Source organism: Klebsiella pneumoniae subsp. pneumoniae HS11286, from assembly GCF_000240185.1.
In the GTDB taxonomy this organism is placed as follows: domain Bacteria; phylum Pseudomonadota; class Gammaproteobacteria; order Enterobacterales; family Enterobacteriaceae; genus Klebsiella; species Klebsiella pneumoniae.
The window spans coordinates 801,379-1,257,290 of the sequence record NC_016845.1 but is presented as its reverse complement, the minus strand read 5'-3'; the positions used below and the strand labels follow the sequence as shown (position 1 = coordinate 1,257,290).

At 57.7% G+C, this 455,912-nt stretch carries 442 protein-coding genes, 5 tRNA genes, 3 rRNA genes and 2 other annotated features (2 of these 452 only partly in view); of the genes, 222 read left to right on the top strand and 228 right to left on the bottom strand.

The features are described from left to right. The 7 genes from KPHS_12010 to KPHS_11950 all read right to left on the bottom strand — a co-directional run. A protein-coding gene (locus tag KPHS_12010; RefSeq protein ID YP_005225501.1) for a heat shock protein 90 crosses the window boundary here: on the bottom strand, positions 1–1,495 show its 5' portion. It extends 380 nt beyond the left edge of the window; the window shows 1,495 of its 1,875 coding nt (coding positions 1–1,495); its start codon is at positions 1,493–1,495; its stop codon lies off the left edge, out of view. A gap of 111 nt (positions 1,496–1,606) precedes the next feature. Next, the gene (locus tag KPHS_12000) at positions 1,607–2,212 is read right to left on the bottom strand and encodes a recombination protein RecR (RefSeq protein ID YP_005225500.1); all 606 of its coding nucleotides are present in this window, start codon (positions 2,210–2,212) and stop codon (positions 1,607–1,609) included. Beyond that, on the bottom strand, positions 2,212–2,544 hold the full coding sequence (locus KPHS_11990; protein YP_005225499.1) for a YbaB/EbfC family nucleoid-associated protein: 333 nt from the start codon (positions 2,542–2,544) through the stop codon (positions 2,212–2,214). The genes KPHS_12000 and KPHS_11990 overlap by 1 nt, the downstream gene beginning before the upstream one ends. A gap of 57 nt (positions 2,545–2,601) precedes the next feature. Next, complete coding sequence (locus KPHS_11980; RefSeq protein YP_005225498.1) at positions 2,602–3,210, bottom strand: DNA polymerase III subunits gamma and tau; 609 nt, start codon at positions 3,208–3,210, stop codon at positions 2,602–2,604. Then, positions 2,602–4,441 (bottom strand) — a sequence feature (potential frameshift: common BLAST hit: gi|238893440|ref|YP_002918174.1| DNA polymerase III subunits gamma and tau). Its footprint overlaps the gene before it by 609 nt. Further along, on the bottom strand, positions 3,239–4,441 hold the full coding sequence (locus KPHS_11970) for a DNA polymerase III subunits gamma and tau (RefSeq protein YP_005225497.1): 1,203 nt from the start codon (positions 4,439–4,441) through the stop codon (positions 3,239–3,241). Its footprint overlaps the feature before it by 1,203 nt. A 161-nt stretch (positions 4,442–4,602) precedes the next feature. Next, the gene (locus KPHS_11960) at positions 4,603–5,154 is read right to left on the bottom strand and encodes an adenine phosphoribosyltransferase (RefSeq protein ID YP_005225496.1); all 552 of its coding nucleotides are present in this window, start codon (positions 5,152–5,154) and stop codon (positions 4,603–4,605) included. A gap of 150 nt (positions 5,155–5,304) precedes the next feature. Then, positions 5,305–5,682 carry a DUF454 family protein gene (locus tag KPHS_11950; RefSeq protein ID YP_005225495.1) on the bottom strand — a complete coding sequence of 126 codons (378 nt, stop codon included), beginning with the start codon at positions 5,680–5,682 and terminating at the stop codon, positions 5,305–5,307. A 69-nt stretch (positions 5,683–5,751) separates the two neighbouring features. Here KPHS_11950 and KPHS_11940 point away from each other — a divergent pair, with 69 nt between their 5' ends. The 3 genes from KPHS_11940 to KPHS_11920 all read left to right on the top strand — a co-directional run bounded on the left by KPHS_11940 (position 5,752) and on the right by KPHS_11920 (position 7,432). Continuing rightward, positions 5,752–6,279: a primosomal replication protein N'' gene (locus tag KPHS_11940; RefSeq protein ID YP_005225494.1), complete on the top strand. Its 528-nt coding sequence runs from the start codon at positions 5,752–5,754 to the stop codon at positions 6,277–6,279. 12 nt (positions 6,280–6,291) lie between these two features. After that, the gene (locus tag KPHS_11930; protein YP_005225493.1) at positions 6,292–6,465 is read left to right on the top strand and encodes a pleiotropic regulatory protein RsmS; all 174 of its coding nucleotides are present in this window, start codon (positions 6,292–6,294) and stop codon (positions 6,463–6,465) included. 67 nt (positions 6,466–6,532) lie between these two features. Continuing rightward, positions 6,533–7,432 carry an Rpn family recombination-promoting nuclease/putative transposase gene (locus KPHS_11920; protein ID YP_005225492.1) on the top strand — a complete coding sequence of 300 codons (900 nt, stop codon included), beginning with the start codon at positions 6,533–6,535 and terminating at the stop codon, positions 7,430–7,432. Positions 7,433–7,467: 35 nt separating this feature from the next. Here the strand turns inward: KPHS_11920 and KPHS_11910 are convergent, their stop codons facing one another. Continuing rightward, entirely contained in the window at positions 7,468–10,815 is a 3,348-nt protein-coding gene (locus tag KPHS_11910) for a potassium efflux protein KefA (RefSeq protein YP_005225491.1), read from the bottom strand. Between the two features lie 129 nt (positions 10,816–10,944). Continuing rightward, a complete protein-coding gene (locus KPHS_11900; RefSeq protein YP_005225490.1) occupies positions 10,945–11,595 on the bottom strand; it encodes a DNA-binding transcriptional repressor AcrR in 651 nt (216 codons plus the stop codon). A gap of 142 nt (positions 11,596–11,737) precedes the next feature. Between KPHS_11900 and KPHS_11890 the strand changes: the two genes are divergently transcribed. The 5 genes from KPHS_11890 (at position 11,738) to KPHS_11850 (ending at position 17,930) form a co-directional block, all read left to right on the top strand. After that, entirely contained in the window at positions 11,738–12,931 is a 1,194-nt protein-coding gene (locus KPHS_11890; RefSeq protein YP_005225489.1) for an acridine efflux pump, read from the top strand. A 22-nt stretch (positions 12,932–12,953) separates the two neighbouring features. Continuing rightward, a complete protein-coding gene (locus KPHS_11880) occupies positions 12,954–16,100 on the top strand; it encodes an acridine efflux pump (protein ID YP_005225488.1) in 3,147 nt (1,048 codons plus the stop codon). A 485-nt stretch (positions 16,101–16,585) separates the two neighbouring features. After that, positions 16,586–16,960, top strand: coding sequence for an Hha toxicity modulator TomB (locus KPHS_11870; RefSeq protein ID YP_005225487.1), 375 nt, complete (start codon positions 16,586–16,588; stop codon positions 16,958–16,960). A gap of 26 nt (positions 16,961–16,986) precedes the next feature. Next, on the top strand, positions 16,987–17,205 hold the full coding sequence (locus tag KPHS_11860; RefSeq protein YP_005225486.1) for a hemolysin expression-modulating protein: 219 nt from the start codon (positions 16,987–16,989) through the stop codon (positions 17,203–17,205). A gap of 158 nt (positions 17,206–17,363) precedes the next feature. After that, positions 17,364–17,930, top strand: coding sequence for a maltose O-acetyltransferase (locus KPHS_11850; protein YP_005225485.1), 567 nt, complete (start codon positions 17,364–17,366; stop codon positions 17,928–17,930). Here KPHS_11850 and KPHS_11840 read toward each other — a convergent pair. Further along, positions 17,902–18,042 carry a hypothetical protein gene (locus tag KPHS_11840; protein YP_005225484.1) on the bottom strand — a complete coding sequence of 47 codons (141 nt, stop codon included), beginning with the start codon at positions 18,040–18,042 and terminating at the stop codon, positions 17,902–17,904. The genes KPHS_11850 and KPHS_11840 overlap by 29 nt on opposite strands. A 20-nt stretch (positions 18,043–18,062) precedes the next feature. Here KPHS_11840 and KPHS_11830 point away from each other — a divergent pair, with 20 nt between their 5' ends. Beyond that, positions 18,063–18,533, top strand: coding sequence for a YlaC family protein (locus KPHS_11830; RefSeq protein ID YP_005225483.1), 471 nt, complete (start codon positions 18,063–18,065; stop codon positions 18,531–18,533). On the opposite strand, the gene KPHS_11820 is transcribed toward KPHS_11830, so the two are convergent. Then, a complete protein-coding gene (locus KPHS_11820; RefSeq protein ID YP_005225482.1) occupies positions 18,508–19,959 on the bottom strand; it encodes a transcriptional regulator in 1,452 nt (483 codons plus the stop codon). The genes KPHS_11830 and KPHS_11820 overlap by 26 nt on opposite strands. Before the next feature lie 100 nt (positions 19,960–20,059). Between KPHS_11820 and KPHS_11810 the strand changes: the two genes are divergently transcribed. Then, positions 20,060–20,758, top strand: coding sequence for an acetyltransferase (locus tag KPHS_11810; RefSeq protein ID YP_005225481.1), 699 nt, complete (start codon positions 20,060–20,062; stop codon positions 20,756–20,758). Here KPHS_11810 and KPHS_11800 read toward each other — a convergent pair. The 3 genes from KPHS_11800 to KPHS_11780 all read right to left on the bottom strand — a co-directional run bounded on the left by KPHS_11800 (position 20,712) and on the right by KPHS_11780 (position 22,343). Then, positions 20,712–20,894: a 50S ribosomal protein L36 gene (locus KPHS_11800; protein YP_005225480.1), complete on the bottom strand. Its 183-nt coding sequence runs from the start codon at positions 20,892–20,894 to the stop codon at positions 20,712–20,714. The genes KPHS_11810 and KPHS_11800 overlap by 47 nt on opposite strands. Further along, entirely contained in the window at positions 20,894–21,157 is a 264-nt protein-coding gene (locus KPHS_11790) for a putative 50S ribosomal protein L31 (second copy) (RefSeq protein ID YP_005225479.1), read from the bottom strand. The genes KPHS_11800 and KPHS_11790 overlap by 1 nt, the downstream gene beginning before the upstream one ends. A 115-nt stretch (positions 21,158–21,272) precedes the next feature. Next, a complete protein-coding gene (locus tag KPHS_11780; protein YP_005225478.1) occupies positions 21,273–22,343 on the bottom strand; it encodes a lac repressor in 1,071 nt (356 codons plus the stop codon). Between the two features lie 270 nt (positions 22,344–22,613). Here KPHS_11780 and KPHS_11770 point away from each other — a divergent pair, with 270 nt between their 5' ends. Next, a complete protein-coding gene (locus tag KPHS_11770) occupies positions 22,614–23,300 on the top strand; it encodes a porin, LamB family (RefSeq protein YP_005225477.1) in 687 nt (228 codons plus the stop codon). Then, positions 22,614–23,886, top strand: a sequence feature (potential frameshift: common BLAST hit: gi|238893421|ref|YP_002918155.1| maltoporin). It overlaps the preceding gene by 687 nt. Then, positions 23,335–23,886, top strand: coding sequence for a maltoporin (locus tag KPHS_11760; protein YP_005225476.1), 552 nt, complete (start codon positions 23,335–23,337; stop codon positions 23,884–23,886). (Overlaps the previous feature by 552 nt.) 136 nt (positions 23,887–24,022) lie before the next feature. On the opposite strand, the gene KPHS_11750 is transcribed toward KPHS_11760, so the two are convergent. The 7 genes from KPHS_11750 to KPHS_11690 form a co-directional block, all read right to left on the bottom strand. Then, positions 24,023–24,337, bottom strand: a complete 315-nt coding sequence (locus KPHS_11750) for a putative phosphotransferase system PTS (protein YP_005225475.1) — start codon at positions 24,335–24,337, stop codon at positions 24,023–24,025. Positions 24,338–24,401: 64 nt separating this feature from the next. Next, a complete protein-coding gene (locus KPHS_11740) occupies positions 24,402–26,459 on the bottom strand; it encodes a beta-galactosidase 1 (RefSeq protein ID YP_005225474.1) in 2,058 nt (685 codons plus the stop codon). A 31-nt stretch (positions 26,460–26,490) separates the two neighbouring features. Next, positions 26,491–27,693 carry a putative galactosidase gene (locus KPHS_11730; protein ID YP_005225473.1) on the bottom strand — a complete coding sequence of 401 codons (1,203 nt, stop codon included), beginning with the start codon at positions 27,691–27,693 and terminating at the stop codon, positions 26,491–26,493. A 4-nt stretch (positions 27,694–27,697) separates the two neighbouring features. After that, complete coding sequence (locus KPHS_11720) at positions 27,698–28,549, bottom strand: putative binding-protein-dependent transport systems inner membrane component (RefSeq protein ID YP_005225472.1); 852 nt, start codon at positions 28,547–28,549, stop codon at positions 27,698–27,700. A gap of 10 nt (positions 28,550–28,559) precedes the next feature. Beyond that, positions 28,560–29,867, bottom strand: a complete 1,308-nt coding sequence (locus KPHS_11710; RefSeq protein YP_005225471.1) for a maltose ABC transporter permease — start codon at positions 29,865–29,867, stop codon at positions 28,560–28,562. A 62-nt stretch (positions 29,868–29,929) separates the two neighbouring features. Then, positions 29,930–31,162, bottom strand: a complete 1,233-nt coding sequence (locus KPHS_11700) for a periplasmic maltose-binding protein (protein YP_005225470.1) — start codon at positions 31,160–31,162, stop codon at positions 29,930–29,932. Between the two features lie 38 nt (positions 31,163–31,200). Beyond that, positions 31,201–31,344 carry a hypothetical protein gene (locus KPHS_11690; protein YP_005225469.1) on the bottom strand — a complete coding sequence of 48 codons (144 nt, stop codon included), beginning with the start codon at positions 31,342–31,344 and terminating at the stop codon, positions 31,201–31,203. 222 nt (positions 31,345–31,566) lie between these two features. Between KPHS_11690 and KPHS_11680 the strand changes: the two genes are divergently transcribed. Beyond that, positions 31,567–32,628 (top strand): ABC transporter, encoded by a 1,062-nt coding sequence (locus tag KPHS_11680; RefSeq protein YP_005225468.1) that lies wholly within the window; start codon positions 31,567–31,569, stop codon positions 32,626–32,628. A 251-nt stretch (positions 32,629–32,879) separates the two neighbouring features. After that, positions 32,880–34,421, top strand: coding sequence for an EAL domain-containing protein (locus KPHS_11670; RefSeq protein ID YP_005225467.1), 1,542 nt, complete (start codon positions 32,880–32,882; stop codon positions 34,419–34,421). 34 nt (positions 34,422–34,455) lie between these two features. Here the strand turns inward: KPHS_11670 and KPHS_11660 are convergent, their stop codons facing one another. Continuing rightward, positions 34,456–34,701 (bottom strand): metal/formaldehyde-sensitive transcriptional repressor, encoded by a 246-nt coding sequence (locus tag KPHS_11660; RefSeq protein YP_005225466.1) that lies wholly within the window; start codon positions 34,699–34,701, stop codon positions 34,456–34,458. Positions 34,702–34,892: 191 nt separating this feature from the next. Here KPHS_11660 and KPHS_11650 point away from each other — a divergent pair, with 191 nt between their 5' ends. Further along, a complete protein-coding gene (locus tag KPHS_11650; protein YP_005225465.1) occupies positions 34,893–35,774 on the top strand; it encodes a nickel/cobalt efflux protein RcnA in 882 nt (293 codons plus the stop codon). A 44-nt stretch (positions 35,775–35,818) separates the two neighbouring features. Here KPHS_11650 and KPHS_11640 read toward each other — a convergent pair whose 3' ends face one another. Continuing rightward, on the bottom strand, positions 35,819–36,433 hold the full coding sequence (locus KPHS_11640; RefSeq protein ID YP_005225464.1) for a membrane protein: 615 nt from the start codon (positions 36,431–36,433) through the stop codon (positions 35,819–35,821). A gap of 88 nt (positions 36,434–36,521) precedes the next feature. Here KPHS_11640 and KPHS_11630 point away from each other — a divergent pair, with 88 nt between their 5' ends. Beyond that, positions 36,522–37,949, top strand: coding sequence for a GntR family transcriptional regulator (locus KPHS_11630; protein YP_005225463.1), 1,428 nt, complete (start codon positions 36,522–36,524; stop codon positions 37,947–37,949). Positions 37,950–38,083: 134 nt separating this feature from the next. Here the strand turns inward: KPHS_11630 and KPHS_11620 are convergent, their stop codons facing one another. Then, positions 38,084–38,299 carry a hypothetical protein gene (locus tag KPHS_11620; RefSeq protein ID YP_005225462.1) on the bottom strand — a complete coding sequence of 72 codons (216 nt, stop codon included), beginning with the start codon at positions 38,297–38,299 and terminating at the stop codon, positions 38,084–38,086. Then, positions 38,296–38,553, bottom strand: coding sequence for a hypothetical protein (locus tag KPHS_11610; protein ID YP_005225461.1), 258 nt, complete (start codon positions 38,551–38,553; stop codon positions 38,296–38,298). The genes KPHS_11620 and KPHS_11610 overlap by 4 nt, the downstream gene beginning before the upstream one ends. A 646-nt stretch (positions 38,554–39,199) precedes the next feature. On the opposite strand from KPHS_11610, the gene KPHS_11600 reads away from it, so the two are divergent. Further along, the gene (locus KPHS_11600; protein YP_005225460.1) at positions 39,200–39,607 is read left to right on the top strand and encodes a putative dTDP-glucose pyrophosphorylase; all 408 of its coding nucleotides are present in this window, start codon (positions 39,200–39,202) and stop codon (positions 39,605–39,607) included. Positions 39,608–39,674: 67 nt separating this feature from the next. Further along, a complete protein-coding gene (locus KPHS_11590) occupies positions 39,675–39,986 on the top strand; it encodes a putative methyltransferase (RefSeq protein YP_005225459.1) in 312 nt (103 codons plus the stop codon). 37 nt (positions 39,987–40,023) lie between these two features. Here KPHS_11590 and KPHS_11580 read toward each other — a convergent pair whose 3' ends face one another. Then, positions 40,024–40,515, bottom strand: a complete 492-nt coding sequence (locus tag KPHS_11580; RefSeq protein ID YP_005225458.1) for a glycoprotein/polysaccharide metabolism — start codon at positions 40,513–40,515, stop codon at positions 40,024–40,026. 216 nt (positions 40,516–40,731) lie between these two features. On the opposite strand from KPHS_11580, the gene KPHS_11570 reads away from it, so the two are divergent. After that, positions 40,732–41,595 (top strand): acyl-CoA thioesterase II, encoded by an 864-nt coding sequence (locus KPHS_11570; protein YP_005225457.1) that lies wholly within the window; start codon positions 40,732–40,734, stop codon positions 41,593–41,595. A gap of 54 nt (positions 41,596–41,649) precedes the next feature. Here KPHS_11570 and KPHS_11560 read toward each other — a convergent pair whose 3' ends face one another. From KPHS_11560 to KPHS_11520, 5 genes are all read right to left on the bottom strand, one after another. Continuing rightward, complete coding sequence (locus tag KPHS_11560; protein ID YP_005225456.1) at positions 41,650–42,936, bottom strand: ammonium transporter; 1,287 nt, start codon at positions 42,934–42,936, stop codon at positions 41,650–41,652. A 33-nt stretch (positions 42,937–42,969) separates the two neighbouring features. Next, positions 42,970–43,308, bottom strand: coding sequence for a nitrogen regulatory protein P-II 2 (locus KPHS_11550; protein YP_005225455.1), 339 nt, complete (start codon positions 43,306–43,308; stop codon positions 42,970–42,972). Between the two features lie 243 nt (positions 43,309–43,551). Then, on the bottom strand, positions 43,552–45,330 hold the full coding sequence (locus KPHS_11540; RefSeq protein YP_005225454.1) for a putative multidrug transporter membrane/ATP-binding components: 1,779 nt from the start codon (positions 45,328–45,330) through the stop codon (positions 43,552–43,554). Then, positions 45,323–47,095 carry an ATP-binding component of a transport system gene (locus tag KPHS_11530; protein YP_005225453.1) on the bottom strand — a complete coding sequence of 591 codons (1,773 nt, stop codon included), beginning with the start codon at positions 47,093–47,095 and terminating at the stop codon, positions 45,323–45,325. The genes KPHS_11540 and KPHS_11530 overlap by 8 nt, the downstream gene beginning before the upstream one ends. A gap of 43 nt (positions 47,096–47,138) precedes the next feature. Continuing rightward, positions 47,139–47,597, bottom strand: coding sequence for a putative LRP-like transcriptional regulator (locus KPHS_11520; protein YP_005225452.1), 459 nt, complete (start codon positions 47,595–47,597; stop codon positions 47,139–47,141). A 115-nt stretch (positions 47,598–47,712) separates the two neighbouring features. Here KPHS_11520 and KPHS_11510 point away from each other — a divergent pair, with 115 nt between their 5' ends. After that, positions 47,713–48,765, top strand: coding sequence for a putative cysteine synthase/cystathionine beta-synthase (locus KPHS_11510; RefSeq protein YP_005225451.1), 1,053 nt, complete (start codon positions 47,713–47,715; stop codon positions 48,763–48,765). Between the two features lie 44 nt (positions 48,766–48,809). On the opposite strand, the gene KPHS_11500 is transcribed toward KPHS_11510, so the two are convergent. Next, positions 48,810–49,628 carry a cof family hydrolase gene (locus KPHS_11500; RefSeq protein YP_005225450.1) on the bottom strand — a complete coding sequence of 273 codons (819 nt, stop codon included), beginning with the start codon at positions 49,626–49,628 and terminating at the stop codon, positions 48,810–48,812. Positions 49,629–49,755: 127 nt separating this feature from the next. Between KPHS_11500 and KPHS_11490 the strand changes: the two genes are divergently transcribed. Further along, positions 49,756–51,456: an ABC transporter substrate-binding protein gene (locus tag KPHS_11490; protein YP_005225449.1), complete on the top strand. Its 1,701-nt coding sequence runs from the start codon at positions 49,756–49,758 to the stop codon at positions 51,454–51,456. Between the two features lie 66 nt (positions 51,457–51,522). Beyond that, positions 51,523–52,224 (top strand): queuosine biosynthesis protein QueC, encoded by a 702-nt coding sequence (locus KPHS_11480; protein YP_005225448.1) that lies wholly within the window; start codon positions 51,523–51,525, stop codon positions 52,222–52,224. A 111-nt stretch (positions 52,225–52,335) separates the two neighbouring features. Here KPHS_11480 and KPHS_11470 read toward each other — a convergent pair whose 3' ends face one another. The 5 genes from KPHS_11470 to KPHS_11420 form a co-directional block, all read right to left on the bottom strand. Then, positions 52,336–52,737 (bottom strand): YbgC/FadM family acyl-CoA thioesterase, encoded by a 402-nt coding sequence (locus tag KPHS_11470; RefSeq protein YP_005225447.1) that lies wholly within the window; start codon positions 52,735–52,737, stop codon positions 52,336–52,338. A gap of 111 nt (positions 52,738–52,848) precedes the next feature. Continuing rightward, entirely contained in the window at positions 52,849–53,217 is a 369-nt protein-coding gene (locus KPHS_11460) for a helix-hairpin-helix domain-containing protein (RefSeq protein YP_005225446.1), read from the bottom strand. Positions 53,218–53,365: 148 nt separating this feature from the next. After that, on the bottom strand, positions 53,366–55,240 hold the full coding sequence (locus tag KPHS_11450; protein YP_005225445.1) for a peptidyl-prolyl cis-trans isomerase: 1,875 nt from the start codon (positions 55,238–55,240) through the stop codon (positions 53,366–53,368). Positions 55,241–55,454: 214 nt separating this feature from the next. Continuing rightward, a complete protein-coding gene (locus KPHS_11440) occupies positions 55,455–55,727 on the bottom strand; it encodes a transcriptional regulator HU subunit beta (RefSeq protein ID YP_005225444.1) in 273 nt (90 codons plus the stop codon). A gap of 209 nt (positions 55,728–55,936) precedes the next feature. After that, on the bottom strand, positions 55,937–58,162 hold the full coding sequence (locus KPHS_11420; RefSeq protein YP_005225443.1) for a DNA-binding ATP-dependent protease La: 2,226 nt from the start codon (positions 58,160–58,162) through the stop codon (positions 55,937–55,939). Between KPHS_11420 and KPHS_11430 the strand changes: the two genes are divergently transcribed. Next, the gene (locus tag KPHS_11430; protein ID YP_005225442.1) at positions 58,154–58,306 is read left to right on the top strand and encodes a hypothetical protein; all 153 of its coding nucleotides are present in this window, start codon (positions 58,154–58,156) and stop codon (positions 58,304–58,306) included. The two genes, KPHS_11420 and KPHS_11430, sit on opposite strands and share 9 nt — an antisense overlap. 168 nt (positions 58,307–58,474) lie before the next feature. On the opposite strand, the gene KPHS_11410 is transcribed toward KPHS_11430, so the two are convergent. The 5 genes from KPHS_11410 to KPHS_11370 all read right to left on the bottom strand — a co-directional run bounded on the left by KPHS_11410 (position 58,475) and on the right by KPHS_11370 (position 62,894). Beyond that, positions 58,475–59,749, bottom strand: coding sequence for an ATP-dependent protease ATP-binding subunit (locus KPHS_11410; protein YP_005225441.1), 1,275 nt, complete (start codon positions 59,747–59,749; stop codon positions 58,475–58,477). 250 nt (positions 59,750–59,999) lie between these two features. Further along, positions 60,000–60,584, bottom strand: a complete 585-nt coding sequence (locus KPHS_11400) for an ATP-dependent Clp protease proteolytic subunit (RefSeq protein ID YP_005225440.1) — start codon at positions 60,582–60,584, stop codon at positions 60,000–60,002. 348 nt (positions 60,585–60,932) lie between these two features. Further along, positions 60,933–62,231, bottom strand: a complete 1,299-nt coding sequence (locus tag KPHS_11390; RefSeq protein YP_005225439.1) for a trigger factor — start codon at positions 62,229–62,231, stop codon at positions 60,933–60,935. A 206-nt stretch (positions 62,232–62,437) separates the two neighbouring features. Beyond that, positions 62,438–62,617 carry a hypothetical protein gene (locus tag KPHS_11380; RefSeq protein ID YP_005225438.1) on the bottom strand — a complete coding sequence of 60 codons (180 nt, stop codon included), beginning with the start codon at positions 62,615–62,617 and terminating at the stop codon, positions 62,438–62,440. Further along, the gene (locus KPHS_11370) at positions 62,577–62,894 is read right to left on the bottom strand and encodes a transcriptional regulator BolA (protein ID YP_005225437.1); all 318 of its coding nucleotides are present in this window, start codon (positions 62,892–62,894) and stop codon (positions 62,577–62,579) included. The genes KPHS_11380 and KPHS_11370 overlap by 41 nt, the downstream gene beginning before the upstream one ends. A 302-nt stretch (positions 62,895–63,196) precedes the next feature. On the opposite strand from KPHS_11370, the gene KPHS_11360 reads away from it, so the two are divergent. From KPHS_11360 to KPHS_11290, 8 genes are all read left to right on the top strand, one after another. After that, complete coding sequence (locus KPHS_11360) at positions 63,197–63,775, top strand: lipoprotein (protein YP_005225436.1); 579 nt, start codon at positions 63,197–63,199, stop codon at positions 63,773–63,775. A gap of 43 nt (positions 63,776–63,818) precedes the next feature. After that, positions 63,819–65,294, top strand: coding sequence for a beta-lactamase synthesis regulator/muropeptide transporter (locus tag KPHS_11350; protein ID YP_005225435.1), 1,476 nt, complete (start codon positions 63,819–63,821; stop codon positions 65,292–65,294). A gap of 605 nt (positions 65,295–65,899) precedes the next feature. Then, on the top strand, positions 65,900–66,718 hold the full coding sequence (locus KPHS_11340) for a cytochrome o ubiquinol oxidase subunit II (RefSeq protein YP_005225434.1): 819 nt from the start codon (positions 65,900–65,902) through the stop codon (positions 66,716–66,718). Positions 66,719–66,737: 19 nt separating this feature from the next. Beyond that, the gene (locus tag KPHS_11330; protein ID YP_005225433.1) at positions 66,738–68,729 is read left to right on the top strand and encodes a cytochrome o ubiquinol oxidase subunit I; all 1,992 of its coding nucleotides are present in this window, start codon (positions 66,738–66,740) and stop codon (positions 68,727–68,729) included. A 55-nt stretch (positions 68,730–68,784) separates the two neighbouring features. Then, on the top strand, positions 68,785–69,330 hold the full coding sequence (locus KPHS_11320) for a cytochrome o ubiquinol oxidase subunit III (RefSeq protein YP_005225432.1): 546 nt from the start codon (positions 68,785–68,787) through the stop codon (positions 69,328–69,330). Then, positions 69,330–69,659, top strand: coding sequence for a cytochrome o ubiquinol oxidase subunit IV (locus KPHS_11310; protein ID YP_005225431.1), 330 nt, complete (start codon positions 69,330–69,332; stop codon positions 69,657–69,659). Before KPHS_11320 ends, KPHS_11310 begins: the two co-directional genes overlap by 1 nt. Before the next feature lie 11 nt (positions 69,660–69,670). Further along, positions 69,671–70,558: a protoheme IX farnesyltransferase gene (locus tag KPHS_11300; protein ID YP_005225430.1), complete on the top strand. Its 888-nt coding sequence runs from the start codon at positions 69,671–69,673 to the stop codon at positions 70,556–70,558. Positions 70,559–70,807: 249 nt separating this feature from the next. Then, on the top strand, positions 70,808–71,140 hold the full coding sequence (locus KPHS_11290) for a hypothetical protein (protein YP_005225429.1): 333 nt from the start codon (positions 70,808–70,810) through the stop codon (positions 71,138–71,140). 39 nt (positions 71,141–71,179) lie between these two features. On the opposite strand, the gene KPHS_11280 is transcribed toward KPHS_11290, so the two are convergent. Continuing rightward, entirely contained in the window at positions 71,180–71,938 is a 759-nt protein-coding gene (locus KPHS_11280) for a regulatory protein, IclR (protein YP_005225428.1), read from the bottom strand. Between the two features lie 152 nt (positions 71,939–72,090). Here KPHS_11280 and KPHS_11270 point away from each other — a divergent pair, with 152 nt between their 5' ends. From KPHS_11270 to KPHS_11200, 8 genes are all read left to right on the top strand, one after another. Further along, complete coding sequence (locus KPHS_11270; protein YP_005225427.1) at positions 72,091–72,912, top strand: shikimate/quinate 5-dehydrogenase; 822 nt, start codon at positions 72,091–72,093, stop codon at positions 72,910–72,912. Further along, complete coding sequence (locus tag KPHS_11260) at positions 72,909–74,585, top strand: putative electron transfer flavoprotein-NAD/FAD/quinone oxidoreductase (RefSeq protein YP_005225426.1); 1,677 nt, start codon at positions 72,909–72,911, stop codon at positions 74,583–74,585. Before KPHS_11270 ends, KPHS_11260 begins: the two co-directional genes overlap by 4 nt. A 13-nt stretch (positions 74,586–74,598) precedes the next feature. Beyond that, positions 74,599–74,919: an NIPSNAP protein gene (locus KPHS_11250; RefSeq protein ID YP_005225425.1), complete on the top strand. Its 321-nt coding sequence runs from the start codon at positions 74,599–74,601 to the stop codon at positions 74,917–74,919. A 10-nt stretch (positions 74,920–74,929) separates the two neighbouring features. Further along, on the top strand, positions 74,930–76,627 hold the full coding sequence (locus tag KPHS_11240) for an FAD-dependent oxidoreductase (protein ID YP_005225424.1): 1,698 nt from the start codon (positions 74,930–74,932) through the stop codon (positions 76,625–76,627). Between the two features lie 57 nt (positions 76,628–76,684). Then, entirely contained in the window at positions 76,685–77,503 is an 819-nt protein-coding gene (locus tag KPHS_11230) for a xylose isomerase-like TIM barrel (RefSeq protein YP_005225423.1), read from the top strand. A 10-nt stretch (positions 77,504–77,513) separates the two neighbouring features. Beyond that, on the top strand, positions 77,514–78,878 hold the full coding sequence (locus KPHS_11220) for a general substrate transporter (RefSeq protein YP_005225422.1): 1,365 nt from the start codon (positions 77,514–77,516) through the stop codon (positions 78,876–78,878). A 330-nt stretch (positions 78,879–79,208) separates the two neighbouring features. Beyond that, complete coding sequence (locus tag KPHS_11210; protein ID YP_005225421.1) at positions 79,209–80,387, top strand: oxidoreductase; 1,179 nt, start codon at positions 79,209–79,211, stop codon at positions 80,385–80,387. Between the two features lie 159 nt (positions 80,388–80,546). Next, positions 80,547–81,911, top strand: a complete 1,365-nt coding sequence (locus KPHS_11200) for a putative transport protein (RefSeq protein YP_005225420.1) — start codon at positions 80,547–80,549, stop codon at positions 81,909–81,911. Positions 81,912–81,954: 43 nt separating this feature from the next. On the opposite strand, the gene KPHS_11190 is transcribed toward KPHS_11200, so the two are convergent. Beyond that, complete coding sequence (locus KPHS_11190) at positions 81,955–82,446, bottom strand: YajQ family cyclic di-GMP-binding protein (protein YP_005225419.1); 492 nt, start codon at positions 82,444–82,446, stop codon at positions 81,955–81,957. A gap of 191 nt (positions 82,447–82,637) precedes the next feature. Between KPHS_11190 and KPHS_11180 the strand changes: the two genes are divergently transcribed. From KPHS_11180 to KPHS_11160, 3 genes are all read left to right on the top strand, one after another. Further along, complete coding sequence (locus KPHS_11180; protein ID YP_005225418.1) at positions 82,638–83,549, top strand: 2-dehydropantoate 2-reductase; 912 nt, start codon at positions 82,638–82,640, stop codon at positions 83,547–83,549. After that, positions 83,512–84,105: a 4-methyl-5(beta-hydroxyethyl)-thiazole monophosphate synthesis protein gene (locus KPHS_11170; protein YP_005225417.1), complete on the top strand. Its 594-nt coding sequence runs from the start codon at positions 83,512–83,514 to the stop codon at positions 84,103–84,105. Before KPHS_11180 ends, KPHS_11170 begins: the two co-directional genes overlap by 38 nt. A gap of 233 nt (positions 84,106–84,338) precedes the next feature. Further along, positions 84,339–84,632 (top strand): SRPBCC domain-containing protein, encoded by a 294-nt coding sequence (locus KPHS_11160; RefSeq protein ID YP_005225416.1) that lies wholly within the window; start codon positions 84,339–84,341, stop codon positions 84,630–84,632. Positions 84,633–84,698: 66 nt separating this feature from the next. On the opposite strand, the gene KPHS_11150 is transcribed toward KPHS_11160, so the two are convergent. After that, on the bottom strand, positions 84,699–86,147 hold the full coding sequence (locus KPHS_11150) for a thiamine biosynthesis protein ThiI (protein ID YP_005225415.1): 1,449 nt from the start codon (positions 86,145–86,147) through the stop codon (positions 84,699–84,701). Positions 86,148–86,328: 181 nt separating this feature from the next. On the opposite strand from KPHS_11150, the gene KPHS_11140 reads away from it, so the two are divergent. The 4 genes from KPHS_11140 to KPHS_11110 are packed head-to-tail and all read left to right on the top strand — an operon-like array spanning position 86,329 to position 90,387. Next, on the top strand, positions 86,329–86,571 hold the full coding sequence (locus KPHS_11140; RefSeq protein ID YP_005225414.1) for an exodeoxyribonuclease VII small subunit: 243 nt from the start codon (positions 86,329–86,331) through the stop codon (positions 86,569–86,571). Continuing rightward, positions 86,572–87,471, top strand: coding sequence for a geranyltranstransferase (locus KPHS_11130; protein ID YP_005225413.1), 900 nt, complete (start codon positions 86,572–86,574; stop codon positions 87,469–87,471). Between the two features lie 18 nt (positions 87,472–87,489). Then, positions 87,490–89,352, top strand: a complete 1,863-nt coding sequence (locus KPHS_11120; protein ID YP_005225412.1) for a 1-deoxy-D-xylulose-5-phosphate synthase — start codon at positions 87,490–87,492, stop codon at positions 89,350–89,352. Between the two features lie 60 nt (positions 89,353–89,412). Then, the gene (locus KPHS_11110; RefSeq protein ID YP_005225411.1) at positions 89,413–90,387 is read left to right on the top strand and encodes a putative NAD(P)H-dependent xylose reductase; all 975 of its coding nucleotides are present in this window, start codon (positions 89,413–89,415) and stop codon (positions 90,385–90,387) included. A 45-nt stretch (positions 90,388–90,432) separates the two neighbouring features. Here KPHS_11110 and KPHS_11100 read toward each other — a convergent pair whose 3' ends face one another. From KPHS_11100 to KPHS_11050, 6 genes are all read right to left on the bottom strand, one after another. Further along, positions 90,433–90,900 (bottom strand): phosphatidylglycerophosphatase, encoded by a 468-nt coding sequence (locus KPHS_11100; RefSeq protein YP_005225410.1) that lies wholly within the window; start codon positions 90,898–90,900, stop codon positions 90,433–90,435. 28 nt (positions 90,901–90,928) lie between these two features. Then, complete coding sequence (locus KPHS_11090; protein YP_005225409.1) at positions 90,929–91,900, bottom strand: thiamine monophosphate kinase; 972 nt, start codon at positions 91,898–91,900, stop codon at positions 90,929–90,931. Between the two features lie 71 nt (positions 91,901–91,971). Beyond that, positions 91,972–92,391, bottom strand: a complete 420-nt coding sequence (locus KPHS_11080) for a transcription antitermination protein NusB (RefSeq protein ID YP_005225408.1) — start codon at positions 92,389–92,391, stop codon at positions 91,972–91,974. A 19-nt stretch (positions 92,392–92,410) separates the two neighbouring features. Next, positions 92,411–92,881, bottom strand: a complete 471-nt coding sequence (locus KPHS_11070) for a 6,7-dimethyl-8-ribityllumazine synthase (RefSeq protein YP_005225407.1) — start codon at positions 92,879–92,881, stop codon at positions 92,411–92,413. Positions 92,882–92,968: 87 nt separating this feature from the next. Next, on the bottom strand, positions 92,969–94,072 hold the full coding sequence (locus tag KPHS_11060; RefSeq protein YP_005225406.1) for a bifunctional diaminohydroxyphosphoribosylaminopyrimidine deaminase/5-amino-6-(5-phosphoribosylamino)uracil reductase: 1,104 nt from the start codon (positions 94,070–94,072) through the stop codon (positions 92,969–92,971). 3 nt (positions 94,073–94,075) lie between these two features. After that, positions 94,076–94,525, bottom strand: coding sequence for a transcriptional regulator NrdR (locus tag KPHS_11050; RefSeq protein ID YP_005225405.1), 450 nt, complete (start codon positions 94,523–94,525; stop codon positions 94,076–94,078). A gap of 147 nt (positions 94,526–94,672) precedes the next feature. On the opposite strand from KPHS_11050, the gene KPHS_11040 reads away from it, so the two are divergent. Both KPHS_11040 and KPHS_11030 read left to right on the top strand, forming a co-directional pair. Next, positions 94,673–95,212 carry a DUF3251 domain-containing protein gene (locus KPHS_11040; RefSeq protein YP_005225404.1) on the top strand — a complete coding sequence of 180 codons (540 nt, stop codon included), beginning with the start codon at positions 94,673–94,675 and terminating at the stop codon, positions 95,210–95,212. A gap of 298 nt (positions 95,213–95,510) precedes the next feature. Beyond that, positions 95,511–96,395, top strand: coding sequence for a nucleoside channel, receptor of phage T6 and colicin K (locus KPHS_11030; RefSeq protein YP_005225403.1), 885 nt, complete (start codon positions 95,511–95,513; stop codon positions 96,393–96,395). 54 nt (positions 96,396–96,449) lie between these two features. Here KPHS_11030 and KPHS_11020 read toward each other — a convergent pair whose 3' ends face one another. From KPHS_11020 to KPHS_10950, 8 genes are all read right to left on the bottom strand, one after another. Then, positions 96,450–97,145, bottom strand: coding sequence for a DeoR family transcriptional regulator (locus tag KPHS_11020; RefSeq protein ID YP_005225402.1), 696 nt, complete (start codon positions 97,143–97,145; stop codon positions 96,450–96,452). A gap of 23 nt (positions 97,146–97,168) precedes the next feature. Next, positions 97,169–97,534 carry a VOC family protein gene (locus KPHS_11010; RefSeq protein YP_005225401.1) on the bottom strand — a complete coding sequence of 122 codons (366 nt, stop codon included), beginning with the start codon at positions 97,532–97,534 and terminating at the stop codon, positions 97,169–97,171. Between the two features lie 136 nt (positions 97,535–97,670). Next, entirely contained in the window at positions 97,671–98,642 is a 972-nt protein-coding gene (locus KPHS_11000) for a preprotein translocase subunit SecF (protein ID YP_005225400.1), read from the bottom strand. Between the two features lie 10 nt (positions 98,643–98,652). Beyond that, the gene (locus KPHS_10990) at positions 98,653–100,467 is read right to left on the bottom strand and encodes a preprotein translocase subunit SecD (RefSeq protein YP_005225399.1); all 1,815 of its coding nucleotides are present in this window, start codon (positions 100,465–100,467) and stop codon (positions 98,653–98,655) included. Positions 100,468–100,526: 59 nt separating this feature from the next. Then, entirely contained in the window at positions 100,527–100,859 is a 333-nt protein-coding gene (locus tag KPHS_10980) for a preprotein translocase auxillary subunit (protein ID YP_005225398.1), read from the bottom strand. A 22-nt stretch (positions 100,860–100,881) separates the two neighbouring features. Continuing rightward, entirely contained in the window at positions 100,882–102,009 is a 1,128-nt protein-coding gene (locus KPHS_10970; protein ID YP_005225397.1) for a queuine tRNA-ribosyltransferase, read from the bottom strand. Positions 102,010–102,117: 108 nt separating this feature from the next. Next, positions 102,118–103,182 (bottom strand): S-adenosylmethionine--tRNA ribosyltransferase-isomerase, encoded by a 1,065-nt coding sequence (locus KPHS_10960; RefSeq protein ID YP_005225396.1) that lies wholly within the window; start codon positions 103,180–103,182, stop codon positions 102,118–102,120. A 64-nt stretch (positions 103,183–103,246) separates the two neighbouring features. Further along, entirely contained in the window at positions 103,247–103,363 is a 117-nt protein-coding gene (locus KPHS_10950) for a hypothetical protein (protein ID YP_005225395.1), read from the bottom strand. Positions 103,364–103,437: 74 nt separating this feature from the next. On the opposite strand from KPHS_10950, the gene KPHS_10940 reads away from it, so the two are divergent. Together KPHS_10940 and KPHS_10930 are read left to right on the top strand one after the other, a co-directional pair. Then, positions 103,438–104,019, top strand: a complete 582-nt coding sequence (locus KPHS_10940) for a phosphodiesterase (RefSeq protein YP_005225394.1) — start codon at positions 103,438–103,440, stop codon at positions 104,017–104,019. Positions 104,020–104,146: 127 nt separating this feature from the next. Next, positions 104,147–104,749, top strand: a complete 603-nt coding sequence (locus KPHS_10930) for a putative thiol-alkyl hydroperoxide reductase (protein ID YP_005225393.1) — start codon at positions 104,147–104,149, stop codon at positions 104,747–104,749. A gap of 123 nt (positions 104,750–104,872) precedes the next feature. On the opposite strand, the gene KPHS_10920 is transcribed toward KPHS_10930, so the two are convergent. Next, positions 104,873–105,040, bottom strand: a complete 168-nt coding sequence (locus KPHS_10920; RefSeq protein ID YP_005225392.1) for a hypothetical protein — start codon at positions 105,038–105,040, stop codon at positions 104,873–104,875. A gap of 55 nt (positions 105,041–105,095) precedes the next feature. Between KPHS_10920 and KPHS_10910 the strand changes: the two genes are divergently transcribed. From KPHS_10910 to KPHS_10870, 5 genes are all read left to right on the top strand, one after another. Continuing rightward, complete coding sequence (locus KPHS_10910; RefSeq protein YP_005225391.1) at positions 105,096–105,539, top strand: putative phosphoenolpyruvate-dependent sugar PTS family enzyme IIA component; 444 nt, start codon at positions 105,096–105,098, stop codon at positions 105,537–105,539. Positions 105,540–105,544: 5 nt separating this feature from the next. Then, the gene (locus KPHS_10900) at positions 105,545–105,832 is read left to right on the top strand and encodes a putative phosphotransferase system, lactose/cellobiose-specific IIB subunit (protein ID YP_005225390.1); all 288 of its coding nucleotides are present in this window, start codon (positions 105,545–105,547) and stop codon (positions 105,830–105,832) included. A 20-nt stretch (positions 105,833–105,852) separates the two neighbouring features. After that, positions 105,853–107,244 carry a putative sugar-specific permease gene (locus KPHS_10890; RefSeq protein ID YP_005225389.1) on the top strand — a complete coding sequence of 464 codons (1,392 nt, stop codon included), beginning with the start codon at positions 105,853–105,855 and terminating at the stop codon, positions 107,242–107,244. A gap of 65 nt (positions 107,245–107,309) precedes the next feature. Then, positions 107,310–108,272, top strand: coding sequence for a putative kinase (locus KPHS_10880; protein YP_005225388.1), 963 nt, complete (start codon positions 107,310–107,312; stop codon positions 108,270–108,272). A gap of 35 nt (positions 108,273–108,307) precedes the next feature. Continuing rightward, complete coding sequence (locus KPHS_10870; protein ID YP_005225387.1) at positions 108,308–109,162, top strand: putative fructose-1,6-bisphosphate aldolase type II; 855 nt, start codon at positions 108,308–108,310, stop codon at positions 109,160–109,162. Between the two features lie 58 nt (positions 109,163–109,220). On the opposite strand, the gene KPHS_10860 is transcribed toward KPHS_10870, so the two are convergent. The 3 genes from KPHS_10860 to KPHS_10840 form a co-directional block, all read right to left on the bottom strand. Then, positions 109,221–111,089: an amidohydrolase gene (locus KPHS_10860; RefSeq protein YP_005225386.1), complete on the bottom strand. Its 1,869-nt coding sequence runs from the start codon at positions 111,087–111,089 to the stop codon at positions 109,221–109,223. Between the two features lie 24 nt (positions 111,090–111,113). Beyond that, a complete protein-coding gene (locus tag KPHS_10850) occupies positions 111,114–111,659 on the bottom strand; it encodes a putative transport protein (protein ID YP_005225385.1) in 546 nt (181 codons plus the stop codon). A gap of 186 nt (positions 111,660–111,845) precedes the next feature. Further along, entirely contained in the window at positions 111,846–112,487 is a 642-nt protein-coding gene (locus tag KPHS_10840) for a putative cysteine hydrolase (protein YP_005225384.1), read from the bottom strand. A 266-nt stretch (positions 112,488–112,753) separates the two neighbouring features. Between KPHS_10840 and KPHS_10830 the strand changes: the two genes are divergently transcribed. Next, positions 112,754–113,656, top strand: coding sequence for a putative LysR-family transcriptional regulator (locus KPHS_10830; protein ID YP_005225383.1), 903 nt, complete (start codon positions 112,754–112,756; stop codon positions 113,654–113,656). Here the strand turns inward: KPHS_10830 and KPHS_10820 are convergent. From KPHS_10820 to KPHS_10780, 5 genes are all read right to left on the bottom strand, one after another. Further along, on the bottom strand, positions 113,653–115,470 hold the full coding sequence (locus tag KPHS_10820) for a maltodextrin glucosidase (protein ID YP_005225382.1): 1,818 nt from the start codon (positions 115,468–115,470) through the stop codon (positions 113,653–113,655). The two genes, KPHS_10830 and KPHS_10820, sit on opposite strands and share 4 nt — an antisense overlap. Before the next feature lie 151 nt (positions 115,471–115,621). After that, a complete protein-coding gene (locus KPHS_10810; protein ID YP_005225381.1) occupies positions 115,622–116,995 on the bottom strand; it encodes a proline permease in 1,374 nt (457 codons plus the stop codon). Positions 116,996–117,081: 86 nt separating this feature from the next. Beyond that, entirely contained in the window at positions 117,082–118,401 is a 1,320-nt protein-coding gene (locus KPHS_10800; RefSeq protein YP_005225380.1) for a branched chain amino acid transport system II carrier protein, read from the bottom strand. A 413-nt stretch (positions 118,402–118,814) separates the two neighbouring features. Beyond that, entirely contained in the window at positions 118,815–120,110 is a 1,296-nt protein-coding gene (locus KPHS_10790; RefSeq protein ID YP_005225379.1) for a positive and negative sensor protein for pho regulon, read from the bottom strand. A 21-nt stretch (positions 120,111–120,131) separates the two neighbouring features. Continuing rightward, complete coding sequence (locus tag KPHS_10780) at positions 120,132–120,821, bottom strand: transcriptional regulator PhoB (protein YP_005225378.1); 690 nt, start codon at positions 120,819–120,821, stop codon at positions 120,132–120,134. Positions 120,822–121,003: 182 nt separating this feature from the next. Between KPHS_10780 and KPHS_10770 the strand changes: the two genes are divergently transcribed. Both KPHS_10770 and KPHS_10760 read left to right on the top strand, forming a co-directional pair. Next, entirely contained in the window at positions 121,004–122,209 is a 1,206-nt protein-coding gene (locus KPHS_10770; protein ID YP_005225377.1) for an ATP-dependent dsDNA exonuclease, read from the top strand. Next, on the top strand, positions 122,206–125,343 hold the full coding sequence (locus tag KPHS_10760) for an ATP-dependent dsDNA exonuclease (protein ID YP_005225376.1): 3,138 nt from the start codon (positions 122,206–122,208) through the stop codon (positions 125,341–125,343). The genes KPHS_10770 and KPHS_10760 overlap by 4 nt, the downstream gene beginning before the upstream one ends. A 73-nt stretch (positions 125,344–125,416) precedes the next feature. Here the strand turns inward: KPHS_10760 and KPHS_10750 are convergent, their stop codons facing one another. Continuing rightward, positions 125,417–126,331 carry a putative NAGC-like transcriptional regulator gene (locus KPHS_10750; RefSeq protein ID YP_005225375.1) on the bottom strand — a complete coding sequence of 305 codons (915 nt, stop codon included), beginning with the start codon at positions 126,329–126,331 and terminating at the stop codon, positions 125,417–125,419. Positions 126,332–126,422: 91 nt separating this feature from the next. Between KPHS_10750 and KPHS_10740 the strand changes: the two genes are divergently transcribed. Further along, positions 126,423–127,334: a recombination associated protein gene (locus KPHS_10740; RefSeq protein ID YP_005225374.1), complete on the top strand. Its 912-nt coding sequence runs from the start codon at positions 126,423–126,425 to the stop codon at positions 127,332–127,334. 71 nt (positions 127,335–127,405) lie between these two features. Here the strand turns inward: KPHS_10740 and KPHS_10730 are convergent, their stop codons facing one another. From KPHS_10730 to KPHS_10700, 4 genes are all read right to left on the bottom strand, one after another. Further along, on the bottom strand, positions 127,406–127,690 hold the full coding sequence (locus KPHS_10730; RefSeq protein ID YP_005225373.1) for a pyrimidine/purine nucleoside phosphorylase: 285 nt from the start codon (positions 127,688–127,690) through the stop codon (positions 127,406–127,408). Positions 127,691–127,767: 77 nt separating this feature from the next. Further along, the gene (locus tag KPHS_10720) at positions 127,768–128,448 is read right to left on the bottom strand and encodes an AroM family protein (protein YP_005225372.1); all 681 of its coding nucleotides are present in this window, start codon (positions 128,446–128,448) and stop codon (positions 127,768–127,770) included. Positions 128,449–128,698: 250 nt separating this feature from the next. Continuing rightward, positions 128,699–128,854, bottom strand: coding sequence for a hypothetical protein (locus tag KPHS_10710; RefSeq protein YP_005225371.1), 156 nt, complete (start codon positions 128,852–128,854; stop codon positions 128,699–128,701). A 107-nt stretch (positions 128,855–128,961) separates the two neighbouring features. Continuing rightward, positions 128,962–129,495, bottom strand: a complete 534-nt coding sequence (locus KPHS_10700; RefSeq protein YP_005225370.1) for a shikimate kinase — start codon at positions 129,493–129,495, stop codon at positions 128,962–128,964. A 328-nt stretch (positions 129,496–129,823) separates the two neighbouring features. On the opposite strand from KPHS_10700, the gene KPHS_10690 reads away from it, so the two are divergent. Further along, complete coding sequence (locus KPHS_10690) at positions 129,824–130,534, top strand: DUF2076 domain-containing protein (RefSeq protein YP_005225369.1); 711 nt, start codon at positions 129,824–129,826, stop codon at positions 130,532–130,534. Here KPHS_10690 and KPHS_10680 read toward each other — a convergent pair. After that, entirely contained in the window at positions 130,531–130,989 is a 459-nt protein-coding gene (locus KPHS_10680; RefSeq protein ID YP_005225368.1) for a PIN family toxin-antitoxin system, read from the bottom strand. The two genes, KPHS_10690 and KPHS_10680, sit on opposite strands and share 4 nt — an antisense overlap. 116 nt (positions 130,990–131,105) lie before the next feature. Between KPHS_10680 and KPHS_10670 the strand changes: the two genes are divergently transcribed. Continuing rightward, entirely contained in the window at positions 131,106–131,915 is an 810-nt protein-coding gene (locus tag KPHS_10670) for a pyrroline-5-carboxylate reductase (RefSeq protein ID YP_005225367.1), read from the top strand. Between the two features lie 67 nt (positions 131,916–131,982). On the opposite strand, the gene KPHS_10660 is transcribed toward KPHS_10670, so the two are convergent. From KPHS_10660 to KPHS_10620, 5 genes are all read right to left on the bottom strand, one after another. Then, complete coding sequence (locus KPHS_10660) at positions 131,983–132,300, bottom strand: phosphate starvation-inducible protein PsiF (protein ID YP_005225366.1); 318 nt, start codon at positions 132,298–132,300, stop codon at positions 131,983–131,985. A 91-nt stretch (positions 132,301–132,391) separates the two neighbouring features. Beyond that, entirely contained in the window at positions 132,392–133,822 is a 1,431-nt protein-coding gene (locus tag KPHS_10650; protein ID YP_005225365.1) for an alkaline phosphatase, read from the bottom strand. Between the two features lie 89 nt (positions 133,823–133,911). Further along, entirely contained in the window at positions 133,912–134,172 is a 261-nt protein-coding gene (locus KPHS_10640) for an anti-adapter protein IraP (RefSeq protein ID YP_005225364.1), read from the bottom strand. 299 nt (positions 134,173–134,471) lie between these two features. Next, the gene (locus tag KPHS_10630; protein YP_005225363.1) at positions 134,472–135,671 is read right to left on the bottom strand and encodes a putative permease; all 1,200 of its coding nucleotides are present in this window, start codon (positions 135,669–135,671) and stop codon (positions 134,472–134,474) included. Positions 135,672–135,840: 169 nt separating this feature from the next. Then, positions 135,841–136,524 carry a putative inner membrane protein gene (locus KPHS_10620; protein ID YP_005225362.1) on the bottom strand — a complete coding sequence of 228 codons (684 nt, stop codon included), beginning with the start codon at positions 136,522–136,524 and terminating at the stop codon, positions 135,841–135,843. Between the two features lie 66 nt (positions 136,525–136,590). Between KPHS_10620 and KPHS_10610 the strand changes: the two genes are divergently transcribed. Then, on the top strand, positions 136,591–137,721 hold the full coding sequence (locus KPHS_10610; protein YP_005225361.1) for a D-alanyl-alanine synthetase A: 1,131 nt from the start codon (positions 136,591–136,593) through the stop codon (positions 137,719–137,721). 32 nt (positions 137,722–137,753) lie between these two features. Here the strand turns inward: KPHS_10610 and KPHS_10600 are convergent, their stop codons facing one another. Then, complete coding sequence (locus KPHS_10600; protein ID YP_005225360.1) at positions 137,754–137,957, bottom strand: DUF2754 domain-containing protein; 204 nt, start codon at positions 137,955–137,957, stop codon at positions 137,754–137,756. 252 nt (positions 137,958–138,209) lie between these two features. Here KPHS_10600 and KPHS_10590 point away from each other — a divergent pair, with 252 nt between their 5' ends. Next, positions 138,210–138,512, top strand: coding sequence for a DUF2755 family protein (locus KPHS_10590; RefSeq protein YP_005225359.1), 303 nt, complete (start codon positions 138,210–138,212; stop codon positions 138,510–138,512). On the opposite strand, the gene KPHS_10580 is transcribed toward KPHS_10590, so the two are convergent. The 3 genes from KPHS_10580 to KPHS_10560 all read right to left on the bottom strand — a co-directional run bounded on the left by KPHS_10580 (position 138,509) and on the right by KPHS_10560 (position 141,484). Beyond that, positions 138,509–139,615, bottom strand: coding sequence for a DUF1615 domain-containing protein (locus KPHS_10580; protein ID YP_005225358.1), 1,107 nt, complete (start codon positions 139,613–139,615; stop codon positions 138,509–138,511). The genes KPHS_10590 and KPHS_10580 overlap by 4 nt on opposite strands. Positions 139,616–139,633: 18 nt before the next feature. Then, positions 139,634–140,854 carry a transporter gene (locus tag KPHS_10570; protein YP_005225357.1) on the bottom strand — a complete coding sequence of 407 codons (1,221 nt, stop codon included), beginning with the start codon at positions 140,852–140,854 and terminating at the stop codon, positions 139,634–139,636. A 117-nt stretch (positions 140,855–140,971) separates the two neighbouring features. Next, positions 140,972–141,484: an isochorismatase family protein gene (locus tag KPHS_10560; RefSeq protein ID YP_005225356.1), complete on the bottom strand. Its 513-nt coding sequence runs from the start codon at positions 141,482–141,484 to the stop codon at positions 140,972–140,974. Positions 141,485–141,702: 218 nt separating this feature from the next. Here KPHS_10560 and KPHS_10550 point away from each other — a divergent pair, with 218 nt between their 5' ends. The 3 genes from KPHS_10550 (at position 141,703) to KPHS_10530 (ending at position 145,991) form a co-directional block, all read left to right on the top strand. Further along, positions 141,703–142,863, top strand: a complete 1,161-nt coding sequence (locus KPHS_10550; protein ID YP_005225355.1) for a beta-lactamase/D-alanine carboxypeptidase — start codon at positions 141,703–141,705, stop codon at positions 142,861–142,863. Between the two features lie 106 nt (positions 142,864–142,969). After that, positions 142,970–143,944 carry a delta-aminolevulinic acid dehydratase gene (locus tag KPHS_10540; protein ID YP_005225354.1) on the top strand — a complete coding sequence of 325 codons (975 nt, stop codon included), beginning with the start codon at positions 142,970–142,972 and terminating at the stop codon, positions 143,942–143,944. 328 nt (positions 143,945–144,272) lie between these two features. After that, the gene (locus KPHS_10530; protein ID YP_005225353.1) at positions 144,273–145,991 is read left to right on the top strand and encodes an acyltransferase; all 1,719 of its coding nucleotides are present in this window, start codon (positions 144,273–144,275) and stop codon (positions 145,989–145,991) included. Positions 145,992–146,146: 155 nt separating this feature from the next. Here the strand turns inward: KPHS_10530 and KPHS_10520 are convergent, their stop codons facing one another. The 7 genes from KPHS_10520 to KPHS_10460 form a co-directional block, all read right to left on the bottom strand. Then, positions 146,147–146,998, bottom strand: a complete 852-nt coding sequence (locus KPHS_10520) for a taurine dioxygenase (protein ID YP_005225352.1) — start codon at positions 146,996–146,998, stop codon at positions 146,147–146,149. After that, positions 146,995–147,822 carry a taurine transport system permease component gene (locus tag KPHS_10510; protein ID YP_005225351.1) on the bottom strand — a complete coding sequence of 276 codons (828 nt, stop codon included), beginning with the start codon at positions 147,820–147,822 and terminating at the stop codon, positions 146,995–146,997. Before KPHS_10510 ends, KPHS_10520 begins: the two co-directional genes overlap by 4 nt. Beyond that, positions 147,819–148,586, bottom strand: a complete 768-nt coding sequence (locus KPHS_10500) for a taurine transporter ATP-binding subunit (protein ID YP_005225350.1) — start codon at positions 148,584–148,586, stop codon at positions 147,819–147,821. The genes KPHS_10510 and KPHS_10500 overlap by 4 nt, the downstream gene beginning before the upstream one ends. Before the next feature lie 11 nt (positions 148,587–148,597). Beyond that, entirely contained in the window at positions 148,598–149,560 is a 963-nt protein-coding gene (locus KPHS_10490; protein ID YP_005225349.1) for a taurine ABC transporter substrate-binding protein, read from the bottom strand. Between the two features lie 239 nt (positions 149,561–149,799). After that, complete coding sequence (locus KPHS_10480) at positions 149,800–150,732, bottom strand: homocysteine methyltransferase (RefSeq protein ID YP_005225348.1); 933 nt, start codon at positions 150,730–150,732, stop codon at positions 149,800–149,802. Further along, a complete protein-coding gene (locus tag KPHS_10470) occupies positions 150,719–152,128 on the bottom strand; it encodes an S-methylmethionine transporter (RefSeq protein YP_005225347.1) in 1,410 nt (469 codons plus the stop codon). Before KPHS_10470 ends, KPHS_10480 begins: the two co-directional genes overlap by 14 nt. Positions 152,129–152,210: 82 nt before the next feature. After that, complete coding sequence (locus KPHS_10460; RefSeq protein YP_005225346.1) at positions 152,211–152,339, bottom strand: hypothetical protein; 129 nt, start codon at positions 152,337–152,339, stop codon at positions 152,211–152,213. A 62-nt stretch (positions 152,340–152,401) separates the two neighbouring features. Here KPHS_10460 and KPHS_10450 point away from each other — a divergent pair, with 62 nt between their 5' ends. Genes KPHS_10450 through KPHS_10430 form a run of 3 tightly spaced genes read left to right on the top strand, consistent with a single transcriptional unit; the run spans position 152,402 to position 155,952 of the window. Next, positions 152,402–153,781 carry a putative amino acid/amine transport protein gene (locus KPHS_10450; RefSeq protein YP_005225345.1) on the top strand — a complete coding sequence of 460 codons (1,380 nt, stop codon included), beginning with the start codon at positions 152,402–152,404 and terminating at the stop codon, positions 153,779–153,781. Between the two features lie 9 nt (positions 153,782–153,790). Further along, entirely contained in the window at positions 153,791–155,179 is a 1,389-nt protein-coding gene (locus tag KPHS_10440) for an ethanolamine ammonia-lyase, heavy chain (protein YP_005225344.1), read from the top strand. After that, positions 155,176–155,952: an ethanolamine ammonia-lyase small subunit gene (locus KPHS_10430; RefSeq protein ID YP_005225343.1), complete on the top strand. Its 777-nt coding sequence runs from the start codon at positions 155,176–155,178 to the stop codon at positions 155,950–155,952. The genes KPHS_10440 and KPHS_10430 overlap by 4 nt, the downstream gene beginning before the upstream one ends. Positions 155,953–156,391: 439 nt before the next feature. Here KPHS_10430 and KPHS_10420 read toward each other — a convergent pair whose 3' ends face one another. After that, entirely contained in the window at positions 156,392–156,535 is a 144-nt protein-coding gene (locus KPHS_10420; RefSeq protein YP_005225342.1) for a hypothetical protein, read from the bottom strand. Between KPHS_10420 and KPHS_10410 the strand changes: the two genes are divergently transcribed. The 5 genes from KPHS_10410 to KPHS_10370 are packed head-to-tail and all read left to right on the top strand — an operon-like array spanning position 156,528 to position 161,059. Continuing rightward, complete coding sequence (locus KPHS_10410) at positions 156,528–157,634, top strand: high-affinity branched-chain amino acid ABC transporter substrate-binding protein (RefSeq protein YP_005225341.1); 1,107 nt, start codon at positions 156,528–156,530, stop codon at positions 157,632–157,634. The genes KPHS_10420 and KPHS_10410 overlap by 8 nt on opposite strands. A 19-nt stretch (positions 157,635–157,653) precedes the next feature. Then, on the top strand, positions 157,654–158,553 hold the full coding sequence (locus KPHS_10400) for a high-affinity branched-chain amino acid ABC transporter membrane protein (protein YP_005225340.1): 900 nt from the start codon (positions 157,654–157,656) through the stop codon (positions 158,551–158,553). Further along, on the top strand, positions 158,553–159,602 hold the full coding sequence (locus tag KPHS_10390; protein YP_005225339.1) for a high-affinity branched-chain amino acid transport: 1,050 nt from the start codon (positions 158,553–158,555) through the stop codon (positions 159,600–159,602). The genes KPHS_10400 and KPHS_10390 overlap by 1 nt, the downstream gene beginning before the upstream one ends. After that, on the top strand, positions 159,589–160,371 hold the full coding sequence (locus tag KPHS_10380) for an ATP-binding component of high-affinity branched-chain amino acid transport system (protein YP_005225338.1): 783 nt from the start codon (positions 159,589–159,591) through the stop codon (positions 160,369–160,371). The genes KPHS_10390 and KPHS_10380 overlap by 14 nt, the downstream gene beginning before the upstream one ends. Further along, positions 160,364–161,059, top strand: coding sequence for an ATP-binding component of leucine transport (locus KPHS_10370; protein ID YP_005225337.1), 696 nt, complete (start codon positions 160,364–160,366; stop codon positions 161,057–161,059). Before KPHS_10380 ends, KPHS_10370 begins: the two co-directional genes overlap by 8 nt. Before the next feature lie 116 nt (positions 161,060–161,175). Here KPHS_10370 and KPHS_10360 read toward each other — a convergent pair whose 3' ends face one another. Next, positions 161,176–161,307 carry a hypothetical protein gene (locus tag KPHS_10360; protein YP_005225336.1) on the bottom strand — a complete coding sequence of 44 codons (132 nt, stop codon included), beginning with the start codon at positions 161,305–161,307 and terminating at the stop codon, positions 161,176–161,178. 371 nt (positions 161,308–161,678) lie between these two features. Here KPHS_10360 and KPHS_10350 point away from each other — a divergent pair, with 371 nt between their 5' ends. From KPHS_10350 to KPHS_10320, 4 genes are read left to right on the top strand one after another with little or no spacing between them, the layout of a single operon-like run. Further along, positions 161,679–162,488 (top strand): cysteine transport system periplasmic binding protein, encoded by an 810-nt coding sequence (locus tag KPHS_10350; protein YP_005225335.1) that lies wholly within the window; start codon positions 161,679–161,681, stop codon positions 162,486–162,488. Between the two features lies 1 nt (position 162,489). Then, a complete protein-coding gene (locus KPHS_10340; protein YP_005225334.1) occupies positions 162,490–163,308 on the top strand; it encodes a glutamate/aspartate transport system ATP-binding component in 819 nt (272 codons plus the stop codon). After that, positions 163,305–164,057, top strand: coding sequence for a polar amino acid ABC transporter inner membrane subunit (locus KPHS_10330; protein ID YP_005225333.1), 753 nt, complete (start codon positions 163,305–163,307; stop codon positions 164,055–164,057). The genes KPHS_10340 and KPHS_10330 overlap by 4 nt, the downstream gene beginning before the upstream one ends. After that, the gene (locus KPHS_10320; RefSeq protein ID YP_005225332.1) at positions 164,047–164,736 is read left to right on the top strand and encodes an amino acid ABC transporter membrane protein; all 690 of its coding nucleotides are present in this window, start codon (positions 164,047–164,049) and stop codon (positions 164,734–164,736) included. The genes KPHS_10330 and KPHS_10320 overlap by 11 nt, the downstream gene beginning before the upstream one ends. Positions 164,737–164,739: 3 nt before the next feature. Here KPHS_10320 and KPHS_10310 read toward each other — a convergent pair whose 3' ends face one another. From KPHS_10310 to KPHS_10260, 6 genes are all read right to left on the bottom strand, one after another. Next, the gene (locus tag KPHS_10310) at positions 164,740–165,405 is read right to left on the bottom strand and encodes a fimbria/pilus periplasmic chaperone (protein YP_005225331.1); all 666 of its coding nucleotides are present in this window, start codon (positions 165,403–165,405) and stop codon (positions 164,740–164,742) included. A 13-nt stretch (positions 165,406–165,418) separates the two neighbouring features. Next, positions 165,419–167,062 carry a putative receptor gene (locus tag KPHS_10300; RefSeq protein ID YP_005225330.1) on the bottom strand — a complete coding sequence of 548 codons (1,644 nt, stop codon included), beginning with the start codon at positions 167,060–167,062 and terminating at the stop codon, positions 165,419–165,421. Continuing rightward, positions 167,052–169,577, bottom strand: a complete 2,526-nt coding sequence (locus tag KPHS_10290) for a fimbrial biogenesis outer membrane usher protein (protein ID YP_005225329.1) — start codon at positions 169,575–169,577, stop codon at positions 167,052–167,054. The genes KPHS_10300 and KPHS_10290 overlap by 11 nt, the downstream gene beginning before the upstream one ends. Positions 169,578–169,602: 25 nt before the next feature. Next, positions 169,603–170,271 (bottom strand): hypothetical protein, encoded by a 669-nt coding sequence (locus KPHS_10280; RefSeq protein ID YP_005225328.1) that lies wholly within the window; start codon positions 170,269–170,271, stop codon positions 169,603–169,605. 58 nt (positions 170,272–170,329) lie between these two features. Continuing rightward, on the bottom strand, positions 170,330–170,917 hold the full coding sequence (locus tag KPHS_10270; RefSeq protein YP_005225327.1) for a common pilus major fimbrillin subunit EcpA: 588 nt from the start codon (positions 170,915–170,917) through the stop codon (positions 170,330–170,332). A gap of 74 nt (positions 170,918–170,991) precedes the next feature. Further along, positions 170,992–171,534, bottom strand: a complete 543-nt coding sequence (locus KPHS_10260) for a putative regulator (RefSeq protein YP_005225326.1) — start codon at positions 171,532–171,534, stop codon at positions 170,992–170,994. Between the two features lie 847 nt (positions 171,535–172,381). On the opposite strand from KPHS_10260, the gene KPHS_10250 reads away from it, so the two are divergent. From KPHS_10250 to KPHS_10210, 5 genes are all read left to right on the top strand, one after another. After that, positions 172,382–173,224, top strand: a complete 843-nt coding sequence (locus KPHS_10250) for a phosphonate transport ATP-binding protein (RefSeq protein YP_005225325.1) — start codon at positions 172,382–172,384, stop codon at positions 173,222–173,224. A 22-nt stretch (positions 173,225–173,246) separates the two neighbouring features. Further along, positions 173,247–174,185 carry a phosphonate ABC superfamily ATP binding cassette transporter, binding protein gene (locus KPHS_10240; RefSeq protein ID YP_005225324.1) on the top strand — a complete coding sequence of 313 codons (939 nt, stop codon included), beginning with the start codon at positions 173,247–173,249 and terminating at the stop codon, positions 174,183–174,185. 66 nt (positions 174,186–174,251) lie between these two features. Next, positions 174,252–175,124: a putative inner membrane permease of ABC transporter gene (locus KPHS_10230; protein ID YP_005225323.1), complete on the top strand. Its 873-nt coding sequence runs from the start codon at positions 174,252–174,254 to the stop codon at positions 175,122–175,124. Further along, the gene (locus tag KPHS_10220) at positions 175,121–176,005 is read left to right on the top strand and encodes a phosphonate ABC superfamily ATP binding cassette transporter, permease protein (RefSeq protein ID YP_005225322.1); all 885 of its coding nucleotides are present in this window, start codon (positions 175,121–175,123) and stop codon (positions 176,003–176,005) included. Before KPHS_10230 ends, KPHS_10220 begins: the two co-directional genes overlap by 4 nt. 694 nt (positions 176,006–176,699) lie before the next feature. Continuing rightward, positions 176,700–176,837, top strand: coding sequence for a putative LysR-family transcriptional regulator (locus tag KPHS_10210; RefSeq protein YP_005225321.1), 138 nt, complete (start codon positions 176,700–176,702; stop codon positions 176,835–176,837). A gap of 577 nt (positions 176,838–177,414) precedes the next feature. Here KPHS_10210 and KPHS_10200 read toward each other — a convergent pair. Then, positions 177,415–178,080 (bottom strand): family IB HAD-hydrolase, encoded by a 666-nt coding sequence (locus KPHS_10200; protein ID YP_005225320.1) that lies wholly within the window; start codon positions 178,078–178,080, stop codon positions 177,415–177,417. A gap of 95 nt (positions 178,081–178,175) precedes the next feature. Continuing rightward, complete coding sequence (locus KPHS_10190) at positions 178,176–179,045, bottom strand: DMT family transporter (RefSeq protein ID YP_005225319.1); 870 nt, start codon at positions 179,043–179,045, stop codon at positions 178,176–178,178. A gap of 412 nt (positions 179,046–179,457) precedes the next feature. Here KPHS_10190 and KPHS_10180 point away from each other — a divergent pair, with 412 nt between their 5' ends. Continuing rightward, complete coding sequence (locus KPHS_10180) at positions 179,458–180,024, top strand: lipoprotein (protein YP_005225318.1); 567 nt, start codon at positions 179,458–179,460, stop codon at positions 180,022–180,024. Between the two features lie 45 nt (positions 180,025–180,069). Here KPHS_10180 and KPHS_10170 read toward each other — a convergent pair whose 3' ends face one another. Further along, positions 180,070–181,122, bottom strand: a complete 1,053-nt coding sequence (locus KPHS_10170) for an outer membrane pore protein E (RefSeq protein ID YP_005225317.1) — start codon at positions 181,120–181,122, stop codon at positions 180,070–180,072. 12 nt (positions 181,123–181,134) lie between these two features. Here KPHS_10170 and KPHS_10160 point away from each other — a divergent pair, with 12 nt between their 5' ends. The 7 genes from KPHS_10160 to KPHS_10110 all read left to right on the top strand — a co-directional run bounded on the left by KPHS_10160 (position 181,135) and on the right by KPHS_10110 (position 186,685). Beyond that, positions 181,135–181,257 carry a hypothetical protein gene (locus KPHS_10160; protein YP_005225316.1) on the top strand — a complete coding sequence of 41 codons (123 nt, stop codon included), beginning with the start codon at positions 181,135–181,137 and terminating at the stop codon, positions 181,255–181,257. A 154-nt stretch (positions 181,258–181,411) separates the two neighbouring features. Further along, positions 181,412–182,515 (top strand): gamma-glutamyl kinase, encoded by a 1,104-nt coding sequence (locus KPHS_10150; RefSeq protein ID YP_005225315.1) that lies wholly within the window; start codon positions 181,412–181,414, stop codon positions 182,513–182,515. A 10-nt stretch (positions 182,516–182,525) separates the two neighbouring features. Next, entirely contained in the window at positions 182,526–183,779 is a 1,254-nt protein-coding gene (locus tag KPHS_10140) for a gamma-glutamyl phosphate reductase (RefSeq protein YP_005225314.1), read from the top strand. A gap of 113 nt (positions 183,780–183,892) precedes the next feature. Then, positions 183,893–183,968 (top strand) — tRNA-Phe (locus KPHS_t00830). 163 nt (positions 183,969–184,131) lie between these two features. Beyond that, positions 184,132–185,322 carry a putative site specific integrase gene (locus KPHS_10130; RefSeq protein ID YP_005225313.1) on the top strand — a complete coding sequence of 397 codons (1,191 nt, stop codon included), beginning with the start codon at positions 184,132–184,134 and terminating at the stop codon, positions 185,320–185,322. After that, positions 185,310–186,260, top strand: a complete 951-nt coding sequence (locus KPHS_10120; RefSeq protein YP_005225312.1) for a cobyrinic acid a,c-diamide synthase — start codon at positions 185,310–185,312, stop codon at positions 186,258–186,260. Before KPHS_10130 ends, KPHS_10120 begins: the two co-directional genes overlap by 13 nt. Further along, on the top strand, positions 186,260–186,685 hold the full coding sequence (locus KPHS_10110) for a hypothetical protein (protein YP_005225311.1): 426 nt from the start codon (positions 186,260–186,262) through the stop codon (positions 186,683–186,685). Before KPHS_10120 ends, KPHS_10110 begins: the two co-directional genes overlap by 1 nt. A 568-nt stretch (positions 186,686–187,253) precedes the next feature. Here KPHS_10110 and KPHS_10100 read toward each other — a convergent pair. The 4 genes from KPHS_10100 to KPHS_10070 all read right to left on the bottom strand — a co-directional run bounded on the left by KPHS_10100 (position 187,254) and on the right by KPHS_10070 (position 189,254). Further along, complete coding sequence (locus KPHS_10100; RefSeq protein YP_005225310.1) at positions 187,254–187,820, bottom strand: phage polarity suppression protein; 567 nt, start codon at positions 187,818–187,820, stop codon at positions 187,254–187,256. 17 nt (positions 187,821–187,837) lie between these two features. Next, entirely contained in the window at positions 187,838–188,083 is a 246-nt protein-coding gene (locus tag KPHS_10090) for a phage transcriptional activator, Ogr/delta (protein YP_005225309.1), read from the bottom strand. Then, a complete protein-coding gene (locus KPHS_10080; protein YP_005225308.1) occupies positions 188,080–188,817 on the bottom strand; it encodes a hypothetical protein in 738 nt (245 codons plus the stop codon). The genes KPHS_10090 and KPHS_10080 overlap by 4 nt, the downstream gene beginning before the upstream one ends. A 299-nt stretch (positions 188,818–189,116) precedes the next feature. Beyond that, positions 189,117–189,254, bottom strand: coding sequence for a hypothetical protein (locus KPHS_10070; RefSeq protein ID YP_005225307.1), 138 nt, complete (start codon positions 189,252–189,254; stop codon positions 189,117–189,119). Between the two features lie 104 nt (positions 189,255–189,358). Between KPHS_10070 and KPHS_10060 the strand changes: the two genes are divergently transcribed. From KPHS_10060 to KPHS_10020, 5 genes are all read left to right on the top strand, one after another. Then, complete coding sequence (locus tag KPHS_10060; protein YP_005225306.1) at positions 189,359–189,625, top strand: AlpA family transcriptional regulator; 267 nt, start codon at positions 189,359–189,361, stop codon at positions 189,623–189,625. A 359-nt stretch (positions 189,626–189,984) separates the two neighbouring features. Beyond that, positions 189,985–190,179: a phage immunity repressor protein gene (locus tag KPHS_10050; RefSeq protein ID YP_005225305.1), complete on the top strand. Its 195-nt coding sequence runs from the start codon at positions 189,985–189,987 to the stop codon at positions 190,177–190,179. Between the two features lie 44 nt (positions 190,180–190,223). Beyond that, positions 190,224–190,403: a hypothetical protein gene (locus tag KPHS_10040; RefSeq protein YP_005225304.1), complete on the top strand. Its 180-nt coding sequence runs from the start codon at positions 190,224–190,226 to the stop codon at positions 190,401–190,403. Further along, on the top strand, positions 190,400–190,720 hold the full coding sequence (locus tag KPHS_10030; protein YP_005225303.1) for a P4 phage protein: 321 nt from the start codon (positions 190,400–190,402) through the stop codon (positions 190,718–190,720). The genes KPHS_10040 and KPHS_10030 overlap by 4 nt, the downstream gene beginning before the upstream one ends. Before the next feature lie 14 nt (positions 190,721–190,734). Continuing rightward, positions 190,735–193,068: a bacteriophage P4 DNA primase gene (locus KPHS_10020; RefSeq protein YP_005225302.1), complete on the top strand. Its 2,334-nt coding sequence runs from the start codon at positions 190,735–190,737 to the stop codon at positions 193,066–193,068. Positions 193,069–193,407: 339 nt separating this feature from the next. On the opposite strand, the gene KPHS_10000 is transcribed toward KPHS_10020, so the two are convergent. Next, positions 193,408–193,539, bottom strand: a complete 132-nt coding sequence (locus KPHS_10000) for a hypothetical protein (RefSeq protein ID YP_005225301.1) — start codon at positions 193,537–193,539, stop codon at positions 193,408–193,410. A gap of 551 nt (positions 193,540–194,090) precedes the next feature. Here KPHS_10000 and KPHS_10010 point away from each other — a divergent pair. Continuing rightward, on the top strand, positions 194,091–194,255 hold the full coding sequence (locus KPHS_10010; RefSeq protein YP_005225300.1) for a hypothetical protein: 165 nt from the start codon (positions 194,091–194,093) through the stop codon (positions 194,253–194,255). A gap of 732 nt (positions 194,256–194,987) precedes the next feature. Here the strand turns inward: KPHS_10010 and KPHS_09990 are convergent. After that, positions 194,988–197,633, bottom strand: coding sequence for an AcoK (locus tag KPHS_09990; RefSeq protein YP_005225299.1), 2,646 nt, complete (start codon positions 197,631–197,633; stop codon positions 194,988–194,990). A 372-nt stretch (positions 197,634–198,005) separates the two neighbouring features. Between KPHS_09990 and KPHS_09980 the strand changes: the two genes are divergently transcribed. The 12 genes from KPHS_09980 (at position 198,006) to KPHS_09870 (ending at position 210,772) form a co-directional block, all read left to right on the top strand. Next, positions 198,006–198,965, top strand: a complete 960-nt coding sequence (locus tag KPHS_09980; RefSeq protein ID YP_005225298.1) for an acetoin:2,6-dichlorophenolindophenol oxidoreductase, alpha subunit — start codon at positions 198,006–198,008, stop codon at positions 198,963–198,965. 11 nt (positions 198,966–198,976) lie between these two features. Further along, positions 198,977–199,996 (top strand): acetoin:2,6-dichlorophenolindophenol oxidoreductase, beta subunit, encoded by a 1,020-nt coding sequence (locus KPHS_09970; RefSeq protein ID YP_005225297.1) that lies wholly within the window; start codon positions 198,977–198,979, stop codon positions 199,994–199,996. Positions 199,997–199,999: 3 nt separating this feature from the next. Further along, complete coding sequence (locus KPHS_09960; protein ID YP_005225296.1) at positions 200,000–201,535, top strand: dihydrolipoamide acetyltransferase; 1,536 nt, start codon at positions 200,000–200,002, stop codon at positions 201,533–201,535. Then, on the top strand, positions 201,525–202,922 hold the full coding sequence (locus tag KPHS_09950) for a dihydrolipoamide dehydrogenase (protein ID YP_005225295.1): 1,398 nt from the start codon (positions 201,525–201,527) through the stop codon (positions 202,920–202,922). The genes KPHS_09960 and KPHS_09950 overlap by 11 nt, the downstream gene beginning before the upstream one ends. Positions 202,923–203,140: 218 nt before the next feature. After that, positions 203,141–203,350 (top strand): hypothetical protein, encoded by a 210-nt coding sequence (locus tag KPHS_09940; protein ID YP_005225294.1) that lies wholly within the window; start codon positions 203,141–203,143, stop codon positions 203,348–203,350. A 513-nt stretch (positions 203,351–203,863) separates the two neighbouring features. After that, positions 203,864–204,655: a putative phospho-2-dehydro-3-deoxyheptonate aldolase gene (locus KPHS_09930; protein ID YP_005225293.1), complete on the top strand. Its 792-nt coding sequence runs from the start codon at positions 203,864–203,866 to the stop codon at positions 204,653–204,655. Positions 204,656–204,669: 14 nt separating this feature from the next. Beyond that, complete coding sequence (locus KPHS_09920) at positions 204,670–205,221, top strand: transcriptional antiterminator of glycerol uptake operon (protein ID YP_005225292.1); 552 nt, start codon at positions 204,670–204,672, stop codon at positions 205,219–205,221. 20 nt (positions 205,222–205,241) lie between these two features. Continuing rightward, positions 205,242–206,780 (top strand): putative L-xylulose kinase, encoded by a 1,539-nt coding sequence (locus KPHS_09910; protein ID YP_005225291.1) that lies wholly within the window; start codon positions 205,242–205,244, stop codon positions 206,778–206,780. 11 nt (positions 206,781–206,791) lie between these two features. After that, positions 206,792–207,553 (top strand): 3-oxoacyl-ACP reductase, encoded by a 762-nt coding sequence (locus KPHS_09900; protein YP_005225290.1) that lies wholly within the window; start codon positions 206,792–206,794, stop codon positions 207,551–207,553. A gap of 16 nt (positions 207,554–207,569) precedes the next feature. Then, positions 207,570–208,565, top strand: a complete 996-nt coding sequence (locus KPHS_09890; protein YP_005225289.1) for a putative oxidoreductase protein — start codon at positions 207,570–207,572, stop codon at positions 208,563–208,565. A gap of 88 nt (positions 208,566–208,653) precedes the next feature. Further along, entirely contained in the window at positions 208,654–209,916 is a 1,263-nt protein-coding gene (locus KPHS_09880) for a PTS galactitol transporter subunit IIC (protein YP_005225288.1), read from the top strand. A gap of 217 nt (positions 209,917–210,133) precedes the next feature. Continuing rightward, positions 210,134–210,772, top strand: coding sequence for a glutathione S-transferase family protein (locus KPHS_09870; RefSeq protein YP_005225287.1), 639 nt, complete (start codon positions 210,134–210,136; stop codon positions 210,770–210,772). 40 nt (positions 210,773–210,812) lie between these two features. Here the strand turns inward: KPHS_09870 and KPHS_09860 are convergent, their stop codons facing one another. Then, positions 210,813–211,562 (bottom strand): KpLE2 phage-like element, putative methyltransferase, encoded by a 750-nt coding sequence (locus KPHS_09860; protein YP_005225286.1) that lies wholly within the window; start codon positions 211,560–211,562, stop codon positions 210,813–210,815. 57 nt (positions 211,563–211,619) lie between these two features. Further along, complete coding sequence (locus tag KPHS_09850) at positions 211,620–211,877, bottom strand: YjhX family toxin (protein ID YP_005225285.1); 258 nt, start codon at positions 211,875–211,877, stop codon at positions 211,620–211,622. Between the two features lie 422 nt (positions 211,878–212,299). Here KPHS_09850 and KPHS_09840 point away from each other — a divergent pair, with 422 nt between their 5' ends. The 6 genes from KPHS_09840 (at position 212,300) to KPHS_09790 (ending at position 219,656) form a co-directional block, all read left to right on the top strand. Beyond that, positions 212,300–213,316, top strand: a complete 1,017-nt coding sequence (locus KPHS_09840) for a carbon starvation induced protein CsiD (protein YP_005225284.1) — start codon at positions 212,300–212,302, stop codon at positions 213,314–213,316. Between the two features lie 27 nt (positions 213,317–213,343). Continuing rightward, positions 213,344–214,612, top strand: a complete 1,269-nt coding sequence (locus KPHS_09830; RefSeq protein YP_005225283.1) for an L-2-hydroxyglutarate oxidase — start codon at positions 213,344–213,346, stop codon at positions 214,610–214,612. Positions 214,613–214,637: 25 nt separating this feature from the next. Continuing rightward, positions 214,638–216,086: a succinate-semialdehyde dehydrogenase I gene (locus tag KPHS_09820; protein YP_005225282.1), complete on the top strand. Its 1,449-nt coding sequence runs from the start codon at positions 214,638–214,640 to the stop codon at positions 216,084–216,086. 12 nt (positions 216,087–216,098) lie between these two features. Beyond that, on the top strand, positions 216,099–217,382 hold the full coding sequence (locus KPHS_09810; protein YP_005225281.1) for a 4-aminobutyrate aminotransferase: 1,284 nt from the start codon (positions 216,099–216,101) through the stop codon (positions 217,380–217,382). Between the two features lie 135 nt (positions 217,383–217,517). After that, entirely contained in the window at positions 217,518–218,918 is a 1,401-nt protein-coding gene (locus tag KPHS_09800; protein ID YP_005225280.1) for a gamma-aminobutyrate transporter, read from the top strand. A gap of 45 nt (positions 218,919–218,963) precedes the next feature. After that, positions 218,964–219,656 carry a DNA-binding transcriptional regulator CsiR gene (locus tag KPHS_09790; protein YP_005225279.1) on the top strand — a complete coding sequence of 231 codons (693 nt, stop codon included), beginning with the start codon at positions 218,964–218,966 and terminating at the stop codon, positions 219,654–219,656. An 85-nt stretch (positions 219,657–219,741) separates the two neighbouring features. Here the strand turns inward: KPHS_09790 and KPHS_09780 are convergent, their stop codons facing one another. The 3 genes from KPHS_09780 to KPHS_09760 all read right to left on the bottom strand — a co-directional run bounded on the left by KPHS_09780 (position 219,742) and on the right by KPHS_09760 (position 222,006). Continuing rightward, complete coding sequence (locus KPHS_09780) at positions 219,742–220,140, bottom strand: DNA-binding transcriptional regulator Crl (protein YP_005225278.1); 399 nt, start codon at positions 220,138–220,140, stop codon at positions 219,742–219,744. Positions 220,141–220,197: 57 nt separating this feature from the next. Then, entirely contained in the window at positions 220,198–221,442 is a 1,245-nt protein-coding gene (locus KPHS_09770; RefSeq protein YP_005225277.1) for a fermentation/respiration switch protein, read from the bottom strand. Between the two features lie 105 nt (positions 221,443–221,547). After that, positions 221,548–222,006: a xanthine-guanine phosphoribosyltransferase gene (locus tag KPHS_09760; protein ID YP_005225276.1), complete on the bottom strand. Its 459-nt coding sequence runs from the start codon at positions 222,004–222,006 to the stop codon at positions 221,548–221,550. A 257-nt stretch (positions 222,007–222,263) separates the two neighbouring features. On the opposite strand from KPHS_09760, the gene KPHS_09750 reads away from it, so the two are divergent. Next, entirely contained in the window at positions 222,264–223,721 is a 1,458-nt protein-coding gene (locus tag KPHS_09750; RefSeq protein YP_005225275.1) for an aminoacyl-histidine dipeptidase, read from the top strand. A gap of 42 nt (positions 223,722–223,763) precedes the next feature. On the opposite strand, the gene KPHS_09740 is transcribed toward KPHS_09750, so the two are convergent. Together KPHS_09740 and KPHS_09730 are read right to left on the bottom strand one after the other, a co-directional pair. Beyond that, entirely contained in the window at positions 223,764–224,216 is a 453-nt protein-coding gene (locus KPHS_09740; RefSeq protein ID YP_005225274.1) for a GNAT family N-acetyltransferase, read from the bottom strand. A gap of 2 nt (positions 224,217–224,218) precedes the next feature. Next, positions 224,219–225,274 carry a DNA polymerase IV gene (locus tag KPHS_09730; RefSeq protein ID YP_005225273.1) on the bottom strand — a complete coding sequence of 352 codons (1,056 nt, stop codon included), beginning with the start codon at positions 225,272–225,274 and terminating at the stop codon, positions 224,219–224,221. 159 nt (positions 225,275–225,433) lie between these two features. Here KPHS_09730 and KPHS_09720 point away from each other — a divergent pair, with 159 nt between their 5' ends. Next, on the top strand, positions 225,434–226,294 hold the full coding sequence (locus KPHS_09720; RefSeq protein ID YP_005225272.1) for a glycerophosphoryl diester phosphodiesterase: 861 nt from the start codon (positions 225,434–225,436) through the stop codon (positions 226,292–226,294). A gap of 312 nt (positions 226,295–226,606) precedes the next feature. Here the strand turns inward: KPHS_09720 and KPHS_09710 are convergent, their stop codons facing one another. From KPHS_09710 to KPHS_09650, 7 genes are read right to left on the bottom strand one after another with little or no spacing between them, the layout of a single operon-like run. Further along, positions 226,607–226,822: a (Na+)-NQR maturation NqrM gene (locus KPHS_09710; RefSeq protein ID YP_005225271.1), complete on the bottom strand. Its 216-nt coding sequence runs from the start codon at positions 226,820–226,822 to the stop codon at positions 226,607–226,609. 2 nt (positions 226,823–226,824) lie between these two features. Continuing rightward, on the bottom strand, positions 226,825–228,048 hold the full coding sequence (locus tag KPHS_09700) for a Na(+)-translocating NADH-quinone reductase subunit F (RefSeq protein ID YP_005225270.1): 1,224 nt from the start codon (positions 228,046–228,048) through the stop codon (positions 226,825–226,827). A gap of 12 nt (positions 228,049–228,060) precedes the next feature. After that, the gene (locus KPHS_09690; protein ID YP_005225269.1) at positions 228,061–228,657 is read right to left on the bottom strand and encodes a Na(+)-translocating NADH-quinone reductase subunit E; all 597 of its coding nucleotides are present in this window, start codon (positions 228,655–228,657) and stop codon (positions 228,061–228,063) included. Between the two features lie 6 nt (positions 228,658–228,663). Beyond that, on the bottom strand, positions 228,664–229,302 hold the full coding sequence (locus KPHS_09680; protein ID YP_005225268.1) for a Na(+)-translocating NADH-quinone reductase subunit D: 639 nt from the start codon (positions 229,300–229,302) through the stop codon (positions 228,664–228,666). After that, positions 229,295–230,089 carry a Na+-translocating NADH-quinone reductase subunit C gene (locus tag KPHS_09670; RefSeq protein YP_005225267.1) on the bottom strand — a complete coding sequence of 265 codons (795 nt, stop codon included), beginning with the start codon at positions 230,087–230,089 and terminating at the stop codon, positions 229,295–229,297. Before KPHS_09670 ends, KPHS_09680 begins: the two co-directional genes overlap by 8 nt. Next, positions 230,082–231,320 (bottom strand): Na(+)-translocating NADH-quinone reductase subunit B, encoded by a 1,239-nt coding sequence (locus KPHS_09660; protein YP_005225266.1) that lies wholly within the window; start codon positions 231,318–231,320, stop codon positions 230,082–230,084. Before KPHS_09660 ends, KPHS_09670 begins: the two co-directional genes overlap by 8 nt. A gap of 3 nt (positions 231,321–231,323) precedes the next feature. Then, positions 231,324–232,667 carry a Na(+)-translocating NADH-quinone reductase subunit A gene (locus KPHS_09650; RefSeq protein ID YP_005225265.1) on the bottom strand — a complete coding sequence of 448 codons (1,344 nt, stop codon included), beginning with the start codon at positions 232,665–232,667 and terminating at the stop codon, positions 231,324–231,326. Positions 232,668–233,078: 411 nt separating this feature from the next. On the opposite strand from KPHS_09650, the gene KPHS_09640 reads away from it, so the two are divergent. After that, entirely contained in the window at positions 233,079–233,819 is a 741-nt protein-coding gene (locus KPHS_09640) for a murein L,D-transpeptidase (RefSeq protein ID YP_005225264.1), read from the top strand. On the opposite strand, the gene KPHS_09630 is transcribed toward KPHS_09640, so the two are convergent. Together KPHS_09630 and KPHS_09620 are read right to left on the bottom strand one after the other, a co-directional pair. Continuing rightward, positions 233,790–234,557, bottom strand: coding sequence for a putative amidotransferase (locus KPHS_09630; protein ID YP_005225263.1), 768 nt, complete (start codon positions 234,555–234,557; stop codon positions 233,790–233,792). The genes KPHS_09640 and KPHS_09630 overlap by 30 nt on opposite strands. Positions 234,558–234,631: 74 nt before the next feature. After that, complete coding sequence (locus KPHS_09620) at positions 234,632–235,213, bottom strand: phosphoheptose isomerase (RefSeq protein ID YP_005225262.1); 582 nt, start codon at positions 235,211–235,213, stop codon at positions 234,632–234,634. Between the two features lie 239 nt (positions 235,214–235,452). Between KPHS_09620 and KPHS_09610 the strand changes: the two genes are divergently transcribed. Further along, positions 235,453–237,897: an acyl-CoA dehydrogenase gene (locus KPHS_09610; protein YP_005225261.1), complete on the top strand. Its 2,445-nt coding sequence runs from the start codon at positions 235,453–235,455 to the stop codon at positions 237,895–237,897. 163 nt (positions 237,898–238,060) lie between these two features. Next, positions 238,061–238,846, top strand: coding sequence for a carbon-nitrogen hydrolase (locus tag KPHS_09600; protein ID YP_005225260.1), 786 nt, complete (start codon positions 238,061–238,063; stop codon positions 238,844–238,846). Between the two features lie 30 nt (positions 238,847–238,876). On the opposite strand, the gene KPHS_09590 is transcribed toward KPHS_09600, so the two are convergent. Further along, positions 238,877–239,467 (bottom strand): neutral amino-acid efflux protein, encoded by a 591-nt coding sequence (locus tag KPHS_09590; protein ID YP_005225259.1) that lies wholly within the window; start codon positions 239,465–239,467, stop codon positions 238,877–238,879. Positions 239,468–239,570: 103 nt separating this feature from the next. On the opposite strand from KPHS_09590, the gene KPHS_09580 reads away from it, so the two are divergent. Further along, positions 239,571–240,452: a LysR family transcriptional regulator gene (locus KPHS_09580; RefSeq protein ID YP_005225258.1), complete on the top strand. Its 882-nt coding sequence runs from the start codon at positions 239,571–239,573 to the stop codon at positions 240,450–240,452. A gap of 59 nt (positions 240,453–240,511) precedes the next feature. Here the strand turns inward: KPHS_09580 and KPHS_t00250 are convergent. Together KPHS_t00250 and KPHS_09570 are read right to left on the bottom strand one after the other, a co-directional pair. Continuing rightward, a tRNA-Asp gene (locus KPHS_t00250) sits at positions 240,512–240,588 on the bottom strand. Between the two features lie 133 nt (positions 240,589–240,721). Further along, complete coding sequence (locus KPHS_09570) at positions 240,722–241,453, bottom strand: DNA polymerase III (protein ID YP_005225257.1); 732 nt, start codon at positions 241,451–241,453, stop codon at positions 240,722–240,724. A 64-nt stretch (positions 241,454–241,517) separates the two neighbouring features. Between KPHS_09570 and KPHS_09560 the strand changes: the two genes are divergently transcribed. Beyond that, the gene (locus KPHS_09560; RefSeq protein ID YP_005225256.1) at positions 241,518–241,985 is read left to right on the top strand and encodes an RNase HI; all 468 of its coding nucleotides are present in this window, start codon (positions 241,518–241,520) and stop codon (positions 241,983–241,985) included. On the opposite strand, the gene KPHS_09550 is transcribed toward KPHS_09560, so the two are convergent. Then, on the bottom strand, positions 241,982–242,650 hold the full coding sequence (locus KPHS_09550; protein ID YP_005225255.1) for a putative methyltransferase: 669 nt from the start codon (positions 242,648–242,650) through the stop codon (positions 241,982–241,984). The two genes, KPHS_09560 and KPHS_09550, sit on opposite strands and share 4 nt — an antisense overlap. Before the next feature lie 86 nt (positions 242,651–242,736). Here KPHS_09550 and KPHS_09540 point away from each other — a divergent pair, with 86 nt between their 5' ends. Together KPHS_09540 and KPHS_09530 are read left to right on the top strand one after the other, a co-directional pair. Beyond that, complete coding sequence (locus KPHS_09540; protein ID YP_005225254.1) at positions 242,737–243,492, top strand: hydroxyacylglutathione hydrolase; 756 nt, start codon at positions 242,737–242,739, stop codon at positions 243,490–243,492. Between the two features lie 383 nt (positions 243,493–243,875). Next, the gene (locus KPHS_09530) at positions 243,876–244,931 is read left to right on the top strand and encodes a membrane-bound lytic murein transglycosylase D (RefSeq protein YP_005225253.1); all 1,056 of its coding nucleotides are present in this window, start codon (positions 243,876–243,878) and stop codon (positions 244,929–244,931) included. 57 nt (positions 244,932–244,988) lie between these two features. Here KPHS_09530 and KPHS_09520 read toward each other — a convergent pair whose 3' ends face one another. From KPHS_09520 to KPHS_09500, 3 genes are all read right to left on the bottom strand, one after another. Continuing rightward, the gene (locus KPHS_09520; RefSeq protein YP_005225252.1) at positions 244,989–245,759 is read right to left on the bottom strand and encodes a UbiE/COQ5 family methyltransferase; all 771 of its coding nucleotides are present in this window, start codon (positions 245,757–245,759) and stop codon (positions 244,989–244,991) included. Positions 245,760–245,850: 91 nt separating this feature from the next. Then, positions 245,851–246,648 carry an endonuclease/exonuclease/phosphatase gene (locus KPHS_09510; RefSeq protein YP_005225251.1) on the bottom strand — a complete coding sequence of 266 codons (798 nt, stop codon included), beginning with the start codon at positions 246,646–246,648 and terminating at the stop codon, positions 245,851–245,853. Between the two features lie 102 nt (positions 246,649–246,750). Beyond that, positions 246,751–247,941: a putative drug efflux protein gene (locus KPHS_09500; protein ID YP_005225250.1), complete on the bottom strand. Its 1,191-nt coding sequence runs from the start codon at positions 247,939–247,941 to the stop codon at positions 246,751–246,753. A gap of 104 nt (positions 247,942–248,045) precedes the next feature. Here KPHS_09500 and KPHS_09490 point away from each other — a divergent pair, with 104 nt between their 5' ends. Continuing rightward, positions 248,046–248,951 carry a LysR family transcriptional regulator gene (locus KPHS_09490; RefSeq protein ID YP_005225249.1) on the top strand — a complete coding sequence of 302 codons (906 nt, stop codon included), beginning with the start codon at positions 248,046–248,048 and terminating at the stop codon, positions 248,949–248,951. A 45-nt stretch (positions 248,952–248,996) separates the two neighbouring features. Here KPHS_09490 and KPHS_09480 read toward each other — a convergent pair whose 3' ends face one another. From KPHS_09480 to KPHS_09470, 8 genes are all read right to left on the bottom strand, one after another. Next, positions 248,997–249,800: a 2,5-diketo-D-gluconate reductase B gene (locus tag KPHS_09480; protein ID YP_005225248.1), complete on the bottom strand. Its 804-nt coding sequence runs from the start codon at positions 249,798–249,800 to the stop codon at positions 248,997–248,999. Between the two features lie 164 nt (positions 249,801–249,964). Continuing rightward, positions 249,965–250,041: transfer RNA gene (locus tag KPHS_t00240), tRNA-Asp, on the bottom strand. 56 nt (positions 250,042–250,097) lie between these two features. After that, positions 250,098–250,212 (bottom strand): 5S ribosomal RNA (locus KPHS_r00010). 99 nt (positions 250,213–250,311) lie between these two features. Next, positions 250,312–253,210, bottom strand: a 23S ribosomal RNA gene (locus KPHS_r00100). 171 nt (positions 253,211–253,381) lie between these two features. After that, a tRNA-Ala gene (locus KPHS_t00230) sits at positions 253,382–253,457 on the bottom strand. A gap of 36 nt (positions 253,458–253,493) precedes the next feature. Continuing rightward, a tRNA-Ile gene (locus KPHS_t00220) sits at positions 253,494–253,570 on the bottom strand. Between the two features lie 74 nt (positions 253,571–253,644). After that, a 16S ribosomal RNA gene (locus tag KPHS_r00180) occupies positions 253,645–255,170 on the bottom strand. Together the 16S, 23S and 5S rRNA genes with 3 tRNA genes alongside form the textbook arrangement of a ribosomal RNA operon. Before the next feature lie 375 nt (positions 255,171–255,545). After that, positions 255,546–256,112: a D,D-heptose 1,7-bisphosphate phosphatase gene (locus KPHS_09470; protein ID YP_005225247.1), complete on the bottom strand. Its 567-nt coding sequence runs from the start codon at positions 256,110–256,112 to the stop codon at positions 255,546–255,548. Between the two features lie 188 nt (positions 256,113–256,300). Here KPHS_09470 and KPHS_09460 point away from each other — a divergent pair, with 188 nt between their 5' ends. The 7 genes from KPHS_09460 (at position 256,301) to KPHS_09400 (ending at position 262,789) form a co-directional block, all read left to right on the top strand. After that, on the top strand, positions 256,301–257,332 hold the full coding sequence (locus tag KPHS_09460) for a DL-methionine transporter ATP-binding subunit (protein YP_005225246.1): 1,032 nt from the start codon (positions 256,301–256,303) through the stop codon (positions 257,330–257,332). Next, positions 257,325–257,978 carry a DL-methionine transporter permease gene (locus tag KPHS_09450; protein ID YP_005225245.1) on the top strand — a complete coding sequence of 218 codons (654 nt, stop codon included), beginning with the start codon at positions 257,325–257,327 and terminating at the stop codon, positions 257,976–257,978. Before KPHS_09460 ends, KPHS_09450 begins: the two co-directional genes overlap by 8 nt. Positions 257,979–258,021: 43 nt before the next feature. Continuing rightward, positions 258,022–258,837, top strand: coding sequence for a DL-methionine transporter substrate-binding subunit (locus tag KPHS_09440; RefSeq protein ID YP_005225244.1), 816 nt, complete (start codon positions 258,022–258,024; stop codon positions 258,835–258,837). A 158-nt stretch (positions 258,838–258,995) separates the two neighbouring features. Then, a complete protein-coding gene (locus KPHS_09430) occupies positions 258,996–259,352 on the top strand; it encodes an outer membrane lipoprotein (RefSeq protein ID YP_005225243.1) in 357 nt (118 codons plus the stop codon). Beyond that, positions 259,349–260,056, top strand: coding sequence for a tRNA (N6-threonylcarbamoyladenosine(37)-N6)-methyltransferase TrmO (locus KPHS_09420; protein ID YP_005225242.1), 708 nt, complete (start codon positions 259,349–259,351; stop codon positions 260,054–260,056). Before KPHS_09430 ends, KPHS_09420 begins: the two co-directional genes overlap by 4 nt. A 112-nt stretch (positions 260,057–260,168) precedes the next feature. Next, positions 260,169–261,887 (top strand): prolyl-tRNA synthetase, encoded by a 1,719-nt coding sequence (locus tag KPHS_09410; RefSeq protein ID YP_005225241.1) that lies wholly within the window; start codon positions 260,169–260,171, stop codon positions 261,885–261,887. 125 nt (positions 261,888–262,012) lie between these two features. Continuing rightward, positions 262,013–262,789, top strand: coding sequence for a YaeF family permuted papain-like enzyme (locus tag KPHS_09400; RefSeq protein ID YP_005225240.1), 777 nt, complete (start codon positions 262,013–262,015; stop codon positions 262,787–262,789). 131 nt (positions 262,790–262,920) lie between these two features. Here KPHS_09400 and KPHS_09390 read toward each other — a convergent pair whose 3' ends face one another. Genes KPHS_09390 through KPHS_09370 form a run of 3 tightly spaced genes read right to left on the bottom strand, consistent with a single transcriptional unit; the run spans position 262,921 to position 264,617 of the window. Then, on the bottom strand, positions 262,921–263,640 hold the full coding sequence (locus KPHS_09390; protein YP_005225239.1) for a lipoprotein involved with copper homeostasis and adhesion: 720 nt from the start codon (positions 263,638–263,640) through the stop codon (positions 262,921–262,923). 21 nt (positions 263,641–263,661) lie between these two features. After that, positions 263,662–264,075: an aminoacyl-tRNA hydrolase gene (locus KPHS_09380; RefSeq protein ID YP_005225238.1), complete on the bottom strand. Its 414-nt coding sequence runs from the start codon at positions 264,073–264,075 to the stop codon at positions 263,662–263,664. Continuing rightward, on the bottom strand, positions 264,072–264,617 hold the full coding sequence (locus KPHS_09370) for a YaeQ family protein (protein YP_005225237.1): 546 nt from the start codon (positions 264,615–264,617) through the stop codon (positions 264,072–264,074). Before KPHS_09370 ends, KPHS_09380 begins: the two co-directional genes overlap by 4 nt. Positions 264,618–265,000: 383 nt before the next feature. Here KPHS_09370 and KPHS_09360 point away from each other — a divergent pair, with 383 nt between their 5' ends. Next, positions 265,001–265,261, top strand: coding sequence for a rof protein (locus KPHS_09360; protein ID YP_005225236.1), 261 nt, complete (start codon positions 265,001–265,003; stop codon positions 265,259–265,261). A gap of 13 nt (positions 265,262–265,274) precedes the next feature. Here KPHS_09360 and KPHS_09350 read toward each other — a convergent pair whose 3' ends face one another. The 20 genes from KPHS_09350 to KPHS_09160 all read right to left on the bottom strand — a co-directional run bounded on the left by KPHS_09350 (position 265,275) and on the right by KPHS_09160 (position 288,939). After that, positions 265,275–266,588 (bottom strand): tRNA(Ile)-lysidine synthetase, encoded by a 1,314-nt coding sequence (locus KPHS_09350; protein YP_005225235.1) that lies wholly within the window; start codon positions 266,586–266,588, stop codon positions 265,275–265,277. Between the two features lie 53 nt (positions 266,589–266,641). Further along, a complete protein-coding gene (locus KPHS_09340; protein YP_005225234.1) occupies positions 266,642–267,031 on the bottom strand; it encodes a VOC family protein in 390 nt (129 codons plus the stop codon). A gap of 46 nt (positions 267,032–267,077) precedes the next feature. Then, positions 267,078–269,267, bottom strand: coding sequence for a lysine decarboxylase 2, constitutive (locus KPHS_09330; protein ID YP_005225233.1), 2,190 nt, complete (start codon positions 269,265–269,267; stop codon positions 267,078–267,080). Between the two features lie 76 nt (positions 269,268–269,343). Next, positions 269,344–270,303 carry an acetyl-CoA carboxylase carboxyltransferase subunit alpha gene (locus KPHS_09320; protein YP_005225232.1) on the bottom strand — a complete coding sequence of 320 codons (960 nt, stop codon included), beginning with the start codon at positions 270,301–270,303 and terminating at the stop codon, positions 269,344–269,346. Positions 270,304–270,315: 12 nt separating this feature from the next. Continuing rightward, entirely contained in the window at positions 270,316–273,798 is a 3,483-nt protein-coding gene (locus KPHS_09310) for a DNA polymerase III subunit alpha (protein YP_005225231.1), read from the bottom strand. 17 nt (positions 273,799–273,815) lie between these two features. Continuing rightward, complete coding sequence (locus KPHS_09300; RefSeq protein ID YP_005225230.1) at positions 273,816–274,415, bottom strand: ribonuclease HII; 600 nt, start codon at positions 274,413–274,415, stop codon at positions 273,816–273,818. After that, positions 274,412–275,563 carry a lipid-A-disaccharide synthase gene (locus tag KPHS_09290; RefSeq protein ID YP_005225229.1) on the bottom strand — a complete coding sequence of 384 codons (1,152 nt, stop codon included), beginning with the start codon at positions 275,561–275,563 and terminating at the stop codon, positions 274,412–274,414. The genes KPHS_09300 and KPHS_09290 overlap by 4 nt, the downstream gene beginning before the upstream one ends. After that, positions 275,563–276,351, bottom strand: coding sequence for a UDP-N-acetylglucosamine acyltransferase (locus tag KPHS_09280; protein ID YP_005225228.1), 789 nt, complete (start codon positions 276,349–276,351; stop codon positions 275,563–275,565). The genes KPHS_09290 and KPHS_09280 overlap by 1 nt, the downstream gene beginning before the upstream one ends. A gap of 3 nt (positions 276,352–276,354) precedes the next feature. After that, positions 276,355–276,810: a (3R)-hydroxymyristoyl-ACP dehydratase gene (locus tag KPHS_09270; protein ID YP_005225227.1), complete on the bottom strand. Its 456-nt coding sequence runs from the start codon at positions 276,808–276,810 to the stop codon at positions 276,355–276,357. 105 nt (positions 276,811–276,915) lie between these two features. Beyond that, complete coding sequence (locus KPHS_09260; RefSeq protein ID YP_005225226.1) at positions 276,916–277,941, bottom strand: UDP-3-O-[3-hydroxymyristoyl] glucosamine N-acyltransferase; 1,026 nt, start codon at positions 277,939–277,941, stop codon at positions 276,916–276,918. Positions 277,942–277,944: 3 nt separating this feature from the next. Next, entirely contained in the window at positions 277,945–278,430 is a 486-nt protein-coding gene (locus KPHS_09250) for a chaperone protein Skp (RefSeq protein ID YP_005225225.1), read from the bottom strand. 121 nt (positions 278,431–278,551) lie between these two features. Beyond that, positions 278,552–280,981: an outer membrane protein assembly complex, YaeT protein gene (locus KPHS_09240; protein YP_005225224.1), complete on the bottom strand. Its 2,430-nt coding sequence runs from the start codon at positions 280,979–280,981 to the stop codon at positions 278,552–278,554. 31 nt (positions 280,982–281,012) lie between these two features. After that, positions 281,013–282,365: a zinc metallopeptidase gene (locus KPHS_09230; RefSeq protein ID YP_005225223.1), complete on the bottom strand. Its 1,353-nt coding sequence runs from the start codon at positions 282,363–282,365 to the stop codon at positions 281,013–281,015. An 11-nt stretch (positions 282,366–282,376) separates the two neighbouring features. Next, a complete protein-coding gene (locus KPHS_09220) occupies positions 282,377–283,234 on the bottom strand; it encodes a CDP-diglyceride synthase (protein ID YP_005225222.1) in 858 nt (285 codons plus the stop codon). A gap of 12 nt (positions 283,235–283,246) precedes the next feature. Further along, positions 283,247–284,023: an undecaprenyl pyrophosphate synthase gene (locus tag KPHS_09210; protein YP_005225221.1), complete on the bottom strand. Its 777-nt coding sequence runs from the start codon at positions 284,021–284,023 to the stop codon at positions 283,247–283,249. Between the two features lie 219 nt (positions 284,024–284,242). After that, entirely contained in the window at positions 284,243–285,445 is a 1,203-nt protein-coding gene (locus KPHS_09200) for a 1-deoxy-D-xylulose 5-phosphate reductoisomerase (RefSeq protein ID YP_005225220.1), read from the bottom strand. A gap of 228 nt (positions 285,446–285,673) precedes the next feature. Beyond that, positions 285,674–286,231 (bottom strand): ribosome recycling factor, encoded by a 558-nt coding sequence (locus tag KPHS_09190; RefSeq protein YP_005225219.1) that lies wholly within the window; start codon positions 286,229–286,231, stop codon positions 285,674–285,676. 150 nt (positions 286,232–286,381) lie between these two features. Continuing rightward, entirely contained in the window at positions 286,382–287,107 is a 726-nt protein-coding gene (locus tag KPHS_09180; protein ID YP_005225218.1) for a uridylate kinase, read from the bottom strand. A 150-nt stretch (positions 287,108–287,257) separates the two neighbouring features. Further along, on the bottom strand, positions 287,258–288,109 hold the full coding sequence (locus KPHS_09170) for an elongation factor Ts (protein ID YP_005225217.1): 852 nt from the start codon (positions 288,107–288,109) through the stop codon (positions 287,258–287,260). A 119-nt stretch (positions 288,110–288,228) separates the two neighbouring features. Then, positions 288,229–288,939, bottom strand: a complete 711-nt coding sequence (locus KPHS_09160) for a 30S ribosomal protein S2 (protein YP_005225216.1) — start codon at positions 288,937–288,939, stop codon at positions 288,229–288,231. 337 nt (positions 288,940–289,276) lie between these two features. Here KPHS_09160 and KPHS_09150 point away from each other — a divergent pair, with 337 nt between their 5' ends. From KPHS_09150 to KPHS_09120, 4 genes are all read left to right on the top strand, one after another. After that, a complete protein-coding gene (locus tag KPHS_09150; protein ID YP_005225215.1) occupies positions 289,277–290,071 on the top strand; it encodes a methionine aminopeptidase in 795 nt (264 codons plus the stop codon). A gap of 117 nt (positions 290,072–290,188) precedes the next feature. Then, positions 290,189–292,792 carry a PII uridylyl-transferase gene (locus tag KPHS_09140; protein YP_005225214.1) on the top strand — a complete coding sequence of 868 codons (2,604 nt, stop codon included), beginning with the start codon at positions 290,189–290,191 and terminating at the stop codon, positions 292,790–292,792. 30 nt (positions 292,793–292,822) lie between these two features. Beyond that, the gene (locus KPHS_09130; protein ID YP_005225213.1) at positions 292,823–293,647 is read left to right on the top strand and encodes a 2,3,4,5-tetrahydropyridine-2,6-carboxylate N-succinyltransferase; all 825 of its coding nucleotides are present in this window, start codon (positions 292,823–292,825) and stop codon (positions 293,645–293,647) included. A 107-nt stretch (positions 293,648–293,754) separates the two neighbouring features. After that, on the top strand, positions 293,755–294,141 hold the full coding sequence (locus KPHS_09120; protein ID YP_005225212.1) for a DUF3461 family protein: 387 nt from the start codon (positions 293,755–293,757) through the stop codon (positions 294,139–294,141). A gap of 118 nt (positions 294,142–294,259) precedes the next feature. Here the strand turns inward: KPHS_09120 and KPHS_09110 are convergent, their stop codons facing one another. The 3 genes from KPHS_09110 to KPHS_09090 form a co-directional block, all read right to left on the bottom strand. Continuing rightward, positions 294,260–295,471, bottom strand: a complete 1,212-nt coding sequence (locus tag KPHS_09110) for a carbohydrate diacid transcriptional activator CdaR (RefSeq protein ID YP_005225211.1) — start codon at positions 295,469–295,471, stop codon at positions 294,260–294,262. Between the two features lie 112 nt (positions 295,472–295,583). Next, on the bottom strand, positions 295,584–296,903 hold the full coding sequence (locus KPHS_09100) for a serine endoprotease (RefSeq protein ID YP_005225210.1): 1,320 nt from the start codon (positions 296,901–296,903) through the stop codon (positions 295,584–295,586). A gap of 248 nt (positions 296,904–297,151) precedes the next feature. Then, entirely contained in the window at positions 297,152–298,666 is a 1,515-nt protein-coding gene (locus KPHS_09090) for a deoxyguanosinetriphosphate triphosphohydrolase (RefSeq protein ID YP_005225209.1), read from the bottom strand. A gap of 83 nt (positions 298,667–298,749) precedes the next feature. Between KPHS_09090 and KPHS_09080 the strand changes: the two genes are divergently transcribed. Genes KPHS_09080 through KPHS_09060 form a run of 3 tightly spaced genes read left to right on the top strand, consistent with a single transcriptional unit; the run spans position 298,750 to position 300,901 of the window. Then, positions 298,750–299,448, top strand: a complete 699-nt coding sequence (locus KPHS_09080) for a 5'-methylthioadenosine/S-adenosylhomocysteine nucleosidase (protein ID YP_005225208.1) — start codon at positions 298,750–298,752, stop codon at positions 299,446–299,448. Further along, on the top strand, positions 299,441–300,241 hold the full coding sequence (locus KPHS_09070) for a vitamin B12-transporter protein BtuF (protein YP_005225207.1): 801 nt from the start codon (positions 299,441–299,443) through the stop codon (positions 300,239–300,241). The genes KPHS_09080 and KPHS_09070 overlap by 8 nt, the downstream gene beginning before the upstream one ends. Before the next feature lie 36 nt (positions 300,242–300,277). Next, positions 300,278–300,901, top strand: a complete 624-nt coding sequence (locus tag KPHS_09060; protein ID YP_005225206.1) for a TRIC cation channel family protein — start codon at positions 300,278–300,280, stop codon at positions 300,899–300,901. Positions 300,902–300,972: 71 nt separating this feature from the next. Here KPHS_09060 and KPHS_09050 read toward each other — a convergent pair whose 3' ends face one another. Next, positions 300,973–301,317, bottom strand: a complete 345-nt coding sequence (locus KPHS_09050) for an iron-sulfur cluster insertion protein ErpA (protein ID YP_005225205.1) — start codon at positions 301,315–301,317, stop codon at positions 300,973–300,975. Positions 301,318–301,398: 81 nt separating this feature from the next. Then, positions 301,399–302,910, bottom strand: a complete 1,512-nt coding sequence (locus tag KPHS_09040) for a H(+)/Cl(-) exchange transporter ClcA (protein YP_005225204.1) — start codon at positions 302,908–302,910, stop codon at positions 301,399–301,401. A gap of 87 nt (positions 302,911–302,997) precedes the next feature. Here KPHS_09040 and KPHS_09030 point away from each other — a divergent pair, with 87 nt between their 5' ends. Continuing rightward, positions 302,998–304,278, top strand: a complete 1,281-nt coding sequence (locus KPHS_09030) for a glutamate-1-semialdehyde aminotransferase (protein ID YP_005225203.1) — start codon at positions 302,998–303,000, stop codon at positions 304,276–304,278. A 136-nt stretch (positions 304,279–304,414) separates the two neighbouring features. On the opposite strand, the gene KPHS_09020 is transcribed toward KPHS_09030, so the two are convergent. The 4 genes from KPHS_09020 to KPHS_08990 are packed head-to-tail and all read right to left on the bottom strand — an operon-like array spanning position 304,415 to position 310,256. Continuing rightward, positions 304,415–306,397 (bottom strand): hydroxamate-dependent iron transport system permease component, encoded by a 1,983-nt coding sequence (locus KPHS_09020; RefSeq protein YP_005225202.1) that lies wholly within the window; start codon positions 306,395–306,397, stop codon positions 304,415–304,417. Beyond that, entirely contained in the window at positions 306,394–307,284 is an 891-nt protein-coding gene (locus KPHS_09010; RefSeq protein YP_005225201.1) for an iron-hydroxamate transporter substrate-binding subunit, read from the bottom strand. Before KPHS_09010 ends, KPHS_09020 begins: the two co-directional genes overlap by 4 nt. Next, positions 307,284–308,081: an iron-hydroxamate transporter ATP-binding subunit gene (locus tag KPHS_09000; protein YP_005225200.1), complete on the bottom strand. Its 798-nt coding sequence runs from the start codon at positions 308,079–308,081 to the stop codon at positions 307,284–307,286. Before KPHS_09000 ends, KPHS_09010 begins: the two co-directional genes overlap by 1 nt. A gap of 45 nt (positions 308,082–308,126) precedes the next feature. After that, on the bottom strand, positions 308,127–310,256 hold the full coding sequence (locus KPHS_08990; protein ID YP_005225199.1) for a ferrichrome outer membrane transporter: 2,130 nt from the start codon (positions 310,254–310,256) through the stop codon (positions 308,127–308,129). Here KPHS_08990 and KPHS_08980 point away from each other — a divergent pair. After that, positions 310,218–310,361: a hypothetical protein gene (locus KPHS_08980; RefSeq protein ID YP_005225198.1), complete on the top strand. Its 144-nt coding sequence runs from the start codon at positions 310,218–310,220 to the stop codon at positions 310,359–310,361. The two genes, KPHS_08990 and KPHS_08980, sit on opposite strands and share 39 nt — an antisense overlap. A 207-nt stretch (positions 310,362–310,568) precedes the next feature. Here KPHS_08980 and KPHS_08970 read toward each other — a convergent pair whose 3' ends face one another. Beyond that, positions 310,569–313,121 carry a penicillin-binding protein 1b gene (locus KPHS_08970; protein YP_005225197.1) on the bottom strand — a complete coding sequence of 851 codons (2,553 nt, stop codon included), beginning with the start codon at positions 313,119–313,121 and terminating at the stop codon, positions 310,569–310,571. Between the two features lie 193 nt (positions 313,122–313,314). Further along, the gene (locus tag KPHS_08960) at positions 313,315–313,479 is read right to left on the bottom strand and encodes a hypothetical protein (RefSeq protein ID YP_005225196.1); all 165 of its coding nucleotides are present in this window, start codon (positions 313,477–313,479) and stop codon (positions 313,315–313,317) included. A gap of 32 nt (positions 313,480–313,511) precedes the next feature. Here KPHS_08960 and KPHS_08950 point away from each other — a divergent pair, with 32 nt between their 5' ends. Together KPHS_08950 and KPHS_08940 are read left to right on the top strand one after the other, a co-directional pair. Further along, complete coding sequence (locus KPHS_08950; RefSeq protein YP_005225195.1) at positions 313,512–313,646, top strand: hypothetical protein; 135 nt, start codon at positions 313,512–313,514, stop codon at positions 313,644–313,646. Positions 313,647–313,681: 35 nt separating this feature from the next. Beyond that, positions 313,682–314,083, top strand: coding sequence for a pullulanase secretion protein PulS (locus KPHS_08940; protein ID YP_005225194.1), 402 nt, complete (start codon positions 313,682–313,684; stop codon positions 314,081–314,083). 38 nt (positions 314,084–314,121) lie between these two features. On the opposite strand, the gene KPHS_08930 is transcribed toward KPHS_08940, so the two are convergent. Then, positions 314,122–314,679: a general secretion pathway protein B gene (locus KPHS_08930; protein ID YP_005225193.1), complete on the bottom strand. Its 558-nt coding sequence runs from the start codon at positions 314,677–314,679 to the stop codon at positions 314,122–314,124. 148 nt (positions 314,680–314,827) lie between these two features. Between KPHS_08930 and KPHS_08920 the strand changes: the two genes are divergently transcribed. After that, positions 314,828–315,349, top strand: a complete 522-nt coding sequence (locus KPHS_08920) for an IS3 family transposase (RefSeq protein YP_005225192.1) — start codon at positions 314,828–314,830, stop codon at positions 315,347–315,349. Between the two features lie 56 nt (positions 315,350–315,405). After that, positions 315,406–316,191, top strand: a complete 786-nt coding sequence (locus KPHS_08910; RefSeq protein YP_005225191.1) for an IS3 family transposase — start codon at positions 315,406–315,408, stop codon at positions 316,189–316,191. A gap of 192 nt (positions 316,192–316,383) precedes the next feature. On the opposite strand, the gene KPHS_08900 is transcribed toward KPHS_08910, so the two are convergent. Further along, entirely contained in the window at positions 316,384–319,497 is a 3,114-nt protein-coding gene (locus KPHS_08900) for a pullulanase (protein YP_005225190.1), read from the bottom strand. Between the two features lie 379 nt (positions 319,498–319,876). Here KPHS_08900 and KPHS_08890 point away from each other — a divergent pair, with 379 nt between their 5' ends. From KPHS_08890 to KPHS_08760, 14 genes are read left to right on the top strand one after another with little or no spacing between them, the layout of a single operon-like run. Beyond that, on the top strand, positions 319,877–320,014 hold the full coding sequence (locus tag KPHS_08890) for a hypothetical protein (protein YP_005225189.1): 138 nt from the start codon (positions 319,877–319,879) through the stop codon (positions 320,012–320,014). Then, a complete protein-coding gene (locus KPHS_08880) occupies positions 319,999–320,841 on the top strand; it encodes a pullulanase-specific type II secretion system component C (protein YP_005225188.1) in 843 nt (280 codons plus the stop codon). The genes KPHS_08890 and KPHS_08880 overlap by 16 nt, the downstream gene beginning before the upstream one ends. A 9-nt stretch (positions 320,842–320,850) precedes the next feature. Continuing rightward, on the top strand, positions 320,851–322,824 hold the full coding sequence (locus KPHS_08870) for a pullulanase D protein (RefSeq protein YP_005225187.1): 1,974 nt from the start codon (positions 320,851–320,853) through the stop codon (positions 322,822–322,824). After that, the gene (locus KPHS_08860; RefSeq protein ID YP_005225186.1) at positions 322,821–324,314 is read left to right on the top strand and encodes a pullulanase E protein; all 1,494 of its coding nucleotides are present in this window, start codon (positions 322,821–322,823) and stop codon (positions 324,312–324,314) included. The genes KPHS_08870 and KPHS_08860 overlap by 4 nt, the downstream gene beginning before the upstream one ends. A 1-nt stretch (position 324,315) precedes the next feature. Continuing rightward, the gene (locus tag KPHS_08850) at positions 324,316–325,530 is read left to right on the top strand and encodes a pullulanase-specific type II secretion system component F (RefSeq protein YP_005225185.1); all 1,215 of its coding nucleotides are present in this window, start codon (positions 324,316–324,318) and stop codon (positions 325,528–325,530) included. A gap of 20 nt (positions 325,531–325,550) precedes the next feature. Then, entirely contained in the window at positions 325,551–325,973 is a 423-nt protein-coding gene (locus tag KPHS_08840) for a pullulanase G protein (RefSeq protein ID YP_005225184.1), read from the top strand. Then, positions 325,973–326,488, top strand: coding sequence for a pullulanase H protein (locus KPHS_08830; protein ID YP_005225183.1), 516 nt, complete (start codon positions 325,973–325,975; stop codon positions 326,486–326,488). Before KPHS_08840 ends, KPHS_08830 begins: the two co-directional genes overlap by 1 nt. Next, on the top strand, positions 326,485–326,850 hold the full coding sequence (locus KPHS_08820; protein YP_005225182.1) for a pullulanase I protein: 366 nt from the start codon (positions 326,485–326,487) through the stop codon (positions 326,848–326,850). Before KPHS_08830 ends, KPHS_08820 begins: the two co-directional genes overlap by 4 nt. After that, on the top strand, positions 326,847–327,443 hold the full coding sequence (locus KPHS_08810; protein YP_005225181.1) for a general secretion pathway protein J: 597 nt from the start codon (positions 326,847–326,849) through the stop codon (positions 327,441–327,443). Before KPHS_08820 ends, KPHS_08810 begins: the two co-directional genes overlap by 4 nt. 29 nt (positions 327,444–327,472) lie before the next feature. Further along, positions 327,473–328,426: a pullulanase-specific type II secretion system component K gene (locus KPHS_08800; protein ID YP_005225180.1), complete on the top strand. Its 954-nt coding sequence runs from the start codon at positions 327,473–327,475 to the stop codon at positions 328,424–328,426. Beyond that, the gene (locus KPHS_08790; protein ID YP_005225179.1) at positions 328,413–329,606 is read left to right on the top strand and encodes a pullulanase L protein; all 1,194 of its coding nucleotides are present in this window, start codon (positions 328,413–328,415) and stop codon (positions 329,604–329,606) included. Before KPHS_08800 ends, KPHS_08790 begins: the two co-directional genes overlap by 14 nt. After that, entirely contained in the window at positions 329,599–330,084 is a 486-nt protein-coding gene (locus KPHS_08780) for a general secretion pathway protein M (protein YP_005225178.1), read from the top strand. Before KPHS_08790 ends, KPHS_08780 begins: the two co-directional genes overlap by 8 nt. Then, a complete protein-coding gene (locus tag KPHS_08770) occupies positions 330,074–330,820 on the top strand; it encodes a pullulanase N protein (RefSeq protein ID YP_005225177.1) in 747 nt (248 codons plus the stop codon). The genes KPHS_08780 and KPHS_08770 overlap by 11 nt, the downstream gene beginning before the upstream one ends. After that, the gene (locus KPHS_08760; protein ID YP_005225176.1) at positions 330,817–331,617 is read left to right on the top strand and encodes a pullulanase Q protein; all 801 of its coding nucleotides are present in this window, start codon (positions 330,817–330,819) and stop codon (positions 331,615–331,617) included. The genes KPHS_08770 and KPHS_08760 overlap by 4 nt, the downstream gene beginning before the upstream one ends. A gap of 47 nt (positions 331,618–331,664) precedes the next feature. Here KPHS_08760 and KPHS_08750 read toward each other — a convergent pair whose 3' ends face one another. Next, positions 331,665–334,094 carry an ATP-dependent helicase gene (locus KPHS_08750; protein ID YP_005225175.1) on the bottom strand — a complete coding sequence of 810 codons (2,430 nt, stop codon included), beginning with the start codon at positions 334,092–334,094 and terminating at the stop codon, positions 331,665–331,667. 72 nt (positions 334,095–334,166) lie between these two features. On the opposite strand from KPHS_08750, the gene KPHS_08740 reads away from it, so the two are divergent. From KPHS_08740 to KPHS_08660, 9 genes are all read left to right on the top strand, one after another. After that, positions 334,167–334,703 (top strand): 2'-5' RNA ligase, encoded by a 537-nt coding sequence (locus KPHS_08740; protein YP_005225174.1) that lies wholly within the window; start codon positions 334,167–334,169, stop codon positions 334,701–334,703. Beyond that, a complete protein-coding gene (locus tag KPHS_08730) occupies positions 334,703–335,419 on the top strand; it encodes a sugar fermentation stimulation protein A (protein YP_005225173.1) in 717 nt (238 codons plus the stop codon). Before KPHS_08740 ends, KPHS_08730 begins: the two co-directional genes overlap by 1 nt. A 162-nt stretch (positions 335,420–335,581) precedes the next feature. Further along, complete coding sequence (locus KPHS_08720) at positions 335,582–336,037, top strand: DnaK suppressor protein (RefSeq protein ID YP_005225172.1); 456 nt, start codon at positions 335,582–335,584, stop codon at positions 336,035–336,037. 59 nt (positions 336,038–336,096) lie between these two features. Continuing rightward, on the top strand, positions 336,097–336,978 hold the full coding sequence (locus KPHS_08710) for a glutamyl-Q tRNA(Asp) synthetase (protein YP_005225171.1): 882 nt from the start codon (positions 336,097–336,099) through the stop codon (positions 336,976–336,978). 146 nt (positions 336,979–337,124) lie between these two features. Continuing rightward, positions 337,125–338,435, top strand: a complete 1,311-nt coding sequence (locus tag KPHS_08700; protein YP_005225170.1) for a poly(A) polymerase I — start codon at positions 337,125–337,127, stop codon at positions 338,433–338,435. Beyond that, a complete protein-coding gene (locus tag KPHS_08690) occupies positions 338,432–338,911 on the top strand; it encodes a 2-amino-4-hydroxy-6-hydroxymethyldihydropteridine diphosphokinase (protein ID YP_005225169.1) in 480 nt (159 codons plus the stop codon). The genes KPHS_08700 and KPHS_08690 overlap by 4 nt, the downstream gene beginning before the upstream one ends. 120 nt (positions 338,912–339,031) lie before the next feature. Beyond that, positions 339,032–339,823 carry a 3-methyl-2-oxobutanoate hydroxymethyltransferase gene (locus tag KPHS_08680; RefSeq protein YP_005225168.1) on the top strand — a complete coding sequence of 264 codons (792 nt, stop codon included), beginning with the start codon at positions 339,032–339,034 and terminating at the stop codon, positions 339,821–339,823. Between the two features lie 11 nt (positions 339,824–339,834). Next, positions 339,835–340,689, top strand: a complete 855-nt coding sequence (locus KPHS_08670) for a pantoate--beta-alanine ligase (RefSeq protein ID YP_005225167.1) — start codon at positions 339,835–339,837, stop codon at positions 340,687–340,689. Between the two features lie 95 nt (positions 340,690–340,784). Next, a complete protein-coding gene (locus tag KPHS_08660) occupies positions 340,785–341,162 on the top strand; it encodes an aspartate alpha-decarboxylase (RefSeq protein ID YP_005225166.1) in 378 nt (125 codons plus the stop codon). A 35-nt stretch (positions 341,163–341,197) separates the two neighbouring features. On the opposite strand, the gene KPHS_08650 is transcribed toward KPHS_08660, so the two are convergent. The 4 genes from KPHS_08650 to KPHS_08620 form a co-directional block, all read right to left on the bottom strand. Beyond that, positions 341,198–342,451 (bottom strand): polysaccharide deacetylase family protein, encoded by a 1,254-nt coding sequence (locus KPHS_08650; protein ID YP_005225165.1) that lies wholly within the window; start codon positions 342,449–342,451, stop codon positions 341,198–341,200. Positions 342,452–342,509: 58 nt separating this feature from the next. Further along, positions 342,510–342,950, bottom strand: coding sequence for a putative PTS enzyme II B component (locus tag KPHS_08640; RefSeq protein ID YP_005225164.1), 441 nt, complete (start codon positions 342,948–342,950; stop codon positions 342,510–342,512). Positions 342,951–343,072: 122 nt separating this feature from the next. Beyond that, positions 343,073–343,840 (bottom strand): ABC transporter permease, encoded by a 768-nt coding sequence (locus KPHS_08630; protein YP_005225163.1) that lies wholly within the window; start codon positions 343,838–343,840, stop codon positions 343,073–343,075. Continuing rightward, entirely contained in the window at positions 343,840–344,766 is a 927-nt protein-coding gene (locus KPHS_08620; RefSeq protein YP_005225162.1) for an ATPase, read from the bottom strand. The genes KPHS_08630 and KPHS_08620 overlap by 1 nt, the downstream gene beginning before the upstream one ends. A 232-nt stretch (positions 344,767–344,998) precedes the next feature. Between KPHS_08620 and KPHS_08610 the strand changes: the two genes are divergently transcribed. After that, positions 344,999–345,613 carry a carbonate dehydratase gene (locus KPHS_08610; protein ID YP_005225161.1) on the top strand — a complete coding sequence of 205 codons (615 nt, stop codon included), beginning with the start codon at positions 344,999–345,001 and terminating at the stop codon, positions 345,611–345,613. Between the two features lie 59 nt (positions 345,614–345,672). Here KPHS_08610 and KPHS_08600 read toward each other — a convergent pair whose 3' ends face one another. Both KPHS_08600 and KPHS_08590 read right to left on the bottom strand, forming a co-directional pair. Next, complete coding sequence (locus KPHS_08600; protein ID YP_005225160.1) at positions 345,673–346,209, bottom strand: hypoxanthine-guanine phosphoribosyltransferase; 537 nt, start codon at positions 346,207–346,209, stop codon at positions 345,673–345,675. A gap of 4 nt (positions 346,210–346,213) precedes the next feature. After that, complete coding sequence (locus KPHS_08590; protein YP_005225159.1) at positions 346,214–346,333, bottom strand: hypothetical protein; 120 nt, start codon at positions 346,331–346,333, stop codon at positions 346,214–346,216. Between the two features lie 80 nt (positions 346,334–346,413). Between KPHS_08590 and KPHS_08580 the strand changes: the two genes are divergently transcribed. After that, positions 346,414–348,804, top strand: a complete 2,391-nt coding sequence (locus tag KPHS_08580; RefSeq protein ID YP_005225158.1) for a glucose dehydrogenase — start codon at positions 346,414–346,416, stop codon at positions 348,802–348,804. Positions 348,805–348,887: 83 nt separating this feature from the next. Here KPHS_08580 and KPHS_08570 read toward each other — a convergent pair whose 3' ends face one another. Beyond that, positions 348,888–350,486 carry a multicopper oxidase gene (locus KPHS_08570; protein YP_005225157.1) on the bottom strand — a complete coding sequence of 533 codons (1,599 nt, stop codon included), beginning with the start codon at positions 350,484–350,486 and terminating at the stop codon, positions 348,888–348,890. Positions 350,487–350,619: 133 nt separating this feature from the next. Here KPHS_08570 and KPHS_08560 point away from each other — a divergent pair, with 133 nt between their 5' ends. The 3 genes from KPHS_08560 to KPHS_08540 all read left to right on the top strand — a co-directional run bounded on the left by KPHS_08560 (position 350,620) and on the right by KPHS_08540 (position 352,221). After that, positions 350,620–350,979 carry a YacC family pilotin-like protein gene (locus tag KPHS_08560; protein YP_005225156.1) on the top strand — a complete coding sequence of 120 codons (360 nt, stop codon included), beginning with the start codon at positions 350,620–350,622 and terminating at the stop codon, positions 350,977–350,979. A gap of 247 nt (positions 350,980–351,226) precedes the next feature. Next, positions 351,227–351,637 carry a hypothetical protein gene (locus KPHS_08550; RefSeq protein ID YP_005225155.1) on the top strand — a complete coding sequence of 137 codons (411 nt, stop codon included), beginning with the start codon at positions 351,227–351,229 and terminating at the stop codon, positions 351,635–351,637. Continuing rightward, on the top strand, positions 351,634–352,221 hold the full coding sequence (locus tag KPHS_08540; protein YP_005225154.1) for a hypothetical protein: 588 nt from the start codon (positions 351,634–351,636) through the stop codon (positions 352,219–352,221). Before KPHS_08550 ends, KPHS_08540 begins: the two co-directional genes overlap by 4 nt. Positions 352,222–352,266: 45 nt before the next feature. On the opposite strand, the gene KPHS_08530 is transcribed toward KPHS_08540, so the two are convergent. Beyond that, entirely contained in the window at positions 352,267–353,235 is a 969-nt protein-coding gene (locus tag KPHS_08530) for a transposase InsC for insertion sequence IS903 (protein YP_005225153.1), read from the bottom strand. 49 nt (positions 353,236–353,284) lie between these two features. On the opposite strand from KPHS_08530, the gene KPHS_08520 reads away from it, so the two are divergent. From KPHS_08520 to KPHS_08470, 6 genes are all read left to right on the top strand, one after another. Beyond that, the gene (locus KPHS_08520) at positions 353,285–353,542 is read left to right on the top strand and encodes a hypothetical protein (protein ID YP_005225152.1); all 258 of its coding nucleotides are present in this window, start codon (positions 353,285–353,287) and stop codon (positions 353,540–353,542) included. A 123-nt stretch (positions 353,543–353,665) separates the two neighbouring features. Beyond that, positions 353,666–353,908, top strand: a complete 243-nt coding sequence (locus KPHS_08510) for a transposase IS3/IS911 family protein (RefSeq protein YP_005225151.1) — start codon at positions 353,666–353,668, stop codon at positions 353,906–353,908. Further along, positions 353,905–354,783, top strand: coding sequence for an integrase catalytic subunit (locus KPHS_08500; RefSeq protein YP_005225150.1), 879 nt, complete (start codon positions 353,905–353,907; stop codon positions 354,781–354,783). Before KPHS_08510 ends, KPHS_08500 begins: the two co-directional genes overlap by 4 nt. A 32-nt stretch (positions 354,784–354,815) precedes the next feature. Further along, positions 354,816–356,033, top strand: a complete 1,218-nt coding sequence (locus tag KPHS_08490; protein YP_005225149.1) for an FKBP-type peptidyl-prolyl cis-trans isomerase — start codon at positions 354,816–354,818, stop codon at positions 356,031–356,033. Positions 356,034–356,182: 149 nt separating this feature from the next. Continuing rightward, complete coding sequence (locus KPHS_08480; RefSeq protein ID YP_005225148.1) at positions 356,183–357,043, top strand: spermidine synthase; 861 nt, start codon at positions 356,183–356,185, stop codon at positions 357,041–357,043. A gap of 24 nt (positions 357,044–357,067) precedes the next feature. Then, positions 357,068–357,862, top strand: a complete 795-nt coding sequence (locus KPHS_08470; RefSeq protein YP_005225147.1) for an S-adenosylmethionine decarboxylase — start codon at positions 357,068–357,070, stop codon at positions 357,860–357,862. A gap of 72 nt (positions 357,863–357,934) precedes the next feature. Here the strand turns inward: KPHS_08470 and KPHS_08460 are convergent, their stop codons facing one another. From KPHS_08460 to KPHS_08440, 3 genes are all read right to left on the bottom strand, one after another. Beyond that, positions 357,935–358,297 carry a YacL family protein gene (locus tag KPHS_08460; RefSeq protein ID YP_005225146.1) on the bottom strand — a complete coding sequence of 121 codons (363 nt, stop codon included), beginning with the start codon at positions 358,295–358,297 and terminating at the stop codon, positions 357,935–357,937. 186 nt (positions 358,298–358,483) lie between these two features. After that, positions 358,484–361,003 carry an aconitate hydratase gene (locus tag KPHS_08450; RefSeq protein YP_005225145.1) on the bottom strand — a complete coding sequence of 840 codons (2,520 nt, stop codon included), beginning with the start codon at positions 361,001–361,003 and terminating at the stop codon, positions 358,484–358,486. A 288-nt stretch (positions 361,004–361,291) separates the two neighbouring features. Further along, positions 361,292–361,420: a hypothetical protein gene (locus KPHS_08440; RefSeq protein ID YP_005225144.1), complete on the bottom strand. Its 129-nt coding sequence runs from the start codon at positions 361,418–361,420 to the stop codon at positions 361,292–361,294. Between the two features lie 92 nt (positions 361,421–361,512). Here KPHS_08440 and KPHS_08430 point away from each other — a divergent pair, with 92 nt between their 5' ends. Then, positions 361,513–363,120 carry a DUF3300 domain-containing protein gene (locus tag KPHS_08430; protein YP_005225143.1) on the top strand — a complete coding sequence of 536 codons (1,608 nt, stop codon included), beginning with the start codon at positions 361,513–361,515 and terminating at the stop codon, positions 363,118–363,120. A gap of 11 nt (positions 363,121–363,131) precedes the next feature. After that, entirely contained in the window at positions 363,132–363,938 is an 807-nt protein-coding gene (locus tag KPHS_08420; RefSeq protein YP_005225142.1) for a DUF2950 family protein, read from the top strand. A gap of 45 nt (positions 363,939–363,983) precedes the next feature. On the opposite strand, the gene KPHS_08410 is transcribed toward KPHS_08420, so the two are convergent. From KPHS_08410 to KPHS_08360, 6 genes are all read right to left on the bottom strand, one after another. After that, positions 363,984–364,268: a hypothetical protein gene (locus KPHS_08410; RefSeq protein ID YP_005225141.1), complete on the bottom strand. Its 285-nt coding sequence runs from the start codon at positions 364,266–364,268 to the stop codon at positions 363,984–363,986. A 164-nt stretch (positions 364,269–364,432) separates the two neighbouring features. Further along, a complete protein-coding gene (locus tag KPHS_08400) occupies positions 364,433–365,857 on the bottom strand; it encodes a dihydrolipoamide dehydrogenase (RefSeq protein ID YP_005225140.1) in 1,425 nt (474 codons plus the stop codon). Between the two features lie 206 nt (positions 365,858–366,063). Next, positions 366,064–367,962 (bottom strand): dihydrolipoamide acetyltransferase, encoded by a 1,899-nt coding sequence (locus tag KPHS_08390; RefSeq protein YP_005225139.1) that lies wholly within the window; start codon positions 367,960–367,962, stop codon positions 366,064–366,066. A 14-nt stretch (positions 367,963–367,976) separates the two neighbouring features. Beyond that, entirely contained in the window at positions 367,977–370,640 is a 2,664-nt protein-coding gene (locus KPHS_08380) for a pyruvate dehydrogenase subunit E1 (protein YP_005225138.1), read from the bottom strand. Positions 370,641–370,776: 136 nt separating this feature from the next. Continuing rightward, the gene (locus KPHS_08370; protein ID YP_005225137.1) at positions 370,777–371,556 is read right to left on the bottom strand and encodes a transcriptional regulator PdhR; all 780 of its coding nucleotides are present in this window, start codon (positions 371,554–371,556) and stop codon (positions 370,777–370,779) included. Between the two features lie 517 nt (positions 371,557–372,073). Next, positions 372,074–372,187, bottom strand: coding sequence for a hypothetical protein (locus KPHS_08360; RefSeq protein YP_005225136.1), 114 nt, complete (start codon positions 372,185–372,187; stop codon positions 372,074–372,076). Positions 372,188–372,199: 12 nt separating this feature from the next. On the opposite strand from KPHS_08360, the gene KPHS_08350 reads away from it, so the two are divergent. The 3 genes from KPHS_08350 to KPHS_08330 all read left to right on the top strand — a co-directional run bounded on the left by KPHS_08350 (position 372,200) and on the right by KPHS_08330 (position 376,111). Further along, positions 372,200–373,570 carry an aromatic amino acid transporter gene (locus KPHS_08350; RefSeq protein YP_005225135.1) on the top strand — a complete coding sequence of 457 codons (1,371 nt, stop codon included), beginning with the start codon at positions 372,200–372,202 and terminating at the stop codon, positions 373,568–373,570. A gap of 184 nt (positions 373,571–373,754) precedes the next feature. Further along, positions 373,755–375,161, top strand: coding sequence for a putative permease of the Na+:galactoside symporter family (locus tag KPHS_08340; RefSeq protein ID YP_005225134.1), 1,407 nt, complete (start codon positions 373,755–373,757; stop codon positions 375,159–375,161). Next, complete coding sequence (locus tag KPHS_08330) at positions 375,161–376,111, top strand: alpha-N-arabinofuranosidase (protein YP_005225133.1); 951 nt, start codon at positions 375,161–375,163, stop codon at positions 376,109–376,111. Before KPHS_08340 ends, KPHS_08330 begins: the two co-directional genes overlap by 1 nt. Before the next feature lie 235 nt (positions 376,112–376,346). Here the strand turns inward: KPHS_08330 and KPHS_08320 are convergent, their stop codons facing one another. Then, positions 376,347–377,201, bottom strand: a complete 855-nt coding sequence (locus KPHS_08320; RefSeq protein ID YP_005225132.1) for a regulatory protein AmpE — start codon at positions 377,199–377,201, stop codon at positions 376,347–376,349. After that, complete coding sequence (locus KPHS_08310) at positions 377,198–377,761, bottom strand: N-acetyl-anhydromuramyl-L-alanine amidase (protein YP_005225131.1); 564 nt, start codon at positions 377,759–377,761, stop codon at positions 377,198–377,200. Before KPHS_08310 ends, KPHS_08320 begins: the two co-directional genes overlap by 4 nt. A gap of 133 nt (positions 377,762–377,894) precedes the next feature. Between KPHS_08310 and KPHS_08300 the strand changes: the two genes are divergently transcribed. The 4 genes from KPHS_08300 (at position 377,895) to KPHS_08270 (ending at position 381,992) form a co-directional block, all read left to right on the top strand. Next, a complete protein-coding gene (locus KPHS_08300) occupies positions 377,895–378,788 on the top strand; it encodes a quinolinate phosphoribosyltransferase (protein YP_005225130.1) in 894 nt (297 codons plus the stop codon). 181 nt (positions 378,789–378,969) lie between these two features. Beyond that, a complete protein-coding gene (locus KPHS_08290; protein ID YP_005225129.1) occupies positions 378,970–379,401 on the top strand; it encodes a putative major pilin subunit in 432 nt (143 codons plus the stop codon). 10 nt (positions 379,402–379,411) lie between these two features. Beyond that, entirely contained in the window at positions 379,412–380,797 is a 1,386-nt protein-coding gene (locus KPHS_08280) for a type II secretion system protein GspE (protein YP_005225128.1), read from the top strand. Then, the gene (locus tag KPHS_08270; RefSeq protein YP_005225127.1) at positions 380,787–381,992 is read left to right on the top strand and encodes a type IV pilin biogenesis transmembrane protein; all 1,206 of its coding nucleotides are present in this window, start codon (positions 380,787–380,789) and stop codon (positions 381,990–381,992) included. Before KPHS_08280 ends, KPHS_08270 begins: the two co-directional genes overlap by 11 nt. A 36-nt stretch (positions 381,993–382,028) precedes the next feature. Here the strand turns inward: KPHS_08270 and KPHS_08260 are convergent, their stop codons facing one another. Both KPHS_08260 and KPHS_08250 read right to left on the bottom strand, forming a co-directional pair. Next, on the bottom strand, positions 382,029–383,072 hold the full coding sequence (locus KPHS_08260; RefSeq protein YP_005225126.1) for a guanosine 5'-monophosphate oxidoreductase: 1,044 nt from the start codon (positions 383,070–383,072) through the stop codon (positions 382,029–382,031). Between the two features lie 56 nt (positions 383,073–383,128). After that, a complete protein-coding gene (locus KPHS_08250; protein YP_005225125.1) occupies positions 383,129–383,260 on the bottom strand; it encodes a hypothetical protein in 132 nt (43 codons plus the stop codon). 68 nt (positions 383,261–383,328) lie between these two features. Between KPHS_08250 and KPHS_08240 the strand changes: the two genes are divergently transcribed. From KPHS_08240 to KPHS_08220, 3 genes are read left to right on the top strand one after another with little or no spacing between them, the layout of a single operon-like run. Further along, positions 383,329–384,036, top strand: coding sequence for a dephospho-CoA kinase (locus KPHS_08240; RefSeq protein YP_005225124.1), 708 nt, complete (start codon positions 383,329–383,331; stop codon positions 384,034–384,036). Next, a complete protein-coding gene (locus tag KPHS_08230; RefSeq protein ID YP_005225123.1) occupies positions 384,036–384,779 on the top strand; it encodes a cell division protein ZapD in 744 nt (247 codons plus the stop codon). Before KPHS_08240 ends, KPHS_08230 begins: the two co-directional genes overlap by 1 nt. 9 nt (positions 384,780–384,788) lie before the next feature. Further along, complete coding sequence (locus tag KPHS_08220) at positions 384,789–384,983, top strand: zinc-binding protein (protein ID YP_005225122.1); 195 nt, start codon at positions 384,789–384,791, stop codon at positions 384,981–384,983. A gap of 52 nt (positions 384,984–385,035) precedes the next feature. On the opposite strand, the gene KPHS_08210 is transcribed toward KPHS_08220, so the two are convergent. From KPHS_08210 to KPHS_08170, 4 genes are all read right to left on the bottom strand, one after another. Beyond that, positions 385,036–385,428, bottom strand: a complete 393-nt coding sequence (locus KPHS_08210; protein ID YP_005225121.1) for a nucleoside triphosphate pyrophosphohydrolase — start codon at positions 385,426–385,428, stop codon at positions 385,036–385,038. A 58-nt stretch (positions 385,429–385,486) separates the two neighbouring features. Further along, on the bottom strand, positions 385,487–388,192 hold the full coding sequence (locus tag KPHS_08200) for a preprotein translocase subunit SecA (protein ID YP_005225120.1): 2,706 nt from the start codon (positions 388,190–388,192) through the stop codon (positions 385,487–385,489). 62 nt (positions 388,193–388,254) lie between these two features. Further along, the gene (locus KPHS_08190) at positions 388,255–388,743 is read right to left on the bottom strand and encodes a secretion monitor (protein YP_005225119.1); all 489 of its coding nucleotides are present in this window, start codon (positions 388,741–388,743) and stop codon (positions 388,255–388,257) included. A gap of 331 nt (positions 388,744–389,074) precedes the next feature. Next, on the bottom strand, positions 389,075–389,779 hold the full coding sequence (locus KPHS_08170) for a UDP-3-O-[3-hydroxymyristoyl] N-acetylglucosamine deacetylase (protein YP_005225118.1): 705 nt from the start codon (positions 389,777–389,779) through the stop codon (positions 389,075–389,077). On the opposite strand from KPHS_08170, the gene KPHS_08180 reads away from it, so the two are divergent. Further along, entirely contained in the window at positions 389,756–389,911 is a 156-nt protein-coding gene (locus tag KPHS_08180) for a hypothetical protein (protein YP_005225117.1), read from the top strand. The genes KPHS_08170 and KPHS_08180 overlap by 24 nt on opposite strands. Positions 389,912–390,092: 181 nt before the next feature. On the opposite strand, the gene KPHS_08160 is transcribed toward KPHS_08180, so the two are convergent. From KPHS_08160 to KPHS_08120, 5 genes are all read right to left on the bottom strand, one after another. Continuing rightward, the gene (locus KPHS_08160) at positions 390,093–391,244 is read right to left on the bottom strand and encodes a cell division protein FtsZ (protein ID YP_005225116.1); all 1,152 of its coding nucleotides are present in this window, start codon (positions 391,242–391,244) and stop codon (positions 390,093–390,095) included. A 62-nt stretch (positions 391,245–391,306) separates the two neighbouring features. Further along, positions 391,307–392,569, bottom strand: coding sequence for a cell division protein FtsA (locus KPHS_08150; RefSeq protein YP_005225115.1), 1,263 nt, complete (start codon positions 392,567–392,569; stop codon positions 391,307–391,309). Then, positions 392,566–393,429, bottom strand: coding sequence for a cell division protein FtsQ (locus KPHS_08140; RefSeq protein YP_005225114.1), 864 nt, complete (start codon positions 393,427–393,429; stop codon positions 392,566–392,568). Before KPHS_08140 ends, KPHS_08150 begins: the two co-directional genes overlap by 4 nt. After that, the gene (locus tag KPHS_08130; RefSeq protein ID YP_005225113.1) at positions 393,398–394,318 is read right to left on the bottom strand and encodes a D-alanine--D-alanine ligase; all 921 of its coding nucleotides are present in this window, start codon (positions 394,316–394,318) and stop codon (positions 393,398–393,400) included. Before KPHS_08130 ends, KPHS_08140 begins: the two co-directional genes overlap by 32 nt. Further along, positions 394,311–395,771 carry a UDP-N-acetylmuramate--L-alanine ligase gene (locus tag KPHS_08120; protein ID YP_005225112.1) on the bottom strand — a complete coding sequence of 487 codons (1,461 nt, stop codon included), beginning with the start codon at positions 395,769–395,771 and terminating at the stop codon, positions 394,311–394,313. Before KPHS_08120 ends, KPHS_08130 begins: the two co-directional genes overlap by 8 nt. Between KPHS_08120 and KPHS_08110 the strand changes: the two genes are divergently transcribed. Then, complete coding sequence (locus tag KPHS_08110; protein ID YP_005225111.1) at positions 395,724–395,837, top strand: hypothetical protein; 114 nt, start codon at positions 395,724–395,726, stop codon at positions 395,835–395,837. The genes KPHS_08120 and KPHS_08110 overlap by 48 nt on opposite strands. On the opposite strand, the gene KPHS_08100 is transcribed toward KPHS_08110, so the two are convergent. The 14 genes from KPHS_08100 to KPHS_07970 all read right to left on the bottom strand — a co-directional run bounded on the left by KPHS_08100 (position 395,834) and on the right by KPHS_07970 (position 412,352). After that, positions 395,834–396,904, bottom strand: coding sequence for an N-acetylglucosaminyl transferase (locus KPHS_08100; RefSeq protein YP_005225110.1), 1,071 nt, complete (start codon positions 396,902–396,904; stop codon positions 395,834–395,836). The two genes, KPHS_08110 and KPHS_08100, sit on opposite strands and share 4 nt — an antisense overlap. After that, positions 396,901–398,175 carry a cell division protein FtsW gene (locus tag KPHS_08090; RefSeq protein ID YP_005225109.1) on the bottom strand — a complete coding sequence of 425 codons (1,275 nt, stop codon included), beginning with the start codon at positions 398,173–398,175 and terminating at the stop codon, positions 396,901–396,903. Before KPHS_08090 ends, KPHS_08100 begins: the two co-directional genes overlap by 4 nt. Next, positions 398,175–399,491 (bottom strand): UDP-N-acetylmuramoyl-L-alanyl-D-glutamate synthetase, encoded by a 1,317-nt coding sequence (locus tag KPHS_08080; RefSeq protein ID YP_005225108.1) that lies wholly within the window; start codon positions 399,489–399,491, stop codon positions 398,175–398,177. The genes KPHS_08090 and KPHS_08080 overlap by 1 nt, the downstream gene beginning before the upstream one ends. Positions 399,492–399,493: 2 nt before the next feature. Beyond that, entirely contained in the window at positions 399,494–400,576 is a 1,083-nt protein-coding gene (locus tag KPHS_08070; RefSeq protein ID YP_005225107.1) for a phospho-N-acetylmuramoyl-pentapeptide-transferase, read from the bottom strand. Then, positions 400,570–401,928, bottom strand: a complete 1,359-nt coding sequence (locus KPHS_08060) for a UDP-N-acetylmuramoyl-tripeptide--D-alanyl-D-alanine ligase (RefSeq protein YP_005225106.1) — start codon at positions 401,926–401,928, stop codon at positions 400,570–400,572. Before KPHS_08060 ends, KPHS_08070 begins: the two co-directional genes overlap by 7 nt. Continuing rightward, positions 401,925–403,412 (bottom strand): UDP-N-acetylmuramoylalanyl-D-glutamate--2,6-diaminopimelate ligase, encoded by a 1,488-nt coding sequence (locus KPHS_08050; protein ID YP_005225105.1) that lies wholly within the window; start codon positions 403,410–403,412, stop codon positions 401,925–401,927. Before KPHS_08050 ends, KPHS_08060 begins: the two co-directional genes overlap by 4 nt. After that, positions 403,399–405,165, bottom strand: a complete 1,767-nt coding sequence (locus tag KPHS_08040) for a division-specific transpeptidase, penicillin-binding protein 3 (protein ID YP_005225104.1) — start codon at positions 405,163–405,165, stop codon at positions 403,399–403,401. Before KPHS_08040 ends, KPHS_08050 begins: the two co-directional genes overlap by 14 nt. 15 nt (positions 405,166–405,180) lie before the next feature. Next, a complete protein-coding gene (locus KPHS_08030; protein ID YP_005225103.1) occupies positions 405,181–405,390 on the bottom strand; it encodes a cell division protein FtsL in 210 nt (69 codons plus the stop codon). Between the two features lie 152 nt (positions 405,391–405,542). After that, positions 405,543–406,484 carry an S-adenosyl-methyltransferase MraW gene (locus KPHS_08020; RefSeq protein YP_005225102.1) on the bottom strand — a complete coding sequence of 314 codons (942 nt, stop codon included), beginning with the start codon at positions 406,482–406,484 and terminating at the stop codon, positions 405,543–405,545. A gap of 2 nt (positions 406,485–406,486) precedes the next feature. Beyond that, positions 406,487–406,945 (bottom strand): cell division protein MraZ, encoded by a 459-nt coding sequence (locus KPHS_08010; protein ID YP_005225101.1) that lies wholly within the window; start codon positions 406,943–406,945, stop codon positions 406,487–406,489. A 640-nt stretch (positions 406,946–407,585) separates the two neighbouring features. Next, complete coding sequence (locus KPHS_08000) at positions 407,586–408,590, bottom strand: LacI family transcriptional regulator (RefSeq protein ID YP_005225100.1); 1,005 nt, start codon at positions 408,588–408,590, stop codon at positions 407,586–407,588. 180 nt (positions 408,591–408,770) lie between these two features. Then, the gene (locus KPHS_07990; protein ID YP_005225099.1) at positions 408,771–409,292 is read right to left on the bottom strand and encodes an acetolactate synthase III small subunit; all 522 of its coding nucleotides are present in this window, start codon (positions 409,290–409,292) and stop codon (positions 408,771–408,773) included. After that, the gene (locus tag KPHS_07980) at positions 409,265–410,965 is read right to left on the bottom strand and encodes an acetolactate synthase 3 catalytic subunit (protein YP_005225098.1); all 1,701 of its coding nucleotides are present in this window, start codon (positions 410,963–410,965) and stop codon (positions 409,265–409,267) included. Before KPHS_07980 ends, KPHS_07990 begins: the two co-directional genes overlap by 28 nt. Positions 410,966–411,383: 418 nt before the next feature. Then, positions 411,384–412,352, bottom strand: coding sequence for a leucine transcriptional activator (locus KPHS_07970; protein YP_005225097.1), 969 nt, complete (start codon positions 412,350–412,352; stop codon positions 411,384–411,386). A gap of 108 nt (positions 412,353–412,460) precedes the next feature. Here KPHS_07970 and KPHS_07960 point away from each other — a divergent pair, with 108 nt between their 5' ends. From KPHS_07960 to KPHS_07880, 9 genes are all read left to right on the top strand, one after another. Continuing rightward, on the top strand, positions 412,461–412,580 hold the full coding sequence (locus KPHS_07960; RefSeq protein YP_005225096.1) for a hypothetical protein: 120 nt from the start codon (positions 412,461–412,463) through the stop codon (positions 412,578–412,580). Between the two features lie 567 nt (positions 412,581–413,147). Next, a complete protein-coding gene (locus KPHS_07950; RefSeq protein ID YP_005225095.1) occupies positions 413,148–414,719 on the top strand; it encodes a 2-isopropylmalate synthase in 1,572 nt (523 codons plus the stop codon). Continuing rightward, complete coding sequence (locus tag KPHS_07940; RefSeq protein ID YP_005225094.1) at positions 414,719–415,810, top strand: 3-isopropylmalate dehydrogenase; 1,092 nt, start codon at positions 414,719–414,721, stop codon at positions 415,808–415,810. Before KPHS_07950 ends, KPHS_07940 begins: the two co-directional genes overlap by 1 nt. A gap of 2 nt (positions 415,811–415,812) precedes the next feature. After that, positions 415,813–417,213 carry an isopropylmalate isomerase large subunit gene (locus KPHS_07930; RefSeq protein ID YP_005225093.1) on the top strand — a complete coding sequence of 467 codons (1,401 nt, stop codon included), beginning with the start codon at positions 415,813–415,815 and terminating at the stop codon, positions 417,211–417,213. A 10-nt stretch (positions 417,214–417,223) separates the two neighbouring features. After that, on the top strand, positions 417,224–417,829 hold the full coding sequence (locus KPHS_07920) for an isopropylmalate isomerase small subunit (protein ID YP_005225092.1): 606 nt from the start codon (positions 417,224–417,226) through the stop codon (positions 417,827–417,829). Positions 417,830–418,224: 395 nt separating this feature from the next. Further along, positions 418,225–420,258 carry a 2,4-dienoyl-CoA reductase gene (locus KPHS_07910; protein ID YP_005225091.1) on the top strand — a complete coding sequence of 678 codons (2,034 nt, stop codon included), beginning with the start codon at positions 418,225–418,227 and terminating at the stop codon, positions 420,256–420,258. Between the two features lie 11 nt (positions 420,259–420,269). Further along, positions 420,270–421,133: a shikimate 5-dehydrogenase gene (locus KPHS_07900; protein ID YP_005225090.1), complete on the top strand. Its 864-nt coding sequence runs from the start codon at positions 420,270–420,272 to the stop codon at positions 421,131–421,133. 10 nt (positions 421,134–421,143) lie between these two features. Next, positions 421,144–422,358, top strand: coding sequence for an MFS family transporter (locus KPHS_07890; RefSeq protein YP_005225089.1), 1,215 nt, complete (start codon positions 421,144–421,146; stop codon positions 422,356–422,358). 30 nt (positions 422,359–422,388) lie between these two features. Then, entirely contained in the window at positions 422,389–423,144 is a 756-nt protein-coding gene (locus KPHS_07880; protein ID YP_005225088.1) for a 3-dehydroquinate dehydratase, read from the top strand. 37 nt (positions 423,145–423,181) lie between these two features. Here the strand turns inward: KPHS_07880 and KPHS_07870 are convergent, their stop codons facing one another. Then, complete coding sequence (locus KPHS_07870) at positions 423,182–424,078, bottom strand: putative LysR-family transcriptional regulator (protein YP_005225087.1); 897 nt, start codon at positions 424,076–424,078, stop codon at positions 423,182–423,184. Positions 424,079–424,309: 231 nt separating this feature from the next. On the opposite strand from KPHS_07870, the gene KPHS_07860 reads away from it, so the two are divergent. Then, a complete protein-coding gene (locus KPHS_07860) occupies positions 424,310–425,620 on the top strand; it encodes a major facilitator superfamily permease (protein YP_005225086.1) in 1,311 nt (436 codons plus the stop codon). 33 nt (positions 425,621–425,653) lie between these two features. On the opposite strand, the gene KPHS_07850 is transcribed toward KPHS_07860, so the two are convergent. From KPHS_07850 to KPHS_07830, 3 genes are all read right to left on the bottom strand, one after another. Continuing rightward, positions 425,654–426,838 carry a sugar efflux protein gene (locus KPHS_07850; RefSeq protein YP_005225085.1) on the bottom strand — a complete coding sequence of 395 codons (1,185 nt, stop codon included), beginning with the start codon at positions 426,836–426,838 and terminating at the stop codon, positions 425,654–425,656. A 9-nt stretch (positions 426,839–426,847) separates the two neighbouring features. Further along, positions 426,848–427,018 (bottom strand): hypothetical protein, encoded by a 171-nt coding sequence (locus KPHS_07840; protein ID YP_005225084.1) that lies wholly within the window; start codon positions 427,016–427,018, stop codon positions 426,848–426,850. 87 nt (positions 427,019–427,105) lie between these two features. Then, entirely contained in the window at positions 427,106–427,258 is a 153-nt protein-coding gene (locus KPHS_07830) for a glucose uptake inhibitor SgrT (RefSeq protein YP_005225083.1), read from the bottom strand. 87 nt (positions 427,259–427,345) lie between these two features. Here KPHS_07830 and KPHS_07820 point away from each other — a divergent pair, with 87 nt between their 5' ends. The 4 genes from KPHS_07820 (at position 427,346) to KPHS_07790 (ending at position 432,545) form a co-directional block, all read left to right on the top strand. After that, entirely contained in the window at positions 427,346–429,001 is a 1,656-nt protein-coding gene (locus KPHS_07820) for a transcriptional regulator SgrR (protein ID YP_005225082.1), read from the top strand. A 289-nt stretch (positions 429,002–429,290) separates the two neighbouring features. Further along, a complete protein-coding gene (locus KPHS_07810; RefSeq protein YP_005225081.1) occupies positions 429,291–430,274 on the top strand; it encodes a thiamin/thiamine pyrophosphate ABC superfamily ATP binding cassette transporter, binding protein in 984 nt (327 codons plus the stop codon). Next, complete coding sequence (locus KPHS_07800) at positions 430,250–431,860, top strand: thiamine/thiamine pyrophosphate ABC superfamily ATP binding cassette transporter, membrane protein (RefSeq protein ID YP_005225080.1); 1,611 nt, start codon at positions 430,250–430,252, stop codon at positions 431,858–431,860. Before KPHS_07810 ends, KPHS_07800 begins: the two co-directional genes overlap by 25 nt. Continuing rightward, positions 431,844–432,545 (top strand): thiamine transport system ATP-binding component, encoded by a 702-nt coding sequence (locus tag KPHS_07790; RefSeq protein YP_005225079.1) that lies wholly within the window; start codon positions 431,844–431,846, stop codon positions 432,543–432,545. The genes KPHS_07800 and KPHS_07790 overlap by 17 nt, the downstream gene beginning before the upstream one ends. Here KPHS_07790 and KPHS_07780 read toward each other — a convergent pair. Then, positions 432,532–433,299, bottom strand: a complete 768-nt coding sequence (locus tag KPHS_07780) for a DedA family protein (RefSeq protein YP_005225078.1) — start codon at positions 433,297–433,299, stop codon at positions 432,532–432,534. The genes KPHS_07790 and KPHS_07780 overlap by 14 nt on opposite strands. A 128-nt stretch (positions 433,300–433,427) precedes the next feature. Further along, positions 433,428–434,273: a DNA-binding transcriptional regulator AraC gene (locus KPHS_07760; RefSeq protein ID YP_005225077.1), complete on the bottom strand. Its 846-nt coding sequence runs from the start codon at positions 434,271–434,273 to the stop codon at positions 433,428–433,430. Between KPHS_07760 and KPHS_07770 the strand changes: the two genes are divergently transcribed. The 7 genes from KPHS_07770 to KPHS_07700 all read left to right on the top strand — a co-directional run bounded on the left by KPHS_07770 (position 434,259) and on the right by KPHS_07700 (position 444,965). Further along, positions 434,259–434,429: a hypothetical protein gene (locus tag KPHS_07770; RefSeq protein YP_005225076.1), complete on the top strand. Its 171-nt coding sequence runs from the start codon at positions 434,259–434,261 to the stop codon at positions 434,427–434,429. The genes KPHS_07760 and KPHS_07770 overlap by 15 nt on opposite strands. Positions 434,430–434,610: 181 nt before the next feature. Continuing rightward, positions 434,611–436,320 (top strand): ribulokinase, encoded by a 1,710-nt coding sequence (locus tag KPHS_07750; RefSeq protein YP_005225075.1) that lies wholly within the window; start codon positions 434,611–434,613, stop codon positions 436,318–436,320. Positions 436,321–436,330: 10 nt separating this feature from the next. Continuing rightward, positions 436,331–437,833, top strand: a complete 1,503-nt coding sequence (locus KPHS_07740) for an L-arabinose isomerase (RefSeq protein ID YP_005225074.1) — start codon at positions 436,331–436,333, stop codon at positions 437,831–437,833. 137 nt (positions 437,834–437,970) lie between these two features. Further along, on the top strand, positions 437,971–438,666 hold the full coding sequence (locus tag KPHS_07730; RefSeq protein ID YP_005225073.1) for an L-ribulose-5-phosphate 4-epimerase: 696 nt from the start codon (positions 437,971–437,973) through the stop codon (positions 438,664–438,666). A gap of 175 nt (positions 438,667–438,841) precedes the next feature. Beyond that, the gene (locus tag KPHS_07720; protein ID YP_005225072.1) at positions 438,842–441,199 is read left to right on the top strand and encodes a DNA polymerase II; all 2,358 of its coding nucleotides are present in this window, start codon (positions 438,842–438,844) and stop codon (positions 441,197–441,199) included. A 250-nt stretch (positions 441,200–441,449) separates the two neighbouring features. Continuing rightward, on the top strand, positions 441,450–444,293 hold the full coding sequence (locus KPHS_07710) for an ATP-dependent helicase HepA (protein ID YP_005225071.1): 2,844 nt from the start codon (positions 441,450–441,452) through the stop codon (positions 444,291–444,293). Positions 444,294–444,305: 12 nt separating this feature from the next. Continuing rightward, complete coding sequence (locus KPHS_07700) at positions 444,306–444,965, top strand: RluA family pseudouridine synthase (protein YP_005225070.1); 660 nt, start codon at positions 444,306–444,308, stop codon at positions 444,963–444,965. A gap of 74 nt (positions 444,966–445,039) precedes the next feature. On the opposite strand, the gene KPHS_07690 is transcribed toward KPHS_07700, so the two are convergent. Beyond that, positions 445,040–445,579, bottom strand: coding sequence for a phosphoribosyl-dephospho-CoA transferase (locus tag KPHS_07690; RefSeq protein ID YP_005225069.1), 540 nt, complete (start codon positions 445,577–445,579; stop codon positions 445,040–445,042). Between KPHS_07690 and KPHS_07680 the strand changes: the two genes are divergently transcribed. Then, positions 445,542–445,730, top strand: a complete 189-nt coding sequence (locus tag KPHS_07680) for a hypothetical protein (RefSeq protein YP_005225068.1) — start codon at positions 445,542–445,544, stop codon at positions 445,728–445,730. The genes KPHS_07690 and KPHS_07680 overlap by 38 nt on opposite strands. 28 nt (positions 445,731–445,758) lie before the next feature. Here KPHS_07680 and KPHS_07670 read toward each other — a convergent pair whose 3' ends face one another. After that, the gene (locus KPHS_07670; protein ID YP_005225067.1) at positions 445,759–447,123 is read right to left on the bottom strand and encodes a citrate/acetate antiporter; all 1,365 of its coding nucleotides are present in this window, start codon (positions 447,121–447,123) and stop codon (positions 445,759–445,761) included. Between the two features lie 324 nt (positions 447,124–447,447). Here KPHS_07670 and KPHS_07660 point away from each other — a divergent pair, with 324 nt between their 5' ends. Together KPHS_07660 and KPHS_07650 are read left to right on the top strand one after the other, a co-directional pair. Continuing rightward, positions 447,448–449,073 (top strand): two-component sensor kinase, encoded by a 1,626-nt coding sequence (locus tag KPHS_07660; RefSeq protein YP_005225066.1) that lies wholly within the window; start codon positions 447,448–447,450, stop codon positions 449,071–449,073. Next, positions 449,063–449,761 (top strand): two-component response regulator, encoded by a 699-nt coding sequence (locus KPHS_07650; RefSeq protein YP_005225065.1) that lies wholly within the window; start codon positions 449,063–449,065, stop codon positions 449,759–449,761. The genes KPHS_07660 and KPHS_07650 overlap by 11 nt, the downstream gene beginning before the upstream one ends. A 32-nt stretch (positions 449,762–449,793) precedes the next feature. Here KPHS_07650 and KPHS_07640 read toward each other — a convergent pair whose 3' ends face one another. Beyond that, complete coding sequence (locus KPHS_07640) at positions 449,794–450,621, bottom strand: DNA-J like membrane chaperone protein (protein YP_005225064.1); 828 nt, start codon at positions 450,619–450,621, stop codon at positions 449,794–449,796. Positions 450,622–450,897: 276 nt separating this feature from the next. Here KPHS_07640 and KPHS_07630 point away from each other — a divergent pair, with 276 nt between their 5' ends. The 4 genes in view from KPHS_07630 to KPHS_07600 are tightly spaced (at most 54 nt apart) and all read left to right on the top strand, a layout consistent with a single transcriptional unit that may run on beyond the window. Then, on the top strand, positions 450,898–453,213 hold the full coding sequence (locus tag KPHS_07630) for an organic solvent tolerance protein (protein YP_005225063.1): 2,316 nt from the start codon (positions 450,898–450,900) through the stop codon (positions 453,211–453,213). Between the two features lie 54 nt (positions 453,214–453,267). Next, entirely contained in the window at positions 453,268–454,554 is a 1,287-nt protein-coding gene (locus tag KPHS_07620; RefSeq protein YP_005225062.1) for a peptidyl-prolyl cis-trans isomerase SurA, read from the top strand. Between the two features lie 5 nt (positions 454,555–454,559). Next, a complete protein-coding gene (locus KPHS_07610) occupies positions 454,560–455,549 on the top strand; it encodes a 4-hydroxythreonine-4-phosphate dehydrogenase (protein YP_005225061.1) in 990 nt (329 codons plus the stop codon). Further along, positions 455,546–455,912 carry the 5' portion of a dimethyladenosine transferase gene (locus tag KPHS_07600; protein ID YP_005225060.1) on the top strand. 455 nt of this gene lie beyond the right edge of the window, so the window shows 367 of its 822 coding nt (coding positions 1–367); its start codon is at positions 455,546–455,548; the stop codon falls past the right edge of the window. The genes KPHS_07610 and KPHS_07600 overlap by 4 nt, the downstream gene beginning before the upstream one ends.

The following is a 455,912-nucleotide window of genomic DNA, read 5'->3' as shown; positions in this document are numbered from 1 at the left end:
CGTCCACTTCATCCGCCAGCTTGTCCAGCGACTCGTCGGCTTTAGCGACAGACTGGAACGCTTTGCCGTCGAACTCGGTCAGGTAGCTCATCATCCACTCGTCGATGCGATCGGAGAGCAGCAGAACTTCAATCCCTTTCTTACGCAGCAGTTCGAGGTGCGGGCTGCTCTTCGCCGCCGCATAGCTGTCGGCAGTGATGTAGTAGATCTTCTCCTGCCCTTCTTTCATCCGCGAGACATACTCTTCCAGCGACACGGTCTGCGCGGAGGAGTCGGTATGGGTGGTTGCGAAACGCAGCAGTTTGGCGATCGCTTCCTGGTTGCTCGGATCTTCCGCCGGGCCCTCTTTCAGCACCAGGCCGAACTGTTTCCAGAAGGTTTGGTATTTTTCAGCGTCGTCTTTCGCCAGCTTATCCAGCATCTGCAGCGCGCGTTTGGTCAGCGCGGTGCGCAGGTTGCGGGTCACGCTGCTGTCCTGCAGGATTTCACGGGAGACGTTCAGCGGCAGATCGTTGGAATCGATCAGGCCGCGCACGAAGCGCAGGTAGTTCGGCATAAACTGCTCGGCGTCGTCCATGATGAACACACGCTGCACATACAGCTTCAGGCCGTGTTTATGATCGCGGTTCCACATATCCCACGGCGCCTGCGACGGGATATACAGCAGGCTGGTGTACTCCTGCTTACCTTCCACGCGGTTGTGGCTCCAGGTCAGCGGGTCGCTGTAGTCGTGAGCGATATGCTTATAAAACTCTTTGTATTCGTCGTCGTTAACTTCGGATTTGCTGCGGGTCCACAGGGCCTGCGCCTTGTTGATTTTTTCCCACGAAACCACGGTTTCGCCGTCTTTCTCTTCCCGTTTTTCAATCTCAACCGGCAGCGCGATATGGTCGGAATATTTGCTGATGATAGAGCGCACGCGCCAGTCGTTGAGGAAATCATCTTCGCCTTCGCGCAGATGCAGGGTGATTTCGGTGCCGCGATCGGCTTTGGTGATATCAGCTACGGTATATTCGCCTTCGCCGGCGGATTCCCAGAACACGCCGTTTTCCGGCTTGTCGCCCGCCGCACGGGTACGCACGGTCACTTTGTCCGCCACGATGAAGGCCGAATAGAAGCCGACGCCGAACTGACCGATCAGCTGGCTATCCTTCGCCTGGTCGGAACCCATCGATTCGAGGAACGCTTTGGTGCCGGATTTGGCGATGGTGCCGAGATGGTCGATAACTTCTTCCCGGTTCATACCGATACCGTTATCGGCGATGGTCAGGGTGCGGTTGTCTTTATCAAACGAAACCCGCACGCGCAGCTCGCCGTCTCCCTCATACAAATCCGGCTGCGACAGCGCGCGGAAACGCAGCTTATCGGCCGCATCAGAGGCGTTGGAAATCAGCTCACGCAGAAAGATTTCTTTGTTGGAATAGAGGGAATGGATCATCAGGTGCAGAAGCTGCTTTACTTCTGACTGAAAACCACGAGTTTCTTGTCCTTTCATCTGATTCAACCTCAACAATGCCATTTTAAATGGGTAAAAAACCGTTGAGTGGGAGATGGGGACAGCGGGGAAATTTTTCAAGCGGAGGCGGCGAAGGCCGCCTCCATTTGTTCAGAAAGTAATCTTGTGGCGACCGGCCAGGGAGTGGGACAGCGTGGTGCCGTCGACCATCTCCAGCTCGCCGCCCACCGGCACGCCGTGGGCGATTCGGCTGGCGTCGACGCCATACTGCGCGCACAGCTCTGCGATGTAGTTGGCCGTCGCCTCGCCCTCAACGGTCGGGTTGGTGGCGAGGATCACCTCGGTGATCGACTCCGCCTCCAGCCGTTGCTCCAGGCGATCGAGCCCGATGTCATCAGGCCCGATGCCGTCGAGCGGCGACAGGTGCCCCATCAGCACGAAGTAGCGGCCGGAATACTGCCCGGTCTGCTCAATGGCATAGATGTCCGCTGGACTCTCCACCACGCAGATCTGACCGTTTTCCTGGCGACGCGGGTTGCTGCAAATATTGCACACCTCCTGCTCGGTGAAGGTGCGGCAATCGGCGCAGTGGCCGATTTCCGACATCGCGCGCGTCAGCGCCTGCGCCAGGCGCATACCGCCGCTGCGATCGCGCTGCAGCAGAGTAAACGCCATGCGCTGCGCCGACTTCGGGCCAACGCCCGGCAGACAGCGCAGCGCTTCCATAAGCTGAGTTAACAGCGGGCTGGTTTGCATCAGAACGGCATCTTGAAGCCTGGCGGCAGTTGCATACCGGCAGAAACGGAAGCCATCTTCTCTTTCTGGGTCTCTTCGATACGGCGCGCGGCGTCGTTGAACGCGGCAGCCACCAGATCTTCGAGCATCTCTTTGTCGTCTTCCAGCAGGCTTGGGTCGATCTCCACACGGCGGCAGTTGTGCGCGCCGTTAATGGTCACTTTCACCAGACCCGCGCCGGATTCGCCGGTTACTTCCAGCTGAGCGATCTCTTCCTGCATCTTCTGCATTTTCTCTTGCATCTGCTGGGCCTGCTTCATCAGGTTACCCAGGCCGCCTTTTCCACCAAACATAGGCTTCTCTCTCAGTCAGTCATCGTTAAAGGTACTGAATGCCAGTCAGACTGGCATTCAAATGGGGCGAATACTCTCTTCATCCAGATCGGCGTCGAAGAAACGACGCAGGGTCTGAATGTTATTATCCGCGATAATGGCTTCGCGCGCCTGCGCGAGCTTCTCTTCATAAATAGCCTGCCGCCACTCCAGCGGCGTACGCATCGCGGGATTATCGTCTTCCACGATGGTCAATTCAACCGGCGTACCGTACAACACCCCCAGCGCTTCAGCCAGCTTTTGCTGCGCGCTGGCGGAATTGAGGTGGCGCTGGCTGGGACGCAGATGCAGACAGACGCGGCTGCCCTCCTGCTCTTTCCACGCGTTGAGCGCCACCTGCTCGACCAGCTTCGGTACCGCCAGCTGGCTCACTTCCGCCGCCCAGCTGTCGCGCTCGACCGCTTCTTCGGCGAGCTTGGCCGCCAGCTCCGGCGTCTTCTCATGCTCCAGCGCCTTTTTCAGCGCTTTGGGCGTGGCGACTTCGACTTTGCTCTCTTCCACCACCGTCGTCGCCTTCCAGCGATAGGCCTCTTTCTTCGCCGGGGCCTGCTCCAGCGCGGCCGCGGCCGGACGAGCCTGGACGCGCTCGGTAATCGAACTCAGTCGCTCCAGCGCAGCGTTATTCACCGGCCGCGCGCGGGAAGCGGCTGCCGGTTCACTCTTTTTTTGGGGTGGTTGCTCCCTGGCTGCGCTGCAGGTGGCTGCGGGCCGCCAGCACCTGGCTGGTGGTCGGCGGCAAACTCTGCGGCGACTGTGGCGGCGGCGCGGCGGGGGCAACCGGCTGACGCGGCGCGGGCGCGGCGGCCTGTGCCGGCTGCGCCTCCGGCTCCGGCAGCGGCTTACGCGGATGAAACGCCAGGGCACGCAGCAGCGTCATTTCGACGCCCATCCGCCGGTCCGGGGCGTAAGGCAGCTCTTTGCGGCCAATCAGCAGCGTTTGGTAGTAGAGCTGAACGTCGCCGGGCGGTACGGTTCGCGCCAGTTCGCGCATCCGCACTTCGACCGCGGCCATGTCGGCGCCCAGCGCCGAAGGCGACAGCTGAACCATGGCGATGCGGTGCAGCAGGCTCTGCATCTCGACCAGCAGCGCCTCCCACTCGACGCCGCGTGCGGCGGCGTCATTGACGCTCGCCATGACCCGCTCGCCGTCGGCAGCAACCAGCGCTTCAATCAGCGACAGCGCCTGATCGTCATCAAGGGTGCCGAGCATAGTGCTCACCGATGCGGCCGTCAGCTGCCCTTCCCCACTGGCAATCGCCTGATCGGTCAGGCTTAAGGCATCGCGCAGGCTGCCATCGGCCGCCCGCGACAACAGCTGCAGCGCGCGGGGCTCAAAGGCAATCTGCTCTTCGCCAAGAATATGCTCCAGCTGATGGCGGATCTGTTCAACGTCCAGCGCCTTCAGGTGGAACTGCAGGCAGCGGGATAAGATCGTTACCGGCAGCTTCTGCGGATCCGTCGTCGCCAGCAGGAATTTGACGTGCGCCGGCGGCTCCTCCAGCGTTTTTAACAACGCGTTGAAGCTGTGACGCGACAGCATATGGACTTCGTCGATGAGATAGACCTTAAAGCGGCCGCGGGCCGGCGCGTACTGGACGTTGTCCAGCAGATCGCGGGTATCTTCGACTTTGGTTCGCGAGGCGGCGTCAATCTCAATCAGATCGACAAAGCGCCCCTGTTCAATTTCCCGGCAGTTATCGCACACGCCGCAGGGGGTGGCGGTGATGCCGGTTTCACAGTTTAACCCTTTCGCCAGCAGACGGGCGATGGAGGTCTTCCCGACCCCGCGGGTACCGGAAAAAAGATAAGCGTGATGAATGCGCCCTAACGACAAGCCGTTCGCCAGTGCGGTCAGCACATGTTCCTGGCCGACGACGTCAGCAAAGGTTTGTGGGCGCCATTTACGGGCTAAGACCTGATAACTCATGGGCTGGCTCTGAAACGCTGGAAGGTGAAATCACGAAGGGGTCATGCTATCACAGCCCCGCCCGATCGGCGAGGCTATGTGGAGGGATTTGCTTAGTGGCCCGGGAACGGCACCAGACTGTAGCAGTGGATCCCCAGCTTCTCCAGGCGCTGTTCGCCGCCCAGATCGAAGAGATTGATAATGAAAGCGGCATCGTGCACTTCGCCGCCGAGGCGGCGGATCAGTTTGACCGTGGCGTCGATAGTGCCGCCGGTCGCCAGCAGATCGTCAACCACCAGCACTTTATCGCCCGGTTTAATGGCGTCAACGTGGATCTCCAGCTGATCGGTGCCATACTCCAGCTCATAGGTCTCGGCGATGGTTTCACGCGGCAACTTACGCGGCTTGCGTACCGGAACAAAGCCCACGCCCAGCGCCAGCGCGACCGGGGCGCCGAACAGGAAGCCACGCGCCTCAGTCCCTACCACTTTGGTAATACCCGCGTCTTTGTAGCGCTCGGTCAGCAGTTCAATGCTAAGCGCGTAGGCCTTCGGGTCTTCCAGTAAGCTGGTGACATCGCGGAAAAGAATGCCAGGTTTTGGATAATCCTCGATACTCTGGATGCTGTTCTTCAGATATTCAAGCTGCTGTGCAGTTGCGGTCATAAGTGTATGCCTGATTGAAACGGTATTACCCACGGGCGTGCAAAAGGGGCCAAAGAAACATTTGTTTAACCTTTGACCAGGCTTGCCCGCGCTCGAAAACGCCAGAATTTACTGGCTGTCGGCAACAATTGCAACAGGCATTATTGCGCATCAGTGCTTTTGTTGCTTTGCGTCAACCACCGGAATGCGCCACATAAAGATCAGCAGACAGGCCAGAATGACCAACAGCATGATGCGCACCCACGTAAGCTTAACCAGCCATAGCGAAATAGCAAAAGTCACCACGATCATCGCAATGGCGCGCGGTTTAGCGCCGCGAGGCATGGCGCGGTACTGTTGCCAGTGGCGAAGATAGCCGCCAAACCAGGAGCGATACAGCAGCCACTGGTGAAAGCGCGGCGATGAGCGGGCAAAGCACCAGGCGGCGAGCAGAATAAACGGCGTCGTCGGCAGCAACGGTAAGAAGACGCCCAGCGTACCCAGCGCTACCGCCAGCCAGCCGATAATGGTTAAAATAACAGGTGGCATAATGCGAATCGTTATCAAACAGATGAGGCTACTGTAGCACAGTTGGCTGACGGAAAATGGAGGGGGTTGGTGAAAACTGCTCAACTTTTACAAACGCTGAACGACCAGCTGAGTGAGCTGGCCGCGCTGGTGGCGCCGCTGGCGGAGCACGCGACCCTCAGCCCGCGCTTTGACCGCCAGCTCTTCCACACCCGCAGCACGCTGATGCAGGCCTATCTGGCGGAAGCCCAACACAACTTTAACCAGCTCCGCCAGGCCGTCGAGCGCCAGCAGCTGCCGCAAGTGGTCTGGATTGCCGAGCGTCTGGCGGCACAAATCGCCGCGCTGCGCCGTGAAACCGCCACCTGGTCCTTGCGCAGTTGGGACCACGCGTCGCCAACGTTGAGCCGCTGGCAGCGCCGTCGCCTGCAGCATCAGGAGTATGAGCGCCGCCTGCTGGCGATGCGCGACCAACGCCAGCGTCAGCTGGCGCAGGCGACCAGCCTTGACGAGCAGCAGCGGCTGGGGAAAGAAGTTGAAGCCTACAGCGGCCGGTTGGCGCGCTGCCGACAGGCGCTGGACAAGATTGAAAACGTACTGGCGCGGCTGACGCGCTAACAGGAGAGCCCGATGTCGCTGGAAAATGCATCCGATGAGGTCAAACTGGCCGTCGATTTAATCATGTTGCTGGAATCGCATCAGATCCCGGCGCAAACCGTGCTGAGCGCGCTGGAAATTGTCCGGCGGGATTATGCAAACAAGTTAAAAAACGCGGAAAGCGGGTCGCAAAACCCAGAGAAGTAGGATGTTGTCTCCGGCAGTGTGCTGGCAGTCTGGTCCTCTGCGCATGACGCCCCTGGAGACAATATTGATGGAAAAAGTCAGTCAAACCCCACACGACGCGGTGTTTCGCCAGATGCTCATGCATCAGGCGGTCGCGAAGGATTTTTTGCAGTTGTACCTCCCCGCGCCGTTTCTGGCGATCTGCGAACTGGATTCGCTGCAGCTGGTCTCCGGTAGCTTTGTTGAAGAGGACCTGCGCGCCAGCTATTCCGATATCCTTTACTCACTGCGCACGCGTCATGGACCGGGCTATGTGTACGCGCTGATTGAGCACCAGAGTACCCCGGACAAGCTGATGACGTTTCGCCTGCTGCGCTATGCGCTGGCCGCCATGCAGCGTCATCTGGACGCCGGCCACGACACTCTGCCGCTGGTGGTGCCGATTCTGTTTTATCACGGCAAAGTGAGCCCCTGGCCCTGGGCCCGCAACTGGCAACAGCTATTCGCCGATCCGGCGCTGGCGAAGGCGCTCTATAGCAATGATTTTCCGCTGGTGGACCTCACCGTAATGCCAGATAATCAGATCGCCCGTCATCGGCGGATGGCCATGCTGGAGCTGCTGCAAAAGCATATCCGCCATCGCGATCTGGCCGAGCTGCAGGTGCCGCTGATTACGCTGATGACGCAAGGCTATCTGACAGAAGCGCAGCTGAATACGCTGCTGCGCTATATGTTGCAGGCGGGAACTACGGAACATCCGGGGGCGCTGATCCGCACGCTGGCGGCGCAGTCGCCCAGGCATAAGGAGCTGATGATGACCATTGCCGAATGGCTGGAAGAGAAAGGCCGTAAACAGGGACAGCAAGAGGGTGAGCAGGAAGCTACCCGCAGCATCGCCGCCAGAATGCTGGCGCGCGGCCTCGAACGTCAAACCGTGCAGGAGCTCACCGGGCTGAGCGATGAAGAACTCGCCGCGCTGGCGCCCTGATACAGCAGGGGCGGCTTTGCGCCGCCCCTCTTCGCTCAGGACGCGGTGGTGGGCGCCAGATCGTCGCCTTTCCCGTCCCGTTTCACTTCGGTGACTTCATCGCCTTTTTCATTGCGCAGATGAACTTCCAGCTGGTTAAAGGCAATGTTGATGTCATTCTCCCGGCACAGGCGGTCGATGGCGCGGTTGAGCTCATCTACCGTGTAGCTGCGATCGCGCAGTTCTCGAACATACAGACGCAGTTCATGATCCAGGGTACTGGCCCCGAAGGTGGTGAAGAAAACCGCTGGCGCCGGCTCCTGCATCACTTTCGGATGATCGTGCGCGGCCTTCAGCAGCACCTCTTTCACCTTATCCAGGTCTGAGCCATAGGCGACGCCGAGGCGGATCACCACCCGGGTCACGGTGTCGGAGAGCGACCAGTTGATCAAGCGCTCGGTAACGAACGCCTTGTTCGGGATAATCACCTCTTTGCGATCGAAATCGGTGATGGTGGTGGCGCGAATACGGATTTTGCTTACCGTCCCCGAGAAGGTTCCGATAGTGACCGTATCCCCAATGCGCACCGGACGTTCGAACAGAATGATTAGGCCGGAGACAAAGTTACCGAAGATCTCCTGCAGACCAAAACCTAAACCAACCGACAGCGCGGCCGCCAGCCATTGCAGTTTATCCCAGGAGACACCCAGCGCCCCGAATACCGTCATCGCCCCGATAGCGATAATCGCATAGTTGAGAATGGTGGTGATGGCGTAGGAGGTCCCCTGACGCATGTTGAGCCGCGACAGCACCAGCACCTCCAGCAAACCCGGCAGGTTGCGGATCAGCGCCCAGGCGACCATTGACGCCACAATGGCGAACAATAAACTGCCCATCGTCACGCTGCGCACCACGCTGGCCCCCGCCTCGGTGCCGTTGTAGTGCCAGAGGGTAATGCTGTCGAGGTAGGCGAAAACGGTGATCAAATCAGACCAAATCGCCCAGAACATCACCGCGAACAGCGCGACCATCACCAACATGGTGATGCGCAGCGTCTGCTGGTTGACCTGCTCGAGAGCGATAGTTGGCTCTTCCTGCGGCTCGGCGCCTTCCGCCCCTTCCTTCACCAGATGTTGACGGCGCGCCAGCGCGCGGCGCCAGGCGATACGCCGCGCCGCCACGCTCAGGCCGCGCAGCACGGTCTGGTACAGCAGGTTCCAGATCATCACCAGATACACGGTCTCGATCCAGCGTCCCGCCAGACGCAGCGTCGTGTAGAAGTAGCCGGTTGCCGTCAGCACCATCAGGGCCACCGGAACGATAGACAACACCGTGATCGTCAGCAGGCGCAGGCTGTGCGACTCTTTATCGCGCCAGCTTTCCCGGCACATCGGCCAAACCAGCACCGCGATCAGCAGTAAGTTGAAGAAAATCACCAACTGCCCCAGCGCGTCGTCCATCAGGTTCAGCGGCGACAGTTCGGAAATCACCGACCAGAAATTCAGCGGCAGCAGCGCCAGGCTGACGCGAACAATCTGCCGCCGCCAGTGGCTGGTCAACTGCGCCGGCATATTAAAGTGGTTGACCGCGACGCCGTTCTTTTCCAGCACTTTCCAGCACAGGCCAAACACCAGCCAGAACATAGCCAGCTTTTTACTGTACGCCCACAGCAGTCCGCTAATATTTAACTGCATGGTGAGTAAGATCAGACCGATAGCCAGAATCAACAGCACCACCGGTAAGGCGCGGATCAGATCGATCAGGATCGCCTTCGGCGTATGCAGTTGGGTATCGTTGCGCAGCTGTCCCACCTGGGAAGCAAGCTTTGCCTGATAATCCTTGAGCCACTGCAGACGCCAGCGGATGAGGCCGGCAATCAACAGCAGCGGTAAACCGGCCAGGAAAGCGACAAACACCGCAGGCCACGCTTTTTCCCAGTTCACGGTGATTTTCATCGCCTTAAACTGACCTTTCAGCGCCTCCGGGAAGGCCTTAATCCACTCCCAGTCCATCGGTTTATTGCTGTTCACCCAGAAAATTTGCTGGGTCAGAATTTCCTTCAGACTGCTCGAGACGCTCATCAGCTGCTGCTGGTTGATCTGCAGGTTGATGGCCATCATCAGCTGGTTGCCCAACTGTTTGTTGAACTGATCAAGCAGTTCGCGACGCATGTCGATCACTTCCAGTAGCGCGGCGTGGACTTCATCGTTCACTTCGCTGCTGTGCCCCTCCTCCAGTTTGGCGACAAAGGCATCGCTCTGGAACAGCGCGTCGCGCTGCTGGTTCACCTCAAACTGTTCAAGCCGCAGGTCGGCGATGCGGTTGGTCATATCCTGCAGCTCATCCGCCGACGGTAATGTCTGTTGCTGTTGGTAAAGAATACGCGACAGCAGCAGGCTCCCCCGCAGAACTGAAATTTGCTCTTTAATATCCCGTTCAGACTGCAGCGCGCGGTCGAGCCAGTTCTTGACCTGGATATTGCGCTGCACCAGCTGGTTACCGTTCTCTGTTGCCTGGATCAGCTTCTCGCTGAGCTGATGGTTAATATCCAGCTCCTGCTTGACCAGCGGGTTGGCCTGAATACGCGCCGTTTCGTCGGGGGTAACTGCCTCCTGGGCGGTTTTCTCGGTCAGGGTCAGCCGTTTGCTGTTCACGGCCTCCTGCAGCAGCTGTAGCTGATGCTCCAGCCGGTTGCTCCAGGCGGTGACGTAGTCACGCTGCTTCTGTAGGGTATCCTGCAGGATAGTGTTGCCTTCGAGGCTCTTGCGCTGTTGCTCGATCTGCGCGTTGAGCAATGCCTGTTGAGCCTGCAACAGCACCTGCTGGGTCGGGCGTAGGGTCTCGTCGCCCACCGAGGTGCCATTCAGACGATTGCGGATCTGCTGCAGCTGCTGGGAGGCGTTGAACATCGCATTTTGCACGCGTTCCGGCTGCGTTTGCAGGGAAACCAGTTGGCTGTTATAGGTCGCCAGATCATTTTGCGCATTCTGCAGATCGTCCAGCGTCTGGGTGACGCGCGACTCCAGCTGACGCAGGGAGAGCGTACTTAGCGTTTTGCGCGTCGCGTCGTCGTTCGGGACATCGCTCAGGTTATTGAGGCTCTCCACCGCCTGGCGCAGCTTCGCCGGCGCCTGCTCGACCTGCTGTCGCAGCTGTGCCGTCTCGCTTTTGATACGCTCGATTTTATCCAGCGTTTCCAGCGTCTGAGTCAGATCCTGCTGGACCAGTTTGTCCTGCGGAGTCAGTTCTTTTTGCTTGTTTAACGTATTGAGCTGGCTCTGCACCTCTGCCCGATCGGGGAGATCCGCGGCGCGGCCCTGGACTGGGCTGAAAAGGCCAATAAAACAGAGCAGCGTGATAATAAAGATGAACGTGGCGCGTTGCCTGGAGATCGTGTGCAGCATAGTTAATATGAATGAATGCAAATGCCGGAGAATACCGGGGGTCGTCGCAAGCGCGCAGAATAGCACTTCTCAGCGCTGGCGAATAGCGGCGGACGGCGCTAAAAATTCACGCCCATCCGCGCGCTACCTTTAAGCTGACAAGCTCTCCGGGCCGCGTAGCGTCGGGCAGAATTGATACATCTCCAGCAGAATAGCGACGTAGTCCCGCGCTTCCGCATGCAGGTCGAACGAATCGGGGGCAAACAGCCAGTTTTCCATCAGCCCGGAAAGGTAGCTGCGCATTAACACGGCCGCCCGCCGGGTGAGTAAATTGGCGGGCAGCAGCTTCGCCGCGATGCATTCTTTCAAGGTCTGCTCGATACGCTCATAACTCGCCAGGGAGAGCTGCCGCTGGGCCTGCTGCACCACGGTCATTTCACCGACGAACTCACACTTATGATAGATAATCTCCATCATTAATCGTCGACGTTCTTCTGTCACTGTCGCTTCAAGAACATAGACTAGAATCTCCCTGATAACTGAGAGTGGATCGTTGGGGAATTTTGCCCGATACTCAATTTCGAGATCGCTAATACTGGCGTCTGACAGCTCCCAAATTTCGTTGAATAAATCTGATTTATTCTTGAAATGCCAGTAGATAGCCCCCCTCGTTACACCCGCAGCTTTTGCAATTGTTGCCAACGAGGTAGATGATACGCCTTGCTGCGAAAACAGACGCAGAGCAACATCCAGAATCAGTTGCCGGGTTTCACGTGCCTGTTGTTTGGTTTTTCGTGCCATAGGTTAATGACTTTACAGAGGTTACGTTTACATACATTTGTGAATGTATGTACCATAGCATGACCATAATAGAAAGACTGTAGTGGGTTTGTGGTTGTTTGAGCCACTGAACATTTTGAAATTGGACACTCGAGGTTTACATATGAACAAAAACAGAGGGTTAACGCCTCTGGCGGTCGTTCTGATGCTCTCAGGCAGCTTAGCGCTAACAGGATGTGACGATAAACCGGCTCAACAGGGAGCCCAGCACATGCCGGAAGTCGGTATTGTGACGCTCAAATCCGCACCTCTACAAATAACCACCGAACTGCCAGGCCGCACCAGCGCCTATCGCATTGCGGAAGTCCGTCCTCAGGTCAGTGGCATTATTTTAAAACGTAACTTCGTGGAAGGTAGCGATATCCAGGCCGGCGTCTCCCTGTATCAGATCGATCCAGCCACCTATCAGGCCAGCTATGACAGCGCCAAAGGCGACCTGGCAAAAGCCCAGGCGGCGGCAAACATGGATCAACTGACGGTCAAGCGTTATCAGAAACTGTTGGGCACCAAATATATTAGTCAACAAGACTACGATACCGCCGTTGCGACGGCGCAGCAGAGCAATGCGGCCGTGGTCGCGGCGAAAGCGGCCGTTGAAACCGCGCGCATCAATCTGGCCTACACCAAAGTCACCTCGCCGATCAGCGGCCGGATTGGTAAATCCACCGTGACCGAAGGGGCGCTGGTACAGAATGGTCAAACGACCGCCCTGGCAACCGTTCAGCAGCTGGATCCGATCTATGTTGACGTCACCCAGTCGAGCAATGATTTCCTGCGCCTGAAGCAGGAGCTAGCCGACGGCCGCCTGAAACAGGAAAACGGCAAAGCGAAAGTGGAGCTAGTGACTAATGACGGTCTTAAGTATCCGCAGTCCGGCACGCTGGAATTCTCGGATGTCACCGTCGATCAGACCACCGGCTCAATCACGCTACGCGCTATTTTCCCGAACCCGGATCACACCCTGCTACCGGGGATGTTCGTCCGTGCCCGTCTGGAAGAAGGGATTAACCCTGACGCCCTGCTGGTACCGCAACAGGGTGTTACCCGTACGCCGCGCGGCGACGCCAGCGTCATGGTAGTGGGGGAAGGCGATAAAGTCGAAGTCCGCCAGGTCACTGCTTCTCAGGCGATCGGCGATAAATGGCTGGTCACTGACGGTCTGAAATCCGGCGATCGCGTTATCGTCACCGGCCTGCAAAAAATCAAACCAGGTGTGCAGGTAAAAGCGCAGGAAGTAGCTTCTGATGATAAACAGCAAGCCGCAGGCAACGCGCCATCAGAACAAACCAAGTCTTAACTTAAACAGGAGCCGTTAAGACATGCCTAATTTCTTTATCGATCGCCCCATATTTGCATGGGTGATCGCCATTATCATCATGCTGGCTGGGGGATTATCGATCCTCAAATTGCCGGTGGCGCAATATCCGACGATTGCGCCGCCAGCAATTTCCATTACCGCCATGTACCCCGGTGCTGACGCCGAAACGGTGCAGAACACCGTAACTCAGGTTATCGAACAGAATATGAACGGTATCGATCACCTGATGTACATGTCCTCAAATGGCGACTCCACCGGTACGGCAACCATTACGCTGACCTTCGAATCCGGTACCGATCCGGATATCGCCCAGGTTCAGGTTCAGAACAAGCTGGCGCTGGCGACGCCTCTGCTGCCGCAAGAAGTACAGCAGCAAGGGATTAGCGTTGAGAAAGCGTCCAGCAGCTTCCTGATGGTTGTCGGCGTCATTAACACCAACGGCACCATGAACCAGGACGATATTTCGGACTACGTGGCGGCCAACATGAAGGATCCGATTAGCCGTACCAGCGGCGTCGGCGACGTTCAGCTATTCGGTTCCCAGTATGCGATGCGTATCTGGATGGATCCAAACAAACTGAACAACTTCCAGCTTACGCCGGTGGATGTGATCAGCGCCCTGAAAGCGCAGAACGCCCAGGTGGCCGCGGGCCAGTTAGGCGGTACGCCGCCGGTGAAAGGCCAGCAGCTTAACGCCTCGATCATCGCGCAGACGCGTCTGACCAATACGGAAGAGTTTGGCAACATCCTGCTGAAGGTGAACCAGGACGGTTCCCAGGTTCGTCTGCGTGATGTCGCCAAAATTGAGCTGGGCGGCGAAAGCTATGACGTAGTGGCGAAGTTTAACGGCCAGCCGGCATCCGGTCTGGGTATTAAACTGGCTACCGGCGCGAACGCGCTGGATACCGCCAACGCTATTCGCGCTGAACTGGCGAAGATGGAGCCGTTTTTCCCGTCGGGGATGAAGATCGTTTACCCGTATGACACCACCCCGTTCGTGAAAATTTCTATTCACGAAGTGGTTAAAACGCTGGTGGAAGCGATCATCCTGGTGTTCCTGGTCATGTATCTGTTCCTGCAGAACTTCCGCGCCACCCTGATCCCCACCATCGCGGTACCGGTGGTCCTGTTAGGCACCTTCGCGGTGCTGGCGGCGTTTGGCTTCTCGATAAACACCCTGACGATGTTCGGGATGGTGCTCGCCATCGGCCTGTTGGTGGATGACGCCATCGTGGTGGTAGAGAACGTCGAGCGCGTGATGGCGGAAGAGGGTCTGCCGCCGAAAGAAGCGACGCGTAAATCGATGGGACAGATTCAGGGCGCGCTGGTTGGTATCGCTATGGTGCTGTCGGCGGTATTTATCCCGATGGCGTTCTTCGGCGGCTCAACCGGGGCCATCTATCGCCAGTTCTCCATCACTATCGTTTCCGCGATGGCGCTGTCGGTACTGGTGGCGTTAATCCTGACGCCGGCGCTGTGCGCCACGATGCTGAAACCCATTCAGAAAGGCAGCCATGGCGCGACCACCGGCTTCTTCGGCTGGTTTAACCGCATGTTTGATAAGAGCACGCACCATTACACCGACAGCGTAGGCAACATTCTGCGCAGCACCGGTCGTTATCTGGTGCTGTATCTGATCATCGTGGTGGGTATGGCATGGCTGTTCGTCCGTCTGCCGAGCTCGTTCCTGCCGGACGAGGACCAGGGTGTATTCCTGAGTATGGCGCAGCTGCCTGCCGGCGCCACCCAGGAGCGTACGCAGAAAGTGCTGGATGAGATGACGAATTACTATCTCACCAAAGAGAAGGACAACGTGGAATCCGTGTTTGCGGTTAACGGCTTCGGTTTCGCCGGCCGCGGCCAGAACACCGGTATCGCGTTCGTTTCGCTGAAAGACTGGAGCCAGCGTCCGGGTGAGGAAAACAAAGTTGAAGCGATCACCGCGAGAGCAATGGGCTACTTCTCGCAGATTAAAGATGCGATGGTCTTCGCCTTTAACCTGCCGGCTATCGTTGAACTGGGTACCGCGACCGGCTTTGACTTCGAGCTGATTGACCAGGGCGGTCTGGGCCACGAAAAACTGACCCAGGCGCGTAACCAACTGTTTGGCATGGTGGCGCAGCATCCTGACGTGCTGACCGGCGTGCGCCCTAACGGTCTGGAAGATACACCGCAGTTTAAAATCGATATCGATCAGGAGAAAGCTCAGGCGCTGGGCGTCTCCATCAGCGACATTAACACCACGCTGGGCGCAGCCTGGGGCGGAAGCTATGTCAACGACTTTATCGACCGCGGCCGCGTGAAGAAAGTGTACATCATGTCCGAAGCGAAATACCGTATGCTGCCGGAAGATATCGGCAAGTGGTATGTTCGCGGCAGCGATGGTCAGATGGTGCCGTTCTCTGCTTTCTCGACCTCGCGTTGGGAATACGGTTCGCCGCGTCTGGAACGCTACAACGGTCTGCCGTCACTGGAAATCCTCGGTCAGGCCGCGCCAGGCAAGAGTACCGGTGAGGCGATGGCGCTGATGGAAGAGCTGGCGGGTAAACTGCCTTCCGGTATCGGCTACGACTGGACCGGGATGTCTTATCAGGAGCGACTGTCCGGCAACCAGGCCCCTGCCCTGTATGCCATCTCGCTGATTGTCGTCTTCCTGTGTCTGGCGGCGCTGTATGAGAGCTGGTCGATTCCGTTCTCGGTTATGCTGGTCGTCCCCTTGGGTGTGGTTGGTGCGCTGTTAGCCGCCACCTTCCGCGGGCTAACCAACGACGTTTACTTCCAGGTGGGTCTGCTGACCACCATCGGCCTGTCGGCGAAGAACGCAATATTGATCGTTGAATTCGCCAAAGACCTGATGGAGAAAGAGGGCAAAGGGCTGATTGAGGCGACGCTTGAAGCAGTACGTATGCGTCTACGTCCAATCCTGATGACATCTCTGGCGTTCATCCTCGGGGTAATGCCGCTAGTTATCAGCTCCGGCGCCGGCTCCGGTGCGCAGAACGCCGTCGGTACAGGCGTAATGGGCGGGATGGTGACCGCGACGATCCTGGCGATCTTCTTCGTGCCGGTGTTCTTTGTGGTGGTTCGTCGCCGCTTTAGCAAAAAATCGGAAGATATAGAGCACAGCCATCAGGTTGAGCATCATTAATCTTCACTCCTGAACAAAGGGCCGCTACCGCGGCCCTTTTTTATCACTGGCTGGCAAGGCACATATTGCCATTGTTTATTTTTCGTTCTGCATTTAATATATATTGATATGGCGCAGGCTATTTTTAGCAGCTTGTTCAACAACTCGGGATCGGCAAACACTCATTTACCAGGAATAATCTTACTATCATTATCCACGGGTCGGCGGTTTCTGAACGCGACAGCTGCCTGCCTTAAACCAATGATTCATAAGATTTCTCTATTTCTCCGGCTGTGGGCCAGCGCCTGCGAAATTAATTCGTCTATTCTTAAGATAATTTCTCGCTGATAATTGTAATTTTTCGTAATAGCACGATGAAATCTGTTGGAGAGTGGATTATAGTTAAATCAGCAGGATTACTCAGTTAGTGTCAGGTCAGTTAGTCGTGTTCATCCCACAACGGTGTTTGCTAGTCGTCGTTTAAACCACTCAAAAGGGGATGCGTTATGGACGAATACTCGCCAAAAAGACATGATATTGCACAGCTACGCTTTCTCTGCGAAACGCTGTATCATGACTGCCTTGCAAACCTGGAAGAGAGCAACCATGGCTGGGTCAACGACCCGACGTCGGCTGTCAATCTCCAGTTAAATGAATTGATCGAGCACATTGCCACATTCGCTCTTAATTATAAAATTAAGTATGCAGAGGATAATAAGCTGATCGCTCAGGTTGACGAATATCTGGACGACACTTTTACGTTGTTCAGTAACTACGGCATTAACTCTACGGATTTGCAAAAGTGGAAAAAATCCGGTAACCGACTATTTCGTTGCTTTGTCAACGCCAGCCGGGAAAACCCGGCCAGTCTATCGTGTTAGAATTATTACAATCAAAAGGTGGAATTATGTCTGATAAGCCATTAACTAAAACAGACTATTTGATGCGCTTACGTCGTTGCCAGACAATTGACACGCTGGAGCGCGTCATTGAAAAAAATAAATATGAACTGTCTGATAATGAGCTGGCGGTATTTTACTCAGCTGCCGACCATCGTCTGGCGGAACTGACCATGAATAAGCTATACGATAAAATCCCGACTTCTGTCTGGAAATTTATCCGCTAATTTACGCGTACTACGTGGTCTGCTGGCCGGACGGTACGGGTCAGCCGCCATAGGGTATCTTTGTGATAGACATCACATCATTCAGCCAACAGCAACCCTGTAACCGGTTTCTTTTTTATACTGCTACGGCCATCAACAGTCAGGTATAAGGAAGACCCATGAGTGAAGAAAAACGCAAAATGATCGCCGGTGAGCTCTATTTATCTGGCGACCCAACGCTTCGCGCCGATCGCCTGCGCGCCAGACAGTTGTTGCACCGTTATAATCATTCCGCCCCGGATGACCAGGAACAACGTCAGCATATTCTGGCCGAGCTGTTCGCTCGCGCCGGCGATGCGTATATCGAGCCAAGCTTTCGCTGCGACTATGGTTATAATATTTTTCTCGGCGCCGGTTTTTACGCCAATTTTGACTGCGTGATGCTCGACGTCTGCCCTATCCATATTGGCGATAACTGTATGCTGGCGCCAGGCGTCCATATTTATACCGCCACTCATCCGCTGGACGCCGATGCGCGTAATAGCGGCCAGGAATACGGCAAGCCGGTAACTATTGGCCACAATGTGTGGATTGGGGGTCGGGCAGTGATCAATCCCGGCGTGACCATTGGCGATAATGCGGTCATTGCGTCCGGCGCGGTAGTCACCAAAGACGTACCTGCCTGTACCGTCGTCGGCGGTAACCCGGCGCAGATCATTAAGCGCCTTCCGCCGACAAATCCGTAACTGTTATGCTTTTCTGTAACTGATCTGTTACTTTCTCCGCAGAATATTGCAACATAAAATAGCCTTCAGGCTGAGCCTGCCGCGCCTGGTCCGCCGGGCGCGGCAGGCTCATTGCAGAATTCGAGGACCAAGATGACAGAAATACAACGCCTGCTGATTCACACCATTGACGAACTCAACGTCCAGGAAAAACGCGATAATCGCCCGCGTTTTAGCATCAGTTTTATCCGCAATCATCCGGGACTGTTTGTTGCCATGTATGCCGCGTTTCTGGCGACGCTGGTGGTCATGCTGCGCTCTGAAACGCTGGTAGACTCGGTCTGGTTGCTGGTGGTGCTGTTCATTCTGTTCAACGCCTTTTTCTTCTTTGACGTCTATCCACGCTATCGCTACGAGGATATCGATGTCCTCGACTTTCGCGTGTGCTACAACGGGGAATGGTACAACACCCGCTTTGTCCCCCGGCAGCTGATCGACCGTATCCTGCAGTCGCCAGACGTCGATAGCGAGCAGAAGGCGCAGCTCAAAAAGATGGTCGCCACCAAAGGCGAGCTCTCCTTCTACGACGTCTTTACCCTCACGCGCGCCGGTGCTGCGCAATAAGGCGATTTAGGGTCCGCAGCGCCGGGAGATAGCGAGAAGCAGAGGTATTGCCATACCCAAGCACCAGTCCGCTCCGCGCTCGCTGCGGGTCGAGATAGAAATGACTTAACGCGGCGGGCGCCAGCTGAAACTGGCGCGCCTGCTGCGCAAGCGTCCGGTCATTAACGCCCTCCATCGCCACCGTCAGGTGCATCCCCCCTCCCCCGCCGAGAACGTCGCACGGCACGGTTATCTCTTGCGCCAGCGCCTCGCGCAGCTGTTGCTGACGTTTACGGTACAGGCGGCGCATCGCTGCCAGATGGCGCGCATAGTGTCCCTTCTCGATAAAGCTGGCCAGCGCCCGCTGTTCAGCACGGTGTCCCCCGCGCAGCAGCGCGCCAATGGCGTCCTGAGCAGCATCCGCCAGCGCGGGCGGCATAACCATAAAACCGATACGCAACGCCGGAAACAGCGTTTTGCTGAAGGTGCCGAGATAGACCACCGGGGCATCAGGCACCATTCCCAGCATCGCCGGGATCGGTTCTCCGCTATGGCGAAACTCGCTGTCGTAGTCATCCTCCACAATCCACGCCCCGTGCCGGCGGGCATATTCCACGAGCGCCAGACGGCGCCCGGCGCTCATGATGCTCCCACAGGGATACTGGTGTGAAGGAGAGGTGAAAATGAGCCGGGGCGGCTCCGCGACGCCGTTGGCAATACACATCCCTTCATCGTCGACAGCCATTCCTCTGACCCGCAGTCCCGCCCGCTGAAAGCCACTCCTCGCCCCCAGGTACCCCGGTTCTTCCAGCCACACGCTGTCGCCCGGGTTGGTCAGTAGCGAGGCGCATAAGTTGACGCCTTCCAGCGCGCCTTCGGTGATGACGATCTGCCGGATATCGCACCGGATGCCCCGGGAGAGCGCCAGATGACGAGCGATAGCCTCTCGCAGCAAAGGATCGCCCGCGGCTTCGCCATAACCCAGCAGCGCGCTACCATCTTCGCGTAGCACGTTATCCATCAGTCGCCGCCACAGCGGCAGCGGGAAATAGTTTACCGCCGGCATGCCTGGCGTAAATGCCAGCGTCGGTGAGTCGCGGCGCATCGCGGCTGGCAGCCTTTGCAGCCGCTCAGGCAGCACGACGGGCGGCATCTGACCCGCCTCCTGGCGGCAGGAGGCGAGTGGTGCCACCTGCGTTCCCTGACGGCTCCGTGTCAGGTACCCCTCCAGCGCCAGCTGTTCCAGTGCCGCATTGACCGTATTCCGCGACAGGTGTAGCCGTTCGGCCATCACCCGCGATCCGGGTAAACGGCAGCGGGCCGTCAGGGTTCCCTGCAGGATAGCGTCACGTAAGGTGTGGTAAAGGGCGCGCTGTAAGGTTTCGACCGTGCGGTTCCGCATCCCCTGCGTCAACAGCGTAAAAAACCCCTCGTCCGGTATATTCATATTGCCTCCTCGTGGCCCCATAAAAACATACTCTAATGGCACTTTTTATGGAACCAGCGAGCGCGTACGCTGCCTGTAAATCCCCAATAAGGAAACCGCAATGTGCGAATATAATCAGTTTGGCCAGGCGCTCGGCGTCGCGCTGCCTGACTGGCAGCCGCGCCCCTGGCCGACACGACAGGTATTACAGGGCAGCCGTTGTCGACTCGAACCGCTGACTCTTGCTCATGCCAGCGATCTGTTCGCCGCTCACCAGCTGGCGCCAGACGCCCGCAGCTGGACGTGGCTGCTGCGTGAACCTGAGAGCAACCTTGCAGAATTCAGTGCCTGGGTGGAGCAGGTCGCCACGCTGGCAGACCCGATTCATTTTGCCGTCGTTGACCAGCAGCGAGGGAAAGCGGTCGGCTCGCTGGCGTTAATGCGTATCGATATCGCTCACGGTGTGGTAGAGGTGGGGCATGTGCATTTTTCACCGTTACTGAGCCGAACGGCCATGGCCACCGAAGCGCACTGGCTGTTGATGCAGTATGTCTTTGATACGCTCGGCTACCGTCGCTATGAATGGAAATGCAACAGTCTTAATATCCCATCAGCACGGGCGGCAAGGCGGCTGGGGTTTCAGTACGAAGGACGTTTTCGCCAGGCGCTGGTGAGTAAAGGACACAACCGGGACACGGACTGGTTTTCGGTGATAGACGGCGAATGGCCGGAGCTGGATAACGCCATGCGCCAATGGCTGGCCGCCGACAATTTTACCGCCGACGGCCAACAGCGCCGCTCGCTGGAGAGTTTCCGTTAACGGCGTTTTTGCGCCCCTGCACCGCTTTGAAGCGGGGGTTGCTCTTACAGATAACGTACAGCCGCCCTTTGCGTTTAACCAGCTGGCAATCCGGGTGGCGCTGTTTAGCGCTACGTAATGAGTTGACGACCTGCATCATGCTTTCCTTTTCGCATCAATAAAGCCGCCGAAGCGCTGGCGGAATCGGGCTGCACTGCCTTCATTGGCGAAGGTTTTTTGTTTGCCCGTGTAGTACGGATGCGATTTCGAGGAGACGTCGATCGTCACATACGGAAAAGTTTCGCCATCGAGTTCAATCACGCGATCGGTGCGGATAGTTGAGCCGACTTTAAAATACTCATTCGCGCTGGTGTCGTGAAACACCACCGTACGATAGGGAGGATGGATATGGGCTTTCATGCTGACCTCTTCATTACGTTATAACATAACATTAAGGGTACGCCGTGCTGTGACAAAGATCAACCCTGCTCAATTTAAGAGTAAGGTGATAAGGCGAGTTTCCCCGCCTTTGGCGTCAGGGTGCCAGACGGTGGGCGATGGCGCGGAGCTGTTCTGCAATGGCCTGCAGATCTTTTCCCTGCTCGATTCGGGCGCCGCTGGAATGGCGTATCACCAGGCGCGCCGGCAGAATGGATGAGGTATGAGGCGCCCCGCTGGTGCTGGCGAGGATCCGCCGCACCGCCTCTTTCCCCTGCAGGTCGAGGTCGAGCGACACGGTACTCAGCGCCGGATAGAAAAAGGAGCTTTCGTAGGTATCGTCATAGCCAATAACCGACTTCTCACCCGGCACCGCCACCTGATGCTGATGGAAGGCGCTGAGCACCCCCAGCGCCATCTGATCATTACCCACCAGCACAGCGCTGAAATTAGGCGTTTCGCGCAGCATCTGCAGCGCGCCGGCGTAGCCGCTCTGCGCATCCCAGTTGCCGTGCAGGACGGTCACCGGCTTCAGACCGTAACCATCCAGGGTCTCCAGCCAGCTTTTTAACCGGAGTTTGGCCGAGACTGAGCTGTCCGGCCCCGCCAGCAGGGCGATCTCCCGATGCCCCATCTCATAGAGATATTTGACGCTGGCCCGGGTGCCGTCCGCCGGGTTAAACGAAACGTTAAACACGGAACTGTAGGGATCAACGTCGAGAAACAGGCAGACGATATCATCGTTGTCAGCAGCGATTTTCTGCGCCTGTTCGGTCTCCAGCGGCACGTTGATAATGACTTTATCCACCCGCTGAGATTTCAGCTCATTGATGGAATCCTGGATGCTTTGGTTGACGCTCTCATCGATCATCGAAATCAGAACCTGGTAACCTTCCAGGTTGGCATAGCGTTTTACCGCCGCCGCCACCTGGGAAGGCGCATGCCAGGCCAGAGAAATAGTCACCAGCCCGACCGTCTGGCTCTCCTTCCCCACCAGCTGCTGCGCCAGCCGGTTTGGCACATAGCGTAAGGCCTCTATCGATTTCTCCACCTTGCGACGCGTCGCTTCGGATACATTAGCTGATTTGTTGAGTACCCTGGACACGGTCTGGTAAGAGACGCCCGCATGGCGTGCGACGTCTTCCAGAGTAGCGCTTTTAGACTTCATGGTCCGGTTCCTTATGTTGTTATCCCATGATTGTAACAGGGGCCATTTGAAAAAACGCTCACCGCCACCTCTCACTGCAAAACAATAGCGATAAAAGTATTACGTTCACAATACAACGAATTGTGAATCATCTCACCCATCGCAACAAAAACCACCGTGATTATTTGCAGTTAGTCACACAATAATCATATCTCATTTGCCTGAAGTTACATTTAGGCATTTTATGACACCAGTTATGTGAACGTAATACAAAACAATAAGAGGATAGAGATGAACACTACACTGCGCGCCCTTTCAGTCGCGTTAGCCGCTGCGCTAATCGCTCCTTCCGCGTTTGCGGCCACCGCCGCGATCCCAACGATCGATTTCCATGGCTATATGCGCGCCGGGGTTGGGGTCTCCGGCGACGGTAGCGAAGCGGAATGGCAAAAAAATAAGCTAGGCCGTTTGGGGAACGAGTCGGATACCTACGGCGAGCTGGAGCTGGGCTCTGAGGTCTATAAGAAAGATGACGTCAGCTTCTATCTCGACAGTATGGTCAGCATGGTCTCCGACGGCTCTAACGATAATGAAACCACGCTGAACGATGATGCACAGTTCGGCTTACGTCAGTTGAACCTGCAGATAAAGGGGCTGATCCCTGGCGATCCGAATGCGGTGATCTGGGGCGGTAAACGTTACTACCAGCGCCATGATCTGCATATCATCGATACCAAATACTGGAACATTTCCGGCTCCGGAGCCGGGGTGGAAAACTACACCCTCGGCCCGGGCGCCGTCTCGCTGGCCTGGATCCGCGGCGATGCCAACGATGTTGACTATCGCGTCGATGGCGACAGCAACGTCAATATCAACTATATCGATTTACGCTACGCGGGCTGGAAGCCATGGACGGGCTCGTGGACCGAATTCGGTATCGACTACGCGATGCCAAACACCACCAAAAAAACAGGATAGCTACGGCGGACTGTACGATGCTGACAACGGCGTCATGCTGACCGGTGAAATCAGTCAGGATATGCTGGGCGGCTATAACAAAACCGTGCTGCAGTACGCCAACAAAGGCCTGGCGCAGAACATGGTCTCCCAGGGCGGCGGCTGGTACGATATGTGGAACTACGTGAACGACGCCACCGGTTATCGCGTGATTAACACCGGCCTGATCCCGATTACAGAGAAGTTTTCTATCAACCACGTTCTGACCTGGGGCTCGGCGGATGACATTACCGACTATACCGACAAAACGCGGATGCTGTCGCTGGTCGCCCGCGGGCAGTACCAGTTCACCGACTACGTGCGCCTGATTGGCGAAGTCGGCGGTTTCTATCAGAAAGACAGCTACAACAATGGCACCAGCTACAAACAGGCCGGTGAGAAATACACCATTGCGTTGGGCCTGGCGGACGGGCCAGACTTTATGTCACGTCCGGAATTACGCATTTTTGCTTCATATTTGAATGATTCCGAAGATGGTAAACCGTTTGAAGACCAGACGGCGAATAATACCTGGAATTTCGGCGTGCAGGTTGAGGCCTGGTGGTAATTGCGCACGGCTAAGGCTCATACGTTATTTTTATCTCCTGCTGTAAGACTGTTAATTATCTTCCGGTAAACTTTATTGCCACTGCTGTCTTTGTCTTATTTTCGGGATAACCTGCTTTCAGGTTATCCCGTTTTATTTATTTCCGGGCGGCAAAATGTTCATCCAGAAGCTGACGCAGCGCATCGGACTGTTTACCGAAAATAGCATGCACCTGCTGACCAAGAATAATAACCCCTAGCGCGCCCTGCTGCTGTAATGCTTCGGAGTCCACGGCCGCAAGATGGCGAACGCTAACCCGCAGACGGGTAATACAGGCGTCCACTTGCGTAATATTCGCTTCGCCACCAAAGGCCTGAATCAGCGCCTCGATTTGCTGTTTTTCCGCCTCGCTTAATGGCTGTGCCGGACGCGCTGGGGAGAAATAGTGCAGGAAGGATTTTAAACTCACCATAATAAACTCCAGGTTTAAGATAAAAAAAAGCCTGCTCGTCAGAGCAGGCGTGGAGAAGAAGAAATTACGCGTGACGACGGAGAATACGGCAATCCCATGCCGACAGGGTCAGTGGAGCCGATACCGCCGCGTCGGTCAGGCAATCCCGATACCCTTGCGGCAGGGTCAGGGTATGGTTTTGCGCGCTGTAGTTCTGCAGGAAGATAAATGCGTTGTCACCGTCGGTGCGCGCAGTCGCCACCACGCCGGGTGGTAACTCCGTCGCTATCGCCCGCGGCAGGGCCAGCTCCTTGCTCAGGGCGGTAAAGAAATCGCGCTGGAAGGCTAAATCGTTGCGGGAGGCCACATGCCAGGCTTTGCCTTTCCCGAACGCGTTCACCGTCACAGCCGGCCGTCCGGCATAAAAATCATCCCGGTAGGTGGCCAGCGCCTGGGCGCTCTCGATATGGATCAGTTCGCAGAGATGGCGCACCTGATAAGGGCCCTGCAGACCGCACTGATTCCCGGCAAGCCCCTGCACCAGATTAAACTCGCCGTCATTCAGGCAGTCGATCTCTTCCGCCCAGATCCCCAGCAGATTGCGCAGCGGGCCCGGGAAGCCGCCGAGATAGCAGAGATCGGACTCATTGACGATACCGGTCCAGTAGGTGGTCACCAGGTGGCCGCCGTTGGCGACAAACGCCTCCGCCCGACCGGCAAAGCCGTCGCGCACCATATATAACATCGGGGCAATCACTAACTGATACGGCGTTAAATCGACATCGGCGTCAATCACATCGACGGCGATGCCCTGCTCCCAGAACGGGCGGTAGTGCTCGTTGACCGTCTTCTCATATTCCATCCCAAGATTACGCGGCCCCTGGGCGTCATCCAGCGCCCAGCGGTTCTGCTGGTCGAAGATAATCGCTACTTTCGCCTCGGTGCGACAGCCTCTCACCTCCGGCAGCTTGCTGAGGATCTCGCCGAGCTGGCAGACTTCGCGGCCAATGCGGGTATCAATATGTCCGACGTGGTCGACCACTGCGCCGTGAAATTTCTCAACCGAACCGCGGCTTTTCCGCCACTGGAAATACTGCACCGAGTCGGCGCCATGCGCCACCGCCTGCAGCGAGGAAAGAATATGCATTCCCGGCTTCTTCAGTTTGCTGGTCGGCTGCCAGTTGGTGGCGCCCGGGGTGGACTCCATCAGCACAAACGGTTTGCCGCCCTTCAGGCTGCGCATCATGTCGTGATACATCGCGGTGTAACAGGCCAGCGCGGTTTCGTCTTTATCGCGGTGCCACATCGGATAGCTGTCCCAGGAGATGAAATCCAGCGCCTCCGCCAGCTGCCAGTAGTCGTAATCGTAGAAATACTCCATAAAGTTGGTAGTCACCGGCAGGGAGGCATTCGCCGCCTTCAGCGGAGCAATTTCATGGCGGCAGAAATCGGTCACCTGAGCGGTGTTAAAGCGATGCCAGTCAAGATTGAGACCGTGGATCGACATCTCGCCCTGCGGCGCAGGCGATTCAATCTGCGACCAGTCAGTATAGGTATGACTCCAGAAGGTGCTCCACCAGGCCTGGTTGAGGTTCTCCAGGGTCTGGTAACGCGCCTTCAGCCAGTCGCGAAAACGGTTCTGGCAGAGATCGCAATGGCATTCACCGCCATATTCGTTGGAAATATGCCAGCCCAGCACCGCCGGGTGTGAGGAATAACGTTCTGCCAGCAGGGTATTGATTTGCAGGGTTTTCTCGCGATAGACCGGTGACGACATACAGTGGTTGTGACGGCCGCCGTGCAGGGCCGGCACCCGATCGCGCCCCACCCGCAGAACCTGCGGATAGCGCTGCGACATCCACGCCGGGCGCGCGCCGCTCGGCGTGGCCAGAAAGACATGAATGCCGGCGGCATACAGTTTATCGAGGATAATATCCAGCCAGGCGAAATTAAATACCCCTTCGCGTGGCTCCAGTTTCGCCCAGCTAAATATTCCCACCGACATCACATTGCATTTTGCCTGCTGCATCATGGCAATGTCTTTATCAATAATATCGGGGTCATTCTCCCATTGCTCCGGATTATAATCCGCGCCATGCAGCAGCGTACTAACCTTCGGATGTAAAGGTGCAAATTTATTCATAATAAACTTCCTGAAAAAGACGACAAAAAAATTAATTAAAAACTTTTACCGACGGCAATACTTTTCCCTGGCAATCAAATAGCGCCTGATTTTCACGTGCATTACCCTCTTTCCACTCGTCGTGGATATATTTCATCCCCGCCGGGGTGGCCCAGGTATTTCCCGGCACGGCAATCCATGTAGGCTCCCAATAGAAAATACCTTTGCCACGCTGCTCTGGCACATCAACCACCGCCTGCATTAAATCGTGAATATAGTTATATTGCCCCTGTACGCTGGCGGGATATCCCCCATCCTTTTCCTCTTTTGCCTGGAAACTATTTTCCGCGTTATCACAGTTGGCCAGGGTATAGGCATAGGCCGCCTCGACGACGATGACGTCTTTGTTATAGCGTTTGCTGATGTCATCCATATTGGCCTTCAGGGCGCTGATCGGGCCATTCCAGTAGGTGTACATCGACAGACCAATCACGTCATACGGTACATGGCGCTTGTCGATCTCATCAAACCACCAGCGGAAGGTATCGTTCTTGGTCCCTTCGGCCAGATGCAGCATGATTTTCACCTGCTCGCCCTGGCGCAGGTTCTCCTTCAGGCCAGCGATAGCCGCGTTCAGCAGGCCAGCCAGCCGGTCGAACTCTCCGCCGCCCTGCCCCCAGCTTTTCCCTTCCGGCCACAGGATGCCGCCGTTGATTTCGTTGCCGATCTGCACCATATCCGGCAGCACGCCCGCCTGCTTAAAGCGGGCGATGGTATCGCGGGTATAGTCATGAATCGCCGTTTTCAGCTGCGGGTAATCCAGCTTTTCCCAGGCTTTCGGCTTGAACTGCTTGCCGGGATCGGTCCAGAAATCGCTGTAGTGAAAATCAAGCAGCAGCTTCATCCCCTGGGCTTTCGCCCGTTTCGCCAGCGCCAGGGTGGTGGCCAGATCATTGTTCCCACCGCCATAGTCCTCGCCGCTCGCCGATTGCGGATCCACCCACAGACGGAGGCGGACATAGTTGACGCCGTTCTCTTTCAGAATGGCGATCGGATCCTTGCGCTGATTATTCTGATCGTAGAACGTCGCCCCGTGCTTTTCGGCGTCCAGCAGCGTGGAGATATCCGCGCCTTTGATAAAGTCCGCCGGCATGCCCTGAAACGCGCGGGTTGCAAGCGCGTCCGCGGCCAGAGAAGAAGTGGAGAAACTGCATGCCAGACAAACCGCAAGCCATGCGGGTGTGAATCTTTTCATGTGCTTATCCTTTAGTACTGCCCGAGGTCAGGCCGGAGACGAAGTATTTTTGTAGCGCCAGGTAGAGGATCGCCACCGGTACGGCGATCAGCACCGCCCCCGCCGCGTAGGTGGTGTAGCTGGCACCCATTTTTTGCGCCACCAGGTTATACAGACCGATAGGCAGCGTGTATTTATCCGGGGTACGCAGGATGGTACTGGAGAGGATGAAATCCCCCAGCGGCCCAGTGAACGAGAACAGCGCCACCACCGCGAGGATGGGCCTCGACAACGGCATGATGATCTCGATAAAGATGCGAAAGCTGCTGGCGCCGTCCATGCGAGCGGACTCATCCAGGTCTTTAGGGATCGCGTCGAGATACCCTTTCATCAACCAGGTATTCATCGGGATCATCCCCCCGACGTAGATCAGCACCAGCGCCAGGTGGCTGTTTATCAGGCCAAGCAGTTGCGACAGCACAAAGATGGCAATCAGCGCGGAAAACTGCGGGATCATCTGCAGCAGCAGGAACAGCATCAGCCCGTTCTGCCGCCCTTTAAAGCGGAAGCGGGAGAAGGCGTAAGCGGTAAAGCTAACGCTAATCAGGGTCAGCACCATGGTCAGGAAGCTGATTTTCATCGAGTTCCAGTACCAGGTGAGGTAATTCACATTGCCATTGAACAGATCGGCATAGTGCTGGAACGACACATTTTCTGGAATGATTGAGGTACTGAGCAGGCTATTGCCGGCGTTCAGCGACGCCCCGACCGTCCAGACCAGCGGATAGATAATCACCACTGAGACCAGAATAACCACCAGCCAGGTGAGAGAGAGCCGGATCCACTTTTCGCGTTTAATACTGGGTGATTGAGCCATGTTGCTTCCCTTACGCCATGTCGTCATTTTTGAAGGATTTGGTGGCGCGGAACTGCCACAGCGCCAGGCCGACGACAAAGATCGACAGCAGGATCGTGATGGTCGCCGCGATGGCGTACTGCGACGAAGACATCGTCAGCTTATAGATCCACGACACCAGAATATCCGTCCCGCCGGCGTTAGAGCCTGCCACCGCAGGGCCGCCGTTGTTGAACAGGTAAATGATATTGAAGTTATTAAAGTTGAAGGTGTACTGGGTGATGATGATCGGCGCGATCGCATACAGCACCAGCGGCAGGGTGATGGTGCGCAGACGGGTAAAGGCGCTGGCGCCGTCCATCGTCGCCGCTTCATACAGATCGTCCGGGATCGCCTGCAACACGCCGGTGGTCATGGCAAAGACAAACGGGAAGCCAAGCCAGGTCTGCATCATGATCAGCGCCGTTTTGGTCCAGAACGGATCGGTGAGCCATGCCTTCGGACTGATGCCAAAAAAGGACAGGATCGCGTTGTTGATGACCCCGAAGGAGTCGTTGAACATACCGGCAAAAACGAGAATGGTGACAAACCCCGGCACCGCCCACGGCAAAATAAAGATGGTGCGGATCAGCGGCTTAAAGCGCAGATCTTTTTGGTTCACCAGAATCGCCAACAACACGCCCACCGTACACTGCAGGGTGGTCGCCAGCAGCGTCCACACCACGGTCCACTGCAGCACATCCAGGAAAGTGGAGCGCCAGATGGAGAGGGTGAAAATATTAATAAAGTTTTTCAGCCCCACCCAGTCCACCAGCTTCGCCGGCGGGGTGTGGTACAGGTTGTAGTTGGTGAAGGCGATGGCGAAACCGAACAGAATCGGAAAGATCACCACAAACACCAGCAGAATAAAGCCCGGGGTGATCATCAGGTACGGAAAGCCGTCGCTCAGCAGCATCTGGTACTGCTTACGCACGCTGTTGAGGGCGATCCCCTCATCGCGTTTTTTGCCGTTGAGCCACGCATCCCGCAGCGAGAGAAAATAGATCAGCACGCCGAAAGCGACGATCAGCACGCTGATAATCCCCTCGGCTAACAGGAAGATAGAGTTATCCCGCGGTACCTCTTCACCCAGGGTATATAACCCCCACAACCCCTCACGCAGGAAATCATAAAAAATCCCCATAAAGCTGCTCAGCAGCACCAGGAAGACCAGCCCTTTCAGCCACTGGCGATGATAAAACTGACCGAAACCCGGCACGATTGCCAGCAGCAGGCCGCACCATGCATGGCGCCCGGGCCCGCGTGCGTCGCTAAAATTTTCGCTGGAATGGATGCTCACACTCGACTCCTTCTACAAACGGGAGGTCCCCCTCCCGCTCGGTGACTTCACGTGACGGTGAATTACTGATTGCTGGCCTGCATCGCTTCGATCTGCATCGTGATCTGTTTCACCGCGTTATCGAGCGCGGCCTGCGGCGCCTGCTTACCGGTGAGGCTCAGTTCAAGCGCGGCGTTGGCCGGCCCCCACACTTCCCCCATCTCGGGAATGCCCGGCATCGCCACCGCTCGCGCCGACTGGATGGCGACGGCGCTGGCCTTTTGGTCGTTTTTAATCACCGGATCGTCAATCATCGCCTTCAGCGGCGGAATTTCGCCAGTGGCGACATAGCGGGCTTTCACATACTGCGGCTGGTTGATGAACTCGATAAACTGTTGCGCCAGCGCTTTGTCTTTACTCCAGGTCGATACTACATAGCCTTTGACGCCGAGGAAGGAGCTCATCGGCTTGCCGTCCGGCAGGGTCGGCAGGGGCGCCACGCCATAGTTAATGCCAGCGGCTTCATACGGCTGGAAAGCCCAGGGGCCGTTGATCACCGCCGCCGCTTTTTTCTCGGTAAACAGGGAATCGATGGCATTCAGCCCGTTATCGCCGAGGATCCCCGCCGGAAAGACCTTCTCGGCATAGAATTTTTTCAGGAAGGTGACGGCTTCGACGGCGCCGGGGGTATTGAGACCCACCTGCTGCGGGTTAAAGCCGCCGCTGTCGTTTTTAGCAAAGATATAGCCGCCCATCGGGCCAATCGCCCCCCAGCTGTAATAGATCTGGTCAAACTTGGCGAGCAGGCCGTATTTGTTCTGCTCGCGCTGGGTTTTCGAGTAGTCCAGCCAGGCCTGCAGGCTGTCCAGCGGCTTGTCGATCAGGTCCTTGTTGTAGATAAGCACCAGGGTTTCCACCGCCTTCGGGATCCCATACAGCGCGTTGTCCATGCGGAAGGCATTGATGGAGGCTGGCGTAAAGGCATCCTGTTTCGCCTGATCGACGCTGAGCGGCGAGAGTAGTCCCTGAACCACGGCGCCGCCGAGCTGGTCATTCGGGATCACCAGCACGTCCGGCCCAATGCCCGCCGGGCCGTCGAGGCGCAGTTTTTCCAGTTGCTGGGCGTAGGGCATCTCCTGGAGATTGACCTTCACGTTGTACTGCTTTTCAAAATCGCTAACCGCGGTTTTGATGCCAGCGGATTTTTTAATGTCCTCCCAGACGTTGAGCTGCCCGGCGGCATGCGCCTGCAGGCTGGCGAGTTGTCCCGCCGCCAGGGTGGTAAGGATCAGTGCAGCAAGCGTGTTCTTTTTCATTATCAACCTCATGTGAAGGTATAACAATTTAATGGTTTTTATTTGAATTCCGTCTGCCAGTTAGAAAAATAAATCTTTTCAAACTGCCGTATTATTTGGAAAACATGTTCTGATGCGCTTTTGTTATACGCTACGCTTTGATCGTTGATAAAACTACCATAAGCTGCCAGTTGTGTGATCATCCTTGCAGAAATGAAACGTCCCTGTATGGCGCAAAATCCGCGGAAGTTATAGTCAGGGCATGATTTTACTGCTGTTGAACATCGTCACACCGATTTGTTACACGTAATACAAATCACACTCAACATAGCGATAAGCCAACGGCAAATAACAGCTACTCACTCCGGGGAATGTGGATGTCCAATATACGACTGAGGAATGTCACCAAAAGGTTCGGCAGCACGGTGACGCTGCACCAGGTCAATCTCGATATTGAAGATGGCGAGTTTGCCGTCTTCGTCGGCCCTTCCGGTTGTGGAAAATCGACGCTACTGCGCATGATTGCCGGGCTGGAAGAGGTCAGCGAAGGAGAAGTACTGATCGGCGATGAGGTGATGAATGATGTCGTGCCCGCCCGCCGCGGCGTGGCGATGGTCTTCCAGTCCTATGCGCTCTATCCGCACATGACGGTGGCAGAGAACATGGGCTACGGGCTGAAGGTGAATAAAGTGCCGAAAACGGAGATCCGTCGCCAGGTGGAAATGGTGGCTAAAACGCTGCAGCTCTCGCACCTGCTGGATCGTAAACCGAAGCAGCTCTCTGGCGGCCAGCGGCAGCGCGTGGCCATTGGCCGGGCGATCGTGCGTAATCCCCGGGTATTTATGTTCGATGAGCCGCTCTCTAACCTTGATGCGGAGCTGCGCGTCGATATGCGCCTGCATATTGCCCGTCTGCACCAGGAGCTGAAGACCACTATGGTGTATGTCACGCACGATCAGGTGGAGGCGATGACGCTGGCCGATAAAATCGTGGTCATGAACTACGGGAAAGTCGAACAAATGGGTTCGCCGATGGCGCTGTACTACAATCCGGTCAACAAATTCGTCGCCGGCTTTATCGGCTCGCCGAAGATGAACTTTCTGCCGGCTATCGTCAGCGACTGGCAGCCGGAACGCTTAACGGTCACCCTCGCGCAGGACCATCAGCTGGCCCTGAATATCGCCACCCAGCCGCTGAAGCCCGGCGCTGCGGTGACGCTGGGGATCCGGCCGGAGCACCTCACCCCGGAAATCACCACCGGTACCGTGGTGGAGTTTCAATGTGAAGTGGTGGAGCGTCTGGGCAACAATACCTATCTGTTCGGCCAGTGCTACGGCCACGACAACGTCAAGGTTCTGCTGCCCGGCGACGTCCATTTCCGCCCCTGGCAGAAAATTAATCTGGCTTTCGATGAGCGCTTCTGCATGGTGTTTGATGAGAACGACCTGCGCATCAGCGCTGATATCCCGGCGCCGGATGCACACTAGCTAACATATTGCTGTCATCTGCGCAGCGTATGCTGCGACTGAATGCCGGAACACACCCTGCCCGGCATTCACACCCTCATTTTTATTCTGCTACATCGGAATCATCCTTCTCTCCCGGCATCGCAGCCTATTGTGATGCCGGCTTTTTCCCCAAACGACGCGTTTTCTCCCGCTGCGCCCGAATTATCTTTCGCATATACTGATGACACCCGGCGAACGATAAGGACACAGGCATGAGGACCCGGCATCTGATGGCGCTGTTTACAGGAGTGCTGATACTGGCCATCATCCTGCCCATTTCACTCAGCATCTGGCAGGCGGCGCGGCAGGCCAAAATGCAGTTCTATCGTGAACTGGATGACTATTCCAACCGTATCGTCGTTCGGACGCTGCAGGTTGCCGACCAGGCCCGGGAAGCGTTACGAGAGGCTGACGCACACACCGCCGCCTCCTGTAGCCCTGAACATCTGCTTACGCTCCGCCGCATCGCCTATACCCATCGCTACATTCAGGAAGTGCTCTGGCTGCGTGATTCCGTGCCGCAATGCTCCTCCCTGGAAGACCATAGCGTCGCGGTCACCTTCCCCCCGCCGGACCACATTGCCCCCGACGGCTATCGCACCTGGCTGACCTCAATTAACGATCTTGGCCTCGATCATCAGATGACGGCCATGGGCAGCCGGCAGCACATGGTGATGATCGACCCCGTCTCCTTTATTGATGTCGTTCCCGCCAGCGAAGAGAAGATCCATACCATGCTGTTTGGCCTGGACCACCAGAAAATGGTGATCAGCAGTCAGCCGCTGCCGGCGAAAGTCTGGCAACGCATTAAAGATCCGCATGTGGATATGCTTACTCTGGATAACACAGTCTACCGGATCCAGCGCATTCCCGAGCTGGGCTCTGGCATCGTAACCTGGTCTTCAACCTTGCCGCTGCAGCAGCGCATTCGACAGCAGCTGTTCTTCTGGCTCCCTGCCGGCATTTTCACCAGCCTGCTCGCCACCTGGCTGCTGCTGCGTCTGCTAAGGCACCTGCGCTCACCGCGCAACAGCATGCTGGACGCCCTCAATTCCGAAGCGATTCAGGTTTACTATCAGCCGATAATCTCGTTGCAGGACGGGAAAATCGCCGGGGCCGAGGCGCTGGCCCGCTGGCAGCAACCCGACGGCACCTTTTTATCGCCGGATATTTTTATTCCTCTGGCCGAGCAGACCGGGCTGATTACGCAGCTGACGGAAGATATCGTCAGGAAAATTTTTACCGATCTCGGTCCCTGGCTGCGGCAGCGGCCGGAAGTGCACATATCCATCAACCTGTCGGTAGATGATTTACGCTCGCCCACCCTACCGACGTTGTTGCACGATCAGCTGCAGCACTGGGGGATCGCCGCCGAACAGATCATCCTTGAAATCACCGAGCGCGGGTTTGTCGACCCGGAGACCACCATGCCGGTGATCGCTCACTACCGTCAGGCTGGCCATCGGATCTCGATTGACGATTTCGGTACCGGCTACTCCAGCCTGAGCTATCTGCAGAAACTGGACGTCGACACGCTGAAAATCGATAAATCTTTTGTCGATACCCTCGAGTACCGGCCGCTGACGCCGCACATTATTGAAATGGCCAAAGCGCTCAATCTGGCCACCGTCGCCGAAGGGGTGGAAACCGAAAGCCAGCGCGACTGGCTGCGCCAGCATGGCGTTCAGTACGCCCAGGGGTGGCTTTACAGCAAAGCGCTGCCAAAAGAGCAGTTCATTCTGTGGGCAGAGCATAACCTCCATGCGCATTAAGCGGCGGGTGGCTTGAGCGGAACGTCAGGGGGCGCTACTTCAGATAGGATTTAATCACCTGCATCACCGTCTCCAGATCCGCTTCGCGCTGCGTCTCGTCAGGCTCTTTCACCACATGGTCGGTAAGATGCCCCTGAATAACCTGCAGCATCATGCCGTTGACCGCGCCGCGGATCGCCGCCAGCTGCTGTAATATTTCAGCGCACTCATGCTCGCGATTAAGCATTTTCTCTAACGCGGTACTCTGCCCCTGAATTTTCTTCAGCCGGGTCAGTAACATCTTTTTGTGTCGAACTGTATGTGACATTGCACGATCCACCGTTTCATTCTGTCCGGGATTACCGACCTGCGTGGTCAGCAACGCCTGCCAGCATACCATGATCCTTTTTATTAGCCGCTTTATCTACTGGGGGGTAGTATTTTACTACTGGGGGGGAGTAGGATAATCGCACTTTTGGCAAGGATCCCGATATGAACGATTTCACTTCCCTTCTGCAGCAGGGCAATGCCTGGCTGTTTATACCCAGCGCAATACTGCTCGGCGCGCTGCACGGCCTCGAACCGGGCCATTCAAAAACGATGATGGCCGCCTTTATCGTGGCGGTACGGGGAACGTTAAAACAGGCGGTACTGCTGGGGCTGGCGGCCACGGTTTCCCATACGGCGGTGGTCTGGCTGATCGCCATGGCCGGCCTGTGGTTTGGCCGCGGCTGGAACGCCCAAACCTCTGAACCCTGGTTTCAGCTGGTCTCAGGGATTGTCGTTGTGCTGATTGCCTGCTGGATGCTCTGGCGCACCTGGCGCGAATCGCAGCCTCACACGCACCATGAGCACCACCATGAACATGAGCACCACCATGAACATGATCACCACCATGACCATGATCACCGCCATGACCATGATCACCGCCATGACCATGATCACCGCCATGACCATCACCATGCGTCCTCATCCGCCGCGCCGCTGGTGGCGGAGGAGTGGCAGGACGCGCATCAGCGGGCTCATGCTCAGGAGATCAACCGGCGCTTTGATGGCCGCCAGGTGACGACCGGGCAGATCGTGCTGTTTGGCCTGACCGGGGGGCTGATCCCCTGCCCGGCGTCCATTACCGTGCTGCTTATCTGTTTACAGCTGAAGAAATTCTCGCTGGGCGCCACGCTGGTGCTGGGCTTTAGCGTTGGTCTGGCGCTGACGCTGGTGGCTTCCGGGGCCATCGCCGCCCTGAGCCTTAAACATGCCACCCGCCGCTGGCCGTGGCTTAACGACCTCTCGCGCAAGGCGCCCTGGTTCTCAGGCTTACTGATTATTGTGGTGGGGATCTACATGATGCTTCATGGCCTGAGCGGCCTGTAAGCGATGAAAGGCCCTCTCCGTGATGAAGAGGGCGATGGGTTAATTCAGGAGACTATTTCCCGGGGAGGGCTGACCGCGTTGCGGCTGACGGGCTGGCTGAACCACGGTAGGCACAGCTGGATCAGCGGCCCAATCGACAGCGCGTAGATGACGGTTCCGACGCCAAATTTGCCCCCCAGCAGCCAGCCAATCAGCAGTACGGAAAGCTCGATCGCCGTCCGGATACCGCGCAGTGACCAACCAGTGCGAGCATGCAGACCGGTCATCAGGCCATCGCGCAGCCCGGGGCCAAAGCCCGCGCCAATATACATTCCGGTAGCGATAGCGTTCAGCACAATCGCTCCTACCAGCAGCGCACTGCGCGCCACCATCGACTCCAGCGGCGGCAGGACGGCCAGCGTGGCGTCCGCCGCTAGTCCCAGCACGATGACATTGCTCACCGTGCCGAGCCCCGGCATTTGCCGGATCGGGATCCACAGCAGCAGTACCGCCGCGCCGGTCAGGATAATCACCGTACCGAAACTGATACCCAGCTGTTTAGCCACCCCGAGATGGAAAACATCCCACGGATCGGCGCCGAGATTGGCATGCACGAAGAGCGCCGTGGACACGCCGTAAAGCACCAGACCAATATATAACTGCAGCAGGCGACGAAGCATATTTTTTCCTCAACATCATTGCGAATGCCCTCATCATCAGCAAAAATGGACTGATAATTAATGGCCAGTTTTGGAAAAGTGGATCGCTATGTCAGCCCGACGCTTTGGAACCCAATCGCTGGTACGCCTGCTCGGCAACTGGCAGGAGACCAGCTCACGCACGCCGCTATGGCGCCAGCTGGCGGAAGCGCTCCGCCTGCTGATCCTTGATGGTCGCCTGACGCTGCAAACGCGCCTGCCCGGCGAGCGCGAGCTGGCGGCGGCCCTGAACGTCAGCCGGACCACCATCGCCAGCGCCCTCGGCCAGTTGCGGGAGGAGGGCTTTCTCTACAGCCGCCAGGGGAGCGGGTCACGCATTGTTTTGCCGGAACGCCCCGCCGATCTTCCTCTGCCTGCCGGCATCTCATCTACGCTTAATCTATCTACCGCCGCCCTCAGCGCCGGGCCGGAGGTCCATCAGGCCTTCCAGCACGCTATGACCCTGCTGCCGCCCTATCTCGCACAGACTGGCTATGACCAGCAGGGGCTGCCGGTGCTGCGGGAGGCGATTGCCCGGCGCTACAGCGAACGCGGTCTGCCGACGCGGCCCGATGAGGTGATGGTGGTCAACGGCGCCCTCAGCGCCTTCGCGCTGATCCTGCGCCTGTTCACCGGGCCGGGCGATCGGGTGGTTATTGACGCCCCCACCTATCCGATGGCCATCAGCGCCATTCAGGGCGCCTCCTGCCGCCCCGTCGGGGTTGCGCTTCCGCAGCAGGGATGGGACTGCGATGGACTGGCGGCGACTATTGCGCAGACTGCGCCGCGGCTGGCGTGGCTGATGCCGGATTTTCACAACCCCACCGGACGCTGTATGGATGCCCCCACCCGCCAGCGGGTTGCGGACATCGCCGCCAGGACGCGAACAACGCTGGTAATCGACGAGACCATGGCCGACCTTTGGTATAACGCGCCGCCGCCCCCGCCGCTGGCCAGCTTCAATCCCGATGCCGCGGTGCTCACCATTGGTTCGGCCGGGAAAAGCTTCTGGGGGGGACTACGTATCGGCTGGATCCGCGCCAGCGCGCGGACCATCGCCTCGCTTATTCAGGCCCGCGATTCGCTGGATTTGGGTACGCCGCTGCTGGAGCAACTGGCCTGCAGCTGGCTACTGGAAAATGCCGCCACACTGCTGCCGCCGCGGCGGAATATGCTCAAGGCGCGCCGGGACATGTGCGAAACGCTGATGGCGGAATATTTTCCCCGCTGGCGGTTTTCGCCACCGGAAGGTGGGCTCTCTTTTTGGGTGGAACTTCCTGACATGCTGGCCACCCTGTTCTCTGCGCGTGCGGAAAGCCAGGGGATCCATATCGGCACCGGTACGCGGTTTGGGCTGGAAGGGGCGTTCGATCGCTATTTACGTCTGCCGTTTACGCTGCCGGATGAAGCATTGCGCCGGGCCTTCTCCACGCTACAACCGCTGTGGCAAAGCCTTGCTGAACAGAAGGAAAATACACGTTTGCGAAAAATAATATAAGAAAATAGCGACGGGCTGACTTCAGCCCGTCAAATGACCTTCATCCATGAGGTATATGAGATGTTTTTATAAAATTGCCTGGCTATCCTGCCCTCTGGTTATGGCAACCCAATGACAGAAAGAAGGCAATTTCATTAATGCTGGCGCGGAATAGGAAACCCTTTCAGGGAAATAATAAAGCCATCTTCATCTTTTTTGATTTTAGCGCCGGTGTCACACCAGTCGGAAGCAATGCGAAAGAACTCATCACTACCGATATTCCAGTTCAGGCGGACGTGTTTTACGTATCCTGAGCGCAACATATCGCAAGCTTCGCTATAGTTGCTGGCTGTAGAGAATTGTTGTTTCATTTTTTCTTCTTCAGAAGTTTTCTTAATGCTTTGATTTCTTTAGGGGTAAGTGGCGTCGCTTCCTCTTCGGTATGCTGGCTGTCAATGTCCTCTTCCGTCACCCCCGCCTCACCTGCTGACTCCTCCAGCTGAAAAGCCAGCTGCAGCAGCTTTTCCGTTGCCGTTCCCAGGTTCTCGTTATTAACTTCCGCATAATGACGCAACTTTTCTTTTAGCTCTGCGTCAATTTTTACATTCAAAACCACTGTGGTCATAGCTACGCTTCCCGTGCAATAAAATCATCATAATTAATACACGAAGTTAACATGCTGATCCAGAGATATATTTTACAGCATGAGCCTGGCAACAAATTCCCATCAGTAAGATGCGCTTTATTTATGACATGCAAATGACATTAATATTTCAGTAGTATTTCAGATTTATGACAAGTAAATATTATGGAATAAAAGCAGGGGGTTTTAACAACAAAAACTAATATGCGATCTTTATCAGAAATTAATTATTGCAGGAGTAAAAACCGGACAAATATAAGGGAAACACCAGGCGGGAGAAATGGGTGGGGGCCCTGCCAGCTACATCCCGGCACACACGTCGTCTGCTCTGGCTGCTTCCTTCCGGACCTGACCTGGTAAACAGAGTAGCGTTGCGGGAGAACCAACAGAGCCCCCATTGAGAGCGTTAGTTGCCTAACGCGCTGGCGCATTATCCCTGCTGACCTGGTGAATTGCAAGCTCACACCGTCCGCCTGCTGGTTTATTGCGCAATAACGCGAATAAAACCAGCCACTCACGGTCAGCCTGTGAGATTGCGAGCCCGCGCTCAGCACACATACGGGTTATCCACCATACTTATCCTCTTCGTCCTCTTTTATCACCAGTACATTGTCTCGACGGTAATCGAATGACTGACTCATCACCACAGACCATCACTCTGCCTTTACCTGCTATTGAAGGGATGACCATCGCCTTTCAGGGCGTAAACTACCTGCGTCCTGAAAAAATGCTCGACTTCGCGACCATCAGTCCCGCGCCGGTGCGGGCGGTTACGCCGCTGGCGCTGCTCTATTCCACCGTCGGCGTGCTGCGCCAGGTGGAGCTACGCAAGCTGCCGGTCTATATCAGCGGTCGGGTGGTGTACCCTATCTCGTCGTTAACCATGCCGGGCCTGCGCGCGAGGCTGATCATCAACGCCACTTCGCAGCGGTTGAAATTTCTTGAAAGTCTCATCGCCAGCTCAGCCTCCGACAATGTCCATGGCATGCAGATCCTCGGCCTCGCTCTGACGTTCACCGTCGAACAGGCCGCCTGACCCAGGCCGGCTGTACAGCTCCTGGCTTAGCGCTTATGCTGACGTTTTGCCGGTAACAGGACAGAAAATGGCTCCGCACGACACATTTCCCCAACGCGTCTGGCACATCGTGGCGTCGATACCGGAAGGGTATGTCACGACCTACGGCGAGGTCGCCCGGCTGGCTGGTTCACCGCGCGCGGCGCGCCAGGTGGGCGGCGTATTGAAGCGCCTGCCGGAAGGGTCCACCCTGCCATGGCATCGGGTGGTCAATCGCCATGGCGATATCTCCCTCACCGGCCCCGATCTACAGCGGCAGCGTCAGGCGCTGCTGGCCGAGGGTGTGCAGGTCTCCGGCAGCGGCCATATCGATCTCCAGCATTATCGCTGGGTTTATTGAAGGCAAAAAAAAGCCCCCATCCGGGGGCGTAGCGAGCTTACTGGGCGACAGGAACGGCGGTCTGCTGGACCGGAACCAGCGTCAGGTCGGCATGAGTGCCGCCCTGGTTTATTACCGTCTGCACGGTATCGGTAATAAACATCAACTGGCCGTTAACCGTGATCGCCGCGCTTAGCAGAATGCGAGCGTTCGGTTGAATATCTGCCGGGTTGTAAGGCAGCGCAAAGTTAAATGGCGCCTGTTTGCCTTCGGTACGCACCGCTTTTTGCGACAATACGCGGGCTGGCGCATCTGCCAGAGAAGCATCCGACAGGGTCACCGTCAGTACCGCATCCGGCGGTAAAGCGATTCTCTGGCGGATATTAATCGTCCCCGTGACGCTCGGCTGCTGCTGCGCCACGCTCAGCGTCGCGATACCGTAAGGGTCGGGCGCGGCCGCCTGCGTCGAAGAATTGTTCGAGTGGTGATTAGCACAGGCGGTCAGCGTCGCGGCGACGGCTAAGGCACTAAACATATAGGCAAATTTCATGATGTTCTCCTTATCATCCCTTAATACCCAGGAGGATGTTCCGCCGCTTCGCCGGCAGGAACTTTCGTGTCGTCAATAAGTGTGGCACAGATCTCAGATTTGTTCCTGTTAACTGGTCGTTATTCAGATTATTACACCCATCGGACCACTTGCGATTCCAGGTTATACTTGGCCACATTACGCGCGCTGCGCCGCTATTGTTAATTGAGGATAAGTATGAGTCAGGCACTCTCTAACCTGCTGGCATTATTAGATCTGGAAAAAATTGAGGAAGGGTTGTTTCGCGGGCAGAGCGAAGACCTGGGGTTACGTCAGGTTTTTGGCGGCCAGGTAGTGGGTCAGGCGCTGTATGCGGCAAAAGAGACCGTGCCCGTTGAGCGTCTGGTTCATTCGTTTCACAGCTACTTTCTTCGCCCCGGCGATAGCCAGAAGCCGATCGTTTACGATGTGGAGGTGCTGCGCGATGGCAACAGCTTCAGCGCCCGTCGGGTCGCCGCCATCCAGAACGGGAAGCCGATTTTCTATATGACCGCCTCCTTCCAGGCGCCAGAGAATGGCTATGAGCATCAGAAAGCAATGCCGGCCGCCCCCTCCCCTGACGGCCTGCCTTCGGAAACCGATATCGCTCGCAAGCTGGCGCATCTCCTGCCGCCGCAGGTGAAAGACAAATTCCTCTGCGATAAACCGCTGGAGATCCGTCCGGTGGAGTTTCATAACCCAATGAAAGGCCATATCGCCGAACCGGTGCGCCAGGTCTGGCTGCGCGCCAACGGCGCAGTCCCTGACGATCTGCGTATTCATCAGTATCTGCTGGGCTATGCTTCAGACTTTAACTTCCTGCCGGTGGCGCTGCAGCCGCACGGCGTTGGTTTCCTTGAGCCCGGCATGCAGGTCGCCACCATCGACCACTCTATGTGGTTCCACCGGCCGTTTAATATTAACGAATGGCTGCTTTATAGCGTCGAAAGCACCTCGGCCTCCAGCGCCCGCGGCTTCGTTCGCGGCGAATTCTACACCCAGGATGGCACGCTGGTTGCCTCAACGGTTCAGGAAGGGGTGATGCGCAACCGCAACGCATAAAAAAAGCCTCCCGGACGGGAGGCTTTTCGCTATCAGGAGAGAATGGCTTTTTTATCAGGCGTTATAGGCGTTTTCGCCATGGCTGTTGACGTCCAGCCCTTCGCGCTCCTGCTCTTCCGGCACGCGCAGCCCGACGGTCATATCCGCCACCTTGTAGCCGATAAACGCCACAACGCCGGACCAGACCACGGTGATGGCGATACTTTCCAGTTGCACCAGCAGCTGATGGCCCATGGTGACGCCTTCCGCATAACCGACGCCGCCCAGAGAAGTCGCCGCGAAGATACCAGTCAGGATACAGCCGACGATGCCGCAGACGCCGTGAACGCCGAAGACGTCGCAAGGATCATCCACACGCAGCCAGCGTTTCAGCGCAGTCACGCCCCAGATACCCGCCAGGCCAGAGGCGATACCGACGATCAGCGCCCCGCCGACACCGATATAACCACACGCCGGCGTAACGCCAACCAGACCGGCAATTGCCCCGGAGCAGGCGCCCAGCAGTGAAGGTTTGCCGCGCAGAGCCCATTCGCCAAAGGTCCACGCCAGGATAGCCGCAGCGGTCGCCACGACGGTGTTAACGAACGCCAGGGCCGCAATTTCATTCGCTGCGCTGGCAGAGCCGGCGTTGAAGCCGAACCAGCCCACGTAGAGGATAGCGGTGCCAGTGAACACCATCGGCAGGTTATGCGGTTTGAACGCTTCTTTGCCGAAGCCCACGCGTTTGCCCATCATATAGGCGCCCACCAGCCCGGCGACCGCGGCGTTGATGTGCACAACGGTGCCGCCGGCGAAGTCCAGCGCGCCATGGGTCGCCAGCAGACCGCCGCCCCAAACCATATGCGCAATCGGCACGTAGGAGAGTGTCATCCACACCACCACGAAGATCAGTACCGCGGAGAAACGAATACGTTCCGCCAACGCCCCGACAATCAGCCCGACGGTGATGCAGGCGAACGAGCCCTGGAATGCCACGTGGATATACTGATAGAAGGTGCCCATCAGCGCTTTCAGCTCAATATTTTTCAGCATCACCCAGTCAAAGCTGCCGAAGAAGCTGCCGCCGGTGCCGAAGGCCAGGGTATAGCCATAAATCACCCACAATACGCAGACCAGGCCAAAGGTGACAATCACCTGAGTCAGCATGGACAGAACGTTCTTACCGCGGATCAGGCCGCCGTAAAACAGCGCAATCCCCGGGATAGTCATAAACAGAACCAGCGCGGTGCAAATCATCATAAACGCGTTATCGGCTTTGTCCGCCACCGCAGGCGCGGCCATCGCCAGCCCCGGCAGAAGGGCTAATGCCCCCAGACCCGATTTCATTGTTGCCATTTTCATTGTTTCGTTCCCCATCACTGTGTGGTCTGGAAATTACAGTGCCGCTTCGTCAGCTTCGCCGGTACGGATGCGAATGACGCGCTGCAATTCAGCGACGAAAATTTTGCCGTCGCCAATTTTTCCGGTGTAAGCCGCTTTGCTGATGACATCGATGACTTCATCCAGCTGATCGTCGGCAATCGCCACATCAATCTTCACTTTTGGCAGAAAGTTGACGCTATACTCGGCGCCGCGGTAGAGCTCCGCGTGACCTTTCTGACGGCCAAATCCTTTGACTTCAGTGACCGTCAGGCCCTGAATGCCGATGGAAGACAAAGCTTCACGCACGTCTTCCAGTTTGAATGGTTTGATTACCACGGTAACCAGCTTCATAAGTCCCCTCCAGTCAGTATTCGGTAATGGCCGCAGCTAACACGATGGATATAAAGCAAGGGCTATGCCAGAAATGAAAAAAGGCCGCAAAGCGGCCCTTTGATGGCAAAAAACAGGGGACAGGTCAGGCAATATCCTGCGCAACGGCGCCTGGCGCGCAAAAATGCACCACAACGGTGCATTTGATGTAACGTTTTTGCACCATCGCAGGCCGCCCAGCGTTCCCTGCCTGCTGGTGGTGCATCAGGCGCTGAGCGACTCCTCTCTGGCGCTGGCCGCCAGCTCTTCGCCGGCCAGCTGCAGCTGATACATCTGCCAGTAGCGGCCTTTCGCCGCCAGCAGCTGCTGATGGGTGCCCCGCTCGACAGCCTGACCTCGATGCAGAACCAGGATGGTATCGGCCTCCACAATGGTCGACAGCCGATGGGCAATAACCACGAGGGTGGTATGCTGGCGGACCTTCGCCAGCGCCTGCTGGATCGCCTGCTCGGTACCGGAGTCGATGTTTGCCGTCGCCTCATCCAAAATCAGTACCTGCGGGGTGTCCACCAGCACGCGAGCCAGCGCCAGCAGCTGCTTCTGCCCGACGGAGAGATTATTGCCCTGCTCGCCCAGTTGGGTGTACAGCCCATCGCTCATGCTGCGCGCCACCGCCGCCAGCTGCACCGCCTCCAGCGCTTCCCAAACCTGCGCCTCACTGATGTCCCGGCCCAGCGCGACGTTGGCGTAGAAGGTATCCGCCAGCACTACGGGATCCTGTTGCACCATCGCGATGCCCCGACGCAACGCGCTGTGGCTGAGGGATGCGAGCGGTCGACCATCGATGCGGATCTCGCCGTGGGTTAACGGGTAATAGCCCATCATCAGACTGGCGAGGGTACTCTTTCCGCTGCCGGTATGTCCGACCAGCGCCACGAAGCTGCGGGAGGGAATATCCAGCGTGATATCCTGGAGAACCAGACGGTCCCCCCGGTAAGCAAAGGAGAGATGGTCAATTTCCACCCGACCGCTGCTCAGCGGCGCGTCATCCGTACCCCACGCCTGGCGCGGGCGATCCATCAGCTCGAAAACGCGCTCGCCGGCGACCACCGCCTGCTGCAGCATCGACTGCTGGGTGGTCAGCTCGATAAGCGGCTCGTTAAGGCGTCCAAGATAGCTGATAAACGCGTACAGGACCCCAACCTCGATCGTGCCCACCGCGCTAAAGCCGAACAGCATCAGCAGCCCGCACAGCACCAGCGAGGAAAAAAGGCTCAGCAGCGGGCGCAGCAGAAAACCGTCCAGGCGCAGCGTCTGCATCCGCGCCAGATAGTGGGCATAGCTGGCCTCGCGCATCCGTTCGCCAAAGCGCGCCTGCTGGCGGAACTGCTGGATGACGCCCATGCCGTTGATCACTTCGTTGAAGCCATCGTTGATGTCGGCAAGCCAGGCGCGCACCCGCCGCACGATCGGCGTGCTATAGCGCTGATAGATAATCATCACGATCAGCACCGCCGGGAAAATCGCGATCGCCACCAGCGCCATCCGCCAGTCGAGGCTAAACATCGCCACCAGCATCGCGCCGATCAGCGCTGCGCTGCGCAGTACCGTAGCCACCACCGTCACGTACAGATCGCGAATGACTTCCGTATCGTTGGTTACCCGTGAGATAAGCTGCCCAACCGGCTGGGTATCAAACTCGCTGAGCGGCTGATGCAGGGCGGCATCCATCACGTCGCTGCGCAACTGCTGGACGACGCCGACCGCGGCGCGGTTAAACAGCAGCGACTGGTTATAGTGCAGGAGCGCCGCCAGCAGCTGCAGGCCGATATAGGCTACCGCCAGACCGGCCACCAGCTTCAGCGGCAGCGTATGTTTCGCCACCATGTTGTCGATGAAATAGCTGATAAGCAGCGGGCCGCTCACTTCCGCCGCCGCCGCAATCCACATCATCGCCACCGCGATGGCCAACGGCTTGCGCCACGGTGAACCATAGGCCAGCAGGCGTTTAAGCGTCGGCCAGAGTTCGGTAAAGCTACGCATCCAGGGCCTCCTCTTGCGTCTGCGGAACCTCGTCGAGCGCGGCCTCCAGCTGCTGATATCGATACATGTCGCGGTACCAGCCGGGCTGCACGGCCAGCGCCTCGTGGCGGCCGCGCTGGGCAATATGCCCATGCTGCAGTACCAAAATTTCACTGGCCTCGGTGAGCGCCGACAGGCGGTGGGCGCTGATAATGACCGTCCGCCCCTCCCCCCACTGGCGCAGGTTATGCAGGATCTGGTGCTCGGTGCGGCCATCCACCGCCGATAAGGCATCGTCGAGGATCAAAATTTCGGCCTCCAGCAGCAGGGCGCGAGCAATAGAGATGCGCTGTTTCTGGCCGCCGGAGAGCATCACGCCGCGCTCGCCCACTTCGGTCTCGTAGCCCTGAGGCAGACGCAGAATGTCGTCATGCACGCTGGCCAGTTGAGCAACCCGCTCAATCTGCGCCTGCGTCGCGTCCGGTTTTCCCAGCGCGATATTATTGGCGACGGTATCGGAGAATAAAAATGGCGTCTGATTGACCACCGCCAACCGGGCGCGCCAGCTGTCGAGCTGCAGAATCGGCAGCAGCAGATCGTGAAAGCGGATCTCGCCGTGAGTGACGTCAAAATGGCGCTGCAGCAGCGCCAGAATGGTGCTTTTGCCGGCGCCCGTCGGCCCGCAGATGCCCAGCATTTGCCCCGGCTGGAGAGTAAAATTTACCTGCTCCAGCGAAGGTTTGCTCGCCTGCGGATAGATGAAATCGCGGATAGCAACCTGCAGGACGCCGCGGCCTGCCGGCACCGCCTCGGTCCCGTCATCCACCGCCGGCGCCTCTTCAAGCATCGTGCGGATACGACCATAGGCCGCGCTACCGCGCTCCACGATGTTAAACATCCACGCCAGCGCTAGCATCGGCCAGATCATCAGGCCAAGATACATCACGAAGCTGGTCAGCTGGCCCAGGGTCAGGCTGCCGTGGATCACCATCCAGCTGCCGCCGCCGATGGCCAGCAGGTTAGCGGCCCCGATGGCGATATAGATGGTGGGGTCGAAGCGGGCGTCAATGCGTGCCACGCGCATGTTTTTCGCGCCGGTATCGGCAGCATCGGCAGCAAACTGCGCCGACTGGCGATCCTCCAGCCCAAACGCCTTAATCATGCGGATGCTGGTCAGGCTCTCCTGCGTGCGATCGTTGAGGCTGGAAAAGGCCGCCTGAGCAACGCGAAAACGTTCGTGAAGCGCATCGCCGTTACGTTTGATCGCCAGGGCCATCAGCGGCATCGGCAGCAGCGCCAGCAGAGTAAGCTGCCAGCTAATCTGCGTCGACATTACAATCAATACCGCACAGCCCATCACCAGGGAATCCACCAGGGTTAATACTCCTTCGCCAGCGGCAAACACCACCCGGTCCACGTCATTGGTGGCGCGGGCGATAAGATCCCCGGTGCGATGGCGCAAATAGAACGCCGGATGCTGGCGGCTCAGTTGCCGGTAAAAATCTTCCCGCAGCTCAACCGCCAACTGGTAAGAAGCGCCGAACAACAGCACGCGCCAGACATAGCGCAGCAGGTAGACCATCACCGCGATCAGCACCAGCGCGCCGATCCACATCCACACCTTCTCCGCGGTGTAATGTTGTTGCGTCACGCCGTCGACCACAATGCCCACCACCTTCGGCGGAATAAGCTGCAGGACGGCAATAATGACCAGCAGGGCAATTGCGCCAAGATAGCGGCGCCACTCCCGGCGGAAGTACCAGCTGAGTTGAGCAAATAATCGCAAGCAATAAAATCCTGATTTTGTAATGGGTTACGGCGCAATACCGTTATTCGACAGGCAAGGCGGTGGTATATTTTATCTGTTCCATGGCAAAACTCGAAGTGACATCCGACAGACCAGGCACACTGTTCACTAAACGTTTATAAAAGTCGTCATAGCGTTTCATATCAGCCACCTGCACCCGTAGCAGGTAGTCATACTCCCCCGCCATCCGCCAGAAGCCGAGCACTTCCGCCATCTGCGTCACTTCGCTCACGAACTGACAGTACCAGTCGCTGCTATGATGCTGAGTCTTGATCAGGACGAACGCCGTCAGCCCCAGCCCCACCTTTTCCGCGTCCAACAGGGCGACGCGCCCGCGGAGAATACCCTCGTCTTCGAGCCGTTTCAGGCGTTTCCAGCAGGGCGTGGTGGTCAGATTAACGGCATCGGCCAGCGCCTGCAAAGAGAGGGTGCAATCTTCCTGCAGTAGCGCCAGCAGCTTACGGTCAATTTTATCTAGCATTGGGCATCCTCAGAGAAAATTTTGCTCTCATAATGGTAATCCACAGGTTAAATGGCAACAATTTTTCCTGCGCTTTCCGCTAAGCTAGGCACAAAATGACAAACAGGAAATCACGATGAATAGCGCCTGGGTTAAACATGCCATTAGCGAAATCAACGCTGACTATCAGCGCTCCGCCGACACGCACCTGATCCGTCTGCCGCTGCCCGCTTTTCCGGGCATCCACCTGTATCTGAAAGATGAAAGCACCCACCCCACCGGCAGCCTGAAGCATCGCCTGGCGCGGTCGCTGTTTCTCTATGGCTTGTGCAACGGCTGGATCAAAGAAGGCACGCCAATTATAGAGTCCTCCTCAGGGTCAACCGCCGTTTCGGAGGCCTATTTCGCCCGCCTGCTGGGGCTGCCGTTTATCGCTGTGATGCCTTCCTGCACCGCCAAGCGCAAAATCGAACAGATCGAGTTCTACGGCGGACGCTGCCATTTTGTGCAGAGCGCCGGCGAAATCTACGCGGCTTCCGAAACGCTGGCCCGCGAGCTGAACGGCCATTATATGGATCAGTTTACCTTCGCCGAGCGGGCCACCGACTGGCGCGGCAACAACAATATCGCCGACAGTATTTTCCGCCAGATGAGCCATGAGCCGCACCCGCAGCCGTCATGGATCGTCATGAGCGCCGGCACCGGCGGCACCTCAGCGACCATTGGCCGCTATATTCGCAGCCAGGGCTACGAGACGCAGCTGATGGTCGTTGATCCGCAGAATTCGGTGTTCCTCGATTACTGGCAGACCCGCGACGCCAGCCTGCGCAGCCCGGTCGGCAGCAAAATTGAAGGCATCGGACGGCCGCGCGTCGAGCCGTCGTTTATTCCCGACGTTGTTGATGAGATGCTGCGCGTGCCGGATGCGGCGAGCGTAGCCACCGCCCTGTGGCTGGAAACGCAGCTTGGGCGCAAGGTCGGCGCCTCGACCGGCACCAATATGTGGGGCGTATTGCAGCTGGCCGCGCGGATGCGCGAAGAAGGTCGCACCGGCTCGATAGTGACACTCCTGTGCGACAGCGGCGAGCGTTACCTGGAAAGCTATTACAACCCGCAGTGGGTGGCGGACAATATCGGCGATATTGCGCCCTGGCAGGCGGAGATCGCCGGTCTGGTCGAAAGGCGATAAAAAAAGCCAGATAGAAGCCTATCTGGCTTGCTGGAAGGGTCTCTCTATTCGGGGGAATAAGGAAGATCAGGATTATCCAGCCAATGAGTTAAAAAATGGGAGACTGCCTGATTCCGACAGTCGCCAATTACCGGCAGATGCGGCAGCTCGGCTTTCAGCTGCGGCATCGCGTTGCCCATGATGAACCCCCGCCCAACGCTGCCCAGCATCTCGCGGTCGTTCATCGCATCGCCGAAGGCCATGCACTCCTGCAGGGTGAAGCCTAAATGCTGGCTGAGCACCGCCAGCGCCGCGCCTTTATTGCAGCCAACCGGCAGCACCTCCAGACAGTCCATTGCCGAGAAGCAGAGAAATGCGCGATCGCCCAGCGTCTCATTCAGCTGGATCCGCAGACGGCGCAAATCGTCATGATCGCCGCAGAAACAGATCTTGGTGACATGCTGCGCCGACATGCGCTTCAGATCGCACAGTTGATAGTGAAAGCCGCTGAATACATGCGCTTGCAACAATTCAGGCCTTGCCTGGCCGGTGAACCAGCCGCCATCGTTAAAGACGTGCATGCTGGCCTGGGTATCCCATTTGCCGTGCAGCACCGCTTCTGCCGCCTCGGGAGCGAGATCCTGGCGATAAAGCTCCTCCCCTTCCAGCGAATGGATGCGCGTCCCGTTGCCGGTGATCAGAAATGCATCAAGGGAAAATTCGCCAATCACATGGTGCATCTCCAGCACATGGCGGCCGGTGGCGAAGGTCAAGGTGATATCGCGCTCACGCAGCCGTTTCAGCGCGGAAAGCGTCTTTTCTCCAAGACGATGGTCCGGCATCAGCAGGGTGCCGTCCATATCAAATGCCGCCAGTTTTGCCATGGTATATTCCCCGATGTGTGATGGGCTTCGCTTGTGTTGCAGTATCACCTGGGATATACGGAAGTAATAGTGAATAGATATTATTAATTGTTCCGGGTTTACAGCGGCCCGGTGGACGACGGCCCCCATGCGACTCTTACACCGTTTAAATCAATACCAGCGCCTATGGCAACCATCAGCCGGGGCGCCGCAGCAGGTCACCGTCGGCGAACTGGCGGAGCGCTGTTTTTGCAGCGAGCGCCACGTCCGTACTCTGCTGCGTCAGGCGCAGGAGGCCGGGTGGCTAAGCTGGCAGGCCAGCTCCGGGCGCGGCAAACGCGGACAGCTCTTATTTCACAAAACCCCGGAAAGTCTGCGCAACGAGATGATGGAGCAGGCGCTGAACAACGGTCAGCAACAAACCGCGCTGGAGCTGGCGCAGCTTGCCCCGGTGGAGCTGAAAGCCCTGCTCCATCCCTTCCTCGGCGGTCAGTGGCAAAACAATACCCCCACGCTGCGTATTCCTTACTATCGCCCGCTGGAGCCGCTGCGTCCCGGCTTTCTCCCCGGCCGCGCCGAGCAGCATCTGGCCGGACAAATCTATGCCGGGCTGACGCGCTTCGACGAAGGCGACAATATGCCGATCGGCGATCTGGCGCACCACTGGCAGGTCTCCCCGGACGGCCTGCGCTGGCATTTTTATATCCGCTCCACGCTGTGCTGGCACAATGGCGATACGGTGGAAACCGCGCAGTTGCGACAGCGGTTACTGCTGCTGCTTGAGCTGCCCGCCTTGCGGACCCTCTTCGCCAGCATCAGCCGTATCGATGTCACCCATGCCCAGTGTTTAACAATAACCCTGCATCGCCCTGACTACTGGCTGCCGTTCCGCCTCGCCAGCTACTGCAGCGTGCTGGCGCATCCCGACGATCCGGCCATTGGCTGCGGACCGTTCCGCCTGAAGCGGTTTAGTCCGGAACTCGTCCGCCTGGAAAACCATCCCCGCTACCACCTGCAGCATCCGCTGATCCAGGCGGTGGAGTACTGGATCACTCCTCAGCTCTTTGACCGCGATCTCGGCACCAGCTGCCGCCATCCGGTGCAGATCACCATCGGCGATCGCGAAGAGCTGCATAATCTGCGTCAGGTCAGCAACCGTATCAGCCTTGGCTTCTGCTATTTGACCCTGCGCCACAGCCCTCGGCTTAGCAAAGCGCAGGCCCAGCGGCTGGTGTCGATAATCCATCACTCGTCGCTACTGGATACGCTGCCGCTGGAGGAGGATCTGATTACGCCAAGCCATGAGGTGCTGCCGGGATGGTCCATCCCGCAGGGACCGGCAAACAACGCGGTACCGCTGCCGGCCAGGCTCACCCTGCTCTATCATCTGCCGGTCGAGCTACATGCGATGGCCGAACAGCTGAGGCAACGTCTGGCTCTGCTGGGCTGCGAGCTGACGCTCCTGTTCCACGACGCTAAAAACTGGGAAGGCTGCCAGCATCTGGGGCAGGCCGACCTGATGATGGGCGACCGTCTGATCGGCGAAGCGCCGGAGTACGCCCTGGAACAGTGGCTGCGCTGCGATATGCTGTGGCCTAATTTGCTGACCGGGGCGCAATATGCTCATCTGCAGGCGACATTAGACGCGGTGCAGTCTCAGCCCGACGCTCGCAGCCGCAACGATGCGCTGCGCAACGTATTTAACAGCCTGATGGAAGACGCCATCATGACGCCGCTGTTCAAGTATAACTATCGGATCAGCGCGCCACCGGGGGTCAATGGTCTGCGCCTCAACGCCCGGGGCTGGTTCGACTTCGCCAGCGCCTGGCTGCCGGCCTCGTCGACGTGAGAGAGCTGGTGATGGAGGGCGTCTGGCGCTACCATATCGCCTTTATTCATTTAGTCAGGAATTGCCATGAAACGCGCCGTAGTTGTCTTCAGCGGAGGACAAGATTCAACCACCTGTCTGGTGCAGGCTCTGCAACAGTATGATGAAGTGCATTGCGTCACTTTTGATTATGGCCAACGCCACCGCGCGGAAATCGACGTTGCGCGCGAACTCGCCCTGAAACTGGGCGCCGTCGCGCATAAAGTGCTGGACGTCACTCTGCTCAACGAACTGGCAGTCAGCAGCCTGACCCGCGATAACATTCCGGTACCGGACTATCAGCCTGATGCCGAGGGCATTCCCAACACCTTTGTCCCCGGGCGTAATATTCTGTTTTTAACCCTGACGGCAATCTACGCCTATCAGGTAAAAGCCGAAGCCATCATCACCGGCGTGTGCGAGACCGACTTCTCCGGCTACCCGGACTGCCGCGATGAGTTTGTCAAAGCGCTGCACCACGCCGTCAGCCTGGGGATGGCGAAAGACATTCGCTTTGAGACGCCGCTGATGTGGCTGAATAAAGCCGAGACCTGGGCGCTCGCCGACTACTGGGGTCAGCTGGATCTGGTGCGCCGGGAAACCCTCACCTGCTACAACGGCATTAAGGGCGATGGCTGCGGCCAGTGCGCCGCCTGTAACCTGCGCGCAAACGGACTCAACCAGTATCTGGCGGACAAGGTCGGGGTAATGGCGGTGATGCAGCAAAAAACCGGACTGGCGCAGGCATAATCTCCGGGGATCGATTTACCGGAGCTTTGACTCAAATTCCCCGGTGGCGCGATGCTTACCGGGGCTACGGGTTCATCACCTGCCGTGGGCCCGCCACTCGCACGACGGTTGTCAGCGCAGGTTCATCTGGTCAAGTTTCGCACGCAATTCCCCTTCCAGCGGCAGCGCCTTCTGGGTTTTCAAATCGATACAAACGAAGGTAATCAGCGCATCGGCCACTACTTCGCCATTGGGGTTGAGGGTGACCACCTGGCTTAGGGTGCCGCTTTTGCCGTTGAGTTGCTCCAGTTTGCTGCTCACCGTCAGCACATCGCCCAGTACCGCCGGACGACGATAGTTAATATTGATATTCACCACCACGAAGGCGATGTTTTTCTCCATCATCCACTGAAACGCGGGGCTGTTTTCCAGGCCGTCCCAGCGGGCTTCCTCAAGGAACTCCAGGTAGCGAGCGTTGTTCACATGCTGGTAGACGTCCAGATGATAGCCGCGAACTTTAATTTGTGTCTGCATAGCACCAATGCCTTTCTGTTATTGTTGTTTATGAGGTAAGAGGTCACACCACTTGATGCAACCTCTTTATCCTGGCAAAAAATCACCGCTGTGCAAGGTCTGGCATAAAATTTACAGCGTCAGATGGGCTAAATTGCGCTCCACCAACGCGCTCCCCATTCCCGGGACCTGCTTCAGATCATCGAGGGTTTTGAACGGCCCGTACTCTTCGCGGTAGCTGACAATAGCCTGGGCTTTTTTCAATCCTACGCCATTCAACGCCTGCGCCAGCTGTTCGGCGCTGGCGCGGTTAATGCTGACCTTTGTCGCCCCGATGTCAGACTCGCCGGGCACCGCTTCCGCCTTCGCCGAAGAGGACGCCTGCACATTTTCTTTATTCACCGCCGCTTTGCCGCTGGCGGGTGCCGCCAGCGCCCCCTGTACCCCTACCGCAAAAACCAGAACGCCCGCGGCCATCAGTGCTTTTATTCCATATTTCATGCTGATATCTCCTTGTGTGTAGACAGCAAGGTCACGATAGCGTCAGTGCGGATGGTCGACAAAAGGCAAATCACAGAAATGGAAAGGGCCGCGAAAGCGGCCCTTGAGGATTACATCGTGTTGCTCATTTTTGCGAGACGACGCGAAATTACTGCTGCTGGTCGATGCTGTCGCCGAGCTTAATTTTCGCCGCCTTGCGCAGGTTGCTCATCAGCGCTTCGAAAGCGATTTGGGCATTGTTCTGGGTGATCCCCTGAACCATGGCCTTCTTCTGCTCTTCCGGCATGCTGCCGGCTTTCACCTCATCCAGCGCTATCAGCACCACATCGCCTTGCATATTGCTGCCCACGCCGTAGACCGGTTTACCCTGCTGCGGCAGCGGCAGGGTAAATGCCAGCTGGCTCAGCGGATCCTGGCCGGTACGAGAAAGCGTCTGCGGCGCGCCAAAGCTCAGGCCAGCCGCCTTCATCGCTTCATCGCCTTTGCCGTCTTTCAGCGCCGCCAGCAGCTTGTCGGCCTCCAGTTTCGCCTGCTGTTCCGCTTTATTGTGCTTAACGATATCGCTAACCTGTGCCTTCACTTCGGCCAGCGGCTTCACCGCCTCGGCTTTGTGTTCGCTAATGCGCAGAACAAAAGCGCGATCGCCGTCAACGGTAATGATATCGGAGTTGCTGCCCGGCGCGCCGTTCTCACCCACCAGACCGCCGTTGAAAATAGCGTCAGCGACCGGTTTAAAGTTCAGCTCCTCCGGCAGGTTATCGCGGCCAAACCAGCCGGTTTCTACGACCTTCAGCCCGGCGACCTGCGCTGCGCTCGCCAGCGATTCATTATCGTTGCTGGCCGCATCGCTCACCTTCTGCTGCAGCGCGTAGTAAGCATCCAACGCTTTTTCCTGCTTCACTTTCGCCGCAATGTCATTACGCACGTCAGCCAGCGGCTTCACCTGCGCCGGCTGGACGTCGTCCAGACGAGCTACCAGGAAGCCAACCGAGGATTTGATCACGCCAGACAGCTGGCCTTTCTCTTTCAGCCCGGCATCTTTGAGCTCAGGCACGGTAGAGGCATCTTCCATCCACCCCATATCGCCGCCGTTGCGGGCAGAGATAATATCGGTCGATTTTTCTTTCGCCAGCGTGGCGAAGTCCGCTCCTTTTTGCAGCTCGGCCAGTACCGCTTTCGCATCGGCTTCAGTTTTGGTCTGAATCACGCTGTAGCGGTTGCGCTGCGGCTGAGTGAACTGATCCTTGTGCTGGTCGTACCATGACTGAATCTCGTCGTCAGAGGCGCTCTCCTGCATGCTGGCGGCATCCATTTTGATGTAGCTGACGCGGAACTGCTCCGGCGCCATAAAACGGGCCTGATTCTGCTGCCAGAAGGCGTTGATTTCCTCATCGCTGGCGGTCTGTTTTGCCGCCAGGGCATTTACGTTGATGGTCGCTTCGCGGACCACCCGCTGCTGAGATACCAGCGCCGCCAGCTGATCGGACTCGCCCGGCAGCATGAAGTCGGTACCCGCAATGGCGTTAATCAGCTGCTGCGTGGTCAGCTGGTTACGCAGCGCCTGGGCGTACTGATCGGTGGTCATCCCCATCTGGGCGACAATACCGCTGAAACGCTGGTTGTCGAACTTACCGTTCGTCTGGAACGCCTGGGTCTGGAAGATCGCCTGCTTCACCTGCTCATCGCTGATGCTGAGGCCCAGCTCGCGGGCATACTGATCCAGAAGCGACTCATCGATCAGGCGGTTCAGCACCTGCTGGCGCATGGTTTTCATGTAGTTTTCGTTCGCCGCCAGCTCGGAGAATTGATCGCCAAGCTGCTGCTGCATACGGTTACGTTCGCTGGCGACGGCGTTTTCAAACTGCCCACGGCCAATCTCCTGGCCATTCACTTTTGCGGCATAGTTTTTGCCACCGCCAATCAGGTAACCACTCACCCCGGTCAAAATGAACGAGACGATAATGATACCGAAAATAATCTTGAGCACGACGCTGTTGGCGGCCGTGCGTAGGTTGTCCATCATGGTGTAACAACGCTCCGCTGTAGATGACTTTAGCTCGCGCAGCATAGCACGTGATGGCCGCCGCGCGTGAGGACGTATTTTGACAAGAAAACAGGGTGATTGTCAGCCCACAAGTGGCGATAAACACACATAAAGTGGTCTGAAAAGACAATAAAAAAGGCACATCTCACGATGCGCCCTTGTACTTCGTCACATTCCCTGACGGGAAAGCCGATCAGTTCACCGCGTCTTTCAGCGCTTTACCAGCACGGAAGCCCGGCACTTTTGCGGCAGCGATAGTAATTTCTTTACCTGTTTGCGGGTTGCGACCAGTACGGGCGGCACGTTCTTTAACAGCAAAGGTACCAAAACCTACCAGCGCAACGTCATCCCCAGCCTGCAGAGATTCAGTAACAGAAGCGATTAAAGCATCTAACGCACGTCCAGCTGCAGCTTTAGAAATGTCCGCACCCGCAGCAATTTTGTCAATCAGTTGAGATTTATTCACTGTTCTCTTCCTCTCTTTATAATTTATATCGCACCTGAGTCCTTCATAGTGCGACCGCGCAGCAGTTATATCAGGACTGTCATGCCCTTACAACAGCAGTTGTCGATGACCCCCCTGCCAGCGATCTAAGTTAGCTACACAAAAAAAGGCTGGCAAGTCCGAAATGACTTACCAGCCCTATTTTTATTAGCGCAATTTGCGCAGAATCACTATTTCGCGGTCACAACCTGCATGCCGAACGGTTCGTTCTGCAGCGCAAGTGTCAGAACTTCCTCGATTCGTTTCACCGGATGGATATCCAAATCGGCGATAACGTTATCCGGAATTTCTTCAAGGTCGCGTTTGTTCTCATCAGGAATCAGAACAGTCTTAATGCCGCCGCGATGCGCCGCCAGCAGTTTTTCCTTCAGACCGCCGATCGGCAGCACCTGACCACGCAGAGTGATTTCACCGGTCATCGCCACATCAGCGCGTACCGGGTTACCTGTCAGGCAGGAGACCAGCGCCGTGCACATGGCAATACCCGCGCTCGGACCATCCTTAGGCGTCGCCCCTTCCGGCACGTGCACGTGAATGTCACGCTTCTCGTAGAAGTCGGCGTTAATGCCCAGCTTGTCAGCCCGCGAACGTACCACCGTCAGCGCAGCCTGAATCGACTCCTGCATCACCTCGCCCAGCGAGCCGGTGTAGGTCAGCTTGCCTTTGCCCGGCACGCAGGCGGTTTCGATGGTCAGCAGATCGCCGCCCACTTCCGTCCACGCCAGACCGGTCACCTGACCGACGCGGTTCTCACTATCGGCGCGGCCATAGTCGAAGCGCTGTACGCCGAGATAATCATGCAGATTCTCACCGTTAATTTCGATGTGTTTCAGCGATTTATCCAGCAGCAGTTGCTTAACGGCCTTGCGGCACAGCTTGGAGATTTCACGCTCCAGGCTACGTACCCCCGCTTCCCGCGTGTAGTAACGAATAATGCCGATAATGGCGCTATCGTCGACGGTCAGCTCGCCTTTCTTCAGCGCGTTACGTTCGATCTGCTTCGGCAGCAGATGACGTTTGGCGATGTTCAGTTTTTCATCTTCGGTATAGCCGGAGAGACGAATCACTTCCATACGGTCCAGCAGCGGCGCCGGAATGTTCATGGAGTTGGAAGTCGCCACGAACATCACGTCGCTGAGATCGTAATCCACTTCCAGATAGTGGTCGTTAAAGGCCACGTTCTGTTCCGGATCCAGCACCTCAAGCAACGCGGAAGCCGGGTCGCCGCGCATGTCGGAAGACATTTTGTCGATCTCGTCCAACAGGAACAGCGGGTTTTTGACCCCCACTTTCGCCATTTTCTGGATCAGTTTGCCCGGCATCGAGCCAATGTAGGTCCGACGATGACCGCGGATTTCCGCTTCATCGCGCACGCCGCCAAGCGCCATACGAACGTATTTCCGTCCGGTCGCTTTGGCGATGGATTGACCCAGCGAGGTTTTACCTACCCCCGGCGGTCCCACCAGACAAAGGATTGGCCCCTTGATTTTGTTCACCCGGCTCTGCACCGCGAGATATTCAAGGATGCGATCCTTCACGCGCTCCAGGCCATAGTGATCGGTATCGAGGATCTCCTGGGCCTGACGCAGGTCTTTTTTGACCTTACTGCGCGCATTCCACGGCACCTGCACCATCCAGTCGATGTAGCCACGCACGACGGTCGCTTCCGCAGACATCGGCGACATCATCTTCAGCTTCTGCAGTTCCGCTTCGGTTTTTTCTTTCGCCTCTTTCGGCATTTTCGCCGCATCGATCTTACGCTTCAGCGCTTCGTTTTCGTCCGGGGCGTCGTCCATCTCGCCGAGTTCTTTCTGAATCGCTTTCATTTGCTCGTTCAGATAGTACTCGCGCTGGGATTTCTCCATCTGCTTTTTGACGCGGTTGCGAATGCGCTTCTCAACCTGCAGCAGATCGATTTCCGATTCCATCATCGCCATCAGATATTCCAGACGTTCGTTAACGTCGGACATCTCAAGCACAGACTGCTTGTCAGCCAGCTTCAGCGGCATGTGCGCCGCGATGGTATCCGCCAGGCGCGCCGGATCGTCGATGCTGTTCAGCGACGTCAGCACTTCCGGTGGGATCTTCTTGTTCAGCTTGATATAGCCTTCAAACTGGCTGATAGCTGTGCGAACCAGCACTTCCTGCTCGCGTTCGTCAATCGCCGGCGAGTCGAGATACTCCGCTTTCGCCGAGAAATGCTCGCCATTATCAGACAGCGCAGAAATGCGAGCACGCTGCAGCCCTTCGACCAGCACCTTCACGGTGCCGTCCGGCAGCTTCAGCATCTGCAAAATAGACGCCACGGTTCCAACGGTGAAAAGATCGTTTACACCCGGCTCATCCGTCGACGCTTCTTTCTGCGCAACCAGCATGATTTTTTTATCATGGTCCATGGCCGCTTCGAGGCAACGGATAGATTTTTCCCGCCCTACGAACAGGGGTATGACCATGTGCGGATAAACCACCACATCGCGCAATGGCAATACGGGGATTTCAATGCGTTCAGAACGCTCAGGATTCATAGAGCTCTCTCTTAGTTTAAAGTCCGCCAGGTAGCCGACGACGCCACACTCCACTGCATCGTCGTTAATATGTAATCCAGTATATGGGGATGTATTCCACACATTCAACGGCGGGAATGCAGGAAAAATAAAAGGGGAGATAAAATCCCCCCTTTTTGTTAACTGCTTGAGTGAAATGGTTAATTATTCACCAGATGCCTGCTGAGCTTCCGGTTTGCCGTAGATCAGCAGCGGTTTGCTCTGACCGGCGATAACCGACTCATCAATGACCACTTTTTCGACATCTTCCATCGAAGGCAGGTCATACATGGTATCCAGCAGCGCCGCTTCCACAATTGAGCGCAGGCCACGGGCGCCGGTTTTACGCGCCATCGCTTTCTTGGCGATAGCGTCCAGCGCTTCGTCGCGGAATTCGAGCTCTGCGCCTTCAAGGCTAAACAGCGCCTGATACTGCTTGGTCAGGGCGTTTTTCGGCTCTTTCAGGATCTGGATCAGGGCTTCTTCGCTCAGCTCGTTCAGGGTCGCCACTACCGGCAGACGGCCGATGAACTCCGGGATCAGACCAAACTTGATCAGATCTTCCGGCTCGACCTGAGCCAGCAGTTCCCCTTCGCTCGCTTTGTCGGACTTCGCTTTTACCGTCGCGCCAAAACCAATGCCGGAGCCGGTTTCCACACGGTGGGAAATCACTTTGTCCAGGCCAGCGAACGCGCCGCCGCAGATAAACAGGATCTTGGAGGTATCAACCTGCAGGAACTCCTGCTGCGGATGTTTACGCCCGCCCTGCGGCGGAACGGCGGCAACGGTCCCTTCGATAAGCTTCAGCAGCGCCTGCTGCACGCCTTCGCCTGAGACGTCGCGCGTAATCGACGGGTTATCGGATTTACGCGAAATTTTGTCGATTTCGTCGATATAAACGATGCCACGCTGCGCTTTCTGCACGTCGTAATCGCACTTCTGCAGCAGTTTCTGAATGATATTTTCGACGTCCTCACCCACATAACCGGCTTCGGTCAGGGTAGTGGCGTCCGCCATGGTAAACGGCACATCCAGCAGGCGCGCCAGCGTTTCCGCCAGCAGCGTTTTACCGGAACCGGTCGGCCCGATCAGCAGGATGTTGCTTTTACCCAGCTCTACGCCATTGCTGGTATCGCCATTGCGCAGACGCTTGTAGTGGTTGTATACCGCGACCGCCAACACCTTCTTCGCCTGTTCCTGACCGATGACGTAGTCATCAAGGTGGTGGCGAATCTCGTGCGGCGTCGGCAGCGCGCTGCGCTCGCGGTGCGGCGCCACTTCTTTAATCTCTTCGCGAATGATGTCGTTACATAAATCAACGCATTCGTCGCAGATATACACGGATGGCCCGGCGATCAGCTTACGCACTTCATGCTGGCTTTTGCCGCAAAAAGAGCAATACAACAATTTGCCCGATCCATCTTTGCGTTTATCTGTCATGAGTCCAAACCTCTTTTTAAGTTCTTTGTGCCGCACACGACGACGCAAATGCCATTCTCAGGCGCAAGCCGCCATATAGCGTTGTGCCGCCCTTCATTAGTATATACACAAAATCCTTCGCGCTACATCGAGCCGGTAGCGAAGCCACCGGCCGCAAGCCTGCCAGACAAGCGGCCGAATAAAAGCCAACCGCTCGCACAGACGTGGCGAGAAGGATGAAGCGTAAAGCGGCACCCTTGCGCCTTGGGCATCAATTACGATGGGTCAAAATAGAGTCGACCAGCCCGTACTCCACGGCTTCCGCAGCAGACAGGAAGCGGTCACGCTCGGTGTCACGCTCAATCTGCTCAAGAGACTGGCCGGTATGATGCGCCATCAGCTCATTCATGCGTCCTTTCACCTTCAGGATTTCACGGGCGTGGATCTCAATATCCGTCGCCTGTCCCTGATAGCCGCCCAGCGGCTGGTGGATCATCACGCGGGAGTTCGGCAGGCAGAAGCGCTTGCCTTTCGCCCCGGCGGTCAGCAGGAACGCGCCCATAGAAGCGGCCTGCCCCATACAGATGGTGCTGACATCCGGCTTGATGAACTGCATGGTGTCATAAATCGACATCCCGGCGGTGATTACCCCGCCCGGAGAGTTAATGTACAGGTAAATGTCTTTTTCCGGGTTTTCCGCTTCCAGAAACAGCATCTGCGCCACGATCAGGTTTGCCATGTGGTCTTCGACCTGGCCGGTCAGAAAAATGACGCGTTCCTTAAGCAGACGGGAGTAGATATCAAAAGAACGTTCACCGCGTGAGGTCTGTTCAATGACCATCGGCACCAGGGCCATATGGGGTGCAAAGTTGTCTCGTTCGCCACTGTATGACATTTCCGTCTCCTGGAGTAATTTTAAAATACCTGCTGCACTGATTGTAACCTTACGGACGGATTATCAGCCACAGTTTCTATCCGCTGAATGCGTCACCGCCTCTTCAATACGCGTGCGATTGCGGATGCAGTTGCCTCCCCCGGTAATGGGGATGGTGTTGCCATATTTCAAGCATAACAAGCTTTTGCTGTAACGCTATCATGGTTAATGCGTTTTCGCACCGTGCCTGTGGCTATCATTATCTTAAAAAAAAACCCGCCGCCTTTCGGCAACGGGTTTTTGCTCGAACCTTAAACGATAGCGGCGAAATTACGCCTGCTGGTTCATCAGTTCGTTGAAGGAAGTGGCTTTTTCAGACACTTTGGCTTTCGCCAGCACGGCTTCAACAGCCTGCTCTTCCAGCGCCACGTTGCGCATGTTGTCCATCAGCTCTTTGTTCTTGCTGTAGAACTCAACGACTTCAGACGGATCTTCGTACGCAGAAGCCATCTCTTCGATCAGGGCTTTTACGCGCTCTTCGTCAGCTTTCAGCTCGTTGGTGCGGATCACTTCGCCCAGCAGCAGACCAACAACGACGCGACGTTTAGCCTGCTCTTCGAACAGCTCGCGCGGCAGTTCCAGAGCCTGTTTCTCGTTGCCGCCGAAACGCTGAGCAGCCTGACGACGCAGCACGTCGATTTCGCTGTCGATCAGGGCAGCCGGAACGTCGATCTCGTTGGCTTTAACCAGACCTTCGATAGCCTGAGACTTCACGCGGTTACGCACAGCGCCTTTCAGCTCGCGTTCCATATTTTTACGCACTTCAGCGCGCAGGCCAGCGACGGAACCCTCTTCCACGCCGAAACGTTTGATGAACTCTTCGGTCAGCTCAGGCAGTTCACGCTCTTCGACTTTCTTCAGGTTGATAACGAACTTAGCCGCTTTACCTTTCAGGTTTTCTGCGTGGTACTCTTCCGGGAAGGTCACGTCGATGGTGAACTCTTCACCCGCTTTGTGGCCTTTGATACCGTCTTCGAAGCCCGGGATCATGCGACCCTGGCCCATCGCCAGTACGAAGTCAGAGGCTTTGCCGCCTTCGAACTCTTCGCCGTCAACAGAACCGGTGAAGTCGATGGTTACGCGATCTTCAGCGTCAACCGCGCCTTCTTTTTCTTTCCAGGTCGCCTGCTGCTTGCGCAGAGTTTCCAGCATGGTATCAACGTCAGCGTCGGTGACTTCAACAACCGGTTTTTCAACTTCGATCGCGTCCAGACCCTGCAGTTCAACTTCCGGATACACTTCGAACTCTACCGCGTAGGTGAAGTCTTCGCCCAGTTTGTATTCGCCCGGAACGTAGTTCGGCGCGCCGGCCGGATTGATTTTTTCTTTGATGATCGCGTCAACGAAATGACGGCTCATCAGGTCGCCCAGCACGTCCTGGCGAACGGAAGCGCCATAGCGCTGAGCAACAATATTCATCGGCACTTTGCCTTTACGGAAGCCGTCAATGCGAACTTTTTTCGCTACGTTGACCAGCTCGCTTTTGACAGCATTCTCGATGCTGTCAGCGGCGATAGTAATCGTTACACGGCGCCCAAGGCCCTGAGTGGTTTCAACTGAAACTTGCATCTTGTTACCTCAAAAAAATCACAGTGCTCGGTCAACTCTGGAAGCGCGTGTAGGTGGCTTCGCAGAACCGGGATGCCCTCTTCAAATCAGAAACACATTCCCTGTCGTCAGAATCATCCCGAAGACATTCATATATAAGACGCGGCATTATAGCGGCATCACTTTTGTGAGTCGAGAACGGTTGTCGCCTGGTGCTGCGGCATTTTTCACATTTCCCGCTCAAATTTGCCCGCAAAAGCGCTGACTTTGCGCATTTTCCAGGCAAAACAAAACGGCCCGTAGGCCGTTTTTGCTAAATCTGCAAGCAACATACTGGAAAAGCGCCAGCGGTTGCAAATGGGATTTCTAAGCGATACTCCCTGCGCCGCGGCACGGCGGCGAAGCAAATACCGTATCCTGTAATGCTTCCCATTCTTTAATCGTGTAGGTGTGCAGCGCCAGGGCATGCACCGTATTCGACAGCTCCTCGGTTAGCGTGCCGTAGATCATACGGTGGCGATTGAGGAAACGCTCGCCAGTGAAGCGATCGCTCACTAACACCACTTTAAAATGACTTTCAGAGCCCGCAGGGACGTTGTGACGATAACTTTCATCCACGACTTCGAGATACATCGGGTCGAACGCTGCTCTAAGTTTTGCTTCGATCTGTTCACGTATCATCATGAATTTTCTCCTCCGACAACGCTGAGATGCCGCCACTCCATTTAAATGTTAGCCGCTTTTACCGCTTCCATTAGGAGAAAACAACAAAAAATTAGCATTGTTCTGATATTTTCATTCAAAAGTATCACGTTTACTGGCTCTGGTCGCCAGATCCGTCGGGGAACGAGCCATTAACCGTGGCGGGACGCTCAGAAAACCGCCAGCACGATGGATTTACACGCGTTGCCACTTCCCCTTGCCGTTGGCAATGCTATGATGGCGGTAATTTTCCTTATAACAACACCATGCGTTGAGACCTGAACATGCTTAAGAAGATTCTTTTCCCGTTGGTCGCCATGTTTATGCTGGCAGGATGCGCCACGCCGCCGACCACCATTGAAGTATCGCCGAAAATCACGCTGCCGCAGCAGGATCCAAGCCTGATGGGCGTGACCGTCAGCATCAACGGCGCCGATCAGCGTCCGGACCAGGCGCTGGCGAAAGTGACGCGTGACAATCAGCTGGTCACTCTCACCGCCTCCCGCGATCTGCGCTTCCTGCTGCAGGAAGTGCTGGAGAAACAGATGACGTCTCGCGGCTACATGATTGGCCCGAACGGCGCGGTCGATCTGCAGATCATCGTCAACAAACTCTATGCTGACGTCTCTCAGGGTAACGTGCGCTATAACATCGCCACCAAAGCCGATATCGCCATCATCGCCACCGCGGCAAACGGCACGAAAATGACCAAAAACTACCGCGCCAGCTACTCCGTTGAAGGCGCCTTCCAGGCCTCGAACAAAAACATCGCTGATGCCGTCAACAGCGTCCTGACCGATACCATCGCCGATATGGCGCAGGACACCAGCATCCACGATTTCATCAAGCAAAACGCGCGTTAATGCTATCGCGAACCCGGCCTCCGCCGGGTTCGTGCTTTATGCTATGTCCAGTCATTACTTACGCATTTTTCAGCAGCCGAAATCAGCCATTTTGCTGATCCTTGGTTTCGCCTCCGGTCTGCCGCTGGCTCTCACCTCCGGTACCCTGCAGGCCTGGATGACGGTGGAAAATATCGATCTGAAAACGATCGGTTTTTTCTCGCTCGTCGGCCAGGCCTATGTCTTTAAATTCCTCTGGTCCCCGCTGATGGACCGCTACACGCCGCCGTTTCTTGGGCGTCGTCGCGGTTGGCTGTTGACCACCCAGGTATTACTCCTGCTGGCGATCGCGACGATGGGCTTTCTTGAGCCGGTCACCCAATTACGCTGGATGGCGGCGCTGGCGGTGGTGATCGCCTTCTGCTCGGCGTCGCAGGATATTGTGTTCGACGCCTGGAAAACCGACGTGTTGCCAGCAGAAGAGCGTGGCGCCGGCGCCGCGATCAGCGTGCTGGGCTATCGCCTGGGGATGCTGGTCTCCGGTGGACTGGCCCTGTGGCTTGCCGACCGCTATCTCGGCTGGCAGGGGATGTACTGGCTGATGGCGGCGCTGCTGGTACCCTGCATTATCGCCACGCTGCTGGCCCCCGAACCGAGCGACGTTATCCCGGTCCCCAGATCGCTCGAGCAGGCGGTAGCCGAACCGCTGCGCGATTTTTTCGGCCGCAACAACGCCTGGCTGATTCTGCTGCTCATCGTCCTTTATAAGCTTGGCGATGCGTTTGCCATGAGCCTGACCACCACCTTCCTGATCCGCGGCGTGGGATTTGACGCTGGCGAAGTGGGAATGGTGAACAAAACCTTAGGCCTGTTCGCCACCATTCTCGGCGCCCTGTACGGCGGCGTCCTGATGCAGCGGCTGACGCTGTTTCGGGCACTGCTCATTTTCGGTTTGCTGCAGGGGGTCTCTAACGCCGGCTACTGGCTGCTGTCGATTACCGATAAGCACCTCTATTCCATGGCGACCGCGGTATTCTTTGAAAACCTGTGCGGGGGAATGGGGACGGCGGCATTTGTCGCGCTGCTGATGACGCTATGTAATAAGTCGTTCTCCGCCACCCAGTTCGCGCTGCTCTCGGCGCTCTCTGCGGTCGGTCGCGTATACGTTGGGCCGATTGCCGGCTGGTTTGTCGAGGCTCACGGCTGGTCGACCTTCTATCTCTTCTCTGTCGTTGCGGCGGTGCCGGGGATTGCCCTATTGCTGCTGTGCCGGCAAACGCTTGAGCATACCCAACGCACCGCAAGCTTTATGCCGCGTAGCGAGTTCCCGCAGGCCTATGCGCTGGCGCTGGGGATCCTGACACTGGGCTGCCTGCTGCTCGCGGCGTGGCTGGCGCTGCTGATCCTCAACGCGCTGGATTATACGTCGTTCTCCTTCCTGTCCGGCCTGCTGGAGGTTGCCGCGCTCACCGCCGTCGGCGGGATTTTGTTCGGCGGCCTGCTTGACTATCTGGCGCTGCGTAAAACCCGCCTGATTTAAGGATCCAGCATCATTATTAGCCGTTGTAATTACGAAACGTAATTATAACGGCTTATTAACGCTTTTATATTGTCCGCCGCGCTATTTGTTGTTTTGTGCGTTTTTGATTTCTGGAAATTATTGACAGTTTTCGTTCGATTCTTTAAATAATTTAACCGATTCAGCTCCGGGGATTTTATTTTTCGTTTTCACAATGTCTTTTATTTGATAATTAAATGTTAAACAATTGTTCTAATTTGTGGGTGGTTATGCCCATTAGCCGCTAAGCACTCCTTTTCTTATCCCTTTCGTTATCAATCCCGCGAAAATCAGGCTTTGCAAGCGATTAAGTAACACTACGTTACATATGTGACAAACCAAGCAGAAGCCGCTAACACAGAACTGACAGAGATCCAATCATGTTTACAGTAATGCAACCTTACCGTAAAATGCCCATACACTTTAAACGCCACCAGATCCCGTGGAATTGAGGTCGTTCAATGAGACTCAGGAAATACAATAAAAGTTTGGGATGGATGTCATTAATCGCAGGTACTGTATTACTCAGTGGTTGTGATTCTGCACTCCTTGACCCAAAAGGACAGATTGGACTGGAGCAACGCTCTTTGATTCTGACGGCCTTCGGCCTGATGATGATTGTCGTTATTCCCGCCGTCTTGATGGCAGTAGGATTTGCCTGGAAGTATCGCGCGAGCAATAAAGATGCGAAGTATAGCCCGAACTGGTCACACTCCAACAAAGTGGAAGCTGTGGTCTGGACGGTACCTATTCTGATCATCCTGTTCCTGGCCGTTCTGACCTGGAAAACCACTCACGCACTGGAGCCAAGCAAACCGCTTGTCCATGACGAGAAGCCAATCACCATCGAAGTCGTATCGATGGACTGGAAATGGTTCTTTATCTATCCGGAACAGGGTATTGCTACCGTTAACGAAATCGCCTTCCCGGCGAACGTACCGGTACACTTCAAAGTGACCTCTAACTCGGTGATGAACTCGTTCTTTATTCCGCGCTTAGGTAGCCAGATTTATGCAATGGCCGGTATGCAGACTCAGCTGCACCTCATTGCTGACGAAGCTGGTACTTATGACGGTATCTCCGCTAGCTACAGTGGCCCGGGCTTCTCAGGTATGAAGTTCAAAGCGATTGCCACCCCGGATCGGGCGACTTTCGATCAGTGGGTTGCAAAAGCGAAACAGTCTCCGAACTCCATGGACTCCATGGCCGCGTTCGAGAAAGTGGCTGTGCCTAGCGAATACAACAAAGTGGAATATTTCTCTAACGTGAAACCGGATCTGTTCAAAGATGTTGTGAACAAATTCATGTCTCACGAGAGCATGAACATGTCTAAACCTGAAGGCGAGCACGCTGCTCACGACGGGATGGAAGGCATGGACATGAGCCACGCGGAAACCGCTCACTAAGGGGCCGAGGAAGAAAACGATGTTCGGAAAACTTACACTGGATGCAGTGCCCTACCACGAACCTATTATCGTGGTAACGGTGGCTGCGATTATCATTGGGGGACTGGCGCTTCTGGCAGCCATCACTTACTTCGGTAAGTGGTCCTACCTATGGAACGAGTGGCTGACTTCTGTCGACCACAAACGTCTCGGTATCATGTACGTTATCGTGGCAATCGTCATGCTGCTGCGTGGCTTTGCTGACGCCATCATGATGCGTAGCCAGCAGGTGCTGGCTTCGGCCGGGGAAGCCGGCTTCCTGCCGCCTCATCACTACGATCAGATCTTTACCGCCCACGGCGTTATCATGATCTTCTTCGTGGCGATGCCGTTTGTTATCGGTCTGATGAACCTGGTGGTTCCGCTTCAGCTCGGCGCGCGCGACGTAGCCTTCCCGTTCCTCAACAACCTGAGCTTCTGGTTCACCGTTGTGGGCGTGATTCTGGTTAACCTGTCTCTGGGCGTTGGTGAGTTCGCGCAGACCGGTTGGCTGGCCTATCCGCCGCTGTCGGGAATTGAGTACAGTCCTGGCGTAGGGGTTGATTACTGGATTTGGGCGCTGCAGCTCTCCGGTATCGGTACTACCCTGACCGGTATTAACTTCTTCGTGACCATTATCAAGATGCGCGCCCCGGGCATGACCATGTTCAAGATGCCAGTATTCTCCTGGGCATCTCTGTGCGCTAACATCCTGATTATCGCCTCGTTCCCAATTCTGACCGTCACCATCGCGCTGCTGACCCTGGATCGTTACCTGGGCACCCATTTCTTTACCAACGATATGGGTGGCAACATGATGATGTACATCAACCTGATTTGGGCCTGGGGTCACCCGGAAGTGTACATCCTGGTTCTGCCGGTGTTCGGGGTCTTCTCCGAAATCGCCGCGACCTTCTCGCGTAAGCGTCTGTTCGGTTACACCTCTCTGGTATGGGCAACCGTCTGTATTACCGTTCTGTCGTTCATCGTTTGGCTGCACCACTTCTTCACCATGGGTGCTGGCGCGAACGTAAACGCCTTCTTCGGTATTACTACCATGATTATCGCGATCCCGACCGGGGTTAAGATCTTCAACTGGCTGTTCACCATGTATCAGGGTCGCATCGTCTTCAACTCGGCGATGATGTGGACTATCGGCTTTATCGTGACCTTCTCCGTAGGTGGGATGACCGGCGTGCTGCTGGCGGTACCGGGCGCGGACTTCGTTCTGCACAACAGCCTGTTCCTGATTGCGCACTTCCATAACGTTATCATCGGCGGCGTAGTGTTCGGTTGCTTCGCAGGTCTGACCTACTGGTGGCCGAAAGCCTTTGGCTTCACCCTGAACGAAACCTGGGGCAAACGCGCTTTCTGGTTCTGGATCATCGGCTTCTTCGTGGCGTTTATGCCGCTGTACGTGCTGGGCTTCATGGGTATGACCCGTCGTCTGAGCCAGCAGATCGATCCGCAGTTCCACCCGATGCTGGTTATTGCAGCTTGCGGTGCGGCGCTGATCGCCTGCGGTATTCTGTGCCAGCTGATTCAGTTCTACGTGTCTATTCGCGACCGCGATCAGAACCGCGACCTGACCGGTGACCCGTGGGGTGGCCGTACGCTGGAGTGGGCAACCTCTTCTCCACCGCCGTTCTACAACTTCGCTATCGTTCCTCAGGTTCACGAACGTGATGCCTTCTGGGAAATGAAAGAGAAAGGTGAAGCGTACAAACAGCCTGCTCACTATGAAGAAATTCATATGCCGAAAAACAGCGGCGCCGGCATCGTGATTGCCGCCTTCGCTACGGTATTTGGTTTCGCCATGATCTGGCATATCTGGTGGATGGCGATCGCCAGCTTCATCGGCATCGTAGCGACCTGGATTATTAAGAGCTTTGACGAGGACGTGGATTACTACGTACCGGTTGCAGAAGTCGAAAAACTGGAAAAACAGCATTTCGATGAGATTAACAAAGCAGGGCTGAAAAATGGCAACTGATACTCTTGCGCATACTGCCCACGCGCATGAACACGGGCACCATGATACAGGACCGATGAAGGTATTCGGTTTCTGGATCTACCTGATGAGCGACTGCATTATCTTCGCTACGCTGTTTGCTACCTATGCCGTTCTGGTGAACGGCACGGCCGGCGGACCGACGGGCAAAGATATTTTCGAACTGCCGTTCGTTCTGGTTGAAACCGCACTGCTGCTGTTCAGCTCCATCACCTACGGCATGGCGGCTATCGCCATGTACAAAAACAACAAAAGCCAGGTGGTTTCCTGGCTGGCGTTGACCTGGTTGTTTGGCGCCGGATTTATCGGGATGGAAATCTATGAATTCCATCACCTGATCATGGAAGGCTTTGGTCCGGATCGTAGTGGCTTCCTGTCCGCGTTCTTCGCGCTGGTCGGCACCCACGGTCTGCACGTGACCTCCGGTCTTATCTGGATGGCGGTGCTGATGTTCCAGGTTTCACGTCGTGGCCTGACCAGCACTAACCGCACGCGTATCCTGTGCCTGAGCCTGTTCTGGCACTTCCTGGACGTCGTGTGGATCTGCGTGTTCTCGGTTGTCTATCTGATGGGGGCGATGTAATGAGTCATTCTACCGATCATAGCGGCGCTTCTCACGGCAGCGTGAAGAGCTACATGACAGGATTTATCCTGTCCATCATCCTGACGGTCATTCCGTTCGCCATGGTGATGAGTGGCTCCGCCTCGCATGCGGTTATCCTTGGCACCATTCTGGTGACCGCTGTGGTGCAGATCGTGGTACACCTCGTGTACTTCCTGCATATGAACAGCAAGTCCGATGAAGGTTGGAACCTGACCGCATTTATCTTCACCGTAATCATCATTGCGATCGTGGTTGTCGGCTCCATCTGGATTATGTGGAACCTGAACTACAACATGATGATGCACTAAGAGCGGCGAGTATGTTTAAGCAATACCTGCAAGTAACGAAACCAGGCATTATTTTTGGCAACCTGATCTCCGTGATCGGCGGTTTCCTGCTGGCCTCCAAAGGCCACATCGACTATCCGCTGTTCGTCTGGACGCTCCTTGGAGTATCCCTGGTGGTCGCCTCGGGTTGTGTATTCAACAACTACATCGACCGGGACATCGATCGTAAGATGGAACGGACGAAAAACCGGGTGCTGGTCAAAGGGCTGATCTCGCCAGAAGCTTCGCTGGTGTACGCCACCTTGCTGGGTATTGCTGGCTTCATGCTGCTGTGGTTCGGCGCTAACCCGCTGGCCTGCTGGCTGGGGGTGATGGGGTTCGTGGTTTATGTCGGCGTCTACAGCCTGTACATGAAACGCCACTCCGTCTACGGCACGCTGATTGGCTCACTCTCCGGCGCTGCGCCGCCGGTGATTGGCTACTGCGCGGTCACCGGTGATTTCGACAGCGGTGCGGCGATCCTGCTGGCTATCTTTAGCCTGTGGCAGATGCCTCACTCCTACGCCATCGCGATTTTCCGCTTTAAGGATTATCAGGCGGCGAATATTCCGGTGCTGCCGGTGGTGAAAGGCATTTCGGTCGCCAAAAACCATATTACGCTGTACATCGTCGCCTTTGCCGTGGCAACCCTGATGCTCTCGCTGGGCGGCTACGCCGGGTATAAATACCTGGTCGTGGCGGCAGCGGTCAGCGTCTGGTGGCTGGGCATGGCGCTGCGTGGCTATAAAGTGGCCGATGATAAAGTCTGGGCGCGTAAGCTGTTCGTCTTTTCTATCGTCGCCATCACCGCGCTGTCCGTGATGATGTCCGTTGACTTTATGGTGCCGGATTCACATAGTCTGCTGGCTTACGTGAGATAATTACGCACTCCCGTACGATCTAAAGCCCCGTATTTACGGGGCTTTTTCTTTCCTGTTTCATCATCGCTTTCTTTCTCATTTCATACTTCCCTCCCCTCCCCCGTCGCTTTCCCGCTATCTTTCATATCAAAAAATGAGGAAAAATTGAGCCAGTACGCATCGGGCATCACTCGCGCCGCACGGTCCTGCAATGCTACCTTTCGCCGGGGCTCTTGCCCCTTTGGGAAATAATCACTACAAGGAATTGCAATGAAAGAGTTAACACTGAACGAAATGGAGTATATCTCCGGTGGCTTTAATCTGTTCGGCGCAGCCAGCAGCTTCGCCAGCTTTGTCGCCAACTCTGGCGTCGGCTTCACCTCTTTTGTTCTGACCTCCGGCACCGCATTTGCCTCCTTCGTCGGCGACAGCGCGATGGCGTTTGGTTCCTTCCTGACCGGACAGTCAAACTGGGAAACCTTTGTGACCGCCGGAAAGGAAAACTGGGGAAGCTTTGTTAACACCGCCGGCAACAGCTGGAATACTTTCGTGAATAACGCGGCCAGCGACTGGAACACCTTTCTGACCAAAGCGTCGGCCTAAGCGACGTCTATCTTAGGGCAGCGCCACTGGCTGCCCTGTTTAACCCACCAGCATCGCCTGCGCGCTGTAGAGCAGATCGAGGTGATCGCGGCATAACGCTTCCAGCGAAGTGCGCGATTGATGACTGGTCAGACTCAGCGCCCCCCACCAGGTCCCTTCCCTGTCGGTTAACGGCACCGCCAGCACCAGCATGCCAATCTCAAACTCCTGCTCAATGGTGGCGTATCCCTGGCGCCGTACCTGGGCGATTTTCTCCATCAGCGACGCGATATCGGTCACCGTATAGGGGGTACGTTGTTCCCGGGTTATGCGCTGCAGGACGGTCTCACACTCTGCTTCCGGCAGCGAAGCCAGCCACAGTCGCCCCCCGGCGGTACAGAAAATGGGCACCCGCTCCCCAAGCCGCACCGACGTAGAGTTGAACGGCGTATGCCGACTGCGGGCGATATAGACCAGTTCATCTTCATCCACCACCCCCACCGAGGCGTGCTCTTCGGTCCGGCTGGCGATGTATTCGACAATCGGCCGTACCATGCGAGGAAACTGCGCCGAATCGACATAGGCCTGGCCAAGCCGCAGCGTCTTTGGGGTAAGCCAGTAATAGCGCCCGTCGGTTTGCAGATAGCGCTCATGCAGGAGCGTCAGCAGAAAACGTCGCGCGGCGCTTTGCGTCAGGCCGCTCATTTTCGCCGTCTGGGCGACGGTGAGCTTTGGGCAGGTTTTGGAAAAAAGCTGAATTAGCGCCAGCCCTTTTTGTAAACCGACGATCAGATCGCGTGGATGAATGGTGTTTTGCATATTCGCTCACATTTTTGCAACATCATTATCGATTTCCTGCGATTATCGCAGCGTTCGTGCGATTAACAACCGACATGTCCGAATTCTGCGTTGTCGCTCCCAGCTTCCACTGAAATACTTTCACAACATTCATTTAACAAATGAGGTTTGAAATGGTCAGTGGAACTACCCAGGTTGTCGCCGTGATTGGTCATCCGATCGCCCAGGTGAAATCGCCAGATAACTTCAACCGCTACTTTGCCGAACAGCACATGGACAGCATTATGATCCCGGTGGATATCGTCCCGGACGCGGTGGCCGCCTACCTCAACGCCCTGCGCGGCTGGCAGAACATGACCGGCGTGCTGGTGACGGTGCCGCATAAACAACGCGCCGCCGCGCTGGTCGACGACCTCACGCCGCGCGCCCGCCGACTCAACGCCGTCAATGTGATCCGCAAGCTGGCGGATGGCCGCCTGCAGGGCGATATGCTGGACGGCGTCGGCTTTCAGCTCGCCGCCGAGGCGCAGGGTTTTCAGCCGGCAGGTAAGCAGGCGCTGCTCTCCGGTTGCGGCGGCGTCGGCAGCGCCATCGCCTGGGGACTGTGCGAGGCGGGGATCCGTCGGCTGGCCCTGCACGATCAAACCCCGGCCACCCGGCAGCGCCTGCATGACCTTCTGGCTGAGGCCTTTCCGGCGGTGCAACTGAGCGCGCTGCCAGACACCCTTTACGGCCTCGATCTACTGGTTAATGGCTCACCGGCCGGCATGGCCGGATTTGATGAGCTGCCTCTACCGCAGGCGCTGCTGGATACGCTCGACAGCACCACTCATGTGGCCGACGTTGTCACCGCCCCGGTGATGACGCCGTTGCTCACTTTCGCCGCCGCACGTGGTTGTAAAGTACAGACCGGGCCGGAAATGGCGCTGGCGCAGATGAGGCTGATGGGCCAGTTTATCGGCGCCATCCCACAGGCGCAGGGAGCGGCGGCATGAAGAGCTGGGATGTGATCGTCATCGGCAGCGGCGCGGCCGGTTTTGCCGCCGCGGTCACCGCCTGCTGTAAAGGGCTGTCGGTGCTGATGCTGGAGAAAGCCGGCCAGTTCGGCGGCACCTCGGCCATCTCCGGCGGCGCCGTGTGGCTGCACGATACCGACCAGGCGCGCGCCGAGGGCAAAAGCGGTAGCGCCGAGGCGATGAAAACCTACCTGCGAACCATTATCGGCGAGGGCCAGTACCGAGAAGATCTTGCCGAAGCGTTTGTCAGCGCCGGGCGGGAGGCGCTGGCCTTTCTCGAGCGTGAGGGGGCAGTAAAGTACAGCCTGCGTCCGCTCTCGCCCGATTACTATCCGGATGAACCCGGCGCAGTCGACGTCGGTCGTGCGCTGGAGGTGGTGGAGTATGACGGCCGTGAACTGGGGGACGCGTTTCGCGACCTGCGTTCACCGCCGCCGGGGATGCTGCTGTTTGGCGGGATGATGGTCAACCGCGTCGATATTCAACATTTTCTCGACATGCGCCGCTCGCTGCGCTCCCTGGCCCATTGCACCCGGCTGCTGCTGCGCTATGCCCGCGACCGGGTGAAGTACCCTCGCGGTACCCGCCTGGCGATGGGCAATGCGCTGATTGCCCGCATGGCGACTACGGCGCTGCGTAAAGGCATGAACCTGCGGCTGAATGTCAATGTTCTGACGCTGTGCGAAGCGCAAGGCGCGGTCCGCGGGGTGGAGATTGAGTATCAGGGGCAAAGAGAGACGCTGCACGCCCGCCGCGGGGTGGTGCTGGCCGCAGGCGGCTTCGCCGCGGGCGCGCTGGCGGCGCGCTATCGGCCGCACACCCGCGAGCATTTCACCATGTCGCCGCCGGCCAACGATGGCGCCGCGCTGCATCTCGCGGCGGCGTTTAACGCTCGCGAGGGAGCCGATCGGGCCTCCAACTTTTTCTGGGCGCCGGTATCGGTGCTGACCCGGGCCGACGGCAGCGAGGAGCGCTTCCCCCATCTGGTAACCGATCGCGCAAAACCGGGCGTGATTGCCGTCAATCAGCGGGCGGTACGCTTCGTCAACGAGTCCAGCTCCTATCACCATTTCGCCAGCGCAATGCAGGATGCAGCGGAAAATGCCCCCTGTTTTTTACTCTGCGACGCCCAGGCGATGAAGCGTTATGGCCTCGGGCTGGCGCGCCCGGCGCCGGTCAATAATGACGCCCTGGTCGCCGCTGGCTATCTGCACAAAGCCGATACCCTGGCCGCGCTGGCGCAACAGCTTGGTCTGGATGCCCAAACCCTGAGCGAGACGGTAGCCCGCTACAACCGTGACGCCGCGCAGGGCGTAGATCGGGAATTTGCTAAAGGCGGCAACAGCTATAACCGGGCGATGGGCGATCCGGGCCATCAGCCTGACGCCTGTAATGCCCCCCTGCTCAGCGCGCCGTTCTATGCCATCAAACTTTATACCGGCGATCTGGGGACCTCACGGGGCCTGGTCACCACCGCCGATGCCCAGGTCGTCAATACCCAAGGAAACCCCATCCCGGGGCTGTACGCGGTGGGAAACGACATGGATTCGCTGATGGCCGGCACCTATCCGGGCCCCGGCATCACCCTCGGCCCGGGGCTGACGTTTGGCTATCTCGCCGCCTGCCATCTGGCACAACACTCCACCCACTAATCAGGAAAACATCATGATCTACGAAAAACGCACGTACACCATCAATCCGCTGAAAATGGCCGACTGGCTGGCGCTGTACCAAAGCGATGCCCTGGCGGTGCAAACCGACCATCTCGGCCAGCTAATCGGCTTCTTTTTTACCGAGATCGGCGTGGTCAATCAGGTAGTGCATATCTGGGCTTATGAAAGCCTGGACGATCGTCTGGTGCGCCGCGCGCGGATGGCCCAGGACGAACGCTGGCAGACCTTCTCGCGCAAAAATCGCGAACTGGCCGCCGTGGAACGCCTCGAGTCGGTGCTGATGCGCCCCACCGCTTTTTCACCTCTGCAGTAAGGAGTCCAACATGAGCGGGCCTGTGAAGGTGGATGTGCTGGTGGTCGGCTCCGGCGCCGCGGGGCTCTCTGCCGCGGTGACTGCGGCGATGCACGGCGCCAGCGTCATGGTGGCGGAGAAAGCGTCAGTACTCGGCGGAACCAGCGCCTGGTCCGGCGGCTGGCTGTGGATCCCCCGCAACCCGCTGGCGCGGGCGGAGGGCATCGACGAAGCAGCCGACGCGCCGCTGACCTATCTGCAGCATGAGATGGGGGGCGAAGCCGCCGATATTCGTCTGCAAACCTTCCTGCGTTACGGGCCGGAGATGGTGGAATTTTTCCATCAGCGGACGGCGGTGCAGTTTCTCTCGGGCAGCGCCATGCCGGACTTTCACCCGTCGCCGGGTGCGGCGAACGGTGGGCGGTCGGTCACCGCGCAACCCTACGATGGCCGCCTGCTCGGCGACTGGCTCCATCGCCTGCGTCCGCCGCTGGAGACCATTAGCCTGGGCGGGATGGGCATCGCCGGCGGCGCGGATATGGCGCATTTTTTCAATGCCACCCGCTCGCCGCGCTCCGCGCTGTATGCTGCCCGCCGCCTGCTGCGCCACGGCTGGCAGCGGCTACGCGCCGGACGGGGGCAGCATCTGGTCAATGGCAATGCGCTGGTCGCCCGTCTGCTGCGATCCGCCCTCGACGCCGGCGTGCGTTTTCAGCTCAATGCCCCGGTGGTCCGGCTGCTGCAGGGTCCGCCGGGCGTGTCCGGCGCGGTGCTGCGCAGCGACGGCGGGGAGATTCACGTCGAAGCTGGCGCCGTGGTGCTGGCCTGCGGCGGTTTTCCCCACGATCGCCAGCGGCTGGCGCAGGTGGTGCCTCACGCTGCGGAGGGTTACGGCCATTTCTCCGCCGCACCGCCGGACAATCAGGGCGAGGGGATCAGGCTTGGCGAATCCGTCGGCGGCCAGTTCGACACTTCCCTGCGCCACCCGCTGGCCTGGGCGCCGGTGTCCCGCGTCACTCTGGCCAGCGGCCAGCAGCTAATGTTTCCTCATCTGGTGGAGCGCGCCAAACCCGGGGTGATCGCCGTCCTGCCCAACGGCAAACGTTTTGTTAACGAGGCCGACTCTTATCATGACTTTATCGCCGCCCTGCTGGCGGCCACACCCGCGGGCGACACGCCGCAGGCGTGGCTGCTGGCCGATCGTCGCGCGCTGCGTCGCTACGGCCTGGGCCACGCCAGACCGTTCCCGTTCACCCCCACCGCCTGGCTGCGTACCGGCTATCTGCAGCGAGGAAACACCCTGGCGGAGCTGGCGAAGCAGTGCGCTATCGACGCCAATGCGCTGGCGGAAACCGTTGAACGCTTTAACCACTTCGCCAGCGCTGGCGAAGACGTCGATTTTCACCGCGGGGCATCAGCCTATAACCGCGCCCAGGGTGACCATCAGGTGACGCTCGGACCGCTGCGCGAAGGGCCGTTCTACGCGGTGCGCATTCTGCCCGGCTCGCTGGGCACCTTCAGCGGATTGCAAACCGACGAACACGCCCGGGTGCTGGATGAACAGCAGCTGCCGATACCGGGCCTGTACGCCATCGGCAACGACATGTCGAGCGTGATGCGCGGCTATTACCCCAGCGGAGGGATCACCCTCGGGCCCGCCATGACCTTCGGCTATCTGGTGGGTAAAGGCCTGACAAAAAAAACAAATATAAACAATAATATAACTTGATTTCCACGAATGGATGCACCCTAACTCTCTTCACCTGCAACTGTACCGGAGCCCTTTATGAACAAGCGTACCCTATCGCTCGCCGCGCTGACCCTGCTCGATGTCCCTCCCCCCGAACAGGTGCGGATTGCGGCCAGAACCGGTTTTACCCACGTTGGGCTGCGACTGCTCCCCGCCACACCGACCGACCCGGACTACGACATGCTGGGCGATACCCCGGCCGTCCGGGCGACGCTCGCCGCGTTGATGGAAACTGGCATCCGCGTGTCGGACGTGGAGATCGTCCGCCTGACCCCCGGGTTTACCCTCGACGATCGGCTGCAGCGTTTTATGGAGACCGCCGCGCGTCTTGGCGCCGGACAGGTGTTAGTCGCCGGCAATGATGACAACCTTCAGCGCAGCGCTGACAACCTCGCCATCCTCGCCGCGGCCGGTCGTCCATTTGGGCTGACCATGAATCTTGAGCCGATGCCCTGGACCCAGTTGCGCAACATCGCCGCAGCGCAAGCACTAATCGCCGCCAGCGGGCGGGAAGACATCGGCATTCTGGTGGACGCTCTCCATTTCTGGCGCGCGGGAGAATCGCTCGCCGCCCTCTCCAGCCTGCCCGCGCATCATCTCAACTATATGCAACTCTGCGATGGCGCGGCGCAGAGGCCGGAGAGCGAGCAGGAACTTATCCGCCAGGCCCGCTCGGCGCGCAACGTGCCGGGGGAAGGCGGTCTGGATCTGCATGGTCTGATGTCGGCCCTGCCGGCGACGCTGCCGGTCTCTCTCGAAGTGCCGCTTGACGGCGAGCAAGGCGCCCTGCCGCCTCTTCAGCGGGCGCAGTTACTGTTCGATGCCGCGCAGCCCTACCTGCGCGCCTGCGCATAAGGAATACGCTATGACACAGACTCAACGCCTGGATGTCAGAGAGTTAATAAATCGTAACCCGCTGAGCCGATTTCAGAAGCTGATTATATTTCTCGGCTTTTGCGTCATCGCTCTCGATGGTTTTGATATCGCGATCATGGGCTTTATCGCCCCGACGCTAAAGCTGGAATGGGGGGTAAGCAACCACCAGCTGGGTCTGGTGATCAGCGCCGCGCTGATCGGCCTCGCGCTGGGGGCGATTTTCTCCGGCCCGCTCGCCGACTGGCTGGGACGTAAGAAAATCATCATCAACAGCGTTTTCTTCTTCGGTTTCTGGACCATCGCCACCGCCTTCTCGCACAACGTAGAACAGATGATGTTCTTTCGCTTTATGACTGGCCTCGGGCTGGGCGCCGCGATGCCGAATATCGGGACGCTGGTGTCGGAATACGCCCCGGAACGCCAGCGTTCATTTATTATCACCGTCATCTTTTGCGGCTTCACCTTCGGCGCGGCGGCGGGAGGATTTTCGGCATCGTGGCTGATCCCCCAGTTTGGCTGGCACTCGCTGATGGCGCTCGGCGGTATTCTGCCGCTGCTGTTTGCCCCCCTGCTCATCTGGCTGCTGCCGGAATCGGTTCGTTTTCTGGTGATCAAACAAGCGCCCGCGGCGCGCATACGCGCCATTCTTAACCGTCTCTATCCCGGACAAATCAGCGACAACGTGAGGTTTATCCTGCCGGCGCAGCCGGCGGCCGGCAACGCGATGCGCATTGTCCTCTCCCGCCAGTACGGTTTCGGCTCGCTGATGCTATGGCTGGTCTACTTTATGGGGCTGTTCCTGGTCTATATCCTCGGCAGCTGGCTGCCAACGCTGGTTAAAGCGGTAGGAATGACCGTTAGCCAGGCGGCCATCATGACGGCGATCTACCAGGCGGGCGGCACCCTCGGCTCGTTGTTTGCCGGCTGGCTGATGGACAGGATCAACCCCCATCGCGCGCTGGGGATAATCTACGCCGTTGGCGGCCTGTTCACCATGGCGATGGGCTACGCCGCGGGCAGCTTTGCCTTGCTCTGTATGCTGGCGTTTATCAGCGGCGCCTGCCTGAACGGCGCGAATACCGGCATGAACGCCCTCTCCGCCCGCTACTACCCTACACAGGCGCGGGCGACGGGCTCCAGCTGGATGCACGGCGTCGGGCGCATCGGCGCCATTCTCAGCGCCTTTGCCGGCGCCGAGATGATGGCGCTCAACCTGCCCTTTGAAAGCGTCTTTTTGATCCTCGGCATCCCGGCAGCCCTCACCGTCGCAGGCCTGGCGGCGAAGGGCATCTTTGCGGCCGGTCATCCTCCCGTCGCTTCAACTTCCCCCGCGTCTGTGCGCGGAGCGTCATAGCGGCATCTGGTCCCCGGTGCAATCGGCGGATTGCACCGCCTTCAGCAGCTAATAAAGAAAATTTATTTCATATTTTGTTGAAACGAAAAACGCCCGCAACAATCTGGACGACTCCGGCAGGCGATATCCCGCCCTCACCTTTTCAACCAAGCGCAAAAGAAACTTTCGCTAATTCGATCCCCCTCGCATATATGGAAAATAAATTCCACAACACAATTTAAACAGAACAAACATTTCCTTAAGTTGAAGTCAGTCTATCCGGATGCGCGTTGCCGCAGGCGTCGGCATTGAGCGCCTCAGAGTGCAAATGATTTCAAAAAGGAGAGCACCATGTTAAACGGCCTGAAACCCTTATCCCGTTCCCTGCGCTGGGGCATGGTCGGCGGCGGGGGAACCAGTCAGATCGGCTACAGCCACCGCTGTGCGGCGCTGCGTGACAATGTTTATACCCTGCTGGCCGGCGCGCTTGACGTCAATGCCGAGCGCGGGCGAGCGTTCGGTGAGCAACTGGGCATCGCGCCGGAGCGCTGCTACGCCGACTACCAGACCCTGTTTCGCGAAGAGGCGCAGCGCCCTGACGGGATCGAGGTCGTCTCGGTCACCACCCCGAACAATACCCATTTCGCCATCACCAAAGCGGCGCTGGAGGCGGGACTCCACGTTATCTGCGAAAAGCCCCTCTGCTTTACCGCCGAAGAGGCGCGCGAGCTGGTGGATCTGAGCAAAAAACAGAACAAAATCGTCGGCGTTACCTACGGCTATGCCGGCTATCAGATGATCCAGCAGGCGCGGCAGATGATTGCCGATGGACTGCTCGGCGAGATCCGCATCGTTAACATGCAATTCGCCCACGGCTTCCATAACCAGGCCGTCGAGCTGCAGGCAGAATCCACCCGCTGGCGAGTAACGCCGAAGTTTGCCGGGCCCAGCTATGTGCTTGGGGATCTGGCCACCCATCCGCTGTTTGTCGCCGAGACCATGGCGCCGCAGCTCAATATCAAACGGCTGATGTGCTCCCGTCAGAGCTTTGTTCCCTCCCGCGCGCCGCTGGAAGATAACGCCTTTGTCCTGATGGAATATGACAACGGCGCGGTTGGCTCAATGTGGACCAGCGCGGTCAACAGCGGCGCCATGCACTCGCAAAAAGTGCGCATCGTCGGCGAAAAAGCAAGCATCGAATGGTGGGATGAGCATCCTAACCAGCTCAGCTATGAGGTGCAGGGCGAGCCGGCGCGCATTCTGGAACGTGGGATGCCCTACCTGTCGCCGAACGCGCTGGCGGATGACCGCATTGGCGGCGGCCATCCGGAAGGGCTGTTCGAAGCCTGGGCCAACCTCTATCGCCGCTATGCGCAGGCGATTGACGCCACGGACCGCGACGATCGCGCCTTCCTGCAAGACTTCTGGTATCCGGACGTCGAAGCCGGGCTGCACGGCGTCTATTGGGTAGAGCAGTGCGTCAAATCGGCTGACGCTGGCAGCCAGTGGGTTGACTTTACTTTACCTTAATTTTCCCCCTCGCCAGTGGAGTCCCCCTCCACTGGTTTATTGATTTTTACCAACTTGTCGCATCGCGCAACAGCCCCGTAATATCTGTTAAACAAACATTTATTTACGCTTCTTACCCCCCGCCGCTACACTAGGCGCAGTTTTTATATTGAGGTGGTAATGAACGATAACAAAATGACGCCAGGGGAACTGCGCGCGACCTGGGGTTTGGGGACAGTATTCTCCCTGCGCATGCTTGGCATGTTTATGGTCCTGCCGGTTCTGACCACGTATGGCATGGCGTTGCAGGGTGCAAGTGAAGCGCTGATTGGCCTGGCGATCGGTATCTACGGCCTGGCGCAGGCGGTGTTCCAGATCCCCTTCGGACTGTTATCTGACCGTATTGGCCGTAAGCCATTGATCGTCGGCGGCCTGCTTATCTTCGTGCTCGGCAGCGTCATCGCCGCGCTCACCGACTCCATCTGGGGCATCATTCTTGGCCGCGCCCTGCAGGGCTCCGGCGCCATCGCCGCCGCGGTTATGGCCCTGCTTTCCGATCTCACCCGCGAACAGAACCGCACCAAAGCGATGGCCTTTATCGGCGTCAGCTTCGGCGTCACCTTCGCCATCGCCATGGTGCTGGGGCCGATTGTCACCCACCAGCTGGGTCTGCACGCGCTGTTCTGGATGATCGCCATCCTGGCGACCGTCGGCATCCTGCTCACCCTGTGGGTGGTGCCCAACAGCCATAACCATGTCCTTAACCGCGAATCCGGGATGGTGAAGGGCTGCTTTAGCAAGGTGCTGGCGGAGCCGCGCCTGCTGAAGCTTAACTTTGGCATCATGTGCCTGCACATTATGCTGATGTCCACTTTTGTCGCCCTGCCCGGACAACTGGAGGCCGCCGGCTTCCCGGCCGCCGAGCACTGGAAGATTTACCTGGTCACCATGGTTATCTCGTTCATCTCGGTGGTGCCGTTTATCATCTACGCCGAAGTGAAGCGCAAGATGAAGCGCGTCTTCCTGCTCTGCGTCGCCATCCTGCTGATTGCGGAAATTGTCCTCTGGGGCGCCGGAGGCTACTTCTGGGAGCTGGTGGCGGGCGTTCAGCTCTTCTTCCTGGCGTTTAACCTGCTGGAAGCGCTGCTGCCGTCGCTAATTAGCAAGGAGTCTCCGGCGGGCTACAAAGGCACCGCGATGGGCGTCTACTCCACCAGCCAGTTTCTCGGCGTGGCGATTGGCGGCGCGCTTGGCGGCTGGGTCGATGGTTTCTTTGATTCGCAAACCGTGTTTCTGCTGGGCGCCCTGCTGGCGATGCTGTGGCTGCTGGTGGCCAGCACCATGAGCGAGCCGCCGTACGTCAGCAGCCTGCGGGTGGAGGTGCCGGACGGCGTGGTGGTCGACAGCGCGCTGCAGGCGCGTCTGCTGAGCGCCAGCGGGGTTCATCAGGCGCTGGTGGTACCCGAGGAGCGTTCGGTGTATATCAAAATCGACAGCAAGGTCACCAACCGCTTCGAGATAGAGCAGCTCATCAAAGGGGTATAAAAAAAGCGGGGAATTCCCCGCTTTTTGCTGTCTGCCCGCCGCCTTAGTCGCGGAAGTTTTTGAACTGGAACGGCTGTCCCAGATCGCCACCGCGCACCAGCGCCATCACCGACTGCAGATCGTCGCGGGACTTACCGGTCACGCGGATCTCTTCGCCCTGAATCTGGGCCTGCACTTTCAGCTTGCTGTCTTTGATCAGTTTAACGATCTTCTTCTGCACCGCGCTTTCAATGCCTTGCTTCAGCTTCGCTTCAACAAACCAGGTTTTACCGCTGTGCACGATATCTTCCGGTACGTCGAGGGAGGTGCCTTCAATGCCGCGCTTGAGCAGCTTGGCGCGCAGGATATCCAGCAGCTGGTTCACCTGGAAGTCAGACTCGCTCAGCACTTTAATGGTCTTGTTGGCGTCGTTTAATTCAAAAGTGGCTTCAACGCCACGAAAATCAAAACGCGACTCGACTTCGCGGCTCGCGTTGTCCACCGCGTTACGGGCTTCCTGAAGATCAACTTCAGAGACAATATCGAAAGATGGCATCTTTTCCTCTCCTTCCGTTTCTTTTGCGTTGCATAATACCTGCAACGCGGCATAACTCAACTTGTTATCCCGGAAGCTTAGCTGATTACGCAACGCTCGCGCTATTTTCCCCGTGATGTCCGACGATGCGAAAAGCGACGAGATAGACTTTAGCCATCAGCGCCTGGGATAGCGGCAGATGAGGAGGAACAATGAAAGTAACCGTACTGGGATGCGGTGCGCTGGGACAACTATGGCTGACCGCGTTGTACAAACAGGGACATGAAGTCCAGGGCTGGCTGCGCGTACCGCAGCCATTCTGTAGCGTCAACGTCATTGAAACCGATGGCTCAGTGTTCAACGAATCGCTGACGGCCAACGACCCCGATTTTCTCGCCAGCAGCGAGCTGCTGATCGTCACCTTAAAGGCCTGGCAGGTGTCGAATGCGGTAAAGCACCTGGCCGGGATCCTGCCGGACACCACGCCAATTTTGCTGGTACATAATGGCATGGGCACCGTCGAGGAGCTGCGCGGCGTGAAACAGCCGTTGCTGCTGGCCTCCACGACCCAGGCGGCGCGGCGCGATGGGAATGTCATCATCCACGTTGCCCAGGGCACCACGCATATCGGACCGGCAAAAAGCTACGAGGGGGACTACAGCTATCTCGCAGAAGTTCTGCAGAGCGTGCTGCCGGATGTCGCCTGGCATAACAATATCCACTCGGCCATCTGGCGCAAGCTGGCGGTTAACTGCGTGATTAACCCTCTGACCGCGCTCAAAGGGTGTAAAAACGGCGATCTGCGCGACTATACGCAGGAAGTTGCGGCCATTTGTCGCGAGGTGGCGGCGGTGATGGAGCGCGAAGGTATTCATACCTCGGCGGAAAACCTGCTATTTTATGTCGAACAGGTAATTGAAAGTACGGCAGAAAATATCTCTTCCATGCTGCAGGACGTTCGCGCCCAGCGGCATACAGAGATCGACTACATCACCGGTTTTCTGCTCAACCGCGCCCGCGCCCACGGCGTCGCCGTACCGGAAAACGCCCGCTTATTTGAATTGATCAAGCGTAAGGAGAATGAATATGAGCGCGTCGGCACTGATTTGCCTCGCCCCTGGTAGCGAAGAGACCGAAGCGGTCACCACTATCGACCTGCTGGTCCGCGGCGGAGTAAAGGTGACCACCGCCAGCGTCGCCAGCGACGGCAGCCTGACCATCGTCTGTTCGCGCGGCGTCAAACTGCTGGCGGATGCGCCGCTGGTCGAGGTGGCCGATGGTGATTTCGATATCATCGTCCTCCCGGGCGGTATCAAGGGCGCAGAGTGCTTCCGCGACAGCACGCTACTGGTGGAAACCGTCCGCCAGTTTCATCTCTCTGGGCGCATTGTGGCCGCCATCTGCGCCGCCCCGGCGACCGTGCTGGTACCCCATAATCTGTTCCCGATCGGCAACATGACCGGTTTTCCGGCGCTGAAGGAACATATCCCCGCCGAGCAGTGGCAGGATAAAAGAGTGGTCTGGGATCCGCGGGTGAATCTGTTAACCAGCCAGGGTCCGGGGACTTCGATTGATTTCGCCCTGAAAATGATCGATCTGCTGGTGGGGCGCGAGAAAGCGTATGAGGTCGCCTCACAGCTGGTGATGGCCGCTGGCATCTATAATTACTACGAAGCCTGATAGCCGGTCCGCGCCGCGGGCTGGCTCCCCTTTTCCTGAGGAGTCGCAGCATGTCCCGGAGCGCAACCGATTCTCGCGATCTTGTAATCAGCCGCCTGCTCAGCGCGCCCGCCCCAGCCCTGTGGCGCGCGTGGGCCGACCCGGCATTACTCCGAACCTGGTGGTGCCCTAAGCCCTGGCAAACCGAGGTTCTGGCCTTTGATTTTCGCGCCGGCGGGGCCTTTCACACCGTGATGCACGGGCCTGACGGTGAACGCAGCGATAACCCCGGCTGTTTTCTTGAGGTTATCCCGCAACAAAAAATCGTCATGACCTCGATGCTGACGGCGGATTATCGCCCCGCCGTTTCCCCCTTCGCGATGACGGCCATCATCACCTTTGCCGATGAACAGGTCGGGTGTCGCTATACGGCTACGGTGCTGCATGCCGATGATGAAACCCGCGAGCAGCATGAGCAGATGGGATTTTTCGAGGGCTGGAATATTGTCATCGATCAGCTCAATGACCTGGCGCTGACCCTGCGCTAATATACTCCCCTGCCAATAGTAAAAAGGCCCTCCATCAGGGAAGGCCTTTTGCATCATAACAATCTGTTACGGGCGATAAACTTTCACGTTGCTGAAGCCCTGCTCGCGCAAATAAAGCGCCTGCAGACGGCTCATCACCCCGCGCTCGCACCACAGCAGCCAGGTTTTGCTCTGATCGAGATCGCCAAATTTGGTGCTTAGCTTGTAGAACGGCAGGGAAACAACCTCAACCCCCTCGACCTTCAGCGGCTTGTCTTCCTGCTCGTCGATGGAGCGAATGTCGAGGATCGCGTCGTTGGCGCCAAAGCCGGTCACGGTTTCCACTTCCACCACCGTCTCTTCCGTCTGCTGGGCGATCTCGCGGATATCGATATTGCTCGCCTCTTCTACCACTTTATCAAGGATGCTGAAATCGAAGTGTTCTTCTTCCGCTTCAATCTTCGCCTTCACCGCCTTCACGGTCGGGCTCTTGGAGATCACGCCGCAATATTCCGGCATGGTGCGGGCGAAATCTTCCGTGCCGATCTCACGCGCCAGGTCGATGATGTGCTCTTTATCGTGCGAAATCAGCGGGCGCAGGATCAGAGTATCGGAGACATTATCGATCAGGCGCAGGTTAGTGAGGGTCTGACTGGAGACCTGGCCGAGCGCTTCGCCGGTGACCAGCGCCTGCACGCCATAGCGTTCCGCGACTTTTGACGCGGCGCGGACCATCATGCGCTTGAGCACGACGCCCATCTGGCCGTCGTCCACTTTTTCAAGGATTTCGCCGACTACTGGCTCAAAGTTAATCGCCACAAAGCGAACGCGGTGTGAGCTGCCGAAGCGGTTCCACAGATAATGCGCAACCTGGCGGACGCCAATCTCATGGGCGGCGCCGCCAAGGTTAAAGAAGCAGTAATGAACGCGGCAGCCGCGGCGCATCAGCATGTAGCTGGAGACGCCGGAGTCAAAGCCGCCGGAGATCAGCGACAGCACATCTTCCTGGGTGCCGATCGGGAAACCGCCGATGCCTTCATAGCGGCCTTTCACCAGCAGCAGGCGATCGTTTTCAATCTCGAGATTGACAGTGACGTCCGGGTCGGTCAGCTTCACGCGCGCCGTTTCAATATGCTGATTCAGACCGCCGCCGACGTAACGTTCCACTTCAATTGAGGTGAATTCATGTTTGCCGCGACGCTTCACTCGCACGCAGAAGGTTTTGCCTTCCAGCGCCTCGCGCCACAGCGGCAGCGTCTGCTCGAAAATATCGTGCAGCGAGGTGAACGGCACGTCTTCGACTTCCAGAATATGGTGGATGCCGGGGATACGGGTCAGCGCATCGCGAATAGCCGGGCGCTGATTTTCATCTTTCGCGCGAACTTCGATATGATCCCAATGACGGACGACGGCCAGCGTCTCATCATAGTTTTTGAGAACGTTACGAATGTTCCCGGTTAAGATTTTAATGAAGCGCAACCGCACAGATTGGCTTTTGATGGTGATTTCCGGGAACAATTTAATGATAAACTTCATAGCGACAATAGTTCGTTGGCAAGCCCGACGGGGCTATAAGCAAAAGTTGTAAAGCAGCGCACACCGGTGCCTGCATCCTGGGCGCGGAGTATATCACCATTGCGCGTTATTTGCTTACACGCGTGACTTCGTTACCATACCCGGTATTGCCGTCGCGACATAACAAGAGTCTACATTCACTATGCCAAAGAAAAATGAGGCCCCGGCCAGCTTTGAAACTGCTCTGGGCGAACTGGAGCAGATCGTTAACCGTCTGGAAAGCGGCGATTTGCCGTTAGAGGAAGCGCTAAGCGAATTTGAGCGCGGCGTACAGCTGGCGCGCCAGGGGCAAAGTCAGCTGCAGAAGGCCGAACAGCGCGTGCAGATCCTGCTGGCGGATAGTGAAGATTCCCCGACCACGCCTTTTACGCCGGACGCTGAATAAATGGATTTCCCGCAACAATTGCAGGCCTGTGTGGAACAGGCAAACGAAGCGCTGCGCCGTTTCATCGCCCCGCAGCCCTTTCAGAACACTCCGCTGGTGGAAGCGATGCATTATGGCGCATTGTTAGGCGGTAAACGCCTGCGTCCCTTCCTTGTCTACGCCACCGGCGAGATGTTCGGCGTGTGCCGTACCACGCTGGATGCTCCTGCCGCGGCGGTCGAATGCATTCATGCCTACTCCCTGATGCATGATGATTTGCCGGCGATGGATGATGACGATCTGCGCCGCGGCCTGCCGACCTGCCATATTAAATTTGGCGAAGCCAACGCAATTCTTGCGGGAGATGCCCTGCAAACGCTGGCGTTCTCTATACTGAGTGATGCGCCGATGGTCGACGTTCCTGACCGGGACCGGCTGGCGATGGTTTCCGAACTGGCGCAGGCCAGCGGCGTGGCGGGCATGTGCGGCGGCCAGGCGCTGGATCTGCAGGCCGAGGGACAGCAGGTTGATTTACAGGCGCTGGAGCGTATCCATCGCCACAAAACGGGCGCCCTGATCCGCGCCGCCGTCCGGATGGGAGCCCTGAGCGCCGGCGAACGCGGCCGCGCTGCCCTGCCCGCGCTGGATCGCTATGCGGAAAATATCGGTCTTGCCTTCCAGGTCCAGGATGACATTCTCGACGTGGTAGGGGATACTGCGACCCTTGGCAAACGTCAGGGTGCCGACCAGCAATTGGGTAAAAGCACCTATCCCGCCCTCCTGGGTCTTGAGCAAGCCCGGAAGAAAGCGCACGACCTGATCGCTGATGCCCGCCGGTCGTTAGATGAGCTGGCCGCACAATCTCTGGATACTTCGGCACTGGAAGCGCTCGCGAATTACATTATTCAGCGCGATAAATAAACAAAAAATGAGTCTCTGATGAGTTTTGATATTGCCAAATACCCGACCCTGGCGCTGGTAGATTCCACCCAGGAGTTGCGCCTGTTGCCAAAAGAGAGCCTGCCGAAGCTATGTGATGAGCTGCGGCGCTATCTACTGGACAGCGTCAGCCGTTCCAGCGGTCACTTTGCCTCTGGCCTCGGCACGGTGGAACTGACCGTGGCGCTGCACTACGTGTATAACACGCCGTTCGATCGCCTGATCTGGGACGTCGGCCATCAGGCCTACCCGCATAAAATTCTGACCGGTCGCCGGGACAAAATCGGCACCATTCGTCAGAAAGGCGGCCTGCATCCCTTCCCGTGGCGCGGTGAAAGCGAGTATGACGTGCTGAGCGTCGGTCACTCCTCCACTTCCATTTCCGCGGGTATCGGGGTGGCTATCGCCGCCGCGAAAGAGGATAAGCAGCGGCGCGCGGTGTGCGTCATTGGCGACGGGGCGATCACCGCCGGCATGGCGTTTGAGGCGATGAACCACGCCGGGGATATCAAACCCGACCTGCTGGTGGTGCTGAATGACAATGAAATGTCGATTTCCGAGAACGTCGGCGCGCTGAACAATCATCTGGCGCAGCTGCTCTCCGGTAAGCTCTACTCCACCCTGCGCGAAGGGGGCAAAAAGGTCTTCTCCGGGGTGCCGCCGATTAAAGAGCTGCTTAAGCGTACCGAAGAGCATATCAAAGGGATGGTGGTGCCGGGCACGCTGTTTGAAGAGCTGGGCTTTAACTACATTGGCCCGGTGGATGGCCATGACGTGCTCGGTCTGGTCAGCACGCTGAAGAACATGCGAGACCTGAAAGGCCCGCAGTTCCTGCATATTATGACCAAAAAAGGCCGCGGCTATGAGCCTGCCGAGAAAGACCCGATCACCTTCCATGCGGTGCCAAAATTCGACCATACCAGCGGCGTACTGCCCAAAAGCAGCGGCGGCCTCCCTTCCTACTCGAAAATCTTCGGCGACTGGCTGTGTGAAACGGCGGCCAAAGACAACAAGCTGATGGCGATCACGCCGGCGATGCGCGAAGGTTCAGGGATGGTGGAGTTTTCGAAGAAATTCCCCGATCGGTACTTTGACGTCGCCATTGCCGAGCAGCATGCGGTCACCTTCGCCGCCGGGCTGGCGATTGGCGACTACAAGCCGGTGGTGGCGATCTACTCCACCTTCCTGCAGCGAGCCTACGATCAGGTGATCCACGATGTGGCTATCCAGAAGCTGCCGGTGCTGTTTGCTATCGACCGCGCCGGGATCGTCGGCGCAGACGGTCAGACGCATCAGGGAGCGTTCGATCTCTCCTTCCTGCGCTGTATTCCGGATATGGTGGTAATGACCCCGAGCGATGAAAATGAATGTCGCCAGATGCTGTACACCGGCTACCACTACAGCAACGGCCCCTGCGCGGTGCGCTATCCGCGCGGTAGCGGCACCGGCGCGACGCTCGAGCCGCTGGCATCGCTGCCGATCGGCAAAGGGGTGGTGAAACGTCAGGGCGAGAAAATAGCGATCCTCAACTTTGGCACCCTGCTGCCGGAAGCCGCGGCGGTAGCGGACAAACTCAACGCCACCCTGGTGGATATGCGCTTTGTGAAGCCGCTGGATACCGCGCTGATCCTCCAGCTGGCCGGCGAGCACGACGCGCTGGTGACGCTGGAAGAGAACGCCATCATGGGCGGCGCCGGCAGCGGCGTGAACGAAGTGCTGATGGCCCATCGCCGGGCGGTACCGGTGCTCAATATTGGCCTGCCGGATTATTTTATTCCTCAGGGCACTCAGGAAGAGATCCGCGCCGACCTCGGCCTTGATGCCGCCGGTATTGAAGCCAAAATCCGCGACTGGCTGGCATAATTGCCCCTTCCGCTCCTGCTATGCTTAAGGGATACCCTCGATGAATAGCAGGAGCGCACTATGCACTATATCCCCCTCGGTGATACTGCCTTACGTGTTTCCCGACTCTGCCTCGGCTGCATGACCTTCGGCGAGCCGGACCGCGGGAGGCACGCCTGGACGCTTCCGGAAGAGAGCAGCCGTCCGCTTATCCAGCACGCCATTGAAGGCGGCATCAACTTCTTCGATACCGCAAATAGCTACTCCGACGGCAGCAGCGAAGAGATCGTTGGCCGCGCCCTGCGCGACTTTGCCCGCCGCGACGAGGTGGTTGTCGCCACCAAGGTGTATCACCAGGTCGGCGATCTGGCGGAAGGACTTTCCCGGGCGCAGATCCTGCGCTCCATCGACGACAGCCTGCGCCGTCTCGGGATGGACTATGTCGACCTGCTGCAGATCCACCGCTGGGACTATACCACCCCGATTGAAGAGACGCTCGAAGCGCTGGACGAGGTGGTGAAAGCCGGCAAAGCGCGCTATATCGGCGCCTCGTCCATGCATGCCCGGCAGTTTGCCCAGGCGCTGGCGCTCCAGCAGCAGAACGGCTGGGCGCGCTTCGTCACCATGCAGGATCACTACAACCTGATTTACCGGGAAGAAGAGAATGAGATGCTGCCCCTGTGCCAACGTAACGGCGTAGCGGTGATCCCGTGGAGTCCGCTGGCGCGCGGCAGGCTAACCCGCCCCTGGGGTGAGACCACCGCCCGGCTGGTCTCAGATGAGTTCGGCAAATCGCTGTACAGCGCCAGTGAAGAAAACGATGCGCAGATCGCCGAGAATCTCGCGGACGTGGCGGAAGAACTCGACGCCAGCCGCGCCCAGGTCGCTCTCGCCTGGCTGTTAAGCAAACCCGGCGTCGCCGCGCCGATTATCGGCCCGTCGCGTCAGGAACAGCTCGATGATCTGCTGCAGGCGGTGGATTTGACGCTCTCCGCGGAACAGATCGACAAGCTGGAGGCGCCGTATCAGCCGCATCCGGTGGTGGGATTTAAGTGACGGGCGTGGTTTCCCCGGCAGCGTAGCGTTGCCGGGGAGAGGCGGTTAAAGCAGACCGATGGGCCAGTGATGGCCAATGATGTACAGCACGCCGGCGGAGATCACGCCGGCGACGATATCATCGACCATAATCCCCATTCCGCCGTGGATATTGCGATCAAACCAGCGAATCGGCCACGGCTTCCACATATCGAAGATACGGAAAATCACGAAGCCGGCGGCCACCCACTGCCAGTCCATGGTCGGCAGCGCCATCAGGGTGATCCACATCCCGACGAACTCGTCCCAGACGATGCTGCCGTGGTCATGGGTGCCCATATCTTTGGCCGTGCGATGGCACAGATAGACGCCGATACAGATGCTCATCATCACCACCAGCGAGTAAAGCTGCCAGGGGAGAAAGGTCATCAGATACCAGAACGGGATCGCCGCCAGCGAGCCCATCGTCCCCGGCACCACCGGGCTTAAGCCGCTGCCAAAGCCGGTCGCCAGCAGATGCCACGGATTACGCATACTCAGGCGGCTAAGCGCCTCGTCTCGACTACGCAAAGTGATCGTATCCCTTTAAATCAAGCGCGACCGGCTTACCGTCGCGGATAAACTGCAGCCCTTCGCTCTCCGGCGCAATCTGTCCGATACAGGTAAAACGCGCGCCAAGATGGCCAAGAGCCACGTCCAGCGCCCCGCGGTTCAGCTCCGGTACGGTAAAGCACAACTCGTAATCTTCCCCGCCGGCGAGCGCCCAGCGCAGCGCCTGCTCAGAATCAACCTGGCGCAGCATCGCATCGGAGTACGGCATGGCATCGAGATCGATACGTGCGCCGCAGCCGCTGGCTTTGAGAATATGGCCCAGATCGGAGATCAGGCCGTCGGAGAGATCGATAGCCGATGTCGCCAGGTCACGCAGCGCCTGGCCCTGCAGCACGCGCGGCATCGGCCGCAGATGACGGGCCAGCAGGTAGTCGGCGTCAGACGGTTCATCCACCGTTAGACGATTCTGCAGTACAGCCAGACCGGCGGCGCTATCTCCCGGAGTGCCGGTAACATAGATCCAGTCCCCCGGCTTCGCGCCAGCGCGTTTCATGGCGCGTCCCGGCGGCACAAAGCCGTGGATACCCAGCGTCATGGAGAGCGGGCCACGGGTAGTGTCGCCGCCAATCAGTTGCATAGCGTAATAGTCCAGCTGGACAAACAGGCTGTCGCTGAAGGCTTCCAGCCAGACTTCATCCACCTCCGGCAAGGTCAGCGCCAGCGTGAGCCACGCCGGCTCCGCGCCCATCGCCGCGAGGTCGCTCAGGTTCACCGCCAGCGCTTTATAAGCGAGGTCGGCCGGGTCGATATCGGGTAAGAAGTGATTGCCCGCCACCAGGGTGTCGGTGCTGATTGCCAGCGTTTTTTTCTCGGGAATATGCAGGAGCGCGCAGTCATCGCCGATGCCGGTTTCAACATCAAGGCGGGCGCTTTTAACGCGATCAAAATAACGGGCAATCAGGGAGAATTCGCCGCATGCCATACGTTATGCCTCAGCAAAATAATAAATAAGGCCGGGCTGCGAGGCGACCCTCGCAAAACCCGGCCTGCAGTTTACTTCTTGTGGGGACGAATTACCGGAGCCGCTTTGTCCAGCACGCCGTTAACGAACTTGTGGCTATCTTCAGCGCCGAAGGTTTTCGCCAGTTCGATAGCTTCATTGATGGCCACTTTATACGGTACGTCATCACGTTTGGACAGCTCAAACAGCGCGATACGCAGCACCGCTTTTTCAACCTGGCCCAGCTCTTCCAGCTGGCGGGACAGGTAGGGCTTCATCAGGCCGTCGAGGTACGCGCTGTTAGTCGCCACTCCGGACAGCAGTTCGCGGAAATACAGAACATCAACATCTTTTACGTCCTGTTCCGCCAGGAACTGGTATTCGACATCAGCGATGTCGTTGTGGGACAACTGCCAGGAGTAGAGCGCCTGAACGGCACACTCACGGGCGCGGCGACGAGCAGCAGGTTTCACGGAATTCCCCTTACAAAAATCAGGCCTTGATGGCTTTCAATACGTTAATCATTTCCAGCGCGGTCAGCGCAGCTTCTGCACCTTTGTTACCGGCTTTGGTGCCAGCGCGCTCAATGGCTTGTTCAATACTTTCAGTGGTCAGAACACCAAAGGCTACCGGGATTTCGCTGTCCTGAGCGACATGCGCCAGGCCATTGCTGGCACCGCCTGCCACATATTCAAAGTGGGCGGTACCGCCGCGAATCACCGTCCCCAGCGCGATCACCGCGTCATATTTACCGGTTTTCGCCAGTGCGCCAGCCGCCAGCGGCAGCTCATACGCGCCTGGAACCCAAACGACGGTGATGTTTTCATCTTTTACCTGACCAATGCGTTTCAGGGCGTCAATCGCGCCTTCCAGCAGGCTGTCATTGATAAAGTTGTTGAAACGCGCAATGGTGATGGCGACGCGAGCGTCCGGGGTAGCAACGTTAGCTTCAATAATGTTCATACTCTTCCTTCGGGTTCATGTGCCCCGCAAGGGGGGCGGATTTTATCATATTATTCTGAGCGCTGCTTCCTAATAATCAGGAAAGCCTCACGCAGTGGTTAAATGCAGGCAGACATCCGGGCCAACCTGACGTATCTCATTGAATTTAAAATGGGGGGCCTGGCTCAGCTCTTCAAGCCCCGGCAGCGCGCATAATCCACGCGCCGCATTGCCTAACAGTTTAGGCGCAATATAGACGATAAGCTCGTCGACCAGACCCGCCTGCAGCAGCGCCCCGGCAAGCGTAGCCCCTGCCTCAACCCAGACGCTGTTGATCTGCTGTTTGCCGAGCATCATCATCAGCAGCACCAGATCGAGATGGCCGTTATGCTCCGGAACCAGCAGCGTGCGGGCGCTTTCCGGCCACTGCCGTGCATCGGCGCGCAGGCGGGCAAACAGCGTTTCCCCCGCCTGCTGCACAATACGATGCTCAGGCGTGACGCGGTTCTGGCTGTCGATAACGACGCGCAGCGGCTGGCGCAAATTCTCTTCGGGATAAAGCGCCTGGGTATCGGCGCTCAGCTCCTGCCAGCGCACGGTCAGCGCCGGATCGTCCGCCAGCACGGTGGCGCTGCTGGTCAGGATGGCATGGCTCTGGGCGCGCAGACGCTGCACGTCGCGTCGCGCCTGCGGGGAGGTGATCCACTGGCTTTCGCCGCTGGCCATCGCCGTGCGGCCGTCCAGCGAGGCGCCCAGCTTCAGCTGCACCCAGGGAAAACCGGTGCGCATCCGCTTCAGAAAGCCCTTATTCAGCGCTTCCGCTTCGTTCATCATCAGCCCATGGCTGACCTCAATGCCGGCCTGCTGCAGGCGATACAAACCGCGCCCCGCCACCTGCGGGTTCGGATCCTGCATCGCGGCGACCACGCGGCTGACGCCGGCGGCAATCAGCGCATCGCAGCATGGCGGCGTACGGCCATGGTGGCTGCAGGGCTCAAGAGTGACGTAGGCGGTGGCGCCGCGCGCCTTTTCGCCAGCCATGCGCAGGGCGTGCACTTCAGCATGCGGCTCGCCGGCGCGATAGTGAAACCCCTCGCCGACGATCTCGCCGTCTTTCACAATGACGCAGCCGACGTTAGGGTTAGGATGGGTAGTAAAGCGACCGCGCGCGGCAAGCTTCAGCGCACGCGCCATGTACATTTCGTCCTGCATGGCTTAGTCCTGTAAGCGGGCGATCTCTTCGCCGAATTCTTTAATATCTTCGAAGCTGCGATAGACCGACGCGAAGCGAATATAGGCGACTTTATCCAGCTTTTTCAGCTGCTCCATCACCAGGTTGCCGATCATTTTGCTGGCCACTTCGCGCTCGCCGGTGCCGCGCAGATGAGTCTTGATATGGTTGACCGCCATTTCCACGTCGTCGGCGCTAACCGGACGTTTCTCCAGCGCTTTCAGCATCCCGCTGCGCAGCTTGTCTTCGTTGAAGGGTTCGCGCACATCGTTACTCTTCACCACCCGCGGCATCACCAGCTCCGCCACTTCGAAGGTGGTAAAGCGTTCGTTACAGACCAGGCACTGCCGACGGCGACGCACGGAAGAGCCTTCCCCCACCAGACGAGAGTCGATCACTTTGGTATCCACGGCGAAACAGAAAGGGCAATGCATAGCGCGTCCTGACAGGTAGTTAAACTGAAGAGTAGTTTACCGCGAAGTGACCGGACTACAAAGAAAGAGCTTTTGAGACAAAGGATCTATGGGAGATGAGGCCGGGTTGGCTACCATTAAGCATCCTCTGTAAACGGAATCCTGACCATGACAAGACGTTACCTGAAGCTCGCCATCGCGGGCTGCCTGTTCACCCTGACCGCCTGCGCCCAGCAAAGCGAAATCCGCCAGATGCACCAGAGCGTGAGTACGCTGAGCCAGGAGATGACCCAGCTCAACCAGCAAACGATCAAAATCACCCAGCAAAACGCGCTGAACGCCAAATCCACCCGCGGCGTCTATCTGCTGCCGGAGGCCAAGACCCCGGCGCGGCTGGAGAGCCAGATCGGCACCCTGCGCATGTCGGTGGGCAGTATTACCCCGGATGGCGATGGGTCACGCCTGACCTTACGCATTCAGGGCGAATCCAACGATCCGCTGCCGGCCTTTACCGCCACCGTCGCTTCCGGACAGATCACCGGCACCACCCACAGCTATCAGGAAGTCAATGTTCAGGATCAGCTGATTAGCGCGCCGGCCAGCACCCTCGCCCCCAGCGATGTCGATATCCCGTTGCGCCTCAATGTAACGCCAGATAAAGTCGGTTTTATTCGCGTACACGATATCCAGCCCGCCGCCGCCCAGTAAGCCTTCAGCCGGGCCTGCCCCGCCCGGCTACCTCCTGCCCCGTCTTTCTTATCCACTTACAACTTTTCGCAAGAGTTCATTAGAAATCGTTCTGCAGCGCGATTTTCAGTAGCATTTTGTCAAGAAATGCATAGAATCGTGAACGCAATCGATTACGCATGTTCTGGTTATGTGAAACAACACGTATTTTTGTGAGCAATGATTCCTATAATAGACCCCCACAGAAAGACGAAATATTTAGAAACGCTTCGGCACTTCTTTTAACGCCTTCAGGCTCAATTTAAACAGTGGCATTACTATGAAAAAAACATTACTGGCAGCGGGTGCGGTTGTGGCGCTCTCCACTACTTTTGCCGCGGGCGCGGCAGAAAACGACAAACCGCAGTATCTGTCTGACTGGTGGCACCAGAGTGTTAACGTGGTGGGCAGCTACCACACCCGTTTTGGACCGCAGATCCGTAACGATACCTACCTGGAATACGAAGCGTTCGCCAAAAAAGACTGGTTTGATTTCTACGGCTATATTGATGCCCCGGTATTCTTCGGCGGCAACAGCACGGCAAAAGGTATCTGGAACAAAGGTTCCCCGCTGTTTATGGAGATCGAACCGCGTTTCTCTATCGATAAGCTGACCAATACCGACCTGAGCTTCGGGCCTTTCAAAGAATGGTATTTCGCCAACAACTATATCTACGATATGGGCCGCAACGACTCCCAGGAGCAGAGCACCTGGTATATGGGTCTGGGTACCGATATCGATACCGGCCTGCCAATGAGCCTGTCGCTGAACGTCTACGCCAAGTACCAGTGGCAGAACTACGGCGCCTCCAACGAAAACGAATGGGACGGCTATCGCTTCAAAGTGAAATACTTTGTGCCGCTGACCGACCTGTGGGGCGGTTCGCTGAGCTACATCGGCTTCACCAACTTCGACTGGGGTTCTGACCTCGGCGATGACAACTTCTACGATCTGAACGGGAAGCACGCGCGCACCAGCAACTCTATCGCCTCCAGCCACATCCTGGCGCTGAACTACGCGCACTGGCACTACTCTATCGTCGCCCGTTACTTCCATAACGGCGGCCAGTGGGCTGATGATGCGAAGCTGAACTTCGGCGATGGTCCGTTCAGCGTTCGCTCGACCGGCTGGGGTGGTTACTTCGTGGTCGGCTACAACTTCTGATTGCTGATACAGCAAGACAGCGCCCGGGCCGCAGCTCCTGCTGCCCGGGCTTTTTTATTTCTCCCGCACCTCGCACCGGACCTTGCGCAGAAAATCGCTTAACGAGCGGTCGGCGCACTCGCTGAATCGACGTTCGGTCCTTCTGACCTCCAGACAACGGTCGAGGCGAAAATTGCGGTAATCATTGCGCAGTTCGCACCAGGCCACCAACAGCCAGCGTTCGCCCCAGAAAAACAGCCCCAGGGGCAGCACTTCACGCCACGTCACCTGACCGGATTCATCCTGGTAGTGAAGCTGTAATACCTGCTGATTGGATACGGCCTGGTGGATAACGTCAAAATGGGTTTTAGCATAGCGATGCGCGCCAAGGTCAGGGGCAAACAGGCGAGTCTGCTCCGCCTGGCGCCGACGCGCCTCCGGCAGGATCGCCAGCATTTTTTCCTGGGCGGACTCCAGCGACTGCGACAGCGCCTCACCGCCCCAGGTTTTTAGCAGCCGAATCGCAGCGATCATCGCCTCGGATTCTTTGGTGGTCAGCATCAGCGGCGGCAGATCGTAGCCCGCCAGCAGCCGGTAGCCGCTGCCCGCTTCGCCCTCCACCGGTACGCCGGAGAGGGAGAGATCGCGAATATCGCGATAGACAGTACGCTCCGACACGCCCAACCGCTCCGCCAGCAGCGCGGCGGTAGTGAGCCGCCTGCCGCGCAGGATCTGCACAATCTGAAATAAACGGTCGGCGCGTCGGGTCATGTCTCACTTCACAAAAGTTAAGGTTAAGCCGGCTGGTGCAGGCCGACGCGGTTGCCCTCGCTGTCGGTAAACAGGGCGATGGTGCCAATATCATTCGGCAGCGTCAGCGGGCCGAAGACACAGGCCCCACCCGCCGAGGCAACGCGCTCCAGCGTGGCGGCAAGATGATCAGTATGCAGATAAATAATAGCGCCCTGCGCCGAGGGCGCGATACCTTCAAATTTGGCCAGCGCGCCGCCGGGGGCCGGATCCTGATGCGGGAACACCGCCAGCTCGGCGCAGTCCATGGTTTCGCGACGCAGCGACACTTGCATCACCGGCTCATAAAACGCGACGGCGCGATCCATATCGGCGACCGGAATTTCAAACCAGTTAATCACGTTGTTCATACTTCCTCCTGCTCGTTAGTGAGTTCAGAGGCAGTGTATGGGAGGGCTCCTGACAGCATACTGTCAGCAGGTTTTGTCGCGGGCAAAAAAATCCCGGCCGCAAGGGCCGGGATAGCTTTATCTCAACTGAACCGGATTACGGCAGAATAGACGGCTGATCCGCCCCTTCTTTCTCAACCTTCTGCTGGATCAGATGCTCGCGCTTCATGCCCAGCTTCAACGCCAGCGCGGAGGCGACGTAGATAGAGGAAGCCGTACCGATGGAAACACCGATCAGCATGGTCAGCGAGAAGCCTTCCAGAATCGGGCCGCCGAACAGGAACAGCATCAGGATCACCATCAAAGTGGTACCAGAGGTGATCAAGGTACGGTGCAGCGTCTGGGTCAACGACACGTTAAAGATCTCGTACGGCGTACCGCGGCGGATCTTACGGAAGTTTTCACGGATACGGTCCGATACCACGATACTGTCGTTCAGCGAGTAGCCGATAACCGACATCAACGAGGCCACGATGGTCAGGTCGATCTCGATATGGAACAGCGACAGCACGCCCATGGTGATCACCACGTCGTGCGCCAGGGCGATAACCACCCCGGCGGCCAGACGCCATTCGAAGCGGAAGCCGACGTAGATCAGGATACAGACCAGCGCCGCAATCAGCGCCAGGGCGCCGGTTTGCGCGAGGTCCGCCCCGACGCTCGGGCCGACAAACTCAATACGCTTCACTGCCGCATTCTGGCTGGTCGATTCGTTAATCACCGTCACGACCTTGCTGCCCAGCTCCTGGCTGCCGTTGGCGTCATGCACCGGCGGCATACGTACCATGATGTCGCGGCTGCTGCCAAAGTTCTGCACCTGCGGCTCTTCAAAGCCCGCTTTCTGCAGGGAATCGCGCATCTGGTCCAGATCGACCGGTTTCTCAAGGGTAATTTCAATCACCGTACCGCCGGTGAAATCGAGCCCCCAGTTAAACCCGCGAACGCCGATGATGGCGATCGACACAATTAGCAGAAAACCTGAAATGCCGAAGGCCCAGTAGTCCCAGCGCATAAAGTCCCAGACTTTACGGCCGTGGTTCAATTGTTCAACAGTATATTCCTGTGCCACAACGCACTCCTCAGATAGACAGCTTTTTAACGCGCTTGCCGCCGTACAGCAGGTTCACGATGGCACGGGTGCCGACGATAGCGGTAAACATTGAGGTCGCGATACCGATACCGGTGGTAATCGCAAACCCTTTAATGGCACCGGTACCGACCGCGTACAGGATGATCACTTTGATAAGCGTCGTCACGTTGGCGTCGAAGATCGAGCTGAACGCGCCGCGATAACCTTCGTCAATCGCCTGCTGAACGGTACGCCCGTTGCTCAGCTCTTCTTTGATACGCTCGTTGATCAGAACGTTAGCATCGACCGCCACCGCAAGGGTTAACACGATACCCGCGATGCCCGGCATGGTCAGCGTCGCCCCCGGGATCAGGGACATAATGCCGACAATCAGTATCAGGTTGGCAATCAGCGCCGAGGTCGCAATCAGGCCGAACTTCTTATAGAAGAGGATCATGAACAGGATAGAGACCACCAGACCGGCCAGACAGGCTTCCAGACCCTGCTTGATGTTCTGCATTCCCAGGGTTGGGCCGATAGTCCGCTCTTCGACGATCTGAATCGGCGCAATCAGCGCGCCGGCACGCAGCAGCAGCGACAGCTGACGCGCTTCGTTCGGATTGCTGATACCGGTGATACGGAAGCTGTTACCCAGACGCGACTGGATGTTGGCGATGTTAATCACCTCTTCCTCTTTCGCCAGGATAGCGCGACCGTTAGCGTCTTTCTTACCGCTGTCTTTATACTCCACGAACAGGGTCGCCATCGGCTTGCCGATGTTGTCCTTAGTGAAGTTAGACATGATGTTACCGCCCGCGCTGTCCAGCGAGATGTTAACCTGCGGCTGGTTGTACTCATCCATGCTGGAGGTCGAGTCGGTGATATGGTCCCCGGTCAGGATCACCCGCTTGTACAGCACTACCGGCTGGCCTTCACGCGTCTGCTTCACTTCCGAGTCGCCCGGCACGCGGCCAGAGGCGGCGGCGGACTGGTCCACGTTAGTATTGACCAGACGGAACTCGAGGGTCGCGGTCGCGCCAAGGATTTCCTTCGCACGCGCGGTATCCTGGATACCCGGCAGCTCAACCACGATGCGGTCAGCGCCCTGACGCTGAACCAGCGGCTCGGCGACGCCCAGCTGGTTCACACGGTTACGCAGGATATTAATGTTCTGCTGAACCGCGTACTCACGGGCTTCTTTCAGGCGCTCATCGGTCATCACCGCTTTCAGGCTGTTGTCACCCTGAGAGGAAATAACCAGATCGCGATGGCGAGGGCTGAGATAAGAGATAGCCTGGTCGCGCGCCGCGCTGTCGCGGAAGACGATGCTCAGACCGTAGTTGTCTTCTTTACGCACGGTCGCGTAAGGAATGCCTTTGTCGCGCAGCTCGCTGCGCAGGCTATCGATGTTCTGTTCCTGCAGTTTGCCTAACGCGGTGTCCATGTCGACTTCCATCAGGAAGTGCACGCCGCCGCGCAGATCAAGACCCAGCTTCATCGGCTCGGCATAGAGCGCCGCCAGCCAGCGTGGGGTTGCCGGAGCAAGGTTCAGCGCCACGACGTATTTGTCACCCAGCACGTTAAGCAGCGCTTCGCGCGCGCGCAGCTGGGTATCAGTGGTGTCGAAGCGCGCAAGAATAGCGCCCTCTTCCAGTGCCACAGACTTCGCGGTTATTTTTTCTTCTTGTAAAGTTTTCTGGACCTGGATCAGCGTTTGCTCACTGGCGGCGACGCCGCGCGCGCCAGTGATTTGAACAGCCGGATCCTCACCATACAGGTTGGGAAGCGCATAGATCAGGCCGACGACAATGACGACGACCAGCATGACGTACTTCCACAAAGGATAACGGTTTAACACGGCAGTTCCCTTTGGGAAAAGTTAGATTACAGCGCCTTCATGGTGCCTTTCGGCAGAACGGCAGCAACGAAGTCACGTTTGATAACCACTTCAGTGGTATCGTTCAGCGCGATAGCAATGTAGCCAGTTTCCGCTACTTTGGTCACGCGACCGACCAGACCGCCGTTGGTCAGCACTTCATCACCTTTGGCGATGGAGTTCATCAGGTTCTTATGTTCCTTGGTGCGCTTCTGCTGTGGACGTAGGATCATGAAGTAAAAAATCAGACCGAACACCACCAGCATCAGAATCAGAGACATCGGGCTGCCCTGCGCCGGTGCACCCGTTGCCGCTACCGCATCAGAAATAAAAAAGCTCATTGAAATTCCCTCATTATTAAAATTAATCAACGTTCAAAGGAGGCACGGTGCGCCCCTGACGTTGGTAAAAATCGGTCACGAAGCTCTCTAATTTACCCTCTTCGATAGCCTTGCGTAAACCAGCCATTAAACGCTGATAGTAGCGCAGGTTATGAATGGTATTGAGACGCGCGCCCAATATTTCGTTGCAACGGTCGAGGTGATGCAAGTAAGCGCGTGAATAATTGCGACATGTATAGCAATCACACTCGGCGTCCAGCGGCGCGGTATCGCTTTTGTGCTTCGCGTTGCGGATTTTCACCACGCCGTCGGTGACGAACAGGTGGCCGTTACGCGCGTTGCGCGTCGGCATGACGCAGTCGAACATATCGATACCGCGACGTACCCCTTCCACCAGATCTTCCGGCTTCCCGACGCCCATCAGGTATCGTGGTTTATCGGCCGGGATCTGCGGGCAGACGTGCTCCAGAATACGGTGCATGTCTTCCTTCGGCTCACCAACCGCCAAACCGCCGACAGCGTAGCCATCAAAGCCAATCTCTACCAGACCTTTCACCGAGATATCGCGTAAATCTTCGTAAACGCTACCCTGAATAATGCCGAACAGCGCATTTTTATTGCCAAGGCTATCGAAACGGTCGCGGCTGCGCTTCGCCCAGCGCAGAGACATCTCCATTGAGCGCTTGGCGTAATCCCAGTCCGCCGGGTACGGCGTACATTCGTCGAAGATCATCACGATGTCAGAGCCGAGATCGTACTGAATCTCCATCGATTTTTCCGGATCGAGGAAAATCGGATCGCCGTTGATCGGATTGCGGAAGTGGACGCCCTGCTCGGTGATCTTACGGATATCGCCAAGGCTGAACACCTGGAAACCGCCGGAGTCGGTCAGGATCGGTCCTTTCCACTGCATAAAATCGTGCAGATCGCCGTGCAGCTTCATGATCTCCTGACCCGGGCGCAGCCACAGGTGGAAGGTGTTGCCGAGAATAATCTGCGCGCCGGTGGCTTCCACCTCTTCCGGCGTCATCCCTTTGACGGTGCCGTAGGTGCCAACGGGCATAAAGGCCGGTGTTTCCACCACGCCGCGCTCAAACACCAGGCGACCGCGGCGGGCGCGACCGTCGGTGGTATCCAGTTCAAATTTCATGCTTGCTCCTGCGTCAGAAAAACAGTCCGACGTTTTCATACTCGCCACGGAATGATTCCGTAGCTAAAAAATGCGTTATGGCGTCTACAAGCCGGCGTACCGGCCTTTTCAGGGACGCTCAGAAATAGCCTGCGGATTGTACGTGATAAACATCGCATCCCCGTAGCTAAAAAAGCGATATTTCTGCTCAACCGCCACCTTATAGGCGTTCATGGTGTGCTGATAACCCGCAAACGCCGACACCAGCATAATCAGTGTGGATTCAGGGAGATGGAAGTTAGTCACCAGCGCATCGATCACCTGGTACTGATAACCCGGGTAGATGAAAATCTGCGTATCGTCGAAGAACGGCGCGATCAGCGCGTCTTTCGCCGCCTGCGCCGCGCTCTCCAGCGAACGTACCGAGGTGGTGCCCACCGCTATCACGCGGTTGCCGCGCGCTTTCGCCGCCAGCACCGCATCGACCACCTCCTGCGGCACTTCGGCATATTCGGAGTGCATGGTGTGCTCTTCAATGCTGTCGACGCGCACCGGCTGGAAGGTGCCCGCCCCCACATGCAGGGTGACAAACGCCATCTCAACGCCTTTGGCGCGCAGTTTGTCCAGCAGCGGTTCGTCGAAATGCAAACCGGCGGTCGGGGCGGCTACCGCGCCCGGCCTGGTGCCATAGACGGTTTGATAGAGCTCGCGGTCGGCGTCTTCGTCCGGGCGGTCAATATAGGGCGGCAGCGGCATATGGCCGATCCCGTTAAGGATCTCCAGCACCGGGCGCTCGTCGTTAAACTCCACTTCAAACAGCGCGCCGTGGCGCGCCAGCATCGTGGCCTTAATGCTCTCGTCATCGCCCAGCAGCAGCTCGGCGCCCGGCTTCGGCGCTTTTGAGGCGCGAATATGGGCCAGGATGCGCTTATCATCCAGCATCCGCTCCACCAGCACTTCAATCTTGCCGCCGCTGGCCTTGCGGCCGAACAGACGCGCCGGGATCACCCGGGTGTTGTTAAACACCAGCAGATCGCCGGGATTGAGCTTATCGAGGATGTCGGTGAAGGTGCCATGCGTCAGCGCGCCCGTCGGCCCGTCCAGGGAGAGCAAGCGACAGCTACTGCGCTCAGGCATCGGATAGTGGGCGATCAGAGATTCGGGTAGTTCAAAAGCAAAATCGGTAACGCGCATGACGGTAACTCAGACTGAATAAAGAGGCGGGTAGTCTAGTGCCGGGGCGGTCTGGCTGCAACCTTTACCCCTCCGGATGAATGACATAATCTATATTCCAAATCATTCCGAATGCCGCCATGCGGCAACCGAATGCCTTACCGGTGGCAAAGGTGCCGCGCGCGGCAAGACAGCATGCCATTCGGCCACCGAGGCGGCGTTCAGCGCAACATCGGTGTTTCCACCTGCCCGCTCGTATTTAAAGGATGTCGTTTTATGAATTTTCTCGCCCACCTGCACCTGGCCCATCTCGCCGACAGTTCGCTGCCCGGCAACCTGATGGCCGACTTCGTGCGCGGCAACCCGCAGGGCGACTATCCGGCGGAGATCATCGACGGCATCTATATGCATCGCCGGATTGACGTGATGACTGACAACCTGGCGGAAGTCAAAGAGGCGCGGGAGTGGTTTCGCCCGCAGACCCGCCGCGTCGCCCCCATCACCCTCGACGTCATGTGGGATCATTTCCTGTCCCAGCACTGGACGCAGCTCTCCCCTGACCTGCCGCTGGACGAGTTCGTACGCTACGCCGAGCGGCAGATCGTCCCCATCCTGCCCGACTCGCCGCCCCGCTTCGTCAATCTCAATCAATATCTGTGGTCGGAGCGCTGGCTGGAGCGCTATCGGGAAATGGATTTTATTCAGCGCGTGCTGAACGGCATGGCCAGCCGCCGTCCACGTCTCGAGGCGCTACGCGACTCCTGGCAGGATCTGGATACCCATTACGACCGTCTGGAGACGCAGTTCTGGCGCTTTTATCCGCAGATGATGCGCCAGGCAGAAAACAAACAGCTGTAATAGCCACGTCATTGATAGGTAAAAACTGGCTGAACGATTGTTAGCGCCTCTTTGTGTTATTGCCGGGCAGGCTCTATACTTGCCCGCGTTGCGTTCCAAATAACCTTAGTAATTACAGGAGAATCAAATGGTTCTGGTCACTCGTCAAGCGCCGGATTTTACTGCAGCCGCTGTGCTGGGTAATGGTGAGATCGTTGAGAAATTCAATTTCAAACAGCACACCAACGGTAAACCTACCGTTCTGTTCTTCTGGCCGATGGACTTCACCTTCGTGTGCCCGTCTGAGCTGATCGCGTTCGACAAACGTTACGAAGAATTCCAGAAACGCGGCGTGGAAGTGGTTGGCGTTTCCTTCGACTCCGAGTTCGTGCACAACGCATGGCGTAACACCCCGGTAGACCAGGGCGGTATCGGCCCGGTTAAATACGCGATGGTTGCTGACATCAAACGTGAAATCCAGAAAGCTTACGGTATTGAGCATCCGGACGAAGGCGTAGCGCTGCGCGGCTCCTTCCTGATCGACGCCAACGGCATCGTTCGTCATCAGGTGGTTAACGACCTGCCGCTGGGCCGTAACATCGACGAAATGCTGCGTATGGTAGACGCCCTGCAGTTCCACGAAGAGCACGGCGAAGTCTGCCCGGCGCAGTGGGAAAAAGGAAAAGAAGGTATGGCCGCCTCTCCGGAAGGCGTTGCAAAATACCTGACCGAAAACGTTTCCAGCCTGTAATCGGCACGCGTTTTAATAAAAGGCTCGCTCAGGCGGGCCTTTTTTGTTAGCGGCGTCAAAATTTAAGAAAATGACCCGCCGATATTTGTGACCAGAGATAAACTTCTGGCGAAAAAATTCGCTTTACCTCTCACTTTTTCTCTGGCAAATTTCAGCGTCAAAATACAAAGCCTTCATAACAGACTGAAAAACATATAAATTATTTATATCGTTTTCTGCCGGTACTTTGCCGTCGATGTGATCCCCATCAATATTTAAAACCGCGGATGTGATCTCATCCATCATTTTCATCAATGTATTTGGTCATGATTTAACTCAGGAACAGGAATACGTTCAGGAGCTGAGGATGGAAATTATTTTTGACCCGTCGTTAATCGCCCTTAAGCAGAATATTTCCCGTGCGGAAGAGGCCATCGAACTGGCGGGTTCATTACTTGCCAGGCGCCAGATTTGCAGCGCCGAATATGTCAACGAGATGCTGACGGTATATGAAGATTTTGGCGCCGCCATCGTGATAGATGACGGGATTGCCATGCCGCATGCCCGGCCGGAAAAAGGGGCATTACAGACCGGGTTCTCACTTGTCACCACCGCCACGCCAATCTCCTTCGGCCACGATGAGTTCGATCCGGTTTCCGTGGTCATCGCGATCGCCGGCGCCGATGCTGACAGTCATATCAAAATGATCCAACTGATAGCCTCGCTGATCGAGTCAGATATTGTGACCTTTCTTCAGCAGGAAAATGACGTTAATTCAGTCTTACATTTCATTCAAAAACAAATGGAGTAGTCATTATGTTAGTTATCAGAACGGTTTGTGGTAACGGTATTGGCAGCTCATTGATGGCTGCGAATAATGTGAAAAAGATTTGTGACGAATTAGGCATCAAAGCGGACGTCGCCTCGGTCGATTTTGCTAACGCCGTCGGGGAAAAAGCCGACCTTTACGTCACGATCAAAGAACTGGCAAATCAATTTCCGGCCCACTGTCATGTCGCCATCATTCGCAGCTACGTCCATAAAGCGAAGATCGCCGAGGATATTACCGACGCGCTGATGAAAATTGCTGCGACTCACTCTTAATCAGCATAGAGGGAACGACCATGCAGGCTATTCTTAGTTTCTTAACGGAAATATTCAGTCAACCCGCCTTTTTAATGGGGCTTATCGCCTTTGTTGGTTTAGTGGCGCTGCGCTCCCCCGGTAACAAACTGCTTACCGGCACATTAAAGCCGATTTTAGGCTATTTGATGTTGAGCGCTGGGGCAGGCGTTATCGTTGCCAATCTCAATCCGCTGGGCGGTATTATCGAGGCCGGATTTAATATCCGCGGCGTTATTCCGAACAATGAAGCCATTGTCTCCGTCGCCCAGAAAATGCTGGGCGTGGAAACCATGAGTATTTTACTGTTAGGCTTTATTTTCAATCTGATTATCGCCCGCTGTACCAAGTATAAATATATCTTTCTGACCGGCCATCATTCGTTCTTTCTCGCCTGCCTGTTCTCCGCCGTTCTGCAGGCGGCGGAGTTCCAGGGCTGGATGTTGATCCTGATCGGTGGATTCCTGTTGGGCTCATGGTCGGCCATCTCCCCGGCCATCGGTCAGCGTTACACCAGGCAGGTAACCGAAGACGGCGGGATCGCCATGGGCCATTTCGGCTCTCTCGGCTACTACCTCTCGGCATGGATCGCCAGCCGGACCGGCAATCCGGCAAATTCCTTCGCCGATACCGAAATTTCAGAAAAGTGGGGCTTTCTGCGCGATACCACGGTCACCACCGGTATCGTGATGTTTGTTATCTACTTTGTCTGCAGCGCTGTCGCCGGGTCGGCGTACCTGAGCACCATCACCGACCAAAACATGCTGATCTTCTCGGTGCTGACCGGTCTGCAGTTCGCCGTTGGCGTAGCCATTGTCTATAACGGCGTGCGGCTGATCCTCGGCGATCTGGTGCCGGCGTTCCAGGGCATCAGCCAGAAGCTGATCCCGGATTCCATCCCGGCCGTTGACTGCGCGGTGTTCTTCACCTTTAGCCCCACCGCGGTGGTAGTGGGATTCATCAGTTCCTTTGTGGGCGGGCTGGTCGGGATGCTCTTGCTCGGCGGGCTGGGCATGGCGCTGATTATTCCCGGCATGGTGCCGCACTTCTTCTGCGGCGGCACGTCCGGCGTCTTCGCCGACAAACTGGGCGGTAAGCGCGGATGTATCATCGCCTCCTTTATCGGCGGGATCTTCCTGGCCTTCCTGCCGGCGATGCTGCTGCCGGCGCTCGGCAACCTCGGGTTTGAAAACAGCACCTTCGCCGATTTCGACTTCGCGGTATGGGGCATCATTATCGGGAATGCGTTCACCCAGTTTGGTCAGATCACTATCTATCTGATTTGTCTGGCGCTGCTCGTCGCGCTGCTGGCGCCTTTCTGCTTCCGTCACGTCCAGGTGGTGGGCAACACGCTCAGCTATGAGGAGCTTACGGCGAAGCAGAAAAATGAATAAGCGAGGTCATTTTTCCCGGCGGGAGGGCCACGCTTTCCGCCGCTGACAAATAATCAGGAGTGGTTATGGCTATTTTGTCCATTGGATTTGCTTGTTTCGATCAGTTTTTCTTTCTCAATGAATGGCCCCAGGAGAATACCAAAAACTTTTGTCATGATTTTATTGAAAGCGGCGGCGGTCCGGCGGCCAATGCGGCCTGGCTGCTGGGATTATGGGGCGAGGAGGTTTATTACATTGGTCATCTGCAGCAGGACCTTTACGGTCAGCGCATTATCGATGAGTTTGCCGAGGCGGGGGTGGATACCAGCCAGGTGGTTTTCTCCGATGACATGATCACCCCGCTGGCCTCGGTGCTGGTCAATCGCTTAACGGGTTCGCGGACGATTATTACCCGCAAGATGCAAACGCCGCCTTCCCTGACCTACGAGCAAAAGCTCAAACTGGACGACCTCGCCGAGCGACTGATTGCCAGCGAGGAGCCGGTTACCATTTTAATTGACGGCCATGAGGCGGAAATCAGTGAATATTTAATTAAGAAACTGCCCAACGCCAGGGTCGTGATGGACGGCGGGTCACTGCGCGCCAGCAATATTAAACTGGCGGCCTGGACTGACTATTTTGTAGTGAGCGAACATTTCGCCCGCGATTATATGAGCTATCGCTCGCTGAGCACCGAAGCAGAAATTAAAGCGGCCCTGATTGAGTTGAATAAAATTTGCCGCGGTGAAGCATTTATTACCCTTGGCGAAAAAGGCTGCGCTTTTTTAAAAAGCGGTATGCTGCAGATCGTCCCGTCCTGGCTGTGCAATGCCGTTGATACCACCGGCGCCGGGGATGTATTTCACGGCGCCTTCACCTATGGCGTCCATTACTCATGGCATATCGATAACATTATTTTATTTGCCAGCCTGACCGCCGCCATTTCTATTGAGAAAAAAGGGGTTCGGGAATCGATGCCTGACCTGGCGGTCGTCCACCACTCGTTAAATAGCTACGAGAGAAACTTAACGCAATATTTTGAAGAATAACTGCATTTAATAAATATCAAGAGGTGAATATGTTAGTGTCGATGAAGGACATGCTTCAGCATGCCCTGCGGGACGGCTACGCCGTCGGTCAGTTCAACATTAATAATCTGGAATGGGTCGGCGCCGTATTAAGCACCGCCCAGCAGTGCCGCTCACCGGTTATTTTGGGGGTGTCCGGCGGCACGGTTAAGCATATGCTCGGGTTAAAATGTATTCATGACATTGTGGTTAACGCCATGGAGTATTTGCATATTGATGTTCCGGTGGCGCTGCATCTGGATCATGGCACCTCCCGGGAGGCCTGCGAAGCGGCGATCGCCGCCGGCTTCAGTTCCATTATGTTTGATGGCTCGCATCTGCCGTTCAGGGAAAACCTGGCCATTACCCGCCACCTGGTGACGCTGGCCCACAGCAAAGGTATCTCTGTGGAGGCCGAACTGGGGACCATCGCCGGCAGTGAAGACGGCATTGTCAATTCCGAAGTCATCTACGCCGATCCCCAGGAGTGCTACACCCTGGTGACAGAAACCCAGGTGGATTGCCTCGCCGCCGCGCTGGGCTCCACCCATGGTCTGTATAAAGGTAAAGCCCGACTGGGATTTACCGAGATGAAAGCCATTGCCGAGCAGGTGAAGGTTCCGCTGGTGCTGCATGGCGGCACCGGTATTGCCGATGAGGATATGCGCCGGGCGATTGCCTGCGGCACCGCCAAGATTAACGTTAATACCGAAAATATGTACGCCTGGTGCCAACAGGTGAAAGCAATTTTCGCCGCCGACACCGGACACGATGTGAACGATCCGCGGAAAGTCATCGCCCAGGGACTGCAGCCGGTACGCGAGATGATTGCCCGCCGCATGGCGCTCTTTGGCTCAGAGCAGCGCTATTGACACCGGGCCTGCGGCTGAAACCACCGCCCCGACGCTGCCGGGGCGGTGGCGTCAGGTATCAAAAGGCAAAGCAGGAACAGCCCAGCACGCCCCAGAAGGCCTGCTCGTCAGAGACCGGAATCGACGACTTACGCGCAATATCATGCTGATGGCCGTGGACGCCACAGCTACCGCAGCACTGGTGCATCTGCACCATGGCGCCGATTTTAGCCGTCGCCGGCGGAGCGGAACGGTAATGGCCCGGGACCTTCACCACCGGCGACCACTCCGGCAGCACCGGAATAGGCGGCGGCGCCAGCGGCGAGAAGTGACCGGCGGCGTACACCACTTTGCCGTCAACCACCGTCAGCACCGACTCAATGCCTTTGATCTCCTCTTCCGCGACGCTGAAGTAGTCTTTCGACAGCACCACCAGATCGGCAAGCTGACCGGCGGCCAGACGGCCTTTCTTGCCCTGCTCGCTGGAGAACCAGGCGCTGCCCGCCGTCCACAGCTCCAGCGCGACATCGCGCGGCAGGCGGTTGGCGTCGTCATACATCGCCATCCCGCCAACGGTGCGCCCGGAGACCAGCCAGTACAGCGCGGTCCACGGGTTATAGCTGGCGACGCGGGTCGCATCGGTGCCCAGCCCCACCGGCACGTCCAGCGCCAGCATCTTTGCTACCGGCGGGGTATGTTTCACCGCCTCTTTGCCGTAGCGATCGACAAAATATTCGCCCTGGAAGGCCATCCGATGCTGCACCGCAATACCGCCCCCCAGCGCCTTCACCCGCTCAATGTTACGCTCGGTAATGGTCTCGGCATGATCGAAGAACCAGTGCAGGCCATTAAACGGGATATCGCGGTTCACCTTCTCAAACACGTCCAGCATCCGGCTGATGGACTCATCGTAGGTGGCATGCAGGCGGAACGGCCAGCGATGCTCCACCAGATGGCGTACCACCCGCTCCAGCTCATCCTCCATGCCTTGCGGCAGATCCGGCCGCGGCTGCAGGAAATCTTCAAAATCCGCCGCCGAAAATACCAGCATCTCGCCGGCGCCGTTGGCGCGATAGAAGTCAGTCCCCTGCCCCGGCTTCAGCATGTCGGTCCAGCGTTCGAAATCCTCCAGCTCCTGCTTCGGCCGCTGAGTAAACAGGTTGTAGGCGATGCGCACGGTCATCTGATCTTTCGCGTGCAGCTGTTCGATAATTTCGTAATCTTCCGGATAGTTCTGGAAGCCGCCGCCGGCGTCTATGGCGCTGGTCAGCCCCAGTCGGTTCAGCTCGCGCATAAATTGACGGGTGGAGTTCACCTGCAGATCCAGCGGCAGCTTCGGCCCCTTGGCCAGCGTAGCGTAAAGGATCATGGCGTTCGGTTTGGCGATCAGCATCCCGGTCGGGTTGCCGTGGCTATCGCGGACGATCTCGCCGCCCGCCGGATCCGGCGTCTCTTTGGTATATCCCACGGCTTTCAGCGCCGCACGGTTCAACAGCGCGCGATCGTAGAGATGGAGCACAAACACCGGCGTATCAGGCGCCGCCTCGTTCAGCTCTTCCAGGGTCGGCATCCGCCGCTCGGCGAACTGAAATTCGCTCCAGCCGCCGACCACCCGCACCCACTGCGGGGACGGCGTGCGATCCGCCTGATCCTTCAGCATTCGCAGGGCATCCGCCAGCGAGGGGACGCCCTCCCAGCGGAGCTCAAGGTTGTAGTTCAACCCACCGCGGATCAGGTGCAGGTGAGAATCGTTGAGGCCCGGGATCACCGTATGCCCTTTGAGATCGACGATTTGCGTCCCCTCGGCGGCAAAGCTCATGATCCGATCGTGACTTCCGGTGGCAACAATTTTTCCGTCGGCGATGGCCACGGCTTCCGCCAGGGGATTCGCACGATCGAGGGTATGAATCTGACCGTGGGTCAGAATCAGTGTGGCAGTTTGCGACATAACGCACTCCTTGAGGAGGCTGACTCAGTTTTTCTTCAACCAGCCAGCAAACAGGCGGGTCACGATGGGCATCCAGAACCAGACCACCAGCGCAACCACGCAGGCATCATTGATGAGGTGCAGCAGCAGGCTCCCCTTAAGCGACGGCAGCAGCATGCCGGTCACCGCAGGCACCAGGTTGGTGCTGGGGAAAATCACCAGCAGGGTGATCAGAAACTGTTTCCAGCGCCGCGGCTGGCGTACGTTCACCGTCGGCGGGGTAAACCAGAAGGCCGGTTCAGTCCGCACCTCAGTCCGATCGCCTTCCGTCAGCAGTGGGGCAATCTCAGCCACCAGTTGCCGACGGGTTTCCGACTGCGTCCAGGCGTAGAGGTGCTCCAGGGTATCGAAGCGGATTATGACGCTCCACAGATTCTGCCCTGCGGCGGGCCGGATCACATTCGCCCCAAGATGGCCGGGAAATTCTGCCGCAATGGGCATAATTTTACCGAGCCACTCTTCGTAGCGCTGGCTGTGTTGCGGATCGAGCAGATGGCTGATAACCAGGGTCACCGATTTTTGCTGCGCCATGACGAGTTCCTTGCTTCAGGGAAATGGCCGGTTTTCTCCTGCCACTCTCCATAAATGATCTGACACAACATCCTTCATGCTGCGTTGAAGCGGCAGGCGGGCACGTCCCCGTGAACTTGAATAAATTCAGTAGCTGGGGACGGACAAACGCAGCCAACAACGCAGCAGCCTGAAGGATGGAGTGATTTACGCTTTACGCTCCGGCGCGCCATGCACCATGGTATAAGCGTAATCGACGCCCATCCCGTAGGCGCCGCTGTGTTCGCGCACCAGGTCCATTACCGCATCGTAGGTCGCTTTGCGCGACCAGTCGCGCTGGTACTCCAGCAGCACCTGCTGCCAGGTCACCGGCACCGCCCCCGCCTGCACCATCCGGTCAATAGACCGCTCATGGGCGTCGACAGAGGTGCCGCCGGAGGTATCCGTCACTACATAGACCTCGTAGCCCGCCTCCAGCGCCATCAACGCCGGGAAGGTCAGGCAGACTTCGGTCCACAGAGCGGAGATCACCAGCTTTTTACGGCCGGTCGCTTTCACCGCTGCCACAAACGCATCGTCTTCCCAGGAGTTCATGGAGGTACGTTCAATCGGCTTGACGTCAGGATGCACGGCCAATAATTCCGGCCAGATATAGCCGCTAAAGCTTTTGGTCTCTACGGAGGTATAAATCACCGGTACATTAAAAATTTTGCCCGCTTTTGCCAGCGCCACGGTGTTATTTTTCAGGGTCTGGCGATCGATATTCGCCACGCCAAAGGACATTTGCGGCTGATGGTCAATAAAGATAAGCGCGGAATTAGTGGGATCGAGCAGTTCACGAATAGACATTAAATACCTTCTTAATCAATTAGTTAAAAAGATGACATGATGATTAATGCGTCGTGTGGATCCTGACTGATAAAGCATGGTGAGTATAGCCAGTTATTTCTAACAAGTTATTAAGGATTTTTTATGGTTTATATTTTTTGCCGCGACCAGGATTTATTCACGCCTGTTTTAATCAAATTTTTACGCCAAACTGTTCTGATTTATTCACTGGCTTTGATTATTGCGCTTAGGTACAACAGAGAAAACAAATTAATGGATAGCTTCATATGCGCGTAAACTTTGATGTTTTGATGATCCTTGATGCCCTTGACCGCCACGGATCCTTCGCCACCGCCGCGGAGTCGCTGTATAAAACCCCCGCCGCTCTGAGCTATATGATCCAGAAACTGGAGAGCGATCTGAACATCGTGCTGTTGGATCGTTCCGGCCATCGGGCAAAATTTACCGATACCGGGCGGCTGATGCTGGAGAAGGGGCGACAGCTTTTAAGTGCCGCCAGAGATCTGGAAAAGCAGGCCCAGCAGCTGAGCGCGGGCTGGGAGCGAGAGCTAGCCATCGCCCTTGACGCCTCATTTCCCTTTTCGGCCCTGCTGCCGCTGATCGCCGAGTTTTACGCGCAAAACCCACAGACGCGACTGAACTTCAGCCATCACACCCTCGCCGGTTCGTGGGAAGAGCTGACCCATCATGGGGCGGATATTATCCTCGGCGCCATCAATGAGCCGCCCACATCCGCGGAGTGGTCATGGCAAACCCTCGGCGCGTTGGATAACATCTTCGTCGTCGCCCCCCATCACCCGCTGGCTCAGGCGAAGGAGCCACTGGCCAATAAACAGCTCAGCCAGCATCGGGCCATCGTGATCCGCGACAGCGCCCGCTATTGCCATCCGCTCAACAGCAATCTCCTCGACGAGCAGCCGCAAATCGGCGTCGATGATTTCGCCAGTAAAGTCGAACTATTGTGCGCCGGGCTGGGCTGCGGCTTTCTGCCGCGCCATATCGCTCGCCCGTGGCTGGTAAAAGGCAGTCTGGTGGAGAAAAGCGTCGCCTGCTGGCGGGAAAAGGATATTACCTATATGGCCTGGCGCAGCGGGAATGATGGGCTGGCTCAGCGCTGGTGGCGGGAGGCGCTCCTCCGCGGCGACCTGCTGAGCCAGCTCTACCATTAACGGCCGGACCAGACGTTGGCGGAGATGGCCGGGAGGGTCAGCACCCCGTCCTGGAAGGCGCCGGCGCCCTCCTGCAGCGTCCACCCGGCCACGTTCAGCAGCGGGGAATCTTCGATAACCACCTCGCAGGCTTCCCCGCGGTTAATCACCACCAGCACCCGCTGCTGTTTGTAGACGCGGACAAACACCACCACGTTATCCTCGGCGTAAATCACCTGACAGCCGCCGTAGCGCAGCGCCTGGTGGGCCTTACGCAGTTTCGCCATCCGCTGATACAACGCCAGCAGCTGGGTATCCTGCAGCGCCGGATCCCACGGGAACGGTTTGCGGCAGAACGGATCGTTATTGCCATCCACGCCCACCTCGTCGCCATAGTAGATGCACGGTACCCCCGGCCAGCTGAACAGCCACACCACCGCCAGCGGCAGGCGCGCTACGTCTTTGCCAAGAAGAGATTTAAAACGCGCCGTATCATGGCTGTCGAGCTGGTTGAACATCCGCAGCTGCTGCTGATGCGACAGCCCGGCGCGATAATTATCCATCCACGCCATACAGGTCTGGGCGTCTATTTTCTGCGGATCGTAAGAGATATCGGTATTGGCGAGGAATCCCCAGATCGGGAAGGTGAAGCCACGATAGTTCATCGCCGCGTCTTCGGCATCCGCCTGCAGCCACTGGCGCGCGTCGCCAAAATGTTCGCCAAAGACAAAAGCTTCCGGCTGCGCTTGCTTCGCTGCCTGGGTAATGCCGGCGATATGCTGCAGGTTATTCCGCGCCCCGCCGCCTTCGCCCAGCATATGCACCACGTCAAGACGCCAGCCGTCCATGCTCCATGGCGCCTTCAGCCAGTGGCGTACGATACTGTCTTCACCGGCATAGATCTCGTTGACCAGGCTGGTCGACCGATAGTCGAGCTTCGGCAGACTGGCATAGCCCAGCCAGTTGTGCGCCTGCCCCTCCTCTGAGAAGGTAAACCAGTCGCGCCACGGGGAGTCCGGATCGTGGCCGGCGCCGCCGCTGCCCTGCTGGTGACGGTCGAACCAGGGATGGGAATCGCCGGTATGGTTGAACACGCCGTCGAGGATCATGCGCATTCCCGCCCGCTGGGTGTTGTGGCGCAGCCGGAGCAGCGCCGCGTCGCCGCCAAACTGCGGATCGACGCGCCGATAATCCTCGGTATCGTATTTATGCACGCTGGGGGCGGCGAAAACCGGATTCAGATACAGAGCGGTTACGCCGAGCTGCTTCAGGTAGGGAAGTTTTTCGCTGATGCCGTCGAGATCCCCGCCGTAGAACGTCGACCCGCCCGCCTCGCCGGTAAGCGGGTCGTCCCACGCCTTGCGCACAATCTCCCGTCCCGCCGCGTGATGGTAATAGACCGCATCCTGGTCGGCGTCACGCGCGGCGCTGCGGGCAAAGCGATCGGGGAAAATTTGATAGAACACCTGATCGGCCACCCACTGCGGGCCGGCGTCCGGCAGGTCAATGGCGAACTGCTCCAGTCGGGCCGGCGGGAATCGGGTGAAGCCTTGTGGCGTAAACCAGCGCTGATGGTCGGCCCACAGCAGCTTAAAGCTGTAGCGGCGGCGCGGCTGGCCGCTGGCGAGAGAGATTTCGCCGCGCCATGCCACCACGCCTGGCTGCGGCGCCTGGCGGAGCCGCTGCATCGGCAGCGACAGCTCTTCGTTATCCTCTTCCGCGCGCAGCGTGATCCGCTGCGGCAGCGACTCACCGCTTAACCACAGAGTAATAAACAGTCGGTCCTGTTGCACCTTGATAAAGGGTGCAACCGGAAGGTGCCATGCCTTCAACATCGTGAATCCTCATTGTGCAGAATGGGCACACCTTGCCATAGCCGCCGGGCGCAGAACTCATCATCTCAGAACTTTTTGGGGGAGGATAACGGGGGAGGACGCGGGACCGCAAGCCGCCCCGGCCGCGCGATGCTGACCGGGGCGATGTCGATTACTGAGCCTGCGCCAGGCGGCGCTCACGGCGGGTCTTAAAGACCCAGCCGAGCAGCAACAGCGCAATCCACGCCATACCGACGTACAGCGAGATGCGGGTGTCCGGATGATAGCCGATAAGGGCGATAATAAAGGCCAGGAACAGCAGGCCGATCACCGTGGTCACCACCCCGCCAGGGACTTTGAATTTCAGCGCCTTAACCTCTTCGGGCGACAGACGGCGGCGGAAGGCTATCTGTGACAGCAGGATCATAATCCACACCCACACCGTGGCGAAGGTGGCCAGGGAGGCGATCACCAGGAAAACGTTCTCCGGCATGATGTAATTTAGGTATACCGCAAACAGCAGCGCAATGGTCATCACCATCACCGTCACCCACGGAATACCGCGACGCGACGTTTTAGCGAACACCTTCGGCGCGCTGCCCTGCTCAGCCATGCCGTGCAGCATACGGCCCACGCCGAACACGTCGGAGTTAATCGCCGACAGCGAAGCCGTCAGGACCACGAAGTTAAGAATACTGGCCGCGAAGGTAATGCCCAGATGCTGGAAGGTCAGGACGAAGGGGCTGCCGTCGGTTCCCACCTGATTCCACGGGTAGATGGACATAATGACGAACAGCGTGCCGACGTAGAACACCAGAATGCGCATCGGCACCGAGTTGATTGCGCGCGGAATGGATTTCTCCGGGTCCTTCGCCTCACCGGCGGTAATGCCGATGATTTCGATGCCGCCGTAAGCGAACATCACCATCTGCAGCGACATAACCATTCCCAGCCAGCCGTTGCTGAAGAAGCCGCCGTTGCTCCACAGGTTATGAATCCCCGTCGGCTGGCCGCCGTTGCCGATCCCCCAGATAATGATGCCGAACCCGGCGAGGATCATGATGATAATGGTGGCCACTTTGAAGAACGAGAACCAGAACTCCAGCTCGCCAAACACCTTGACGCTCATCAGGTTGACGGCGCAGATGATCAGCACCACGCTGAGCACCCAGATCCAGTGCGGCACCGTCGGGAACCAGACGCCCATGTAGATGCCGAAGGCGGTAACGTCGGCGATGGCGACGATCAGGATTTCAAAGCAGTAGGTCCAGCCGGTGATATAGCCCGCCAGTCCGCCGAGGTTTTCCTGGGCATAGCGGGAGAATGAGCTGGCGGCAGGGTTATGCACCGACATCTCACCGAGCGCCCGCATAATGATATATGCCGCGACGCCGCCGATAATGTAGGCCAACAGTACGCTGGGTCCGGCCATTTTAATGGCGTCGGCCGAGCCGTAAAAAAGCCCGGTGCCGATGGCGGAACCCAGGGCCATAAAGCGAATGTGCCGGGTGCTTAGCCCGCGCTTAAGCTTGTTACTACTTTCCATCGTGGTTTTTCAATGCCGTTTAACACAAAAAATAAAAAACCACGGAACCCGAAGTCCCGTGGTTAAACGCTTGTCCTCACCGCCGGTTAATGCGCGCTGGAAGTCACCTGACGTCCGACTGCGCGATCCCAGATCACCGCGAGAATGGTCATCACGGCGGTGGGCATCAGCCAGGCCAGGCCCTGCTCCGCCAGCGGCAGACGCGCGGTCCAGTCCGGCAGAATCGCGGCAAATGCCGATGACTTAATCCCGTCAATGATACCAAACATCAGGCTGATAAACATGGCCGGCGCGATAACGCGGGACGAATTATGCCACCAACTGCGGGTAAAGCTTAATACAACCAGTGCGATACACGGCGGATAGATAGCGGTCAGCACCGGAATCGATACCTGGATCAGATGGCTAAGGCCCAAATTGGAGACCGCCATGGAGAACAGGCCGAGAACAAAGACCAGCGTGCGATAGGAGAACGGCAGATACTGGGCAAAGAACTCAGCGCAGGCGCAGGTCAGGCCCACCGCCGTCACCAGGCAAGCGATGAAGATCAGCGCCGCCAGCAGGAAACTGCCCGCCCCGCCGAAGGTGTGCTGCACGTAGGCATGGAGGATCGCCGCGCCGTTGGCGGACTGATCCACGAGAGTAGCGCTGTCAGAGCCCAGACGGAACAGCGCCAGATACAGCAGGGTCAGGCCGACGCCCGCCATCAGACCAGCCCAGACGGTATAGCGGGTCAACAGACGCGCTTCGCTGACGCCGCGTGAGCGAGCGGCATTAACAATCACGATGCCGAACACCATCGCGCCGAGGGTATCCATGGTCAGGTAGCCGTTGACGAAGCCATTGGAGAATGGCGCCGTACGATACGCTTCCAGCGCGTCGCTGATCGGGCCCGCTGGCCAGATGATGGCGGCGACCGCCAGCACAATCAGGGCGATAATTTTCAGCGGCGCAAGGAAATTGCCCACGGTGTCCAGCAGTTTGCCCGGATAGAGGGAGACCAGAATCACCAGCGCGAAGTAAATAACGCTGTAGATCAGCAGCGGCAGCGGGCCGTCGCCGGTCAGCGGCGCAATACCGACCTCAAAGGAGACGGTCGCGGTACGCGGCGTCGCGAACAGCGGTCCTACCGCGAGATAGCACACCACCGCCAGCAGGATACCGGCCACTTTACCAATCGGGGTGCTCAGGCTTTCAACGCCGCCGCCGACTTTCGCCAGCGCCACCACCGTCAGCACCGGCAGACCCACCGCAGTGATCAGGAAGCCGATCGCCGCCGTCCAGACGTGCTCGCCCGCCTGTAAACCAACCATCGGAGGGAAAATAATGTTGCCTGCGCCAACGAACAACGCGAAGGTCATAAAGCCCAACGCTATGATGTCGCGAGATTTTAACTGATGGGTCATAAATTCATTACTGCCTGTGGATGTGGTGTTGTAAAAAAATGGAAAAATACCGCGCTCCCCTCTCAGGGACGATACAGCGGCCATTGCCGGTAAACTCAGCGAGATATGCTCCCGAAGCGGCGTGGGAAAGAATTGTTTTTGGTATTACCACGCAAAAGCAGTCTGTCATCGACTGCGCAGGCGCAATTTAAACGCTTATAACGTTTTAAAGCAAGGCACGATCGCAAAAGCAGATGATTATGCTGGTTATGTCTTTCACACCAGAATCATTTACCATATTGATAGAAAACCCGTGGCTTATCATGCGAACAAAAAAGCAGCGCACGCTCATTAAATAGGCGAGAAAAAACGACTGCCAATGAAAATGACCAGCTGAAGCTGGTCATTGGCAAGATAAACTGACAGCGCGTCGATCAGGCGTCATTTTTGGCAATTAATCGTTCCGGGAGCAGGAAGCTAAAGCGGGTTCCCTTGCCCACCGTGCTGTCGATTTCCAGCCGGCTGTCATGATGGTTAACCGCGTGTTTGACGATCGCCAGTCCCAGGCCACTGCCCCCCGTTTGCCGGGAACGGGCTTTATCCACCCGATAAAAACGCTCGGTCAGACGGGGAATATGCTCCGGCGCAATGCCTGGCCCGTTATCCTCGACGCTGAACAGCGCTCCCTGCGGGGTTCGCTGCCAGCTGACGCGAATTTCGGTCCCCGGCGGGGTGTGGTTCACCGCGTTATAGACCAGGTTGGAGATGGCGCTGCGCAGCTGCTCCTCATTACCCAGCACCTTGAGCTGCTCATCGACGGTGAAGATCAGCGTCTGTTTCTCCTGGCTGAGAGTTTGCGCCTCGCGCTCCACCACCCGCAGCATCATCGGCACGTCGATGCGATCATTCATCGCCAGCGCCGGCGCGGCTTCAATACGCGACAGCGTCAGCAGCTGCTTCACCAGACCTTCCATACGCTGAGTTTGCTCCCGCATGGTGTGCAGGGCTTTTTCTCGGGTCGCCCCCTCCAGCACCTGCTCCTGCATCATCTCCAGATAGCCCTGCAGCACCGTCAGTGGGGTGCGCAACTCATGGCTGACGTTGGCGAAAAAGTTCCGCCGCGCCCCTTCCAGCTGATGCATCTGCGTCACGTCGCGCGCCACCATCAGCCACTGCTTGTCGCTGTAGGGCATCACGCGAATTTCCAGATGACGGGCGTTATTCAGCACCAGATTGAGCGGCTTTGAAAAATCGCGCTGTTTCAGATAGTTGGCGAACTCAGGATAGCGCAGAAGGTTAAGAATGTTTTGGCCACTGTCGTCCGGCCAGCGCAGGTTTAGAATCTGCTGCGCCAGGCCATTACACCAGAAAATAGCCCCCTCTTCCGTGGTCAGGACGACCGCATCCGGTAACGATTCCGCCCCGCTGCGAAAGCGTTTAATCAGGCTTCCCAGCTCGCGCCGACGCTTTTTATTACGCATCTGCATCTGGTGCAGACCATACAGCAGCGGCTCCCAACTGCCGCGGCCAGGCGGAGGAGTCATGCTCCGGTCCACCCACAGCCACCACGACAGGCGCATCAAATTCCAGAAATGCCAGATCAGCAAACCGGTCACTGCCGCCAGTAAAAACCACGGCAGATGACCCACAAACGCCCCCAGAATCAGGGCCGGAATACACGCTAAAAAGAGCTCCAGCGCCAGCCTTTTCCATGACAGCCGTTCCAGCACGGGTCACACTCCTGTCAAAATTCAGAAACGGGCGGAGAAACGATACCCCGTGCCGCGAACCGTTTGCACCATACGATCATGGCCACTGTGTTCCAGCGCTTTGCGCAGGCGGCGAATATGGACGTCCACCGTGCGGTCTTCCACATAAACGTTGGTCCCCCAGACGTGGTTCAGCAGCTGTTCGCGGCTGTACACCCGCTCCGGATGGGTCATAAAGAAGTGCAATAATTTAAATTCCGTCGGTCCCATATCCAGCGGACTGTCGCCGGTCATTACCCGGTGCGATGAAGGGTCGAGGCTCAGCCCCTGCATTTCGATCACCTCTTCCACCGCCATCGGTGAAATACGGCGCATCACCGCTTTGATTCGCGCCACCAGCTCTTTCGGAGAGAAAGGCTTGGTGATGTAGTCATCCGCGCCGGTCTCCAGGCCGCGAACGCGATCCTCTTCTTCTCCACGCGCGGTCAGCATCACTACCGGAATATCCCGCGTCATCGCCTCGCGCTTGAGCAGTTTAATAAACTGCAGCCCCGAACCGCCCGGCAGCATCCAGTCCAGGAGAATCAAATCAGGCCAGGGTTCATTGAGTTGATTCACCGCGCTGTCATAATCTTCCGCTTCGACAGGCTGAAAGCCATTTTGCTCCAGAACAAAGCAGACCATTTCGCGGATTGGAGCTTCATCTTCAACGACCAGAATTCTTCTCGCCATTATTTACCCTGTTTTTTTTAGCCATCAGTATAGAAGTGCGGCGTCATTATGCGTCACTTTTGTGACAGATTTATGAAAAAAATGACCGTCTGATGATCGGGTATTTTGAAGCACGACGCGGACTTACCCCTCACTAACAAGTGGTATACTGCCGCCCATGCTTTTTTCGCTAGGGAAGATTTATGCGCCTCCTTCACACCTCCGACTGGCACCTGGGCCAGAATTTTTACAGCAAAAGCCGCGCGGCCGAACACGACGCTTTTCTTACCTGGCTACTGGACCGCGCGCAGGAGCATGAAGTCGACGCCATTATCGTGGCTGGCGATATTTTTGATACCGGCTCGCCGCCGAGCTACGCCCGCGAACTGTATAACCGTTTCGTCGTCCAGTTGCAGCAGACCGGCTGTCGCCTGGTGGTGCTGGCGGGCAACCACGACTCGGTGGCGATGCTCAATGAATCCCGCGATATCCTCGCCTTTTTACACACCACCGTGGTGGCGAACGCCGGCTACGCGCCGATTGAGCTGCCGCTGCGCGACGGCACGCCGGGCGCCATCTTCTGTCCGGTGCCGTTTTTACGCCCGCGCGAGCTGGTGACCAGCCAGGCCGGTCACTCCGGTCGGGAAAAACAGCAGCTGCTGCTGCACGCCATCAGCGACTATTATCAGGAGCAGTATCAGCAGGCCTGCGCGCTGCGCGGCGATCGGCCGCTGCCCATCATTGCCAGCGGCCATCTGACCACCGTCGGCGCCAGCAAAAGCGATGCCGTCCGCGACATTTACATCGGCACACTGGATGCCTTTCCGGCGCAACACTTCCCCCCTGCCGACTACATTGCGCTGGGCCATATTCACCGGGCGCAGATGGTCGGCGGCTGCGAGCATATCCGCTACAGCGGCTCGCCGCTGCCGCTGAGCTTCGATGAAACCGGCAAAGCGAAATCGGTGCATCTGGTGAGCTTTAGCGAGGGGCGACTTAGCGCCGTGGAAACCCTGGAGGTGCCCGTGACCCAGCCTCTGGCGGTAATCAAAGGCGATCTGGCCGCCATCACCGCCCAGCTGGAGCAGTGGCGCGGCGTCGAGCAGGACCCGCCGGTGTGGCTGGATATCGAAATCACCACCGAGGACTATCTGCACGATATTCAGCGGCATATTCAGGCGCTGACGGAGGATCTGCCGGTGGAAGTGCTGCTGGTGCGCCGCAGCCGCGAGCAGCGCGAGAAAATACTGCTCAACGCCCAGCGGGAGACGCTCAGTGAACTGAAGGTGGAGGAGGTATTCGAGCGCCGGCTGGCGCTGACCGAAATTGACGATATGAAGCGCGCCCGGCTGCATGAGCTGTTCGCCCATACGGTGCATACGCTCACCGCGGAGGACGAAAACGTATGAAAATCCTCAGTCTGCGTCTGAAAAACCTCAACTCCCTGAAAGGGGAATGGAAGATAGACTTTACCGCCGAGCCGTTCGCCAGCAATGGCCTGTTCGCCATTACCGGCGCCACCGGGGCCGGGAAAACCACGCTGCTCGACGCCATTTGCCTGGCGCTCTATCATGAAACGCCGCGCCTGAATAAAGTCTCCCAGTCGCAAAACGACCTGATGACCCGCGATACCGCCGAGTGTCTGGCGGAAGTCGAGTTTGAAGTAAAAGGCATCGCCTACCGCGCTTTCTGGAGCCAGAACCGGGCCCGTAACCAGCCGGATGGCAATCTGCAGGCGCCCCGCGTCGAGCTGGCGCGCTGCGCTGACGGCAAAATCCTCGCCGATAAAGTCTCGGACAAGCTGGAGCAAACCGCGACGCTTACCGGCCTCGACTATGGTCGCTTCACCCGCTCGATGCTGCTTTCCCAGGGGCAATTTGCCGCCTTCCTGAACGCGAAGCCGAGCGATCGCGCGGAGCTGCTGGAGGAGCTGACCGGCACGGAAATCTACGGCCAGATTTCAGCCATGGTCTACGAACAGCACAAAGCCGCTCGCCACGCGCTGGAGAAGTTCGAAGCCCAGGCGGCGGGCATCGTCCTGTTGACGGAGGCCCAGCAGCAGGCGCTGCAGGAAAGTTTGCAGGTACTTACTGACGAAGAAAAAGCCCTGCTGGCCCAGCAGCAGAGCCAGCAGCAGCAGCTTCAGTGGCTGACCCGCCGCGACGAGCTGGCGCAGCAGCAGCAGCAGGCCGCCACCCGGCAGCAGCAGGCCCGCCAGGCGCTGGCGGACGCCGCCCCGGCGCTGGCGAAGCTTGAGCTGGCCCAGCCCGCCGCCCAACTGCGTCCCCTGTGGGAGCGCCAGCAGGAGCAGACGGCAGGCCTGGCGCAAACCCGGCAGCGGATCAGTGAAGTAAATGCTCGCTTACTTGCCAGCACGGCGCTGCGCGCGCGCATCCGCCAGGGCGCCTTGCGCGCTCAGCAGCAGCGTCAGGCTGAACTGGCCGATCTGGCGCAGTGGCTGGCCGCCCATGAGCGTTTCCGCTTATGGGGTCAGGAGATCGCCGGCTGGCGAGCGCAATTCTCGCAACTGACGCGGGATAAACAACAGCTAACGGCTCAGAGCACCCGCCTGGCCGCGCTACGCCAGAAGCTGGCCACGCTGCCAGCCAGCCCTCTCACCCTGAGCGCGGATGACGTTGCCGCAGCGATAGAACAGCAAACCCAATCGCGGCCGCTGCGCCAGCGCCTGCTCTCCCTGCATGAACAGCATCAGCTGCTGCGCAAGCGTCTGCGCCAGAACGCCGACAGCGTCCAGCAGGCGCAAGCGGAGCAGGTAAAACTTAACGCTACCCTGACGCTGCGCCGGGAACAATATAAAGACAAAAACCAGCACTATCTCGACCTGAAGGCGCTCTGCCAGCGGGAAGAAACGATTAAAGACCTGGAAAGCTACCGCGACCGGCTCGAGGCGGGAAAGCCCTGTCCGCTGTGCGGCGCCTGTGAACACCCGGCGATTGAACAATACGCCTCGTTGACGCTCACGGATAATCAGCGCCGCCGCGATGCGCTGGAAAAGGAGGTCGCCGCGCTGAAAGAAGAAGGCCTGCTGATCCTCGGGCAGGTCAAGGCCCTGACGCAACAGCTTCAGCGTGACACCGAAGCGGCCGGGCGGCTCGCAGAGGAAGAGCAAGCGCTTACTAAAGCGTGGCAGGAGACCTGCGCCTCTCTGCACATCACGCGGGATATTGCGCAAGAGATAAACGACTGGATGCAGGAGCAGGAGCGCTACGAGCAGCAGCTCTATCAGCTCAGCCAGCGCCTGATGTTGCAGAGTCAGCTTAACGATCAGCAGGCGCTGGAGCGCCAGGCCGAGCAGCAGCTGGCGGCCACGCGCCAGGGACTGGAAAGCGCCCTGCAGGCCCTAGCCCTGAGCCTGCCGGCAGAAGGGACAGAAGCCGCCTGGCTGCACGCTCGCGAAAGCGAATTTGCCCAGTGGCAGGCGCAACAGACCCAACATGATGCCATTCAGCAGCAAATCGCTGCTCTGCGGCCACTGCTGGAGACGCTGCCGACCAGCGACGAGACAGAGGTTGAAGCTGAGTCGGCCATCCCGGACAACTGGCGCGAAATCCACGAGGAATGCCTGTCGCTGCACAGCCAGCTTGTCGCCCAGCAGCAGCAGGAAACCCAGGAAAAGGCGCGTCTGGACCAGTCGCAGGCGCAATTCACCTCCGCCCTGGCCGCCAGCCGCTTTAGCGATCGGGAGGCGTTCCTCGCCGCGCTGCTGGATGACGAGACCGCCCAGCGGCTGACGCAGTTAAAACAGACGCTGGAGCAGCAGCTTCAGCAGGCGGCCGCGCTCTGCGAGCAGGCGACCCGGCAACATGAGGCGCACCTGGCGCTGCGTCCGCAAGGGGTGGACGCTGACGTCCCCACCCTGCAAACCCAGCTGCACGCCCTGGCCCAGCGGCTGCGGGATAACACTACCCGCCAGGGTGAGATCCGCCAGCAGCTCAGGCAGGACGCAGAGAGCCGTCAACAGCAGCAGGCGCTGGGGCAGCAGATTGCAGAGGCGGCGCAGCTGGCGGACGACTGGGGCTATCTCAATTCGCTGATCGGCTCCAGCACCGGCGACCGGTTCCGCAAATTCGCCCAGGGGCTGACGCTGGATAATCTGGTCTGGCTGGCAAACCAGCAGCTCAACCGCCTGCATGGCCGCTATCTGCTACAGCGCAAGGCCAGCGAGGCGCTGGAGCTGGAGGTTGTCGATACCTGGCAGGCCGACGCCGTGCGCGACACCCGCACCCTCTCCGGCGGCGAAAGTTTCCTCGTCAGCCTGGCGCTGGCCCTGGCGCTGTCAGACCTGGTGAGCCATAAGACGCGGATTGACTCCCTGTTTCTTGATGAAGGCTTCGGCACCCTCGACAGCGAAACGCTGGACACGGCGCTGGACGCCCTGGATGCCCTTAACGCCAGCGGTAAGATTATCGGGGTGATCAGCCACGTGGAGGCGATGAAAGACCGCATTCCGGTGCAGATCAAAGTGAAGAAGATTAACGGCCTGGGCTATAGCCGGCTGGACAAAGCGTTTGCGGTGGAGTGAGGTCTGAATTATGGCGATGTCCCCGCCCCCTAACCCTCTCCCGAGGGAGAGGGTTAGGGGGCGGGGAAGCGGTTCAGGTCCCCTGGAGCGGCCACAGCCAGGCCGCGCCGCGTACCCCGCTGGAGTCGCCGTGCATCGCTTTGCGGATCGGCGTTTCACACTCGCCGCCGAAGACCCACTGCTTCACCAGGTCCGGCACCGTCTGATACAGCCGTTCGACGTTGCTCATCCCGCCGCCCAGCACGATAACGTCCGGGTCGAGGATATTCACCACGTGGGCCAGCGATTTCGCCAGCCGCTGTTCATAGCGGCTCAGCGCCAGTTCAGCCTTTTCGTCACCTTCTCCCACCAGGCGCATAATCTCGCTGCCGGTTAACCCTTTGCCGCTCAGCCGCTGATAGTCGGTGGCGAAACCGGTGCCGGAGATAAAGGTTTCGATACACCCCTGTTTGCCGCAGTAGCAAGGGACTTCCGCACGGTAGCGCAGCTCATCGTCGTTCATCCACGGCAATGGGTTATGTCCCCATTCGCCAGCGTTACCATTGCCGCCGATATGCGCCCGCCCGTTGAGCGCCACCCCGGCGCCGCAGCCGGTGCCGATAATCACCGCGAATACCGTTTGCGCCCCCGCCGCCGCGCCGTCCACCGCTTCCGACACCGCCAGACAGTTGGCATCGTTAGCCAGCCGGACTTCCCGCTCAAGGCGCAGGCTGAGGTCCTTATCAAAGGGCTGGCCGTTGAGCCAGGTCGAGTTGGCGTTTTTCACCACCCCGGTATAAGGCGAAATTGAGCCAGGAATGCCCATCCCCACGGTACCCTGCTGTCCGGTCGCCTGCTCGGCCATCGCCACCAGGGTGGCGATGGTCTCGATGGTTTGCCGGTAGTCCTCCCGCGGCGTGGGTAACCGGTGGCGAAACAGCTGCTCTCCCTGGTCGCTCAGGGCTATCACTTCGGTTTTTGTTCCACCTAAATCAATACCAATACGCACGCTCAGCTCCTCACCCCGATTAACAATGCAAGCATAGCGACAATTCGCTATCATGCCCGCCTGATTTAACGACAAAGCCGTGGAAATTATCATGCTGTGGTTCAAAAATTTAATGGTTTACCGTCTCAGCCGCGATATCGAATTGCGCGCCGAGGAGATGGAAAAACAGCTGGCCGAGCTGACATTTACCCCTTGTGGCAGCCAGGATATGGCGAAAACCGGTTGGGTGTCGCCGATGGGATCGCACAGCGACGCGCTGACGCATACGGCAAACGGCCAGATCATTATCTGCGCGCGTAAAGAAGAGAAGATCCTGCCGTCGCCGGTGATTAAGCAGGCGCTGGAGGCAAAGATCCAGAAGCTGGAAGCCGATCAGGGGCGCAAGCTGAAGAAGACCGAGAAAGATTCCCTGAAAGATGAAGTGCTGCACTCGCTACTGCCGCGCGCCTTCAGCCGCTTCAGCCAGACAATGATGTGGATCGACACCGTCAACGGCCTGATCATGGTCGACTGCGCCAGCGCGAAGAAAGCGGAAGATACTCTGGCCCTGCTGCGTAAAACCCTCGGCTCGCTGCCGGTGGTGCCGCTGACCCTGGAGAATCCGATTGAGCTAACGCTGACCGAGTGGGTCCGCTCCGGCACCGTGGCGCAGGGCTTCCAGCTGCTGGACGAAGCCGAGCTGAAAGCGATGCTGGAAGATGGCGGCGTGATCCGCGCCAAGAAGCAGGATCTGGTTAGCGACGAAATCGCTGTACACATTGAGGCCGGGAAGGTCGTCACCAAGCTGGCGCTGGACTGGCAGCAGCGTATTCAGTTTGTGATCTGCGACGACGCGTCAATTAAGCGCCTCAAGTTCTGCGATGAACTGCGCGACCAAAACGAAGATATCGATCGGGAAGATTTCGCCCAGCGCTTTGACGCCGACTTTATCTTAATGACCGGCGAGCTGGCTGCCCTGATCCAAAGCCTGGTGGAAGGGCTCGGCGGCGAAGCGCAGCGCTAAGCGCCGCTTTCCTTCCTGCCGGGCAGGAAGGAAAAAACAACCCGGCGGCAGACGCCGGGCGTCACGCTGGCTTACAGATAGCGGCACAGATAAGAGGTTGGCTCAGCCACCTGCAGATGAAATTCGCTGTTGCCTGGCACATTGAAAACTTCGCCGGCAGCGTAAACTTTCCACTCAGTCTCACCCGGCAGCAGGACATTCAGCGCCCCGCTGACTACCGTCATCTCTTCCGGCTGCGCCGTACCAAAGGTGTATTCCCCTTCCGCCATCACGCCAACGCTGGCGCGACCGGTACTGCTGCTGGTGAAGCCAATGGATTTCACTTTTCCGTCAAAGTATTCATTGCTTTGAAGCATAAACAAGCCCTTCTGATCGTCGGTTAAAGGCTCAATATAGGGGGCGCTCCTTGCCCCTGTCACGCGAAATTAACACATTAGACCAATAGTTCTGCCGCCAGTCGGGAAACCAGCACATTCGACAGCAAAACCGGAACATCGAGGGCTTTTTGTAACACATCGCGATGATGCTGATAGTAACCGAGACAGTCGAGGACCAGCACGTCGGCGCCCTGCTCCAGCAGCGTTTTGCCGGCGGTTAATAGCTCGCTGTCGCTGCCGGTAAACGGATTGGCCAGCGCGTAGTATGGCGACTTTTCCAGCGAGAGCCACTTTTGCCGCTGCATGGGCATGATCTCTTCCACCGGCACGATCACCCCTACCTGGTGCCCATCGACGATCGATGCCACCAGCGGCGGGATGATCCGCTGCGGCTCGAGGAGGATCGCGTGGTGGGTGGTAAAACCGGTCAGCTGTTCGGAACTGAGCAGCAGGATCACATCATAATGTTGTCGATCCAGCATCGCGATCGCGCTGCGGACATCGCGCTCAATTTTCTGTCGCGACACCATCACCAACTGGTTATTACTGAGCAAGGTCAGGAGTCCTTTCTCGCCGTCACCTACGGCGTACTCGGCCATTACCTCGTCAGGCGTCATCTCGCCCAGCAGGCTGATGTGGGCGATCTGTTCTTCCCTGATATGTTCGGTCAGGAGCGGCAATACTCCCGCCAGCGGCACAACGCCGATGGTCAAAATTGCCATCGTTGCACTACTCATATCATGTACCTTTTCACAACCACTGCTTCAACACAGGCTTTCCACACACAGCATCCGCCCCCCTGGTGAGTAAAAATCAACCGTCGAGAAGCGTAGCAGCTCCACGCCGCGGTTGAATGTAAAGATTGCCGGGCGGCGGCGCCGTGCCTGAAAAATCCGTGTGTTAGATATTCATTAGTACGACTGATAAATAAAAAATGTGAGATACGCCCGATATTGCCAGCATGGCGGGCAATTCGGGCTCAGGGGATTACGACTTGTCAGGATCTTCATAACGCCGTTTGGCATCCACGGCTTCCTGCTCGGTAGGATGTTCGCTGATAAGCGAATCAGGCTCAGGATAATCCGCACGGAGCTGATACCAGGTCACCGTCTGACCCTGAGGACCTTTCTCTACCGCAACCACGCGCGCTTCTCTCGGATATGGGGGCCTGTTTGGCATAGTTCTTCCTTCTTCTGGTAGCAGAACTATTAAGTATAGGCGCCCCTCGCCGCCTTAATGTAAGTAAATTCTTAACTTACCGGGGTTGCCGTCGCGCTGCATAGCATGGACATAATCTGCTCCACCACCCGATCCGGCGAGGCCGTGGCATCCACAATATGGTGGGCAGCGTCCCGGTATAACGCTTCGCGCTGCGCCAGCACCTCGCCCACTTCCTCGCGCACCGGTTTTCCGGTCAGCGTCGGCCGCTGTTCGGCTTTCGGGTAGGCTTCCAGACGGTCAATCAGCGCCGACACCGAGGCCTGCAGATAAATCACCACGCCATTCTCCCGCATAAACTGACGGTTACCTTCCGCCAGCACAATACCGCCGCCGGTGGCGATTACCGTATTCGGCAGGGTCACGGCCTTCAGCGACAGGGTCTCCAGTTCGCGAAAACGCGCCCACCCTTCCGCCTGCACGATCTCAGCCACCGTCCGCTGCTCATGGGCCTGTAGCCGATGATCGGTATCGGAGAACTGAAAATGCCGCGCTCGCGCCAGCGCATGGCCGACGGTGGTTTTACCGCAGCCGCGTGGCCCAATAAGAAAGATAGGCTGTGTCATAACCGAAGACCCCCTGGTTCCGTCTGTCGCAAAAAAATGAAAACGAAAGCACGTATTATCGCTGTCTGTCCCGCAATGCATACGTAAAGAAAAAATTACACAACTTCTTTACACCCCATTACCACGGTGAGAAGAGGGGCTATTAATGTAAACTTATCATTGCATTTAGTGTTTAACCAGCTTTACTTTCCGCTTGGCGTTATTTTTTATCCACCGCTGGCGTAAACGGTAACACATTTATGCATAGCTTTACGAAGCAACATATTTACAACATCATGTTTCAGAAGCACCCTGATGCCTATTCGACAGTGTGACAGAGGAATGTAACATGCAATCTGAAGAACAACGCCTTATTGATGGACTGTTTTCCCGGCTGAAAGAGGCTGAGGCGCACAGCGCATCGCGCGATGCCAGCGCCGAGGAGCGGATTGCCCAACACGTGAGCGCGCAGCCGGCGGCCCCCTACTATATGGCGCAAACCATTCTTATCCAGGAAGCCGCGATTAAACAGCTTAACGATCGCATCCAGGCGCTGGAGAGTCAGGTCAGCCAACTGCAGGCGGCAAAGCCCAGCAGCGGCGGCTTCCTCTCTGGCCTGTTTGGCGGTGGCGGCTCGTCACGCGGTTCTGACCCTATCCCGGGCGCGGAGCAATATGGTCGCCCGCAGGCCAGCGCTCAGCCGCAGTATACGCCACCACCGCAGCAGAACTATGCCCCGCAGGCTGCCGCACGCGGCGGCGGCTTTATGGCGGGCGCGCTGCAAACGGCCGCTGGCGTGGCAGGCGGCGTGGTGCTGGGCAATATGCTGACCAATATGTTCAGCGGCTCGCACCCGCAGGAGATCGTCAATATCATCGAAGAGAAGCCGCAGCCTGATGCCGCCTCCGCGCAGGACAGCATCGCGCAGGACACCACCGCAGGTGACGATCCGTTCCGCCAGGGAGACGATCAGTTCCTTGCCGACAATACCTGGAACGACGACTTCGACGCCGGCTTTGGCGACGATGATTTTGGCAGCGATGACGATAGCTGGGTTTAACCCTGGCGACGCTTAACCGCCAGCAACCACTTCTCCAGCTCGGCGGCAAACTGTTGCCGATCGCGCTGCGATAAACTATCCGGGCCGCCGGTCTGAACGCCGCTGGCCCGTAATGTCTCCATAAAATCCCGCATCGTCAGCCGCTCGCGGATCGTCGCCTCGCTGTAACGTTCCCCGCGCGGATTCAGCGCCGCCCCGCCCTTCGCCAGCACCTCCGCCGCCAGCGGGATGTCGGCGGTGATCACTAAATCTCCCGCCGCGCACTGGCGAACGATTTCATTATCCGCCACGTCAAAACCCTGCTCAACCCGCAGGGTGCGGATGAAACGCGACGGCGGCACGCGCAGCGGCTGGTTCGCCACCAGCGTCAGCGGAGTCTGGGTCCGCTCTGCCGCGCGGAACAAAATCTCTTTAATCACGTTCGGACACGCGTCCGCATCCACCCAAATGGCCATGCCAGCTCCTGTTACCTGCAATAAGTGACGCCAATGTTACCTGCTTTTCTCCCCCAGGAAAGCGCCAGGATGGTAAGCTAATCAGATCGTAACGAAAAAAGCAGAGGGGAATGGTGATGGATAAGAAAATTGGCTTTATCGGCTGCGGCAATATGGGTAAGGCCATTCTGGGCGGGCTGATCGCCAGCGGTCAGGTACAGCCGGGACAAATCTGGGTCTACACCCCGTCGCCGGACAAGGTTGCAGCTCTGCGCGACCAGTATGGCATCAACGCCGCCAGCAGCGCCCAGGAAGTGGCGCAGATTGCCGATATCGTCTTCGGCGCGGTTAAACCGGGGATCATGACCAAAGTGCTGGGCGATATCGCCTCCAGCCTGAATAAAGAGTCGCTGGTGGTCTCTATCGCCGCCGGCGTTACGCTTGAGCAGCTGGCGCGCGCCCTTGGCCACGATCGCAAAATCATTCGCGCGATGCCGAATACGCCGTCGCTGGTTAACGCCGGTATGACCTCCGTCACGCCTAACGCCCTGGTGAGCAGCGAAGATGTTGCCGAAGTGCTGACTATTTTCCGTTGCTTTGGCCAGGCGGAGCAAATTGCCGAGCCGATGATCCATCCGGTGGTGGGGGTAAGCGGTTCGGCGCCGGCCTATGTCTTTATGTTTATCGAAGCGATGGCCGATGCCGCCGTCCTCGGCGGAATGCCGCGCGCTCAGGCCTATAAATTCGCCGCCCAGGCGGTGATGGGCTCCGCCAAAATGGTGCTGGAGAGCGGAGAACACCCAGGGGCGCTGAAAGATATGGTCTGTTCCCCTGGCGGGACCACCATCGAAGCCGTGCGCGTGCTGGAAGAGAAAGGGTTCCGCTCGGCGGTAATCGAAGCCATCACCCAGTGTATGGAAAAATCAGAGAAACTGAGCCGCTCCTGAAGCTGAGCCGGCGGGCTTCAAGCCCTGAGAGGTTAAAGAACAAGGGAGCGCGTGCGCTCCCTTTTTTTCAGGCTTTCTTCAGGCAGCTACTCATGAAGGTACTGCGTTCATCGCCCTTCAGTGATTTCGCCGTGGCCGCTTTGCTGCAGTCGCTCATTTTCTGCTGCTGAGGGGTGAGCGCCTTTCCCTGCGAGGTCGTGGTCTCTTTTTTCAGACACTGGCTCATAAAGGTTTTGCGCTCCTCACCTTTCAGCATTTTGGCTGACGCTTGCTGATTGCAGTCCGTCATCCTTTGCTGCTGAGGAGTGGGCGTTTTTTCTGCCGCGCCAACCGCGCTGATAAAGATCAAGCCAAACAGTAGGGTCATCAATAAAGTTATTTTCATCGCACCATCCTTCTGTGAGTGGAACGTTGTAAGTCTGGACGCAGATAGAAAAAAAACCAGCCGGTGACGCAATTTCGCCACCGGCAGCGACTTATTTGAGACTCAGGGCAGCTTTCATGGTCGTGAACAGGTCGGTCTGATCGGTCAGGCCGACGACGTTAGCCGCATGCGGACCGTAGGCCGCAATGCGCAGTTGGGTGCCGGTGTGCTCCATCGACTCTTCCTCAGAGTTGCCGTAGCTCATCACCATCACCGCGCCATCGTGCGTGTTCAGAGCCTGGGTCAGCCCCGGGGCTTTGCTATCCGCCGGGATGATCTGGCTGGCATGCGCATGGTCGGCGGTGACGATCACCAGGGTATTACCGTCTTTTCGCGCGAATTCCAGCGCCTTCTGCACCGCTTCGTCAAGATCAACCGTTTCGCCGATCTGGCCGCACGGATTGGCCGCATGGTCCTGCTTATCGATGGAAGCGCCTTCGACTTGCAGGAAGAAACCTTTCTCGTTGCGACTCAGCAGGTCAATCGCTTTCTCCGTCATTTGCGCCAGCGTCGGCACCGAGGCGTCACGCTTCGGGTTTGGCGTACAGGTCACCGGCGGCTTATCGATATTACCGTGATAAGACGCCTTCGGCCCTTCCCAGCGTACCGGCATATTGCCATCGGCAAAGAGTCCCAGCAGCGGTTTATCCTGACTGGCTTCCGTCGCGGCGGCAAGAGAAGCCGCGTCGGTCACAATCTGGTAGCCGCGCGCTTGCGCCTGCTCGCGCAGGGTTTTGCCCTGCCACTCGCCCGCCGTCGCCGTTTCGGCAAAGGTCTTCGCGCCGCCGCCCAGGGTGACATCCGGTCGGGCGTTCAGCAGCTGTTCGGTAATGGAGCCTTTGCCCCCTTTTTCCAGCGCATTGCTGGGGCATTTTTCGCTGGTGACCGTCGGGCCGTAGCATTTACGCGATGTCACATGCGCTACCAACGCCGCGGGGGTGGCGTCCTGCAGCTCGGCGGTGGAAACGTTGCCGGTGGCCAGCCCCGCCGCTTTCGCCAGCTCGAGGATGGTCTGATGCGCATTCTCATGAATATCGACGCCCAGCGCGCCGTTATAAGTCTTCACGCCGGTGGTCCAGGCGGTGGCGGAGGCCGCCGAGTCGGTCACGTAGTCCGGTTTCCCGGTTTTTTTATCCAGCGAATAATGCGTGTACTGCCCGGTTAACGGCAGAGCATCAATTCCTTTAAAGAAACCGCCCGCCCCCTCGGCATAGTTTCGCGCAGCGGTAATTTCCGAATCACCCATGCCATCGCCAATCAGCAAAATAACGTTTTTAGCTGGCTTATTGATTAACGAGGCGCGCAGCGCTTCGGTTTGATCGCCTGTTAAACGACGCGCGCCGCCAGGAGTGGTGATATCTCCCTGCGCAGCGCGATTTTCCAGAACCGGCGCAGCAGTAGTTTCTGCATGAATAACCGGCGAGCCCAGTAGAGGAATCAGGGCAATAAACAGGGCGCTTAATTTCACTTTTGTCATCTCCATGTAAAAAATACTTAAAAAAACAAAACGAGGGAGACTTTATAAAAGGGAGATGACAGAAAAATGACGGCATCCTTGTCGTGTCACAAAGACTAGCTACGAGGATGCCGCAACAGCTTCTTTAGATATTGCTGCAACAGCATCGCATCATGGTCGTTGACCGGTGGACAGGGGGTCACCTGGTCAATCGCCTGTTCAATATCCTGAATCAATGCCTGCTGGGCATCATGCTCCATATGGCGCAATAATGCGGTGACCACGATCTCCAGCGCTTCAACCTGCACCGTCAGTTCCTTTGCTTCTTCTTCCTTTTGCGCCAGTTTAACCAGTAACTCAGCAATGAGATTCTTCATAGCACCAGTTCCTTATGCGAGGCCTGTTTTGATTGGGATGTCATACGCGATGACGGACCTCAGAATTACTTAAATTAAGAATCATCGCAACACCCAATATACAGCGAAACGTTTTACCACAATAAAATACCACTATAAATAGTATTGTTTAATCATGACCGGGGTTGCTTATAACCAGATTGCCTAGAAAATAATAAAATGGAATAGCGTTCACGCCATGACGATAACAAAAAGTAATAGTAAATCCGCTGACGGCGAATAATGCTGACGGTATCGCGATAAATACCGTCAGCAGAGGTTCAGGCGTTAGCCCGGCGGGTTTGGCGCAGCATCCACGCCAGCTGCCAGAGGTTAATGAAAACGATAATGGCGGTGGCAATAAACACCCAGCGGAAGCCGGCCATGGCTGACACAGAGGCGCCAATTAGCGGCCCGGCGACGTTGCCCAGATACATAAACGACTGGTTATAGCCAAAGATACGCCCGGTGACGCTGTCGCTGCTGTACTTCAGCAATAAGGTCTGCACCGCCGGGAGCATCGCGCCATCGGCAAAGCCGAGCAGAAAACGCAGCGTACCCAATTGCAGCGGGGTGGTGACAAAGGACATGGCGAAGAACATCACCACCGCGCAGCAGAGCGTCGCCAGCAGGATCCGCGAGGTGCCGATGCGGTCGCCAAGCTTACCCAACCGTGGCGCAGAAATCAGTGCCGACACGCCGGGCACCGCGGCGATCATCCCGGCCAGAAAAGCGATATTGTTGCTGTCCGGCGCCATCGACTTAATAAACAGCGCCAGAATCGGGCCGATTGAGCCGTTGCACAATTGGATCACCAGGGTGGTGAAGAACAGGCTGATCACCAGCCCCGGATAGGGCAAAGAGGCAAAGACTTGTTTCCCGGTGAGACGCTCGCTTTTGCTGACCTGCGGGCGAACGCCCTCTTTAATCAGAAACAGGGTCACCAGAAAACTGATGGTCAGCAGGATCGCCGTAATAAAAAAGACCATCCGCAGCCCGACGTGGTCCGCCAGGAAACCGCCCAGCAGCGGACCGCCGATCACCCCGCTAATTTGCGCCGTCGACAGCGTGCTTAGCGCCCAGCCGCTGCGCTCGCGCGGCACCTGGGAGGCCACCAGCGCCATGGCGTTGGGAATATAACCGGAGGTTAAGCCCATGATCGCCCGCAGGATAAACAGCTGCCAGACGTTGGTGGCGAAAGCCTGCAGTAAAATGGCAATCGCCATCCCCAACGAGGCGCGCAGCAGCATGAGCTTGCGGCCTTTACGGTCCGCCAGGCTTCCCCACATTGGCGAGACGATCGCCGAGACAAGAAAAGTGACGCTGAAGGTCAGCCCCGACCACATCGATAGCGCTTCATGCGAGGTGACGCCGAGCTGGGAGACGTAGAGGGGTAAAAAGGGGAGAATTTGACTGATCGCCAGGCCGGTAAAAAAGCAACCAAACCAGACGGAGATGAGATTAACCTTCCAGGATTCCATAACTACGCGTATTCATTAATGATTTGCCAATTATTATCTAGCTTAGCAATTTCATCCCACTGGTGTACTACCATAGATGCGCTGGCGGTGAGTTTGGTGTTTTATGGCTGCGGATGAGAGCCTGACGAAGCATTTTCTGGTCATTTAGGCTGCTCATAGCGCTTTATGCTCAAAAGCAGAAGCCCTGCCCGCGCATGCCGAAATGAAAATGGTTGGCGTGAGCCGCGTTGTACTCTGGCCCCAGCGCGTTACCGAAGTAATGGCAACTGCTGCTCAACAGCGCCGCCAGCCAGGGGCGCGAAGTCTCGCTCCGCCAGCCCTGCAGGACGCTAACGCGTCTACCGTCCGCCAGACGGAAACCGCTGACGTCCAGCGCGTCCGCCGTGGCGTGTTCACTGCGCCGCGCCTGTTGACGATGGTAAATATTGCGGCAGGCAAAGCTGCCGAGATGATCGATCTGACGCAGATCGCTCGCCATCAGCTGCCGGGTCAGCGGCTTCGCCTGCTGCTCGATGTACAGCGCACTGCTCAGCGCCAGCGGGCAGCTGGCGAGAAAACTACTGCTCAGCTGCACCGAGCCAAAATTCGCCACCCGCACCACGTTACGCAGAGGGCAGCTTCCCTCGCTGTCGGCCACCGGCCGGCTGGCGATAAGCCGCCGGCGATTGGCTTCCGCCAGCAAGGAGGCGCACTGGTCTGCCGTCAGCCTGCGCAGCTTAAACGACGTCAGCCAGCCCGGGGGATCGTCCAGCGCCAGCGGCGCCAGCGGATTCAGGTGCGGCGGCAGATTGCGGTATCCCAACAGGCCCGCGCCGAGCAGCCCGGCCAGCACCAGCAGCGTCTTTCCTCTCACGCCCACTCCCGTCAATTGATCAGGTAAATATTATGGCAGCCAGGCAGCGGTTTCACATGGTATGTTATGCCCTTTGATGTTATCTGGATGGAAGTTGAAATGGCAAAGATGAGGGTTGGGATCGTTTTTGGCGGCAAGTCGGCGGAGCATGAAGTGTCGCTGCAGTCAGCGAAGAATATCGTGGAAGCGATTGATAAATCGCGCTTCGATGTGGTTCTGTTGGGTATTGATAAACAGGGGCTGTGGCATATCAACGACGCCGGCAACTACCTGCTCAACGCACAGGATCCTGCCCGCATTGCCCTGCGCCCTTCCACGGTGACTCTGGCGCAGATCCCGGGCCGCGAAGCGCAGCAGCTGATTAACGCCGAAAGCGGCCAACCGCTGGCGGCCATCGATGTGATTTTCCCGATCGTCCACGGCACGCTGGGTGAAGATGGCTCCCTGCAGGGGATGCTGCGCATGGCGAATCTGCCGTTCGTCGGCTCCGATGTGCTGGGCTCTGCGGCCTGTATGGACAAAGACGTGACCAAACGTCTGCTGCGCGACGCCGGGCTCGCCGTCGCCCCGTTTATCACACTCACCCGCGCCAACCGCGCGCAGTTCAGCTTTGCCGATGTCGAAGCGAAGCTTGGCCTGCCGCTGTTCGTTAAGCCGGCTAATCAGGGCTCGTCGGTTGGCGTCAGCAAAGTTAAAAACGAAGAGCAGTACCATCAGGCGGTGGCCCTGGCCTTCGAATTTGACCATAAAGTGGTGGTGGAGCAAGGCATTAAAGGGCGGGAAATTGAGTGTGCGGTGCTGGGTAACGACCACCCGCAGGCCAGCACCTGCGGTGAAATCGTCCTCAACAGCGAGTTTTACGCCTACGACACCAAGTATATCGACGATCAGGGCGCACAGGTGGTAGTCCCGGCCGCTATCGCCCCTGAGATCAACGACAAAATTCGCGCTATCGCGGTGCAGGCCTACCAGACCCTGGGCTGCAGCGGCATGGCTCGTGTCGACGTGTTCCTCACCGCCGACAACGAGGTGGTGATCAACGAGATCAACACCCTGCCGGGCTTTACCAACATCAGCATGTATCCGAAGCTGTGGCAGGCCAGCGGTCTCGACTACACCAGCCTGATCACCCGCCTGATTGAGCTGGCGTTGGAGCGCCATGCCGCGGACCGGGCGCTGAAAACCTCCATGAACTAAAACGCATTTTACCCCGCCTGGCAGCGGCGGCCTCAGGCCTCTTCTGCCGGGCGGCGGCGGATCACAAAGCCCGCAATCCAGAAGCTAATGACCCAGGTGATCAGACCGACGGCGTAGGATTGCCACCCCTGAGTTTCAAACCCCAGCAGCCCCACCACGCCATTAAGAATAAAAATCAACCCCAGCGCCACGGCGTAGTAGTGCCAATCGCGGCGAATTTTATCAGTGAGCTTCATGCGGCCTCCAACAGCAAAAAACGCATCTTCGCATAGCCGCCCGCGGCGGTCTGTAGCGATATGGAGAATGTTGCTGGATTGCGACGCCGCTCTCCCTTTTGTGCTCCTGTGGCGCGGTTAACACAACGGCGAAAACAGGATTATTCCTGGACGGCAATTACCAGCAATCTGATACTGATGATGGCCCCTGACTGCCAGAATACCTGACATAGAGCTGGAGAAAAAACCAGCAGCGCAGATGTGGGAGGGCCTATGGCTGAATTCAGTTTTTCAAAATCGCTTTTGGGAAATAAAAAAAGGGGGGCGCTGACCGGCAGCCATGTCGCCTACGGGCTGTTCGTGTTGATCTGCTGCTGGGCCGGCGCGCAGATGCTCAGCATGCTGATCCACGCCCCGGGGGTATTTGAACGCCTGATGCAAGCCCAGGACGCCAGCCGTCCGCAAGTCGACATCAGCCTCGCCGTGGGTACCCTCTTTGGTCTGATCCCTTTCCTGATCGGCTGCACGTTCATCGGGGTACTGGCGCTTATCGTGCGCTGGCGTCAGCGCCGTTAACGCCGCGCCATACAGTTTGCCCGCCGCTCATCAACCCGTTTCGCAAACCACGCCGTCGTCAGATTTCGGGTGATTTTTGGACTCTCCAGCTGGATCCCTGGCAACATCTCCCGCGGCAGGGTTTTGCCCGTCTTTTTCTCGGCGAGACGGAAAACCTGCTGATAGAGATCGGTCTTCTCAAACGCCAGGCTGTCGCCCTTTTTCAACTGACGATGGATCTCGCTGTCGCTCATCCCCAGCTGGCTCGCCAGGCGACGCACCGCCAGCTCGGTGCTGCCCGGCTCCTCGCTGTCGTAGCGGATAAGGTCGCCGTCGAGCGCCAGTTTTACCCCGCTGGCTTTCACCACCGCGTTCTGGAAGGCGGCGTTACGGCTGGCGTACCAGCCGGCGTTGAAGTCGGCAAAGCGGTACAATGGCGCACTATAACTGGCCGGATAGTTCAGCAGATGATAGGTGCCAAACCACAGGCCACCGCGCAGACTGAAGACCTCCTGGCGCACCGTGCCGTTCATTTTCCACGGGTAGCCGGAGGTGTGCTGCTCGGCAAAAGCAATGCTGACCTGCATCGGCCCCCCGGTGTGCACCGGGTTAAGGGAACCGAACAGCTTCTGCCCCATCGGCACCATCCCGATAAAGTCATCAAAAATGGCGCTCAACTGCTTTTCCGTCTTCACATTGTCCAGACGGTCGCTATAGCTTTTACCGTTTGGCGAGGTGATCTTCAGCGCGGTATGGACCAGAAACGGCGGAATGTGCATTTTTTCCGCCCGGCGGTCAATTTCCTGCCAGGCGATTTTATTCAGCCCCGGCACCACCGGATCGGACTGATAGTTAGACTCTTGCTGCGCGACCGCCAGCACCGAGCAGACGTTTTCTTCCGTCGGCGCCAGCTTCTGGCTGTCAAACGCGGTGGCGATGGCTTGCGCCCAGGCCTCCCGATCCTTGACGCTGGCCGGCATTTTCTGCCGCACCACCGACGCCACGTCAACAGGCTTCTCGCCCTCTTTCAGCGCCGGAGCCTGCTGGCTGGTACAGGCGCTCAGCGCCATGGCCGCCAGCAGCGTCAATGAAACGGGAATAATGCGCGATAAACGTGCGGCCATTATGCTTCCTTGTCTTGATTAACGTAATGTCGGGATCGCTTCCTGCAGCGGTTTGCCGTCCAGCTCGCGTTCAAAACTGCGCAGACGTTTGTAGATGGACATCAGTTCCACCAGCGTTGTCCACGAGCTGATCAGGTACTGGAACGAGCCGCGCACCTGGCCGAAGACGTTGGTAATTTGCGTCATCAGCCCGAGGGTAATCGTACCGGCAACGATCGACGGAAACAGCAGGAAAAGGCCGAAAACGTTATCCACCTGCAGATAGAGGATGCGGGCGATATTGAAATACATATAGTGGAAATAGAGACGGAAATAGTTGCGACGCACCGCGCGGAATAGCTCGCGCACCGTCGGCGGCGTGGCGCGAGTTTCATCGTCCTCGCCGTAAACCAGCTCTTTACGATAGGCCGCTTCCACGCGCTGGTTTTTAAACTCCAGGCCCGGCAGCTTAATCCCCACCACCGCCAGCAGGCCGGTACCCATCAGCGACCAGACGATAGCGGCAATCACCAGGCCATACGGCAGATGGCCGACGATAGGCAGGTCGGGAACATGTTCGGAGAGCGTCACCAGCACCGGCAGGAAGGCGATCAGGGTCATCACCGCGTTGATAAAGCTCACGCCCATATCTTCGAGGGTGGAAGCAAAACGCATGGTATCTTCCTGCACACGCTGCGCGGCGCCTTCGATATGGCGCAGATGCTGCCAGTGGGCCATATAGTGCTCGTTCATCGCCGTGCGCCAGCGGAAGACGTAGTGGCTGACGAAGAAGTTGTTCATCACGCCAATAATCACCGCGATGATCGCGATGCCGAGAAAGACGCCGATTTCCTGATAAAACTGGTTGATGCTGACCTTATGCGGGGTGGCCAGCGCGCTCTGGATCAGGTCGTAGAACGGCGCATACCAGGCGTTGATCGCCACCCCGACTTCCACCAGAAACCAGGTGACGAAGATGATGAGCGAGGTGCCGAGAATCGACCAGTACTGCCAGCGGTGCGGGCAGTAGACAAACCAGAACAGCGCGAACACGCCGACGCAAAACAGATAGTAAGCGTAGAACACCAGATAGTTGAGCGACCAGAAGCGCGCCGCGCTGATCGCCACATTTTGCGATGCCCCGGTGACCCGCAGCAGCCAGTCGCCGCCGCCCGCCTGCCAAAAGATCACGGCCAGCAACGACCAGATAAAGGCAGAAATAAAAAACGGCCCCGGTTTGGGGAAAAAAGATTTAAACATCATTGTCTCCTGCTAACTTCTTATCGTTCTGCTATTGCTGTGTACGACGCATACGTCGGCCGCCGCGTGGATGAGCCCTCGCGGGACAGACGAATGATAAGACCGGATATCAACAGCTTAGTTCTGCTGCCATGCGTGCAGAATTGTTTCTGTGGGTTTCACCTGTAAAGGATTGCCAGGAATGGTCAGGGTACGCCACACCTCATTGTAGTGGGCGATAAGCGTCGCGGCCTGCGCGGCGGGGCGGTCGGCGGTGGTGTGGGCATCTTCCGCGATAACAATAACGTACCCGCGGCTGGCGCCATTTTTAATGGTGGTATCGAGGCAGTAGTCGGTGGCGCAGCCGCAGATGACGAACTGCTGAATGTCGTGTTCGTCCAGCACCTGCGCCAGCGAGGTGTGATAGAAGGCATCGCAGGCGGTTTTGGTGACATACAGCGCGCCAGCCGGCTGCTCCAGCTCAGGAAGCAGGGCGAAGCCTTCGCTGCCGGCTTCGAGGCCGCCGGCTTCATCATGCTGAATGAAAATAACCTTGTCCGCCGCGCGCACCAGACGATTAATTTGCGCGACGCAGCGCTCGCGCGCCAGACGCGGCGTGGCGAACACGCCGTTTTGCATATCCACGACCATCACTACCCGTTGAGCCGTCATTGTTCTCTCCCACGAACCTTCAGCCAAACGGTCATCATACGCGCCGGCGAAAAAAGCCGGTATCCGAAAGCGTAAAAAAGTCTTTTTTACGCACCGTTACCTTTTTCCTGCAGGAATGTCGTGAATCCCGCTTTGTTCTGCGCCACTTCGTAGTATAAATACCCTCTTCTTTTTATTTATTTAATGGATGATCTCCGTTGAAACGTAGTTTGCTCATTTTTGCTGCGCTGTGCGCGGCGTCGTGGACCTCGGTGCAGGCCGCACAGCCTACCGTTGACCCGGTTTTCGCCTCGGATGTGGTCGATCGTTACGCCAATCATATCTACTACGGCAGCGGCGCCACCGGCATGGCGCTGGTGGTTATCGATGGCAATCAGCGTGTTTTTCGCAGCTTTGGCGAAACCCGCCCGGGGAATAATCAGCACCCGCAGCTCGACTCGGTGATCCGTATCGCCTCCCTCAGCAAACTGATGACCAGCGAGATGCTGGTGAAGCTGCTCGACCAGGGGGTGGTGAAACTCAACGATCCGCTGAGTAAATACGCCCCGCCGGGCGCCCGGGTGCCTGACTGGCAGGGAAAACCAATCACCCTGGTGAATCTCGCGACCCATACCAGCGCCCTGCCGCGCGAGCAGCCTGGTGGCGCCGCTCATCGTCCGGTGTTTGTCTGGCCGACCCGCCAGCAGCGCTGGAACTGGCTCTCTACCGCGACCCTGAAAGCCGCGCCGGGCTCGCAGGCGGCCTACTCCAACCTGGCCTTCGATTTACTGGCAGACGCGCTCGCCACCGCCGCCGGCAAACCGTATCCGCAGCTGTTTGAAGAGCAGATCACCCGGCCGCTGGGGATGAAGGACACCACCTTTACCCCGTCACCGGATCAGTGCCAGCGGCTGATGATCCCGGAAAAAGGCGCCAGCCCATGCAACAACACCCTGGCGGCGATCGGCAGCGGCGGAGTCTACTCGACGCCGGGGGATATGATGCGCTGGATGCAGCAGTTCCTGTCATCCGATTTCTATACCCGCAGCCAGCAGGCCGACCGGATGCAGACGCTGATTTATCAGCGTAACCAGCTGACCCGGGTGATTGGTATGGACGTGCCGGGCCGCGCCGACGCGCTGGGCCTCGGCTGGGTGTATATGAAGCCGAAGAACGGCCATCCGGGGATTATTCAGAAAACCGGCGGCGGCGGCGGGTTTATCACCTATATGGCGATGAATCCGCAGGCTAACGTTGGCGCCTTTGTGGTGGTAACCCGCTCGCCGTTGACCCGCTTCAACAATATGAGCGATGGCATCAACGACCTGGTCAGCGAGCTGAGCGGCGCACAGCCCAACATGCAGACGGCCAGCCAGTAAGCCCGGGGAAGGTTTCGCCGATGCGCCATAACGATCGTTTTGGCGAAACATCCCGCTGCCATTTCAGTTACACTATCGTCTTTCATTTCACAAAATCAGGCAAACCATGACAGATTTAATCACTCGCCCCCGCCGCCTGCGTCAATCCGCTGCGCTGCGCGCCCTGTTTGAAGAGACAACACTGAGTTTGAACGACCTGGTGTTGCCGATCTTTGTTGAAGAAGAAATTGATGATTACAAAGCGATCGAGGCCATGCCCGGCGTGATGCGCATTCCGGAAAAATATCTGGCGCGCGAGATCGAACGCATCGCCAACGCCGGGATCCGCTCGGTGATGACCTTTGGTATTTCTCATCACACCGATGCCACCGGCAGCGATACCTGGAATGAAAATGGTCTGGTGGCGCGTATGTCGCGGATTTGTAAGTCCACGGTGCCGGAGATGATCGTCATGTCCGATACCTGCTTCTGCGAATATACCTCCCACGGCCACTGCGGCGTGCTGTGCGACCACGGGGTGGATAACGACGCGACCCTGGAAAACCTCGGCAAACAGGCCGTTGTCGCCGCCGCCGCGGGGGCGGATTTCATCGCTCCTTCCGCCGCGATGGACGGACAGGTGCAGGCGATTCGCCGCTCGCTGGACGCCGCCGGCTTCACCAATACGGCGATCATGTCCTACTCGACCAAGTTCGCTTCTTCCTTCTACGGTCCGTTCCGCGAAGCGGCCGGTACCGCGCTGAAGGGCGATCGGAAAACCTATCAGATGAGCCCGATGAACCGCCGGGAGGCCATTCGCGAGTCGCTGCTCGATGAAGCCCAGGGCGCCGACTGCCTGATGGTGAAACCGGCTGGCGCCTACCTGGATATTCTGCGCGATATCCGCGAACGCAGCGATCTGCCGCTCGGCGCCTATCAGGTCAGCGGGGAGTACGCGATGATCAAATTTGCTGCCCAGGCGGGCGCTATCGATGAAGAGAAAGTGGTTCTGGAAAGCCTCGGCGCTATCAAACGCGCAGGCGCCGACCTGATCTTCAGCTATTTCGCCCTCGATCTGGCCGAGAAAAAGATCCTCCGTTAAACCCGCCCCTCCCCGGTGGCGCTGCGCTTACCGGGGCCCGCAGGCCTATCACGAATGTAGGCCAGGTCAGGCGCAGTCGCCACCCGGCACAAAAACGGCTCCCTACTCGTAGCCATTGCCCGGCGGCGCTGACGCTTGCGCGGGCCTACGAGATTGCCGGGCCCGCAGTCCCATCCCGCATGTAGGCCGGGTCAGGCACAGCCGCCACCCGGCACAAAAACGGCTCCCTACCCGTCGTCTCCCCCGCTGCGACCGAAACTTCACCCAACTGTAATCTGAACGACATCTCCACCTTCTACTGTCTGGGCAGGACGGAGGAGGAGCCACTATGTTTAGTCTCGACAACGTACTCGATGACCTGTGGCCTCAGGCGAGGCCCGCCCCCTGGCAAAAGAAACTGTTAAAAAAGCTATTTTATGAGGAAGAGTTTCAACAATTTGCCGACCGTCACCGCCACCTGAAGGGGCTTGATACGGTCGAACAGGTGCTGGAATACCTCAATATCCGCTGCGCCATCCCGGCGCACGATCTCGAACAAATCCCCGAATATGGCCCGCTGGTCATTATCGCCAACCACCCCACCGGCACCCTCGACGGCCTGGCGCTCCTGTATGCGGTATCCCGCGTGCGCCGCGATGTCAAAGTGGTCACCAACCGCATGCTCACCCACCTTGAGCCCCTGAGCTCGCTGTTTATCCCGGTAGATAATATTCATGGCCGCACCGCTAAAGCGGCGCTGCAGCAGATGGACCAGCAGCTGCAGGCCGGCGGGGTGCTGATCTTCTTCCCGGCGGGGGAAGTCTCCCGCCTCACCCGTCGCGGCATCCGCGATAAAAAATGGCACTCCGGCTTTATTAAGCTGGCGGCAAAATACCGTGCCCCGCTGCTGCCGGCGTGGATTAACGCCCGCAACAGCGCCCTGTTTTACGCCAGCACGCTGATATCAGACAACCTGCCGCTGCTCCTGCTGATGCAGCAGATGTTTCGCCGGCGCAACAGCAGCCTGCCGGTGCGTATCGGCCAGCAGATCCCCTGGTCGAACTGGTTCGATGCGCAGTCCAGCGCTCGCGAGCTTACCGGCCGCTGCTATCAGCACCTTGAACAGCTGCGCAAAGGGCTGCCGGGGCGGTTTAAAACCGAAAGCGCTATCGCCCGTCCGGAAGACCGGGCGCTGCTCAAACGCGAACTGCACAAGGCCGAATGCCTGGGCCGCACCGCCGATGGCAAAGCGATTTACCTCTGGCAGCGCAACGGCCAGGAGGACGCGCCGCTGCTGCGCGAGCTGGGACGCCTGCGGGAAATCGCCTTCCGCGCGGTCGGGGAAGGCAGCGGCAAACGGCGGGATATCGACGGGTATGACGACGACTATCTGCATCTGATCCTGTGGGATGAAGAAGACCTCGAGATCGTCGGCGCTTACCGCTTTATGCCGACGGCCATCCAGCTGGCAAAGCGCGGCCTGGAGGGGATCTACAGTTACAGTCTGTTCCATTACGACGGGCGGATGGACGATGTCCTGCAGCACGGCATTGAACTGGGGCGCAGCTTTATCCAGCCGCGCTACTGGGGGCGTCGCGGGCTGGACTACCTGTGGTCCGGCATCGGCGCTTATCTGGCGCGCTATCCGCACTATCGCTATCTGTTTGGTCCGGTGTCGATTTCTGGCGGATTGCCGCCCGCCGCCCGCGATCTGCTGGTGGCATTCTACCGGCTGTGGTTCCCGGCGACGCATCCGCTGGCGGAGTCGCGTCGACCTTATCCGGCGTCGCTGCCCGACGTGCTGGCGCAGTTTGGCGGGGAGGATTACAACGACGACCTGGCCCGGCTGAAGTCCCTGCTCGGCAACCTCGGCTGCGCGATCCCCCCGCTGTATAAGCAGTACTCGGAAGTGTGCGAGCCGGGCGGCGTGCAGTTTATCGATTTCGGCAGCGACCCGGATTTCAATAACTGCGTGGATGGTCTGGTGCTGGTGGATTTGACCTATCTGAAAGCGAACCGCTATCAGCGCTATATTGGCGCGCATCTGGGTGCGCAAAAATCGGCATAAACGCTTTTTCCCGGCTTGCGGCGCGTTGCGCCTTAGCCGGGCTACCGTTTCCGACGGATCGGTAGCCCGGAAAAGGCGCGTCAGGCGACGCCTCCGGAAAGCAGCGGGCAATGTTCTCCGCGGCTCGCGGCTGATGCCTTAACCGGCTACAAGCCTTACCCCGCCCGGTAATACGGCTTATCGCCGAGGATCGTCGCCCGGTGCATGATCCGCCGCTGCGGCAGATAGTCGGCGTTGGCGTAATGCTGGGTCACCCGGTTATCCCAGATAGCGACATCGTTCGGCTGCCAGCGCCAGCGCACCTGAAACTCCGGTTTAGTGACATGAGCAAACAGGAAGTTCAGCAGCGCTGCGCTCTCTTTCTCACTCACCTCGACAATTCGCGTGGTAAAGCCTTCATTAACGAACAGCGCCTGCTTGCCGGTCACCGGGTGGGTACGTACTACCGGATGCAGCAGCGGCGGATGCTTCGCCACCGCTTCCTGCCAGCGCCGATGCTCGGCTTCGGTCTTGTTGTACTTATACTCCTGGAACGATTTGCGGAAATCGTGTTCGGCATGCAGGCCGCTCAGCAGCTGCCGGAAAGGTTCTGACAGCGCTTCCCAGGCGGCGATGCCGCTGGTCCACAGGGTGTCCCCGCCGGTCATCGGCAGCTCTTTCGCCGCCAGAATGGCGCCGGCGGGCGGCGTGTCGATAAAGGTGACATCGGTATGCCAGTTGTCATTATCCGGCGGATTATCGTTGTGGGTATCGAGGACGATAATCTCCTCCACACCTGGGGCATGAGGGTAGACCGGATGGATATGCAGGTCGCCAAACCGCAGCGCCAGGTCGCGCTGTTGCGCCGGGGTGATATTCTGCTCGCGCAGGAATACCACCTGATGACGCAGCACCGCGTGATACAGCTGTTCAAACTGGTTGTCGCTCAGCGGACGGGTTAAATCCGCCCCGCTCACCTGCGCGCCAATATACGGCCCCAGCGGGGTAATGCTCAGACGTTCACTCATTGTACTTCTCCATGCCAGGGCGTCAGGCGCCGCTGCAGCGCGCGCAGACCCAGTTCCAGTAAAAAGGCGATAATGGCAATCACCGCGATCCCCGCCAGCACCACATCGGTGGCGAGAAACTCGCCGGCAGACTGCACCATAAATCCTAATCCGCGGGTGGCGGCGATCAGCTCAGCGGCCACCAGCGTTGACCAGCCCACCCCGAGACCAATGCGCAGTCCGGTGAGGATCTCCGGCAGCGCGCCGGGCAGGATCACCAGCCACAGCACCTGCGCCCGGCTGGCGCCAAGCGAACGGGCAGCGCGAATCCGCACCTGCTGCGCGCTTTTTACCCCTGCCAGCGCCGACATGGCTACCGGCGCGAAAATCGCCAGGTAGATCAGCAGGATCTTCGAGGTTTCACCGATGCCAAACCAGATCACCATCAGCGGTAAGTAGGCCAGCGGCGGCACCGGACGATAGAGTTCGATCAGCGGGTCGAGGATCCCGCGCACCGTCGAGTTGAGCCCCATGGCGATCCCCACCGGTACGCCAATAAGCACTGCCGCCAACAGGGCGATAACGATCCGCGTCAGGCTCGCCGCCAGGTGCTGCCAGAGCGTCGCATCCATAAAGCCCTGCGGCCCGGCGATGGTGATAAGCTTCTGCAGCACCTGGCCCGGCGGCGGCAGAAACAGCGGGCTAATCAGCTGCAACGCCGCGACCGCCCACCAGACGGCCAGCAGCACCGCCAGGGTCGCCACGCTGAGGGTGAGCTCACGGGAGAGCGGCCAGCGCCACTTCAGCGTCGACTGACGCGGTTTGTCGTTCAGTACCACGCTCATGAGAAAGCCTCCCGTTGGTCAAACACCCGGCTCAGAATGTATTCCCGCTGTTCAATAAAGCGCGGGTCGGATTTGATGCTGCGGCAGGATTCGCCCGCGACAAAGCGACGGCTGAAATCAAGCGGCAGCCTCTCCACCACCCGTCCCGGCCCCGGCGACAGCAGCACCAGCTCGGTCGCCATGAAGATGGCCTCTTCAATATCATGGGTGATCAGCAGCACCTGTTTGCCGGTCTCATGCCACAGTTTCAGCAGCAGCGTCTGCATCTGCTCGCGGGTAAAGGCGTCAAGCGCGCCGAAGGGCTCATCCAGCAGCAACAGCTGCGGATTCGCCGCCAGCGCCCGGGCGATGCCCACCCGCTGGCGTTGACCGCCGGACAGTTGCCAGATAAAGCGCTTTTCCGCCCCTTCGAGCCCCACCTTCTTCAGCATCTGCGCCGCCGCTTGCCGGCGCTGCGCTTTATCCACGCCCGCCAGCTGGAGGCCCAGCGCCACGTTATCCTGCACATTGCGCCACGGCAGCAGACCTTCGTTCTGGAAGACCACCCCGCGCTCTGCGCCCGGCCCGGCCACCCGCTGACCTTCGAGGGTGATGCTGCCGTGCTGATAGGGCACGAATCCGGCAATCAGGTTCAGCAGGGTAGTTTTACCGCAGCCCGAAGGCCCCAGCACCACCAACAGCTCCCCACTCTCCAGCGTCAGGTTGATATCCGCCAGCGCCGGTTTACCGCCGTAGTCGGCGGAAAGATGCGAGATTTGCAGCATCGCCGCCTCCTTTACTTCACAAAGCGGTCAGTAACGTACTGACGATAATCGGTTCCCGCCGCAGGCACTTTGCCCTGCTCTTTCAGGAAGCGCGCGGTATCGACGATGGCCTGATTGACCGGCCCGTTCAGCGCCTGCGCCTGCTCAGCGGCGGTGAGATAGGTATTGCCCTTCACCAGACCGGGGACATCGGCTTCCGGCACGCCGCTCAGGCGCGCCAGCTTGCTGATGTTGTCCGGCTGTTTCAGCCATGCCTCCGGGTTGGCGATGTAGGGCTGCTGGGCGTCGATGGCGCTTTTAGCAAACGCTTTGACGATCTCCGGATGCTGCTCGGCGAAGTCCTTACGGACCACCCAGACGTCAAGGGTCGGCGCGCCCCACTCCCCAACCTGAGAAGAATCGGTCAGCACCTTGCCCTCTTTTTCCAGTTCGTTAACCGCTGGCGCCCAGACGTAAGCGCCATCGATATCCCCGCGCTGCCAGGCGGCGATAATCGCCGGCGGCTGCAGGTTAATAATCTGTACCTGGCCCGGCTTGATGCCCCAGTGTTTGAGCGCCGACAGCAGGCTGTAGTGGGTGGTGGAGATAAACGGCACGGCGATGCGCTTGCCGATCAGATCTTCCGGTTTGGTAATGCTTTTCTTCACCACCAGCGCTTCGGAGTTGCCGAGCTTTGAGGCAAGCAGGAACACTTCAATCGGCACCTGCTGGCTGGCGGCCACCGCCAACGGGCTGGAGCCAATATTACCGATCTGCACATCGCCGGAGGCCAGGGCGCGTACCACGCTGGCGCCGCTGTCAAATTTCCGCCAGTCGACGGTCGCCCCGCTGGTTTTGGCGAAGGTGTTGTCCGCCTGGGCGACTTTCGCCGGCTCAGCGGAGGTTTGATACGCCACGGTAACGTTGACCGCCTGCGCCTGGAAGGCGGCGACAGCCAGCGCCGCCAGAAGAGTAATTCGCGATGTGAATGCCATAATGTCTGCTTCCCCTGAGTTGTTATAGGTGCAGTATTTCCGGCATCAGGATGGAGATGAAGTAATTAAAAATTCTGGCTAATAGCGAATCGTTTTTAGAACAAAAGCGGGAAAGGATAGTTGGTTTTGTGCGGTGAGTTAGTGGCAGATGGTTGGCGCCGGGCGGCGGCTACGCCTTACCCAGCATCCGTTTCGCGCAATATGTAGGCCGGGTAAGCGCAGCGCCACCCGGCAAAAACTTAGCGCTTCGCGTTAAGCGCGGCGATGTCCTTCGGCGTGGTGCGGCAGCAGCCGCCGATCAGCTTCGCCCCGGCCGCCAGCCACTGCGGCAGATAATCCGCCAGGCTGGCGCAGGCTTCGCCATGATGGTGCCAGGTCTTGCTCACCGCATCATAATGTTCGCCGGAGTTAGGATAGACCACCAGCGGCAGGGCCGTCAGGCTGTGCAAATGCGCCAGCGCCGCGGGCGTATTTTCCAGCGCGATACAGTTGATCCCCACCGCCACCACCTGCGGGTTATCCGCCAGGGCGGCCATCACCTCGCGCAGCGGCGTGCCGTCGCTGAGATGTTCGGCGTCGCGCAGCGTGAAGGAGTACCAGGCGCGGGCGCGGGGATACTCCTGCAGCAGGGCCGCCAGGGCCTGGATCTCAGCGAATGACGGCAGGGTTTCACAGGCCAGCAGGTCGGCGCCGGCATCCAGCAGCGCTTCGACGCGCGGGCGGTGGAAGGCCTGGAACTCTGCCGCGCTGCGCTGATAATCGCCGCGATACTCCGAGCCGTCGGCGAGAAACGCGCCATACGGCCCCACCGAACCGGCCACCAGCAGCGTACCGGCCTGCGGGTTCTCGGCGAGGTACGCCTCGCGCGCTTTGCGCGCCAGCTCGACGCTTTTGCCGATTAGCGCCCGGGACTGCGCCTCATCCAGCCCGCGCGCGGCAAAGCCCGCCGGAGTGGCCTGATAGCTGGCGGTGATCGCCACCTGCGCCCCGGCGCGAAAGTAGTCAAGATGCACATCGCGGATCAGCTGCGGGTTCTCCAGCAGCACTTTCGCCGACCACAGGCTGTCGGCCAGATCGCAGCCGCGGGCCTCCAGCTCGGTGGCCATGGCGCCGTCCAGCAGCACGAAAGGCTGGGCGGCAAGCAGGGCGGTAAACGGATTAGTCTGCGACATGTTGGGGCTCCTGAGTCATATTCCGTGAACGAGTAAGATACCAGGCACCATAGCACAGGGCCACAAAGGGGATCCCGCACCACAGCGCAATTCTCTGGCTCGGGTCAAAAGCGAGGCCCACGCAGGCCACCAGGCACAGCACAAAGCCCAGAACGGGCACCACCGGATACCAGGGAGCGCGATACTGGAGATCGCTCAGCGCCTTACCCTGCTGCAGATGGCGGCGGCGGAACATAAAGTGCGAGGCGCAGATGCTCAACCACACCGCCACCACCGCAAAACCGGAGATCGCCGACAGCGCGACAAACACCGTATCTGGCGCCACCACGCTGGAGAACAGCGCCAGCACGCCGCCCAGCATACTCACCGACAGGGCGGTCACCGGCACGCCCCGTTTATTGACTTTGGCAAAGCAGGCCGGCAGCGTCTTCTCGTTCGACAGCGACCACAGCATCCGCCCGGAAGCGTACAGGCCGGAGTTAGCCGCCGACAGGATCGCCGTCAGGATCACGAAGTTGAACATGTCCGCCGCATAAGGGATGCCCACCTTCTCAAACACCAGCACGAAGGGGCTTTTCTCCACTCCCGCCTGCTGCATCGGGATCAGCGCCGCCAGCACAAACACGGTGCCGATAAAGAAAATAATCAGCCGGGCGATGGTGGTGCGGATGGCAACCGGAATAACTTTATGCGGGTTTTCCGTCTCTCCGGCGGCAATGCCGATAAGCTCCGTCCCGGAGAAGGCGAAGTTCACCGCCACCATGGTCATCAGGATCGGCAGGCCGCCGTGCGGGAACCAGCCTTCGGCGGTGATATTGCGCAGGCCCGGCGCCGGCGAGCCATCCTGCATCGGAATGATGCCGAAAATGGCCGCGCCGCCGAGAATAATAAACGCGACGATGGTGATCACTTTCACCAGCGAGAACCAGAACTCGCCTTCGGCGAAGAAGCGCGTCGAAATGATGTTAAGGCCGAAGATCACTGCGCAGAACACCACGCACCAGATCCAGACCGGCACCTGCGGGAACCAGTACTGCATGCAGAATCCCGCCGCGGTGAAGCTCGACCCCAGCGCCACCGTCCACGTTAGCCAGTAGAGCCACGCCACGGTATAGCCCGTCGCCGGGCCAAGATAGCGCGCCGCGTAAACGTGGAAGGCGCCGGTCTCAGGCATCGCCACCGACAGTTCGCCAAGGCACTGCATCACCAGCCAGACCACCAGGGCGCCAATCAGATACGCCAGCAGCGTCCCGGCCGCGCCGGTGGTGGAGATGATATAGCCGGTATTGAAGAATAAGCCGGTGCCAATCACGCCGCCGAGCGACAGCATGATCAGATGGCGCGTTTTCATGGTGCGCTTCAGCTGCCCACCTTGTTGTTGTGTTGTGCTTTGCATTTTATTTTCTCACGCCAGCCCGCTTGCCCGGGTCATGATGCGTATAAACGTATAGACATCTAAACATCCAAAAGAAGAAGTGTTATACCGTGCCGCCGCTGAAAAAGCAAAGCCGCTGCACCAGCGCGCGCGCCGACAGCGTGCAGCCTGCCCCATTTTTGCGCAGCGCCAGCGGGCGCGCCACGGACTGACGCCTTATCGCGGCAGGCAACGTTCTGGCACTCTCTTTGCAGCCTGTCGTTCAGCACCTTTCTATCTGGCGAGGCAATACGTATGACAGAGCAAACCACCACCTTAAAAAGAACGCTCGGCAGTTTTCGTTTATGGGGGATCGCCGTCGGACTGGTGATATCCGGGGAGTACTTCGGCTGGAGCTACGGCTGGTCGCAGGCGGGCACGATGGGGTTTATGGTCGTCGCCCTGGCGGTCGCCGCCATGTACTGCGCCTTTATTTTCAGCTTTACCGAGCTGACCACCGCCATCCCGCACGCTGGCGGCCCTTTCGCCTATGCCTACCGCGCCTTCGGGCCCACCGGCGGCTTTATCGCTGGTTTTGCCACCCTGATTGAATTCGTCTTCGCCCCGCCGGCCATCGCCATGGCCATCGGGGCCTACCTCAACGTGCAGTTTCCGGCGCTGGATCCGAAATGGGTCGCCTGCGGCGCCTACGTGATCTTTATGACGCTCAATATTCTCGGCGTCGGCATCGCCGCCACCTTCGAGCTGATCGTCACTCTGCTGGCCATCTTCGAGCTGCTGGTGTTCATGGGCGTGGTCGCCCCCGGCTTCTCCTGGAGCCACTTCACCACTAACGGCTGGGCGGGCGCGGACAGCTTCAGCGGCCTGGCGCTGCCGGGGATGTTCGCCGCCATTCCGTTCGCCATCTGGTTCTTCCTCGCCATTGAGGGGGCCTCCATGGCGGCCGAAGAGGCCAAAGATCCGCAGCGCACCATTCCCCGCGCCCTGGGCGGCGGCATTCTGACGCTGACGGTGCTGGCGATCGGCGTGATGGTCTTCGCCGGCGGCGTCGGCGACTGGCGCGCGCTGTCCAATATTAACGATCCGCTGCCCCAGGCGATGAAGACGGTCGTGGGCAACGGCAGCGGCTGGCTGCATATGCTGGTGTGGCTGGGGCTGTTTGGCCTCGTCGCCTCCTTCCACGGCATCATTATGGGCTACTCGCGGCAGATCTACTCCCTCGCCCGCGCCGGCTATCTGCCCGCCGGGCTGGCCTCCCTCAACCGCCGCACCCGCACCCCGCATATGGCGATCCTCGCCGGGGGCGTGGTCGGGATCGCCGCGATCTTCTCCGACTCGCTGATCACCATCAGCGGCATGCCGCTGACCGCCTGCATCGTCACCATGTCGGTATTTGGGGCTATTGTTATGTATATCACTTCCATGGCGGCGCTGTTCAAACTGCGCCGTAGCGAGCCGAAGCTGATCCGTCCGTTCCGCGCCCCGCTCTACCCGCTGGCGCCGGCCTTTGCCCTCGGCATGGCGGTGCTCTGCCTGGTGGCGATGGTCTGGTATAACCTGCTGCTGGCGCTGATTTTCGCGGCGATGATGCTCGGCGGCTACCTGTGGTTCCGCAAAACCGCAGCGGCCCGTGAACGGGCGCCAGTGGATCCTCAACTGCGCACGGTCTCCTGAGGAGGCGGCATGTATAAAACCACGCTATCGGGCCAGGTATGGCGCTTTGATAGTCTGAAAACGCTGATGGCGAAAGCGTCGCCGGCCCGTTCCGGCGACGCCCTCGCAGGGGTTATCGCCACCTCAGCCGAAGAGCGGATGGCGGCGAAAATGGCCCTCGCCGAGGTGCCGCTGACCGACATTCTCGACAACCCGCTTATCCCTTACGAGCAGGACGAAGTGACTCGCCTGATCCTCGACACCCATGATGCGCAGGGCTTTGCCGCCCTGCGTCACCTGACGGTCGGCGATTTTCGCGACTGGCTGCTGGATGATGCTACCGATACCGCCACGCTGCAGCGGGTCGCCCGCGCCATCACCCCGGAGATGGCGGCGGCGGTCAGTAAGCTGATGCGCAATCAGGATCTGATCCTTGCCGCCAGCAAATGCCAGGTGGTGACGCGCTTTCGCAACACCATCGGCCTGCCCGGCCACCTCAGCGTACGCCTGCAGCCCAACCATCCCACCGACGACCTGAAAGGCATCGCCGCCAGTATGCTCGACGGGCTGCTGTACGGCGCCGGGGACGCGGTGATCGGCATCAACCCGGCCAGCGACAGCTTACCGGTGCTGGCGCAGCTGAACGTCATGCTGGACGATATTATTCAGCGCTTCGCCATCCCTACCCAGTCCTGCATTCTGACCCATGTGACCAATACGCTGCAGCTGATTGAGCGCGGCGCGCCGGTGGATCTGGTGTTTCAGTCGGTGGCGGGAACCGAAGCGGCCAACAGCGGCTTCGGCATCAACCTTGCCATGCTGCAGGAGGCCCGCGAGGCGGCCCTGAGCCTCAGGCGCGGTACCCTCGGCAACAATGTGATGTATTTTGAGACCGGCCAGGGGAGCTGCCTGTCGGCCAACGCCCACCACGGCGTCGATCAGCAAACCTGTGAGGCGCGGGCCTACGCCGTCGCCCGCCACTTTGAACCGCTACTGGTCAATACCGTGGTCGGTTTTATCGGTCCGGAGTATCTCTACGACGGCAAGCAGATTATTCGCGCCGGGCTGGAGGATCATTTTTGCGGCAAGCTGATGGGCCTGCCGATCGGCTGCGACGTCTGCTATACCAACCACGCGGAAGCGGATCAGGATGATATGGACACCCTGCTGACCTTGCTGTGCGCCGCCGGGCTCACCTTCCTGATCGGTGTGCCCGGAGCGGACGATATCATGCTCAATTACCAGAGCACCTCGTTCCATGACGCGCTGTACGCCCGTCGCCTGCTGGGCTTAAAGCATGCCCCGGAGTTCGCCGACTGGCTGGCGAAAATGCAAATTATCGATCCGCACGGCGCGCTGCGGCTCACCGACGCCCGCCATCCGCTGCTGTCCGTCCTGCCGCAAGGAGCCTCTGTATGAACCGTCCCGATGCCTGGAACCCGCTGCGTGAATTTACCGATGCGCGGATCGCCCTGGGGCGCAGCGGCGCCAGTCTGCCGACCCGCGAAGTCCTCAACTTTGGTCTGGCCCATGCCAGAGCGCGGGATGCCATTCATCAGCCGTTCGCCAGCCAACAATTGGTGGCGCCGCTGGCGGCGCTCGGCCTCGACGCCCTGACGGTGCACAGCGCCGCGCCGGACCGTCATACCTATCTGCGGCGCCCGGATCTCGGGCGGCGGCTCGCCGACGAGAGTCGCGCCGACCTCGCCGCCAGCGGCGTCCGCCCCGCCGACCTGCTGCTGGTGATCGGCGACGGCCTCTCTTCCTGGGCGGTAGAGCGCCAGGCGGTGCCGTTGATCCGCGCCCTGCTGCCCTATCTGCAGACGCTGGGTATCGGCCTGGCGCCGGTGGTGCTGGCGCATCAGTCGCGGGTAGCGCTGGGAGATGATATTGGCGAAACCCTGAAAGCCCGCGCGGTGGCGATCCTGATTGGCGAACGACCGGGTCTCTCCTCGCCGGACAGCCTCGGCGTCTACCTCACCTGGCAGCCTCATCGTCAGCGCCTGGAGTCTGAGCGCAACTGTATCTCCAATATTCGGCCGGAGGGATTAAGCCATGACGCCGCCGCCTTTAAACTGGCCTGGCTGCTGGAGCAGGCTTTTTTGCGCCGGCTTACCGGGGTGGGTCTGAAAGATGAAAGCGATAATCCGGCGCTGCATGGTAAAATAAAACCGTTGCCCCCTTTAAAATAATAAGTCACGCGAGCAGCAGAATAGATTTTTAATATTATCTTGTGCACCTGACTTTATATTCCGCCGCGTGCTGAAATTGCCCGGCGGCGCTTCGCTGGTACGGGTCTACGGAAGCCGTGCCAGCGGTTTATATGGCGTATTTTTCAGGCCGGGTAAGGCGCCAGTCGCCCCCCGGCAAAATGCTTTCACCGTACCAAAAACCGTGTTGTCGCCAGCCTTATGCCCTTCCCTGCAGGTAATAAGAATATTGCATGAGTAAAAACGAAACGGACGTTGTAAGGTAAATCAGCGCATTAAAAATACCCGTCATACTTCAAGTTGCATGTGCGTTGGCTGCGTTCTCTCCCCCAGTCACTTACTTCTGTAAGCGTCTGGCGACTCGCTTACTTGCCGCCTTCATGCGACTCGAATTATTTAGGGTATATATCTCGTTATCTATTCAACATAACAGCCAATAATTCGCCGGATACGCTGGCGCATTATTCCTTAATGTTATGCAGTCATTGATGGTTAAAGATAAATAATCGACCGACGGAGAAATACCAATGAAATCGTTTTCCGGGAAAGCGTCTTTAATGGCCACGCTGGTTGCCGCGCTGGTCGGCGCCAGCAGCGCGCAGGCAGCGGAAATTAAAATCGGGGTGGTATTACCCCTGAGCGGCGCCCTCAGCGGCTATGGCCAGCCGTCGCAGAAAGGGCTGGACATTATTCAGGCCATCACCCCAACGTTAAAAAATGGCGATACCATCAAGCTTATCGTTATCGATGATAAAAGCGACAAAGTCGAAGCGGCCAATGCCATGCAGCGCCTGGTCTCCAGCGATAAAGTGGATGCCGTGATCGGGGAAGTCACCTCCTCCAACACCCTGGCGATGACCAAAATCGCCGACGACAGCAAAACGCCGCTGGTCTCCTCCACCGCCACCAACGACCGCGTCACCCGCAACCATCCCTACGTCAGCCGGGTCTGCTTCTCGGACAGCTTCCAGGGGGTGGTCGGGGCCAATCTGGCCTCCCGCGATCTGAAAGCCAAAACCGCCGCCATCGTGTTTGACAGCAGCAACGACTACTCCGTCGGCCTGGCGAAAGCGTTCCGCACCCAGTTCCTGAAAAACGGCGGCACCATTCCCATCGAGGTCCAGGCCCCGGGCGGCAGCAAGGACTTTAAAGCCCAGCTGGCGAGCGTCAAGGCGAAGAATGTCGACATGATTTACATGCCGATCTACTACACCGAAGGGGCGCTGATTGCCGTGCAGTCTAAACAGCTGGGGCTCAACAAACCGGTGGTGGGCGGCGACGGTCTGGCCGCGGATCAGGTCTTCTTCGATGTCGGTAAAGACGCGGTCAACGGCTATATGACCACCGATTACTACTCGCCGAACGCCAAAGAGCAGACCCCGGCGGGGGAAACCTTCATCAAAGCCTGGGAAGCCAAATACCAGCAGCCGACCCATACCTGGGGCGCAATGGCGGCGGACGCCTATAACGTCATCGTCAACGCCATGAACCAGTGCAGCGATCCCCACGATCGGGTCTGCGTAAATGAAAAAATCCGCGCCACCAAAGATTTCCAGGGGGTGACCGGCACGCTGACGTTACAGAACGGCGACGCCATTCGCAGCGCGGTCATCAACGAAGTGAAAGATGGCAAGCTGGCGTTTCGTACCGTGGTTAACCCTTAAGTTGTGACGAGGCTACAAAATGGACGGCGCCATTTTTCTCCAGCAAGTGGTCAATGGAATGAGTCTTGGGGGCATGTACGCCCTGATTGCCATCGGTTATACGATGGTTTATGGCGTGCTGCGGCTGATCAACTTCGCCCATGCGGACGTGATGATGGTCGGCGCGTTTAGTACGCTGTTTTTATTTTCTTCGGTTGGGCTACCCTTCGGGGTAGCCGTTTTCCTGACCCTCGGGCTGTGCGGCCTGTTTGGTATGCTGATTGACCGGGTCGCCTATCGTCCGCTGCGTCAGGCCTCGAAAATCTCCATGCTGATCACCGCCATCGGCGTCAGCTTCTTTCTCGAAAACCTGTTTAACGTACTGTTTGGCGGCAGCTCGCGCTTCTTCTCCGCCCCTGACTTTTTCAACCAGACCCGGGCCTTCGGCAGCGTCATCATTACCAACGTGGCGTGGATTGTGCCGCTGATCACCGTCCTGCTGCTGCTGGCGATCCTCTGGCTGCTGTACCGCACCCGCTATGGGATGGCGATCCGCGCGGTGGCCTTTGACGTCAACACCGTGCGCCTGATGGGCATTGACGCCAACCGGATCATCTCCCTGGTCTTCGCCCTCGGCAGTAGTCTCGCGGCGCTCGGCGGCGTGTTCTACTCCATCAGCTACCCGACGATCGATCCCCTGATGGGCGTGCTTATCGGCCTGAAGGCCTTCGCCGCCGCCGTGCTGGGCGGGATCGGCAGCGTCACCGGCGCGGTGCTGGGCGGCTTTATCCTCGGTTTTACCGAGGTGGTCGCCGTGGCGATCTTCCCCGAACTGGGCGGCTATAAAGACGCTTTCGCCTTCCTGTTCTTGATTCTGGTCCTCTTGTTCCGCCCGGTCGGCATTATGGGCGACGAACGTCTGGAAAGGAGCCGTTTCTGATGCTCAACGCGACGACGACCGCCGGGGCGCAGCTGCGCAACCTGGCCATTATTGTCATCTGTATCGCGCTGCTGGCCGGAATCAACGTGGTTTTCAATGACTACATTGTTCGTGTCATCAGCACCATTTTTATCTTTATGATCCTCGCGGTCAGCTACAACCTGATCAACGGCGTGACCGGCCAGCTGTCGCTGGAGCCGAACGGCTTCGTGGCGGTGGGCGCCTACGTGACCGCCCTGCTGATCCTCTCCAGCGACAGCAAGGTAGACATGTTTGAAATGGCCGCCCCCAGCCCGTGGATCCTCAGCCTGCACGCGGGCTTCCTCCCTGCCCTGCTGATAAGCGGCCTGTGCGCGGCGGCGCTGGCGGTGTGCCTCGCCGTGCCGGTCTTCCGGGTACGTGGCGACTACCTGGCCATTGTCACCCTCGGCTTTGGGTTTATCATCAAGATCCTCGCCATTAACAACCCGCAAATCACCAACGGCGCCATCGGGCTGAACGATATTCCGCAGCAGCCGCATCTCCTGTTCTGGTGCGGGCTGTTCGCCCTGCTGGCCACCGGCATGATCCTCCAGCTGGTGTGGTCGAAGTATGGCCGGATGATGAAAGCTATTCGCGACGATGAAGATGCGGCGATCGCCATGGGGGTCAACACCTTCCGCATTAAAACCTGCGCCTTCGCCACCAGCGCCTTCTTCGAAGGGATCGGCGGCGGTCTGCTGGCTTCCCTGCTGACCACCATTTCCCCGGGGCTGTTCGACTTTATGCTCACCTTCCAGCTGCTGATTATTATCGTCCTCGGCGGGCTCGGCAGCACCACCGGCGCCCTGCTCGGCACCGTGCTGGTGGTCGGCAGCGGCGAGTGGCTGCGCTTCCTCGATCAGCCGCTGCAGTTCTTCGGTCACGATCTCGGCGCGTACCCGGGCCTGCGAATGGTGGTCTTCTCCCTGCTGTTGCTGATCATCATGCTCTTCGCCCGCGAGGGGCTGTTGGGGAAAAAAGAGATTTGGCAGACCGGAAGAAGGAGCGGCGGCTATGGCGGAAAATAACGTTATCCTGCAGGTGCAGGACGTCACCATGCAGTTCGGCGGCCTGCGGGCCATCGACAACGTCAGCTTCCATGTTGACGAGGCGGAGATCTTTGGCCTTATCGGCCCTAACGGCGCGGGCAAAACAACCCTGTTTAACGTCATTACCGCCAACTATAAACCCACCAGCGGCAGCGTCACCCTGGCGGGCACGTCGCTGAAGGGGCTGAAGCCCAACCAGGTGGTGAACGCCGGGATCGCCCGCACCTTCCAGAATATCCGCCTGTTTAACTCCATGACGGTGCTGGAGAACGTGATGGTCGGGCTCGACCGCGCCAGCCGCTACTCGCTGCTGGAGGCGGCCCTGCATATTGGTCGCTACTTTCCGGCCGAGCGGGCGGCGAAAGCCAAAGCGATGGCCATCCTGGAGGATATCGGCATCGCCCACTTCGCCCATATGCAGGCCACAAACCTAAGCTATGGCAACCAGCGCAAAGTGGAGATCGCCCGCGCGCTGGCCACCGCGCCGAAGCTGCTCCTGCTCGATGAGCCGGCCGCCGGGATGAACCCGAAGGAGACCGAGGATCTGGCGGAGCTGATCTTCCGCATGCGCCATGACTATCAGCTCAGCGTCCTGTTAATCGAGCACGATATGCCCTTCGTCAACCGCCTGTGCGAGCGGGTGATGGTTCTGGAGTACGGTAAGCCGCTGTTCAGCGGCCTGATGGCCGAGGCGATCCAGCATCCGGACGTCATTTCCGCTTATCTGGGAGAAGCCAATTATGCTTAACGCCCGGGAACTGAAGGTCTTTTACGGCGTGATCCAGGGTCTGAAGGGCGTCGATATCGATGTCTATGACCGGGAAATCGTCACCCTGATCGGCAGCAATGGCGCCGGTAAAACCTCCACCCTGAACGGGATCGTCAACCTGGTGCGCTCCAGTGGGCGCGTCAGCTTCCTCAACGACGATATCTCACGCAGCCAGACCCACCAGATCGTGCGTCGCGGGCTGGCGCTGGTGCCGGAGGGACGGCGCGTCTTTACCAACCTGACCATCGAAGAGAACCTGCGCATGGGCGCTTACAATAATCTCGCCGGCTACGCCCGCCTGCGCGATCGCATGTACGCCCTCTTTCCGCGGCTCAAGGAGCGGCGCCATCAGATGGCGGGCACCATGAGCGGCGGCGAGCAGCAGATGCTGGCCATCGCCCGGGCGCTGATGAGCGAGCCGGTGTTATTGATGCTGGATGAACCGAGCCTCGGGCTGGCGCCGAAAATTGTCGGCGAGCTGTTCGGCATCATTAAGCAACTGCGCGAAGAGAATATGACGGTGCTGCTGGTGGAGCAGAATGCGACGGCCGCGCTGGCGATCGCCGATCGGGCGTATGTCCTGGAGAATGGCCGGATCACCTTGTCAGGCGCGGCGCGGGAGATGCTGACTAATCCGGAAATTAAGCGGATGTATCTGGGGGGATAGGCATGGTCAAAACTGCCTGGGCTGCGGCGGCGCCTCCTGCAAGGCCGCAACCTCAGGCAGTCTCTTGCTACACAAAGCACACCTCGTTCCAGTAGGCTTCTCGCGTCCTGCGTCGCTCAGTATGTCTTATCATGACGGAACCACCGGGTTTCCACGTTGCCAATGTCCACGCCGTAGAGGCTGGCTACCGGCAGGATCGCCTCCATGACGCGCTGGGTATCCTGCTGTCCGGCTTCACCGTTGGACAAAAAAAGCCAGCCAGCCCGTTAACCGTTGCCACAATGCCACTTTCGTTTTCTCCTCTGTCGGGAAGCGAATCGCCTGGGTCTATTTCAACCACAGTTGGCCGGGCGCGGGAAATATTAATTCCGAATTTGCAATCCTGGCTGGCGCATATTACCCCCGGTCCTATCACCCTCTCCCTGGCCCTCTCCCTGAGGGAGAGGGGACCGCCCGGCAGTCGTTGCCGTCCTGGTAAAAGCCAGCGGCGCATAAAGAATACCCATAGGTTTGTTAAGTTCTTTTGGTTATAGATAAGAATTTTTCTTCTTTGCCGCCGACGGGCAATTTGTGGGAGCGTGATGTCCACAAAACAAAACAGGGATTCAGGGGAAAAACTATGCGCAATAAAACCACAAAAATCGCACTGGCGCTGGGTATGCTGCTGCTCGCCTCGCAGGCACAGGCGGACCAGCTGGCTGACATCAAAGCCGCCGGCGTCGTAAAAGTCGCCACCTTCGACGCCAACCCGCCGTTCGGCTCCGTGGACGCCAAAACCCACCATATCGTCGGCTACGACGTCGACTTTGCCCAGGCGCTGGCGAAAGCGCTCGGCGTCAAACTCGAGCTGGTGGCCACCAACCCGGCCAACCGTATTCCGCTGCTGCAGTCCGGTAAAGCCGACCTGATCGTCGCCGACATTACCATCACCCCGGAGCGGGCCCAGGTTATTGATTTCTCAACGCCGTATTTCGTCACCGGCCAGCAGTTCCTCGTGCCGGCCGGCTCTCCGGATAAGCTCGATGAGTACAGCAAAGCGCGCATCGGCGCGGTGAAAGGCACCACCGGCGAACAGGCCCTGCACCAGCGTTTCCCGCAGGCTCGCGTCCTCTCCTATGACGATATTCCGCTGGCCCTGACCGCCCTGCGCAACGGCAACGTCCAGGCCATCACCCAGGACAGCACCATCCTCGCCGGTCTGCTGGCGGAAGCGCCGGATAAAGCCAAGTTTAAAATTCTGCCCGACCTGCTCAGCAAAGAAGAGATTGGCGTGGGCGTGAAGAAAGGCGAACCGGCCCTGCTGAAGGCCGTCAACGATGAGCTGGTGAAGCTGGAGAAAACCGGCGAAGCCGCGAAAATTTACGATGTCTGGTTTGGCCCTGCCACCAAAACGCCGCAGCCGCGCGCCTTTACCATAGAAGCGAAATAATATGTTCTCGGGTTTACTCTCCCACTCCGCGGCTCCGGCCGCGGATTTTTCACGTCTGCAGCGCGCCAGCATTACGTTCCGTGATGTGGCCAAGCGCTACGGCGATCATCAGGTACTTAACGCCATCAACCTGCAGGTCGAGCCCGGCGAAGTGGTGGCGATCCTCGGCCCTTCCGGTTCGGGAAAATCGACGCTGATCCGCTTGATCAACCAGCTCGAATCCTTAAGCGGCGGCGAGATCCTGATCGACGGCAAACCCACCAGCCGGCTGAGCGGCAGCGCCTTGCGCCAGCTGCGCAGCCGCGTCGGCTTTGTCTTCCAGCAGTTCAACCTTTATGCCCACCTGACGGCGCAGGAGAACATCACTCTGGCGCTGGAGCGCGTTCATGGCTGGGAAAAAAGCGCGGCTCAGGCGCGGGCGCTGGCGCTGCTGCGTCAGGTCGGACTGGAAGAAAAAGCGCAGCAGATGCCGGCGCAGCTCTCCGGCGGCCAGCAGCAGCGGGTGGCCATCGCCCGCGCCCTGGCCTCATCGCCGCAGATTATCCTGTTCGATGAGCCCACCTCGGCGCTCGACCCGGAGATGATCGGCGAAGTGCTGCAGGTGATGAAAACCCTCGCCCACAGCGGGATCACCATGCTGGTGGTGACCCACGAAATGCAGTTTGCCCGCGAAATTGCCGACCGGGTGGTGTTTATCGACGGCGGCGACATCCTCGAAGTCGCCCCGCCGGCTGAGTTTTTCGCCCATCCGCAGCATGCCCGCGCGCGGCGTTTTCTGCAGAAGGTGCTGGATCCGCTGCACCAGGAGAGCCTCGAGTGACGCCGATGCTTGACTGGCACGGCGTCCTGAGCGGGCAGCCGTTGCAATGGATTATCTCTGGTTTTCTCACCACCATCTGGGTCAGCGTCGCCGGGATCCTGCTCGCCACCCTGCTGGCGGTCCTGCTGCTGGCCCTGCGCCTCGGCGGCGGACGCGCGGGGCGCGGACTGGTGGCCGCGTGGGTCTCGTTGTTTCGCAACACTCCGCTGCTGGTCCAGCTGCTGTTCTGGTACTTTGCCGCCTGGAACCTGCTGCCGCTGGCGGTGAAGGAGGTGGTGAACGACGAACACGCCTGGTCCATTTTGCCGGGTAACGTCTGGTGGCTGACGCCGGAGTTCCTCTGCTCGATGTGGGGGCTGGGGGTCTTTACCTCCGCCTTTCTGGTGGAAGAGATCGCCTCCGGACTGCGCGCCGTCAGCCACGGGCAGCGGGAAGCCGCGCTGTCGCAGGGCTTTACGCCGTGGCAGGAGCTGCGCTTTATCCTCCTGCCGCAGGGGCTGGGCAACGCCTGGCAGCCGATTGTCGGCCAGTATCTTAACCTGATGAAACTCTCATCGCTGGCCAGCGGCATCGGCTTTGCGGAACTGACCTATCAGGTGCGGCAGATTGAGAGCTATAACGCGCACGCCCTGGAGGCGTTTGCCGTCGGCACCGCGCTGTACCTGGCGCTGGGGGTGGCGATGGGCGTGGCGCTCACGCGTCTCGGCCCGGGAAGAAAACTGCAACGGAGCGCCCGACATGAACGCTAATCTGGCGGTGATCGCCGATAACCTCGATTACCTGCTGTGGGGCCGACTGGCGGAGGGCCAGCCCGGCGGCGTGGCGCTGACCCTGCTGATGGCCATCGGCGCCACCCTGCTGGCGCTGCCGGGAGGCATTGCGCTGGCGGGCCTGGCCTGGCGCTACGGCGGGCTGGTGCGGCGTCTGCTGTTTCTGTGGGTGGAAATTATCCGCGGCATCCCGCTGATATTTGTCATCTTCTGGCTGTGGTATCTGCTGCCGATGCTGACCGGCGGCGATCTGCCCGGCGCGGTGACCGTGACCCTGGCGCTGGCGTGGTTTACCGCCGCCTCGGTGATGCACTCGGTGCTGGCCGGGCTGCAGTCGCTGCCGAAAGGACAGTATGAGGCGGCGCTGACCCAGGGGTTCGCTCCCGGGCAAACGCTGCGCCTGGTGCTGCTCCCGCAGGCGCTGCGCAACGTTCAGCCGTCGCTGGTGGGGATCTTTATCGGCCTGCTGAAGGACACTTCGCTGGCGTTTATCGTCAACGTCCCGGAGCTGACCACCGTGGCCGGCCAGGTCAACAACCGGGTGCAGATCTATCCCCTGGCGATCTTCGTCTTCACCGGCGCGGTGTACTACCTGCTGTGCTGCGGTCTGAGCCTGCTGGCCAGCCGGCGCTTTACCCGCCGCGCGACCACCAGATAAGGCTCACTCCGCGGGACGGGGCTTCAGCGGACAGGTATCGCTGATCTTAATAAATTTGTCGTTATAGACCAGATAGTGGTTCCCCGGCTGGCGCAGCGCCGGCTGGCGAACCACGTCCCCGGGACGCAGATACCACGCGTCCCCCTCCTCTTCGGTCGAATCGCATCCGGGCTTAATCAGCAGCTTAAACCAGGTATTGCCGGTGTTGCTCACCGTCCCGGCCACCTTATCGAAAGACCATTTAAACTGTACCTCGCGCGGGCGCACCACCAGAATGGTATCCATCACCACCACCGGCTCCATGCTGACCTCGCCGCCAGTCGGGCTGCGCCTCGTCAGGTTGCGGGTGGGGATTTCGCGAAACGAGACCCGATAGTAGCGCTCGCGGTTATCCCGCGGCCCATGATAGTAAAATTTAAAATACTCGCTCTCACCTGCCTGCAGCACCAGCTGGCGGGGGGCGAACAGCAGTTCGCCATCCACCGGCCGGGAGCGGACTTCGCTGCCGCCCGGGCGATCGATGGCGCTGACGGCGATGCGGTACAGCCGCGCGCTTTTATTGTTGTTGACCACCCGTTTGCTGGCGAAATCCGCTTCGGCAGGCAGGGAAAAGGTCAGGTTACCGACCGAGATCGCCTGCGCCAGCGGCGCTGCCAGCAGGCAGCCCACCGTCAGCAGGGCCTTAGTTAATGTTGCGCCACGTCGCCTGGACATGAATCTCTCCTGAAGCGCTGACTTCGCCAAACCAGCCGTTATCGTCTACCGTCCGCAGCGAAATGGCGTTATCCATCGGAATCGAAAATTTCACCGTGGTCTTATCCATCTGCCCCACTTCGCCGGAGATATCGGTCCACGGCGTGGTCAGCCACAGCGCATCGGTCATATCCCGCCAGCTGTCATCGCACCCGGCATCGTAGGTCTGAGTCGTGCCGCTGCGGGTGATAAAAGAGAGCGTCGCCGGGAACGGCACTTTCGCCGTACCGTCATCGGAGCTGAAGAGACAGTAGGAACGCCCGCCAATCACCTGCGCCGGTCCGGTCACCTTGATCAGCACTTCATCGGCGGCCGTTTTACCGCTGGTGGTGACGATGTAGCCGAAATCGAGCGCCGGTTCGCCGCTGCCGACATACCCCTCGCGCGACGGCGCCGAGGTATATTCGTCGGAGATAATGCTGATGCTGAAATCACGAGGCTTGATAATCAGCGTGTTGGAGGTGGAAAACTCATACCAGCCTGACTCCGGCGAGGTGGTGTTCTGAAAGCGAAAGTTGAACAGATCCTTGGTGTTGATATCGCTGATCCCGAGGTTCACCATCTGCTTAAAGAAGTTGCTGGAGAAGAAAACATAGATCGAGTCTGAGCTCTTCATCTCGTTGAAAGTGTAGTAATAAGCGGTATTGCTCACCGGCTTCCAGGAGCTGCCGTTGAGGCTGAACTGCATATCGTACGCCCCGACGGCCGAGGCCAGCGACGAGTTGGCGATCGCCGGGAAAATATGGATCGAGGTGTTGCTTAAGCCGTTGGTCTGCAAGGTATAGTTGACCATCTTACAGCTTAATCCTGAGCGGCTGCCGATGGTCTGCGTCCGGCAGTCGGCGTTCCCTTCCCCGAGGGTCGGCACGCCATCGCTGTTGATAAACACCTCCGCCAGCGAGTGGGTATTAATCAACCGCAGGTTCGCGGCTTTGGTGTGGGTGACGTTGCGCACATACCAGTTACCGGAGGCCTGATCCTTACAGCGCGCGCCGCTGCTGGCATCGTAGTTCACCGAGGTCTGACAGGCATTGATGGTCATCGTAAAGCTGCCGCCGACCGGCATCTGCTGCAGATATTGATAGAAGGCGTCTGACATCATGCCGTGCATCCACTTCGCGCCGCCGCTGGTCACCGTCGCGCCGTAAAACCCGCTGGCGTCGGTGGTCTGCGGCAGGATCAGGCTGGTAGCCATATCGCACCCGGCGTACCAGTTGATGCAGCGCAGGCCGGTTAAGGGGTGTGAAACCGGTGAGTTTTCCAGCCACATATCAAACTTCCAGTTGGCATTGAGCCCGGTGTTGTAGCCGTTATCGATATAGCCGAGACTCTGCTGATAGATGGTCCCGGAGCCGGTGTATTTTAAGCCGGTCCAGCGGTTAGCGCCGGTCATACGCGGATCCAGCGCCCCGCCGGGGGTGACGAAAAAGTTGTCGTCGGAGTTGTTTTCCACAAACACAAACTCGCGCGCCGGCGCATCCGACCAGGTGGTCTTGGTCACCGCCGCCCTGAGCGCGGCTGCCGGCCAGAGCAGCGCGAGGATCGCCAGCGCCATCAGTGCATTAACTTTCATTCTCTTCTCCTGACTGCTGCACCGCCGCCCACGACGAGAGGCCGCTGCAGACCACATCCCCCACCCAGACGGCGCCGCGCGCCTGGCTGAGCTCCAGCGCCACTTCGCAGGTTTTATTGCCGCCGTAGCTGAAATCGATAGTGGGGTATTTCTTATCCACGTCCATGACAAACTCGCCGTTTTCATCGGTGCGGGTACGGCCGATATGGTTGTTAATCCGCGCATTCGCCAGCAGCGTGCCGTCTTCTGCACGAATACGGCCGGAGACGGTGACCATCTGCTTCACCTCTGGCTCAATCACCGCGACGTTGCCCGGATAAAGGGTCAGATGACTCTTGCGCCCGCTGACGATGTCGTAGCTGTCGAGCGAGTTTTTGCTGTTCTGCAGCTCCACCTCATAGCGACCATAGGGAGAGAGCGGCAGGTAGTTACGCTTGCCGCTGAGCGGGAAGATCCGCCCGTTAACCCTGGCGCTGATCTGACCATCGTCCTCCAGCCCGGTGTTGAAGATCACCCCAGCGTTGCCGTCGGTTCGTCCGCTGGCGGCGATATTTTTGCCCTGCCAGCCGACGCTGCCGCTGGCGGTGAGGTTGGTGTTGACGTAGCCGTCCGCCGCGCTGTTGACGTTCAGCGTGCCGCTGGCGTAGCGGGCGTCGAACTGGGCATACGCGCCGCCGCTGAGGGTTTTGTCATCCCCGGTATCGCCGGAGATGGCTCGCGACAGATTGGCGCCGATGGTGCGAATAGTGCCTTCATCAAACTGCTTGCGCGCTGAGAGGTTAGCCATGGTGTAGCCGTTCTGATGGGTCATCCCGGCGCTGAACCAGTTGCCCAGCGGCAGCGACAGATCGAGGGCGATATATTTCCCGGTGTTGGCGCTGCTGTCGCCATTGTTATAGCGCTGGATCCCCGCCCGCAGGCCGAGCGAGCCAAAGGCGCCGCTGTAGACCGTCTGATAGTAATCCGCGGTGTAGTAATGGCTGTTGTAGCGACGGTCATCGTTGTAGCTGACGCTGAACGTCCCCAGCTTCGACCACAGCGCGTTCAGGTTGAGGGTGCCGCCGATCGCCCGGTTGTCGGCATCGCTGCGCCGCAATTGATCGCCAATGCGGGTTCTCTCCTGGTTAACCCACACTGAACTGAATCCCCCGGGCAACGTGGCGCTGATGCTGCCGACGCTGCTCCACGAGCTGTCGCTGGCCAGCATGTTTTGCAGGTTAACGTTGATCGACTCGCCCAGCGGTAGCGTCAGGCGGGTTTCCCCCACAGCCTGGTTGTCGTAGCCATAGCCCGTAGCCGCCCAGCTCAGGGTGCTGAGCGACCCGGAGGCCGAAAGGCCTGCCAGCCAGCTCTCTTTCGCCGGCCGGGTCTTTTTCCCGCTCTCTGACCAGCGATCCATATGAAAACTGCCGCCCCATACCTGCCACGCCAGCGGCGCGCCGGCGCCGCGTCCCCGGCTGAACAGCTTATTGACCCGCTGGGTGCGTTTGCTGACCACCCGACCATTGACGATCACCTCCACTTCCACGTCGTAAATACCGTACGGCAGGCCACGGGTATCCACTTCATGGTTGCCCATGGCGAAGTTCTGGACGCTCAGCAACCGGCCGTCACGGGTGAGATGCACCTCGCCCGCCGCCGGTAAAAAGGCAATCACCGGCGTGGCCGACTGGCTGTTGTCGAAGACGGTGGAGCTGGCCTGGTTTCCCCAGGAAAGGCCGTAAATCTTGCCGGCCGAAATGGCGGTCATCGGTCCCAGGGACTGCAGGTTCCAGGTGTCGAGCATGCCGCCGGCAAAACGGTGGCCGGCGAAATCGCGCTCATACATGGCCTTATATAATTCACTGTCCTGTTGGCCGCTGCCGATCCCATACAGCGAGCCGTCGAGCACCACGTGATGCTCCCGCAGCGCGGTAACGTTGTTCAGCGACAGATAGCTGGAGGTGTTGCTCCCGCCATTGCGCATCTGGTTGTTATAGACGCCGAGGTTATAGCTCAGGTTGCTGCTGAGGGTATTGACGCTGGACTGACCGATGTCTTCGCTGCGCGAGCGCAGCACGGTGCCCAGCGCCTCGCGCTTGACCACCAGCTGCAGCAGGAGCTGGCGCAGGCTAAGATCCAGCTGGGCGCTGTCGGTCAGGGGAATGGTGAGCGCCTCGCTGAACGGGGCGTTGGCCAGGCCGATCAGCTGCTGACGGGTCTGTTCACTGACGCTGGCGTTACCTTCACTGTCCTCCAGCCGGATCTGCCGGACGCGCAGCTGGCCGCCGTCCAGCCAGATAAAGGCGCTGCCGATCCGCTGATCGTCCTTGATGCCCTGGCTGCCGGCAAGATGAATATAGAGCGGGATGCTCATGCCGTCCTGCAGCGCCTGGCTGAAGGCCTGCGGAATAATCACCCCGCCAATCTGCTGCGCGCCTGGGGCAGCCGCGCTGGCGTCGGGCTGAACGAACAAAAATATCATGCCGAAGGCAAGCCGCGTTTTCAGTCCTGGGGAAATCCGTCGTAGAGGCATCGTCGTTATCCATCTGCACAACTGTCTATTTCACGGGAACAAACTGCTCACCCTGCCAAAGCGCAACCCGTCCTTTTTTATCTGCCGTATTCACCTGCGTAAAACGGCGCGATTTACCCGGCATCAGGTAGTAATTCTCTTTACACTCCTTACCGTCGGCGGCCTTCAGGCAGGGGCCGTAGGCGAGGATCCGCAATGTCGCATTCCCGGTGTTGGTCAGAGAGCCGTTGGCGTACTGAAAGCGGTAGTTCACCTGACGCGGCGCCACCACCAGAATGGTGCCGATGCGGGCGGACGCCGTGGCCACCGCGCTGCGTTTAGCGTTATCGCGCTGGGCATCGCTGAGCGCCTGATCGAACCAGACAATGCGGTAGTAGCGCTCTTTGTCATCCGCCGGGCCTTTGTAGAAGAAGCGGATGACATCGCTGGCCTGGGCGGGTAGCAGCAGGCTGGCGGGGGTAAGCAGCACCTCATCCGGTTTGTCCATCGGGATAACCTGCCCGCCGTCCAGCGGGGAAGAGAGCCGTTCGAGATGGATATTGATCAGTCGACCGCTGTCTGTGCTGTTCTTGATCGTTTTGCTCAGCGTGCTGCTGCCGCTGTTCATAAAGGATGAAATATCGCCGACATCCAGCGCCTGCGCCGGCGACGCCCCGGCAAGCAGCAGCCCGAGGGCCAGAAGGTGCTTTTTCATAACAATTCCGTCCGTGAAAAAAGCAGGGGGAGATCCCCCTGCTGGTGCATCAGAAGGATCAGCTGGTCCAGGTGGCGTCGAACTGTACGCTGACGTCGCCGCTCCAGATCCCTTCCGGCAGGGTGCTGTAATCGGTCACGGCGGTGGTGCCGTTGGTGGTGCCGCTGATGATGGAGAAAGTGAAACCATCCTGCGCGGTGGTACGGCCGCTGGCGTTGTAGCCATTAGCCAGCGCGCTGAGGTTGCCGCCCATAATATTGTTGGCGGTATCGATCATCACGGTATCGCCAGTTTTTTCCACCGCGGCGCCGTTATAATCCACGCCCACGCTCAGCGTGGAGCCGGAGGTATCCAGCTGGGTTAAGGTGTTGGTGATAAGACGCGAGGTTAGCTTAAAGGCGGTCGCCGTTGTGTCCCCCTCAATCGCCACGTCAAACAGACCTTTCTGCGAGTTAAAGCCTTTAATGCCTTCGGCGTACTGGAACGCCAGGCTGCCGAGCGGGGTCACAACCAGCTTGCTGGTGGTGTCTTTTTTAGCGGTCGCAGACCAGGTCGCTACAGCCTGAGCCGTTACGTCAGCAGCCTGCGCCACGCCCATACCGGTAAACGCCGTTACCAGAGCTATTGCCAGAACCTTTTTTTTCATCGCTTTTTCATCCTGAGTTGAATTAAGGACATGATGTCCCGGTGAACCATTTAAAAAACAGAATTGCCTGGGTGTTACTGAACTAACTTATATATTTTGGAATACAGTTTGGCCTCAGCATTACGCCGATGGGTATACACTGTCTTCACGCTACAATTTTCAATTCTGGCGATCGATTTCGGCTGCATGCCCTGGGCGGTCATGCGGATAATTTTCATTTCCCGATCTGTAATTTTATCTTTCTTAATATCTTTGCGGAGAAACCTGCCATTAATTACATAGGCCAGTTCTTTTCGAATATCGCGACTCAGACCAACATATACCACCCCGCGAATATCGCTATTGTAATACCAGTAGTTCGCTAAGGCCTCTGATTTCCTGGCCGCAATCAATACGACCTGTTTCCCCTTTACCGCGGATAGCCATTCGCTGTCGCGCCTGATAAATTCGTTTAATGAAGCCGTATTGAGATTGATAAACACAAAATCTTTTCTGATTTTCTCCAGTGAGAGATAAATTAATTCGTCGATGTCTACAATCAGTTCGGACAGTCCTTTATAGAAATAGGAGTCATCGGCAGACCAAATATACTTATCGGAACAGCTTTTATATTCCATATAGTTTTTAACCTCATAGTCCTTGAAGTAATCATTTTTACAACGTCACTGCTTGCCAGGCCTATAAAGTTTACTGGCGTATTCGTTTCCTTTAATAAATCGCCATTAAATAAGACACGCATTACTTATCAATATTGGATAAGCGGGGATTAAACTATAATTATTTTCTGCTTGGCGTTGAATTTAAGTTTTTTCCTATGGAGTGTCAACATGCGGAAAGGCAATGAATTTCGCGCCCAGGTCAATATTTACAAAAACTGAAAATATCAAATTTTTGAGCGCCAGAAAAAGACATTTATTTTCATAAGGTTATTGGTAATATAACCGTCAATTCTTATCTGCGCTTTATATTATCCAGGATCTTCGCCCTATTATGTTAGGAATATTCTTAATGGAACTCTTGAATGGCTTATCAAATAAACCGGATTTAGCACAAAAGAAAGGATATAAATCTACAAATAAAGAAAAACCAGGATGATTCACCAACACATAAGACTCATGAATAGATTAACCTGCCGCACAAAATAGTTATGTATATGTTAATACATGCGGGATGTTGAATGCTAAACAAAGGCAGACGCATTATCTATTCGATTAAACAGTCTTCTTCATCAAGATTAAGCGAAGATTGCCGAAGGCTGTCTACGCCTACGAACCGGTCTGTCCTCGCGTCCTCCAAAGCATAGCGGCTTTTCGGCGCTTCGCCAGCCGCCAGCATGCCGCACGCGTTGAGCCGCTGGCCGTCGCTCTTTCACGCCAGTTCACGCTTTGTTCGCAATACCGTCATCGAAATTTCATATAAAGACCTATTAATAGTGGCCAGTTAATGACGAACCTGGACACTCTTATGAACAGCTCTCTTGCCGCGGTGGCCGAAACTGATTTCCAGCCGTTCACCGATCCCGCTGCCGGCCGGCAGCGGAAGGTCTTAAGCGTGCGTAATCTGAGTAAAGCTTATCAAGCCCAGCACAAGGTGCTGGACGGCATCAGCTTTGATCTGCACGCCGGGGAAATGGTCGGGGTCATTGGCCGCTCCGGCGCCGGTAAATCGACGCTCCTGCATGTCCTCAACGGCACCCACAGCGCCAGCGGCGGAGAAATTCTTAGCTACCCGGAAGTCGGTACCCCGCACGATGTCTCACAGCTGAAAGGCCGCGCGCTCAATGCCTGGCGTAGCCACTGCGGAATGATTTTTCAGGACTTCTGCCTGGTGCCGCGCCTCGACGTGCTCACCAACGTCCTGCTGGGCCGCCTCAGCCAGACTTCAACCCTGAAATCGCTGTTTAAAATCTTTCCCGCAGCCGACCGGGCGCGCGCCATTGCGCTGCTTGAGTGGATGAACATGCTGCCGCACGCGCTGCAGCGGGCGGAGAACCTCTCCGGCGGGCAGATGCAGCGGGTGGCGATCTGCCGGGCGCTGATGCAAAACCCCGGGATCCTGCTGGCCGACGAGCCTGTCGCCTCGCTGGATCCGAAAAACACTCAGCGCATCATGGATGTGCTGCGCGAGATTAGCGAGCAGGGTATCAGCGTGATGGTAAACCTGCATTCGGTGGAGCTGGTCAGGGCCTACTGCACCCGGGTTATCGGCGTCGCCAGCGGCCAGCTTATTTTTGACGATCACCCCTCCCGGCTGACGCAGGATGTGCTGCAGCGGCTGTACGGCGATGAAGTTAGCCAATTGCATTAATTTCACTCACACGGGCAACATAATGAAAAAATATATGACTGGCGCAGTTCGTTTATCCGCAATGGTCGCGGGCATGATGATGGCATGGCAGGCAGCGGCGGCGCAGCCGAAAGAGCTCAATCTGGGCATTCTCGGCGGCCAGAACGCCACCCAGCAAATCGGCGATAACCAGTGCGTGAAGGCCTTCCTCGATAAAGAGCTGAACGTGGATACCAAACTGCGCAACTCTTCCGACTATTCCGGGGTGATCCAGGGCCTGCTGGGGGGCAAAGTCGACGTGGTGCTGAGCATGTCCCCCTCCTCCTACGCCTCGGTTTATCTCAATAATCCAAAAGCGGTGGATATCGTCGGCATCGCCGTGGACGACAAAGATCAGTCTCGCGGCTATCACTCGGTGGTGATTGTCAAAGCCGACTCCCCGTACAAAACGCTGGACGATTTAAAAGGCAAAGCCTTCGGCTTCGCCGATCCGGATTCCACTTCCGGGTATCTGATCCCTAACCATGCGTTTAAAGAAAAATTTGGCGGTAACGCCGACAACAAATACAACAACACCTTCTCCAGCGTCACCTTCTCCGGCGGCCATGAGCAGGACATCCTCGGCGTGCTGAATGGCCAATTCGCGGGCGCGGTCACGTGGGCCTCGATGGTTGGCGATTACAACACCGGCTACACTACCGGCGCGTTCAACCGCCTGATTCGCATGGATCATCCGGATCTGATGAAGCAGATCCGCATTATCTGGCAATCGCCGCTGATCCCGAACGGCCCGATCCTGGTGAGCAATGCGCTGCCGGCGGACTTTAAGGCGAAGGTCGTGGCGGCAGTGAAAAAGCTGGACACCGAGGATCACGCCTGCTTTATCAAAGCGATGGGCGGTACTCAGCACATCGGCCCGGGCAGCGTGGCTGACTTCCAGCAGATTATTGATATGAAACGCGAGCTGGTGAGCGCGCGTTAATCCTGCCTCAACGCCGCCTGCTTGCCCCAGGGTAAGCGGCGGCGCTACGTTGAAGATCCCCGACGCATGAAGACAACCCACACCGAATTTGAACGCTATTACCAGCAGGTACGCTCGCGGCAAAAGCGCGATGCCGTCTGCTGGTCGCTGCTGCTGCTGGCGCTCTATTTTGCCGCCGGCAGCGCCGCGGAATTTAATCTGCTGACTATCTGGCACTCGCTGCCCCACTTCTTTGACTATATGGCAGAGACCATTCCGCCCCTGAGCGCCGGCAACCTGTTCGCCGATGTGCAGACCAAAGGGTCGCTGGCCTGGTGGGGCTATCGCCTGCCGATCCAGCTGCCGCTGATCTGGGAAACCCTGCAGCTGGCGCTGGCCTCGACCCTGGTGGCGGTCGCCATCGCCACGGTTTTCGCGTTTCTTGCCGCCAATAACGCCTGGTCCCCGGCGCCGGTGCGCTTTGCCATTCGCGTGCTGGTGGCGTTTTTGCGCACCATGCCCGAGCTGGCGTGGGCGGTGATCTTTGTGATGGCGTTCGGCATCGGCGCGATCCCGGGCTTTCTGGCGCTGATGCTGCATACCGTCGGCAGCCTGACCAAACTGTTCTACGAGGCGGTGGAAAGCGCGCAAAACAAACCGGTACGCGGCCTGGCGGCCTGCGGCGCGTCCCCGCTGCAGAAAATTCGCTTCGCCCTCTGGCCGCAGGTGAAACCGCTGTTTCTCTCCTATGGCTTTATGCGGCTTGAAATCAACTTCCGCTCGTCGACCATTCTCGGGCTGGTGGGCGCGGGCGGCATCGGCCAGGAGCTGATGACCAACATCAAGCTCGACCGCTACGATCAGGTGAGCATCACCCTGCTGCTGATCATTCTGGTGGTGTCGGCGCTGGACATGCTGTCCGGTCGTCTGCGCCTGTGGGTACTGGAGGGGAAAAAATGAGCGTCTGGCACATGCAACCGGATCTCGCCGCCAGCCGGCGGCAGCATAAGCAGCTCTATCAGGTCCAGGGGCGCTACCTGCGCTACGTCGGGCTGGTGGCGCTGGCCTGCCTGCTCTATTACGTCTGGTTTTTTCTGCAGTTCGGCGTCAGCGGCGAGCAGCTGACCACCGGCCTGCAGCAGATTGGCCGCTACCTGGCGCGGATGTTCGTCTGGCACGACTTCTGGAACTGGCCGTTCGGCTATTACTTTACGCAAATCGGCGTCACCCTGGCCATCGTCTTCGCCGGGACGCTGACCGCCACGGTGCTGGCGCTGCTGCTCTCCTTCTTCGCCGCCCGCAACATCATGCGCGGCGTGGTGCTGGGGACCCTAGCCCTGCTGATGCGCCGCCTGTTTGATGTACTGCGCGGGATCGACATGGCTATCTGGGGGCTGATTTTCGTGCGTGCGGTCGGCCTCGGGCCGCTGGCCGGGGTGCTGGCGATCATCATGCAGGACACCGGCCTGCTGGGACGGCTGTACGCGGAAGGTCACGAAGCCGTGGACCGATCTCCCGGGCGTGGGCTGACCGCCGCGGGCGCGAACGGCCTGCAAAAGCATCGCTTTGGCATTTTTACCCAGTCGTTCCCGACCTTCCTCGCGCTGAGCCTGTATCAGATTGAATCCAACACCCGCTCCGCGGCGGTGCTGGGCTTCGTCGGCGCCGGCGGTATCGGGCTTATCTATGCCGAGAATATGCGTCTGTGGAACTGGGATGTGGTGATGTTTATCACCCTGCTGCTGGTGGCGGTGGTGATGATCATGGACACCCTTTCCGCCTGGCTGCGCCGTCGCTATATCGGCGGCGCCGCGGTGCCGCTGTATCAGGGCGGACGCTAGCGCGCCTTTGCGCCGGATGGCGGCTTCGCCTTATCCGGCCTACCCGTCCGGCTCCGACTGTCTGTTGGCCCGGCAAGCAACGGCGCCGCCGGGCGATGGCATCAGGCACGGAGCTGCTTTTATGCCGGGTGGCGGCTGCGCCTTACCCGGCCTACTCGTCCGGCTCTGACTGTCTCCAGGCCCGGCAAGCAACTGCGCCGCCGGGCGATGGCATCAGGCACGGAGCTGCGTTTATACCGGGTGGCGGCTGCGCCTTACCCGGCCTACTCGTCCGGCTCTGACTGTCTCCAGGCCCGGCAAGCAACTGCGCCGCCAGGCGATGGCATCAGACACGGAGCTGCGTTAATGCCGGGTGGCGGCTACGCCTTACCCGGCCTACTCGTCCGGCTCTGACTGTCTGTAGGCCCGGCAAGCAACGGCGCCGCCGGGCGATGGCATCAGGCACGGAGCTGCTTTTATGCCGGGTGGCGGCTACGCCTTACCCGGCCTACTCGTCCGGCTCCGACTGTCTGTAGGCCCGGCAAGCAACTTGGACTGCGCCGCCGGGCGATGGCATCAGGCACGGAGCTGCGTTTATGCCGGGTGGCGGCTACGCCTTACCCGGCCTACTCGTCCGGCTCCGACTGTCTGTAGGCCCGGCAAGCAACGGCGCCGCCAGGCGATGGCATCAGGCACGGAGCTGCGTTTATGCCGGATGGCGGCTGCGCCTTACCCGGCCTACAACCCCAAATCACCGCTGGCGCAGGGGCTGCTGAAACTGCCGGGGCTGGCGGCCTCAACATCGCTGAGACGTTCCCGGAAGGCCGGGGCAGCCCGCATGGATGCGGGCTGAGGGCCGTGTTTTGCAGGGACGCTGCCTCGGCCCGACCCGAAGCCTGCAGGGATAAGTCGAAGGGACCGCGCAGCGGCGATGTTGCTGGCCGGAGCCCGGGGGTACAGGGGGCGGCGGCGACTGGCCGCCCCCTGTGCGCTCCCAGCGCCATGAGTGACATAGCGCAGAAAAAATATTGGGAGCGCAATCTGTCCGGAAATAACATAGAAACTGTAGCCCTGCTAAGCGCAGCGCGGGCAGGGACATTTCCGGTTGCGCCGTTATTTTGCCGGGTGGCGGCTGGCACCTTACCCGGCCTACCGGGGCCTCTCACAGGCTCACACCTCGTAGGCCCGGTAAGCGCAGCACCACCGGGCGATGCCATCAGGCACGGAGCCGCTTTATTGCCGGGTGGCGGCTGCGCCTTACCCGGCCTACTCGTCCGGCTCCGACTGTCTGTAGGCCCGGTAAGCGCAGCGCCGCCGGGCGATGGCATCAGGCACGGAGCTGCGTTTATGCCGGGTGGCGGCTGCGCCTTACCCGGCCTACTCGTCCGGCTCCGACTGTCTGTAGGCCCGGCAAGCATTTATCCGCTCCGCTATTCCAGCCGCCAGCTCAGCACCGGCCAGCCGTATCCGGCACCGGCCGCCTGCAGCTGCGGACAGGGATTGACCAGCCGCACGCGATCCGCATGCAGGCACAGCGGCAGATCGTTAATGGAATCGGTATAGAACGTCACCTCGCCGTCATACTGCGGATGCGCCTCGCGCCACTGCGCCAGACGCGCCACCTTCCCCTGCTGATAGCTGGGGATCCCGGTGATTTCACCGCTGTAGCCGCCGTCGACCATCGCCACGTCAATACCCAGCGCCTGATCGATCTCCAGCGCGGCGGCCACCGCCTGCACCAGCAGGCTAACCGAGGCGGAGATAATCAGCATCTGCTCTCCCTCGGCCCGCAGACGACGAATGAGCTCCCACGCCTGCGGATAGACCCGGGGCAGGATCGCCTCGCGCACGCAGCGGGCCACCAGCGCGTCAACGTCCGACTTCGGTATTCCGGCCAGCGGCGCCTGGATCAGGGCCACATAATCGGCGATATTCATCTCTCCCCGGTCATAATCCGCCATTAGCCGCGCCTCGCGGGCAAGATACCCCTTCTGCGTCGCCAGCCCTTCGCGAACCATAAACTGGCTCCAGACCGTACTGCTATCGCCCTGTATCAGGGTGTTATCGAGATCAAAAATCGTCAGCGTGTTGCCCATGATACTTTCCCTTACTGGTCAAAATAAGCTGCCGGGAGCATGCGTAAAAAAGATGACAGGAAAATGAACCGGACGCCGCAGCGCCCGGCTCGCCATCAGCCGGCGCGGACCTTCGCGGTGCGGAACACCAGCACGATCCCGCCGACGATCGCCATCATACCGATCATCGCCGCCGCCGGCAGCCGGTTGCCCAGCAGCAGATAATCCAGCAGCGCCGTGATCGCTGGTACCAGATAAAAGAGGCTGGTGACATTGACGATATTTCCCGCGCTCAGCAGACGGTACAGCAGTAGCTGGGCGACCACCGAAATCAGCAGTCCGAGAAACAGCACCGGAATAATCAACCCGGCGTTAACGGTAAACTGGTAGCCGCTGACCGGGGCAATCAGCAGGCACAGCCCCAGACTAACGGCATACTGCAGCGGCAGGACATCCGCCGGCGCCTGACGGCTGCGCTTTTGCCACAGCGCGCCAAAGGTCATCAGCAGCAGCGCCGCCAGCGCAAACAGGATCCCCACCGTCGCCATCGGTGAGGCCGCCAGGCTGCGCCACACCAGCAGCACCAGCCCCGCCAGGGCAAGCAGCAGCCCTGACAGCCGCCGCCCCTGCAGGCGGCGCTCCACCACGCAAAGCGTAAGGATGGGCTGGATCCCCATGATGGTGGCGATAAGTCCCGGCGTCACGCCGTTGGCCATCGCCTCGAAGTAACAGACCGAATAGCCGCCAATCAGCATCAGACCGGTGGCAGCTGTCTGCAGGCGGGTGCCCGGCGCGGGCAGCCAGCGCCGACGGACGATAGCCAGCGGCGCCAGCGCGACCAGGGCAACCAGAAAACGAAAGACCAGCAGCGCCATCGGCGAGGCGTTATCCAGTCCCCAGCGGGTGAAGATGGCCGCGCTGCCCCACAGCAGCACAAAAAGGGCCGTTGTCGCCTGCGAGGCGAGCAGAGAATAGCGAACGTGCATAGCATGCTCCAGAACGTCAAACACAAGGTAACAAGCGTCATACCGGCAGGTAAGCGCCTGCTAAAGACGGCGTTAAGCGCCGAAAACTACCCGGTCTGGAGGGGGAGGCGGTGGGCAGAGCGTGGCGAAGCGATGATGAGGCGCAGACGTCATCCACCCCGCGTCGAAAGCGGCGCCGGGCAAAGTCTCACCAGAGATGGCGTAATGCGTCATGGAATGCCTCGTGAAATGTTCCTGTCAGCATCCTGGCACAGACCGTTGCGGAGTGACAACTGCCCTTTATGGCTGATCCAGCCCGAGGTTGTTTATTTTTAATCGTAAATAAACGTAAAGGCGGCCTCGGCTTATTCAGCCGTGGTTTTTAATCGGCTATAAAACAAAGCAGTCTGCTTGCTACTTCGAAAATAACGATATGAAGCCAAAACTGACGCATGCTCTCTTTTTAATTCCTTTTTTGTTGTTGGCAGGATGCTCCTCCTCACCGAAACAGGCAAAGAACACAAAATCTCATGCGGATATGACCATTGATAGCGGGTCGGACGATCTGATCCCGGTGGTGGCGGCCCTGCATGATCAGATGCACACCTGGCAGGGAACCCCCTATGAATGGGGCGGTACTGAACAAAGCGGCGTCGACTGCTCGGGTTTCGTCTGGCGCACGCTGAAGGATCGCTTTAACCTGCCGATGGAGCGGATCACCACCCGCGAGCTGCTGCACATGGGCGTGCGGGTCAATAAGCGGGATTTACGTCCCGGCGATCTGGTGTTCTTCCGCACCCGGGCCGGGATGCACGTTGGCTTTTACGATACCGATCATAATTTCCTTCACGCCTCGAGCAGCCAGGGCGTGATGCGCTCTTCGCTGGACAACCCTTACTGGGAATCGGCGTTCTATCAGGCGCGTCGTCTGCCGAAGGAGTATAACGCGCAGATCACCATGAACAGCGACACCCTGCATCTGGCGAAGAATCGCCGCTAAAAAAAAAGCCGCAGCCAGGGCTGCGGCGGGTGGTTCTGCGGTTAATCAGAACTGGTAGGTCATACCCAGCGCGACGATGTCGTCATCGTTGATGCCGAGTTTGTTATCGCTTTTCAGCTGGTTGATTTTGTAATCCACGAAGGCGTTCATGTTTTTGTTGAAGTAGTAGGTCAGGCCCACGTCGATGTAGTTAACCAGATCTTCACTCCCCACCCCTTCGATATCCTTCCCTTTCGACAGCACATAGCCGAGGGACGGACGCAGACCGAAGTCGAACTGATACTGCGCCACCGCTTCAAAGTTCTGCGCTTTGTTGGCAAAGCCGCCGCTGATCGGGGTCATCTTGCGGGTTTCAGAGTACATGGTCGCCAGGTAGATATTGTTGGCGTCATATTTCAGGCCGGTCGCCCAGGCTTCCGCTTTCGAACCCTGGCCGCGGGCCAGCAGGTTCTGATCGTTGGTACGGTCGGAGCTGGTGTAGGCTGCGCTGACGGCGAAGTCGCTGCCGCCGAAATCATAGCTTAACGAGGTGCCGACGCCGTCGCCGTTCTGTTTCTTCGCTTCACGGCCTTCGTTTTTACCCTGGTACTGCAGGGTCAGATCCAGGCCATCCACCAGACCGAAGAAGTCGGTGTTGCGGTAGGTCGCCAGGCCGCTGGCGCGCTTGGTCATAAAGTTATCGGTCTGGGCAGAGGAATCGCCGCCGAATTCCGGGAACATATCGGTCCAGGCTTCCACGTCGTACAGGGCGCCAAGGTTACGACCGTAATCGAAGGAGCCGTAGTTCTTCAGCTTCACGCCGGCGAACGCCAGACGGGTTTTCTGGCTGGAGTCGCTCTCGGTTTTGTTACCGGAGAATTCAGATTCCCAACGGCCATAGCCGGTCAGGTCGTCGTTAATCTGCGTTTCGCCTTTAATACCGAAACGCACGTAGGTCTGATCGCCATCCTTGCTGTCATAGTCGCTGAAATAGTGCATGGCTTTGATCTTGCCGTACACATCCAGCTTGTTCGCGTTCTTATTATAAACTTCCGCTGCCTGCGTCGCTGTTGAAGCCACAAAGCCCATCATCATTAATGCCAGAGTACTCTTTTTCATTATTCAGTCCTGGTGATTTATTTATACGCGCTATTCAATTGCGGGCGCTCGCCCATCAAAAACTGGAGGTTTTTTAACGCCGGGATATTAAATATTTATGACAAGATGGAACTTTTTATAAAAAAGGGTATTTAAATGTATCTGACATATTTTTGTCACATTCCCTCTCCAGAATGCCCGATCCCGCGCAATAAAATGGCGCGCCCGCCGCCCCGGGTGTTGGCAAGCGGGCCGACTCCTGCTACAACATCAGCTCGATATCGATATTCCTTTTGAACGGCAGAGAATCATGAGTGAAAGCCAGACGCTGGTGGTAAAACTGGGCACCAGTGTTTTAACAGGCGGGTCCCGTCGCCTGAACCGCGCCCATATCGTCGAGCTTGTGCGCCAGTGCGCACAGTTGCACGCCATGGGACACCGTATTGTCATCGTGACCTCCGGGGCCATTGCCGCCGGGCGCGAGCACCTTGGTTACCCGGAACTGCCCGCCACCATCGCCTCCAAGCAGCTGCTGGCGGCGGTGGGACAAAGCCGTCTGATCCAGCTGTGGGAACAGCTGTTTTCTATCTATGGCATTCACGTTGGCCAGATGCTGCTGACCCGCGCCGACATGGAAGACAGAGAACGGTTCCTCAACGCCCGCGACACTCTGCGTGCGCTGCTGGATAACAGCATCGTCCCGGTCATTAACGAAAACGACGCCGTCGCTACCGCGGAAATCAAAGTGGGCGATAACGACAATCTCTCCGCGCTGGCCGCGATCCTCGCCGGGGCGGATAAGCTGCTGCTGTTAACCGACCAGCCAGGCCTGTTCACCGCCGACCCGCGCAGCAACCCGCAGGCGGAGCTGATTAAAGACGTTTACGGCATCGACGACGCGCTGCGCGCCATCGCCGGCGATAGCGTCTCCGGACTTGGCACCGGCGGCATGGGCACCAAGCTGCAGGCCGCGGACGTCGCCTGCCGGGCGGGGATTGATACCATCATCGCCGCCGGGAACCGTCCGGACGTCATCGGCCATGCGATGGCAGGCCTGCCGGTAGGTACCTGCTTCCACGCCCAGGAGTCTCCGCTGGAGAACCGTAAGCGCTGGATCTTCGGCGCGCCGCCGGCGGGGGAAATCACCGTCGATGCGGGCGCGACCCAGGCGATCCTCGAAAGAGGCAGCTCGCTATTGCCAAAAGGCATCAAAATCGTCAGCGGCAACTTCTCCCGCGGCGAAGTGATCCGCATCCGCAATAGCGAAGGACGCGACATCGCTCACGGCGTCAGCCGCTACAACAGCGATGCGCTGCGCCTTATCGCCGGCCAGCACTCGCAGCAAATCGATGCCATTCTGGGCTATGAATACGGCCCGGTGGCCGTCCACCGCGATGATATGATCATCCGTTAAGGAGCTGAAAATGCTGGAACAAATGGGCATTGCCGCCAAAGCGGCCTCCTGGCAGCTGGCGTTACTCTCCAGCCGGGAAAAGAATCAGGTACTGGAAAAGATCGCCGATTATCTGGAAGCGCAGACCGACGATATTCTGCGCGCCAACGCGGAAGATTTAGCCGAAGCTCGCGCCAATGGCCTGAGTGAAGCGATGCTCGATCGCCTCGCGCTGACCCCGGCGCGTCTGAGCGGCATCGCCAGCGATGTGCGCCAGGTGTGCAATCTGGCCGATCCGGTCGGCCAGGTGATCGACGGCGGGCTGCTGGACAGCGGTCTGCGTATTGAACGTCGCCGCGTCCCGCTGGGGGTGATTGGCGTGATTTATGAAGCGCGTCCTAACGTGACGGTCGACGTCGCCTCCCTGTGTCTGAAAACCGGCAACGCGGCGATCCTGCGCGGCGGGAAAGAGACCTGGCGCACCAACGCCGCCACGGTGAAGGTGATCCAGCAGGCGCTGCAGGAGTGCGGTCTGCCGGCCGCCGCGGTACAGGCTATCGAGAGCCCGGATCGCGCGCTGGTGGGCGAAATGCTGAAGATGGATAAATACATCGATATGCTGATCCCTCGCGGCGGCGCGGGCCTGCACAAGCTATGCCGTGAGCAGTCAACGATCCCGGTGATCACCGGTGGGATTGGCGTGTGCCATATTTTCGTTGATGAAACCGCCGAGATCCCCCCCGCGCTGAAGATCATCGTCAACGCCAAGACCCAGCGGCCGAGCACCTGCAATACCGTGGAAACGCTGCTGGTGCACCGCAACATCGCCGACACCTTCCTGCCGGCGTTAAGCAAGCAGATGGCCGAGAGCGGCGTCACCCTGCACGCCGCCCCTTCCGCCCTCCCCGCGCTGCAAAACGGCCCTGCGAAGGTCGAGCCGGTGAAAGCGGAGCAGTATGACGACGAGTATCTGTCGCTGGATCTGAACGTCAAAGTGGTGACTGATATGGATGAGGCTATCGCCCATATCCGCGAACATGGCACCCAGCACTCCGACGCCATCCTGACCCGCACCCTGCGTAACGCCAACCGCTTTATCAATGAAGTGGACTCTTCCGCGGTATATGTGAACGCCTCCACGCGCTTCACCGACGGCGGCCAGTTCGGCCTCGGCGCGGAAGTGGCGGTCAGCACCCAGAAGCTGCACGCCCGCGGCCCGATGGGGCTGGAAGCGTTAACCACCTATAAGTGGATTGGTTTCGGCGACGATACCATTCGTGCGTAAATGAGAACGGGCGATGCAAAAATAGGCAGTTGATTCCACTGGCTATTGACGCATCGCCCGCTAAGTTCTAACCTTTTGCCTCGTGATTCACGCTCGTGAACACCTCTTGCAGGGCCGATATAGCTCAGTTGGTAGAGCAGCGCATTCGTAATGCGAAGGTCGTAGGTTCGACTCCTATTATCGGCACCATTTCAACTTCCCCAGACGTCCGCATTCATCCATAAACACCCTGATTTATAACGATTTTAACGTTTTTTAGTCCATCATCGTCCGTAACCATCCAGTAGAATCCGATACAGAATGTGTATAGGATTGTGTATATGTTCCTGTTCGGTCCTGGATTCCTATACACATGCCTTTAAACGATATGCAGATTCGCCGCGCTAAGCCTGAAGCTAAAGCCTATACACTTGGAGATGGGCAAGGCTTGTCATTACTTATAGAGCCTAATGGAAGCAAGAGCTGGCGGTTCCGCTATCGCTATGCCGGTAAGCCCAAAATGATCTCGCTTGGTGTGTATCCGACGATCACCCTTGCCGATGCTCGTTCTCGTCGCGACGATGCCCGAAAGCTGGTCGCGGAAGGAAAGAACCCGAGTGAAGTTCGAAAAGAGCAGAAGATCGCATTGCAAACGGAATCCGAAAGTGCGTTTGAAAAGATAGCTACAGAGTGGCATCAGATGAAGTCCGCAAAATGGTCGGCAGGATATGCGTCAGATATCATGGAAGCGTTTCAGAACGACATTTTCCCGTATGTAGGGACAAGACCCATCGGTGAAATAAAACCGCTAGAACTGCTTAATGTGCTGCGTAAAATTGAAAAACGCGGGGCCTTAGAGAAGATGCGCAAAGTGCGACAGCGTTGTTCAGAAGTGTTTCGTTATGCCATAGCTACTGGGAGAGCTGAGTTTAATCCTGCTGCAGATCTCTCGAGCGCCCTCGAAGTACATCAATCCAATCATTTCCCGTTCCTAAAAGCTGATGAGCTACCAGATTTTCTACGTGCCTTAGACAGTTACACAGGGAGTCGGCTTGTCCAGATTGCTACGAAATTACTCATGATTACGGGTGTGAGAACCATAGAATTACGTGCTGCATTGTGGTCAGAATTTGATCTAGATAACGCTATCTGGGAAATTTCTGCTGAAAGGATGAAAATGCGCAGGTCACATCTTGTGCCATTGTCGACTCAAGCGTTAGATTTACTTAATGAACTCAAAATGATGACGGGTAACTATCGTTATGTTTTTCCGGGGCGGAACGATCCGAACAAGCCGATGAGTGAGGCGAGTATAAATCAGGTTATCAAGCGTATTGGCTATGGCGGGAGGCTCACTGGACATGGGTTTAGGCACACTATGTCAACAATATTACACGAGAAAGGATTCGACAGTGCATGGATAGAGATTCAACTGGCACATGTAGACAAAAATAGCATTCGTGGTACATACAATCACGCACAGTATCTAGAGAAAAGAAGCTCGATGATACAATGGTATAATGACTATATTTACTCAATTAAGGATTCCACATGGCAAAAGTGATAAGCATGATTAACTGGAAAGGTGGTGTAGGAAAATCCACATTATCTTTACATCTTGGGGTTGGGCTGATGCTCGGTTCCGACGAGCATCCAAAAGTATTACTCATTGATTTAGATCCTCAATCAAATCTATCATATTTAGCATTGGGGGTGGAAAAATATGTCAGACATGTTTACACCAAAAAAAAGCCCACACTAAAAAATATTTTTGATGATTATTTCGATGGAAAGCAATTCCATACTCGCGACGCTATAATAAAACAACCGATAACTGCAAGCCCTGGTCAGGTCTGGATCAACGTTGATTTGCTACCTTCTCATCACGAACTAGTTCTTGTTGATATGATGTTGGCAAGAGAAAAGAAAAGTGCATCAACTCATCAAAAGGAAACAGAATTGGAACTCGATAAGATGGCAATAATAAAAAAAGCCATAGATCAGGTTGCAGAAGATTATGATTACATTATTCTAGATTGCCCACCAAATATTAATCTTGTCACACAAAATGCTTTCTTTGCAAGTGAACTGTACCTTATCCCTGCAATTCCAGACTTTCTTTCCACGGTTGGTATTTCCCTAATAAAATCTGAAATGGATAAGCTCAATAAAAACTTTAGAGGGATGATTCAATATTCTAACTCATCTATTGAATTTAATGACACCGAAATGCTTGGGATTATATTTAATATGGTAGACGAATATAATAAAAAGCCCAAAGAAACTCATGAGGACACAATCAATGATGTTAAAAAACAGCATCCAAACATGGTGTTCAATAACTACATCACAGCCGGGGACGGTATATCCGTTGCGTCCGAAAACAATTTAACAGTATTTAGCCACTCTTCTTTACCTCGTTCCAAACCTAATGCAGAAAAACAGAGTGAATATCTAACTCAAGTAGTTAGCGAACTTTATGAAAAGTTGGAGAATATATAATGAAAACTCATGAGTTAATTTCTTTGATTGAATATATCTCCAAGATAATGGCGCATTACCCAAACAAAAGCGTGGAATATGCACTTGATGACATACTGAATTTACTTGATGCTCGTAAAAAAAAACCAACCCCCATCGTTAAAGAAAAACAAAGTTCACAAATACTAAAAAAAGAAGACTACCTCAAGTCCTCCAAGGATATGTATTCACTTCGACACATACATAACAAAAGTTCAAAGTCAGACAGTGAGCCAAATGAAACATTAAATGATCTATCCATTGAACAATTAAAAAAACTAGCAAATGATATAGGCATCAAAACATCATCAAGACAAAATAAAGGAATACTAGTAATGAATATCACTAAAACTCTGGAAAGAAGACGAATAGACTCCACCATTAAAGACAAAGACAAAGAGGATTAATAAATTCACTTTATGATAACGTGCGCTCTAGGAGAGCTAAGGGCGCAAAAATTCTTCAAATCTAATACATAAAGAATTAACCAATTTTTTCTTGCCTTATTTTAATCATCATCTTGATACAAAGTGTTCGGCACATCAGCCTGCTTCGTAGCCTGAGCTCTTAAAAGCACATAGACGTTTAAACATCCCCACCAAGAACCAGATGAGCAAGGAGATGAGCGGTCAGTGCAGAATGATCTCTACCTCAGAAACCCGACATGCCCCCGAACAGCGCCGCACCACCCACCGACACTCCCGTGAACCCGCGCAGCGCAGCGACGCGCTCAGGCCGCGAAATTAAATATCATTAAATAAATACTTTACCGCTGGCGCGCAGTGCTTTCCCCGCCTCGCCTGCCCGCTTCAGGGGTCGGTTTTCATGCAGGTGCATCGGGGGGCTCAGGCCGCGCCGGGACAGGGGCCGGACAGGAATAACAGGGCGAGGAAACGCATGCAAGACCATGCACCCTGTGGATGCATGGCTTAATTCGGGAAAAATAGCGGTATTTTCGGGGATTTTTTGCGGAGGCTATCTGCCGGCCAGTTCCGTACGCCGGCGGGCATAAATCAGGCTCTGTGCGGGGGTGTATTTTTCCTGATTATCCACCCGCGAAGCCGCGTCAGGCCTGAATCCGATGGCCGTTAAAATATCGCTGTCTTCTGCCGAATAATTAATTTCTTCACCGGTACTCAGCCACACGGACAGCGCTTCGCGCAGGTAATGCGCCGAACGGTCGAGCGCATGGCCGGTCAGGAGTGCGGGCTGCTGACTGAGTCCCATCAGCTCCGGGGCGAGCGTGGCGGCGAGCTCTGTCCCGTGCGCCTGCATAAAGTCATTCAGCCGGTTGCGGATACTGATGCGCTGCACCGCTTCATGGGAGCGGATATAGCGCCCGGCGGCCTGATTTATCTCCCATTTTTTGACATCGATAATGTCGCGCAGTGTCTGCATTCTGCCCGGTATACGGTCATCCCCGGCCAGTACCTGTTCCTGATATTCCTGCTCTGCGGCCGCCAGTTCGGCTTTACGGTTCAGCCAGGCGGTTTCGTTCTTCTGACAGGCTTCAAAAGCCTGCTGTAGCGTAAGGGTGGTCATGGTCAGTTCTCCCCTGATTAATGACGGTATGGCGAGCTGTAGCAGCCCTGCACTTTACGGGGTGCCGGGGGTGTGACCGGGTCCGCGACAGGCGGCGCTTTCTCCGCCGGGGGCCGGATAACCTCGTCAATGGCTTCAGTGGTGCGAAACGTCGCCGAGCACTCAATATTGGTGCACTGGTGATAGCGCTGTTTGACGTTCTCCGACAGATAGCGGGAGGTACGGGCATGCGCCGACTTTTTGCAGAACGGACAGTGCATCATGGCAGCAGCCCCCGCGCTTTCAGGTCAGCCTCGCGCTGACGGATTTTCTCCTGCCAGACCTTACGCTCGCCGGGCGTGCTGGCGGCGTCGTGGTCCATATGCGGGAGGGTGACGGCCGGGAAGCCGGTCAGGGAGAGCACCGGCTCATCCGCTGGCGTGACAGAGAAGGCGCTCACTTTCCCGGTCAGGAAGGTGACCACCTGCTGCATAACCTCCTTCTCCGGCTCGATGTACCCCTGATGGCCGGTGGTGTTGGCCAGTGGATTTCCCATCACCTCTGCTTTCAGCACCATCGCCCGGACCAGTGGCCCGAGGGTGTCATTCAGCGCGCGGTTAAGCTCTTCCTCAGCATATTTACTCAGCACAGCATGATGCGCCTGGCGGAATGTCTTTGCGGTGCTGTTGCAGGCGACTTTCAGCTGGTCACGTTCAAAGGCCAGCACTTCGGTCAGGTTGTCACATTCCTGAGCCAGCTCACGACGGGCCACGCGCTCGATATGGCCGCTTTTCAGCTCATCGGTCAGCAGGGCGCCCCCGGCACGGAAAGCGGCGCGCCAGGTGCGGGTATCGCTGCCGTTGTCCTGCTTCAGCTCTGCTTTCTGCTCCTCCGCGCGGGTGATGGCCGTCAGGGTGTCCTCCATCCGGCGGGCCTGTTCAAGATGGGCCGCTCTGGCTGCGGCCAGTCGCTCCAGCGCCGGTTTCAGGTAATCAGGGATAAAGGTGGTGTCGGTCATGGCAGGTTTCCTCGTGGTTTCAACATGAGGTGATTCTGCCGGGGCACACACAACAACACGACCTGTTGCGGTTGTGGCAGTTCTGGCACAATCAGGAAGTCAAAATCCGGCTTGCCAGAGAAAGGTCTCAGGAAAAGCATACTCACCGTTTGTTTTTTTACATATAACTGTTCACTACTGTTCACTTTAAATAAAAGAATAAGTAATACAGTAAGTTAAGTGGTGAACAGTTGAGGTCAGAAGTATTCACCGACTGTTCACTACTGTTCACCTTTCTGTTTTGACGGAGCCCTGCTCCTTTAGTCTTTTTTGCGATTAAAAAATAATAATATATAAATAAAAGTAATCAGGAATGGGCCACCAGTTTGCCAACGTTTACCAAAAGATGACCAACGTTTGCCACTGTCTAAAAATCGTTCTGTTGTGTGGTGGGCCACTACAAAATGACTTGTTGCCCTCAGAGAAAATATTCACAAAATAGAGAGCTACCCGAGGCCGGACGGACACGACCGGCACTGTATGGACTTTATGAGGTAGCCCGATGCACACCGCTTTTTCTTCCCCGTCTTCAGCCCCTGCCGCGCCGCTGATGCCGGTTTCTGATGCCGCTCAGGAGCGTTTTATTCGCCTGCCCGAAGTGATGCATCTGTGCGGCCTGTCCCGCTCCACGATTTACGACCTCATCAGCCGGGAGGCTTTCCCGAAACAAATCTCCCTCGGCGGAAAAAACGTGGCGTGGGCGCAGTCGGAAATCACCGGGTGGATGGCCGACCGTATCGCCGAACGCAACCGGGGCTATGACGCATGATGATGCCCGTTCCGCAAAAAGCCCCTTTTTCTGGCTTGCTTCCCTTCGCCGTTTCCAGGTATAGTTTTATCGCTGTCGCAAAATCGACAGCCGGGCGTAGGAACCCGTGTAATTCACAGGCGACACCAGACGCGCCATGCGTCTTTTTTTACGTCGTAGCTCAGGCACACCCATTTTTCGGGCTGTGGTGTTTATGCGCACACCGTAGCTCCGGCAAGATAATGGTGGTCCGGGCGGGGCAGCTTTCGGGCTGGCCGGTATTCTGTGGAGCCGGTATTCCTACCCCCGTCCGGGTCACCACCCATGAGCGTAGGAACTCCGGTGGTGGCAATAACCGCTATTCACAGGAGGTTGCCCCTATGGCTACGACCCTCACCCCGTCACATCCGCAGTTTGTCTTTGTGTTTGCCGCTGTTCGTCGCGCAGACCGTCAGCCCCGCATCTGTATGCTCCGCGCCGTCGCCGGGGATGAACACGCTGCACGCCAGTCCCTCGTTCGCGATTACGTCCTCTCGTTTGCCGGGCGTCTGCCGGTGGCGGAGGTGCGTGCATGAGACACTCCACGATTACTGCCCGTGACCTCGAATGCCTTGAACATATGCGCAATGTCGGCCAGCTCGTCAGCGAGCTGATGCAGGTGCAGGACTGTACTTCCCTGCGTCGTGACCCGACTCAGCAGTTGCAGCTCACCTCCGTGATTTACCTCATGACCGCCCAGCTCGACGGCGTGGTCGAACGCTGTAATCACCGCTGGTTCACCGGGGAGGGCAACGTATGAAAACGCCATTACCGCCCGTATTACGTGCCGCCCTGTATCGCCGCGCCGTGGCCTGTGCCTGGCTGACCCTGTGCGAACGCCAGCACCGCTATCCTCACCTCACCCTCGACGCGCTGGAAAGCGCCATCGCTACCGAGCTGGAGGGCTTCTACCTGCGCCAGCATGGCGAGGAAAAAGGTCGTTTGATTGCCTGTGCGCTGCTGGAAGATTTGATGCAGGCCGGGCCGCTGAAAGCCGCCCCGTCGCTGTCCTTCCTCGGGCTCGCCGTGATGGATGAGCTCTGTGCCCGCCATATCACATCGCCTGTACTGCACTGAGGGAGAGAAAAACCATGAAAATGAACGTAACGGACACGGTAAAACAGGCGTGCGGCCACTGGCCGCGCATTCTCCCGGCGCTGGGGATGAAAGTGATAAAAAACCGCCATCAGGCCTGCCCGGTGTGTGGCGGCGCTGACCGGTTCCGCTTTGATGACCAGGAAGGGCGCGGCACATGGTTCTGTAATCAGTGCGGCGCCGGTGACGGCCTGAAACTGGTTGAGAAGGTGTTCGGCATATCGGCATCCGAGGCCGCCGGGAAGGTGAACGCCGTCACCGGGAATCTGCCGCCGGTAGCCCCGGAGGTGACAGCGGCCGCAGAGGCCGGAACGGAGGCCGACCGCAAAGCAGCGGCCGCGCTGGCCGTCAGACTGCTGGAGAAAACCCGCCCGGCCACCGGCAATGCCTACCTGACCCGCAAGGGCTTTGCCGGTCGTGAGTGTCTGACGCTGACAGCTTCCCACAAAACCGGCGGCGTGGCCTACCGCGCCGGTGATGTGGTAGTGCCGCTGTATGACGGGACCGGCGCGCTGGTTAACCTCCAGCTTATTAATGCTGAGGGGCTCAAGCGCACCCTGAAAGGCGGGCAGGTCAAAGGGGCATGCCATCTCATCGACGGGCAGAAACAGGCGGGAAAACGCCTGTGGATAGCGGAGGGCTATGCGACGGCGCTTACCGTGCATCACCTGACCGGGGAAACCGTCATGGTGGCGCTGTCGTCCGTGAACCTTCTTTCTCTGGCGAGCCTGGCCCGTCAGAAACACCCGGCCTGTCAGATTATCCTCGCCGCTGACCGTGACCTTAACGGCGACGGCCAGACAAAAGCCGCCGCGGCCGCAGCAGCCTGTGAGGGCGTTGTCGCCCTGCCGCCGGTGTTCGGTGACTGGAATGATGCGGTGATGCTCAGAGGCGAAGACACCACGCGGAAGGCCATTTATGCCGCCATCCGGCCAGCGGCCCAAAGCCCGTTCGACACCATGAGCGAGGCGGAATTTACCGCCATGAGCGCCAGTGATAAGGCAATGCGGGTGCATGAACATTACGGCGAAGCGCTGGCCGTGGATGCCAACGGCCAGCTCCTGTCCCGGTATGAAAACGGCATCTGGAAGGTGATAACGCCGTCTGATTTTGCCCGCGATGTGGCCGGGCTGTTTCAGCGCCTGCGCGCCCCGTTTTCATCGGGGAGGATTGCGTCAGTGGTGGAGACCCTGAAACTGATTATTCCGCAGCAGGAGGCACCGGCACGCCGTCTGATTGGTTTTCGCAACGGGGTGCTCGATACCCGCTCAGGTATATTCAGCCCGCACAGCAAATCGCACTGGCTGCGCACCCTGTGCGACGTGGATTTCACCCCGCCAGTGGAAGGGGAAACACTGAAAACCCACGCGCCGAACTTCTGGCGCTGGCTCGACCGGGCGGCCAGTGGCAACCCGACAAAACGCGACGTGATTCTGGCCGCGCTGTTTATGGTGCTGGCGAACCGCTACGACTGGCAGCTCTTTCTCGAAGTCACCGGCCCCGGCGGCAGCGGGAAAAGTATCCTCGCCGAAATCGCCACGATGCTGGCCGGAGAGGATAACGCCACGTCAGCCGATATCGACACGCTGGAAGACCCCCGCAAGCGTGCCTCCCTGATTGGCTTCTCGCTCATTCGTCTGCCTGACCAGGAGAAATGGAGCGGGGACGGTGCCGGACTCAAGGCCATCACCGGCGGCGATGCGGTGTCGGTCGACCCGAAATACCAGAATCCCTACTCGACGCATATTCCGGCGGTCATTCTGGCCGTGAACAATAACCCGATGCGCTTCACCGACCGCAGCGGCGGCGTGTCACGTCGCCGGGTGATTATCCACTTCCCGGAGCAGATAGCCCCGGAGGAGCGCGACCCGCAGCTCAGGGATAAAATCGCCCGCGAGCTGGCCGTGATTGTGCGCCAGTTAATGCAGCAGTTCAGCGACCCGATGAGTGCCCGTTCACTGCTTCAGTCGCAGCAGAACTCCGACGAGGCGCTCAGTATTAAACGCGATGCTGACCCGACGTTTGATTTTTGCGGCTATCTGGAGGCACTGCCGGAGCCGGACGGGATGTATATGGGGAACGCGAACATCATCCCGCGCCAGCCGCGCCTGTATCTGTATCACGCCTATCTGGTCTACATGGAGGCCCACGGCTACAGGAACGCACTCAGCCTGACCATGTTCGGCAAGGGGCTCTCAGCCATGCTGAAAGAGTACGGACTGAATTATGAGAAGCGCCGCACAAATCAGGGTATGCAGACCAATCTCGCTCTCAGGGAGGAAAGCAACGCCGACTGGCTGCCGAAGTGTGATGAACCCACCGCTTCATAACCTACCCGGACCGGCATTGCCGGTCTTTTTTTACCTGCTCACCGGCCAGAGTGAACAGTAAAGTGTTCACTGTTCACCAAGTATTCACTCGCTAACGTCATGAAAATAAATAATAAAAACACCAAGTGAACAGTGTGAACAGTTTTCCCAGAAAAAACTGTTTACCCTTAAACGTTATCAGACCTCTCAGTGCCAGAAGCGGGAGTTTAGCCCCAGGTATTCGCGAACTCCGTAGCGTATTTGTCCGATGAATTCAATTATACTGGTGCGAGTTTAAGGCCTCTTTATACGCTTTATTCCAAGTCTCATTTGGCTGAAGGGACATTAACTGTGTTACATTTATAGCGATTTCAAATAATCCAGCTTTTCATATGACAACAACGATATACCGTGAATACGAATTTGCTGCATGTGATGGGAAATGGTCTTCTGATGGGCGTCCGCGAAGGGATGTTCTTGAAAAGAAGGCAATCCACATCGACTTCATGGGGCGCAAGGCCATCTCTTTTATGTGTGGAGATCATCCTATGATAGCTCTTATGCAAGCACTTCAGTTGAAAGTGATAACCGGCGATCAATACGCCAGCCTGATGAGTTTGTACATGGATGTGGATGATTTTTCCTTCGGCATGGTCGTCCTTGAAAAAAGCACAGGTGATATCATGTACGATATGTACACACCCCCGATGGTTCAAGTAAGACACAAGCCGGTCGTCTATGATTTAGGTTCGTCTGGAGGGGGATTTGCTGCTGAATGCATCTACTATACTGAAAAGAAACTCAGGAAAAAGAGACGTCACAAAGGGTTTTCAGCATCATCAGTTAGGTGTAAAGTCTCAAGTGCTGTACAATATGCATACAGGCGAGACCCGTTTTCTGGCGGAAAAGTGTATAGAGCAATCTGGAGTCGCAACGGAATCGAGTTCAATAACATCCCCTTGGTTAATGATTTTGCCAAGAATCGATACTGTTTAAACTTAAAAGAAACATTAAAGATAATTCACAACAGGTACTTAGAGATAATGAATATGAGACAGAATGCCCAGCTCAATCCGGCAGCCTCGCTCTCTAAAGCGGGACAGCCGCAGAAGAAACCAGATGATCAGACTCCAAAGGCAAATGGAGATAATGGTCAGCAGATGACTATGTCAAGGGTTATCAACTATGCCCGGCTTTTTTCTGACTAACCCTTTGGGGTATCCATGCTTCATGTAGGGTTTCATTTGATTTAAACCTGCTGCCCTATGCTCCATGTCCCATTTTTGCATACCTGATGCCTAAGATTTATCTAGGGCATCAGGTACTAGTACATCCTTATCCCAATGTGCAGGTTGGCTTACCCCCCTATCTTCCACTCCTCGCTCACAACAGACTATAACGCTTGTATCTATAGCCTGCAGAGGTGAACAGTAAAGTGTTCACTGTTCACCAACTATTCACCACATAACTATTTGAATATTAAATATAAAAGTGCCTGGTGAACAGTGTGAACAGTTTTCCCCAAAAAAAGTTTTTTTCTGTTATTTAATTCGTATGAAAAATGAACGCGACCGCCAATGTGTATAGCCGTGTGTATAGCTCCATTTTTAGATTTTATTTTTATAAATAAAATCATATAGTTGACTTGATTTATTGGTTCCTATTATCGCACCACCTCAATCAAAACGTTACAGAAAACGCTTCTTTAAAAGCCTCTCTGGGTTTACACCAGGGTTGCTTTCCCCGGAGACCGATGCACTTAAATTCCATGCTCTTATCGCTGAGCCAAGGCATCAAAACTACCATCACGGTCAGTGATAAAAGCTCCCGCGGGCTCAGAAGTATCTCGATTATCCATGGCTCATAGCACCTTAACGTAAGCGGCAATGAGCAATGCCATCTTAATAATATTTTATATCCAGCCCTCCCTCTTCAAACCGTTAATCCAGTAATTTCATCTCCAGCGCCCTGCTCATCGCTTGAGTGCGACTATTCACTTTAAGCTTCGCGTAGATGTTTTTGATATGCCATTTGACCGTCTCGGCAGAAATAGCGAGGGAGCGAGCGATTTCTTTGTTCATCTGACCTTCAGCAATTAGCTGTAATATCTGAAACTCACGCTCGCTGAGCTCGCCAGGAATATCGGGGCTTCCACTATTAAACGGTGTTCCGTCTGCAGGCGCGCGCTTGTCGGCCCAGGGTTCATGCACTCCCCCTTTCTCTTTGCAAGCCGAAGAGGTTTCATTCATACCGGCAAGCAAAGGTTGCAAGGTATCGCCAGCGTCAAGAAAGAGGCCCGTGAGATGCTGTTGTTCAGCCAGCTGCACGACTGGCTGAAATGTCGTGCGCGCAGCGGCCGTTTTGCCACTGTTCCACAAGGCCAATGACCAGAGCGTACGCAGACGCGCTGCGGTTAACCTGTCCCCCCGGCTTTCCTGATCGGAGACCATCTCAGCCAGTAAAACGCAGGCTTGCGGTGCCTGGCCTCTGGCGAGAAGAAGCCGGCTGCGGCTAAGGGATGCAGACATAACGATGGCGCGTTGGCAGGGATGTTCGGCATCCATTCTGAAGCTGGCGGCCATTTGTTCAAGCTGTCGCTGCAGTTGCTCTGCGCCGGTGACATTGCCGCGCTGCAGTCGCACCCTCACCTGCTCGGCTAACAACATGGCCTGGAGCCGTTGCCAGCCGCGAGACACCGCAAGACGCTGCGCATGCTCCAGCAATCGCTCGGCCTCATAGGGCATATCGTTATCTAAGGCCTGACGCGCGAGATAGGTATAGCAACGACTCAGCGCGTCGGGTGGACTGAATCGGTCGATGAATTCGAGCCGGTCGGCTGGCAGATGCTCGGGCGAGTCACCCCTCTGACATTCATAGGCTATCTCCGCCAGCAGCGGCGCCAGCGTCGCGCCACTGGTCGACTGGGTACCGGTATAACATTCAGCCTGGCGCAACGTTTTCTCTGCATACCACCCGGCTTTTCCCAGATCGCCCTGACAAAGATGGCACTGGGCAATAATAAACGCGCGATAAACCGAAACAAACAGATTATCTAAAGGACTTTCCGGAGAGGGCATATGCTGTTGAACCTCCAGCGCGTCGTGATAGCGCTGGTTAACAACATGGCAATAGCTGAGAATATTGCATATCAGACCATCAACCCAGGTGTCGCCGCAGGGCACTTCGGCCAGCAACGGCTGAACGATAGCCAGACTCTCCGGGATGTTTTCCGCAAAGGCTTCGCAAATTGCCCGCACAACGCGCAATTTACACCAGGTGCTGCGGGTTAAATCCTCACGATGATGAAGTACCATCTGATCGAGGTTATCAAGCAGCTGCCTCGACTCATCAAAGTGGAAATAATGCGCCAGTGCCCAGGCCAGATTAATTTGCAGGTCAATGCGCGAAGGATCGGTACTGGGCGGTAAATGATGCATCCATGAAATCAGGGTATCGATATCCCCTTCTTCCGCCAGTGACTGAGCGCTTGCGCCGTCCTGTACGGGGCTATGCACCGGCTTGCCTGCGCTGAGCGCATGGCGTACCGCTTCAGACCACAGCTTCTGTTCGACGAACCAATGACTGGCTAATTCATGTAGCTGTTTGCGATCAATATCGTTGTTCTGCTGCAGCATGGTCCGAAGATTTTCCTGCAACAGAGGATGGTAGCGGAACCAGTAGCCTTGTTCGTCAAGGGCTGACAAAAAAAGGTTGTGTCGCTCAATCCATGTCAGCATCGCTTTACTATCATCTCGTCCTGTCACTGCGTTGCATAATTCGGCATTTAACCGACTGAGGAAGGACGTTTTTACCAGGAAATCGAGAACCTCTTCCGGCAGCGGATCCAGTACCACCTCTTTCAGATAGCGGGCAATGGACCGTGTTCCTCCATGCATATTGCGCAACAGATGCTCGGGATCATGCTGTAATTCTGCGGACAATGAAGCGATCTTCATCCCTGCAATCCAGCCCTCTGTCACGGACTGTAGCCGCTGTGCATGGTGGTTGCTGAGGGGTAGCGCAACCGTGCGGCTAAAATAGTGTTTTGTTTCTTCGAGCGTGAATTGCAGGTCTCGATCATAGATCTCCACCAGTTGGTCCTGGGCCTGCAGCTGGCTCAGCGCAAGATTCGGGTGGAAACGGCTGCCAATGATCAGATGCAAGGCGGCAGGCGCATGCTTGATTAAATACCCCACGGCTTCATAGACCCCACGATCGTTAATCACGTGGAAGTCGTCGATGATCAGGTATACGTCATGCGGGCAGTAGTGTAGCTGGTTAATGAGCCCGGCCAGCAGTTGCTCGGAGCTGGAGAGCTTCTGTTCTTCCATGTCACGCCAGAAATCGGCGTCCCAGTCAGCATAGAGTGGACGCAATGCTTGCAGCAGATAAGGAATAAACTGCCATACGTCATCATCATCCTCATCGAGGCTCAGCCAGGCGATACGTTCCCCCTGGGCGACCATCTGCTGATGCCATTGCGCCAACAGCGTGGTTTTGCCAAATCCAGCGCCGGCGCAGACGACGCCCAGCCGGCACTGCTGAACGGGATTAAGAAGCTGAAGAAGCCGGGGGCGCTCCAGCAATTGTATTGAGGAGCGAGGCGGGACGAATTTGGTCAGGATTAGCGGCAAGCCTCGCGTCAGCCGCAATGGCCCGGAGACCAGTGAGGGTGATTGACGACCTTCTAAATCCAATGGCTTCATCCGTGGTGTCTACTCGCTTTGTTTTTTTCAATTGTACGCCAGCCCCCGGGATGACATGGGGCAGCCAAACTTTATTGCTACACAAAATTTAGAAAGTTTGACCTCAAGCATGAAAACCCCCACCTACCCCCCCATGAAGGTGGCTTCGCACTCCCTTTAACCGCTCGTAGATTCATTGCATGGGTGTGGCCAGGGTTATCCGCCCTGTCTGTTGGCCCCGCCTGGGTGACCTTTATTGAGGAGAATTAAACGATGCTCAGCAAACAGGCGTTATTGCAGGCTTACCGCAAGATGCGGGAGATCAGAACATTTGAAGAGCGGTTGCATCAGGAAAATACCAGCGGTGATATTCCGGGCTTCATTCACCTTTACACCGGTGAGGAGGCCATCGCGGTGGGGGTCTGCGAAAATTTAACGAGCGCAGATTTTATTGGTTCAACACACCGTGGACATGGCCACTGTATTGCTAAAGGTTGCGACATTCACGGCATGATGGCCGAAATATTCGGTAAGGACAGCGGGTTATGTCGCGGTAAGGGCGGGTCGATGCACATTGCCGATCTGTCGAAAGGAATGCTGGGGGCGAACGCTATCGTTGGGGGAGCCCCTCCCCTGGCCATCGGCGCCGCGCTAACGGCAAAGACGCTAAAAACCGGCAACGTCGGTGTCTCTTTTACGGGCGATGGTGGTTCTAATCAGGGCCTGGTCTTTGAAGCCATCAATATGGCCGTCGTGCTCCAGCTTCCAGCCGTCTTTATTTTCGAGAATAACGGTTACGGCGAAGGGACCGGCCATGACTACGCCGTGGGTGGGCGTGATATCGCCCGGCGCGCCGCTGGCTTCGGCCTGCCGGCAGTGACCGTCGATGGCACCGATTTCTTTGCCGTTTATGAGGCAACCTCAGAGGCGGTCAAGCGTGCGCGAGAAGGCGGTGGCCCAAGCGTCATTGAGGCCAAAGCCTTCCGCTGGCATGGTCATTTTGAGGGCGATCCCGCGCTATATCGTGCGGAAGGTGAAGTGCAACGCCTGCGTGAACAACATGATCCGCTGAAGATTTTCACCGCTAAGGTCAAGCAACATATCACCCAGGAAGAACTGGCGGCGATTGACGAGGAAGTAGAAGCCCTGGTCAACGATGCCGTATTGAAGGCCCGCGCCGCTGCCTACCCGGCTCCGGAAGACCTGCTGACAGACGTGTACGTCTCATACTGAGGGTGATAACCATGACAATAAAAACCTATCGTGAAGCGGTCAAGGAAGCCCTGGCTCAGGAAATGGAACGCGATGAACGCGTGGTGCTCATCGGTGAAGACTTGCGTGGCGGTCATGGCGGAAATGCGCCCGAAGAGGCTAAAATAGAAGCCTTTGGCGGTGTGCTGGGTGTCACTAAAGGGCTGTGGACGCAGTTCGGCTCCGATCGGGTGATCGACACGCCCATTACCGAGTCGGCCATCATCGGTATGGCGGCCGGCGCCGCAGCGACGGGTTTGCGGCCGGTCGCGGAATTGATGTTCATGGATTTTTTTGGCGTGAGCCACGATGCACTGTACAACCAGGCGGCTAAGTTCCGCTACATGTTTGGTGGCAAAGCCAGAGCTCCGCTGGTGATGCGAGGGATGATCGGCGCGGGGTTTTCTGCCGCAGCCCAGCATTCACAGTCACCCTATAATATCTTTGCCACCACGCCTGGACTGAAGGTGGTGGTGCCCTCGACGCCTTATGACGTCAAGGGTCTGTTAATCCAGTCCATTCGCGACGACGACCCGGTGGTATTCTGCGAGCATAAAATGCTGTACGACCTCAAGGGCGAGGTACCGGACGAGATCTATACCATCCCGCTAGGTGTAGCCAACTACACTCGCGAAGGGGAGGACGTCACCATCATTGCGTTGTCGGCAATGGTACATAAAGCAAACCAGGTGGCGGACAAACTGGCCAGAGAGGGGATCTCGGTCGAGGTGGTCGACCCGCGAACCATTTCGCCGCTGGATGAGGAAGGTATTCTGGAATCGGTGGCGTCCACGGGGCGGGTCGTGATTGTCGACGAATCCGCTGCACGCTTCGGTTTTGCTCATGATGTCGCGGCGCTGATTGCGTCCCAGGCATTCCATTTCCTCAAAGCGCCCGTTCTGCTGGTGACGCCGCCACACACGCCGGTCCCGTTCTCCCCTGCTCTCGAAAAACTCTGGATCCCTGGCGTTGAACGTATCGAAGCCGCCGTCCGTCAAGTGCTGGAGGATTAACCTATGAGCGAAATCAAGACGCTTGAAATGCCAAAGTGGGGGCTTTCCATGGAGGAAGGCTTGCTCGCTCGATGGGCAATCCAGGAGGGTGACGATTTCACCAGAGGGCAGGAAATATGTGAGATTGAAACCAGTAAAATCGTCAATGTGCTGGAGGCCCCCTTTGCCGGTACGTTACGTCGGATACTCGCCCGCGAGGGTGAGACGCTTCAGGTAGGCGCCGTGCTGGCCCTGGCGGCTGACGCGTCGGTCAGCGATGCTGAACTGGACGAATTTGTTGCCCGCCTGGCGACGGCGAAACCCGCAGCCCCAGGCCCGGAGGCTGCCGCGCCGGACGTAGCGGCACAGGCAGGCGCTAAGCCAGCTTCCGTTGTTTCGCCGCCATCCAACAGCCCCGAGCCCCCTGTTGGGCAGACCGTCATCCCCGTCAGTCTGCAAGGTGTGACCGATGTGACTCAGGTTAATGCCACGCCCCATGCGTTACGACTGTCTGCCCGCTGGGGTGTCGACCTGAAAAAAGTCCGCGGCAGCGGGCGCGGGGATCGTATCTCTGTTTCTGATCTGGAAAGCGCGATCGTTGCCGCCGGCGGTCGCCTGGCCTCTCCGACGCCCCCCGTTCGTCGCAGCAAAGCGCCCCGCTCGCATGCCGATGACAGCCAGGTATCGGCCACCCCGCTGGCGCGCCGCCTGGCCGGCAAACTGGGTATCAACTTGCATGACTGCCGAAGCAGCGGTTCACGCGGTCGGGTAAGTCGCGATGATGTGCTGGCCGCGGCGTTGTTACTCGACGAGCACCCGCAGACCAGTCCTGTGCAGGAGAGTGCCCCGGCCCCCTTTGAGAGCATCCCGATGTCCGGTATGCGGCGGGCTATCGCTTCTCGCCTGCAAACGTCCAAGCAACAGTCTCCCCATTTCCGTTTGAGCGTCGATCTCGATCTGGAGCGACTGTTAGCGTTACGTCAGGACATTAACCGCGAAGTACCCGGCGTCAAGATTTCGGTGAATGACCTGCTGGTGAAGGCCTGCGCCCTGGCGCTGGTGGCCGTGCCTGACGTCAATATCCAGTTTGATGAAGCGGCACAAAGTATCCGCCGCTTTACGGATGCCGACATTTCGGTGGCCGTTGCGCTGCCTGCCGGGCTAATTACCCCTATTGTTCGCTCGGCGAACCGGAAATCGATTAGCGACATATCGAACGAAATTCACTCGCTGGTGACCAGAGCCAAAGCGGGCACGCTGAAGCCGGAAGAGTTCCAGGGCGGGACCTTTAGCCTGTCAAATCTGGGGATGCTCGGCGTCCGGCAGTTTGACGCCATCATCAATCCACCGCAAAGCGCAATCCTCGCCATTGGCGCCGGCGAGGTCCGGGCGGTAGTACGCGACGGGCAAATCGTCGCGCGACAGCAAATGACGGTATCGCTATCCTGCGATCACCGGGTCATCGATGGCGCGGCAGGTGCGGCTTTTCTCCGGGAACTCAAGCGACTGATTGAAACCCCGACCTTGATGTTTATCCAGGAGACGAGCTATGCACGATAAATACGATGTGCTGATCATCGGCGGGGGTCCTGGGGGATACGTTGCCGCCATCCGTGCCGGCCAGCTAGGGCTTCGTACCGTATTAGTGGAAAAACAACATCTGGGCGGCATCTGCCTGAACTGGGGATGCATTCCAACCAAGGCGCTGCTGCATGGCGCTGAGGTTGCGCACACTATCACCCATGCCAGTCAGCTGGGCATCAGCGTGGGCGAGGTGAACGTCGATCTGCAGAAACTGGTGCAGTTTAGCCGTACCGTATCGCAACAGCTCACCGCTGGGGTTGCGTACCTGTTGAAGAAAAATGGCGTGAGGGTGATTGATGGCACCGCGCGGCTGCGCGGCAAGGGGCAAATCACGGTCGAGGATGCCCGAGGGGAGGCGCGCGATTACCGGGCCGATCACGTGATCCTGGCAACCGGCGCCCGACCACGCGCATTGCCAGGCATAGCGCCAGATGGCGAACATATCTGGACCTATTTCGAGGCGCTGCGGCCTAAGCTTTTACCCAAGTCGCTCTTAATCATCGGTTCAGGGGCGATTGGCGTCGAGTTCGCCAGCCTTTATAACGATCTGGGCTGTAAAGTGACGCTGGTCGAGCTAGCGTCGCAGATTTTGCCAGTGGAAGATGCCGAGGTGTCTGCAGCAGTGCGTAAGTCATTCGAAAAACGCGGTATTCAGATCCATACCCAGACCCTGGTGACGCAAGTACAGCTCACCGATACCGGGGTGCGCTGCACACTAAACAACACCGGCGGCGAATATTCTGAGGATGTCGAACGTGTGCTGCTGGCGGTCGGCGTACAGCCGAATATTGAAGATCTGGGGCTGGAAACGCTGGGCGTTGAGTTAGACCGCGGTTTTATCAAGACGGACGCGGCTTGTCGCACTAACGTATTTGGGCTTTATGCCATCGGCGATGTAGCCGGCCCGCCGTGTCTGGCGCACAAGGCCAGCCACGAAGGCGTGCTCTGCGTTGAGACCCTGGCCGGTGTCGAAGGCGCCCACCCTCTCGATCGCGACTATGTGCCTGGTTGCACTTATGCCCGGCCCCAGGTTGCCAGTCTGGGCCTGACGGAATCGACGGCCCTGGCAAGGGGACGGCCCATCAGGATCGGTAAGTTCTCTTATCAGAGCAATGGTAAGGCGCTGGCCAGCGGCGAGACAGAGGGTTTTGTGAAGACGATTTTCGATGCTGAAACCGGCGAGTTGCTGGGCGCGCATATGGTTGGCGCACAGGTCACGGAACAGATCCAGGGCTTTGGCATCGCCCGTCACCTGGAGGCCACAGACGAAAGCCTCCTGTCGATGATCTTTGCGCATCCGACACTTTCCGAAGCGATGCATGAGTCAATCCTCGCGGCCTGCGACCAACCGTTGCATCAATAAAAAATAAGGGAGGCGATAGCTGCGCGATACGGAGTAAGTTCCCGTTATCCCTCCCGCACTCCCCGGCAGAAGATCCACAACAACGGTTACGGCAGGATCTATTGATCTGAAACGCTAAGCGCCATGCGTAAATTCTGTATGTTTAGTAGACAACCAAACGACAGGAGGAGCGCTCTATGACACAGCACGAAAGGTTTTGCCAGGCCTGCGGAATGCCGATGTCCGCACCCGATGCGCAAGGGGCCAGCGATAAATATTGCGCGTATTGCAGCGACAGCGACGGTAATTTGAAATCCTGGGAAGAGGCCGTATCCGGTCTGGCGGCTTTTCTCGACGCCTGGCAAAAGGTGGGCGTAGCGGAATCACGGAAACGGGCAAAACGTTACCTGACGGCGATGCCTGCCTGGGCGCACAAAGCGGACGAGTAATTTGCCCGGGCGGCTGGAGGAAATCATCCCGGGGACAGACCGCCATGCCGACAACATTGCTATAGCGTTTTCGTACGCCATCCGGACAGGAATAAATGCGCGTTTGGGGATGACGACCTGAAGGCTGGAGCATGCATGGATGCGTTCTTCATGCGGATGAAATAAACGCCTGGCGTTCTCCCCTTGTCCGGATGCGTTATTGCCTAGTTTTTAAGGGGTCGGTTTCTGTATTTAACCCAGAACTTCTCAGGTAATACAACATATTGATGTGATGAATCTCTCATTTCAACGATACCAACTGGACAATAAGTTATCGCGTGTGTTAGTTATTTAATCACGCAAGAGAACAGATTTAATTTAAACAAAAGTTAAACCTTTCTCACTTTGCTAAAAAATTGCATTGATAATGCTTTGGATCCCTGAACCATTATCAAAAGGGTATGTGAACAGAAAGCCCTCAGAGACGCGAGTCTCTGAGGGCTTTTTTTGTTTTTTTATCTCAGGAGTAAATAAATGTCTAAAGAACGTCGTCTCTCAAGAATATTCGCAAAAGACGGTAAATCCGTGACCTTAGCGCTGGATGGCTACTATTTTTCCACGAAAACAAATGGTATTGATAATACGATAAATCAGCTCCCTGCTCTGGTGGAACACGGCCTGGATTGCGCGCTCGTCACGTACGGCATGTTGAAGAATTATCGGGAAGCATTGAACAGCGTTCCCGTTGTGTTACGCGTCGACAGCACGGTCAGTATCTTTGACAATACCGTTCCCGATACTACCCCCGTTTTTTCCGTCGAAGATGCGCTTAAAGTCGCTGCCGAGGGCGTGGTCTGCATGACCTTCCCCGGCGCCTTCAATGAAGAAAAAACCCACATTATGGCGATGCAACTCGCACAGGCAGCGGATCGCTGGAATGTACCGCTGATTGTCGAATCGCTCCCGTATGGTTATCCCGTCACCAGCGATGACTCTAACAATCCGGCCATCATCGCTGCATCGGCCCGCGCAGCGGTGGAGCTGGGCGCGGACGTCATCAAAACGCGTTTTACCGGTTCACCAGAGGACCGACTGATCGTTGAAGCTGCTGGCGTGCCGGTGCTTGCCTTAGGAGGGCCAAAAACCGGCATCGACGGTTACTTCAAATTTGTTCAGCACTGTATGCAGATGGGTGCGAAAGGCGTGGCTGTGGGACGAAACATTACCCAGGATCCGCAGCCGGCGAAAGTGGTAGCAGGTCTGAATGCCATCATCCATGAAAACGCAACAGCGGAAGATGCATACAGCCTCTACATGGCTAAATAACATCGGAAATTAATATGATTTCAAATAACACCATCATCCCTTCCATCAGGAAGTATAAATACTTTGAGAAAGCATTATCCTGCCAGTCAGAATATGTGCTGCTATCCGAAGCGAATATCGGCAATCTGCAGTCGCTGATTGGCAAATGCCATCAAAGCGGTAAGAAGGTCCTCGTTCACCTTGAATTACTGGGCGGCTTTAAACCGGATCAGGCGGGGATCAATCTGCTGAAAAATTATTACAAGGTTGATGGTGTTATTTCTTCCAATCTCTCCGCGCTACGCTACGCCAAAAAAGAGGGATTGCTGACCGTATATCGGGTTTTACTTATCGATTCGCGATCGCTTGATCAGTCGCTCGATATTGTTAAACACAGTCCACCGGACGCAATTGAAATCTTACCTGCTGAATATGCCTGCCAGTGTCTGGAGTTGATTAGCCGAAATTTGAAAGGCTTTGATGTGGTATTCATCGCCGGAGGCTTTGTTAAGCGCAAATACCTTGTAGATAAAATATTCCATGCCGGATTTAAAGGGATAACCACCAGCGAGCCCGGCTTATGGTAACCAATAAGGAGTCCACGCGAATGAAAGATGAATACGTCATGGGCATCGACAATGGTGGAACCGTCACCAAGGCAGCCATCTATGACCGTAAAGGACAGGTGCTCGCCATCGCCTCAAAATCCACGCAGATGCTGACACCCCGGGAATTCCACACAGAGCGCAGTATCGATGAGCTGTGGGCCGCGAATGTCGAAGTGATTAAAAAAGCGATTGAGCAATCAGGTATCGACGCCAGCCAGATAAAAGGAGTGGCCGTCACCGGTCATGGTAACGGTCTGTATCTGGTCGACGAAGAAGGTCACCCGGTGCGTAACGGCATTATATCCACCGATAGCCGGGCAAAAGAGTACGTTGAGAGATGGCAACGCTCACCAGAATTCCTTACCGACATTTTGCCAAAAACGATGCAGTCCATCTGGGCCGGACAACCTGTCGCCCTGCTGGCATGGCTGAAGGATTTCGAGCCCGAGACGCTGCAAAAAGCGCGTTATATTTTTATGGTCAAGGACCTGATCCGTTTTTACCTGACCGGAGAGGCTTTTCTTGAGCTGACCGATATCTCAGGGACCAACCTGATCAACGTACGTGACTGCAAGTATGACGATGAACTACTGGCATGGTGGGAACTTGATGAACTGCGGGACAAATTGCCCCCCATCAAACGCTCAACAGAATGCTGCGGAAAAATCACTGACGACGTGGCCCGTCTGACCGGTTTATGCGCAGGTACGCCGGTTTCTGGCGGGGTGTTTGATATCTCGGCCTCTTCCATTGCCTCGGGGATTAACAGTCTCGATAAGATGGCGATCGTCACCGGCACCTGGAGCATAAACGAATACGTTACCGACCACCCGGTTATTGATAAAGATCTGTTTATGACCTCCATTTATCCCATTGAAGGTAAATGGCTCATCACCGAGGCCAGCCCCACCTCCGCGAGCAACCTGGAGTGGTTTATTAACAACTTTATGGAGAGCGATCGGAAAACCTCCGCCGAACAAGGATCGTCGGTCTATGACCTGTGTAATAAGCTGGTTTCATCAACGACGCCGGATGAAAGCCACCTGCTGTTCTTTCCGTTCGTGTTTGGCTCTAACACCATTCCCGATGCCTCGGCCGGCTTTATCGGTGTCAACAGCTTCCATAAAAAAGCCCATTTTCTGCGGGCGATTTATGAGGGCGTGGCCTTCAGCCATCTCTACCACACCGAGCGCTTACGCAATATTAACCCGAAGCTAAGCCACACTATTCGTATTGCTGGCGGCGTCACGAACTCCCCGGTCTGGCTGCAGATATTCGCCGATATCTTCCAGGCCACGCTGGAAATCGTTGACGTCAAAGAGCACGGGACCTTGGGTACCGCGATGACCGCCGCCGTTATGGTGGGCTGGTTTGCGGAGGTATTTGCTGCCTCAAACGATATGGTCCATGTCTCACGCACCGTCTCCCCTAATCCGGAAAACCACCGGGTCTACCAGACCAAATACCAGCTTTATAAAAACCTGTTATCAGAAATGCAGTCGCCGTGGAAAAGCTGCAGTAACTACATCGCGCACTAAGTGAGGAAAAAATGGATCTGAATTTAACGAATCGTACGGCCATCGTGACAGGCGGCGCAACCGGCCTGGGGAGAGAGTTTGTTCTTTCTCTCGCCAAAGAAGGCGTCAATATCTGCTTTACCTATATGCGTGAGGAAGAGCATCCCGAACGGCTGATCGAAACGGTGAAGACCAGCGCGAACGTAGAGATCATCGCGGTCAAAACCGATCTCTCTGACGAGCAGAGCCGGGAAAATCTGTTTGCCACCTGTATCGACAGACTGGGCAAAGCCGACATTCTGGTGAATAACGCCGGGATCTGGCTGAGCGGCTACGTCACCGAGATCAGCCCGCAGGACTGGGATCTGGTGATGAATGTCAATCTGAAAGCCATCTTCCATCTCAGCCAGCTGTTTGTAAATCACTGCCTGCAGCATGACCAGATGGGCAGCATTCTGAATATTACCTCGCAGGCTGCGTTCCACGGCTCCACGACAGGACATGCGCACTACGCGGCAAGTAAGGCCGGCCTGGTCGCCTTTGCTATCTCACTGGCGCGGGAAGTCGCCAAACAAAAAATCAATGTGAACAATATCGCCGTCGGGATCATGGATACTGCGATGATCCGTAAGAACATTGAGCAAAACCCTGACTCTTACGTCAGTCGTATTCCGGTGGGCCGCGTGGCCCAGCCGCAAGAAATTGCCGACATCGGTGTCTTCATGGTTTCTCCTAAGACCAGCTATATGACGGGAGCAACTCTGGACGTTACCGGCGGTATGTTGATGCGTTAATCTAGGGAGAATCATTATGAAATGTCTGGCAATTGCCGATCTGTTTATCAATGCAGCGATGATGGAATCAGGACTGAAAGCGCTCAGGGATAACGGGATTGAAGTAGAAGTACGCGAGTGGTCACATGACTCCGTTGAGAAACTTCAGGAAGATAATCTGCGGGTTGAACAGGAAGGAGCAGAAGCCGTGGCCTTACCGGAAGCGCTGCTTCAGGGAACGGATGATATTGACATCCTGATCACTCAGTTTGCCCCGGTCAATACTGCGGTGTTCGATAAACTACCAAAGCTGAAATATGTAGGCGTGCTCCGCGGTGGCGTGGAAAACGTGAATCTTCAGGTGGCGAACGCCCGGGGCGTTGAGGTGATGAACACCCCGGGGCGTAACGCTCGCAGCGTCGCCGAATTCACGGTCGGCATGATCCTGGCGGAAATGCGCAATATCGCCCGTTCACACGATGCCCTGCGTGACAAATACTGGCGTAAAGACAGTCCGAACCATCAGGCGATCCCGGAGCTTGGCGGAAAAGTCGTGGGGCTGGTTGGCCTCGGTCATATTGCCCAACTGGTCGCGGGATTTCTCAGCGGCTTTGGCACGGAGATTATCTTTTACGATAAGTACGTTGCAGGCCATGAACGTTATGAGAAAGTCGATTCTCTGGACGAACTGGTACAACGCGCCGACGTTATCTCGTTACATGCTCGCCTGACGCCGGAAACCGAAAATCTGATTAACGCACACCATTTCGCGCTTATGAAGCGCAGTGCCATCATTGTTAACACGGCACGCTCCGGGTTAATCAATGAAAAAGAGATGATTGATGCGCTCAGATCCGGGCAAATCATGGGCGCCGCGCTTGATACCTTTGATGACGAGCCGCTTCCAGACGACAGTGCATTCTATACTCTGAATAACGTGACCATTACGCCGCATATTGCCGGGAGTACCATTGACGCATTCAGTAATTCGCCCAAACTCTTCGCTGAGATCCTTTTAAAGAAACTCAGTTAAATATTAAAAGAACCATTAAAGGTATTAACAGGGCCCAATGGGCACGGGTTTACTCGTGCCCAATTCGCCCGCCTTTTAAGGAATCATTATGGATATTATCAACAGCATTATTAGTCTGGGGGCATCAGTAATGATGCCAGTAATATTCTTTATTATCGCGCTTTGCTTTGGCGTTAAAATCGGTACGGCATTTAAAGCAGGGATGCTGGTAGGCATTGGTTTTGAAGGGGTGGGGCTGGTGATTGGCCTGCTGCTGACAAACCTGGGCCCGGCATCGCAGGCGATGGTTGAGCGTATCGGCCTGCAGTTAACGGTCGTTGATACCGGTTGGCCTACCGCATCGACCATTGGCTGGGGTTCGCCGCTGATGCTGCCCGTCGTGGTGGGCTTTATCGTCATCAACCTGGCCATGCTTCTGTTGAAATTAACCAAAACGGTGAATATCGATATTTTTAACTACTGGATTTTCCTGATCATGGGGTCTGTGGTCTATGCCGGAACGGGAAATTACTGGCTTTCGGTCGGTATTACATTCGCTATTTTTGTGTTGACGCTATTGGCGGCAGATTTAACGGCGCCGTATTTACAAAAAAACTATAATCTTAAAGGGATATCATTCCCCCATCTTACCTGTATAGCTTACGTGCCGTTTGGCATTGCCTGTAATTACATCATTGAAAAGACCCCGCTTATCAATAAAATCAATTTCGATCCGGAAAGTATTAATAAAAAATTCGGCGTTTTTGGCGAGCCTCTTACTCTGGGGTTCGTACTGGGACTGCTGTTGGCCTTCCTGGCGGGATATGACGTTTCCGCGGCCGTTTCACTGGCCATTAAGGTTTCAGCCGCCATGCTGCTGCTGCCTAAAATGATTGAAATTCTGGTGCAGGGATTGTTGATTGTCCGTGATGCCGCTGAAGCAAAACTGAAGGCTAAATTCCCGGGGCGCGATTTTTACATCGGGATGGATACGGCGTTACTGATCGGTGAACCTTCGGTACTGGCGACCGGTCTGCTGTTAATCCCTATGGCTGTGGTGCTGTCTATCATTCTGCCCGGCAACCGCGTACTGCCCTTTGTCGATCTGGCTTCCTTAATGTTCCTGCTGGCAATGGTCACGCCGTTCTGTAAACGAAATATGTTCCGCATGTTCATAACCGGAACCCTGATCGTGACCTGCATCCTGTATGTCGGGACGGACATTTCGCAAGAATACACTCAGGCGGCGGTGAACTCGCATATTCCGGTGCCGGAAGGGATGGCCGAGATCACCAATATCGTCGGCGGCGCCACGACGCCTGTCGGCTGGCTGGCCGTCAAATTTGGCGAGTTTTTTAGCGCCACACATTAGTACAAGACCACTCAAGTAAACAGAGGGCAAACTGCTGCCCTCTGCTTCTTCCTCTTATACTGTGCACTGAATAGCTGGCTCAGCTACGCCCCTGGTTTGAACATCTGACCAGCGCGTCCGCCCCCTGCGCGGCGAGGTGGCTCATTTCTTTTGTACCCCCTCCCGTTTTCAACCCAACCTGCTATGCTCCTTCTTTCCCTGTTCTCTGGAGATCCCGATGCTGACCATCTGGGGCCGAAAAACCTCCTCTAACGTGCAGGCGCTGATGTGGTGTGTTGGCGAGCTTGGGTTGGACTATCTCCGGTTCGACGTGGGGCATCGCTATGGCGGTACCGACAGCGAGGCGTTTTATCAGCTCAATCCCAATCGTACGGTACCAGTGCTGCAGGATGACGAAAATCCGCCGCTGTGGGAAACCGGCGCGATCCTTCGCTATTTAGCCAGTCGCTACGCCGACGACGCCTTCTGGCCGGGCGAACTGCTGGCTCGTACTGAGGTTGATCGCTGGGCCGAGTGGTCAAAGCAGAATATCGCCCTCGGCTTTACGACGCCGGTGTTCTGGCGCGTGGTGCGCACGCCTGCCGCCGAGCGGGATCCGCAGGCCATCGCCGCGGCGGTGACGGCCCTGGAGCAAAAGCTGGCGATTGCCGAGGCACGTCTCGCCGGGAGTCGCTATCTGGTGGGCGATACGTTCACCCTGGCCGATATCCAGTTTGGTCATGTGCTGTACCGCTACTTTGCAATCGATATCCCCCGTCGTCCCCTCCCCCACCTTGCGGCGTATTATGCACGGCTAACCTCACGGCCCGCCTTTCGCCAGCACGTCATGGTCAGCTACGACGAACTGAAGGTCTGAAGGTGGTCGGTAGCGCCTCCTGACGCTACCGACATACCGGTTAACGCGCCATCAGGACAAACACGCCCCAGCCGAGATATTCCCGGGTCCAGGTGACGTGGTGTAGCGGCGCAGTGGTCAACTGCTGGCGAACCTCCGGTGCGAAGTCATCGTGCGGATTGGCCTCCAGCCAGCGGCGCATTGTCAGCCATTTCGCCGCTTCATAACGATCCCAGCCCTCCTGGTCGGCCAGCACCATCTCCACCACGTCATAGCCCAGTTCGCCAAAGTGGGCGACCAGCGCCGGTAGCGTCAGGAAGTCATCGGGTGACTGCGCGCCGCAGGCAATCGCCTCTTCTGCCGTGGCCGGACGTTTGCGCCACCATGGCTCGCCGATAAGCAACATGCCGCCTGGGGTAAGGCTCTGCTTCAGCAGCTCGATTGTGCCTGCCACCCCGCCGCCGATCCACGTGGCCCCCACGCAGGCGGCAACATCGCACGGCTGGCTGGCGACATATCCGCTGGCATCCTGGTGCACAAAGGTTACCCGGTCGCTTACCCCGAGCTCCTCTGCCCGGGCGGCCGCCTGCTGACTGAACAGCAGGCTCATGTCTACGCCGGTGCCGACGATCTGATGATCGCGCGCCCAGCTACAGAGCATCTCGCCGGAGCCGCTGCCGAGGTCGAGAATGGTGGTGCCCGGCGCCATTCGCAGCGCCCGTCCCAGCGTGGCGTACTTTTCCGGGGTAAAAGGGTTATGGATACGGTGCTCGCTTTCACTGATGGTAAAAATGCGAGGGATATCGATCATGAGGTTTTCTCCTTGAGAGCCATACGCCCGGGCAGCGACCCTGCCCGGGTCGCTATTTCAGCGGTTGTCCGCTTGCGCGCGAACGTTATTCAAACCGGTCGTGTTGATCCGGTACGGCTGGCCGTTCACCGACTTAATCAGCTTTTTGGTTTTGAGCTTTTTGAAGACCGCAAGGGTGCAGTCGCTCAGCAACAGCCCTTCGCGGGTGTAACATTCAACGGCGGTAATGCGGCCGGAGGTATCGCGGACGTGCGCAATACGGCCACCTTTGGCGAGAACGTGTAAGGTCCGTTGTTCCTGACGGGATAAATTCATACTGAAACCTGTTCATTATCATGTGCGAAAACATGCCTACACCCGCAGGTGTGTGCGTAAGGTTTAAGCGCAGCGATAATCAGTCCGGCCTGGGCAGGTCGGGAAACTGATTATCTGATAATGACATTCTCCAGCATCGAAGCCTCAGTGAGCATTGAAAGGTATTTACCAGCTGAATATTAACACCTTCATCTGGTAAGGATATTGTGCAGATTAAAAACTGTGACCGGTATTACGATTTCCCTCGGCCCTATCCCCATTTTGCGCTATCCGCCACCCGCTCTGTTCCGCAACTTTCACCACCACCTTATCCCCCCTCCCGTATTGTTAAATAATTATTGTCAGATCACAAAATGGAAACAAAAAGGCCATTTCGTACGCATTTTATAAAAATGTAGATATTTTTAATTTATGGCTACGAAATGAACATCACCCTGACCTTACAGCGAGGAACGATCCTGATGAACGCCCTGACCGCAGTAAAACCGACACCCGCGCCGGTAGCCCAGCAATACCCTGGCTTTTCTTTCACCCCTTCCGCCCAGTCGCCGCGCCTGCTGGAGCTCACCTTTTCCGCCGAAACGACCACGCAATTCCTGCAGCAGGTCGCGCAGTGGCCGGTGCAGGCGCTGGAGTACAAATCTTTCTTACGCTTCCAGGTCGGCAAGATCCTCGACGATCTGTGTGGCAATCAGCTGCAGCCGTTGCTGATCAAAACATTGCTCGATCGCGCGGAAGGCGCGCTGCTTATCAACGGCGAAGGGATCGATCACGTCAGCCAGGCCGAGGAGATGGTCAAGCTGGCCACCGCCGTCGCCCACCTGATTGGTCGTTCCAACTTCGACGCCATGAGCGGTCAGTATTACGCCCGCTTCGTGGTGAAAAATGTCGATAACTCAGACAGCTACCTGCGCCAACCGCACCGGGTGATGGAGCTGCACAACGACGGCACCTACGTCGAAGAGCAAACCGACTACGTATTAATGATGAAGATCGACGAGCAGAACATGCAGGGCGGCAATTCCCTGCTGCTGCATCTCGACGACTGGGAGCATCTCGACGAATTTTTCCGCGACCCGCTGGCTCGCCGCCCAATGCGCTGGGCCGCGCCGCCGAGCAAAAACGTCAGCAAGGATGTTTTCCACCCGGTGTTCGACGTCGATTCGCTGGGCCGCCCGGTAATGCGCTATATCGACCAGTTCGTCCAGCCGAAAGATTTCGAAGAAGGCACCTGGCTGAGCCGCCTCTCCGACGCGCTGGAGACCAGCAAAAACATCCTTTCCATACCGGTGCCGGTGGGCAAATTTCTGCTCATTAACAACCTGTTCTGGCTGCACGGCCGCGACCGCTTTACGCCGCACCCGGACCTGCGCCGCGAGCTGATGCGCCAGCGCGGCTACTTTGCGTATTCCACGAATCATTACCAGACTCATCAATAAGGGTTTTCAGGCGAAGGAATTGAGTGGATGTATGATTTCGTGATTATCGGCGGCGGCATCATCGGCATGTCGACCGCCATGCAGTTAATTGAGATTTACCCGGACGCCCGCATTGCGCTGCTGGAAAAAGAGGCCGGCCCGGCCTGCCATCAGACTGGCCACAACAGCGGCGTGATCCACGCCGGGGTGTATTACACGCCCGGCAGCCTCAAGGCGCAGTTTTGCCTCGCCGGCAACCGCGCCACCAAGGCCTTTTGCGAGCAGAACGGCATCCGCTATGACGTCTGCGGCAAAATGCTGGTCGCCACCTCACCGCTGGAGATGGAGCGGATGCGCGCCCTGTGGGATCGCACCGCCGCCAATGGCCTGCAGCGCGAGTGGCTAAGCGCCGGGGAGCTACGCGAGCGCGAACCGAACATTACCGGGCTCGGCGGGATCTTCGTCCCTTCCAGTGGCATCGTCAGCTACCGCGAAGTGGCGGCGGCAATGGCGAAGAACTTCGAAGCGAAAGGCGGAACGATCGTCTACAACGCCGAAGTCAGCGCCCTGAAAGAACATGCCAGCGGCGTGGTGATCCGCACCCGCCAGGGCGGAGAATATGAGGCCTCGACGCTGATCGCCTGTTCGGGCTTGATGGCCGATCGGCTGGTAAAAATGCTCGGCGTCGACCCCGGATTTATCATTTGTCCGTTCCGCGGCGAGTATTTCCAGCTGGCACCGCAGCACAACCAGATCGTCAACCATTTGATCTATCCGATCCCCGATCCGGCGATGCCGTTCCTCGGCGTCCACCTGACCCGCATGATCGACGGCAGCGTCACCGTCGGCCCCAACGCCGTGCTGGCTCTGAAGCGCGAAGGCTACCGCAAGCGCGATATCTCGCTGGCCGATACCCTGGAGATCCTCACCTCGCCCGGCATCCGCCGGGTACTGCAAAACAACCTGCGCTCCGGACTGGGCGAAATGAAGAATTCGCTGTGCAGAAGCGGCTATCTGCGGCTGGTGCAAAAATACTGCCCGAGCCTGACGCTGAGCGATTTACGCCCGTGGCCGGCCGGCGTGCGGGCGCAGGCCGTGTCGCCGCAGGGCAAGCTGATCGACGATTTTCTCTTCGTTACCACCGCGCGTTCGATACATACCTGCAATGCGCCATCGCCAGCGGCCACCTCCGCTATCCCGATCGGCGCGCATATCGTCAGCAAGGTGCAGAGCCTGCTGGCCAGCCAGAGCAATCCCGGACGCACGCTGCGTGCGGCACGTAGCGTGGAGACACTACACGCCGCTTTTACCCGTTAACCCCCCCTGAAGACAGGAAGCAATTATGCAACTCAACGATATGACACTGTTTCGCCAGCAGGCGCTGATCGATGGCCAGTGGCGCGATGCGCCCAACGGCGACGTGATTGCGGTCACCAACCCGGCCAACGGCGAGCAGCTCGGCAGCGTGCCGAAAATGGGCGCCGATGAAACCCGCGAAGCGATTGAAGCCGCCAATCGCGCCCTACCCGCCTGGCGCGCCCTGACCGCCAAAGAGCGGGCGAACATTCTGCGCCGCTGGTTCGATCTTATGATGGAGAATCAGGACGATCTCGCTCGCCTGATGACCCTCGAGCAGGGAAAACCGTTGGCGGAAGCCAAAGGCGAAATCAGCTACGCCGCCTCCTTTATTGAGTGGTTCGCCGAAGAAGGTAAGCGCATCTACGGCGACACCATTCCCGGCCACCAGGCCGACAAGCGCCTGCTGGTGATTAAGCAGCCCATCGGCGTTACCGCCGCCATCACGCCGTGGAACTTCCCGGCGGCGATGATCACCCGCAAAGCGGGCCCGGCGCTGGCCGCCGGCTGCACCATGGTCCTGAAACCGGCCAGCCAGACGCCGTTTTCCGCGCTGGCGCTGGCCGAACTGGCGAATCGCGCCGGGATCCCCGCCGGAGTGTTCAACGTGGTCACCGGCTCCGCCGGCGCGGTCGGCGGCGAACTGACCAGCAACCCGCTGGTGCGCAAGCTCTCCTTTACCGGCTCTACCGAGATTGGCCGCCAGCTGATGGAGCAGTGCGCGAAAGACATCAAAAAAGTCTCCCTGGAGCTGGGCGGCAACGCGCCGTTTATCGTCTTTGACGATGCCGACCTCGATAAAGCCGTCGAGGGGGCGCTGGCGTCGAAGTTCCGCAACGCCGGGCAGACCTGCGTCTGCGCCAACCGCCTGTACGTCCAGGACGGGGTGTATGACCGTTTCGCCGAGAAGCTGCAGCAGGCGGTGGAAAAACTGCGCATTGGCGACGGCCTGCAGGACGGCGTCACCACCGGCCCGCTGATCGACGAGAAAGCCGTGGCCAAAGTTGAAGAACACATTGCCGATGCCATCGCCAAAGGCGCGAAGGTGGTCACCGGCGGCAAACCGCACGCCCTGGGTGGCAACTTCTTCCAGCCGACCATCCTGGTCAACGTTCCCGACAGCGCCAAAGTGGCGAAAGAGGAGACCTTCGGCCCGCTGGCCCCGCTGTTCCGCTTTAAAGATGAAGCCGACGTCATTGCCCAGGCCAACGATACCGAGTTCGGTCTCGCCGCCTATTTCTACGCCCGCGATCTGAGCCGCGTCTTCCGCGTCGGCGAAGCGCTGGAGTACGGCATCATCGGCATCAATACCGGCATTATCTCCACCGAAGTCGCGCCGTTCGGCGGCGTTAAGGCCTCCGGCCTCGGCCGCGAAGGGTCGAAGTACGGCATCGAAGATTACTTAGAAATCAAATATATGTGCATTGGCCTTTAACAGGAGCGACGGATGAACAGCAATAAAGCAATGATGGCGCGTCGCAGCGACGCGGTCCCGCGCGGCGTCGGCCAGATCCACCCTATCTTCGCCGAACGCGCGGAGAACTGCCGGGTGTGGGACGTGGAAGGCCGGGAATATCTCGATTTTGCCGGCGGTATCGCGGTGCTCAATACCGGCCACCTGCATCCGCAGGTTGTCGCCGCCGTCGAAGACCAGCTGAAAAAGCTGTCGCATACCTGCTTCCAGGTGCTGGCCTATGAGCCTTATCTGGCGCTGTGCGAAAAGATGAATCAAAAGGTGCCCGGTGATTTCGCCAAGAAAACCCTGCTGGTCACCACCGGGTCGGAAGCGGTGGAGAACGCGGTGAAGATCGCCCGCGCGGCAACCGGGCGCAGCGGCGCTATCGCCTTCACCGGCGCCTATCACGGCCGCACCCATTACACCCTGTCGCTGACCGGCAAAGTGAATCCTTACTCCGCCGGTATGGGCTTAATGCCGGGCCATGTCTATCGCGCCCTCTACCCATGCGCGCTGCACGGCGTCAGTGATGACGAGGCGATCGCCAGCATCCATCGCATCTTCAAAAACGATGCCGCGCCGGAAGATATCGCCGCCATCATTATTGAGCCGGTGCAGGGTGAAGGCGGGTTCTATGCCGCCTCCCCGGCCTTTATGCAGCGCCTGCGCGCCCTGTGCGACGAGCACGGCATTATGCTCATCGCCGATGAGGTCCAGAGCGGCGCGGGCCGCACCGGTACCCTGTTCGCCATGGAGCAGATGGGCGTCGCGGCGGATATCACCACCTTCGCCAAATCCATCGCCGGCGGTTTCCCGCTGGCGGGCGTCACCGGCCGCGCGGAGGTGATGGACGCCATCGCCCCCGGCGGACTGGGCGGCACCTACGCCGGCAACCCCATCGCCTGCGCCGCCGCCCTGGCGGTATTACAGATTTTCGAGCAGGAGAATCTGCTGGAAAAAGCCAACCAGCTCGGCGACACCCTGCGCCAGGGCCTGCTGGCGATCGCTGAAGATCATCCGGAGATCGGCGACGTGCGCGGTCTGGGGGCGATGATCGCCATTGAGCTGTTTGAAGAGGGCGACCGCAGCAGGCCGAACGCCAGGCTGACGGCGGATATCGTCGCCCGCGCCCGCGACAAAGGCCTGATCCTGCTCTCCTGCGGGCCGTACTACAACGTGCTGCGCATCCTGGTGCCGCTGACCATCGAAGAGGCGCAGATCGAGCAGGGGCTCAAGATCATCGCCGACTGCTTTAGCGAGGCGAAACAGGCATAGAACAGAACACATGCGGAAGCGAAGTACGTTCGTAAGGGAATGAAGACGAGACCTGCAAAACAACAATAATACGCGTGCCCCGGCGCGGGAACGTCGGGGCGCTCTCCCAGGTGACACACTTCGAGAGGGTAAATGATGGGGCAACTGTCGCAATCACAGGATTTAGGGGCGGGGCTGAAGTCGCGCCACGTCACGATGTTATCTATCGCCGGGGTGATCGGCGCGAGTTTATTTGTCGGATCCAGCGTCGCCATTGCCGAGGCAGGCCCGGCGGTGCTGCTGGCCTATCTGTTTGCCGGGCTGCTGGTGGTGATGATTATGCGTATGCTGGCCGAAATGGCGGTCGCCACGCCGGATACCGGCTCCTTTTCCACCTACGCCGATAAAGCCATCGGCCGCTGGGCGGGGTATACCATCGGCTGGCTGTACTGGTGGTTCTGGGTCCTGGTTATTCCGCTGGAAGCCAATATCGCGGCGATTATTCTGCATTCGTGGGTGCCGGGCGTCCCGGTGTGGTTGTTCTCCCTGGTCATCACTCTCGCCCTCACCGGCAGTAACCTGCTGAGCGTCAAGAACTACGGCGAATTCGAGTTCTGGCTGGCGCTGTGCAAAGTGATCGCTATTCTGGCGTTTATCGTACTGGGCGCGGTCGCCATTACCGGCTTTTATCCCTATGCCGAAGTGAGCGGCATTTCGCGTCTGTGGGATCACGGCGGCTTTATGCCTAACGGCTTCGGCGCGGTGCTGAGCGCGATGCTGATCACCATGTTCTCGTTTATGGGCGCGGAGATCGTCACCATTGCCGCCGCCGAATCGGATACCCCGGATAAACATATCGTGCGCGCCACCAACTCGGTGATCTGGCGTATCTCTATTTTTTATCTGTGCTCGATCTTTATCGTCGTCGCCCTCATCCCATGGAATATGCCGGGGCTGAAGAGCATCGGCTCCTACCGCTCGGTGCTCGAGCTGCTGCATATTCCCTATGCCAAGCTGATTATGGACGGCGTGATCCTCCTGTCGGTCACCAGCTGTCTGAACTCGGCGCTGTATACCGCCTCGCGGATGCTCTACTCCCTGAGCCGTCGCGGCGATGCGCCGGCCATTATGGGCCGGACCAACCGCAGCAAAACGCCATACGTGGCGGTGCTGCTCTCTACCGGCGCGGCGTTCCTCACCGTAGTGGTGAACTACTATGCCCCCGCCAAGGTGTTTAAATTTCTCATCGACAGCTCCGGCGCCATCGCCCTGCTGGTCTATCTGGTGATTGCCGTTTCACAACTGCGGATGCGCAAAATCCTTCAGGCGCAAGGCGGCGAAATCCGTCTGAGAATGTGGCTCTATCCGTACCTGACCTGGCTGGTGATCGCCTTTATCACCTTCGTGCTGGTGGTGATGCTGTTCCGTCCGGCACAGCAGCTGGAGGTGATCTCTACCGGCCTGTTAGCTCTGGGAATTATTTGTACGGTACCGATTATGTCACGCTGGAAAAAGCTGGTATTGTGGCAAAAACTGCCGCTGCAAAATACGCGTTAACCCTGTTCCCGGCGCCCGCCGGGAAGAGTATTCAGGAGTAAGAACATGACCGCCATTCCCCAGGCGACGGCCATTGACGGGTACCGTTGGTTAAAAAACGACATCATCTGCGGGGTTTACCACCCCGATGAGAAGCTGCGGATGAGCCTGCTGACGTCGCGCTATGGCCTGGGGGTCGGTCCGCTGCGCGAGGCGCTTTCGCAACTGGTGGCCGAGCGGCTGGTAACGGTGGTCAATCAGAAAGGCTATCGGGTGGCGCCCATGTCGGAACAGGAGCTTCTCGATATCTTCGACGCGCGCGCCAACATGGAGGCCATGCTGGTGCGTCTCGCCATTGAACGCGGCGGCGACGAGTGGGAAGCCGAGCTGCTGGCCCGCGCCCATCTGCTCAACAAGCTGGAGTCGTGCGAAGCGAGTGAGCACCTACTCGATGAATGGGACCAGCGCCATCAGGCGTTTCACACCGCCATCGTCGCCGGCTGCGGTTCGCAGTATCTGCTGCAGATGCGCGAACGGCTGTTCGATCTGGCGGCGCGCTACCGCTTCATCTGGCTGCGCACCACCGTGCTGTCGGTGGAGATGCTGGAAGATAAGCATGTCCAGCATCAGACCCTGGTGGACGCTATTCTGGCGCGCGACGCCGAACAGGCCAGCGCGCTGATGCGTGAGCACTTACTGACTCCGATCCCGATTATTCAACAGGCGATGGCTGGCAAGCTGTCGCCGCAGGCAGGGTGAGTCAGATGGAGGGGTGGAAATTACGGGTATGGCGGCACGCATCTCCACGCCGCACGGGCGTGGAGAAATCGTATCCGTAGATCAATCAGGCTCGCAGGCGAACCGGCTCGCTGAAATCGTCGGCCGGTTCCAGCTTCAGATTAAAGGTGGTCAGCAGCGCTGCTGCGCGCTCGTGAAACTCGCGCAGCGTTTTTTCCAGCCTGTCGCTCACTTCCGGGTCGTCAATGTCGACCGCCTGCCATGATCCTTCCTTATTGAACAGGCCAAACTGGTAGCTATAGGTGAAACGTGACTCCTGTGCTTCCATTTCCATCCACCAGCCCCAGAATTCACGCTTCTCCGGTGCGGGCTTAACATTGACGCAAACTGCCAGGCAATCGAAAAAGAAACGGTTGTCATGGCACTGCTCTTCGCGAATGTAAGGCCCCAGCGCCGTGAATTTCTTGATCAACTTACTTTTCAGGTGTCCACTCGGTAACGTCATTGCGATCTCCTTTAGTGATGCAACTGTTTTACCAAACCAATAGAATTTAGCAATAAATTAACCAAATCTATGATTGATCCAGCGGGCGATCTGTCGCAATGCGTGATCAAAATTGCGATACACCGGGTTAAACGGGATCTCCAGCAGTTTGCCATCGGCAGATGACGAGGTGATTAACCGCGACTCCTCTTCGGGGCTGAACGGATCGTCCTTCCAGAAGCCGGAGAGCATCGGCGTCGGGCAACGGCGCCCCAGCAGTCCCTGGGTTTTTAACGAATAGCGGTTGAGCTCCACGCGTAGCGCTTCATCGGAGGCGTCATGCATGCCCAGCCGCGAAGCCAGCACGTCAAGATACATCTCCGGCACGCGCCCCTGATGCAGGGGATCCACCAGCAGACCATGAACGACCGGGCCCAGACAGGCTACAGCCTTCAGCCGCTGCGGCTCCAGATAGCCCAGACGCACCGCGATATTGGCGCCAAAGCGGAAGCCGAAAGCGGCGACCCGGGTATGGTCAATCCACGGCACATTTTCCAGATGGCGCAGCGCGTGCTGATGCAGCAGGCTGGTGTCCTGATTTAGCGTCCATTTTGACGAGAAGCCGATGGAGGGCATATCAATGGTCAGCATGGCAATGCCGAGCGGTGAGAAGTAGTTCTCATACAGGTTGTAATAATCGGTCTGCAGCGAGTCCAGCCCCCCGCACATCAGCACCGTCGGAAACGGCCCCTCGCCTTTCGGCATATGCAAAAACCCGGTTATCGGCGAGCCGCCAGGGATGGTGAACTCCAGCTCGCGCAGCGAGCCCGGCAGCCGCTGGGCGGCTTCTTCATACGCCCGGTTGGCTAAAGCCTGCGCCTGTTCCGCCAGCTCATCGCCTTTAATATGCGGATAAGCGGCAATGCTATACAGGTTCGAGGCATGCAGCCAGTGGCGGCCGCTCAGCAAAGGATCGGCTTCCTGCCCGGCCTTTTGCTGCCACTGCATGGCTTCTTTCGCCCACTCGAAGATCCAGTTGCCGCCGCGATAGCCGATGACGGTATCGAACAGCTCAGGATCGGTTCGTTCGGCCTCGCTCATCACAATGCGCGCTTGCACATCGAGGATCTCCTGCGGAGTTACGCCGCGCCAGATCCACATCAAACGGTTGATCAGACGGTACCAGTGATCGACGTGATTGCCGCTCAGCGCCGACTGCATCGCCTGGGGTTTTCCGGCAGAAAACCGACGCACCAGCGTAGAAGTTTCGGGATGTTTGAAGCGAGGTTTAAACAGCGTTTCGCTGAGGTTAGCCTGTGACATGTGCAGTCTCCGTCGTAGTGCCACTCCGGATATTGTAACCTGCTAAAGGATAAAAAAAACCACGCCCGGCAAGCCGGGCGTGGTAAATAGCACTGTCCTGAAGAATTAACGACCTGCGATAGGCGGTACAAACACCACGCCCATATCCCACGGCTGTTCAATCCAGGTATCCTGCGGAATATCCACAACGTAATCGTCCACCAGCGGGCGGCCTGCCGGCTTGGCGAAAATGGTGACAAAGTGCGCTTTGGGATACATTTCGCGGATCGCCACGGCGGTACCGCCGGTATCCACCAGATCGTCGATGACGATAAAGCCTTCGCCATCGCCTTCCGCACGTTTCAGCACTTTCAGCTCGCGCTGGTTATCATGGTCGTAGCTGGAGATGCATACGGTATCAACATGACGAATGCCCAGTTCACGCGCCAGTAAGGCTCCCGGTACCAGTCCGCCGCGGCTAACGGCAATAATGCCTTTCCATTGCTCAACCGGCAGCAGACGGCTGGCCAGTTTGCGGGCGTGAATCTGCAACATGTCCCAGGTGACGACGTATTTTTCGCTCATGTGAAGTGTCCCAGCCTGTGTAATACGGCTTAAATAATGTTCGAGGGGGAAAATGGTTGCGCGAGATTATAGAGATCTGACGCACTAAAAACCAGTGTTAAGCGGTTTGCGCAACGCTTTTTGCGTTGTTTACACTACCTGCGGCGGTGGAAAGTGGTATTCTCAACCCCATCGCGCAAGCCCGGGCTTGTTGTGTATTTTAACGCTAACCCTCGTCCTGCAACCGCTGTATGCAGGAGTCTGTAAGGAGACTTACCGTGTCTGAACTGTCTCAACTATCCCCGCAGCCGCTTTGGGATATTTTTGCCAAGATTTGCTCCATCCCGCACCCGTCCTATCACGAAGAACAGCTCGCCGAGCATATTATGGGTTGGGCAAAAGAAAAAGGCTTACATGCGGAACGCGACCAGGTTGGCAACATTCTGATTCGTAAAGGCGCGACTGCCGGTATGGAAAACCGTAAGCCGGTAGCGCTGCAGGCGCACCTCGATATGGTGCCGCAGAAAAATAACGACACCGTCCACGACTTCGTTAAAGATCCGATCCAGCCGTACATTGACGGCGAATGGGTGAAAGCGCGCGGCACCACGCTGGGCGCGGACAACGGTATCGGAATGGCGTCCGCACTGGCGGTACTGGCCGATGATAGCGTCGCTCACGGCCCGCTGGAAGTGCTGCTGACCATGACCGAAGAAGCCGGTATGGACGGCGCGTTCGGTCTGCAGGCCAACTGGCTACAGGCCGATATCCTGATCAACACCGACTCCGAAGAAGAAGGCGAAATCTATATGGGTTGCGCCGGCGGGATCGATTTCACCTCTAACCTGGCGCTGACCCGCGAAGCGATTCCCGCCGGGTTCCAGAGCTTTAAAGTCACCTTAAAAGGGCTGAAAGGCGGCCACTCCGGCGGTGATATCCACCTTGGTCTGGGTAATGCCAACAAGCTGCTGTCGCGCTTCCTCGCCGGCCACGCCGATGAGCTGGATCTGCGTCTGGTCGATTTCAACGGCGGCACGTTGCGCAACGCCATCCCGCGTGAAGCTTACGCTACTGTCGCCGTCGCCGCGGATAAAGCCGATGCGCTGAAAGCGCTGGTGAATACTTACCAGGCGCTGCTGAAAAACGAGCTGGAGGCCAAAGAGAAGAACCTGGTGGTGCTCGTGGAAGCGGTCGATAACGACAAAGCGGCGCTGACTCAGGCTTCCCGCGACACTTTCATCCGTCTGCTGAACGCCACGCCGAACGGGGTTATCCGCAACTCTGACGTGGCGAAAGGCGTAGTGGAAACTTCGCTGAACGTCGGCGTCGTCACCATGACCGATGACAACGTACAGATCCACTGCCTGATCCGCTCGCTGATCGACAGCGGCAAAGACTACGTGGTCAGCATGCTGGATTCTCTGGGTAAGCTGGCGGGGGCGAAAACCGAAGCCAAAGGCGCTTACCCTGGCTGGCAACCGGACGCCAATTCGCCGGTGATGCACCTGGTACGCGAGACTTACCAGCGTCTGTTCAACAAGACGCCGAACATCCAGATCATTCACGCCGGTCTGGAATGCGGTCTGTTCAAAAAACCGTATCCGGAGATGGACATGGTCTCCATCGGGCCAACCATTACCGGTCCGCACTCCCCGGATGAGCAGGTCCATATCGAGAGCGTCGGTCAATACTGGACGCTGCTGACCGAGCTGCTGAAAGCCATTCCGGCTAAATAAGCCCCACAACCGGCGGCGGCCCGCCGCCGGTTTTACCCCGCATCACCTTAGCGCCACGCGTTTTTCCATCCGGTAATTAATAAACCACTCCCCGCGCGCCGCCACCCGTTGCTCAGCCACCACCTTAAAACCATGAGCCGTAAAACAGGGCTTTGCGGTAATGCTGGCGTCCACCGTCAGGATTTGCGCTGGATACTGAACGCAGAGCGCCTCGATAAGCGCGCCGCCGATACCCTGGCGGGCACGATCCGGCGAGACGAACAGCAAATCGATATGCGTCCCGATGGCGGTGATAAAGCCAACCGGCTGGCTGTTGACCACGGCCACCAGGCCGATTGAGTCGGCCAGCTTTTGTCGCCAGCGCGTCTCATCCACCTGCGCCCAGGCCGCGATCTGCCCCGGGGTATAGTCCCGACTGGCGGTTTCCCGCACCGCGCGCAGAAAGATCTGGCAGAGCAGTGGCAAATCGCTGTCGCGGTAAGCACGAATATGCATGGCTAAATCCCTAATAAAAGCTGCCTTTCCAGCTGCGGATCGAGCAACGTCACGTGGAGCCCAACCAGGCGCACGCCCCGTCCGCCGCGGCGCTCATCCCAGGCTTTGTGCGCGGTGGCGATCAGATCCTCTTTGTTCAGCCGCGGCCAGACGTGCTCCTGGGTGGTCAGCTGGAAATCATTGAATTTCAGTTTAATGCCCTGGCGGGCGATCAGCAGATCAGGTTTGACCTTCGCCAGTCGCCTCTCCAGCTCGGGATAGAGGTTTTCGATAATCGCTTCGCACTCCGGCCATTCATGTATATCTTCCGCTAAGGTGCGCTCCACGCCCACCGATTTACGCTGCCGATCGTTATGAATTTCCCGCTCATCAATCCCGTGGCTGCGCTCCCACAGAATACGCCCGAATTTACCGAAGCGCTTAAGCAGCATGGCCAGATCGCTGTTCTGCACATCGCCACAGGTTCGCAGGCCCATATTTTCCAGCTTCGCTGCCGATACCTTCCCGACGCCGGGTATTTTCGCCAGCGGCAGCGCCCGCACAAACTCTGCCACCTGATGGGGAGCGATAACGAACTGGCCGTTGGGTTTATTCATATCTGAAGCGATTTTAGCGAGAAACTTCACCGGCGCCACCCCCGCCGAGGCGGTGAGGCGCAGCTCCCGTTCGATGGTCTGGCGGATCTCCTGGGCTATCAGGGTGGCTGACCCGTGACAATGCTCGCTGTCGCTGACGTCAAGATAGGCTTCATCCAGCGACAGCGGCTCAATGCGCGAGGTATAGCGGGAGAAAATTTCGCGGATATGGTTCGAGGCTTCTTTGTAGGCATCAAAGCGGCCAGGAAGCAGCGTGAGGTGCGGGCACAGCTTGAGCGCCGTCGCCGTCGGCATGGCGCTGCGCACGCCAAACTTACGCGCAGGATAGTTCGCGGTACTAATCACGCCACGTTGTACCCGACTGCCGCCTATCGCGAGGGGAATATCGCGCAACGCTGGGTTGTCGCGCATCTCCACCGCCGCAAAGAAACAGTCCATATCGACATGGATAATTTTACGCATCGTCAGACTCAACACTGTATACCCATACAGCATAGCAAAATCAGATGCGAATTTTATGCTTTTTTTATTTCATTGGCTAAAAAAGCGGTTAAAACATAAAACTGCAATAAATTATGTTTATTTTCATTGAGTTAAAAGATAAATCAGGAAGATGTAATCATGAAGAAAATACTTACCGCGCTTTGCCTGCTGGCCACCGCCGGCGCCTGGGCCGCTCCACAGCTGATAGCCCACCGCGGCGGCACCGGCGATGCGCCGGAAAATACCCTGCCGGCCATTAAGCTGGCGCTGGAGAATAACGCCGAAGCCATCTGGGTCACGGTGCAGTTAAGCCGCGACGGCGTACCGGTGCTCTACCGGTCAAGCGATCTTTCCGCATTGACCAATAGCGAGGGCAAAGTTTCCAGTTTGACCGCCGCCGAGCTGGCGAAAGTCGACGCCGGCTGGAAATGGGGGGATGACAGCCACCCGTGGCGCGGTAAGCAGGCCACCATTCCGACCTTGCAAAGCGTTTTACAGCAATGGCCGCACACTTTTTTCTATATCGATATCAAATCTCCGGATGCCGATCCCACCGTGATGGGCCAGCGCCTGCTTGAAGTGTTAAAAACCACCGATAGCCTCGATCGCGTGCGGGTCTATTCCACCGAAGACCGCTATATCGCCGCCCTGCCGCCAGCCATCCCTCGCTTTGTCACTCGCAGTGAAACCCGCACCAGGCTTGCCAATATTTCGCTCAGTCATCAGTGCCAGCCAGCGAGTCAACGCGATGGTGAGCAGTGGTATGGCCTGGAGCTGAAGCGCAAAGTCGAGGTGGTGGAGAAATTCACCCTTGGCGAAGGGATCTCCCCGGCGACGCTCACCTGGGATAAAGAGGCAATGGATTGCTTCCGCTCGCAGGATAAAGCGCACATTATCTTCTTCGGCATCAACAGTGCGGAAGACTACCGCACGGCGATAGAACTGGGCGCCGACGGGGTGATGGTGGATTCTCCGGCGCAGGCGAAAAGCTGGCAGTAAGGGAGTCAACGGCTAAAAAGGCCGCGAAAGCGGCCTCACATTGCTGGCATGTTGTTGCCGAGTGGCGGCTGGCGCCTTACCCGGCCTACAAAACCGAAGCAGCAGCCCCGGCCAGCGCAGCGCCGCCGGGCACGGAGCCGCTTTATGCCGGGTGGCGGCTGGCGCCTTACCCGGCCTACAAAACCGAAGCAGCAGCCCCGGCATGCGCAGCGCCGCCGGGCACGGAGCCGCTTTATGCCGGGTGGCGGCTGGCGCCTTACCCGGCCTACAAAACTGAAGCAGCAGGTCCGGCATGCGCAGCGCCGCCGGGCATTACAAAATACGCCGCTGCTGACGCTGCGCCTCGCGGGCGAGGCGCTTTTTACGCGCGTCGCACGGTTCCGGACAATCGCAGACTTTCTCCAGCCCCAGCGCGGAGATCCCACCGCAGCTGCCCTGGATGCTCTTGCGCTTCACCAGGTAGCCCAGCGACATGCCGAGGATCACCAGCGCAAAAATCACAAAGGTCGCGATAAATACCGTCAGCATCGTCAGCCTCCAAAGTCGTCGAGGAGAATATTCTCGTCCTCGACGCCCAGATCTTTGAGCATCTTAATTACCGCGGCGTTCATTACCGGCGGCCCACACATGTAAAACTCGCAGTCTTCCGGCGCCGGGTGATCGCGTAGATAGTTCTCGTACAGAACGTTATGGATAAAGCCGGTATGCCCGGTCCAGTTATCTTCCGGCAGCGGATCGGAGAGCGCGACGTGGAAGGTAAAGTTTGGATTGTCGCGCGCCAGCTGTTCAAACTCCTCATCGTAGAACATTTCGCGCAGCGAACGGGCGCCGTACCAGAAGCTGATTTTGCGCGTGCTGTGCAGGCGCTTGAGCTGGTCGAAAATATGCGAACGCATCGGCGCCATCCCGGCGCCGCCGCCGATAAACACCATCTCGGCGTCGGTTTCTTTAGCAAAGAACTCGCCAAACGGCCCGGAAATCGTCACCTTATCGCCCGGCTTCAGCGACCAGATATAGGATGACATGATCCCCGGCGGCGCATCCGGGACCTTCGGCGGCGGCGTCGCGATGCGCACGTTGAGCATAATGATGCCCTTCTCTTCCGGATAGTTAGCCATTGAGTAGGCGCGCAGGGTCGGCTCTTTCACCTCAGAGACATAGCGAAACAGGTTGAACTTATCCCAGTCTGAACGGTATTCATCGGGAACATCAAAATCTGCATAGGCCACTTTATGCGGCGGGCATTCAATCTGAATATAGCCCCCGGCGCGAAACGGCACCACCTCCCCCTCCGGGATCCGCAGCTTGAGCTCTTTAATGAAAGTGGCTTTGTTATCGTTAGAGATAACTTCACACTCCCATTTTTTGACGCCGAAAATCTCTTCCGGCAGTTCAATCTTCATGTTCTGCTTCACCGCCACCTGACAGGCCAGACGGCAACCGGCTTTGGCATCCCGCTTGGTAATATGCGAAAGCTCGGTCGGCAGGATATCCCCGCCGCCCTCTTTAACAGTTACCCGACACTGGCCGCAGGAGCCGCCGCCGCCGCAGGCGGAGGAGACGAAGATCCCGTTGCTGGACAGCGTGTTCAGCAGTTTGTCACCCGCCGGGGTGCGGATCTGTTTATCCGCTTCGTTATTGATCTCAATAACCACGTCGCCCGCGTTCACCAGCTTTGAGCGCGCTGCCAGGATAAGCCCCGACAGCACCAGCACAATCAGCGTGAACATCACGACGCCAAGAATAATTTCCATACTTATTCGCCCTTATAGCTGCACGCCGGAGAAGGACATAAAGCCCAGCGCCATTAGTCCGGTGGTGATAAAGGTGATCCCTAACCCGCGCAAACCGGCGGGCACGTTGGCGTACTTCATTTTTTCGCGGATCCCCGCCATCGCCACGATCGCCAGCATCCAGCCAATGCCGGAGCCGAAGCCGTAGACGATGGACTCCGGGAAGTTGTAATCGCGCTGCACCATGAACGACACGCCGCCGAAAATCGCACAGTTAACCGCAATCAGCGGCAGGAAGATGCCCAGCGCGTTGTACAGTGCCGGAAAATACTTATCGAGGATCATCTCGAGGATCTGCACCAGCGCGGCGATCACTCCGATAAAGGTGATGAAGTTAAGAAAGCTGAGATCCACCCCCTCAACCAGCGCGCTGTCGCGCAGCACCAGGTTATAGACCAGGTTATTGATTGGCACGGCAAGCCCCAGCACTACCGTCACCGCGACGCCGAGGCCGAAGGCGGTGGAGACCTTTTTCGACACCGCAAGAAAGGTGCACATCCCGAGGAAGAAGGCCAGCGCCATGTTCTCAACGAACACCGCGCGGACAAACAGGCTGATGTAATGAGCCATCACCGATTACTCCTTTTCCTGCTGCTCAGGCTTCCAGCTACGCAGGGCCCAGATCAGCAAACCGATAATGAAGAACGCGCTCGGCGCCAGCAGGAACAGGCCGTTCGGCTGATACCAGCCGCCGTTCTGCACCGTTTCCAGCACCGTGATACCGAACAGCTTGCCGCTACCGATAAGCTCGCGCAGGAAGCCGACGATAATCAGGATCGCGCCATAGCCGAGACCGTTGCCAATACCATCCATAAAGCTCGCCAGCGGCGGCGACTTCATGGCGTAGGCTTCGGCGCGGCCCATCACGATGCAGTTGGTGATGATAAGCCCGACGAATACCGACAGCTGTTTGGAGGTCTCATAGGCGAAAGCCCGCAGCAGCTGATCCACCACGATCACCAGCGAGGCGATGATCGCCATCTGCACGATGATGCGCACGCTATTGGGAATATGGTGGCGGATCATCGAGATAAACATGCTGGAGAACGCCGTCACCAGGGTCACCGCAATGGTCATCACGAAGGCGGTTTCCAGTTTGGTGGTTACCGCCAGTGCGGAGCAGACGCCCAGCACCTGCAGGGCGATGGGGTTATTGGCGATGAGCGGCCCCACCAGCACGCGCTTCACCTCTTTCATATCGCTCTGTTCAGCCATTATTCAGCTCTCCCTCACGAACCTTTTTCAGGAACGGACCAAAGCCCAGTTCGCCCATCCAGAAATCAAAGCTATGCTGCACGCCATTGGACGTCAGCGTGGCGCCGGATAAACCGTCAACCGCGTGGAGATCGCCCGCGCGCGCGCCGCCTTTCACCACCTTCAGCGCCGGCATACCGTTGTCATCCAGCACCTGCTTGCCGACAAACTGCTGGCGCCAGTTGGGGTTTTCCACCTCGCCGCCCAGCCCCGGCGTTTCGCCCTGATCGTAGTAAGTAATGCCTTTTACCGTGCGGCCATCGACGTCCAGCGCCACAAAGGCATACATCATCGACCACAGGCCGTTGCCATAAATGGGCAGCACCACCTGCTCAATCTTCTGCTGCGCGTCGCGCACCAGGTAAATTTCCGCCAGATTACTGCGTCGCTTTATACCAGCCGGATCCTGACTGGCATCCAGGGCCATACTCTGCTGCGGATCCTTCAGCGCCTGGGCCTGATTAAATTTACCCGGGTCTTTCTCCAGCAGTTCGCCGGTGGCCAGATTCACCAGTCGCGGGGTAATGCGCGCCGCGAAGGTGTCCGCTACCGCATCCGCATCCATACCGGGGTGCATCAGCCCTGACACTGCCAGGATATTGCGCTGCTTATCCAACGCCTGCTGCGCCTGCTGGCGGGATTTCAGCCCCACGGCCGAGCCCGCCACCACGATGGAGCAGACCAGACAAAGCACCAGCACCACCAGCAGCGTTTTGCCGATGCTATCGTTACTTTTCTTCTCAGCCACGCGACTTCCTCCGCTTAATATTGGCCTGCACCACCAGATAATCGAACAGCGGTGCGAAGAGGTTGGCGAAGAGGATCGCCAGCATCATCCCTTCCGGATAAGCCGGGTTCACCACGCGGATCAGCACGCACATCACGCCGATCAGCACGCCGTAACTCCATTTCCCTTTATCGGTAAACGAGGCGGATACCGGGTCCGTCGCCATAAACATCATCCCGAAGGCGAAACCGCCGAGCACCAGATGCCAGTACCATGGCATAGCGAACATCGGGTTGGTGTCGGAGCCGATAACGTTAAACAGGGTGGCGGTGGCGATCATGCCGATCATTACCCCGGCGACGATGCGCCAGGACGCGACGCGGCCAAAGAGGATGATCGCCCCGCCGATGAAGATCATCAGCGTTGACACTTCGCCTATTGAGCCGGGAATATTGCCGAGGAAGGCGTCCATCCAGCTCACCGGCACGCCAGTCGCCACGTTCACCAGCGCTTCACCGCCGCCGCTGGCCCACTGGGAGAGCGGCGTGGCGCCGGAGAAACCGTCCGCCGCGGTCCATACGAGGTCGCCGGAAATCTGCGCCGGATAGGCGAAGAACAGGAACGCGCGCCCCGCCAGCGCCGGGTTGAGGAAGTTGCGCCCGGTGCCGCCGAAAATCTCTTTGGCGATCACCACGCCGAAGGAGATCCCCAGCGCCGCCTGCCACAGCGGCAGCGTGGGCGGCACAATCAGCGCGAAGAGAATAGAGGTAACGAAAAAACCTTCGTTAATCTCATGCTTGCGCACAATCGCGAACAGCACCTCCCAGAAGCCGCCGACGATAAAGACGGTGAGGTAGATAGGCAGGAAAAATACCGCGCCCAGGGTCATCATGCTCAGCCAGCCGGCGTCGGCACTGAAGCTCACCCCTAACCACTGGGCGACGCTGTAGTGCCAGTTGTTGGCGATCGCCTGCTGCAGCTGTTCGGCGCCGTATAGCTTGTGCAGCGCCGGAATGGTCTGCAGCCCAACGTTGTACATGCCCCAGAACATCGCCGGGAATACGGCAAACCACACGAGGATCATCATCCGCTTCAGGTCGATGGCGTCGCGCACGTGCGCCGCGCCGCGGGTTACCTGGCCCGGCGTGTAGAAGATGGTCGCCGCCGCCTCATACAGCGGGTAATATTTTTCCAGCTTGCCGCCATGCGTGAAATGCGGCTCAAGTTTCTCAATCAGGTGCTTTAAGCCCATCTCTTATCCTTCCTGCTCAATCCGGGTTAACACGCTGCGCAGCGCCGGGCCATATTCATACTTTCCAGGGCAAACATAGGTGCACAGCGCCAGATCTTCTTCATCCAGCTCCAGACAGCCCAGCGCCTGAGCGCTGTCGGTGTCTCCGGCCAGCAGATCGCGCAGCAGTATGGTCGGCAGGATATCCAGAGGCATCACCCGCTCGTAGTTGCCGATCGGCACCATCGCCCGCTCGCCGCCGTTGGTATCGGTGGAAAAATGAAAGCGCTTGCGCTTGAAGAAATGGCCCAGCGTGGTGCGGGTAATCGAGAATTTCTCTTTGCCCGGCATCACCCAGCCGAAGAGCTCTTTTTCCCGCCCTTCTTTGACCACGCTCACCTGCAGATGGAAGCGCCCCAGGAAGGCGTGAGGGCCATGGGCGCGGGCGCCGCTAAGCACCGAGCCGGAAATGACCCTGTTTTCCCCCTCCTGCAACTCACCTGCCAGCAGATCCTCCAGGCTGGCGCCGAGCGTCGTTTTGACCAGCCGCGGAGATGTTACCTGCGGGCCGCCGAGCGCAATTATCCGTTCGCAGTAGAGCTCCCCGTCGAGGAAAAGCTTACCAATGGCGATCGCGTCCTGATAATTGAGGTGCCAGACCTGCTTATTCAGGCTCACCGGCTCCAGAAAGTGAATATGCGTTCCCGGCAGCCCCGCCGGGTGCGGCCCGCTGAACTGATTGAAACAGACCTGGCCGAGAGGATGACCGCCCAGCTTGCCGCCGCTGGGCTGGCAGACGTGCACTTTCCCGTCGGTCAAGCGCGTGAGCACGGTAAGACCGGCGTCGAAGGCGGCACGTTCGGCCAGAATAATCGGCTGCGGCTCCGCCGCCAGCGGATTGGTGTCCATGGCGTTAACAAAGATAGCGGCGGGCGTGCTCCCCGGGAGCGGCGTTTTGCTGAACGGTCGGGTACGCAGCGCCGTCCATTGGCCCGACGCCAGCAGCTGCTGCTGTACGGTGTCGCGCGGCAGTTCGGCCAGCGCGTCCGCGGCGTAACGGGTAAACGCCACCGCGTCATTGCCCTCGATATCAATCACCACCGACTGCAACACGCGCCGTTCGCCGCGGTGGATCGCGCTGACGATCCCGCTCGCCGGGGCGGTAAAGCAGACGCCAGGGATCTTTTTATCTTCGAACAGGATCTGACCTTTTTTGACCCGATCGCCTTCTTTAACCGCCATCGCGGGGCGCATGCCAACGTACTCTTCGCCGAGTAGCGCGACGCGCTTCACCGCTGGCGCGGGAGAAATCTGCTGTAATGGCATGCCAGCTATGGGCAAATCCAGCCCTTTCGTGATTTTAATCATATCGTTAGCAGGTATCCGTAACCTCAACCCCGACGCAGGTCAGGGCCAGCTTATTGACAGAATGGCAGAGAAGAAAGGGCGAAACGGCGCCAGTAGCACTCAGGACGGAAGAGAAGCATCCTTTCTTACTCTGATGATGAACCGGCGCAAGTGTAACATTTCGTGAGCGGCGGCTGTAGCGCAAGGGGCGATAAGTGCTTCTAAAATGCGAGCTATTGCGCAAAGTTCTCACTGTGTTTTCGTCGCTGGCAGGGTATAAAGTGAGGCTGATTTGTAAACGCCGCCACGTCGCCCTTGCGAAAAAATGCCGTGATGCTAATGTGAGCGCTCTAAATCCAGAAAACTCTGATTTCGGGTCTCTCTTGCCGTCCTGGCAATGTGGCTATTTTGTTTTATCAAGGAACAAGCAGTATGCGCAAAATCGCATTATTTATTGCGATGCTTCTGTTGCCGTGCGTGTCATTTGCCGGGCTGCTCAGCAGCAACAGCCCGACAACGCCGGTAAGCAAAGAATATAAGCAGCAATTAATGGGTTCACCGGTTTACATTGAGATCTTTAAAGAAGAGCGCATGCTCGACCTTTACGTCAAAATGGGTGAGACCTACCAGCTCCTCGACAGCTACCGGATCTGCAACTACTCCGGTGGCCTCGGTCCGAAACAGCGCCAGGGCGATTTCAAGAGTCCGGAAGGGTTCTATAACGTCACCCGCAGCCAGCTCAAACCCGACAGCCGCTTCTATAAAGCGATTAACATCGGCTTCCCGAACGCCTACGATCGCGCCCATGGTTATGAAGGGAAATACCTGATGATCCACGGCGACTGCGTCTCAGTCGGCTGCTACGCCATGACCGACAGCGGTATCGATGAGATCTTCCAGTTCGTGACCGGCGCCTTAGTCTTCGGCCAGCCAAGCGTGCAGGTGAGTATCTATCCGTTCCGCATGACCAACGCCAACATGGAACGCCACAAATACTCCTACTACGCGGATTTCTGGAAACAGCTCAAGCCAGGCTATGACTATTTCCAGCAGACCCACAAACCGCCGGTCGTATCAGTGACCGACGGCCGCTATGTGGTGAGCAAGCCGCTCAGCCACGAGGTTGTCCAGCCGCAGCTGGCCTCAAACTACACGCTCCCCGAGACAAAATAACGCCCACTCGCCTGGCATGATCTTATGCCAGGTTTCATTGGCCGTCAGCGGCTGCGTGGCGATAACCGTGACCACATCGTTGGGTGTGGTCTCGCGTTGAAAGTCGATCTCCACATCCTGGTCCAGCAGTTTTGCCACGCCGAACGGCGCTCGCCGGGTGATCCAGTGCAGATTGGTCGAGCAGAACGCCATTACGTAGCGCCCGTCCGACAGCAGCATGTTGAACACCCCTTTCTCACGTAGTTCACCCGCGAGGGTGGCGATATACTTGAAAACGCCCAGCATATTGCCCGGCGTGCGCGGATAGCGCTCGGTTAAACGGTGCAGCAGCCAGCAAAACGCTTTTTCACTGTCGGTTTCACCTACCGGATGAAAATTACCGGTTTTCAGCGACTTATAGCCTTTTAGCTGCCCATTGTGCGCATAGGTCCAGTTGCGCCCCCACAGTTCGCGGGTGAAGGGATGGGTGTTCTCCAGGGCCACCCTCCCGCGGTTGGCCTGACGAATATGGGCGACGACGGAACAGGACTTAATGGGGTAATCCTGAACCAGTTTCGCGATCGGCGACTGAAAGCTCGGCTGGGGATCCTTGAATGTGCGACAGCCTTTACCTTCATAGAAGGTGATGCCCCAGCCGTCTTTATGCGGCCCCGTCCCGCCGCCGCGCTGCACCAGCCCGGTAAAGCTAAAACAGATATCGGTTGGCACATTGGCGCTCATCCCGAGCAGTTCGCACATAGATCACCTCACCCTCACAAATCACGACGGCGCCGGAGCGAGGCCACCGTCAACAGTACACACTCACCTGCCTGTTAGCCTTTCGCCATCTCTTTTTCGATCAGCATAATCAGAATGTGGATCACTTTGATATGGATCTCCTGGATGCGGTCGGCGTAGCCAAAGTGCGGCACGCGAATTTCCACATCAGCGCTACCGGCCATTTTACCGCCGTCTTTACCGGTCAGGGTGATCACTTTCATCCCCTGCGCCCGCGCGGCCTCAATGGCCTTAATCACGTTGCCGGAGTTGCCAGACGTGGAGATACCGAGCAGCACATCGCCTGCGCGGCCAACGGATTCAACGTAGCGGGAGAACACATACTCATAGCCAAAATCATTGCTCACGCAGGAGAGGTGGCTGACGTCGGAGATCGCGATGGCCGGGTAACCCGGGCGGTTTTCGCGATAACGTCCGGTCAGCTCTTCCGCAAAATGCATCGCATCGCAATGGGAACCGCCGTTACCGCAGGACAGCACTTTCCCACCCGCCTTAAAGCTATCCGCCAGCAGGACAGCGGCACGCTGGATAGCATGGATATTGGCTTCGTCCTGCAGAAAGTTAGCCAGCGTTTCCGCGGCTTCGTTCAGTTCGTTACGAATAAGATCCTGGTACATGAGGATAATCCTTCAGTATGAGTGGAATAACCCCGGCAGTGTACCGGATAGCCGTCGAAGCGAGAAGCAGCAGGCAGCGTTATCCCTCGCTCTTTTGATTTTATGTGCCGCTTTTGCATACAACAATGTGAGCAAGGTTGTAATTATTTTGTAAACACATTGCTAAATAAAAACGCATGCACTACAACCAATACATCACAAGTGGTCAGACCTCCTACAAGCTCAGGGAGCATTTCTCTATGATGATTTTGAGTATTGTTGCAACCGTCGTTTTACTCGGCGCGCTCTTCTATCACCGGGTCAGCCTGCTGCTCAGCAGCGTGATTTTGCTCGCCTGGACCGCGGCGCTCGGCGCGGCCGGAGTGTGGAATATCTGGCTGCTGCTGCCGCTGGCGATCATACTGTTGCCGTTTAACTTTGCGCCTATGCGTAAATCCATGATTTCCGCACCGGCGTTTCGCACATTCCGCAAGGTGATGCCGCCGATGTCGCGCACGGAAAAAGAAGCCATCGACGCCGGCACCACCTGGTGGGAAGGCGATCTGTTTCGCGGCAATCCTGACTGGCAAAAGTTACATAACTATCCGCAGCCGCGGCTGACCGCCGAAGAGCAAGCTTTCCTCGACGGCCCAGTTGAAGAAGCCTGCCGGATGGCTAACGACTTCGCCATCACCCACGAAATGGCCGATTTGCCGCCGGAGCTGTGGGCCTATCTGAAAGAGCACCGCTTCTTCGCGATGATCATTAAGAAAGAGTATGGCGGACTTGAGTTCTCCGCTTACGCTCAGGCACGAGTACTGCAGAAACTCTCTGGCGTCTCCGGCATCCTGGCGATCACCGTCGGCGTCCCGAACTCGCTGGGTCCGGGCGAACTGCTGCAGCATTACGGTACCGAAGAACAGAAGAATCATTATCTGCCGCGTCTGGCACGCGGCCTGGAAATCCCTTGCTTCGCTCTCACCAGCCCGGAAGCGGGCTCTGATGCCGGCGCCATCCCGGATACCGGCGTGGTGTGCATGGGCGACTGGCAGGGTCAACAGGTGCTGGGGATGCGCCTGACCTGGAACAAACGTTATATCACGCTGGCGCCTATCGCCACCGTGCTGGGGCTGGCTTTCAAACTCTCTGACCCGGATCGTTTGCTGGGCGGAGAAGAAGAGCTGGGTATCACCTGCGCGCTGATCCCCACCTCCACCCCGGGCGTGGAAATCGGCCGTCGCCACTTCCCGCTGAATGTGCCGTTCCAGAACGGTCCAACCCGCGGCAAAGATATCTTCGTGCCTATCGATTACATCATCGGCGGCCCAAGCATGGCCGGTCAGGGCTGGCGCATGTTGGTTGAATGTCTATCGGTCGGCCGCGGTATTACTCTGCCGTCCAACGCCACCGGTGGTCTGAAATCCGTTGCCATGGCGACTGGCGCTTACGCCCATATTCGCCGCCAGTTCAAAATCTCCATCGGCAAAATGGAAGGGATTGAAGAGGCGCTGGCGCGTATCGCCGGTAACGCCTATGTGATGGACGCTGCGGCGTCGCTGATCACCTACGGCATCATGCTCGGCGAGAAACCTGCAGTGCTGTCCGCTATCGTGAAATATCACTGCACCCACCGCGGCCAGCGCTCCATTATCGACGCGATGGATATTACCGGCGGGAAAGGCATTATGCTGGGCGAAGGCAACTTCCTCGCCCGGGCCTATCAGGGCGCGCCTATCGCCATCACCGTGGAAGGCGCAAACATTTTGACCCGCAGCATGATGATCTTCGGTCAGGGGGCGATTCGCTGCCATCCGTACGTACTGGAGGAGATGGCCGCCGCGCAGAATAATGACCTGAACGCCTATGACAAGCTGCTGTTCAAACATATCGGCCATGTCGGCAGTAATAAAGTGCGGAGTTTCTGGCTGGGCCTGACCGGCGGGCGCACCAGCAGCGCGCCGACTCGTGACGCCACCCGTCGCTACTATCAGCAAATGAATCGTCTGAGCGCCAACCTGGCACTGCTGTCAGACGTCTCAATGGCGGTGCTCGGCGGCAGCCTCAAGCGACGCGAACGTATCTCCGCCCGTCTGGGGGATGTGTTAAGCCAGCTGTACCTGGCCTCGGCGGTGCTGAAACGCTATGACGATGAAGGACGCAATGAAGCCGATCTGCCGCTGGTTCACTGGGGGGTACAGGACGCGCTGCACCAGGCCGAGCAAGCCATTGACGATCTGTTGGACAATTTCCCGAACCGTCTGGTGGCAGGCGTAATGCGCCTGGTCATCTTCCCGACCGGCCGTCATCATCATGCGCCATCGGATAGGCTGGACCACCAGGTCGCCAAAATTCTGCAGGTGCCCAGCGCCACGCGCTCCCGCATCGGCCGCGGTCAGTATCTGACGCCGAGCGAGCATAACCCGGTAGGCCTGCTGGAAGAGGCCCTGCTGGAAGTGATGGCGGCCGATCCTATCCACCAGCGGATCTGCAAAGAGTTGGGTAAAAATCTGCCGTTCACCCGTCTGGATGAGCTGGCCCACAACGCGCTGGCCAAAGGATTAATCAGTCAGGATGAGGCCGCCATTCTTACCCGTGCAGAGCATAGCCGTCTGCGCAGCATTAACGTCGACGACTTTGCGCCAGAGGAGCTGGCGACAAAGCCGGTAAAGCTGCCGGAAAAAGTTCGTAAAGTTGAAGCTGCATAATAAAACCACTACCACATCACACGCCGGGCGGGGAACTTTCCCCGCCTTTTTTTCGCCCTCTCCTCCCCTTTCGTTTCCATCAGTAGCATTTTTTTAACAAAATATTCCGCGGACCGCCGCGCGGCTGATATGGTGTTACAGTTAACCTAACCCCCTCATGAGAATGGAGTTGACCATTGTGCCTGGCCTGAAAATTTCGCTGTTGCAACAACCGCTGGTCTGGATGGACGGCCCTGCCAACCTGCGCCATTTTGATCGCCAACTGGAAGGAATCACCGGGCGCGATGTGATTGTTTTACCAGAGATGTTTACCACCGGCTTTGCCATGGAAGCGGCAAAACAGTCTTTACCCGAGGCCGACGTGGTGGAGTGGATGCATGCCCGGGCCGCGCAATCCCAGGCGCTGATTGCCGGCAGCGCTGCGCTGCAAACTGAACACGGCGCTGTTAACCGCTTCCTGCTGGTCGAGCCTGACGGTACGGTGCACCATTATGATAAACGGCACCTGTTCCGTATGGCCGATGAACATCATCACTATGAGGCCGGAAACCAGCGCGTGGTCTTTGAATGGCGTGGATGGCGGATCCTGCCGCTGGTCTGTTACGACCTGCGCTTTCCGGTATGGTCGCGTAATCAGAACGACTATGATTTGGCGCTGTATGTCGCCAACTGGCCGGCGCCGCGCTCGCTGCACTGGCAGTCGCTGCTGATCGCCCGCGCGATTGAAAACCAGGCCTATGTCGCCGGCTGTAACCGGGTTGGCACTGACGGCAACGGCCATCATTACCGCGGCGATAGTCGGATTATCAATCCCCAGGGGGAGATTATCGCCACCGCCGATCCGCATCAGGCCACTCGTCTTGATGCCGAGCTGTCGCTGAGCGCCCTTCAGGAATATCGTGAAAAATTCCCCGCCTGGCGCGATGCCGATCCTTTCACGATCGGCTAATCACCCTTCGGGAGCCGCTGCGCTCCCTTTTTATTCCACCACGATCCGCACAGCACAGTAGACCAATAACGCTGCCAGCATCCAGTTCAGTTGCCGCCCGTACAGCAAAAACAGGCGCTGAAACAGATGCCCCGCCAGCGCCCAGCACAGATTTCCCAGCGCGCCAATCGCCGCCAGCAGCAGACTCACGCTGATAAGCCAAACAGGCTCGCGAGTAACGGGCAGAACAAAGGTAGAAAGCGCGGTGATGCCATACAGAATAATTTTAACGTTGACGAACTGCAGCCCCAGACTTGCCCAAAAGCCTACCGGTTCTACACTCGGCATCCCTGTCGCCGGTTTGCTTTTGGCAATCTGCCAGGCCAGCCACAGGATGTACGCCGCGCCAATCCATCCCAATACCAGGGTAAAGCGTGAGTCGAGTTCAACCAGCGAAAAGGTTAAAGCCGCGCAAATCAACATAGTGATAATAAACCCGACGCTCATCCCGGCCAGCACCCGCAGGCTGCGGCGTAGACCATGGGAAGTGACGCTGCTCAGCGCCAGGATATTGTTGGGCCCGGGTGTCAGGGCGGTGATCAAAGTGTAAGTTAAAAAGGCGCTAATCAGGGTAGGTGTCACGGGTTTTCTCCTCTTGTCTGGCAGACACTACCCGAAGCTGATAATTTAAAAAAATGAATATTTTTTCATTCTCGCTTCGATAGTATCGATACAAAGAGGAAATATGGATCTGCGACGCTTCATCACCTTCAAAACTGTTGTCGAAGAAGGTTCCTTTCTGCGCGCAGCGCAGAAACTATGCTGCACTCAGTCCACCGTGACTTTTCATATCCAGCAGCTGGAGCAGGAGCTTGCCATCCCGCTGTTTGAGAAAATCGGCCGGCGGATGTGTCTCACCGCCGCCGGTAAGAAGGTCCTGCCGCATGTCTACGACCTGACTAAAGTGATGGCCTCGATTCGTCAGGCGGCACGCCAGGACGATGAGCCCGGCGGCGAACTTCGCGTCGCCACTGGCGAAACGCTGCTGGCGTATAAAATGCCGCGGGTGCTGCAGCGTTTTAAGCAACGCGCTCCGAAAGTGCGCCTGTCGCTGCAGTCGCTCAACTGCTACAGCATCCGCGATGCGCTGCTTGCCGACGAGGTCGATTTGGGGGTGTTTTACCGGGTGGGTAACGATGACGCGCTCACGATAATGGAGCTTGGCCAGCAGTCGCTGACGCTGGTCGCATCGGTCGAGCAGGCGCCGGTAGACTTCATGCGCCCGCGGCAGCATATCCCGCTGAGCTTTATCATCAACGAACCCCAGTGCGTGTTCCGGCAGATTTTTGAAAGCACCCTGCGCCAACGCGAAATTACTCTGGAGAACACCATTGAGCTGTGGAGTATTGAGAGTATCAAGCAGTGCGTGGCGGGAAATCTGGGAGTGAGTTTTCTGCCACGCTTTGCGGTGGAGGACGAGCTCAAGCGCGGGACGCTGGTTGAGCTGCCATTCAGCGAGACGCCGTTGACGATCCATGCGCTCTGCGCCCACCATGCCGGGAAGGCTATCAGTCCGGCGATGCGGGTATTTATGCAGTGCATGCAGGAGGAACAAGAGGTGCGCTGAAATTCGGCGACGAAAACGACGAAAGCCTGAATCATTGCTGACTCAGGCTTTCTGAATAGTGGCGGAACGGACGGGACTCGAACCCGCGACCCCCTGCGTGACAGGCAGGTATTCTAACCGACTGAACTACCGCTCCGCGTTGTTGTTCCGTTGGGAACGAGGCGAATATTACGGATTCCCCTCTACCCCGTCAACGCTTTTTCTACCATTTTGAATCGTTTGCTGCAAAAATCACCCAACCGCCTATTTTTAATTCATTTTAGTGGCTATCAGGCACGCCACAGGCAGCTTCCGCCTTTCTTTTGTACCAGGTCGAGGCGGGATTCATGGTTCGCCAGTTCTTCATCTGAGGCATAAACCACGCGTAACTGACTGCCGGCGCGGACGACGCGCTGAATTCCCATCTCTCCCGCCTGCTGCTGGCTTTCGCCTTCCATAGAGAACGCCATCGAAGTCTGGCCGCCGGTCATCATCAAATAGACATCGGCAAGGATCTGGGCATCGAGCAACGCCCCGTGCAGCGTACGCTTGCTGTTGTCTATTTCGTAACGCGAACATAGCGCATCGAGGCTGTTGCGCTTGCCTGGAAACATTTTCCGCGCCAGCGCCAAACTGTCGGTGATTTTACAAAAGGTCTCGGTTTTTCCGATGCCGCGGTTTAGCTTACTGAATTCATAATCCATAAAGCCGATATCGAACGAGGCGTTATGGATCACCAGCTCCGCGCCGCGGATGTAATCCATAAACTCATCAGCCACGTCGGCAAAGGTAGGTTTATCCAGCAGGAACTCATCGGCGATCCCGTGTACGCCGAATGCTTCAGGATCCACCAGCCGATCGGGCTTCAGATAGACGTGAAAATTGTTACCGGTCAGGCGGCGGTTGATCACCTCCACGGCGCCGATCTCAATGATCTTGTGTCCTTCGTAGTGTGCCCCGATCTGGTTCATACCGGTGGTTTCGGTATCGAGAACAATCTGGCGCGTAATTGCAGTGCTCATAGCGGTCATTTATGTCAGACTTATCGTTTACAAATCGATTTCAATTACAGGAAGTCTACCAGAGATGCTCAAACAGGTAGAAATTTTCACCGACGGCTCTTGCCTGGGTAATCCAGGACCTGGCGGCTACGGCGCCATCATGCGCTACCGCCAGCACGAAAAAACCTTCAGCGCTGGCTACCGTCTGACCACCAATAACCGCATGGAACTGATGGCGGCAATTGTTGCCCTGGAAGCGTTAAAAGAGCATTGCGAAGTGGTGCTCAGCACTGACAGCCAGTATGTTCGTCAGGGGATCACCCAGTGGATCCACAACTGGAAAAAGCGCGGCTGGAAAACGGCAGAGAAAAAGCCGGTGAAAAATGTCGACCTCTGGCAGCGGCTGGACGCCGCGCTTGGCCAGCATAAAATTAAATGGGAATGGGTAAAGGGCCATGCCGGCCATCCTGAAAATGAACGCTGCGACGAGCTGGCGCGCGCGGCGGCCTCCCACCCCACACTGGACGATGTCGGCTACCTGCCTGAGAGTTAATTCTGCCCTTTGCGCCACTGCCGGGTGGCGCCCACCGCCGGCCGCAGCTGAGTTTTCGCTTTGCCGGATTTCATCGGATTGAGCGTCAGCGGAATGGTCCGTTTGCGGGCGACAATCAATTGCAAACAGCCCAGCGCCGGCAGATGGGTGCTCAACAATTTGCCGCCATGGCGCGACCAGGGCAAAACCTGGTAACGTCCATAGTGCAGCACTTCAAAGTTGAGCAGCGCCAGCCAGTCCAGCTGGCGCATCAGCGTAAACATACGGCTATTATAAGGCGTTCCTTTGCGCAGGACCGGCACCAGCTTACGCAACCCCATCAGGCTGACCGGATTAAACCCGGTCAGGATCATCCAGCCATCATCGATCAGTACACGATCGGCTTCCCGCAGCAGACGATGCGGATCGCTACACCACGGCAGGGTGTGCGCCAGCAGGCAGGCGTCAACGGACTTTTCGGCAAAGGGTAAATGCAGCGGGTCAGCCCGGACCTGCATTGGATTTCCCGCCAGCGAGACATTCACCTGGTGCGAGATGGCGCAAGCTTCGGTATTGATTTCCGCGCTCAGATTGCCAATCTTAAGCAGATGAAAGCCATATAATTTAGCCAGCCACGGTTTCATCTGCTGCTCCAGCGTTTCGCGATAGTATTCGCCCCACGGCATACTGGACCAATGCTCAGGCGCTGTCACTGTGTGAGGTATCCTTGCCGGCTTCATTGCCACCTTCCGCTACGCTTTAGAGGTAATTTATGAATCTTATCAGTATTCCCGCGTTTCAGGACAACTACATCTGGGTTCTCAGTGAGAATAACGGCCGCTGCATCATCGTAGATCCAGGCGAAGCCGCGCCGGTTCTGGCGGCCATCAAGGAAAACCAGTGGCAGCCCGAGGCTATTTTATTGACCCATCATCATCAGGATCACGTCGGCGGCGTAAAACAATTACGTGAAAAATTCCCTTCTATAGTGGTTTACGGGCCGGCGGAAACCCAGGATAAAGGCGTCATTCAGGTGGTAGGCGATGGCGATCGGCTGTCAATTCTCGGGCACGATTTTTCCATTTTCTCTACGCCAGGTCACACATTAGGACATATCTGTTACTACAGCGAACCTTATCTGTTCTGTGGCGATACGATGTTTTCCGGCGGCTGCGGAAGGCTGTTCGAAGGTACAGCAGAGCAGATGTATCAATCATTTATGAAAATTAATGCCCTTCCTGAAGAAACCCTCATATGTTGCGCACATGAATATACGTTAGCGAATATGAAGTTTGCATTGAGTATCCTGCCAGATGATAGGGACATAAACGATTACTATCATAAAGTTAATGAGTTACGTGCAAAAAAACAAAAAACACTACCCGTAACTCTGAAAAATGAGCGGCGTATAAATTTATTTTTACGCGTAAATGATATTGATTTAATTGACAAAATTAACAAAGAAACAAATTTGCAACACTCTGTGGCGCGATTTGCATGGTTAAGGTCAAAGAAAGATGACTTCTGATATTTAATTCTTGTCATCGGCCAACTTCGCCGTTATCCTTGGTCGTCTTTTAAGCAACTATTGACACACACATGAAGGCACGAGCGATATTACTCGCCTCTGTCCTGCTGGTGGGGTGCCAGGCGTCTAAGCACGATGGCACCGTCGAACAGCGAGCACAGAGCCTTTCTGCGGCTGGTCAAGGGGAAGCAGGCAAGTTCACAAGTCAAGCGCGCTGGTTAGATGATGGAACCTTCTACGCGCAAGACCAGGATCTGTGGACTTCCATAGGCGACGAGCTAAAGATGGGAATACCGGATAATCCCCGGATTCGCGAACAGAAACAGAAGTACTTAAGAAATAAGAGCTATCTCCACGATGTAACTTTACGGGCAGAGCCGTATATGTACTGGATAGCCGGGCAGGTTAAGAAACGTAACATGCCAATGGAACTGGTATTACTACCCATAGTGGAGAGCGCTTTTGACCCACACGCGACGTCTGGCGCCAATGCCGCAGGCATTTGGCAGATCATTCCGAGCACAGGGCGCAATTATGGTTTAAAACAGACCCGCAGTTACGATGCGCGTCGTGATGTCGTCGCGTCTACTACCGCGGCGCTGGACATGATGCAACGTCTGAACAAAATGTTCGACGGCGACTGGTTGTTAACGGTCGCAGCCTATAACAGCGGCGAAGGCCGGGTCATGAAGGCAGTAAAAGCGAACCGTTCGCGTGGCAAACCCACCGATTTCTGGTCGCTGTCTCTGCCGCATGAAACGAAAATCTACGTCCCGAAAATGCTGGCATTGAGCGACATTCTCAAAAACAGCAAACGTTACGGCGTAAAGCTGCCTACGGCTGATGAAAGCCGTGCGCTGGCGCGCGTTCGCCTCGACAGTCCGGTTGATATTTCTCAGCTCGCGGACATGGCCGGTATGCCGGTCAGCAAGCTGAAGACGTTCAATGCGGGCGTAAAAGGGTCAACGCTGGGCGCGAGCGGGCCAAAGTACGTCATGGTGCCGCAGAAGCACGCCGCACAGCTGCGTGAATCGCTGGCCTCTGGCGACATTGCCGCCGTGCAGCCGACGCAGCTCGCGGACAATACGCCGCTGACCAGCCGTAGCTATAAGGTGCGTTCTGGCGACACCATTTCCGGGATAGCTTCCCGTCTTGGTGTGACGACCCGCGATCTGCAGCAGTGGAATAACCTGCGCGGCTCTGGATTAAAGGTTGGGCAGAATCTGGTTATTGGCGCAGGCAGCAGCGCCCAGCGTCTGGCGAACAACAGCGATAGCATCACCTATCGCGTTCGTAAAGGCGATTCGCTGTCGAGCATCGCCAAACGTCACGGCGTTAATATTCGCGACGTGATGCGCTGGAACAGCGATACCGACAACCTGCGCCCTGGCGATCAGCTAACGTTGTTTGTGAAAAACAGCGATCGACCAGAGTCCTGATACCTCTGGTTCGACAAAAAGGCACCGACTTCCCCGGTGCCTTTTTTATTGCCTAAATTAAACCGCTTTATGCGCTTCGAACAGAATGGTATCGCTGGTAAACGATCCGTCCTCCTGTAACTCGAAGTACGCTTTGACCTCCGCCGAAGCGCTCTGCTGATATAAGCGAATCGCCTCCACCAGCGGCTCAGGAGTGCGCATCCGCGCCACCCATGAACTGAACTCCAGCGGCAGGCGATCGGTCAACAACTGGTTAACCACCAGCCCCGCTTCAGTCGCCAGCGTCAACCACTCGCCGCTGGAATAATTACGCACATGCGAGGTGTCGCGCAGGGCTTCCACCGTCTGCAGCCAGACATCACGTACCGGATGACCCGGCGACATCACGTCCATCACGATAATCACCCCGCCCGGCTTGAGAACACGTTTCACCTCACGCAGCGCCTGGCCAACGTCATGCCAGTGGTGAGCAGAGTAGCGGCTAATCACCACATCAAAGCTGGCATCAGCGAACGGCAGCGTTTCGGCGTACCCCTGCTGGGTCACGATATTGCTAAAACCTTTCTCCTTTGCCGCGGCGGCAACGACCTCCAGCATCTGGCTCGATAAATCATAGGCGGTCACCTCGGCAACCTGTCCCGCCGCGGTAAAGCTGGCGTGCCCTGCCCCGCAGCCCATATCCAGCACTTTCGCCTGAGGAAAATCAGCCAGCCGTTCCGCCAGCCGCTGCAGATCGCGACCAGAGGCGTGTACGGCGCTGGTCAGATAGGCGCTGGCCTGGGAGCCGAACTGCTTTTCGACGTTGTCATGGTGAGAGCGTGTTGTCATGTTGTCTTGTCCTTACGGTTTTTTTTGAGTAATAAAAGGCAGCACCATGCATGCGCAGGCCTGCCCCATGGCAGGCCTGACCAACCTTAAATTAATCAGGCTTGCCGGGACTGAATTCGACTAGTAGCGGGTTGTGGTCGGAGGCGCGGGTCACCAGCACGGAAGCATCGTGCACGCTTAACCCACGGTAGAACACAAAATCGAGGGGACGACCAAACGCGCGGCGGCGCTGATCGTCTGAGAAACGAACTTCGCGTAACGACATCTCACGCGCAAAGCGGTACAGCGCATTCATCCGCGGCCGGCTCCAGGCATTGAAGTCGCCGGCCATGATCACCGGCCCGCTGTGATGGGCGATCTGATCGCCAATTGGCAGCAGCTGTTTGCTGTAGACGTCGACGCCAAGGCTAAAGTTGACGGCATGGATATTGACTACCATCAACAACCGCGCATCCGGCAGCGGATAAACGGTCACTAACGCCGATTTCGGCAATCGCAAAATAGGCTCGCGCTCGCGCAGCGGACAGCAATAGATGGGGTGCGCGGAGGCCAGCGTCATTACGCCGGAAGGATGCTGCGGCAATACCAGCGCCGGCACCTGATCGGCGGCCAGATAGTTTGAAGTCGCGAACCGGACCAGTTCTGGGGTGGTTTGCGCCTCCTGCAACAGGACCAAATGCGCATCTTTGCCGAAATTTTTGAGGACCGACTGCCACTCTGCGCGCTGCTGCTTGAAGATATTCCATACCAGCACGCGGATCTTCTCATCGCTGCTTAACGGCGTGCCGGCGGGATAAACCGGACTTACGCCCGCAAACGCCCCCGGAGGCAATATTCTCTCCGCAGGTTGTCCGGCGACATAGCGCATGGCGTAGGTGTTCTTTCGCAATTTGGGCATTAATCCTCGATAACAGAAACCAGCCCGACGACGACTGGTTATTCTGTTATAGGGATTTTCCCATACACTTTCAATGCAAATTGCGAGAAACCCTTAGCCTTCGGGAGAAAGCGCTGCCGAACGGCGTGGCAATTTATCTAAACGTCCGCTCAGGACCACCAACAGCAAAGCGACCAGCACAATCATCGCGCCAATCCACGGCGTCTGCGCCAGACCGTACCGCTCGACCGTCTGTCCGCCGACGATGGACCCCAGAGCAATGCCGACGTTAAAGGCGGCAATATTCAGGCCGGAAGCGACGTCGACGGCGCCAGGCGTGTACTGCTCTGCTTTTTGCACCACATACACCTGCAAACCCGGCACGTTGCCGAAGGCGAAGATGCCCATCACCAGTACCGTTGCCAGCGCGGCATAGTGAACGCTGGCGGTCAACTGGAAGACCAGCAGCAGCACCACCAGCGCGGCGAAGATAAACTTCAGCGCGGAGACGGCGCCATGCTTATCGGCCAGTTTGCCGCCCCACACGTTACCTATAGCCACCGAGACACCATAGCCCAGCAGGATCCAGCTCACCGCTGACGGACTGAAACCGGCCAGCTCCTGCATCATCGGCGCAAGGAAGGTAAAGGCGGTAAACACGCCGCCGTAGCCCAGCGCGGTAATGGTGTAGATCATCAGCAGGCGAGGATGAGTTAATACTTTCATCTGATCGCGCAGGCTGGCGCTGGCGCGGCCCGGAATATTATTCGGTACCAGAATCAGGCTGCTGATAAGGGCAATGACGCCCAGAATCGATACCGCGAGGAAGGTTTCCCGCCAGCCAAAATGCTGGCCGATGAAAGTCCCGAACGGTACCCCGGTTACCAGCGCGACCGTCAGGCCGCCGAACATAATGGCAATGGCCGAGGCCGCTTTCTCTTTTGCCACCAGGCTGGTAGCAATTGTCGAGCCAATAGAGAAGAACACGCCGTGTGCCAGGCCGGTCAGCAGTCGCGCCAGGATCAGCGTTTCATAGCCCGGGGCCTGCCAGGCCAGCACATTACCCGCCGTAAACAGGACCATCAACGCCAGCAGCAGCTGTTTACGCGGCATACGCCCGGTCAACGCCGTCAGTACCGGGGCGCCGATCGCCACGCCCAGCGCGTAGATAGAGACCAGCAGTCCCGCCGAAGGCAGGGAGATAGAGAGTTGCTGAGCAATGGTCGGGACCAGGCCGACAATCACAAATTCAGTGGTGCCAATTGCGAAGGCACCGATGGTTAAGGCAAATAGCGCCAGTGGCATAATTTACTCCGTAGCATCAGGATTAAGATGACACGTAGTATGAAGGGTTGTATAAATAACAAAAACTATCAAAGTATCAATAGAATTTTGCTATAGGTGCAATAATGAGAGCCACATCAGAGGAGATCGCCATCTTTGTGGCGGTGGTGGAAAGCGGGAGTTTCAGCCGGGCGGCCGAGCAGCTCGGACAGGCCAACTCCGCCGTCAGCCGGGCGGTCAAAAAGCTGGAATCAAAGCTAGGCGTAAGCCTGCTCAATCGGACCACCCGCCAGCTCAGCCTGACAGAAGAAGGCGAGCGCTATTTTCGCCGTATGCAGGTGGTCTTGCAGGAAATGGCGGCGGCAGAGAACGATCTGCTGGAGACGCGCACGACGCCGCGGGGCCTGCTGCGGGTAGATGCCGCGACGCCGGTGATGCTGCATTTTCTCATGCCGCTGGTGAAGCCATTTCGCGAGCGCTACCCGGAAATGACGCTGTCGCTCGTCTCGTCTGAGACGTTTATCAATCTGATTGAACGGAAAGTGGATGTGGCCATTCGGGCCGGGACCTTAACGGATTCCAGCCTGCGCGCCCGACCGCTGTTTACCAGCTATCGTAAGATCGTCGCCTCGCCCGACTATGTCGCGCGCTACGGTATGCCGCAGCATCCATCCGATCTGAAACAGCATCACTGCCTCGGCTTCACCGAGCCGGTATCGCTGAATACCTGGCCGGTCTCCTGTTGCGATGGCCAGCTGTTAGAGATCGAAGCGGCGGTGTCATCCAATAGCGGCGAAACGCTCAAGCAGCTGTGCCTGACCGGCAACGGTATTGCCTGCCTGTCGGATTACATGGTGGATAAAGAGATTGCCAGCGGAGAGTTTGTCGAGCTACTGGCGGATAAGCGCTTACCGGTGGAAATGCCTTTCAGTGCCGTCTATTACAGCGACCGGGCGGTCAGCACTCGCATCAGGGCATTTATTGATTTTCTGAGCGACCACGTAAAACAGCTCCCGAAGGAGCTGTCGTAATACCATCTCGGTCTGCAAGGCGAACGGCATACCGGTAGCGAGTGATTAATCCCACTGCGGCGCCAGACCTTCCGGGCTCACCAGCCGATCGTTGCAATCCAGCGCAGCGATCGCCTGTCGATCTTCATCATCCAACTGCAGATCCAGCGCCTTCAGGTTGCTGGCCAGGTTATCACGCTTCGTCGAGGACGGGATCACCGCGTACCCCTCGCCCATCGCCCATGCCAGGATAACCTGCGCCGGAGTCGCATTATGTTTCGCCGCGATACGGGCAATCACTTCATCTTTCAGCGCCTTACCATAAGCCAGCGTCATGTAAGAGGTGATGTGGATGCCGTGCTCACGTGCCCAGTCGACGACTTTACGGTTTTGCAGATACGGCGAGAGTTCAATCTGGTTGGTCGCAATGTTTTCAGCGCCAACGGCGGCAATCGCGCGCTCCATCAGTGGAATAGTGAAGTTGGAGATACCAATCTGACGGGTCAGACCCAGCTTCTTCGCTTCCATCAAGGCTGCCATAAACTCTTCAACGGCAACCGCATCGTTCGGTGCCGGCCAGTGGATGAGCGTCAGGTCAACATAGTCCGTGCGCAGCTTCTGCAGACTTTCTTGCAGGCTGGCGATGAGTTTGTCTTTGCTCAGGTTCTCGATCCAGATTTTGGTAGTGATGAACAGCTCATCACGCGGCACGCCGCTTTCGGCGATAGCCTGACCCACCGCGGCTTCGTTGTCATAGATTTGCGCGGTGTCGATAGCACGATAGCCCAGCTCCAGCGCGGTTTTTACGGATGCGATAACAACATCATCTTTCAGACGGAAGGTGCCAAGACCAAATGCAGGGATTGCCATGATTTTCCTCGTTATTTATTCATTTCGGTTAACGGATGAAATTATGGCTGATGGTGTGGAGGGGAAAAAGAGCGATTAATGCAGAGGATTTTTGCTGAATTAGCAATAATAGAGAACAGATCAAACAAAAAAGCCCTGAGCAAATGCTCAGGGCTCTTAATAAGTGGCGGAACGGACGGGACTCGAACCCGCGACCCCCTGCGTGACAGGCAGGTATTCTAACCGACTGAACTACCGCTCCACCGAATTTCTTCGCTTTATTACCACCGGTTGTCACCCCGGCTTACTGCAATTTGATGCCTGGCAGTTCCCTACTCTCACATGGGGAGACCCCACACTACCATCGGCGCTACGGCGTTTCACTTCTGAGTTCGGCATGGGGTCAGGTGGGACCACCGCGCTAGTGCCGCCAGGCAAATTCTGTTTTATCAACACGTTTCACCAACGTATCGATTAATCTGTATCAGAGCTGAAAATTCTCTCAAATCCGCCAAAACATCTTCGGCGTTGTAAGGTTAAGCCTCACGGTTCATTAGTACCGGTTAGCTCAACGCATCGCTGCGCTTACACACCCGGCCTATCAACGTCATCGTCTTAACGTTCCTTCAGGAGACTTATAGTCTCAGGGAGAACTCATCTCGGGGCAAGTTTCGTGCTTAGATGCTTTCAGCACTTATCTCTTCCGCATTTAGCTACCGGGCAGTGCCATTGGCATGACAACCCGAACACCAGTGATGCGTCCACTCCGGTCCTCTCGTACTAGGAGCAGCCCCCCTCAATTCTCCAGCGCCCACGGCAGATAGGGACCGAACTGTCTCACGACGTTCTAAACCCAGCTCGCGTACCACTTTAAATGGCGAACAGCCATACCCTTGGGACCTACTTCAGCCCCAGGATGTGATGAGCCGACATCGAGGTGCCAAACACCGCCGTCGATATGAACTCTTGGGCGGTATCAGCCTGTTATCCCCGGAGTACCTTTTATCCGTTGAGCGATGGCCCTTCCATTCAGAACCACCGGATCACTATGACCTGCTTTCGCACCTGCTCGCGCCGTCACGCTCGCAGTCAAGCTAGCTTATGCCATTGCACTAACCTCCTGATGTCCGACCAGGATTAGCTAACCTTCGTGCTCCTCCGTTACGCTTTGGGAGGAGACCGCCCCAGTCAAACTACCCACCAGACACTGTCCGCAACCCCGGTCAGGGGCCAACGTTAGAACATCAAACATTAAAGGGTGGTATTTCAAGGTTGGCTCCACGCAGACTGGCGTCCACGCTTCAAAGCCTCCCACCTATCCTACACATCAAGGCTCAATGTTCAGTGTCAAGCTATAGTAAAGGTTCACGGGGTCTTTCCGTCTTGCCGCGGGTACACTGCATCTTCACAGCGAGTTCAATTTCACTGAGTCTCGGGTGGAGACAGCCTGGCCATCATTACGCCATTCGTGCAGGTCGGAACTTACCCGACAAGGAATTTCGCTACCTTAGGACCGTTATAGTTACGGCCGCCGTTTACCGGGGCTTCGATCAAGAGCTTCTCCTTACGGATAACCCCATCAATTAACCTTCCGGCACCGGGCAGGCGTCACACCGTATACGTCCACTTTCGTGTTTGCACAGTGCTGTGTTTTTAATAAACAGTTGCAGCCAGCTGGTATCTTCGACTGGTCTCAGCTCCATCCGCAGGGACTTCACCTACACACCAGCGTGCCTTCTCCCGAAGTTACGGCACCATTTTGCCTAGTTCCTTCACCCGAGTTCTCTCAAGCGCCTTGGTATTCTCTACCTGACCACCTGTGTCGGTTTGGGGTACGATTTGATGTTACCTGATGCTTAGAGGCTTTTCCTGGAAGCAGGGCATTTGTTACTTCAGCACCGTAGTGCCTCGTCATCACACCTCAGCCTTGATTATCCGGATTTGCCTGGACAATCAGCCTACATGCTTAAACCGGGACAACCGTCGCCCGGCTAACATAGCCTTCTCCGTCCCCCCTTCGCAGTAACACCAAGTACAGGAATATTAACCTGTTTCCCATCGACTACGCCTTTCGGCCTCGCCTTAGGGGTCGACTCACCCTGCCCCGATTAACGTTGGACAGGAACCCTTGGTCTTCCGGCGAGCGGGCTTTTCACCCGCTTTATCGTTACTTATGTCAGCATTCGCACTTCTGATACCTCCAGCATGCCTCACAGCACACCTTCGCAGGCTTACAGAACGCTCCCCTACCCAACAACACATAGTGTCGCTGCCGCAGCTTCGGTGCATGGTTTAGCCCCGTTACATCTTCCGCGCAGGCCGACTCGACCAGTGAGCTATTACGCTTTCTTTAAATGATGGCTGCTTCTAAGCCAACATCCTGGCTGTCTGTGCCTTCCCACATCGTTTCCCACTTAACCATGACTTTGGGACCTTAGCTGGCGGTCTGGGTTGTTTCCCTCTTCACGACGGACGTTAGCACCCGCCGTGTGTCTCCCGTGATAACATTCTTCGGTATTCGTAGTTTGCATCGGGTTGGTAAGTCGGGATGACCCCCTAGCCGAAACAGTGCTCTACCCCCGAAGATGAGTTCACGAGGCGCTACCTAAATAGCTTTCGGGGAGAACCAGCTATCTCCCGGTTTGATTGGCCTTTCACCCCCAGCCACAAGTCATCCGCTAATTTTTCAACATTAGTCGGTTCGGTCCTCCAGTTAGTGTTACCCAACCTTCAACCTGCCCATGGCTAGATCACCGGGTTTCGGGTCTATACCCTGCAACTTAACGCCCAGTTAAGACTCGGTTTCCCTGCGGCTCCCCTATACGGTTAACCTTGCTACAGAATATAAGTCGCTGACCCATTATACAAAAGGTACGCAGTCACACCCGAAGGTGCTCCCACTGCTTGTACGTACACGGTTTCAGGTTCTTTTTCACTCCCCTCGCCGGGGTTCTTTTCGCCTTTCCCTCACGGTACTGGTTCACTATCGGTCAGTCAGGAGTATTTAGCCTTGGAGGATGGTCCCCCCATATTCAGACAGGATACCACGTGTCCCGCCCTACTCTTCGAGTTCACAGCCTGTGCATTTTGGTGTACGGGACTATCACCCTGTACCGTCGGACTTTCCAGACCGTTCCACTAACACACAAGCTGATTCAGACTCTGGGCTGCTCCCCGTTCGCTCGCCGCTACTGGGGGAATCTCGGTTGATTTCTTTTCCTCGGGGTACTTAGATGTTTCAGTTCCCCCGGTTCGCCTCGTTAACCTATGTATTCAGTTAACGATAGTGCAACGAATTGCACTGGGTTTCCCCATTCGGACATCGCCGGCTGTAACGGTTCATATCACCTTACCGACGCTTTTCGCAGATTAGCACGTCCTTCATCGCCTCTGACTGCCAGGGCATCCACCGTGTACGCTTAGTCGCTTAACCTCACAACCCGAAGATGTTTCACTTCTGATTGCGAAAATTTGAGAGACTCGAACACACATTAACTGTGTGTCGTTTCAATTTTCAGCTTGATCCAGATTTTTAAAGAGCAAAACTTCGCAGTGCACCTTTTCAGGTTCACTCTGAAGTTTTCTTGTGTTCGCAGTAAAGATGGTGGAGCTATGCGGGATCGAACCGCAGACCTCCTGCGTGCAAAGCAGGCGCTCTCCCAGCTGAGCTATAGCCCCATCGTTTGCAACCTCTTCAAATTTGCTTCGCAAATTTGGTAGGCCTGAGTGGACTTGAACCACCGACCTCACCCTTATCAGGGGTGCGCTCTAACCACCTGAGCTACAAGCCTGTAGAGGTTTTTACTGCTGTTTTTCATCAGACAATCTGTGTGAGCACTACAAAGGCAGGTTCTTTAAGGTAAGGAGGTGATCCAACCGCAGGTTCCCCTACGGTTACCTTGTTACGACTTCACCCCAGTCATGAATCACAAAGTGGTAAGCGCCCTCCCGAAGGTTAAGCTACCTACTTCTTTTGCAACCCACTCCCATGGTGTGACGGGCGGTGTGTACAAGGCCCGGGAACGTATTCACCGTAGCATTCTGATCTACGATTACTAGCGATTCCGACTTCATGGAGTCGAGTTGCAGACTCCAATCCGGACTACGACATACTTTATGAGGTCCGCTTGCTCTCGCGAGGTCGCTTCTCTTTGTATATGCCATTGTAGCACGTGTGTAGCCCTGGTCGTAAGGGCCATGATGACTTGACGTCATCCCCACCTTCCTCCAGTTTATCACTGGCAGTCTCCTTTGAGTTCCCGGCCGGACCGCTGGCAACAAAGGATAAGGGTTGCGCTCGTTGCGGGACTTAACCCAACATTTCACAACACGAGCTGACGACAGCCATGCAGCACCTGTCTCACAGTTCCCGAAGGCACCAATCCATCTCTGGAAAGTTCTGTGGATGTCAAGACCAGGTAAGGTTCTTCGCGTTGCATCGAATTAAACCACATGCTCCACCGCTTGTGCGGGCCCCCGTCAATTCATTTGAGTTTTAACCTTGCGGCCGTACTCCCCAGGCGGTCGATTTAACGCGTTAGCTCCGGAAGCCACGCCTCAAGGGCACAACCTCCAAATCGACATCGTTTACGGCGTGGACTACCAGGGTATCTAATCCTGTTTGCTCCCCACGCTTTCGCACCTGAGCGTCAGTCTTTGTCCAGGGGGCCGCCTTCGCCACCGGTATTCCTCCAGATCTCTACGCATTTCACCGCTACACCTGGAATTCTACCCCCCTCTACAAGACTCTAGCCTGCCAGTTTCGAATGCAGTTCCCAGGTTGAGCCCGGGGATTTCACATCCGACTTGACAGACCGCCTGCGTGCGCTTTACGCCCAGTAATTCCGATTAACGCTTGCACCCTCCGTATTACCGCGGCTGCTGGCACGGAGTTAGCCGGTGCTTCTTCTGCGGGTAACGTCAATCGAGAGGTTATTAACCTTACGCCTTCCTCCCCGCTGAAAGTGCTTTACAACCCGAAGGCCTTCTTCACACACGCGGCATGGCTGCATCAGGCTTGCGCCCATTGTGCAATATTCCCCACTGCTGCCTCCCGTAGGAGTCTGGACCGTGTCTCAGTTCCAGTGTGGCTGGTCATCCTCTCAGACCAGCTAGGGATCGTCGCCTAGGTGAGCCGTTACCCCACCTACTAGCTAATCCCATCTGGGCACATCTGATGGCATGAGGCCCGAAGGTCCCCCACTTTGGTCTTGCGACGTTATGCGGTATTAGCTACCGTTTCCAGTAGTTATCCCCCTCCATCAGGCAGTTTCCCAGACATTACTCACCCGTCCGCCGCTCGTCACCCGAGAGCAAGCTCTCTGTGCTACCGCTCGACTTGCATGTGTTAGGCCTGCCGCCAGCGTTCAATCTGAGCCATGATCAAACTCTTCAATTTAAGTTTGATGCTCAAAGAATTAAACTTCGTAATGAATTACGTGTTCACTCTTGAGACTTGGTATTCATTTTTCGTCCTAGGACGTTAAGAATCCATGTCACTTTGAGTGCCCACACAGATTGTCTGATAAATTGTTAAAGAGCAGTTGCGACGCGCTTTAGCGCTCTGTCGCGAGGTGGCGTATATTACGCTTTCCTCTTTCAGAGTCAACCCGTTTTTCAGGATTTTTCTCTGCAACCGAACCGGCTGTTTGTGTGAAGTGATTCACATCTGCCGTGTCGATGGAGGCGCATTATAGGGAGCTCTCCGGGAATGACAAGCGGAAAAATACAATTTTATTTCAACCGCTCATCTTTTAAACGCAACGCTTATTTTTGCTGCTTTTTAATCGCCGCCGGCAGCTCTGCCAGGCTATTTAGCACCCAATCCGCCGCTTTTTCCGCTTCTTCAGTCAGGGGCTTACCGGTGCGCACCAGTACTTTAGTCCCGACATCCGCAGCCGCTGCCGCCTGCATATCTTCCAGTTTGTCCCCTACCATATAAGAAGCAGCCATATCGATATGCAGATAGTCGCGGGCGGAAATCAGCATCCCCGGATGCGGTTTACGACAATCACAGGTCTGGCGGTACTCCTCAACCGCACCCTGCGGGTGATGCGGGCAATAGTAGATACCGTCGAGGTCGACGCCGCGGTCTGCCAGAGACCAGTCCATCCATTCGGTCAGCGTTTCAAACTGGGCTTCGGTAAATTTACCGCGGGCAATACCGGACTGGTTAGTGACCAGCACCAGCGCGTAGCCCATCTCTTTTAGTTCGCGCATCGCGTCAATGACGCCATCGATAAATTCAAAATTGTCGATTTCGTGGACGTAGCCATGATCGACATTAATAGTGCCGTCACGGTCGAGAAAAATTGCGGGTACTGACTTTGCCACCGGTTTGCTCCTGAAAAAGACTAGTGCCGCTAGTATCGCATGTTTCCGCATGCAAGAAAGTGCTCATTATAAAGAGTCAGATTGATTTAGACGTCTGGATGCCTTAACATCCATTTCATTGCCAGGCATCGCCTGGATACGGCAGAAGAAAATGCCACGGCAAACGGCTAAACGATAATAAATAACTGATGATTAAACTTTCCAATATCACCAAAGTATTCCAGCAGGGGAATCGCAGCATTCAGGCGCTGAATAACGTCAGCCTGCATGTCCCTGCCGGACAGATTTACGGCGTCATCGGTGCCTCCGGCGCCGGTAAAAGTACGCTGATTCGCTGCGTGAACCTGCTGGAGCGCCCGACCGAGGGCAGCGTACAGGTTGACGGTCAGGAACTGACTGCCCTGTCGGAGAAAGAGCTAACCCGCGCTCGCCGTCAAATTGGCATGATTTTCCAGCATTTTAACCTGTTGGCCTCGCGGACCGTTTTCGGCAACGTGGCATTACCCCTGGAGCTGGATAACACGCCGCAGGCTGAAATCAAACGCCGTGTCACGGAGCTGCTGGATCTTGTCGGCCTGGGTGATAAGCACGACAGCTACCCGGCCAACCTCTCCGGCGGCCAGAAACAGCGCGTGGCGATTGCCCGCGCGCTGGCCAGCAATCCTAAAGTATTGCTGTGCGATGAAGCCACCAGCGCCCTGGATCCGGCCACTACCCGTTCCATTCTCGAACTGCTGAAAGACATTAACCGTCGCCTGGGACTGACCATCCTGTTGATCACCCATGAAATGGACGTGGTTAAACGTATCTGCGACTGCGTGGCGGTCATTAGTAATGGTCAACTGATCGAGCAGGACACCGTGAGCGAAGTCTTCTCCCATCCGAAGACGCCGCTGGCTCAGCAGTTTATTCAGTCCACTCTGCACCTCGATATTCCGGATGACTATCAGGCGCGCCTGAAACCTACCGCCACAGCGGATAGCGTACCGATGCTGCGCATGGAATTTACCGGCCACTCCGTCGATGCGCCGCTGCTCTCTGAAACCGCGCGTCGCTTCAACGTGAATAACAACATTATCAGCGCGCAGATGGATTATGCCGGCGGGGTGAAGTTCGGCATCATGCTCACCGAAATGCACGGTACACAGGAAGACACTCAGGCGGCCATCGCCTGGCTGCAGGAACATCATGTAAAAGTAGAGGTATTGGGTTATGTCTGAGGCAATGATGTGGCTGCTGTTGCGCGGCGTATGGGAAACGCTGGCAATGACTTTTGTCTCTGGCTTCTTCGGTTTTGTCCTCGGCCTGCCGGTGGGCGTGCTGCTGTACGTGACCCGTCCGGGGCAAATCGTCGCCAATGCCAAACTGTACCGCACGCTGTCGGCGCTGGTGAATATTTTCCGCTCCATCCCGTTCATTATCCTGCTGGTCTGGATGATTCCGTTTACCCGCGTGATCGTCGGTACCTCTATCGGCCTGCAGGCAGCGATTGTGCCATTAACAGTTGGCGCCGCGCCGTTTATCGCCCGCATGGTGGAGAACGCCCTGCTGGAAATCCCCACCGGCCTTATTGAAGCCTCCCGCGCGATGGGTGCCACGCCGCTGCAGATCGTGCGCAAAGTCCTGCTACCTGAAGCACTGCCGGGTCTAGTCAACGCCGCCACCATCACGCTCATCACGCTGGTGGGTTATTCCGCAATGGGCGGCGCGGTGGGCGCCGGTGGCCTGGGTCAGATTGGTTATCAGTATGGCTATATTGGATATAACGCCACCGTGATGAATACCGTACTGGTATTGCTGGTTGTTCTGGTTTATTTAATTCAATTCTCTGGCGATCGCATCGTCCGGGCTGTGACTCACAAATAACGTTATTGGCAGACAACACTCATTCTTACAGGAAGGAAATAACATGGCCTTTAATTTCAAAACTTTTGCGGCAGTCGGCGCGTTAATCGGTTCTCTGGCGCTGGTGGGTTGCGGTCAGGATGAAAAAGATCCGAATCATATTAAAGTCGGCGTTATCGTCGGGGCGGAACAGCAGGTCGCTGAAGTTGCGCAGAAAGTAGCAAAAGAGAAGTATGGCCTTGACGTAGAACTGGTGACCTTCAACGATTACGTTCTGCCGAACGAAGCGCTGAGCAAAGGCGATATCGACGTGAACGCCTTCCAGCATAAACCGTATCTCGATCAGCAGATTAAAGACCGCGGCTATAAGCTGGTGGCTGTCGGTAACACCTTCGTCTACCCGATCGCGGGTTATTCGAAGAAAATCAAATCGCTGGACGAACTGCAGCCGGGCTCGCAGATCGCCGTCCCTAACGATCCGACCAACCTCGGTCGTTCTCTGCTGCTGCTGCAGCAGGTAGGTCTGATTAAACTGAAAGACGGCGTGGGCCTGCTGCCGACCTCGCTGGACATCGTCGAGAACCCGAAAAACCTGAAGATTGTTGAACTGGAGGCGCCGCAGCTGCCGCGTTCCCTGGACGATGCGCAGATTGCGCTGGCCGTTATCAACACCACTTACGCCAGCCAGATTGGCCTGACCCCGGCGAAAGACGGCATCTTTGTTGAAGGTAAAGAGTCTCCTTACGTGAACCTGATTGTGGCGCGTGAAGACAATAAAGATGCTGAGAATGTGAAAAAATTCGTTCAGGCTTACCAGAGCGATGAAGTTTACGAAGCAGCAAACAAGATCTTTAACGGCGGTGCCGTGAAAGGCTGGTAATCTTTTCTCACCGTAATATCATTCAGGACGGGCTTCACGCCCGTCTTGTCATTTATGCAAGCACCTGATTCAATAACGCCCTGTTTTTTATTCATTGAGGAAATACTATGCGTGCTTTACCGATCTGTTTGTTAGCACTCATGTTAAGCGGTTGTTCCATGCTAAGCAGATCTCCCGTTGAGCCTGCTCAAAGCACTGCAACCCCGCCGGTTAAATCTGAGCCGAGCAAACCGCGCGCCACCCGCCCGGCCCCAGTACGTATTTACACCGATGCGTCAGAGCTGGTTGGTAAACCGTTCCGCGATCTGGGTGAAGTATCTGGCGAGTCCTGCCAGGCTTCGAATCAGGATTCTCCGCCGAATATCCCCACCGCGCGCAAGCGCCTGCAAATTAATGCCGCGCGTATGAAAGCTAATGCCGTCCTGCTTCACCGCTGCGAAGTGACCAGCGGTACGCCAGGCTGCTACCGTCAGGCCGTTTGCCTGGGTTCAGCGCTTAACGTCTCGGCGCAATGAGCGCATTTCAGTTCGCGCAAATAGGCGTCATCCGTTCGCCGTATAAAGAGAAGTTTGCCGTTCCTCGCCAGCCAGGCCTGGTGAAACACGGCGGCGGAGAACTCCATCTGGTCGCGCCCTATAACCAGGCCGACGCCGTGCGTGGCCTGGAGAGCTTCAGCCATCTGTGGATCCTGTTTGTGTTTCATCAGACAATGGAAGGCGGTTGGCGTCCGACGGTGCGACCTCCCCGACTGGGCGGCAATGCGCGGATGGGCGTCTTCGCCACCCGTTCAACGTTTCGCCCTAATCCCATCGGCATGTCGCTCGTTGAGCTCAAGGGCATTCGCTGTCAGAAAGATCAGGTAATACTGGAACTCGGCAGCCTCGATCTCGTCGACGGGACGCCGGTGGTTGATATCAAACCGTATCTTCCTTTCGCCGAAGCCCTGCCGGACGCCAGCGCCAGCTATGCACAGCAGGCGCCGCTGGCGGGTATGAACGTCAGCTTTACGCCGGAAATAGACGCACAGTTACTCACGCTGGAAAAACGCTACCCACATATCAAAGCGTTTATCCGCGAGGTGCTGGCGCAGGATCCGCGTCCGGCCTACCGAAAAGAGGAACAAGCGGGAAAAACGTATGCCGTCTGGCTGCTGGATTTCAACGTCCGCTGGCGGGTGACTGCCTCCGGTTTTGAAGTCTTTGCCCTCGAAGCGCGCTAATTTTATTTTCCTCTCTTTTGGCATCTTTGCCACACTGGTAAACTAAACCACTTTTTTTGTTTCAGGCTGGGCAACCAGCCTGTTCCGCTCGTTTAACTGGAACCGTTACAACATGCGTACTAGCCAATATCTGCTCTCCACTCTGAAGGAGACACCTGCCGACGCCGAGGTAATCAGCCATCAGCTGATGCTGCGCGCCGGGATGATCCGCAAGCTGGCCTCCGGGTTATACACCTGGCTGCCGACCGGCGTGCGCGTCCTGAAAAAAGTCGAAAACATCGTGCGTGAAGAAATGAACAACGCCGGTGCGATCGAGGTGTTAATGCCGGTCGTTCAGCCATCTGAACTGTGGCAGGAGAGCGGGCGCTGGGAGCAGTACGGCCCGGAACTGTTGCGCATTGCCGATCGCGGCGATCGTCCGTTCGTCCTCGGCCCAACCCACGAAGAGGTCATTACCGATCTGATCCGCAACGAGCTGAACTCCTATAAACAGCTGCCGCTGAACTTCTATCAGATCCAGACCAAATTCCGCGACGAAGTACGCCCGCGTTTCGGGGTGATGCGCTCCCGTGAATTCCTGATGAAAGATGCCTACTCTTTCCATACTTCGCAGGAATCGCTGCAGGAAACCTACGACGCGATGTATGCCGCTTACAGTAAAATCTTCAGCCGTATGGGGCTGGATTTCCGCGCGGTACAGGCTGACACCGGTTCTATCGGCGGCAGCGCCTCTCATGAATTCCAGGTGCTGGCGCAGAGCGGCGAAGACGATGTGATCTTCTCCGACAGCTCCGACTACGCGGCAAACATCGAGTTTGCGGAAGCCGTTGCGCCGAAAGAGCCGCGCGCAGCCGCCACCCAGGAGATGACCCTGGTCGATACGCCGAACGCCAAAACCATCGCTGAGCTGGTGGAGCAGTTCAACCTGCCGATCGAAAAAACCGTGAAAACTCTGCTGGTGAAAGCGGTTGAAGATAGCGCTTCCCCGCTGGTTGCCCTGCTGGTGCGCGGCGATCACGAGCTGAACGAAGTGAAAGCGGAAAAACTGCCGCAGGTCGCCAGCCCCCTGACCTTCGCCACCGAAGAAGAGATCCGCGCCCTGGTGAACGCCGGTCCGGGCTCCCTGGGCCCGGTGAACATGCCGGTTCCGGTGATTATCGACCGTACTGTAGCGGTGATGAGCGATTTCGCCGCTGGCGCCAATATCGATGGCAAACACTACTTCGGCATCAACTGGGACCGCGATGTCGCGACGCCGGAAGTGGCCGACATCCGTAACGTCGTCGCCGGCGACCCGAGCCCGGACGGTAAAGGTACCCTGCTTATTAAGCGCGGTATCGAAGTGGGTCATATCTTCCAGCTGGGGACGAAGTACTCCGAGGCGATGAAAGCCGCGGTCCAGGGCGAAGATGGGCGTAACCAGATCCTGACCATGGGCTGCTATGGTATCGGGGTGACTCGCGTGGTAGCGGCGGCGATTGAGCAGAACTTTGACGATCGCGGTATCGTCTGGCCGGATGCGATTGCGCCGTTCCAGGTGGCGATCCTGCCGATGAACATGCACAAGTCTTACCGTGTGCAGGAGCTGGCGGAGAAACTGTACGCCGAGCTGAGCGCCCAGGGTATTGAAGTGCTGATGGACGATCGTAAAGAGCGTCCGGGCGTGATGTTCGCCGATATGGAGCTGATCGGTATCCCGCACACCATCGTGCTGGGAGATCGTAACCTCGACAACGATGATATCGAATACAAGTATCGTCGCAACGGTGAGAAGCAGCTGATTAAGACCGGGGATATTGTGGAATATCTGGTTAAAGCGATAAAAGGCTAACACCCACCTCAGGGCCCTGAACGGATGTCAGGGCCTTTTTTTTTACAAGGACAGTACCAATGACTGCACATCTCCTCCGCAGCGGACTGCTTACTTTTGCCCTGCTCCTACTTACCGCCTGTACCTTGGACGTCGGCCGCAGCTCGCCTTCCACATCTGCTGCCGATGACCATTCATCATCCTGGGCTGTTACCCTCCAGCGTCAAAGCTCGATTGCCGGCAGCGGACTGCGCGAAATCGCCGAAAGCGACCTGCGCTCCGGCGACCTGCTGTTCTCCTCCAGCCTGGGCGTCACATCGCTTGGGATCCGCGCCTTCAGCGCCTCTTCCGTAAGCCACGTCGCGCTGTATGTTGGCGAAGGTCAGGTTGCGGAAGCCACCGGCGCCGGCGTACAAGTGATTACCCTTCAGCAGGCGCTGGCGCACAGCGATAAACTCTTTGCTCTCAGGGTGCCTGACCTGACGCCGGACCAGGCAACGACGATGAAAAGTTTTGCCTGGCAGGTCAAAGACAGCGGGTATAACTATCGCGGCATTATTCAGTTTATCCCTTATATGGTCACCAAACCGCTCTGCTCGCTCAACCCCTTCTCACGAGACTTTCGCCAGCAGTGCGTCAGTGGCCTGGCTAAAGCGCAGCTGGGCGATGCGGCAAGCGGCGACAAGAAAGCGTGGTTTTGCTCGGAGTTTGTCAGCGAGGCCTTTGTCCGAGCCGGGCATCCGCTGACGCTCGCGCAGGCGGCGTGGATCAGTCCTTCCGATCTGCTGCACATGCGGGAAGGAGACGTCGCCACGTTTAAACCCGAAACGCAGCTCCAGTATGTCGGGCATTTGAAACTGGGAGTTTATCTTCAGGCCGGTAAGCTGGTGGGGCTGAACAAACCGAAGGACGGTGCGGAGTAAAGAAACGATTGACGCTTTTCCGCCAGCCAGATCCACGCTCACTCTTGATGTGACAGGGCTAATAACAGGAGGAAGTAGGTGGTACTGCGCGGGATCATCCCCTGCCCGTTACCCGGACAGGGGCCTGACAATCAATGGCTGCAGTCTTTACCGGGAATAAATTTGCCGGCTTGATCCGTCATCAGCGTTTTCATCATCTCGCCGGTATCCGGGTTCGCTTCGAGAGTAAAGTGCCCTTCTACCACCAGCAGTACCGGGCGAGTATCGGTCCCGCGCGCGGCGGCATAATCCCGTTCAAGCTGGGCATTGTTCGCCACCGCGACGCGTTTACCGGTCGCGCAATCGGTAAAGGTTGCCGCATCGGCCATATAGAAATACATGCCGCGCATCGCCATCGGCGTCGTCGGCAGGCTGGCCTTCACTGGCTCCAGGGTATAGTTGAGAGGAGACTGAATGGGGCTTCCGTTGCGGTCGAGCATCTCCAGCTTGTCGCCTTTCGCGCGAAAGTAAGATTTCTCGCCCTTGCTGTTGGTCAGCACCAGCTTATCCGCGGTACGTGCCCAGGTGCCGTACGAGGCAAAGGATGACGGCTCACGACGGGCGCCCTGGTAGTGCTCATTCATCACCCAGGTCCCGTCTTTTTCCAGGAACAGCGAGGTGTCGATACCTTCGCAATCCGCGCAAGGCAGCACGCCTCGCCAGCTTTGCTGCATCGGCTTGAGCTCTTCCATCGCCGCTGGCTGGACCGTGTCAGTCTCGGCGCGATGGTTACAACCAAACAGCGCGAACAGCGAACAGGCCGCTATCACGGAGAATACGATTTTCTTCACTTTGCTTTCCTTATCATCCATTTCACCCGTTCGCCGACGCCTTCACTGGCGAACTTTCCCACGCAGCGCCTTGACTGAGGACTTCTGTGCCTTGGAAGCAAGGCGTCGCTCTTTCGATGCCCGAGTCGGTCGCGTCTCCCGGCGACTTTTTTGCACTGCGGTTAATTCTTTAATAAGGGCCACCAGCCGGGCGATCGCCGCTTCACGGTTCATCTCCTGGCTGCGGTATTCCTGAGCCTTAATGATAACCACACCGTCAGCAGAAATTAAGTGGTGGCTGGCGGCGAGCAGGCGCTCTTTGTAAAACTCCGGCAGGCTTGAAGCTTTAATATCAAAGCGCAGATGGATCGCCGTCGACGCTTTGTTCACATGCTGCCCCCCTGCTCCCTGGGCGCGAATGCCTGACAAGACGATCTCGTCGTCGGCAAGGGCTACGCTGCGGCTAATAGTAATCATGCCGACGCTTGCCAGGCGGTAAGCTGAATTTCAAGATTATTCCGAGCGTCGGATAACCAGATACTGCCCTCCTGCAGAGTGGCCTGCAGCGTCATGGTACGATCGGCAAAGGCGCTAAGCAGTGCCAGTTGCGCATCATCAAGATACCAGATGGTCAGCTTCGGGTACGCCGCAAGCTTGCTCTGATTCTGCTGCCACCAGATTTCAGCTGCCCGGCTATTATAGGCAAACAGCGCCACCGCCTGCGCCCGTGAGCAGGCTTTCTTAATCCGCCGCTCATCCGGCAGGCCCAGTTCGATCCACAGATCGACCCCGAGATGATCGTTAAGCAGCCACAGCTCCGGCTCGTCATCCGACGACAGACCGCGGGTAAACTGTAGCCGTTCATCGGCATATTTGATCCATGCCAGCAGGCGCAGCATCATGCGCTCCTGGGTTTCTGACGGATGCTGAGCCAGCGTCAGGTTAGCATCCAGAAACTGGTTGCGATCCAGATCGGCTACATTTACCGCAGCTTTATATATTGTCGCTTTCAGCGCCATGAATAAACTCCTGAAAAGAATGGCGTACATTGTAGCGAAACTGGCGGCAAAAGGCTGTCGTCAATCGCAGCAACCTGTTTCATCCTGCTGAAATTGCTTAAATGACTATGATATAGTTCCCTTGCTAAACAGAGTTTATCTTCGTAGGCTTAAACTTGCATCCCACGGTTGAGTCAGAACGCTGACAGGAGGGCATGTGGACCACTATTGTGAGTTAATACGCAAGCGGTATGCGGAAATAGCCAGCGGAGACTTAGGGTATATCCCGGATGCGCTGGGTTGCGTGTTGAAAGTATTGAATGAGATTGCGGCGGATGAGGCCCTTTCGGAGTCAGTCAGGGAAAAGGCCGCTTATGCGGCAGCAAACTTACTGGTGAGCGATTATGTCAATGAATGATACTTATCAACCCATTAACTGCGATGATTACGACAACCTGGAGCTGGCCTGCCAGCATCACCTGGTGCTGACGCTGGCGCTGAAGGATGGCGAACAGCTGCAGGCAAAGGCCAGCGATCTTATCTCGCGAAAAAATATCGAGTATCTGGTGGTCGAACTCGCCGGCAACGTCCGCGAGCTGCGCCTGGATAAAATCGCCAGCTTCAGTCACCCGGAAATCGGCACCGTGGTGGTGAGCGAATCCTGAATCAAAAACGGGCTTAATCGCCCGTTTTCCTCCACATCAGCCTGACCCCTTCCCCGTCCTTCACTTCACCTTCTGTGGTCACAAACAGATCGTCCGCTGCGGCAATCGGCGTTTCGCCGTAAAACAGCAGCGGCGTGGTGTCTCGTCGCCACGGAGCAACGCCCAGCTCCTGCCAGAGCTTCTTAAGCTTGCGTCCGCCATGGCGCCCGACAATATGCAGGTGGCCGCTGGCGCGAAAGCGGACGGTGACCGGCTCATCCGCCGACGGCGGGCGCAACTTGCCGCCGGGCCGCAGCGTCAGCTCGCCGAGACCGTCCGCCAGCCGCAGCGGCTGGCGCCAGTCGGGCCAGCGCTGAACGCTGTCCGTCTGACCGGGAAGATACTTCACCCAGTACAAACGCTGTTGAAAACGGCGGACGGTAAATTCCCCCAGCCGCAGACAGGGGCTGGCATCTTCCCGCGCCAGCGCCACCTCGTGCCAGAGGCGCTCAGGCACCTCGCGGGCGGGCATCGGCGCCTGCTGCCCGGCGAGCCAGCGACGCAGCAGCGCCGCTCGGCGCGGCGGACTCATCGTCGCCAGCGGCGCGATAGCCAGCGAGCCATCTTCGGCCACCAGCGACGCCAGCTCCGCCGCCAACATCTCGTCCAGCAGTTGTTCCTGCTCGGCGCACAGGCTGGCGCTGCGGGCGACGGCCTCGCTAAAGTGCGGCCAACGCTCGCGCAGCACCGGGATCACCCGCAGGCGCAGGAAATTGCGGTCATAGGTATCATCCTGATTACTCTCATCTTCGATCCACGACAGCTGATGGGCGAGCGCCCACTGGCGTAGTGATTCGCGGGTTTCATTGAGGAGAGGACGCAGTAGTCGACTGCCGGCAAAGGCAGAGGATGGCGCCATCGCCGACAGGCCGGTAGGACCGCTGCCGCGTTTTAACGCCAGCAGCAGGGTTTCGCACTGATCGTCCTGGTGCTGGGCGGTCACTAACACCTCGCCGGCATTGAGCGTATCCTGAAAGGCCTGATAGCGCGCCGCACGAGCGTGGGCCTCGACGCCCAGCCCTCCCCGGGCTAACGTCACGCGATGCACCACCAGCGGCACCTGCCACTGCTGGCAAATCTGCCGACAATGCGCCACCCAGTCGTCTGCGTGGGCGCTAAGGCCGTGGTGAACATGCACCGCCCGCAGCGTCAGCGAGGGATCCTGTTCCCGCAGCAGCACCAGCTGATGCAGAAGAACCGTCGAGTCCAGACCGCCGCTGAAGGCCACCAGCAGCTGGCGATGGGGATGAAGCGTATGCGCAATATCAGCCGTCATATCCACGAACATACCGAGAAGTGATGGCCCGGCACGTTACCGGGCCAGGGCCGCGCTGGCAAGATTTACTGCTGATATATTTCCAGCGGCAGGTCGTCCGGATCGCTAAAGAAGGTAAAGCGTTTACCGGTAAAGGGATCGACACGAATCGCTTCGCACTCCACGCCATGCGCGGTGAGATGGGCTACCGCGGCGTCGATATCATCCACGCTAAAGGCCAGATGACGCAGCCCGCAGGCTTCCGGACGACTGGGGCGGGCTGGCGGAAACGGGAACGAGAACAACTCAATCACATACTCGCCGTTGAGCGCCAGATCGCCTTTCCAGGAATCGCGCTCGGCGCGATAAAACTCACTTTGCAGCGTAAACCCCAGAATATCGCAATAGAACGCTTTACTGCGGGCGTAGTCGGTCGCAATGATGGCAATATGGTGAACCCGTTTCAAACCCAGCATGGTTAAACTCCTTCTGTTAAGCCAGCCACGTTACTCGTGCGCGCCGTTAACGCGCAAGCCTTTCGTCATTTTTTAAGACTCGTACCCGATACACACCGTCCTCATCGCGCTTGGCGCCGTGAATATCGGTCTCAAAGCCCGGGTAATGACGGCCGATAGAGCAAAGCATCAGCAGAAAATCGAGCACCGCCCGGCTTTCCTCGGTGATCATCTCTCCCGGCATCAGCAGCGGAACCCCCGGCGGATAAGGGAGGATCATGTTGGCCGAAATCCGCCCCACCAGGTTCTCCAGTTCAATAGTTTCCACCTCCCCCTTGATCTGGCGCTGCCAGGCGTGATGCGGCGTCATTTTCATTTCCGGCAGGACGTCAAAGGCGCTGAGCATCAGCTGCGGCAGCTGATGCTGACGGATCAAGCGGTGGATCCCCTGCGCCAGATCCTGGATCCGCATGTTGCGGTAGAAGTCGGGATCTTCGGCGTACAGATCCGGCAGCATATTTTTCACCCGCAGATTGAGATCGTAGGCGCGTTTAAACTCGGTCAGGCCGCGCAGCAGCCCCATCGCCCGGGTTTTATCGATGCCGATACTGAACAGGAACAGCAGATTGTAGGGGCCTGTTTTCTCTACCACCACGCCCCGCTCGTCGAGGAACTTCGCCACCAGCGCCGCCGGGATCCCCTCTTCATCCATATTCCCCTGCTCGTCCATGCCCGGCGTCAGAATGGTGACCTTCACCGGATCGAGATACATATGATCCGCATCGGCATCTTTGAAACCGTGCCAGTCCTCGCCCGGCGCTACCGGCCAGCACTCGGCTTTATCCACGGCTTCCGGCTGCCAGATATCAAAGAACCAGCCGTCCGACTCCTCGCGCAGTCGCTGCACCTCTTTGCGGAAGTCCAGCGCCCGCTCAATGGAGCGCTGGATCAGACGTTTACCGGAGTTGCCGCGCAGCATCGCCGCCGCGGTCTCAATCGACGCGACGATGGGGTAGCTCGGCGACGTAGAGGTATGCATCATAAAGGCTTCGTTAAAGGTCTCTTCATCATAGTTGCCTTTAATGTGGATCAGCGAGGCCTGCGACAGCGCGGCCAGCATCTTATGCGTCGACTGCGTCTCGAAGATGACTTTCCCGGGGATCCGCTCCCCGCTCATACCGCTTTTCCCCTGATATATCGGATGGAAATGGGTATAGGGCACCCAGGCGGAATCGAAATGGATCGACGGGACATCGAGCGTCTCCTTAAGCCAGGTGGTGTTATAGAGCAGACCATCGTAGGTGGAGTTGGTGATCACCGCATGCACGGGCCACTGCGCCCCGCCCGTGTCGCGCACTTTCTGCTGAATGCTGTCGCGGGTAAATTCGCGCCGGGGGATACCGCCGAGGATCCCCAGCGCGTTGCGGGTCGGCTTCAGCCACAGGGGAACCACATCGCTCATCATCAGCAGGTGGGCCAGCGATTTGTGACAGTTACGGTCAATCAGCAGGGTGCTGCCGGCGGGCGCCGAGTACATGCCGACAATTTTATTGGACGTCGAGGTGCCGTTGGTCACCATATAGCTTTGCTCGGCGCCAAAGGCGCGCGCGATATACTCCTCCGCCTCCAGGTGCGGGCCGGTATGATCCAGCAGGGAGCCCAGCTCGGTGACCGAAATCGAGACATCCGCCTTCAGCGTATTCCCGCCAAAAAAATCATAGAACAGGCAGCCCACCGGGCTTTTCTGATAGGCGCTGCCGCCCATATGACCCGGCGTACAGAAGGTATATTTTCCCTCCTGGACATAGTTGAACAGCGCGCGGGTAAACGGCGGAGTGATATTCTCCAGGTACTCGCGGGTGTACTGCCCAATGCGGGTGGCGATCTCTTCGGAGAGTCCCAGCGCATATTCGAAGAACCACAGCGTCATGCGCAAATCCTGACTGCTGACATCCATCGTCGAGTGGGCGTTAATAAAGGCGTACAGAGGAAGGTATTCATTGAGCTGATTGATATCGCTGCACAGATCGACGCTGTATTCATCCCAGTCGAAGATCACCCCGCAGATGCGCGGGTTGTGCTCGATAAACTGCAGCAGGTCGGCGCTGTTTTGCGGCCAGATGGTCTGGAAGCCCTGGCGCTGCAGCGCCGCTTCCAGTTCTTTGATCGGCTCGTCTTTGTGGTAGACGCCGTGAGGCCCCATGATGGCGATGATATTCACGCTTTCCTCCTGGTATTCACCTAAGTCAAGCATCATAGCAATCCCCCGGGCGCATCGCACATAAAAAAGGGCCGGAAAATCCGGCCCTTAGTGTTTAGTCCTGACGAAAAAGTTAAGCGTAACCGTAGCTCATCAGACGCTGATAGCGGCGGTTCAGCAGCTCTTCTTCGCTGAGCAGATCGAGGTCTGCCAGGTCTGCCAGCAGCTGCGCCTTCAGGCTCGCTGCCATCGCTTCCGGGTTGCGGTGAGCGCCGCCCAGCGGTTCCAGAACGATAGAATCGATCAGCTTCAGCTCTTTCAGACGCGGGGCGATAATGCCCATCGCTTCCGCAGCCAGCGGCGCTTTATCCGCGCTCTTCCACAGAATGGAGGCGCAGCCTTCCGGCGAAATGACCGAATAGGTGCTGTACTGGAGCATGTTGACCTTGTCGCCCACGCCGATCGCCAGCGCGCCGCCGGAGCCGCCTTCACCGATTACGGTGCAGATAACCGGCACGCTCAGACGCGACATCTCACGCAGGTTGCGGGCGATCGCTTCCGACTGGCCACGCTCTTCCGCGCCGACGCCCGGGTAGGCGCCCGGGGTGTCGATAAAGGTGATGATCGGCATTTTAAACCGCTCAGCCATCTCCATCAGGCGTAGCGCTTTGCGGTAGCCTTCCGGCGCCGGCATCCCAAAGTTGCGGCGAATTTTCTCTTTGGTTTCACGACCTTTCTGGTGGCCGATGATCATCACCGGACGACCGTCAAGACGCGCGATACCGCCGACAATCGCTTTATCGTCAGCGAAGGCGCGGTCACCGGCCAGTTCGTCAAATTCGTCGAACGCCAGGCGGACATAATCCAGGGTGTAAGGACGGCGCGGGTGGCGCGCCAGTTGCGCAACCTGCCATGCACCGAGATCGGCGAAGATTTTGCGCGTCAGCTCTACGCTTTTCTCACGCAGACGATGCACTTCTTCGTCGATGTTAATATCCAGTTTCTCATCCTGACGGCTTACCGCAGTCAGGGAATCGATTTTCGCTTCCAGCTCTGCAATCGGCTGTTCAAAATCTAGGAAATTCAGACTCATAGTATTCCTGTATTAGTCAAACTCCAGTTCCACCTGCTCCGAGCCGATAAGGCCCCGCAGATCGTTAAGTAAACGATCGCTCGGAGAGACGCGCCATGTTGCGCCGAAACGCAACCGCGCGCGTGCATCCGCCCTCTGATAGTAGAGGTGCACTGGAATGGTTCCCGAACGGTGGGGTTCCAGAGACTGACGGAGTCGGTTTAAAAGCTGGTCATCAATTTGCCTGTCCGTCAGCGAGATAGCAAGCCCGCGAGCATATTTTTCCCGGGCTTCGTCAATGTCCATGACTTCACGGGCGGTCATTTTAAGCCCCCCGCTAAAGTCATCAAAGCTGACCTGTCCGCTGACGATAAGTATGCGGTCTTTTTCCAGCAACTGCTGATATTTATCCAGCGCGTCGGTGAATAACATCACTTCCAGCCGCCCGGAACGGTCATCCAGGGTACAGATGCCGATACGATTGCCGCGCTTGGTGACCATTACCCGCGCCGCAATCACCAGCCCCGCCGCCGTGGTGACTTTCCCACGTTCGGTCGGATGCATGTCTTTGAGCCTCACGCCGCCGACGTAGCGCTCAATCTCCTTCAGATACTGGTTAATCGGGTGTCCGGTGAGGTATAGCCCCAGGGTCTCCCTTTCACCATCCAGCACCACCTGCTCAGGCCATGGCTGGCAGCTGGCGTAGGATTGCTCAATTTGCTCGGGCTCTTCCGCCAGCACGCCGAACATATCAGCCTGGCCGATGGCCTCGGCTTTCGCGTGCTGGTCAGCGGCTTTCAACGCATCGCCCAGCGAATTCATCAGCGCCGCGCGATGTGGGCCGAGACGATCGAACGCCCCGGACATAATCAGCTTTTCCAGCACCCGACGGTTGAGCTTTTTAATATCGGTTCGCGCGCAGAGGTCGAACAGCTCGCGGAAATAGCCGCCATTGTTGCGCGCCTCAATAATCGCTTCGATCGGTCCTTCGCCGACGCCCTTGATGGCGCCAATGCCATAGACGATCTCGCCATCGTCGTTGACGTGGAAATGGTACAGGCCGGAGTTAATATCCGGGGGCAGGATTTTTAGCCCCATTCGCCAGCACTCATCCACCAGGCCAACCACCTTCTCGGTGTTGTCCATATCGGCGGTCATCACTGCCGCCATAAACTCGGCCGGGTAGTGCGCCTTAAGCCACAGCGTCTGGTAGGAGACCAACGCGTAGGCGGCGGAGTGCGATTTGTTAAATCCGTAACCGGCGAATTTCTCCACCAGGTCGAAGATTTTCATCGCCAGTTCGCCGTCAATGCCGTTTTTCTTCGCCCCATCCTCAAAGATAGAACGCTGCTTGGCCATCTCCTCCGGCTTTTTCTTACCCATCGCACGACGCAGCATGTCCGCGCCGCCGAGGGTATATCCGGACAGCACCTGGGCAATCTGCATGACCTGTTCCTGATACAGGATGATGCCGTAGGTTGGCTCCAGCACCGGTTTCAGGCTTTCATGCTGCCACTGCACGTCCGGATAAGAGATCTCCTCGCGGCCATGCTTACGGTCGATAAAGTTATCTACCATCCCCGACTGCAGCGGGCCCGGGCGGAACAGAGCCACCAGCGCGATCATATCTTCGAAGCAGTCCGGCTGCAGGCGTTTAATCAGATCTTTCATGCCGCGTGATTCAAGCTGGAAGACCGCGGTGGTTTCCGAGCGCTGCAGCATGTCGAAGCTTTTCTTGTCATCCAGCGGGATGGCGGCGATATCCAGCGGCCCTTCGCCGTTCTTCTCACGGCGCTTGTTGATCATCTCCAGCGCCCAGTTAATGATAGTGAGCGTACGCAGACCGAGGAAGTCGAATTTCACCAGCCCGGCGTATTCCACGTCGTTCTTATCAAACTGGGTAACCGGATGCAGCCCCTGCTCATCGCAATACAGTGGCGCGAAATCGGTGATTTTGGTTGGAGCGATAACTACCCCACCGGCATGTTTACCGGCGTTTCGCGTCACCCCTTCCAGCTTACGCGCCATGTCGATCAGCGCTTTCACTTCTTCGTCCGCCTCGTAGATCTCCGGCAGCTGCGGCTCGGCCTCAAAGGCTTTCGCCAGCGTCATGCCCGGATCGGGCGGCACCAGCTTGGAGATACGATCGACAAATCCGTACGGGTGACCCAGCACGCGACCGACATCGCGGATGACCGCTTTCGCCGCCATGGTACCGAAGGTGATGATCTGCGATACCGCGTCGCGGCCGTACATATCCGCCACGTGCTCGATAACCTGGTCGCGTTTCTCCATGCAGAAGTCGACGTCGAAGTCGGGCATCGAGACACGTTCCGGGTTAAGGAAACGTTCGAACAGCAGGTCGAACTCCAGCGGGTCAAGATCGGTGATCTTCAGAGCATAGGCCACCAGCGAACCGGCGCCGGAACCGCGTCCCGGGCCAACCGGCACGCCGTTATCCTTCGACCACTGGATAAACTCCATCACAATCAGGAAGTAGCCCGGGAACCCCATCTGGTTGATAACCTGCAGCTCGATGTCCAGACGTTCGTCGTACTCCGGTCGACGCTTTGCGCGCTCTTCCGGATCCGGAAACAGAAACGCCAGACGCTCTTCCAGACCCTCTTTCGATTTCATGACCAGGAAATCTTCCGTGGTCATATCGCCGGTCGGGAACTGCGGCAGGAAATATTCGCCAAGCCGCACGGTGACGTTGCAGCGCTTGGCGATTTCTACGCTGTTTGCCAGCGCTTCCGGGATGTCGGCGAACAGCTCGCACATCTCCTCCTCACTGCGCATATATTGCTGCGGCGAGTAGTTACGCGGCCGTTTCGGATCGTCGAGCGTGAAGCCGTCGTGAATGGCAACGCGGATTTCGTGGGCGTCGAAGTCGCCGGTTTCAAGGAAGCGGACATCGTTGGTCGCCACCACCGGCAGACCGCGCGCTTCCGCCAGCGCCACGGCGGCGTGGAGATAGGCCTCTTCATCCTGTCGACCGGTACGGATCAGCTCCAGAAAATAGCGGTCCGGGAAATGCTCTTCGTAGAAGGCGACGCACTGTTCAACCAGCGGCATATTGCCGCGGATCAGGCTGACGCCGACGTCACCTTTCCGGCCGCCGGAGAGCAGAATCAGCCCTTCCTGATGTTCCACCAGCCAGTTGCGATCGATCCACGGCCCCAGGGCGCCGTAGCCGCGCTGATAGGCACGGGAAATCAACAGGGTCAGGTTCTGGTAGCCGGTGTTGTTCGCCGCCAGCACGGTCAGCTCGGTAAATTCGTCGCCGAGCAGGTCGCACTGCACGTGAAAGTCGGCGCCGACGATCGGCTTAATCCCCGCGCCGTGTCCCGTCCCGTAGAACTTCACCAGTCCGCAGAGGTTGGTGAAATCGGTGATCGCCAGCGCTGGCATGCCAAGCGAGGCCGCCTTCTTCACCAGCGGCCCGGTCTTTGCCAGCCCATCGATCATGGAATAGTCGCTGTGCACCCGCAGGTGTACGAAACGTGGTTCAGCCATCTTTAGATCCCGGTGACTTAGTTGGACGCCAGGCCCAGGGCACGCTTCACCGGGCCAAAACTGCGCCGGTGATGCTCTGTTGCGCCGTGTTCCTGCAGCTTCTGCAGGTGAACAGCGGTGGGATAGCCTTTATGCTGGGCAAATCCGTAGTGGGGAAATGCGAGGTCCAGCGTGGCCATTTCGGCGTCACGAGTGACTTTTGCCAGAATAGACGCTGCGCTGATTTCTGCCACCCGGCTGTCGCCTTTCACCACCGCCTGGGAGGGCATCGGTAGCGACGGACAGCGGTTGCCATCGATCAGGACAAACTCAGGAACAATGCTCAGGCCGGCGACGGCGCGCTGCATCGCCAGCATAGTGGCATGCAGAATATTCAGCTCGTCGATTTCGTGCGGCTCGGCGCGCCCCAGGCTCCAGCACAGCGCTTTCTCTTTAATCTCATCGAACAGCGCCAGACGACGCTTCTCGCTGAGTTTTTTGGAATCATTCAGACCCACAATCGGCTTCGCCGGATCGAGGATCACCGCCGCGGTCACCACCGCGCCAACCAGGGGGCCACGCCCGACCTCATCGACGCCGGCAACCAGATGGGTATGCGGATAGACGAACTCCATCATTGTTTTGCTAACTCCAGTACGGCGTCCGCCGCCTGCTCATCGGCGTTGCAGCGGATCTGCTGATGCAGGGCGCGGAACGTCTCATGCATCTCATGGCTGGTTTTGCCATCGGCCAGCAGCGGCTGCAGAGCGGCTGCCAGCGCCTGGGGCTCGCACTCATCCTGCAGCAGCTCTTTAACCAGTTCGCGACCGGCCAGCAGGTTCGGTAACGAGACGTAGTCGGTTTTTACCAACCGCTTCGCCAGCCAGAAGGTGAACGGCTTCATCCGGTAGCCAACCACCATCGGGCATTTCGCCAGCATACACTCCAGCGCTGCCGTCCCGGAGGCCAGCAGCGCGGCGTCGCTGGCGATCATTGCATCGCGCGCCTGACCGTCCAGCATATGCACGATCATATCCGGCGCCGTCTCAGCTTTAATACGCTCAAACTGCTCCCGCCGTTTAGCATTAACCAGCGGCACCACCACCTGCAGATCGGGATAGGTGGCGCGCAGAAGCTGCGCGGTTTTCAGGAAGTCGGCGCTAAGCATTTCGACTTCCGCGCCGCGGCTGCCGGGTAGCAGAGCGAGGCAGCGCACGCTGTGCGGGATCCCTAACCGGTCGCGCGCAGCGCCTTTGTCAGGATCCAGCGGCATCGCATCCGCCATGGTATGGCCAATAAAGCGGCAGGGGACGTTAAATTTGTCATAAAACGCTTTTTCGAAAGGCAGAAAGGCCAGCACCAGATCGGTGGATCTGCCGATTTTGAAAACGCGTTTTTGTCGCCAGGCCCAGACCGACGGGCTGACGTAGTGAATGGTTTTGATGCCCTGCTTTTTCAGATTTCCTTCGAGGGTGATATTAAAGTCAGGAGCGTCGATGCCGACGAAGACATCGGGACGCAGCTCGCCGAAGCGGCGGGTCAAATCGGCGCGAATATGGAGTAAGCGACGCAGGCGACCGAGCACTTCAACAATGCCCATCACCGCCAGCTCTTCCATTTCATACCAGGCTTCGCACCCTTCCGCCTGCATTAGCGGCCCCGCCACGCCGACAAAGCGCGCATTCGGGATGCGTGCTTTAAGCGCGCGGATGAGACCAGCGCCTAGAATATCGCCGGAGGTTTCTCCGGCGACCAGGGCAATCGTCAGGGGACGCTGTTCAGCCATTAACGAATCAAGCCGCGGGTAGAACGAGCGAAGAAATCGACAAACAGCTGAACCTCAGGATGCTGAGCAGCCAGTTCGGCGATTTCCGGCTTGGCTTCTTCCAGCGTTTTGCCGCTGCGGTACAGCAGTTTATACGCGTTGCGGATCGCGGTGATTGCTTCCCGGCTGAAGCCGCGGCGTTTCAGCCCTTCGATGTTAACGCCGAACGGCGTCGCATGGTTGCCCTGGGCAATGACGAACGGCGGAACGTCCTGCGCCACGCCGGAGCAGCCGCCAACCATAACGTGTGAGCCAATGACGCAGAACTGATGCACCGCCGTCATGCCGCCGATAATGACATAATCATCCAGCGAAACATGGCCCGCGAGCGTCGCGTTATTGGCCAGAATGCAGCGATCGCCAAGCGTACAATCGTGCGCCACGTGGGCGTTGATCATCAGCAGGTTATCGTTGCCCACCTTTGTTAATCCACCGCCCTGTACTGTGCCGCGATGAATGGTGACGCTTTCGCGAATGCGGTTGCGATCGCCAATTTCCACCCGGGTCGGTTCGCCAGCATATTTCAGATCCTGGTTAACTTCGCCGATGGAAGCGAACTGATAGATCTCATTGTCACGGCCGATTTTGGTGTGGCCGTTAACGACAACGTGAGACTTCAGCACGGTGCCTTCGCCGATTTCGACGTTAGCGCCAACAATACAAAACGGACCAATGTGAACGTTAGCGCCAATCACGGCGCCCTCTTCTACAATGGCGGTAGGATGAACAAAAGCGGTTTTATCAATCACGTATCAGGCCTCCCGGCTACGCGCACACATCATCGTCGCTTCGCAAACCACTTTACCGTCAACCAGCGCAACGCCTTTGAAACGGGTCAGGCCGCGGCGGGTTTTCTCGAAAGTGACTTCCATAATCATCTGATCGCCTGGTACTACCGGGCGTTTGAAGCGTGCTTCATCGATACCCGCGAAGTAGTACAGCTCGCCTGGTTCCAGTTTTCCGACGCTTTTGAACGCCAGAATCCCGGTGGCTTGCGCCATTGCTTCCAGAATCAGGACGCCCGGCAAAATCGGCTTACCAGGGAAGTGCCCCTGGAAAAACGGCTCGTTTACAGAAACATTTTTTACTGCGCGCAGAAAACGACCTTCTTCAAAATCCAGCACGCGGTCTACCAGCAGGAACGGGTAACGGTGAGGCAGAAGTTCCAGAATCTCTTCAATGTGCAGAGTATGAGTGTCAGTAGTCAAAATACTCTTCCTGTCTAAATGTACTAAAAGGCAATAATAACACGGCCTGCGGCAATCTTTTAGCGAATGCAACAGGCCGGAAATGTCATGTGACCAAATGATGAATTAGTCTTGTTGATTAACCTTGCGCTCAATCGCTTTCAGGCGCTTGCTCATCTCGTCAATATTCATCACCAGCGCAGCGGTTTTACGCCACGCCTTGTTCGGCTGCAGCGGAATACCGGAGGAATATACGCCAGGTTCGCTGATAGGACGCATCACCATCCCCATCCCCGTGACGGTGACCTTATCGCAGATTTCCATATGGCCGTTAATCACGCTGGCGCCGCCAATCATGCAGTAGCGGCCAATTTTCAGGCTGCCCGCCATGATAACGCCGCCAGCGACCGCGGTATTGTCGCCAATCACCACGTTATGCGCAATCTGGCACTGGTTATCAATGATAACCCCGTTGCCAATCACGGTATCGTCCAGCGCACCACGGTCAATCGTGGTGCAGGCGCCAATCTCCACGCGATCGCCAATAATGACGCGACCCAACTGCGGGATCTTTACCCAGTTACCGCGATCGTTAGCGTAGCCGAAGCCATCCGCGCCAATCACCGTGCTGGACTGAATCAGGCAATTCTCGCCGATCTCAATCTCATGGTAAACGGTCACATTAGCCCACAAACGCGAGCCGGCGCCTATTTTCGTATTTTTCCCAACGAAGCAGCCTGCGCCGATAACTACGTTATCGCCCAGCACTACGCCGGATTCGATAACCGCGTTGGCGCCGATGGCAACGTTGCTACCCAGCTTCGCCGACGGATCGATGACCGCGCTCGGCGCGATATCCTGAGCCGGCTGCGGCGTGGTATCAAGAATTTGAGCCATGCGCGCGTAGGTCAGGTAGGGGTTACGCACTACCAGCGCGGCGCTATGGGCAAAAGGTAAATCATCCTGCGTCATCACAACGGCAGAAGCCTGGCAAGCGGCCAGGTGCTCACGGTACTTAGGGTTGACCATGAAAGTGATTTGGCCCGTTTTCGCGCTCTGCATGGACGCAACGCCGGTGATGACGATATCGCCATCACCGTGTAATTCTGCATCCAACTGCTGCGCGAGATCAGCCAGTCGAATTGAAGGCATTACTTATTTAACCTGTTTCAGCACATCAGCGGTGATGTCTTTTACATCGCTGCTGTTATATGCAACGGCATTCGCGTCAACCACCAGATCGATGCTCTGATCTTTCGCTACGCTCTGTACGGCAGTCTGGATACGGGTAACCAGTTTGCCACGCTCTTCGTTGGAACGACGTGCGCGATCCTGTTCAAACGCCTGCGCTTTCTGGGAGAAGGTCTGGCGCTGTGCCATCACGTCTTTTTCCAGTTTGGTACGATCGGCGCCCGGCTTCATGGACTGCAGACGCTGCATTTTGGACTGCAGGTCGCCTTCCATACGCTGCAGTTCGCTAGCGCGGCCTTTGAACTCGTTTTCCAGCGTGTTGGAAACGCCAGTTTTCTGGGCAACCTGTTGGAACAGGCTGTTCATGTTCACCAGGGCAATTTTATCTGCCGCCTGAGCGGAAGTTACCATTGCCAAACCCAGACCTGCAGCTAATAACCACTTTTTCACAATAAACTCCTTACCATCCCATGAGTACCCAGGGGTACCGTTATTTGCGTGGCGAGGCGATAAACGCGTTATCGCCTACGGTCAGCGCTATACTGCACTTGCATTCCGTTGCCGCCAACAATTACCAGGTTTTACCAATGTTAAACTGGAACTGTTCGGCTTTGTCTCCATCGTACTTTTTGAACGGTTGGGCGTAGGAGAAGACCAACGGCCCCAACGGCGACATCCACTGCACGGCAATACCCGCAGACATACGGATGTTGCTCGGATCGCTGTAATCCGGATAACCAGCGTACGCGCTCGAATCCCAGTGAGTATCCCATACGGTACCCATATCCCAGAAGACGGAAGTCCGGACCGAGTTCGCATATTTGTCACTAATAAACGGCGTCGGGGTAATCAGCTCAAGGCTGGCCACCGCCATCGCGTTACCGCCAACCGCATCATCGGATTTACACGGTGCGGATTCGGTGCTCTTACAGTCATTGGTATAACCGCTATCGCCATCATGACGGCTGCTCGACGGGAAGTACACCGCCTTCGGACCAATGGTGTTCGACTGGAAGCCACGCACGGTGCTGGAACCACCGGCATAGAAGTTCTCATAGAACGGCATCTCTTTGCCGCCGATACCATCGCCATAACCAAAGCGCGTACGACCCAGTACTACCCACTGATGATCGTTGTCGATCGGCACGTAGGTCGCGGTATCCAGCGTCGCTTTGTAGTACTCGTTGTCTGAGCCCGGAATGGTCACCTTACCGTTCAGGTTGACGCGCGAACCTTCCGTTGGGAAGAAGCCGCGGTCAAGCTTGTTATAGGTCCAACCGTAGTTGAAGGTGAAGTCATTCGCACTGAACGAGTTCCGGTCGTTGGTGTTGTCCGGATACTGGCCCATCGAGTTAAGGTAACGCCACATTGCCACCTGCGGCTGCATATTGGACAGGGAGTTATGCACATAACCGACGCCGGCGCGCAGCGTGTTGTATTCATTGACCGGGAAGCCCAGCGTAATGTCTGTACCATAGCTTTTGTTGGTATAGTCAGACAGATCCGCATCGTTTGCATCAAAGTCATTATAGAAGACACGACCGCCGAGGCTTACACCGTCTACGGTGAAGTACGGGTTGGTCACCGACAGCTCGGTATAGGTCTGGTAGTCGTTTTTGGTACCGTTGATCCCGACAGCATAGCCAGTACCTAACCAGTTATCCTGCTGAACGCCCGCCTGGAAGCTGACGCCGCTCTCGGTGCCGTAGCCGATACCGAAGTTGAAGCTACCGGTGTTACGCTCTTTCACCTTGTAGACAACGTCGACCTGGTCCGGGTTGCCCGGCACGCGCTGGGTATCAGTATCCACCGTTTCAAAGAAACCTAAACGATTGAGACGGTCTTTACCCTGATCGACGAGGTCGCTGCCCAGCCATGCGCCTTCCATCTGGCGCATTTCGCGGCGCAGTACGGCATCTTTAGAGGTGTCGTTGCCTTCGAAGCGAATTTTACGCACGTAATAACGGTTGCCTGCGTCGACGTTAACGTGCAGCTTAACGGTTTTATCGCTGTCGTTGATCTCCGGCTGCGACTGCACGCGCGGATAGGCGTAACCATAACGACCCAACAGTTTCTTGATGTCGTTTTCCATCCTGGTCACTTTCGCGCCGTTGTACAGTTCGCCTGGCTCAACTTTAGTCAGCGCTTCGATTTCCGCGGAATGGCCAGCGAGGTTGCCCGTCACCTGCACTCCGGAAAACTTGTACTGATCGCCTTCGGTGATGTTGACGGTGATGTAGATCCCTTTCTTATCCGGCGTCAGGCTGACCTGGGTAGAATCGATGTTGAAACGGGCATAGCCGCGATCCAGGTAGTAGCTGCGCAGGGTTTCAAGGTCGCCCGCTAGCTTCTGCTTCTGGTATTTACGGTCGCCGACCACGTTCCACCACGGCACCTCATCGCGCAGCTGGAAGTGGGAGATCAGCTCATCGGTCGAAAACGCATGGTTGCCGACGATGTTGATCTGTTGAATTTTTGCGGAGACGCCTTCCTGGAAGACCAGCTTCAAATCGACACGGTTACGCGGCAGCGGCGTAACGACTGCTTTGACGCTGGCGCTGTATTTACCGACGCTGTAGTAGAAGTCTTCAAGACCCTTCTCGATATCCGCGATGGTCGTGCGGTCAAGCGACTCGCCCACCCGAACGCCTGAGGCCTCAAGGTTCTGCTTCAGCATGTCATCTTTCACCGACTTGTTGCCGGAGAAGGTGATGCTGGCGATCGTCGGACGCTCTTTCACCTGCACCAGCAGGGTATCACCATCGCGCAGGACGCGGACGTCCTCGAAGTTGCCAGTGGCAAACAGCGCGCGAATAGTGTTACTGATATCATCGTCGGTCACCGTATCGCCAGGACGCACTGGCATACTGAGGAGGGCCGCACCAACAGCGACACGCTGCAAGCCTTCGAAATGAATGTCCTTCACCACGAACCCTTCAGCACCGTATACAGTCGCGCTGCTAAACAGCAGCGACGCTATGAGCAACTTTTTCATCGCCATCGTTATTATGCGTTCTTCCTAACAAACTCTCTTATAACCGAGAGAAATCATTGAAAAGTGCAAGCCCCATTAACAGCACCAGCAGTATTGAGCCAATGCGATAACTAAAGTCTTGAACTCGCTCGGATACCGGCCCGCCCTTCAGCTTTTCAATCGCTAAAAACAGCAGATGTCCCCCATCCAGTACGGGTAGAGGGAACAGGTTGATGATTCCGAGGTTCACGCTAATCAGCGCCAGGAACATCAGATAATAAATCAACCCAAACTCCGCTGACATTCCAGCCCCCTGAGCGATAGAGATCGGCCCACTGAGGTTGTTCAGTTTGACATCACCGGTTATCAATTTACCCAGCATCCTGACCGTCAGCGACATCAGCTGCCAGGTTTTATCCGTGGCTTCAGCGATGGCGGCAAACGGTCCGTACTGACGTACTGTCTTGTATTCTTCAGGCAGCGGGATGACCTTTGGCACCACCCCTGCGAACCCTTCCGCCTTACCTTTCACCGTTTTCGCATCCGGCGTCAGGGTTAACGGCAGCACACTCCCCTGCCGTTCAATCTCCAGCGCCAGCGCTTTGCCCGGATTATCGCGCACCAGATTAACAAACGTCATCCACTGCGTTAACGGTTGACCATCGACTTTAACGATCCGGTCGCCCGCTTGCAAACCCGCTTTCTGGGCTGCCGATCCCGCCTGAACCTCAGCCAGCACCGTATCAATCTGCGCGCTGCGCGGCTGGATCCCCAGCGAGGTCACGGGATCTTGCTTGTCTGGCTCAAACGACCAGTGCCGCAGATCGACGATTTTATCCTGGCGCTGATTGGTCCCGAAAGGGGCGACGGTAACTATTGTTTGCGGGTTGCCGATTTTGGCCACCAGCTGCAGACGCACCGCATCCCAATCAGGCGTTTCGATACCATCTATCGCTTTAAGTTCCGTTCCTTTTGCAATTTGTGCTTGCGCGGCAACCGAATTGGGCGTTATTTCACCCACCACCGGCCGCACGCCGGGAACGCCGATGATAAAGACCAGCCAGTAAGCAAAGATAGCGAAAATGAAGTTAGCGATGGGGCCGGCGGCAATCACCGCCGCACGCTGACCGACGGTTTTGTTGTTGAAGGCATAGTGACGCATCTCCGGCGCCACCGCTTCAACACGCTCATCCAGCATCTTGACGTAGCCGCCCAGTGGGATCAGGGCGATGACGAACTCTGTGCCCTGCTTATCCATCCGCCGCCACAGCGCTTTGCCGAAGCCGATAGAAAAACGCTCAACCCGGATACCGCAGCGGCGCGCCACCCAAAAATGGCCAAACTCATGCACCGTAATCAGTACGCCAAGCGCAATGATAAAAGCCGCCAGATTCCAGAGCACGCTCAGCATATAACCTTCCGTCAAATCGTCCTGAAGACCAACAGTAGCAGACAGGCGAAGACCGGTACCGCCGCCGTCAGGCTGTCGATACGATCGAGAATACCACCATGTCCGGGAATCAAGTGCCCGCTATCCTTAATGCCGGCCTCGCGCTTAAACATACTTTCCGTCAGGTCGCCCAGCACCGAAGCCAGGGCCGCCACCACCGAACAGACCAGCAGCACCGTCGGCGTGACGTCAAGATGGGCCCACACGCCGTAGGCCCAGGAAATCACTGCCGCGGTCAGCAAACCGCCAAAAAAGCCCTGCCAGGTTTTACCCGGTGAGACCTTCGGCGCCAGCTTGTGCTTGCCAAACATTTTACCAAACATATAGGCGCCAGAGTCCGCGCCCCACACCAGGATCATGACGTACAGCAGCCACAGCGCGCCGCTATAGTGGTTATCGGCATAGTGCCAGGCGCGCAGCGCCAGCATGCCCCAGAAAAACGGGACGATGGTCAGAATGCCGAAGATGAGGCGCAGCACCTTAGAGTGGCGCCAGAATGCCGCCGACGCCGGGTATGAGAGCACCAGCAGTAACGCGACGATCCACCAGGCAAAAGAGGCCCATAGCGACCCTTCAACCATCGGTTGATGAACGTCATAGTGGTATTCAGGCAGCAGAAAAAGCATCGCCGCCAGCAGAAGGCCGCACAGCACCGCCAGCCAAACCCGCTGCGACGTCGAGGTAAAACCGCTCAGTTGTCCCCACTCCCAGGCGGCGAGCATACAGACCACCAGGGTGACGATAGCAAAGCCCATCGGCGGCAATAAAAACAATGCCGCAATGACGATGGGGATTAAGACGAAAGCAGATATCAGGCGATACTTCAGCAAAAGTGACCCCCATCAGGCATGACTGCCACCCGGCTCAGTGCCGCCGAAACGACGCTCTCGATTAACAAAGGCATGGAGTGCACCTTCAAAGTCCTGTTCAGCAAAATCGGGCCAAAGAACATCCGTAAAGTAAAGTTCGGCATAGGCAATTTGCCAAATCAGAAAGTTACTTATTCGGTGCTCTCCCCCGGTCCTAATAACTAAATCAACGGGAGCCAGTTCATGCATGCAGACCTGCTGACTCAGCATGTCTTCCGTGATCTGCTCAGGCAGCAGCGTCCCGTCCTGTACCTGTTTCGCCAGCAAACGAACGCCCTGGGTAATATCCCAGCGACCGCCGTAATTGGCTGCAATATTCAGCGTTAAGCCGGTATTGTTTGCGGTTAGCGCTTCCGCTTTGCGGATCCGCTCCTGCAGGCGCGCATTGAAGCGCGTGGTGTCGCCAATAATCCGCAGACGCACATTGTGTCGGTGCAGGCTTTTGACTTCGCTATCCAGCGCCCAGACGAACAGTTCCATCAGCGCACTGACTTCCTGAGCCGGACGGTTCCAGTTTTCGCTGCTGAACGCGTATAACGTTAACGCCTCAATCCCATTATTCGCCGCGAAGGAGACCGCGCGACGCACGGATTTCGCACCGGCCTTATGCCCGAAAGCGCGAATTTTACCTTGCCGTTTCGCCCAACGGCCGTTGCCATCCATAATAATGGCGACATGACGGCAGCCATGGGTGGGCGATATTTCGCTGACAGTTTGATTAGCAGACAACATCACGCGTTTTAAGTCCATAATAAGGATTAACTAGCCACCAAACAGAGGCCACCGGGCCGCGCTGGATACGCATTTTTATCCGGTGCCGGGGCTGCAGCCAATCGCAGAGAACAACCAAAAGCTTTACGCAAAAAAGCCGTGTTTTGTCACGGCCACCGTAATCTTTAACAACAAAATGCAACGATCGGGTGGCGCAGACTATATCACCGAAGCCTTGCGCCCACAAATATCACCGCGTTACGCCTGCGCAACCAACCGCTGCAGCTGCTGGTGAGCGATTGCGCGCGCCTCGGCGTCGATAACCAGAACATCATCAATGCTTTGCGGCTCCTGCAGGTCCATCTTATCCAGCACCGCCAGGTTAACCGCCGCAATATCGGTAAAGCGGATATCGCCATGCAGAAACGCGGCAACCGACTCTTCATTAGCCGCATTCAGCGTCGTGGTCGCGGCCTGGCCGACGTCAAACGCGTCCATCGCCAGCTTCAGGCACGGATATCGCGTATAGTCCGGCGCGGAGAAGCTCAGATTGCTCAACTGACAGAAGTCCAGCGGTTTAACGCCGGAATTCAGTCGCTGCGGCCAGCCCATGGTATGGGCGATCGGCGTGCGCATATCCGGCTCCCCAAGCTGGGCCAGCACGCTGCCATCCTGATAGCGAACCATCGAGTGGATCACCGACTGCGGATGGATCAGCACTTCCATCTGCTGGGCCGAGGCGTTAAACAGCCAGCGCGCTTCAATATATTCCAGGCCTTTGTTCATCATCGTGGCCGAATCGACGGAGATCTTGCGCCCCATCGACCAGTTGGGATGACGGCAGGCCTGATCCGGGGTCATCGCCGCCAGTTCAGCCACGGCCGTCTCGCGGAAAGGCCCACCGGAGCCGGTCAGCAGGATTGACGAGACGCCATTCCGGGCAAGATCAGCGTATCCCAGATGCTGCTGAATTGTCTCCGGCATACTCTGAAAAATAGCGTTATGCTCGCTATCGACCGGTAGCAATCGCGCCCCCGACTGTTGCACCGCCTCCATGAATAAGCGACCGCAGGTCACCAGCGATTCTTTATTCGCTAACAATACCGTTTTCCCGGCGCGGATCGCCGCCAGCGTCGGCACCAGTCCCGCCGCGCCGACGATTGCCGCCATGACCTGATCGACCTCATCCAGCGCCGCGACCTCTGCCGCCGCCTGCTGGCCGCTCAGCACCTCGGTGCGACTGCCATGCTCATGCAGACGGGTGCGCAACCGCTCAGCGCTTTGCGCATCGTCCATCACCGCGTAACGGGGGGTAAATTCCAGGCATTGTTCAACCATACGGTCAACGTTTTTCCCCGCGACCAGCGCGGCGACGGAAAAGCGACCAGGGTTATGGCGCACCACGTCCAGCGTGCTACAGCCAATGGAGCCGGTCGAACCGAGAACGGTTAATTGCTTCATGAGACGTCCAGAAGAGTGGAAACAGAATAAAAAGCAAAACGCCGCCAGCAAGCCCCTACGCAGCAACTATCGGGGATGAGACGGCGGCATTAGGCCTTCAACTAAGCGCTAAAGGCTACAAGGCCAGCGGTTGCAACGCAATCCCGAGAATTGAGCGTACAGTCTTCTGTACGGCGTTTCAGATTTTACTCAGGCCAGAGCCTGTCTGGCCCGAGTAAGGGCAGAGCATTAGAACTGCATCAGTTCCGCTTCTTTGTCTGCCAGCGCCGCGTCAACTTTTTTGATGGCGGCGTCAGTCATTTTCTGCACGTCGTCCTGAGAACGGCGATCGTCATCTTCGCTGATCTCTTTTTCTTTCAGCAGCGCTTTGACTTTATCGTTGGCGTCACGGCGAACGTTACGCACGGCAACGCGCGCCTGCTCGGCTTCACCACGCACGATCTTGGTCAGATCTTTACGACGCTCTTCGGTCAGCGGCGGCAGCGGAACACGAATATCGCTGCCGGCAGAGCTTGGGTTCAGACCGAGGTCTGACGCCATGATCGCTTTTTCAACGGCCGCGGACATAGAACGGTCAAAGACGTTGATTTTCAGGGTACGGGAGTCTTCGACGGTGACGCTGGCCAGCTGGCGCAGCGGGGTCGGAGTACCGTAGTATTCAACAACAATCCCGTCCAGCAGGCTCGGAGAAGCACGACCCGTGCGAATTTTGCTGATTTGGTTTTTGAATGCTTCGACGCATTTTTCCATGCGGATTTCAGCATCTTTTCTGATATCGCTAATCACGTTACGAATCCTTGAAAGCTTGTCTCAGTCAGACCAGACGGGGCACCCGTCGGAAAATGAGCTAAGTATAGTCAGATTTAATGAAAATCACCGGGCAATATCCCCGCGAAAGTAAAGCGGAATATTACCCGGATTTGGCGCTGACGGGAATTATTCCGTGATCAATGTGCCTTCTTTTTCGCCCATCACCACGCGACGCAGGGCGCCAGGTTTGTTCATGTTAAAGACGCGAATCGGTAATTTATGGTCACGCGCCAGGGTGAAGGCCGCCAGATCCATGACTTTCAGCTCTTTTTCCAGAACTTCGCTGTAGGTCAGCTGATCGTACATGGTGGCAGAAGGATCTTTTGCCGGGTCAGCGGTGAATACGCCGTCAACCTTGGTGGCTTTCAGCACCACATCGGCTTCAATTTCGATACCGCGCAGGCAGGCTGCGGAATCGGTGGTAAAGAACGGGTTGCCGGTACCAGCGGAGAGGATCACTACGCGGTTGTTGCGCAGCAGGCTGATCGCCTCTGCCCAGCTGTAGTTGTCGCATACGCCGTTCAGCGGAATGGCGGACATCAGACGAGCGTTCACATAGGCGCGGTGGAGCGCATCACGCATTGCGAGGCCGTTCATGACCGTTGCCAGCATGCCCATGTGGTCGCCCACAACGCGGTTCATACCCGCTTTCGCCAGACCAGCACCACGGAACAGGTTACCGCCACCAATTACTACGCCAACCTGAATACCCAGCTCAACCAGCTCTTTGATCTCCTGAGCCATGCGGTCAAGTATGCTTGCATCAATACCGAAGCCTTCTGAGCCCTGCAGCGCTTCGCCACTTAATTTCAGCAGAATACGTTTGTAGACGGGTTTTGCATTGGTAGCCATGTTTCTTTCCTGAGACTGTCAACGAATGAGATGTGATAATTCCGGCGACATTGTATGTCGCATTTCAGCGCGGCCACTATAAGCAGTTGGCTGAATTTACAAAATGGGCGCAAAAAGAAGCCGCCCTCAGGCGGCTCCTTTTTTTAAAAATTAAGACTGCTTGGACATCGCAGCAACTTCTGCTGCAAAGTCAGTCTCAACTTTCTCAATGCCTTCGCCCACTTCAAAGCGGATGAAGCCAGTCACGTCAGCGTTGTGCTCTTTCAGCAGCTGGCCAACAGATTTGCTCGGCTCCATAACGAAAGGCTGACCAGTCAGAGAAACTTCGCCGGTGAATTTCTTCATGCGGCCTTCAACCATTTTCTCTGCGATTTCTTTCGGCTTACCGGACTGCATCGCGATGTCCAGCTGAACCTGGTACTCTTTCTCTACCACTTCAGCAGACACGTCTTCCGGCTTAACGAATTCCGGCTTGCTTGCAGCAACGTGCATTGCCAGCTGCTTAACCAGCTCTTCGTCAGCGCCTTTAGCGGCAACCAGAACGCCGATACGCGCACCGTGCTGGTAGCTGCCCAGAACGTCGCCTTCCAGAACAGCGATACGACGGATGTTGATGTTCTCGCCGATTTTAGCAACCAGCGCAACACGTTCTTCTTCGAACTGCGCTTTCAGAACTTCAACGTCGGAGATTTTACCTGCAACAGCGGCGTCCAGTACTTTGTCGGCAAATGCCTGGAAACCACCATCTTTAGCAACGAAGTCAGTCTGGCAGTTAACTTCCAGAATGTAACCGTAGTTGCCTTCGATTTTGGTTTTGATCACGCCGTCAGCAGCCACGTTGCCTGCTTTCTTCGCCGCTTTGATCGCGCCGGATTTACGCATGTTTTCGATTGCCAGCTCGATGTCGCCATTCGCTTCAGTCAGCGCTTTTTTGCAATCCATCATGCCTGCGCCAGTACGTTCGCGCAGCTCTTTTACCAGGGAAGCGGTAATTTCAGCCATTCTAAAATCCTCGGGAGATGTGGATACTGCCCGGCCAACGGCCAAACAGCGTAAATTGAAAAAAGGGGCCGATAATGGGCCCCTATTCATACACGGTACTAATAAGGGCTTAAACCTTATTATTCAGCTTCTACGAAGCTTTCTTCCGCCTGAGAAGCCAGGTCCTGAGAGCGACCTTCACGAACGGTAGCAGCAACAGCGCCCAGGTACAGGCTTACTGCGCGGATTGCATCGTCGTTACCCGGGATAACGAAGTCTACGCCGTCCGGATCAGAGTTGGTATCAACGATAGCAAATACCGGGATGCCCAGGTTGTTTGCTTCTTTGATAGCGATGTGCTCGTGGTCAGCGTCGATAACGAACAGTGCGTCCGGCAGGCCGCCCATATCTTTGATACCGCCCAGGCTGTTTTCCAGCTTGTCCAGCTCACGAGTGCGCATCAGCGCTTCTTTCTTGGTCAGCTTGTCGAAAGTACCGTCCTGGGACTGAGTTTCCAGGTCTTTCAGACGTTTGATGGACTGACGAACGGTTTTCCAGTTAGTCAGCATACCGCCCAGCCAGCGATGGTTCACGAAGAACTGATCGCAGCTCAGAGCAGCGTCTTTTACCGCTTCGCTTGCAGCGCGCTTAGTACCAACGAAAAGGATTTTACCTTTACGAGCAGCGATCTTATTCAGTTCAGCCAGAGCTTCGTTGAACATCGGTACGGTTTTCTCAAGGTTGATGATGTGAACTTTGTTACGCGCGCCGAAGATGAAAGGCTTCATTTTCGGGTTCCAGTAACGGGTCTGGTGACCGAAGTGAACACCAGCCTTGAGCATGTCGCGCATGGAAACAGTTGCCATGTTTAAAACCTCTATAGATTAAATTGGGGTTATGCCTCCACGTATCCCATATTACCGACCCCGAAGGGCACCCCGGAATATGTGCCGATACGTGTGTGTTATTACACAAAGTGAGCTATGTCGCTTACGTCCATCCTTGTGTATCTGAGATGGAACGGAAGTCCGGCGCGCTTTATACCACAAAATCCATCCAGACACCAACTCTTGTTGACGTCGCGTGCTGTTAATGATTCTCAGTTTGGCACCAGCCTGCCCGGACTGTTACCATTGACAGGACTTACTCTATTATTGTCGAAAATATCGACACTGCTGGACATACTCCATGGCTATCTCTATTAAGACATCTGAAGACATCGAAAAAATGCGCGTTGCCGGCCGTCTGGCCGCCGAAGTGCTGGAAATGATCGAACCCTACGTCAAACCGGGCGTCAGCACCGGCGAACTGGACCGCATCTGTAACGACTATATCGTTAACGAGCAGAAGGCCATTTCCGCCTGCCTCGGCTATCACGGCTATCCGAAATCCGTCTGCATTTCGGTCAATGAAGTGGTCTGTCACGGTATCCCTGATGACGGCAAGCTGCTGAAAGATGGCGATATCGTGAATATCGACGTGACCGTCATTAAAGATGATTTCCATGGCGATACCTCCAAAATGTTTATCGTCGGCAAACCGACGATTCTCGGCGAGCGCCTGTGCCGCATCACTCAGGAAAGCCTGTACCTGGCGCTGAGAATGGTGAAGCCAGGCATCAACCTGCGCACCATCGGCGCGGCGATCCAGAAATTTGTGGAAGCCGAAGGTTTCTCAGTGGTTCGCGAGTACTGTGGCCACGGCATCGGCCGCGGCTTCCATGAAGAGCCTCAGGTACTGCACTACGATTCGCCGGAGACCAACGTCGTACTCAAACCAGGCATGACCTTCACCATCGAGCCGATGGTCAACGCCGGTAAAAAAGAGATCCGCAGCATGAAAGACGGCTGGACGGTGAAAACCAAAGACCGGAGCTTGTCTGCGCAGTACGAGCATACTATTGTGGTGACAGACAACGGCTGCGAAATTCTGACGCTACGCAAGGATGACACCATCCCGGCGATAATCTCGCACGATGAATGATGAAAAGCCGGCGCCCGCCGGCTTTTTTATTAGATAGTTTTTTCTTATGGTGACGCGATGAGCAACTCATTACCTGACACAGCCTCCCCTCTCCTGCCCGTCCCGCCGGAACACCCGGTGAGTTGGCCCCAGGGCGATCTGAACTGTGCCGCAATCAAGGCGCACATCGATACCTTCCAGCACTGGCTGGGCGAGGCGTTTGACTCCGGCATCGTCGCGGAGCAGCTCATCGCGGCGCGCACCGAATTTATCGACCAGTTGCTGCAGCGATTATGGATCGCCTGCGGTTTTGAATCCGTCAGCGACCTGGCGCTGGTCGCCGTCGGCGGCTATGGCCGTGGCGAACTGCACCCGCTCTCAGACGTCGATCTGCTGATCCTCAGTCGTAAAAAACTGCCGGACGACCAGGCGCAAAAAGTCGGCGAACTGCTCACCCTGCTGTGGGACGTCAAGCTGGAGGTGGGCCACAGCGTACGCACCCTCGAAGAGTGCCTGCTGGAAGGTCTCTCGGATCTGACCGTTGCCACCAACTTAATCGAATCGCGCCTGCTGATCGGCGACGTCGCGCTGTTCCTTGAACTGCAAAAACATATTTTTAGCGACGGCTTCTGGCCATCGGAAAAGTTCTTCGCCGCCAAGGTCGAAGAGCAGAACGTCCGTCATCAGCGCTATCATGGCACCAGCTATAACCTCGAGCCGGACGTGAAAAGCAGCCCCGGCGGCTTGCGCGATATCCATACGCTACAGTGGGTGGCTCGCCGCCATTTCGGCGCCACCTCAATGGATGAGATGGTCGGCTTCGGCTTTCTGACCGAAGCCGAGCGCAATGAACTCAATGAGTGTCTGCATCAGCTGTGGCGCATCCGTTTCGCGCTGCATCTCGAACTCACGCGCTATGACAACCGTCTGCTTTTCGACCGCCAGCTCAGCGTGGCCCGCCGGCTAGGCTATGAAGGCGACGGCAACCAGCCGATTGAGCATATGATGAAGGACTTCTTCCGCGTTACCCGCCGGGTGAGCGAGCTGAATCAGATGCTGCTTCAGCTGTTTGAGGAGGCTATCCTCGCCCTGACCGAGGATGAAAAACCACGCCCGATCGATGATGATTTCCAGCTGCGCGGCACCCTTATCGATCTGCGTGACGACACGCTGTTTATTCGCGAACCGCAGGCCATTCTGCGCATGTTTTATATCATGGTGCGCAACAGCACCATCACCGGCATCTACTCAACGACGTTGCGCCATCTGCGCCACGCCCGCCGTCATCTCACCCAGCCGCTGTGCTATATCCCGGAGGCGCGCACGCTCTTTCTTAGTATGCTGCGCCATCAGGGAGCGGTAAGTCGCGGGCTGCTGCCGATGCATCGCCACAGCGTACTGTGGGCCTATATGCCGCAGTGGTCGCATATCGTCGGCCAGATGCAGTTCGACCTGTTTCACGCCTACACCGTCGATGAACACACCGTCCGGGTGATGCTCAAGCTGGAAAGCTTTGCCAAAGAAGAAACCCGCAGCCGCCACCCGCTGTGCGTGGAGCTGTGGCCGCGCTTAACGCACCCGGAGCTGATCTTAATTGCCGCCCTGTTCCACGACATCGCCAAAGGGCGCGGCGGCGACCACTCGATCCTCGGCGCGCAGGATGTGCTGAAGTTTGCCGAGCTGCACGGGCTGAACTCGCGCGAAACGCAGCTGGTCGCCTGGCTGGTGCGTCACCACCTGCTGATGTCGGTCACCGCCCAGCGGCGCGATATTCAGGATCCGGAGGTGATTAAGCAGTTCGCCGAGGAGGTGCAAACGGAAAATCGTCTGCGCTATCTGGTGTGTCTGACCGTCGCCGATATCTGCGCCACCAACGAAACCTTGTGGAACAGCTGGAAGCAGAGCCTGCTGCGTGAACTCTATTTCGCCACCGAGAAGCAGCTGCGTCGCGGCATGCAAAGCACCCCGGACATGCGCGAACGAGTGCGTCACCATCAGCTGCAGGCGCTGGCCCTGCTGCGGATGGACAATATTAATGAAGAGGCGCTGCATCAGATCTGGAACCGCTGCCGCGCCAACTATTTCGTGCGACATACGCCGACGCAGCTCGCCTGGCACGCCCGCAACCTGCTGCGCCACGATCTGAATAAACCGATGATCCTGCTGAGCTCGCAGGCCACCCGCGGCGGTACGGAGATTTTTATCTGGAGCCCGGATCGCCCTTACCTGTTCGCCGCGGTGTGTGGCGAACTTGACCGTCGCAACCTCAGCGTCCACGACGCGCAGATCTTCACCACCCGCGACGGTATGGCGATGGATACCTTTATCGTCCTTGAGCCCGACGGCAGCCCCCTTTCCGCCGACCGCCACGAGGCGATCCGCCAGGGGCTGGAGCAGACCATCACTCAGCGCAGCTGGCAGCCTCCGGCCCCGCGTCGTCAGGCGGCAAAGCTACGCCATTTTTCCGTGGACACCGAGGTGAATTTCCTGCCGACCCATACCGACCGAAAATCGTTTCTGGAGCTGATAGCGCTCGACCAGCCCGGGCTGCTCGCCCGCGTTGGGCAGGTGTTCGCCGACCTCGGGATATCGCTTCACGGGGCGCGAATTACGACAATTGGTGAGCGAGTAGAAGATTTATTTATAATCGCCACCGCCGACCGGCGTGCCCTTAATAATGAGCTGCAACAAGAAGTGCAACAACGGTTGACAGCGGCCCTCAATCCAAACGATAAAGGGTGACGTATTTTTTTTAGTGAATGGAAAGAAACAATGCAGCAGTTACAGAACGTTATTGAGTCCGCTTTCGAGCGTCGCGCCGACATTACGCCGGCTAATGTGGATACCGTGACCCGCGAAGCGGTTAACCAGGTTATCGCCCTTCTTGATTCCGGCGCGCTGCGCGTCGCTGAGAAGATCGACGGTCAGTGGGTGACGCATCAGTGGCTGAAGAAGGCGGTACTGCTCTCTTTCCGTATTAACGATAACCAGGTTATCGATGGTGCGGAAAGCCGCTACTTCGATAAAGTGCCGATGAAATTCGCTGACTACGACGAAGCGCGTTTCCAGAAAGAAGGTTTCCGCGTGGTGCCGCCGGCCGCCGTGCGCCAGGGCGCGTTCATCGCCCGCAACACTGTGCTGATGCCGTCCTACGTTAACATCGGCGCCTACGTTGACGAAGGCACCATGGTTGATACCTGGGCCACCGTCGGCTCCTGCGCGCAGATCGGTAAAAACGTGCATCTGTCCGGCGGTGTCGGTATCGGTGGCGTACTGGAGCCGCTGCAGGCGAACCCGACCATCATCGAAGATAACTGCTTCATCGGCGCGCGCTCTGAAGTGGTTGAAGGGGTGATTGTCGAAGAAGGCTCCGTCATCTCCATGGGCGTTTACCTCGGTCAGAGCACCAAAATCTACGATCGCGAAACCGGCGAAGTCTTCTACGGCCGCGTACCGGCTGGCTCGGTGGTGGTCTCAGGCAACCTGCCGTCGAAAGATGGTAAATACAGCCTGTACTGCGCGGTGATAGTGAAGAAAGTCGATGCCAAAACCCGCGGCAAGGTCGGCATTAACGAACTGCTGCGCACCATCGACTAAAGCAAATAAAAAGCGGGAGATATCCCGCTTTTTTTATATTTGATGCTGGCGAAAATGGATTTTTTCGTTAATTATTCAATGGTTATGATGCTATCAAAGGTACCGTTATGTACGATAATCTGAAAAGTCTTGGCATTACCAACCCTGATGAGATCGATCGCTATAGCCTGCGGCAGGAAGCTAACAACGACATTCTGAAAATCTATTTTCAGAAAGACAAAGGCGAATTCTTCGCCAAGAGCGTGAAGTTCAAATATCCGCGTCAGCGCAAAACCGTCGTCGCCGACGGCGTCGGCCAGGGCTACAAAGAGGTCCAGGAGATCAGCCCCAATCTGCGCTACGTTATCGACGAGCTGGATCAGATCTGCCAGCGCGATCGCACTGAAATCGATCTCAAGCGTAAAATCCTCGACGATTTACGCCATCTGGAAAGCGTGGTCACCAATAAGATCAGCGAAATCGAAGCCGATCTGGAAAAGCTCACCCGTAAGTAAGAGCATCCCGGCGGCGCGTTGCCTGGCCGGGCTGGTGGTCTCTATCCACTCCAGACAGCATGCATCGTCCAGGCCGGGTATGGCGCGTCGCTGCCCGGCATTTTTTTGCCTCCACGTCTTAGCGTTGTTCGTCCAGCTGCAGCGCGATATACAGCAGCAGCCTGTCGTCAAAGCTACCGAGATCCAGGCCGGTCAGCTCCGAGATACGGTTCAACCGGTACTCCAGCGTATTGCGATGAATAAACAGCGCCTTTGACGTCGCCAGCGGCTGCACGTTATGGCGAAACCACGCCTGCAGCGTCCGCCGCAGCAGCCCGTTGTTGTCCATGGCCTTCAAACGCGCCAGCGGACGGGCCAGCTCATTGGCCTGCCAGCCGCCGCGCAGGCTGTCAAGCAGCACCGGCAGCATTAGATCCTGATAGAAATAACTGCGGCTCTCCGGCATCCGCTGCTTGCCAACCATCATCGTCGTCCGTGCGGTACGGTAAGAGCGGGCGATACTTCCTGGGCCGGTGAAGAAATTGCCCAGCGCCACGCGAAAGCGCAGCTGGCCATTCTCTTTCATCCTGGCGATAAGCTGCTCGACGCGCCGGACGTGATCGTCAGCGTCCCAGCGGCCAAAGCTGTTCAGCGCCGGTTTCAGCACCACCATTTCCGTGAGCGAGACAATGGCCACCAGATTATTGCGATCGGGGGTGGTCAGCGCGTTCTGTAACTGTTGCAGTTCCGCCATCGCGCTGTCCACGCCGAGCTGACCGCTGTCTACCTCAATCATCGCCACCACGCGCGGCTGATTGAGATCGATGCCTAAACGCTGAGCCCATTCGTTCAGCGCCGGGGTATGCTCTTCCGCCTGAATCAGGTTCATCACCAGCTCTTCGCGCAGACGGCTGTCCTGGGCCAGGAGATGCATCAGCCGCGACTGCTCCAGCATCATCTCTGCTGTCATGCACACCAGCTCGCCATATTTTCGCAGCGACTCCGGCTCGCCGGTCAGGCCGATCACCCCGACGATCTCCCCCTCCAGGCGCAGCGGCAGGTTAATCCCCTGGCGAACCCCGTGCAGATGGCGAGCGACCGCGTCGTCGATATCCACCACCCGCCCCTGGGAGAGGACCAGCAGCGCGCCTTCGTGCAATTCACCAATCCTTTCCCGATCGCCGCTGCCGATGATCCGCCCGCGGGCATCCATCACGTTGATATTGGTATCGATGATGCGCATGGTCCGCGCCACAATATCCTGCGCCATTTTGGTATCAAGATGCCAGCCAGCCATGTAGTCCTCCCCTTTGCTGGGCACCAGCATAAAAGAGTCATCGTCGCGCTGCATTGTGCATTTGCACTAAGCCGGGGTGAGATATGTGGAGTTGTGGGGGCGGTCACAGAACGAAAAAAGCCCCTGCCCTCGGCGAGGGAAGGGGCTGGGAAGCGAGCGCTGGCGGTTACTGCAACAGCAGATAGATAGAGGCGTCGCCGCGCTGAATGTTCAGCGCCAGTACGGACGGTTTGGCGTCGAAGATTTTCCGCAGATCGGCGATGTTTTTCACCGGCTGCTGATTCGCCCCGACGATGACGTCGCCTTTCTTGAGGCCAATCTGTGCCGCCGGGGTACCGGCTTTCACATTATTGACCACCACGCCCTTATCCTGACCCTTATTGCTCATTTCCGCCCCTTCAATCCCGTTGAAGATGGTGCTGGAGTCAACCTGGGTCTGGTTGCTCTGCTGCAGTTCGACGGTCACGGTCACCGGTTTGCCGTCGCGCAGCAGACCAAGCTCAACTTTGCTGCCGATAGGCATGGTGCCGACCTGGGCACGCAGCGCGGCGAAGCTGCTGATCGCTTTCCCGTTGAGGGAGGTGATGACATCGCCGGCTTTAATGCCCGCTTTCGCGGCCGCCGAACCTGGCATTACCTGGCTGACGAAGGCCCCGCGCTGGGCATCGACTTTCATCGCTTTCGCCAGCTCAGAGTTCAGTTCGGTGCCCATAATGCCGAGCTCACCGCGTTTCACCTGGCCATATTTCACCATCTGCTCGGTCAGGTTTTTCACCATGTTGCTCGGGATAGCAAAACCGATACCGATGTTGCCGCCGTCCGGCGCCAGAATGGCGGTGTTGATACCGATCAGCTCGCCGTTGAGGTTCACCAGCGCACCGCCGGAGTTCCCGCGGTTAATCGCCGCATCGGTCTGGATAAAGTTTTCGTAGTTTTCCACGTTGAGGCCGCTACGGCCCAGCGCGGAGACAATCCCGGAGGTCACGGTTTCGCCCAGACCGAACGGGTTGCCGATAGCCACGGTGTAATCACCGACGCGCAGCGCATCGGAGTCGGCAAGCTTAATCGCCGTCAGGTTTTTTGGATCCTGAATCTGAATCAGCGCGATATCAGAGCGCGGATCTTTGCCGACGACTTTAGCATCAAACCTACGGCCATCGCTCAGCTGAACCTTAATCGTGGTGGCGTTGTCCACGACGTGGTTGTTGGTCACCACATACCCTTTGGCGGCATCAATGATGACGCCGGAGCCCAGCGCCATAAATTTCTGCTGCTGGCCGCCGTCAGGCTGACCGCCCTGTCCGCCGCCCTGGCAAAACGGCGAACTCTGGAAAGGAGAACCATCCTGGCAGAACGGCGAATTATCGCCAAAGAACTGCTGGAAGTTACGTGGCATCCGTGGGGTATTAACGGTGGTGCTACCTTCAACGTTAATGCTCACCACCGACGGCATCACCTTCTCCAGCATCGGGGCCAGGCTTGGCATCTGCTGTGCATTAGTGGCCGAAGATGCCGTTTCTGCCGCGCTCGCAGAGAGCGGGGACAACGCCAGACCTAAACTCAGAGCCAGTGCACTCATTGCTAACGTGGTTTTTTTCATCAGTTTCAATCTCAATATCAGGTAACGAAAGTTGCTGTGTACGTGACTATCAGAGTCATTTTATAACGCTAAGTTCCGGAATTAAGTTTCTGGAAAAAGTAAAAATTTATTGTCCATCTTTACAAAACTCCAGCCTATTCCACCGCCATGAGTCGCCGATATTCATCCCACGCATACAAATCCGTCATCCCGCTGATATAGTCCTGAATCAGACGGCAGCGATAATAGTATTCCATCAGCGCAAATTCGGGCGCCGTACGCGCCAGTTTATTTACCGCTTCAACATAGGCCAGCCGGTGACGGGTCGAAAGTTTCTGATACAGCCGGGAGGCAATGGGTAAACGTCGTACCCGCTCCTGCGCTACTAATTCGCTGAAATCCTCCAGCGATAATTTCAGCAGCGGCTGATAGATATCCAACAGGCCGCTGATCACCCGGTAGCCCTGCAATTCCAGCTGCTCAACATCCGGATGGCTAAAGACCTGTTTCATCGCCACATTTTTATAGAGCTCCAGTAGCTGACTGCAATCGCTGTCGTCCTCCAGCAACGCATGATTAAAGTCCCCCGTGAAGATTGCCGGCAGGTTGTCAATAAATCGGCGCGCCGCGTAGGGCACCAGCTTATTCAGCGTATTCACCCGCAAATACATAAAAAACTGATCTTCCGCGCTCTGCTTCAGATAATTGGCTCGCGATTTCTCCCAGGCATTTTCTACTACCTGCGAAAATAACGAGCCTTTTTCATGACTGCCCCAGGCGTCGTAAAGATGCTGATAGAGCTGGTCTGCGCTAAAAATACGTTTTTCCACCGCGTCCTCGAGATCCGCGACGCAATATGAGATGTCATCCGCAGCCTCCATAATCCAGGTTAATGGAAACCGATTGTAAGGCGCGAGATCCAGTTCTTTACGCAAACGCGCGACATACTCTTCTTCGGCTAAATAATAGCCAGGTTTCTTCATTAAATAACTGTGGCTGGCCGGCGTCTCCTCAGACCACCACGCCGGACGAGTATATTTCAGGATACATCCCACCTGCGCCCAGGTCAGGTTCATACGCATTAGCGTATGGACCAGACGAATGCCCTGCGCGTTGCCCTCAAAGCTGCAGAGATCCTGGCGCACTTTACGGCGCAGCGCATTAAGCGATGTCTCTCCGTCATGCAGGCGTAAGGCCTGCACTTCGCAGCGATCGTCGATCAGCGGCTGCCCGAGCGCATCGCCGGGCGCCAGGCGCTGACGGAACCAGTCGTTAATCGCCGCTTCGCCAAAATGGCCAAACGGGGGATTGCCGATATCGTGCATCAGGCAGGCCATCTCCACCACGCTCTCGAATGGCCCGGTCAGCTCTTCCAGGCCATACTCTTCCAGCAGCCTCTGCTCTTTCAGCCGGCTCAGCACCTCTTTGGCGATATAGCGCCCCACCTGCTGCACCTCCAGCGAGTGGGTCAGGCGAGTGCGCACCGCCGCGTTGCGCTCGAGCGGGAAGACCTGAGTTTTTTGCTGCAGGCGGCGGATTGCCGGCGAGTTGACGATCCGTCCCCGATCGCTTTCAAAGATCCGCAGGATGTCGCGCTCCGTCTCCACCCGCGGCGGCGAACGGAAGCGTCGACGCCAGTTTATCTTGTTGCGAAAATCAATCTTTGCCATAGCCTCTCCCGCGCGAGCAATACGCTTCCCCTTAAGCGCATGATAGACTATGCAACTAAACCTGACACATCGCGAGTAAATCTATGAAAATTGGCATTATTGGCGCTATGGAAGAGGAAGTTACCCTTCTGCGCGACAAAATCGAAAACCGCCAGACCATCACCATTGGCGGAAGCGAAATCTATACCGGCCAACTTCACGGCGTTGACGTCGCTCTGCTGAAGTCTGGTATCGGAAAAGTAGCGGCGGCGATGGGCGCGACCCTGCTGCTGGAGCGCTGCCAGCCTGACGTGATCATTAATACCGGTTCTGCCGGCGGCCTGGCGTCGACGCTGAAGGTCGGCGATATCGTCGTCTCCGATGAAGCGCGCTACCACGACGCCGACGTCACCGCCTTCGGCTATGAATACGGCCAGCTCCCTGGCTGCCCGGCGGGTTTTAAGGCGGATGAAAAACTGGTGGCCGCCGCAGAGAGCTGCATTAAAGCGTTAGATCTCAACGCCGTTCGCGGCCTCATCGTTAGCGGGGATGCCTTCATTAACGGCTCTGTCGGTCTGGCGAAGATCCGCCATAATTTCCCGCAGGCGATCGCCGTGGAAATGGAAGCGACCGCCATCGCCCACGTCTGCCATAACTTTAAGGTTCCCTTCGTGGTAGTTCGCGCTATTTCCGACGTGGCCGACCAGCAGTCCCACCTCAGCTTTGAGGAGTTCCTTGCGGTCGCCGCCAGACAGTCCACCCTGATGGTGGAGAATCTGGTACAGAACCTGGCACGTGGCTAAGTCGCTATCCTTCGCGCTTGCCGCGCTGCTGTTACTCGCCCCGGCGTGGCTGCTGGCCGCGCCGCGGGTGATCACCCTCTCCCCCGCCAATACCGAACTGGCCTTTGCCGCCGGGATCACGCCGGTCGGCGTCAGCAGCTATTCCGATTATCCTTCGCAGGCCAAAACGATCGAACAGGTTGCCAGCTGGCAGGGAATGAACCTGGAACGCATCGTGGCGCTCAAGCCAGACGTGGTGCTGGCCTGGCGCGGGGGCAATGCCGAACGCCAGGTTAACCAGCTGCAGTCTCTGGGTATTCATGTCCTGTGGGTACAGACCTCGACCATAGAAGAGATCATCGCTACCCTGCGTGAGCTGGCGCAGTGGAGCCCGCAGCCGGAAAAAGCGCAGCAGGCGGCGCAGGCGATGCAGCAGGAATACGATGCGTTGAAAGCGCGCTATGCCAACGCGCCGAAGAAACGCGTCTTCCTGCAGTTCGGCTCCGCACCGCTGTTCACCAGCGGCCCCGGTTCGATTCAGGATCAGGTGCTAAGGCTTTGCGGCGGCGAGAATATCTTCGCCACCAGCCGCGTTCCCTGGCCGCAGGTGAGCCGCGAACAGGTGCTGGCCCGCCAGCCGCAGGCGATCGTGGTGACCGGGGATGCCAGCCGCATTGCCGAAGCGCAGCGCTTTTGGCAACATCAGCTCACCATTTCGTTGATTGCGTTACACAGCGACTGGTTTGAACGCGCCGGCCCACGTATTATCCTCGCCGCCAAACAACTTTGTGCGGCGCTTGACCAGGTAAAATAATCATCCGGCACACCGGATGTTCAGTGGGAATCAACGATGCTTGTCTATTGGCTGGATATTATTGGCACAGCTGTCTTCGCGATCTCCGGCGTACTGCTGGCCGGAAAACTGCGTATGGACCCATTCGGCGTGCTGGTGTTAGGGGTAGTGACGGCGGTAGGCGGCGGGACCATCCGCGACATGGCGCTGGCGAATGGCCCGGTATTCTGGGTCAAAGATCCCACCGATCTGGTGGTGGCGATGGTCACCAGCATGCTGACCATCCTGCTGGTCCGCCAGCCTCGCCGGCTGCCGAAATGGATCCTGCCCGTTCTTGATGCCGTCGGTCTGGCGGTGTTTGTCGGCATTGGCGTCAATAAAGCTTTTCTCGCTGGCAGCGGCCCGCTGGTCGCGGTGTGCATGGGGGTGGTGACCGGCGTCGGCGGCGGGATTATTCGCGACGTGCTGGCGCGGGAAATTCCTATGATTCTGCGTACCGAAATCTACGCCACCGCCTGTATCGTCGGCGGTATTGTCCACGCCACGGCACACGACACCTTTCATCTCCCGCTGGAGAATTCGGCAATGATGGGGATGGTGGTCACCCTGGTAATTCGTCTGGCGGCTATTCGCTGGCATCTGAAGCTGCCGACGTTTGCCCTGGACGATAACGGTCGGTAATAAAAGCAAAACGGTAACCTTAAGGTTACCGTTTTTAGGGTTTGCTCCCTCCCGCTGGGGGAGAACTCGCTTTAAACGCTGAACGAGGAGCCGCAGCCGCAGGTGCTTTTCGCGTTCGGATTGGTCACGATAAAGCGCGAACCTTCCAGCCCTTCGGTATAGTCGACCGAGCCGCCGACCAGATACTGCAGGCTCATCGGGTCAACCACCAGGCCGACGCCCTGTTTCTCAATGGTCATATCCCCTTCGTTCACCTGATCGTCAAAGGTGAAGCCATACTGGAAACCACTGCAACCGCCGCCGGTGATATACACGCGCAGTTTCAGGTTCGGATTATCTTCATCCGCAATCAGGTGTTTTACTTTATTGGCTGCGGCTTCGGTAAACTCCAGCGGCAACGCTACGTCATCACTCATTTTCTGCTCCCATTGATACTTCCGGCCGGTTAAAGAATAACCGGACCTTTTGAGCCATTATCTAATACCCTGGTAAATCGTTCAAGTATTCTCCCGGGGAGCCTGCTGCGCTTTTGCCGCCTGCTCGGCTTCCTGCTTCGCCAGAGTACGCTGCAGAATGGTCGAATACAAAGGCTTACCGCCGAGGAATTGCGCCAGTAGTGTTGCGCCAAGGCAGGTAATAATCATTGGCAAAATGAGCTGATAGTTATCGGTCATCTCAAGCACCAGCACGATCCCGGTCAGCGGCGCACGCACCGAGGCGGCGAGCAGCGCCCCCATACCGGCAATCGCGAAGGTGCCGGCATCGAGATGGTAGGCCGGAAACAGCGGAATAGCCGCCATGCCGAACGCCGTGCCCAGCAGCGTGCCGAGCGCCAACATAGGCGCGAAAATGCCCCCTGGCGCGCCGGAAGAGAAGCAGATCAGCGTGGTCACCACGCGGGCGATAAAGATAAACAGCAGCAGTCCGACGGAGAAGTTACCGGCAGCGGCGATAGGGATCAAGTTAAAGCCACCACCCACCGCGGAGGGCTGCATCAGCCCCAGCAGACCGCAGAGCCCGCCGATTAATCCGCCAATCAACACCCATTTTTTGATGTTGCCGCCGTGGATGCGCTGGAACAGATCCTGAGTGCGCAGCACCAGAAAATTAAACAGCGGGCCAAAGCAGCCAAACAGCATGCCCAGCACCAGATACAGCCATAGGGTATTTACCGGGGCGTTGCTTAGTTTACCCACCTCAATGATCGCCGCTTCGCCGTTGAAAATGCGAAACACAATGCTCGACATGATCACGCCGGTAAACACTGCTTTAATGGAGATCAGGTTGTAGCGGAACTGCGGGCGCATCTCTTCGATGATAAACAGAATACCGGCCAGCGGCGCATTAAAGGCCGCCGAAAGCCCCGACGCCGCACCGGTCGCCAACAGCGTATGCCGCGCTTCCGGACTGCGCATGCGGAAAACGTCCAGCACCATGCGCCCAATGTTGCCGCCAAGCTGTACCATCGGTCCTTCACGACCCAGCACCATCCCGGCGCCAAGGGTCCCCATGCCGCCAACGAATTTCACCGGCAGCACGCGCCACCAGCGCACCGGCCGCAGCTCCTCCAGCGCGCCCTCAATTTCCGGAATCCCGGAGCCGCCGGCCTCCGGCGCAAAGCGACGCACCAGAAAATAGCCGACCATCGCCAGCAGCGCCGACAGGATAAACGCCAGCGGCCAGACCAGATACCAGTGGTCCGCCACCTGCGCCAGCGCGCCGATCCGCTGGTTCTGCACCCAGTTCACGCTCTTTTCAAAGGCGACGCCCACTAGCCCCGCCAGCGTGCCGACCACTGCCGCCATAAACAGCACCGCCAGCGGCGTTTTATCGCGTTGAATCAGACGGCGCACCGCATCGCCGCGACGCACCCGCACAAACTGATGTGCTTCAAAAGAGGGAGTTTCTGCTTTCATGCCGTTATCAATTATTGGTAATACAAATGAAGAGAGCGGCATTTTAGCCGCCCCGGCGCGCTGCGTCGTCAAAAAAATGCCCTTGCGGCACATTGTTTCAATTGGGCAAAACTTTCATAACCATCCTGGAATAACTTAGAATAGCCGATAAAACATTTTTCACGAACCAGGACCCTGGCCATGAGCAAATCTGAAAATCTGTATCACGCTGCGCGCGAACTGATCCCCGGCGGCGTTAACTCGCCGGTGCGCGCTTTCACCGGCGTCGGCGGCACACCGCTGTTTATCGAACGCGCGGATGGCGCTTACCTCTATGACGTGGATGGGAAAGCCTATATCGATTATGTCGGTTCCTGGGGTCCGATGGTGCTGGGCCACAACCACCCGGCTATCCGCAATGCGGTGATCGAGGCGGCATCCCGCGGCCTGAGCTTTGGCGCGCCGACCGAAATGGAAGTGAAAATGGCGGCCCTGGTGACCGAGCTGGTGCCGACCATGGATATGGTGCGGATGGTGAACTCCGGTACCGAAGCCACCATGAGCGCCATTCGCCTGGCGCGCGGCTTCACCGGTCGCGACAAAATCATTAAGTTCGAAGGCTGCTACCACGGCCATGCCGACTGCCTGCTGGTGAAAGCCGGTTCCGGCGCGTTGACCCTCGGCCAGCCGAACTCGCCGGGCGTCCCGGCCGATTTCGCCAAACATACCCTGACCTGCACTTATAACGACCTCGCCTCGGTGCGCGCGGCGTTCGAGCAGTATCCGCAGGAGATCGCCTGCATCATCGTCGAGCCGGTGGCCGGAAATATGAACTGCATTCCGCCGCAGCCGGAATTCCTGCCGGGCCTGCGCGCCCTGTGCGACGAATTTGGCGCCCTGCTGATTATCGACGAAGTGATGACCGGCTTCCGCGTGGCGCTGGCAGGCGCTCAGGCTTACTACGGCGTGGAGCCGGATCTGACCTGTCTGGGGAAAATCATCGGCGGCGGGATGCCGGTAGGCGCCTTCGGCGGCCGCCGTGAGGTGATGGACGCCCTGGCGCCCACCGGTCCGGTCTATCAGGCGGGCACCCTATCCGGCAACCCGATCGCCATGGCGGCTGGCTTCGCCTGCCTGAACGAAGTGGCGCAGCCGGGGGTCCATGAAACCCTGACTGAACTGACTAACCAGCTGGCGCAAGGCCTGCTGGATGCGGCGCGTGACGCCGGGATCCCGCTGGTGGTCAATAACGTCGGCGGCATGTTCGGCATCTTCTTTACCGATGCCGAAACCGTCACCTGCTATCAGGACGTGGTGAAGTGCGACGTTGAACGATTCAAGCGCTTCTTCCATCTGATGCTGGAGGAAGGCGTGTACCTGGCGCCGTCAGCGTTTGAGGCCGGCTTTATGTCCGTGGCCCACAGCGAAGAAGATATCGACAACACCATCGACGCCGCGCGTCGGGTATTTGCCAAGCTGTAAGGTGCTTGAATGCCTGGTGGCGCAGGGATTTTCCCGGAGGAGGCGCATTGCGCCTTATCCGGGCTACCAAATCGCACAGCGCTGTAGCCCCGGTAAGCGATAGCGCCACCGGGGATGTTGAAGCCATCCAGGACCGTTAGCGACTCTGCTTTCTCAACAAATAAATAAAGTAAGGCGCGCCGATAAAGGTCGACAGTAGCCCCGCCGGGATCTGATACGGGAACATCATCATCCGTCCGCACCAGTCGGCGAAGACCAGCAGCAGCCCGCCAGTCAGCCCGGAGATCACCATATGCGGTAGGGTTCGCCGGAAGCCCATCATCCGCGCGATATGCGGCGCCATCAGCCCGACAAAGCTCAGCGGGCCGATGGTCAGCGTCGCCGCCGCCGTCAGGCAGGCCGCCAGCAGCAGCAGAACAATCCGCGATGACGTCAGCGCCATGCCCACCGCTCGCGCCGCCTCCCCGCCCAGCGGCAGGATGGTTAACCAGCGACGACAGAGCGGCGCCAGCGCCAGCAGCGCCAGCATTACCGCGCCGCTACGCACCACCCTCTCCGGCGTCGCGCTATATGTCGACCCCGAGATCCACGTCAGGATCTGCGCCATACGCGGATCGCCGCTGGCCTGCAGCATCATCAGCAGCATAGTGAAGGCGGTGCTCAGCGCCATCCCCGCCAGCAGCATCCGATGCGGCGAGAAGCCGCCGCGCCCGGCGGCAAGCATAATGATCAGCAAGGTGGCCGCCGCGCCAAGGCTGCCGGCCGGCAGCAGCCAGCCAAAGGCGTCGCCAGGCACGAAGAACAGCATCAGCACCACGCCAAAAGCCGCGCCGGAGCTGATGCCCAGCACTTCCGGGCTGGCCATCGGGTTGCCGGTCAGGCGCTGGATAATACAGCCGGCGACCGCCAGCATGACCCCGGCGAACAGCGCCGACAGCACCCGCGGCCAGCGCCAGGGCAGCAGTTGCTCCAGCAGATCGCCGTGGGCCCACAGCCAGCCGTGGGCATCGCGACCAAAGGCCAGCGCCACGCTCACCGCCAGCAGCAGCAACGCGACGCCTGCGAGAACAAACCATTGCACATGATAGCGCTCAGGCTGCACATTATCGCCGCCGTTCATCACCGGGGCGCTGATGCTGCGCAACCGCGGCAGCAGCCACAGCAGCAGCGGCGCGCCAATCAGGGCGGTGACCGAGCCGGTGGAGACTTCCCGCCATACCCGGCTCAGCCAGAGGATCACCTGATCGGAAAGCCACAGGAGCAGCGCGCCGATCAGCGCCGCCAGCAGCAGCCGCGCCAGCAGCCGACGGGCGCCAAGCATTTTCGCCAGCAGCGGCGCGAACAGGCCGATAAAGCCGATAATCCCTACCGCGTTCACCAGCAGCGCGCTGATGACGATCGCCAGCGTCAGGGCGCCGAGGCGCGCCAGGGACAGCGCCAGCCCGAGGTTACGCGCCACCCCGTCATCGAGCCCCATCAGGGTCAGCGGCCGCAGCAGCAGCAAGGTGAGTATTGCCCCGCCAAGCAGCTGCGGCCACAGGCGCTGCGCCACGCTCCAGTCGGTCTGCGTCAGCGTCCCGGTGCTCCACAGGAACATGCTTTGCAGCTGGTCGTGATGGAAAATCACCATCAGCTGGTTAAGCGCGCCACAGTAAAGGCTGACCACCAGCCCCGCCAGGATCAGCGTTACCGGCGACAGGCGCTTGCCCCACGAGACGCCAAACACCAGCGCGCCCACCAGACAGGCCCCGGCCAGCGCGGCGAATTGCGACGCCAGCACGCCGGGAATAGCCCATAACGTGGTGACCGTTATCCCCAGCTGCGCGCCGGTGGCGACGCCAAGAGTGGTCGGTTCCGCCAGCGGATTACGCAGCACCTGCTGGAACAGGACGCCAACCAGTCCCAGCCCGGCGCCCACCAGCAGCGCAACAGCCAGTCTCGGTAACAAACTGTAATGAAACAGCATTTGGGCGATATCATCGACATCCGGCTGCCACAGCGCCTGCCGCCACTGCGCATAGGGCAAGGCGACATTGAGGTTGACGATGCTCAGCGCGAAGGCGACGCCCAGCAGCCCGGCCAGCAGGATAATAGCTAACGGCGAGAGACGCGTATTCATGCCGGACTCCCCTGGGCATCAGCCAGCACGCGGGCAAAATGCATCGCTGACAGCGTCGCGCCGTAGAACCAAACCGCCGGAACGCGCTGGAAGCGGCCCGCGCGCACGAAGGGCATCGCCTGCCATAGCGGCGTCGCCAGCAGTTGAGCCATATCTCGCTCATTGCCATGGTCGAAACAGATGACATCGGCTTCGTTAAATGCCGCCAGCCTGTCGATGCCAACGCTAACGCTTCCCCAGAATGCCGCTTCGCCGTGCCAGGCGTTTTTAATACCAAAGCGATCAAGCACCTCCTGGAACAGGCAGTTTTCGCCAAACACCAGCACGTGCCGGGGATCGAGCAGAGAGATCATCAGCAGCGGACGATCGCCGCGCCCGGCAAAACGCGGACGCAGGCTCTCCATCAGCGCGTCGAACTCCGCCAGATGGCGCTTCGCCTGCTGCGTTTTGCCCAGCAGATCGGCCATTTCCAGTAGCGAACGCTGGGCCATCGCCAGCGGCCGTTTGCCGTCGCTGAAGGTGAAACCGCGGCCGGGCGCGATACGCGCCAGCTTCTCCGGCGACGGGCCGTAGCCCGCCGACCAGACGATAAACGACGGTTTCATCTGCGTCAGCAGTTCAAGGTTGGGTTCGGTACGCAGACCAACATCGATCACCGAGTCGGGCAGCGCGGGTTCGTTCACCCACAAGCGATAGTTGGGAATATCGGCCACGCCATAGGGCGTCACGCCGAGCGCCAGCAGCAGCTCCGCGGGCAGCCACTCCAGGGCGACCACGCGCTGCGGGTCGACGTCGGCCGCCTGCGCGCCGCGCATCTGCCACAGCAGCGGCGAGAGCGCCATCGCGATCAGCAGGCGGCGTCGGGTTATCAGAGTTGGGTTCATCATCAATAGACAAAGCTTACCGGCGCCGCACCGGCCGGGTGTGGCAGGATCCCCATCGGGATGCCATAGATCTGTTCCAGAGTGTCGCTGCGCATCAGTTCCGCCGGCGTCCCCTGAGCAATCATTTCTCCGCCGCGCAGGGCCACCAGATAGTCGCAATAGCGGGCCGCCATATTAATATCGTGCAGGACGGCGATCACCGTCAGGCCGCGCTGCTGGCTGAGACGATGCACCAGCGCCAGAACATCGACTTGATGAGCAATATCCAGCGCCGAGGTGGGTTCATCGAGCAGCAGGCAGCGACTGTCCTGCGCCACCAGCATGGCGATCCACGCCCGCTGGCGTTCACCGCCGGAGAGGCTGTCCACCAGACGATGAGCGAGCGGCTTCAGCCCCACCAGCGCAATCGCCTCTTCTACTTTCTCACGGTCCGCTGCGCCAAAGCGACCCAGCGCGCCGTGCCATGGATAGCGGCCGATCGCCACCAGCTCGCGCACCGTCATACCTTCGGCCGGCGGCAGCTGCTGCGGCAGATAGGCCACTTTGCGGGCAAAGGCTTTGCTGCCCCAGCTCTCCAGCGGCTGCCCGTCCAGCAGCACTTCGCCTGCGGAGGGCGGCTGATGACGGCCAAGCATTTTCAGTAACGTCGATTTGCCGGAGCCATTATGGCCGATCAGGCCTGTGACTTTTCCGGTCGGGAAGGTGAGCGAGAGCGGATGGAGCAATGTGCGGCCAGGCACACGGAAAGTGACGCGATCCAGCGCGAAGGTGGTTTCTGCGTGCGGAGTCTGTTCCTGCATAGCGATAACCTGATAGAGGGCGCGGCGAACCGCGCCCGTAGGTGGTTAGTAACGGAAGGTGGCGGTGGCGACGACCTGACGTCCGGCGCCCCAGTAGCAGGCGTATTCGCTGTAGCAACTGGAGACATATTCGCGGTCGAACAGGTTGTTGACGTTGACGCCGACCGACGATCCCGGCAGGCCAAAGCGCGCCAGATCGTATTTCACCGTCGCATCCATCAGCGCATAACCGGCCACACTAAAGGCATCATTTTTCTTACCGGTGCTGGTGTCATTTTTGTAGTAGCTGACCGTTGAACCGATATAGCGCGCCCCGGCCCCAATCGTCAGACCGCTCAGCGCGGTTTCGTGGAAGGTATAATCCGCCCACAGGGAGGCCATGTTACGCGGCACTTCCGCCGGACGTTTGCCGTTGAACACCGTATCGTGAGTGTACTCCGCATCGGTGTAGCTGTAGGCTGCGGTGACGTTAATATTAGCGTTCACCGCCGCCTTCGCCTCCAGCTCAAGGCCGCGGGAGCGGATCTCGCCGGTCTGGATGCTGAACGCCTGGTTAGCCGGATCAGCCGTCAGGTTCTTGTCTTTGGTCAGCTGATAAACCGCCGCGGTGACCACCACCGGCATATCTTTCGGCACGTATTTCACGCCGGCTTCATACTGCTTACCGCGCGACGGATCGAACGGCTGGCCGCGGCTGTTGGAACCCGATACCGGTTCAAACGATTCGCTGTAGCTGAAGTACGGAGAGATGCCGTTATCGAACAGGTAGTTGATGCCGCCGCGCCAGCTGAACTGCTGGTCGTGATTCTCCGCCAGGCTGTTGGTGGCGCGGGTTAACGTTGAGGTCGTGGCGTAATCGTAACGGCCGCCCAGGGTCATCACCCATTTATCCCACTCCATCTGATCCTGCGCGTACAGGCCGGTCTGCTCCATCCGGTTGAGGACCGCGTACGGGAAGGTGACCTGAATATTCGGATTGCCGTACTGCGGATTGCTCATGCTGATAGGATCCGCCGTCCCGTAGTCGGCATCCACATCGTTACGCATCCGCGAGTAGTCCACGCCGGTCAGCAGCGTATGGCTGACCGCGCCGGTGGCGAAATCAGACTGCAGCTGGGTATCGACGGTGAAGGTGTTCAGGTGCTCGTCGGAGCGCACGTAGGCGCGATTCATGTAGCCCGGCGCGACATAGCCGTTGCCGTATACCGAACGATAGAGCGTATGCACATCGGCATAGCGCAGGTTCTGCCGCACGGTAAAAGTGTCATCGAACTGATGGGAGAAGCTGTAGCCCACCATCTTCTGGCGGCGGGAGATTTTATTATCGGACTCGCCTTCGTTGAAATCGGTCGGCAGCTTGTGCGCCTTACCGTTGGCGTCGTAATACGGCACCACGGTGCCTTCGCGCGGCAGCCAGCCGTAGTAGCCCGCATCCGGGTCATTCTGGAAGTTGCTCAGGAAGGTGAAGTCGGTTTTATCGTCCGGACGCCAGCTAAAGGAGGGCGCCACCGCGTAGCGAGTCGATTTCGCCATCTGCTGCTGGGCATCCTGACTGCGGCCAAGGCCGGTCAGGCGATACGACCAAACGCCGGCATCATCAATGGCGTCGCTAAAGTCAAACCCGGTCTGCCACAGATTGTCGGTGCCCATCTTAAACTGCACTTCTTTCAGCGGCTCGGTAGTCGGGCGCTTGCTGACCATGCTGACGATACCGCCCGGGTTGCTGTTGCCGTACAGCACCGAGGTTGGCCCGCGCATCACTTCCACACGCTCGAGGAAGTAAGGATCCATGGAGACTTCAGAGTAGTTATTCCCCTGCAGCTTCATGCCGTCCAGATACTGGTTGGTGTTGACGGTCGTCGAGGTGGTGAAGCCGCGAATGGTGACCACGTCATAGGTGGTCGAACTGCCGCGAGTGGAGAAGACGCTGGGCGTATAGGAGAGCGCCTCTTTTACCGTCGTCGGCTGGCGCATCTCCATCTCCTGGCGCGTCACCACCGACACAGACTGCGGCGTTTTTTCAATCGGGGTATCGGTTTTGGTCGCCGTGGCGGAGCGTTTTGCCGCGATAGTCGGCGCCGGTCCCCAGGCGCTTTCCTGGGCGGCCGGGGCGGCAACGACGGTGATGGTTTCTTCTTGCTTCGGTTGTTCTGCTGCCTGTGCGTAGACAGACATGCCGCTAACCGCCGTGGCTACTACAGCTGCGACTTTACGCAGCGAGTGATTTGGCTGAGCAGTTTTTGGACGCGCCATGGGTATATCTCTGATGAAAGTGAATGATAACGTAAACGAGAATTATTATTATGACGGGCGATATAATAGGCGAAACGTCGAAGGCAAGGCAAGCGATATGCCTGTCGCCGCCGGTCGAAGGCTGAATTAATAACCAGATAGTTATTATGGAGTTAAAGAGCCGTTAACTTTTTTACAGGCATAAAAAAACCCCTTAATACTTTCGTATTAAGGGGTCTGGTCGTGCGGTCAAAATCAGTTACTGCCGAACATATCCTTGATCCAGCCCGCGACGCCGTCGCTCTTTTCCTGCTGCTTCGGCGGCTGTTGCTGCTGTTGCTGCTGCGGCGGCGGTTGCTGCCCGGACTGATTAAACGGATTTTTCGCTTCCTGTTGCTGCAACTGCTGCTGTTGCATCATTTCGCCCTGACGGCACAGCGCATCCGGCTGCGTGGTCCAGACCGGCAGCGAACGCATACCGCCGCTGCAGACGAAGTTGCCGTTGCTGTCCACGCCCATATCAACCACGTCTTCCGGCACCGTCAGCACCAGCGGCGTTGGCGTCTGGTTCGCCAGATAGCGCTGGTAAATCGACATCGCGCCGCTGGCGCCGTACAGTTTGGTCGGCTGGTTATTGTCGCGACCCACCCAGGTGATGGTCACCTGACTACCGTCGATGCCGGCGAACCAGGTATCGACGTTATTGTTGGTGGTCCCGGTTTTCCCCGCCAGATGCAGGCCCGGATACTTCGCCCCCAGCTGACGCCCCGTACCGCGCTGCACCACCTGCTGCATAGTCCACAGCGTCATGTAGGCCGCCTGGGCAGGCACCGCGCGCTCCGCCTGCGGATAGCTCTGGTAGAGCACAGTGCCATCTTCGGCAATCACTGACCGCAGCGCGGAAAGCGGCGCACGGTTCCCACCGCTGGCGATGGTCTGGAAGGCCTGGGCCACTTCAATCGGCGTCAGGTTCAGCGCGCCAAGCAGCATCGACGGCACCGCGTTGAGCTGATTCTTCGGCGCCCCCAGTTTAGTCCAGGTATCGACTACCGCCGGCAAGCCCAGCGCCATCCCGAGGTTAACCGTCGGGACGTTCATCGAGCGAGTCAGGGCATCGACCAGCATCACCTGACCGCTGAAACGACGATCGTCGTTCTGCGGGGACCACGTCTGACCGTTGGACAGGCGAATCGTCACCGGCGCATCGGCGATCCAGGTATTCAGGCGATACTGATTCGGCTGACTCAGCGCGGTCAGATAGGTCGCCGGCTTGGCCAGAGAACCAATCGATCGGCGGGCCTGCATCGCGCGGTTATAACCGGCGAACTGCGGCTCCGCGCCGCCGACCATCGCCCGCACTTCGCCGGTGAAGCGGTCAACCACCACCATAGCGGTTTCCAGGTCTGCCAGCTTACGCTGTTTCTTCAGAACCGGGATCCCTTCGGAGGCCGCTTTTTCCGCCGCATCCTGCGCCACCGAGTCGAAAGTGGTGAAGATCTTCACGCCGGAGAGATCTTTCACTTTATCGCCCAGCTTCGCCTGCAGTTCCTGACGAACCATCTGCATAAACGCCGGCTGCGGTGAAATCACCCCGCCGCGCGGCTGCACGCCCAGCGGACGGGCGCTGAGCATGTCGTACAGCTCCTGGTCGATAACCTGCTGCTGCTGCAGCAGACGCAGCACCAGATTGCGTCGTTCAAGGGCCAGTTTCGGGTTACGCCACGGGTTATAGACCGACGCCCCTTTCACCATCCCCACCAGCAGCGCCTGCTGGTCGAGGCTCAGCTCTTCCACCGGACGGCCGAAGTAATACAGGCTGGCCAGCGGGAAGCCGCGAATTTCGTTATCGCCGCTCTGGCCGAGGTACACCTCGTTCATATACAGCTCAAGGATGCGATCCTTGCTGTAGCGGGCGTCGACGATCAGCGCCATATACGCTTCGTTGGCTTTACGCCAGTAGGAGCGTTCGCTGGAGAGGAACAGGTTTTTCACCAGCTGTTGGGTCAGGGTACTCGCCCCCTGCACCGTTCGGCCTGCCGTCAGGTTCGCCAGCACCGCGCGGCCGATGGAGTAGAGACTGATCCCATCGTGCTCATAGAAGTGGCGGTCTTCGGTCGCCAGCAGGGTATCCACCAGCAGATCGGGGAAGCCGCTGCGCTTCACGAACAGGCGCTGCTCGCCGTTCGGCGACTGCAGCATGGTGATAAGACGCGGATCGAGGCGGAAGAAACCGAACTGGCGGTTATTATCCATATTCTCGATGGTCTCAAGATGGTCGCCGTCGAAGGTAAGACGCGCGCGCACCTGCCCTTCCTTACTGTCCGGGAAATCGAACGGACGACGGATCATCTCGATGCTGTTAGCCTGCACGGTATATTCGCCGGGGCGCGTCATCGCGCTGACCTGGCGATACTGCGTGGCGTTGAGCAGACGCACCATCTCGTTTTTGCTGATCTGCATGTCCGGCTCAAGGTTGACCATCCGGCCATAGACCGCGGCCGGCAGCTCCCAGACTTTACCGTCAATGCGGCTGCGGATTTTCTGGTCGAGGTAGACGCCATAGGCGGCAATCAGCACCGCGAAGACAATCCCCAGCTTGACCAGCAGCCACAGCCAGCTGCGCTTCCGACGAGGCTTGCCACCTTTGCCTTTGGCTTTTCTCGGCACCGGTTTCTCATCCTCATAATCATCGTCATCATACTCGTCGTCGTAGTCCTCTTCCCGGACCCGGCGACGGGTGACTTTCTGTTTAGTCGGACGTGAGGGTCTTCCCTTACGTCCGATAGGCTCGCGGTCATCTCCCGCCATGCTTTTTCTCCGCAACGTTCAGGCGCAAAGGCCTGATTCTCAATACTTCCCCTGTTCAGAGGAAGAAGAAATCTCTCAAATTAACGTCCAGGCTGCTTATCCTTCGGACGACAACCTGCTGGCAGGCAGGACGCGCCGCCAGCCTTTCAGAGGGTTGGTTTGCTTCATGTTACATGATACTAACAATAAAAATTCACCATAAAATCATTGCGTTAAACGCATCATCGGCAGAATAAGTCAGAACATAGCACGTAATGTTCAGGGCATACAGGATAGCACTAAAATGCGACATTCTTAACCAGCATTTTACCTCCTGCGCACGTAACAAGATGGGAAAGAGTATGTTTTTTAATAACATAAAAAACGGCGCGCTTCCTGCCGGTCAACGCAGTGGCATCATCCGCGGATGAAAATATATTTTCCCAGCGCCAACGTTTATTATTGATAAAAGTAAAGTCGATTAAGCGCCTTTCCGCTGATAAAAATGAGAGCCTGTTAACATTTATGCAGAATAATATTTTATGATGACACCAGGGAAATATTTGTTAAACTAGCGGCCAGTGATTCATTATTTTGATTACTCTATGATGCGTATTCCGCTTATATTTCCGCTTTGCATGGTAGCCCTTCTCTCTGGCTGCCAACAAAAACCCGCCTCAACGCTCAGCCCGGCTATCAGCAGCCAGGCGCAGCTCGAGCAGCTCTCGTCCGTGGCGGCCGGGACGCGCTATCTCAAGAATAAATGTAATCGTAGCGATCTCCCCGCTGATGAAACGATATATCGGGCAGCGGTGAATGTCGGTAAAGCGCGCGGATGGGGAAATATTGACGTGGCGACGTTAAGCCAAAATAGCGACCGGCTTTACCAACAGCTATTACAGGACAGTACCCCGGAAGCCACACAGTGCAGTCAATTTAATCGTCAGCTCGCGCCATTTATTGCCAGCTTGCGCAGCGACTAAGCGAAATATCCTCAGCGCGCCGGTTATTGTGCGCGCTTTTATTCCTCTTTCGGCTCCTCGTCAATTTTTCCGCCCGGCCAGTCCTCCAGCGCCGCGAGGGTAAAGGTCGTGCCGTTGAAGCTGAAGATCGTCACATCCTGCTGGATCTGCTCCACCACCAGATTGGGCAGGGGTGAATCGCCCTCCGTCCACGCTTTGCCGTTTAACACAATGCTGCGCTTTTCCGGTAGCGAGGCATAGACATGGGCGCTGTAGCGTAGAGGCGGCAGCGTATCGCTGTCCACTTCCGGCGCCGCGGGCGCGCTGGCTTTTGCCGCCGGCGGCGGCGTCTTTGGCGCGGCCTCTCCGGCAGCGGTTAACGGCAGAAGCGCCGCATGCGCCACCGGCAAGGGCAGCGTTTGCGGCGGTGCCGGGTGACGCCACTGCTCGCCGCCAAACCAGCCGAGCGCGATAAATAATCCGGCGTACAGCGGGATAATCCAGCCGGGGATCTGCACCATCCGTCCGCGGATCACCGGCGCATCATCCATCGAGGACGGCGGCTGATGCGTCACCAGCGGCGGGATGCCTCTTTCACTGTCATCACGAACAATCACAACCGTCTCCTGTTCCCTCACGATAACGAGAAGGCGCCCTTACGGATGCCCCAGACTGCTGACAAAGTGCAATCTTCAGGAATTGCCCGGCGGCGCTACTGGACTGCACCCCAAAAGTTGGACACCCAACTGAGTAAGGTGCAATTTTATGGCTAAACCAAAGTATTCCCCTGAAACAAAACTGGCTGTGGTTAATCATTATTTGTCCGGTAAAGACGGAGAACAGAGTACAGCCGACCTTTTTGGTATTGAAAGAACATCTGTCCGTCGCTGGGTCAGGGCATGGCAGTTCCACGGTGCAGAAGGCCTGACTGCAAAAAATAATCATTATTCCGATGAATTTAAACTCGTGGTCGTCCGGGCGGTTATCAGTGACCGCCTGACGATGCGTGAAGCGGCTGCCCGGTTTAATCTCTCCGCAGAAATACTTGTCCGGCGCTGGCTCGACGTGTACAACGATGCCGGAGCGGAAGGTCTTTTAAACATACAATGCGGACGGCCCGGAAAAATGACAAAGCCAAAAAATATCCCACCACTAACAGATAAAGAGCTGGAAAAACTCTCCCCCGAAGAACTCAGGGCCGAACTGCGTTATCTGCGGGCAGAGAATGCCTATCTAAAAAAGTTGAAAGCCTTGGTTCAGAGCGAAAAAAATGGCAAAAAGCCCTGATAATCAGTGAACTAAGGCATGAACACGCTCTGCGGGACCTTCTGCGGGCGGCCGGTATGTCCCGTAGCACGTGGTATTACAATATGAATGCACTGAAGCAAGGGGACAGGTATGCGGGTCTTAAAGAGAACATCAGGAAGATATACCACTATCACAAAGGTCGTTATGGCTACCGCAGGATCACGCTCGCACTGAGAAAACAGGGGCTGCGGATAAACCATAAAACAGTGCAGCGGCTGATGGCAGAACTGTCACTCCGGTCTGTGATAAGGGCGAAAAAATATCGTGCCTGGAAAGGGAGAACGGGCGAGGCCGCGCCCAATATCCTGAGCCGGAACTTCGGTGCGTCAAAAGCCAACGAAAAATGGGTAACAGATGTGACAGAGTTCCCGGTACAGGGAAAAAAGCTTTACCTGTCGTCAGTTCTCGATCTGTTTAACCGGGAGGTTATCGCCTACAGCCTGTCGGAAAGGCCGGTGATGGAGATGGTGAATACGATGCTGGACGGTGCGTTCCCGAAGCTCAGACCGGGAGATGCTCCGCTGCTGCACTCGGATCAGGGCTGGCATTACAGGATGAGGAGCTATCAGGAACGTTTAAAGGCGCATGGGATGACGCAGAGTATGTCGCGTAAAGGAAACTGCCTGGATAATGCAGTGATGGAAAACTTCTTCGGGACCCTGAAATCGGAGTGTTTTTATCTGAGGGAGTTCAGGAGTGTCAGTGCGCTAAGAAAAGCCGTAGAGGACTATATCCATTACTACAACAACGAGCGGATAAGCCTGAAATTAAAAGGCCTGAGTCCGGTAGAGTACCGAACCCAGGCTCTGAGAGCCGCTTAATATGAACCATCCAACTTTATGGGGTCAGTCCATACGCTTGCGCGGGCCTACAGATAACTGCATAACTGTTTGATATTGTAATCTTTCGTAGGCCGGGTAAGGCGAAAGCCGCCACCCGACAGAAAGGCGAGCACAATAACGAAACAGGTTTGTCATCAGCCAGAGGCGCCCTTACGGGCGCCCTACGTTATGTTATTTACTGCTCACCGGCAGGCCAGCGCCCTGCGACTCGCCCTGCGGCAACTCGAGAACGGCAACCGACCAGGCCGGCAGCGTGACCGAACCGTCAGCGGCAACCTGCACGCCGCTCGCCAGCGACCGGTCGCCCGCCGCCTGCTGAATAGCGCTCAGCTGGAGCGATGTGCCGGCGAAGTCCTGCAGCGTCCGGCTTTCCGGCGCGGCGTTGATCGCCACCACGATGCCGTCGACACGGCTGTCCAGACTGGCGCCAGCCTGCATCCCGTCATCGATGGTCATCACCAGCAGACCCGTCTGCTGATCGGCGCCAGTATTGCGGAAGTCCACGCGCTTCATCACCGTCGCGCCGTCGCCGAGGGTAAACAGCGGAGACGATTTACGCAGCGCGGTCAGCTCCTGATAAAACGCGGTCATCTGCTTGAGCTCCGTTTCACCCGGAGTAGCCACCGCGTCTTTCACCCGGGCGATAATGTCATAGTTGCTGCCATCATCGCTGCTGCGCGGCATACCGACGTTGTAGTTGTTGTCCTGCAGGGAGTAGTCCACGCGGTTAAACCAGTCGCCGGAATCATACGAATCGCGGGTAAAGGATTTAGAGCGCAGCAGCTCCGAGCCCTGCTGGTCAAAGGCGATCCCCTGGCCGAGCATCACCGTCGCCAGCGACACCGCCTGCATCCGGACGCGGGTATCGAGATCCGCCTCCTGAGCGGCTTTATAGCTGATCATGTCCCACAGCGTCTGGTTATCGTGTTTTGACACATAGTTCACGACTTCCGTCGGATCAGCCGCATAGCCGCCTGGCGCGCCGTTATAATCAATCTCGCTGCCTCTCTTCACCGCGCCGTCTTTGTCGATCAGCACAAAGTCCGCAAGGTTACCGGCCATGCCGAGACGGGTCAGATCGGCGAGGTGACGCGCCTGATCGTCGCTCAGGGTGGTCAGCTCATTCGGCAGAACGCCGGCCCCGCTGCCCACGCCCTGGTTCTGGCGTAATGCGTCACCGGAGTCGAACGGCCCGCCGCCGCGCACTGCGTCGCGCAGACGATCGGAGAACGTGCCGATCCCGGTGCCTTTGAGATTGATTTGCGAGGCAATTTCAAAGCGATCGCTCTGGTTGGAATCCCAGCCTTCGCCAAAGAAGTAGATATCCGGGTTCAGCGCTTTAATGCGTTCCCAGGCCGAGAGGATCTGCGCTTTCGGGTGGTAGCCCATCAGGTCGAAGCGGAAGCCATCGATCTTATAATCGGTGGTCCATACCGCCAGTGAATCGGCGATAAGCTTGGCGAACATCCGGTGCTCTGGCGCCGAGTCGGAGCAACAGGTAGCCGATTCCACGCTGCCGGTGGTTTCGTTCAGACGCTGGTAGTACCAGGGGACGATCTTATCCAGTACCGAGGTGCGATCGGTCGGGCCGGCGGCGTTGGTGTGGTTGTACACCACGTCCATAATGACGTTCATTCCCAGATCCTGCTTGATCGCCTGAATCATGGTGCGGAACTCTTTAATACGCGCCGTGCCTTCCGGATCGGTGGCGTAGGATCCTTCCGGTACCGTGTAGTGGAACGGATCGTAGCCCCAGTTATAGGAGTCGGTCTGCGCCACCAGCGTATTCAACGCCTGCACCTGCGGGTTATCCTTGCTGTCGTTCTGCTTCAGCTGAGTCAGCACCTCTTCAACCGTCGAACCGCTGTCGCAATAGCCCGCGAACTCGCTGCTCTTCACCGCGCTATTGACCTCGCACAGGCGGCTGAACGGCTGCTGAATATCGGCGACTTTGTCGCTGAACTCATTGACCGTCGCCAGATCGAAGACCGGCAGCAGCTCAATATGGGTCACGCCCGAGGCCGACAGCTGTTTCAGATGCTGGACCATATTGCTTTCCTGGGCGGTGAGCGCCAGATACTTACCGCGCAGCTCCGCAGGAACGGTTTGATCCCAGGCGGAGAGATCGCGAATATGCGATTCGTGGATCGTCATTTTCGCCAGGTCGGCTTTGGTTTTCTGCGCGTGCGGCATCGTCAGCCCGTCCCAGCCTTCCGGCTTCAGCGCGCTGTCGTTGAGATCGACCACCTGGCTGTACTCCGAGTTGGTCGACAAACTGTGGGCGTAGGGATCGGTCACTTCGTACTGCTCGACTTTACGCGACTGCGGGTGGTAGACCGTCATCGCGTAGCGGTAGAAGGCGCCCTTCAGGTCGCTTCCCCCCTGCCAGGACCAGGCGCCGGAGGCGCTGTCGCGGGTCATCGGGTGACTGGCTATCACTTTCTTGTCCGCGCTATAGATCACCAGCTCGACCTGCTGCGCCGTGGGCGCCCAGACGCGGAAGGTCACGCCGCTATCGGTTAGCTGGGCGCCATAGCTCAGCGCCTCGGCGGCGGCGGCATAGGTATCGTCCAGCACGCCGGCGGTCTGCACCTGGGTGGCTGAGCTCAGGATCCCATCGCTTTCCGCGGCTATCGCCACCGTCTCGCCCTGCAGCAATTCATCGACGTTAACATCATCCGGCAGTTTAAAGGCTGGATAGCTGGCGAGATGCGGGAAGCGCATGCTTACCTGCTGGTTGACGGTGGTGGGGGTCAGCTTGACATATTTATCGCTAAATTCGCCGTTACTGTCGGCGGCCACCTTACTGCTGTGGCTGTAATAGAGGCGCACAATGGGTTTATTTTCCCCACCCGGCCACAGCAGAGTAGTCTTATCGACCCAGTGCGCATCGGCCAGCGCCACGCCAAAGGCGGCGCGGAAGGCGTCGGCGCGGGAGTCATAGAGCGCGCTGTTACCGGCGATGACCGATACCGTCCGATCGGTGAAATCACTGAAAGAGACGCGCAGGTCGCTGTCGATAAGCTTATTGGTGCCATCGCGGACGATAACGTTGATGCATCCGCTCTCTTTAGTCAGCGGGATCACCCAGTAAGGGCCATATTTGTCGCTGCCGGTCGGCGTGGTGCTGACATCATTCCAGTCCGCCACCGGCGCGCTCAGCGCGTCACAGGTTTCGTTGTTCCATAAGTAGAGGTTTTTCGTCGCATAGTCGGCCGGCGTGCTGCTGGTGATGCCGGCGATATCGACGAGATGAATGACAGCCTGCCTGGCGGAAGCCTGCACCGCTTCGCCTGGGACGGCAACGTCCGGTAAGCGGACGACGACATCCTGCGGGTCGGGCGTGCCGGGAGTGCCTGGGTTGCCAGGATTGCCTGGTGAACCCGGTGAGCCAGAGGTAGAAGAGGAAGAGCTGTTATCACAGCCACTCAATAATACTAACGATCCAAGAAATAGGGCATGACAGGTATATCTGAGCATTCGATAGTCCCTAATATGCTTATTAAATTATAAAAGGTAAGAAAGGATGAATATCTTTACAGCGCGCTAATTAGATATTTTTGCTTTCCCAGGCGCAATCATCCCCCACAAATGAGCGGGGGGCGTAGGAAGCCGGGGGAGTAAATCAATAAAGGGAATGACGACCCGAAACCGCAAACTGATTATGATTCGCCACGCTTATCGCCACTCTCCGGCAATAAATAATTCAAAAGCCAATAATCACCTACCTGTTTCGGTAGGGTATTACGCCAACGTGCAGAAAAATAAATTAGCAAAGGAATTAAAATGCCAGTTTCTGTGATGAGGTTAACAAATATAAATAAAGGGATAATTAAATTATTACCACAAATTGTGACGCTCATCATATTAATAACCGCTATCCCACAGCTGGCGAAATTAACCTGGCGCGTGGTATTCCCTGTGAGTCCTGAGGATATTTCCGCCCTACCGTTAACCATGCCTCCGGCGGCAGATCCGGAATTAAAAAATGTGCGGCCCGCATTTACCCTGTTTGGCCTGGCGGTGAAAAATAGCCCCACGCCAACGGATGCTGCCAGTCTCAATCAGGTGCCGGTTTCCAGCCTGAAGCTACGCCTGGCCGGGCTACTCGCCAGCAGCAACCCGGCGCGCTCCATCGCTATTATCGAAAAGGGAAATCAGCAGGTTAGCCTTAGCACGGGCGATCCCCTCCCAGGGTATGATGCGCGGATCGCCGCCATTCTGCCTGACCGGATCATTGTCAACTATCAGGGGCGCAAAGAGGCCATTTTATTATTTAACGACAGTCGCGCGCCGTCGCCGCCGCCCACCGCCGCGGGCAACCCGCCCCTCGTGAAGCGACTCCGCGAACAGCCGCAAAATATCCTCACTTATTTATCTATTTCGCCGGTACTCAGCGGCGACAAACTGCTGGGTTATCGACTAAACCCAGGCAAAGACGCCTCGCTGTTTCGCCAGTCCGGCCTGCAGGCAAATGATTTGGCGATTGCCTTAAATGGCATCGATTTACGCGACCAGGAGCAAGCGCAACAGGCGCTGCAGAATCTGGCCGACATGACCGAAATAACGCTAACCGTTGAGCGGGAAGGCCAACGACACGATATTGCTTTCGCGCTGGGGGATGAATAATTGCCAACCATGAAAAGCCTGCGAAAAATGCTGCCTGCGCTGCTGATATTAACCCCGCTGCTATTTTCTCCGGCCGCCGCGGAGGAATTTTCCGCCAGTTTTAAAGGCACCGATATCCAGGAATTTATCAATACCGTCAGCAAAAACCTGAATAAAACGGTGATTATCGATCCCAGCGTACGCGGTACTATCACCGTGCGCAGTTACGATATGCTCAATGAAGAACAATATTATCAATTCTTCCTCAGCGTGCTGGATGTATATGGCTTCGCCGTGATCAATATGAATAACGGCGTGCTAAAAGTGGTCCGCGCCAAAGACGCCAAGACCTCGGCCGTGCCGGTCGCCAGCGCGGCCGCGCCGGGCGAAGGCGATGAAGTGGTCACCCGGGTGGTGCCCCTGACCAACGTCGCCGCCCGCGATCTCGCCCCGCTGCTCCGCCAGCTGAACGATAACGCTGGCGCCGGCAGCGTGGTCCATTATGAGCCCTCCAACGTACTGCTGATGACCGGCCGCGCGGCGGTTATCAAACGCCTGCTGACCATTGTCGAGCGCGTCGACAACGCCGGGGATCGCAGCGTGGTGACCGTGCCCCTTTCCTGGGCCTCCGCCGCGGAAGTAGTCAAACTGGTTACCGAGCTTAATAAAGATACCAGCAAGTCGGCGCTGCCGGGCTCGATGGTGGCGAACGTGGTGGCCGATGAGCGCACCAACGCGGTACTGGTGAGCGGCGAACCAAACTCGCGCCAGCGCATCATCGCCATGATCAAACAGCTCGACCGCCAGCAGGCGGTACAGGGTAACACCAAAGTGATCTACCTGAAGTACGCCAAAGCCGCCGATCTGGTGGAGGTTCTGACCGGGATCAGCAGCTCGCTGCAGAGCGACAAGCAAAGCGCCAGGCCAGTGGCCGCGATCGACAAAAATATTATTATCAAAGCCCACGGCCAGACCAACGCCCTGATCGTCACCGCGGCGCCGGACGTGATGAACGATCTTGAGCGGGTGATCGCCCAGCTCGATATCCGCCGCCCGCAGGTGCTGGTGGAGGCGATTATTGCCGAAGTGCAGGATGCCGATGGCCTTAATCTCGGTATCCAGTGGGCAAACAAAAACGCCGGCATGACGCAGTTCACCAACAGCGGTTTGCCGATATCGACGGCTATCGCCGGCGCCAACCAGTACAACAAAGACGGTACCATCAGCAGCTCGCTGGCCAGCGCCCTCGGCTCGTTTAACGGTATCGCCGCCGGCTTCTATCAGGGGAACTGGGCGATGCTGCTCACCGCCCTCTCCAGCAGTACCAAGAACGATATTCTGGCCACCCCCAGCATCGTCACCCTCGATAACATGCAAGCCACTTTTAACGTCGGCCAGGAAGTTCCGGTATTAACCGGCTCGCAAACCACCTCAGGCGACAACATCTTCAATACCGTCGAGCGCAAAACCGTCGGCATTAAACTGAAGGTGAAGCCGCAGATTAACGAAGGCGATGCGGTGCTGCTGGAGATTGAGCAGGAGGTATCGAGCGTTGCCGACTCGGCCTCCAGCACCAGCAGCGATCTCGGGGCGACCTTCAATACCCGGACGGTGAATAACGCCGTGCTGGTCGGCAGCGGCGAAACGGTGGTGGTTGGCGGGCTGCTGGATAAAACCGTCACCGATACCGCTGACAAAGTGCCGCTGCTCGGGGATATTCCGGTGATCGGCGCCCTGTTCCGCTCCGACAGCAAGAAAGTGTCGAAACGCAACCTGATGCTGTTTATCCGCCCGACCATCATTCGCGATCGCGATGAGTACCGCCAGGCTTCTTCCGGCCAGTACACCGCCTTCAACAATGCGCAAACTAAACAGCGGGGTAAAGAAAGCAGCGAAGCGTCGCTCAGCAACGACCTGCTGCACATCTATCCGCAGCAGGAGACCCAGGCCTTCCGCCAGGTCAGCGCCGCCATTGACGCCTTCAATCTCGGAGGCCGCCCATGACGCCAGCCGCCGAACGCCGTCCGCTGTTGCCCTTCGCCTGGGCCCGCGCGCACCATCTTGTGCTGCTCAGCGACGGCGAATGCTGCGAAGCGCTGTGCCGCCCCGATACCGCCGCCCGGGCGCTGCTGGAAGCGCGCCGCCTGGCGGACGGCCCGATGCGCGTCAGCCGTCTGGCGCCGGACGCGTTCGAGAAAGTGCTGGTGCTCAGCTATCAGCGTGATTCGGCGGAGGCGCACCGCATGATGGCCGACATCGGCAACGAGCTCGACCTCTATACCCTCGCCGAAGAGCTGCCGGACACCGACGATCTGCTCGACAGCGAGGACGACGCGCCGATCATCCGCCTGATCAACGCCATGCTCACCGAGGCCATCAAAGAAAAAGCCTCGGATATTCATATCGAAACCTACGAGCGCCATCTGCAGATCCGCTTTCGCGTCGACGGCGTGCTGCGGGAAATTCTGCGCCCGCAGCGGCGGCTGGCCGCCCTGTTAATTTCGCGCATCAAGGTGATGGCCAGTCTGGACATTGCCGAAAAGCGGGTCCCTCAGGATGGCCGCATGGCGCTGCGCATCGGCGGGCGAGCAATCGACGTGCGCGTCTCCACCCTGCCCTCCAGCCACGGCGAACGCGTCGTCCTGCGTCTGCTGGACAAAAACAGCGTCAACCTGGATCTGCTGACGCTGGGCATGCCGCCCGCCCTGCTCGATCGGGTCGATGCGCTGATCGCCCGCCCGCACGGCATCATCCTGGTCACCGGTCCGACCGGCTCCGGGAAAAGCACGACGCTCTACGCCGCCCTCAGCCGCCTCGACGCCCGGGAGCGCAACATCATGACCATTGAAGATCCGGTGGAGTATGAGCTGGAGGGCATAGGCCAGACCCAGGTCAACGCCAAAGTCGAGATGACCTTCGCCCGCGGCCTGCGTGCCATCCTGCGCCAGGATCCGGACGTAGTGTTGGTGGGCGAAATCCGCGATGGCGAAACCGCCCAGATCGCCGTTCAGGCCTCGCTGACCGGGCACCTGGTGCTGTCGACCCTGCACACCAACAGCGCGCTGGGCGCCATTTCCCGTCTACAGGATATGGGCGTGGAGCCTTTTTTACTCTCCACCTCGCTGCTGGCGGTGATGTCGCAGCGGCTGGTGCGCCAACTGTGCCCGCACTGCCGTCAGCCCTGGCAGGCGGATGCCAACACCGCCCGGCAGATGGCGGTCCCGGTCGGCGCGCGGCTGTGGCAGCCCAAAGGCTGTCCGGAGTGTAATTTCATCGGCTATCGTGGGCGTACCGGGATCCATGAACTGCTGCTAATCGACGATCGCGTGCGCGCCGCCATCCACCGCGGCGAGAACGAGATCACCCTGATCCAGCAGCTGGGGCCAGCCTGGCAAACCCTGCGTCATGCCGGACGCGACAAAGCGCTGGCGGGGATCACCAGCTGGGAGGAGGTGATGCGGGTCACCGAACAGCAAACGACGGAAAGCGTCTAAGATGGCCCTGTTTCGCTATCAGGCGCTGGACGCGCAGGGCAAAACCCGCCGCGGCCTTCAGCAGGCCGACTCCGCCCGCCACGCCCGCCAGCTGCTGCGGGACAAGGGCTGGCTGGCGCTGGAAGTGACAACTGCCGACCCGGCGCGGCGACTGTGGGCCGGCGGATCCCTTACCCGGCGTACCAGCGCCGGTGATTTAGCCCTGCTCACCCGCCAGCTGGCGACTCTGGTTGCCGCCGGGATCCCGCTGGAAAAGGCGCTCGATGCCGTCGCCCAGCAGTGCGAAAAGCCGTCGCTAAGAACGTTAATGGCCGGGGTGCGCAGCAAAGTGCTCGAAGGCCACTCGCTGGCGGAGGCGATGCGCGCCTATCCCGCCTGCTTCGACGGGCTGTTCTACGCCATGGTGGCGGCCGGCGAAACCTCCGGCCATCTCGACGGCGTACTGAACCGGCTTGCTGACTATACCGAGCAGCGCCAGCAGCTCCGCGCCCGCCTGCTGCAGGCGATGATCTACCCCATCGTACTGACGCTGGTCGCTATCAGCGTGATCGCCATTCTGCTCTCCACCGTGGTGCCGAAAGTCGTTGAGCAGTTTGTCCATCTTAAACAGGCCCTGCCCTTCTCTACCCGGCTGCTAATGAGCCTGAGCGACATCGTGCGCAGCGCGGGCCCCTGGCTGGCGCTGCTGTCGTTACTGGCGCTGCTGGCGCTGCGCTATCTGCTGCGCCAGCCCGCCCGGCGGCTCGCCTGGGACCGGGCGCTGCTGCGCCTGCCGGTCATCGGCCGCGTGGCCCGCAGCGTCAACAGCGCGCGCTACGCCCGCACCTTAAGCATTCTCAATGCCAGCGCGGTGCCGCTGCTGCTGTCGATGCGCATCAGCGCCGACGTCCTCAGCAACGCCTGGGCGCGCAGCCAGCTGGCGGCGGCCAGCGAATCGGTACGCGAAGGCGTCAGTCTGCATCGGGCGCTGGAATCCACCGCCCTGTTTCCGCCGATGATGCGCTACATGATCGCCAGCGGCGAACAGAGCGGAGAACTGACCGCCATGCTGGAGCGCGCGGCGGAGAACCAGGACCGGGAGCTGAGCGCGCAGATCCAGATGGCCCTCAGCCTGTTTGAGCCTCTGCTGGTGGTCACCATGGCCGGCATGGTGCTGTTTATCGTGCTGGCCATCCTGCAGCCGATCCTGCAACTGAACACCCTTATGAGTATGTAACTGTATTAATGGAGAAAACTATGCAACGGCAACGCGGTTTCACGTTACTGGAAATTATGGTGGTGATCGTCATTCTCGGCATTCTCGCCAGCCTGGTGGTGCCTAACCTGATGGGCAACAAGGAGAAAGCGGACCGCCAGAAAGTCGTCAGCGATCTGGTGGCGCTCGAGGGAGCGCTGGACATGTATAAACTCGACAACAGCCGCTACCCCAACACCGAGCAGGGACTGCAGGCGCTGGTGACCGCTCCGGCCGCCGAGCCGCATGCCCGCAACTACCCGGAAGGCGGCTATATCCGCCGTCTGCCGCAGGACCCGTGGGGAAATGAGTATCAGCTGTTAAGCCCGGGTCAGCATGGCGCCATCGACGTCTTCAGCGTCGGCCCGGACGGGATGCCCGACACCAATGACGATATCGGCAACTGGACCCTCGGGAAGAAATAGTGTCTCAGCGCGGTTTCACCCTCCTGGAGATGATGCTGGTCCTGCTGCTGATCGGCGTCAGCGCCAGCATGGTGCTGCTGGCGTTTCCCTCCGCCCGCACCCAGGAGGCCACACAGATCCTGGCGCGCTTTCAGGCGCAACTGGATTTTGTCCGCGAGCGCGGGCAGCAAACCGGTCAGCTCTTCGGCATTATCATCCACCCTGAGCGCTGGCAGTTTATGCGCCTGCAGCCTGCCGACGATAGCGCCCCGGCGGCGGCTGACGACCGGTGGGGCAACGCGCAGTGGCTGCCGCTGCAGGCCGGACGCGTCACCACGGCGGAAACCCTCCCGCGGGCCAGGCTGACGCTGCGCTTTCCCGACGGCCAGGCGTGGACGCCGGGCGAGCAGCCCGACGTGCTTATTTTTCCCGGCGGTGAAGTCACGCCGTTTCAGCTGCGGATTGACGCCGCGATGGGCATCAACGTCGACGCCCAGGGCGACAGCCAGCCGCTGGCGGCGCGGGAGCAGCCATGAAGCGTGAAGCCGGAATGACGCTTATCGAAGTGATGGTCGCGCTGGTGATTTTCGCCCTCGCCGGCCTGGCGGTGATGCAGTCCACCCTGCAGCAGACGCGCCAGCTCGGGCGTATGGAAGAGAAAATCCTCGCCAGCTGGCTGGCGGATAACCAGCTGGTGCAGCTGCGGCTGGAGAAACGCTGGCCTGCCCTCAGCTGGTCTGAAACCACCGTGGAGGCCGCCGGGACGCGCTGGTTCGTTCGCTGGCAGGGAGTGGAAACCGCGCTGCCGCAGCTGCGGGCGCTGGACGTGGAGGTCCGGCGGCAAAAAAGCGATCCCGCGCCGCTGGCCACCCTGCGCACCTGGGTGACGCCGCCATGATAACGAAAATACGCGGTTTCACTCTGATCGAAACGCTGCTGGCGCTGGCTATCCTCGCCGTCCTCAGCGCCGCCGCCGTGATGGTGCTGCAGAACGTCATCCGCGCCGATGGCCTGACCCGCGAGAAAAGCCAGCAGATCGCGGCCCTCCAGCGCGCCTTTCGCCAGATAGCCGACGATGTCACCCACATCATTCCCCGTCGCGCCAGAAACAGCGACACGTTTTTCTTCGCCGGACGTTTCCAGTTGCAGAGCGACGACTGGGGACTGGCCTTCAGCCGCAGCGGCTGGCCAAACCCGCTGGGGATCCTCCCGCGCTCGGAGATCCAGAACGTCAGCTACCGTCTGCGCCAGCAGCAGTTTGAACGTCTGAGCTTCGATCAACAGGATCCGCTGACCGGCAGCCAGCCGACGGTCCGGGTGCTGCTGCGCGAGGTCACAGCGTTTCGCCTGCGGTTTTACGCCGACGGGCGCTGGCAGGAAACCTGGGACCGCCCGCAGAGGCTGCCGCAGGGGCTGGAGATCACCCTGACGCTGGCGAACAGCGGGGAGATAACCCGCCTGTTTTTACTCACCCCGGGAGGCGGCCAGTGATAAATCGGCAACGCGGCGTCGCGCTCCTGATGGTGCTGTTCATCCTCGCCCTGATGATGATCCTCGCCAGCGCCATGACCGAGCGCACCGCGGTCATGTATCAGCATACCGCCGTGACCCTCGATAATTTGCAGGCCAGATGGTACGCCCTGGCGGCGGAAAATATGGCCGCCGCGCTGCTGCAACGCGATGCGCTGGACTCGCCCAGTCAAACGAACCTGGCGCAAACCTGGGCGCAGGAGGGGCGCCGCTTTACCCTCGACGATGGCGAAATCCGCGCCACGATCCGCGACGGGCACGCCTGCTTTAACCTCAATGCCATCAACCATCGCACGGATGAGGCTGGCGACGGAACGCCCTACCCGACCGACGTCTTCGTTCGGCTGCTGGCGCTGCTCGGCGAGCCGCCGCTGCGCGCCAGCCAGATCGCCGCCGCCCTTGGCGACTGGACGGACAGCGACGGCCAGCCGCGGCTGAACGGGGCGGAGGACGAGGTCTATATGGCGCAAACCCCGGGCTATCTCGCCGCCAACCAGCCGATGCAGGATGTCAGCGAGTTGCGCCTGCTGGCCGGGATGGACGCCGCGCTCTATCAGCGCCTGCTCCCCTTCGTCTGCGTCCAGCCGGATGACGCGCTGCAGGTCAATGTCAACACCCTGCGCCCCTCCCAGGCCGCCCTGCTGGTGGCCCTCTTTCCCGGCGATCTGACGCTGCAGGAGGCGCAACAGCTGCTGCACAACCGCCCGCGAACCGGGTGGAGCAGCGTCGCCGCCTTTCTCGCGCAGCCGACGCTGCAGAAAACCGATACCACGCTTGCCCGTCCCTGGCTGACGGTGCACAGCGCACGCTTTATCGCAGCTTTTACCGTGGTGACTGGCAATCTCCGCTTTCAGCTGTACAGCGTCCTGCAACAATCGGGGCGCACGTTTACCGTCGTCCAGCGGCGATATGGACTCTCTATGGTGGTCGATGAACAAGATTAATGCTTCTCCCCAGGCCATGCTGATCGTGCGCCTCGCCGCCGCGCAGGCGCCGCTGCACTGGCAACTCTTCGCCCCCGGCGAGCCGCACCACGAGGCCAGCGGCCGGTGGCCGACTGACGACGCCAGCCCTTTCCCGGCGCTGGCTGAGCAGTACCCGGCCTGGGTGCTGATCCCGGCCAGCGACTGCGCGTTTCACTCGCTCAACCTACCGGCGGGCCTGCGTAAACCGCCGCTGCAGGTGGCCCCGTTTCTGCTGGAAGAGCAGCTGGCAGACGATGTGGAAGCCACCCATTTTGCTCTGCTCCACCGCCAGCAGGCCCAGTGCGAGATCGTCGCCGTACAGCGGCAAAAAATGCGCGACTGGCTGGCGCGCTGCGAATCGCTCTCCTTACAGCCCCTGGCGTTGACGCCCGACGTGCTGGCCCTGCCCTGGCAACCGCCGGCGTGGAGCGCGGTGCAGGTGGACGAGCAGTGGCTGATCCGCCACCAGCCGTGGGGCGGCATGGCGGCGGAAAACGTCTGGCTGACGGAGCTGCTGCAGAGCGAGGCGGAAGAGCACGTCATCGACAGCTATTCGCCGCCGCCCGCGGCGCCGGGCGTCTGGCGGGAGCAGCCTGCGCAGACATTGCTGACCCTTGCCGCACGCCATCCGGCAGCGCAGAAACTCAGTCTGCTGCAGGGGGAGTTCGCCGTCCGGCGGCGGTCTGCGCAGGCGAGCTGGCGTCCGGCGCGGTATGCCGCGCTGGCTCTGGCGTTACTGGCAGGGGCAAACAGCGTGCTGGACCATCGCGATCTGGCGCGTCAGGCCGAGGCGGCGCAACAGGCCAGCCGGGCCTTCTATCACCGCTGGTTTCCGACGGAGAAAAAGGTGATTAACCCACGACTGCAGATGCAGCAGCACCTGCAAACCCTCACCCGTCAGGCGCAGCATGCCCCCCTCGTCGACCGCCTCAGCGCCTTGCAAAACATCCTCAGCGAAACGCCGGGGATCCGTCTGCGAGCGCTGAGCTGGGATGCCGCGGGCAATCGTCTGCAGCTGGATATCGCCGCGGTCACTTCCCGGGCGCTGGAGCAGTTTACCCAGCGGGCGCAGCCGCGGTTTCGCGTCCGGCCGGGCGACATGATCACGAAACCGGATGGCATTGAGGGACAACTGACGCTGGAGGAAAACGATGGCTAATCTGCTTATCTGGTGGCGGCAGCGCACGCCGTCGGAGCAGCGCCTGTTGCTTGGTCTGACAGGGCTGCTGGCGGCATGCGCCTTCTGGTATGGGCTGTGGCAGCCCTGGCGAGCCCGCGAGGCGCAGTGGCGGCAAACCCTGGTGAAAGAGCAGGCCAGCCTGCGCTGGATGACGGAGCAGGCTCCGCGCCTGCAGCAGCTCAGCCAGCAGCCCGCGCCGGCGGCAAAAGAGGCGCTCACCGCGCTGGTGATGCGCGAGGCGGCGAGCCACGGACTGACGGTCATCCGCCTGCAGCCGCAGGGAAAACGTCTGCAGATCACCCTTCAGCCCTGCGCTTTCCAGGCGCTGATCGACTGGCTGGACGCTCCGGCGATGCGCGGCGTCAACGCGATCTCGCTGTCCGTGACCGGGCAGCCGTCGCGACCCGGCTGGGTCACGGTCAACCATCTGCTGCTGGAGCGCGACGATGAAGGCTAACTGGATCGCGGGCGGACTGCTGCTGGTCCTCTATCTGTTGTGGCTCACCGCCACGGCTCCGGCGCGCCTGCTGGCCCCCATGCTGCCGCCCGGCGTACAGGTGGGGCAGTTTAGCGGCAGCGTCTGGCGCGGCGCGGCGCAACCGGTCTACTGGCATGGGGAACGGCTTGAACGACTGGCGTGGTCGCTGACCCTGGCGGGCTGGCAGGTCTCTCTCAGCGATCCCCGCGGCGTGATGGGTCAGGCCCGGCTGTGGGGCCTTCGCGATCTGCGCCTACAGGAGGGGCGGCTCACCGCCCCCGCCAGCCTGCTCAGCCGCTGGTTGATGTCGACTATGCCCGTCAAGGCCGCGGGGGAGGTCACCTTCAGCCTGACCGAAGGGCGGTTCAGCGACGGACGCTGCCGGCATATCATCGCCGGAGGCGCGCAGTGGCGGCAGGCCCGACTGCACTCTCCGGTCGGCAGCCTGGAGCTGGCCCAGGTTAATGGCACCTTCCGCTGTACGGTGGACGGCGCCGTGGCGCTGACTCTCCGTCAGGACTCTCATCAGCTGAGCCTCAGCGGCCAGGGGACTCTGTCGCCCGATGGCCGCTATCTGTTTCGCGGCACGCTACAGCCCCGGCAGGGGATGCCGCCGCTGCTGGCGCTGCTGGTCACGCGCCCGACAGCGAATAACGCCCCGGGCCCGACGCCGTGGCAGCTGCAGGGAAAATGGTTACCACAGGAGCAAAAATGACGACACTAGCCGCGTTATCGCTGCACTTTCCCTTTGTCTGGTATGGCTTTCTACTGCTGTTCGGCCTGGCGCTGGGCAGCTTTTACAATGTGGTGATCTATCGTCTGCCGCGCATGTTGACCCAGACCGCGGACGACGAGCGGATAACCCTCAGCACCCCGGGCTCTTCCTGCCCGCAGTGCCGCCAGCCGATCGCCTGGCGGGACAATATCCCGCTGCTCAGTTTCCTCTGGCTGGGCCGTCGCGCCCGCTGCTGTCAGGCGCCCATCGCGTGGAGCTATCCGCTGACCGAGCTGGCCACCGGCCTGCTGTTTATCCTCGCCGGAGCTTTGCTAGCGCCGGGCCTGCCGCTGGCGGGCGGCCTGGTGCTGCTCTCGTTCCTGCTGATACTGGCGAGGATTGACGCCCGGACCCAGCTGCTGCCCGATCGCCTGACTCTGCCCCTGCTGTGGGCCGGGCTGCTGTTCAATCTTAACGAGGTGTACATTGCCCTGCCGGATGCGGTCGCCGGGGCGATGGCCGGTTATCTGGCGCTGTGGTCGGTCTACTGGCTGTTCCGCCTGCTGACCGGGAAAGAGGCGCTGGGCTATGGCGATTTTAAGCTGCTGGCGGCGCTGGGCGCCTGGTGCGGCTGGCAGGTTCTGCCGCAGGTGCTGTTGCTCGCTTCGGCCAGCGGGCTGGTGTGGACCCTGCTGCAACGCCTGTGGACCCGGCAGTCGCTGCAGCAGCCGCTGGCCTTCGGCCCCTGGCTGGCGCTGGCCGGCGGGAGTATTTTTCTCTGGCAGCAGATGGTCTAGCGTTTGCGAACCGACTGGCCGGGCAGGATGCCGCCCGGCAGCGGCGGCTACGAGTATTTTTTGCTGCGGCGGGTCGGGGCGGCGTTGGCCGGATCGTCCGGCCAGACGTGCTTCGGATAGCGTCCCTTCATCTCTTTCTGCACCTCGCGGTAGCTCCCTTGCCAGAAGGCGCTCAGATCGCAGGTGATCTGCAGCGGACGCTGGGCAGGCGACAGCAGCTCCAGCACCAGCGGCACCCGTCCCTCGGCGATCACCGGCGTCGTGGCCTCGCCGAACATCTCCTGCATACGCACCGCCAGCGCTGGCGGGTTCTCCGCATGGTATCGGATCGCCAGGCGGCTGCCGGTCGGCACGGTATAGTGCGTCGGCAGCTCACGATCCAGCTTCTGGCGCAGCGGCCATGGCAGCCAGTCCTGTAGCGCCTGACGCAGATCCAGCGCCTTCAGCGTCCGCAGGGAATGAACGCCGTTCATCTGCGGCAGCAGCCATGTCTCCAGCGAGGCCAGCAGCGAAGCGTCATCCACTGCGGGCCATGCCTCTTCCGGCAGCCACTGCGCCGCACAGTGCAGCCGCAGGCGCAGCTGCTCAGCCTCTGGCGTCCAGTTGAGCACCCCGAGGCCTTTCTCACGAATACCGTTGAGCATCGCCTGATGCAGCTCTGCCTCAGAGGGCTTCGCCAGCGGCTGGGTCTTGATCACCAACTGGCCGATCACCGTCCGCCGCCAGGCTTTCAGCGTCCCCTGCGCTTCATCCCACTCCACCGTGTCGGAACTTTTCGCCAGTTCAGGGCGGGCGGCGATCAGCTCGCCGATTTCCACTGGCAGAGCCAACAGCATGCGGGCATCCGGCGAAGCGCTGCCCTGCAGCAGCAGCGGAGCGATAAGCCATTCATGACGGCCCAGCGCGTCGTCGGCGTCCAGCATCGCGCCCATGCCGTTCGCCAGCTGGTAGCGCCCCTCCTGACCGCGGCGGCGGGCGATGCGATCGGCGAAGGCCGACGCCAGCAGCCCCGCCATTAGCCCGGCATCGGGCTGGCCGCCGCGGCGGGCCAGGCGCTTCATCAGCTGCTGCGATCGCTGCTGCCAGTTGGCCTGCTGACGGGAAAAGACGGCCCCCAAATCCACCAGTCCGCCGCGCGGCGGCTCCTCGAGGATCGCCGCCAGCTTTGCCGCTGTCACCGCCTCGTCATCGGTCTGCGCGGCGGCCAGCATCGCCGCCAGCCGCGGCTCGTTGCCAAGCGCTGCCATTTTGCGGCCAAACGCCGACAGCCGCTCGCCGTCCAGCGCCGACAACGCCTCCAGCAGGCGGCGCGCGGCGGCCAGATTGACCGCGGGCGGCTGATCCAGCCAGGCCAGCGCGGCCGGATCGTGGCAGCCCCACTGCAGCAGCTCCAGCAACAGCGCCGACAGATCGCTGTGCAGGATCTCCGGCTCGCTCTGCGCCGCCGCCCGTTCCGCCTGTTCTTTGCCGAGCAAATGCAGGCAGATCCCCGGGGAGAGACGACCGGCGCGTCCGGCACGCTGCATCATCGATGCCTGGCTGATGCGCTGCGTCACCAGCCGGGTCAGGCCGGTGCGCGGGTCAAAGCGGGCGACCCGCTCCTGGGCGCTGTCGACCACCAGGCGGATCCCCTCGATGGTCAAACTGGTCTCGGCAATATTGGTGGCCAGCACCACTTTGCGCTTCCCGGCCGGCGCCGGGAGGATCGCTTTGCGCTGTTCGCTTAAGGGCAACGCGCCATACAGCGGGCAGAGAATGACATCCTCCGCCACGCGCTCCGTCAGCTGTTCCAGAACGCGCTGGATCTCGCCGACGCCGGGCAGAAACAGCAGCATCGATCCCTGTTCATGCCGCAGGAGCTCCGCCACCGCTACCGCCACCGCCTCATCAAAACGCTGGTGCGCGGAGAGCGGGCTGAAGCGACGCTCCACCGGATAAGCGCGCCCCTCCGAGACCACCACCGGCGCCTCCGGCAGCAGACGCTGCAGGCGATCGTTATCGAGGGTCGCCGACATGATCAGCAGCTTGAGATCGTCACGTAACCCCTGCTGGACGTCCAGCAGCAGGGCCAGGGCCAGATCCGCCTGCAGGCTGCGCTCGTGAAACTCATCGAGGATCACCAGCCCCACGCCCGTCAGCTCCGGATCGCGCTGGATCATGCGCGTCAGGATCCCCTCCGTAACCACCTCCAGGCGGGTCTGCGGTCCGACGCAGGTTTCGGCGCGCATGCGGAAACCCACGGTCTCCCCCGGCTTTTCGCCAAGCAGTTCAGCCAGCCGCTGCGCGACATTACGCGCCGCCAGGCGCCTCGGCTCGAGCAGGATAATGCGTCCCGCGATGTTGCCCTCGGCGAGGATCTGCAGCGGCAGCCAGGTCGACTTCCCGGCGCCGGTCGGCGCGTTGAGCAAAACCTGCGGCGCATGCTGCAGGGCGGATAACAGTTCTGGAAGGACAGCGGCAACCGGCAATGAGGACACAAAAGGCTCCGGGGGTTAACATTCAGGGGTTCGCATTGTAGCATCCCCCTAATTCATTACCGAGTCTCTATCATGTCTGAGCCGAAAAGGCTGTTTTTTGCGCTTGAACTGCCGTCTGCCGTCCAGAAGCAAATTGTCCAGTGGCGGGCAACGCACTTCCCCGAAGATGCCGGCAGGCCCGTCGCGGCGGATAATCTTCATCTGACGCTGGCGTTTCTCGGCGAGGTGAGCGCGGAAAAACAGCGGGCGCTGGCCGCTCTCGCTGGCCGGCTGCGCCAGCCGGGCTTTACCCTGACGCTGGACGATGCCGGACAGTGGCTACGTTCGCGAGTGGTATGGCTCGGAACCCGCCAGCCGCCGCGCGGCCTGCTGCAGCTCGCCAGCATGTTGCGCGCTCAGGCGGCGCGCAGCGGCTGCTATCAGAGCCCGCAGCCGTTTCACCCGCATATTACCCTGTGGCGCGATGCTCGCCGGGCGGTGCCGATCCCGGCCCCCGGCTTTCGCTGGACATTTCCGGTGAACGAGTTCGTGCTCTATGAGTCCAGCTTTAGCCGGGGGCGCACGCGCTACACGGCGCTGGAACGTTATCCGTTTGATAAGGAAAGTTGATGCAGTTTGATCCGCCGTTGCAGCCCGCCATTTTGCTTAAACGTTACAAACGATTTCTTGCTGACGTGGTCACCCCCGATGGCCGCGAGCTGACGCTCCACTGCCCGAATACCGGAGCGATGACCGGCTGCGCCGCCCCGGGCGACACCGTCTGGTATTCCACCTCGGACAATGCGAAGCGCAAATATGCCCACACCTGGGAATTAACTGAAACCCAGCAGGGCGCAGTTATTTGCGTCAATACGCTGCGCGCGAATTCTTTGGCGAAAGAGGCGATTTCCGCCGGAATAATTCCTGAACTTTCAGGCTATAACCAGCTGAAAAGCGAAGTGAAATATGGCGAAGAGAATAGCCGTATCGATATTATGTTACAGGCAGATGACCGACAAAACTGCTATATTGAAGTGAAATCGGTTACGTTGGCGGAGAAAGAATACGGTTATTTTCCCGATGCGGTGACCACGCGCGGTCAGAAGCATCTGCGGGAACTGATGGCCGTCGCGGCAAATGGCGACCGCGCGGTGATTTTATTTGCCGTCCTGCATTCGGCAATTGACCGTTTTTCTCCCGCGCATCATATTGATGCCAGATACGCACAGCTGTTAACAGAAGCCCAGGACAAGGGGGTGGAAATTCTCGCCTGGAAAGCGGAACTTTCTACGACGAGGATGACTCTGAATAAGCCGATCGCCGTGGTGTTAAACCCCGGTAAATAAGTGGCTAAATAGTGTTCGGGTCGCAAGCGCGAATACGCTTTTCTTCACAGGGTTGTCAAGTGTAACGTTTAGATAATTGCTATCCGGAAAAGCATCTGCTATTTATAGCGGCCTGATTTTCCCCCACATGGGGATCGATAGTGCGTGTTAAGGAGAAGCAACATGCAAGAAGGGCAAAACCGTAAAACATCGTCCCTGAGTATTCTCGCCATCGCTGGGGTGGAGCCGTACCAAGAGAAACCGGGCGAAGAGTATATGAACGAAGCCCAGCTGGCGCACTTCAAGCGTATTCTTGAAGCATGGCGTAATCAACTCAGGGATGAAGTGGATCGCACCGTATCGCACATGCAGGATGAAGCAGCTAACTTCCCGGACCCGGTAGACCGTGCCGCCCAGGAAGAAGAGTTCAGCCTGGAACTGCGTAACCGCGACCGCGAACGTAAACTGATCAAAAAGATCGAGAAAACGCTGAAAAAAGTTGAAGACGAAGACTTCGGCTACTGCGAATCCTGCGGCGTGGAGATCGGCATTCGCCGTCTGGAAGCGCGTCCGACAGCGGATCTGTGCATTGACTGCAAAACCCTGGCGGAAATTCGCGAAAAACAGATGGCGGGCTAATCCCCTGCTGCCTCACTCTCTGGCGGGAGTCTCTCCCGCCTGGTTCTGTTGTCCGTACCATGACTGACTCACGCTATATAGGGCGCTTCGCCCCCTCCCCCTCCGGCGAACTCCACTTCGGCTCTCTGATCGCCGCGCTCGGCAGCTACCTGCAAGCCCGCGCGAACCAGGGTATCTGGCGTGTTCGTATTGAAGATATCGACCCGCCGCGCGAAGTCCCCGGCGCCGCCGATACCATCCTGCGCCAGCTTGACCACTACGGTCTGCACTGGGATGGCGACGTGCTGTGGCAGTCGCAACGGCACGAAGCCTACCGCGAGGCGCTGACGTGGCTGGGCGAGCAAGGGCTGAGCTATTACTGCACTTGCACCCGCGCGCGGATCCACGCCGTGGGCGGGATCTACGACGGCCACTGCCGCGACCTCGGGCTGGGGGCGGAAAACGCCGCGCTGCGCCTGCGCCAAACCCGTCCGGTACTGCAGTTTAGCGACCGTCTGCGCGGCACGCTCATCGCCAATGAGCCGCTGGCGCGAGAGGATTTTATTATCCACCGTCGCGACGGGCTGTTCGCCTACAACCTGGCGGTGGTGGTCGACGACCACTTTCAGGGGATCACCGAGATTGTCCGCGGCGCAGACCTGATTGAGCCGACGGTGCGGCAGATTTCGCTGTATCAGCATTTTGGCTGGCAGGCGCCGGATTACCTCCATCTGCCGCTGGCTCTCAATGGCGACGGCAATAAACTCTCTAAACAAAACCACGCGCCGGCGCTGCCGGAAGGCGATCCGCGCCCCGAAATCGTCCGGGCGCTCCGCTTTCTGAATCAGGCGATCCCCGAGGAGTGGCAGGCCCTGAGCATCGATGATTTACTCGCCCAGGCCGTCGCCAACTGGCAGCCGGCGAAAATCGAGCATTCTCAAATGGCTCCCGCTGAGCTATGATTAGCCGCTATTTTTACACTGTACAGTTGATCTGAAGTCCGTCTGACACTACGAGGTGCACCATTTTTACCCGAGTCGCTAATTTTTGCCGTAAGGTGCTAAGCCGTGAGGAGCGCGAGGCAGAAGCCGCCGTCGAACCAACGCCTATGACGGTGATCCCGCGTGAGCAGCATGCTATTTCCCGCAAAGATATCAGTGAAAACGCCCTCAAGGTCATGTACCGCCTCAACAAGGCGGGCTACGAATCCTGGCTGGTCGGCGGCGGCGTCCGCGACCTGCTGCTTGGCAAAAAGCCAAAAGATTTTGACGTTACCACCAACGCCACGCCGGATCAGGTACGCAAGCTGTTCCGCAACTGCCGTCTGGTTGGGCGACGTTTCCGCCTGGCGCATGTGATGTTCGGGCCGGAAATCATTGAGGTCGCCACCTTCCGTGGCCATCACGAAGGGCATACCACCGATCGCGTCACCTCCCAGCGGGGCCAGAACGGCATGCTGCTGCGCGATAACATCTTCGGCTCGATCGAGGAGGATGCCCAGCGTCGCGACTTCACTATCAACAGCCTCTATTACAGCGTGGCGGACTTTACCGTTCGCGACTACGTCGGCGGCATGAAGGATCTGCAGGACGGCGTGATCCGTCTGATCGGCAACCCGGAAACCCGCTATCGCGAGGATCCAGTGCGCATGCTGCGCGCGGTGCGCTTTGCCGCCAAGCTCAATATGACCATCAGCCCGGAAACGGCTGAACCGCTGCCGCGCCTGGCCGCCCTGCTCCACGATGTGCCGCCGGCGCGTCTGTTCGAAGAAGTGCTCAAGCTGCTACAGGCCGGGTATGGCTACCAGACCTACATGCTGCTGCGGGAATACAGCCTGTTCCAGCCGCTGTTCCCGACCATCACCCGCTACTTTACCGAGCGCGGCGACAGCCCGATGGAGCGGATCATCAGCCAGGTGCTGAAGAATACCGATACCCGCATTCATAACGATATGCGCGTCAATCCGGCCTTCCTCTTCGCGGTGATGTTTTGGTATCCGCTGCTGGAGACGGCGCAAAAAATCGCTCAGGAGAGCGGCCTGGCGTACTACGACGCCTTCGCCCTGGCGATGAACGATGTGCTGGACGAAGCCTGCCGTACGCTGGCGATCCCTAAGCGCATCACCACCCTTATTCGTGATATCTGGCAGCTGCAGCTGCGCATGTCCCGTCGTCAGGGCAAACGCGCCTGGAAGCTGATGGAGCATCCGAAATTCCGCGCCGCCTATGACCTGCTGGAGCTACGCGCCGGCGCCGAGAACAACCACGAACTGCAGCGCCTGACCAAATGGTGGGGCGAATTCCAGGTCGCCGCGCCGCCGGCGCAAAAAGATATGCTCAACGACCTCGGGGACGATCCGGCGCCGCGCCGTCGTCACCGTCGTCCGCGCAAGCGCGCACCGCGCCAGGGTAGCGCATGACTCTGGTCTATATCGCTCTTGGCAGCAACCTTGCTTCTCCACTGGAGCAGGTGCAGGCGGCTATCCGCGCCCTGGGCGAAATTCCGCACAGCCGCGTGGTCGCCGTCTCTTCGTTCTACCGCACGCCGCCGCTGGGCCCGCAGGATCAGCCGGACTATCTCAACGCCGCCGTTGCGCTGGAAACCGCCCTGCCCCCCGAGACGCTGCTCGATCATACTCAGCGCATCGAACTGCAGCAGGGGCGAGTGCGCAAAGCCGAACGCTGGGGGCCGCGCACGCTGGACCTCGATATCATGCTGTTTGGCGATGCTGTCATTAACAGCGAGCGCCTGACCGTTCCGCACTACGATATGAAAAACCGCGGCTTTATGCTCTGGCCGCTGTTCGAGATCGCCCCGGACCTTCACTTTCCTGACGGCCCGGCGCTGCGCGCCGTGCTGGATAATCTCGGCGCGGAAAAGCCCGCCAGCTGGTAATCCCCTCTCCCTTTTTTAGCATTTGCGGCGATCGTCGTAATCGGTTGCCCAAAATCATTGCCCCTCTGAATGCTGCTGTTAGAATGCCGGTTAATATGACTTTCATCATCAGGAAATGTTATGAAACCGACCACCATTGCCCTGCTGCAGAAATGCAAACAGGAAAAGAAGCGCTTTGCCACCATTACCGCCTACGATCACAGCTTCGCGAAGCTGTTCGCCGATGAAGGCATAAATGTGCTGCTGGTAGGCGACTCGCTGGGAATGACGGTGCAGGGTCACGACTCCACCCTGCCGGTTACCGTGGAAGATATCGCCTATCACACCCGCGCCGTCCGCCGCGGCGCGCCAAACAGCCTGCTGCTTGCCGACCTGCCGTTCATGGCCTATGCCACCCCCGAGCAGACCTTTGCAAATGCCGCCATCGTGATGCGCGCTGGCGCCAATATGGTCAAACTCGAGGGCGGCGCCTGGCTGGCCGACACCGTGAGGATGCTGGCGGAGCGCGCGGTGCCGGTTTGCGGCCATCTTGGCCTGACGCCGCAGTCGGTGAACGTATTCGGTGGGTATAAAGTGCAGGGTCGCGGCGATGCGGCGCAGACCCTGTTTGAAGACGCGTTAGCGCTGGAGGCGGCGGGTGCGCAGCTGTTGGTACTGGAGTGCGTGCCGGTTGAACTGGCGAAGCGCATCACCGACGCTCTGACCATTCCAGTGATCGGCATCGGCGCGGGCAACGTCACCGACGGGCAAATCCTCGTGATGCATGACGCTTTCGGCATTACCGGCGGCCACATTCCTAAATTTGCCAAGAATTTCCTTGCCGAAGCGGGCGACATCCGCGCCGCGGTGCGGCAGTATATTGCCGAAGTCGAATCCGGAGTCTATCCGGGCGAAGAACACAGTTTCCATTAAGGAGTCTTGTTGTGCTGATTATTGAATCCGTACTGCTGCTGCGGCAGCATATCCGCCGTCTGCGTCAGGAAGGTAAGCGTATCGCGTTGGTCCCGACAATGGGCAACCTGCATGATGGTCATATGAAGCTGGTTGATGAAGCCAAAGCCAGTGCGGACGTGGTGGTGGTCAGTATTTTCGTCAATCCGATGCAGTTTGACCGCGTCGACGACCTGGCGCGCTACCCGCGCACCTTACAGGATGATTGCGAAAAGCTGAACAAACGTCATGTCGACTTTGTCTTCGCGCCGACGCCGGCGGAAGTGTACCCCCAGGGTACTGAAGGCCAGACCTACGTCGACGTTCCGGGATTATCCACCATGCTCGAAGGCGCCAGCCGCCCGGGCCATTTCCGCGGCGTGTCGACCATCGTCAGTAAGCTGTTCAACCTTGTTCAACCAGACGTCGCCTGCTTCGGCGAGAAAGACTTCCAGCAGTTGGCGCTGATCCGCAAGATGGTCGCCGACATGGGCTACGACATTGAGATCATCGGCGTGCCGATCGTCCGCGCGAAAGATGGCCTGGCGCTGAGTTCGCGTAACGGCTACCTGACCGCCGACCAGCGCAAAATCGCGCCTGGTCTGTATAAAGTGCTGAGCGCGGTGGCGGAAAAGCTGGCCGCCGGCGATCGGCAGCTCGATGAGATCATCGCTATCGCTGAACAGGAGCTGAATGAGAAAGGCTTCCGCGCCGACGACATTCAGATCCGCGATGCCGACACCCTGCTTGAGCTGACCGATGCCAGCCAGCGCGCGGTGATCCTGATGGCCGCCTGGCTGGGGCAGGCTCGCCTGATCGACAACCGGATCGTCACGCTCGCTCAGTAGACAGCGGGTAAAAATCGGGCAATACTGCCCGGGCTTTTCTCAGGGCGGGCGCCGTGTCCGCTCTGCTACATTAAGGTTGAAGGGTAGAAGTTATGATGCGTAATATGCTGCAGGGCAAGCTCCACCGCGTAAAAGTCACGCAGGCGGACCTGCACTATGAAGGTTCTTGCGCCATTGACCAGGACTTCCTGGATGCGGCCGGTATTCTGGAGAATGAAACTATTCACCTCTGGAACGTCACCAACGGCAACCGTTTCTCCACCTACGCCATTGCCGCCGAGCGGGGCTCCCGGATCATCTCCGTTAACGGCGCCGCCGCGCACTGCGCCAGCGTCGGCGATATTTTGATCATCGCCAGCTTCGTTACCATGTCGGACGAAGAGGCGCGCAGCTGGCAGCCTAACATCGCCTACTTCGAAGGCGACAACGAAATGAAGCGCCAGGCGAAAGCTATTCCGGTACAGGTCGCCTGATGGCCGCGACGCTGCGCTCAGGCGCAGCGTCGGTATTACCCCTGCGGCTGGTTACTGATCAGCCGCGACATCGTCTCCAGCGAATCCGTGCGTAAGATATATAACCGCTTTAACAGAAACGGATTGTCCCCCGGCTTCACCTTCCCACGCACCGTCGTTACCGCCATATGAAACCCGGCGTCATTCGCCGCCTGCACCGCCGTAGCGTTATAGCCGCCGAAGGGATAGGAAAGGTAGAGAACGTGCGGATTAAACTGGCTCAGCGCCCGGCGCGAGCGGGCGAAATCAAACAGAATATTATGGTAATTGCGACTGAATAAAATTGGCCGCCGGCCGGCGTCAACCCGATGCAGGAAGTGAGTATGCGACTGAATATCAAAGACGTCCTGGATCTGGCGTAGCTCGGAAATGCTCATAAACTGCAGGGATTTCGGATCCCACTTCTGCGGATGGCGCTTAATACGCGAGGAGATAATAAACGCGGTGGCATGGAAACCGTACTGTTTCAGCACCGGATAGGCGTAGCGGTTCACCGATTTCAAGCCATCATCGAAAGTGATCGCCACCGCCCGCGCCGGGAGATTGATTTTATTACGCACATAGCCTTCCAGCTGATACAGGGTCAGCGTGGTATAGCCCTGATCGCGCAGCCAGGTCATCTGATTCGTGAAGGCGCGAACCGAGGTGGTGGTCGACGTATGACGAAAACGGGTGTTCTCTTCATCGCGCAGAATATGGTGATAGGTCAGCACGGGAATACCGTGATCCTCCTGCGCGTCCAGACTACTGACCCACGCCAGTCGGTCGCCAATGCGGATCTGAAACCAGGTCTGATTGAGCCGGTCCTTCAGCTTGCTGAGGATCGGATAGCGCAGATTGTTGGCCAGCGTTCCGAACGGCGCGCTGCTTACCGAGGGAGCGTCATAGAGCGGTGTATCTTTCCAGGTGAGTAAATTTTGGTTACTCAGCGGTTTATTAAGATCCCCCAGACGGTCCTCCACCCGCTGCTTGCCCTGCACCGGCTCGAGATGCCCTTTATCAATAAACCCGGTGCCAAAGCCGAAACGAAACTCATAGTAGTCAGCCGCCGTCGGGACGACTGCGAGGATCTGCCCGGCACGAACATTGCCGACGCTGACCACATGGTTTCCCACCTGCGCCCAGATGACCGCGTCTTCGGTGGTTTGCATATAGCGCACAGCCTTGCCCTGCTGGCTAAGCAGGCTGGCGGAGGCGCTGAGTGAGGTCAGGAAAAGAAGCAGGGTCAAAAATCGGGCAAGCATACGCATCAAACCGTTATACCATCAACGGCGGTTATTGTAACAAAAGCGGTATCTGTCCCACTGCTTAATTTCCCCAGGCATCATGGCGCAACCGGAACGGGGTGTTCTTCTGCTGCTGATGCCACAGGCTGCTCACCATCGGCCCGCCCGCGCTGACGATCGCCTGGCGAAACGCCACGCTGCTTAACGTGCCTCGCAGGAGATACATTCGCTCAAGGAGTGGATAGCTGACGCCGGAGATCACTTCGCAGTGGGTATGTTTGTGACTCATCAGCGCCGCGGCCCGATAAGGCGCCGCACCGGTTTTGTCAGTGAGAAAAATGACCCCGTCCCCGGAGTCGGTGGCATGCAGCGCATCGCACATCATCCGGCTCAACATATTGCTGCTGAGATTGCGCCAGTAATTGACCGCCCGGCACTGGGCCAGCGGACCAAACTTTTGTTCAAGACGATCCAGCATCTCCTGCGCCAGCTCATCGTGACAGGTAATGACCCATCCGAGCATGCTTCCCTCCTTAGCCAGCGAATAATGTAGCAAGGTGAAGATGACGTATCGGTGATGGGAGTCAAAGATAAGCGGTTAGCGCTTCGCATATTTACTTCAGGAAGCGCTAACCATGATGAGTATCAGCTACGCAGGCCGCGACCGCGCTGAATTAACGACCAGCACAGCAGATAGAAGGCGACAATGAACACCACCAGCACGGCGAAGGTGGTCGCCAGCGGGACGTCGTTGATACCGAGGAAGCCGAAGCGAAAACCGCTGATCATGTAGACGATGGGGTTCAGATGCGACAGCCCCTGCCAGAACGGCGGCAGCAGGGTCAGCGAGTAGAACACCCCGCCGAGATAGGTCAGCGGCGTCAGCACAAAGGTCGGGATCAGGCTAATGTCATCGAAGGTCTTGGCAAACACCGCGTTCAGCAGCCCGGCCAGCGAGAACAGCACCGCGGTGAGGAGCAGCGTCAGGGCGACAAACAGCCAGGAGTGAACCTGGAACGGCACAAAGAATAGCGACACCGCAGTCACCAGGATACCTACGCACAGTCCTCGCGCTACCCCGCCGCCCACGTAGCCGGCAATAATCACATGCGTCGGCACTGGCGCCACCAGCAGCTCTTCAATATTGCGCTGAAACTTGGCGCTGAAGAAGGATGAGGCGACGTTGGCGTAAGCATTAGTGATCACCGCCATCATGATCAGGCCTGGGACGATAAACTGCATATAGGTAAAACCATGCATCTCACCAATGCGCGAGCCGATCAGGTTGCCAAAGATCACGAAATACAGGGTCATGGTGATCACCGGCGGCACCAGCGTCTGTACCCAGATGCGCATAAAACGGTGGATCTCTTTGGTCCAGATGCTTTTCAGCGCGACCCAATAAAGCTGCATCATGCTGATTCTCCTTTTCGCTCATGCACCAGCGTGACAAACAGCTCTTCCAGACGGTTAGCTTTGTTACGCATACTCAGTACCTGCACCCCCTGGGCGCTCAGCTGCGCGAAGACGCTGTTAATTCCCTGCTCACGCAGAACCTCCACTTCCAGCGTCGAGGTATCGACCAGCTGGTACTGGTAGCCTTCGAGCTTCGGCACCGGGCTTTTTGGCGCGAGGTCAAGAATAAAGGTCTCTGACTTCAGCTTCGACAGCAGCGCTTTCATCGAGGTGTTTTCCACCAGCTCGCCGTGCTGGATGATGCCGATGTTGCGACATAGCATTTCGGCCTCTTCGAGATAGTGGGTGGTCAGGATAATGGTGGTTCCGCGATCGTTGAGATCCTTGAGAAAGCCCCACATCGAGCGACGCAGTTCAATATCGACGCCGGCGGTCGGTTCGTCGAGGATCAGCAGCTTCGGCTCATGCATCAACGCGCGGGCGATCATCAGACGGCGCTTCATCCCGCCGGAGAGCATTCTCGCGCGTTCGTTGCGTTTTTCCCACAGGTCGAGCTGTTTTAAATACTTTTCACTGCGGGAAAGGGCTTCTTTACGCTCAACGCCGTAGTAGCCCGCCTGGTTAACGACGATCTGCTGCACGGTTTCGAACGGGTTGAAGTTAAACTCCTGCGGCACCAGGCCAAGCTGGCGCTTGGCATTGACGACGTCTTTCTCCAGATCGTAGCCAAAGACATTGACCTGACCAGAGGTTTTGTTCACCAGCGAGCTGATGATGCCGATGGTCGTGGATTTTCCGGCCCCGTTCGGGCCCAGCAGGGCATAAAAATCCCCCGCTTCGACCTGCAGGTCGATCCCCCGCAGCGCCTGAACCCCGCCGGGATAGGTTTTTTTGAGCTGTTTTAATTCCAGAGCAATGGTCATTAAATATCTCTTCTCGTGTCGTGACACGTCATTAACCCGCCTGACTCACGTTTGCGCTGGACCGGCGCTGACGCCGCCAACGCATCTGCAGCCTGAAGTATCACGGGTTAAGATGGTTTTAAAAAAGGTGAGCTTACCCTATATTAGCGCAACGCACTTACTTGGTTACAGGCCGATAACGTCCATGAATGATATAGATACACTCATCAGCAACAATGCACTATGGTCAAAAATGCTGGTGGAAGAGGACCCCGGCTTTTTTGAGAAACTGTCGCAGACGCAGAAACCGCGCTTCCTGTGGATTGGCTGTTCGGACAGCCGCGTTCCCGCTGAGCGACTCACCGGCCTGGAGCCTGGCGAACTGTTCGTGCATCGTAACGTAGCGAACCTGGTGATCCACACCGATCTCAATTGTCTGTCGGTGGTGCAGTATGCCGTCGATGTCCTGGAAGTCGAGCACATTATTATCTGCGGCCACTACGGCTGCGGCGGCGTGCAGGCGGCGGTGGAGAACCCGGAGCTCGGGCTTATCGACAACTGGCTGCTGCATATCCGCGATATCTGGTTTAAGCACAGCTCGCTGCTCGGTGAAATGCCAGAGGAGCGCCGTCTGGATACCCTTTGTGAACTGAACGTGATGGAACAGGTGTACAATCTGGGACATTCGACGATTATGCAATCCGCGTGGAAGCGCGGACAGAAGGTGACCATCCACGGCTGGGCTTACGGGATTCACGACGGACTGCTGCGCGATCTGGATGTCACCGCTGTGAGCAGGGAAACCCTCGAACAGCGCTATCGCCACGGGATCTCCAACCTCAAGATCAAGCACATCAATCACAGATAGCCTTCAGACTTCGCCACCCTGGAGAGCGCGGCGCGCGCTGTCCAGAGTGGGATATCCCCTTACTCGTCCAGCAGGGTGACTTTGCCGATATACGGCAGATGGCGGTAGCGCTGAGCATAGTCGATACCGTAGCCCACCACGAACTCATCCGGAATCGCGAAACCGACGTATTCAACCGGGACGTTCACTTCGCGGCGGCTGGGTTTATCAAGTAGCGTACAAATGGCCAGCGATTTCGGCTCGCGCAGGCTGAGGATTTCGCGAACTTTAGACAGGGTATTGCCGGAGTCGATGATGTCTTCCACGATCAGAACGTCTTTACCACGGATGTCTTCATCCAGATCTTTAAGGATTTTCACATCACGAGTGGTGGACATGCCGCTGCCGTAGCTGGAGGCGGTCATAAAATCGACTTCATGCGGCACCTGCACTTCACGGCACAGGTCGGCCATGAACATAAACGAGCCGCGCAGCAGCCCCACCAGCACCATTTCGCTGCCGCTGTTCTGATAATGTTCGTTGATTTGACGACCCAGTTCCGCGATACGCGCTTTGATCTCGGATTCCGGGATCATCACTTCTACAGTATGTTTCATAATACTAACCATTTGATTCTAAATATAAATCATCAAAGCCGCTGCTTTCGCCCCGACGATGACCGGCAAGCCATCCAGTATACCAGCAAAAAGAAATCTTCGGTGCAGGGATTAATAAAGCCATATTTGTGATTCCGATCACACTTGTTAAATCCTATAATTAATTGCAGTTAAAAAATTTAACAAACACATGAGTAACTTTTTATGGCTGAAACAAAGTCTCAACAATCAAGGCTCCTGGTGACGCTGACTGCGCTATTTGCAGCGTTCTGCGGCCTCTATCTATTAATCGGCGGGGCATGGCTGGTCGTGCTTGGCGGCTCCTGGTACTACCCTATCGCCGGGCTGGTGATGCTGGGCGTGACCGTAATGCTGTTCCGCGGCAAGCGCGCTGCGCTGTGGCTGTACGCCGCGCTGCTGCTGGCGACCATGATCTGGGGCGTCTGGGAAGTTGGTTTCGACTTCTGGGCGTTGACGCCGCGTAGCGATATCCTCGTCTTCTTTGGCATCTGGCTGATCCTACCCTTTGTCTGGCGTCGTCTGCCGGTGCCTTCCGCTGGCGCCGTTGGCGCGCTGGTCGTCGCCCTGCTGATCAGCGGCGGCATGCTGACCTGGGCTGGTTTTAACGACCCGCAGGAAGTCAACGGCACCCTGAGCGCCGACGCTACGCCGGCCGCACCGATTTCCACCGTCGCCGACGGCGACTGGCCGGCCTATGGCCGTAACCAGGAAGGCCAGCGCTTCTCCCCGCTGAAGCAGATTAACGCCGATAACGTGAAGAACCTGAAGGAAGCCTGGGTGTTCCGCACCGGCGACCTGAAACAGCCGAACGATCCGGGTGAAATCACTAACGAAGTGACGCCGATTAAAGTCGGCGATACGCTCTTCCTGTGTACCGCTCACCAGCGCCTGTTTGCGCTGGACGCCGCCACCGGTAAAGAGAAGTGGCATTTTGACCCGCAGCTGAACGCCGATCCGTCGTTCCAGCACGTCACCTGCCGCGGTGTTTCTTATCACGAAGCGAAAGCGGATAACGCCCCTGCCGACGTTGTCGCCGACTGTCCGCGCCGCATTATCCTGCCGGTGAACGATGGTCGCCTGTTCGCGGTAAACGCCGACAACGGTAAGCTGTGCGAAACCTTTGCTAATAAAGGTATTCTCAATCTGCAGACCAACATGCCGGTCACCACGCCGGGCATGTATGAACCCACTTCACCGCCGATCATCACCGATAAAACCATCGTGATTGCCGGCGCGGTCACCGATAACTTCTCTACCCGCGAGCCGTCAGGCGTGATCCGCGGCTTTGATGTGAATACCGGTAAACTGCTGTGGGCCTTCGATCCGGGTGCGAAAGATCCGAACGCCATCCCGAGCGATGAACATCACTTCACGCTCAACTCGCCGAACTCATGGGCGCCTGCCGCCTACGACGCTAAGCTGGATCTGGTCTATCTGCCGATGGGCGTGACCACTCCGGACATCTGGGGCGGCAACCGTACGCCGGAGCAAGAGCGTTATGCCAGCTCGATTGTGGCACTGAACGCCACCACCGGTAAGCTGGCCTGGAGCTATCAGACCGTCCATCACGATCTGTGGGATATGGACATGCCTTCCCAGCCGACGCTGGCTGATATTGAGGTCAACGGCAAAACCGTACCGGTCATCTATGCCCCAGCGAAAACCGGCAACATCTTCGTGCTGGATCGTCGTAACGGCGAGCTGGTGGTCCCGGCGCCTGAAAAACCGGTTCCGCAGGGCGCTGCCAAAGGTGATTACGTTACCAAAACCCAGCCCTTCTCCGATCTGAGCTTCCGTCCGAAGAAAGATCTGACCGGCGCGGACATGTGGGGCGCCACTATGTTCGACCAGCTGGTGTGCCGCGTGATCTTCCACCAGCTGCGCTATGAAGGTATCTTCACCCCGCCGTCTGAGCAGGGCACGCTGGTGTTCCCGGGTAACCTGGGGATGTTTGAATGGGGCGGTATCTCCGTCGATCCGAACCGTCAGGTGGCTATCGCCAACCCGATGGCGCTGCCTTTCGTCTCAAAACTGATCCCGCGCGGGCCAGGCAATCCGATGGAGCCGCCGAAAGATGCGAAAGGCTCTGGTACGGAGTCCGGCGTGCAGCCGCAGTACGGCGTCCCGTACGGCGTAACGCTGAACCCGTTCCTGTCGCCGTTCGGCCTGCCGTGCAAACAGCCGGCCTGGGGGTATATCTCCGCCCTGGATCTGAAAACCAACGAAGTGGTATGGAAAAAACGTATCGGTACTCCGCAGGACAGCCTGCCGTTCCCGATGCCGGTTAAACTGCCGTTTACCATGGGGATGCCGATGCTGGGCGGTCCGATCTCCACGGCCGGTAACGTCCTGTTCATCGGCGCGACTGCAGATAACTACCTGCGCGCGTACAATATGAGCAACGGCGAGAAGCTGTGGGAAGCCCGTCTGCCAGCCGGCGGTCAGGCGACTCCGATGACCTACGAAGTGAATGGCAAACAGTATGTTGTCATCTCTGCCGGCGGTCACGGCTCGTTCGGTACCAAAATGGGCGATTATATTGTCGCCTATGCGCTCCCGGATGACGCCAAATAAAACGCAAAACGGCAACGAAAGTTGCCGTTTTTTTTGGTGTTCCGTCCTTCTTCCCGTTGGGGATCGCAGCAGGTCGCAGAGACTTAAACCGTGAACCCCAACATCATCCCGGTGTCTTCATGTTCCAGCAGGTGGCAGTGTGCCATATAGGCAAACTCCTTCGGCGCCGGATGATCAAACTTCACTAATACTTCACTCACGTCCCCTTCCACACGAACGGTGTCTTTCCAGCCGCGACGATGCGCCGCTGGCGGCTTGCCGTTTTCGCTGAGGATACGGAACTGGGTGCCGTGGATATGGAACGGATGCAACATCATGTCGCCCTTACCTGAAATCACCCAGCGCTCATACTGGCCTCTGGCGGCGGCAAACATCGGCTCATTCATGTCGAAGGCTTTGCCGTTGATGCGGTTGGCGTTATGGAAATCAAAGCCCTTGCCTGACGACATGCCATGCTCCATGCCGGATCCGTGGTTCATGCTCATGTCGCCGTGATGCATATTCCCCATGTCGCTCATGTCGCCATGCCCCATCATGCCGTGATCCATTCCGGCCATCGCCTGGTCGCCATACTTCTCCATCAGCGCCTGCATGCCCATCCGGTCGAGCATCGGATCCATAGACAGCTGGAGCTGACGCTGCGTCAGCCCCGTCAGGGACGGTAACGCCGGGAGAGCGGCCAGAGTATCCAGCAGCTTGCCGGAGGCGGGAATGACCAGCGGCTGGACGCGCAGTACCGGCTGTGGTTTATCAAAAGGCGCAATCGCCATGCCCATCTGGCTCACCGGCAGAGTCACCAGATCGAAAGGTTTACCGTCGCTGGTGTCCACCAGCACCTCAAAGCGTTCCCCCATCAAGACCGGCAATTCATCGACCTTGACCGGCTCGGCCAACAGACCGCCATCGCTGGCCACTACGTACAGCGGGCGCTTATCGCTGGTGGCAAAATTGAGGGAACGGGCATTACAGCCGTTCAGCAAGCGCAGGCGCAGCCAGCCGCGCGGCGCGGCATGTTCGGGATAGAGGGCCCCATTGGTCAGTAGCGTATCGCCAAACCAGCCGACGGCGGCGCTCATCACATCCAGCTGATAGTCGATCTCGCCGGCGGCGGTGAACTTCTTATCCTGGACGATCACCGGCACATCATCGATCCCCCACTGCTTAGGCAGCAGCAGGCGCCCGCTCTCTTCATCCTCGATCAGCACCAGGCCGGCCAGCCCCATCGCCACCTGCCGGCCGGTGCTCCCATGCTGATGCGGATGAAACCAGCAGGTCGCCGCCCGCTGCGTTGGCGTGAAGCTTACCGTGCGGGTGGCGCCCGGCGCGATAACCCCCTGTGGCCCCCCGTCGACCTCGCCCGGTACCTCCAGACCATGCCAGTGCAGCGTGGTCTCTTCCGCCAGCTGGTTAGTAATATCCACCGTGACGGTCTTCCCCTGCGTCAACTGCAGCGCAGGGCCCAGCAGCGACCCGTTGTAGCCCCAGGTAGTGACATTCAGGGCGCCAAACCGCGTTTTGCCCGCCTGGATCCTGAGCGCGATGCGGTTGCGCGCATCGGCGGCTAACAGCGACGGTATCGGCAGAGCCGGGCGACTGGCGGCAAAGACCGCCCGGCTCCATAACGGCAATGCGCTGGCCATGCCGACCGCGGCGGTCAGTTTGAGGAAGTCTCTACGTTGCATATTCACATCCTTTTATTCTGCGGGCGAATATTTGAGCTTAAACCCTACCGTAACGGGAAGGTCAAGCAGAAGAGTAAGAATAAAGATCGGCGCTGTGTAAAGAAGTATGCTAATTTGAAGCGTCGGTGATCTAATGGTAGAAAAAATGAAGACGCTTTTCAGAACAATGGTACTCGGCAGCCTGCTTGCTCTCTCCGCCAACAGCTACGCGCTCAGCGAATCCGAAGCGGAAGATATGGCTGATTTAACCGCGGTTTTTGTGTTTCTGAAAAACGACTGTGGCTACCAGAACCTGCCCAACACGCAGATCCGTCGCGCGCTGGTGTTCTTTGCCCAACAGAACCAGTGGGACCTGAGCAACTATGACAGCTACAACATGAAAGCGCTTGGCGAAGACAGCTATCGCGATCTTAGCGGCATTAACATTCCGACGGCGAAAAAATGTAAAGCGCTGGCCCGCGATTCGCTCAGCCTGCTGGCTTACGTTAAATAATTCCCTGCGCGGGCGGCAACGCTCCGCGCCTTTAGCATTTCAACTTCCCCCTTTAAATATTTATATTTATTATTGTATATAAACAAACCTTATTTAATTGCGAACCTATCAATTTGCCAAATAAAGTAAACCCATAATAATGAAGAATGACTAAAAAACTAATAAAATATCATTATTCATATATTGCAAAATAAAAAGCACCCTTCTAGAATCCGGTAAAAATATACCTACTTCATGGACTGAAATTGTGAATATCTCGCTGACTCTTCGTGTTATCCCACTCGCCGCGCTGTTAGTAGCCGGCTGTAGCAATACCTCTTCCCGCCAGCCGGTTAAACCGATCGCCACGCCGCTGACGACACAGCAGCAGGCAGAGCAGGAGCGGGCAGCCAGCGAACAAGCGCGCATTGAATCCTGTCGCCAGGCGCTGGATTCGCTAAAAGAGGTTAACCCACAGCAAGCCACTAAACTCAGCAATGACTTTAACGCTTTAGTGCGCGCGGCGTCACAATATAATAGCGTGCGCGAGAAAGTGGCAGATCCTACCCGGCTTGGCATTGACTCCATGTATCAGTTTAAATCCATCAAACTGTGCGCCGATATCCAGAAAACGCTGATCGATAGCCTGGTACAGCGTGGTGAAAGCAAACAGCCATGAACAGAGCCGCCACGCTGACCCTCAACGCGCCCCTGCTGATGCTCGTCGCTGCGCTGGCGCTTTCAACCCCCTTCACCGCCGGCGCCGCGCCGGCCTTTCTTGATTACGCCCAACAGCAAACCCAGCAATCTCAGGCGCAAGAAAAAAACGATGCCGCAAGCGCAAAACAAACACAAGAAAGCCGCCAGAGCGCAGATAATAAAAAAACCGGTACCAGCACCTCACAATTACAAAAAAGAATCACCAGCCAGCAGGCGGCGATTGCACAAAAAGATAAGCTTATACAGCAATTAAAAAAACAGCTTGCCGCTACGCCGCAAACGGATACTGCCGGAGCGAATGAGCAAGCGGCGTTGAATAAGAGAATTAATGAATTACAGGTCGCCTTAAGCGCCGCTACTGCAGAAAAAGAGGCATTAATAAAAAAAGCAGGCGTTGTGCAGAATAATAATCTACAGCAAAGCCAGGCCGCGGCGCGTCAGCAGATCCAGCAATTAACGACGCAGATTCAGCAAGCCGAAGCTGAAAATAAACGCCTCAGCGCCAGCTTTACCACGCTTAATAAAGATAAACGGCTTTGTTGAATAAATCAGATTTCGGGTAAGTCTCCCCCGTAGCGGGTTGTGTTTTCAGGCAATACGCACGCTTTCAGGCATACCTGCTTTCGTCATTTTGTTCAGCGCTCGTACCAGGGCCATAGCCTCCGCAACCTGACCATCGTAGTCACGCAGCGTCAGTGAACCCCCGAACAGCTGTTTTACCCGGTACATCGCCGTTTCCGCTATCGAGCGACGGTTGTAATCTGTTGTCCATTTCCACCGCGCATTACTCCCGGTCATTCGCTGATTAGCCACTGCACGGTTACGGTCTGCATATTCACCGGGCCAGTAACCCGCACCTTTTCGGGGCGGGATAAGCGCGCTGATTTTCTTACGCCGCAGTTCATCGTGACAGAGCCGGGTATCGTAAGCTCCATCGGCGGCGGCTGACCTGATTTTCCGGTGGGTTTGCCGGATTAACCCGGGGAAGGCCTCTGAGTCCGTAACGTTGTTCAGCGACAGGTCAGCGCAGATGATTTCATGTGTTTTACTGTCAACTGCCAGATGCAGCTTACGCCATATACGACGGCGTTCCTGGCCATGCTTTTTGACTTTCCACTCGCCTTCACCGAAGACCTTCAGCCCGGTGGAATCAATTACCAGGTGTGCGATTTCACCCCGGGTGGGCGTTTTGAAACTGATATTAACCGACTTTGCCCGCCTGCTGACACAGCTGTAATCCGGGCAGCGTAGCGGAACGTTCATCAGAGAAAAAATGGAATCAATAAAGCCCTGCGCAGCGCGCAGGGTCAGCCTGAATACGCGTTTAATGACCAGCACAGTCGTGATGGCAAGGTCAGAATAGCGCTGAGGTCTGCCTCGTGAAGAAGGTGTTGCTGACTCATACCAGGCCTGAATAGCTTCATCATCCAGCCAGAAAGTTATGGAGCCACGGTTGATGAGGGCTTTATTGTAGGTGGGCCAGTTGGTGATTTTGAACTTTTGCTTTGCCACGGAACGGTCTGCGTTGTCGGGAAGATACGTGATCTGATCCTTCAACTCAGCAAAAGTTCGATTTATTCAACAAAACCAAGATAAACACGCGCTAATGACCCAACTGGCCGCAACGGAAAAAGAGAAACAGGCCGCTCTTGAGCAGGTCAAAGCGCTTAACGCTGACAAACAGCCGCTGACGACCCGGCTGGCCGCCGCGGAAAAAGAGAAACAGGCCGTCCTCGAGCAGGTTAAGGCCCTTAACGCCGATAAACAGTCGCTGACTATTCGCCTCGCCGCTGCGGAGAAGGCGCAGCAGGCCGCTCTTGACCAGGCTAAAGCGCTTAACGCTGACTGTTGTGGTCAAATTTAAATGGACACTTTGATCGGGTGTTTTCCCCCCGACAAGGAACATGAAGAGATGACCGACAAGACAACCGACACAACCAAGAATCGCCGAACCTTTGATCCAGCGTTCAAGTTACAGGTGGCGCGCATGGTGCGCGAGCAAGGCGTCAGCGTCAGCCAAGTCTGCCGCGAAATGAAGCTGACCGAAAGTGTGGTCCGACGCTGGGTACACCAACTGGATGACGAGTCAGCCGGCAGGCCGGGGATTGGTAAACCGTTAACGGCTGAGCAGCAACGTATTCGAGAACTGGAAGCCGAAGTCAGGCGACTAAAATCAGACAATGAATTATTAAAAAAAGCTTCGGCCTTCTTCGCACGGGAAATAAAGTGATCCACGATGTTGTCACTGAGTTAGCGAAGCAGGCCCCGATCAAGCAGGTCTGTCAGGCGTTGGACATCAGTCGCTCTGGTTACTACGCAGCGCGTCGCAGAGTCAATACACCCAAACCTATTTGCCAGGACAGCGTGCATGCTCAGGCGGTTTTTCTTGCCAGTGGTCGCACCTATGGCAGTCGTCGTTTGAGTGCAGCCCTGCGTGCCCAGGGCCATGATGTTGGACGTCATCGCTGTCGTACCTTGATGAAAGCCTGTGGACTCAAGGCCTGTTGGCGTCGCAAGTTCGCTCATACCACCGATAGCAAACACCATTTGCCGGTGGCAGAGAACGTGCTCAACCGTCAGTTTGAGCCTGAAGCACCCAATACGGCCTGGGTGTGCGATGTGACGTACATTCGGACCGACAGCGGTTGGCTATATCTGGCCGCTGTGCTGGATCTGTATTCACGTCGCATCGTGGGTTGGTCCATGGCACCGACCATGCCTGCACAGCTGGTGTGCGATGCGTTGAGCATGGCTATTTCGGTTCGCCAACCGGCACCGGGTTTATTGGTTCATTCGGACCGGGGCAGTCAATATGCCAGTGCTGAACACCGGCAATTACTTGAAAACCATGGTCTGGTACTCAGCATGAGCCGCAAGGGTAATTGCTGGGACAATGCCGTGATGGAGCGGTTCTTTCTGAATTTGAAAATGGAGCGTGTCTGGCAGACTCGGTATGCCAACCATACAGAAGCCAAACAAGACATCACCGACTACATCGTTAACTTTTATAACAGTACCCGATTGCATTCAAAACTTGGCTACCGATCACCCGCACAGTACGAAACGCTGGCCAGCCCTGCCGCCCAGTTGCCCGCCTGTGCATAACCCTACCATCTGATCGGCGTGTCCAAAAAAACTTGACCACAACAGACAAACAGCCGCTGGCTACCCGACTGGCCGCCGCGGAAAAAGAGAAACAGGCCGTCCTCGAGCAGGTTAAGGCCCTTAGCGCCGATAAGCAGTCGCTGACTATTCGCCTCGCCGCTGCGGAGAAGGCGCAGCAGGCCGCTCTTGACCAGGCTAAAGCGCTTAACGCTGACAAACAGCCGCTGGCGACCCGGCTGGCCGCCGCGGAAAAAGAGAAACAGGCCGTCCTCGAGCAGGTTAAAGCCCTTAACGCCGATAAGCAGTCGCTGACTATTCGCCTCGCCGCTGCGGAAAAGACGCAGCAGGCTGCCCTCGATCAGGTCAAAGCCCTTAACGCCGATAAACAATCTCTGTCCACCCGGCTGGCCGCCGTGGATAAAGCGCCGCATGGCCCCGCTAACGACGCCGCTGCGCCAAAAAATGAGCCACCAGAGATGGCGGCCATAGTGGCAGCCTATCGCCTGCAGGCGGATAAAGACAACGCCCAGCTACGGATGAAAGAAGATGAAATCGAACTGCTGAGAACGCAGCTTTCTGTACAGTCCAAAACGCGCAGCGGCGAGAGCGCCGCCGCCAAACTCAGCGCATCGGGAGAACAGCAGGCTTATGCGATCGGCGCCTCGATGGGAAGCGAGGCGCTCAACGTCCTTACCACCCGTCGCACTCAGGGAGTTACCGTCGACGCAGGCCTGGTGCTGCAGGGCATCGAAGATGCCTTTCGCGGCCAGCTTCGTCTCGGAGAGCAGGAACGTAACAAGGCGCTGTTTGATGTGTCACAGCAGGTTTTTCAGAACCTGAATAAAATAGAGCAGAAAAACATCAGTGCCGGCAAGAAATATCAGCAGGCGTTTGCGCGCAAAAAAGATGTGGTCTTTAAAGAGGGCGTCTACAGCCGCGTCGATTACCTGGGTAAAGGAAAAATAAGCGGTAACGACCTGGTTACCGTGGTGATCAAAGAGATGCTGACGGACGGGACGGTGATCAACGATATGGAAGCGAAAGATCAGGCGCTTACGCAAAAGCTGGATGCCTATCCCCCGGTGTTTCGCGAACCGCTGAAGCGTCTACAGAACCACGGCTCTGTGACGCTCGTCGTCCCGCCTGAAAAGGCCTATGGCAGTAAAGGATTACCGCCAAAAATCCCGCCAGGCGCCACCATGGTTTATTCCGTGCGGATAGTAGATAGCCAACCCGAGCCGGCAAAATAGCCTCATCCTCTCCACCGCCCTTCCGGGGCGGTGGCTGTTATTCCTGCCTCATTGCTGCAATAACCGCCGTGCATCCTCATCTATAGTTGTCTATGATGTTGCACTCGTTTTACGGGTGTAACAGATGTTAACGAAGGAGGAGCCTTATCGTGGCCGATAATCCACTGTGGCATGAAACGCTGCATGACCATTTTGGTCAGTATTTTAGCGTTGATAACGTGCTGTACCACGAAAAAACCGATCATCAGGATCTGATCATCTTTGATAACCGCGCCTTTGGCCGGGTGATGGCGCTGGATGGCGTCGTACAAACCACCGAACGCGACGAGTTCATCTATCACGAAATGATGACCCATGTGCCGCTGCTGGCTCACGGCAACGCGAAGCATGTGTTGATCATTGGCGGCGGCGATGGCGCGATGCTGCGCGAAGTCTCTCGTCACCGTAGCATCGAAACCATCACCATGGTGGAAATCGACGCCGGGGTAGTTTCATTCTGCCGCCAGTACCTGCCGAACCATAACGCCGGCGCCTATGACGATCCGCGCTTTACGCTGGTGATTGATGATGGCGTCAATTTTGTTAATCAGACGACGCAAACGTTTGACGTGATCATTTCGGACTGTACCGACCCTATCGGCCCGGGAGAAAGCCTGTTCACCTCGGCTTTTTATGAAGGCTGCAAACGCTGCCTGAACCCGGGTGGGATCTTTGTTGCCCAGAATGGCGTCTGCTTCCTGCAACAGGATGAAGCGGTAGGCAGCCATCGCAAGCTAAGCCACTATTTTCGCGACGTCAGCTTCTACCAGGCGGCAATTCCAACCTATTACGGCGGGATCATGACCTTTGCCTGGGCGAGCGACAATGAGGCGCTGCGCCATCTCTCCAGCGAAATCATTCAGGCGCGCTTTCACAAAGCCAACCTGACCTGCCGTTACTACAATCCGGCAATCCATACGGCGGCCTTCGCCTTACCACAATATCTGCATGATGCTCTGTCCGCACCGTGACGCGAAATAAGGGGGTGAACTAAATTGAAAAAATTGAAGCTGCACGGCTTTAACAACCTGACCAAAAGCCTGAGTTTTTGTATCTACGATATCTGTTACGCCAAAACGGCAGAAGAGCGCGACGGCTACATCGCCTATATCGACGAACTCTATAATGCCAATCGCCTGACGGAGATCCTGACAGAAACCTGTTCTATTATTGGCGCCAATATCCTGAATATCGCCCGTCAGGATTATGAACCCCAGGGCGCCAGCGTGACCATTCTGGTCAGCGAAGAGCCTGTCGATCCCAAGCTGATTGACCAGACCGAACATCCTGGCCCGCTACCGGAAACCGTGGTCGCCCATCTCGATAAGAGCCATATCTGCGTGCATACCTACCCGGAGAGCCATCCGGAGGGCGGCCTGTGCACCTTCCGCGCCGATATCGAAGTTTCAACGTGCGGCGTCATTTCCCCGCTTAAAGCGCTGAACTATCTGATTCACCAGCTGGAATCGGACATTGTGACCATTGACTACCGTGTGCGCGGCTTTACCCGCGATATCAATGGGATGAAGCATTTTATCGATCATGAAATCAATTCGATTCAGAACTTTATGTCCGACGATATGAAGTCGTTGTATGACATGGTCGACGTCAACGTTTATCAGGAAAATATCTTCCATACCAAAATGTTGCTCAAGGAGTTCGACCTTAAGCACTACATGTTCCATACCCGACCGGAAGAGTTGACTGCCGAAGAGCGCAAGGTCATTACCGACCTGCTATGGAAAGAGATGCGCGAGATTTACTACGGCCGCAATATTCCTGCCGTGTAATCTATGAAATGCCCGGCGGCGCTTTTGCTTGCCGGGCCTGTAGTTCTGCGCCGCCCGACATAAAAGGCGTCATTAACGCTGCTGCATAAACTCACGATAGGCGGCGACCACCTGCAGGAAATCCTCAACACCGCACAGAGAGAGACTTTCTTCGTCGTAGTAGCTCATCCCCTCCTCGATTTCGTCGCCGGAAAACTCCAGCTGATTGGCGCGGATCATCACCTCTTCGCCATCCAGCCACAGCGTATATTCATGCCCGGCACGCTGCCAGGAACGCTCGCTGCCCTTCACGGTGCGCGCAGCCTGCTCCACTTCGTCCAGCAGAGCAAGATTGCCTTTCACCTCCTCGTTGAACCAGTGGCCGATCGCCTCGTGATCCATCGACATTCGCACCTTTACCACTCCGGTAATATCGCGCAGAAATTCGTAATCCATAGTCTTTTCCTCTGCAAGGGCAATGCGTCACCGCTGCACTGTACCCATGCAGTAATTATCGCAGCAGACAGAAAGAAAAAAAGCGTAGCGGGCGGGAGGTTTGGAAATAAAAATGCCCGCTGATGCAATGTTCACCGGGCATTGGAGAGTTTATCGCCAAACGGTCAGCCGGGCTGACCGAATGGTTTACACCGCGGTCTGGAAGATCACGCCGTCAGCTTTTTCAGTGTACTGATCCAGCTGGTTGAAGTTCAGATAACGGTAGGTATCTTCCGCCGTCTTATCCACCTGCGCCACGAAGGTCTGGTACTCTTCCGGCGTCGGCAGTTTGCCGAGCAGCGAAGCCACCGCTGCCAGTTCGGCAGAGGCCAGATAGACGTTAGCGCCGGTACCTAAACGGTTCGGGAAGTTACGGGTAGAGGTGGAAACCACCGTCGCGCCGTCGGCCACGCGCGCCTGGTTACCCATACACAGGGAACAGCCAGGGATTTCGATACGCGCCCCGCTCTTACCAAACACGCTATAGTAGCCTTCTTCGGTCAGCTGCGCGGCATCCATACGGGTTGGCGGCGCCACCCACAGGCGAGTCGGCAGTTGGCCTTTGTGGCTATCCAGCAGCTTACCGGCGGCACGGAAGTGGCCGATGTTGGTCATGCAGGAGCCGATGAACACTTCGTCGATCTTCTCGCCCTGCACATCAGACAGCAGGCGGGCATCGTCCGGATCGTTCGGCGCGCACAGAATCGGCTCTTTAATATCCGCCAGATCGATGTCGATCACTGCCGCGTATTCCGCGTCAGCATCGGCTTCCAGCAGCTGCGGATCCGCCAGCCATTTTTCCATGCCCTGGATACGACGCTCCAGGGTACGGCGGTCGCCGTAGCCTTCGGCGATCATCCACTTCAGCAGAACGATGTTGGAGTTCAGATACTCAACGATCGGCTCTTTATTCAGCTTGATGGTGCAGCCGGCGGCAGAACGCTCCGCCGAGGCATCGGTCAACTCGAACGCCTGCTCGACTTTCAGATCCGGCAGACCTTCGATCTCGAGGATGCGACCAGAGAAGATGTTTTTCTTACCTTTCTTCTCCACGGTCAGCAGGCCCTGCTTGATGGCGTACAGCGGGATGGCGTGGACCAGGTCACGCAGGGTGATCCCCGGCTGCATTTTACCTTTGAAACGCACCAGCACCGATTCCGGCATATCCAGCGGCATCACGCCGGTCGCGGCGGCGAAGGCCACCAGACCAGAGCCTGCCGGGAAGGAGATGCCGATTGGGAAACGGGTGTGGGAGTCACCGCCGGTACCCACGGTATCCGGCAGCAGCATGCGGTTCAGCCAGGAGTGAATCACGCCATCGCCCGGACGCAGAGAAACACCGCCGCGGTTCATGATGAAGTCCGGCAGAGTGTGGTGCGTGGTAACGTCAACCGGCTTCGGGTAGGCCGCGGTGTGGCAGAAGGACTGCATCACCAGGTCTGCAGAGAAGCCCAGGCACGCCAGGTCTTTCAGCTCATCACGGGTCATTGGACCGGTGGTGTCCTGAGAACCGACGGAGGTCATTTTCGGTTCGCAATAAGCGCCCGGACGGATACCGGCAACGCCGCAGGCGCGGCCAACCATTTTCTGCGCCAGCGAGAAGCCGCGGGTGCTTTCCGCCACGTCTTTCGCCTGACGGAAGACATCGCTGTGCGGCAGGCCCAGCGCTTCACGCGCTTTGGTGGTCAGACCGCGACCGATGATCAGCGGAATACGGCCGCCGGCGCGCACTTCGTCGATCAGCACATCGGTTTTCAGCTCGAAGCTGGCCAGCAGTTCGTTGGTCTCGTGGTTACGCACTTCGCCTTTGAACGGGTAAACGTCGATTACGTCGCCCATGTTCAGGTTAGACACATCAACTTCGATAGGCAGCGCGCCCGCATCTTCCATGGTGTTGAAGAAAATTGGCGCGATTTTACCGCCCAGACACAGGCCGCCGCCGCGCTTGTTCGGCACGTTCGGGATATCGTCGCCCATAAACCACAGCACCGAGTTGGTGGCGGATTTACGTGAAGAACCGGTCCCGACCACGTCGCCGACGTAGGCCAGCGGGTAGCCTTTCTGCTGCAGGGCTTCGATCTGTTTGATTGGGCCAACCACGCCCGGCTGATCCGGCTCAATACCTTCGCGGGGGTTTTTGAGCATTGCCAGCGCATGCAGCGGGATATCCGGGCGCGACCACGCATCCGGCGCCGGAGAGAGATCATCGGTGTTCGTTTCGCCGGTGACCTTGAAGACGGTAACAGTGATTTTCTCTGCCAGCTGCGGACGGTTCAGGAACCACTCGGCGTCAGCCCAGGATTGCATAACCTGTTTAGCATGCTCGTTACCCGCTTTGGCTTTCTCTTCCACGTCGTAGAAGTTATCGAACATCAGCAGGGTATGGGAGAGCGCTTTCGCGGCAATCGGCGCCAGTTTCGCGTCGTCCAGCGCATCGATCAGCGGATGGATATTGTAACCGCCCTGCATGGTGCCCAGCAGTTCAACGGCTTTTTCAGGGGTAACCAGGGGGGAGGTCGCTTCGCCTTTGGCGATCGCGGCAAGGAATCCAGCTTTAACATAGGCGGCTTCGTCGACGCCCGGCGGTACACGGTTAATCAGCAGGTCTAACAGGAATTCTTCTTCGCCCGCAGGCGGGTTTTTCAGCAGTTCTACCAGCGCGGCCATTTGGGTTGCATCTAAGGGTTTGGCAACAATCCCCATGGCGGCACGCTCAGCTACGTGCTTACGGTATTCTTCTAGCACGACGGTTCTCCTCGCTCTCATTGTCATAATGCGGCCTACACGTCTTCAATCAATCTGCCTCTGTCCTGGCTTAGCTTGCCGCGTGACGCATCTTGAAGGATTTAGTGGCTGGGCGATTTTCTTCACGCTCCTGTGAGACAGCAGTTTGTAGGGTAAATGCCCGATACCGCGTCGGCAGCATAGCAGGATTTTTGAAAGGTGTTAATCTGTTTACAAAAAAGCAACATTAAAATTTAGCTGAATCGTTAAGGGCAGGATATTGCAGGCTTTCTGTTCAAATCCCGCGACAAAAATTCCTTTCCGCGTACAACGCCACGGGCCGATCCCAACAATAATCAATAAAAAGCCATACCGCTTACTTATACTCAGCAAACGCGCCGTTTTCGCAGATACTTTAGCGAGATGGGTTACTTTTTGGGTCAGGAGTTTCCATGTCACTGCCGTTCAAACCCCATATTATCGCCCTGCTCTGTAGCGCTGGCTTACTCGCGGCGGCAGGAACACTCTATGTACAAAGCCGAACCCCAGCGACGATCGCTGAACCGCCTGCGCAGCAAGCGCCAGCGCCCGCAGCGTCGACGACACAGCCGGTGGCCGCCACTTACACCCAGGCGCAAATTGATCAGTGGGTCGCCCCTATCGCGCTCTACCCGGACAGTCTGCTGTCGCAGGTGTTGATGGCCTCCACTTATCCCGACAACGTCCTGCAGGCGGTCCAGTGGTCCCAGGATAACCCCGCGATGAAAGGGGATGCGGCCGTGCAGGCGGTTGCCAGCCAGCCGTGGGACCCTAGCGTCAAATCTCTTGTCGCTTTCCCTGCCCTGCTGGCGATGATGGGCGAGAATCCGCCCTGGGTGGAAAATCTTGGCAATGCGTTTTTGGCCCAGCCGCATGATGTGATGGATTCAGTGCAGCGCCTGCGCGCCATTGCCCAACAAACCGGGACGCTGAAATCCACACCGCAGCAGAAAGTGATTGTCACCCCTGCCGCACTGGTTTCAGCCAGCAGCAGCACGGCAGCAACCGCAACCGCCCACACAGCGGCGCCTGCGCCCACGCAGGTCATTAAAATAGAGCCGACCAATCCACAGGTGGTCTATGTTCCCAGCTATAACCCCTCCACCGTCTATGGTACCTGGCCGAACAGCGCCTATCCGCCGGTCTATCTGCCGCCCCCTCCCGGGGAGCAGTTTACCGATAGCTTCGTCAAAGGCTTCGGGTACAGCCTCGGCGTGGCCACCACCTGGGCGCTGTTCAGCAGTATCGACTGGGATGATGATGACCATCACCATCACGATGACGACTACCGCCACGGCGATTACTCGCATAATGGCGATAACATCAATATTAATGTAAATAATTTCAATCATATAACAGGAGAAAACCTGCCGGGAAACCACGTTAACTGGCAGCACAATCCTGCCTATCGCGGACACACACCGTATCCCGATAATACGGTAGCTCAGCGCTTCCATCAGACCAACGTTTCCGGCGGACTGAGCGCGACCCAACATGCGCCAGTCGATCGCGAAGCGCAGCGCCAGGCAGCGATGACCCAGCTGCAGCATAACGTACCGACGGCCACAGCGGGCAATCTGGCGGCAAACAACGCCTCACGCGACGCCCAGCGTCAGGCGGCCTCGGCGCAGCTGAAGCAAGCCACCCAACGCAGTAATTACCGCGGTTACGACAGCACGCCGACCCAACAGCAGCGTCGCGAGGCGGCAAAAACGCAGCTGAAAACCCCCACGCCGCAGCAACAGCAGCGTCGAGAAGCCGCCAGGAGCCACGAGCAGAACCGCACACCTCAGCAGCAGCAGCGCCGGCAGCAGTTCCAGTCCGCCACGCCAGCCCAGCGTCAGCAGACGCTCAGCCATCTGCGCGCCAACGCCCTTAGCGGCAACGAAAGCCGCGCCCCCTCCTGGCAAGCGCAGCAGGAACGAGGACTGCAGAGCCGCCAGTTATCCGGCGTAAACCGCGAGTTACGCGAGGGCGCCAGAGAACGTCTTTCCGAACACCATGAACTGCGTCGCCGCTAAGGATGAGCAGAATGAGAAACCCATTATCCGTTGCCCTGTTTACGTTAATGCTGTCGCCGCTTGCCGCCTTCGCCCAACAGCAGTTTGCCACGCCGGAACAGGCCGCAACTGCGCTGGCCGAAGCGATCAGCCAGCCTAATGAAGCCGCGCTGAGCGAAGTACTCGGCGATAACTGGCAGCAGTTTTTACCCACGGACGGGATCGACCCTGCCGCCGTCGATCGCTTTCAACGCGACTGGCAGGTGAAACATGTCATCATCCAGCAGGGTGACAAAGCCTGGCTCGATGTCGGTAGCGAGGCATGGCGTCTGCCCGTGCCTATCGTAAAAGCGTCTGAGGGATGGCGCTTTGATATGGCCGCTGGCGAAGAGGAGATCCTCACCCGCGCCATCGGCCGCAATGAGCTGTCGGCGATCGCCGCCATGCATGCCTATGTTGATGCCCAGCAGGATTATTATCATCTGAACCACCGCTGGGCGCAGAAAATCATCAGTAGCGAAGGCAAAAAAGATGGCTTGTACTGGCCAACTTCGCCGGGCGAAGCGCCAAGCCCGCTCGGTCCGGCCTTTAGCCCGACGGTGCCCGGTAGCGGCTACCATGGCTATCGCTTTCGAATTATCGCCGGTCGCGATGACCAGAGCGTCGCCTTGCTGGCCTGGCCGATAGCCTGGGGTGAAACCGGCGTGATGAGCTTTATGATCGATCAGCAGGATAGGGTCTATCAGGCCAATCTCGGTGAAGAGAGCGCCGCAAAGGCACAGGAGATAACGCGTTTTACCCCCGACGCTGACGCCGGCTGGCAAGTGGCAGAACCTTAAAAAAAACGCCCGGTTGCACTCACGCAACCGGGCGTTTTCATTCACTTAGCCCTGGTGAGGCATCAGAGAAGGATCGCCGGCAAAGGCTGGTTTTGTGCTGGATAATGCCGCTTCGTCAGCGCTGATGCTACCGGAATTCGCCGCCCATACCCCTTCATTGGTCTTCGTCACCTGCTGATGCTGGGCATTCAGATCCTGGCCCATCGCCGCAATGTGGGTCGTTTCCGTACCGCCGCTGTTGTCCGCCCAGGGAATGTTGGCGTCAGCGGCGCAAGCCACACCGGTAAAAAACGTTGCAGCGACCAGCGCTGTGGTTAAAAAGCGTTTCATCTCACACCTCATCGATATCATTAACTACCTATAAGTTTACTGAGTGACTATTTTCAAAGTATGTATGAAGTGTAGCGGTTTATGAACAGTGACATAGTTCTAAACATCAGGCATAAAAAAAGCGGCTCCCGGAGCCGCTTATGCTTTTTTCCTGAAAGAAAAAGTTACTTTTTCTTCGCTTTGGCGTTTGGCAGGTCGGTGATGCTGCCTTCGAACACTTCCGCCGCCAGGCCAACGGACTCGTGCAGAGTCGGGTGAGCGTGGATGGTCAGGGCGATGTCTTCAGCGTCACAGCCCATCTCGATAGCCAGGCCGATCTCACCCAGCAGCTCGCCGCCGTTGGTGCCGACAATCGCGCCGCCGATAACACGGTGGGTCTCTTTGTCGAAGATCAGTTTGGTCATACCATCTGCGCAGTCAGAAGCGATAGCACGGCCGGAAGCAGCCCACGGGAAGGTGGCGGTTTCGTAGCTGATGCCTTTCTCTTTCGCTTCTTTCTCGGTCAGACCGACCCATGCCACTTCTGGTTCAGTGTAGGCGATGGATGGGATCACTTTCGGATCGAAGTAGTGTTTCAGACCGGAGATAACTTCTGCGGCAACGTGGCCTTCATGGACACCTTTGTGCGCCAGCATCGGCTGGCCGACGATATCGCCGATAGCAAAGATGTGCGGCACGTTGGTGCGCATTTGTTTGTCAACGCGGATGAAGCCGCGATCGTCAACTTCCACGCCAGCTTTACCTGCATCGAGGTTTTTACCGTTCGGGACGCGGCCGATAGCGACCAGCACTGCGTCGTAACGCTGCGCTTCCGCCGGTGCTTTTTTACCTTCCATGGAAACGTAAATACCGTCTTCTTTCGCTTCAACGGCAGTCACTTTGGTTTCCAGCATCAGGTTAAATTTCTTGCTGATGCGTTTGGTGAAGACTTTCACCACGTCTTTGTCGGCAGCCGGGATAACCTGGTCGAACATTTCCACCACGTCAATCTCTGAACCCAGCGCATGGTATACGGTACCCATTTCCAGACCGATGATACCGCCGCCCATCACCAGCATGCGTTTCGGTACAGATTTCAGTTCCAGCGCGTCGGTGGAGTCCCATACGCGCGGATCTTCATGCGGGATAAACGGCAGCTGAATCGGACGGGAACCCGCCGCGATGATGGCGTTGTCGAAGTTGATCACGGTTTTGCCGTTTTCGCCTTCCACTTCCAGGGTGTTAGCGCCGGTAAATTTACCCAGACCGTTAACCACCTTCACTTTACGACCTTTGGCCATGCCAGCCAGACCACCGGTCAGCTGAGTGATGACTTTTTCTTTCCAGGTGCGGATCTTGTCAATGTCAGTTTTCGGTTCGCCGAAAACGATGCCGTGTTCGGCCAGCGCTTTCGCTTCTTCGATAACTTTTGCCACGTGCAGCAGCGCTTTAGAAGGGATACAACCCACGTTCAGACAAACACCACCGAGGGTGCTGTAACGTTCTACGATGACGGTTTCCAGACCTAAATCAGCGCAACGGAAGGCTGCAGAGTAACCTGCGGGGCCTGCCCCAAGTACCACGACCTGAGTTTTGATTTCAGTACTCATCATGACCTCTGTAATTTATATCCGGCGGGTCTGACGCTATTATTCTTACGCCCAAGTCCACCGGGACGTTCTATCCGCGTGTATTTTACAAAATTGTTAACAATTTTTAAACAACAAACGGCAAACGATTTTGTCCTTTGTTGCTGATAATCCCCAACAGCCTGAGGTTATCAGAAAAAAGCCGGCCGTCAGGCCGGCTTTTTCGATTACATCACCAGGCGGCGAATGTCGCTCAGGGTGTTGTTAATGATGGTAATGAAGCGGGCACCATCAGCACCGTCGATGACGCGGTGGTCGAAGGACAGAGAGATCGGCAGCATCAGGCGCGGCACAAACTCTTTACCATTCCATACCGGCTCCATCGCGGACTTAGACACGCCGAGGATGGCCACTTCCGGCGCGTTAACAATCGGCGCGAAGTGGGTGGTACCCAGGCCGCCGATGCTGGAGATGGTGAAGCAACCGCCCTGCATTTCGCCAGCCGTCAGTTTGCCATCGCGCGCTTTCTTCGAGATGGTGGTCAATTCACGAGACAGCTCGGTGATGCTCTTCTTGTTCACGTCTTTGAAGACCGGAACCACCAGACCGTTCGGGGTATCCACCGCCACACCGATGTTGATGTATTTCTTCAGCGTCAGGCGCTGACCATCTTCGGAGAGCGAGCTGTTGAAGCGCGGCATCTGCTCAAGCGCAGCGGCAACCGCTTTCATGATGAAGACCACTGGAGTGAATTTCACGTCCAGTTTACGCTTCTCAGCTTCGGCATTCTGCTGCTTGCGGAACGCTTCCAGATCGGTGATATCGGTTTTGTCGAAGTGGGTAACGTGCGGAATCATCACCCAGTTACGGCTCAGGTTGGCGCCAGAGATTTTCTGGATACGACCCAGCTCCACTTCTTCGACTTCGCCAAACTTGCTGAAGTCAACCTTCGGCCACGGCAGCATGCCCGGGATACCGCCGCCAGCGGCAGCCGCCGGTGCGGATTCAGCGCGTTTAACCGCTTCTTTCACGTAAGCCTGAACGTCTTCGCGCAGGATACGACCTTTACGGCCGGTGCCTTTCACTTTAGCCAGGTTAACACCGAACTCGCGCGCCAGGCGGCGAATCAGCGGGGTCGCGTGAACGTAGGCATCGTTTTCAGCGAATTCGCTTTTACCTTCTGCTTTCGCAGCCGGCGCAGCGGCAGGCTTAGCGGCCTGAGCCGGGGCAGCAGCTGGTGCCGGGGCAGCAGCCTGAGCCGGAGCGGCGGCAGGCGCAGCGCCTTCCACTTCGAAGACCATAATCAGGGAACCGGTTTTGACTTTATCGCCGGTGCTGATTTTGATCTCTTTAACGGTACCCGCGAACGGCGCCGGAACTTCCATAGAGGCTTTGTCGCCCTCTACGGTGATCAGGGACTGTTCCGCCGCGACTTTATCGCCGACTTTAACCATCACTTCGGTGACTTCAACTTCGTCGCCGCCGATGTCCGGGACGTTAACATCTTTCACGCCTGCTGCGGCAGCCGGAGCCGCAGCAGCCGGCGCGGCAGCCTGTGCCGGAGCGGCTGCAGGCGCAGCGCCCGCCACTTCGAAGATCATAATCAGGGAGCCGGTGGAAACTTTATCGCCGGTATTGATTTTGATCTCTTTGACGGTACCGGCGAACGGCGCCGGAACTTCCATAGAGGCTTTATCGCCTTCTACGGTGATCAGGGATTGCTCAGCGGCGATGGTGTCGCCCACTTTAACCATGATCTCAGTGACTTCGACTTCATCGCCGCCGATATCCGGGACGTGAACTTCTTTCGCTGCCGCGGCAGCCGCTGGAGCAGCGGCGGCCGGAGCGGCTTCTTTCTTCTCTTCCTGCGCAGGTGCAGCGGCGGCTGCACCTTCGGCGGAATCGAAAATCATAATCAGTTTGCCAGTCTCGGTTTTGTCGCCGACGGAGACTTTAATCTCTTTCACGACGCCAGCCTGCGGAGACGGGACTTCCATAGAGGCTTTGTCGCCTTCTACGGTGATCAGCGACTGTTCAGCTTCTACTTTGTCGCCAACTTTGACCAGGATCTCGGTGATTTCAACTTCATCAGCCCCGATGTCCGGTACTTTGATTTCGATAGCCATTATTCTTTTACCTCTTACGCCAGACGCGGGTTAACTTTTTCTGCATCGATGTCGAATTTCGCGATAGCGTCAGCCACCACTTTCTTATCGATTTCACCACGTTTAGCCAGTTCGCCCAGCGCTGCTACGACCACATAGGAAGCATCGACTTCGAAGTGGTGACGCAGGTTTTCACGGCTGTCGGAACGACCGAAGCCATCGGTACCCAGTACGCGGTAATCATCAGCCGGTACGTAAGTACGAACCTGCTCAGCGAACAGTTTCATATAGTCAGTGGATGCCACTGCCGGAGCGTCGTTCATTACCTGAGCGATATACGGCACGCGCGGGGTTTCCAGCGGGTGCAGCATGTTCCAGCGTTCGCAATCCTGGCCATCACGCGCCAGTTCGGTGAAGGAGGTAACGCTATACACGTCGGAACCCACGCCGTAGTCTTTCGCCAGGATCTGCGCTGCTTCACGCACGTGACGCAGGATAGAACCGGAGCCCAGCAGCTGAACTTTACCTTTGCTACCTTCGATGGTTTCGAGTTTGTAGATACCTTTACGGATACCTTCCTCGGCGCCTTCCGGCATGGCCGGCATGTGGTAGTTTTCGTTCAGCGTAGTGATGTAGTAGTAAACGTTCTCTTGCGCTTCGCCGTACATACGGACCAGACCATCATGCATGATGACAGCCACTTCATAGGCGTACGCCGGGTCGTAAGAGATACAGTTCGGGATAGTCAGCGACTGAATGTGGCTGTGACCATCTTCGTGCTGCAGACCTTCGCCGTTCAGGGTAGTACGACCGGAAGTCCCGCCAATCAGGAAGCCGCGAGCCTGCTGATCGCCAGCCGCCCAGCACAGATCGCCGATACGCTGGAAGCCGAACATCGAGTAGTAGATGTAGAACGGGATCATCGGCAGGTTGTTGGTGCTGTAAGAGGTCGCAGCAGCCAGCCAGGATGCGCCTGCGCCCAGCTCGTTGATCCCTTCCTGCAGAATCTGGCCTTTCTCGTCTTCTTTGTAGTAAGCAACCTGCTCACGGTCCTGCGGGGTATACTGCTGGCCGTTCGGGCTGTAAATACCGATCTGACGGAACAGACCTTCCATACCGAAGGTACGCGCTTCGTCGGCGATGATCGGCACCAGACGATCTTTGATCGACTTGTTCTTCAGCATCACGTTCAGGGCGCGAACGAAAGCGATAGTGGTAGAGATTTCTTTGTTTTGCTCTTCCAGCAGCGCGCTGAAGTCGGCCAGGGTCGGCAGCTCGAGTTTCTCAGTGAACTTCGGCTGACGAGTCGGCAGATAGCCGTTCAGCTTCTGACGCTGAGCGTGCAGGTAAGTGTGCTCTTCGGAACCTTCCGGGAAGGTTACGTACGGCAGTTTTTCGAGATCGGCATCCGCCACCGGCACATTGAAACGATCGCGGACGTAGCGAACACCGTCCATGTTCATTTTCTTAACCTGGTGCGCGATGTTCTTACCTTCAGCGGTATCGCCCATACCATAACCTTTAATGGTATGCGCCAGGATCACGGTCGGCTGACCTTTGGTCTCCTGCGCTTTCTTCAATGCAGCGTAGACTTTCTTCGGATCGTGACCACCGCGGTTCAGAGCCCAGATCTGCTCGTCAGTCCAGTCAGCGACCAGGGCAGCGGTTTCCGGATATTTGCCGAAGAAGTGCTCACGAACGTAAGCGCCGTCTTTGGATTTGAAGGTCTGGTAGTCGCCGTCAACGGTTTCGTTCATCAGCTGAATCAGCTTACCGCTGGTGTCTTTACGCAGCAGCTCATCCCAACGGCCGCCCCAGATAACCTTGATAACGTTCCAGCCAGCACCACCGAAGATGCCTTCCAGTTCGTTAATGATTTTGCCGTTACCGGTGACCGGGCCGTCCAGACGCTGCAGGTTGCAGTTGATGACGAAGACCAGGTTGTCCAGTTTTTCACGGGTGGCGATGGTGATAGCGCCTTTTGATTCCGGCTCATCCATCTCGCCGTCGCCCAGGAAGGCGTAAACGGTTTGTTCGGAGGTGTCTTTCAGACCGCGGTGTTCCAGATATTTCAGGAATTTGGCCTGATAGATAGCGCCCAACGGCCCCAGCCCCATGGATACGGTCGGGAACTGCCAGAATTCCGGCATCAGTTTCGGGTGCGGATAAGAGGACAGGCCCTTGCCGTGAACTTCCTGACGGAAGTTGTCCATCTGCTCTTCGGTCAGACGGCCTTCCAGGAACGCACGTGCATATACGCCCGGAGAGATGTGACCCTGGAAGTACACCAGATCGCCGCCATCTTTCTCAGTGCGCGCACGGAAGAAGTGGTTGAAGCAGACTTCGTAGAAGGTCGCGGAAGACTGATAGGACGCCATGTGGCCGCCCAGTTCGAGATCTTTTTTCGACGCGCGCAGAACGGTCATGATGGCGTTCCAGCGAATCGCAGAACGAATGCGACGTTCCAGATCCAGATTGCCCGGGTATTCCGGCTCATCTTCAACGGCAATAGTGTTGACGTAGTTGCCGGCGGAAGCGCCTGCAGCAACCTTCACTCCGCCTTTACGGGCTTCAGAAAGGAGTTGGTCAATCAGATACTGAGCGCGCTCAACACCTTCTTCACGGATGACCGATTCGATCGCCTGTAGCCAGTCGCGAGTTTCGATCGGATCCACGTCATTGTGTAAACGTTCTGACATGGGGGTATTCCTTATCTATCTAATCGTTGATTAATCTGGAACCTGTCCCATTGAACTCTTCGTTCTTCACGCTGGAACAACCAAAAATTCAATAAGACAGGTTCTGCGTTTAGTTGCCGCGCTCTAAAAATGGCGCTTAAGAACCGGAGTTCTCGTCCTTTCGTTGCTGTAAACGACGCAGTGAGCGCTCTCGACGGCTCTGCTCACGACTACGATCCAGCAAAATTTCCTCAATGAACGCCAGGTGACGGTGCGACGCTTCACGCGCCTGCTCCGGCTCCCCGGCCATTATCGCCTCGAAAATGCGAGTGCGATGGTTGCTGACCAACGGGAGCATTTCCCGCCGGGCATACAGCAATTCAAAGTTCTGACGCACGTTTTGCGCCAACATCGGCTCCATACACCTTAGCAGATGAAGCAACACCACATTGTGTGCCGCCTCGGTGACGGCGATTTGATACTGGACGACGGCGCCGGACTCAGCGTCCAAATCGCCCGACTGCTGAGCGCGTTCAATAGCCTGATGCAGCTCACGGATACGGTCGCGATCCTCATCATTGCTGCGCAGCGCCGCGTAATAGGCCGCGATGCCTTCCAGCGCGTGACGGGTCTCAAGCAAATCGAATTGGGATTCAGGGTGATCGGACAGCAGCTCAACCAGCGGATCGCTGAAGCTCTGCCACAGGCGGCTCTGAACAAACGTTCCACCTCCCTGACGACGAAGCAACAAGCCCTTGGCTTCGAGGCGTTGAATCGCCTCACGCAGCGAGGGGCGGGAAACGTCGAACTGTTTAGCCAGTTCGCGTTCTGGCGGGAGTTTTTCACCGGGGCGCAAGGTCCCCTCAAGAATCAGAAACTCCAGCTGCTGCTCTATCACATCGGATAATTTTGGTTGGCGGATTTTGCTGTAGGCCATATTCCCTGTCTCTGCCATTAGCCCGGAGTCAATTGGTCTTACCAATTTAAAGTTCGTAGCGCTAAAGTAACAAAGTATTCACCTTCTGTCCATACAGGTTTTGATTGAAATCAGTAAACCTGGGACATTTTAACAACCTTACAGAAATAACATTTCAGAAATGTAACCTTGCACAAATGTTACGTTTACTCACAAAGAGGTAGCCTTAACTTTATAGAAACGAAAAATTACGCTTTCTGAACCGATTCAACGCTGCAATAAATGAATACAGAGTCACTTACAGTGAATAAATAATGACAAAGCAGCATGCATCAAAATACGACAGATTGTGACTATTGATGTCTTTTTAGACACATCGTCATCATCCCTTCATAAAGCAGGTGCATTCAAATGCGCTTACCACTATTCTGCCGGAGACGAAAGGCCTTTTTCGGAATTACCACACAGCCTTCCGTAAACAAAACAATACAGAAACGGAAGTTCCAAAATACACAAACACAACAATATGTGCGCGCCATCACTCGGGTAAAAAGTGGGCCACTTCGCCCAAATTTTCGCTGGCTATGCTTTCAGGCAGAGACAGCAGTGAAGCAGCAACCTGACGGATGACGTACACAAAAAATAACCACACACGAGGTTTCATATGGAAGGTCAACAGCACGGCGATCGGCTGAAGCGCGGCCTGAAAAACCGTCACATTCAGCTCATCGCGCTGGGCGGGGCTATCGGCACCGGCCTGTTTCTGGGGAGCGCGTCCGTCATTCAGTCCGCCGGCCCGGGTATCATTCTTGGTTACGCTATCGCCGGTTTTATCGCTTTCCTGATCATGCGTCAGCTGGGCGAAATGGTGGTGGAAGAGCCGGTGGCCGGCTCATTTAGCCACTTTGCTTACAAATACTGGGGCGGTTTTGCCGGCTTCGCCTCCGGCTGGAACTACTGGGTACTGTATGTCCTGGTGGCCATGGCGGAACTGACCGCCGTTGGCAAATATATCCAGTTCTGGTGGCCGGAAATCCCTACCTGGGCCTCGGCGGCGGTCTTCTTCATCGCCATCAACGCCATTAACCTGACCAATGTCAAAGTGTTCGGTGAAATGGAATTCTGGTTCGCGATTATCAAAGTGGTCGCCGTAGTGGCGATGATTTTGTTCGGCGGCTGGCTGCTGTTCAGCGGCAACGGCGGCCCGCAGGCGACGGTACGTAACCTGTGGGACCAGGGGGGCTTCCTGCCGCACGGCTTTTACGGGCTGGTGATGATGATGGCGATCATCATGTTCTCCTTTGGCGGCCTGGAGCTGGTGGGGATCACCGCCGCGGAAGCGGATAATCCGGAGCAAAGCATTCCTAAAGCCACCAATCAGGTTATTTACCGTATTCTGATCTTCTATGTTGGTTCGCTGGCGGTGCTGCTCTCCCTGCTGCCGTGGACCCGCGTCACCGCGGACACCAGTCCGTTCGTCCTGATCTTCCATGAACTTGGCGATACGCTGGTGGCAAACGCTCTGAACGTGGTGGTGCTGACGGCAGCGCTGTCGGTTTATAACAGCTGCGTGTACTGCAACAGCCGTATGCTGTTCGGCCTTGCTCAGCAGGGCAACGCGCCAAAAGCGCTGCTCAGCGTCGACAAACGCGGCGTGCCGGTGAATACCATTCTCGTCTCGGCCCTGGTCACTGCGCTGTGCGTGCTGATCAACTACCTGGCGCCTGAATCTGCTTTCGGTCTGCTGATGGCGCTGGTGGTCTCAGCCCTGGTCATCAACTGGGCGATGATCAGCCTCGCGCATATGAAATTCCGTCGCGCCAAAAAGCAGCAGGGCGTGGTCACGCGTTTCCCGGCCCTCTTCTATCCGCTGGGCAACTGGCTGTGCCTGCTGTTTATGGCGGCGGTGCTGGTGATTATGCTGATGACCCCGGGGATGGCGATTTCCGTCTGGCTGATCCCGGTATGGATTGCGGTGCTGGGCGTGGGCTATCTGTTTAAAGAGAAAGCCGCCGCCACCATAAAAGCACAATAATACATCTCATCAATACTTCACTTTGCTCTGCGCCCTCCCCTGAATAATGGGCGCAGAGCATTGTTATCTGCTTCACACTTTCCCCTCCATAGCTTATTTATCCATATCGTCAACGAGTTCTTGCAACGTATTTCTGCCAACCGCAGCCAATAATTCTCTCCATACTGCAACGGAGAGACCGCACATGGCAGAGAACACGCTTTCAATAAGAGAAAAGATTGGTTACGGGATGGGTGATGCCGGATGCAATATTATCTTTGGCGCCATCATGCTGTTTGTGAACTATTTTTACACTGATATATTCGGACTAGCGCCGGCGCTGGTCGGCGTACTTCTGCTCTCGGTGCGAGTCATCGATGCGGTAACCGACCCTATCATGGGCGCTCTTGCCGACCGCACCCGTAGTAAATATGGTCGCTTTCGTCCATGGCTGCTGTGGATCGCCTTCCCCTACGCCCTGTTCAGCGTCCTGATGTTCACCACTCCTGAGTGGACCTACAATAGCAAAGTCATCTATGCGTTTGTGACCTACTTTCTGCTGTCGATTACCTATACCGCGATTAATATTCCTTACTGCTCGCTGGGAACGGTGATGACCGCCGATCCGAAAGAGCGTGTTGCCTGCCAGTCTTATCGTTTCGTCATGGTGGGTATCGCCACGCTCCTGCTGTCATTGACGCTGCTGCCAATGGCCGACTGGTTCGGCGGCGCCGATAAAGCGAAGGGCTACCAGATGGCGATGACCGTGCTGGCCTTTATCGGTATGTGTATGTTCCTGTTCTGCTTCGCCACCGTGCGCGAACGTATCCGCCCGGCGGTGCAGACGAATGACGAACTGAAAAAAGATCTGAAAGACGTCTGGAAAAATGACCAGTGGGTGCGCATCCTGCTGCTCACGCTGTGCAACGTCTGTCCGGGCTTTATCCGCATGGCCGCCACCATGTACTACGTCACCTGGGTGATGGGACAAAGCACCCATTTTGCCACCCTGTTTATCAGCCTCGGCGTAGTTGGGATGATGATTGGCAGCATGCTGGCGAAAGTCCTGACCGACCGCTGGTGCAAACTGCAGGTTTTCTTCTGGACCAATATCGTGCTGGCCGTGTTCTCCTGCGCCTTCTATTTCTTTAATCCACACGCCACCACGCTGATTATGGTGCTCTACTTCCTGCTCAACATTCTGCATCAAATCCCTTCCCCGCTACACTGGTCGCTAATGTCCGACGTTGACGACTACGGCGAATGGAAAACCGGCAAGCGCGTCACCGGTATCAGCTTCTCCGGTAATCTGTTCTTCCTCAAGGTCGGCCTGGCGGTCGCCGGGGCAATGGTCGGTTTCCTGCTGTCATGGTACGGCTACGACGCCGGCGCGAAAGCGCAAAGCGCCTCCGCGCTGAACGGTATCGTGCTGCTATTCTCAGTCATTCCCGGCGTCGGCTATCTGATCACCGCCGGCGTGGTGCGCCTGCTGAAGGTTGACCGTACCCTGATGCGCCAGATTCAGAGCGATCTGGAGAAGCGCCGCAGCAACTACAGCGAGCTGAACGAATACCAGGAACTGAAAACCAGTGAACACGTAAGGAAAGCCTGATGAACAACTGGCCAAACCCCTTTATTGAACAGCGTGCAGACCCCTTTATCCTGCGCCATCTTAGCCACTACTACTTTATTGCCTCGGTGCCGGAATACGACCGGCTGGAGATCCGGCGCGCGGTAACCCTTGAAGGATTACGCGATGCTGAGCCGGTCGTGGTTTGGCGCGCGCCGCAAAGCGGGCCGATGAGCCAGCTGATTTGGGCGCCGGAGCTGCATGAAATAGACGGTAAGTGGTATATCTATTTTGCCGCCACCCATACTCACGATCTGGATGCGCTGGGGATGTTCCAGCATCGCATGTTCGTTCTCGAGTGCGCTGACAGCGATCCGCTGACCGGCCGCTGGCAGGAAAAAGGCCAGGTGGTCACGCCTTTCGATACCTTCGCCCTCGATGCCACCACTTTTACCCATCAGGGGAAACGCTGGTATCTGTGGGCGCAAAAATCCCCGCATATCGAAGGCAACTCAAACCTGTATCTCGCCGAAATGGCTAACCCGTGGACGTTAAAAGGCGAGCCGGTCATGCTGAGCAAGCCGGAGTTCGACTGGGAGTGCCGGGGATTTAAGGTCAACGAAGGGCCTGCGGTACTGATGCATGGCGATAAGCTATTTATCAGCTATTCCGCCAGCGCCACCGATGAAAACTACTGCATGGGGTTGTTATGGATCGACCGGCAGGCCGATCCGCTGCAGCCGGCAAACTGGCATAAAGCTCCGCAGCCGGTGTTCCGCACCAGCTATGAAAACCGCCAGTTTGGCCCAGGTCATAATAGTTTTACCCAAACGCCGGAAGGGGAAGATGTGCTGGTGTATCACGCGCGGAATTACACTGAGATAGAAGGCGACCCGCTGTATGATCCCAATCGCCATACGCGGTTAAAGCTGGTCAGCTGGCGGGAAGACGGGATGCCCGACTTCGGTATTCCACCGGCGGATACGCTGTAGCGGTTCGGAATGTTACCCGCTGGCGCGGGTTCTCCAGGCCGGGTCAGGCGAAGCCGCCACCCGGCAACATGACCAGCACGGCGTCTGATATATCGCCCGGCGGCGCTGTTGCTTGCCGGGCCTACGTGACGTGAGCCTGCGGGTGACTCGCCAGGCCGGATAAGCGCAGCGCCATCAGGCAACAAAAGCCCCGCAGGTACGTACATCGTGGCAGGCAGCGCGCGGGCTCAGGCCGTTAAACCAGGGTACCGTAAATCGTCAGCAGCGCCATAATCACCACTACCACCAGCGAAGTCTTCTTAGCCATCGATACCGCAGCCTTCGGCGTCGCTACTTTATCCACGTGCGGCTCACGGGCCAGGGAATACTGCGCCAGGCGGGTCAACACCTGATACTGCGACGAATGGCGGTCGCCCAGCGAAGCAAACCACGCCGGGAGCGCTTTTTCACCATGGCCCACCAGGGCATAGACCACCCCCACCAGACGCACCGGCAGCCAGTCCACAATATGCAGGATACCATCGATCCCGGACTGCAACCGGTGGTGCGGCGTCTGGTAGCGCGCCAGCCATGTCTGCCAGGCGCGCAGTACGCTGTAGGCGATAAGCGTCAGCGGGCCCCAGGCGCCCCCCACGACAAACCAGAAAAGCGGCGCCAGATAGTATCGATAGTTAATCCACAGCAGCGCATTTTGCAGTTCGCTAAGGTACTCACGCTCATCACAGCCCGGCGGCACGCCGTGAATCAGCGTCAGCTCGCTGGCCATGGCATCGCAGGCGCGACTGTCATTGCGCGACGCCGCTTTCAGATAGGCATGGTAGTGCAGCCGAACTTTGCCGGCGCCAATGCATAGCAGGCCCAGTAAAATCCAGAACACCAGCAGCGGTATGTTAAACAGCTGCCCCTGCAGCAGACGCTGAATGATATACACGACCGCGACGGCCACCAGCGTCATCAGCAGCGTGCCCGGTAACGAGAAATGTTTTATCCGGCGAAACACCACCTCCAGCCGATGATCAAGCTGCCAGTGTTCGCCCAGCTTAAACAGCCGTTCGGCGATAAGCACCAACAGCGTCGTAAACAGCGTCATGAGGTCTCCTTTTCTGACGGGGCGCTGAGCAGCGCACGGTATTTTATCCAGTCAAAGGCCGGTCCTGGATCGGTTTTCCGCACGGGCGCGATATCGCTGTGGCCCGCAATGTTTTCGGCGATAGCCGGATAAAGCGCGATCAGCAGATCCGTCACCGCCGCCAGCTGCCGGTACTGCGCGTCGGTATACGCCAGAGTATCGGTGCCTTCCAGCTCTATGCCGATGGAAAAGTCATTGCAGCGTTCGCGTCCCTGATAACAGGAGACGCCCGCATGCCACGCCCGCTTATCGAAAGGCACATACTGCACGATTTCGCCATCACGGCGAATCAGACAATGCGCCGAAACGCGCAGATGAGCAATCTCGGCAAAGAAAGGATGCGCGTGCGGATCCAGGGTACCAGTGAACAGCGCATCAATCCACGGACCACCAAATTCCCCCGGTGGCAGGCTAATGTTATGCACCACCAGTAAGGAAGGGGTCTCTTCATCCGGACGGCAGTCATGGTGCGGCGAGGGAACCCGACGCGCGCCGACCAACCACCCCTCGTTCAACTGCATGCGGGATCTCCTTTCGCGAACTCATGCTTCCGGGCCACACGCCGGCCCAAAGGATGAAGTGTGTATGGTACTGAAACGTCGTTCAGGTTAGCATGTTTCCCACTTCTGAATCTTATCTATCTGGAGCTTTATCATGTCGCCTCGTCGTTACAACCCCGACCGCCGCCGTGACGTGCTGCTGGAACGTATTAATCTCGATATTACCGATGCTGTCGCACACTCCCTGCGGGAAGATCTGGGCGGCGAAGTCGACGCCAACAACGATATTAGCGCGCAATTATTGCCGCAGGATGCACGCTCCCATGCGGTGGTCATTACTCGTGAAGATGGCGTCTTCTGTGGCAAACGCTGGGTGGAAGAGGTCTTTATTCAGCTCGCCGGTGACGATGTGAATATCACCTGGCACGTGGCCGACGGCGATGCGGTCAAAGCCGACCAGCCGCTGTTCGAATTGGAAGGCCCGTCGCGTATTCTGCTCACCGGCGAACGCACGGCGCTGAACTTTGTGCAAACCCTCTCCGGCGTCGCCAGCGTCGTCCGTCGCTATGTCGACCTGCTCGCCGGCACCAAAACCCAACTGCTGGATACGCGCAAAACGCTGCCAGGGCTGCGTACCGCGCTGAAATACGCGGTACTCTGCGGCGGCGGCGCCAACCATCGACTGGGCCTGTTCGACGCGTTCCTGATTAAAGAAAACCACATTATCGCCTCCGGATCGATCCGTCAGGCAGTGGAAAAGGCGTTCTGGCTGCATCCTGATGTGCCGGTGGAAGTGGAAGTGGAAACCCTGGATGAACTGGAGCAGGCGTTAAAAGCCGGGGCCGATATCATTATGCTCGATAACTTCACCACCGACCTGATGCGCGAGGCGGTGAAAATTACCGCAGGCCAGGCGGCGCTGGAGGTCTCCGGCAACGTTACCTTTGACACCATCCGCGAATTCGCCGATACCGGCGTCGACTATATTTCCGTCGGCGCCCTGACCAAACATGTGCAGGCGCTCGACCTGTCGATGCGCTTCCGCTGAGCAACAGGCCTTCACGCTTCCGGGCGTGAAGGCCTGAATTTGCGTCCCGCCTCGCAGTCGCCCGTGCTCACCATGAAATCCAGATAAAAACCCTGGAACCCGCTTTCCCGGATCGTTTTCGCCCCCTCGCCTGCGCCCCTCAATCCCTTCACAGTGCTTCTGTCACAACAAGGAGCGACTTATGGATAAACAACGAGGTTTTACCCTGATTGAACTGATGGTGGTTATCGGAATCATCGCCATTCTTAGCGCCATCGGCATCCCGGCCTACCAGAACTACCTGCGTAAAGCCGCCCTCACCGACCTGCTGCAGACCTTTGTCCCTTACCGGACAGCCATCGAACTTTGCGCGCTCGATCATGGCGGCCTAACGCCATGCGACGGCGGCAGCAACGGCATTCCCTCGCCGACAACCACGCGCTACCTTTCCGCCATGAGCGTGGCCAAAGGGGTCGTCACCCTCACCGGTCAGGAGAGTCTGAACGGACTGGGGGTCACCCTGACGCCGACCTGGGACAATGCCGAGGGCGTCACCGGCTGGCAGCGCGTCTGCACCATCACCGGCAATAGCGCGCTTCAGCAGGCCTGCGAAGACGTTTTCCGGGTGAAGTGAGGGCGAATGCATGAAAACAGAACAGCTGATCCCCCTCTGCCGTCGCTACCACGCCATGCTGCTGCATAGCGATGAACAGACAATCTCTATTGCGGTGGTTAATACCCCGCCGGCGGAGTTAATGGAGGCGCTACGCTTCGCGACGCAAAAGCGGATCGACATTGAATGCTGGAGCCAGGAGCAGATGGATAAGCGTCTGCAGGCCCAGGAAAAGCAGGCGCAACTGGCGCAGAACGACGGGCCGGAAAATATCGCCGAACGGGTCAACCAGATCCTCGAACAGGCCCTGCGTCAGCGGGCGTCTGATATTCATATCGAGCCCACGGAAACGCACTTACGCATCCGCCTGCGGGTCGATGGCGTCCTTCACGCCCTACCGTTGCTGGCTCCCGAACTGGCCGCACCGGTTATCGCGCGACTCAAGGTCCTGGCCAGTCTCGATATCGCCGAGCACCGTTTACCGCAGGATGGCCAGTTCGCGCTGAATCTTGCGGGACGACCGCTCTCTTTTCGCATCGCCACTCTGCCCTGCCGCTATGGCGAAAAGATTGTCCTGCGCCTTCTGCATCAGGTTGACCAGGCGCTGGATCTGGAAGCACTCGGACTCTCATCCTCCCAGCTGGCGGCCTTTCGCCAGGCGCTGAACCAGCCGCAGGGTCTGCTGCTGGTCACCGGCCCAACCGGAAGCGGGAAAACGGTGACCCTCTACAGCGCCCTGCAGGCCAGAAACCGTGAGCAAGTGAATATCTGTAGCGTGGAGGATCCACTGGAGATCCCCATCGCCGGGATGAACCAGACGCAAATCAATCCCCGCGCCGGACTCACTTTTCACAGTGTGCTGCGCGCCCTGTTACGCCAGGATCCGGATATTGTCATGGTGGGCGAGATCCGCGATGCCGAGACCGCTGAAATCGCGCTCAAAGCCGCCCAGACCGGTCATCTGGTGCTCTCCACCCTGCACACCAATTCCACCAGTGAAACCCTGACCCGCCTGCAGCAAATGGGCATCGCCCGCTGGATGATTTCCTCTGCGCTCTCGCTGGTCATCGCCCAGCGTCTGGTCCGCAAGCTGTGTCCCCACTGTCGGCGTAATGCCGGCAGCGCCGCCGACCTGCCGCACAGCCTGTGGCCCCGCCCGCTGCCACGCTGGCAGGCAGCGGGCTGCGAACATTGTTACCACGGATATTACGGCCGGCTGGCGCTGTTCGAAGTGCTGCCTGTTACCCCCGGGCTACGCCAGGGGATAGTCCAGGGACTTAACGCCATTGAGATTGAATCTCTGGCGCGAGCCGCAGGGATGATGACGCTTTTTGAAAGCGGCTGTCAGGCTATCGAACAGGGATTGACCAGCCTCGAAGAGGTGGTGCGGGTGCTGGGGATCCCCCATGGCGACTAAGCGTCTCTGGCGCTGGCGCGGTATCGATGTGCAGGGCGCCCCCTGTCAGGGGATGCTATGGCAAACCAAGCGTCTGGAGGTCCTGCAGCACCTCCAACAGCAGCGAGTTATACCGCTGGCTGTACGCCGCTGTGCGGTGAAGCAGAGCCTCTGGCACCCGCGCTACAGTTGCGAAACGATCCGCCAGCTGGCGACCCTGCTGCAGGCCGGCCTGCCGCTGGCGGAAGGGTTATCGCTGCTGGCGCAGCAGCAGTCGCATGCCCAGTGGCAGGCGCTGCTTGAGGCGCTAGGCCGCGAGCTGGCCCAGGGCGTGGCGTTCTCTGCCGCGCTGGCGCAGTGGCCCCAGGCTTTTCCGCCCCTATATCTGGCGATGATTAGCACCGGCGAACTGACGGGCAAGCTCGATATCTGCTGCCTGCAGTTGGCGAATCAGCAGCAGGAGCAGCAGCGGCTCGCCAGCAAAGTCAAAAAAGCGCTGCGCTACCCGCTGATCGTGCTCTCTCTGGCGCTGTTGGTGGTGCTGGGGATGCTCTATTTTGTCCTGCCCGGGTTCACCGCCATCTACCAGACGTTCAGTACGCCGCTACCGCTATTGACGCGGATGGTCGTTGCGGCAGGCGACATGCTAAGTCGCGGCTGGCCGCTGCTGCTGGCCTCGCTGCTGAGCCCGCTGCTGCTCAACCAGCTGATCCGGCGGCGCAGCGACTGGTTGCTGCGCCGCCAGCGGTTGCTTAACGCGCTCCCTCTCATTGGCTCCCTGATCGGCGGACAACAGCTGAGCCTGATCTTCACCATCCTGGCGTTAACCCAAAGCGCCGGTATTAGCTTTCTGCAGGGGCTGCAAAGCGTTGAAGAGTCCCTGTCGTGCCCGCTGTGGCGCCAGCGTCTGGCGCAGGCCCGCGCGCTGATCGTTCAGGGGGAGCCGATTTGGCAGGCGTTAAGCCGCTGCGGCGGTTTTACACCGCTGTGCCTGCAGCTCATCCGCACGGGGGAAAGCGCGGGAGCGCTGGATCAGATGCTGGAAAACCTGGCGCATCACCATCGCCAGCAAACCTATCAGCGAGCCGATAGTCTGGCTGCGCATCTTGAACCAATGATGCTGGTGATAACCGGCTCGCTGGTCGGGATTCTGGTGGTGGCAATGTATTTGCCCGTTTTTCACCTGGGCGATGCCATTGGCGGGGCGGGAGGATGAGAAACACTGGCGCCGCGCAGGCGCCAGTGCAGCCGATTACAGGCTATTGAATACCCGGTTCTCTTGTTCCTGAACGCGGATAAAGGTCGTACGCTTGGTCAGCTCTTTCAGACGCGAGGCGCCAACGTAGGTGCAGGCAGAACGCAGACCGCCGAGAATATCACGTGCGGTATTCTCCACTGGTCCACGCAAAGGCAGCTTAACGGTTTTGCCTTCCGCCGCGCGGTATTTCGCGACACCGCCCACATGGCGGGTCATCGCCGACTCGGAGCTCATGCCGTAGAACAGCATGAATTTCTCTCCGTTCTCTTCAACGATGGTTCCGCCGCTCTCTTCATGGCCCGCCAGCATGCCGCCAAGCATCACGAAATCAGCGCCGCCGCCGAAGGCTTTCGCCACATCGCCCGGCATGGTGCAACCGCCGTCGCTGATGATCTGGCCGCCAAGGCCGTGCGCCGCATCGGCACACTCAATCACGGCGGAGAGCTGCGGATAGCCGACCCCGGTCTTAACGCGGGTGGTGCAGACGGATCCCGGGCCGATGCCAACTTTGACGATATCGGCGCCGGAGAGGATCAGCTCTTCGCACATTTCACCGGTGACCACGTTCCCGGCGATGATAGTTTTTTGCGGCCAGGCTTCGCGCGCCTTCGCCACGAACTGTACAAAGTGCTCGGAGTAGCCGTTGGCGACGTCGATACACACAAAATTCAGCTGTGGGTTCTGAGAGAGGATCTGCTGGGTTTTTTCGAAATCCGCATCGGACGTGCCGGTGGAAACCATCACATGCTTGAGTACGTCTGCGGATGCGCCCTGGGTAAACGCCAGCCATTCTTCAGCGGTGTAGTGCTTATGTACCGCGGTCAGAATACCAAAAGTGGCCAGCGCTTTAGCCATGCTGAAGGTGCCGACGGTATCCATGTTAGCCGCAATAATCGGCACGCCGGACCAGGTCAGGCCTGAATGTTTAAAGGTGAATTCACGTTCCAGCTCAACATCAGAACGGCTTTTGAGGGTAGAGCGTTTCGGGCGGATAAGAACGTCTTTGAAACCAAGCTTCAGATCTTCTTCAATACGCATGTGCGAATTCCTGGGGTTAATGGCATGAATGTGAGAGCACAACTCCAGTGACGTTATCATACGCGCGAATCAGGCCCGCGCAAGACTGCGATTTTCACTTTTTTTACGCTACAATCGTATAAATTTACCTGGTGAATGGAGAAAAAGGCGCCTATGCCTTCCCCTGCCGGAGTATTGTTTTTAACCATTTGATTTGCTTGATTAAAACAAACAGTATAGCGGACGGCGATCCCGGTTGGCGCGGGGCCCTCACGACATGCTCACTGTCGCCTCCCCGGCGCGCTGCCAGTCATCGCTGTCTGCCTGCAAAAAATACGAGCAATCCGTTTCAGGGTCAGAAGATATGGGGTACACAGTCGCGTTAACAGGCGGGATCGGCAGCGGTAAAAGTACGGTCGCCGACGCCTTCGCGCAGCTTGGGGTTAAGGTTATCGATGCCGATGTTATCGCCCGTCAGGTGGTCGAGCCCGGTACCCCGGCGCTCCAGGCCATTGTCGGCCACTTTGGACCACAGATGATTGCCCCCGACGGCACGCTGAACCGCCGCCTGCTGCGGGAAAAAATTTTTGCTCACGTGGAGGAAAAAGCCTGGCTCAATGCGCTGTTGCACCCGCTGATTCAGCAGGAAACGCGCCGCCAGATGCAGGCCGCCACCTCCCCTTATCTCCTCTGGGTCGTACCTTTGCTGGTCGAAAACCGCCTGTCCGGCCAGGCCGATCGCGTACTGGTCGTCGATGTGCCGAAAGAGACGCAAATCGAACGCACCATGCTGCGCGATAAGGTCAGCCGCGAACATGCTGAACATATTCTTGCCGCCCAGGCCACGCGCCAGCAGCGCCTGGCCGTCGCGGACGATGTTATTGAAAACACTGGCACGCCGGATGCAGTGGCATCGGATGTTGCCCGCCTGCACGAAAAGTATTTAACGCTGGCATCGCAGGCCGCCTCACAGGAAAACTCGTAATGCATACCCCCGTTCTGTTTGAACATCCTCTTAATGAGAAAATGCGCACCTGGCTGCGCATCGAATTTCTGATCCAGCAGATGGCTTTCCATCCGCAGATTGCCAGCCATGCCGATGCGCTCCATTTTTTCCGTAACGCCGGCGATCTGCTGGATGTCCTGGAGCGCGGCGAGGTGCGCACTGACCTGGTTAAAGAGCTGGAACGCCAGCAGCGTAAGCTCCAGTCATGGGCAGAAGTGCCGGGCGTCGATCAGGAGCGCATAAACGAGCTGCGCCACCAGTTGAAGCAGTCCTCCAGCACCCTGATGGCCGCGCCGCGCATTGGTCAGTTTCTGCGTGAAGATCGCCTGATTGCGCTGGTGCGTCAGCGCCTGAGTATTCCTGGCGGCTGCTGCAGCTTCGATTTACCGACCCTGCATATCTGGCTCCATATGCCACAGGCGCATCGCGACGAGCAGGTGGCCAGCTGGCTTGCCAGCCTCGATCCGCTGGTCCAGTCCCTGAGCCTGATCCTCGATCTTATCCGCAACTCCGCGCTGTTCCGCAAACAGACCAGCCTCAACGGCTTTTATCAGGATAATGGCGAAGATGCCGATCTGCTGCGCCTGCGTCTCGATCTGGCTCACCAGCTTTATCCGCAAATTTCCGGCCATAAGAGCCGTTTCGCCATCCGTTTCCTGGCGCTGGACAGTGAATATGGGATCGTGCCGGAGCGCTTTGATTTTGAACTGGCCTGCTGTTAAGGAGATAACATGTCAGAAGAGACTATCGTCAACTGCCCGACCTGCGGCAAAACTGTGGTGTGGGGCGAGCAGAGTCCGTTTCGTCCGTTCTGTAGCAAGCGCTGCCAACTGATCGATCTGGGAGAATGGGCTGCGGAAGAGAAGCGCATCCCCAGCGCGGGGGATCTCTCCGATAGCGATGACTGGAGCGAGCAGCAACCCTGATTTGATGGCAAGCTAACCCGGCGCCTGGCGGGTTAGCCTCGCGCCCCGGGGCTCAGCCCTGGGCGATAAGTTTGCTGATAACCGGTTCATTCGCCGGAGGAAACGCCGCCGGATCCAACGTTGGTCCCGCCATCCACCGACCCGGCTGCCCTTCTTTACCCCACGGCTCGCCTTGCCAACTTTCCACGAGGAAAAACCACAGCGTAATATGGCGATCGGGGAACTGATACTCCAGCTTATCAAAGAGCGAAGAGGCGGTGACCGTAATCCCAACCTCCTCCTGCAGTTCGCGGATTAGCGCCTGCTCAGGCGTCTCATCAGATTCAATTTTCCCGCCCGGGAACTCCAGCTTATTCGCCATATGGGCATCGGCGGCGCGCTGGGTAATAAAGATTTCGCCTTGCGGATTGCGAATTATCCCGACGGCGATTTGCAGTTTTTTCATTGAATGCGCTCCATAAAAAAGGCGCAGAACTCTGCGCCTTTGTTTGTTTTATCAGACCTTAGCTCAGACGGCCGTGGCACTGTTTGTACTTTTTGCCGGAGCCGCACGGGCACGGATCGTTACGGCCCACTTTACGTTCGCCGGTTTGCGCCGCCAGATCCTGGGCTGCGGCTTCATCATCGCTCTGATGGCTGAGCTGCTGCATCTGCGCCAGGCGCTCGGCCTCTTCACGACGCTGCTGTTCCATCGCCTCGACTTCTTCCGGCATCCGCACCTGGACTTTGCTCAGGGTGCTGATCACTTCATACTTCAGTGACTCCAGCATCGCGGCAAACATTGAGAACGATTCGCGCTTGTACTCCTGCTTCGGATCTTTCTGCGCATAGCCGCGCAGGTGGATACCCTGGCGCAGGTAATCCATCGCCGCCAGGTGCTCTTTCCACAGCGAATCCAGAGTCTGCAGCATCACGCCTTTCTCGAAGTGGCGCATCATCTCGGCGCCGACCACTTCTTCTTTACGCTGGTAGGTTTCTACCGCGCTCTGCAGAATACGTTCGCGCAGGGTCTCTTCATGCAGCTCCGGCTCTTTATCCAGCCACTCTTTGATTGGCAGGTCGAGGTCGAAGTCGTTTTTCAGACGCTCCTGCAGACCTTCGATATCCCACATCTCCTCCAGCGACTGCGGCGGAATATGGGCATCGATCGTCGCCTTAAAGACGTCTTCGCGGATGCTGTTGATGGTTTCGCTGACGTCAGACACGTCCAGCAGCTCGTTACGCTGGGTGTAGATCGCCCGGCGCTGGTCGTTGGCCACATCATCATATTCCAGCAGCTGCTTACGGATATCGAAGTTACGGCTTTCCACTTTACGCTGGGCGTTGGCGATCGCCTTGGTGACCCACGGGTGCTCAATCGCCTCACCTGGTTTCATTCCCAGTTTACGCATCATGCCAGACACGCGATCGGAGGCGAAGATACGCATCAGGGCATCTTCCATTGACAGGTAGAAGCGGGAAGAACCGGCATCCCCCTGACGACCAGCACGGCCGCGCAGCTGGTTATCGATACGGCGAGATTCATGACGCTCGGTACCGATGATGTGCAGACCGCCTGCGGCCAGTACCGCATCGTGGCGTACCTGCCAGTCGGCTTTGATTTTCTCAATCTGCTCTGGCGTTGGGTTTTCCAGCGCAGCGACTTCCGCCTGCCAGCTACCGCCGAGCATAATATCGGTACCACGACCCGCCATGTTGGTAGCGATGGTCACCGCGGAAGGGTAGCCCGCCTGGGCGACGATATCCGCCTCGCTGGCGTGGAATTTGGCGTTCAGGACGTTGTGCTTGATGCCAGCTTTAGTCAGTTCGCGGGAAACCACTTCAGATTTTTCGATCGAGATAGTCCCCACCAGCACCGGCTGACCGGCAGCGGTACGAGTTTTGATATCTTCGATAATAGCCTGAATTTTTTCCGCTTCGGTCATATAGACCAGATCCGCCATGTCTTTACGGATCATCGGACGGTTGGTCGGTACAACCACGGTATCCAGCTTATAGATAGAGCTGAATTCAAAGGCTTCGGTATCGGCTGTACCGGTCATCCCCGCCAGCTTCTCGTACAGACGGAAGTAGTTCTGGAAGGTGATAGAGGCCAGAGTCTGGTTCTCGTTTTGGATCTCCACGCCCTCTTTGGCCTCAACGGCCTGGTGCAGACCATCGGACCAGCGGCGGCCCTGCATCGTACGGCCAGTGTGCTCATCGACGATGATAACTTCGCCATCTTTGACAATGTAGTCAACGTCGCGGGTGAACAGCGCATGGGCGCGCAGCGCGGCGGTAACGTGGTGCATCAGCATAATGTTGGTTGGAGAGTACAGGGACTCACCTTCATCCATAATACCTTCCTGTACCAGCAGCTCTTCAATCAGCACCAGACCACGTTCGGTCAGGTTAACCTGACGCGCTTTTTCATCCACCGAGAAGTGGCCTTCGCCAGTGAAAGTATCCGAATCCTCTTTTTCCTGGCGGATCAGATGCGGGATGATTTTGTTTACCTTGCGGTACATTTCAGAGCTGTCTTCCGCCGGGCCGGAAATGATCAGCGGCGTACGCGCCTCATCGATCAGGATGGAGTCCACCTCATCCACCAGCGCATAGTGCAATTTACGCTGAACGCGCTCTTCCGGGCTGAAGGCCATGTTGTCGCGCAGGTAGTCGAAGCCGTATTCGTTGTTGGTGCCATAGGTGATATCGGCAGCGTAAGCTTCACGCTTCGCCGGCGCCGGCAGGCCGGACATGTTGATGCCAACTGTCATGCCCAGGAATTCAAACAGCGGGCGGTTATTTTCGGCGTCACGCTGGGCCAGATAGTCGTTGACGGTCACTACGTGAACGCCTTTGCCGGTTAGCGCGTTGAGGTACGCCGGCAGGGTCGCGGTCAGGGTTTTACCTTCACCGGTACGCATCTCGGCGATGCAGCGATCGTTAAGCACCATACCGCCCAGCAGCTGGACGTCGAAGTGGCGCATGCCGAATACGCGCTTACTGGCTTCGCGAACGACGGCGAAAGCTTCAGGGATCAGGCTTTCCAGCGTTTCGCCTTTTTCCAGGCGCGCGCGGAATTCAGCGGTTTTCGCTTTCAGCTCGTCATCAGAGAGTTTTTCCATCGCCGGTTCCATGCCGTTGATGATATTGACGACTTTGCGCATACGACGCAGCGTACGGTCGTTACGGCTGCCGAAAACCTTGGTTAACATTTTGATAAGCATAATAAAATCTCAAACGCCCCGCGGTGCGGAGTCACAAAAAATAGGATGGTCCGTGGTTATTTTCAGCTGAGACGTTGAGGCCCTGCGCGGATCCCCGCCACCTGGCTTATCCAGGCGCTGACGCGGAAGGCAGAATATGAAGAAGGGATGTAACCCGCCTGGCGGATCACCACCGGCGGCGTGCTGTCCTGCGTCAGCAGCGCGCTGAGGGTGTCGAGCAGCGCCAGATGCTGAGCCTGCAGCGGGGAAGTTTCTTCCGCCACCGGCAGCGCCTGCGGCGCCATGGCGAAGGAGAGATGACGAATAACGGTGCGAATGGCGTGCTGATGCCAGTAGTCGACGGTAAAGCTGGGCCGGCGATTCGTCTCCAGCAGCGCCAGCTGAGAGAAATTAACCTTGCTCGGATTGTGATTGCTGGCGGTCGCCTTCGCTGGCGCCGCGGTCTCGTGACCGTTGCTTAACGCAGGCAGGCCGAGGCTGGCCGCGACCATCCCCAACAGGAGATGCGGCCAAAAATACCGTCTGCCAAACTGTCGCCAGCGCGTCAGCAATCCACTCACGTTCATTACCTTTCTTTGCTAGACCCGTCGTCGTTCAGGCTGTCTCTTTATTGATGTTTTTCGCAGGACAACCTGATGTCCACGGGGTAAAGCAACCCTGAGAAATAATTTTGCGCTCAAATACTAACATTAATACCGGCCTGAGGCAGCATGAATGAAGGCGATTGCCCGGCGAAAACGCTTAATAAAGCAGCGAACGCACGCTAATTATTATCCAGGGATCGCAGCGAAAATAACTGGAGGGTGCTATAAAAGAAAAACGACTGGCTCCCTGGTCGGAGAGAGTACCAGGTTACCAGTCGAATTTACTGAATGGTCAGGCTTACGCCAGAACCATCGACGGTGCGCGGAACGCCATTGGCAGTTTTGCGTCGTCTTCGAAGGTCACATACTCCCAGGCTTCCTGTTTTGCCAGAACCGCCTGCAGCAGTTTGTTGTTCAACGCGTGACCCGATTTGTACGCCGTGAATGCGCCGATAATGTTGTGACCACACATAAACAGGTCACCGATCGCATCCAGCATTTTGTGGCGAACAAATTCGTCTTCAAAGCGCAGACCGTCTTCGTTCAGTACGCGATAATCGTCAACAACGATGGCACAATCGAAGCTGCCGCCCAGGCACAGGCCGCGGGACTGCAGATATTCGATATCGCGCATAAAACCGAAGGTACGCGCACGGCTAATCTGACGCATGAACGCATCGGCCGAGAAGTTCAGCGTATAGCGCTGGGTGCTGGCATCAATCGCTGGATGGTTAAAATCGATGGTGAAGTCCAGCGAAAAACCATTGTACGGTTTGAATTCAGCCCATTTGTCGCCATCTTCAACGCGAACCGTCTCTTTGATACGTACAAATTTCTTGGCGCAGTTCAGTTCATCAATGCCGGCGTCCAGCAACAGATAAACGAACGGAGCCGCACTGCCGTCCATAATCGGGATTTCCGGCGCATCGACTTCAACAATAATGTTGTCGATACCCAGGCCAGCCAATGCGGCGTTCAGGTGTTCAACCGTAGAAATCCGCACGTCATGCTCATTAACCAGGCAAGTACAGAGCATGGTATCACGCACAGATTTGGCATCAGCCGGAAAATCTACCGGTGGATTCAAGTCGGTGCGACGATAGATGACCCCGGTATTTGCCGGCGCAGGGCGTAACGTCAGTGTGACTTTCTTGCCGGTATGCAAACCGACGCCAGTCGCCTGAACGATACGTTTAAGAGTCCTTTGTTTGATCATCGTATAATCTCGCCAATTTACCTATCCAACCGAAGTGTACACCACTATCGGGAGGCCAGTTTAGCACAAAGAGCGCAGATGCCCAACTTCCAGTCGATTCTTAATCGGCTTGCTTACGCAGGAAGGCTGGGATATCCAGATAATCCGGCTCTTTCGCGGTTTGCGGCGTATTGTCGTTCACCACTTTGGCTGCCGGCTTCTGCTCTTGCGTCAGCGGCGACATACCATGCTGCTGGTAACGATCCATCACCGGCTGCTGAACCTGCTTGTTGGTTACCAGGGTGATTTCCGGACGCTTATCCATGCCAATACCGGTCGCCACTACGGTCACGCGCAGCTCGTCGTTCATATCCGGGTCCAGAGAGGTACCGATAACCACGGTCGCATTATCCGAGGCAAAAGCACGGATGGTGTTACCCACAGTTTCGAACTCGTCCAGACGCAGGTCGAAGCCCGCAGTAATGTTGACCAGCACGCCGCGCGCGCCTGACAGGTCGATATCTTCCAGCAGCGGAGAAGAGATAGCCATTTCAGCCGCTTCTTCCGCACGGTCTTCACCGCTCGCCACCCCGGAGCCCATCATCGCGTAGCCCATTTCAGACATCACGGTACGGACGTCCGCGAAGTCGACGTTCATCAGACCCGGACGGGTGATCAGTTCGGCGATACCCTGCACCGCGCCTTTCAGGACGTCGTTTGCCGCGCCGAATGCGTCGAGCAGGGAAATTCCACGACCCAGGACCTTCAGCAGCTTGTCGTTCGGGATGGTGATCAGTGAGTCAACGTGCTTGGACAGCTCGGTGATCCCCTGCTCAGCGAACGCCATGCGCTTCTTACCTTCAAAATTAAACGGCTTAGTGACCACCGCAACGGTGAGGATCCCCAGATCCTTCGCCACTTCCGCGACTACGGGCGCCGCGCCGGTACCGGTACCGCCGCCCATGCCTGCCGCGATGAACACCATGTCTGCGCCATCAAGGGCTGCGCGCAGCGCTTCACGGTCTTCATCAGCCGCGTTACGGCCGACTTCCGGGTTCGCGCCCGCGCCCAGACCTTTGGTAATACCGCTACCGATCTGGATAGTCTGGCCAACCGCCGTCTTACGCAGCGCCTGCGCATCGGTGTTTACCGCGAAGAATTCAACACCCTCAATGCGCTCGCGCACCATGTGTTCAACGGCGTTACCGCCGCCGCCACCGACGCCGATGACTTTAATCACCGCGTCGTTGGTCAGTTCCATAGGTTCAAACATAGTTTCTCTCCGTCTTGTGCCTGTCGCCTGAGAACGCTAATTGTCTGCGTTCTCTTAAAAAATTAAAACTCTTTTCGCAGCCAGCTGTTGAGTCGCTTAATCCACGAGCCCACTGAGGCCGTCACGCGTTTTTCTACTTCCGCTTCACCACTGAGATGTGACTCTTTCCCGTAGTGCAGCAGCCCCACCGCCGTTGAATAATACGGCTCCTGGGCATAGTCGGTTAAACCGGTGATGTTCAGCGGCGCGCCAATGCGCACCTGAGTATGGAACACGCGCTGCGCACAGGCCGCCAGACCTTCAATTTGCGCCGCGCCGCCGGTTAACACAATCCCCGCCGCCAGATGATGTTTAACACCCTGCTGGCGGAGCTGTTCCTGCAGCTGCAGGATCTCTTCATTGACCAGGTTAAGCAGCTCGGTATAGCGCGGTTCAATCACCTCTGCCAACGTCTGACGCTGCAGGCTACGCGGAGGACGTCCACCAACGCTCGGTACTTCGACGTTTTCGTCTTTACCGACGATGGAACCCAATGCGCATCCGTGACGAACCTTAATCGCTTCGGCATCGCTCGGCGGCGTACCGAAGGCATAGGCGATATCGCTGGTCACCACGTTGCCGGCATACGGGATCACTTTGGTGTGACGCAATGCGCCGCCGGTGTAGACGGCGATATCCATTGTACCACCGCCGATATCCACAACGCAGACGCCCAGCTCACGTTCGTCTTCTGTTAATACCGAATAACTGGCCGCTAACCCGGCGAAAATAAGTTGGTCAACTTTCAGACCACAACGTTCCACTGCTTTAACAATGTTTTTTGCCATATCGTTATGGCAGGTGATCAGATGCACCTTCGCCTGCATACGCACGCCGGACAGCCCTACCGGGTTTTTAATCCCTTCCTGGTAGTCGATAGCATATTCCTGCGGAATCACGTGCAGGACACGATGTTCATCGCGAACGCGAACCGACTTCGCGGTGTGGACCACGTTCTCGACGTCGTCCTGCGTCACTTCTTCTTCCGAAATCGGTACCATCCCGATTTCATTCTGACAGCTTATATGTTTACCCGAAAGTGCCAAATAAACTGATGAAATCTGGCAATCCGCCATCAGTTCGGCCTGGTCGATGGCGCGCTGTACGCATTTCACCACCGACTCGAGGTCGTTCACACCGCCTTTATCCATACCACGCGATGGGCAACTGCCCACGCCGATGATATTGATCATGCCGTCGGGCAGAACTTCCCCTACTAAAGCGGCCACCTTGGCGGTGCCAATCTCCAGTCCAACTACCAGTTTTCTGTCCGTCGCCTTGATCATTGTTGTTCTGCCTGTGCCTGATTCTGTTGTTGATTAGTTTCCTCTGCGGGAGCAGGTACCCAGCCCACTGCCGCACCCGAGTCATAACGCAAATCAACGTAGCTAATCCGTTTGCCGTCGGTCTGCGCCTGCTGCTGAAGAACCGGGTAGAGTTCCATAAAGCGCTGAAGCCGTTTCATGGTATCGCCACGGCCAAGGTTGAGCTTGATGTCATTATTAAGCGTCAACTGCCAGGAGCGACGGGCGGTCATCGCCGCCACTTTCAACGTGAATTTATCCTTTGCCAGCACCTGCCCCATGTCACGATACCCCTGCAGCACTTCGTTCTCGCTGCCTTCGGGACCGTATAACATCGGTAAATTCTGTTTGCTGGTGCGATCCGCCGGCACGCTGAAGGCATTTCCTTCTGCATCCACCATATGTTGATCATTCCAGCGCGCAATCGGCACATATTCAACCAGATGAATCTTCAATTCATCGGGCCACTGCTTTCGGACGCTCGCCTGCTTAATCCACGGCAGACGTTCAATCTGGCTCTGGATGATGTTCACATCCTGAGTCATAAAGGTACCCGGCGAACCCAGCGCCAGGATCGCCTGACGGATGTCATCATTGCGCGTATAGTGGCGCTCGCCGGTCACCACCATCTTCGACAGCGGTAAGCGCTGCGCATCTTCCATCCAGCCAAGAACCATCCACCCGCTGACCAGCACGGTAAACAGCACCGCGAGCAGGAAAACGATCCCTGCCAGCCGCGTTCCATTACTCCGACGCGAAGAAGAAGCCTCTTCTTCATGGTTCCGCGTATTCAGCGCAGCCTGCGACATATCACCCCGCCAGGTCCAGAATTCGTACAACAAGCTGGGAGAAGCTCATTCCTGCCTGACGCGCCGCCATTGGCACAAGGCTATGGCTGGTCATGCCCGGGGAAGTATTCGCTTCCAGCAGATAAAACTGGCCATCGCTGTCCAGCATCACGTCAATACGGCCCCAGCCTTTGCAACCCAGAACATTCCAGGCTTTAAGCACCAGGTTCTGAATAGCTGACTCACGCGCGGGATCTTCAAATCCTGGGCAGAAATATTGCGTCTCATCAGAGAGATACTTCGCCTCATAATCATAGAAGGTTCCCGCGGCCTGGATACGTATTGACGGTAAAATTTCTTCACCGACTATGGCGACGGTAAATTCCGGTCCACTGAGCCATTTTTCGACCAAAACTTCATCATCATGCTGAAAAGCCAACGCCAATGCACTCGCTAAATCACAACTTTCGCTGACTTTCGACATCCCGACGCTGGAGCCTTCACGGCTCGGCTTGATGATGACCGGCAGACCCAGCGCCGCAATTTGCTGTTCGACGTCAGTAGACAGCCCGGCGGCAAACTGGGCGCGGGTCAGCGCCACCCACGGCGCGACCGGTAATCCGGCGCCCTGCCACAGCCACTTGCTGCGCAGTTTATCCATTGAAATCGCCGAAGCCATCACGCCGCTGCCGGTATAAGGCAGCTGGATTAACTCCAGCAGCCCCTGCAGAGTGCCATCTTCCCCGCCGCGGCCGTGGAGGGCAATAAACGCTTTCTTAAAGCCCTGCTTTTTTAGCTGGGTAATATCAACATCGCGCGGGTCGACCGGATGGGCGTCCACCCCGCCTTCACGCAGCCCGGCCAGCACCGCCGCGCCTGAATTCAGCGACACTTCACGTTCAGCGGAGGTTCCACCGAAAAGCACCGCGATTTTATCAGCCATGGCGCTCCTCCTCCGTTTTTTGCGGGATCAGTTTGATTTCAGCCAGGTGGCGGGCGATTTTACCGATGTTACCGGCGCCCTGCACCAGTACTAAATCGTTGCCGGTCAGGACTGACGCCAGCATCTCCGCGGCCTGGGCCGAATCGGGCACCAGGATCGGATCCACTTTCCCGCGGCCGCGAATGGTGCGGCACAGCGAGCGGCTGTCGGCGCCCGGGATCGGCGCTTCGCCCGCCGGATAGACGTCCAGCATCAGCAGGGCATCCACCTGGGTCAGCACGTTGGCAAAATCATCATACAGATCGCGGGTACGGGTATAACGGTGCGGCTGGAATACCATCACCAGGTTTTTATCCGGCCAGCCGGCGCGCGCTGCTTTAATGGTGGCGTCCACTTCCGTCGGGTGGTGACCGTAATCATCGATCAGCATCGCGCTGCCCGGTTTGCCGTTGACTTCGGCCAGCGGAAACTCGCCAAGAAAATCAAAGCGGCGTCCTGTTCCCTGGAAGCTCTCCAGTGCGCGCAGAATAGCCCGATCGTCAATCCCCTCTTCCGTCGCCACGGCGACGGCCGCCGCCGCGTTCAGCGCGTTATGGCGTCCCGGGGCATTGAGCGTCACCTGCAGGATCGCTTTATCCTGGCGTACCAGGCGGAAATGCCCCTGCGCCCCAACCTGACGATAGTCCTCGACGCGCACGTCGGCGTCGTCGCTAAAACCATAGGTGGTGATCTGCCGGCCAACGCGCGGCAGCAATTCCCGGATCACCGGATCGTCCACGCACATCACCGCGCGTCCGTAGAACGGCAGGTTGTGCAGGAAGTTGATAAAGGTCTGCTTCAGATTCTCAAAGTCGCCATGGTAGGTATCCATGTGATCGGCTTCGATGTTGGTGACAATGGCCACCATCGGCTGCAGATGCAGAAACGACGCGTCGCTCTCATCCGCTTCCGCGATCAGGTAACGGCTATGGCCAAGACGGGCATGTACGCCCGCCGCTTTTACCAGTCCGCCGTTGACGAAGGTCGGGTCCAGCCCGGCCTCGGCGTAAATGCTGGATACCATCGCGGTGGTGGTGGTTTTGCCGTGGGTCCCGGCAATGGCGATCCCGTGGCGAAAGCGCATAAGTTCCGCCAGCATTTCGGCACGACGGATCACCGGGATACGCGCCTCATGCGCGGCAACGATTTCCGGGTTATCTGCCGAAATCGCGCTGGAAACGACAACCACGCTGGCATCACGCACGTTTTCCGGGCGATGGTTGAAATAAATGGTGGCGCCAAGCTGCGACAGCTGCTGGGTCACCGGATTCGGCGCCAGGTCGGAGCCGCTGATCTGGTAACCTTCGTTAGCCAACACTTCGGCAATACCGCCCATACCGGCACCGCCGATGCCGACAAAGTGAATGTGCCGAACGCGACGCATCTCGGGCACTATGGAACGCAGTTTTGCCAAATCTTGTGTATTCATTCTTTACGCCATCAACTTCTGTATTCGGGCGGTGAAAATCACCGCAATTAGCGCGCCAAAGCTACGGCGCTGACCTCTTCTGCTACCCGCTCGGTAGCGTCCGGAATCGAAGCGCCACGCGCTCGTTCCGCCATATCCAGCAAGGTTTCCCGATCCCAGCTCGCCAGGGTAGAGGCAACCGCCTCTACCGTGAACTCAGGCTGTTCAAGAATTTTCGCCGCGCCGGCTTTCTCCAGCGGCAGCGCATTCCAGTACTGCTGACGATCTTTGTGCTGGAACGGGACAAACAGCGCTGGTAAACCTGCGGCCGCGATTTCGCTAACCGTCAGCGCGCCGGAACGGCAAACCACAACATCTGCCCAGGCATACGCCGCGGCCATGTCATCAATAAATTCCGTCACTTTATGCTGCGGCTGTCCGGCGGCGGCATAGGCCTGCTGCACGGTTTGCTGGCCGCCTTTGCCGCTTTGATGCCAGATGGTCACCGTAGCGCCGAGCTTCGCCGCCACCTGCGGCATCGTCTGGTTCAGGACGCGCGCGCCCTGAGAGCCACCGACCACCAGCACGCGAATCGGCCCCTGACGGCCAACCAGACGCTGACCTGGCAGCGGCAGCGCCAGTACATCGGTGCGCACCGGGTTCCCAACGACGTCCGCATGCGGGAACGCGCCGGGAAACGCCTGCATCACTTTCTTCGCAATCTTCGCCAGCCACTTGTTAGTCAGGCCGGCAATGCCGTTTTGCTCGTGGAGGACCACCGGGATCCCCAGCGACCACGCCGCCAGACCGCCAGGCCCGGAAACATAGCCGCCCATACCCAGCACCACGTCCGGCTGGAAACGCTTCATGATCGCCCGCGCCTGACGCCAGGCGTTAAAAATACGCACCGGCGCCAGTAGCTGCGCTTTGATACCTTTGCCACGCAGGCCGGAGATGCGGATAAAATCAATTTCGATGCCGTTTTTCGGCACTAAATCCGCTTCCATACGATCGGCGGTACCCAGCCAGCGAACCTGCCAGCCCTGGTCCATTAAATGGTGCGCGACCGCCAGTCCCGGGAACACATGCCCGCCGGTACCGCCCGCCATCACCATCAACCGCTTTTCCTGACCGCTCATCGCACACCCCGTGTAAACGCCTGGGCTTTTTCCAGACGCGTTTCATAATCAATTCGCAACAACAACATAATGGCCGTCGACATAATCAACAGACTGGAACCACCATAACTGATCAGCGGCAGCGTCAGACCTTTCGTCGGCAGCATCCCCGCCGCCGCGCCGACGTTAACTAACGCCTGGAAGCTAAACCAGATACCAATCGCACAGGCGAGGAAGCCGGAAAAGCGATGATCGATCTCCAGCGCTTTACGGCCAATCGACATGGCGCGGAAAGCGACGAAGAATACCATTAAAAGCGCCAGTACCACACCGATATAACCGAGTTCTTCGCCGATAATGGCGAAGATAAAGTCAGTGTGCGCTTCCGGTAAATACTCCAGTTTTTGCACCGAGTTGCCGAGGCCCTGCCCCCACATCTCGCCGCGGCCGAAAGCCATCAGCGACTGGGTCAGCTGGTAGCCGCTGCCGAACGGGTCTTCCCACGGGTTCCAGAAGGAGGTCACGCGGCGAATACGGTATGGTTCGGCGAGGATCAGCAGGACCACCGCCGAAATACCCATGCCGATAATGGCGATGAACTGCCACAGCTTCGCGCCGGCGAGAAACAGCATCGCCAGCGTGGTGACGAACAGGACCACCACGGTACCGAGGTCAGGCTGCGCCAGCAGCAGGATGGCCAGTACGAAAATCACGCCCATCGGTTTTAAGAAGCCGCGCAGGTTGTTACGCACTTCGTCGGCTTTACGCACCAGATAGTTGGCGATGTAGCAGAACAGCGACAGCTTGGTGAACTCCGCCGGCTGAATACGCAGCGGACCAAGGGCTATCCAGCGCGATGCGCCGTTTACCGAGCTGCCTACTACCAGTACGATCAGCAGCATGACGATCGAGGCGATCAGCATCGCGGTACTGTGGCGCTGCCAGAAATCCATCGGCAGACGTAGCGTAATCATCGCCAGCGCGAAGGCCAGCACAATGTACAGGCCGTCACGCTTGGCGAAGAGGAAAGGATCGTTCGCCAGGCGCTGTCCGACCGGCATCGACGCCGAGGTCACCATAATAAAGCCGATCGCCGCCAGGCCGAAGGTCAGCCATAGCAGCATCCGGTCATACATCACCAGACTGTCGTTATCTTTCGGGCGCGAGCCCATCACCCAGCCTTTCAGCGCAGCGAATAGCCAGGCGAAAATAAACATCCCCGGCAATCGCGGCAGTCTCAGCCGAGGCAGGCTCAGCTGCGGCATTCTCAGGCGTGGGAGAGAGAAACGCATCAACCTAACTCCTTCGCCAGACGGGCAAACATCTCGCCCCGTTGTTCAAAGTTCTTAAACTGATCCAGGCTAGCGCAGGCCGGCGACAGGAGAACCATGTCCCCCGCTTTCACCAGGGGAGCAATCTGACGCATCGCCTGTTCCATAGTCTCAGTTTGTACCGCCACCTCAGGACGCAGCTCAGCGAGCTCGGCGCCATCGCGACCAAAGCAGTACAGGCGAATACGATCGCCGCCGAGGTAGCGCTTCAGCGGGGTAAAATCAGCGGACTTGCCGTCGCCGCCCAGCAGCAGATAGAGCGTGCCGTCCAGCTGCAGGCCGTTCAGCGCCGCCTCGGTGCTGCCGACGTTGGTCGCCTTCGAGTCGTTAATCCAGCGTACGCCGTTGTGATCCAGCACCAGCTGGAAACGGTGCGCCAGACCGGTAAAGGTGGTCAGCGCCTTCAGGCTGCTGGCCCGCGGCAGACCCGCGGCATCGGCCAGCGCCAGCGCCGCCAGGGCGTTGCTGTAGTTATGCTGACCGGTGAGAGGCATCTCTTTCACATTGAGGACTTTCTCACCTTTAACGCGCAGCCAGGTTTCGCCCTGCTGGCGGTTAAGGTGGTAGTCACCGACATCGACGCCAAAGCTAATGCAGCGTTCGTCCGCCCCGCGTACCGGCATGGTGAGCGCATCGTCCGCGTTCACCACGCAGGTCTTCGCATTCTCGTAAATCCGCAGCTTCGCCGCGCGATACTGCTGCAGCCCCAGCGGGTAGCGGTCCATATGGTCCTCAGTCACGTTGAGGATGGTTGCCGCCACCGCCTGCAGGCTGGAGGTGGTTTCCAGCTGGAAGCTGGAGAGCTCCAGCACATACAGCTCTCGATCGGTGTCCAGCAGCATCAGCGCCGGCAGGCCGATATTGCCGCCCACGCCGACGTTAACTCCAGCGGCTTTCGCCATCTCGCCCACCAGGGTAGTAACAGTGCTTTTGCCGTTAGAACCGGTAATGGCGATAATCGGCGCCTGCGCTTCGCGGCAGAACAGTTCGATATCGCCAACGATCTCTACGCCAGCGTCGGCCGCTGCGCTGAGCGAAGGATGGGCCAGCGCAATCCCCGGACTGGCGACAATCAGGTCCGCCGCCAGCAGCCAGGTATCATTGAGTCCGCCGACATGGCATTCGACCGATTCGGGTAATTTATCCAGCCCCGGAGGCGCGACGCGGGTGTCCATCACGCGCGGGGTTACGCCGCGCGCCATGAAAAAGTCCACGCATGACAGGCCGGTCATACCCAGCCCAATAATGACGACTTTTTTACCCTGATAATCTGCCATGATTAACGTACCTTCAGCGTCGCCAGGCCAATCAGCACCAGCATCAGCGAAATAATCCAGAAGCGCACGATAACGCGCGGCTCCGGCCAGCCTTTCAGTTCATAGTGGTGGTGGATCGGCGCCATGCGGAAGATGCGCTGACCGCGCAGCTTAAAGGAGCCGACCTGCAGAATAACCGACAGCGTTTCCACCACGAAAACCCCGCCCATGATCACCAGCAGGAACTCCTGACGCAGCAGCACGGCGATAATGCCCAACGCGCCGCCGAGCGCCAGTGAACCGACGTCGCCCATAAAGACTTGCGCCGGGTAGGTGTTGAACCACAGGAAGCCCAGCCCCGCCCCGACAATCGCCGTACAGACGATCACCAGCTCGCCAGCGTGGCGCAGATACGGGATATGCAGGTAGTTGGCAAAATTCATGTTGCCGGTGGCCCATGCCACCAGCGCAAAGCCTGCCGCGACGAAAACGGTCGGCATAATCGCCAGGCCGTCGAGGCCGTCGGTCAGGTTGACGGCGTTGCCGGTACCGACGATAACGAAGTAGGCCAGCAAGATATAGAACAGCCCCAGCTGCGGCATTACGTCTTTAAAGAACGGCACCACCAGCTCGGTTGCCGGGGTATCTTTCCCCGCCAGATACAGCGCGAAGGCCACGCCCAGGGCGATCACCGACATCCAGAAATACTTCCAGCGGGCGATCAGGCCTTTGGTATCTTTGCGCACGACTTTACGGTAATCATCAACGAAACCGATGATGCCGTAGCCGATTAATACCGTCAGTACGCACCAGACGTACGGGTTAGATGGATAGGCCCACAGCAGAACGGAAACGGTGATCGCGGTGAGGATCATGATCCCGCCCATGGTCGGAGTACCGCGTTTACTGAAATGAGACTCCGGGCCGTCGTTACGTACGACCTGGCCAAAGGCGAGTTTTTGCAGACGGGCGATCATGCGCGGGCCCATCCACAACGAGATGAACAGCGCGGTCAGCAGGCTGACGATGGCGCGAAACGTCAGATATGAAAAGACGTTAAAGCCGGAATAATATTTGACCAAGTGTTCGGCCAGCCATACTAACATGTCCCAGTCTCCTGTAATGCGCGTACTACCTCTTCCATGGCGGCACTACGTGAACCCTTCACTAAAATGGTCATTATTTTGTGCTCCGCCAGCAGCTCGCGCAGGCGAGCCACCACGGCGGCTTTATCGTTAAAATGTTCGCCCACGCCGCTGGCGCGGCTGATATCCGCGCTCAAGGCACCGACGCTGAGGACGCAATCCAGACCCGCCGCTTTCGCCGCTTCGCCGACTTCGCGATGGCAGGCCGCGCTCTCCGCGCCAAGCTCTGCCATATCGCCGACCACCATCGTGCGAAAGCCGGGCATCTCTGACAGCACCTGCACCGCCGCGGTCATCGAACCAACGTTAGCGTTATAGGAATCATCCAGCAGCAGCTGGCTCTCGGTCAGCCGGATCGGGAACAGACGTCCCGGAACGGCCTGCAGCTGCGCCAGTCCGGCTTTCACCGCCGCCAAATCGGCGCCTACCGCCATCGCCAGCGAAGTGGCGGCCAGCGCATTAGCGATGTTGTGGCGTCCCGGCAGCGGCAGCAGTACGTCAACGTTGCCGGTTGGGGTCTGCAGCGTAAATTCGGTGCCGTGGCTAGTGATCTGCACGTTGGTCGCCGTGAAATCGCTGTTCGCCGCGTTCGGCGAGAAGCGCCACACTTTGCGATCGCCAATCACCGCCTGCCAGTTCAGCCAGTCGTTATTGTCGGCATTGAGGATGGCGATGCCATTTTCCGGCAGACCGGTATAGATTTCGCCCTTCGCCTTCGCCACGCCCGCCAGCGAACCGAAACCTTCCAGGTGCGCCGCAGCAAGGTTGTTGACCAGCGCCGCTTCCGGACGCGTCAGGCTGACGGTCCAGGCGATTTCGCCCTGGTGGTTGGCGCCGAGTTCGATCACCGCGTACTGATGCTCTTTGGTCAGCCGCAGTAGCGTCATCGGGACGCCGATATCGTTGTTCAGGTTGCCGGCGGTATACAGCGTGTTGCCGCACTGGCTGAGGATCGCCGCGGTCATCTCTTTAACCGAGGTTTTACCGGACGAGCCGGTCAGGGCGACGACGCGAGTCGGCACATGCTGACGCACCCAGGCGGCTAACTCACCGAAAGCCTGCCGGGTATCGTTCACAATCACCTGCGGGAGATCGCAGGCCAGCGGACGACTCACCAGCAGCGCGCCGGCGCCCGCCGCTTTCGCCTGTTCGGCAAAATCATGGGCGTCGAAACGCTCCCCTTTCAGCGCCACAAACAGGCAGCCCGCCGTCACTTTACGGGTATCGGTGGTCACCTCGTCGATAGCGACATCGCTACCCTGCCGTTCGCCATGGGCGATCGCGGCAAGTTGACTTAACGTAAAGCGAATCATGCTACCGCTCCCAGCAGACGCGCGACGGTCACGCGGTCGGAATAATCCAGACGGCGGTTGCCGACGATCTGGTAATCTTCATGGCCTTTACCCGCCACCAGCACCACGTCGTTCTCTTTCGCCTGCATCACGGCGTTGGTCACCGCTTCCGCGCGGCCTTCCATCACCTTCGCCTGACCTGCATCGAGCATGCCGGCCAGAATATCGTTGATAATCGCCCGCGGCTCTTCGGTGCGCGGGTTATCGTCAGTCACGACCACGATGTCGGCAAATTCTTCCGCGATAGCGCCCATCAACGGACGTTTACCTTTGTCGCGGTCGCCGCCGCAGCCGAAGACGCACCACAGCTTGCCGCTGCAGTGCAGGCGTGCCGCCTGCAGCGCTTTTTCCAGCGCGTCAGGCGTATGGGCATAATCCACCACCACGGCAGGTTTACCCGGCGCGCTGAACACTTCCATACGGCCGCACACCGGCTGTAAACGCGCTGCGCTCTTCAGCAGATCGGCCAGCGGATAGCCCAGCGCCAGCAGCGTGGCCAGCGCCAGCAGCAGATTGCTGACGTTAAAGGCGCCCATCAGGCGGCTTTCGATTTCGCCCTTGCCCCAGCTGGAGTCAAACTGGATGGTCGCCCCGCTGTCGTGATAGTTCACCGCGGTGGCCTTTAGCCAGCGGCCGTGGCAATTCGGGTTGATATGATCTTCCATCGATACCGCCACCGCGTCCGGCAGTTTTGCCAGCCAGCGACGACCGACTTCATCGTCAGCATTGACGATGGCCTGACCGCAATGATGGGTGGAGTACAGCAGCCATTTCGCCGCTTCGTAGTGCTCCATGTCGCCATGGTAGTCGAGATGATCGCGGCTGAGATTGGTAAACACCGAGGCGGCAAACTGCAGGGCCGCTACGCGGTGCTGTACCAGACCATGGGAGGAGACTTCCATCGCGCCGAAGGTAGCCCCCTGCCCGACCAGACTGGAGAGCACATGTTGAACGTCCACCGCGGAACCGGTGGTGTTTTCAGTTGGAACGACTTTATCCAGCAGACCGTTACCGACGGTCCCCATCACCGCGCTGGTTTCGCCGAGCAGCTTTGCCCACTGCGCCAGCAGCTGAGTGGTGGTGGTTTTCCCGTTGGTGCCGGTGACGCCCACCAGACGCAGCTGCTGCGACGGCTGATGATAAAAACGCCCGGCCAGCGCCGATAAGCGTTCGTTAAGCTGGCTCAGGTAGATAACCGGCACGCCGTGCATTTCACGGATCTCACCGTCTTTAGCTTCGCCCTGCGCTTCAGCAATAATGGCAGCCACACCTTGCGCTATCGCCTGCGGGATATAACGACGCCCGTCCGCCTGATGACCCTGTACCGCGATAAAGAGATCGCCGGAAGCAGCCACCCGGCTGTCCAGCGTCATCTCTCGCAGAATGCGCTCCGGTGCGTTTGGCACCCATGGAGCGAGTAGGTCGCGCAAATTACGATCTGCCACCTGTTCCCTCGCCTTGATTAATTACAAATTCACTTTTTTCGCCCGTTGCCAGCGCATCCGGCTCGATGTTCATGGTGCGCAATACGCCGCCCATGATGGCACCGAAGACCGGCGCGGAAACGGCGCCACCGTAGTATTTACCTGCCTGCGGGTCGTTGATCACCACCACCAGCGCGAAGCGCGGATGGCTGGCGGGCGCAACGCCTGCGGTGTAAGCAATATATTTGTTGATATAGCGGCCATCCGGCCCCACTTTTTTCGCCGTACCGGTTTTAATCGCGATGCGATAGCCTTTGATCGCCGCTTTCACACCGCCGCCGCCGGGCAGCGCCACGCTTTCCATCATATGAACGACGGTACGAACGAGTGATTCCGGGAAGACGCGCTCGCCCGGAACCGGAGGATCAACTTTGGTAATCGACAACGGGCGATAGATGCCATAGCTGCCAATCGTTGCGTAGACTCGCGCTAACTGTAACGGGGTTACCATTAGCCCATAGCCGAAAGAAAAGGTGGCCCTCTCTATGTCAGACCACCGTTGTTTTTGAGGATATAAGCCACTGCGTTCTCCGACCAACCCCAAATTGGTCGCCTTTCCAAGCCCAAAACGTGAGTAAGTATCTACTAACGCTGAGGACGGCATCGCTAACGCCAGCTTAGAAACACCGACGTTACTCGACTTCTGTAGCACCCCGGTCAGGGTCAATTCGCTGTAGCGCGCCACGTCTTTGATTTCGTGGCCGTTAATTCGATAAGGCACGGTATTGAGCACGGTATTTTCGTTGACGATACCGCGCTGCAGCGCCGTCATGACCACCATCGGTTTCACCGTCGAACCCGGCTCAAACACGTCGGTAATCGCACGGTTACGCATGGTGTCTTTTGCCGTACCGGCGAAGTTGTTCGGGTTATAGGATGGGCTGTTGGCCATCGCCAGCACTTCACCGGTGTTAACATCTACTAACACGGCGCTGCCCGACTCGGCTTTGTTAAAGGCCACGGCGTTGTTTAGCTCGCGATAGACCAGCGCCTGCAGGCGTTCGTCGATACTCAGCGCCAGGTTGTGCGCTGCCTGGCTATCGGTAGAAGAGATGTCTTCAATTACCCGGCCATAGCGGTCTTTACGCACGATACGCTCGCCCGGCTGACCGGTAAGCCATTTATCAAAGCTTTTTTCAACCCCTTCAATCCCCTGGCTATCGACGTTGGTAAAGCCGATGAGGTGAGCGGTTACTTCCCCGGAAGGGTAGTACCGACGGGATTCTTCGCGCAGATGAATGCCCGGCAGCTTCAGCTTCTTGATGTAATCGGCCATGTCAGGGTTAACCTGACGCGCCAGATAGATAAACCGCATCCGCGGATTGGTATTGATGCGCGTCGCCAGCTGATCCAGCGGCATATTGAGGGCATCCGCCAGCGCTTTCCAGCGCGTATCCAGGGTAACCCCGCCGGCGTCATGGAGCTCTTTCGGGTCGGCCCAGATAGCCTTCACCGGCACGCTGACCGCCAGCGGACGTCCGGAGCGATCGGTAATCATCCCGCGCGCGGTGGACACTTCCTGTACGCGCAGAGAACGCATATCGCCCTGGCGCACCAGCATATCGGGGCTGATCACCTGTAGCCAGGCGACGCGACCCAGCAGAAAAGCCAGCGCCAGCAGAATACAGCCGCACAGCAACGCAAAACGCCAACTGATAAAGTTGGCCTGTTCTTCCTGACGTTTTGCTTTAGGCGTTTTTGGCGCTGCTTTCATCCGTCGCAATAATCCTTATTTCTGTACAACGATATTTTCTTGTGATGGATCGACGTGTTGCATCTGTAACTTCTCGGTCGCGATCCGCTCAACCCGACTGTGATCGCCGAGCGCGTTCTCTTCGAGGATCAGGTTGCGCCACTCAATATCCAGGGCGTCGCGCTCCAGAACCAGCTGTTCACGCTGCGCGGTCAACAGGCGCGTGTGATGCGCAGTGGTGACCACGGTAATCGCCGTAATAATGATGCAAATGAACAGGCAGAGTGGCAGTTTCCCAAACCGCAGAAGGTCGTCCCCGATCACGCCAGGCAAAGCATGGCGCTCGTTGCTTCCAATCGACCCTTTAACCTTGCTTAAGGCCTCTGTCACTCTGCCGATCATGCGTTCGTCCTCTCTGCGATACGCAGCACTGAACTACGGGCGCGTGGATTCTCTGCCACCTCTTCTTCGCCCGGCATCAACTTGCCTAGTGCTCGCAACTCACGGCCGCCCAGTTTTTTGAGCTGCGCTTCGGTCATCGGTATTCCCGCCGGAACCTGCGGACCGCGGCTTTGCTCACGCATAAAGCGCTTCACAATGCGATCTTCCAGCGAATGAAAACTAATGATCGACAGCCGCCCGCCCGGGGCCAGCACGCTGAGCGAGCTTTTTAGCGCCTGCTCTATCTCCTCCAGTTCACTGTTTACCCATATGCGCACCGCCTGGAAGGTACGGGTCGCGGGATGTTTGTGCTTATCTTTTACCGGCATCGCCGCGGCGATGACTTCCGCCAGCTCTTTGGTACGGGTCATCGGCTGAATGCGATTACGTTCGACGATCGCGCGGGCGATACGTTTGCCGAAACGCTCTTCGCCAAAGGTTTTAATCACCCAGGCGATATCGTCTTCTTCAGCCGTCTGCAGCCATTCGGCCGCGGACTGACCGCGCGTCGGATCCATGCGCATATCCAGCGGCCCGTCACGCATAAAGGAAAAGCCGCGTTCCGCATCGTCAAGCTGCGGGGAAGAGACGCCGAGATCGAGCAGAATGCCGTCGATCTTACCGGTAAGATTGCGCTCGCCGACGTACTCAGCGAGTTGTGAAAAGGGACCATGTACGATGGAAAAGCGGGGGTCATCGATGGTTTGCGCGACGGCAATCGCCTGCGGGTCGCGATCGATGGCCAGCAAGCGTCCTTCCGCACCCAGCCGGGAGAGGATCAGGCGCGAGTGACCACCGCGGCCAAAAGTACCATCAATATAGATACCGTCTGGACGAATATTGAGGCCGTTGACGGCTTCATCCAGAAGTACCGTAGTATGTTTATAATTTTCCATCATTTTTATAAGGACAAATCCTGCAGGCGCTCCGACAGTTCACCGGTCGCGGACTGCTCAGCGTCGATATCTTCCTTGACCCGTTGATACCAGGTCGTTTCATCCCACAGTTCAAATTTATTAAACTGCCCGACCAGCATCACTTCTTTTGTCAGCCCGGCATGCTGCCGTAACACCGGCGCAATCAGCAAGCGGCCGGCATTATCCATCTGACATTCGCTGGCATGACCCAAAAGCAAACGCTGTACGCGCCGCTCAACGGGATTCATGCTCGATAAACGCGACAATTTCTGCTCGATGACTTCCCATTCAGGCAATGGATAAAGCAGCAGGCACGGGTGATGAATGTCAATGGTGCATACCAATTGACCGGCAGCGTCCTCGATCAGCCCTTCGCGATAGCGCGTTGGCACGGCCAGGCGGCCTTTGCTGTCGAGATTGACTAACGTTGCTCCACGGAACATGCCAGCCTCACCCCTTTTCGCCACTTTACCCCACAAATTCCCACCAGAAGGAGTTTACGGAGCGGAGGAAAAGCTTGTCAAGCCAGCACGGATGCCAACGGAGCTCAAAAACCCATTATTTACAGCCGACATTAGCCCTGATGAAAAAATCATCAACAGGCGAGGCAAATTAACGTTATGAATACGTGTAAGAAAATAACCAACAAACTCGTAACAGTTATAAACAACAGAATATCTTCGGCGGGAAAATATAAAGTGTCAGTTTGCGACGCGAGCGGCATTTTAGGCCATTATGCCGGCCGTTAACAGTACCTGTTGCTGGCAGAGGGACTGGCCAGGCGCGGGATATGACGGGGAAGAAAGCGTGGCGCGTACAAAATGAGTGTTAATTCAGCAATTAACCTGATGAATGTAACAAAATAATACAATTAAAGTCCGCGCAGTCATTTTTTGTACCCCATTTGGAGTCACAAAACGATGGTCAGTGAATAAAATAAAATAACGCGTAAAGAAGTTTAGGGATTTGTCTGAAATATATTCAGTTTTGCATTTTGCACGTCAATTGCCTGATTTATCGCCAGCGGCCTGCTTACGGTCAGGCCTGCCAGGTTAATACCTGGGCGCTGGCGATATGGCGCCCTTAGCGGCGATTCAGGCTACCGCGACGATAGAGATTACGGCGAATACGGCTAAGACCCGGCTTCGGCTTGCGAGGTTCGTCGAGGCTGGCGAGGACAATCTCCAGCACCCGCTCAGCGACATCGCGATGACGCTGGGCCACGGCCAGTACCGGACACTGCAGAAAATCGAGCAGCTCATTATCACCGAAGGTGGCGATCGCCAGCTCGGAGGGCAGTTTACCCTCGCGACGCAAGGTCACATCCATTACGCCCTGCAGCAGCGGGAAAGAGGTGGTAAACAGCGCCTGTGGCATCGGATGGGTTTCAAGCCATTTCTCAAACAGCTGGGCCGCCGCTTCGCGCTCATAGCTGTTGGCATAGAGATAATGCACCTCACGCGGATCGTCCTGCCAGGCTTTACGGAAGCCCTGTTCGCGCAGGAAGCTCACCGACAGCTCCGGCAGCGCGCCGAGATAGAGCACCGTTTCGCCAGGAAACGTCCGCAGCTCAGCTGCGAGCATCTCGGCGTCATCCCGGTCAGCGCCAACCACGCTGGTGAAGTGCTCGCGATCGAGGGCGCGGTCGAGGGCGACAATCGGAAACGGGTCGTTAGCCCAGCGCTGATAAAAAGGATGCTCCGGCGGCAGCGAAGTAGAGACAATGATAGCGTCCACCTGGCGCTGCAGCAGATGCTCGATGCAGCGCATCTCGTTATCGGGCTGATCCTCCGAGCAGGCAATCAGCAGCTGATAGCCGCGCTGACGCGCCTGACGTTCGAGATAATTTGCAATCCGGGTATAGCTGGTGTTTTCCAGATCCGGGATCACCAGACCGATAGAGCGTGTGCGTCCTGCACGCAGGCCAGCAGCGACCGCATTTGGGTGATAGTTGTGCTCTCGCACCACAGCCATCACTTTTTCGACCGTTTTATCGCTTACGCGGTACTGCTTCGCTTTGCCATTAATCACATAGCTCGCGGTGGTTCTTGAAACACCGGCCAGCCGGGCGATTTCATCCAGTTTCACAATTGCCCCTTGGGTAAGAAGTGCCAAACATAACCATTATTCAGGTATGGAATCCTTTTTATAACATCTAAGCGCAGAATAGTTAGCGCAGCAACCGCTTTCGCTTACAGTTCCTACTGATTTCGCAAAAAAAAAGCCCGACAGTCTCTGCCGGGCTATTTTTACAGCAGTTCCCGATCCTTAGCGCATGATTTTATCACCGCGAGACAGGCCGACCACGCCGGAGCGAGCCACTTCCACAATCCGAGCGACATCGCGCAGCGAGGCCAGAAATGCATCCAGCTTATCGCTGGTGCCGGCGAGCTGGACGGTATAGATAGAAGGCGTCACGTCGATAATCTGTCCGCGGAAGATTTCGGTGTTGCGCTTCACTTCTTCACGGCCATAGCCGCTGGCCTGAACCTTCACCAGCATAATTTCGCGTTCAACATGAGCCCCCTGCCCCAGCTCGCTGACCCGCAGGACATCCACCAGCTTGTGCAGTTGCTTTTCAATCTGCTCAATCGCTTTTTCATCGCCCACGGTCTGAATGGTCATTCTGGAGAGAGTGGGATCGTCCGTCGGCGCGACAGTCAGGCTTTCTATATTATAGCCACGCTGGGAAAAGAGGCCGATAACGCGGGACAATGCACCCGATTCGTTTTCCAGTAATACCGATAATATCCGGCGCATAATCAGGTCCTCTCCGTTTTGCTCAACCACATTTCATCCATGCCGCCGCCGCGGATCTGCATGGGGTACACATGCTCACTGCCGTCGACGGTCACATCGACAAACACCAGCCGACGCTGGCGCACCTGCTCCAGAGCTTCAGCAAGCTTCGTCTCCAGCTCCTGCGGCTCGCTGATGCGGATCCCGACGTGGCCATAGGCTTCCGCCAGACGGACAAAGTCCGGTAGCGATTCCATATAGGACTGCGAGTGACGCCCGGAATAGAGCATATCCTGCCACTGCTTCACCATCCCGAGATAGCGGTTGTTGAGGTTAAGCACCAGGACCGGCAGCTCATACTGCAGCGCAGTGGAGAGTTCCTGAATGTTCATCTGGATACTGCCGTCACCGGTCACGCAGACCACCATTTCGTCCGGCAGAGCCATTTTGACCCCCAGCGCAGCCGGTAGGCCAAAGCCCATGGTGCCGAGACCACCGGAGTTAATCCAGCGCCGCGGTTTATCGAAGGGGTAATACAGGGCGGCGAACATCTGATGCTGACCCACATCGGAAGTGACGTAGGCATCGCCCTGGGTCAGCCGCCAGATAGTTTCAATTACCGCCTGCGGTTTGATTTTATCGCTCTGGTCGTCGTAGCGCAGACAATGACGGGCACGCCACTGCTCGATCTGTTGCCACCAGTCGCGAATGTCGTCCAGCGGCTGCTGCGCTTCCTCCTGCTCCAGCAGCTCCAGCATCTGCTCCAGCACCAGCCGGGCATCGCCGACGATCGGCACATCTGCCGGCACGGTTTTCGAGATTGAAGTCGGATCGATATCAATATGCAGTACCGTCGCGTTCGGACAATACTTGGCCAGGTTATTGGTGGTCCGGTCGTCAAAGCGAACGCCGACGGCAAAAATCACGTCCGAGTGGTGCATGGTCATGTTGGCTTCATAGGTGCCGTGCATCCCCAGCATCCCCAGCGCCTGCGAGTGTGTCGCCGGGAAAGCGCCAAGTCCCATCAAGGATGAGGCCACCGGCAGCTTCAGTTTTTCCACCAGCTCGCGCAGCTGAGGTTCGCAATGCGCATTGATCGCCCCGCCGCCGACGTAGACGACCGGCTTACTTGCGGCCACCAGGGTCTGCAGGGCGCGTTTAATCTGCCCTTTATGGCCACTGGTGGTTGGGTTATACGAGCGCATGCTCACTGCGTCCGGCCAGACGTAAGGCAGCTTCTTCGCCGGATTGAGAATATCCTTCGGCAGATCGACCACTACCGGACCGGGGCGACCGCTGGCCGCCAGCCAGAAGGCTTTCTTCAGCACGCCGGGAATATCTTCGGTCTGCTTCACCAGGAAACTGTGCTTCACCACCGGACGGGAAATCCCCACCATGTCGCACTCCTGGAAGGCATCGTAGCCGATAAGCGAGGTGGCTACCTGCCCCGAGAGGATCACCAACGGAATAGAGTCCATATAGGCTGTCGCAATGCCAGTGATGGCGTTCGTCGCCCCAGGCCCAGAGGTCACCAGCACCACGCCGACCTCCCCGGTCGCCCGCGCCAGGCCATCCGCCATATGCACCGCCGCCTGCTCGTGACGAACCAGCACATGATCGATACCGCCAAGGGTATGTAACGCATCATAGATATCGAGGACTGCGCCTCCGGGATAGCCGAATACTTGCTTGACGCCCTGATCGACAAGCGATTGGACGACCATCTCGGCTCCTGACAACATCTCCATGGTTTGCCTCCAGGCTTATTGTTTTACGACAGCGGAACTCAATTTCCGCGCGCTCGCACGATGCGAAGGAGTGGTCCTCCGCATTGAGGTGAATGTACTGCATGCCACTACCATAACTGCTCGCCAGCAGGCAGGCAATTCGCCGCAGCTGAGGCCTTATTTCTTGAATAAGAAGAAAAGAAAGCGGTGAGGGGAAAATATGGTGAATTGCTTCAGAGATAAGAAAAGAGAATGGTAAATACTCGGCGAAAAAGGGTGATAACAGGAATAGATCCATTTTTCACGAACACAACGAACCCCTCGCGCAAGGTAAACAGAATAAAATTCTGCTTTATTTGATTTATGTCATATAAAAAAAGGAGCCGAAGCTCCTTTGCTATCTATCGTCGTCGGGTCAGCGCTTGCAAATGTCCACCAACAGCTCTTCCATCCACTGGTGGCCTTTATCACGACCAGCGGCTTCGTGCCAGGAGAGATAGCAGGTCCGACTGTTGACCTTCAACGGCAAAGGTAATATTTGCAGGGCAAGCTTGTCAGCAAATTCATCTGCCAGCCAGCGCGGGGCAATGGCCACCATCTGGGTTTGCGATACTACGTTTAATACGCTGACCATCGCATTACCCTGATAGGCGATACGCGCTTGTTTATCGGCCGTGTCATACCACGGCAAACTAAATGAGGCATACCGGTCGAGAGCAACGGCGGCATGCTCCTCGCGATAAATATCCGCCTCCATCATCGGCCCGGAAATACGCGGATGGTTGCGACTGGCGACCAGGACCATTTCGTCTTTAAATAACGGAACGCAGGCAAACTCAGGGCGACGGAACTCTTCATAACCGATTACGAATTCTGTTTCCTGATAACGTAGCTGATGTTCCGTATTTTGATTCAGCGCAGACTTAAAGACTAAATGAATATTGGGTGCTATCTCTGCAACTTTATTAAAAATAACCGACGTCAGGATGTTATCCAGCGGGCTGCAGACGCACAGATGGAACACGCGCTCACTGCTCAGCGGTTCAAAACCGGAGCCTGGCAATTCGTTTTGGACCAGCTGCAGCGCCTGGCGTACCGAGCCAAACAGCTGATAGGCGCGCGCCGTCGGCTGAATACCGCGGCCATAGCGCACAAAAAGCTCGTCATTAAACATCACTTTCAGTCGTGAAACCGCATTGCTCACCGCGGGTTGTGACATGCCGAGCGTATGGGCGGCACGAGTAATATTCTGCTCTTGCATAACCGCATCAAAAACGGTAAGCAGATTGAGATCAACCATCCGTAGTTGAGGTTTAACGACTTCCTGTCCGGGGGCTGATTTATATTCTGGAGTTTCAATTAACATATCTAATTCCGCCGTCACGATGAATTCCCTTCACTAAACCGCTATAATTAGCGCCGAAAATATCATTTACCATGCAAATGACATTTACAAAATAGCAAAAGAAATTTTTAGGAATATATCAAGGCTATGAGTGGCAGTGAAGAAACGGTCCTGATCAAAAAACTGAGCCGCTCAAACCATACTGATTACTTAATGATGATAAGTGTAACCATAATCCATAAAAATAAAAACAGCACCACGAGTTAACTGTAACTTAAGCAATAATAAAGTATTTTATTTTTCCCTCCATAAAATTAACAAATCCTTATCATTGAAAAATAATCCGCTAGCGTTCGAATACATTCACAGGAAAAATAAATTTAATATTTTCATCCAGATACCGTTTTTTGTCCCTTCATTGGCGACACCTGTTCGACGATGCCTTGAATGCAAAGCACTTTTTCAAATGAAACAAATGGGGATAAACCGCTTTCGGTCCAAAATAGGATCTTCGGCAAAATGGGGCTTACATCAGCACATTTTGCTAATTCATTTAGTCAGCCCAAAACGCTTTTTCCATGCCAGGGGTTGACTTTAAAACAGCTATCCAGTAACTCTAAAAGCATAACGATTTCATCTGGAGTTTGACGCAATGATTCGCACCGCTCGTATCACCAGCCTACTACTACTAAACGCATGCCATTTGCGCGGTAGGCTGTTGGGCGACGTTCAGCGTTAAGTCATCTTCCAGCAAGACTATAAAACCCGCGCCTTGGCGCGGGTTTTTTTATGCTCGTCAACAAGGCGCCAGGACACAGACTAAGGATCCAAACCATGAGCCAGCAAGTCATTATTTTCGATACGACCTTACGTGATGGCGAACAAGCGTTACAGGCAAGCCTGAGTGTCAAAGAGAAGCTGCAGATCGCACTGGCCCTTGAGCGAATGGGGGTCGACGTAATGGAAGTCGGTTTCCCGGTATCCTCGCCGGGCGATTTTGAATCGGTGCAAACCATCACGCGCACCATTAAAAACAGCCGCGTGTGCGCCCTGGCGCGCTGCGTTGAGAAAGATATCGACGTGGCGGCGGAATCGTTAAAAGTGGCCGAGGCTTTCCGTATTCATACCTTTATTGCCACCTCGCCGATGCATATCGCCACCAAACTGCGCAGTACGCTGGATGAGGTTATTGAGCGCGCGATCTATATGGTGAAGCGGGCACGCAACTACACTGACGACGTTGAGTTCTCCTGTGAAGACGCCGGCCGTACGCCGATTGCCGATCTGGCTCGCGTCGTGGAAGCGGCGATCAACGCCGGCGCCACCACCATTAATATCCCGGATACCGTCGGCTATACCATGCCGTTCGAATATGCCAACATCATCAGCGGCCTGTATGATCGCGTGCCGAATATCGACAAAGCAATTATTTCCGTCCACACCCATGATGATCTGGGCATCGCTGTCGGTAACGCCCTCGCCGCGGTCCACGCCGGTGCGCGCCAGGTAGAAGGTGCGATGAACGGTATCGGCGAACGCGCCGGCAACTGCGCACTGGAAGAAGTGATCATGGCGATCAAAGTGCGCAAAGACATCATGAACGTGCACACCAACATTAATCATCATGAAATCTGGCGCACCAGCCAGACCGTCAGCCAGATCTGCAATATGCCGATCCCGGCGAACAAGGCCATCGTCGGCACCGGCGCCTTCGCCCACTCCTCCGGCATTCACCAGGACGGCGTGCTGAAGAACCGCGAAAACTACGAGATCATGACCCCGGAATCTATCGGCCTGAACCAGGTGCAACTGAACCTGACTTCCCGCTCCGGCCGCGCGGCGGTGAAACACCGGATGGAAGAGATGGGCTACCAGGAGAGCGATTACAACCTGGATCATCTGTACGACGCATTCCTGAAGCTGGCGGACAAAAAAGGCCAGGTCTTCGATTACGATCTGGAAGCGCTGGCCTTTATCAACAAGCAGCAGGAAGAGCCAGAGCATTTCCGCCTGGATTACTTCAACGTCCAATCCGGATCCAGCGATATCGCCACCGCCTCGATCAAACTGGTCTGCGGGGATGAGATCAAAACCGAAGCCGCCAACGGCAACGGTCCGGTCGATGCTATCTACCAGGCGATTAATCGCGTCACCGACTACAACATTGAATTAGTGAAGTATGGCTTAAGCGCGAAAGGCCACGGCAAAGACGCCCTGGGCCAGGTGGATATCGTCGTTGACTACAATGGCCGCCGCTTCCATGGCGTTGGTCTGGCAACGGATATCGTAGAGTCGTCAGCCAAAGCGATGGTTCACGTGCTGAACAACATCTGGCGCGCCGCCGAAGTCGAAAAAGAATTGCAACGCAAAGCTCAGAATAAAGAGAACAATAAGGAAACCGTGTAATGTCGAAGAATTACCATATTGCCGTTTTGCCGGGTGATGGCATTGGCCCGGAAGTGATGAACCAGGCGATGAAAGTACTGGAAGCCGTGCGCCAACGTTTTGCCATGCACATTACCACCAGCCAGTATGACGTTGGCGGGGCGGCCATCGACCGTCAGGGAACTCCCCTGCCGCAGGCGACCGTCGCCGGATGCGAGCAGGCGGATGCGATCCTGTTCGGCTCCGTCGGCGGTCCGAAATGGGAGCACCTGCCGCCGGCGGAACAACCAGAGCGTGGCGCGCTGCTGCCGCTGCGTAAACACTTTAAACTGTTCAGCAACCTGCGCCCGGCCAAACTGTATCAGGGGCTGGAAGAGTTCTGCCCGCTGCGCGCCGACATCGCTGCTAACGGCTTCGACATTCTCTGCGTACGCGAACTGACCGGCGGCATCTACTTCGGCCAGCCGAAAGGCCGCGAAGGCAGCGGTCAGCATGAGAAAGCCTTTGATACCGAGGTGTATCACCGCTTTGAGATCGAGCGTATCGCGCGCATCGCTTTTGAATCCGCCCGCAAGCGTCGTCACAAAGTGACTTCCATCGATAAGGCCAACGTTCTGCAGTCCTCCATCCTGTGGCGCGAAATCGTCAGCGAGATCGGCAAGGAGTATCCGGACGTTGAGCTGGCGCATATGTATATCGATAACGCCACCATGCAGCTGATTAAAGATCCGTCCCAGTTCGACGTGCTGCTGTGCTCCAACCTGTTTGGCGACATCCTCTCCGACGAGTGCGCGATGATCACCGGCTCGATGGGTATGCTGCCGTCCGCCAGCCTCAATGAACAAGGTTTTGGCCTGTACGAGCCGGCGGGCGGTTCCGCACCGGATATCGCCGGCAAAAATATCGCCAACCCGATCGCGCAGATCCTCTCCCTGGCTCTGCTGCTGCGCTACAGCCTCGACGCTGACGAAGCGGCGACCGCCATTGAAAACGCGATCAACCGCGCCTTAGAAGAAGGGGTTCGAACCGGCGACTTAGCGCGCGGCACGGCGGCGGTCAGCACTGATGAAATGGGCGATATTATTGCCCGCTATGTCGCAGAAGGGGTGTAATCATGGCGAAGACGTTATACGAAAAATTATTTGATGCGCACGTAGTGTATGAGGCGCAGAACGAAACCCCGCTGCTGTATATCGACCGCCATCTGGTGCACGAAGTCACCTCTCCGCAGGCGTTTGACGGTCTGCGCGCCCATGGCCGCCAGGTGCGCCAGCCGGGTAAAACCTTCGCTACCATGGATCATAACGTCTCGACGCAGACCAAAGACATTAACGCGTCCGGTGAGATGGCCCGCATTCAGATGCAGGAGCTGATTAAGAACTGTAAAGAGTTCGGCGTTGAACTGTACGACCTGAACCACCCGTATCAGGGCATCGTCCACGTCATGGGCCCGGAACAAGGGGTTACCCTGCCGGGGATGACGATCGTGTGCGGTGACTCCCATACCGCCACCCACGGCGCGTTCGGTGCGCTGGCGTTCGGTATCGGCACCTCCGAAGTGGAGCATGTGCTGGCGACCCAGACCCTGAAACAGGGCCGCGCGAAGACCATGAAAATCGAAGTCCAGGGCAAAGCGGCGCCGGGCATTACCGCCAAAGATATCGTGCTGGCCATCATTGGTAAAACCGGTAGCGCCGGCGGCACCGGCCATGTGGTTGAGTTCTGCGGCGAAGCGATCCGCGATCTGAGCATGGAAGGGCGTATGACCCTGTGCAACATGGCGATCGAGATGGGCGCCAAAGCGGGCCTGGTCGCGCCGGACGAAACCACCTTCAATTACGTACGCGGCCGTCTGCATGCGCCGAAAGGCAAAGATTTTGACGATGCCGTAGCGTACTGGAAAACCCTGAAAACCGACGACGCCGCGACGTTTGATACCGTGGTGACGCTGCAGGCGGCGGAAATTGCCCCGCAGGTGACCTGGGGCACCAACCCGGGCCAGGTGATCTCGGTGACGGATAACATCCCCGATCCAGCGTCGTTCAGCGATCCGGTGGAACGCGCCAGCGCCGAAAAAGCGCTGGTCTATATGGGGCTGAAATCCGGGATCCCGCTGACGGAAGTCGCTATCGATAAAGTGTTTATCGGCTCCTGCACCAACTCGCGCATCGAAGATTTACGCGCCGCGGCGGAAATCGCTAAAGGGCGTAAAGTGGCGCCGGGCGTCCAGGCGCTGGTGGTGCCGGGTTCTGGTCCGGTGAAAGCGCAGGCGGAAGCGGAAGGTCTGGATAAGATCTTTATCGAAGCCGGCTTTGAGTGGCGCTTACCTGGTTGCTCTATGTGTCTGGCAATGAATAATGACCGCCTGAATCCGGGCGAACGCTGTGCCTCAACCAGCAACCGTAACTTTGAAGGCCGTCAGGGCCGCGGCGGACGCACGCACCTGGTGAGCCCGGCAATGGCCGCGGCGGCAGCCGTTACCGGCCATTTCGCCGATATCCGTAATCTGAAGTAAGGAGACCATCATGGCAGAGAAATTTACCCAACATACCGGCCTGGTGGTTCCGCTGGATGCTGCAAACGTCGATACCGACGCGATCATCCCTAAGCAATTTTTGCAGAAGGTCACCCGCACCGGCTTTGGCGCGCACCTGTTTAACGACTGGCGCTTTCTCGACGATAAAGGTCAACAGCCGAACCCGGAGTTCGTGCTGAATTTTCCTGAGTACCAGGGGGCATCGATACTGCTGGCGCGGGAAAACTTCGGCTGCGGCTCCTCGCGCGAGCACGCGCCGTGGGCGCTGACCGATTACGGCTTTAAGGTCGTTATCGCCCCGAGCTTTGCCGATATCTTTTACGGCAACAGCTTCAATAACCAGCTGCTGCCGGTGACCCTGAGCGACGAGCAGGTCGATGAACTGTTCAAGCTGGTGCAGGCCAACCCGGGCATTACGTTTGAAGTGGATCTGGAAGCGCAGGTAGTTAAAGCCGGGGATAAAACCTACAGCTTTAAGATCGACGATTTCCGCCGCCACTGCATGCTCAACGGCCTGGATAGCATCGGCCTGACGCTGCAGCATGAAGCGGCGATCTCCGACTATGAACGCAAGCTGCCGGCATTTATGAATTAACCTTTGGGCCCGGTCATTTGATCGGGCTTTTTATTTTATTGCGGAGAAAATTGCGATCTCACGCACAAAAACCAATTTTAATGTGCTGATTGTCAGACCTTACCGCCACCCTGCCCTACCGCCTAAAGAAGAATTATTCCGCTTTCCTCCCCTTCTCCAGCACTGTTTATGTATTTTCCCTGCACTGCAAGTAAAAATAAGGCACGAGTGTTTAATATAAAAATATAAGAATGTGAAGAAAGCGTTAATCTCATAGAGAACCCCTATTGCTATGCACAAAAAAAAGCATTATTTTTCGATTTTTCCCCTCGTTATCTTTTGCCACAGAGAAATATTAACTAAGGACACGCCTGGGCCCCGCATATCGGCCTCCCGGCCTCCTGTGGAGAGAAGAGATGAGCCACTATCCGCACCTTTTCAGTCCGTTGACCATCAACGGTATGACGTTAAAAAACCGCATTATTATGCCCCCTATGGGCACCAATATGGCCACGCTCAATGGCGAGGTGTCGCAGGAACAGCTGGAATACTACGAACTGCGGGCCAAAGGCGGCACCGGGCTTATCACCATCGAAAATATTTGTATTGATTTCCCCTTCGCCTCCAACGGCACCACCCAACTGCGCATCGATAACGATCAATATATTCCACGGCTGTTTAAATTAACCGAGACCCTGCATAAACATGGCGCCTGCGTATCCATTCAGTTAAATCATGCCGGCGCTTCCGCTTATGCCTACCGACTGGAAGGCCAGACGCCGCTCTCCTCTTCTACAACGCCGTCGAAGAAGCACGGTAATATTCCGCGTCCGATGACCCATGAGGAAATATATCATGCGGTAGAAAAATTTGGTGACGCCGCGGAGCGCGTTCGGCGCGCAGGTTTTGACTGCGTCGAAATTCATGCCGGTCACTCCTATTTAATTAGCCAGTTTTTATCGCCGCTGTTTAATAAGCGCACTGATGAATTTGGCGGCAGCGTCGAAAATCGCACTCGGATACTGAGTCTGATTGTCGATAAGGTTCGCGCCTGCGTGGGGCCGCGTTTTCCGGTCAGTCTGCGCATCAGCGCCGACGACTTCCTCAAGGGCGGCAATACCCTCGAAGATTCCCTGCGTATTCTTGAGCTCTGCCAGGAGAAGGTCGATATCATCAACGTCTCTGCGGCACAGAACGACAACCTGAATCTGCAAATCGATCAGATGTCGCTGGAGGATGGCTGGAAGCGCTATCTCTCCCGCGCGGTGCGCGATAAATTCCATAAACCCACGGTCATCGCCGGCAATATTCGCACTCCACAGGTAGCCGAAGATATCCTCGCCAGCGGCGATGCCGATCTTATCGCCATTGGCCGCGGTCTGATTGCCGAGCCGGAGTGGGTGCAGAAAGTGCAAGGCGGAAAAGAGCGTCTGATGCGCAAATGTATCTCCTGCAACATCGGCTGCGCCGACCATCGCATCGCCCGCTCGCGCCCGCTGCGCTGTTCGATTAACCCGGATATTATTCACGGTGACGCCTATAAAATGCGGCGCGTGAATCGCGACACTAACGTGGTGGTCATCGGCGCCGGCACCGCCGGGATGGAAGCCGCCTGCACCGCGGCGGAAGTTGGTTGCCATACCTGGCTGCTGGAAGCGAAAAACCACGTCGGCGGCCTCGCCAGCGAAATCTCCCGCCTACCGGAGAAAAAACGCATCGCTGATTTCCCGCAGTTTATGAAAAATCGTATCGCCTCGCTGGACAACCTGATGCTGCAGATCGGCAAGCGGGCCGACGTGGCTTCAGTTTCCGCCCTGCGTCCGCATCTGATTGTCAACGCCACCGGCTCAACGCCGCTGCTGCCGCCCATTGAAGGCTTGCGGGAAAACATTGACGTCGAGAACGGCAAGATCTTTTCCATTACCGGCATGATCGACAATCTGGCGAAATTTACCGATATCAAGGGCAAACGCATCGCCGTAGTCGGCGCTGGCGCCGTTGGCCTTGACGTTATCGAATACTTTACCGCTCGCGGCGCACAGGCGGTGCTAATCGAGATGCAGGACGCCGCCGGTCGCGATCTCGACATCATTACCAAAAATGCCATGTTGACCATGCTCGACGAGCACCAGGTCGAACAGCACATGAATACCCAACTGATGGCGGTCGCTGCCGACCATTTCCAGGTGAAAAATACACAGCAAACCTTCGATATTCCCTTCGACTACGGCTTTGTCTGTCTGGGGATGCGCGCCAACCGGACGGGTCTCGACGAGATCGAGCGCTGGGCCAATGCCAATAACGTCAAAATCATGAACATCGGCGACAGCGTGATGGCGCGACGCATTATCGATGGCGTCCGCGAAGGCCGCAACGTACTGGATGCACTGGAAGACATGGGTGCGCTGGGCAGCCGCGAAGCACAACGAATTCCCTTTCTAACTTATTGAGGATTTTTGTCATGGCAGAACGTATTACTGGACACACTGAGCTGATTGGCCTGATCGCCACCCCGATTCGTCACAGCATGTCGCCCACCATGCACAACGAGGCTTTCGCCCATCTCGGGCTGGACTACGTCTATCTCGCTTTTGAAGTCGGTAACCAGGAGCTAAAAGACGTGGTGCAGGGCTTCCGGGCGATGAAGCTGCGCGGTTTTAACGTCTCTATGCCGAACAAAACCGAGATTTGCCAGTATCTCGATAAACTGTCGCCGGCGGCACAGCTGGTCGGGGCGGTCAATACCGTGGTCAACGACGACGGCGTACTGACCGGACATATCACCGATGGCACCGGCTACATGCGCGCCCTTAGCGAAGCCGGTATCGATATCATCGGCAAGAAGATGACCGTACTCGGCGCCGGCGGCGCGGCAACGGCGCTCTGCGTCCAGGCAGCACTGGATGGCGTGAAGGCGATCTCCATCTTCAACCGCCGCGATAAATTCTTCGCCAACGCAGAAGAAACCGTGGCCAAGATCCGCCACAACACCGACTGCGAGATCCATCTGTTCGATCTCGACGATCATGACAAACTGCGCGCCGAAATTGACAGCAGCGTGATCCTGACCAATGCCACCGGGGTCGGCATGAAGCCGTTCGAAGGCCAGATGCTGCTACCTGACGACAGCTTCCTGCGTCCGGACCTGATCGTCTCCGACGTCGTCTACAACCCGCGCAAAACCCACCTGCTGGAAGTGGCCGAGAAAAAAGGCTGCCGCACGCTGAACGGCCTGGGGATGATGCTGTGGCAAGGCGCGCGCGCGTTCGAAATCTGGACGGGCAAACAGATGCCGGTTGATTACATCAAGAGCATTCTGTTCTAAGAGGCGAATGATGAAAAATAAATACATCCCTACTGCGGCAGGGCTGTATCTCAACTACCTGATCCACGGTATGGGGGTGCTGTTAATCACCCTCAACATGGCCCATCTTCAGGAACAGTGGGGAACAGACAAAGCCGGCGTATCGATCGTTATATCTTCGTTAGGTATTGGTAAGTTAGCGACCATCGTGACCGGATTTCTCTCGGATCGCTTCGGTCGCAAGCCCTTTATCTATCTTGGGATCCTTAGCTACCTGATCTTTTTCGTCGGCATCCTGCTGACCAAAAATATCTATCTGGCTTACGTGTTCGGCATTATGGCGGGCCTGGCGAACAGCTTCCTCGACTCCGGTACCTATCCGGCGCTGATGGAATCTTTCCCGCACTCTGCCAGCCGGGCCAACGTGCTGATCAAAGCCTTCGTCTCTGCAGGGCAGTTCCTGTTGCCGTTCATTATCAGCTTCCTGATATGGGCAAATCTGTGGTTCGGCTGGTCGTTCGTGATTGCGGCAGCGCTCTTTGTACTGAGCGGGATTTATCTGCTTAAAATGCCGTTCCCTGACAGCCAGGCGGCGAAAAAAGAGGAAGCCCCTACGGCACAGGCGGAAACAGCCGTCCGGCCACAGGCTAATAAGCTGGATATGGTGATCTTCACCCTGTACGGTTATATCGGCATGGCGACCTTCTATCTGGTCAGCCAATGGCTGGCGCAGTACGGCCAGTTCGTCGTCGGCCTGCCCTATGCCTCGGCGATTAAACTGCTTAGCATCTATACCGTCGGCTCGCTGGTCTGCGTCTTTGTAACTGCCGCCTTCGTCAAAGAGGTGTTTAGCTCGGCCATTGCGATGATTATTTATACTGGCCTGTCGATGATTTCGCTGCTGTTGGTGTGCCTGTTCCCGACGCCGATGATGGTGACCGGCTTTGCTTTTGTCATCGGCTTTGCCGCCGCTGGCGGAGTGCTGCAGCTGGGTGCGACAATCATGGCGATGAGCTTCCCGAACGGAAAAGGCAAAGCAACCGGCATCTTCTACACTGCCGGCAGTATCGCCAGCTTCACGATCCCGTTGATCACCGCAAAGCTTTCGCAGATCAGTATTGCCAGCATTATGTGGTTTGATTTTCTGATCGCCGTTATCGGCTTTGTGATCGCCCTGTACATCGGCTATCGTCAACTGCAGGCTCGGGCGGCGCAAAAAGTATCACGCACCGCAGTCACCGCCTGAAGTACAACGCGAAAAATAATGGATACCTACATGACAAATGCAGTAACCGTAAAGAACATCACCTTTCAGGAAGGGGAAACCCTCATTTGTGTACCGCTGATCGGTAAAACCCTGGATGAGATACTGGGTAACGCCCACGGCCTGGTCGATGCCGGCGCCGATATTATCGAATGGCGCGTTGACCACTTTGCCCAGGTCAGAGAGATGGCCCAGGTGATGGCCGCGCTGGCGGAAATCCGTGGCGCGCTGAAAGCGCTTCCGCTGCTGTTTACCTTCCGCAGTAAGAAAGAAGGTGGCGAAACCGAGCTCAGCGACGAAGCCTATTTTGCGCTCAACCGCGAGGCCGCACGCAGTGGACTGGTTGATGTTATCGATATCGAACTGTTCAATGATGAAGCGCAGATCCGCGCGCTGGTTGACGATGCGCATGCCGCGGGCGTCAAGGTGATCATGAGTAATCATGATTTCCATAAGACCCCCGCTCAGGAAGATATTATCTATCGCCTGCGCCGCATGCAGGATCTGGGGGCCGATCTGCCGAAGATCGCGGTGATGCCGCAGTCGCCGCAGGACGTACTCACCTTGCTCGCCGCCACGCTGACCATGAAAGAGAAGTATGCGACGCGTCCGCTGATCACCATGTCGATGGGCAAATCCGGTGGCGTTAGCCGGGTCACCGGGCGCTTGTTCGGTTCGGCGATGACCTTCGGTACCGTTGGTCAGGCCTCCGCGCCGGGGCAGATCGCCATCGCTAAGCTGCGTGAAGTGATGGATATGCTCTCCTGATATCCGGATGGCCCGGAGGTCACATCCGGGCCATCCGTTAACAGATCTTCTGGCTGTCGTGGATAACCACATTTTTAAATGACTCCAGCGCCGGAGAGAGCCCCTTGTCTTTCATGGTCGCCAGATAGATATAGCGGGGGGGGATGGTGTTTTTAATCTTCAGGATATGGACATTGTAATAGGAGAGCGCGGTGATGCGCGGCATAATCGCGATCCCGTAGTCAATACTCACCAGCCCGGCCATCGCCGTATCCTCATCCACATAGCAGGCGATCTCCGGCACCAGCTTTTGCTGCATAAATACATTATCGATAAACGGACGTAAGCCGCTATTTTCTGAAAAATAGATATACGGATAATGAATCGTCTCCACCAGATCGACTTCATGTTCATATAGCCGGGCCAGCGGATGATCCTTTGCCGTGACCACCACCAGTTCCTGCTGGATCACCGGAATAAAATCGATATCGGGTTCATCGGCAATATAAGAGCAGATCGCCAGATCGACTTTTCCGGCCTTCAGCTCCTGCAACAGCGTCAGCGATGTCCCTTGAGTAAAAGAAAAAGTCACATTGTGACATTCAGGTGAAAGAGAATATTTATTAATTAACTGTGGAACAACATACTCCCCCATCGTGTAAATAAAGGCGATGCGAATATTCTCTTTATTCTCAGCGCCATTTTTTTGCAATATCATGCGTCCGTTCTCCAGCGAGGCCAGCGCATCTTCAACATACGGCAAAAAACGCTTGCCGTTTTGGGTAATTTTTACGTTCCGCCCCTGTCTGGCGAATAGCGCGACCCCTAACTCCTTCTCCAGCTCCGATATCGCGTGGCTTAGCGAGGGCTGGGTGATGCACAGACTGGAGGCGGCTTCGGTGTAATGCTCAGTTTCAGACAGACGTTTAAAATAATAAAGTTGCTTTAGGTTCATTATTTTTACCCGTATAATATAAGAATAAATGCACTGACGCTAATATACCATGCAAGCCACCAATAATGCGCATGAACGGGTAAATATCGGCGTTACATCAAATATTATTTGGCGAAGGGCATGAATGTGCCACAAGGCATTGCCATTCATAGATACTACCTATAGCTCCTTGAGATATTTTTGCATATTAGAATATATGCAAAAATATTTTAAACTTTAAAGGAACTCGCTATGAGTATGTCAAACTCTCAGGAAGTCCTCACTTCCACATCGGGGGCGAAAAAAAGAAGCCGCGTACGGATAGTTATTCTGCTGCTACTCTCCGTCGGAACGATGATAAATTATCTCGACCGTACCATCCTGGGTATTGTAGCGCCACAGTTAAGCAAAGAAATCCATATCGATCCGGCGATGATGGGCATCATCTTCTCCGCCTTCGCCTGGACTTATGCGCTGGCGCAGATCCCCGGCGGGATGTTTTTAGACCGCTTTGGCAACAAAGTGACCTATGCCCTGTCAATTTTCTTCTGGTCGCTGTTTACCCTGCTGCAAAGTTTCACCCTCGGCCTAAAATCCCTGCTGCTTCTGCGCCTGGGACTCGGCGTCAGCGAAGCGCCCTGCTTTCCGGCCAACAGCCGCATCGTCAGCACCTGGTTCCCTCAGCATGAGCGCGCGCGGGCAACGGCAACGTATACAGTTGGTGAATATATAGGGCTGGCCGCTTTCTCGCCGCTGTTATTTTTAATTCTCGAACATCATGGCTGGAGAACGCTTTTTTTCCTCACCGGCGGATTAGGTATTTTATTTACTTTAGTGTGGTGGCGTTTTTATCATGAACCGCATGAATCGCGCACGGCTAATCAAGCGGAGCTGGAGTATATCGGCGCAAGCAGCATTAACAATAAAATCCAGAACGTTCCATTTAACTGGCGTGACGCCAGACGCCTGCTGGGCTGTCGCCAGATCCTCGGCGCCAGCCTGGGTCAGTTCGCCGGCAACACCACACTGGTCTTTTTCCTGACGTGGTTTCCCAGCTACCTCGCCAACGAGCGCCATCTTCCATGGCTGCACGTCGGCTTCTTCGCCACCTGGCCCTTCCTTGCCGCCGCGATTGGCATCCTCTTCGGCGGCTGGATCTCCGACCGGTTGTTGAAGCGAACCGGCTCCGTCAACATCAGTCGAAAGTTACCAATAATTTCCGGTTTATTGCTGTCCAGCTGTATTATCGCGGCGAATTGGGTAAGCGCCAATAGCACCGTAATTATTATCATGTCGGTGGCTTTTTTTGGCCAGGGGATGGTCGGTCTGGGCTGGACCTTAATTTCGGATATTGCCCCGGAAAATATGGCAGGCCTCACCGGCGGCATATTTAATTTCTGTGCCAATATGGCCTCGATTATCGCACCACTGATAATTGGTGTGATTATTTCCGCCACGGGTAATTTCTTTTACGCGCTGATCTACGTCGGCCTGACGGCGCTGATTGGGGTGATTGCCTACATTTTTATCATCGGCGACATTAAGCGTATCGAACTCAAGTAGGCCTGGTCGCCCCGGCGATGCCGGGGCGAGTAGTCAGATATCCTTCACCTTGCTGGTCAAAAACAGCGTCACCAGCGAAATGGCCGCGATCGTCCAGTAGACGCTGGCGTGACCATAGCTCTGGGACAGCGCCCCCTGCATCACGCCGGCAAGGATCACGCCGGTGGAAATACTGTTGGTGAACAGGGTGGTCGCCGCTCCCGCCCGTCCCGGCATTAAATCCTGGAACCACAGCATGCCTATCCCGGCGATAATGCCGATAAAGATGGCATTGAACAGCTGCAGAGCCAGCAGCGCCGTGCGACCATGAAACAGGATCAGTCCGGCATAAAACAGCACGCCGGCGGCCACCGCCGCCACCATCATTTTACGTTTGCCAAAGCGCTTTACGTAGTAGCCGGCGAGGATCATCGCCGGTATCTCCAGCCCGGCGGCAGTGCCCATCAGGATCCCGGCCAGGCTGTCGGGAAGCCCGAGATCGCTGCTGATCCACAGCGGCATATCAATGATGTACATGGTGTTGCAGGTCCACATCAGGGTGGAGGCGATAAACAGCATACGCACGTTCTTGTCCTGCCAGCCGCCGGCCTGCGCTAGCGCCGCCGCCTCCTCCGAGGGCTGTTCCACACGCGGAACCGAAGGCAGTTTGATGGCAATCAGAGCGAGGCTAATGACAAAAATGCCCGCCGCAATGGAGAACATGGTGGTGAAGCCATAGTTGAGCGCCAGCATAAAGGCCAGCGGCGGGCCAATCACCCAAGCCAGCGACAGCTGGGCGCGCATGACCGAGCTGAACATCACCACTTCCCGCGCCGAGCTGTCGGCGTACTCCCGCGCCAGCGCGAAGAGCTGCGGCATGGCGGCGTTGGCAATGGATGCCAGCATCACGCCGCAGGTGATCAGCGTCAGATAGTGGCGGTTGAAGGCAAACAGCAGCGCATTACCCACCGCCATCAGACAGCAGAACATAATCAACCGCCGCCGGTCGCCGCGGCTATCGGAGCGCTTGGCCAGCCACAGGCTAACCAGGATCCCGGCGATGGCGTTTACGGTATAGAACAGGCCCACCCAGAACGGTTGCGCCCCCACTTCGCGGCTAAGAAACAAACTCAACGTCGGCGCCTGCAACGCGCCCGCCACGCCCATCATAAAAGCAACCAGCATAAAGGCGGCATAGACGCCGTTAAGCCGTCGTCCCATCGTCATCAACCACAGCATGGAATGTCCTTAACACACGCGAAGAAAACGAAAAAAGCCAGCAGAGGCATTCTGCTGGCGGGTGATTCTATACTCTATGGATTTCATGCTGCAGGACAAAACGGTTAACCATTTTGCGCCGCGCTCGCGCTGGCCCTGAAAAGGTGAGTCCCGTAGAGGCGAATCACGCAGCCAGAACATACGGCCCAGGAAACATCGACAGCGCACCTGCAGTTTGAAAAACGACGAGTATAACACCAATACTCAGTCACACATGATGTCTGCAAGTCAATGATCAGAGGTCGTTGACGTCACTCCCCACTGCATCAGTTCCCCCAGAATTTCCTGCTGTCGTCCTGCCATCAGGCGGGCCAGCCAGGACGCTTCCTGCGTCGCAGAAAAGTAGCGTTGGTAGAACGATTTTGCGGTAGACCTCATCATATTCACCTCCTCGCTTCATCGGGATTCATTATTGGCTTAATATAGGAAGTAATAAATTGCTGAGTTTTGCGCAGGAGTTCCCCTTTTATGTCTTCCGGCCGTCTGCAACAACAGTTCATTCGCCTATGGCAGTGCTGCGACGGCAAGTCGCAGGAGACCACCCTTAACGAGCTGGCGGAAATGCTGAGCTGCTCGCGCCGCCATATGCGCACCCTGCTCAATATGATGGAGTCCCGCGGCTGGCTGACCTGGGAAGCGGAGGCAGGCCGCGGCAAGCGTTCGCGGCTAACCTTTCTCTATACCGGCCTCGCCCTGCAGCAGCAACGTGCCGAAGATCTCCTTGAGCAGGATCGCATCGATCAGCTGGTGCAGTTGGTCGGCGATAAGGCTGCCGTCCGCCAGATGCTGGTCTCGCATCTCGGCCGCAGCTTCCGCCAGGGGCGGCACATCCTGCGCGTGCTCTACTACCGACCAATGAAGAATTTGCTGCCCGGTAGCGCGCTGCGGCGTTCGGAAACGCATATTGCCCGGCAGATTTTCAGCGCCCTGACGCGGGTAAATGAGGAAAATGGGGAACTGGAAGCCGATATTGCCCACCACTGGCAGCAGTTGTCGCCCACCCACTGGCGCTTTTTCCTCCGCCCGGGCATCCATTTTCACCATGGCCGTGAGCTGGAGATGGCGGATGTGATCGCCTCTCTGCAGCGCAGCAATGCCCTGCCGCTCTATTCACATATCGAACGCATCGAATCGCCCACCGCCTGGACCCTGGATATTCATCTGCGCCAGCCCGACCGCTGGCTGCCCTGGCTGCTGGGGCAGGTGCCGGCGATGGTGCTGCCGCAGGAGTGGCAGACCATGAACCACTTTTCCTCCATGCCGGTCGGCACCGGCCCCTATGCCGTGGTGCGTAACAACCAGAATCAGCTCAAGATCCATGCCTTTGAGGACTATTTTGGCTACCGGGCGCTGATCGATGAGGTGAACGTCTGGGTGCTGCCGGAGATTAGCGAAGAGCCCAACGGCGGCCTGACGCTGCAGGGCAATACCGAAAGCGAAAAAGCGGTGGAGAGTCGCCTGGAAGAGGGCTGCTATTACCTGCTGTTCGACTCGCGAAGCCCGCTGGGGGCCAACGACGCGGTGCGCCGCTGGCTAAGCTATCTGTTTCAGCCCGCCAACCTGCTCTACCATGCGGGCGAACACTACCAGGGCAACTGGTTTCCCGCCTACGGCCTGCTGCCGCGCTGGCATCACGCCAGCAACCACGCCTGCGAGAAGCCGGCGGGGCTGGAGACAGTCACCCTTACCTACTACCGCGATCACGTCGAACATCGGGTGATCGGCGGGATCATGCGCGACCTGCTGACGGCGCATCAGGTAAAGCTGGAGATCCAGGAGCTGGAGTACGATGCCTGGCATCGCGGCGAGGTGGTCAGCGATATCTGGCTCAACAGCGTGAACTTCACCTTACCGATCGAATTTTCGCTCTTCGCCTATCTGTACGAAGTCCCGCTGATTCAGCGCTGCATCCCCATTGACTGGCAGGCAGACGCCTGCCGCTGGCGAGCAGGAGAGTTTAATCCGGCCACCTGGAGCCAGCGGCTGCTGGCCGGGCAACATATCGTGCCGCTGATCCACCACTGGCTGATGATTCAGGGTCAGCGCAGTATGCGCGGCGTGAGGATGAATACCCTCGGCTGGTTCGATTTTAAATCCGCATGGTTTGCGCCGCCGGAGCCGTAAGCGCTTTCCGTCATCTGACAAAATCATTACACTAAGGCCGTTCTCAACGGGGTGCTAATAAACATACGCAATATCATTCAAGTTGCATCAAGGCAGCAAGCGGGTGAATCCCCTGGAGCATAGATAACTATGTGACTGGGGTGAACGCGCGAAGCTAACGCAGATGCGGCTTGAAGGATGAAGCGCATGGGCTGAGAAAATACCCGTCGAACCTGATCCGGATAACGCCGGCGAAGGGATTTGAGGCTCACTCAAAATCCTTTGCCACCCCTTTTTTCTGAGGTGCAAAGTGTTGAAAAAATTACTCCCGCTGCTGGCGCTGGTCGCCATGCCCGCTTTGGCTAAGCCTGTTCTTACCGTCTATACCTATGACTCCTTCTCTGCCGACTGGGGCCCCGGCCCGGCGGTCAAAAAAGCCTTTGAAGCGGAGTGCGGCTGCGAGCTGAAGTTCGTCGCGCTGGAAGATGGCGTTTCGCTACTGAATCGCCTGCGCATGGAAGGCAAAAACAGCAAGGCCGACGTTGTGCTTGGCCTTGATAACAACCTGCTGGAAGCCGCGGCGCAGAGTAAACTGTTTGCCAAAAGCAACGTACCCGCCAGCGCGGTCAGCGTGCCGGGCGGCTGGGATAATGACACCTTTGTTCCCTACGACTACGGCTATTTCGCCTTCGTCTATGACAAAAACAAACTGGCTAATCCACCGAAGAGCCTGAAAGAGCTGGTCGAGGGCCCGCAAAAATGGCGGGTCATCTATGAAGATCCGCGTACCAGCACCCCGGGACTGGGCCTGCTGCTGTGGATGCAAAAGGTCTATGGCGATCAAGCGCCCGAGGCCTGGCAGAAGCTGGCCGCGAAAACCGTTACCGTCACCAAAGGCTGGAGCGAAGCCTATGGCCTGTTCCTGAAAGGGGAAAGCGACCTGGTGTTGAGCTATACCACCTCGCCGGCCTACCACATGATTGAAGAGAAGAAAGACAACTATGCGGCGGCGAGCTTCGCCGAGGGCCACTATCTGCAGGTCGAAGTTGCCGCGCGTACCGCCGCCAGCAAGCAGCCGGAACTGGCGGAAAAATTCCTCAAATTTATGGTATCTCCTGGCTTCCAGAACGCCATCCCTACCGGCAACTGGATGTATCCGGTGACCCAGGTCACCCTGCCGGCCGGGTTTGATACCCTGGTGAAGCCGCAGACCACCCTGTCCTTTACCCCGCAGCAGGTCGCCAGCGAGCGTCAAACCTGGATTAGCGCATGGCAACGCGCCGTCAGCCGCTAAACCTTCGCGGGCTGATGCCGGGCCTGTTCGCCGCTACGCTGCTGTGCGCTGTCGCGCTGGCGGCGTTTCTGGCGCTGTGGTTTAGCGCCCCCGGCGCGGGCTGGCAATCGGTCTTCAGCGATAGCTACCTGTGGCATGTGGTCCGCTTCTCCTTCTGGCAGGCGTCGCTGTCAGCGCTGATCTCGGTGGGACCAGCCATCTTTCTCGCCCGCGCGCTTTACCGGCGTCGCTTCCCGGGCCGTACGTTGCTGCTGCGCCTGTGCGCGATGACCCTGATCCTGCCGGTGCTGGTGGCGGTGTTCGGTATCCTCAGCGTCTATGGCCGCCAGGGCTGGCTGGCCTCACTATTTAACGCGCTCGGCTGGCAATGGGAGTTCTCGCCCTACGGTCTGCAGGGCATCCTGCTGGCGCACGTCTTTTTCAATATGCCGATGGCGACCCGCCTGCTGCTGCAGGCGCTGGAGAACATTCCCGGCGAGCAGCGGCAAATTGCCGCCCAGCTTGGCATGCGCGGCTATGCCTTCTTCCGCCTCGTCGAATGGCCGTGGCTGCGCCGGCACATTCCCGCCGTCGCCGCGCTGATTTTTATGCTCTGCTTCGCCAGCTTCGCCACCGTGCTCTCGCTGGGCGGCGGCCCGAAAGCCACCACGATCGAGCTGGCTATCTACCAGGCGCTGAGCTTTGACTACGATCCGGCGCGAGCGGCAATGCTGGCGCTGATCCAGATGCTCTGCTGCCTTGGGCTGGTGCTGCTTAGCCAGCGTCTGAGTAAAGCCGTCGCCATCGGCGTCAGCCATGTGCGCGGCTGGCGCGACCCTGACGATCGCCTGCATAGCCGCCTGAGCGACGGGTTGCTGATCGGCGCCGCCCTGCTGCTGCTGCTCCCGCCGCTGCTGGCGGTCATCGTCGACGGGATCAACCGTAATATGCTGGACGTGCTGGCGCAGCCAGCGCTCTGGCAGGCATTGAGCACCTCTCTACGCATCGCCATCGCCGCCGGGCTATTGAGCGTGACCCTGACGATGATGCTGTTATGGAGCAGCCGGGAGCTGCGCGCTCGCCAGCGGCCGTTGGCCGGGCAGGCAATGGAGCTGAGCGGCATGCTGATCCTTGCGATGCCGGGAATTGTGCTGGCGACCGGCTTCTTCCTGCTGCTCAATAACACTATCGGCCTGCCGGAGTCCGCCGACGGCATCGTCATCTTCACTAATGCCCTGATGGCGATCCCCTATGCGCTGAAAGTACTGGAAAACCCGATGCGCGACATTGCCGCCCGCTACAGCATGCTGTGCCAGTCGCTGGGTATTGAAGGCTTTGCCCGGCTGCGGGTGGTCGAGCTTCGCGCTCTCCGGCGCCCGCTGGCCCAGGCGCTCGCCTTCGCCTGCGTACTGTCGATTGGCGATTTCGGCGTGGTGGCGCTGTTCGGCAACGAGGCGTTCCGCACCCTGCCTTTCTATCTGTACCAGCAGATAGGCGCCTACCGCAGCCAGGACGGGGCCGTCACCGCCCTGCTCCTGCTGCTGCTCTGTTTCTTGTTGTTTACGCTGATTGAAAAACTTCCGGGGCGTGATGCTAAAACTCAATGATGTGACCTGGCTATACCAGCATCTGCCGATGCGCTTCACCCTCGACGTCGCGCGCGGGGAGCGCATCGCGGTGCTCGGTCCCAGCGGCGCCGGAAAGAGCACCCTGCTGAATCTGATCGCCGGGTTTCTGCCACCCGCCAGCGGCAGCCTGCTGATTAACGGCGAGGCGCATAACGCGACGCCGCCGGCGCAGCGTCCGGTCTCGATGTTGTTTCAGGAGAATAACCTGTTTAACCATCTGACCATTCGACAAAATATCAGCCTCGGGATCCACCCAGGCCTTAAACTGAGCCGCGAGCAGCAGGCGCAGGTCACGGCGATAGCTGGACAGATGGGAATTGATGCGCTGCTGGAACGTCTGCCCGGCGAGCTCTCCGGCGGTCAGCGGCAGCGCGCGGCGCTGGCCCGCTGTCTGGTGCGCCAGCAGCCGGTGCTGCTGCTGGATGAACCCTTCTCGGCGCTCGATCCGGCACTGCGCCAGGAGATGCTGTCCCTGGTCGCCGATGTCTGCGAGCAGCAGCAGCTCACCCTGCTGATGGTCTCCCACAGCGTAGAGGACGCCGCGCGCATCGCGCCGCGCTCGATGGTGGTCGCCGAAGGGCGCATTGTCTGGGATGGCGCCACCGCCGAGCTGTTAAGCGGCCACAGCAGCGCCTCGCATTTGATGGGGATCAGCGCGCGATGACTTTGTGCAGGATCGCCAGATAGACCGGCATCAGCGGATGGCGGAAGACAAATGTTAACGCTGTAGCCGCCAGCGCGACCATCAGCGGCGACAGCCACAGCAGTCGGCCGCGCGGCAGCCAGCGGGTCAGCCGATCGCCTGAGGTTTTCGCGCTCCGCCACAGCCGCCAGCACAGCCATCCCGCCAGCCAGGCCAGCAGCGCCGCCCCCAATAGCAGCCATTTAAAGCTGGCACTGTTTTCATCAGCCGGAATATCAATCGCCGCCCCGGCGAGAATGCCCGGAAGGAAATAGAGCGGCGGCCAGAGCAGGCAGCCGATAATATTCGGTAGCACGAACTTGGCCACCGGCAGGTCGAGCATCCCGGCGACCATTGGCACCAGCGGACGCGTCGGTCCGACAAAGCGGCCAATCAGAATGGTGATCATGCTGTGCTGATGCAGCGCATGCTCGGTTTTCTCCAGCAGGGCGCGGTTTTTCTTCATAAACGACCAGCGGTGCAACGGCTTCTTAAAGCGCCAGCCGAGCCAGAATGAGATCCAGTCGCCCAGCAGGCAGCCGACAATCCCCGCCAGCCACGCCTGCCAGAAGTTAACTTCGCCGCCGCCGATGAGCGCCCCAAGGCCAGCCATCATCACCGTGCCGGGTAAGATAAGCCCCACCAGCGCCAGCGACTCGAGAAAGGCCACCAGCATCACGGCTAACAATGAGTAGACCGTGGATTGGGTAATAAAGTGTTCGAGCAATGCTTGCATAATGTACCCGGTTAAAAAACGAAGCCCGGATTCCCCGAAGCCATCGCGCCGTCGTCAAGCCATCAATTGTCTTAATAGTTTACTGGCTGTGACATTTAAGCGGGTCATCATTTCACTTTCTTTACTTTTTATTCACAACCCGCGCGGAATTCGCTCGGGCTGGCCCCGGTGCATTTTTTAAACACGCGGGAAAAATAGAGCTGATCTTCGAAGCCGACGTTGCGCCCAACGGTGGCGATCGGCATCCGCGTGGTGCTGAGCAACAGTTTGGCCTGGCTGATGCGCTGATCCTCCCGCCAGCCGAGGACGCTGACCCCCAGCTGCTGGCGGAACAGGTGCGACAGACGCGAGGGCGACAGGCAAACGTGTTGGGCGACGCTGGCGATATCAAAATGGCTGTCCGCCAGATGGTCGCTGATGTACTGGCAGGCCTCGCGCACCCGGTTGTCCAGCGGGGGATGCAGCGATTCGTTGATCGCCTCCATCCGCCGCAGCAGCAGCTGTTCCAGCAGGTTTATCGCCAACAGTTCGGAATAGCGCCCCGCCCCCTGCCCGGCATCAACGATCTGGCCGAACAGCTCGCCAAAGCGCGCCTGCCACTGTTCATCCGGACGGAAAAAGCCGGTCTGGGCAAAAATCGTTGGCCAGTTGAGCCACTCGTGCCAGTAGGCGCGCGGGCGGAAGTAGACCCACTGGTGATACCACTCGCTGGCGTCGGGATGGCGGCCATAGTGATGAATTTCCCCGGGCGGGAACAGCAGCATATCGCCCGGCCGGCAGACAAACTGTTCGCCGTGGTTGTTGATCACCCCCTCGCCGCGAATCGTCAGATTGAGAATATAGCCTTTCATACCCAGCGGGCGGTCGATAAAGAAATCCAGGTATCCCTGCGCCTCAATCGGCGTCAGGCCGGTGACCAGATGAGCGTTAAAAGAGTAGCCCGGCAGCAGCGGATCGTTTTGCGTTTCGGCCATACGCGTGGTTCTCCCCGAAGGTATCAGTGGCACCAATTGTCCATATTCATCATTTTATCGCTCTCGGCCCTGTCGCGACTGCGACGGCGGTGGGAATTTGGCGAAAAACCCGCACAGCAAGCGAAAAAAGCGCCAGCAGCGTGCATTCCACCGTGATATGCCGGGTAACAAAAGTGTCTATAAATACGGCAGAAAAGTCCACATCGAATATTTGCACGGCGTCACACTTTGCAAGGTAACAGCAAAATAATCCATAAGATTAGCGAATCCGGCCTGACGGATTTTGCCGGGGATATCTACTGTTGCTGCATGAATGATTTCTGCATGGAGTAACAAGATGGCAATTGCGATTGGCCTCGACTTTGGTAGTGACTCAGTCCGCGCTCTGGCGGTGGAATGCGCGTCCGGCGCAGAGCTGGCGACCAGCGTGGAGTGGTATCCGCGCTGGCGGGAAGGACAGTATTGCGATGGCGCTAACAACCGCTTCCGCCATCACCCGCGAGATTACATCGAGTCCATGGAAGCGGCGCTGAAAAGCGTGCTCGCTTCGCTGAGCGCCGAACAGCGCGCCGACGTCGTGGGCATTGGCGTCGACAGCACCGGCTCAACTCCGGCTCCCGTCGATGCCGAGGGCAACGTGCTGGCGCTGCGCGAAGAATTCGCTGACAACCCTAACGCCATGTTTGTCCTGTGGAAGGATCACACCGCGGTCGAGGAAGCCGAGGCGATCACCCGCCTGTGCCACCAGCCGGGCAAAGAGGATTACTCGCGCTATATCGGCGGGATCTACTCCAGCGAATGGTTCTGGGCCAAAATCCTCCACGTCACCCGCGAAGATAGCGCTGTCGCCCAGGCAGCCGCCTCGTGGGTAGAGCTTTGCGACTGGGTGCCCGCCCTGCTCTCCGGTACTACGCGTCCGCAGGATCTGCGCCGCGGCCGCTGCAGCGCCGGACATAAATCGCTGTGGCATGAGAGCTGGGGCGGTCTGCCGCCGGCCAGCTTCTTCGATGAGCTTGATCCCATCATCAACCAGCATCTGGCCTGGCCGCTGTTCACCGATACCTGGACGGCCGATGTGCCGGTCGGCACGCTGAGCGCAGAGTGGGCCCAGCGCCTGGGTCTGTCGCAGAGTGTGGCCATCTCCGGCGGCGCCTTCGACTGCCACATGGGCGCCGTTGGCGCCGGCGCGCAGCCTAACGCGCTGGTGAAAGTCATCGGCACCTCCACCTGCGACATTCTGATCGCCGATAAAGAGAGCGTCGGCGAGCGCACGGTCAAAGGCATCTGCGGCCAGGTCGACGGCAGCGTGGTTCCACACTTTATCGGCATGGAGGCAGGCCAGTCCGCCTTCGGCGATATTTACGCCTGGTTTGGCCGCATTCTCGGCTGGCCGCTGGAGCAGCTGGCTCAGCAGCAGCCGGCGTTGCGCGAGCAAATCAAAGCCAGCCAAAAACAGTTACTGCCGGCGCTCACCGAAGCCTGGGCCAACAATCCATCGCTGGAGCATCTGCCGGTGGTGCTCGACTGGTTCAACGGCCGCCGCACGCCGAATGCCAACCAGCGCCTGAAAGGGGTGATCACCGACCTTAACCTGGCCACCGACGCGCCGGCGCTGTTCGGCGGTCTGATCGCCGCCACCGCCTTCGGCGCTCGCGCCATTATGGAGTGCTTCACCGAGCAGGGGATCCCGGTTAACAACGTCATGGCGCTTGGCGGTATCGCGCGGAAAAACCAGGTCATCATGCAGGCCTGCTGCGACGTGCTGAACCGTCCGCTGCAGATTGTCGCCTCCGATCAGTGCTGCGCGCTGGGGGCGGCTATCTTCGCCGCCGTCGCCGCCGGCGTCTATGACGATATTCCAGCCGCCCAACAGCGGATGGCAAGCCAGGTGGAAACTACCCTGCAGCCGCGTCCGGCGCAGGCACAGCGTTTCGAACAACTCTATCAGCGCTACCAGCAGTGGTCGGTCAGCGCGGAACAACACTATCTCCCTTCGGCTGCAAAGGCGGAAAAAGCCCCGCAATCTAAGGCAGCGCTCACCCATTAAGGATACGAAAATGACGATTTTTGATAACTATGAAGTATGGTTCGTTATTGGCAGCCAACATCTGTACGGCCCGGAAGCCCTGCGCCAGGTGACGAAGCATGCCGAACATGTGGTGAACAGCCTGAATGCGGAAGCCAAACTGCCGTGCAAACTGGTCCTTAAGCCGCTGGGCACCACCCCGGACGAGATCACCCATATCTGCCGCGACGCCAACTACGATGACAAATGCGCCGGGTTAGTGGTCTGGCTGCATACCTTCTCGCCGGCAAAAATGTGGATCAACGGCCTGACCATCCTCAATAAGCCGCTGCTGCAGTTCCATACTCAGTACAACGCCGCGCTGCCGTGGGACAGCATCGATATGGACTTTATGAACCTGAACCAGACCGCGCACGGCGGCCGCGAGTTCGGCTTCATCGGCGCCCGCATGCGCCAGCAACACAGCGTGGTCACCGGCCACTGGCAGGATAAAGAGGCCCACCAGCGTATCGGCGGCTGGATGCGTCAGGCGGTCTCCAAACAGGATACCCGTCATCTGAAAGTGTGCCGTTTCGGCGATAACATGCGCGAAGTGGCGGTGACTGACGGCGATAAAGTCGCCGCGCAGATTAAGTTTGGCTTCTCGGTGAACACCTGGGCGGTCGGCGATCTGGTGCAGGTGGTGAACAGCATCAGCGACGGCGATATCAGCGCCCTGGTCGATGAATATGAGAGCAGCTACCGTCTGACCCCGGCAGCGCAGGTTCACGGCGAGAAGCGCCAGAACGTGCTGGACGCCGCGCGCATTGAGCTGGGGATGAAACGCTTCCTCGAACAGGGCGGTTTCCACGCCTTTACCACCACCTTTGAAGATCTCCACGGCCTGAAACAGCTCCCGGGTCTCGCCGTACAGCGCCTGATGCAGCAGGGCTACGGCTTTGCCGGCGAGGGCGACTGGAAAACCGCCGCTCTGCTTCGCATCATGAAGGTGATGTCAACTGGTCTGCAGGGCGGCACCTCCTTTATGGAGGATTACACCTACCACTTCGACAATGGTAACGATCTGGTGCTCGGCTCGCACATGCTGGAAGTGTGCCCGACGATCGCCACCGTCGAGAAACCGATCCTCGACGTTCAGCCGCTGGGCATCGGCGGCAAAGCGGATCCAGCGCGCCTGATCTTCAATACTCAAACCGGCCCGGCGATCGTCGCCAGCCTGATCGACCTGGGAGACCGCTTCCGTCTGCTGGTCAATACCATCGAAACCGTCCCAACGCCGCACGATCTGCCGAAGCTGCCGGTGGCCAACGCCCTGTGGAAAGCGCAGCCGGATCTGCGTACCGCGTCGGAAGCCTGGATCATCGCCGGCGGCGCGCACCATACCGTCTTCAGCCATGCGCTGAACCTCGACGATATGCGCCAGTTCGCCGAGCTGCATGATATCGAGCTGACCGTCATTGACAACGATACCCGTCTGCCGTCCTTCAAGGACGCGCTGCGCTGGAATGAAGTGTATTACGGTTCAAAACGCTAAGAGGCTGTCCCCTCACCCTTCCCCTCTCCCCGTTGGGGAGAGGGGACCGACCGGGCGCCATGCCGCCTTTCTCCCTCTCCCGCCGGGAGAGGGTCGGGGTGAGGGATACCCGACTCGCCTGCTATTCGGAGCACACTATGTTAGAAGATCTTAAACGCCAGGTGCTGGAAGCTAACCTGGCCCTGCCAAAGCATAATCTGGTGACCTTAACCTGGGGCAACGTCAGCGCCGTCGACCGCGAGAAAGGGGTGTTCGTGATCAAACCCTCCGGCGTGGATTACCGCGTGATGACCGCCGACGATATGGTGGTGGTCAGTCTGGAGAGCGGCGAAGTGGTAGAGGGTAATAAAAAGCCCTCGTCGGATACCCCGACCCATCGCCTGCTGTATCAGGCTTTCCCGACGCTGGGCGGCATTGTGCATACCCATTCGCGCCACGCCACCATCTGGGCGCAGGCCGGGCAATCTATTCCCGCGACCGGCACTACCCATGCCGACTACTTTTATGGCCCGGTGCCCTGCACCCGGTTAATGACCGATGCGGAGATCAACGGCGACTATGAGTGGGAAACCGGCAACGTGATTGTCGAAACCTTCCGCCAGCAGGGAATCGACCCGGCGCAGATGCCCGGCGTGCTGGTCCATTCCCACGGCCCGTTCGCCTGGGGCAAGAACGCCGAAGACGCGGTGCATAACGCCATCGTGCTGGAAGAGATCGCCTATATGGGGATTTTCTGCCGCCAGCTGGCGCCGCAGCTGCCGGCTATGCAGCAAACCCTGCTGGATAAGCACTATCTGCGTAAGCACGGGGCCAAAGCCTACTACGGCCAATAATCACCCTGCTCGCGCTGCGCTTAGCAGGGCCAGGGCTCTGCGCCATCTGGTAGCCTGGATAAGGCACAAGCCGCAATCCGGGGCAACATTAGCGCCGAACACCTGTATAAAACCCCAGCACCCTTCATGAAACCAGGCTATAATCAGGCCTGGTTTTTTATCGGCGAGAATACCCGTGACCCAGCCACGAGCAGGATTTTTACTCACCCGTCACTGGCGGGACACTCCGCAGGGCACCGAGCTCTCCTTCTGGCTGGCCACCGACGACGGTCCGCTGCAGGTCACCCTCCCGCCGCAGGAGTCCGTCGCCTTTATTCCCGAAGCGCAGCGGGCGCAGGCTGAACGGCTGCTGCAGGGGGAGAAAGGGCTCCGCTTCGCCCCGCTGGCCCTGAAAGATTTCCACCGTCAGCCGATTGTTGGCCTCTACTGCCGCGCCCATCGCCAGTTGATGCGTCTGGAGAAGATGCTCCGCGACAGCGGCGTCACCGTTTACGAAGGCGATATCCGCCCGCCGGAGCGCTATCTGATGGAGCGCTTTATCACCGCCCCGGTGTGGGTGGAAGGCGAAACGCGCGGCTCGCAGCTGGTCAACGCACGCATGAAGCCGAACCCTGACTATCGTCCGCCACTGAAATGGGTGTCGCTGGATATCGAAACCAGCCGCCACGGCGAGCTGTACTGCATCGGTCTGGAAGGCTGCGGCCAGCGGGTGGTCTACATGCTGGGCCCCGAACCGGAAACGCCGCCAGACGTCGACTTCGAGCTGGTCTTCATCGCCAGCCGTCCCCTGCTGCTGGAAAAGCTCAACGCCTGGTTTGCCGAACACGACCCCGACGTGCTGATCGGCTGGAACGTAGTGCAGTTCGATCTGCGCGTTCTGCAAAAGCACGCCGAACGCTATCGCATCCCGCTGCGGCTCGGCCGCGGCAACAGCGAGCTGGAGTGGCGTGAGCACGGCTTTAAGAACGGCGTCTTTTTCGCCCAGGCCAACGGGCGGCTGATTATCGACGGCATCGACGCGCTAAAATCGGCGTTCTGGAATTTCTCCTCCTTTTCGCTGGAGGCGGTGGCCCGCGAGCTGCTGGGAGAAGGCAAAGCCATCGACAACCCATGGGATCGGATGGATGAGATCGATCGCCGCTTTCATGAAGACAAACCGGCGCTGGCCATCTATAACCTGCAGGATTGCGAGCTGGTGACGCGGATCTTCCACAAAACGGAGATCATGCCGTTTTTGCTCGAACGGGCGACGGTCAACGGTCTGCCCGCCGACCGCCACGGCGGCTCGGTCGCCGCCTTCAGCCATCTCTATTTCCCGCGCATGCACCGCCTGGGCTACGTGGCGCCGAATCTCGGCGACGTACCGCCGCAGGCGAGCCCCGGCGGCTACGTTATGGACTCCCGCCCCGGCCTGTATGACTCGGTGCTGGTGCTGGACTATAAAAGCCTGTATCCGTCGATTATTCGTACCTTTTTAATCGATCCGGTCGGCCTGATTGAAGGGCTGGCGCAACCCGATGACCAGCACAGTATCGAGGGCTTCCTCGGCGCCCGCTTCTCGCGAGATAAGCACTGCCTGCCGGGGATTGTCAGCCAGATCTGGCACGGCCGGGATGAAGCCAAACGCCAGCACAATAAGCCGCTCTCTCAGGCGCTGAAGATCATTATGAACGCCTTTTACGGCGTGCTGGGGACCAGCGCCTGCCGCTTCTTCGACCCGCGTCTCGCCTCGTCGATCACCATGCGCGGCCATGCGATCATGCGCCAGACCAAAGCGTTAATTGAAGCCAAAGGCTATGACGTTATCTACGGCGATACCGACTCCACCTTCGTCTGGCTGAAGCGCCCGCACAGCGAAGCCCAGGCGGCGGAGATCGGCCGCGAGCTGGTCAGCCATGTCAACGCCTGGTGGGCGCAGGAGCTTAGCAAAAGCCAGCTTACCAGCGCCCTGGAGCTGGAGTATGAAACCCACTTCTGCCGCTTTTTAATGCCGACGATCCGCGGCGCCGATACCGGCAGCAAGAAGCGCTATGCCGGGATGATTCAGGAGGGCGATGCCCAGCGCATGGTGTTTAAGGGTCTGGAAACGGTGCGTACCGACTGGACGCCGCTGGCCCAGCAGTTTCAACAGGAGTTATACCTGCGCATCTTCCGCAACCAGCCGTATCAGGATTATGTGCGGGAGACTATCGCCAGGCTGATGAACGGCGAGCTCGACGAACAGCTGGTTTATCGCAAACGCCTGCGCCGGCCGCTGGCGGAGTATCAGCGCAACGTACCGCCGCACGTGCGCGCCGCCCGGCTTGCCGATGAACACAACCTGAAGCTTGGGCGGGCGCAGCAGTATCAGCAGCGCGGCACCATCAAATACGTCTGGACCACCAGCGGCCCGGAGCCGGTGGATTACCAGCAGTCGCCGCTCGATTACGATCACTATTTAACAAAGCAGTTGCAGCCGGTGGCGGAAGGGATCCTGCCCTTCGTCAACGATGACTTTGCTACAATAGTGACAGGACAGTTGGGGCTATTTTGATTTTTTGTCACCCATTCCACGGGCACGAAAGCCTAAAAATGAAGCGTGAGGAGAACGTGACGAACGTTCTGCCATCCAGTAATATAGCGCCCTTTCCATTCCTGGCCCCAATTTTGACGCATCTCCGATTGTTCATGGAGATGATCAACTATTGCCTGCAATTAAAGAACTAAAGAGCCGAACATATATGCCTTTTACACTTGGTCAACGCTGGATTAGCGACACAGAGAGCGAACTAGGATTAGGGACGGTGGTAGCGCTGGATGCGCGCATGGTCACTCTCCTTTTCCCCGCCATCGGCGAAAACCGTCTGTACTCTCGCAACGATTCCCCGATCACCCGCGTAATGTTTAACCCGGGCGACACCATCACCAGCCATGAAGGCTGGCAGCTCCACGTTGACAAAGTGAATGAAGAGAACGGGCTGCTGTCCTACACTGGCACCCGCCTGGACACCCAGGAAGCGAACGTCACCCTGCGTGAAGTGCTGCTCGACAGCAAACTAGTATTCAGCAAACCGCAGGACCGCCTGTTCGCCGGCCAAATCGACCGCATGGATCGCTTTGCCCTGCGCTACCGCGCGCGCAAGTTCCAGAGCGAACAGTACCGCATGCCGTGGAGCGGCCTGCGCGGCCAGCGCACCAGCCTGATCCCGCACCAGCTGCATATTGCCCACGATGTGGGCCGTCGTCACGCGCCGCGCGTCCTGCTGGCCGATGAAGTGGGCTTAGGTAAGACCATTGAAGCCGGGATGATCCTGCACCAGCAGCTGCTCTCCGGCGCCGCCGAGCGCGTGCTGATCGTGGTCCCGGAAACCCTCCAGCACCAGTGGCTGGTGGAGATGCTGCGCCGTTTCAACCTGCGTTTCTCGCTGTTCGACGACGAGCGCTACGCCGAAGCGCAGCACGATGCCTACAATCCGTTCGAAACCGAACAGCTGGTGATCTGCTCTTTAGACTTCGTGCGTCGCAGCAAGCAGCGCCTGGAGCACCTGTGCGACGCCGAGTGGGACCTGATGGTGGTCGACGAAGCGCACCACCTGGTGTGGAGCGAAGAGGCGCCGAGCCGTGAATATCAGGCTATTGAACAGCTGGCTGAGCGCGTGCCGGGTATCCTGCTGCTGACCGCGACGCCGGAACAGCTGGGAATGGAGAGCCATTTTGCGCGCCTGCGTCTGTTGGATCCGAACCGCTTCCACGATTTTGAACAGTTTGTCGAAGAACAGCAGAACTACCGTCCGGTGGCCGACGCCGTCGCGCTGCTGCTGGCGGGCAACAAGCTGAGCGATAGCGAACTCAATACCCTGGGCGATCTGATCGGCGAGCAGGATATCGAGCCGCTGCTGCAGGCCGCCAACAGCGATCGCGAAGATGCCCAGGCCGCGCGCCAGGAGCTGATCTCGATGCTGATGGACCGCCACGGCACCAGCCGCGTGCTGTTCCGTAATACCCGTAACGGCGTCAAAGGTTTCCCGAAACGCGAGCTGCACACCATTCGTCTGCCGCTGCCGACCCAGTACCAGACGGCCATCAAAGTGTCCGGCATTATGGGCGCGCGCAAAACCGCGGAAGAGCGCGCGCGCGACATGCTCTATCCGGAGCAGATCTATCAGGAATTTGAAGGTGATACCGGTACCTGGTGGAACTTCGACCCGCGCGTCGAGTGGCTGATGGGCTACCTGACCAGCCATCGCTCGCAGAAGGTGCTGGTAATCTGCGCTAAGGCCGCCACCGCCCTGCAGCTGGAGCAGGTGCTGCGCGAGCGCGAAGGCATCCGCGCCGCGGTGTTCCATGAAGGGATGTCGATTATCGAACGCGACCGCGCCGCGGCGTGGTTTGCTGAAGAAGACACCGGCGCCCAGGTGCTGCTGTGCTCCGAGATCGGCTCCGAAGGACGCAACTTCCAGTTCGCCAGCAACCTGGTGATGTTCGACCTGCCGTTTAACCCGGATCTGCTGGAGCAGCGTATCGGTCGTCTCGACCGTATCGGCCAGGCGCACGATATCCAGATCCACGTTCCGTACCTGGAAAAAACCGCGCAGTCGGTGCTGGTGCGCTGGTATCACGAAGGGCTCGACGCCTTCGAACATACCTGCCCGACCGGTCGCACCGTCTACGACAGCGTGCACGATGAACTGATCAACTATCTTGCGGCGCCGGAATCCATCGACGGCTTTGACGATCTGATCAAATCCTGCCGCCAACAGCATGATGCCCTGAAGGCGCAGCTGGAGCAGGGCCGCGACCGTCTGCTGGAGATCCACTCCAACGGCGGCGAGAAAGCCCAGGCCCTGGCGGAGAGCATCGAAGAGCAGGATGACGACACCAGCCTGATCGCTTTCTCGATGAACCTGTTCGATATCGTCGGCATCAACCAGGACGACCGCGGTGAAAACCTGATCGTCCTCACCCCTTCCGACCATATGCTGGTGCCGGATTTCCCGGGCCTGCCGGAAGACGGTTGCACCATCACCTTCGAACGTGACGTGGCGCTGTCGCGTGAAGATGCGCAATTTATTACCTGGGAACACCCGCTGATACGCAACGGTCTGGACCTGATCCTTTCCGGCGATACCGGCAGCAGCACCATTTCCCTGCTGAAGAACAAGGCGCTGCCGGTCGGCACCCTGCTGCTGGAGCTGATCTATGTCGTCGAAGCGCAGGCGCCGAAGCAGTTGCAGCTCAACCGCTTCCTGCCGGCGACCCCGGTTCGCATGCTGCTGGATAAAAACGGCAACAACCTCGCCGCGCAGGTGGAGTTCGAAAGCTTCAACCGCCAGCTGAGCGCGGTCAACCGCCATACCGGTAGCAAGCTGGTCAACGCGGTGCAGCAGGACGTTCACGCGATTCTGCAGCAGGGTGAAGCGCAGATCGCCAAAGCGGCGCAGGGGCTGATCGACGCGGCGCGTAACGAAGCCGATGAAAAGCTGACGGCGGAGCTGTCGCGTCTGGAAGCGCTGAAGGCGGTGAACCCGAACATCCGTGACGACGAACTGGCGGGGATCGAAAGCAACCGTCAGCAGGTGATGGATGCGCTGGCGCAGGCCGGATGGCGTCTGGACGCGCTGCGTCTGATCGTCGTCACTCACCAGTAACGGAACGCGAACATGGCGATGGAAAACTACAATCCGCCGCAGGATCCCTGGCTGGTGATCCTGTATCAGGATGAGCACATCATGGTGGTCAACAAGCCGAGCGGCTTGTTGTCCGTCCCCGGTCGTCTTGAGGAGCATAAAGACAGCGTGATGACGCGCATTCAGCGCGACTTCCCGCAGGCCGAATCGGTGCATCGCCTGGATATGGCCACCAGCGGCGTGATTGTGGTGGCGCTGAATAAAGCCGCCGAGCGTGAACTGAAGCGTCAGTTCCGCGAGCGCGAGCCGAAGAAGCAGTACGTCGCCCGCGTCTGGGGCCATCCGCAGCCGGCGGAAGGCCTCGTGGATTTACCGCTGATTTGCGACTGGCCGAACCGGCCAAAGCAGAAGGTGTGCTATGAAACCGGCAAAGCGGCGCAAACCGAATATGAGGTGCTGGAGTACGCAGAAGATAACACCGCCCGCGTGCGCCTGAAGCCGATTACCGGACGGTCGCACCAGCTGCGCGTGCATATGCTGGCGCTGGGGCATCCGATCCTTGGCGACCGCTTCTATGCCACGCCGGAGGCGCTGGCGATGGCCCCGCGCCTGCTGCTGCACGCCGAGACGCTCACCATCACCCATCCTGCCTACGGCAACGCGATGACCTTTCGCGCGCCGATCGACTTTTAACGCTCATACTTCGAGTTGCATGCGGGTTGGCTGCGTGCAACTCGGATTAGTGAGGATACAGAAAACAATCCCGATTAATCGCGGGCGAACCACGCGTCAATCATCTGCTCAACGCGGGCGACGACGAGATCGGTGTCGTGACGACGGCTGCGCGCACAGGCGTGCGCCGGCTCATCGCACAGCAGGCAGCGGCGCTGCGATTCGCCCAGCGACTGGCGTCCCACCAGCCCGTTCTGCGGACAGATTACATCGATATCCCACAGGCGTCCCAGCGGATGGCTCTGCTCCAGCGTACTGCACATCGCTTTGATTTCGCTGGCCGGATGCGCTACGCACCACAGCGCTTCTGGCCCGGTCGGCAGCCATAGCACCTGACGATCCAGCGTTTGCCAGCGGTGCTTCCACAGCAGCTGATCGCAGGCCTGGAGGGCAACGCCCATCATATTGCGATAGCGAATGCTGTCCTTCACCGCCCCCGGGGTCACCAGGGTCAGGGAAATAACAGGCTGCTGATAATGGGCCAACCAGTCGGCCTGGCGGGCTGCACGCTGCTCTTTCGCCGCCAGCAATGCGTCGATGCTGACGCCCGCCTGGGCGGGAGTATCCACTGACATTAATTCCTCTCCTACATATGATAAATACGACAGCGCCTGGACTGTCATGATGATGGTTGCGATAGCCGATCGCGCGCTGATTGTAACGCTAAATGCGGAGCATTTAGGATACAGAACGCAGATATTTTCGGCGTTCTGTAGCGGAAAATAGCAGATTTATCGCTGAGCGTAGCGTTATATCACGCCAGATAGTGGCTGAGGAACAGCAACCCCAGCGAGACATTTATCGCCCCGCCGATGCGGGTAGCGATCTGCGCGAACGGCATCAGGCTCATGCGGTTGCCGGCGGTCAGGATCGCCACATCGCCGGTGCCGCCCTGCCCGCTCTGGCAACAGGAAACAATCGCCACATCGATCGGGTGCATCCCTATCTTTTTACCAACCAGGAAACCGGTCGCCACCAGCGCGGAGACGGTACTGACGATCACCAGCAGGTTGGTTAAAGTGAAGGCGTTTACCAGTTCCTGCCACGGGGTGATCGCCACGCCGACGGCAAAGAGGATCGGGTAGGTGACCGCGGTGCGGAAGAATTTATACACCATCTGCGACCCCTCCTGCAGACGCGGAGACACCACGTTAGCCAGCTTTAACAGCACCGCGAGGAACAGCATGCCTACCGGCGCCGGCAGACCAATCAGTTTGTGGCCGAGCATCCCCATCATATACAGCAGTACCGCCAGCAGCGCGCCGGAGGCGAGGGTCCCAACGTCGGTCTTACCGCTCACGCCTTCGCTCTCGCTGAGGCTGCGGGTTTCATGGCTGCGGTTCGGCATCAGTTGCCCTTCGCCGGTCAGATGCGGGAAGCGCTTGCCGAGCTGGTTGAGGCAGCCGGAGATGACGATCGCCGTCAGGCTGCCAAGCATCACCATCGGCAATACCCGGCCCAGGGCCACGCCCTGCTCCATATGCATCAGCGCGGCATAACCCATTGACAGCGGAATCGCCCCCTCTCCCACGCCGCCGGCCATAATCGGCAGCACGATAAAGAAGAATACCTGGAACGGCTCCATGCCCAGCAGCGTGCCGACGCCGATGCCCACCAGCATGCCGACCACTTCGCCGCACAGCATCGGGAAGAAGATCTTCAGAAAGCCCTGAATCAGCGTGGTGCGGTTCATACTCATGATGCTGCCGACAATGATGCAGCAGATATAGAGATAGAGGATGTTAGTGGATTTATAGAATTTGGTCGTGGATTCAATAACCACGTCAGGCAGCAGACCATAGTGGACCAGCGCGGAAGGAATAAAGGTGGCGCAGATCGCCGCCGCACCGAGTTTCCCCAGCACCGGGAGGCGTTTACCAAACTCGCCGCAGGCGAAGCCAAAGAAAGCCAGGGTGGCCACCATCACCACGATATCGCTCGGCAGTTTGCCGCCAAGGCAGTCGAGGGCAATCAGTCCTCCGGCCAGCAGAAACAGCGGCAGCGGGACGATCCCCACCTTCCAGTTATCCATAATATGCCACCAGCGCTGCTTGAGCGTGGTTTTCGGCGTATCGATCGGTTCAAGGGTTGCAGAGAATGCATTGTCTGTGGTGCTCATAAATTCAGCCCTGTCGTTATTATTCATTTTCAGCGTAAAGGGACAGCGGCGTCGTTAATGTGAAGCTTCCCAGATTAAAAAAGAAGTTTTAATGGTCACTATGGTTTTTATGGTTTTTATTCGCTGAACTGCCCGGGAGTGATATATCTCTGATTTATGACTGTGGTTTTTATGGTTTTTATTTCCCGCCGGCCGCCTATTTCCGCCGCGACCGCTGGCGGCAGCCCGCGCCTGCGCCGCTGATCACAACTTTCCCTTAACATTTACGTCACGTGACAGAAAAATGATAGAGTGCCGCTATGGTTAATACGTCGTCCGGGGCCTATGAAATTATCTTTTCAATATAAGCTGTTTATTTCTCTGGTCGCTTTTTTCTCGGTCCTTTTTATCGCGCTGGGCATTTATTATTATTTTGACGCCAGCCGCCAGCTTTATCAGGAGATGAGCGCCCGGGCCAAAATACAGGCCGAAGAGATAGCCCTGATGCCGAATTTACGTCAACAGGTCAGCCGGCACGACCCACAGGCGATTCAGGCGTTTATGCAGCAAATCGCCGCCCATAGCGACGCCAGCTTTATCGTCATCGGCGACCGTCAGGGAGTTCATCTGTTTCATTCCGTCCATCCGGAGTGGGTTGGCACCCGACTGGTCGGCGGCGACAACCAGGCGGTACTGGAAGGGAAATCCATCACCACCATTCGCAAAGGCGGCCTCGGGGTCTCGCTGCGCAGCAAAACGCCCATCGTTGATGACGCAGGGCGAGTGATCGGTATTGTCTCCGTCGGCTACCTCACCAGCTATCTCGACAGCATTACTCTGACTAAAGTGATCAATATTTTTATCGCCGCCGTCCTGCTGCTCATCGCCCTGTTTATCTTCTCCTGGTACTTTACCCGCAGTATCAAGAAGCAGATTTTTTCGCTCGAGCCGCGGGAAATTGGCCTGCTGGTTCGCCAGCAAAAGGCGATGATGGAGTCGATCTTTGAGGGGGTGATCGTCATCGATCGCCAGCGGCGTATTGAGGTGATAAACCATGCCGCCCGCAGCCTGCTGGGGCTCAGCCAGCCCGCCCGCCAGCTGCGCGGTCAGTCGATCGACAGCGTCATTTCGCCGCAGCCCTTTTTCGCCAGCGGCGACATGCTCGAACGCGATACCCACGATGAGCTATGCCGCTTCAACCAGTTGACCGTGCTCGCCAGTCGGGTGCGCATTATGCTGGAGAATACCCTGCAGGGCTGGGTGATCACATTCCGTGACCGCAATGAAATCAATGCCCTCACCGCCCAGCTGAGCCAGGTGAAGCGCTATGTCGACAATCTGCGCATCATGCGCCACGAGCAGCTCAACCGGATGACTACCCTCTCCGGCCTGCTGCATATGGGCCATTATGACGAAGCGATCCGCTATATTCAGGCCCAGTCGGAACATGCTCAGGAGCTACTGGATTTTATCTCCTCGCACTTCCACTCGCCGACGCTATGCGGTCTGCTGCTCGGCAAAGCCACCCGCGCCCGCGAAAAAGGCGTGGCGCTGAGCTTCGACCCGGCCTGCCGCATCGACCGCCCCCTGCCGTCACTAATGGAATCCGAGCTGATCTCCATCATCGGCAACCTGCTGGATAACGCCATCGAAGCCACGCAGCGTGCCGAGCTGCCGCATGAGCCGGTTGAAGTCCTGATCCAGCTCAACGCCCGGGAGTTGATTATCGAAGTGGCCGACCGCGGCGTCGGCATCCGCCCCGATATCCGCGAGCGCATTTTTGAACGCGGCGTCACCACCAAAACCCGTGGCGATCACGGCATTGGTCTGTATCTTATTGAACATTATGTCACTCAGGCGGGCGGCACCATCGAAGTCGCCGATAACGCGCCGCGGGGAACGATCTTCACCCTATTTATCCCGGCCGACGCGCACGCCTGTCCGCAACCGGAGGCCCACGATGCATCATGACCTGGTCGATGTGCTAATCATTGAAGATGAGAGCGAACTGGCGCGCCTGCACGCCGAGCTTGTGCAAAAACACCCGCGACTGCGGCTGGCAGGCATGGCGGCCTCCCTCGCCCAGGCGCGGCAGCTGCTTCACGCCACGCCGCCGCAGCTGGTGCTGCTGGATAACTATTTACCGGACGGCAAAGGCGTCACGCTGATGACCGACCCGGCGCTGGCGACCAGCCAATGCTCGGTGATCTTTATCACCGCCGCCAGCGATATGGAAACCTGCAGCCAGGCCATCCGCAACGGCGCCTTCGACTATATCCTTAAGCCGGTATCATGGAAGCGGCTGAGCCAGTCGCTGGAGCGCTTTATCCAGTTCTACGATCAGCAACGAGAGTGGAAAATCGTCGATCAGCAAAACGTCGATTCCCTCTATCAACTGCAGGCGAAGAACTATCGCGTGGATAGCGGCAGCAAGGGGATTGAAGAGAAAACGCTGGCGCTGGTGCAGGGACTGTTTAGCGACCGGGAAGCGCACTGTTTTTCCGTTGATGAAGTGGTCAGCGCCGCCGGGCTCAGCAAAACCACCGCCCGTCGCTATCTGGAGCACGGCGTTGAGACCGGTTTTCTGGAAGTGGAGATGCTGTACGGAAAAATTGGCCATCCGCGGCGGCTGTATCGCCGCGCTAAGGTCAAAAGTTAAAACCCCTCGCCGGACGGGAGGGGCTGGAAACGTCAGAAGCCGCGCTGCTCTTTGATCAGCTCCCAGGCCTTCTGGATCTCCTGGGCCTTCTGTTTGGCCATCTCCATCATCTCCGGCGGCAGACCTTTCGCTACCAGCTTGTCCGGATGATGTTCGTTCATCAGCTTGCGATAGGCGCGCTTCACCGTCGCCGCGTCGTCGGTCGGTTTTACTCCCAGCACATTGCAGGCATCTTCGAGGGTCGGCCCACGCTGCGCCTGCTGCCAGCCGGCGTTGCCGCCATGCTGGCCATAAGAGCGCTGCTGCGAACCGCCGCCAAACTGGGCGCCGCCCTGCATCATCCGCAGGAATTGATCGAACTGGGCGCGGGAGATGCCGAGCTCGTCGGCAATGACGAACAGCACTTCCCGTTCGTTAGGATGCAGTTCGCCATCAGCGAACGCCGCCTGCAGCTGAATTTCCAGAAACATCCGAATCAGATCGAAACGGCCAAAGCAGACGCTGCGCAGCTGACGCATTTTCTCGCGCAGGGGATAGTTGTCGGCCTTACCGTCGCGAAACGCCTGCTGCGCCGCGGTGCGCGAGGCGCCATGCAGGTTCATGCGATCCATTAGCACATTGGCGACATGAATATCCGCTTCGGTAACGCGGCCCTTGGATTTGGTCAGGTGCCCCATCACTTCGAAGGTGGTGGAAAAGAAGAGCGACTGACGCTCCTGCTGATTGGCGAAGAGATTTAACCGGCGGCTGCGCGCCCGGTCAAACATATGGCCGACCAGAAAGCCAAGCACCACGCCCCAGAACCCACCACCCATCAGCAAAGCCACTGCCACGCCAATCACTTTACCCAAATACTGCATAGACTCCCCAACTGTTTATCGCCGTTAAGCTCGAATATGACCGCACGTTACCCGGCACTCGCGCCTCGGTCAATTGTGGGACATAGCCTATAATTTGCTTTATCATACTCGTCATTCAACAGGGTGCCTAACGCTCGGGCTCGAAACGGGCAGGATTAACACTAGCGTGATAATGTTGAGTAAGTTAGGCTCTGACCGTTTGCAAGCCGCTGTCACAAGATGATGGAACAATAAATACAACGTATGAAAAAACGTATTCCCAGCCTCCTGGCTACGATGATTGCCAGCGCCTTGTATAGCCAACAAGGCCTCGCTGCCGATCTCGCAACGCAATGTATGCTTGGCGTGCCAAGCTATGATCGTCCGCTCGTGGAAGGTCGTCCTGGCGATCTGCCGGTGACGATTAACGCCGATCATGCGAAGGGCAACTACCCGGACAACGCCGTCTTTACCGGCAACGTCGATATTAACCAGGGGAATAGTCGCCTCCGCGCCGACGAAGTTCAGCTGCACCAGCAGCAGGCCGCGGGCCAGGCGCAGCCGGTGCGCACGGTGGACGCGCTGGGCAACGTGCATTACGACGATAACCAGGTGATCCTCAAAGGGCCAAAAGCCTGGTCGAATCTGAATACCAAAGATACCAACGTCTGGCAGGGCGATTATCAAATGGTCGGACGCCAGGGACGCGGCACCGCCGACCTGATGAAACAGCGCGGTGAAAACCGCTATACCATTCTCGAAAACGGCAGCTTTACCTCCTGTCTGCCGGGCTCCGACACCTGGAGCGTCGTCGGCAGCGAAGTTATCCACGATCGCGAAGAGCAGGTTGCCGAGATCTGGAACGCCCGCTTCAAGCTTGGCTCTGTGCCGATTTTCTATAGCCCCTACCTGCAGCTGCCGGTGGGCGATAAGCGTCGTTCAGGCTTCCTGATCCCGAACGCGAAATACAGCACCAAAAACGGCGTGGAATTCTCCCTGCCGTACTACTGGAACATCGCGCCAAACTTCGATGCCACCATTACTCCGCACTATATGAACAAACGCGGCGGCGTGATGTGGGAAAACGAGTTCCGCTATCTGACCCAGCTCGGCAGCGGCTTAACTGAATTCGACTACCTGCCGTCGGATAAAGTCTACGAAGACGACCACTCGAGCGACAGCAACAGCCGCCGCTGGCTGTTCTACTGGAACCACTCAGGGGTTATCGATCAGGTATGGCGTCTGAACGCTGACTACACCAAGGTCAGCGATCCTGACTACTTCAACGACTTCAGCTCGAAATATGGTTCCAGTACCGATGGCTATGCGACGCAGAAATTCAGCGCCGGTTACGTCAACCAGAACTTTGACGCCACGGTATCGACCAAACAGTTCCAGGTCTTTGACCGCGAATCGAGCAACTCCTATTCGGCTGAGCCGCAGCTCGACGTCAACTACTACCAGAATGATGTCGGTCCGTTCGATACCCATCTCTATGGACAGGTTGCCCATTTTGTTAACTCGAATAACAACATGCCGGAAGCGACCCGCGTTCACTTCGAACCGACGATCAACCTGCCGCTGTCCAACGGTTGGGGCAGTCTGAATACCGAAGCCAAGCTGCTGGCGACTCACTACCAGCAGAGCAACCTCGATAAGTACAATGCCGCCAACGGCACTGACTATAAAGAGTCCGTCAGCCGCGTAATGCCGCAGTTTAAAGTCGACGGCAAAATGGTCTTTGAACGCGACCTGCAGGAGGGATTCACCCAAACGCTGGAACCGCGCGTGCAGTATCTGTACGTGCCGTACCGCGATCAGAGTGAAATCGGCAACTACGACTCCACGCTGTTGCAGTCGGATTACACCGGTCTGTTCCGCGACCGTACCTATAGCGGTCTGGACCGCATCGCGTCGGCTAATCAGGTCACCACCGGGCTCACCTCGCGCGTGTATGATGCCGCCGCGGTGGAACGTTTTAATATTTCCGTTGGTCAAATCTACTATTTCACCGAGTCACGCACCGGTGATGACAACATCAACTGGGAGAACAACGATACCACGGGTTCACTGGTCTGGGCCGGCGATACCTACTGGCGCATTGCCGATGAATGGGGTCTGCGCGGAGGGATCCAGTACGATACGCGTCTGGATAACGTTGCCACTGGTAACGGCACCATTGAATACCGTCGCGATGAGAACCGCTTAGTTCAGCTTAACTATCGTTACGCCAGCCCGGAATATATTCAGGCCACGCTGCCGTCATATTCCACCGCGGCACAATATAAACAGGGTATTTCGCAGGTGGGGATGACCGCCAGTTGGCCGATTGTCGATCGCTGGTCCGTGGTCGGGGCCTACTACTACGATACTAATACCCGGAAAGCAGCAAACCAGATGTTGGGTGTGCAGTATAACTCCTGCTGCTACGCCATCCGTCTTGGCTACGAACGTAAAGTCAACGGCTGGAACAGCAACGACAACGGCGGCGAGAGCAAATACGATAACACCTTCGGAATCAATATCGAATTGCGCGGTCTGAGCTCTAACTACGGCCTCGGCACCCAGCAGATGCTGCGCTCGAACATTTTACCGTACCAGAGCTCCCTGTGATGCGGCTGGTTTACAACATCATCCGCATTTGCGGTTAATCGAAATGGAAAAAGTATGAAGAACTGGAAAACGCTGCTTCTCGGTATCGCCATGATCGCGAATACCAGTTTCGCTGCCCCCCAGGTGGTCGATAAAGTAGCGGCCGTCGTCAATAATGGCGTCGTGCTGGAAAGCGACGTCGATGGTTTGATGCAATCGGTTAAGCTCAATGCTGGTCAGGCTGGCCAACAGCTGCCGGATGACGCCACCCTGCGCCATCAAATCCTCGAAAGACTGATCATGGACCAGATCGTGTTACAGATGGGGCAGAAGATGGGCGTGAAGATCTCTGACGACCAGCTCGATCAGGCTATCGCCAACATCGCCAAACAAAATAATATGACCTTGGATCAGATGCGCAGCCGTCTGGCCTATGAAGGCATCAACTACAACACCTACCGTAACCAGATCCGTAAAGAGATGCTGATTTCGGAAGTGCGTAACAATGAAGTGCGTCGTCGCATCACCGTGCTGCCGCAGGAAGTGGAAGCGCTGGCGAAACAGATCGGCGACCAGAACGACGCCAGCACCGAGCTCAACCTGAGCCACATCCTGATCCCGCTGCCGGAGAACCCGACCTCTGATGAAGTCGCCGCGGCCCAGGAGCAAGCAAACTCCATCGTTGAGCAGGCGCGCAACGGCGCCAACTTCGGCAAACTGGCGATCACCTACTCCGCTGACCAACAGGCGCTGAAGGGTGGCCAGATGGGCTGGGGCCGTATCCAGGAGCTGCCGGGCATTTTCGCTCAGGCGTTAAGCACGGCGAAGAAAGGGGATATCGTCGGTCCGATTCGTTCCGGCGTTGGTTTCCACATTCTGAAAGTCAACGACCTGCGCGGTGGTACCCAGAATATCTCCGTTACCGAGGTTCACGCCCGTCATATTCTGCTGAAACCGTCGCCGATCATGAACGACGCCCAGGCTCAGGCTAAGCTGGAACAGATCGCAGCCGAGATTAAGAGCGGGAAAATCACGTTTGCTCAAGCGGCGAAAACCTATTCGGAAGATCCGGGCTCGGCAAACCAGGGCGGTGATTTAGGCTGGGCCACGCCGGACATCTTTGACCCGGCGTTCCGCGATGCGCTGATGCGTCTGAACAAAGGGCAGACCAGCGGACCGGTGCACTCTTCCTTTGGCTGGCATCTGATCGAACTGCTGGATAGCCGTCAGGTCGACAGAACCGACGCCGCGCAGAAAGATCGTGCTTACCGCATGCTGATGAACCGCAAATTCTCTGAAGAAGCGGCAACCTGGATGCAGGAACAGCGCGCCAGTGCGTATGTTAAAATTCTGAGCAACTAATATCGATGCCTGAAACCCGTAAAGTTGTTATCACTCCCGGCGAACCCGCCGGGATTGGCCCTGACCTGGTCGTGCAGCTTGCCCAGCGCGACTGGCCAGTTGAGCTGGTGATTTGCGCCGATGGCGCCCTGTTAACTGACCGAGCCAAGCGGCTCGGTCTTCCTTTATCTCTCCTCCCTTACGATCCCGCGCAACCTCCTGTTCCTCAGCGCGCCGGTACCCTGACGCTGCTGAACGTGCCGCTAAACGTCCCGGCGGAGCCCGGCGTGCTGAATGTGCAAAACGGCGCCTACGTAGTGGAGACGCTGGCGCGCGCCTGCGACGGCTGCCTTAGCGGCGAGTTTGCGGCGTTAGTGACCGGCCCGGTGCATAAAGGCAACATCAACGACGCCGGTATCGCCTTTACCGGTCATACCGAGTTCTTTGAAGAGCGCGCGAAGGCCAGCAAAGTGGTGATGATGTTGGCGACCGAGGAGCTGCGGGTGGCGCTGGTCACCACCCATCTGCCGTTGAAAGCCATCAGCGAAGCGATTACCCCCGAGCTACTGCGCGAGATCATCACCATTCTCGATCACGACCTGCGCACGAAATTTGGCATTGCCCAGCCGCATGTGCTGGTTTGCGGGCTTAACCCGCACGCTGGCGAAGGCGGCCATATGGGAACAGAAGAGATAGACACCATCATTCCGGTGCTGGAAGAGATGCGCGCAAAGGGGATGAACCTCAGCGGTCCGCTGCCGGCAGACACCCTCTTTCAGCCGAAATATCTTGATCATGCCGATGCGGTACTCGCGATGTACCACGATCAGGGCCTGCCCGTGCTAAAATACCAGGGCTTTGGCCGCGGCGTGAACATTACGCTCGGTTTACCTTTTATTCGTACCTCCGTCGACCACGGCACCGCACTGGAATTAGCGGGCCAGGGAAAAGCGGACGTCGGCAGTTTTATCACGGCGCTTAATCTCGCCATCAAAATGATTGTTAATACCCAATGAATAATCGAGTCCATCAGGGCCATTTAGCCCGTAAACGCTTCGGGCAGAACTTCCTCAACGATCAGTTTGTGATCGACAGCATCGTCTCGGCGATTAACCCGCAGAAAGGCCAGGCGATGGTTGAAATCGGCCCCGGCCTGGCGGCCCTGACCGAGCCGGTCGGCGAACGCCTTGACCAGCTGACCGTCATCGAACTGGACCGCGATCTGGCGGCTCGCCTGCAGACGCATCCGTTCCTCGGTCCAAAGCTGACCATCTATCAGCAGGATGCGATGACCATGAACTTTGGCGAACTGGCGGAGAAAATGGGCCAGCCGCTGCGCGTCTTCGGCAACCTGCCGTACAATATCTCGACCCCGCTGA

What these genes read in the sequence shown, in the direction of transcription:
- KPHS_08660 (YP_005225166.1), top strand. Translation starts at nt 340,785, where the DNA reads ATGCGTAATATGCTGCAGGGCAAGCTCCACCGCGTAAAAGTCACGCAG.
- KPHS_10320 (YP_005225332.1), top strand. Translation starts at nt 164,047, where the DNA reads ATGAACGCTAATCTGGCGGTGATCGCCGATAACCTCGATTACCTGCTG.
- KPHS_08310 (YP_005225131.1), bottom strand. Translation starts at nt 377,761, where the DNA reads ATGCAGTTGAACGAGGGGTGGTTGGTCGGCGCGCGTCGGGTTCCCTCG.
- KPHS_10210 (YP_005225321.1), top strand. Translation starts at nt 176,700, where the DNA reads ATGGCGGCTGCGCCTTACCCGGCCTACAACCCCAAATCACCGCTGGCG.
- KPHS_11030 (YP_005225403.1), top strand. Translation starts at nt 95,511, where the DNA reads ATGAAAAAAACATTACTGGCAGCGGGTGCGGTTGTGGCGCTCTCCACT.
- KPHS_08350 (YP_005225135.1), top strand. Translation starts at nt 372,200, where the DNA reads ATGGAAGGTCAACAGCACGGCGATCGGCTGAAGCGCGGCCTGAAAAAC.
- KPHS_09550 (YP_005225255.1), bottom strand. Translation starts at nt 242,650, where the DNA reads ATGCCGTGGGGCGAATACTATCGCGAAACGCTGGAGCAGCAGATGAAA.
- KPHS_11740 (YP_005225474.1), bottom strand. Translation starts at nt 26,459, where the DNA reads ATGAATAAATTTGCACCTTTACATCCGAAGGTTAGTACGCTGCTGCAT.
- KPHS_07700 (YP_005225070.1), top strand. Translation starts at nt 444,306, where the DNA reads ATGGCGATGGAAAACTACAATCCGCCGCAGGATCCCTGGCTGGTGATC.
- KPHS_10410 (YP_005225341.1), top strand. Translation starts at nt 156,528, where the DNA reads ATGGCCACGCTGGTTGCCGCGCTGGTCGGCGCCAGCAGCGCGCAGGCA.
- KPHS_09450 (YP_005225245.1), top strand. Translation starts at nt 257,325, where the DNA reads ATGTCTGAGGCAATGATGTGGCTGCTGTTGCGCGGCGTATGGGAAACG.
- KPHS_09830 (YP_005225283.1), top strand. Translation starts at nt 213,344, where the DNA reads ATGTATGATTTCGTGATTATCGGCGGCGGCATCATCGGCATGTCGACC.
- KPHS_09680 (YP_005225268.1), bottom strand. Translation starts at nt 229,302, where the DNA reads ATGGCTGAACAGAGCGATATGAAAGAGGTGAAGCGCGTGCTGGTGGGG.
- KPHS_09230 (YP_005225223.1), bottom strand. Translation starts at nt 282,365, where the DNA reads ATGCTGAGCGTGCTCTGGAATCTGGCGGCTTTTATCATTGCGCTTGGC.
- KPHS_09610 (YP_005225261.1), top strand. Translation starts at nt 235,453, where the DNA reads ATGATGATTTTGAGTATTGTTGCAACCGTCGTTTTACTCGGCGCGCTC.
- KPHS_07950 (YP_005225095.1), top strand. Translation starts at nt 413,148, where the DNA reads ATGAGCCAGCAAGTCATTATTTTCGATACGACCTTACGTGATGGCGAA.
- KPHS_07630 (YP_005225063.1), top strand. Translation starts at nt 450,898, where the DNA reads ATGATTGCCAGCGCCTTGTATAGCCAACAAGGCCTCGCTGCCGATCTC.
- KPHS_08020 (YP_005225102.1), bottom strand. Translation starts at nt 406,484, where the DNA reads ATGATGGAAAATTATAAACATACTACGGTACTTCTGGATGAAGCCGTC.
- KPHS_08510 (YP_005225151.1), top strand. Translation starts at nt 353,666, where the DNA reads ATGGTGCGCGAGCAAGGCGTCAGCGTCAGCCAAGTCTGCCGCGAAATG.
- KPHS_08460 (YP_005225146.1), bottom strand. Translation starts at nt 358,297, where the DNA reads ATGGATTACGAATTTCTGCGCGATATTACCGGAGTGGTAAAGGTGCGA.
- KPHS_10200 (YP_005225320.1), bottom strand. Translation starts at nt 178,080, where the DNA reads ATGGGCAACACGCTGACGATTTTTGATCTCGATAACACCCTGATACAG.
- KPHS_09950 (YP_005225295.1), top strand. Translation starts at nt 201,525, where the DNA reads ATGCACGATAAATACGATGTGCTGATCATCGGCGGGGGTCCTGGGGGA.
- KPHS_10890 (YP_005225389.1), top strand. Translation starts at nt 105,853, where the DNA reads ATGCAGGCTATTCTTAGTTTCTTAACGGAAATATTCAGTCAACCCGCC.
- KPHS_09630 (YP_005225263.1), bottom strand. Translation starts at nt 234,557, where the DNA reads ATGTGCGAACTGCTCGGGATGAGCGCCAATGTGCCAACCGATATCTGT.
- KPHS_11310 (YP_005225431.1), top strand. Translation starts at nt 69,330, where the DNA reads ATGAGTCATTCTACCGATCATAGCGGCGCTTCTCACGGCAGCGTGAAG.
- KPHS_09690 (YP_005225269.1), bottom strand. Translation starts at nt 228,657, where the DNA reads ATGGCTCATTACATCAGCCTGTTTGTCCGCGCGGTGTTCGTTGAGAAC.
- KPHS_09910 (YP_005225291.1), top strand. Translation starts at nt 205,242, where the DNA reads ATGAAAGATGAATACGTCATGGGCATCGACAATGGTGGAACCGTCACC.
- KPHS_09180 (YP_005225218.1), bottom strand. Translation starts at nt 287,107, where the DNA reads ATGGCTACCAATGCAAAACCCGTCTACAAACGTATTCTGCTGAAATTA.
- KPHS_09770 (YP_005225277.1), bottom strand. Translation starts at nt 221,442, where the DNA reads ATGTCACAGGCTAACCTCAGCGAAACGCTGTTTAAACCTCGCTTCAAA.
- KPHS_08870 (YP_005225187.1), top strand. Translation starts at nt 320,851, where the DNA reads ATGAAAAGCCTGCGAAAAATGCTGCCTGCGCTGCTGATATTAACCCCG.
- KPHS_08780 (YP_005225178.1), top strand. Translation starts at nt 329,599, where the DNA reads ATGGCTAATCTGCTTATCTGGTGGCGGCAGCGCACGCCGTCGGAGCAG.
- KPHS_11090 (YP_005225409.1), bottom strand. Translation starts at nt 91,900, where the DNA reads ATGGCATGCGGCGAATTCTCCCTGATTGCCCGTTATTTTGATCGCGTT.
- KPHS_08090 (YP_005225109.1), bottom strand. Translation starts at nt 398,175, where the DNA reads ATGCGTTTCTCTCTCCCACGCCTGAGAATGCCGCAGCTGAGCCTGCCT.
- KPHS_10110 (YP_005225311.1), top strand. Translation starts at nt 186,260, where the DNA reads ATGAAAACTCATGAGTTAATTTCTTTGATTGAATATATCTCCAAGATA.
- KPHS_07760 (YP_005225077.1), bottom strand. Translation starts at nt 434,273, where the DNA reads ATGGCCGAAACGCAAAACGATCCGCTGCTGCCGGGCTACTCTTTTAAC.
- KPHS_10280 (YP_005225328.1), bottom strand. Translation starts at nt 170,271, where the DNA reads ATGAAAAAGCACCTTCTGGCCCTCGGGCTGCTGCTTGCCGGGGCGTCG.
- KPHS_10880 (YP_005225388.1), top strand. Translation starts at nt 107,310, where the DNA reads ATGGCTATTTTGTCCATTGGATTTGCTTGTTTCGATCAGTTTTTCTTT.
- KPHS_10680 (YP_005225368.1), bottom strand. Translation starts at nt 130,989, where the DNA reads ATGGCCATTTGGGTGGATGCGGACGCGTGTCCGAACGTGATTAAAGAG.
- KPHS_11210 (YP_005225421.1), top strand. Translation starts at nt 79,209, where the DNA reads ATGTTAAACGGCCTGAAACCCTTATCCCGTTCCCTGCGCTGGGGCATG.
- KPHS_09240 (YP_005225224.1), bottom strand. Translation starts at nt 280,981, where the DNA reads ATGGCGATGAAAAAGTTGCTCATAGCGTCGCTGCTGTTTAGCAGCGCG.
- KPHS_11330 (YP_005225433.1), top strand. Translation starts at nt 66,738, where the DNA reads ATGTTCGGAAAACTTACACTGGATGCAGTGCCCTACCACGAACCTATT.
- KPHS_11560 (YP_005225456.1), bottom strand. Translation starts at nt 42,936, where the DNA reads ATGAAAATGGCAACAATGAAATCGGGTCTGGGGGCATTAGCCCTTCTG.
- KPHS_11770 (YP_005225477.1), top strand. Translation starts at nt 22,614, where the DNA reads ATGAACACTACACTGCGCGCCCTTTCAGTCGCGTTAGCCGCTGCGCTA.
- KPHS_09430 (YP_005225243.1), top strand. Translation starts at nt 258,996, where the DNA reads ATGCTAAGCAGATCTCCCGTTGAGCCTGCTCAAAGCACTGCAACCCCG.
- KPHS_07830 (YP_005225083.1), bottom strand. Translation starts at nt 427,258, where the DNA reads ATGATGAGGTCTACCGCAAAATCGTTCTACCAACGCTACTTTTCTGCG.
- KPHS_10250 (YP_005225325.1), top strand. Translation starts at nt 172,382, where the DNA reads ATGAACAGCTCTCTTGCCGCGGTGGCCGAAACTGATTTCCAGCCGTTC.
- KPHS_11990 (YP_005225499.1), bottom strand. Translation starts at nt 2,544, where the DNA reads ATGTTTGGTGGAAAAGGCGGCCTGGGTAACCTGATGAAGCAGGCCCAG.
- KPHS_09390 (YP_005225239.1), bottom strand. Translation starts at nt 263,640, where the DNA reads ATGGATGATAAGGAAAGCAAAGTGAAGAAAATCGTATTCTCCGTGATA.
- KPHS_09810 (YP_005225281.1), top strand. Translation starts at nt 216,099, where the DNA reads ATGAACAGCAATAAAGCAATGATGGCGCGTCGCAGCGACGCGGTCCCG.
- KPHS_10540 (YP_005225354.1), top strand. Translation starts at nt 142,970, where the DNA reads ATGACAGATTTAATCACTCGCCCCCGCCGCCTGCGTCAATCCGCTGCG.
- KPHS_10240 (YP_005225324.1), top strand. Translation starts at nt 173,247, where the DNA reads ATGAAAAAATATATGACTGGCGCAGTTCGTTTATCCGCAATGGTCGCG.
- KPHS_10500 (YP_005225350.1), bottom strand. Translation starts at nt 148,586, where the DNA reads ATGCTGCAAATCTCGCATCTTTCCGCCGACTACGGCGGTAAACCGGCG.
- KPHS_10970 (YP_005225397.1), bottom strand. Translation starts at nt 102,009, where the DNA reads ATGAAATTTGAACTGGATACCACCGACGGTCGCGCCCGCCGCGGTCGC.
- KPHS_08220 (YP_005225122.1), top strand. Translation starts at nt 384,789, where the DNA reads ATGTCAGAAGAGACTATCGTCAACTGCCCGACCTGCGGCAAAACTGTG.
- KPHS_10950 (YP_005225395.1), bottom strand. Translation starts at nt 103,363, where the DNA reads ATGGCATGCTGTCTTGCCGCGCGCGGCACCTTTGCCACCGGTAAGGCA.
- KPHS_09710 (YP_005225271.1), bottom strand. Translation starts at nt 226,822, where the DNA reads ATGCTGACGGTATTTATCGCGACCTTTGTGATTTTTGCGCTGGTGATC.
- KPHS_09490 (YP_005225249.1), top strand. Translation starts at nt 248,046, where the DNA reads ATGAGAGCCACATCAGAGGAGATCGCCATCTTTGTGGCGGTGGTGGAA.
- KPHS_09700 (YP_005225270.1), bottom strand. Translation starts at nt 228,048, where the DNA reads ATGGAAATTATTCTTGGCGTCGTGATGTTCACGCTGATTGTGCTGGTG.
- KPHS_11350 (YP_005225435.1), top strand. Translation starts at nt 63,819, where the DNA reads ATGTCCAGTCATTACTTACGCATTTTTCAGCAGCCGAAATCAGCCATT.
- KPHS_09120 (YP_005225212.1), top strand. Translation starts at nt 293,755, where the DNA reads ATGTACGATAATCTGAAAAGTCTTGGCATTACCAACCCTGATGAGATC.
- KPHS_11520 (YP_005225452.1), bottom strand. Translation starts at nt 47,597, where the DNA reads ATGCTAGATAAAATTGACCGTAAGCTGCTGGCGCTACTGCAGGAAGAT.
- KPHS_11230 (YP_005225423.1), top strand. Translation starts at nt 76,685, where the DNA reads ATGAACAAGCGTACCCTATCGCTCGCCGCGCTGACCCTGCTCGATGTC.
- KPHS_11190 (YP_005225419.1), bottom strand. Translation starts at nt 82,446, where the DNA reads ATGCCATCTTTCGATATTGTCTCTGAAGTTGATCTTCAGGAAGCCCGT.
- KPHS_09640 (YP_005225264.1), top strand. Translation starts at nt 233,079, where the DNA reads ATGCGCAAAATCGCATTATTTATTGCGATGCTTCTGTTGCCGTGCGTG.
- KPHS_10760 (YP_005225376.1), top strand. Translation starts at nt 122,206, where the DNA reads ATGAAAATCCTCAGTCTGCGTCTGAAAAACCTCAACTCCCTGAAAGGG.
- KPHS_09420 (YP_005225242.1), top strand. Translation starts at nt 259,349, where the DNA reads ATGAGCGCATTTCAGTTCGCGCAAATAGGCGTCATCCGTTCGCCGTAT.
- KPHS_11290 (YP_005225429.1), top strand. Translation starts at nt 70,808, where the DNA reads ATGAAAGAGTTAACACTGAACGAAATGGAGTATATCTCCGGTGGCTTT.
- KPHS_09500 (YP_005225250.1), bottom strand. Translation starts at nt 247,941, where the DNA reads ATGCCACTGGCGCTATTTGCCTTAACCATCGGTGCCTTCGCAATTGGC.
- KPHS_07640 (YP_005225064.1), bottom strand. Translation starts at nt 450,621, where the DNA reads ATGCAGTATTTGGGTAAAGTGATTGGCGTGGCAGTGGCTTTGCTGATG.
- KPHS_11020 (YP_005225402.1), bottom strand. Translation starts at nt 97,145, where the DNA reads ATGACCCGACGCGCCGACCGTTTATTTCAGATTGTGCAGATCCTGCGC.
- KPHS_11420 (YP_005225443.1), bottom strand. Translation starts at nt 58,162, where the DNA reads ATGGACCATGATAAAAAAATCATGCTGGTTGCGCAGAAAGAAGCGTCG.
- KPHS_11800 (YP_005225480.1), bottom strand. Translation starts at nt 20,894, where the DNA reads ATGCAGGTCGTCAACTCATTACGTAGCGCTAAACAGCGCCACCCGGAT.
- KPHS_11860 (YP_005225486.1), top strand. Translation starts at nt 16,987, where the DNA reads ATGTCTGATAAGCCATTAACTAAAACAGACTATTTGATGCGCTTACGT.
- KPHS_11320 (YP_005225432.1), top strand. Translation starts at nt 68,785, where the DNA reads ATGAAGGTATTCGGTTTCTGGATCTACCTGATGAGCGACTGCATTATC.
- KPHS_09200 (YP_005225220.1), bottom strand. Translation starts at nt 285,445, where the DNA reads ATGAAGCAATTAACCGTTCTCGGTTCGACCGGCTCCATTGGCTGTAGC.
- KPHS_11040 (YP_005225404.1), top strand. Translation starts at nt 94,673, where the DNA reads ATGACAAGACGTTACCTGAAGCTCGCCATCGCGGGCTGCCTGTTCACC.
- KPHS_10840 (YP_005225384.1), bottom strand. Translation starts at nt 112,487, where the DNA reads ATGTCTATTCGTGAACTGCTCGATCCCACTAATTCCGCGCTTATCTTT.
- KPHS_10300 (YP_005225330.1), bottom strand. Translation starts at nt 167,062, where the DNA reads ATGAAAGTTAATGCACTGATGGCGCTGGCGATCCTCGCGCTGCTCTGG.
- KPHS_07900 (YP_005225090.1), top strand. Translation starts at nt 420,270, where the DNA reads ATGGCAGAACGTATTACTGGACACACTGAGCTGATTGGCCTGATCGCC.
- KPHS_09880 (YP_005225288.1), top strand. Translation starts at nt 208,654, where the DNA reads ATGGATATTATCAACAGCATTATTAGTCTGGGGGCATCAGTAATGATG.
- KPHS_11620 (YP_005225462.1), bottom strand. Translation starts at nt 38,299, where the DNA reads ATGAAACAACAATTCTCTACAGCCAGCAACTATAGCGAAGCTTGCGAT.
- KPHS_08060 (YP_005225106.1), bottom strand. Translation starts at nt 401,928, where the DNA reads ATGATTCGCTTTACGTTAAGTCAACTTGCCGCGATCGCCCATGGCGAA.
- KPHS_11050 (YP_005225405.1), bottom strand. Translation starts at nt 94,525, where the DNA reads ATGCATTGCCCTTTCTGTTTCGCCGTGGATACCAAAGTGATCGACTCT.
- KPHS_08600 (YP_005225160.1), bottom strand. Translation starts at nt 346,209, where the DNA reads ATGAAACATACTGTAGAAGTGATGATCCCGGAATCCGAGATCAAAGCG.
- KPHS_11600 (YP_005225460.1), top strand. Translation starts at nt 39,200, where the DNA reads ATGACTGACTCATCACCACAGACCATCACTCTGCCTTTACCTGCTATT.
- KPHS_10780 (YP_005225378.1), bottom strand. Translation starts at nt 120,821, where the DNA reads ATGGCGAGAAGAATTCTGGTCGTTGAAGATGAAGCTCCAATCCGCGAA.
- KPHS_10810 (YP_005225381.1), bottom strand. Translation starts at nt 116,995, where the DNA reads ATGGAAAGTAGTAACAAGCTTAAGCGCGGGCTAAGCACCCGGCACATT.
- KPHS_09110 (YP_005225211.1), bottom strand. Translation starts at nt 295,471, where the DNA reads ATGCAGCGCGACGATGACTCTTTTATGCTGGTGCCCAGCAAAGGGGAG.
- KPHS_09050 (YP_005225205.1), bottom strand. Translation starts at nt 301,317, where the DNA reads ATGAGTGATGACGTAGCGTTGCCGCTGGAGTTTACCGAAGCCGCAGCC.
- KPHS_07680 (YP_005225068.1), top strand. Translation starts at nt 445,542, where the DNA reads ATGCTGACGCCCGCCTGGGCGGGAGTATCCACTGACATTAATTCCTCT.
- KPHS_08720 (YP_005225172.1), top strand. Translation starts at nt 335,582, where the DNA reads ATGCAAGAAGGGCAAAACCGTAAAACATCGTCCCTGAGTATTCTCGCC.
- KPHS_09730 (YP_005225273.1), bottom strand. Translation starts at nt 225,274, where the DNA reads ATGCGTAAAATTATCCATGTCGATATGGACTGTTTCTTTGCGGCGGTG.
- KPHS_10530 (YP_005225353.1), top strand. Translation starts at nt 144,273, where the DNA reads ATGTTTAGTCTCGACAACGTACTCGATGACCTGTGGCCTCAGGCGAGG.
- KPHS_10190 (YP_005225319.1), bottom strand. Translation starts at nt 179,045, where the DNA reads ATGCACGTTCGCTATTCTCTGCTCGCCTCGCAGGCGACAACGGCCCTT.
- KPHS_09860 (YP_005225286.1), bottom strand. Translation starts at nt 211,562, where the DNA reads ATGATCGATATCCCTCGCATTTTTACCATCAGTGAAAGCGAGCACCGT.
- KPHS_07940 (YP_005225094.1), top strand. Translation starts at nt 414,719, where the DNA reads ATGTCGAAGAATTACCATATTGCCGTTTTGCCGGGTGATGGCATTGGC.
- KPHS_11900 (YP_005225490.1), bottom strand. Translation starts at nt 11,595, where the DNA reads ATGGCACGAAAAACCAAACAACAGGCACGTGAAACCCGGCAACTGATT.
- KPHS_11650 (YP_005225465.1), top strand. Translation starts at nt 34,893, where the DNA reads ATGAACGATTTCACTTCCCTTCTGCAGCAGGGCAATGCCTGGCTGTTT.
- KPHS_10080 (YP_005225308.1), bottom strand. Translation starts at nt 188,817, where the DNA reads ATGACCGACACCACCTTTATCCCTGATTACCTGAAACCGGCGCTGGAG.
- KPHS_09340 (YP_005225234.1), bottom strand. Translation starts at nt 267,031, where the DNA reads ATGCTGGGTTTGAAACGGGTTCACCATATTGCCATCATTGCGACCGAC.
- KPHS_09100 (YP_005225210.1), bottom strand. Translation starts at nt 296,903, where the DNA reads ATGCCAAGCCTGGCCCCGATGCTGGAGAAGGTGATGCCGTCGGTGGTG.
- KPHS_11640 (YP_005225464.1), bottom strand. Translation starts at nt 36,433, where the DNA reads ATGCTTCGTCGCCTGCTGCAGTTATATATTGGTCTGGTGCTTTACGGC.
- KPHS_08130 (YP_005225113.1), bottom strand. Translation starts at nt 394,318, where the DNA reads ATGGCTGATAAAATCGCGGTGCTTTTCGGTGGAACCTCCGCTGAACGT.
- KPHS_10920 (YP_005225392.1), bottom strand. Translation starts at nt 105,040, where the DNA reads ATGAAAATGATGGATGAGATCACATCCGCGGTTTTAAATATTGATGGG.
- KPHS_08910 (YP_005225191.1), top strand. Translation starts at nt 315,406, where the DNA reads ATGTCCCGTAGCACGTGGTATTACAATATGAATGCACTGAAGCAAGGG.
- KPHS_09650 (YP_005225265.1), bottom strand. Translation starts at nt 232,667, where the DNA reads ATGATTAAAATCACGAAAGGGCTGGATTTGCCCATAGCTGGCATGCCA.
- KPHS_08970 (YP_005225197.1), bottom strand. Translation starts at nt 313,121, where the DNA reads ATGGCGGGAGATGACCGCGAGCCTATCGGACGTAAGGGAAGACCCTCA.
- KPHS_07750 (YP_005225075.1), top strand. Translation starts at nt 434,611, where the DNA reads ATGGCAATTGCGATTGGCCTCGACTTTGGTAGTGACTCAGTCCGCGCT.
- KPHS_07840 (YP_005225084.1), bottom strand. Translation starts at nt 427,018, where the DNA reads ATGTTCTGGCTGCGTGATTCGCCTCTACGGGACTCACCTTTTCAGGGC.
- KPHS_09360 (YP_005225236.1), top strand. Translation starts at nt 265,001, where the DNA reads ATGTCAATGAATGATACTTATCAACCCATTAACTGCGATGATTACGAC.
- KPHS_11960 (YP_005225496.1), bottom strand. Translation starts at nt 5,154, where the DNA reads ATGACCGCAACTGCACAGCAGCTTGAATATCTGAAGAACAGCATCCAG.
- KPHS_10090 (YP_005225309.1), bottom strand. Translation starts at nt 188,083, where the DNA reads ATGATGCACTGTCCGTTCTGCAAAAAGTCGGCGCATGCCCGTACCTCC.
- KPHS_07910 (YP_005225091.1), top strand. Translation starts at nt 418,225, where the DNA reads ATGAGCCACTATCCGCACCTTTTCAGTCCGTTGACCATCAACGGTATG.
- KPHS_07660 (YP_005225066.1), top strand. Translation starts at nt 447,448, where the DNA reads ATGAAATTATCTTTTCAATATAAGCTGTTTATTTCTCTGGTCGCTTTT.
- KPHS_11370 (YP_005225437.1), bottom strand. Translation starts at nt 62,894, where the DNA reads ATGATGATACGTGAACAGATCGAAGCAAAACTTAGAGCAGCGTTCGAC.
- KPHS_09060 (YP_005225206.1), top strand. Translation starts at nt 300,278, where the DNA reads ATGCTTGTCTATTGGCTGGATATTATTGGCACAGCTGTCTTCGCGATC.
- KPHS_11390 (YP_005225439.1), bottom strand. Translation starts at nt 62,231, where the DNA reads ATGCAAGTTTCAGTTGAAACCACTCAGGGCCTTGGGCGCCGTGTAACG.
- KPHS_09900 (YP_005225290.1), top strand. Translation starts at nt 206,792, where the DNA reads ATGGATCTGAATTTAACGAATCGTACGGCCATCGTGACAGGCGGCGCA.
- KPHS_10450 (YP_005225345.1), top strand. Translation starts at nt 152,402, where the DNA reads ATGACAGAGCAAACCACCACCTTAAAAAGAACGCTCGGCAGTTTTCGT.
- KPHS_08680 (YP_005225168.1), top strand. Translation starts at nt 339,032, where the DNA reads ATGAAACCGACCACCATTGCCCTGCTGCAGAAATGCAAACAGGAAAAG.
- KPHS_08330 (YP_005225133.1), top strand. Translation starts at nt 375,161, where the DNA reads ATGAACAACTGGCCAAACCCCTTTATTGAACAGCGTGCAGACCCCTTT.
- KPHS_08520 (YP_005225152.1), top strand. Translation starts at nt 353,285, where the DNA reads ATGACCCAACTGGCCGCAACGGAAAAAGAGAAACAGGCCGCTCTTGAG.
- KPHS_11260 (YP_005225426.1), top strand. Translation starts at nt 72,909, where the DNA reads ATGAAGAGCTGGGATGTGATCGTCATCGGCAGCGGCGCGGCCGGTTTT.
- KPHS_09530 (YP_005225253.1), top strand. Translation starts at nt 243,876, where the DNA reads ATGTACTGGATAGCCGGGCAGGTTAAGAAACGTAACATGCCAATGGAA.
- KPHS_08150 (YP_005225115.1), bottom strand. Translation starts at nt 392,569, where the DNA reads ATGATCAAGGCGACGGACAGAAAACTGGTAGTTGGACTGGAGATTGGC.
- KPHS_08700 (YP_005225170.1), top strand. Translation starts at nt 337,125, where the DNA reads ATGACGGTGATCCCGCGTGAGCAGCATGCTATTTCCCGCAAAGATATC.
- KPHS_08650 (YP_005225165.1), bottom strand. Translation starts at nt 342,451, where the DNA reads ATGCGTATGCTTGCCCGATTTTTGACCCTGCTTCTTTTCCTGACCTCA.
- KPHS_09780 (YP_005225278.1), bottom strand. Translation starts at nt 220,140, where the DNA reads ATGACGTTACCGAGTGGACACCTGAAAAGTAAGTTGATCAAGAAATTC.
- KPHS_11780 (YP_005225478.1), bottom strand. Translation starts at nt 22,343, where the DNA reads ATGAAGTCTAAAAGCGCTACTCTGGAAGACGTCGCACGCCATGCGGGC.
- KPHS_11690 (YP_005225469.1), bottom strand. Translation starts at nt 31,344, where the DNA reads ATGATCACACAACTGGCAGCTTATGGTAGTTTTATCAACGATCAAAGC.
- KPHS_07610 (YP_005225061.1), top strand. Translation starts at nt 454,560, where the DNA reads ATGCCTGAAACCCGTAAAGTTGTTATCACTCCCGGCGAACCCGCCGGG.
- KPHS_10350 (YP_005225335.1), top strand. Translation starts at nt 161,679, where the DNA reads ATGCGCAATAAAACCACAAAAATCGCACTGGCGCTGGGTATGCTGCTG.
- KPHS_11120 (YP_005225412.1), top strand. Translation starts at nt 87,490, where the DNA reads ATGAGTTTTGATATTGCCAAATACCCGACCCTGGCGCTGGTAGATTCC.
- KPHS_08430 (YP_005225143.1), top strand. Translation starts at nt 361,513, where the DNA reads ATGTCACTGCCGTTCAAACCCCATATTATCGCCCTGCTCTGTAGCGCT.
- KPHS_11840 (YP_005225484.1), bottom strand. Translation starts at nt 18,042, where the DNA reads ATGAGCCTGCCGCGCCCGGCGGACCAGGCGCGGCAGGCTCAGCCTGAA.
- KPHS_10230 (YP_005225323.1), top strand. Translation starts at nt 174,252, where the DNA reads ATGAAGACAACCCACACCGAATTTGAACGCTATTACCAGCAGGTACGC.
- KPHS_08380 (YP_005225138.1), bottom strand. Translation starts at nt 370,640, where the DNA reads ATGTCAGAACGTTTACACAATGACGTGGATCCGATCGAAACTCGCGAC.
- KPHS_11170 (YP_005225417.1), top strand. Translation starts at nt 83,512, where the DNA reads ATGAGCGCGTCGGCACTGATTTGCCTCGCCCCTGGTAGCGAAGAGACC.
- KPHS_11910 (YP_005225491.1), bottom strand. Translation starts at nt 10,815, where the DNA reads ATGCTGCACACGATCTCCAGGCAACGCGCCACGTTCATCTTTATTATC.
- KPHS_09350 (YP_005225235.1), bottom strand. Translation starts at nt 266,588, where the DNA reads ATGTTCGTGGATATGACGGCTGATATTGCGCATACGCTTCATCCCCAT.
- KPHS_10910 (YP_005225391.1), top strand. Translation starts at nt 105,096, where the DNA reads ATGGAAATTATTTTTGACCCGTCGTTAATCGCCCTTAAGCAGAATATT.
- KPHS_10640 (YP_005225364.1), bottom strand. Translation starts at nt 134,172, where the DNA reads ATGAAGAATCTCATTGCTGAGTTACTGGTTAAACTGGCGCAAAAGGAA.
- KPHS_10020 (YP_005225302.1), top strand. Translation starts at nt 190,735, where the DNA reads ATGAAAATGAACGTAACGGACACGGTAAAACAGGCGTGCGGCCACTGG.
- KPHS_10040 (YP_005225304.1), top strand. Translation starts at nt 190,224, where the DNA reads ATGCGCAATGTCGGCCAGCTCGTCAGCGAGCTGATGCAGGTGCAGGAC.
- KPHS_10930 (YP_005225393.1), top strand. Translation starts at nt 104,147, where the DNA reads ATGGTTCTGGTCACTCGTCAAGCGCCGGATTTTACTGCAGCCGCTGTG.
- KPHS_09920 (YP_005225292.1), top strand. Translation starts at nt 204,670, where the DNA reads ATGATTTCAAATAACACCATCATCCCTTCCATCAGGAAGTATAAATAC.
- KPHS_08690 (YP_005225169.1), top strand. Translation starts at nt 338,432, where the DNA reads ATGACTCTGGTCTATATCGCTCTTGGCAGCAACCTTGCTTCTCCACTG.
- KPHS_11200 (YP_005225420.1), top strand. Translation starts at nt 80,547, where the DNA reads ATGAACGATAACAAAATGACGCCAGGGGAACTGCGCGCGACCTGGGGT.
- KPHS_10610 (YP_005225361.1), top strand. Translation starts at nt 136,591, where the DNA reads ATGCCCTTTGATGTTATCTGGATGGAAGTTGAAATGGCAAAGATGAGG.
- KPHS_07890 (YP_005225089.1), top strand. Translation starts at nt 421,144, where the DNA reads ATGAAAAATAAATACATCCCTACTGCGGCAGGGCTGTATCTCAACTAC.
- KPHS_08810 (YP_005225181.1), top strand. Translation starts at nt 326,847, where the DNA reads ATGATAACGAAAATACGCGGTTTCACTCTGATCGAAACGCTGCTGGCG.
- KPHS_10480 (YP_005225348.1), bottom strand. Translation starts at nt 150,732, where the DNA reads ATGTCGCAGACTAATCCGTTTACCGCCCTGCTTGCCGCCCAGCCTTTC.
- KPHS_10100 (YP_005225310.1), bottom strand. Translation starts at nt 187,820, where the DNA reads ATGACCACCCTTACGCTACAGCAGGCTTTTGAAGCCTGTCAGAAGAAC.
- KPHS_12000 (YP_005225500.1), bottom strand. Translation starts at nt 2,212, where the DNA reads ATGCAAACCAGCCCGCTGTTAACTCAGCTTATGGAAGCGCTGCGCTGT.
- KPHS_09380 (YP_005225238.1), bottom strand. Translation starts at nt 264,075, where the DNA reads ATGATTACTATTAGCCGCAGCGTAGCCCTTGCCGACGACGAGATCGTC.
- KPHS_08820 (YP_005225182.1), top strand. Translation starts at nt 326,485, where the DNA reads ATGAAGCGTGAAGCCGGAATGACGCTTATCGAAGTGATGGTCGCGCTG.
- KPHS_07820 (YP_005225082.1), top strand. Translation starts at nt 427,346, where the DNA reads ATGTCTTCCGGCCGTCTGCAACAACAGTTCATTCGCCTATGGCAGTGC.
- KPHS_08890 (YP_005225189.1), top strand. Translation starts at nt 319,877, where the DNA reads ATGATTCGCCACGCTTATCGCCACTCTCCGGCAATAAATAATTCAAAA.
- KPHS_10990 (YP_005225399.1), bottom strand. Translation starts at nt 100,467, where the DNA reads ATGCTGGTCGTCGTCATTGTCGTCGGCCTGATCTATGCGCTTCCCAAC.
- KPHS_09010 (YP_005225201.1), bottom strand. Translation starts at nt 307,284, where the DNA reads ATGATGAACCCAACTCTGATAACCCGACGCCGCCTGCTGATCGCGATG.
- KPHS_08200 (YP_005225120.1), bottom strand. Translation starts at nt 388,192, where the DNA reads ATGCTTATCAAAATGTTAACCAAGGTTTTCGGCAGCCGTAACGACCGT.
- KPHS_11400 (YP_005225440.1), bottom strand. Translation starts at nt 60,584, where the DNA reads ATGGCCCTGGTGCCGATGGTCATTGAACAGACCTCACGCGGTGAACGT.
- KPHS_10430 (YP_005225343.1), top strand. Translation starts at nt 155,176, where the DNA reads ATGAACCGTCCCGATGCCTGGAACCCGCTGCGTGAATTTACCGATGCG.
- KPHS_08080 (YP_005225108.1), bottom strand. Translation starts at nt 399,491, where the DNA reads ATGGCAGATTATCAGGGTAAAAAAGTCGTCATTATTGGGCTGGGTATG.
- KPHS_11160 (YP_005225416.1), top strand. Translation starts at nt 84,339, where the DNA reads ATGCACGGGCCTGACGGTGAACGCAGCGATAACCCCGGCTGTTTTCTT.
- KPHS_10380 (YP_005225338.1), top strand. Translation starts at nt 159,589, where the DNA reads ATGGCGGAAAATAACGTTATCCTGCAGGTGCAGGACGTCACCATGCAG.
- KPHS_10390 (YP_005225339.1), top strand. Translation starts at nt 158,553, where the DNA reads ATGCTCAACGCGACGACGACCGCCGGGGCGCAGCTGCGCAACCTGGCC.
- KPHS_11460 (YP_005225446.1), bottom strand. Translation starts at nt 53,217, where the DNA reads ATGAAATATGGAATAAAAGCACTGATGGCCGCGGGCGTTCTGGTTTTT.
- KPHS_10820 (YP_005225382.1), bottom strand. Translation starts at nt 115,470, where the DNA reads ATGTTGAAGGCATGGCACCTTCCGGTTGCACCCTTTATCAAGGTGCAA.
- KPHS_09970 (YP_005225297.1), top strand. Translation starts at nt 198,977, where the DNA reads ATGACAATAAAAACCTATCGTGAAGCGGTCAAGGAAGCCCTGGCTCAG.
- KPHS_10050 (YP_005225305.1), top strand. Translation starts at nt 189,985, where the DNA reads ATGGCTACGACCCTCACCCCGTCACATCCGCAGTTTGTCTTTGTGTTT.
- KPHS_09080 (YP_005225208.1), top strand. Translation starts at nt 298,750, where the DNA reads ATGAAAATTGGCATTATTGGCGCTATGGAAGAGGAAGTTACCCTTCTG.
- KPHS_08880 (YP_005225188.1), top strand. Translation starts at nt 319,999, where the DNA reads ATGCCAGTTTCTGTGATGAGGTTAACAAATATAAATAAAGGGATAATT.
- KPHS_09210 (YP_005225221.1), bottom strand. Translation starts at nt 284,023, where the DNA reads ATGGACTTAAAACGCGTGATGTTGTCTGCTAATCAAACTGTCAGCGAA.
- KPHS_11720 (YP_005225472.1), bottom strand. Translation starts at nt 28,549, where the DNA reads ATGGCTCAATCACCCAGTATTAAACGCGAAAAGTGGATCCGGCTCTCT.
- KPHS_09290 (YP_005225229.1), bottom strand. Translation starts at nt 275,563, where the DNA reads ATGGCTGAACAGCGTCCCCTGACGATTGCCCTGGTCGCCGGAGAAACC.
- KPHS_09580 (YP_005225258.1), top strand. Translation starts at nt 239,571, where the DNA reads ATGGATCTGCGACGCTTCATCACCTTCAAAACTGTTGTCGAAGAAGGT.
- KPHS_10140 (YP_005225314.1), top strand. Translation starts at nt 182,526, where the DNA reads ATGCTGGAACAAATGGGCATTGCCGCCAAAGCGGCCTCCTGGCAGCTG.
- KPHS_09820 (YP_005225282.1), top strand. Translation starts at nt 214,638, where the DNA reads ATGCAACTCAACGATATGACACTGTTTCGCCAGCAGGCGCTGATCGAT.
- KPHS_08400 (YP_005225140.1), bottom strand. Translation starts at nt 365,857, where the DNA reads ATGAGTACTGAAATCAAAACTCAGGTCGTGGTACTTGGGGCAGGCCCC.
- KPHS_08770 (YP_005225177.1), top strand. Translation starts at nt 330,074, where the DNA reads ATGAAGGCTAACTGGATCGCGGGCGGACTGCTGCTGGTCCTCTATCTG.
- KPHS_07730 (YP_005225073.1), top strand. Translation starts at nt 437,971, where the DNA reads ATGTTAGAAGATCTTAAACGCCAGGTGCTGGAAGCTAACCTGGCCCTG.
- KPHS_08800 (YP_005225180.1), top strand. Translation starts at nt 327,473, where the DNA reads ATGGTGCTGTTCATCCTCGCCCTGATGATGATCCTCGCCAGCGCCATG.
- KPHS_08300 (YP_005225130.1), top strand. Translation starts at nt 377,895, where the DNA reads ATGTCGCCTCGTCGTTACAACCCCGACCGCCGCCGTGACGTGCTGCTG.
- KPHS_08640 (YP_005225164.1), bottom strand. Translation starts at nt 342,950, where the DNA reads ATGCTCGGATGGGTCATTACCTGTCACGATGAGCTGGCGCAGGAGATG.
- KPHS_11730 (YP_005225473.1), bottom strand. Translation starts at nt 27,693, where the DNA reads ATGAAAAGATTCACACCCGCATGGCTTGCGGTTTGTCTGGCATGCAGT.
- KPHS_08230 (YP_005225123.1), top strand. Translation starts at nt 384,036, where the DNA reads ATGCATACCCCCGTTCTGTTTGAACATCCTCTTAATGAGAAAATGCGC.
- KPHS_10260 (YP_005225326.1), bottom strand. Translation starts at nt 171,534, where the DNA reads ATGGAATATAAAAGCTGTTCCGATAAGTATATTTGGTCTGCCGATGAC.
- KPHS_11850 (YP_005225485.1), top strand. Translation starts at nt 17,364, where the DNA reads ATGAGTGAAGAAAAACGCAAAATGATCGCCGGTGAGCTCTATTTATCT.
- KPHS_08240 (YP_005225124.1), top strand. Translation starts at nt 383,329, where the DNA reads ATGCTCACTGTCGCCTCCCCGGCGCGCTGCCAGTCATCGCTGTCTGCC.
- KPHS_11100 (YP_005225410.1), bottom strand. Translation starts at nt 90,900, where the DNA reads ATGCGTAATCCGTGGCATCTGCTGGCGACCGGCTTTGGCAGCGGCTTA.
- KPHS_11890 (YP_005225489.1), top strand. Translation starts at nt 11,738, where the DNA reads ATGAACAAAAACAGAGGGTTAACGCCTCTGGCGGTCGTTCTGATGCTC.
- KPHS_09320 (YP_005225232.1), bottom strand. Translation starts at nt 270,303, where the DNA reads ATGAGTCTGAATTTCCTAGATTTTGAACAGCCGATTGCAGAGCTGGAA.
- KPHS_09540 (YP_005225254.1), top strand. Translation starts at nt 242,737, where the DNA reads ATGAATCTTATCAGTATTCCCGCGTTTCAGGACAACTACATCTGGGTT.
- KPHS_10940 (YP_005225394.1), top strand. Translation starts at nt 103,438, where the DNA reads ATGAATTTTCTCGCCCACCTGCACCTGGCCCATCTCGCCGACAGTTCG.
- KPHS_11450 (YP_005225445.1), bottom strand. Translation starts at nt 55,240, where the DNA reads ATGATGGACAACCTACGCACGGCCGCCAACAGCGTCGTGCTCAAGATT.
- KPHS_09160 (YP_005225216.1), bottom strand. Translation starts at nt 288,939, where the DNA reads ATGCGCGACATGCTCAAGGCTGGTGTTCACTTCGGTCACCAGACCCGT.
- KPHS_11660 (YP_005225466.1), bottom strand. Translation starts at nt 34,701, where the DNA reads ATGTTACTGACCCGGCTGAAGAAAATTCAGGGGCAGAGTACCGCGTTA.
- KPHS_08580 (YP_005225158.1), top strand. Translation starts at nt 346,414, where the DNA reads ATGGCTGAAACAAAGTCTCAACAATCAAGGCTCCTGGTGACGCTGACT.
- KPHS_07620 (YP_005225062.1), top strand. Translation starts at nt 453,268, where the DNA reads ATGAAGAACTGGAAAACGCTGCTTCTCGGTATCGCCATGATCGCGAAT.
- KPHS_09460 (YP_005225246.1), top strand. Translation starts at nt 256,301, where the DNA reads ATGATTAAACTTTCCAATATCACCAAAGTATTCCAGCAGGGGAATCGC.
- KPHS_11930 (YP_005225493.1), top strand. Translation starts at nt 6,292, where the DNA reads ATGTCGCTGGAAAATGCATCCGATGAGGTCAAACTGGCCGTCGATTTA.
- KPHS_10830 (YP_005225383.1), top strand. Translation starts at nt 112,754, where the DNA reads ATGCGCGTAAACTTTGATGTTTTGATGATCCTTGATGCCCTTGACCGC.
- KPHS_09790 (YP_005225279.1), top strand. Translation starts at nt 218,964, where the DNA reads ATGACCGCCATTCCCCAGGCGACGGCCATTGACGGGTACCGTTGGTTA.
- KPHS_10700 (YP_005225370.1), bottom strand. Translation starts at nt 129,495, where the DNA reads ATGACACAGCCTATCTTTCTTATTGGGCCACGCGGCTGCGGTAAAACC.
- KPHS_11920 (YP_005225492.1), top strand. Translation starts at nt 6,533, where the DNA reads ATGGAAAAAGTCAGTCAAACCCCACACGACGCGGTGTTTCGCCAGATG.
- KPHS_10660 (YP_005225366.1), bottom strand. Translation starts at nt 132,300, where the DNA reads ATGAAAATAACTTTATTGATGACCCTACTGTTTGGCTTGATCTTTATC.
- KPHS_10570 (YP_005225357.1), bottom strand. Translation starts at nt 140,854, where the DNA reads ATGTTTAAATCTTTTTTCCCCAAACCGGGGCCGTTTTTTATTTCTGCC.
- KPHS_11670 (YP_005225467.1), top strand. Translation starts at nt 32,880, where the DNA reads ATGGCGCTGTTTACAGGAGTGCTGATACTGGCCATCATCCTGCCCATT.
- KPHS_09560 (YP_005225256.1), top strand. Translation starts at nt 241,518, where the DNA reads ATGCTCAAACAGGTAGAAATTTTCACCGACGGCTCTTGCCTGGGTAAT.
- KPHS_09090 (YP_005225209.1), bottom strand. Translation starts at nt 298,666, where the DNA reads ATGGCAAAGATTGATTTTCGCAACAAGATAAACTGGCGTCGACGCTTC.
- KPHS_08630 (YP_005225163.1), bottom strand. Translation starts at nt 343,840, where the DNA reads ATGCAGCTTTATTGGGTCGCGCTGAAAAGCATCTGGACCAAAGAGATC.
- KPHS_09800 (YP_005225280.1), top strand. Translation starts at nt 217,518, where the DNA reads ATGGGGCAACTGTCGCAATCACAGGATTTAGGGGCGGGGCTGAAGTCG.
- KPHS_08740 (YP_005225174.1), top strand. Translation starts at nt 334,167, where the DNA reads ATGTCTGAGCCGAAAAGGCTGTTTTTTGCGCTTGAACTGCCGTCTGCC.
- KPHS_08450 (YP_005225145.1), bottom strand. Translation starts at nt 361,003, where the DNA reads ATGGCCGCGCTGGTAGAACTGCTGAAAAACCCGCCTGCGGGCGAAGAA.
- KPHS_08920 (YP_005225192.1), top strand. Translation starts at nt 314,828, where the DNA reads ATGGCTAAACCAAAGTATTCCCCTGAAACAAAACTGGCTGTGGTTAAT.
- KPHS_10220 (YP_005225322.1), top strand. Translation starts at nt 175,121, where the DNA reads ATGAGCGTCTGGCACATGCAACCGGATCTCGCCGCCAGCCGGCGGCAG.
- KPHS_09840 (YP_005225284.1), top strand. Translation starts at nt 212,300, where the DNA reads ATGAACATCACCCTGACCTTACAGCGAGGAACGATCCTGATGAACGCC.
- KPHS_08860 (YP_005225186.1), top strand. Translation starts at nt 322,821, where the DNA reads ATGACGCCAGCCGCCGAACGCCGTCCGCTGTTGCCCTTCGCCTGGGCC.
- KPHS_08010 (YP_005225101.1), bottom strand. Translation starts at nt 406,945, where the DNA reads ATGTTCCGTGGAGCAACGTTAGTCAATCTCGACAGCAAAGGCCGCCTG.
- KPHS_11110 (YP_005225411.1), top strand. Translation starts at nt 89,413, where the DNA reads ATGCACTATATCCCCCTCGGTGATACTGCCTTACGTGTTTCCCGACTC.
- KPHS_09300 (YP_005225230.1), bottom strand. Translation starts at nt 274,415, where the DNA reads ATGATGGAGTTCGTCTATCCGCATACCCATCTGGTTGCCGGCGTCGAT.
- KPHS_08390 (YP_005225139.1), bottom strand. Translation starts at nt 367,962, where the DNA reads ATGGCTATCGAAATCAAAGTACCGGACATCGGGGCTGATGAAGTTGAA.
- KPHS_11750 (YP_005225475.1), bottom strand. Translation starts at nt 24,337, where the DNA reads ATGGTGAGTTTAAAATCCTTCCTGCACTATTTCTCCCCAGCGCGTCCG.
- KPHS_11220 (YP_005225422.1), top strand. Translation starts at nt 77,514, where the DNA reads ATGACACAGACTCAACGCCTGGATGTCAGAGAGTTAATAAATCGTAAC.
- KPHS_10400 (YP_005225340.1), top strand. Translation starts at nt 157,654, where the DNA reads ATGGACGGCGCCATTTTTCTCCAGCAAGTGGTCAATGGAATGAGTCTT.
- KPHS_07980 (YP_005225098.1), bottom strand. Translation starts at nt 410,965, where the DNA reads ATGGTCGTCCAATCGCTTGTCGATCAGGGCGTCAAGCAAGTATTCGGC.
- KPHS_11810 (YP_005225481.1), top strand. Translation starts at nt 20,060, where the DNA reads ATGTGCGAATATAATCAGTTTGGCCAGGCGCTCGGCGTCGCGCTGCCT.
- KPHS_07880 (YP_005225088.1), top strand. Translation starts at nt 422,389, where the DNA reads ATGACAAATGCAGTAACCGTAAAGAACATCACCTTTCAGGAAGGGGAA.
- KPHS_08990 (YP_005225199.1), bottom strand. Translation starts at nt 310,256, where the DNA reads ATGTCTGTCTACGCACAGGCAGCAGAACAACCGAAGCAAGAAGAAACC.
- KPHS_09600 (YP_005225260.1), top strand. Translation starts at nt 238,061, where the DNA reads ATGGAGTTGACCATTGTGCCTGGCCTGAAAATTTCGCTGTTGCAACAA.
- KPHS_11140 (YP_005225414.1), top strand. Translation starts at nt 86,329, where the DNA reads ATGCCAAAGAAAAATGAGGCCCCGGCCAGCTTTGAAACTGCTCTGGGC.
- KPHS_08410 (YP_005225141.1), bottom strand. Translation starts at nt 364,268, where the DNA reads ATGAAACGCTTTTTAACCACAGCGCTGGTCGCTGCAACGTTTTTTACC.
- KPHS_07860 (YP_005225086.1), top strand. Translation starts at nt 424,310, where the DNA reads ATGAGTATGTCAAACTCTCAGGAAGTCCTCACTTCCACATCGGGGGCG.
- KPHS_09850 (YP_005225285.1), bottom strand. Translation starts at nt 211,877, where the DNA reads ATGAATTTATCCCGTCAGGAACAACGGACCTTACACGTTCTCGCCAAA.
- KPHS_08760 (YP_005225176.1), top strand. Translation starts at nt 330,817, where the DNA reads ATGACGACACTAGCCGCGTTATCGCTGCACTTTCCCTTTGTCTGGTAT.
- KPHS_11280 (YP_005225428.1), bottom strand. Translation starts at nt 71,938, where the DNA reads ATGCAAAACACCATTCATCCACGCGATCTGATCGTCGGTTTACAAAAA.
- KPHS_09440 (YP_005225244.1), top strand. Translation starts at nt 258,022, where the DNA reads ATGGCCTTTAATTTCAAAACTTTTGCGGCAGTCGGCGCGTTAATCGGT.
- KPHS_11610 (YP_005225461.1), bottom strand. Translation starts at nt 38,553, where the DNA reads ATGACCACAGTGGTTTTGAATGTAAAAATTGACGCAGAGCTAAAAGAA.
- KPHS_10960 (YP_005225396.1), bottom strand. Translation starts at nt 103,182, where the DNA reads ATGCGCGTTACCGATTTTGCTTTTGAACTACCCGAATCTCTGATCGCC.
- KPHS_08160 (YP_005225116.1), bottom strand. Translation starts at nt 391,244, where the DNA reads ATGTTTGAACCTATGGAACTGACCAACGACGCGGTGATTAAAGTCATC.
- KPHS_08560 (YP_005225156.1), top strand. Translation starts at nt 350,620, where the DNA reads ATGGTAGAAAAAATGAAGACGCTTTTCAGAACAATGGTACTCGGCAGC.
- KPHS_09890 (YP_005225289.1), top strand. Translation starts at nt 207,570, where the DNA reads ATGAAATGTCTGGCAATTGCCGATCTGTTTATCAATGCAGCGATGATG.
- KPHS_11250 (YP_005225425.1), top strand. Translation starts at nt 74,599, where the DNA reads ATGATCTACGAAAAACGCACGTACACCATCAATCCGCTGAAAATGGCC.
- KPHS_07780 (YP_005225078.1), bottom strand. Translation starts at nt 433,299, where the DNA reads ATGCAAGCATTGCTCGAACACTTTATTACCCAATCCACGGTCTACTCA.
- KPHS_11070 (YP_005225407.1), bottom strand. Translation starts at nt 92,881, where the DNA reads ATGAACATTATTGAAGCTAACGTTGCTACCCCGGACGCTCGCGTCGCC.
- KPHS_08040 (YP_005225104.1), bottom strand. Translation starts at nt 405,165, where the DNA reads ATGAAAGCAGCGCCAAAAACGCCTAAAGCAAAACGTCAGGAAGAACAG.
- KPHS_11430 (YP_005225442.1), top strand. Translation starts at nt 58,154, where the DNA reads ATGGTCCATGGCCGCTTCGAGGCAACGGATAGATTTTTCCCGCCCTAC.
- KPHS_07870 (YP_005225087.1), bottom strand. Translation starts at nt 424,078, where the DNA reads ATGAACCTAAAGCAACTTTATTATTTTAAACGTCTGTCTGAAACTGAG.
- KPHS_08570 (YP_005225157.1), bottom strand. Translation starts at nt 350,486, where the DNA reads ATGCAACGTAGAGACTTCCTCAAACTGACCGCCGCGGTCGGCATGGCC.
- KPHS_11830 (YP_005225483.1), top strand. Translation starts at nt 18,063, where the DNA reads ATGACAGAAATACAACGCCTGCTGATTCACACCATTGACGAACTCAAC.
- KPHS_08610 (YP_005225161.1), top strand. Translation starts at nt 344,999, where the DNA reads ATGCTGGTGGAAGAGGACCCCGGCTTTTTTGAGAAACTGTCGCAGACG.
- KPHS_08960 (YP_005225196.1), bottom strand. Translation starts at nt 313,479, where the DNA reads ATGTTATTAAAAAACATACTCTTTCCCATCTTGTTACGTGCGCAGGAG.
- KPHS_08260 (YP_005225126.1), bottom strand. Translation starts at nt 383,072, where the DNA reads ATGCGTATTGAAGAAGATCTGAAGCTTGGTTTCAAAGACGTTCTTATC.
- KPHS_10560 (YP_005225356.1), bottom strand. Translation starts at nt 141,484, where the DNA reads ATGGTCGTGGATATGCAAAACGGCGTGTTCGCCACGCCGCGTCTGGCG.
- KPHS_08070 (YP_005225107.1), bottom strand. Translation starts at nt 400,576, where the DNA reads ATGTTAGTATGGCTGGCCGAACACTTGGTCAAATATTATTCCGGCTTT.
- KPHS_11270 (YP_005225427.1), top strand. Translation starts at nt 72,091, where the DNA reads ATGGTCAGTGGAACTACCCAGGTTGTCGCCGTGATTGGTCATCCGATC.
- KPHS_11950 (YP_005225495.1), bottom strand. Translation starts at nt 5,682, where the DNA reads ATGCCACCTGTTATTTTAACCATTATCGGCTGGCTGGCGGTAGCGCTG.
- KPHS_08420 (YP_005225142.1), top strand. Translation starts at nt 363,132, where the DNA reads ATGAGAAACCCATTATCCGTTGCCCTGTTTACGTTAATGCTGTCGCCG.
- KPHS_11500 (YP_005225450.1), bottom strand. Translation starts at nt 49,628, where the DNA reads ATGGCAAAACTGGCGGCATTTGATATGGACGGCACCCTGCTGATGCCG.
- KPHS_11010 (YP_005225401.1), bottom strand. Translation starts at nt 97,534, where the DNA reads ATGAACAACGTGATTAACTGGTTTGAAATTCCGGTCGCCGATATGGAT.
- KPHS_11130 (YP_005225413.1), top strand. Translation starts at nt 86,572, where the DNA reads ATGGATTTCCCGCAACAATTGCAGGCCTGTGTGGAACAGGCAAACGAA.
- KPHS_09660 (YP_005225266.1), bottom strand. Translation starts at nt 231,320, where the DNA reads ATGGGCTTAAAGCACCTGATTGAGAAACTTGAGCCGCATTTCACGCAT.
- KPHS_09940 (YP_005225294.1), top strand. Translation starts at nt 203,141, where the DNA reads ATGTCCGCACCCGATGCGCAAGGGGCCAGCGATAAATATTGCGCGTAT.
- KPHS_11300 (YP_005225430.1), top strand. Translation starts at nt 69,671, where the DNA reads ATGTTTAAGCAATACCTGCAAGTAACGAAACCAGGCATTATTTTTGGC.
- KPHS_11700 (YP_005225470.1), bottom strand. Translation starts at nt 31,162, where the DNA reads ATGAAAAAGAACACGCTTGCTGCACTGATCCTTACCACCCTGGCGGCG.
- KPHS_09620 (YP_005225262.1), bottom strand. Translation starts at nt 235,213, where the DNA reads ATGTACCAGGATCTTATTCGTAACGAACTGAACGAAGCCGCGGAAACG.
- KPHS_11880 (YP_005225488.1), top strand. Translation starts at nt 12,954, where the DNA reads ATGCCTAATTTCTTTATCGATCGCCCCATATTTGCATGGGTGATCGCC.
- KPHS_08210 (YP_005225121.1), bottom strand. Translation starts at nt 385,428, where the DNA reads ATGAAAAAACTGCAAATCGCCGTCGGGATAATTCGCAATCCGCAAGGC.
- KPHS_10800 (YP_005225380.1), bottom strand. Translation starts at nt 118,401, where the DNA reads ATGACCCATCAGTTAAAATCTCGCGACATCATAGCGTTGGGCTTTATG.
- KPHS_10580 (YP_005225358.1), bottom strand. Translation starts at nt 139,615, where the DNA reads ATGGCCGCACGTTTATCGCGCATTATTCCCGTTTCATTGACGCTGCTG.
- KPHS_10690 (YP_005225369.1), top strand. Translation starts at nt 129,824, where the DNA reads ATGCAATCTGAAGAACAACGCCTTATTGATGGACTGTTTTCCCGGCTG.
- KPHS_10150 (YP_005225315.1), top strand. Translation starts at nt 181,412, where the DNA reads ATGAGTGAAAGCCAGACGCTGGTGGTAAAACTGGGCACCAGTGTTTTA.
- KPHS_11490 (YP_005225449.1), top strand. Translation starts at nt 49,756, where the DNA reads ATGCGACTCTTACACCGTTTAAATCAATACCAGCGCCTATGGCAACCA.
- KPHS_10120 (YP_005225312.1), top strand. Translation starts at nt 185,310, where the DNA reads ATGGCAAAAGTGATAAGCATGATTAACTGGAAAGGTGGTGTAGGAAAA.
- KPHS_07800 (YP_005225080.1), top strand. Translation starts at nt 430,250, where the DNA reads ATGGCAACGCGCCGTCAGCCGCTAAACCTTCGCGGGCTGATGCCGGGC.
- KPHS_10270 (YP_005225327.1), bottom strand. Translation starts at nt 170,917, where the DNA reads ATGAAAAAAAAGGTTCTGGCAATAGCTCTGGTAACGGCGTTTACCGGT.
- KPHS_08370 (YP_005225137.1), bottom strand. Translation starts at nt 371,556, where the DNA reads ATGGCCTACAGCAAAATCCGCCAACCAAAATTATCCGATGTGATAGAG.
- KPHS_11540 (YP_005225454.1), bottom strand. Translation starts at nt 45,330, where the DNA reads ATGCGTAGCTTTACCGAACTCTGGCCGACGCTTAAACGCCTGCTGGCC.
- KPHS_08290 (YP_005225129.1), top strand. Translation starts at nt 378,970, where the DNA reads ATGGATAAACAACGAGGTTTTACCCTGATTGAACTGATGGTGGTTATC.
- KPHS_09170 (YP_005225217.1), bottom strand. Translation starts at nt 288,109, where the DNA reads ATGGCTGAAATTACCGCTTCCCTGGTAAAAGAGCTGCGCGAACGTACT.
- KPHS_07790 (YP_005225079.1), top strand. Translation starts at nt 431,844, where the DNA reads ATGCTAAAACTCAATGATGTGACCTGGCTATACCAGCATCTGCCGATG.
- KPHS_09130 (YP_005225213.1), top strand. Translation starts at nt 292,823, where the DNA reads ATGCAGCAGTTACAGAACGTTATTGAGTCCGCTTTCGAGCGTCGCGCC.
- KPHS_08850 (YP_005225185.1), top strand. Translation starts at nt 324,316, where the DNA reads ATGGCCCTGTTTCGCTATCAGGCGCTGGACGCGCAGGGCAAAACCCGC.
- KPHS_10010 (YP_005225300.1), top strand. Translation starts at nt 194,091, where the DNA reads ATGAATATGAGACAGAATGCCCAGCTCAATCCGGCAGCCTCGCTCTCT.
- KPHS_10340 (YP_005225334.1), top strand. Translation starts at nt 162,490, where the DNA reads ATGTTCTCGGGTTTACTCTCCCACTCCGCGGCTCCGGCCGCGGATTTT.
- KPHS_09310 (YP_005225231.1), bottom strand. Translation starts at nt 273,798, where the DNA reads ATGGCTGAACCACGTTTCGTACACCTGCGGGTGCACAGCGACTATTCC.
- KPHS_10590 (YP_005225359.1), top strand. Translation starts at nt 138,210, where the DNA reads ATGGCTGAATTCAGTTTTTCAAAATCGCTTTTGGGAAATAAAAAAAGG.
- KPHS_10630 (YP_005225363.1), bottom strand. Translation starts at nt 135,671, where the DNA reads ATGGAATCCTGGAAGGTTAATCTCATCTCCGTCTGGTTTGGTTGCTTT.
- KPHS_10290 (YP_005225329.1), bottom strand. Translation starts at nt 169,577, where the DNA reads ATGCCTCTACGACGGATTTCCCCAGGACTGAAAACGCGGCTTGCCTTC.
- KPHS_10900 (YP_005225390.1), top strand. Translation starts at nt 105,545, where the DNA reads ATGTTAGTTATCAGAACGGTTTGTGGTAACGGTATTGGCAGCTCATTG.
- KPHS_07930 (YP_005225093.1), top strand. Translation starts at nt 415,813, where the DNA reads ATGGCGAAGACGTTATACGAAAAATTATTTGATGCGCACGTAGTGTAT.
- KPHS_09480 (YP_005225248.1), bottom strand. Translation starts at nt 249,800, where the DNA reads ATGGCAATCCCTGCATTTGGTCTTGGCACCTTCCGTCTGAAAGATGAT.
- KPHS_07920 (YP_005225092.1), top strand. Translation starts at nt 417,224, where the DNA reads ATGGCAGAGAAATTTACCCAACATACCGGCCTGGTGGTTCCGCTGGAT.
- KPHS_10180 (YP_005225318.1), top strand. Translation starts at nt 179,458, where the DNA reads ATGAAGCCAAAACTGACGCATGCTCTCTTTTTAATTCCTTTTTTGTTG.
- KPHS_11630 (YP_005225463.1), top strand. Translation starts at nt 36,522, where the DNA reads ATGTCAGCCCGACGCTTTGGAACCCAATCGCTGGTACGCCTGCTCGGC.
- KPHS_08340 (YP_005225134.1), top strand. Translation starts at nt 373,755, where the DNA reads ATGGCAGAGAACACGCTTTCAATAAGAGAAAAGATTGGTTACGGGATG.
- KPHS_10060 (YP_005225306.1), top strand. Translation starts at nt 189,359, where the DNA reads ATGCACACCGCTTTTTCTTCCCCGTCTTCAGCCCCTGCCGCGCCGCTG.
- KPHS_08270 (YP_005225127.1), top strand. Translation starts at nt 380,787, where the DNA reads ATGGCGACTAAGCGTCTCTGGCGCTGGCGCGGTATCGATGTGCAGGGC.
- KPHS_11550 (YP_005225455.1), bottom strand. Translation starts at nt 43,308, where the DNA reads ATGAAGCTGGTTACCGTGGTAATCAAACCATTCAAACTGGAAGACGTG.
- KPHS_09740 (YP_005225274.1), bottom strand. Translation starts at nt 224,216, where the DNA reads ATGCATATTCGTGCTTACCGCGACAGCGATTTGCCACTGCTCTGCCAG.
- KPHS_11580 (YP_005225458.1), bottom strand. Translation starts at nt 40,515, where the DNA reads ATGAAATTTGCCTATATGTTTAGTGCCTTAGCCGTCGCCGCGACGCTG.
- KPHS_11360 (YP_005225436.1), top strand. Translation starts at nt 63,197, where the DNA reads ATGCTTAAGAAGATTCTTTTCCCGTTGGTCGCCATGTTTATGCTGGCA.
- KPHS_10440 (YP_005225344.1), top strand. Translation starts at nt 153,791, where the DNA reads ATGTATAAAACCACGCTATCGGGCCAGGTATGGCGCTTTGATAGTCTG.
- KPHS_08840 (YP_005225184.1), top strand. Translation starts at nt 325,551, where the DNA reads ATGCAACGGCAACGCGGTTTCACGTTACTGGAAATTATGGTGGTGATC.
- KPHS_09760 (YP_005225276.1), bottom strand. Translation starts at nt 222,006, where the DNA reads ATGAGCGAAAAATACGTCGTCACCTGGGACATGTTGCAGATTCACGCC.
- KPHS_10490 (YP_005225349.1), bottom strand. Translation starts at nt 149,560, where the DNA reads ATGGCATTCACATCGCGAATTACTCTTCTGGCGGCGCTGGCTGTCGCC.
- KPHS_11240 (YP_005225424.1), top strand. Translation starts at nt 74,930, where the DNA reads ATGAGCGGGCCTGTGAAGGTGGATGTGCTGGTGGTCGGCTCCGGCGCC.
- KPHS_10520 (YP_005225352.1), bottom strand. Translation starts at nt 146,998, where the DNA reads ATGAGTGAACGTCTGAGCATTACCCCGCTGGGGCCGTATATTGGCGCG.
- KPHS_09410 (YP_005225241.1), top strand. Translation starts at nt 260,169, where the DNA reads ATGCGTACTAGCCAATATCTGCTCTCCACTCTGAAGGAGACACCTGCC.
- KPHS_10770 (YP_005225377.1), top strand. Translation starts at nt 121,004, where the DNA reads ATGCGCCTCCTTCACACCTCCGACTGGCACCTGGGCCAGAATTTTTAC.
- KPHS_09030 (YP_005225203.1), top strand. Translation starts at nt 302,998, where the DNA reads ATGAGCAAATCTGAAAATCTGTATCACGCTGCGCGCGAACTGATCCCC.
- KPHS_10510 (YP_005225351.1), bottom strand. Translation starts at nt 147,822, where the DNA reads ATGAGCGTGGTACTGAACGACAAACCGCGTCAGTCGACGCTGAAGTGG.
- KPHS_09520 (YP_005225252.1), bottom strand. Translation starts at nt 245,759, where the DNA reads ATGACAACACGCTCTCACCATGACAACGTCGAAAAGCAGTTCGGCTCC.
- KPHS_10850 (YP_005225385.1), bottom strand. Translation starts at nt 111,659, where the DNA reads ATGGCGCAGCAAAAATCGGTGACCCTGGTTATCAGCCATCTGCTCGAT.
- KPHS_10740 (YP_005225374.1), top strand. Translation starts at nt 126,423, where the DNA reads ATGCTGTGGTTCAAAAATTTAATGGTTTACCGTCTCAGCCGCGATATC.
- KPHS_11180 (YP_005225418.1), top strand. Translation starts at nt 82,638, where the DNA reads ATGAAAGTAACCGTACTGGGATGCGGTGCGCTGGGACAACTATGGCTG.
- KPHS_08100 (YP_005225110.1), bottom strand. Translation starts at nt 396,904, where the DNA reads ATGAGCGGTCAGGAAAAGCGGTTGATGGTGATGGCGGGCGGTACCGGC.
- KPHS_08590 (YP_005225159.1), bottom strand. Translation starts at nt 346,333, where the DNA reads ATGGCTTTATTAATCCCTGCACCGAAGATTTCTTTTTGCTGGTATACT.
- KPHS_10720 (YP_005225372.1), bottom strand. Translation starts at nt 128,448, where the DNA reads ATGAGTAGTGCAACGATGGCAATTTTGACCATCGGCGTTGTGCCGCTG.
- KPHS_09040 (YP_005225204.1), bottom strand. Translation starts at nt 302,910, where the DNA reads ATGTGCCGCAAGGGCATTTTTTTGACGACGCAGCGCGCCGGGGCGGCT.
- KPHS_07670 (YP_005225067.1), bottom strand. Translation starts at nt 447,123, where the DNA reads ATGAGCACCACAGACAATGCATTCTCTGCAACCCTTGAACCGATCGAT.
- KPHS_11790 (YP_005225479.1), bottom strand. Translation starts at nt 21,157, where the DNA reads ATGAAAGCCCATATCCATCCTCCCTATCGTACGGTGGTGTTTCACGAC.
- KPHS_07690 (YP_005225069.1), bottom strand. Translation starts at nt 445,579, where the DNA reads ATGTCAGTGGATACTCCCGCCCAGGCGGGCGTCAGCATCGACGCATTG.
- KPHS_09930 (YP_005225293.1), top strand. Translation starts at nt 203,864, where the DNA reads ATGTCTAAAGAACGTCGTCTCTCAAGAATATTCGCAAAAGACGGTAAA.
- KPHS_10600 (YP_005225360.1), bottom strand. Translation starts at nt 137,957, where the DNA reads ATGAAGCTCACTGATAAAATTCGCCGCGATTGGCACTACTACGCCGTG.
- KPHS_10470 (YP_005225347.1), bottom strand. Translation starts at nt 152,128, where the DNA reads ATGCAAAGCACAACACAACAACAAGGTGGGCAGCTGAAGCGCACCATG.
- KPHS_08320 (YP_005225132.1), bottom strand. Translation starts at nt 377,201, where the DNA reads ATGACGCTGTTTACGACGCTGTTGGTGCTTATCGCCGAACGGCTGTTT.
- KPHS_11060 (YP_005225406.1), bottom strand. Translation starts at nt 94,072, where the DNA reads ATGCAGGACGAAATGTACATGGCGCGTGCGCTGAAGCTTGCCGCGCGC.
- KPHS_09020 (YP_005225202.1), bottom strand. Translation starts at nt 306,397, where the DNA reads ATGAATACGCGTCTCTCGCCGTTAGCTATTATCCTGCTGGCCGGGCTG.
- KPHS_09370 (YP_005225237.1), bottom strand. Translation starts at nt 264,617, where the DNA reads ATGGCGCTGAAAGCGACAATATATAAAGCTGCGGTAAATGTAGCCGAT.
- KPHS_11590 (YP_005225459.1), top strand. Translation starts at nt 39,675, where the DNA reads ATGGCTCCGCACGACACATTTCCCCAACGCGTCTGGCACATCGTGGCG.
- KPHS_08710 (YP_005225171.1), top strand. Translation starts at nt 336,097, where the DNA reads ATGACTGACTCACGCTATATAGGGCGCTTCGCCCCCTCCCCCTCCGGC.
- KPHS_09960 (YP_005225296.1), top strand. Translation starts at nt 200,000, where the DNA reads ATGAGCGAAATCAAGACGCTTGAAATGCCAAAGTGGGGGCTTTCCATG.
- KPHS_10030 (YP_005225303.1), top strand. Translation starts at nt 190,400, where the DNA reads ATGAAAACGCCATTACCGCCCGTATTACGTGCCGCCCTGTATCGCCGC.
- KPHS_11470 (YP_005225447.1), bottom strand. Translation starts at nt 52,737, where the DNA reads ATGCAGACACAAATTAAAGTTCGCGGCTATCATCTGGACGTCTACCAG.
- KPHS_09980 (YP_005225298.1), top strand. Translation starts at nt 198,006, where the DNA reads ATGCTCAGCAAACAGGCGTTATTGCAGGCTTACCGCAAGATGCGGGAG.
- KPHS_07650 (YP_005225065.1), top strand. Translation starts at nt 449,063, where the DNA reads ATGCATCATGACCTGGTCGATGTGCTAATCATTGAAGATGAGAGCGAA.
- KPHS_10730 (YP_005225373.1), bottom strand. Translation starts at nt 127,690, where the DNA reads ATGCTTCAAAGCAATGAATACTTTGACGGAAAAGTGAAATCCATTGGC.
- KPHS_11150 (YP_005225415.1), bottom strand. Translation starts at nt 86,147, where the DNA reads ATGAAGTTTATCATTAAATTGTTCCCGGAAATCACCATCAAAAGCCAA.
- KPHS_09150 (YP_005225215.1), top strand. Translation starts at nt 289,277, where the DNA reads ATGGCTATCTCTATTAAGACATCTGAAGACATCGAAAAAATGCGCGTT.
- KPHS_10170 (YP_005225317.1), bottom strand. Translation starts at nt 181,122, where the DNA reads ATGAAAAAGAGTACTCTGGCATTAATGATGATGGGCTTTGTGGCTTCA.
- KPHS_10650 (YP_005225365.1), bottom strand. Translation starts at nt 133,822, where the DNA reads ATGGAGATGACAAAAGTGAAATTAAGCGCCCTGTTTATTGCCCTGATT.
- KPHS_11870 (YP_005225487.1), top strand. Translation starts at nt 16,586, where the DNA reads ATGGACGAATACTCGCCAAAAAGACATGATATTGCACAGCTACGCTTT.
- KPHS_11510 (YP_005225451.1), top strand. Translation starts at nt 47,713, where the DNA reads ATGAATAGCGCCTGGGTTAAACATGCCATTAGCGAAATCAACGCTGAC.
- KPHS_10860 (YP_005225386.1), bottom strand. Translation starts at nt 111,089, where the DNA reads ATGTCGCAAACTGCCACACTGATTCTGACCCACGGTCAGATTCATACC.
- KPHS_09870 (YP_005225287.1), top strand. Translation starts at nt 210,134, where the DNA reads ATGCTGACCATCTGGGGCCGAAAAACCTCCTCTAACGTGCAGGCGCTG.
- KPHS_09570 (YP_005225257.1), bottom strand. Translation starts at nt 241,453, where the DNA reads ATGAGCACTGCAATTACGCGCCAGATTGTTCTCGATACCGAAACCACC.
- KPHS_08250 (YP_005225125.1), bottom strand. Translation starts at nt 383,260, where the DNA reads ATGGTTAAAAACAATACTCCGGCAGGGGAAGGCATAGGCGCCTTTTTC.
- KPHS_08790 (YP_005225179.1), top strand. Translation starts at nt 328,413, where the DNA reads ATGAACAAGATTAATGCTTCTCCCCAGGCCATGCTGATCGTGCGCCTC.
- KPHS_07850 (YP_005225085.1), bottom strand. Translation starts at nt 426,838, where the DNA reads ATGCTGTGGTTGATGACGATGGGACGACGGCTTAACGGCGTCTATGCC.
- KPHS_09330 (YP_005225233.1), bottom strand. Translation starts at nt 269,267, where the DNA reads ATGATGCTTGACTTAGGTGAATACCAGGAGGAAAGCGTGAATATCATC.
- KPHS_08730 (YP_005225173.1), top strand. Translation starts at nt 334,703, where the DNA reads ATGCAGTTTGATCCGCCGTTGCAGCCCGCCATTTTGCTTAAACGTTAC.
- KPHS_08280 (YP_005225128.1), top strand. Translation starts at nt 379,412, where the DNA reads ATGAAAACAGAACAGCTGATCCCCCTCTGCCGTCGCTACCACGCCATG.
- KPHS_08540 (YP_005225154.1), top strand. Translation starts at nt 351,634, where the DNA reads ATGAACAGAGCCGCCACGCTGACCCTCAACGCGCCCCTGCTGATGCTC.
- KPHS_09000 (YP_005225200.1), bottom strand. Translation starts at nt 308,081, where the DNA reads ATGCAGGAACAGACTCCGCACGCAGAAACCACCTTCGCGCTGGATCGC.
- KPHS_07960 (YP_005225096.1), top strand. Translation starts at nt 412,461, where the DNA reads ATGAGTGGCAGTGAAGAAACGGTCCTGATCAAAAAACTGAGCCGCTCA.
- KPHS_08620 (YP_005225162.1), bottom strand. Translation starts at nt 344,766, where the DNA reads ATGACCATTGCTCTGGAATTAAAACAGCTCAAAAAAACCTATCCCGGC.
- KPHS_11820 (YP_005225482.1), bottom strand. Translation starts at nt 19,959, where the DNA reads ATGAATATACCGGACGAGGGGTTTTTTACGCTGTTGACGCAGGGGATG.
- KPHS_10980 (YP_005225398.1), bottom strand. Translation starts at nt 100,859, where the DNA reads ATGAGCTTTTTTATTTCTGATGCGGTAGCGGCAACGGGTGCACCGGCG.
- KPHS_09260 (YP_005225226.1), bottom strand. Translation starts at nt 277,941, where the DNA reads ATGCCTTCAATTCGACTGGCTGATCTCGCGCAGCAGTTGGATGCAGAA.
- KPHS_11480 (YP_005225448.1), top strand. Translation starts at nt 51,523, where the DNA reads ATGAAACGCGCCGTAGTTGTCTTCAGCGGAGGACAAGATTCAACCACC.
- KPHS_11570 (YP_005225457.1), top strand. Translation starts at nt 40,732, where the DNA reads ATGAGTCAGGCACTCTCTAACCTGCTGGCATTATTAGATCTGGAAAAA.
- KPHS_10370 (YP_005225337.1), top strand. Translation starts at nt 160,364, where the DNA reads ATGCTTAACGCCCGGGAACTGAAGGTCTTTTACGGCGTGATCCAGGGT.
- KPHS_10670 (YP_005225367.1), top strand. Translation starts at nt 131,106, where the DNA reads ATGGATAAGAAAATTGGCTTTATCGGCTGCGGCAATATGGGTAAGGCC.
- KPHS_11410 (YP_005225441.1), bottom strand. Translation starts at nt 59,749, where the DNA reads ATGACAGATAAACGCAAAGATGGATCGGGCAAATTGTTGTATTGCTCT.
- KPHS_10130 (YP_005225313.1), top strand. Translation starts at nt 184,132, where the DNA reads ATGCCTTTAAACGATATGCAGATTCGCCGCGCTAAGCCTGAAGCTAAA.
- KPHS_09720 (YP_005225272.1), top strand. Translation starts at nt 225,434, where the DNA reads ATGAAGAAAATACTTACCGCGCTTTGCCTGCTGGCCACCGCCGGCGCC.
- KPHS_07740 (YP_005225074.1), top strand. Translation starts at nt 436,331, where the DNA reads ATGACGATTTTTGATAACTATGAAGTATGGTTCGTTATTGGCAGCCAA.
- KPHS_11760 (YP_005225476.1), top strand. Translation starts at nt 23,335, where the DNA reads ATGCTGACCGGTGAAATCAGTCAGGATATGCTGGGCGGCTATAACAAA.